The organism is Croceicoccus gelatinilyticus (assembly GCF_018398395.1).
In the GTDB taxonomy this organism is placed as follows: Bacteria; Pseudomonadota; Alphaproteobacteria; order Sphingomonadales; family Sphingomonadaceae; genus Croceicoccus; species Croceicoccus gelatinilyticus.
Genome location: NZ_JAHCBF010000002.1, coordinates 341,259 through 725,689 on the forward strand (window position 1 = coordinate 341,259; position 384,431 = coordinate 725,689).

Below are 384,431 nucleotides of genomic sequence, written 5' to 3' on the forward strand. Positions count from 1 at the left end.
CGACAGGAAGAACGCCGCAAAAATCGCGACCTTGATCTCCACGAAAAACGCTTCGTAAAGCTTGGTATAGACCAGCCGCCCCTGCCCTTCGGGAAAGGCCATCGTCAGCGGACGGACGAGGTAGCCGAAAATCCTGTCGGCCAGCGGCAGGCAAACCGCAAAGCAGACGATCAACGCGATCACCGCGCGGAACAGCCGCGTGCGCAGCTCGATCAGGTGCTCGAGAAGCGGCGCTTCGGTTTCGTCGAGATCGGAAATCTTGAATGCCACCGGTTCAGTCCTTCGCCCGGTCGGCCATGTCTTCAAACAAGGGCAGCGTCCCGCGAACGGGCGCGGGTTTTTCTTCCGGCGCCTCGTCCTTCACCAGCGGCTTTGCCTCCGTTTCGGGCTCCACCGTCGCTTCCGCCTTTTCCGGTGCAGGCGCAGGCGCAGGCTCAGCATTGGCGTCGGGCTTGTCCGCGATCGGTTCCATTTCCGCAGAGGCGTGCGCCGTCAACTTGCCGGTCTCGGCGCTGGCGTCGGGGTGCTTCTTCATGATCTCCGCGTTGCGGCGATCCCACTCCTTCTGCATGTCCTCCATCTCGGCCTCGCGCACCATTGCGTCGAGCCCTGCGCGGAAATGGCCGGAGACCTTGCGCAGCTTGCCGATCCAGCGCCCCGCGGTGCGCAGGGCCATGGGCATGTCTTTCGGGCCGATGACGAGGACCGCCACGACGATGATGAGCAGGAGTTCGGTGGCGCCGATATCGAACATGGGCGGTCAGGTCCGGTGCGGCGCGATTGCGCGCCGCGAAGAGGCGATCAGGCCTTCTTCTCGCTTTCCGAAGGCGCGGCGGCCTTGGTCTCGGTAGCGGCAGGGGCGGCGTCGGCGGACTGTTCAAGGCGCAGGTCCTTGGCCATGTCCTTGCCGCTTTCGTCGTTCATGCCCTGCTTGAAGCTCTTGATGCCCTTGCCGAAGTCACCCATCATTTCCGAAATCCGGCCGCGCCCGAAAAGCACGAGGATAACGAGGGCAATGATGATCAGCTGCCAGGGGCCAACGTTCACTTGGGATTCTCCTTGAAGGTCAGCCCCTCTCTAGGCGCTTTCGTCGCCCATATCCAGTGACCCCGCGTCGTCGTTTGTCGCTTCTTGCGTAGTTTCTTCGCCCGAATCCGCGCTTTGGATAGCGTTTTCTGCAGCGCGCAGGTCAAGCTCGCGCTCCATCGCATCCTCGACCGGCTCCAGCAGGCCCGCTGCGCGCAGTTCGGCAAGACCGGGCAGGTCCCGGCGACTCGCCAACCCGAAATGCGTGAGGAAATCGGCCGTGGTCGCGTAGATCACCGGCCTTCCGGGCACTTCGCGGCGGCCTGCGGCACGAACCCAGCCCGCTTCCATCAATACGTCGAGCGTGCCCTTGGCGGTCTGCACGCCGCGAATCGATTCGATCTCGGCGCGGCTGACGGGTTCGTGATAGGCGATGATGGCAAGACACTCGGTCGCCGCGCGTGACAGGCGGCGCACTTCCTCGCGCTCGCGCCGCAGCAGGTTCGCCATGTCCGCAGCGGTCTGGAAATGCCAGAGCTTGCCCCGCTTCACGAGATTGACACCGCGTCCATCGTAATGATCGGCCAGATCGGCCAGCGCATCGCGCACATCCGCGCCGCCGAGATGCTCCGAAATCTCGTCGCGGGTCATCGGCTTTTCGGCTGCGAACAGCACGGCTTCGACCGCGCGGGTCAGGTCGTCGGGCGCGCTCATTTCCCCTCACCCCGCTTCATCGAACGCAAGCGCAGCGGGCCGAACGTCTCTTCCTGCGCCAGTTCCGCCTTGCCCTGTTTCGCCAGTTCGAGCGCGGCGACAAAGCTTGAGGCGAGCGCCGATTTCTTCAGCTTCGGATCGGCATGGGGCGGCAGGAACTGCTTCAGCTCCATCCAGTCGATCGCGACGCCGAGCATGGACGATACGCGGGACAGCGCGCTTTCCAGCGTCATGACCATGCGTTCGCGCACCATGTGAACGACAGGCGCGGTTCGGGCCTTTACCTGTCCGTAGGCCTGGACAAGATCGAACCACTCGCACTCCCAAGCCCGCTTCTTCAGGACGCGCAGTCCTTCCGGCTCGCCGCGCACGAATACGTCTCGGCCCAGCCTGTCCCGCGCCATCAGCCGCGCCGCAGCCTCGCGCATTGCGGCCAGCCGCTGGAGGCGCAGTTGCAGCCGCAGGGCCAGTTCCTCGGGGCTGGGGTCTTCCTGCTCTTCCTTGGGCAGGAGCAGCGCGGATTTCAGGTAGGCCAGCCACGCCGCCATCACGAGATAGTCTGCGGCCAGCTCCAGCTTCATCTCGCCCGCGCGGTCGATGAATTCGAGATACTGGTCGACCAGTTCGAGGATCGAGATCCGGCGCAAGTCGACCTTCTGCCGCCGCGCAAGATCGAGCAGGATGTCGAGCGGGCCTTCGTATCCGTCGATGTCGATATAGAGCTTGGCCGGATCGTCCCGCGCATCGTCGACGCGGGCTTCCCACGCCTCTTCGTCAAGCGGCAGGGTCGCGGGCGGGAGGGGCTGCGTGCCCCATGGCGCACCGTCGTCCCCGCCCCCCTCCATCATGCGAACGGGCCCATCATGCAGTCACACCTGCTGCGGCCAGAAGCTCGTCACGCTTGGCGATGGCGGCCTCGCGCTCTTCCGCGCGTTCGAAGGGGCAGGCAACGTTCGCGCCTTTCATCGCCGCGTCCAGCCGCTCGCGCGCTTTCGCAGTCATTTCGGGCAGCACTTCGGCGATGCCTTCCATGTCGTCCATCTTCGCCCAGCAATTGAGCACGACATCGCAGCCAGCCGCGATCGCGGCGGCAGAGCGTTCGGGGATCGTGCCCGAAAGGGCTTCCATGTCGATATCGTCGGTCATCAAGAGGCCGTCGAACCCGATGCGCCCACGAATGATGTTCTCGATCACCGTGGCCGACTGGGTGGCGGGGTGATCCGCGTCCCATGCCTCGAACACGACATGCGCGCTCATGGCCATGGGCGCATCTTTAAGCGTTTCGAACGGGGCGAGATCGGTGGCGAGTTCTTCCTCGCTCGCGCAGACTTTCGGCAGGTCCTTGTGACTGTCGCACAGCGCGCGGCCATGGCCGGGCATGTGCTTGACGATGCCGACCACGCCCGCATCGGCCAGCCCCTGAAGGCACGACCGCCCCAGCGCCGCGACGCGGGCCGGATCGTGACCATAGGCGCGGTCGCCGATCACGTCGTGCGCGCCTTCCTGCCGCACGTCGAGCAGCGGCAGCGCGTCCGACGAAACGCCCGCTTCGGCAAGATCCAGCCCGATGGCGCGGGCGTTGCAGCGCACAGCCTCCATCGCCGAGATCGGGGCGACGTCGTAAAGCCGGTCGAACACGCCCTGCGGCGGGTATTTCGGCCAGACGGGCGGCTTCATGCGCGTGACGCGGCCACCTTCCTGGTCGATCAGGATCAGCAGGTCATCGCGCCCATGCAGCGCGCGCAGTTCGTCGGTCAGCGCGCGCATCTGCGCAGCGCTCTCGCAGTTGCGGCCAAACAGGATGTACCCCGCCGGATCGCTAGCGCGAAAGAAGGCGCGCTCCGCGTCGGTCAGGGTCAGGCCGGACATGCCGAAAATCGATGGCGTCATAGATTCGCAAGGTTTGGCCAAGGCGCCGCCAAGCGCAAGGGGCAGAGCGCCATCATGCCCCGATTCACGTTCTACCTGAATGTGGCTGGCGGTCGGCTCTTACCGTTTTACCTGACACTCGATGCCGTTGCGGCGCATGTCGTCGCAGAGTGCAAACGCTCCGGCGGTGTTGGGCGCGACTGCCTGAAGGCGATAGACGATGCCGATGTCGGCGCGGCCCTGCACGATGCGGCGGTCGTAGTTCTTGAGCGGCTCGTAACGCTGGCGGATAAGATCCCAGCCCTTCCGCGCGTCCGCCTCCGTCGAATAGGCGCCGACCTGCACGGCCGTTCCCGTCAGCGGCGGTTCGGGCGTCGCGGTCGGTGTCGGAGTCGGGGGCGCCGAAGCGGTCGGCGTGGGCTCGGGCGTGGCGGTCGGCTCGGGCTGGGCAAGGCTTGCCTCGTTGTCGACGCCTTCGCCGACCTTGTAGGAGGTATCCCCGGTGCCCGCGACCTTGGTGCCGCCCGGATCGGCGGGACGCACCTTATAGGGTTCGTCGGGTGCCTCGATCAGCGAACCGTCACCTTCGGGCGGGCGGTTGAAATATTCGCGCGCGACGAAGATGGCCATCGCGGCCATGACCAGCAGCAGCGCGACGACCGCGGCAAACTTGCCGATGCGGGACCAGTCGAGCCCCTCGTCCAGATCCTCGTCCGCCGATTCGAGCCACGGCAGGCGCATTTCCGGCTCCTCCAAAGCGAGGCGGCCGTCCGCTTCTCCTGCCTGGCTATTCACGTGCGCGACCCCTTTAAAGCTGCTCCGCAGCCTCGACACCCAAGATGGCGAGACCGTTGCGGATCACCTGTCCGATACGCTCGGCCAGATAGAGCCGTGCGCCGGAAAGGTCGGCATTGTCGGCCACGACGAAACGCTTGTCGAGACGGTCGTTGCCGATGTTCCAGTAGGCGTGGAAAGCTGCCGCCAGATCGCCGAGGAAAAAGGCGATGCGGTGCGGTTCGCGGGCACGCGCCGCGGCCTCGACCTGGCGCGGGAACTGGGCCGCGACCTTGACGAGATCCATCTCTTCCTCGCCCAGCAGGTCGAGGTGATCGGCGCTGGGCGCAAAGCCTGCGTCCGCGCCCTTCTGCAAGGTCGAGCAGATGCGCGCGTGGGCGTATTGCACGTAGAAGACCGGGTTGTCCTTCGATGCCTCAACGACTTTCACGAAGTCGAAGTCCATCTGCGCCTCGGGCTTGCGGGTCAGCATCGTGAAACGCACAACGTCCTTGCCCACTTCATCGACCATGTCGGCGATCGTGATGAAGTTGCCCGAACGCTTCGACATCTTGGCCGGTTCGCCGTCGCGCAGAAGCTGCACCATCTGAACCAGCTTCACGTCGAAGGGCTTGGCCCCGCCTTCATCGCCCTCGGTCAGGGCGGCAACTGCGGCCTTGATGCGCTTGACCGTGCCGGCATGGTCCGCACCCCAGATGTCGATCAGCGCATCCGCGCCCTGCGCCTTCTGGTAGTGATAGGCGAGGTCGGCGCCGAAGTAGGTCCAGCTGCCGTCGCTCTTCTTGATCGGACGGTCCTGATCGTCGCCGAACTGGGTGGAGCGGAACAGCGGCAGTTCGACCGGTTCCCAGTCCTCGGGCGTCTTGCCCTTGGGCGCTTCGAGAATGCCGTCATAGACAAGGCCCTTCTCGCGCAGGAACGCCTCTGCCGCCTCGGGCTTGCCCGCGGCCTGAAGCTCCGCCTCGGACGAGAACAGGTCGTGACGGATGCCGAGCGTGGCAAGATCGTCGCGGATCATGTCCATCATCGCGGCAACCGCCTTGGTGCGGAACAGCGCGAGCCATTCGCTTTCAGGCTTGCCGACGTAGGCGTCGCCGAATTCCTCGGCCAGCGCCTTGCCGATCGGGATCAGGTAGTCGCCGGGATAGAAGCCTTCGGGAATCTCGACCGTCTCGCCCAGCGCCTCGCGGTAGCGCAAGTGGACCGAGCGGGCGAGCGTCTGGACCTGCGCGCCCGCGTCGTTGACGTAGTATTCCTTGACGACGGCGAAGCCAGCGAACTCCAGCAGGCCCGCCAGCGCATCGCCGACGACGGCGCCGCGGCAGTGGCCCATGTGCATCGGGCCGGTCGGGTTGGCCGAGACATATTCGACGTTGACCGTCTGCCCTGCGCCCATCGCGCTGCGGCCATAGGCATCGCCAAGCTCGGCAATCGCGGCAAGCTCGTCGCGCCACGCGCCACCCGCCAGCCGCATGTTGATGAAGCCGGGACCTGCGATCGTCGCCTCGCTCACTGCCGGGTGCGCCGAAAGCTCGGCCACCAGCGCCTCTGCCAGCGCGCGCGGATTGGTCTTTGCAGGCTTGGCCAGAACCATCGCCGCGTTCGTCGCAAGATCGCCATGCGAAGGATCGCGCGGCGGTTCGACCGCGACATTGGCGCGGTTGAGATCGGCAGGCAGCGTGCCAGCGGAAACGAGCGCATCGAGCGCGCTGTCGACGGCACGCGTCATCGCGCCGTGGATGGTCTTGGTCTCGGACTTAACGATATCGGTCATGGCCGCGCGCCTAGCCGAACATGGGGCCAAGTGGAAGGTGTGTTCGTGCGGAGCGCGGGAGGTGGGATTGTTAGTTTGATATGTCCGGGCACAAGGGCAGTGGCTCCGAGGATTTTTGTTTGGCCTCAAGCGCCGGGCGCGGGATTGTTTGTTAGCCTCAAGCGCCGGCGGGGCCATCCGGCCCCTTGGCTATCCTCGCATAAGCTCGGGCGCGCGTTCGCGCTTGCCGGTGTCGCTTCGCGCCCGGAACTGCGCCAGACCTAAAGGTAAGAACTGGATCGGGGCGCCGAAGGCGACTCCCGCAAGGCCGAACGGCCGCCGCCGCTTATGCGGCGAAGCCAAGCCGGGCGGATGCCCGGCGCCCGGCGTCTGAGGGACTAAAAAATCACCTAGTCGCGTTATACGCCAGCTGGTCCTGCGTCAGCTGGAAGCCGATCAGCATCTCGAACGTCGAGCGGGCGATCGCCGCCTTCACTTCGGGATCGGCCAGCGGGTCGAGTGCCGCGTCGATGTCGCCTGCCTTGCGCTTGCGCGTGATGCGTTCGCGCACGTCGGCGGGCAGCGTCGCAGCAGCCGCATCGACATAGGCACCGGCGCGGGCCGTGGTCGAGGCGCGGGTCTCGCCTGCTGCAAAGTCGAGGCGGACGGTGCCGACGCGCTTGGTCACGACGGCGGTGCCGCCCTGAAGCACGGTAACGAAATAGGGCAGTTCGACGCTGCGCGCAGCGCCTGCATCGCGGCGGGTACCCAGCACATCAAACGTCGCTTCGGAATAGACCTTCGCGCCGCTTTCGTCACACGCGGGGCGCACGTTGGTGATGACCGCCGTCACGTCGAGCGCGGATTGCGTCTTTGCGCCTGCCTGCGTGAACGTGGTCACGTCGCCGAGGTAATCGGGCACGCCGACCGCGGGGCAGAGCGAGCGGATCGCGGTGATGCCGACGCCCTGGTTGACGACGATGTCGCCTTCCGACTTGCAGGCCCCCAGCGAGGCGGCGGCAAGGGCCAGCGTGATCGCGGCGGCGGGGCGGATACGGAAAGTCATCGTCGGCAAGAACCCATCGTTGTGCAAATTGCGCGCCAGCCCTAGCCCGCACGAGCCGGTTGGGCAATGCGCTGCGGCAATCTGGCCACGATTGAAGCCGCGAACCTTTCTCCAGCATTTACCGCGCGCCTGAAATGGCCCTGCGCGCTTTACCTTGCCGCCCGACGGGAGCTAAAGGGGCTCGCAATGCCGAACCAAACCGTGACCCAGTCCGCCCCGCCTGCCAGCGACAAGCCGCTGCGCCTGCTGATCGCTGCCCCGCGCGGCTTCTGCGCCGGGGTCGACCGCGCGATCGAGATCGTGGAACGCGCGATCGATCGCTACGGCCCGCCGGTCTATGTCCGGCACGAGATCGTCCACAACCGCTTCGTGGTCGATTCGCTGAAGGCCAAGGGCGCGGTCTTCGTCGAGGAACTGGACGAAGTGCCCGATGGCGTCCCCGTCGTCTTTTCCGCGCACGGCGTTCCGAAATCGGTTCCGGCCAATGCCGAGGAACGCGGGCTCGACTATCTGGACGCGACCTGCCCGCTGGTCAGCAAGGTCCACCGCCAGGCCGAACGGCAGGTGGAGCATGACCGGCACATCCTGTTCATCGGCCACAAGGGTCACCCCGAAGTCATCGGCACGCTGGGACAGGTCCCCGAAGGCCGCATGACTCTGGTCGAAACGGTCGAGGACGTGGCGACGCTGGATTTCCCCGAAGGGACCGGCCTTGCCTATCTTTCGCAGACCACGCTTTCGGTCGACGATACCGCGCAGATCATCGAGGCGCTGACCCAGCGTTTCCCCGACATCGTCGCGCCCAAGGCAGAGGACATCTGCTATGCCACCAGCAACCGGCAGGCCGCGGTCAAGGCGATCGCGGGCGAGTGCCAGCTGGTCCTCGTCATCGGCGCGCCCAATTCCTCGAACTCGCTGCGACTGGTCGAAGTGGCCGAGCGCATGGGCTCTGTCGCCAAGCTGGTCCAGCGCGGGTCGGAGATCGAACCGGCATGGCTGGAAGGCGTCGACACCATCGGCCTTACCGCAGGGGCATCGGCGCCCGAAGTGCTGGTCCGCGAAGTGGTCGACAGGCTCGCCGCGCTGCGCCCGCTGACCGAAGAAGTGGTCCGCACCGCGCAGGAAAGGATCACGTTCAAGCTGCCCCGCCAGCTGCAGGACTGATTTCAGGTGGCCGTCTATACCCGCATCGGGGCCGAGGCGATGGACGCGCTGATCGCGCGCTTCGACGTCGGCACGCTAACCAGCGCCAAGGGCATCGCCGAAGGCGTTTCGAACAGCAACTGGATCATCGAGACGACCGGCAAGGATGGGGGCGGCAAGGACGGGAGCGGCGCACGTTTCATCCTGACGGTCTATGAAGAGCGGACCGAGGTCGGGGAGCTGCCCTTCTTCCTCAACCTGCTCGACCATCTATCCGCCGCCGGCTGTCCGGTGCCGCGCACGATCCACGACGTGGACGGCGCGCCTTTCCGCGAATTCGTGACCGATGACGGCGAGACCAAGCACCTCGCCCTGATCGAGTTCCTGCCCGGCGTATCCGCCGACAACCCGACTCCGGCGCAGGCCGAGGCCGTGGGCCGCGCGCTGGCGGGCATCCACCTAGCCGCGCTGGACTATCCGGCGCAGCGTAAGAACACGATGGGCCATGCCGCATGGCGCGGTTTTGTCGCCGATTGCCAAGGCCGCTGGGGCGAGATCGACGACGCGCTGGAAGGCGTGCCCGCAGCGGTCGAGGACGTGATCGCCCGCTGGCCGCGCGGATTGCCGCAATCGGTGATCCATGCCGACATGTTCCCCGACAATGTCCTGCTGGTCGGCGACAAGGTTTCGGGCCTCATCGACTTCTACTTCGCCTGCACCGGCCCCATGGTCTACGACGTCGCCGTGACTCACGCGGCGTGGAGCTTTTCCGGCGACGGCAAGCGGCACGACCGCGCGGTGGGCGATGCCATCCTGCGCGGATACGAGGCGGTGCGCCCGCTTTCGGACGAGGAGCGCGCCGCCCTTCCCATCATGGCGGAGGGCGCGGCGCTGCGCTTCCTTCTGACCCGCGCCTACGACTGGCTGTTCACGCCCGCCGACGCGCTGGTGACGAAGAAGGACCCGCTGGCGTTTCTGCGCCGCTACGACTTCTACAAGCGCGAGGGTGCAGGAGCGTTCGCGTGACCCGCATCGAGATCTATACCGACGGGGCCTGCAAGGGGAATCCCGGCCCCGGCGGCTGGGGCGCTCTGCTGCGCATGGGTGAGACCGAGCGCGAGATTTCGGGGTGCGAGAAGCACACGACCAACAACCGCATGGAACTGATGGCCGTGATCGAGGCGCTGCGCGCGCTGAAGCGCCCGTGCGAGATCGACCTGTTCACCGACAGCAAGTACGTGATCGACGGGATTACCAGCTGGGTGCACAGCTGGATCAGGCGCGGCTGGAAAACCGCTGCGAAAAAGCCGGTCATCAACGACGACCTGTGGCGCGACCTGCTGGAAGCATCGGCCCCGCACACGATCCGCTGGCACTGGGTGAAAGGCCACGCCGGTCACCCCGAGAACGAGCGTGTGGACGCCCTCGCCAGCGAGCAGGCGCTGCTGGCAAGCGCGTCCTGAAATTCAATTATTCGACCGTGGTGTCGACCACTTCGGCATTCGGGCCGTTCTTCAGGATCGATTCGATCGCGTTCTTGGCGCTGGCCTTCGAGGAATAGCCCTCGGTCCAGAACATGGTCTCGCTGTTATAGACGAAATAGGCGACGAACTCGCCTTTCTTGTTTTTACGGATTTCGAAACGATGCGCCATGTGCGGCCTCCCTTGTTGTGCGAGCGCCGAACCTAACGCGCCGAAAAGAGGGCGCAACCCCGTAGCTTAGTCGAACCTGCCCGGTGCGTATGGCGCGGGGTCGATACCGTCCGCGATCGGCGAAACCGCGCGGCCCAAAAGGAGCGAGGCGGCAAGCGCGGCGGCGGCAGGCGCGGTCTGGATGCCGAAACCGCCCTGCCCTGCGCACCAGAAAAAACCTTCGCATGCCGTATCGAAGCCATAGACCGGCAGCCGGTCGGGCGCGAAGCTGCGCAGGCCCGCCCACTTGCGCTCCACCGCCTCGACCTTCCAGTCTACCGCGTGTTCCATCCGGTCGATCGCGATGGCGATGTCGAGTTCCTCTGGCGCGGCATCGCAAGGCTCGCTCGGCGTCTCGTCATAGGGGGTGAGCCAGATGCGGCCGCTCTCGGGCTTGAAATAGAACTGTTCGTTGATGTCGAGCACCAGCGGCATGTCCGCAGGGACGGCAGGCGAAGTGCGAAGCTGCGCGACCGTGCGGCGCAGCGGCGTGATGCCCAGCGGTCGGGCTCCGGCGATCTGCGCGACCTCGTCGGCCCAGGCACCGGCGGCATTGACCATCGTGTCGCAGTTCAGCGTGCTGCCGTCAGCCAGCGAAAGCGTCCAGCGTTCGCCTTCACGCTCGGCCGACAGCAATCCTGCCCTTGTCAGGACCTGCGCACCGGCCTTCTTCGCCAGCGACAGATAATGGGCATGCAGGCCCGCAACGTCGATGTCCGAGCATTCCGGCTCCCACGAGGCGCAAGTCCATCCAGGCAGGAGGCCGGGCACCAGCGCCTCCATCGCCTCGCGCTCAAGCAATTCGATGCCAGCGCCGAGATCGGCGAAGTTGCGAACGAAAGCCTCGACCTTGTGGCGATCTTCCTCGCGTCCGATGTTGAGCGCGCCGCGCCGGCCGAGAAAGCCGTGCTCGCGAAGATAGGGCCCCGACGCGAAGGTCAGCGGGAATACGCCCGGCCCGCCATAAGTCTCTTCCCAGAATGCGGCGGAACGACCCGTGGCGTGATAGCCGGGGCGATCCTCCGCCTCCAGCAGGATGACACGCGCATGGGGCGCGACCATTGCGGCAAGGCTGGCGCCCGCCATCCCTGCTCCGACGATGGCGATATCGGCCTTGGCAGTCATCGGGGCAGTCATCGGGCATTCTCGTCGAAAAAGCGGGTTATCGCATCGAGCGCCCTGTCACGCACCGGATCGGCCTCGCGCAGGATCTCGTGCGCCGATTCGGGGCCGAACTCGAACAATTCGGCATCGGGCAGCAGTTTCGCCGCTTTGCGAATCGCGCGGGGCGAGACCAGCCGGTCGGCCGAGGTCGAAAGCAGCAGCACCGGCAGCGTCACTTTGGCCAGCGCATCGGGCGCCATGACCTTGCGCATCGAGATCACCGACTGCTCCAGCCAGCCCCAGCTTGCCGGTCCCATGACCAGCTCGGGCCGTATTTCACGCCACCAGCTCTCGTCCGCATAGCGCGTGGCATCGTGCGTCAGCAGGTGTTGCCTTCCCGCCGGAAGCGCGCCGGGCTTCTCGCTCCACTTCCACGCCGGGCGACGATGGTCGCCCATGCTGGCGCGCAGCCGCCCAAAGCCACGCAGCAGCCAGTAGGGCAGCGGCACGCCTGCAAAGCCCAGCATCGGCGCGACGAGCACGGCGGCGGCAGGATCGATTCTCTTTTCGGTCAGCGTGCGCAGGACGAGATGCCCGCCCATCGAATGCCCGACGATGACGCGCGGCTTTTCGTGAGTCGTTTCCCATTCCGCCCAGAAGGCGGCGAGATCGTCGACCCAGTGGGCGAAATCCTCGACATGGCCGGTCGTCTCGTCAAAGCCCAGCCGCCCGGACCCGGCCTGCCCGCGCCAGTCGAGTGCCGTGACTTTCCAGCCCTGGAGGTAGAAGTGCTGCAGCGTCTCGAGGTATTTTTCGTAGGCGTCGCCGCGGCCCGGCATGAACAGCAGCGATCCGCGATCGTGTCCTCCGCCGCCTGCTGGCCAGTCGATCCGGCGCAGCACGTGCCCATCGGGCGCTTCCCACGTCGATTCGGTTGCGGCGTCTGGAATGGCGCGGCGCGCGTCAGCAGGTGTCTGATTGGCAGGCGTGCCGGTCATCCCTGCGCGGCGACCTCAGGCGCAAGACCCTTCGGCTTGGTTACTGTTTGGTAAGCCATCCTGCCTAGACCGGCCCTCAGCAAGGTAAATTTTCTCAACGCAGCGAAGGGGCCGCAATGGACGCCGCACTGGTCACTTACGGACTGCTCGCCGGATTGGCAATCGCAGTGGTCTACGCCGCTTTCACCGACATTCGTTCGCGCCGCATCGCGAACCGGCTGACCTTTGCCGTCGCGGCGTTCGCACCTGTCTTCTGGTGGGCATCGGGCCTGTCGATCTGGCCGGGCGTCGCGGTGCAGGTCGCGCTGGCCGTCGGCATGTTCTTCTTCGGCGCGCTGATGTTCCGTTTCGGCCAGATGGGCGGCGGGGACGTAAAGCTGCTGACCGCGATCGCGCTGTGGCTGCCGCCGACCGCATTTTTCGTATTGATGCTGATGATTTGCATCGTGAACGGCGTGCTTACCGTGTTCATGATCAAGCGTCATCGCAAGGCCCAGCGCGCCGGTAAGGCACCGGAAAAGCTACAGATTCCCTACGGAGTTTCAGTGGCGCTGTGCATGCTTGCCCTGCTCGCCGTGCAGTACGGCGCGCAGGCTTCCGAAACGCTGACCACGAATTCCATGTGGTCTTGACCTGATTTTAACCATTGCCCGCGAGTCTGGCGGGACAACGCGGGTGAGCCGACAGAATCGCAAGGCCATCCATAGGGACATGACGAAGGGGCGACTTTAGCCATGGACAAGAAGAAGATGATATTGCTGGTTGTCGCGCTCGTCGTGGCGGTAGGTACCGCCCTGATGGCACGCTCCATGTTCGCAGGTAACGCGACCCCGACGGTCGCTGCCGCCACTGCCGAGCCGGAAGGCCCGCGCGTTCTTGTTGCAACCCGCAAGCTGCCGATCGGCACGATCATCACGGCCGATGCGCTGCAGTTCAAGCTGTGGCCCAAGGAAATGGTCCAGGACGCCTACTTCGTCGAAGGCAGCGCCGACATGAACCAGCTGCTCGGCACGGTTTCGCGCTTCCCCATCACGGCGGGCCAGCCCGTCACGCAGGGCGCGCTCGTCATGCCTGGTGACCGCGGTTTCCTTGCAGCGGCGCTTGGCCCCGGCATGCGCGCCGTCACAATCCCGGTTTCGGCCAAGACCGGCGTTGCCGGCTTCATCTTCCCGGGTGACCGCGTCGACCTTCTTCTGACGCAGGCCGTCGGCGGCCGCGGCCAGGAAGCGTTCTCGGCATCGGAAACGGTCCTGCGCAACCTGCGCGTCCTTGCCACCGACCAGCGCACCGACAGCAACATCGTGGACGGCAAGACGACTGTGACGAAGACCAGCCTCGTCACGATCGAAGCCACTCCGCGCATCGCCGAAAAGATCGCCGTCGCCCAGAAGCTGGGTGCCCTGAGCCTGGCCCTGCGCCCGCTCGCCGACACCCGCGCCGAACTCGACCGTGCCATCGCCCGTGGCGAAGTGGTCGTCCCCGATGGCGCCACGGCCGAGGAAGAGGAAGAAATCCTGCGCCTCGCCATGAACAAGCCGCAGGAAGGTCGCACGACCTACCAGACCGGCGGTGACGTCTCGCGCTTCCAGTCGCGCTTCAATGGCCCGGTCTCGAAGGCTCCGGCTGTCGCCATCGGCGGTGGCAAGTCCGACGGACCCGCCAACATGCCCAGCGGTCCGGTCGTCCGGATCAGCCGCGGCGCCGCCACCCAGGCCGTCACGGTCGCCCGCTAAGCCCACCCGAGAAGGACAAGCGGACCATGATCAAGAGCAATCATTCCCAGGGGGGAACCAAGATGAAACGCATGCTCGCCAGCATCGCCTTCGCCGCCACCGCACTGGCGCCCGTGGGCCTGGCCGGAACGGCCACCACTGCTACGGCCCAGACTGCCCGCCCGGCCAATGACATCGTCATTTCGATCGGACGCGGCCAGCTGGTCAACGTGAGTGGCCGGATGACCGACATCTTCATCGCCGACGAAAGCGTCGCCGATGTCCAGGTCAAGGCCACCAACCAGATCTACCTGTTCGGCAAGAAGGCCGGCGAGACCACGGTCTATGCCAGCGACTCGGCAGGCAACATCGTCTGGTCGGCCAACGTCCGCGTCGGCAACAACATCGACAGCATCGACCAGATGCTGGGCCTGGCGATGCCGGAAGCGAACATCACGACCGCGACGATGAACAACACGGTTCTTCTGACCGGCACCGTCGCCGCCCCCGAAGACGCCGCCGAGGCCGAACGCCTCGTCTCCGCCTTCGTCGGCGAAGGCACCAACGTCATCAGCCGCCTGCGCCTGACGACGCCTCTGCAGGTCAACCTGCGCGTCCGTTTCGCCGAAGTGAGCCGCTCGCTCGTCCGCGTGCTGAATGCCAGCGTCAACACCTACGACGGTACCGACGGCTTCAAGTTCGGCGTTGCGCAGGGCCGCGGTGACTTCCTGCCCGAGTGGACGGTCGGTTCCGGCCTGTTCACCGGCGGCTCGACCGCTGGCGGCTCGACCCTGATCGGTCAGGGCGCTGCCACCACCCTTGGCGGTGTCGGCAAGTTCCTCGGCCTCGACCTTGCAGGCGCACTCGACGTCGGCGAGACCGAAGGCCTCGTCACCACGATCACCGAACCGAACCTGACCGCCCTTTCGGGTGAGACGGCCGACTTCCTGGCGGGCGGCGAATACCCGATCCCGATCAGCAGCGGCCTCGGTTCGACCGCGATCGAGTACAAGAAGTACGGCGTCAGCCTCTCGTACACTCCGACGGTGCTTGCCAATGGCCGCATTTCGGTCCGTGTCCGTCCGGAAGTTTCGGAACTGTCGAGCTCGGGCGCCATCACGCTTGGCGACGTGCAGGTCCCGGCCCTTACCGTGCGCCGCGCGGAAACGACGATCGAGCTCGGCTCCGGTCAGAGCTTCATGATCGCCGGCCTGCTGCAGAACTTCAACAACTCGACGATCGACAAGACCCCGGGCCTTGGTGACATCCCGATCCTGGGCAACCTGTTCCGCTCCAACTCGTTCCGCAAGGGCGAGACCGAGCTGGTCATCGTCGTGACGCCGTACCTGGTGAAGCCGGTCGACGCGAAGGACATCGTCCTCCCGACCGACGGCTACTCCACCCCCGGCGAGATCGAGCGCCTGCTGCTTAACAAGTGGAGCAAGGACACAGGGATCAAGCGCCCGATGCCCACTGCCGTCGACACGCAGGTAAGCCCCGGCATCAGCGCCGCTTCGCCCGCACCGGCCACGCCGTCGAACCAGCCGGTTCGCAGCGCCGATGCGACCGGTTCGAACCCCGGGTTCTCGTTCTGATTTGCCGAGGAGCAAGGTAGATGACCATGAACACCACACATAAGACCGCCCGGCTCCGGCAGATCCGCCCGGTTACGCTGGCTATCGTTGCCGCTCTCGGCCTCTCGGGCTGTGCCGGCGGGGTAGCGACCAACCAGTCGCTCTACTCGCTGAACCAGCCGGTCGTATCGCGCACCAACTACGTCTTCGACGTACAGACGAGCGCCTCGGGCGTCCCGTCGAGCGAGGAACGTCGCCTGACCGACTGGTTCGAGGCTCTCGACCTGGGCTATGGCGACAAGATCTCGCTGGACTCCAGCATGATTTCGATCGCGGCCCGCGACGACCTGAAATCGATCGCCAGCCGTGAAGGCTTCATCATGTCCGATGGTGCACCTGTCACCGAAGGTGCAGTCGGTGCCGGCATGGCCCGTGTCGTCGTGACCCGTTCGGTCGCGTCGGTCCCGAACTGCCCGAACTGGTCGGCCAATTCGGACTCCAACCCCAACAACGCGACCAGCCCCGGTTATGGCTGCTCGATCAACGGCAACCTCGCGGCGATGATCGCCGATCCCGAGGACCTGCTGCGTGGTCAGCGCGGCTCCGGCGAGACGGTCGTGATGAGCTCGACCAAGGCGATCGAAGCTTATCGTGATGCTCCGACTACCGGTCAGGGCAACACGGTTAGCGAAGTTTCGTCCGACGAATAAGGCAGGAGGATAGTACGATGAATGCTCCCTGGAATCCCGGATCGGGCTCTGACCGTGACGCCTTCGCCGCCTTCGTTTGCGACGAAGCCACCATCGACGTCGTGCGCAACACTGCGTCCGAACTCGGTATGCCGCATGAAAAGTGCCACAAGGGCGGTCTGCGCAACGCGGTCCAGACCCTGTCGGTCTCGGCAAGCCCGTCGATCCTTCTGGTCGACCTGTCGGAATGCGGCGACCCGCTGAGCGATATCAACGCGCTTGCCGAAGTCTGCGAGCCGGGGACCGTCGTTCTCGCCGTAGGCCAGGTCAACGACGTTCGCCTATATCGCGATCTCGTTGCCAGTGGCATTCAGGACTACCTGATCAAGCCGCTGACCGAGGAAATGCTGCGCGATGCGCTGATCCAGGCGCAGACCTCGTTCTCCGCCCCCCGCGCATCGAGCGACAACAAGGCGGCACGCGACCACGTAATGACCGCAGTTGTCGGCACGCGTGGCGGCGTTGGCGCCTCGACCATCGCGACCTCGCTGGCATGGATGTTCTCGACCGAACACAAGCTGCCGACCGCCCTCCTGGACCTCGACGTCCACTTCGGCACCGGCGCGCTGACGATGGATCTGGAACCGGGCCGCGGCCTGACCGACGCCATCGACAATCCCAGCCGCATCGACGGCCTGTTCATCGAACGCGCGATGGTTCGTGCCAACGACCATCTCTCGGTGCTCTCGGCAGAGGCTCCGATCCACACGCCGCTGATGACCGACGGTTCGGCCTTCGTGCAGCTTGAGGACGAGTTCCGCCAGGCCTTCGACATGACCGTCGTCGACCTGCCGCGCAACATGTTGATCAACTTCCCGCACATCCTGAACGGGGCCGATGTCTTTGTCCTCGCGACGGAACTGACGCTGGCCTCGGCCCGCGATGCGATCCGCATCCTGTCGTGGGTGTCGAGCCATGCCGAACACATGCGCCCGATCATCGTCGCCAACCGCGTCGCACAGGGCGCTGGCGAGATCAGCCGTGCAGACTTCGAAGCCTCGATCGAACGCAAGATCGACTACGTGATCCCGGCCGACGTGAAGGCCGCCGTTCACGCAGCCAAGCTTGGCCAGGTCTTCGTGGAAGCCAACCGTTCGAGCAAGGCCACCACGGCCCTGCGCGATCTGGGCAAGTCCATCGCCGCACAGGGCACCGATGCCCCGGCCGCGAAGGGCGAGGCCAAGGGTTCGCTGATGGAGAAGTTCAACCTGGGCTCGATGCTTGGATCCAAGCAGAAGGCCTGAGGCTTCGAACCAGCTGACCGAACCGACGTATAAGTAGAGTTGTAAGGACCAGGACGATGGACATCGCGCAAATCGGCGTAATCACCCTTGGCTTGTTCGCGATCATGTTCATCGCCTACGTCCTGCTTTACGGCTCGGCTGCCAACCGCACGCAAAACCGCCGCCTTCAGCAGATGCGCCTGCGCCACTCGCAGAACGGCGAGGCCAAGGTCGAGGCGCAGTTCAAAAAGGCGATCGCGGCGCGCCGGATCAAGCCTCATGCCACGGCAGGTGCCGATTCCCGCATCGCGGCGCTTGCCCTGCGTCTTGAGCGTACGGGCAAAGACTGGTCGGTCCAGCAGTACCTCTACGTTTCTGCCGGTATCGCCTTGTTCGTGACGCTGGTGATCATGCTGAAGTTCGGTGCACCGCTGCTCGGCCTCGCCGTCGGCGCGGCGCTGGGCGCGGGCATTCCGCACCTTGCGGTAAAGTACCTGATCTCCAAGCGCACCAATGCATTCAACTCGAAGTTTCCTGACGCGATCGAACTGCTGGTCCGCGGCCTGCGTTCGGGCCTTCCGGTGACCGAGACGCTCGGCGTCGTCGCCAAGGAAGTCCCCGGCCCCGTTGGCGAGGAATTCCAGGACGTCGTCGACAAGGTGAAAGTCGGCAAGACGCTGGACGATGCCATGCAGGACACGGCTGACAAGCTCGACCTGCCTGAATTCAAGTTCTTCTGCATCTCCCTCGCCATTCAACGCGAGACCGGTGGTAACCTTGCAGAGACGCTGTCGAACCTTGCCGAAGTGCTGCGCAAGCGTGCGCAGATGAAGCTCAAGATCAAGGCGATGAGCTCGGAAGCCAAGGCCTCGGCCTACATCGTCGGCGCCCTGCCCTTCATCGTGTTCACGCTCGTCTACATGCTGAACCCGGAATACCTGGGCGGCTTCTTCACCGACGACCGCCTGATCGTCGCCGGCCTCGGCGCGATGGTCTGGATGAGCATCGGTGCGTTCATCATGTACAAAATGGTCAGCTTCGAAGTCTGATCGGGAAAGGCACGAACAATGGTCAACAACCCCGCCGGTCCCACGCTCCTCGGTTTCGACGTCATCTTCGTCGGCACCGTGCTAGCAGGCGTCGCTGCCCTTGCCATGATGATGGCCGTCTATGCCGCGGTTACCGTCCGCGACCCGATGGCAAAGCGCGTGAAGTCGCTCAACGCCCGCCGCGAAGATTTGAAGGCAGGCCTGATGGGCACGGTCAACGTGCGCCGCTCGATCCGCCGCAAGACCGATGTCACGAACAAGATCCGCGACGTCCTCGGCTCGCTCAAGATGCTGCAGGATTCGCAGATCAAGGACATCGAGCAGAAGCTGATGCAGGCCGGTATCCGCCGCAAGGAACTGGCCTATGTCGTGGTCGCGGCGCGTCCTATTCTGATGATCGTATTCGGCCTTGTAGGTGCAATGGTCTGCTACTGGTCGGACATGTTCCCCGAATGGGGCTCGCTGCGCCGCTTCATGACGTTCGCGGGCATCCTGATCTTCGGTTACAAGGCGCCGGACATCTACCTGAAGAACCTGATTACCAAGCGTACCGACGCGATTCGCAAGGGCCTTCCCGATGCGCTCGACCTGCTGGTGATCTGCGCCGAGGCCGGCCTTACCGTCGACAGCGCCTTCGGCCGCGTCGCCAAGGAACTGGGCCGCGCCTATCCGGAACTCTCGGACGAATTCGCGCTGACCTCGATCGAACTGTCGTTCCTGTCCGAACGCAAGCAGGCCTTCGACAACCTGGCCTACCGCGTCGACCTGGAAGCGGTGAAGGGCGTGACCACCACGATGGTCCAGACCGAACGCTACGGTACCCCGCTGTCGAGCGCGCTTCGCGTGCTGTCTGCGGAATTCCGCAACGAACGCATGATGCGTGCCGAGGAAAAGGCAGCCCGCCTTCCCGCCATCATGACCGTTCCGCTGATCATGTTCATCCTGCCCGTGCTGTTTGTCGTGATCCTTGGCCCTGCGGCCTGCTCGATCTCAGACGCCCTGCTGGGCGGCAACAATCCGGCCACAAAGTAAGGCAAGGGGTTTCAGAAACCGACAAAGGCGAAGGGCGCCGGGCTAACAAAAGCCCGGCGCCCTTTCCATTTGCCTGAATGAAACGCTGAAAAGCCCGCGTCAGCTGATATCGGTATCGCGGACCTGTGCGAAAAGCTTGTCGAGGATTTTCCGCAAGTTGCGCTGCTCCGCTGCGGTCAGGCATTCGAGCAGACGCTCTTCCATGCCCATCGCCAGCGGCATGATCTGGCCATGCATCTCGCGGCCCGAAGCCGTCAGTTCCAGCAGGTGCGAACGTCCGTCGCTGTCGTTGGGCCGCCTTTCGACGAGCCCGCGATCGACCAGCACCTTGCAGGCGCGGTTGACGGCAACCTTGTCCATGAAAGTCGCCCCGACCAGCTGACGCTGAGTCAGCGAGCCGACATCGCCCAGAACGGCCATGACTCGCCATTCGGGAACGTTCACCCCGAAACGCGCGCGATATTCCACCGCAATGCGGTTGCTGACCGCATTCGAGGTTACCGAAAGGCGGTACGGAAGGAAGTCGGCAAGGCGGGTGTTCTGACTCGTCATTACAGCGTTGTTACCTAATCATGCGGCAATCACAAAGCTATCGTTACATCTGGAATGCCGTGTGTCCAATCTGCAACTGATCATTACACGAGCAACCAGATAGCAATATGCGATCGAAAGCGGTGCGCGCAACGATAGCCAGATCAAGTCTCATTGGTCACTATCTTCCCCTCTTCATGGGGCGCGCCACCACCGCACAAACCACCGGAATCTGCGAATTTCCGGTTCACATCGCCATTTCGGGACTTGACCGCCTCTTAGTTTTACGAGCGAGGGCCGACCGTGAATCGGGATTTGTGGTGTTCATGCAACACCGGCCATTAAAACGGTTCAAGTGATACTATCTGCTTTTGCATTGCACCCATCGATAGGAGATGCCTCCCCGATCTTGGCCACATGAGGGAGTTCTCGTGCGCCAGGGTTCCACCCGGCAATTTCGAAAAGCCGGGGTCAAATGCAAAGGGACTGCAATGAACACCAAATCCATCAACAAGCTTGCGCTGCGCGCCAGCTCGGCTCTGACCGTGCTCGCCGTTGCCGGCGGCATGGCCGCACCGGCTTTCGCGCAGGACACGGTCGAGGAAGTTCAGGCTGAAGCAGCTGCCACGGGCGATGTCATCATCGTTACGGGTTCGCGCATCACCAACCCGAACCTCGAACAGTCCAGCCCGATCAACGTTGTCGGCGCAGACGAAATCGCACTTCGCCAGGCAACCAACGCCGAAGAACTGCTGGGTCAGCTGCCGGGCGTCGCTCCGGGCATCAGCAACAACGTCAACAACGGTTCGGGCGGCTTCGCCACCTTCAACCTGCGTAACCTCGGCTCGAACCGCAACCTCGTCCTGATGGACGGTACGCGCCTCGTTCCGTCGAGCACTGCTTCGCAGACCGACCTTAACATCATCCCCGTTGCGCTGATCGAACGCGTCGACATCGTCACCGGTGGTGCTTCGTCGGTGTACGGTGCTGACGCCATCGCCGGCGTTGTCAACTTCGTCACGAAGCGCGACTTCGAAGGCGCGAACGTCACGTCCTCGATCGGCATCAACGAAGAAGGCGACGGCAAGCGTTTCCGCACTGACGTCACCCTCGGCGCCAACTTCGACGACGGTCGCGGCAACGCGGTCCTCAACGTCGGCTACCAGACGATCGACTCGGTCCTCCAGGGCGACCGCGACATCTCGAAGAAGACGCTGTTCGTCGGCGGCCAGGAAATCGGTTCGGGCACCTCGGTCCCGACCCGCATCAATGGCGACCAGTACGATCCGGACACCGGCACGCTGGTTCCGACCTACAACACCTTCAACTTCGCACCGTTCAACTACTTCCAGACCCCGCTGGAGCGTTTCAACGTCTTCGGTCAGGGCCGCTACGAAGTTTCGGACGCTGTTGAACTCTATGCCAAGGGCATGTTCACGAAGTCGACGGTTTCGCTGCAGCTCGCTCCGTCGGGCCTGTTCGGCGACACGTGGCAGCTTCCCCTGGACAACGCGTTCCTGACGCCCGCCATCCAGGCTCAGCTTTGCGCCGACAACAACATCGCTGACTGCGCCGGTGCGATCGCTTCCGGTACGGAAGTGCCGACCATCATCAACCGTCGTCTGGTTGAACAGGGCGCCCGTCAGACCGACTACGTCACCAACCAGTTCCAGATCTGGACCGGTGCACGCGGCGGCCTGACCGACCTCCTCGACTGGGACGTCTACGGCCTTTACGGTGAATCGGATCGTACCGAAACGAACATCAACTGGGGTCTGAAGTCGCGCGTTCAGCAGGCTCTGCGCACTGCCGATGCAGAAACCTGCTCGGATGCGTCGAACGGCTGCTACCCGATCAACCTGTTCGGTGACGGTCAGTCGATCGATCCGCAGTCGGTTGCGTTCTTCAACGCTCCGGCCATCGCAACCACCAAGACGACGCTTTCGGTCGTTTCGGGCAGCATCACCGGCGACCTTACCGAAACCGGTTTCTTCGCTGCTGAAACCCCGATCGGTATCGCACTGGGTTCGGAATACCGTCGCTATCGCGCCGAGCAGCAGTCCGACGCTGCAAGCGCGACGCAGGACGAAGTTCTGGGCACGGGTGCACCGTCGCCGTCGTTCGCAGGTGAATATGACGTTTGGGAAGTCTTCGGCGAAACCATCATTCCGCTGGTTGAAGACACCCCCGGCATCTACAACCTGTCGCTCGAACTCGGTGCTCGTTACTCCGAATACTCGAACGCAGGCTCGACCTTCACCTGGAAGGCCGGCGGTAGCTGGGAACCGGTGCAGGGTTACAAGATCCGCGGCATCTACCAGCGTTCGGAACGTGCTCCGAACATCGGCGAACTGTTCGATCCGGTGACCACCGGCCTGAACAACCTTGCTGTCGATCCGTGCGCAGGCGCGAACCCGACCGCTCCGCAGTCGATCTGTACGGCTCAGGGCGCTCCGGCCAGCACCTACGGCAACATTCCGCAGCCTTCGGCCGCTCAGATCAACCAGACCAGCGGCGGCAACCCCGACCTGGGAACGGAAAAGGCCGACTCGTGGACCATCGGTACGGTTATCACCCCGCCGTCGATCCCCGGTCTGTCGCTCACGGTTGACTACTACAACATCAAGGTCACCGACGCGATCACCACCCCGACCCCGGGCGACATCATTGGTCCGTGTTTCGACGATGGCAACGCAGACGCCTGCGCTCTCATCCAGCGTAACCCGCTCAATGGCTCGCTCAACGGCGGTGGCGACACCCCGGGTCTCATCCTGCAGCTCACGAACCAGGGCACGATCAAGACCTCGGGCATCGACGCCCGCCTGGTCTATGACATCCCGACTTCGTTCGGCGGCGTGAACTTCGACATCACCGGCAACTGGACCAAGGAATTCTACTTCCAGGCCTCGCCGACGTCGGATCCGCTGATCTGCTCGGGTGAATACGGCGTTGACTGTGACCCGCCGCAGCCGGAATTCAGCTTCGACGCCCGCGTTGGCCTCGATGTTGGCTCGGCTGGCGAGTTCTCGGTGCTGTGGCGCTGGATGGACGGCCTGAAGTACGAAGAACTGAACGACGAAGGCTTCGTTCTCGACGGTTCGGGCATCCTGCCCGAGTACTCGGAAATCGGTGCTCGTTCGTACTTCGACTTCACCTACCGCAACCAGGTCACCGACAACATCGGCATGAGCTTCACGGTCTTCAACGTCCTCGACAAGAAGGCTCCGAACGTGTCGTCCTACATCGGTACGTCGTCGTACAACTCGGGTAACACCTACCCGTCGGTTTACGACGTTCTCGGCCGCCGCTTCATGCTGACTGCAAACGTCAGCTTCTAATCGGCACCTACCGAAAAGAAGGGGGGGCGGAAGTTTCGACTTCCGCCCCCTTTTCTTTTGTCTGCGATTAATGCGCCGGATGGCGCATACGGCCCTTAGCGGACGCGCTACTTCACCCGCAGCACGCCCATGAAACCATTGCGCCCCTGGATCCGCAGGCGGTAACCGCCGAACCCGCTGGGCTCGATTTCGGCAACCCAGCCGGCCCGCAGCCTGCCACGCATGTTGCCATTGCCGGTTTCCCGCCAAAGCTGCCCGTTCTCGAACAGGATGACCATGCGCGAGGTCTTGTCGACGAAGACGTCGGCAATCGTCAGGGTCAGGATGTAATCGCCGTCTGCATTTTTGGACAATGCCGTGTCCGCAACCTGATCAAGCGCCTCAACCGGAACATCGGCCTCGGCAGCGGCGCGTTCGCTCATCCCGAATGTTTCGGCAGTCAGCTGCTCACTGCGCCGGTTTTCCTCTGCCTGCGCCTGCGGCAAGGCCAACAGCGCCTCATCGAAGCAGGCAAGGCGCGCGTCCGATTCCTGTATCGAGCCACATTCGCGGAACGGATCGAGCAGTCGCGCCTCACGCTTGTCCTGCGCGTTCGCCGATGCTGCGGCGGAAATTGCGATAGCCATGGCGAGGCTACCGCATGCAAACTTCTGGAATCTCATCTGATCTACCATCCCGGTCTTTCGTGGACGCCACACAGGCGCATCACCGCTTCGCAGCGGTTCTCACGAAAAAGCTAGCGCCCGGACCGAGCGGGTCAATCGGTTTCGCCGATCAGCTTTCGGCAAGCGGCCCAAGCGCCTCGCGCAGCGGATCGAGCCACTGCGAATAGGGCTTCCACACCGCCATGCCATCGCGGTTCAGCGGGCGGCGTACCTGCTCGCTGCTGGGCGTGCGGACCGAACGATCAAGCTTGTGGTATTCGAGTACCGACGGATCCCATTCGACCCCGATATGGTCGAGCGCAGCGCGCAGCACCGGCTCCGGCTCTTCGATCAGGCGGATATAGTCGATGTGATGCACCAGCCCCGGCGCCGCTTCGTCGAAATGCGCCATGTAGTCGACGTAATCGACGTACGTGCGCCCGATATGTTCAAGCGCGAAAGACGACGAGTGCGCGTCTGTGAACGACTGCGTGAAGTTCGCAAAGCAGCAGTCCATCGCCGGGCGGCGGATGTCGATGATCTTCGCCTGCGGCAGGATGCGGCGGATCAGAAACACGTTGCTCCAGTTATGGGGCAGCTTGTCGATGAAGAACGGATCCTCGCTCTGCCGGTGCAGCGCCACGCGGCGCAGGTAATCCTGCCCCATCGCCTGCGCCTGCTGATCGGTTAGCGAGGCGACGAGCTGCGGCACGGTCATCTTCTGGCGCATCGTCGCCGCTTCCAGCATCGCGCGCAGGATCGCGGGCACGTACTGCAACTCGCCCACCGCCTCGATCTGGTGGTGCGAGCCGAGCATCTGTTCAAGCAGCGTCGAACCCGATCGCGGCAGCGAGACGATGAAGATCGGCGTCACGTCGCCCACCGGCGCATCGGGGAACGAGGCGATCCGCTGGGCGGTCGCGATCTGGCGTGTCTGGGCGACTTCCTCGCGCAGTTCGGTGGCATCGTAACCGATGCTTTCCGCGCGCAACCAGTTGCCCTTTTCGTAGTGCGCGAAGGCCCCTTCATAATCGCCGCGTTCGTGCAGAGCGCGGGCCAGCGCGAAGTGGACCGAGGCTGCGTTGCGGTCCTCGCGCGCGTCGGCGACGATGCGCTGCAACTGCGCGACTTCCTCGTCGGTCAGCACTTTCTTGCGGATCGAGGCCAGCGCCCACCACGCTTCGCCCGCGCCTTCGGCCAGCGCGATGGCCTTGCGGAAAGTCTCGACCGCCTCGTCCACCCGGCCTGCTGCGCGCAAGTTGTGGCCCAGCGCAATAAGGTGCTGCGGGTTTTTCGGGTCGGCCGCGGCTAGTTCCTGCTGCAGTTCGAGCGCTTCGTCGCTGCGCCCGATCTTGGTCAGCACCCCGCTGTAGAGCGAGCGGAAATTGTCGTCCCCGCCCTGCTCGATCGCCTTTTCGAGCAGCGCCAGCGCCTCGGGCACCTTTTCGCGGCGCAGCAGCACGGTGATGAAGGTGCTGCGCAGTTCGGGCGTGTTGAACCCTGTCGCCAGCGCCTTGCGCATGAAATGTTCGGCCTGCCCCAGCGCGCCGATCATCGCGGCGGCCTGTCCCAGCATGGCAAGCCCGCGCGGCTCGTCCTTGTGCTGGCGAAGGTGCGCCATGATCGCCTGCGCGGCCTGTTCGGGGCGCTGTTCGTCAAGCAGTGCCTGCGCCTGGGCGAGGCCGGGGAATGCGGCAACGCTCGCCATCATGCTTCTCCGTAACCGAGCAGGCGGCGAAGGCCGGGCACGTGGTAATCGACCAGCGCCTTGTGGCGGGCGGACAGTTCGTCGGGAAGGTCGAGTCCGATGCCGGTCAGGTTCTCGCGCGCGGTGCCGCTGTTTTCAGGGGCCGAGCCAATGGCGACGCGTTCGCGCCAGTCTTCGGGCAGCGTCAGTCCGCAGGCACCGAACAGGCTTTCGAAGAATCGCTCGGCGCGCTTGCTGGCAAGGTCGCCCACGGCATCGCGCAAGTCCTCGAACCGGATGGGATAGCAGCGCGCGCCCAGCCAGGCGGCGGCGTTCATTTCGTAGATGTCGCGCAGGCTCGGCGCTTTTCCGGGCAGGCCGAAGATCATCATCGTGATCAGTTCGTCCGCGCTCAGCTTGCCGTCCTTGATATGGTCGAGATTGCCGGAAAACTGGTCCGACACGAAGAACCGCGCACGGGCCAGCACCCAGTCATAGGGGTCACGGTAAAGCAGGATGCGGCGGGCGGGCGCAGTCTCGATCGCCGAGGCATCGGCGAGAAACAGGTGCCCCCAGCTCAGCATCGGATTGGCGGGATCGAAGGCCTTCAGATGCTGCTGCATGTTGGCCCACTGGATGAAGTCGGCCTTGTACTGCTGCTCCACCGGAACGAACATCCGCATCACGTTGCGCAGCAGGTGGCTCCCGCTCTTGGGAACCGAATTGAGGAAGATCGGCACTTCCAGCCGGGTCTGTTCGAAACGCCCGTTCGCTTCGTCGAGGTTGTCGGATTTCACCCAGATGCTGGCCATGGTCTCTCTTCGAAAAGGGTTCGGGGGAATTACCTGCCCCGGATAGCAAACCGGGCGACATGTCGCCATGCCGCCCGGTCCTTGTTCAGCAGTCGTGTCCTGATGCGAAGATCAGAACTTGGCCGCCACGTTGATGAACGCGCGGCGTCCAACAAGGCTGTACTGCGAGGCCGCAACGACAGGGCCGATCATCGAGATCTGACCACCGTTCAGCACCGACACGCGCGGCGGGCGGGTGTTGAACAGGTTGTTCACGCCCAGCGTGATGTCGAAGCTGTCGTCGACCGTCGCCGTGACAGAGGCGTTGTGGTAGAACATCGTCGGCGTCGTCAGGTCCGGGCAATACCGGCCATAGATCGTCGAGTTGATGCACGTGTCGCCACCGTAGTCGTCCTTGAAGTCCGACACGTCAGACGTGCTGCCGATCAGGTTGATGCCGTAGAAGAAGCTGACATCCCACGGCGTGTTCCAGTTGGCACGGAAGTCGGCGACCCATTCGGGCGAACCGGCTTCACCGTTGTCCGATTCAAGCGGCGAACCCGGCAGAAGGCGCGAGTTGTCCTTGATCTGGTACGTCGCATCGGCGGTGAACGTCAGCGAGCCGGCAGTGCCGAGGTCCTGGCGAACGTCGAGTGCGAAGTCGAGGCCGGTGTTACGCTGCGTCGCGATGTTCACGAACTGGTCGTAAACGATGGCGATGTTGTTCGCGTTTGCCGTCTGGCCACGTTCGAACAGCGAGCACAGCGGATCGTTCGGGAAATTTTCCGAATCGTAGCAGCCGTACAGGATGTTCGATGCGCCCAGCTGCGCGATCTCGCCCTTCACCTTGATGTCGAAGTAATCGACCGCAAGGCTGACGCGGGTACCGGCCGGCATCTGCGGGGTCAGGACACCGCCGACGACGAATGCGCGCGACGTTTCCGATTCCAGCAGGCCAAGACCGCCACTCGACACGCCGGTTGCCGAAACGCCGGCACCCGAGTGGGTGGCGGGGACGCCATCGGCGGCGCAGTTGTCGGCAACGCGCTGCGAAATCGCACCGGTTGCAAGGGCATTGCCCCACAGACGGCAGGGGTCGTTACGCTGGCTGACCGAGAAAGTTTCGTCCGCAAGGAACTGTTCGAACAGCGCCGGTGCACGGAACGAGGTACCATAGGAACCGCGGAAGCGGAGCCAGTCGGTCGTCGCCCAGTTCAGGCCGATCTTGTACGTGAAGTTGCCGTTGTCCGACGCGCTTTCGCCGTCCGACTTGCGGGTTGCCTTCACGTTGGTCAGGCGGCCTGCAGCCGAAAGGGTCAGTTCCTCGAAGAACGGACGGTCGGCCAGAAGCGGAACGTTGATTTCCGCAAAAGCTTCGGTCGTCAGCGACTTACCGGCAGTGATACCCGAAGTGGAGGTACCCCATGCGTTGCCCGAACGGGTGATTTCGCCCGGAACGTCGTTGATCTTGTCTTCACGCGCATTGGCACCGATCGCGATGCCGAGCGGACCAGCAGGAAGCTCGAACAGCTCGCCCGAAAGCGATGCTTCGACGGTCTTCTGCGTGTAGGTCGTCTGGCCTTCTTCCCAGTCGAACAGGAATTCGGCCTGTTCCGGCGTGATCTGGCCGGCGAGGAAGTAGGGGTCGGCCCACGGAATATCGACGCAGTCCTTGCCGCCGAGGGGCGTGACCATGCCGACGCACGAACCGAGGTAGCCGAAGCCCTGATAGTAACCGATATCGTACGAATCCTGCAGGATCTGCTGGGTACGATACTTGCCCTTCGAGCGCGAATACTGGCCGTAGATTTCATAGCGCCAGCGGCTGTCGGCGAAATCGCCGCGAAGCCCTGCGACGCCGCGATAGTAGTCGACCGTCTGGCTGGAATCCGACTGGTCGGTGATGGCGGTCGGGCTGATGTAGTTGATGCCCTGCCAGCCGTCGCCCCAGATGTTCCAGTAGTTGCCTGCACCGGTCGAGTAGAGGTCGCCCGTGTAGCCGAAGTTCCAGAACTGGCGCCAGCCGTTCTGGTAGGTTTCGCGGCGGTTGTAGAGGAACTCACCGAACAGTTCGACCGAATCCGAAATCTCGTACGATGCGTCCGCGTATGCGGTGTAGAGATCGGTTTCCGGAATGATCGTCTGCTGTTCGACGAAGGGGTGGTAGTTGTTGGTGACAGCGCGCGATGCGGTGTCGTAGCTGACCGGATACCAGCCGGCCGGAGCGCCGAAGTCGCCGACGGAGTCGGGAGCACCGAAGGCCGGAACGCCCAGCGTTTCGCCCGGGTACTGGTACTGCATCAGCACCGTCGCAAAGTTGGGCGAGGTGTTGGTGCCGTCATCGAGATAGAGGTTGTCGACCAGGTTGTAGGTCCACACGTGGCCCCACGGCAGGTCTTCGCACTTGTAGTTGCCGGTGCGCGGATCGATGAGATCGGCGCGGCTGCCATCTTCGCGGAAGGTGTAAGCTTCCGGACATGCCAGGTAGCCGCGATCGCCGCGCTTCAGTTCGTTGGTGTGCGAATAGTCGCCCGCGATCAGGATGTGGCCGCGATCGAAGGTTTTGCCGAAGATGCCGCTGAGACGGTAATCTTCACCGCCGCCATCGAACGGAACCGACGAACTGAAACTCAGCTCGACACCGTCGGTGTCGGTCTTGGTGATGATGTTCACAACACCGGCGACTGCGTCCGAACCATAGACCGACGAAGCGCCCGTCTTCAGGATCTGGACATTCTGGGCCAGCGACTGCGGCAGGACGTTGAGGTCGAAGGACGACACGCCGCCACGGGTACCGGCGGGGCCTGCACGGCGACCGTTGAGAAGGACGAGCGTACGGTTCGGGCCAAGGCCACGAAGGTCGATCGTCTGTGCGCCCGGGCCGCCGTTCGTCACGAAGTTGGACGAGATCGCAGCGGTGATCTGGGTGGAGCCTGCCGCGACGGGCGAGCTCTGCAGGGTGGAGGCGAGGTCGAGCTTGCCTTCACGGCGCGCGACTTCCGGTTCGATCACGGTGATCGGATCCGGGCTGTTGAATTCGTTGATGCCGCCGATGCGCGAACCGGTCACGATGATGACTTCATCGCTTGCCTGTGCGTCTTCGACGGTTTCTTCCACGTCCTGTGCAATTGCCGCGGTGGGCAGGCCCATCGCGAGCCCTGCCATCGCGGCAGGATATAGCGCGCTCGATCCGAGCAGGCTCAGTTTTTTCATGTTGCAGTCCCCGTTAGGTTCACGAAACGAACGCATCAGCAATCCCGTGCAAAACGAACGTTTCATTTCCAACTAAATCGATGTGCAACACGCGTTGCAAGTGCGAAGAGGCGAAAAATTGGCCCCGGGGAGGCACTTGTGACCCATTGGCCACACCATCCCGCGCGGATAATGGCAAATTGCTGCAATCGCACCTTCGCCATGGGACCGTTCCCAAGAACTGATTTGGCCGCAGAGCAAGCGAATTAACATATTTCAGGCGTGTTGCGATTCGGCCACGATCGGCACGGAATATCGTATGCAACGTAACTAGTTTCTCGCTTTCAGGCCGCTAAACCGGAATACGTGCCTGCAAGGTGCGCCTGCACGTCGCGTGTGATGGTGCGCTTTTGGGACCGGGGTCTGACCACCCCGCAAGCGTAGGGACTGAATTTCATGCTCAAGCACGATACGGCGCGGCGCGCTTTGTCCGCCACGACCGCACTTACCGGCTTTGCCGCCATTTCACTGTCGATGATCGCCACCCCCGCCTTCGCTCAGGCCGAGGAAAGCTAAGAAGAAATTCTCGACGTCACCACGCCGCAGGCCGCTGAAGATGACGGCGCCATCGTCGTCGTCGGTTCGCGTCTGCGCCGCACCGAATTCAACAGCCCCGATCCGATCCAGATCATCTCGCCGGAACTGGGCATCAAGAAGGGCCAGGCCGACGCTGCCGACCTTCTGCAGAACTCACCGCTTGCTGCCGGTTCCACCCAGATCACCTCGACGCTTTCGTCGAACTTCGTCACCGACGGCGGTGTCGGCGCACAGACGCTGTCGTTGCGCGGCCTCGGCGCCAACCGCACGCTCGTCCTGCTGAACGGTCGCCGTGCCGGTCCGGCCGGTACCCGCGGCGCGGTCTCCTCGTTCGACCTCAACGTCCTGCCGATCTCGATCATTTCGGACGTCGAAATCCTGAAGACCGGCGCATCGTCGATCTACGGTTCGGACGCAGTTGCCGGCGTGGTCAACATCAAGACCCGCCAGGACCTCGACGGCTTCGACGTGTCGCTGTTCGCATCGCCCACCGAAGACGGCGGCGGCGAATCGTACCAGACCAGCCTCGCCTGGGGTAAGACCTTCGACCGCGGTCACATCATGTTCGCCGGCGACTACTACCGCCGCAACGAACTGGAACGCCGCGACCGCGACTACCTGGCTTGCGACGAGGACTACATCGTCAACGAAGCCGGCCAGCGCGCCGACATCACCGATCCGCGCACCGGCCAGCCGTATTGTAACGGCACGATCGGCAACCTGATCTTCACCTACGACTACATCGGTACCGTGGGCAACGCTTTCGGCATCCCGACGCCGAGCAACCTGTTCACGCCGGGCGGTCAGGCGATCCAGATCATCCAGCCGGACCGTGGCGGCGACCGCCTGGGCGAATTCCTGCCCTCGCTCGACCCCGCAGCGCAGCTGTTCCAGTTCAGCGCGCCGTCGAACTACTTCCCCGTCAACTATGACGGTCCGTCGACCGGCCTTCTGAACCTTTACCCCGAGGCGGAGAAGAAGGAATCGGTCATCCCGCAGACCGATCGCTACACGCTCTACGCCAACGGCGCCTATGAGATCACCGACAATGTCGAGATCTACGGCGAAGCGCTTTACAACAACCGCAAGACCCACGTTGACGCATCGCGCCAGCTGTTCCCGGTCCAGTACACGGGCTTCTCGGTCCTGCCCTACCTCTTCGGCGACAGCGCAGCGCTCTTCTCGGGCGATCCGCTGAACGACGAGTTCTCGGGCGAAGTCCTGCTGCAGCCGGTCATCGTGACCGACAACTTCGATCAGGACATCGAAGTCGACTACTACCGCGGCGTGCTCGGCGCCCGTGGCGACTACGGCAGCATGATCCCGAACTGGAGCTGGGACCTTTACGGCCAGTTCAGCCGTTCGGACGGCAGCTACACCAGCGACATCGTGTTCAACGATGCCTACGACACGCTGAACTACCGTACGGAGCTGTGCGAAGGCACGGTGACTTCGGTTCGCGGCGTGCCCTGCGTCGACATCGACATCACCAGCCCCGATACGCTGGCCGGCAACTTCACGCCCGAAGAGGAAGCCTTCCTGTTCGGGCGCGACACCGGCACGACCCGCTATGACCAGTGGAGCACCGAGTTCTTCACCTCGGGCGACCTGATCAAGCTTCCGGGCGGCATGTCGCAGCTCGGCGTCGGCGTCCAGTTCCGCCGCGACGAGATCACCGACACTCCCGGACCGGCAACGCTGGCCGGCAACTCGTGGGGCCTGACGAGCGCGGGCATCACCGCCGGCAAGTCCGACACCTACGAAGCCTTCGGCGAACTTGAACTGCCGATCTTCGGCGGCGTGCCCTTCGTGGAAGACTTCACGATCAACCTTGCTGGCCGCTTCACCCGCGTCGACGCCGAACGTTCGTCGGACGGCGCGAGCGACAGCGACGAGGACTTCACCTACAAGATCGGCGCCAACTGGCAGGTCACCGACTGGCTGCGTTTCCGCGGTTCGTACGGCACCTCGTTCCGTACGCCGGCCCTGTACGAACAGTTCCTGCAGGACCAGACCGGCTTCCTCGCGCAGCTTTCGGTCGACCCCTGCATCCGCTGGGGCACGGGCCTTGCCAACGGTGCGGTCACGCAGCGTCTGGCCGACAACTGCGCCGCAGCCGGCGTTCCGTCGGACTACAACGGCGTCGGTTCGAGCGCGCAGACCATCTCGGGTGGCGGTATCGGTGTCCTCGACTCCGAAACCTCGCGCGCATGGTCGGGCTCGGTCATCCTGACCCCGCAGCTGTGGAGCGGGTCGGACTTCAGCCTCGCTGTCGACTACATCGACATCAAGGTTAAGGGCGAAGTCACCCAGCTGGGCGCCGCGAACATCGTGTCGTCGTGCTACAACTCGGAGTTCTATCCGAACGATCCGCTTTGCAACCAGTTCGTCCGCGACAGCGATCCGAACAGCACGTCGTTCAACAACATCCTCACGATCCGCAACCCGTACCTGAACATCGACAGCCAGCGTAACCGCGCCGTCGACGTCACGCTCCAGTTCTCGCAGGACCTGGGCGACATGGGTGAACTGGGCCTTCTGGCGCAGATGACGTGGCAGCTTGAGGACAAGTTCGGCCTGTTCGACAACACGATCAGCGACGACAACGGCGAAGTGGGCGATCCGAAGTGGGTCGGCGATTTCGCAGTGTCGTGGGCCCGCAAGGCCGTGACCGTGCTGTGGAGCATGGACGTGATCGGCAAGACTTCCGACAAGGAAGACGTGCTCGACACCTACGGCACGCTCTGCCCGAGCAGCAGCTTCCGTGGCGGCGCCGTCTGCCCGGACTACACGCTGGGTACGACGTTCTACCACAATGCCTCGGTCAACCTCGAAGTCGCCGACGACTTCGACCTGACGCTGGGCGTTGCGAACCTGTTCGACACCGCACCGCCGCGTGCGTCGAGCGTGTTCTCCACGATCAGCCACATCGGTCAGGCACCGACCATCGGCACCTACTACGACTACCTCGGCCGCCGCGCGTTCGTTCGCGCCCGGGCGCGGTTCTGATCTTTCCCGATCAGGTAAGCCAAAAAGAAAGGGCCCCGGGAAACCGGGGCCCTTTTTTGTTGAGGGTTTGCAGAAGGGGTCAGGCGACCTGCATGTCCAGTGCGCCGTCGCCTTCGTCGATCTTCACCGTGCTGCCGTCGGGAATCTCGCCCGAGAGCAGCATTTCGGCCAGCGGGTCCTGCAGGTAACGCTGCACCGCCCGCTTCAGCGGCCTTGCGCCATAGACGGGATCGTAACCGACCCGGCCCAGCCACTTCTTCGCACCGTCCGTCAGGTCCAGCACGATCTTGCGGTCCTTGAGCAGCTTCTGCACCCGGCCCACCTGGATCTCTACGATCGGGGCCATGTGCTCTGCCGCAAGGCGGTGGAACAGGATGATCTCGTCCAGGCGGTTCAGGAACTCGGGGCGGAAGTGCCCGCGCACGACTTCCATGACCTGCGGCTCGACATCCTCGACCTTCTGGTCGTCTTCCATGTTGGCGAGATACTGGCTGCCGAGGTTCGAGGTCAGGATGATCAGCGTGTTCGAGAAATCGACCACGCGGCCCTGCCCGTCGGTCAGACGGCCATCGTCCAGCACCTGAAGCAGCACGTTGAACACGTCCTGGTGCGCCTTCTCGACCTCGTCGAACAGCACGACCTGATAGGGCCTGCGCCGGACCGCCTCGGTCAGAACGCCGCCTTCCTCGTATCCGACATAGCCCGGAGGCGCGCCGATCAGGCGGGCGACGGCGTGCTTCTCCATGAACTCGCTCATGTCGATGCGCACCATCGCGCTGTCGTCGTCGAACAGGAATTCGGCGAGCGCCTTGGTCAGCTCGGTCTTGCCGACACCCGTGGGGCCGAGGAACAGGAAGCTGCCCAGCGGCCGGTTCGGGTCCTGCAGCCCTGCCCGCGCGCGGCGGACGGCCTTGGACACGGCGACCACGGCCTGTTCCTGACCGATGACGCGCTTGCCGATCACTTCCTCCATGTTGAGGAGCTTTTCGCGCTCGCCTTCCATCATCTTGTCGACGGGCACGCCGGTCCACTTGGACACGACACCGGCGATGTCGTCCTCGGTCACTTCCTCGCGCAGCAGCGCGTTTTCGGAATGGGCCTGCGCTTCCTCCAGCTTCTTTTCGAGCTGCGGAATCTTGCCGTAGGAAAGCTCGCCCGCCTTGGCGAGGTCGCCTGCGCGCTGCGCCTGTTCGAGCTCGATACGGGCGGCATCCAGCTCTTCCTTGATCTTGGCTTCGGCGTGGATCTTGTCACGCTCGTTCTGCCAGCGGGTCGTCAGTTCGGACGACTGCTGTTCTAGGTTCGCCAGCTCCTCGCGCAGGGCGGCCAGCCGGTCCTTGCTCGCGGAATCGGTCTCTTTCTGGAGCGCCTGTTCCTCGATCTTCAGCTGGATGATCCGGCGGTCGAGGTTTTCAATCTCCTCGGGCTTGCTCTCGACCTCCATGCGGATGCGGCTTGCCGCCTCGTCCATGAGGTCGATGGCCTTATCGGGCAGGAAACGGTCGGAGATATAACGGTTCGACAGCTGCGCTGCGGCAACGATCGCGCCGTCGGTGATGCGAACGCCGTGGTGCAGCTCGTACTTCTCCTTGAGGCCGCGCAGGATCGAGATCGTGTCCTCGACCGTCGGCTCTCCCACGAAGACGGGCTGGAACCGCCGCTGCAGCGCGGGGTCCTTCTCCACGTACTTCTGGTATTCGTCGAGCGTGGTCGCGCCGATGCAGTGCAGCTCGCCGCGGGCCAGCGCGGGCTTCAGCAGGTTGCCCGCATCCATCGCGCCTTCGGACTTACCGGCACCGATCAGGGTGTGCATCTCGTCGATGAACAGGATGATCTGCCCCTCGGCACCCTTCACTTCGTCGAGCACGGACTTCAGCCGCTCCTCGAACTCGCCGCGATACTTCGCGCCCGCGATCAGGCTGCCCATATCGAGCGCCATGAGCGTGCGGTCCTTCAGGCTGTCGGGCACGTCGCCATTGGCGATGCGCAGGGCCAGTCCCTCGGCGATGGCGGTCTTGCCGACGCCGGGTTCGCCGATGAGGACAGGGTTGTTCTTGGTGCGGCGCGCAAGGATCTGCACGGTGCGGCGGATTTCCTCGTCACGGCCGATAACGGGGTCGAGCTTGCCCTCGCGGGCCGCCGCCGTCAGGTCGCGCGCATACTTCTGCATCGCGTCGTAGCTTTCCTCCGCACTCGCGGTATCGGCCGTGCGGCCGCCGCGCAGTTCGGTAATCGCCGCCTCAAGCGCCTGCGGCGTGAGGTTCGCAGCCTTCAGCGCCTGACCGGCAGCCGTAGTCGTCGCCAGCGTCAGCGCGAGCAGGAGGCGTTCAACCGTGACGTAGGCGTCGTTCGACTTGGTGGCGAGCTGTTCGGCCTGGTCCAGGACGCGCACGGCATCGTTGTCGAGCCCGGGCGTCTGCTGCGCCCCGCCGCCCGACACGGCCGGCACCTTGGCCAGAGCCTTGTCGACTTCGGCCTGCGCAAGCGCGGCGTTGCCGCCGGCGCGCTGGATCAGGCCCGATGCCATGCCCTCGCCGTCTTCCAGCAGGGCCTTCAGAATGTGATCGGGCGAGATTCGCTGGTGGTTCATGCGGATGGCCACGGTCTGCGCGGCCTGCAGGAAACCTTTCGCCCGGTCGGTGAACTTTTCGAGATTCATCGCTGGTCCTTCCCTGAGTACCGACTTCAGATAGTGTTGCAATTTTACAACACAAGGACTGGCCGCACGAAAATTTACCTATGAAACGTGCGTCCTCTTCCCCCGTTCACGAAAGATAGGATTAAGCCCGCGCAATGCAATTGATGCAGAACAACCCGCGGGTTAGACCATGCGCAATCTAATCGAGAGGAGCGCGAGAATGTCGGTAGGCGGAACCTACGAAGTCACCACCAAGACCCCGATGGGCGACCAGTCGGGCACGTTCACGGTCGTTCCTGCAGATGACGGCAAGACCTTTGCCGGCAAGTTCACCGGCCCGATGGGATCGATCGACATCGAAGACGGGGTGATCGACGGCAATGACCTGACCTTCAAGGTCACGATGACCGCACCCATGCCGATGACGATCGACGGCAAGGCGACCGTCGATGGCGAAGCGATTGCAGGAGCGATGAGCACGCCTTTCGGCGCGATGGCGATGACCGGCAAGCGCGTCGGCTAGCATGCGCCATAACAATTTGAGGATAAGTATTTAAATTCAATTTATTAAACTTGATATATTTGATCTTCTCTGCAATTTTAGTGCCCCAATTAAGGGGGGATTATGAAAAGAATTGCTTCTTGTTTTTTAGCACTGAGCTTGGCAGCTTGTGCTGGCACACCTGCACCAAACTACATACCGGTCTCGAAAGAAATCAGTTTTCCTGAGATCGGCGTGGTGACTGTCGCTTCACTTGGTGAAGACATGGTCAAGCAGGGTATTTACACAGAGACTGACGGAATCGAGACTTCTTCAGAAAACAATATCAAGGGGTACAAGTTAAGCCCCGGGTTTTACCCTCAGATTTCTGAGGACGAAGAATACACATACCACTCTTTCTCAATGCGGTCCTCACGAGATGGTAGCGGATATCTTATATCGAACCGCGACTTCTTAGGTTTTCCACTTGCCATACCGCAGTCAATTAGCGCCTCAAAGAGCAAGCAGGAAACTTGCGTTGTCGTTGGAGGCATCAATGGCAAAGCATGCGACACAGAACACGCCTTCGTGCGCACCCGCAGACCCTCATTATCCGATCGCGACCTTCAACAAACTCTGATTTATAGCGGTCGCGTTGGTGATCGTATTAAAATCGGATACCGCGAATCTTCTGGAAATATGGCTCGACCAGCTTTCTCAAACGAAGCCGAATACGACCTCACGACTTCAGACGAAATTGCCTATAGAGGAGCTCGACTGAAGGTCATTGAGGCCGATAACCAAAAGATCAGGTATATCGTCCTCTCGAACTTCAACACAAACTGATTGTAGAACGGCAGAACGCCAAGGAGCGATGGCGATGATCGGCAAGCGCGTGGGCTAAGCCCCGCGCGGATCGAACGTAAAAAGGGGCCGCAGGTGCAATGCCTGCGGCCCCTTTTTGCGTGCCTTTCGGCAAAGCGGCTGGATCAGCCCAGCTTCGCCTTCAGGATCTCGTTGACGACGGCGGGGTTACCCTGCCCCTTCATGGCCTTCATCGTCTGGCCGACGAAGAAGCCGAAGAGCTTGTCCTTGCCGCCGCGGTATTCCTCGACCTTGTCGGCGTTGTTCGCGAGAACCTCGTCCACCACCGCTTCGATCGCGCCGGTGTCGCTGTTCTGCTTGAGGCCTTCGGTCTCAGCGATTTCTTCCGGTTCGCGGCCGGTCTTGAGGACGATCTCGTAGATCTCCTTCGCCTGTCCACCCGACACGGTGCCCGCAGCCGAAAGCGCGATGATCCCTGCGTTCGCAGCGGTCGTGTCGTTCGCCTCGTCCGCATCCTCGGTCGCGTTCTTCACGCCCGGCGCGACCGAGAGGACCCAGTTCGCGACTTGCGTGGCGACATCGCTTTCGGATTTGCCGACCTTTGCAGCCGTGGCGGCAAGGATCGCCTCGTAACGCTGATAGACGTCGACGTCGGCGGTCAGCTGTCCGGCGTTATAGGCGGTCAGGCCAAGCTCGTTCTCGTACCGATGGCGCTTTGCATCGGGAAGTTCTGGCAGGCTTTCGCGGCAATCGGCCAGAAACGCATCGTCGAGTTCCAGCGGCAGCAGGTCCGGATCGGGGAAGTAGCGATAGTCGTGCGCGTCTTCCTTCGAACGCATCGTGCGCGTCGTGCCGGTGTCAGGATCGAACAGGCGGGTTTCCTGGTCCACCGTACCGCCATTCTCGATCACGTCGACCTGGCGGTTCGCCTCGTACTCGATGACCTGCATGACGAAGCGGACCGAGTTCACGTTCTTCGTCTCGGTACGCGTGCCGAACTCATCACCCGGCTTGCGGACCGACACGTTGACGTCGGCGCGCATGGAGCCTTCCTCCATGTTGCCGTCGCACGATCCGACATAGCGCAGGATCGAACGCAGCTTGCGCACGTAGGCACCTGCCTCTGCGGGCGAGCGCATGTCGGGCTTCGACACGATTTCCATCAGCGCGACGCCCGAACGGTTGAGATCGACGTAGCTCATGGTCGGGTGCTGATCGTGCATCAGCTTGCCCGCGTCCTGTTCGACGTGGATGCGTTCGACACCGATACGCTTGGTGTTTTCCGGGTCCTTGTCGTCCAGCGAAACGTCCAGATACCCCTCGCCCACCAGCGGGTGGTAGAGCTGGCTGATCTGGTAGCCCTGCGGAAGATCGGCGTAGAAGTAGTTCTTGCGGTCGAACCGGCTCCACTTGTTGATCTGCGCGTCGATCGCCATGCCGGTGCGGACGGCCTGACGGATGCATTCGCGGTTGGGCACGGGCAGCATCCCCGGCATCGCCGCGTCGACAAGGCTGACCTGCGTGTTCGGTTCGGCACCGAAAGCGGTGGCGGCGCCCGAAAACAGCTTGGCCTTCGAGGTGACCTGCGCGTGGACTTCGAGGCCGATCACGACCTCCCATTCGCCCGTCGCGCCCTGGATACGATATTCGCTCATCACTTCCACCATGCTTCGGGCTTGGCCGTGAACCCGGCGCGCTGTTCGATTGCGAGACCGGCGTTCAGCACGCCCTGCTCGTCAAAGGCCTTGCCGATGATCTGCAGGCCAAGCGGCAGGCCCTCGCTGTTGAGGCCCGCGGGCACGCTCATCGCCGGAAGTCCGGCCAGCGAGGCGGGCACGGCGAAGACGTCGTTGAGGTACATCGAGAGCGGATCGCTCGTCTTGTCGCCAAGCGCGAAGGCCGCGCTGGGGCACGTGGGGGCGAGGATCACGTCGCACTGCGACCATGCCTGTTCGAAGTCGCGGGCGATCAGCGCGCGGACCTTCTGGGCCTGGTTGTAGTAGGCGTCGTAGAAACCGGCGCTCAGAACATAAGTGCCGATCATGATGCGGCGCTTGACCTCGGGCCCGAAGCCGTCGGCGCGGGTCGCGGCGTACATGTCCTGCAGGCCAGCACCTTCGGGAAGGTCGCGAAGGCCGTAACGCACGCCGTCATAGCGCGCGAGGTTCGACGAAGCCTCTGCCGGAGCGATGATGTAGTAGGCGGGAAGCGCGTACTTCGTATGCGGCAGCGAGATGTCGACCACCTCTGCCCCCGCGTCCTTCAGCCACGCGATGCCGTCGTCCCAAGACTTGAGGATTTCGGGGTCCATCCCGTCCATCCGATATTCGCGCGGAATGCCGACCTTCTTGCCCTTCATGTCGGGGTTGAGGCCCGCTTCCCACTCGGGAACCGGCATGTCGAGCGAGGTCGAATCTTTCGGATCGAAACCCGCCATGGCCTCAAGCATGATCGCGCAGTCGGTGACGTCGCGCGCCATCGGGCCCGCCTGGTCGAGCGAGGAGGCAAAGGCCACCACGCCCCAGCGCGAGCAGCGGCCATAAGTCGGCTTGATGCCGGTGATGCCGGTGAAGGCCGCAGGCTGACGGATCGAGCCGCCGGTGTCGGTTCCGGTCGCTGCCGGGCACAGACGCGCCGAAACGGCAGAGGACGAACCACCCGAAGAACCGCCGGGGGCCAGATCGGCGTTACCGCCGTCCTTGCGCCGCCACGGGCTGATCACGTTGCCGAAATAGCTCGTCTCGTTCGACGAACCCATGGCGAACTGATCAAGGTTCAGCTTGCCCAGCATGCCAGCGCCCGCATCCCACAGCTTCTGCGACACGGTCGATTCGTACTGCGGCACAAAGCCTTCCAGCATGTGGCTGGCCGCCGTGGTCTGCACGCCGTTGGTGGCGAACAGGTCCTTCATGCCGATCGGCACGCCGCCCATCTTGCCAAGATCTTCGCCCTTGGCGCGCTTGGCATCGACGGCCTGCGCTGCCTCGACAGCCTTTTCGGGCGTCGCGACGATGAAGGCGTTGAGTTCGCTGGCCGCGGCGACATTGGCGTTGAACGCTTCTGCCACTTCGACGGCGGTGAAATCGCCGCCTGCAACACCCTTGCGGATGGCGGCGACGGTGAGTTCTGTAAGTTCGGTCATATTATTCGATCACCTTGGGCACGCCGAAGAAACCGTGTTCCGGCGCAGGAGCGTTGGCGAGGACCTTGTCGCGCACGCCGCCGCCGGTCAGCGGATCGGCGTCGACGACGTCGTCTCGCAGGCGGAGCGTATTGGGGATGACGGCCGTCATCGGCTCTACGCCGGTGACGTCTACTTCACCCAGTTGCTCCACCCAGCCCAGGATCTGGTTGAGTTCAGGGACCATCGCGTCGCACGCCGCGTCATCCATCCTGATGCGCGCCAGCGAGGCGATCTTGGCGACCGTTGCTTTATCGACAGACATGGCGCGCGGGTTAGCGCGCGCCCGTGTCCTTGCCAAGCGGGAGAGTGGGTCTTCACCCCTCTCCGACGCAAATTTATTCGGCCGGGGCGCCTTCGGGGGAACCGGGCATGCCGGGCATACCGCCGGGCATTCCGGGCATGCCGCCCATCTGCTGCATCTGGCGCTGCATTTCCTCAAGCTGTGCCTGAGTGCGGAAGTCGATCAGCTCGACCGTGAAATAGAGATCGCTGTTCGGCGGGATCGTGCCGCGGGTCTGCGCGCCGTAGCCAAGCTGCGAGGGGATGAAGACCTCGTAGCGGCCGCCCTTCTGCATCTTTACCAGCGCTTCGGTGAAGCCGGGGACGACGCCGTTCACGGGGAACGGCACGCGTTCGCCCGAATCGAAGACCGTGCCGTCGGCAAGGCGGCCTTCGTAATTGACGAGGACGATGTCCTCTTCAGCCGGGCTCGGCCCTTCGCCGGCCGACAGGGTGTCGACGGTAACGCCTTCGTAGCTGGTGGCCCAGGCGGCGCCGGCGGCCAGCAGGATCGCGACGATCACGCCCAGCCACAGCTTGCCGAGAATGCCCTTGCCGATCGGCTGCAGGGGAACGCGGGTGACTTCGGCCATGATCGTCCTCTTCGATTCGCCCGACTTGGGCGGTTAGGCAGGTACCGGGCAGCAAAAAGGGCGCCCGACAGGTGTCAGGCGCCCCTTTGGCTCAAGCAGAGGGGCGCGGCAAGTGCCTTTGCGCCCGCAATGCCATCAACGGCCGTTCTTAACGAACGCCGTCGCGTTCCATGCGCTTGCGCTCCAGCTTGCGAGCGCGGCGAACAGCAGCGGCCTTTTCACGGGCGCGCTTCTCGCTCGGCTTCTCGTAGTGGCGGCGCAGCTTCATTTCGCGATACACACCTTCCCGCTGCAGCTTCTTCTTGAGAGCGCGGAGGGCCTGGTCGACATTGTTATCGCGAACCATGATCTGCATAAAAAGCTTCTACCTCAATTTCCGTTATGGCGGCGGCAAGACCGGACAGATGGCTGCCGCACGCAATGAATATAAAATGCAAGAAGGCCGAATCCCCTCAACGTGAATCGGGGCGGAATCGGCCAGACCGGCGGCGCGGCTACCAGCCAAAGCTGTGAAAAGCAAGCGCGCAGGTACTTTCGAACGTTGCCTATATACCACAGTCAGCTACCCTTTCGCAAATTGCACCGGCCTTGTAAGGGGCGCCGATGATCCTTCCCAATGCCCTGCCTGCATCGCTTCTGGTCGCCCTTGGCGGCGGAACGGGTGCCCTGCTGCGCTTCCATCTGGGGCGCGTCGTGGGCAAGCTGTTCCCTGTCGCGGCCACCGCGTTCCCGTGGGCGACGCTTGTCGCCAACGTCATCGGCTCGCTTCTCATGGGGCTGCTGGCCGGATGGCTGGCGCGGCACGGGGCCGACAAGGGCATCGGCGCCGAAGGGTGGCGCCTGCTTCTGGGTGTCGGAATGCTGGGCGGGTTCACGACCTTTTCTTCTTTCAGCCTTGAAATCGTTCTGCTTTGGGAACGCGGCGCACCGGGCCTTGCCGCGATCTACGCGGGTGTCTCGCTGGCTGCGGGCATCGCCGGCCTGTTCCTCGGCCTTACCATCATGAGGATCGCCGCATGAGCGATAACGAATCCGAAGTCCGCCAGTTCATCGTCGCGCGCGACGATGACGGCGTGCGCCTGGACCGCTGGTTCAAGCGCCATCTGCCGCAGATCGGCTTTGCCACGATCAGCCGCTGGGCCCGCACCGGACAGGTCCGCGTCGACGGCAAGCGCGCCAAGCCTGAGGACAGGCTCGAATCGGGCCAGCAGATTCGCGTGCCCCCCGGCGGCGCTGCCCCGCACCGCGCGGCAAAACAGCGCGTCCCGCTGACCGAGGAAGAGCTGGACCAGGCCGATGCCATGCTGCTCCACCGCGACCGCGCGGCGATCGTGCTCAACAAGCCGCCGGGTCTTGCGACGCAGGGCGGCACGGGCACGAACGTCCATATCGACCGCCTGCTCGACGCCTACGTCAATTCCGAACGCGACCCGCGCCCGCGCCTTGTTCACCGGCTGGACAAGGATACCTCGGGCGTCCTGCTGACCGCGGCAACGCCGGGCAGCGCGGCGTTCTTTTCCAAGCGGTTCTCGGGCCGGTCGGCCAAGAAGATCTACTGGGCGCTTGTCGTCGGCGTTCCCGATATCGCGGCGGGCACGATCGACCTGCCGCTGGCGAAACAGCCGGGCACCGGCGGCGAGAAGATGATGCCGGACGAGGAAGGCCAGCCCGCCAAGACGCGCTACCGCGTGGTCGACCGCGCGGGCAATCGTGCCGCCTGGGTGGAGCTGGAACCGCTGACGGGCCGCACGCACCAGCTGCGCGTCCACCTTGCCGCCATCGGCCACCCCATCGTCGGTGATGGCAAATACGGCGGGCAGACCGCGTTCCTGACCGGTTCGATCAGCCGCAAGATGCACCTTCATGCGCGCCGCCTGATCATCGACCATCCCGACGGTGTCCCGCTGGATGTGACCGCGTCGCTGCCCGAACACTTCGCGGCCAGCATGGAGCAACTGGGCTTCGACGAGGCGATGAGCGATGCCGAGCCCGAAACCGGCCCGCCGCCGCTGACGCGCGAGGACAAGAAGCAGGCTGCCAAGCGCCATGCCAAGGACGTGCGCAAGGCCCGCCGTGGTGAGCGCCGGACCCGCACGACATCTGCGTCGCGCGCCAAGAGTGGGGGAAAGTCGGCTGGCGGCAAGCCGGGCGGCGCAAAATCGGGTAAGGCAGGGCCCAAGGGCAACCAGCGCGGCAAACCGCGCGGCGCCGGACCCGCCGGCAAGGGGCCTGCACGCAAGGGGCCGGCCAGCAAGGGATCGGGGAAAGGGCGTAAGTGAAGCGACTGGCGATCTTCGACTGTGACGGCACTCTCGTCGACGGGCAGGCAAACGTCTGCATCGCGATGGAAGAGGCTTTCGAAGCCACGGGTCGCACGCCCCCACCCCGCCCCCTGATCCGCCGCGCGGTCGGCCTCTCGCTGCCGCAAGCGATGGCGATGCTGCTGCCCGAAAGCACGGCGGAAGAGCAGGACGCACTGGCCGAGCGCTATCGCCTCGCCTTTCGCAGCCATCGTGAGGCGGGCAAGGTCTTCGAACCCCTGTTCGAGGGGATGGAGGACCTGCTGCGCCACTTGCACGACGCGGGCTGGACGCTGGCCGTAGCGACCGGCAAATCCGATCGCGGACTGGCCCATTGTCTTGCCGAACACGGCATCACCGAGCTTTTCGCCAGCCTGCAGACGGCAGACCGGCATCCGTCGAAACCCCACCCTTCGATGATCGAGCAGGTCTTGTCCGACACCGACCACACTGCTGAACAGGCAGTGATGATCGGCGATACGACTTTCGACATGGTCATGGCCGAAGCCGCAAGGGTCCGCCCGATCGGTGTCGACTGGGGCTATCACGGCGCGGACGAACTGGTGGCCAGCGGCGCGATCGGCGTCGCCTGCGACATCGACGAACTGCGCCGGATGCTGGAAGCCGAATGAGCAGCGAACGCGACCCTGCCGCTGCCAAGTGGGCCGCGATCCAGGCGATCCGCGTTTCCGGCATCGTGATCTTCATCTACGGTGTCGCCGCGGCCAGCGGGAAAGCCCCGTGGTTCAGCGGCGCGCCGACCGAATGGGCCTGGGCCCTTGCCCTTATCGGGGCAGGTGATGCCTTCCTGATGCCCCTCCTCCTCGCCCGTTTGTGGAGCAGCGACAGATAATGAAACGCTTCTACAAGGAAGTGACCACCGCCCCGGTCGAGGGCGGCTGGCAGGTCTTTCTCGATGGCCGGGCCATGAAGACACAGGGCGGCAAGCCGCAGGTCGTGCCGGCGGAGGCGCTGGCCGAAGTGATGGCTGCAGAATGGCGCGATCAGGGCGAAGACCTCGACCCCGCGACGTTCCCGATGCGCGACATGGTCGACTATGGCCTCGACGGCGTGGCCGAGAGCCCGGCCGAGGCGATCGACGCGATCGTGCCCTATGGCGATACCGATACGCTCTGCTACCGCGCCGACGAAGGCGATTCCCTGCGCCAGCGTCAGGACGAGGCGTGGGAGCCCTTGCTGGCCGCGGTCGAGGACGAGCATGGCGTGTCTTTCGCCCGCGCGGGCGGCGTGCTGCACGCCCCGCATCCTGAAGACACGCTGCCGAAATTGCGCGCCCACCTTGAGACGATGGACCCGCTGACGCTGGTCGCGGTGCAGAACATGGCAGCGCTGGCCAGTTCGCTATGCGTCGCACTCGCCGCGCTGAAGCCCGATGCCGATATCGACGACCTGTTTGGCCGAGCCAACCTCGAAGAGGACTGGCAGGCCAAGCAGTGGGGCTGGGACAACGATGCGCTTGCTCGCCGCGATGCGCGGCTGGCCGGTTTCAGGCTGGCGGCGAAGCTCGCGCAGCTAGTGCGCGCTTAGCCAGCACCCCAGCTTAGCCCGTAACCCAGGCGGCGACTTCGCCTGCCACGGCGTTGGCCGCTTCATTCAGCGCAGGGGCCACGAAAGCCGCCTCTGCCGGAAGCCCGTCCACCCGGTTCACGAACCGGCGCTGGCGCACTTTGCCGTCGGGCGAGACCGCGACCGCGTCAAAGATGATCGAGACCGACGACGAACGCGCGTCATAGCCTGCTTCGATGATGCGGCCGTAAAGGCGCGTGCGCACGGCAACGCCGGGATCTTCGCCGCTGATGACGAGGCGACCCGTATTGGCGCGGATCGTTTCGGCCAGAAGACCCTGGAACAGGCGCGCCGGGCGATCGATGTAAGTCGCGTCCTTGAGGTAGGCGACGCCCGAATCGCTGACCTGAACCGGCACGCGGTTCACGTCGAGACGGTCCTCGACCTCGGGTTCGAACACCATGATCGCGTCGGTTACTTCCCCGCTCGCCCCCGTACCCGCAGGGGCCATGGCGGTGGGACTGAACGTGATCAGCTGTTCGGGCACCTCGGTCTTGGGGCCGATGCTGACGCAGCCTGCCAGCAGCGCGAAAAGCGCCAGCGGGGCCATGATCTTGCGGGTCATCTGGTGGTCTCCGTTCACGGCTCGTACTCGGGCAGCTTCTGCCCGCCGATCAGGCCGCCTGCGCCGCCGTCGTCGATCTGTTCTGTGATGTTGCGAAGCGCGCGGGTCGTCGTGCGCAGATCGCGGATCGCGGCTTCGGCGGCAGGGATCGTCGATTCCGACAGCTGCTGCGCTGCCGGACGCGCGTCCTTCAGCGTGCCTTCAAGCTCGTTCGCCGCGCGTTCGGCCGCCGTCAGCGTATCGCGCATCTGGTCGGCCAGCGAAGCGCCCTCGCCGTTGATCAGCTGGTCGGTCGATGCCGCGACTTTCTGGAATTCGGCCAGCGTCATGTTCGCCTGCCGCAGCGTTGCCTGAAGCTCGCTCATCGTCGCCTCGACCTTGGGAGTCGCATCGGCCAGATCGCGCGTCATGCGGTTGGTGTTCGACAGGATACCCTCGATCGATTCCTGGTTCTTGTCGGACAGCACCATGGTCAGACGCTCGGTCAGGGTCGCCAGCCGCTCCATCAAGAGCGGCGCATTGGCGAGCAATTCGCCCAGCCCGCTTCGCTTGGTGGGAATGACGGGCACACCCTCGGGCCCGATCTTGGTCAGCAGCGGCGCATCCTTGTCGGTGCCTTCAAGCTGGATCGTCGAAACGCCGGTAAAGCTGCCCTGGATGAAGGCGGTGGTCAGCGTCGTCACCGGCACTTCGGCGTCGATGGAAATACGCACGCGCACGAACTGCGGATCCTTGGTCCACAATTCGATCCGCTTCACCTGCCCCACGGGAACGCCGGAGAACGCCACTTCCGATCCGCGGGCAAGGCCGCTGACCGACTGTTCGAAGAAGATGTCGTATTCCGCCTGCGAACCTTCGTTAAGGCGCGCGATCCAGATGATGAATGCAGCGAGGATCGCCAGCAGCGCCAGCGTTACCGCACCCACCCAGAGATGATTTGCCCGCGTTTCCATGCGCCCGGTCTATGCCCCGCCCTTGTTGTCTTTGTCCATCGTGCCGCTCATCGAACGGGTATGGGTCGCCTCGGCCGCGCGTCCGCGCGGGCCGTTGAAATATTCCTGTATCCACGGGTGATCCAGCGCCAGAAGCTCTGGAATCGTGCCCACGGCGATCACTTTCTTGTCGGCCAGCACTGCCACCCGGTCACAGATGGCGTGCAGCGTATCGAGATCGTGCGTGATCAGAAAAACGGTAAGTCCCAGCGTGTCCGCAAGTTCCCGGGTCAGCCGGTCGAACGCCGCCGCGCCGATCGGGTCGAGGCCTGCAGTGGGCTCATCCAGGAACAGCAGTTCGGGGTCGAGCGCCAGGGCGCGGGCAAGGCCGGCGCGCTTTTTCATGCCGCCCGAAAGTTCTGACGGATACTTGCTCGTCGCTTCTTCGGGCAGGCCAGACAGGCGCACCTTGTAACGGGCGATTTCCTGCCGCAACGCGTCCGACAGTTCGGGATAGAACTGCCGCAAGGGAACCTCGACGTTTTCCGCCACGGTCAGCGTGGAAAACAGCGCGCCGCCCTGAAACAGCACGCCCCAGCGGCTACGGATGTCGATATCCTCGTCTTCCTCGGCATCGGTGATCGACTGGCCGAGCACTTCGATGCTGCCTTCTGACGGGATCTGCAGCCCGATGATCGAACGCATCAGGACCGACTTGCCGGTACCCGACCCGCCGACGACGCCCAGAATCTCGCCCCGCTTTACCTTGAGCGAGAGATCGTCGTGCACGACCTGCGGGCCGAACTGATTGGTGATCCCCTCGACCACGATCGGGTATTCGCCGGTGAATTCGGGCGGCGTCGACTGCGCCTCGCTCTCGGCGCGTTCGATCAGCTCTTCTGCGCGTTCCGATCCCATCACGCCCACCCGATTTCGGTGAAGAACACGGCGAAGAAGGCGTCGAGCACGATGACCATGAAGATTGCCTGCACCACCGCCAGCGTCGTGCGAAGGCCGACTTCCTCGGCGTTTCCGGATACCTGCATGCCCTGATAGCAACCGCTCATCGCGACGATCAGGCCGAAGACGGGCGCCTTGACGAGGCCGACGTAAAGGTCGGTCATCGGCACGACTTCGCGGGTGCGCGACAGGAAAGTCCAGAACGGGATGTCGAGCGCGAAATTGGCAATGAAAGCGCCGCCGATAATGGCGATGACGGCCGAATAGAAACCCAGCAGCGGCATCATCAGCACCGCGGCAAGGATACGCGGGACGACCAGCCGCTCAATCGGGGAGACGCCGATGGTGCGCATCGCATCGACTTCTTCGGTCAGCTTCATCGTGCCGATCTGCGCGGCAAAGGCACTGCCCGAACGGCCCGCGACCATGATCGCGGTCATCAGCACGCCCAGTTCGCGCAAGGTGAGGCGGCCGGTCAGGTTGATCGTGTAGATCTCTGCCCCGAACTGCTGAAGCTGCACCGCGCCCTGTTGGGCAACGACGATGCCGATGAGGAAGCTCATCAACCCGATGATGCCGAGCGAGGACACGCCGACCAGTTCGATCTGGCGGATAAGGGCGAGGATCGGAAAGCGGCGCGGATGGCGGATCAGCGCGCCGAAAGCGACGATGGTGGTACCCAGAAAGCCCACCATGTCCTTCATGCCGACCAGCATCTCGCTGACCTTGATGCCCACGGCCTCTGGCACGCGTTCCATCAGGCGTGATCGCGGCGGCGTGATCGCGGCGGTGTTCTCTGCCGCCTTCACGGCCTCTATCAGTCGGGTCGCCTTGTCGCTGGCGCCCGTGACCTGCGCATCCATCCGCGTGGCAGAACGCCAGACAGTCCAAGCGCCGACGGTGTCGATCGCGGTAATGCCGGCGATGTCGATGGCGGCAATGTCGTCAAGTTCGCGCAGGCGCGTATCCAGCGGAGCGATACCGGCCACGGTCAGCGGCCCGCTGACCCGCAGGACAGGGCCGCTTTCCCCCTCAACCAATTCAAAATCCGCCCATTCGCGCATGATTGGCCTCATGGGCGAAAAAGGGCCGCCCTACAAGCGCCTGTGCGTGCCTCTGTCCCGCGCAAGGGCAATTGCGGCCCGCAGCCTCTTGCCCATCCCCTGTGGCGCTGGCAAAGGCCGAGCCATGAGCGAGACCAGCAACACGAATGCCGAAACCGGCACCGATACGCAGATGGCCAAGACCTTCGACCCGGCCGGGATCGAGGCGAAGTGGTTTGCCCATTGGGAAAGCGAAGGGCTGTTCCGCCCCGAACGCCCCGATGCGGCCCCCTTCACGATCGTGAACCCGCCGCCGAACGTCACCGGCAGCCTGCACATCGGCCACGCGCTGGACAACACGCTTCAGGACATCGTGATCCGGTACGAGCGCATGCGCGGCAAGGACGCGCTGTGGGTCGTGGGCACCGACCACGCGGGCATCGCAACGCAGATGGTGGTGGAGCGCAACCTCAACTCGCAAGGGATCAAGCGCACCGACATGACGCGCGAGCAGTTCCTCGAACATGTCTGGGAATGGAAGGGCCAGTCGGGCGGCACGATCACGCGCCAGCTGCGCCGCCTTGGCTGTTCGATGGACTGGAGCCGCGAGCAGTTCACCATGGACCCGCACTTCACGAAGGCCGTGCTCAAGGTCTTCGTCGATCTCTACAACAAGGGCCTCATCTACCGCGACAAGCGGCTGGTGAACTGGGACCCGGCGCTCAAGACCGCGATCTCCGACCTCGAGGTCGAGACCCGCGAGGTTCAGGGCGGCTTCTGGCACTTCCGATATCCGCTGGCGGACGGCGTTACGCTGGATAACGGTCAGGACTTTATCGAGGTCGCGACCACGCGCCCCGAAACGATGCTGGCCGACATGGCCGTGGCCGTGCACCCCGACGACGATCGCTACAAGTCGGTCATCGGCAAGGACATCCTCCAGCCGATCACGGGCCGCCGCTTCAAGGTCGTCGCCGACGAACACGCCGATCCCGAACTGGGTTCGGGCGCGGTGAAGATCACGCCGGGGCATGACTTCAACGACTTCGACGTCGGCAAGCGCGCCGGCATCGCGCCGGGCGAAATGCTCAACATGCTCGATGGCGATGCGCGCGTGGTGCAGACGGCTGACGGTCTGGTGCCCGAGAACTATCTCGGGCAGGACCGGTTCGAGGCGCGCGACATGGTCGTGGCCGAAATGAAGGCGCTCGGCTTCCTGATCCCGCACGTGGTGAAGGACAAGGAAGGCAACGAAACCGAACACGACGCCGAACCCCGCACGATCCAGACGCCTTATGGCGACCGTGGCGGCGTGGTCATCGAACCGTGGCTGACCGACCAGTGGTACGTCGATGCCGAGACTTTGGCGCAGCCGCCGATGCAGGCGGTGCGCGACGGGCGCATCGAGATCGTGCCCAAGACTTGGGAAAAGACCTTCTTCAACTGGATGGAAAACATCCAGCCGTGGTGCGTCTCGCGCCAGCTTTGGTGGGGGCACCAGATTCCGGCGTGGTATGCCGAGGACGGCGAAGTCTTCGTCGCCGAGAGCGAGGAAGAAGCGCAGGCACTGGCCGGCAACAAGTCGCTGGCCCGCGATCCCGACGTGCTCGACACGTGGTTCTCCTCCGCGCTCTGGCCTTTCGCCACGCTCGGCTGGCCCGACGATACGGCGCTCGTGAAGAAGCACTACCCGAACGACCTGCTCGTCTCCGGCTTCGACATCCTGTTCTTTTGGGACGCGCGCATGGCGATGCAAGGGATGGAGTTCATGGGCGAGGTTCCGTGGAAGAAGCTCTATCTCCATGGCCTCGTCCGTGCCGCTGACGGCGCGAAGATGTCGAAGTCCAAGGGCAACGTCGTCGACCCGCTCGGCCTCATCGACCAGTACGGCGCCGATGCGCTGCGCTTCTTCATGGCCGCCATGGAAAGCCAAGGCCGCGACGTGAAGATGGATGAAAAGCGCGTCGAGGGTTACCGCAACTTCGCCACCAAGCTGTGGAACGCGGCGCGCTTCTGCCAGTCCAATGGCATCGGCGCATCAGGCACGCTGGCGGCCCCTGCGGCGAGCAGCGCGGTCAACAAGTGGATCGTCGGCGAAGTCGTCGAAACCGCGGCCGAGCTCGACAAGGCGATGGCCGACCTGCGCTTCGATGCGGCAGCGAACATCACCTACCACTTCGTCTGGGACCAGTTCTGCGACTGGTACATCGAACTGGTGAAGGGCAACTTCGACGAGGAAACCAAGGCAGTCGCCGGCTGGGTGCTCGACCAGATCCTCGTCATGCTGCACCCGTTCATGCCGTTCATCACCGAGGAACTGTGGCACGCACAGGCCGCCGCCTCGGGCACGACGCGCCCGTATGAACTGATCGTCGCCAAGTGGCCCGAACCTGACGCCAGCGTCGATGCCGACGCCAAGGCCGAGGTCGAGTGGCTGATCGCTCTCACCTCCGCACTGCGCACAGCGAAGAACGAACTCGGCCTCGCGCCGGGTGCAAAGCTGGAGGCTTGGCTGACCAGCACGGCAGGGCCGGCACACGGCATCATTGAACGCAACTTCCCCGCGATCGACCGCGTGGCGCGGCTTTCCGCCGTCCACTTCGGCGAAGCGCCGGCAGGGGCCGCGATGCAGGTCAACGTGGGCGACGACATTTTCGTCGTCCCGCTCGAAGGCCTGATCGATGTCGAGGCCGAGAAGGCCCGCCTCACCAAGGCGCGCGAGGCTTCGATGAAGGAAGCCAAATCGCTCGAAGGCCGCCTGTCGAACCCCAAGTTCGTCGAGAAGGCCAAGCCCGAAGCGGTCGAAAAGGCCCGCGCAGACCACGCGCACCACGCCGCCGAAGTCGAACGGCTGGGCGCTGCATTGGCGCGGCTGGGCTAAGGGAAGATGTCTCTCACGCTCGCCACCGACGATACGGGCGGGCCGGAGATTTTCGCCTCGCTGCAAGGCGAAGGGCCGTCGGTCGGGCGGCCCGTCGCTTTCGTGCGGCTGTCGCGGTGCAACCTTGCCTGCCAGTGGTGCGACACGGCCTACACGTGGCGTTTCGAAGGCGACAACAGGCCGCACCGCGACGACGTGGCATTCGATCGCAAGGCCAATCAGGTCACACTGGACGAGGCTGACGTGGCGGAACGGATCGCCGCGCTGGGTCAGGACCGGCTCGTCATCACCGGCGGCGAGCCGCTGCTGCAAGGTTCGGCGCTGGCCAAGATGCTGGAGCATTTGCCCGACATACAGGTCGAGATCGAGACCAACGGCACGGTAAAGCCCCCTGCCCGCCTCGACGTGCGGGTGGACCAGTACAACGTCAGCCCGAAACTGGCGCATAGCGGCAACCCTGCCGACCTCGCTCTCATCCCCGGGATGCTCGACTTCTGGGCGGATGATCCGCGCGCCTTCCTGAAATTCGTGGTGGCGAGCCCCAGCGATCTGGACGAGGTCACGGCGCTGATCGAAAAGCATCGGCACCCCCGGGACCGCGTCTATGTCATGCCCGAAGGCACCGACAGTTCGACCCTGCGGGAACGTGAGGCATGGCTGTCCGCCGCAGCGCTGGAACGCGGCCTCAGGATGACCGACCGGTTGCACATCCATCTCTATGGCGACACGCGGGGCACCTGATGCCCCTCACCCGCGCCGAAATCTCTGCCATTGCCCATAGCGACCACCCCGTCGCCTGCCCGTTGTTCGAAAGCACGGTCGAGATGCTGGTCGAAAAGCTGGCTTTGACAGCGGGGGCACGTGTGCTCGATATCGGCTGCGGGCCCGGTGTCTGGCTTGATTTCGTGACGCGCGGTCGCCGTGTGGATGCAACCGGCGTCGATCTTGCCGCCCCGTCACTTCAGATGGCGCAAGCGCGGCTGGAAGGACGCGGGGCAGCCCTGATCGAACAAGATGCACGCAGCTTCCTTGACGCCGGCCCGCCTGCCTTCGACGCCATCCTGTGCAACGGATCCAGCCACGCGCTGGGCGGTTTCCAGCCGATGCTCGCGGCGATACGCAATTCGCTGATGTCCGGCGGCAAGGCGCTGGTGTCCGATGGTTTCTGGACAGTTCCGCCCACGCCCGAGGCTCTCGCCGCACTGGACGGGACCGAGGACGAATTCCCCGATCTCGCCGGATTGAAACACCGGGCCGAAGCGGCCGGGTTCGCAATCGAGAAGTGTCACGTAAGCACTGCCGAAGAGTGGGATGACTACGAAGAAAGCTGGTGCGGCGCGTTGGAACGCCATGCTGATGAGCAGGCGATGAGCGACGCGGACCGAAAAACGATCCGCGAAACTGCGGCCAGCCACCGCGCCGCCTACGAGGACGGCTATCGCAACGTGCTGGGATTTGCTGCGCTCATTCTGCGGGCCGTCTGAAAGCCAAACGGGTACCGCCCAAAACAAAAGCGGCGCCCTTCACGTGAAGGGCGCCGCCATGTCGTCAGTTCGGCACCAGGTGCCGGACCGTGTGCTTATTCAGCAGCGTCGACCATGTCTTCGGCTTCGTCGCCAGCTTCGCCCATTGCGTCGGCTTCGGCGTCAAGAGCTTCTTCAGCTGCTTCGTCGCCCTGTGCTTCGGCAAGGTCAGCCTGCTCTTCAAGCAGGTCTTCCTGCGATTCGTAGGCCTGTTCGGTCACATCTTCCTGAGCTTCCTGTTCGCTTTCAGCGCAAGCGCCCAGAGCAAGGAAAGCAGCAGCCGATGCGGCGAGAGTCACGGTCTTGAACTTCATCAATATTCCCCTTCAAGGTGCCGGTATTGGCAGTCACGCACGCGGCAAGCAGATTCCCACTTCACCCCGCGCAGGTTAGTGCCCCAACGATCATCTCGCGCAGATGTTTCGCAACTTCCGAAATTTTTTTGCCGGAAGCGTTTTAAGGACCTGATTGCCACCGGCCGCGCTGGGCTTATCCCGAAGTGTCGAACATGGCAGTCGCGATGACCTGCACACGGTCCACCCTCTGCCCGGGCGAATCCGCACGGCTCACCACCATCGAAAAACGGGCATCCTCGCGGTTTTTAAAGGTCGTCGAGACCATGTCACCATGCCGGTCATCATCCATCTTCTCCCACCGGAGAAGGAACTCGTCGCCGCTCAGGACGGTCTCGACAAAGGGTTGCAGATCGCTGCCGCCGCCGCCGGTGATGTGACACATCGGAAGCCGGTCGGACACGACGAGGATGAAGCCTGCATCATCAGTCGAGTTGATCCGCCAGTAGTGGTTGCCCGCGCGCAACCCTTCGGGAGGAAGTGCAGCTTCGTTGACCGATTTGACCAGCCCCATGCGATTGCCAAGCCCGACCGTGGCAACGAACGGCTCCACGCCATCGGCCCAGCTTGCCGGATTGAGAACCCATTCCTCGCAACCACGAAGCGAACCGGCAAAACCCTGCTCCAGCGGTGCTTCAGCTTGTGCCGGAACTGCCAGAGCAAGCCCCACGAATGCGGCGCCAATGCGTTTAATCATCTATAATCCCTCGACTACTTGCCCGGACGTTAGGAGAGAGACCAGATTTCCGCCACGCCAATCTTCACGGGGCCAAACCTTCCTCATGCGATGTCGGGCGGACGCTACAGATGTCGGGAGAAAGCGTTTTCCTACACCACCTCACACCGCCATGATGCGCTCTGTTCTTTGCCATCGTCGGATCGCGGCCCACCTGTCATCCTGATCGGACAGGCCGAACTCACGGGTTTCAGCAGGATTTCAGGGAACATGCAGGGTGACAGGGTGTAACCTTTGTCACCCACTGCCAACATCCGTTCGGGGGCTGCGGGTCGAACGTACGATCAGAAACAGCCGACGTTCGCCTCCCATGCATCCCATGCCCGCTGCCCATAGGCGCGATAGCCAGCAAGGCCCATCTCGCCCAGTTTCACCGCAAGGTCTTCGGAAAATTCGCCGCTTTTGTCGCAATAGAGGCTGTTCGATCCAGCGGTCGAAAACTTCATCTTGTGCGCCAGTTCGCAGCCAGCGCCGAAAGCCTTGATCGCATCACCAAGGTCATCTCTCGAATTGCCGATCTGCAGCCGCTCGCCAGTCTTGCGGCAGGCGAGTAATTCATCGCCCTTCCACACGATCTGCTTGGGAGGCGCAGGCGGAGCGGACTTCCTGCCAACCGGTACTGCCTTTCGGGTCACTCCGGAGGCGGAGGGCGCGTCGGTCGAAGGCGTGCCCGCCGATGTCTCTTCCTGGGCAGGTTGCGGGGCCTGTTTCGCCATGCTCTCGCGCAGCTTCTGGCGATAGCCTTGTTCGAACGCCTCGTTCTGGCGCGCCTGAAGCTCGGCCTCGCGCTGCATCGCGTCGCGCTGGGCGAAGAGGTCTCCCATCATCTGTTCGTCACTTTGCCGCTTGCGCTCGGCCTCGATCCGTGAGGCAGCGGCCTGACGGGCCAAACGGTCCGAAAGTTCGCGATTTGCCGCTGCGATCTCGGCCTTGCTGCGCGCCACTGCGGCCTTCTCCCTTTCGGTCTGGGCCCACATCCTCTCGTCCTGCTGTTTTTCGACCTGCTTCGGCGTCAGGCCGTTGCTGTCGAGCGCGTCAAGCGGGGCGCCAGCCGCCTCGATCCTCGTGCTGAGCGACGAGAAGAAGCCGTAGCTGCCGTGATAGCCGTATCTGCCGAATTGCAGATAGGCCGAGTAGTGATGCGCTGCCGTGGCAAGACCTCTGCTGACGTAGTGATGAAACGTGCCGGTATAGTTGCGCGTCGTCTGCGTCAGGGCGAGATTGTAGGGGTTGAGGATGATCTCGAAAATCTCATCCCGATCGGTCATCACGGCCAGCATCATGATGTCCTGCATGGCAATGCCATCGATGCTGTCCTGCTCGAACGCTCCGGCATCGGCCATCTGGCGAAGACGCGGAAGATCCTGCGCATCGAGCGCGGCCTTGACGTCTGCGAAGCTGATCGATGCGGCGGCCGTGGCGCTGGGCAGGCCGCCGGGTCCGTTCTGCGCGGCAGCGGGAGTTGCCGATACTGCCTGCGCCACGAGAAGTGCCATTGCAGCACCTGTCGCAAGGCCCCTGCCAGGATCGCCTCTTCGCGCCTTGAAGCTGAATCGTGAATTTCGCATGCGCCCCCGCCTTGCCGCAAATTGTCAGGCCGACGGGTCTGCCCACTGACTGACCCCAAGCCAAGGGCAAAAGCCAGCAATTCCAGATATTTCAGGAATTGTCAGGATTGGCCGGGCGCTCCTCGCCAACCGGAGCGCGAGGCGACACCGGAAAGCAAGGAAACCAAGGGGGCAGATGCCCCGCCCGGCATTTTTGGATCTAAGCGGCCAGCGGCAGCATCAACGATGCTGTGCGCGCCAGCGGGTGACGATGCGCTCGACGGCTTCTTCCTCGCCGCCGGTCTCGTTCCAAAGCTCGCTAAAGCTCGGGTCTTCGGATGCCGGACGCTTGCGTTCTTCAAGGTCGTCGAACGTCACGCGCATCGGGATCGCCGTACCTTCGCCGCAGACGATGCATTCGCGGTTGCGAAGCGCCGGGATGGTGTCGAGGAAGCCGCGCGCGCCTTCGGGCATGGCCGCTTTCACGAAGTCCTGGTCGCGTTCGTTATTGAGACGCATCGAAAGGATGGTGCCGCACTGGGAAAGCACGCCTTCGGCAAGGTCCGACGGACGCTGCGTGATGAGGCCCAGCGAGATACCGTATTTACGGCCTTCCTTGGCGATACGCGACAGGATGCGGCCCACGCTCGACCTGTCGGCGTTCTTCTCGTTCGGCACGTAACGGTGCGCTTCTTCGCAGACCAGCAGGATCGGGCGCGTTTTTTCGTCGCGGCCCCAGATCGCGAAGTCGAACACCATGCGCGACAGCAGGGCGACCACGGTGCTGGTGATTTCCGACGGCACACCCGACACGTCGACGATCGAGATCGGCGAACCGTTGCCCGGCAGGCGGAACAGGCGCTGGATGACTTCCTGCATCGTGTCGGCAACCAGCATGCCTGAGAACATGAACTGGTAGCGCGGGTCGGCCTTGATCTCGTCAATCTTGGTCTTCACGCGCAGGAACGGGGCGGTGTTGGTCGCCTTGTCGAGCTTGCCCATCTCGTCCTGGATCGCACCGGTCAGATCCGACAGCAGGTAGGGAATGGGCGAATCGACGGTGAGGCGGCTCATGCCTTCGGCCATGCGGTTCTTCGAACGCGCCTTCAGCAGACACTTCGACAGGATGTCCATGTCGGCCTGACGGTCGCTGCCTTCGTTGGTGATGAAGACTTCGCAGTGTTCCTCGAAGTTCATTAGCCAGTACGGCACCTTGAGGTTGCCGACGTCGAAGATCTGGCCCGTCCCGCGGAAAGCGGCGGAATATTCGCCGTGGGGGTCGACCATCAGGATGTGGCCTTCGGGCGCAGCCTCGCAGATGCGGTGCAGGATCAGCGCGGCGCTGGTCGACTTACCGGTACCGGTCGAGCCCAGCAGCGCGAAGTGCTTGCCCAGCATGGCGTCGATATAGAGACCGGCGCGGATTTCCTTGGTCGGGAAGACTTTGCCGATCTGGATGTTGGAACGACCGTCCGAGGCGTAGACCTGGGCCAAGTCGGCGTTGGTCGCGGCGAACACTTCTGCACCCGGCACCGGGTAGTGCGTGATACCGCGGGTGAAGTTGCGGATGCGGCCAGTCAGCTTTTCTTCAGACCCTTCGCCGAGGAAGTCGATTTCCGCGATGATCTCGCCCGTCGCGCGGTCCAGCGTCTGGGTGCGGACCGAAGCGAGAAGCCAGACTTTGCCGACGCGGACCTTGATCTGCGACCCGACGAGGCCGGCAAGCTGGACCGAAGGATCGGCATCCTGCTGACATTCGACAAGGCGCTGTGCGTTGAGGCGGGCCTGCGACGAGGAACCGGCGATCTGCAGCACTTCGCCGATGGCCTTGTGCGATTCGGAACGGCGGTTTTCCGGCTCTTCCTCGTGCTCGTCATCGTCGTGCGAAGCGGCCTGTTCCTCCGGTTCGGGGTCAGGCTCGGGAGTGCGGGCGACTGGCGCGGGGGCCGGCGGTGCGGGCGGAAGCTCGTCACGCGGTTGGGGAGCAGGCGCATCGAAAGCGGGTTCGCGCGCCGTGAAATCGCTGGGCGGAAAGTCACTGGGCGGCGCAGGCGGCGTGACGGGGCGTTCAACCGGACTTTCAACGGGTGCCTCTGCCTTTACCGGCTCGGGCGCAGTGTCCGTTGCAGCCTCCGGGGACTGCGGCGGTGCGGGCGGCGCGACGGGACGGCCGCCACCGAAACCGGACGGCGGAGCGCCTGCGCCGAAACCTGCCGAAGGCGTGCCTGTGCCGAACCCGCTTGGCGGTGCGGGCGGTTCGGTGCTGGGAGGGGGCAGGTCGGGCGGCGAGGCGAAGCGCGCTTCGCCCACGGGCTTGGGAGCCTGCGCCTGCTGAGCGGCATCCTTCTCGTCACTGATCGAGCGACGTTCGCCGGGTCCTACCCGTTCGAACGGCTTGCGAAAGGGGTGACCACCGGGAAACCTGCTGCCCATATCGTTCATGAACGCGCCTCATATGCCATCATGCGAAGTTGATCTTCGCGCAGGCATCCTAGGGCGACAGGGTTAACAGGCCGCTAAATTACCGACCCGATATAACAGGTGCGATCAACCGTTGGCGAACAGGCGGCCCGCGATCCAGCCCATCGAGACCGACAGGATCACCGCGATCAACCCGTAGATGATCGGATCGTCCTGGCTGTAAACCTCGACCGAACGTTCAAAACCGCGCTTGGCAACGACGACGTCACTTGTGGCAGAGGCAACGACGCGGCCCTTTTCAACCGCGAAAGTCTCTGCCGTGTAATTGCCGGTGATCACGCTCGACGGCAAAGGGATGCGCGCCTGATACAGCACGCCCTGGCTGATCGTGACGCCGCTTTCGTCCTGCCGGTAGAGACCGCCCGACACGCGTTTGTCGACAAGGCCGCGGGCGAAATGGTCCTGTTGCTGCTGGTCGATCCCGCCGATGGGCGACAGCTGCAGCCAGTCGAGACCCAGTTCGTAGATCGCGCGCGTTTTCTCGTCGGTAATGTCGTCAAGCGGGCGCGAAGACGCCAGCGCGTAGAACGACGGGGCCGAGCGGAACGAGGCACTGTCGGCGTTGATCCACATGCCCAGCCTGCGGCGTTTTTCGCGCAAGGTGATCGGCTGACTCGGTCCTTTCAGCACGACGATGACGTCGTAGCTGGCATTCTCGCTCGCCCGCGTTCCGTCCGGCTGCAGGACCGCGCCGTAGAGCAGCAGGTCCGCGCCCGTGAAGCCCTGCCGGACGACGACTTCGTGCTGCGAAACTTCGGGCACGAGGATAGGATCGCGCTGCGCCGTGGTGCAGGCGAATATGCCCAGAAGGGCCGCAATGCGCAGGACGAGGCGGCCGCGCCGCGTCACAGCGGGACCACCGTGAAGATTTCCTCGGGCCGGTAGGTCAGCCCCACCGCCATGCGGATCGCGATCATCAGGACGAGCATCGCAAGGATGAAGCGCAGCAGTTCCGGCCTCACGTCCGAAGCGAACCGCGCGCCGATCTGCGCGCCCGAAACCGAGCCCAGCAGCAATAGCGCGGCCAGCACGACATCGACCGCATTGGTCGTCAGCGCGTGCATCATGGTCGTCGCGATGGTCGTGAACAGGATCTGGAACAGCGACGTGCCGACAACGACATTCGCGCTCATCCCCAGAACGTAGAGCATCGCGGGCACCAGCAGGAAGCCGCCGCCGATGCCCATCAGCATCGTCAGCATACCCACCGCCATGCCCAGCAGCAGCGGCGCCAGCGGCGAGATATAGAGGCCTGAGCGATAGAACCGCCAGCGCAGCGGCAGGTTGGCGACCAGCGGGTGGTGGCGGCGCTTCACCGGCGTCTTGCCCAGTTTCGCCAGCCTACCGCCGAACAGTTCGGGGATCGCCTCACGGGCCATGATCACGCCGACGCTACCCAGCACGACGACATAGAGCACGCTGATCGCGACATCGATCTGGCCCAGCGCGGTCAACAGCTTGAACAGGAGCGCGCCGATGCCGGTGCCGATGACCCCGCCCGCGACCATGACCGTGCCGATCTGGAAATCGATGCCGCCACGCTTGTGCTGATAGATTGCGCCCGAAACGCTGGCACCGGTCACCTGCGTTGCCGCAGACGCGGCCGCGACCGTGGGCGGAATGCCGTAGAAGATCAGCAGCGGTGTCGTCAGGAATCCGCCGCCAACGCCAAACATGCCCGACAACAGCCCGGTCACACCGCCCAGAAGAACGATGATAAGGCCGTTGACCGAAAGGTTGGCGATGGGAAGGTAGACGTCCATGACTTCCCGGCGGTTAGGCTGATCACCCAGTAATGCAAGAATCTTGCGGTGCTGTCTGCCCATAGTGGCAGGTTCTGCCCCGCTCAGTCGTGAAAAATTCCGTCAGAACCCTGCCGACACGGTCAGGACCGGCCCCGAGTCGGGTTCGGCCCGTCCCGCAACTCTCTGTCGCCAGTCCAGCCCGGCGCGCGCGAACAGCCCGCCACCGATCGGAAAACGCGCCGCGACCGTGGGGCCGACATCTAGCCGTTCGACGCCTTTTTGCGCCCCGCCCCATGCGCCAAGACCTGCCTCGATGCGGAAGCGGTCCAGTACGCTTGCCTCGGTCACGATCCGCAGCTGACCATCTGCAAACGAGGTCGCCCCTTTCCCGCCGACGTAGCCGATCTGCGCGTAGGCCTCGGCCTTCGCGTTCAGCGGCAGTGGAACAGGCGGCGGCCCGATCACCGCCATGGCGGCGGGCCTCACGCGGGTTTCGCTGGGCCTGAGGCGCGGATCGCCTTCGTATCGAAGCACCCTGCCCTCGACGAGCAGGTCGACCGGCAAGTCGCGCACCGGGCGGACAGCAAGTCCGGCAGCGGCTTCGTATTCAGTGTCGCCGGTCAGAACCGTCGTAACGCGAAGATAAGCGCGCGGGTCAACACTGCTTTCGGGCGCAAGGCGATAGCGCAGGACCGCGCCTGCCTGACTGGCCCCGTAAGTACCCGAACCGACCAGTGCGGCGCTGGCAGATGCCTTGTCCCGCCAAAGCACCCATGCATCGGCAGACCACCGTCGGGCGGCGCGCACGTCCGCCGGAACCGCGCCAAACGGCACCGGAGCGGGAGGAGGGGCCACTTCGGGGATGGAGGACGCAGGTGGCGCAGGTGGCAGGGTTGAGGTCGGTGTACGATTTGGGGCTCGCTCAACCATGCGGAGGGCAATCGGCGCAGGCGGCGGGCTGAAATTCGGCGCACTTACGGGTTGAACCGGCGCAAACTCCCGCGCGGCGACTTGGGCTGGGAGAGCTTCGCGGAAAGCGTCCGGCACGACTTGCGCTGCCACAGGCTCCGGTTCCACCCGTCCGGCCACGGTCGGCGGAAGGGGCAGCGGCGTTTCCAGCAGTGCATCGACCGGCCCGAAGGCCCTCGCCGCAACCCAGAACAGCATCACGCCCGCCAATGCAAAAAGCGGCTGCCCCCGTCTTGGCATGGCCCTCATGCTGCCTGCCGCTCGATCTGTTGCGGCTCAAGATGCGGGTGCCGGTCATGCTCGGTCTTGTCCCAGCGCGCCGGCTCACCTCGCAATGTCTTGATGTAGCGGAACACCGCGACACGCGTGGCGATGATCGCGATGACATTGCCGACAGGGATGCGCAGCACGGCGGGAAGCGCCTCCCCACAACCATATTCGCGCCCGACGACCACGGCGCGGACCACGGCCCGCCACGCGAATGTCGCCGTCGTCGCGATCAGCACCCAATAGACGAGAACCGGCAGGCGCCCCGCCGGATGCCAGCCCATCACGTCGGCCAGCCACAATATGCCGGTCAGCACGACAAGCAGATAACCCGCCGCCAGGACCAGTGCGACCAGCGGACCCCGCCTGTCGCGCAGCCGCATCCAAAGCTCCACCGGCCTCGCGCTCCAGCCCAATTGGTCCCAGCCGTCGAAAGCAATGCCATGCACCCAGCGCGCTTTCTGACGCACCGATGTGGCCAGCGTGCCCGGGAAATAGGCCCGCGTGGCGACAAGCGATCCGTCGCTCGCCCGAACGCGCAGGAAGCGCCCGCCCTTGCAGCCCGGCCAGTTCCCGCGCCGACCGATCAGCATGCCAAGCTCGTAATCCTCGGTCATGGCAGCCGGGTCGAAAGGCTCGCCCAGCCGGTCGCCGCTGCGCCGCTGGGCAACATGCTCCAAGGCGTCGCGTCCGAAGGCGCAGCCGACACCGGCGGCCGGAAGCCCCGCGCCAAGCCGGTCGCGGACGACCATCTCGCGCGCGTGGGCATCCGTAAACTCATCGGCGTAGTGGTTGCCGATCCACGGGGAATCGTCCCGAAGTTCAGGCCGCACCGGAATCTGTACGAAATCGGCGTCGTCCAGCGCGCGATCGATCAGGGTCAGCGCGTCGGGATGAACCAGATCCTCTGCATCGTGGAGCAGGACCGCCCGGAACCGCGTCCCGGTGCGCGCCTCGTCCTCCTGCATCGCGCGGTAGAGCCGGTTGAGGCACTGCCCCTTGGTTGTCGGGCCGGGAATTTCGTTGACGACGATGGTGAGCCGCGGATCGCCGCCGCCTCCCGCTTCCATCGCGGCGCGGGTCTCTGGATCGTTGACATAGCACCCGGCATAGACCCGCAGGTTCCGGTGCGGCCAGCGCGCCAAAGTCGCGCGAAGCATCGGGGCGATCACTTTCGCCTCGCGCCATGCGGGCACGAACAGCGCGATCGGCGCGCTCAATTCCGCGCGTGCCGGTTCCGTCAGCCGGGGCGAGCGGGCCTTGCCCGTCAGCACCAGCCAGAACCACGCCAGATCGACGAGCAATTCGTCCAGCGCGCCAAGCACGAACCAGAACCCCGCGAACAGCAAGAGTTCAAGGCGCACGCCTTCCAGCAATGTGAAGAGCGGGACTACCAGTCCCTGGGCTGCGACCCCCATATGACCCCCGTTTGACGCATCGTGTTCCCCTGGATGCGCTACTTAAGTCCATAAGCAGGCCTTGGGCGGCTTGCAACCGGTGGCAAATTGGGGAAAAGGGTGCCGATATGACCGAGGCGACCCTTATCCCCATCCGCGTGACCGTCCCCGCCGTTCCGGCCAGCGCGGAGGCACGGGCATGAAGACCGCGGCCAAGTCCATTCACATGACGCTGAAGGCCTTCTTCGACAACGAGGCGGCTTCGGGCATCATCCTGATCTTTGTGGCCATCCTGGCCATGATCGTCGCCAATTCAGGCCTTGCGCACGAATATCACGACCTGTTCCACGGCACTTTGCCGTGGACCCCGATCCCCAAGCTCAACAACCTGCACTTGTGGATCAACGATGGTCTGATGGCGATCTTCTTCTTCGTCGTCGGGCTGGAGATCAAACGCGAGGTCGTTGACGGTGCATTGTCCGACCCGCAGGCCCGCCGCCTGCCCGTCATCGCGGCAGTGGCCGGCATGGCTGCACCGGCGCTGGTCTTCATGGCCATCGTCATGGGCGAGAATGCACCCGAACTGCACCGCGGCTGGGCCATTCCGGCCGCGACCGACATTGCCTTTGCGATGGGTGTCATGGGCCTTCTGGGCAACCGGGTTCCGGCGTCGCTGCGCCTGTTCCTTCTGACCGTCGCCATCGTCGACGATCTGGGCGCGGTCACGATCATCGCGCTGTTCTACACCGCCAACCTGAAGCTGATGTGGCTTATCGTCTCGCTCGGCGTGCTGGCAGTCATGATCGGGCTCAACCGATTCCGCGTGGACCGTTGGTGGGCCTATGCGCTTCTGTCGCTGCTGTTGTGGTTCACCGTGCTGAATTCCGGCGTCCACGCGACCATCGCGGGCGTGCTGGCAGCTTTCACTATTCCGATGCGCCTCGACAGCCATGGCGACAGCCTGCTGTTGCGCTTTGAACACGCACTGCTGCCGTGGAACGCCTATCTGGTCGTTCCCCTGTTCGGTTTTGCTAACGCGGGCGTGGCACTGGCCGGCATCGGCCTCTCCGCCGTGCTCGACCCGCTGCCGCTGGCGATTGCGGGCGGCCTTGTCATCGGTAAGCAGGTCGGCATTTTCGCGGCCATCGTTGGCGCCAACAAGCTGAAGCTTGCGCCCAAGCCGCCGGGCGCGACCTGGACCCAGATCTGGGGCGTCGCGATCCTGTGCGGTATCGGCTTTACGATGAGCCTGTTTATCGGCGCACTCGCCTTCCCGGGCTATCCGCTCCTGATCGAGGAGGCGAAGATCGGCGTCCTGCTCGGCTCGCTTATCTCCGCCCTGATGGGCTTTGCGGTCCTGCGCTTTGCCAAGGGCAAGCCCGACGAGGACGAGGCAGCACCCGCCGCCGCCTGATCGGCAGTATCGCCAATAGAAAAGGGCGCGCGTTCAACCGAACGCGCGCCCTTTTTCGTTGTAACTTAGGTCCGCCTTACCAGCTGCCGGTGTTTTCCATGCTGGCCCACGGCTCCTGCGGGGGCAGTTGCCCGTCCTGCAGCAGTTCGACAGAGATGCCGTCCGGCGTTTTCACGAAGGCCATGTGGCCGTCGCGCGGCGGGCGATGGACGGTGTGGCCCGCATCCATGATCGCCTGACACGTCGCGTAGATGTCGTCGACGCGATAGGCCAGGTGCCCGAAATTGCGGCCGCCGTCGTATTCCTCAGGCGCGCTGCCATCTTCGGCCGGCCAGTTGTAGGTCAGTTCGACCTCGGCGTCCTCTTGCCCCGGCGGGGCCAGGAAGATGAGCGTGAAGCGCCCCTTCTCGCTTTCCATGCGGCGGGTTTCTTCCAGCCCGATGAGCTTGAAGAAGGCGATGGTCGCGTCCGGGTCGGTAACCCGGATCATCGTGTGCAGGTACTTGGTCATGCCCTCAAAGGTAGGCGTACCTTCGCACGGCACAAGCGCCAAAACGCATTACGGCCCGCACTCCGTTAAGAGTACGGGCCGCCCTGCGAAATCAGGCCGTCCGGCGCGACTGCGCCAGACTTTTGAAATCAGAAGCTAGCCGAGAGGCTGGCGACGATTGCATCGTCGCTAAAGTGCTTGATGCTCGGGCCCTGCGTGTCGACGTACGACAGGCCGAGATCGACGCCCATCACGCCAACCGAAGCACCGACCGACCAGTCGAAGCTGGTGCCGTCGGCCTGGGTGGCCAGGATGCCGTCGGTGTAACCGAGGTGAGCGACGAACGAGACCGGAGTTTCGGGGATGCCGAAGCCGACGTCACCGTAGAGGTACAGGTTGTCTTCGTCACCGAGCGACGACTGTTCCCAGGCGTAAGCGACACCGACGGTCACTTCGGCCGGGCCGACAGCGCCGGTCACCGAGGCGTAGGGTTCCCAGTAATCGCAGTTGCAACCGAAGTCGCCGTCTGCATCGGGGTACAGGTAAACGAGCATGCCGACGTCAACCGACAGCGTGTCGGTCAGAGCGCCGCTCCAGCCGCCGTAGATGTCGAGTTCGGTGCTGCCGTAGACCGAACCGGTTTCGTCAAGCGACGAAGCCCAGGTGCCGACGTAGAAACCGCTGGAGTGAGCGACATCGACGCCGCCCTGGATTGCGAAGTCACCGCCCGAGAGCGAGACGCCGCGGAAGCGGTAGTCGCTGACGAGTGCAACGTTAGCCGAGACGGAGATGTCGCTCTCGTCCTGGGCCATGGCCGGAGCTGCAGTGAGCGCGGTACCGGCAAGAACAGTGGCAGCGAAAAGGCTGCGGAAAGAAACGGTCATAATATATCCCTCATGGTTTCAAGGACCCTCTCCCCTTGAAACACCCTCAGCAAGGCACGTTCGTTGCGTGCTCATGTGCAGGTGCGCAATAAAACTGCTTCTGACTGCTGCAGCGCACAAGTCCAATCTTTCAGTTCCGTGAATTCCGATGACATTGTGTTGATTTTCTGCAACGGTGCCGTTGCCGCACCGCAACCGCCACCTCACATCGGGGGACGGTTAACTTGAGATCACCCCCGGCGTGCCATAAATGGCGGATCCCCCGGCCTTGGAAGTGACTTGTCGCAAGTGTTGAAAACGATTGGCAGCCTGCTCGGAAGAAAGCGCCCGCGTGGTGACGGCTCTTCGCCGGCGCCTGCGCTTCCCGATGGGCGGCGCATCTATGCCATCGGCGATGTGCACGGCCGGCTCGACCTGTTCGAACAGATGATCGAGCGAATCGAGTCCGATGATGCGTCGCGCGAAAAGGCCGATACGCTGATTATTCTGCTGGGCGACCTGGTCGATCGCGGGCCTGATAGCGCCGGCGTCATCGCCGCGGCGCGAGCGTGGCAAAACACGCGCCCGGTCAGGATGCTGATGGGCAATCACGAGGAAATGTTCCTGCGTTCGCTGAACGAGGAAGCGGCCCTGCGCCAGTTCCTGCGATTCGGCGGCAGGGAAACGGTGATGAGCTACGGCCTCACCCGCGAGGAATACCGCACGCTTCGCCATGACGAGGTCATGGCAAGGATGGAAGACCTGATCCCCCGCGAGGTGGTGGAATGGCTGGAATCGGCAGAAGACCTGATCATCGAAGGGGATTACGTCTTCGCCCATGCTGGCATCGACCCGGCGGTTGCCATCGACGCGCAATCGCCGTCGGATTTGCGCTGGATTCGCGAACCTTTCCTCAGCCACCCCGACCGGATGAACATGTGCGTCGTGCATGGCCATACCATTCGCGACGAGGTGGAAATCCACCGCATCTCCGGCTGGCCCAATCGCATCGGTATCGACACGGGCGCCTTTCGTACGGGGAGATTGACCGCACTCGGCTTGCAGGGAAGCGAGCGGTGGGTCATGGAAGCGTCGCAAACCTGAATTATCGCGCCAATTCCTTTGGCGTTTTTAATCTTTTAGCCGCGCACCGCGGCGGCATCTTGTCCTTGATGGGGGAAATTGCATGAAAATCGCGATGGTGGGCTCGGGCTACGTTGGCCTCGTGTCCGGCGCGTGTTTCGCCGATTTCGGTCACGACGTCGTTTGCATCGACAATGACCCGAAAAAGATCGAGGCGCTCGAGAAGGGCGTAATGCCGATTTACGAGCCCGGTCTGGAAGACCTTGTCGAAACCAACGTGCGCGGCGGACGCCTGTCGTTCTCCAACGATCTTGGCTCTGCCATCGAAGGTGCGCAGGCAATCTTTATCGCTGTTGGCACGCCCAGCCGCCGCGGTGATGGCCATGCCGACCTTACCTATGTCTACCAGGTCGCGAAGGAAGTCGGCGAGAAGCTGTCCGGCCCCGCGGTGATCGTCACCAAGTCGACCGTTCCCGTCGGCACCGGCGACGAGGTTGAGCGCATTCTCGCCGAAAGCGGCACCACCCATAAATTCGCCGTCGTGTCGAACCCCGAATTCCTGCGCGAAGGCGCGGCTATTGGCGACTTCAAGCGCCCCGACCGCATCGTCATCGGTGCGGAGGACGAGTTCGGCCGCGAGGTCATGAGCGAGGTCTATCGCCCGCTCTTCCTCAACCAGGCCCCGATCCTGTTTACGGGCCGCCGGACGAGCGAGCTGATCAAGTACGCGGGCAATGCCTTCCTCGCCACGAAGATCACCTTCATCAACGAAATGGCGGACCTGTGCGAGAAAGTCGGCGCCGACGTTCAGGACGTGGCGCGCGGCATCGGGCTCGACAATCGCATCGGCGCGAAGTTCCTGCACGCAGGGCCGGGCTATGGCGGTTCGTGCTTCCCCAAGGACACGCTTGCCCTGCTGAAGACGGCAGAGGACTTCGACAGCCCGGTCCGCATCGTCGAAGCCGTGGTCAAGGTGAACGAGGCACGCAAGCGCGCGATGGGCCGCAAGGTCATCGAAGCGCTGGGCGGCGCAGCCGAAGCGCGCGGCAAGAAAGTCGCGATGCTGGGCCTGACTTTCAAACCGAACACCGACGACATGCGCGATTCGCCTGCGATCGCCGTGGCGCAGGCGCTGGACGATGCCGGTGCCGTGGTGACCGCCTACGACCCCGAGGGCATGGAACTGGCCAAGCCGCTGGTGCCGTGGGTCGAGATGAAGGCCAATTCCTATGAAGCGATCGAAGGGGCCGACGCCATCGTCATCGTGACCGAGTGGGACGCCTTCCGTGCGCTGGACCTCAACCGCGTGAAGTCGATCGCCAACAACCCGCTGATGGTGGACCTTCGCAATGTCTATGATCCGGCGGACATGGCCGAAAAGGGCTTCACCTACATCGGCGTGGGACGCGGCTGAGCAGTCAGGGTAATCGCACCGAGGGGCCTGTAAGCCGGGTTCTGTGACGTGGACGGTATGCCATTACGGCACCGTATCCCCGCCGGCAGCCATTCCTCTCGGCCCTGCGTTGCCGCAGGGCTCCAGCAACCAACCCGGACGATCACGGGGCGAAACACCCCTGCCCTGCACCTTGCGGTCGGGCGCGCCGTCCCTATTCGGCCTTGCTCCGGGTGGGGTTTGCCATGCAGCTTCCGTTGCCGGTCGCCCGGTGCGCTTTTACCGCACCCTTTCACCCTTGCCTGTGCCCCGAAAGGCCATCGGCGGTCTGCTCTCTGTGGCACTGTCCCTTGCCCGCCCGAAGGCGAGCCGGCGGGCGTTACCCGCCACCCTTGTTTCGTGGAGCCCGGACTTTCCTCGGCATCCCCGTGGGAGGATGACGCGGCTGCCCGGCCCCCCGGTGCGAAGCGCTATCTAGCGAGACCGCGGTCGCGTTCCAAGAGCAATCCGAACAGGATGGCCCGGATCTCGCCATCGATCTCTCCGTCGATGCGGACGGGCCGGAAGCGGCGCTGAAACGCCTTTACCGCCGCATGACCGTCGGAAATGTCGTATCCAAAGCGTTCGAGCGCGAGGTAGAACGACCCGTCGTTATCAAACGGATCGCCCAGTTCCAGCTTTTCGGGCCGGGCCAGCGCCAGCCGGTGTTCGGCCAGCCGCTCCCAGTCGAACTTCTCTCCCGGATCGTCCTTACGCTGCGGGGCGACGTCGGAATGGCCGACGACGTTGGCGCGCGGGATGTCGTGACGCTTCACGATGTCGTTGAGCAGGCGCAGGAGCACCTGCATCTGTTCCTCGGGAAAATCCTCATACCCGTGGGTATGGCCCGGATTGTCGAGCTCGATCCCGATGCTGGCCGAATTCACGTCGGTATGCCCGCGCCAGTAGGACCGCCCGGCGTGCCAGGCGCGTTTCTCTTCCTCGACCATCTGCACGACCTTGCCTTCGCGGGTGATGCAGTAGTGCGCGCTGACCTTGCTGTCGGGGTTGCACATCTTGTCGATGGCCTCGCGCACGTCGGGCATGTCGGTATAGTGCAGCACGACCATGGTGATCGGCAGGTTGCGTTCGTCGAAATTGGGCGACGGGCAGGCCCAGTCGACATCGACGCGCGGACGGAACCGGCGCCGTTCAGGCATGAGGCAATACCGCACCGAGGACGAGGGCATTGTCGCTTTTCGCGTGTTGCACCCCTCCGCCGCAATCGGCTGCGACCAGCCGAACCAGTTCGGCAGGCGCGGTATGTGCGTTCAGATCATCCATGGCCACTTCCCCGTCCAGTGCCCTGCCAACTTCCGCGTCGAAGGCGATCCGCATGCCTTCGGAACGGATGGCGATTTCGTGTGCGCTGCCGCTGTCCTCGACCGCAATGGTCACCGTGCCGCCGCGCGGCAGCGCCTCGATCGCGAGCAGCGCGAAATTCAGGAGGACCTTGACCGCCGCCTTGGGCAGGCCTTCGACGCCGATGGTCCATTGAACTTCGATGTCGCGACCTTCGGCGGCCAGCGCATCGACCAGTTCGGTAAGGTCGGTGATGGGAAGCTGGGCATCGAACCCGCCAGCCGCGCCGAAGGCAAGGCGGAAGAACCGCAGCTTCGTCGCGGTGCGCCGTGCGCCCTGCGCCAGCAATTCGATGCACTGTTCGCGCATCACCGGATCGGTTTCGTCGGCCAGAAGCTCGATCCCGTTCGACATGCCGCCCACGGGCGAAAGCAGGTCGTGGCACAGGCGCGAACACATCAGGTTAGCCAGCTGGACCGGATCGCTCATCGCGCGATGCTCCCCATGTCGGGACGTCGGGTGAGGCATGCGGCGGATCGGATCGATGTCATAATCATGTGGCGATATTCCATAGCGCCGCCATCGAAGCTAGGAAAGCCGGGTAAGGAAAGGCTTTTACCGGGCCTAAACCATGCCTTGCGCAGTATCGCGGAACTTTCGGGGGGAAGATTTCGATGCGGTTCAAAATTGCACTGGCGACAACGGCCGCGGCGTGCCTGCTTTCGGCATGTGGCGACAGTGCCACAATGGAGAGCGAACGGCTCGACAATATGAACCTCACGCCCGAACAGCGCGAGGTCGCGCAGTCCTTCATCATCGGCATGAAGAAGGACACCGGAATGCCCATGCTGCGCGGGCGGGACTACGGCTTTGCAGGGTGTTACGCCAAGCGCGTGCAAATGCCCGTGAACCTAAAGCGCGCGCACATCGCCTACCTTTCCGACTATGCGCAAGCTGACGAGGACTACTACGCCTTCTTCGCCCGCATGAACGTCGGCGAGGAAGCGGCCTGGGACCTGTTCCAGAGGTACGAGGCGGCGGAACAGCAGTGCTCTGCCGGGGCGATGGTCAAGCAGATGCTCGACTAAGTCTGTCGGTCAGCGGTCCCCGACTTGCGCCGAACCGAAAGTTTCTAATTTATATCAGATAGTTGCGCCTGTAAAATGACGCGACGAACCGACGCAGCGACGCGCTCGGCAGTGGACCGGAATGCCTGCCCATCCGTTGATTGGATGTAACCGCCCCGCAGAGGGCAACTGGCCCGGCAAACGCTGTCTGCCGAGCCCGATGAATTTCGAAAGGCAGCTTTCGAGGAGAACCACCATGGCAGAACGTTATGAACGTCGCCCCCAGTACCACGAATATGAAACCCGTCAGGCCCAGCAGTTCGACGAACGCCCGATGAGCCAGGCAGGCGAAATCGCCACTTACGATCGCGATGACTATCGCGGGCAGTATGGCGATTCCGACTACCGCAGTGATAGCCGTCGCGCCGAAATGCGCCGCCAGCGAACCCGTGACGATTACCGCACGGATGCCGGCGATTTCGACACCCAGACCGTCGGCTACACCGGCGACAGGTATCGCAACCGCGGTTCCGAATATGGACGCTTCACCAGCGAAAGTTATGGCGGACGTGACTATGCCTATTCGACCGATCCATATTATTCCATGGGTTCCACCATGGGCTATCCGGGCGCAGCAGCAGGATCGGGTTATGGACGTGACTACCGCGAACATGGCTACGGCAACGATCGCGGTTTCTTCGAGAAGGCCGGTGACGAGATCGCAAGCTGGTTCGGCGATGACGATGCCGCCCGCCGCCGCGAGATGGACCACAGGGGCGTTGGCCCGCAGGGTTACACCCGTTCGGACGAGCGCATTCTGGAAGATGTCTGCGACCACCTGACGCAGGACCGCTACATCGACGCGAGCGACATCACCGTAACGGTCAAGGACCGTGAAGTTACGCTTGACGGTACCGTCGACAGCAAGGGTGCAAAGCGCCGTGCCGAAGACCGTGCCGACTATGTGACCGGCGTCGGCCATGTGCAGAACAACCTGCGCGTATCGAGCCGTGCGACATACGAAACGAACGAACGACAGGAAATGAACTCGTAAGAAGCGAGGCATTACCGAGACGAGAAGAGGTCCCGTTCGGGGCCTCTTTTCTTATGGGCAAAGCGCCTCGAATCCGTCCCCATTGTCGCGCCACCACCCGATGCGCCCGCCTGCCGCGATGGCCCAGATCCGCCCGTCGCCAACCGCCATCGCGCGGTCGGTTGCGGACGGTTCGGCATGGCCGGTGGGGTGCGAATGGTAATAGCCCAGGACTTGCGGCCCGCCTGTTCGCGCCGCCTTGTGCGCGGCAATCAGCGAGACGGGGTCGATCTCGAAATGGCGTGCAGGTTCGGGATGCACATTGGCGCAAGCGACCGCACGCTCGATCCGGTCACCCGTGCCGAGCAGGATGCCGCAGCACTCGTGCGGGTGCGCAGCGGCCGCTTCGGCCAGAATAAGGTCAATCACTTCGCTTGCGACTTCGACATCCATCACCCATCTAGCTAGCCATGGGGGACGGCAATGTCATTCGCGGCGTTATCGAGGACGGTGGCCAACGGCTGGACAAGGCGCTTGCCGACCTCACCGACCTCTCGCGCGAACGCATCAAGGCGCTAATCGGCGAAGGCCGTGTAACCATCGGCAAGACGCTGGCGAAAAGCACTTCGATGAAGCCTGTTGCCGGAACCTCCTTCAAGATCGACGTGCCCGAGGCCGCCCCTGCCGAGGCGGCGGCGCAGGATATCCCGCTGAACGTCGTTTACGAGGACGATGACCTGATCGTGGTCGACAAGCCCGCAGGCATGGTCGTCCACCCCGCAGCCGGCAATCCCGACGGCACGCTGGTGAATGCCCTGCTTCACCACTGTGCAGGGCAGCTTTCGGGCATCGGCGGTGTAGCGCGCCCCGGTATTGTGCACCGCATCGACAAGGATACCTCGGGCCTTCTCGTCGTGGCGAAGAGCGACGTTGCGCACGAGGGGCTGGCGAAACAGTTCGCCGAACACTCGCTAGAGCGCGCCTACAAGGCGGTGGTGAAAGGCCATCCGACCCCGCCTTCGGGCACGATCGCGGGGATGATCGGGCGCAGCGACCGCGACCGCAAGAAGATGGCGGTGCTGGACGACAATTCGAATCGCGGAAAACACGCGGTCACGCATTTTTCGACGCTTGCGCGGCTCGATGGATCAGCGCTGGTCGAATGCAGGCTGGAAACAGGCAGAACCCACCAGATCCGCGTTCACATGGCGTCAATCGGCCATGCGCTAATAGGGGACCCTGTCTATGGACGACCCGATTCGCGCCTTCGCCCGCTTCTCCAGCGGCTTTCCTTTTCCCGACAGGCGCTTCACGCGGCCATTCTCGGCTTCATTCATCCCGTCTCTGGCGATCGACTGCATTTTTCCAGCGATATCCCGCCAGACATGCGGGAACTGATCGACGCTCTCGGTTTTAGAGATTGAGAGAATGATCGACACTTCGAACGCAAACGGGTCTATAAAGAAAGAACGTGACCTGCACGTGCGGATGCCCAGCAGGGGTCGGCAAAACGTAGGTCGACGGTAGAAAGGTTCGGTAAGAGAAGTGAGCACGACAACCAAGACCACCATCCCGGCACTCGGCGGAGAGCAGAGCCTCAACCGCTACCTGTCCGAGATCAAGAAATTCCCGGTACTTAAGCCCGAGCAGGAATACATGCTCGCCAAGCGCTATCAGGAACACGAGGATCCCGAGGCCGCGGCCCAGCTCGTGACGAGCCACCTGCGCCTCGTCGCGAAGATCGCCATGGGCTATCGCGGCTACGGCCTTCCCGTGTCCGACCTCATCTCCGAAGGCAATGTCGGCCTGATGCAGGGCGTGAAGAAGTTCGAGCCCGATCGCGGCTTCCGCCTCGCGACTTACGCGATGTGGTGGATCAAGGCCTCGATCCAGGAATACATCCTGCGGACGTGGAGCCTCGTGAAGATGGGCACCACTGCTGCCCAGAAGAAGCTGTTCTTCAACCTGCGCCGCATGAAGAAGAACCTCGAGGCTTTCGAGGATACCGACCTGCACCCCGAAGACGTCGCCAAGATCGCGACCGACCTCGGCGTGCCCGAGCAGGAGGTGGTCAACATGAACCGCCGCATGCTCATGGGCGGCGATGCCTCTTTGAACGTTTCGATGCGCACGGACGAAGAAGGTTCGGGGCAGTGGCAGGACTGGCTGACCGACGATCGTCCGTTGCAGGACGAAACCGTCGCCGACGCCGAGGAAAAGCAGGTCCGCCACGACATGCTGGTCGAAGCGATGGACGTTCTGAACGACCGCGAGAAGCACATCCTGGCCGAGCGCCGGTTGAGCGAAAATCCGCAGACGCTGGAAGAGCTTTCGCAGGTTTACGACGTCAGCCGCGAACGTATCCGCCAGATCGAGGTTCGCGCCTTCGAAAAGGTCCAGAAGGCGATGCAGCGCATCGTCGGCGAAAGGCTGATGCCGGCGACCGCGTAATCGCGCTGGTCAATCGAGACACCGAAAGGCGGTGGCGGAATAATCCGCTGCCGCCTTTTTCGTTGCTCGCAAGTGACCCTGCCGGGAACCGCCAACCCCTGCCGAGGGTAGGGTTTTCATGGACGACGCCTTCTTCAGCATTGCCCCCTATCACGTGCTGCTGGTCGGCTGCGGGCTCGTCATCATCCTCGCGTTCTGGCTTCCGCGCTTCATACGAAACCGCGAACCGTCGGTGTCCGGTCTGCTCATCCTTGGCGGATTGGCGGTGTTTGGCATCCTGCCCGGCGTACCCGAAGTCTTCTCCCCGATGGAGCGAACCGGCTTTTGGGAGTTCGCGTCCGAATTCGCGGTCATCGCCGCGCTGTTCGGAACCGGCATGCGCCTTGACCGGATCGTCGGCAAAGGACTCTGGACGCCAACTATCAGGCTGCTCGTCATTGCCATGCCGCTGTGCATCGCGGCCGTATTCGTCCTTGGCTATGCGTTGGGCCTCACCACTGCGGGCGCCGTTCTTCTCGCCGCGGTCCTCGCCCCGACGGACCCGGTGCTTGCCGCCGACGTGCAGGTCGGCCCGCCGGGCGAAGGGGGCGAACATCCCATCCGCTATGCTCTGACGACAGAGGCGGGCCTGAACGACGGGCTTGCGTTTCCGTTCGTCTATCTTGCGCTGTTCGTCGGCACGCTTGGCTTCGACCCGGCTGGCTGGGGCCTGAAATGGTTCGGGCTATACTTCGTCTACAAGATCGCCGTCGGCGTGATCGCAGGCATCGCGGCGGGCTGGGTATTGGGCAAGGTCATCTTCTGCCTGCCCAAGAAGAACCCCCTTTCCGAATCCGGAACCGGCGTGATCGCGTTGGCCGGACTACTCTTCACGTACGGCATGACGGAACTTGTCGAAGGCTATGGGTTCATCGCGGCTTTCATCATGGGCCTGACCCTGCGCAGGGTCGAAGCGCAGAACGAATACCACGCCCGCCTTCACGCATTTTCCGAAGCGCTGGAACATGCCGTGACGGCAATCCTGCTGGTGCTGTTCGGCGGCGCGCTGCCGGTGCTTTTGCCATACTTGTCCTGGCAGCACGCATTGACCGGCATCGCCCTGATTTTCTTGATCCGGCCCGCATTCGGAATGCTTTCCCTGATCGGCACGGACATGCCGCTGAAACACCGCGGCGTCGTCGCTTTCTATGGCGTTCGCGGTATCGGCTCGATCTACTACCTCGCCTATGCTGCCGGTACCTTGCAGTTCGTGAACGAGGGGGACCTGTGGGCCGCGATCGCCTTTACGATCCTGCTGTCGACGCTGGTCCATGGATTCAGCGCAGGCACCGTCGTTCACGCGGCCACGCGCGACGAACGGCCAGCCTGAGCGTGAGGCGGGACATTCGGCCTTTCAGCCCGCTAGGCACTGGCACTGCGATTGGTTACTAAGCCGCCCATGGCAAAGGCAAAGGCGCGCGGGTTCGGTGCGCGCATTTTCATCTTCCTGTTCAAACTCACCCTCGCGCTGGTCCTTTTCAGCGTGCTGTGGGTCCTGCTCTATCGCATCGTGCCCGTTCCGGTGACGGCGACGATGCTGTTGGACGACAAGGGCATCACCAAGGACTGGGAACCGCTGTCCGACATCGACCGCAACATGGTCCGCGCCGTCATTGCGGCAGAAGACGGGAAGTTCTGCGAACACGCCGGCTTCGACCGCGAAGCGATCGAGAAAGCCATGCAGCAAAACGCGCAAGGTGGACGCATTCGCGGTGGATCGACGATAAGCCAGCAGACCGCGAAGAACGCCTTCCTGTGGCAAGGTGGCGGCTATTTCCGCAAAGGGCTGGAGGCGTGGTTCACGTTCCTGATCGAGAACCTTTGGGGCAAGCGGCGGATCATGGAAGTCTATCTGAACGTGGCAGAGACCGGCATCGGCACTTACGGGGTCGAGGCAGGGTCGATGCGGTATTTCAACCACTCCGCCGACCGGTTGAATACGACAGAGGCCGCCCGCATGGCCGCCGCGCTGCCGCTGCCCAAGAAGCGGTCGGTCAAGAACCCGTCGGGCTGGCTTGCCCGCCACGGCAATACGATTCGTGCGCGGATCGGTGTCGTGGCGCGTGACGGACTCGATTCCTGCGTCTACGAGTAACGACATGGGCGCAGGGCATCATCACGGGCATTCGCACGGGCATGGACACGATCACGGGCCGGCCGATTATGGCAAGGCTTTCGCGATCGGCGTCGCGCTCAACACCGGCTTCGTCGTCATCGAGGCGCTGGCAGGCTTTCTCTACGGCTCGATGGCGCTGGTCGCCGATGCCGGGCACAACCTGTCGGATGTTCTCTCGCTACTGATTGCCTGGGGCGCGAGCGCGCTGGCCAAGCGGCCGCCTTCGGCGCGGTTCACATATGGCCTGAAATCCAGCTCCATCCTCGCCGCGATGGCCAATGCCGCGCTGCTGCTGGTCGCGCTGGGCGCGATCACGGTGGAAACGCTGCGCCGCCTGTTCGATCCCGCGCCGGTAGAGCCGGGCCCGATCATGATCGTCGCGGCCATCGGCATCGTCATCAACACGGTGACCGCACTGATGTTCATGCGCGGGCGCAAAGGCGATCTCAACATTCGCGGCGCCTATCTGCACATGGTGGCCGACGCGGCCGTTTCTGCAGGCGTCGTCGTGGCAGGTCTGTTGATCTGGCTCACCGGCATGGCGTGGATCGATCCGGTCACCTCGCTCGTCATCGTCGCGATCATCGCGGTGGGCACGTGGGGACTTTTGAAGGACAGCGTGAAGATGGGTCTCCACGCCGTTCCCGACGGCATCGACGAAGGCACCGTGCGCGATGAACTGGCGGGTATGCCCGGCGTCACCAGCGTCCACGATCTCCAAATCTGGCCGATGAGCACGACCGAGACCGCTCTGACCGCGCATCTCGTCATGCCGGCGGGCCATCCGGGCGATGCCTTCCTGCACGAAGTGGCAGAGCGGCTGCACCACCGTTTCGGGATCGAGCATGCGACAATCCAGCTAGAAACCGACCCGGAGGCCTGCGCGCTGCACCACGATCACGTCGTGTAGCGCTTAACGGTCATGACAAATCCTGCCATCATCTTGCGGCAGGTTTGGCTCTGACGTAAGTTCCGCCCCGTTCCGGCAGGCTTTTCCCGGAACAAGGGGGGATATGAAAAGCAACCGGATAAAAGACATCGCGTTGCGCGTGGGAGTGGTCATAGGCATCATCGCGTGCCTGCTGACGATCTTCGTCAATCTCGCATCGCTACGCTGTTTCAACGCCATTTTCGATTCCGTCTGCCGCGTGTCGACCACGCGCAGCGTCGTCGCGCTCACGTTCTCCGACGGACCTGACAACGGGACGGTGAACGCCGTGCTGCCCGTTCTGGCCAGCCGCGATGCCAAGGCAACGTTCTTCCTGTCGGGCCAGAAGATCGAAAACGCGATGCCCGCGACGAAGCAGATCGTTGCCGCGGGGCACGAACTGGGCAACCTCGCCTATTCGAACCAGGTGATGGAAGACCGCCCGCAAGAGTTTCACAAGGCGGAAATCGAACAGACCGACAAGCTGCTGCGCGACGCGGGGGCGGAAAACCCGAACCTGTTCCGCCCGCCGTTCGGCATCCGGTCAGTGGGCCTGCTTTGGGAACTGCACTCGGCCGATTACAAGCTGGTGATGTGGGACGTTTCCGATAACGGCAAGCGAGAGGCCCCGCCTGAAGCGCTGGCCAACGCAATCGTGGCGCAATCGGCACCGGGTTCGATCATCATGCTCCACGCGCTGGACGCAGGCGACGACAATACACGCGCAGCCCTTCCGCTGATCCTTGATGGTCTTGCCGAAAAGGGCCTGAAGGTCGTGACGGTCAGCGAACTGCTGGAAGCCAAGGGCAAGTAGGCCCTTCCCGACCGGCCCCATACCGACAGGCTTAAACGCAAACGGCGCGCCCCGATGGGACGCGCCGTTCGTGTTTCAAATGGTAGCGCCAGCGCTTAGGCGGCAGCTTCCTTGCCCTTGTGGACCTGAACAGGCTCCTTGCGGCCCTCGACCACTTCCTTGTCGACGACGACTTCCGAAACGCCTTCCAGCGTCGGCAGATCGAACATCGTGTCGAGCAGGATAGCCTCGACGATGGAACGCAGGCCGCGTGCACCCGTTTTGCGCTTGATCGCCTTCTGGGCGACCGCTTCAAGCGCATCGTCGGTGAATGTCAGGACCACGTCCTCAAGCTCGAACAGCTTCTGGTATTGCTTGACCAGCGCGTTCTTCGGCTCGCTCAGGATCTTGACCAGCGCCGCGACGTCGAGGTCTTCGAGCGTTGCGATAACCGGCAGACGACCGACGAATTCGGGGATCAGGCCGAACTTCAGCAGATCTTCCGGCTCTGCCTTTGACAGCAGTTCGCCGATCTGGCGCTTTTCGGGATCGGCGACATGCGCACCGAAACCGATCGAACGCTTCTGCAGACGATCCGAGATCAGCTTTTCCAGCCCCGCGAATGCGCCGCCACAGATGAACAGGATGTTCGTCGTGTCGACCTGCAGGAATTCCTGCTGCGGATGCTTGCGGCCACCCTGCGGCGGAACCGAGGCGGTGGTGCCTTCCATAAGCTTCAACAGGGCCTGCTGCACGCCCTCGCCCGACACGTCGCGCGTGATCGAGGGGTTTTCGGCCTTGCGCGTGATCTTGTCGATCTCGTCGATGTAGACGATGCCGTGCTGCGCCTTTTCGACGTTGTAGTCGGATGCCTGCAGCAGCTTCAGGATGATGTTCTCGACGTCCTCACCCACGTAACCGGCTTCGGTCAAGGTGGTGGCGTCGGCCATCGTGAAGGGCACGTCGAAAGTGCGCGCCAGCGTCTGGGCCAGCAGCGTCTTGCCCGAACCGGTCGGGCCGACGAGCAGGATATTCGACTTCGCCAGTTCGACGTCGTTCGACTTACCCGCATGCTTCAACCGCTTGTAGTGGTTGTGCACTGCGACCGACAGGACGCGTTTCGCACGGTCCTGACCGATGACGTAGTCGTTCAAGGTCGCGAAGATTTCCGACGGAGGCGGCACGCCGCCATCCTTCTTGCCGGCGATTCCGGCCTTCGTTTCCTCGCGAATGATGTCGTTGCAAAGCTCGACGCATTCATCGCAGATGAAAACGGTCGGCCCGGCGATCAGCTTGCGCACCTCGTGCTGCGACTTGCCGCAGAAGCTGCAATAGAGAGTGCTCTTGCTGTCAGTTCCACTGACTTTGGTCATATTCCATCCTGAAGCGCCCGGACTCGGGCGACTTTATCGAATTTACGCGCGCAGGGTCGAGAATCAACCATTACGCAAAAGTGCTCCGACACACGGTGCATAACTGCAACGCCCTGTCGAAGCGGTTAATCATGTGAGGCAGCGCCCCTGCCCCCATTCGGGACAGATGGCGCCGCACTGCTGTGCCGGGAGATTAAGGCTGCTCAGCCTTCGCCGCTTTCGGCGTCGGTCCGGCTCACGAAGACCTTGTCGACCAGGCCGAATTCCTTGGCCTCGTCCGCTTCGAGGAACGTGTCGCGGTCCATGGCCTTCTCGATCGTTTCAAGGTCCTTGCCGGTATACTTGACGTAAAGGTCGTTCATCCGGCGACGGATACGCAGGATTTCGCGGGCCTGGATCTCGATGTCCGATGCCATGCCGCGCGCACCGCCCGAAGGCTGGTGGATCATGATGCGTGCATTGGGAAGCGCGATGCGCATGCCCGGCTCGCCCGCGGCGAGAAGGAAGCTGCCCATCGACGCAGCCTGACCGATGCAGACCGTCGAGACGCGCGGCTTGATGTACTGCATGGTGTCATGGATCGCCATGCCCGCCGTGACGACGCCGCCCGGCGAGTTGATGTACATCGAGATGTCCTTGGTGCTGTCCTCGGATTCGAGAAACAGCAGCTGCGCGACGATGAGCGAGGCCATGTTGTCCTCGACCTGGCCGGTCACGAACACGATGCGTTCGCGCAGCAGGCGCGAGAAGATGTCGAAGCTGCGTTCGCCGCGGCTCGTCTGCTCGACGACGACGGGCACGAGGGCACCGGTTGCGGGATCGATTTCGAATTTACCCTGGGCGGATTCGGAGCGGGTGCCAAACAGGTCGAGCATGGAGGTCCTCATGATGTTGCCAGCCCTATGTCGCCACTCCCCTCGGCATGTTCAAGGGCATTAATCCTTGTCGGGATAAGTCGTATCAGGGCAGAACGTTAACGATGAAAATATCCCCCTCGCGTACCGCGCTCCCGCTTGCGCTCGCCCTCCTCGCCGTAACCCCCGCCGCCGCGCAGGAACAGGCGACGCGGGTCGTCGACCTTACGCCGTCGCTGCGCGAAACCGCGGCAAAGCTGCAGGTGCAGCGGATTGAGGCCTTCGATGATCGGGGCCCACGCATCGGGGCAGTGATGATCCACGCCGACGACCTGCAGGCACAAGTGGCCAATGCTGCGCGCAGCGGTCTGCCACTGGCCGGATATACGGTCATGGTGAAGGACAACATCGAGACCCGCGAATGGGCGACCACGGCGGGAAGCCTTGCGCTGGTCGACAACATGACCGCCCGCGATGCCCCCATCGTCGCCCGCCTGCGCGCGGCAGGGGCAGTGATCGCAGGGAAAACCAACCTGTCCGAATGGGCGAATTTCCGTTCCTCGGATTCGACCAGCGGGTGGAGCGCGGTTGGCGGACAGACACGCAACCCGCATGCGCCGTTCCGCAACGCTTGCGGATCGTCGTCGGGCAGTGCGGCGGCGGTGGCGGCCCTAATGACCTCTTTCGCGCTCGGTACCGAGACTGACGGGTCGATCACGTGCCCTGCCAGCGTCAATGGCGTTGTCGGGTTCAAGCCCACGCTCGGTCTTGTCAGCCGGACGCACATCGTGCCGCTGTCCCATTCGCAGGATACGGCAGGACCGATCACGCAGACGGTCAAGGACGCCGCCCGCGTGCTGACCGCGATTGCAGGCAGCGACCCGCTCGATCCCGCGACGGCCGCCGCCGATACGTACAAGGTCGACTATGCCAAGGGCCTCGATGCCGCCGCATTGGAGGGGCTGCGCATCGGCGTCATGCGCAAGCAGGTGGGGGAGCGCGAGGACGTGGCCCAACTGTTCGAAGCTGCGCTGGCCGACATGGAGAAGGCCGGAGCCGTGCTGGTCGAAGTCGACTACGAACCGCAGGACGAGATGTACGAGGACGAGTTTACCGTCCTGCTCTACGAATTCCGCGAGGACTTGGGCGCATACTTGCGCGCCTCACCCGCCGACATTCCGGTGCGCAGTCTTGCCGACGTGATCCGCTTCAACAAGGCGCACGCGGACACCGAACTGCGCTGGTTCGGGCAAGACCTGATGGAACAGGCGCAAGGGACGGTGGACCAGCAGGCTTATGAGGAAGCGCGCGCCGATTCGCTGCGCATGGCCAAGGACGAAGGGGTCGACCGGCTTCTGGCCGAATACGAGGTCGACATTCTCGTCGCGCCGACGATGGGCCCGGCGTGGTCGACCGACCTCATCTACGGAGACAATTTCGAAGGCGATATCGGCATCGGCTCGATCGCCGCGATCGGCGGAACGCCGCACCTCACGGTACCGATGGGCACAGTCGAGAAGCTCCCCGTCGGCCTGTCGTTCATGGGGCCGAAGTGGGCTGACCTCGACGTGCTGAAGGCAGGTGCGGCTTATGAAAAGGTGCGCAGTGCAGAACTCGCCACGGTGCGTTTCGCGTCCGATCCGCGATTTCTGGAAAAAGTGATGCGCCCGGCGGGGGACTAGGCCGCCGGGCGCATGCGCAAGGGTCGGTGATCCTTGGGGTGCCCCCAAGGCTCAGGTCGCGACTCCGACCGTTGCGACAGCTGTAAATCCTTCGCTGACCGAGCCCGTGGCCGTCAGCGTCATCGCTTCCTGCTGGGCGGTGGTATTGTCTCCGAATACGTTGTCGCCGGAGATCGATTCGCCTGAATAATTGCTCTTCGACGAGGAATAGGCCGAGGTCGCGTAGACCTCCTGGTTCTGCTCGTCGGGCATGGCGAACTGGCTGATCAGAACCGCGTAGCGGCCGCTGGTCGCGTTATCGAGGCTGGAATAGATCTCGAAGTGAATATGCGGGAAGCGGCCGTTGTAGCACCCCGGCCAGATCGTCGTGGACGTGCACTCGCCGTTCTCATCGGTGACCTGAACGCCGCGCAGATAGCTCTCGTTCGGCAGGTCGTAGAGCGAATAGTGCCCGTCGACGTCGCAGTGCCAGACATAGACCGCGTAACCGGCCAGCGCCGCGCAGCTATCGTTAACGTCGGCGAGCCGGATGGTCAGCGTGGTCTCGATGCCCTCTGCCGTCGTGGTCGAAGTGCCGAGGAAGCTGGAACGGATGTCCGAACGCTCGACCCCGCTTTCGACCAGCACGTTGGAACTGAGCCCCCGCGAGGTATTGGTACCATCGGCAGGATAGGGCCCGTTGGTTTCCGAGGCGTAGGAGACGCAGGCCGAAGACGTGCTGCCAGTGGACGTCGGCGTCGGAGTGGGCGTCGGCGTCGAGGTCGAGACCGTCGTGGTCGTCGAAGCGCTGCTGTCCGAACCGCCGCAACCGGCGAGGAGTGCGGTCGCACCTGCACTGCCGAACAGGCCGAGGGCCCGGCGGCGGCCTACCGCGATACGCTCCATCCGGGCGAGGTCGCGGGCAAGTTGTTGTCCGTCGTGTTCGTGGGTATCGGCAAGTGCCATGTGGGGGTCGCAGTCCTTTGAATTCGTGGAGTTCGGTTCGTCTGTGAACGACGGAAAACCACGACTGTGCGTGCCGCGCAATGGGCCGGCGGGCGCTTGAGACACACTGCGACAAAGCTCTACATCGCGGTTACGCCGGTGCGTTTTCTGATACTCCGGCAGGGCATTTGCGCGGGTCCGGACTGCACAAAAAGATAGGGCCGGGGAAAGCATGTGCTCTCCCCGGCCCTGTCGGCCTGTCGCGAATCGCGAGCCCGATCAGTCGGCCTTGGCGGCCTTCTTGGCGGGAGCCTTCTTCGCAGCGGCCTTCTTTGCCGGTGCCTTCTTGGCAGGTGCCTTCTTGGCGGGGGCCTTTTCGCCCTCGTCCTTGGCAGCAGCCTTCTTGGCCGGAGCCTTCTTCGCCGGGGCCTTCTTCGCAGCGGGCTTTTCCTCGGCTGCGTCGTCGGTCTTCTTGGCGGCTGCCTTCTTCTTGGCAGCAGGCTTCTTCTTGGCGGGCTTGGCTTCGGCCTCGGCGCCTTCTTCGGCTTCGATCGCGGCCTGCAGCTCGTCCTTGGTCACTTCACGCTCGGTGACGTCGGCCTTGTCGAACAGGAAGTCGACGACCTTGTCCTCGTAAAGCGGGGCGCGCAGCTGGGCAGCGGCCATCGGCTCGTTGCGGACGTATTCCATGAACCGCTCACGGTCTTCCGGACGATACTGCTGCGCAGCCTGCATCATCAGCATCTGCATTTCCTGCTGGGAAACTTCGACGCCGTTCTTCTGGCCGATTTCCGAAAGCAGCAGGCCAAGGCGCACGCGGCGCTCTGCAATACGCTTGTAGTCGTCCTTCTCCGCCTCGATTTCCTTCATCGCGGCTTCGGGGTCTTCCTCGCGGGCAGCTTCCTGCTCCAGCTGGGCCCAGATCTGCTGGAATTCGGCGTCCACCATGCTCGGCGGGACGGCGAAGTCGTGACCGGCGGCCAGGACGTCGAGCAGCGAGCGCTTCATCTGGGTGCGGGTAAGACCGGCGGTCTCCTGCTCCAGCTGGCCCTTCAGAAGCTCCTTGAGCTTGTCGAGGCTGTCGAGACCGAGGTTGGTGGCGAATTCCTCGTCGATCTTGGTCTCGGTCGCGACCTTCACTTCCTTGACGGTGATGTCGAAGGTGGCTTCCTTGCCCTTCAGGTTTTCGGCCGGATAGTCTTCGGGGAAGGTTACGGTGATGGTCTTTTCATCACCGGTCTTGGCACCGACGAGCTGTTCCTCGAAGCCCGGGATGAAACGGCCCGAACCAATTTCCAGCGCCGCGTCTTCGGCCTTGCCGCCGTCGAATTCTACGCCGTCGAGCTTGCCGACGAAATCGATGATCAGCTGGTCGCCTTCGGCGGCCTTCTTGGTCTTGGCAGCCTTCTTGAAGGACTTCTGCTGACCGGCAAGCTGTTCGAGCGCCTCGTCGACCTGTGCGTCGGTGACGGGAACGACCAGCTTTTCAAGCTTCAGACCGTCAAGCTCGGGCGCCTCGATTTCGGGCAGCACTTCGAGTTCGACAGTGACTTCGGCGTCCTTGCCCTGCTCGTAGCTTTCGCCGAGCGTGACCGACGGCTGCATCGCGGGGCGCAGCTTGTTCTCGGTCATGACCTTGTCGACGCTTTCGCGGACGGCCTTCTGGAGAGCGTCGGCGTGGATCGCCTCGCCGTGCATCTTCTTCACGAGGTTCGCGGGAACCTTGCCCGGACGGAAGCCCGGCATGCGGACCTGCGGTGCGATACGCTTGATTTCGTCAGCGACGCGCGAATCGATCTCGGAAGCGGGAATGGTTACGGCGTAGGCACGGGCCAGGCCGTCGTTCTTGGTTTCGGAAATCTGCATTGGTATCCCTTCTAGGGGTATCTCTCTGGTCTGGCGGTAGTCGGATCTGCCGCGTGGCTGGCCCGGGTCTACCGCCGTTTCGGTCTGGTGCGGGCGAAGGGACTCGAACCCCCACATCTTGCGATACCAGAACCTAAATCTGGCGCGTCTACCAGTTCCGCCACGCCCGCGGCGACCTTCACCTGCCATACGGCATGAAAAATCGGCTCGCGCGCCTCTATCGAAGCCCTGCCAAAAGCGCAAGCGCCACGGGATACTGCGGCCCCGATGTGCGTTTTATCGATATGGCCAGCAATCCAGACCCCAAGCCCGACACGATCGAACCCGCCGCGCCGCCAGAGACGCCGCCGGTGATCACCCCTGACGAACAGCCGCAGATCGACCCGACGCCGGGCCCCGGCGAAGTGACCGAACCTGCGCCCGACATCGCCGATCCCGGCGGCAATCCGATGGAAACGCCGCCTCCATCCGAGTTCTGACGGTTAGTTCGTGAAGAGCATTTCCGCCGCGCGCAGCCAGCGCGGCGTGTCCGCCTGCACCGACAACAACCGCGCCGGAACCGGACAGGTCGTGCAGCGTGCCTGGATCGTCGGGCGTGCCATCATGCTCTCTAGGTCTTCGACAACCGAGGAAAGCCGCGCATTGCGATGCGCGACCAGCAGTTCGGGAAGGCCGACCCGTACGGTTTCCTCTTTGGGCGCGGTCAGGTCCTGCATGAACAGCGTGAAGGGATCGGGCTTGTCCTTCAGATAGCGCGCGTGCCAGTCGCCATCGTCCAGCCCCGCTTCCTTCGCCGCATAGGCCAGCGCATCGTCCAGCCCGCCGAGCCGGTCGACCAGCCCGACCTGCCGCGCAGCCCCGCCCGTCCACGTCCGCCCTTCGGCCAGCGTCAGCGCCTTGGCACGGTCGATCTTGCGCGATTCCTGCACCAGTTCGAGGAACGTGTCGTAGGAATGCGTGACTTGCGCCTGCAGCACCGCGTCCATCTGTTCAGAGAAACCACCTAAGACATCGGGCTGGCCCGATAGCGGGGTCGTGCCCAGCGAATCGGTGCGGACCGAGAAACGGCCCAGCGTGTTCTCGAACGACGGGATCGTCGCGAAGACGCCGATGGAGCCGGTGATAGTCGAAGGTTCGGCAAAGATCGCATCGCCGGGCGTCGCCACCCAGTAACCGCCGCTCGCCGCGATGTTGGCCATCGAAACGACGACCGGAATGCCTGCCTGCTTGTGACGCAGGATCGACTGGCGGATCACTTCGGACGCCGTAACCGAACCGCCGGGCGAATCGACGCGCACGACAAGCGCGGCCAGATCGTCGTCCAGCGCATCGTCAAGGATCTGCGCGATCCGGTCGCCCCCGGCCGTACCCGGGCCGGCATCGCCATCGATGATATTACCTGCCACGGTTACGACACCGATCGACTTGCCCGGCTTTTTCGCGGGGCTGGCGCGTAGCCACGTTTCATAGCTGGTATGCGCGAAAGCCGCCGGATCTCCGGGCATCTCTTCGTCCTCGCCCACGATCGAGGCGACGTGCGCGCCGAAGTCCTTGCGGCTGCCCAGCTTGTCGACCAGCCCGCTCTTCAGCGCGGCTTGTGCCGGATCGCCGCCCGCATCGGCAATCGCGCCGGCAGGGTCTGAAATCAGCTTGTCGAGCTTTGCCTTGGGCCGCACGCGGGCGACTTCGCCGCGCCACTGGTCCCACAGGGAATCGAGCGCGCCGCCGATGTCGCTGCGCGCGTCGTCGGAGAAGGAACTGCGCGAATACGTTTCGACCGCGCTCTTGTACCGGCCTGCACGGTAGATGTGGACGTTGACGCCGTACTTGTCGGCAGCCTCGCCCCAGAACAGGTAAGTCCCGCCCGGCCCTGCCAGAAGCGCGCCGCCCATCGGGTCCATCCAGACATCGCTGGCGTGCGCTGCAAGCTGCGCGCTGTCGGCGGAATAGGCGATCGCGTGGACCAGAACCGGCTTATCGGCGGCGCGGACCTTGTCCATGGCGCGGCCGATGTCGGAGATGGTCACTTGGCCTGCACCAAGGAAGTAATCGAGATCGAGCGCCACGGCCTTGATCTTGTCGTCGCTGGCCGCCCCCTCGATCGCGCGGATGACGTCGGCGGCGCGGTGTTCGCGGGTCGCCGCCTGCATCGGCACGATGAACGCCAGCGGGTCGATCGCCTGCGGTTCTTCCACCACAACGCCGTCCAGCGTCACCAGCAGCGCGCCTTCGGTGACCGAAGCGGGCGTCGGGCGATAGCTGAGCGCGGCGTAAAGCAGGCCGAAGAACATGAGCAGCATGAGAAGGACGAGCCCGTCCTTCACGGCGACGAGGAATTTCCAGACCTTGCGGGCGAACGACATCGGGTATCCTGAAACTTGCGGTATCGGCGGCCAAGCTAGTGACCCGCCCGCCAAAGGGCAAAGGACAAAAACCGTGAGACTTTGGCCCGCGCACGCTTGCCCTATCGCGCGAAGGTGAATAGGGCACGGTCCCTAAGATGAGCGACACGCCCCCTTCTTCCTCCACCCGCTACCCCGCCGGTGGCCTGGCGTTTCCCCACAAGGACCTTACCGGCATTTCCGATCTGCCCCCGTGGCAGATCCTCTACCTGCTGGACGAAGCGGAACAGTGGGTCGCCCTGAATCGCCAGCCGACCAAGCACGTCGATGCGCTGGCGGGCCTTACGATCATCAACGCCTTCTTCGAAAACTCGACCCGCACGCTGCTGTCGTTCGAGATCGCGGGCAAGCGACTGGGCGCAGACGTCGTCAACATGCACGCCGCGCAGTCGAGCGTGAAGAAGGGCGAAACCCTCATCGACACGGCCACCACGCTGAACGCGATGCGCGCCGATGCCATCGTGATCCGGCACGCCAGTTCGGGCGCTGTGCGGCTGATCGCGGACAAGGTCGACTGTCCGGTCCTGAACGCAGGCGACGGACGCCACGAACACCCGACGCAGGCGCTGCTCGACGCGCTGACCATGCGGCAGTGGATGCGTTCGCGCGGGAGCGAGGAGTTCACCGGGCTCAAGGTCGCGATCTGCGGCGACATCCTGCACAGCCGCGTCGCACGTTCCAACGTGCTGTTGCTGACGGCGCTGGGCGCGGACGTTCGCGTCTGCGCGCCGCCTGCGCTGATGCCCGTCGCCATCGAACAGATGCGCGTGTCGGCCTTCACCAATTTCGACGAGGCGATCGACGGCGTCGACGTCGTCATGATGCTGCGGCTTCAGAACGAGCGGATGAGCGGACCTTTCATCCCCTCGGCCCGCGAATACCGCCATCTTTATGGCCTTACCCAGACGCGCCTGAAGCGTGCAGCGCCCCACGCGCTCGTCATGCATCCCGGCCCGATGAACCGCGGGGTGGAAATCGATAGCGACGTGGCCGACCATGTAGAACGCAGCGCCATCACCACTCAGGTGGAAATGGGCGTCGCGATCCGCATGGCCTGCCTCGACGTGCTGACCCGCCGCGCGCGCGGTGTCGACGGATGGGAGCCCCTGAACGGGGAGATGACGTCATGAGGCCGATAGCTCCCCTGACGATTACCGGCGGCAAGCTGCTGACCGGATCGGGCGAACCGGCTGCGGGCGCGATCCGCTGCGAAGGCGACCTGATCACCGCCGTCGGTGACGTTGCGGCGCAGGACGGCGACCGCAAGGTCGATGCCAAGGGCAAGATCGTTATGCCCGGCATCATCGACCTCGGCGTGTTCGAGATCGACAAGCCCGCCTTTCACTTCGGCGGTGTGACTCGCGCCGCGCTCATGCCCGACCAGCCGCCGCCGCTCGATTATCCCGCGCGCGTCCGTTTTGCGGCAAGCTACGGCAAGCCCGATTTCTGGGTCCACCCCATCGCGGCGGCAACGCGCGGGCTCGAAGGCAGCGAACTGCCCGAACTGGGCCTGATGAAAGACGCAGGCGCCAAGGCCGTGTCGTCGGGCCGCAAGTGGATCGCCGATTCGGGCGTCATGCTGCGCGTCCTGCAATATGCCGCGATGCTGGGACTGCCTTTCATCTCGCACGCCGAGGACGCGGGGATCGCGGGCGGCGCGGTCGCCACCGATGGCGAGACCGCGACCCGGCTCGGCCTTGCCAGCGCACCAGCTCAGGCAGAGGCACTGGCGGTCATGCGCGATGTGACGCTGGCCGAAATGGCAGGCGCGCACCTGCATATCCGGCAGGTTACGACTGCCGCTGCGCTCGACATCGTGCGCAAGGCAAAGGATCGCGGCGTGCGCGTGACTTGCGGGGTTACGCCCGCGCACTTCATGCTGTCCGACATCGCGGTGAACGGATTTCTGACTTTCGCCCGTCTCTCCCCGCCGCTGCGCGCGGAAAGCGACCGTCAGGCCGTTCTGGCCGCTCTTTCAGACGGCACGATCGACGTCGTCGCCAGCGGGCATGACCCGCGCGGGGCAGAGGACAAGCGCCTGCCGTTTGCCGATGCAGCCCCTGGCATGGCCGGGGCCGAAACGCTGCTGCCGCTGACGCTGCAACTGGTTCGCGACGGGGTGATCGACATGACGCGCATGACGCAGCTGCTCTGCGTCAATCCGGCGAAGATTTTGGGCGTTCCGGCAGGGCGTCTGGAAGCGGGGCTGGAGGCCGATATCGCGATCGTCGATCCCGACCGTCCGTGGATCGTCGATTCGGACCGGATGGAAGCGCAGGCAGGCAACACGCCTTTCGACAAGCAGCCCGTGCAGGGCCGCGCACTGGGCCTCTACAAGGGCGGGATGGACGTAAAAGTCTAGTCCCGCGCCTCTTCGGCCAGCGTCGTTTCCGACGGGCCGGGGATCGTCCATATCCCGACATTGAGCGCCATGACCACGGCGAGCACGAGCATCAGCCCGGCACGCTTCCGGTCGCCCTTTTTCCACGCGAGCCACGCGCCCACGCACATTGCGAACGCGCCAAGGACGAGGAGGGAGAGGGCAATGTCGCTCATGTCGTGACTGGCGCTGCGCTTACTTCTTGCCGAAGAAGCCGGATGCCATGCCCGCGATATCGTCAAGCGGATTGCCGTCGCCGTCACGGTCCAGCATCTTCAGCACACTGGCAGCCTGCGGGCTATCGAGCATGCGGGCAAATTCGCCCAGCGAACCTTCGCCGCCGATCTGCTGCACGATCTGAGCGAGGATTCCGGTATCGAGACCCGTCTTCTGCGAAGCCAGTTCGACCGTATTGCCCGGCTGCGCGTGGGCCTGCCCCAGGGCCGCGATCGCAACTTCGGCCATTTTCGGATCGATACCCAGCTTTTCAGCCATGTTGGCAACGTCGGCATGTTCGCCAAGCTGACCCAGAATCCCGTCAAATGCGCCCATCGAATTTGCTCCCCGGCAATGAATTGGTCGCCGCCTCTATCACGCAGAGGTGAGCACAGGGCAAGGGGCGGCTCGCGATCGTCACGCTCTATCGCAAAGCCGGGAACAAGGGGCGCGAATTGCCGCTGTTCCTGTAACGACACGCCCGCCGCAGCGGGCCGAGAGAGACAGGAGCCAGTTCCATGAGTATTTTCGGTAAGATCAAGGATGCCATCTTCGGCAAGAAGAAAGCCGAGCCGGACAAGCAGGTCAGCCCCGACGGCAATATCCGTCCGACGCCTCCGGGCGGCATGCCCTCGCCCACGGCGACGACCAGCAATGCGGGCGTGATGTCCGATGTCGATGTCGAGAAGCAGCTTGCCGCGATGGACGGGGCCGACCGGCTCAATTGGCGGACCTCGATTGTCGACCTGATGAAGCTGGTCGGCATCGATCCCAGCTACGAGAACCGCAAGGAACTGGCCCACGAACTGGGCGATACCGACTATTCGGGCAAGGCGGAAGAAAACATCGCCCTGCACAAGGCGGTGATGAATGGTCTTGCGAAAAATGGCGGCAAGGTGCCCGCGTCGATGATGGACTGATCGTTCAGCCCACAAACGAAAAGCCCGCCGGCTCCGTCATGGAACCGGCGGGCTTTTTCGTACCCGAAGGTGGCCTTCGGCTTAGGCCGGAAGAGCCTTCTTCGCCTGGGCGATGATCGCACCGAATGCGGCGCTTTCGTTCATCGCGAGGTCGGCCATGACCTTGCGGTCCAGCTCGATGCCGGCGAGCTTCGCGCCGTGCATGAACTGCGAATAGGTCAGACCTTCGGCGCGGACAGCGGCGTTGATGCGCTGGATCCACAGGGCGCGGAAGTTCCGCTTCTTAACCTTGCGGTCGCGGTACGCGTACTGGCCGGCCTTTTCGACGGCCTGGCGAGCAACGCGGATCGTGTTCTTGCGGCGGCCGCGGTAACCCTTGGCCTGATCCAGAAGACGCTTGTGCTTGGTGCGGGTGGTAACACCCCTCTTGATGCGTGCCATGTGTCGCTACTCCTCAGTTCAGCCCGTAGGGCGCCCACTTCTTGATCGTCTTCGCGTCTGCGTCGCTGATCACGGTGGTGCCGCGGTTCTGGCGGATGTACTTGCCGTTGTGGCTGATGAGGCGGTGGCGCTTGCCGGCGACGCCGTGCTTGACCTTGCCGTTTGCGGTGATCTTGAAGCGCTTCTTCACACCGCTCTTCGTCTTGAGCTTGGGCATTTTCATCTCCTTGTCAGAAGACACGTCCGAACCAGCCCTGGCAGCCCTATTAGCCAGGCCGGCGGTGAATTACGTGTCGTTGAAGAGCGCGCGCCTACAGAAGGTGGCGCGGTTTGGCAAGCGCTGTGTGGAAAGCGCGCCTCAATCCATCGAATGGAGTATGAACCACGCAAGCCCCGTACCGCCGATGAACAGCATCCACGAGAAAGGGAAGGCAACCGAATAGACGGTAAGACGATGCACATAGAGTGCACCGCCGGTCGTGCCGCCGTTCATCAGCACCATCGACACGATCCACGAAAAGAGCGCGCCGGGCACGAGAGATTTATAGAACGATATCATCATGCGACTTCGACCCTGTTCCCTCCTTGCAGGTCGAAATCACCTTGCGCGTTCAGGGTTAAGGTTAGCCTAACGCGTGCTGCACCTGCGCAAATAAATCAGGCATCGTACTGCATGAGCCGGGTCATTCCGCCATCGACGACCAGTTGCTGGCCCGTCACAAAGCCCGATTTTTCGCCCGCGAGCCAGTCGATGGCCTCGGCAATATCCTCGACGCGGCCGATTCGGCCCACCGGGTGCTGCTCCTTCGCGCGCCTGGAATGGTCGGGGTCGGTGCGCTCCGCTTCCTTCTGCCACGGTCCGGTCTCGATCCAGCCGGGCGCGACGGCGTTGACGCGGATATCGGGGCCAAGCGTCACCGCCATCGCATGGGTCAGCGCGAAGAGCCCGCCCTTGGCCGCGGCATAACCGTACGTTTCAGGTTCGGACTGGAGCGCGCGGCTGGATGTCACGTTTACGATGGCGGCAGGTGCGCGCTTCCTCAGCATCGCGACAGCGGCGCGGCTGCACAGGAATGCCGACGTCAGGCTCGCGTCGATCCAGCTCTGCCAAGCCTCCAGTGTCATATCCTCCAGCGGGCCTGATTTCGGATTCGCGATACCCGCGTTGTTAATTAGGAGGTCGAGACCGTCGGTCCAGTCCGCGACCCTGTCGAACGCCTTGCCGACCGCGTCCTCCTTGCCGACATCGCACTCGATCGCCAGCAGGCGACCTTCAGGCAGCAGGGTCGAGAGTTCGGCCAGCGCTTCTGCATCCTTGTCGAGCGCGGCGACTTTCCAGCCCCTGCCCGCGAAATGTAGCGCAGTGCCGCGCCCTATGCCTGCCCCGCCACCAGTGATGACGACGGCGGGCGCATTGTGTTCGGTCTTGTCGGTCATGCCCCTTTAACGCGGGGGACGCGATCAGGTGCCGTTGCGCTGCGAAAGGATCGGCAGGCCGGTCTTCTTCAGCCACGCCATGAAGTCGCCGCTTTCGATCAGCACCGATTCCTCGGACGGCGGGACGGTCCAGACCCAGCCTTGCGCCGAAGACACCCCTTCCGAAGTCCTCACGCGCAGGACAATGCGGCGATATTCGCGGCCCTCGTACCGGTCGAGCTTCATGAGATCGGCGCGCGTCAGGTCGAGTTCGGCGAGCACACCCTTCACCCGCCCCTGACCCGGCACGAGCGCGGGGAACCAGCCCTTTGCCGAGGGAATGGCAAGCAGCTTGCCCGGCGCATCGGCCTCCAGCGAGGACACTACGCGCTCCTGCACGAAGCGCGCCATCGGCGTGTCGGCGTGGCTCATCAGCGTGCCGTAGAGGAAGAGCGTCTTGCGCATTCTCGGGATAAGTGGTGGCAAGGCTCAGTGGTGGCAGGCCAGCGCTTCGACCACGTCTTCGAGCCGCGCCGGATCTCCCAGCGCGATGACATGGCCGTCGCTGCCTGCGTGGAGCGGTTCGCCGTTCCAGTCGGACATCGTCCCGCCTGCGCCTTCGACCACGGGGATCAGCGCCGCGTAGTCGTGCAGCTTCAGCCCCGCCTCGCACACGATATCAAGCTGGCCCGATGCGAGCATGGCGTAGTTGTAGCAGTCACCGCCCATGACCATGCGGCGATGGTCGGTCTTGGCGGCAAGGCCCATGAAGTGCTCGCCCTGGTGATCGTCGAAATAGTGCGGGCCGGTGGTCGCAAGCGTCGCATCGGACAGTTCGCGGCACGGGCGGCAGCGCACTTCCTCTCCATTGAGCAGCGTCGGCAGCCCCGCCGCGCCGACCCAGCGTTCGCCCGCGATCGGCTGGTCGATCACGCCCAGCACCGGCCAGCCGTCGACCATCAGCGCGATCAGCGTGCCGAAGATCGGACGTCCGGCAAGAAAGCCCGCCGTCCCGTCGATCGGGTCAAGCACCCACTGGCGGCGCGCTTCGCCGCGCTCGTTGCCGTATTCCTCGCCGATAATGCCGTCATCGGGCCGCGCCGTGCCAAGGATCGCGCGCATCGCCTTTTCCGCCTCGCGGTCGGCCACTGTCACGGGCGAGGCATCGCCCTTGCGTTCGGGGTCGACGATGTTGCGAAAGTGCGGACGGATGGCATGGCCAGCCGCTTCGGCGAGGCGCTGCGCGAGCGCGATGTCGTCCTTCAGGTCCATGCCATCCGCACTTGCCGCAGCGCGCGCGCCGGTCAAGCGAATTGCGGCGCTATTCGCTGGGCTCCTCTGCTTCGTCGCGCGGGACCAGCACGCGTTCGGGCTGGTCCTTCACGTGGACGCGAAAGACGATGGCCCGCGCCCCTTCCGGTCCGCCGATCGGTTCGTGGATGCGGCGCGGGGCGATGACGTAACTGTCGCCTGCGTTCAGAGGGCGGTCCGGCTGGCCTTCCTCGACGTGGGTCGCGCTCCCCTCGATCACGTAGAGGAATTCCTCACCGGGGTGATAATGGCGCGGCACTTGCGCGCCTGCGGGGATCACCACGTCGGATATTATGACCTCGAGATCGGGCGCGCCCGACAGCGGGGCGCGCAGCATCTCGTTTGAACCGGCGGGCATCTCATGGTCACCATGCGCCAGCGCGGGCGACGCACAGAGCGCCGCCGCGACAAGGCAGACCTGCCCGATTGCCTTTTTCATGGAACTCTCCCCTTCCCAAGGAAAGGGAGAGGCTATCCTCAATCGAAGAGCGAGGAAACCGAGCTTTCATCCGCGATGCGGCGGATGGCTTCGCCGATCAGCGTCGCGATCGAAAGGACGCGGATCTTGTCCGATTCCTTTGCCGCCTCGGTCGGCTGGATCGTGTCGGTGATGACCAGTTCGGTCAGCGCCGAGTTCGACACCTTGGCCACCGCGCCGCCCGAAAGGACGCCGTGCGTGATGTAGGCAACGACCGACTTGGCACCCTGATCGAGCAGAGCCTGCGCCGCGTTGCACAGCGTGCCGCCCGAATCGATGATGTCGTCGATCAGGATGCAGTGGCGGCCCGAAACGTCGCCAATGATATTCATGACTTCCGATTCGCCGGGGCGGTCGCGGCGCTTGTCGACGATGGCCAGCGGCGCATTGTCGAGACGCTTGGCCAACGCGCGTGCGCGGACCACGCCGCCAACGTCGGGCGAGACGACCATCAGTTCCTGATCGCCGTAGCGGGCCTGGATGTCCGCCGCCATCGCGGGCGCGGCGTAGAGGTTGTCGGTCGGGATATCGAAGAAGCCCTGGATCTGCCCTGCGTGCAGGTCGACCGCCAGAACGCGGTCGGCACCGGCGCGGGTGATGATGTCGGCAACCAGCTTCGCCGAGATCGGCGTGCGCGGACCGGGCTTACGGTCCTGGCGGGCATAGCCGAAGTAGGGAATGACCGCCGTAATGCGCTTGGCAGAAGCGCGCTTCAGCGCGTCGATGCCGATCAGCAGTTCCATCAGGTTGTCGTTGGCCGGGAAGCTCGTCGACTGGACGATGAAGACGTCCTCGCCGCGCACGTTCTCGTGGATCTCGATGAAGATTTCCTCGTCCGCGAACCGGCGCACCGAAGCGTCCGTCAGCGGAATTTCAAGGTAGGCTGCAATGGCGCGTGCCAGCGGCAGGTTGGCATTGCCCGACATGATCTTCATCAAACGACTCCCGAAATGTCCCGATTCCCGTGCCGACGGGCCTTAGCGGGGAGTCCCGCAAATGCAACAATGCCAAGGGCCCAAGCGGTGGACTGAGGCGGCATTTTGCCCACCTAGCGGCCTGTGCGCGCCAGAACGTAGTCGGCAAAGTCGGCCTTGGCCGCGCGATAGGCTTCCATGTCCCTGCCATCGAAGCGGCGCTTGATCGCGTTGTATTCGCCGACCAGCGCGCCGTCTGCACAAAGCGCATCGCGAAAGGCGGTGAACACGTCCCACTTGCCGCCCGCGATCGTCAGCTGCACGCCCAGCGGCGGATCGCAGGTGCCGTCTTCGAACGAGGCCATGTCCTCGAGTGAGGCGTTGCCATCGTTACGAGGGTAGAGCGCGGCCAGCGCGGCTACGGCCTCTTTAAAATCGGCGCGGGGCGCGCGCACGTTGATGTCGAGATCGCCCTTACCCAAACAGCCGGGCACCGAAGTGGCGCCGACGTGATGAATCTCGCAAGTGACCGGAAGAACCGTGCGCAAGTGCGCGGAAATCGCCTCGAACGCCGCGTCCGCGCGTTGCCGCGCGATGTCGGCATCGGGGACGAGCGTGAGGATTTCCTCGCTCACGCCCTTTTCCCCGCCATGCCTTCAGTCCGTGGTGTGGTGTTCGCCGCGGACCCAGCGGACCGTGCCCGAAGATGCGCGCATCACGACGCTCTCGGTCGTGAACTTGCCGCCCTTCAGGTGCTTCACGCCGTCGAGCAGCGAACCGTCGGTCACGCCGGTCGCGGCAAAGATGCAGTCGCCCTTGGCAAGATCCTTGAGGCTGTAGACGCGGTCGAGATCCTCGATGCCCCACTTGCGCGCGCGGGCGCGTTCGTCGTCGTTGCGGAAAAGCAGCTTGCCCTGGAACTGGCCGCCAACACAGCGCAGCGCCGCACAGGCCAGAACACCTTCCGGCGCGCCGCCCGAACCCATGTAGATGTCGATCGTCGTTTCCGGATCGGTTGTGGCGATGACGCCCGCAACGTCGCCGTCGGGGATCAGCACGATGCCGCAGCCCAGTTCGCGCAGTTCGGCGATCATTTCGGCGTGGCGCGGACGATCCAGCACGCAGGCGATGATCTGGTGCGGTTCGACGCCCTTGGCCGCGGCCAGCGAGCGCACGTTGTCGCTCGCGCTCTTGGTCAGGTCGATCGTGCCTTCGGGATAGCCGGGGCCGATCGCGATCTTCTGCATGTAGACGTCGGGCGCGTTCAGCAGGCAGCCTTCTTCGGCAGCGGCCAGAACGGCCAGCGCGTTGGGGCCGGCCTTGGCGGTGATCGTCGTGCCTTCGAGCGGATCGAGCGCGATGTCGATCTTCGGACCCTTGCCGATCGCGCCGCCGACCTTTTCGCCGATGTAGAGCATCGGGGCCTCGTCACGCTCGCCCTCGCCGATGACGACGGTGCCGTCCATGTAAAGCTCGTCGAATGCCTTGCGCATTGCCTCGACCGCGGCAGCGTCGGCCGCCTTCTCGTCGCCGCGACCGATCAGATAGGAAGCCGCGATGGCCGCCGCTTCGGTCACGCGGACCATTTCGAGAACTAGAACGCGATCAAGGACATCACTGGCTTTAGGCAATTCATTTCCCCCAGAAGGACGTAAGCAAGTTTTGCAGTTGCGAAGGGACTAGCCGCAGGCCCCATCAATGTCGAGATGATCACGTCGTTCCATCGCGGCGTTTGATAAAACCGCGATGTTGCAGCCTTGCGGCAGGAAGACGATTACTGCCGCAGGATGTGCATCACCAGCGGCTCTGCCGTGATGCTGTCGCTGTCGGCCAGAAGTTCGAGAGCGCGGGTGACGCAGCCCTCCTCACCTTCGTGCGTGACCATGGCGACCATGACCGAACCGTCGCTGGATCCCGAATCCTTCGCGCCCTTCTGAATCAGGCTTTCGATGGAAACATTGGCATCGCGCATCGCGGCGGTGAGCTCGGCCAGCACGCCCGGGCGGTCGTTGACCATGAAGCGCAAGTAGGCCTTGCCCGTGTGATTTCCGGTTTCAGCAGGGACATTGGCGTCCAGTTCGCTGACGGGGATCGAGAACGGCGGATCGATCTCGTTCTCGCTCTCCCACAGGCGGGCGATGTCGATGATGTCGGCAACGACCGCGCTGGCCGTCGGCCCGTCGCCCGCGCCTGCGCCCTGGAACAGCAGCCGGCCCACAAAGTTGCCCTCGGCCACGACGGCATTGGTCGCTCCGTCGACATGGGCGAGCGGGTGGTCCTTGGGGACGAGATAGGGGTGCACGCGCTGGAACAGGTGCTTCACGCCGTCCACGCTCGGCTCCACCCGCGCCATGCCCAGCAGGCGGATGACGTAGCCAAGCGAATCGGCCTGCGCGATGTCGGCAGAAAGCACGCGGCGGATGCCGTCCGTGGTCACGGCGCCGAAATCGAGTTCGGTGCCGAACGCGATGGAGGCAAGGATCGAAAGCTTGTGTGCGGCATCAATGCCGTCGATGTCGAAGGTCGGGTCCGCTTCTGCGTATCCCATAGCTTGCGCCTCGGACAGGACATCGGCGAAGTCCGCGCCGGTGTCCTCCATCGTGGACAGGATGTAGTTACAGGTCCCGTTGAGGATGCCGTAAACGCGCTCGATCTCGTTCGCGGCAGCACCTTCGCGCAGACCCTTGATAACCGGGATGCCGCCCGCGACCGCTGCCTCGAAGCGAACCGGGACGCCCGCGCTTTCCGCGTCGCGTGCAAGACCAAGGCCGTGATGCGCGATCATGGCCTTGTTCGCCGTGACGAAAGCCTTGCCGTTTTCGACAGCCTTGCGCGCAAGGGTCAGGGCCGGACCGTCTGACCCGCCGACCAGTTCGACAACAACGTCGACGTCGTCGCGCTGGGGCAGCATGGTCATATCGTCTTCCCAGGCATAGCCCGACAAGTCGACACCGCGATCCTTGCTGCGGTCACGCGCGCTGACGGCGACGATTCGCAGCGGACGTCCGCAACGCCGTTCGATCAGGTCTGCATTGGTCTCGATAAGGCGGATCACGCCCGCACCAACGGTTCCAAGGCCCGCAAGGGCCAGGCGCAGGGGCTCTGTCTTCATCGCTTCGCTCACGCTTTCGTCTTTCGCTGTTCGCCGCGCCCGTTAGGCGACAGCGACGCGATTGGCCAGAGGTGAGCGCAACTAAATGCTCTCCTTGCGGTCACTCCGCGCAAGGAAATGGCGCGAGATGCGCGATCAGAAGACGCGCTTGCGCCCGCACTCCCCCAATTGCTCGATCACGACAGCATAATCCTGCGCGGCGGCACGGCGCAACGAGGGATCGGTCGCGATCTGGGCCGATGCAGGGAGCTGCGCCGGAAGCGCGCAGGCCAGGCGATACCAGGCCAGCGTGCCACGAGCAGGCGGACGCGCGTCGGGATTGACCAGTTCGCCCGTGGACAGGCCCCAGTGAACAGGGTGGTTCGGACTGCGGATCACCGCGATCGAAGCGGGCGAGCCGTCTTCTGTCTTCAGGAAGATCTGCGTTTCGCCCTCACCCGCAAGGTTACCCGGCGTGTGGAGCGCATCGCGCACACCCGTCACGACCGGCGCACCGTCCGGGGTTACGAGCTCGCCAAGCAAAGTGCGCAGACGCGCTGCGCCAACGATCTCGACAGGGACTTGCGCGTCGGGCGCCACGAGCTGGACCTCACCGGGCTTGCCCGCGACGGGGCGCGCGAACAGGACCATCTCGCGCTTCTTGATCTTCGGCATCCGGCCCTTGGCGTCGAGGGGGATGTCGGCAAGGTATTTCACCTTGGCCCCGATCGGCGCATTGCCGGAAAGCAGGCTCTTCGTTTCCGCCTCCACATAGGCGCGGGTCCAGCCTTGGCGAACGGGACCGGTGCGGTCGGCATCAAGTTCGACCGCCTTCTTCACGGTGACGACCGCGACCATCTGGGCCGCATCGGCGAGATCGGCGAGATCGGCATAGGGCATGACGGCCTGCGAATCGGTCGCGCCTTGCGCGCTCGCAGAAACAGGCAGCAGCGCACCGGCACCTGCCCCCGCAAGCGTTGCGGCGGCAAGTATCGGCATGAGTTTGCGTGCCTTTACGATCGTCATCTTACCTCACCATTATAATAGGTCGCGCAGCCCCCTACCCTCGGAACATCTGCGGCGCACTGCAATTTGCACAAGCTTGATCACCAAACGCGAAAGTTCGTGAATCGGTCCTTAATCGACAAAGCAATTGCACGTAGGGCCCAAGCCCGCTAACAATCCGAAAAAAAGGGGCTGGGCATTGATCCGGCCACATTCGAATGCGCGTTCAACGGTAGGTTTCTTCGCTATGCGATCAAATGGACTTACCGGTAGCGTGCATCCCGGAACTTCCGGCAGGGTGGAAAAAATGGGGCGATACGGTCCAGCATCGATTGCGCTGGCTCGTGCGTTTGTGAGGGTGCGCCTGTAAGGGCAAGCCTGTAAGTTTATTGGAGTGATCCGTCTGAATGGCCTACGCTGACCAACAGATGAGCGGTAGCAAGGTTACCGCGATTATCATCGTTGCGCTGATTCACATCGCGGTTCTCTATGCTCTTGTCACCGGACTCGCCTATGAGGCGATCGAGAAGGTGAAAGAGACAGTGACTGCGGTTAATATTTCCGAGCCGCCGCCGCCGCCGCCACCGCCGCCGCCGCCGCCGCCCGAAAATGTGCCGGTGCAGCCGCCGCCGCCTGTGGCTCCGCCGCCGGCCGTCTCGATCACGCGGCCCGCTCCGCAGATCCAGACGATCCCGAACATCCCGCCGCCGGCTCCGCCGGTGCTGACGGTCCCGCCGCCGGCTCCGCCGCCGCCGCCCGCTCAGCCTTCGAAGGCCCGTGGTGTCTCGCCTGATAACTACCAGCGCTGGACGCGCCGTATCATCGAGAACTACCCGAGCCGCGCCATCCGTAACGAAGAAGAAGGCCGTGTCGGCGTTCGCGTTACGGTCGGTCCCGACGGTCGCGCTTCGGCTTGCTCGGTGACGAGCTCCAGTGGTTCGTCGACCCTCGACGACGCTGCGTGCAAGGACATCCAGCGCTACGCCAGGTTCAATCCGGCGCTCAACGATGCCGGCAACCCGGTCTCGGCGCAGTGGAGCACCACGATCGTCTACCAGCTCAACTAATGACGGTGCGGGCCCAATCCCTCGGGCCCGCCACCACCCCACGAATTAAAGCTATCAAGCCAATTTTGTTGAAGGATATCCCGTAATGCTCATCGAAATCATGGCCGCGGCCGCCGAGGCCCCGCAGAACAAATTCGGTTTCGCCGAAGCTCTGGAACAGGGCGGTTTCATCGCCTACGCCACCGTTGCGATCCTCGGCATCATGTCGTTCGGCTCGTTCTACATCCTCTTCACCAAGTGGATCGAACAGAACAAGATCCTGCGTCAGACCAACGAAGTTCGCACCACGTTCTGGCGTGCAGGCTCGCTGCGTGAAGGCGCAACGAAGCTCGAAAAGAACTCGGCTTACCGCCAGATCGTCGACGACGGCATCGCCGCCGAAGAACAGCACGCCAAGATGACCGACAGCCTCGAAGCCCACGACTGGCTCCACGGCTCGCTCGCTCGTTCGGAAGCGCAGATCAACGCCAAGCTTGCAGGCGGCCTGCCGTTCCTCGCGACCGTCGGTGCAACTTCGCCGTTCATCGGTCTGTTCGGTACGGTTGTCGGTATCTACCGCGCACTGATCGCCATCGGCATCGCCGGTTCGGCCTCGATCGACAAGGTCGCAGGTCCGGTCGGTGAAGCACTGATCATGACCGCGCTCGGCCTGCTCGTCGCAGTTCCGGCCGTGCTCGCCTACAACTACCTGCAGGCTCGCAACAAGAAGATCGCTGCGCAGCTCTCGGGCTTCTCGACTGACGTTCTCGCGAACATCAACTCGAAGGGCGCCGTGAAGCCGGCCGTTGCTGCTGCTCCTGCCAAGAAGCCCGCACCGGCGACGACCGCTGCTGGCGCGCAGGTCAAGAAGTAAGCATCCGTTACGCCTGGCGGGGCTCGCCTCGCCAGGCACGGATTTCCCGCTTCGGCGGGAAGTCGGCCCGGAACGGTCCGGGCAGTCGCAAGAGCAATTACGAGATAGGATGAGATAATGGCGATTTCGATGGGAGGCGGCGGCGAAGAAGCCCCGATGTCCGACATCAACACCACGCCGCTCGTCGACGTGATGCTGGTTCTGCTCATCATCTTCCTGATCGCGGTTCCCGTCGCGATTCAGTCGATCGAGCAGATGAAGATGCCCGTATTCGCGTCCGAGGAATCCAAGGACAAGGTCGAGAACCTGGTCGTTTCGGTCAGCGCCACCGATGCCAATGGCATCAGCCCCGGCGAACCCGGCTATGCCGGTGCCAGCCGTGACGGTCAGTGCCGTATCTACCTGGGTGCAACTCCGGTGAGTTCGGAAGAACTCTATGACCGTTCGTTCAATCGCCTCGATGCGATCATCGAACGTGCAGGCGGTCCCGATGCCCTGGTCGACGATCCGGACGCGATTCCGCAGGTTCACATCCGTGGCGACGTCAACACGCCCTGGAAGTGTGTTGCCGGCACGATCTACCAGATCCAGTCCGCGGGCTACCCGACGGTGGGCTTCATTTCGACCCCGGTCGATCCGAACGCCTGATCGCGGCAAGCAAGTTAAAGGAGACATTCAATGGCAATGTCAGGCGGTAGCGATGATGGCTCGCCGATGATGGACATGAACACGACGCCGCTTATCGACGTCATGCTCGTGCTCCTCATCATGTTCATCATCACCATCCCGGTCGCGACCCACGCGGTCAACATCGACCTCCCGGCTCCCAGCGACGTTCCCTCGAACGTCGATGTGAACCCGATCAAGAACAAGGTCGTTCTCACGCAGGGTGGTGACATCCTCTGGAACGGCACTCCGCTGAACGAAGGCCAGTTCGTAGCAACGCTTCAGCAGTCGCTGGCGCTTCCGGTCGAACCGGAACTCCAGTTCCAGCCGGAAGAGTTCGCAAGCTACGATCTGTCGGCTTCGGTCCTGCGGATCATCAAGTCCTCGGGTGCGACCAAGTTCGGCTTCGTCGGTAACGAACAGTTCCGCGAATTCGAAGCAGGTCCCAGGGGCGTGAACCCGACGACCAGTTCCCAGTAAGGAACCCGTCAAGGGAAACCAGATCAGGGGCGGGCCGCAAGGTCCGCCCTTTTTCGTTCATGAGGCCCAAACCAAAGCGCGGCTGTTTACCAACCACCGCGGGCGCTGGGCTGATCGGGCGTGGTGGGTTTGGCAAGATCTTGGTGATGACCGTTCTCGCCATCCCGATCACGTAACGGTTGTCTGGTCGGAGCCCTCTTAGCGCGCCGGATCGTCGGGGCGCATGGCAACACCGCCAAGGGTCTCTGCCTCCAGCAACAGCTCATCATCGGCGGACCCTGCAGGAAGCGTCTCGCGACCGATGACGACCATGACCGGCACGGCGAGCGGGCTGACGCGTTCCAGCTTGACGTGCACGGTTTGCTCCGCCGCACGATCGAGGACACCGGCCAACCTGCCGATATCGGTCATCCGCGTCCGCGCCTCGGCCCAGGCGGCTTCGATCAGGACGTGATCGGGTTCGTACTTCTTCAGCACATCGTAGATCAGGTCGGTCGAGAACGTGACCTGCTTGCCGGTCTTGCGCTTGCCCGGTTGCTGGCGCTCTACCAACCCGCCGATCACTGCCGCCTCACGAAAGGCACGGCGTAAGAGGTGCGAATCCTGCACCCATTCGACGAACTCATGCGCAAGGATATCGGGCGACAGCAGCGACGCGGGGTCCTCGATCGGCTTCAGGCCCCAGACCGCCAGAGAATAGTCATTCGCTACGAAACCCAAGGGCGAGAGGCCCCTGTCCTCCATCCGCCGTGTCACCAGCATGCCCAGCGACTGGTTCGCGTTCCAACCCTCGAAGGTATAGAACACGCTGTACTCGCGCTTGGCATGGGGAAAGCTCTCAACCAGCAATTCACCTGGCCCCGGCAGGTGCGAGCGCCAGTCCTGTACCTCCAGCCATTCCCGCACGTCATCGGGAAAGCGCGACCATCCCGGCCGGTCGACCAACATCTCGCGCACGCGGTCTGCCAGATGAGTCGTGAGCGGCATGCGCGCGCCGCCATATGACGGAATCATCGCCGATTTCTTTGACCCGCGGACGATGACCTCGCTCTCCTTCAGGCTCTCGACCTCAAGGCTGATGCCTGCGAACTGGAAAGTGTCGCCGGGCCGCAGGGCAGCCGCAAAGCGTTCCTCCACTTTCCCAAGCGAGCGCCCGTTGCGAAACCGCACCGTCAGCATCTCGCCGTCGATAATGATCCCTGCGTTCAGCCGGTGCCGCGCCGCCTGTTCAGGGTGCGTCAGCCGCCAGACGAAGCCGCCCTCCTCGTCCGGTTCGCGCGTGATACGCTTGAACCGGTCATAAGCGCGCAGGGCATAACCGCCGTCGGCCACGAAATTGACGACGCGTTCGAAGACCGCCTCGTCCACCCATGCGTATGAATGACACGAGCGTATCTCGCGTAGCAGATCCGCCTCGTGAAACGGCGCCGCACAGGCGCAGCCCATGACATGCTGAGCCAGAACGTCGAGGCTGCCCGGGCGGAAATCCTCGCCGTCACGCACGCCTTCCTCAACCGCGTCCTTGGCTGCTTGTGCTTCCAGGAATTCGAACCGGTTGCCAGGTACAAGGATGGCGCGGCTCGGCTGGTCCAGCCGGTGATTGGCGCGCCCCACCCTCTGCAACAGGCGTGACGAGCCCTTCGGCGCGCCCATCTGCACCACACAGTCGATATCGCCCCAGTCGACGCCGAGATCGAGGCTGGCCGTGGCGACAAGCGCGCGCAGCTCTCCGCGTGCCATCGCGCCTTCGACCTTGCGCCGCGCTTCTACCGAGAGCGAGCCGTGATGAATGCCGATGGGTAGGACATCCTCGTTCACGTCCCACAGCAGCTGAAAGATATATTCGGCCAGAAAGCGCGTGTTCGTAAAAATCAGCGTTGTCTGGTTGCGGCGAATTTCCTCGTAAAGCTGCGGCACGGCCCACGCCGCCGCGTGCCCGCCCCATGGCACACGCTCTTCATCGGGCAGCAGGATCTCGATCACGGGCTCCGCGCCGGGTTCACCGATCACATGGCTGACCGCATCGATATCACCCCACGAGGCCAGCCATTCGCGGTATTGCTCAGGGTCCGAGACAGTCGCCGATAGCCCGATCCGCCGCATGTCAGGGGCTATCGCCTCCAGCCGTGCGAGCGCCAGTGCGAGCAAATCACCGCGCTTGCCGGTGGCGAAGGCGTGGATCTCGTCGATGACGATGCGCTTCAGCCCCGCGAACATCGTGAAGCTTTCAGGATAGGACAGCAGCAGCGACAGCGATTCCGGCGTCGTCAGCAGCACGTGGGGCGGTTTCGCGCGCTGCCGCGCCTTGCGCTGTGACGGCGTGTCGCCCGTCCGGCTCTCAACCCTGATCGGCAAGCCCATTTCCTCGATCGGGACCAGCAGGTTGCGGCGAACATCGGTGGCCAGCGCCTTCAGCGGCGAAACGTAGAGCGTGTGGAGCCCGTCATCTGGCTTCCCACCGGCAAGCCGTTCGGGTGTGAAAGCCGCCAGCGTCGGCAGGAAACCGGCCAGCGTCTTGCCCGCACCAGTGTCGGCAGTGAGCAGCGCGCTTTGCCCCGCATCGTCGGCGTCGAGCATCTCGGCCTGGTGCCGGCGGATGCGCCAGCCGCGGCCTTGAAACCATGCCTCTATGCTATCGGGAATCGCCATCGTCCCACCTTAACGAACGAAAGGCGCGAACAGTGCCGCAAAGGTTTGCAGGCAAAGAAAAAGGCCCGGTGGACAAGCCGACCGGGCCATGAAGTTTTGGGAGAGGATGCCTGAAAGGCAGCTTCTTTGTGCACTGCAGCGCATCTTCTCGCAACTGCAAAAATGGCTAGCGGACTTTCTTTTTTTGCAACAGTGTCAATAAGCGTTCCCGATCAGGCACTTAGAACCTGAATCATTTTTCATGTTAGACCAAAGTACTGACTCTTTTGGCTTTAAATGACGCTTGTCTTGCCAAGGAAGGCTCTCACAAACCCGAATCACTATTCAGGTTCGCGGGATGTGAACGATATCAGTGACCGGCCTGCGGGCCGCGTTTCAGGCCCGAAAGAGCCAGCTGATCATCGATCTGCGCCATCAGGCGCTCCAGCCCTTCCTCGCTATCGCTTTCGGCGCGGGCCACAAGAACGTCCTGCGTGTTCGAAGCGCGCAGCAACCACCAGCCGTCGTCATTGGTGACGCGAACGCCGTCGGTGTCGTTGACGTCGTCGGGGCTGTCGGCCAGCCGTTCCTTCACCTCGTCAATGACGGCGAACTTGCGGCTCTCATCGACCTGAAAACGCATTTCCGGCGTGTTGATCATGTCGGGCATCTCGCCGCGAAGCTGCGTGACCGACTTGTTCAGCCGCGCGCTTGCCACCAGCAGACGCACACCTGCGTAAAGCGCATCGTCGAAACCATAGTATTCGTGTTTGAAGAACACGTGCCCGCTCATCTCACCGGCCAGCGGCGCGCCAGTTTCCTTCATTTTGGACTTAATCAGCGAGTGGCCGGTCTTCCACATCAGCGGCTTGCCGCCGTGCTCTGCAATCTGGTCGTACAGCGCCCGGCTGGCCTTCACGTCCGCTATGATGGTGGAGCCGGGGACGAGTTTGAGGAGATCTTCGGCGTAGATCATCAGGAGCTGGTCGCCCCAAATGACGCGCCCTTCCCCGTCGATCGCGCCGATGCGATCGCCGTCGCCGTCGAAGGCCAGTCCAAAGTCGAGGTTCTTGTCCGCGACAAGCTTCCTGAGATCGGCGAGATTCTTCTCCTCGGTAGGGTCAGGATGATGATTAGGAAAATTCCCGTCGACATCGGTGAAGAGAGTGAAGTGTTCCCCTGGGAGCTTGGCGACCAGGTCTTCGATGGCCGGCCCCGCCGCGCCGTTCCCCGCGTCCCAACCGATCCGAAGAGTGGACAGCCGCTCCTTCCCGGCAGCGTCGAGGCCGATGATGGGGTCGAGCAGGCGCTCGATATATTCGGCCATGATCTCGCGGGTTTCGACCGAACCGGCCCCGTCGAGCCAGTCCCCGGCCGCAGCCATGGTCCCGATTTCGAGGATGTCGGCCCCGAAAAACGGCCGACCCTGAAATACCATCTTGAAGCCGTTGTAATTGGGGGGATTGTGGCTGCCAGTTATCTGAATGCCGCCATCCACATCTTCGGCTGATGCTTCCGCATAATACAGCATCGGAGTCGGTCCCATGCCGACGCGCACAACGTCGCACCCGGTAGAAGTCAGCCCCTCGCAAAGCGCGTGTTCCAGCATGGGCGAGGAAACGCGCCCGTCATATCCGATCGCGACCTTCTTGCCCCCTGCCCGGCGCAACAGCGTTCCGAAGCTGCGCCCGATGGCGCGTGCGTCGTCGGGGCCGAGCGTCTCTCCGATAATTCCCCGAATGTCGTATTCGCGCAGGACGGTCGGGTCGAAGGTATGGTTCATGGATGGCCTTTCGGTCGTGATGATGCGGTGGTCGTCATACGCGGCAGGACGCCGCGCTGAAACAACACTACCTATAAGTCGTTTTTGCGGCGACTTTGTTCCAGCAGCAAGTCACGTGCATGATCCAGCGCGTGAACCGCATCGCTCGATCCGCCGCGATCGGGATGCGCGTCCTTGATGGCGCGGCGATGCGCGGCGAGAATATCTTCCGCGCTCGCATCGCGCGACACGCCCAGCAAAGTGCGGGCCTGCGCGCGTTTCTGGCTCTTTTCGGATTCGGCAAACATCTGCCACGGCCAGGTTCCGAACAGCATCCGGAAGGCAATCCCCGCCACGACGACGAGGATGACGAATTTCATCATGCGGCCTGATCCACCGCCTCTGCCTTGCCCTGTTCGGGCATCGGCAGATTGAGCCCCTTCACCAGTGCCCGCAGTTCCTGCCGCGCGACGAGGTGGCTGGTCGCCAGATCGCCGAGGTGCCCCTTGTCGAGCAAGGTCAGCCCCGAGGGGAACAGTTCGCGGTAGATGACGCGTTCGGACAGGCCCGGCGCGACGCGGAAACCGACGCGGCGGGACAGTTCGGTCAGCGCCTCGTCGATGCGGCGCATGTTGCGCGCCTCGACGTGCTGGACGCGGTTGCGCAGCACGATCCAGTCCATCTCGCGCTTGCCTTCGTTGACCGTCGCCATCCCGCGCTTCTTGCGGGCTTCCCAGATCAGTTCGGCATAGAACGACAGCTTCTTCACCTTGAACGTTTCGGCATCGACCTGACCGATGAGGTCGAAGTCGACGAAACTGTCGTTCAAGGGCGTGACCAGCGTATCGGCCTGCGTCGCCACATGGCGCGCATACTTGTCGTCGCGGCCCGGCGTGTCGAAGATCAGAAAATCGAGCCCTTCGCTGATTTCCGCGACCATTTCGTCCAGCGCCTCGACGTTCGGCCCGCCGAACACGCCGACGGCAGCGCCGGGCAGTTCGATTTCGCGGCGTTTTTCGGTGTCCAGCCGGTTTTCGAAATAGCGATAGAAAGTGCGCTGGCGCGGATCGAGATCGATCGCGCCGACTTTCGCGCCCTGGTAGGCCAGGGCGACCGCGACGTGCACGGCGGTGGTCGATTTACCGGTTCCGCCCTTTTCGTTCGCGAACACGATCTTGTGAGGTGTGGTCATCTGTCCTCGCAATGAATGGTGCGCCGCCGGCATTGCCGGGTTGCCCAACGGCGGGCGGACGCTACAGCTTGCCCGGGCAGTTTACCGGAAGGGCTGAAGTTCATGCAAACGATCCGCGCGCTCAATCCACTACGGGAGACGACCGCCGCCCTTCGCCGCGCTGCCGGCAAGGGGGCAAGGCTGGCGCTGGTGCCCACGATGGGGGCGCTTCACGACGGTCACCTGACACTGGTGCGCCGCGCGCGCGAGCTGGCAGACATCGTTGCCGTGTCGATTTTCGTGAACCCGAAGCAGTTCGGCCCGAACGAGGATCTCGACGCATATCCCCGCCAGTTGGCGCGCGACAGCGAGCTGCTCATCAGCGAAGGCGTGGACCTGCTCTGGGCGCCCGAGGTGGGCGAGATGTATCCTGACGGCTTTGCCTCGAACATTTCGGTCGAGGGGGTGAGCGCAGGGCTTTGCGGCGCGGACCGGCCCGGCCATTTTGACGGCGTGGCGACCGTGGTGTGCAAGCTGTTCAACCAGGTCGCGCCCGATATCGCGCTGTTCGGCGAAAAGGACTGGCAGCAGCTTGCCGTTATCCGGCGCATGGCCCGCGATCTCGATCTCTACGCCCCGATGCCGGAGGCGATCATCGGCGTGCCGATCGTGCGCGAGAAAGACGGCCTCGCCATGTCCTCGCGCAATGCTTACCTCTCAGCGGGGCAGCGTGCTGCGGCGGTTACTTTGCCGAACGCGATGCGCGATGCGATCGGGAAGCTGGAAAACGGCGAACCGGCGGCAGAAGTGCTGACCACCCTGCGCGCAGCCTTACTGGAAGGCGGTTTCGACAGCGTCGACTATGCCGAACTGCGCGATGCCGCCTCGATCGAGCTTCTAGACGAACCGAACGACAATGCCCGGCTCTTCGTCGCCGCGCGCATCGGCGGAACGCGGCTGATCGACAACATGGCGGTGTAACCCGCCTCAGTCGTGGTGCAGGATACGCTGCTTCATCGACCGGATGCCCAGCCACATCGCCGCGACTACGAACGGGGTCAGCACCGCGATGATCACGCCAGACGAAATATCGTGGTTCAGCTTCTCCGCGCCCTTCAGCATGTAGGCGATGAGGCTGATGCCATAGTAACTGAGCGCCACGACCGACAGCCCTTCGACAAGGTGCTGCAGGCGTAGCTGCGTTGTGATCGACTTTTCCATCGAGTGCAGCAGCCGCCCGTTCTGGTTCTCGATCCGCGTTTCGACCCGCGTGCGGAACAGCGACACGAACTGCGCCGTACGCGCCGCCAGCGTCTCGGCCCGCCGCCGGTGCGCGGCGCAAGTGCGGATCGCGGGGAGGAAGCGGCGCTGGGTGAAATCGGCGAGCGACTGGAAACCGGGCACCGGCTCGATGCACAGATCCTCCAGCCGCTCCTCGACCAGAACCGCATAGGCCTCTGTCGCGCTCAGCCGGAAATCGGAGGACGCGGTCTGCGTCATCAGTTGCATCGACAGGTCCGTCACCTGCTTCAGCAGTTCGTCGTCGGACACGTCGCTGCGCGCAACGCGGGTGCCGAGGCTGGCCAGTTCCGCCTCGATCCCGTCCAGCACTTTCCACCCCGCCTGCGCCACCGGCAGGCCGAGCAGCGCGAGATTGCGGTAATTGCCCAGTTCCTGAAGCCGCTGGACGGTACGCGACAAGTCGCCCGGCGGCAGGCCGTTGGCAGCGACCAGCACCGCGCCGAACCCGTCTTCGCGCAGGCGGAAGTCCGACCAGATCCGCGCCCCGCCCGCGATGTGGCAACTTACGAGGTCGAGCGGTTCGAACGCAAAACGCGGCAGCAAGGCATCGGCCTCGGTCTTGTCGGCGACGATGGCAATGCGGGTGGCCCGCACGATCTTGCCCGGCAGGCTGTCCGCCCAGTCGAGCGCGCGCGAAATCGCCGCGTCCCCCTGCGGGTCGAGCGCTGCACCGGCCCCGCGCGAGATGAACAGCGTCGTCGCGCTCGCCTCGCTATGGCGTTCCCACCCGAAGTCCACGCCTTCGCCAAGGCTGCCCTGAACGTGGCGCGGATTGGGGGAATGTTCGACGCTGGCGCCATCGGGCAGGCTGGCAAGCGCTTCCTGCTCTGCCTCGCGCTCCTCGGCCGCGACTTGCCGCAGGACCTGGATCACCGTCATCCCCGGCTGCAACTGCGGCCAGCGCCGCAAGTGCATTTCGGCGACGACCGATTTCCGCAGTTCGTGTTCGTTACGCATCATCGCGTCTTGTCCCGTCCCAGAACCTGCGCCGCCGTGACTGCCTGCCCCAGCGAAAGACCCCCGTCGTTCGCCGGCACCAGCCGGTGGTTCACCGGCTCCAGCCCCGCGGCGCGCAATTGTCTCGACAGGTTCTGCCTCAGAACACGGTTCTGAAGCACCCCGCCCGAAAGGATGACGCGCCCCGCCCCGCCGCTGGCCCGAAGCGCTTCGACAAAAGCCCCCGCCAGCCCCGCGTGGAAGCGCGCGGCGATCACACCGGGTTCGATCTGGGACGCAAGATCGGCTGCAATAGCGCGCCACATCTTGCCCAGATCATCGAGGGGGAAGACATATCCGCTCTCGTCCGCGAATGGCCGGGCCAGCGCCTCCAGTTCCATCGCCGCCTGCGCTTCGTGCCCGATGGCATCAGCGTGAATGCCAACCGCCGCCGATACGGCATCGAACACGCGCCCTGCGGAGGAACACGTCGGACTGTTCAGGCCTTGCGCGATCATCTGCTCCACCGTGCAAACCGCCATGTCGTTCGGCAGATGCCGCGTCAGCGGTGCGGCATGATCGCGCCAGTCCGCGCCGAAAGCGTGGCGCAGGTGCGCGACGAGATTGCGCCACGGCTGCTTCATCGCTGCCGCCCCGCCCGGAAGTGCAACGGCGGGAAGCCCCGCGATCCGCTCGCTCTGCTCAGCATCACCGCGCAGCACTTCGCCGCCCCAGAGCGTGCCGTCAGCGCCCATGCCCAGCCCGTCGAGCACGATGGCATGGCACGCGCCCTCGATCCCCTGCTCTGCCATGCATGACGCCATGTGCGCGTGATGATGCGGCACTTCGACCAGCGGCACGCCAAGCTCTTCAGCCATCGCCTTGCCCAGCTTGGTAGAGAGATATTCGGGGTGTAGGTCGACCGCGATGGCATCGGGCTCAAAGCGGTAGATTTCGCGGAACAGCTCCAGCATCCGGCGATAATCGTCGTGTGCGCCCATGTCCTCGAGGTCGCCGATATGCTGCGACAGGACCGCTTGGCGATCGCGCATCATGCAGAACGTGGCTTTCAATTCGCCGCCCATCGCAAGGATCGAGCCTTTACCGGCCAGAGCCTCGGAAACCACGACCGGCGCAGGCGCAAAGCCGCGCGCGCGGCGCATCAGGACCGGTCCTTCGCCGTCGAGCGCCATGACCGAATCGTCGACCCGGTTCACGATGTCGCGGTCGTGCATCAGCAGCGTATCGGCAAGGCCGAGCAGCCTCTCACGCGCCTCGTCGTTGCCGGTCACTTGCGGCTCGTCGCTGCGATTGCCGCTCGTCATCACCAGCACGCCATCGAACGCATCGAGCAGCAAGTGGTGCAGCGGGGTATAGGGCAGCATGAAGCCGAGGTGATCCTGCCCATGCGCCAGCGCCTCGGGCAAGGCGGGCGCGTCGGCGCGGATGGGCAGGAGCACGATGGGGGCGGCGGGCGACGCTAAAAGGTCGGCCGCCGCCGCGTCCACGTGGCAATAACGCGCGATGCCAGCGACCGTCCTGGCCATAAGCGCAAACGGCTTGGCATCGCGCGCCTTGCGACGACGCAGTTCGTGAACGGCCTCCGCGTTCCGCGCGTCACAAGAGAGGTGGAAACCTCCCAAGCCCTTGATTGCGGCTATCTTTCCATTGCGCAACAGCCGCGCGGTTTCAGCCACAGGTTCCTTTGCCTCGGCACCCAGCCCTTCGAGCCACAGGCGCGGGCCGCAGTCGGGGCAGGCCGTCGGCTGGGCGTGGAAACGGCGGTTTTCCGGGTCTTCGTATTCGGCGCGGCAAGCATCGCACATGGCGAATGCCGCCATACTGGTATTGACGCGATCGTACGGTATCGCCCGGATGATGGACATGCGCGGGCCGCAGTGCGTGCAGTTGCCGAAAGCGTATCCGTGGCGGCGATCCGCCCGGTCCGTCAGTTCGGCAAGACATTCGGGGCACGTCGCCGCGTCGGGCACGATGCCTGTCGCGATCTCGCCGCCTGCGCTGCTCAGGATGACGAAGTCGGTGAAATCGCGTGCGGGTTCGGCCACGCTTTCCACCGTTTCCACGCGGGCCAGCGGCGGAGCTTCGGCGACGATCCGGCGTTCGAATGCGTCAAGCGCGGCGCGGCTGCCTGATGCGTGGACGATCACACCCTCGCCGTCGTTTGCCACGCTGCCCGACAGGCCGAGCTTCCTTGCCAGCCGCCAGACGTGAGGCCGAAAGCCGACCGCCTGCACCAGCCCGCGCACGCGGATGCGCCGGGAAGTCCAGTCTGCCGCCACCCCCCCGGCCTGCATCAGTGCACCGTGCAGACCATGCAAGGGTCGAACGAGCGGACGACGTGCTGGACCGCGACCGGCTCGGTCTCGCCCGCGCGGATCGGCACGCCTTCCAGCGCCTGCTCCAACGGGCCGGGCGTGCCGTTCGCGTCGCGCGGGCTGAAGTTCCAGGTCGTCGGCGCGATGATCTGGTAGTGGTCGATCTTGCCCTTCTCGCCGCGCAGCCAGTGGCCCAGCGACCCGCGCGCCGCCTCGGTCAGGCCGACGCCTTCGCCATTTGCGGGCAGCGGGCGGTGGTCGATAAACGCGGCATCGGTATCGATGGCGGCCAGCCAGCGCTCCATCGCCGGAACGACAAGGGCGAGTTCGAGCATACGGGCGACGATCCGCGCCTCCACGCTCGCCCCGCCCAGCCGGACGATATCGCGAAGCAGCGGGTGACCCGCGACAAGCTGTCGCGACAGCGCACCGACTTCGACCGGTTCGGAGCCGAGGCGCGGGGCCTTGCACCACGAATAGGCATCTTCGCGCGTGGCATCGGGGGGCGGCGCATCGTGCATCGGACTGCCGTGTTCACCGCCCTGCCGGTACCACGCGTGGCTCACATCCTCGGCAATCGCGCCAAGGTCGAGGAACGTGCCGACCCCGCCGCGGAACAGCCCGCGCGAGAAGAAGTGGCCGTCAGCGTTCGGATATGCGCCGAAGCTCATGTGCGGCACGCTCGTCCGGCCAAGCGAGGCAAGGTCGAGAGCGCGCGATATGGCGATGAAATGGGCAAAGTCGGACGGACGCGCGGCTTGCGCCTCGGCCCATGCGTAAAGCGCGTCGCGGCTGGACAGCGCGGCCACGTTCTCCAACCTGTCGCCGAACAGCGTGCGTTCGAGATAGCCGCGAAAACCGGTCAGGATCACGCCCGCGCGTGCCTTTTCCGACCGCGTGATAGCGCGCGTCGACCCGTCGGGCTGGATCGACAGCGTGTGGGGCCACTTGCCTGCAAGAATACCCATCAACTGCATGAGGCCCGCGCGCGCAGGCAGCGCATCGCGTGTCGCCGTCCCCTTCACCGCCGCGAACCGTTCGGCGGCGGCCTGGTGCCACGGTTCGGGCGCGTAAGTCTCCCGCGCGAAGTCGGGCATGAAGAACAGGTAGAAATGGGTGAAATGATCGGCGAGATTCTCGACCGCGTGGACGATGTTGATCGCGTGCGCGCCTGCGGGCGGAATGGCGCGGTTGTCCATCGCGGCCAGCGCGCGGGCGGCGGCGACCGATTGCGAGACCGAGCAGATCCCGCAGATGCGCGGCGCATAGACCAGCGCGTCAGGCAGCGGTTTGGCGTGCAGCATCCGCTCAAACCCGCGATAGAGCGGCGAGGTCACTTCGGCGCGCTGGACTTGGTCCGCGCTGGTGTCGAGCCGCACTTCGAGATCACCCTCGACACGGTTGAACGGGCCGATGATGAGCCGGCTCATCGCTTGCCCTTCCCGCGCGTGGGTAGCGCGGTCAGCCGGTCCTTCGTCGCATCCTCGCGCAAGCGCGCGGGCGTTGCGGCCTTGGACAGCGACGCCAGCGCCACGAACCACGCCTTGGGCATGTCGGTCGGCAGGCCCACCGGAATGCCCGAGATCTTGGGCGTTGCGGCAAAGGCATGGCCCGGTTCCTCGAAACCCGGCGCGGTGCAGTTGATGCAGGGGTAGTTGCCATCAAGACAGCTTCCCGAACCGTTCCACGGGCGGATGTTGCAGTCGGCGCGGGCCTGCGTGCCCTTGCAGCCGAGGTTCTCCATCATGCAGCCCATGTGCGAAAGCTGCTCGGCGCTTGCCTTGAATTCATAGAATTCGTTGCGCGAACAGCCGTGGTGGACGAGGTGGCCGGTATAGGACACGGGCCGCGCCCATTCGTCGATGTCGACCACGTCGAAAGCGCCTGCCGAAATCTGCAGCAGCGTTTCGACAAACCAGTCGGGGTGGATCGGACAGCCCGAGATGTTGATGACCGGCAGCCCGCTGGCCGAGCGGAAGTCCGCGCCCAGCAAACCGCCTGCCTGCTTGCCGTCATAGGCAAGGCCGATCGCGCCGACCTCGTTGCCGTTCGCAGCCGTGATGCCGCCGAACGCGGCGCAGCTTCCCACCGCCACAACATAACGCGCGCGGCGGGCGACCTTTTCGATCACTGCCATCATCGGGGTATCGGTGCCCGCCATGCGGTGGAACAGGCCAGTGCCATTGGGCCCCGTCATCACCGATCCTTCGAGGCAGAAGATGTCGAGCGGTTCTTGTCCTTCGGCCACCGCCTCGATCTTCGCGCGGGCCTCGGCCCCGGTCTCCTCGCTCAGCGACGGATGCCAGACCAGATCGACGTTCGCCGCGTCGAGAGCGGTCGCAAGATCGGGCGATTCCGCGCCGATGAGGGAAAGCGTGCATCCCCCGCACCCGCCCGACTGCAACCACAAGAGGCGCAGCGGCCTATTCGCCATGGCCGCCCTCGTCCGGCAGGGTCAGCGCGAAACAGGCCCCGCCGCCTGGCGCGTCGGAATAGGCGATCGTGCCGCCCATCTTCACGGCCATGTTGTAGCTGACGTACAGGCCAAGCCCCGTGCCCGCGCCGATCGGCTTGGTGGTGAAGAACGGCTCGAAGATCATGGCGAGGTTTTCAGGCGTGATGCCCGGTCCGTTATCGGCCACCGTCAGGCGGACCACCCCGTTCGCCTTGCCGCAAGTGACGGTGATGCAGGCGCCATCGCGCTCTTCCACCGCGTCGCAGGCGTTCTGGATCAGGTTCACAACGATCTGGTGGACCTGCCCCTTGCGGCTGGTGATCTCCAGCTTTTCGGGCATGTCGCAGACGATCTCGGGCTTGCTGCGCTGAGCCTTCAGCACCCAGTCCGCCGCGGTGTGGACCAGTTTTACAAGGTCGAAGCCTTCGGGCTCCTCCTTCTGGCTGGAGGAGAAGCGGCGCAAGTCCTGCACGATGTCGCGCACGCGTTCCGCGCCTTCCAGCGTCCCTTCGACCAGCGGATTGATGTCGCCGAGGATACGGTCGATGCGAAGCTCGTCGCGCAGTGCATCCAGCCGCGGATCGCGCGGGGCGTCGGCCGTCGCCTCGAGGTACTTGGTGATCGCCTCGCCATAGCGTTTCAACGCGTACATGTTGCCGAAGACGAAGCTGATCGGGTTGTTGAGTTCATGCGCGACGCCCGCGACCAGACGGCCCAGCGCGGCCATCTTCTCGCTCATCAAGAGCTGTTCCTGCGTCTGCGTCAGCTTCTGGTGCGCGGCATCGAGTTCGCGGTAGGCGCGCTGCAATTCGCCCAGCGGTCTGCCGACGATGACGAGACCCGCCAGCCGTCCGTCGCCGTCATGGCGCGCCGCGATGTTGAGCGAGATCGCCGCCTGCTCACCATCGGGGGAGGCAAGGTGAAATTCGCGCTGGTCGATCGGGCGGCCCTCACCCGCGTCGGCCATAGCGCTGCGCACGGCATCGCGTTCGGCGGACACGAACAGGTCCACGACCGAGCGACCCAGCAGGACCTGCTCGGTTTCGCCGACGATCGTTTCCAGCGCGCGGTTCGCCTGCTGGATCGTGCCGCCCGCATCGCAGGCGACGACGATGTCGGTCATCGCATCAAGGACCGACCCGATGAAATCATGCGCCTCGGCCAGTTCGCCGTGCTGCTGTTCCAGCGCGGTCTGCGATTTGACGAGGTCGGCATAGACCGTGTCCATCTGGCGGATCACGTCGATCCACATGTCCTCGGCGCTGCCTTCCAGCGAGCCCAGGCCAAGGTGGCGCAGGTCGAGGTCAGGCGGCGGAGGTGCGATGCGGTCGATATCGGTCATGACGTCAGGTGCCCCGCGCCAGCTTTATCGGATGCACGTTTTCAAGGCCATAGCGGTCTAGCTTGGCGCGAAGGCCCACGCGGGACAGGCCAAGCTCCTTGGCCACTCGCGTCTTGTTCCAGCGATGACGGACCAGCGCCTCGCGGATGATCTGCGCTTCCATCGCGGCGACGCGGTCCTTCAGCGGGCCGCTGTCGGCACCGGGCGGCAAGGCGGCCGGCACGCCGTCGTCGCCTGCCGGCAGCGGCACGCGACTGGCAGAGGCCGCGCGGATATGCGGCGAGACAAGGTCCGCGCCCAGTTCCGCGCCTTCCTCGCCCTTCACCACCAGCCGCTGGATCTCGTTCTGAAGCTCGCGCACGTTGCCGGGCCAGGCATAGGCCGACAGGCTCGCCATCGCGTCCTCGCTGACGCCCGCAACGCCCTTGCCCATGCGCAGGCACGCGTTTTCGAGCAGGCTCGAGACCAGCACCGGCAAGTCGCCCTTGCGGTCTTTCAGGTCGGGCAGGCGCACGATCATGCCGGCAAGACGGTAGAACAGGTCGGCGCGGAAACGCTTGGCGCGGACTTCTTCCTCAAGGTCCTTGTTCGTCGCGGCGACGACGCGGACGTTGACCTTGCGCGTGCGCGTATCGCCCAGCGGACGGATCTCGCCTTCCTGCAACACGCGCAGCAGCTTGACCTGGAAGGCAGGCGAAACCTCGCCGATTTCGTCGAGGAAGATCGTACCGCCGTCGGCGCGCTCGAACAGGCCGACATGGTCCGCGACCGCGCCGGTGAAGGCGCCCTTGCGGTGGCCGAACAGTTCGCTTTCCAGCAGTTCGTCGGGCAGCGCGCCGCAGTTCTCGACAACGAAGGGCTTGTCCCAGCGCGGCGAGCCATAGTGGAGCGATCGGGCGGCCAGTTCCTTGCCGGTGCCCGATGCGCCGAACAGCAGGACGGGGATGTCATAACGCGCGACTTCGGCCAGCTGGTCGCAGACCTCGTCCATCGGGCTGCCCTTGGCGCGCACGATACCGTCATCGAACGTGTATGCCTCGCGCAGCCGTTCCTGCCGCTTTTCGACAAGCTGCGAGGCTGCATCGGGCAGCATCCGCAGTTCGACGGCCAGCAGGTCGTTCTGCTTCTGCAGGTCGTAAAGCTGGCACGCCGCCTTCAGCGTCAGCAGCAGGTTATCAGGGTGCCAAGGCTTGGTGATGTACTGGAAGATGCCTGCATCGTTGATGCCGTCGATGATGTCGTGCGCGTCGGTATAGCCCGAGATGATCATGCGGACCGTTTCGGGCCAGCGCTCCTTCACTTCCTTCAGGAAATCCACGCCTTCTCGGTCGGGCATGCGCTGGTCGCACAGGATCACCTTGACCTCGTGATCGTCGAGCAGACGCTCCGCCGCCGCGGTCCGCGTCGCGGTCAGCACCTCGAAATCGGGTTCGAGAATGCGGCGCAGCGATTCGAGGCTGCGGACCTCGTCATCGATGACGAGAATGGTGGGAAGCGACGGCATCAGCAGATCCTGGGCAATTGTTCGCCCGAAAGCCAGTCGACCACGCGCATACCCCCGATCGCGGTTGTCATCCGCACGAAACCGGGCTTGTCGGACACGACCTGCCCGATCAGCGCGGCGTCGCGGCCCTCGGGATGGCGGCGCATCGCGGCAAGCGCGGCCGATGCCTGTTCGGGCGGGCAGATGCAGATCATCTTGCCCTCGTTCGCGATGTGCAGCGGATCGAGCCCCAGCAGTTCGCAGGCCGAGGCGACTTCGGGCTTCACCGGTATCGAAGCCTCGTCCAGCAGCACGCCATAGGGCCGCCCTTCGACCAGTTCGTTCATCGTGGACGACAGCCCGCCCCGCGTCGGATCGCGCAGCAGCGCGGTGCCGGGCGCGGCATCAACCACGTCGGCGACCATGCGGTGCAGCGCCGCGCTGTCGGACACGATGCTCGTCCCGAATTCCAGACCCGCGCGCGAGGACATGATCGCAACGCCGTGATCGCCCAGCGTGCCCGACAGGATCACCGCCATGCCCGAACGGACCGCGTGCGGCCCGATGTCGAGATGGTCGGGCACCACGCCGATGCCGGTCGTGGTGATGAAGACCCCGTCGCCCTTGCCGCGTTCGACGACCTTGGTGTCGCCCGTCGCGATCCGCACGCCCGCATCGCGCGCGGCCTTGCCCATCGATTCCGCAATCCGGTCGAGATCGGCGAGCGGGAAGCCTTCCTCGATGATGAAGCCCGCGGTCAGCGCGATCGGCATGGCCCCGCCCATCGCCACGTCGTTCAGCGTGCCGTGAACGGCAAGGCTGCCGATGTCGCCGCCCGGGAAGAACATGGGCGAGATCACGTGCCCGTCGGTCGACACGACGATACGGCCCGCAGGCTGTGGCATGACGGCAACGTCGTGCGCCTGTGCCAGCAGCGAGTTATTGAAGTGATGCCCGAAGACCCCGCGGATCAGTTCGGCCATCATGCGCCCGCCGCCGCCGTGGGCCATGACGACGCGGTCATCGGCCTTGAACCGGCGGTCTACCTTGGGCGCCTTGAGCCAGACCTCGTTCATTCCGCCGCCTCCAGCGCCATTTCGGCCAGCGTCTCGGCGCGGCGATATGTCCAGTAGGCCGCGCACGCGCCTTCGGAGCTGACCATGCAGCTGCCCATCGGGCTTTCGGGCGTGCAGGCCTTGCCGAACAGCTTGCAGTCCTTGGGCTTCTTCACCCCGCGCAGGATCGAGGGGCATTCGCACGACTTGACCTCGCGCGAGACTTTCTCGCTGATCTCGAACCGCTTTTCGGCGTCGAACTGGGCATATTCCTCGCGGATGGAAAGCGCGCTGTCGGGTACCGAGCCAAGCCCGCGCCATTCGAAGGTATCACGCACTTCGAAGATCTTCGCGACGAGGTCCTGCGCCTTTTCGTTGCCCATGCGGGTGACGACGCGGGTGTACTGGTTTTCGACGTCGACGCGGCCTTCGTTCACCTGCCGGATGAGCATCAGCACCGACTGCATCACGTCGAGCGGTTCGAACCCTGCAATGACGACCGGCTTGGCGTACTTGTCGGAAAGAAACTCGTAAGGTCGCGAGCCGATCACGGTCGAGACGTGGCTGGGGCCGAGGAACCCGTCGAGCCGCACCGCCTGTTCGGGATCGATCTCGGGCGCATCGAGGATGTGGCGGATCGCCGCCGGGGTCAGCACGTGGTTGCAGAAGACCGAGAAGTTTTCGATTCCTTCTGCCCGCGCCTGTTCGATGGCAAGCGCGGTGGGCGGAGTCGTCGTTTCGAACCCGATGCCGAGGAAGACGACCTGTTTGTCGGGATTGGCCCGCGCGATATCGAGCGCGTCGAGCGTGGAATAGACCATCCGCACGTCCGCGCCGTCGGCCTTGGCCTTCATCAGCGAGCGGCGCTTGCTGGCGGGCACGCGGAGCATGTCGCCATAGCTGCACAGGATAACCTCGGGCCGCTCTGCCAGTTCGATCGCGTCGTCCAGCCGCCGGATCGGCAGGATGCAGACGGGACAACCGGGCCCGTGGACAAAGTTCACGTTGTCGGGGACGAGATCCTGCACGCCATAGCGGAAGATCGCGTGGGTGTGCCCGCCGCAGAATTCCATGAAGTTGTAGATGCGCTTCGGATCCGCCTCTGCGCGGATGGCGGCGGCGAGCTTTTCGGCAAGCTGGCGGTCGCGGAATTCGTCGACGTACTTCATGCCCCTGCTCCCCCTGCCATTGCTGCTCCTTCCGATGCCGCGATCTCGTCCAGTTCGTCCTGCAGCAGCCCGCCTTCGGCCATCATGGCCAGCGTCCGCTGCGCTTCTTCCTCGCTCACCTTGTGCAGCGCGTAACCGACGTGGAGCAGGACGTAGTCGCCCACCACCACGTCATCGAGCAGCGCGACCGAGACGCGCTTGACCACGCCGCCCAGCGACACGGTCGCCATGGTGTCTTCGTGCAGTTCGGTGACTTGTGCAGGGATCGCGAGGCACATGGCGCTTACTCCGCCGCTTCCGCATCGGTGAGCGATGAACGCGCCATTTGCGCTGCGCCGCGCAGCCACGCGGTCCAGCGCTCCATCCCCTCGCCGCTGCGGGCCGAAACGCGCAGGATGCGGATCTTCGGGTTCACGCGGCGCAGGTTCGCCTCTGCCAGATCGATGTCGAAATCGAGGTGGGGCAAGAGGTCGACCTTGTTGACCAGCGCGATATCGGACGCGGCGAACATGTCGGGATACTTGAGCGGCTTGTCCTCACCCTCGGTGACCGAGAGGATCGCCACCTTGTGCGCCTCGCCAAGGTCGAAGCCTGCCGGACAGACGAGATTGCCAACGTTCTCGATGAACAGGATCGAGCAATCCTCGACCCCCAGCGATTCCACAGCGTGGCCGACCATGTGCGCGTCGAGGTGGCAGCCTTTGCCGGTATTCACCTGGATCGCCTTCACGCCGGTTTCGCGGATGCGGTCGGCATCGTTGGTGGTCTGCTGGTCGCCCTCGATCACGGCGAGCGGGAGGCGGTCCTTCAGCATCTCCAGCGTCTTGCACAGCAGGGTGGTCTTGCCCGACCCCGGCGAGGACACGAGGTTCAGCGCCAGCACGCCCTTGCCCGCGAACACCCCGCGATTGACCGCGGCATAACGGTCGTTCTTGCCGAGAATATCGGCTTCCAGCTGGATCAGCCGCGTCTGGCTCATTCCCGGGACCGAAGTGCCGGCAGGGCCCGCGCCATAGTGCAGGTCACCATGATCGCCGTGGTGGTGATGGCCATGATCGTGCGCGTGGTCATGCCCGTGATCATGGTGATGATCATGGTCGTGATGATGATGATGGTGGCCGTGGTCATGACTATGACCGGCCTTCCCCTCGATGCGCGTTTCGCCATCGCCGCATCCGCAGACAGTGCACATCAGACGACCTCCAGTTCCTTGATCTTGAGTTCTTCCCCGCCGGTCACCTGCAGCTGGAAACTGCCGCAGGCGGGACAGGGATCGTAACGTTGCTGAATGCCGACATTGGCCGCGCATGGCATGCACCATGCGCTGGCGGGCACTTCGTGAATTTCGAGCTTCGCAGCTTCGGCGGGCGAGCCTTTCATCACGACGTCGAACCCGAAGCGCAGTGCCTCTACCTCGACGCCCGAAAAGGCACCGACTTCAAGCGCGACGCGTTCGACTTTCGTGAAGCCGGACGTGCGCGCGCTGTCCTCGATGATCGAGCGGATGTTCTCGCAAAGCGACATCTCGTGCATCAGGCGGCCTCCACCCGGAATTCGACGCAAGGGTCGAGTGCCTGAACCATTCGCCGCGCCGCCTCCAGCCTTGCGCCCATATCCGCGGGGGATAGCGCGGAGAGCCAGCGCGAGGCGAGCCCCCCTGCGCCAAACTGGCGCTCTGTCGGCGAGGAAATACGATAGGCCGTGACCATGCCGTCCTCGACTTCGGCCTCGTGGACCAGCCGCCCGCGCGAACATTCCACCCAGCCCATGCCCGCTCCGAGCGAAACGGCGCGCACCGCGTCGCCGGAGCGGGCATGGAAGGCGAGATCGACCAGCCTGGCCATGTGGACCCGTGCCAGCGACCCTGCGGCACAAGTTCGGACCAGTGGGTTCTCGCCGTGGCGGCGCAACAGTCCCGGCGTGTCGGAAAGGAACGGGACGTCGCGCACGTTTCGCGATGCGGCAAGGAAGCGCGCGGCGACAGTGTCGCCCTGCGCGATCCAGCGCTCTGCCGCATCGGCTGATTGATCGAGGAATTCGTCAGATCCCATGCCAAGGATCGTATCGCAGGCAAGTGCCGCCGCCTGCCGCACGCCATGTTCGTCGCGCGAGAGTGTATTGATCCGCATCGCGACTTCGCGGTTCGGCACTTCGCCCAGTCCCCGCGCCCAGTCGAGCAGGATGCGCAGTGAATGTTCGCGCACGATTTCGGCCGCCAGCATGTCGCGCATGTCGACCGGCAGGCAGCCGAACAGAGCAAGGCTTGCCGCGCTGCGCTGGGCCATGTGGCAGATTGCGAAGACCTGTCCGACGATTTCCATCGCCTCTGCCGGTGCGCGGCCGACCAGAAGGGCAGCCATTTTCGCGGTGCCGTTGAAGTCGATCTCGCAAGCGCCGGTTTCGGGCACGCGGACGGTCAGGGCGGGGTAACCGCTCATGCCGTGCCTTCCACTTCGCGGCGCAGGCCGAACAGGGCGCGGCGGTCGACACCACGGCGCTTTTTCTCTTCCTCGCGCGCGGCGGCTTCCGCGGCCTCGCGCTTTGCCTGCTCCGCTGCTTCCGCCTCTGCCATGCGCGTCGCCGCGTCCCTGGGGGCGGCGGGCATGACCATCGCTTCGCAAACGGCCTCGCGTTCGGCCTGCTCGGGCTTGGCCATCAGTTCTTCGATCGCCGCATCGGCGGTGGCAACCGCGCTATCCATGTCGGCAAATTCGAACATCGGGGAAAAGAGCGAGCAGCTCCAATATCCGCCCAGAACCTCCTCGTGGTTCCAGATCGCCTCGTAACTGCCCGATGGCAGCAGCATCTGTGCCTTGGCCCCGATGAAAGGCGCGGGGTCAGGCGCGCCCAGGGGCAGGAACAGGATGTTCATGAACCACGGCGTGACGAGGATGCCGACATGGTTTTCGCCCACTCGCCCCAGCCCGCGCATCGCCACGCCCAGCGCCTCGTTCATCACCGGAATACCCGCCATGCGCGTCTCGGCGATGAGCCGGAACTGGCTCTCGATACGGGCCGAAAGGGCGGCGAGCGGGTCCATGTCAGGTCACGACCATGAAGTCTTCGCGGCGCCCGTCGCATTCGGGGCACGAATAGTGATCGGGCAGCTTGCTGAACGGCGTGCCTGCCGGAATCTGCCAGTAGTTGCAGCCTTCCTTCGGGTCATAGATGTGCCAGCAGATCTTGCATTCCAGCACGCTGTCATCGGCAATGCGCGCCGCATCGCCGCCGTAGCTGCCGGCGAAGAAGTGGTCGCTCACCGGTAGGTCTCCATGATCTCCGACAGGCGTTCGGCGGAATCGGCGATGTCCACGTCGGCGGCCAGCGCGACTTCGGGGATGCGGCTGATCTCGATCGAATTGAGGATCAGGGTGTCCTGTGAATTGTAGTACCGCACCCACCAGCAATTGCGCGTGCGCGTGGCGCGGATGCGGCAGTTGCCATAGCCGCGCGACAGGATGATCAGCTCGCCCTCGCCCATCAGCTTGTCGAGGAAGACGAGGTCTTCTTCGGTGTGCGGCAGCAGCGAGAGGTTGATGACGTGCGGATCGGCCCCATCGGCATCCGCGCCGTCGATGTGGTCGTTGATCTCGGCCACCAGCGGCGGGGCGTTGAAGATGTTGGGGCCGGCGCTTTCGGGCATCGTCAGCTTGCCCTTCGCGCCCTCGAACGCGGAGGTCAGCAGCGCGGTCGGGAAAGCCGCGATCTCGGCATAGTCGGCGATGCGCACGCCTTCCTCGCTATAGCCACGCACGCGCCACACGCCGGCCAGCACCGATTCCTGTGCCTGCGTATGGCTGCCCGCCACGACCGAGACTTCACCTTCGCCCAAGAGCTGGTCGATGAAGGCGAGGTCTTCGGCAGCAAGACCCGAAAGGTCGATGCGGGACGGTCCCTCGCGCTTTAGAGCGGACAGGATCGCCTCTGCCGCGGCCATGCCGTCGGGGTGGTCCTGCGCCTCGTCCGCTTCGGGCACGTGGCTTGCGGAAAAGGTCGTCATGCCCGCGGGCATCTTCATGTATTCGAGCTTGCCGCCATCAAAGTCCGCAGGCTGGCTGCCGGGGCCGACGAGAGCGCCCATCATGTTGTCATTCGGCTGCATCGGGGGCGTCCTCAGTTCGTGCCGCCGCAACCGGCGGGCATCTGGAAGGGGGGCGGAGCGCTGGGCTCGCGGCCAAGAATTTCGGGGATCTCGACGAGATAGTCGGCCCAGTCGCGAATGCCCTCGATCGTGCCGAGGTATTCGCCATCACGCAGGAAGACGATCGCGGGAAACGCCTTGAAGCGGTACTTGCGCTGGAGCGGGCGTTCGTCCTCGTGGTGGGCGATCAGCACGCGGGCGTGCCCGTCGAGCGCGCGCTCCAGTTCGGGCAGGACGACCGCGACGTCGTTGCTTTCGGCAAGCCGCCACCAGTCACCGGCAAGGAACAGCATGACCAGCGGTTCGTTCGCGGCGATCTCGGCCAGTTCGGCCTCGCGCACGAAGCTGTAACCGTGGCGGTCTGCGATCCCCGCCAAGAGGGGCGAGCAGCTCTCGCGCTCGATAATGGCCTGGCTCATGAGGTGATCGGGTCCTTGTCCTGTTGTGCCTGAAGGTGGGGCGGCAGTGTCGGCTCCCGCCCGATAAGGTCGGCAAAGGCCGCCTCTATGTTCGCAGTACCGCCCGACATGATCGCCTCTACAGCGGCAATCGCGTCGAGCGAGCGGCGGGCCGAGGCCTCGTCCATCTTCTCGCGCGCGGCGCCGAGGAACGTCATGACCCACTCGCCCGGCGCGACTTCGCCGACGAGCGCGGTGTCGATGCGGTGCTGCGCGCCTGCATGGAGGCAGACGGCGCGGCCCATATCGTCAACGGCTTCGACCTGCATGGGAATGCCGATGCACATCAGGCGGGGCCCGCCTTTGCGACAAGGGCCTCCATCTCTGCGTCGAAATCCTCGGGCGGTACGAACCCCTGGGCCAGGACGCGGTCGTCGCCGTGGCGCGGCGCGACATCGGCATCGGGCCGCTCGCCTTCATAGCGTTCGAGCATCATCTCGAGGCTGCCGATGGATTCGATGTCGGACAGCGGCACTTCGCGGCGCACTGCGGTCACTCCGAAACCGGCAAGATAGTCGAGCGCCATCGCGATCGAGGGTTCGATCTTGTCCTTCACTTGCGGACGTAGCGAGCCGCCGTAGTCTTCCAGCTCCACCGGCTGCACCCCGATCAGCAACTGGTGCGCAGGCGGTTCGCCCATCATCTCGGCCATCATCAGGACTTCCTGAAAGCCGGTCTGGTGAAGCGAGACTTTTTTCGCGCCGAGGAACTTTGGCACCTCGTCACCCTCGACCCGCTTCATCGTGCCGGGTTTGAGGCCGTAGTCGACCGCGTCGAACACGACGAGCACGTCGGCCTCGCGGATCTGCTGCACGAGATAGATGCCCTGCGTGCCGCCATCGATCAGGCGCACGTTGTCGGGGAACGCATAGTGGCGGTGCATGTGCTCCACCGCGCGGACGCCGAAACCTTCGTCCGCCCACAGCAGGTTGCCGATGCCCAATACGAGTATGGAAGGCGCCTCTTGCGCGCTCATGATCCTTGCCCTCTCCGTCCGGCGTTTTGAAAACGAACTTGCCGATTTGTTTAGCAAACAGCGTGCCAGACCATCCGCTTTGAAAAATTCCTGTATTTACGGGCGCAAACGGGGCTGATCGCGCTGTCTGCGATCGCACTTATCGGAAAGTATCTTTCCTATTGGAAGTATACTTTCCGGTAATCCACGATACCCCAAACGAAAGATGCGCGCGGACCCGCCAGTCCGCGCGCATCCCCCGAAAGCGCTCACTCAGGAGTGAAAAAGTCAGCGCGGATCCTTGAACGTGCGCCAGCCCGAGAACATCGACGAGATGATCGACTGGCGGCTCATGATGTCTTCGCGCACGGCGGCGTAGATGTGGACGATGACGAAGACGACGATGATCCACATGCCAAGGTGATGCCACGTGTGGACGTCCTGGCTCTGCCCGAAAAGCGGGATGACCCAGCTGGTGAACAGCGTGTGGATGACGCCCGGACCTTCGCCTTCGCCGTAAAGGGCAAGGCCGGTCACGATCATGAAGACGATGCCCCACACGAACAGGAAGTGCATCGCAACCTGCGCCAGCGGGTTGTGCCCTTCGTACTGCTTGGGGCTGTGCTCCATCATCCCGTACCAGCGCATTTCGTGCCAGACTTCCTTCCAGAACGACCGCTTGGTCACCGGCGGCGTGAAGATTTCCTTGGCGTGCTTGTTACCCACGAACGCCCAGTAAACGCGGAACAGCATGCCCACGATCAGGATCTGGCCCGCGACGAAGTGGAAGAACCGGATATAGCCGAAGCCGTAATGGTCATAAGCCTCACCGCCCACCGACGGCGGGGGCGATCCGATGAAATAGCCCGAAATGCACAGGACCACGATCGCAAGCGCGTTGATCCAGTGCCAGATGCGGACCGGCGCCTCGTAGACGTAGACCGCTTCCTGGGTTTGCTTTGCAGTGTCTTGCGCCATTATCCCCTCCCTTGGTGCGTCAGGCCGCGACCGTGGCGATGCCCGCAGCACCGATGCCCAGCGCCGCGATGAAGCGGCCGGTGCGCGTCGCGAAGATCGCGCTGCCCAGCTTCCAGCCGATCAGGTGCAGCGCGGCCGATGCCGCGATGAAACCTGCGAAATAGGCGGGCAGGAAGCCCAGCGCCTCGGTCCCGTGAGCATGGCCATGGGCCAGCGCGAAAAGACCGATAAGGCCAAGCCCCGCGCGGTTGCCGATAAACGGCGCGACGATCAGCAGCGCGGCCAGCGCGAAGAGCGATCCGGCCACGATGCCCTCGGCCGAAAAGCCCGGCAGGACGAGCCCCCCAACGCCGCCGACGGCAAGCACCCCGAGGAACATGGCAGGCGCGTGCCACGCCTGTTTCGGCGCGCGGGTCGCGGCCCACAGGCCTACGGCCAGCATCGCGGCGAAGTGGTCCCACCCTGCGAAGGGATGGGAGAATCCATGGATCAGGTCATGCGCGCCGTTGCCGGTATGGGCTAAGGCCGGCGTTGCCGCCGCAAAGGCGGCAAGCGCGGTCAGGATGCGTGTGGGATGCATTGCCATGGTCCTTATCGCACCTTCACTTCGGCCAGTTCGTCGCCGTCCGGCCCCATGACGTGGGTCGAACAGGCAAGACAGGGGTCGAAGCTGTGCAGCGTGCGCAGGATCTCGACCGGTTCGTTTGCGCGTTCGACCTTCGTGTTCATCAGCGATGCCTCGAACGCGCCGATATTGCCTTCGTTGTCGCGGGGAGAGCCGTTCCACGTGGTCGGGACGACGCACTGGTAATTCTCGATCCGGCCATCCTTGATGCGGATCCAGTGGGCCAGCGCGCCGCGCGGAGCCTCGGTGAAGCCCACGCCCTTGACTTCCGTCGGCCAGGTCTTGGGATCGAACTTCGCGGTGTTGGCGGTGCTGGTGTCGCCCGCCTTCACGTTGGCGATCAGCTTGTCGAGGAAGTACTTCTGCTTTTCGGCAGCCCACTGTGCTTCGAGCGCTCGGGCAGCGGTGCGGCCCAGCGTCGAGAACAGGACATCGACCGGCGCATCGAGCGCGCGCAGAAAGCGGTCGGTCTGATCCTTGAACTCTTCGTGACCCTGCATGTAGCCGATGACGTAGCGGGCCAGTGGGCCCACCTCCATCGCGTGGCCGCGCCAGCGCGGGGCCTTGATCCACGAATACTTCGCGCCCTCGTCAAGCTGCTCGATCGCGGTGGTGGTGCCCTTGAAGTTGGGGCCGAGCTCATAGTTCGGCTCGGTAATGCCGTCCCACGGGTGGAGGCCCATCTTCTCGTCCGGGTACTTGTACCATGAGTGCGGGACGAATTCTTGCACCTGATCGGGATCAGCAAGGTCGACGGGGTGAATGTCGGTCAGCTTGCCGTCGATGATCGCGCCGTGCGGCATCATCAGGTTTTCGGGGCTGTAGTCGTTGGCGCGGTCGGGAATGTCGCCGTACGCCAGCAGCGCCTTGTCCGACAGGCCGCCGCCATAGAGCCAGTCCTTGTAGAACCCGCCGATCGCGATCACGTCGGGGACATAGACGTTCTTCACGAAGTCGATGCACTTTTGCGTGATGCTGGCGACGAAGTTCAACGACACCATATTGACCGGAGCGCCAGCCGCCATCTCGCCGTCGAGGTTGATGGCGCACGGCACACCGCCGACCAGCCAGTTGGGGTGGATGTCCTTGCCGCCGAAGATCGTGCGGACGAGCATGATCTCCTTCTGGAAGTCCAGCGCCTCAAGATAGTGCGTCACCGCCATCAGGTCCGCTTCGGGCGGCAGCTTGTAGGCGGGGTTCGTCCAGTAGCCGTTCTTGAACGGGCCGAGCTGGCCGCTTTCGACGAACTTCTTCAGGCGCGTCTGGATGTCGCGGAAATAGCCCGGCGACGAATTCGGGTGGCTGGGCGAGACTTTCTGCTGAAGCTCGCTCGTCGCCTTGGGGTCCGCCTTCAGCGCATTGACGGGGTTCACCCAGTCGAGCGCGTGCAGGTGGTAGAAGTGCACGAGGTGGTCATGCACCTGCAGCGAGAGCTGCATGATGTTGCGGATCGAATTCGCATTTTCGGGAATGTCGATGTTGAGCGCATTCTCGACCGCGCGGACCGACGTCAGTGCGTGGGTGCCGGTGCAAACGCCGCAGATGCGCTGGGTAAAGGCCCAGGCATCGCGCGGATCGCGGCCCTTGAGGATGACCTCAAGCCCGCGCCACATCGTGCCGGTGGAAACGGCGTTGCGGATGACGTTGTTGCCGTCGAGGTTCACCTCGCAGCGCATGTGCCCTTCAATACGGGTCACGGGGTCGACGACGACGCGCTTGCCGCTGGTGTCGAGATTATAGCCGTTGGGCGTGACGGTGGTTGCCATGATCAGGCATCCTCATGCGTGTTGTTGGTATCTGTAGGCGTGGCCGAGTTCTTCGACCGCGCGCGCTTGACCGCGCTGGCGGCGGCATGGGCAATGACGCCCGCGCCGACGACCGCAGCCGCGGTGCCGCCGATCTGGTCGGCGTCGGCTTCGATGCCGAAGCCCTTGATGTCGGTAAGGCGGCTGTAGAAATCGCCCTTGTCCCAGAAGTCGTCTTCCGAACAGCCGATGCACGGGTGACCGGCCTGGATCGGGAAGGAGAGACCGCCGTTCCAGCGGACGGTCGAACAGGCGTTGTAGGTCGTCGGGCCCTTACAGCCGACCTTGTAGAGGCAATAGCCGCGGCGTGCGCCTTCATCGTCGAATTCCTCGACGAACTGGCCCGCATCAAAGTGCGGACGGCGGTAGCACTTGTCGTGGATGCGCTGCGAATAGAACATCTTGGGACGGCCCTGCAGGTCCAGTTCCGGGATGCGGTCGAACGTAAGCATGTAAGTGATGACACCGGTCATGACTTCGGCGATCGGCGGGCAGCCGGGCACCTTGATGATCGGCTTGGACGCGATGCCCGGCACCTTGTGGACCGGAGTTGCCTGCGTCGGGTTGGGACGCGCGGCCTGTACGCAGCCCCAGCTGGCGCAGCTGCCCCAGCTGATGATCGCCTTGCAGTGTTCGGCCGCGTGCTTGAGCTGTTCGACGAAAGGACGGCCACCGATGATGCAGCTCATGCCTTCCTGGTTCAGCGGCGGGTTGCCTTCGACGGCAAGGATGAAGTTGCCGTCGTACTTCTCGATCGTTTCCTCGATGATCGCTTCGGCCTGTTCGCCAGCGGCCGCCATGATCGTGTCGTCATAGTCGAGGCTGATCATCGACAGGATCACGTCCTTGGCCAGCGGGTGGGCCGAACGGATGAAGCTTTCGGAACAGCATGTGCATTCCAGCCCGTGGAGCCAGAGCACCGGGATGCGCGGCTTCGTTTCCATCGCCGTGCGGATTTCCTGCGCATAGGCCGGGCTGAGGCCGAGGGCCGCCGCGGTCAGGCTGCAGAACTTGTTGAAGCTTCGCCGCGTAATGCCCTGCCGGCGCATCACGTCATAAAAGGTCTCGATCGCCATAGCTGGCTGTCCCCTCATCCCGTACTAACATTGCGGCGCCGGGCGCCCGTCCGGGACAGACAGAAGCAAGGGGCGTGCCAGATCAGCGCGCCCGATAGATTAGCGGCAGGTTACAGGGGGATTACGGGCGCATGACCGGCGCGTCGCCCCCGTGGCCGGCAACCTGCCTGCCACGGGTGACGCAAACTTACCGGCAGGTGCGCGACCGGATTGTGGAAGCGCGCTTTCCGGTCATTCGGCATCCGGCAAGGCGCCGAAGCCCCCGCCGAGCGCCACGAACAGCGTCGCGCGGTTCTGCAGTTCGGCGCGCCGCGTCGCGATCAGGGTCTGGCGCGCTTCGAACAGGTTGCGTTCGGCATCCAGCACTTCGAGATAGTCGGCCACACCCTCGCGGTACCGCAGCCGGGCGATCCGGGCGATCTTCTCCTGCGCGGTGACGGCGCGGTCCAGCGTCGCGACCTGTTCGGCAAGGTAACGCCGCGCGGCCAGCGCATCGGCGACTTCGCGGAAGGCGTTCTGCACGGCGAGGTCGTAGTTCGCCACTTCCTCCACCTCCAGCGCCTTGGCGAGATCGAGGTTTGCCTCGCGCGCGCCGAAGTCGAAGATGGGCAGCGAAATGCTCGGCCCGAAGCTCCATCCAAGGCTGTCGGACGAAAACAGGTCGCCCAGTTCGTTCGAGACAAAGCCTGCACTGCCGGTGAGCGAGATCGTCGGGAAGAACGCCGCCCGCGCCGCGCCGATATTGGCCCGTGCCGCGCGAAGCTGTTCCTCTGCCGCGACGATGTCGGGACGGGCAAGCAGCAGGTCGGACGGCAGACCTGCGTCAAGGCGCCGCGCATCAAGCTGTGCGGTCAGCGGCAGGCCATCGGGCAGATCGACGGGAATGGTCCCTCCGACCAGAACCGCAAGCTGGTTGCGCAATTGCGCCGCGGCCAGCTTTTCGCTCGCCAATTGCTGTTCCGCCTGTGTCAGCAGGGTTTCCGCCTGCCGGAAGGGCAGCGCGGAAGTAACGCCCGCATCAAGGCGGCGCTGTGCGATGCGCAGGCCCTCACGGCGGCTTTGCGCGGTCGCTTCGGCCAGTGCGATCTGTTCCTCGGTCTCGAGGATCTCGAAATAGGTCGTCGCCGTATCGCGCACGAGCGAGAGGTAGAACGAACGCTGCGCCGCAACCGTCGCAAGATATTCGGCCCGTGCCGCTTCCGACAGGTTCGCGACGCGCCCCCAGAAGTCGAGCTCGAACCCGGTCACGCCCACGCCCACGTCATAGCGGTCGATCGTGAACGCATCGGTTTCCATCCCGCCGAGGTTCGACACACCCGTGCGGGTGCGCGTCGCGCTGGCATCGGCGGCCACCGTCGGCAGCCGGTCGCTACGCTGGATGCGGTACTGCGCGCGGGCCTGTTCGATCCGCGCCGTGGCGGCGACGAGATCGCGGTTGTTGGCCAGCGCGCTGGCAATCAGCGCGTCGAGACGCGGGTCGGTAAACCAGTCTTCGTACGACAGCTGCGACGCCGTAACCGTGCCGTCGGGCGCCATTTCCGCGTTGTAGGCAGGCGCGCTCGACAGTTCGGGACGCACGTGATCGGGCGCGAAGTTCGCGCAGCCCGACAGCGCAAGGGTGGCAGCAGCCAGCAGCAGGCCGCTTTTGGCGCGGATCATCATGCCGGCTCCTTTCCGTCTGCATCGTGGGCTTCGATGTGCCCGGCGGCATGCGGCATTCCCCGGCTCAACTTGCGGCGGACCAGCAGGTAGAGGACCGGGATGATGAAGATGCCGATCGCGGTTGCCGCGATCATGCCGCCCATCACGCCAGTGCCCACCGCGATCCGGCTGGCAGCACCCGCGCCGCTGGCAAAGACCAGCGGGACCATGCCCATCGTGAAGGCGAGCGAGGTCATGATGATCGGTCGCAGGCGAAGGCGCGCGGCAGACTTCACGGCATCGATACGCCGCTTGCCCGTCGCCTCTTCCTCGATCGCGAATTCCACGATCAGGATCGCATTCTTCGCTGCCAGGCCGATGATCGTGATCAGGCCGACATTGAAATAGACGTCTGCCGAAAGCCCGCGCAGCATGGAAAACAGCACGCCGCCCAGAACGCCCATCGGCACGATCAGCAGAACCGCCAGCGGCACCGACCAGCTTTCGTAAAGCGCGGCCAGCAGCAGGAAGACCACCACGACCGACAGGCCCAGCAACATGCCGATCTGGCCGCCGGCCTGCTTTTCCTCGAACGAAACGCCGGTCCATTCAAAGGCGATACCTGCCGGAAGCTGCGAGGCGAGTTGCTCCATCTCTTCCAGCGCGGCACCCGAGCTTTCGCCCGGTGCGGCCATACCCGACAGGGTCATCGCCGGATAGCCGTTGTAACGCGCAAGGCTGACGGGTGCTGCCGACCATTCGACATTGGCAAAGGCACCGAACGGCACCGGTTCACCGGACGCGTTCGGGATGCGGATCGCCAGCACGTCTTCGGGCGTCATGCGATGGGGCGCATCGGCCTGCACCAGCACGCGCAGCACGCGGCCGTTGTAGTTGAAGTCGTTGGCATAGGCCGAACCGAAGTTGATCGAGAGCGCATTGTTGATGTCGGTCATCGAAAGACCCAGCGCCCGCGCCTGAAGCCGGTCGATGTCGATATCGATCGTCGGGGCCTCGCCCTGTTCTTCGGGGCGCAGGTTCGCAATCAGCGGGCTTTGCGATGCCATGCCCATCAACTGGTTGCGCGCATTCAGCAGCGCTTCACGGCCAAGGCCTGCGCGGTCCTCGATCTTCATCGTGAAACCGCTGGCCTGACCCAGCGACTGGATCGGCGGCGGCTGGATGACGAAGGCGATACCGTTTTCAAGCTGTGAAAAGACGCCGGTCGCCTTGCCCAGAAGCGCCTCTGCGCTGCTGTCGCTCGACGGACGCTCGCTCCAGTCCTTGAAGGTCGTGAACATCATCGCGTTGCTCTGGCCCTGGCCAAAGAAGCTGCGGCCGCGCACGACGACGATGTTGTCGAGCTCGTCCTGCTCCATCCAGAATTCTTTCATCGGCTCGACCGATTCGTTCACCCGTTCCCGCGTCGAACCCGGCGCGGACTGCACCATGGAGATCAGGTAGCCCTGGTCTTCGTTCGGAAGGAACGCGGTCGGCAAGCGCATGAACAGCAGCAGCGTTACCGCGCCCAGCGCGACAAAGACCGCAAAGGCCCGGAACGGGGCGGCAAGGATCTTGTCGTTCGCGCGCCCGTATTTGCCGGTCATCTTGTCGAACCAGGCATTGAACTTGCGGAACAGTCGCTTGGCGCGCCACTGCAGCACGGCCAGCCTGCCGCGCCACCCCTCGCCCTCGGGCGCAGTGTCGGGCAGGTCTTCGCCATCGTGGTCGTCCGCCTTCAGGAACGTCGCGCACAATGCTGGCGTCAGCGAAAGCGCAAGCACGGCGGAGAAGAAGATCGAGATCGCCAGCGTGACCGAGAACTGGCGGTAGATACCGCCGGTCGACCCCGGGAAGAACGCCATCGGCAGGAACACCGCGACCAGCACGAGCGTGATGCCGATGATCGCGCCGGTGATCTGGTCCATCGCCTTGCGCGTCGCTTCAAGCGGGCCAAGCCCTTCCTCGCGCATGATGCGCTCGACGTTTTCGATGACGACGATCGCGTCGTCGACGAGGATGCCGATCGCCAGCACCATGCCGAACAGCGAAAGCACGTTGATGGTAAAGCCGAAAAGCCACAGGCCAAGGCAGGCACCCGCAAGCGCGATCGGGACGACCAGCGCCGGGATGATCGTCGCGCGCCACGACTGCAGGAATAGGTACATGACGAGGAAGACGAGGATCATCGCTTCGACCAGCGTCTTGATCACTTCCTCGATCGAGGCCTGCACGAAAGGCGTGGTGTCGTAAGGAACGGCCCAGTTCACGCCGGGGGGAAGCGAGCTTTCCAGTTCGGCAAGGCGCGTCTTCACACCCTCTGCCGCGTCCAGCGCGTTGGCGCCGGTTGCAAGCTGTACGGCCATGCCGGCCATCGGCTTGCCGTTCCATTCGGTCGTGACCGAGTAGTCTTGTGCACCGAGTTCGACCCGCGCGACATCGGCAAAGCGCACGACCGCACCGCCGGTATTGGCGCGAAGGATGATGTTTTCGAATTCCTCGACCGTGGTGAAACGCCCCTGCGAGGAAATGGTCGCGGTGATCTGCTGACCTTCGACCGTAGGCAATTCGCCGATCGCGCCGCTGGCATTCTGCGAATTCTGTTCGCGGACCGCGGCAAGAACCTGTGCCGGCGAGAGGTCGTATGACGCCAGCGCCTGCGGATCGAGCCAGATACGCATGGCATATTGCGAACCGAACAGCAGGACATCGCCAATGCCGTTCACGCGGCGCAGTTCGTCGACCACGCGTTCTGCGGCGATGTTGCCGAGATCGGTCGTCGTCATGTTCGGATCGTCCGAAGACAACGCAATGATCATCAGGAAGCCGGAGTCGGCCTGCCGCACGCTGATGCCCTGCTGGCGCACGGCCTCGGGCAAGCGCGCCTCGACCGTGGATAGGCGGTTCTGCACCTCGGTCTGGGCGATATCGATGTCGGTCCCGGCCTCGAACGTCAGCGTGATGCTGGCCGTGCCGTTCGAGAGGCTGGACGAGGCCATGTAGAGGAAACCCTCCACCCCGTTCAGCTGCTGCTCGATCACCTGGGTGACGTTGCTTTCCAGCGTTTCCGCGTCGGCACCGGGATAGACGACCGAGATCGTCAGCGATGGCGGCGCGACTTGCGGATATTGTTCAATCGGCAGGGTGCGCAGCGCGAGAACGCCGGCCAGCAGGATGCCGAGCGAGACGACCCATGCGAAGATGGGCCGGTCGATGAAGAAACGGGCCATGGCTTACTCGGCTCCGGCCTGATCGGTGGCTTCGTCCGGCTTCGTCGCGGGCGCGGCGGGGGCCTTGTTGCCGACCGGGGTCTCCACCGGCTTGACCGGCGCGCCGGGGCGAATCTTCTGCAGGTTCGACACGATCACGACATCGCCCACGTTCAGACCGCTCTTCACGACCCACTGTTCGCCGACCATCGCACCCAACTGGATCGGGCGCATCTGGGCCAGGCCATCGGCGTCGATGACATAGACCGAACCGCCGTTCTGGTTGACCGTGACGGCGCGCTGCGGAACCGCGATGCCGTTGGCGATATTGCCGACCTGAATCCGCGCACGCACGAATTCGCCGGGCAGAAGCACGCCGTTGCTGTTGGGGAATTCGGCACGCGATTCGACCGTGCCGGTTTCTTCGTCGACTGAGAAGGCGAGGAAGTCGATGTAGCCGGGAACGTCGTATTCCTCGCCGTCAGAGAACGTCAGGCGCACTTCGACAAGGTCGCCGTCCTCGTAATCGATATCACCGGAATTGATCCCGTCGCGCACGGCCAGAAGCTCGCTCGCCGACTGGTTGAAGGTAACGTAGACCGACGATGTCTGCTCGATCTTCGTGAGCAGCGTGCCTTCGGTCTGGCTGACCAGCGCGCCTTCGGTCACTTGGGCACGGCCTGCCCGGCCCGAGATCGGGGCGCGCACCGTGGTATAGCCAAGCTGAAGGCTGGCGGCATCAAGCTGGGCGCGGATTTCGGCGACGCTGGCATCGGCCTGCCGCGCGGCGGCGACGGCGGCGTCATATTCCTGCGCGCTGATCGCGTCTTCCTCGACCAGCGGGCGATAGCGGTCGACGACGGCGCGGGCATTGGCCGCGGTCGAACGGGCCCGCTCAAGGCTGGCCTGCGTCTGCGCATAGCTGGCGCGCAGTTCGCGCGGATCGATGCGGAACAGCGGCTGACCCGCACTTACATAAGTGCCTTCCTCGTAGAGACGCTGCTGCACGATGCCGGTAACGCGGGCGCGCACTTCGGCGGTCCGCACCGGTTCGACGCGACCGGGCAGTTCGATCACGTTGGGCAAAGTGGTTTCCTCGACCGTGATCGTGCGAACGGGGACGGCAGTGGGGGCTGCGTCCTCGTCAGTGGCGGAACAGGCGGCGAGAAGCAGGGCGATGGACCCGGCGATCAAGGCTCTCATCAAGAAAAGGCTTTCAATTCCATTGTGCAGGTGCGAAGGTGTAATAGGCATTACACGTTACGCCCGCAAGACGGTTTGAAAGAAGATTTCCTTTCGATGAATGAATTTTCCGATTGCCACAGACTCGACCGACGCCGGCAGGCGATCCTCGACGCGGCGAGAGAGCTCTTCATTTCAAAAGGATACGAACAGACCACCCTGGGCGATGTGGTCGATGCCGCGGGCGGCTCGCTTTCGACGCTTTACAAGTTGTTCGGCAACAAGGACGGCCTGCTCGACGCCGTGGTCTTCGCCACTGTCACCTCCGGCGCCGAACTGATTCGCCAGATCGTCGAGGAAGAGCCCGATCCGGCGAAAGCACTGAGGCGCATCGCGTATGGCCTATACGACAAGCACCTAGGGGCAGAGGCGATCGCGCTGGTGCGCATCGTCATTGCCCATTCGATCCGCGACAAGGTCTTTGCCGAACGCTTCTTCACGACGACCGCACTGCGCAGCCGCGACGCGGTGGAATCGGCGCTGCGCAAATGGCAGGCCGATGGCGTGAAGTTCGTCGGCCATCCGTCGGATCTTGCCGACATGTTCATGGGGCTCATGGTCGCGGACATGCAGAACCAGGCAATCAGCCACGGCATGAAAGGCATCGTCGACGACGCCGGGATCGCCTTCCGCGTCGAATTCTTCCTGCGCGGGGCAGGTCTGTGGCGGGCCGAACCCGCAAGCTGATCTGTCGGAAGAGTTGGAGCGGGTAAAGCTAATGTGTCTCTACAGTCGGTAGTGCCGCATTAGCCCAAACCCGCAGAAATCTGCGCGTTTCTCGTTCCTACCCATCAACGATCGGATCGACTGGGGTGATCGATGCACATGCCTGCAGACACCAACCGCACTTCAGACGCAGGGCGACCTTGTTCAGGTCCATCGGGATCCGGCGGCGGTGGCACTTCTCCATCAAAACTACGGGGTCCTGCGTCACCACGCGGCCGCAAGCCGGATTCCCGCAGGTGATCTTCACCCGGTAACCGCGCCGGGCGCATTCATTCAGGCTGTCGAGTCGCTGGCGCATTCCGCCCGAATGGAACATTCGCGGAACATACTCAACCCGGCGACAGTCAGGGGAAGTTGTTCAGAAGAACCTGAAACGGGGCTTCGCGCCATCGATCGCAGCGCGGTCGCGCTTCTCGCAATCGGCGATGATGCGAAAGCCGTCCGTCTTGTCGCGGTTCGATTTCGCCAGTTGCCCGGTCTGGGCCACGCCGAACTTCTGGGTCTCGGCCAGGTCTTCGCGAAGGGCTGCGTTCTCGGCCTCGAGATAGGCGAGATCATCACCGAAAAATGCCGACTTGTCGGGGTAGGCAACCTCTTTCGCGGGAGCCGCGCCTTTGACTGCCGCTGTCAGGTTGTCGGGCACCAGCGTCGAACAGCCGGTGTCACTTGCAATAATCGGGGTCAACGTCGCACAGGCCGTCGCGAAAGGCACGGCCAGAAGCAGCAGGATCGCCGCGGCCCATCGCGGCATCGATTTCGCGTTGCACATTTTCCACGTCCTTGTCGGTCTTCGCGTCGGCAACCTCGTTGTCCGCGCTTGTGTCGGCGGCATCAGCACCGCTTTCGAGGGCGGCGTCGGCCTGCCCGGTGGCGATCTCGGCCTCGGTGCCCTTGCGGCCGCCAAGGTCGATCACACCCACTGCCCACAGGGCGGCGGTGATGAGCGCACCCACCACCGCCAGACCCAGCGACCATGCGAAGGCTCTCACGCCACCTTACCGGTGAAGCGTTCGTAGAGGCCCTGCACTACATAGACGAGCGCGGACGTGAACTGCGCGAACACACCCGACACGCCGCCTGCGCCAACAAAGGCGGCCCAGGCATCCTTCGCAGCCGTGATGACAGCGGCGAACTTCACATAGCCCGATTCGCCCGACGACGAAGCCGCGCTGATCAGGTTCATGATCGCCGTGCCGAGCTTCGTTTCCTTGACGTAAGACACGAACATGTCGAGCGCGGTGCCCGCCATTTCCTTGGCATAGACGACGATCGAGCCTGCAAGCTCCTTGGCCTCGGTCTTGATCTCGTCCAGCAGGTTGCCGCCGATGGTTTCAATATCTTCGATAATGCTCATTTCACGTCTCCATCATCCACCGGCACGGGATGCGCCGGATCGTTGGTCACTTTGACTTTTTGAGAGCCGGCGGCCCGTTCCTTGTCACCGAACCAGAACGGCATCGCGAGGCCGACGAAGCCCTGGATGACAACGCCCTGCGCCAGCATCTTGAAGAGGTCGTCTTTCGCCAGTTCTGGCTGGACGTAGATCATCAAGAGGACGATCAGCGTCATCAGGAACGACCCCGCCCCCGCCACCGTCCGCGCCCGCGGCCAGTGCATCCGGTCGAGACGGCGGTCAACGAACTGCCAGAACGTCACAGCGCCACCCGGTTGCGCATCCAGCCATAGACGAACGCTTCGTTTTTCTGACGCGCGCGGGCGAGGTCGAGGTATCGGGCCCCCTGCTTGCAGTTGAGCGCCTTCACCATGACTTCCTCGCCATCATGCGGACGCCGGACGAGGAAGGCTCGCAGTGCCGCGACGGTGCGTGGCCCGATATTGCCGTCCTCGACGACATCGGCGTAGTGCCGGCCTTCGTTGTTGAAAGCGTTCAGGCATTCCTGCAGCCAGAGCGAAGGATGGTGCGGGTGCATGTTCACGCCCGTGTCGAACAGCTCTGCGCCGATAGCTGGGGAGACTGCGGCAATCGCGGCGAAGCCCGGCTTGATCGCGTATTCGGTTCGATAGATCCGCACCGCTTCGGATCGGGGCAGTGCATCCATCGGGCCGTTGTAGCCGTTGGCGCGGGCAACACGCTTCGTGATGCCCCACATTGTTTCGCCGCCGGTGTCGTTCGGGTGGTTCGAATACTCGCCCTCGTGGCCGATGGTCTTCTCGATCATGTCCTCAATCGTCATCCGGATCGCTCCAAAGAAAAGGCCCGCACAGTGGCGGGCCGTCAGTCGTTGTTGTCGTCGTCTTTCGGCGCCACCGCATCGGGCGGCGGCTTGTCGTCCAGCGGATAGACGTTGTGATCGGCCATCAGGACGTCGACCGTCCGCTCTTTCTCCTGCGCGCGGGCCTTCACCGCGCCGTTCAACGCCGCGTCAAGCAGCCACAGCGCCGCCTCGCTCGTCAGGCCCATCGCCTTTTTCGTGAAGCGCACGCCGCCAAAGGCGATCGCTGCCGCCATCATCGACGCGGCCAGCGGGTCCGCATTGGCCGTCCGCACCGCCCACATCGCGAACAACGCGCCGACACCGCCCACGCCCAGCGAGACGATCAGCTTCTTGCGGATCTCGGGAAGCGGCCTGTCGTCGTCGTAAAGCACCGCGGCCAGCGCGATCCATCCCGCCACCATGCCAAACCCGATTCCCGCCAGTACCGGATCGATCGCGCCCAGGGCGGCCATGACCATCGCGGGGCCGTACTTCACGGTTCCCTCTACCCCCACCACGCGCTCAGCCCGCCGTTGCAGAGGCCGCGAAGACCACGGCGATGAAGCCGAAGAACCCGGCCGCCGCGATCAGTTTGCGAGAACGGCGCAGGGCAAAGGCCGAAAGCCAGCTCCCGCACGCCACGAACGTCCATGCGACGGCCATGATGATTTCGAACGTCGGGTCGTACAGATCGAAGCCCGCAATGCGCGAGGTCAGCGGAATGATGCTGCCGGCGATCATCGCAAAGCACAGGAACGCGACCAACGCCGTCGCCCCGAAGATCAGGGCGATCAGCGGCACGACAACCGTGCGCCGCCCCTCTTTCAGATAATGCCGGACCGCCCCGCGCAGCCACCGCGCCAGCGGAGCCACCGCCAGAACAGCGCCGCCGTGCGACCACCAGCGCATGACATCGGACCAGTCGTTCGCATCAACGATCATGCGCGGTCGGCCCCGACCCGCGCCCCGCGGATCTCGGCGAGCTTCGCCTTCATCAGCGCCCGCGACTGCCGCCAGACAATCGCCCTGCGCCCGACCACGAAGAAAACCGCCGCCATCGCACCCGCGACGACGACGGCAACAGACTTGTCCGTCATACTCTCGACCCCTGTTAGATTATTGTCAGTTGCTCAGAGGGAGCAACTGACGGAGATTACGGGCATCGCTGCGGTAGCTTTATACCTGCTGCGCGAAGGCTCCCACGAGTGCCCGTATGGTGAACCCGATTGCGGCCCCGAGGGGTTCTGCCGTGAATGTGATCTAGAGAAATGGTTTTAGCTGACAGCGTAGAAGCTAGTGCGTCAGTTGTCGTGAATGGCCCGCCAGATTACAGGCAGGCGGGGTCAGGCTGTAGGGTTGCGCCGTGATCCGGGCTTTAACCGACCGGATAGGGAACACTCGGCACGGTGTAACTTGAATTGACCGAACCGCTGTAACGCCCCGTTCCCTTGGTAATGCGGACGTTGGCAATGCGGCCTGTGTAAAACGCGGTTGTGCCTTCTCCGTTCGCGCCGATCGCCACCTGCCGGTTGGAATCGAACATGGTCAGGCCGGTTACATCCTTGGTCGCCCGCACGATCCCATCGTAGCACAGGTAAAGCGTGTTGCCGACGCGGCTGATCGCCTTGTGCGACCACCGGGGCGGGGGCATGATGATCGTGGAGGTCGTGCCTACGTCATCGCTGCCAGTGAGCGAGTAATAGAACTCCAAGCTATTGCCTTCAAAAAAGCCCCAGCCACGATCATTCCCGGTCGTGCCGTATTGAGCGATCAGCGCGTCAACCACCGTCGTGTCGTGCTTTGCGTAATATTCGACCGTAAAATCGTCCGTTCCGAAATCCCAATCAGCACTGTCCGCTATGGTCACGAAGTCGCCCGAGCCGTCGAGATTGAGCGCGGACGACTGCCACGATGGAGAATCGGCTGTGCTGATCTGTGCATTGCCCGATGCGGTCAGGGTGTGGCCGCTGGGGCTTTGGTCGGTGAACGAGGTCGAGCCGTTGGCCCCGCTGAACTCGACGCACAGCTTGACGTTCGACCAGTAAGGGTCGCTGCTGCCCGTTGCGAAGGGAGCCGAAGGCGGGGTGAAGCCCGGATTACCATAACGCCCGACGCCCTTGGTAATCCTGACGTTGGCGACTTTGCCGTCATATTGTGCCGTAGAGCCGTTGTTGTTGCCGCCGATGACGAGCGGACGGGCGCTGTTGCGAAAAGCCACGCCGGTCACGTCGCGGGTCGCCACAATCGCCCCGCCGTATGACAGGTAAAGAGTATTCCCGACCCGGCTAACCGCGCGATGATACCACTGCGCTTCCTCGGTGTTGGTCCATGAAAGCGATTGGTCGGTGCCGCCGTCCGATGTGTAGAAGAACGCGAGGGCCGATCCTTCGAACATTGCCCACGCCCGGTTACCGCCTGACGCACTGTATTGGGTTATCGCCGCGCCTGTGGCGCTCGTCCTGTGTTGCGAAAAATACTCGACTGTGAAATCGCCTGATCCGAAATTCCAGTCAGCGCTATCGGCAATGGTAATAGTATCCCCCGAACCATCGAACAACGCAGATGAGGATTGACCAGGCGGTGGCAGGTCGGTGTCAACTTGTGCATTGCCTGCCGCCGTCAAGGTGTGCCGTCCGGTGCGGTCGGTGAACGTAGTAGAGCCATCGGCTCCGCTCATTTCTGCGACAAGGACAGTGTTGCCCCAAACACCCGCGCGACGCCGCGCAGCCAGAACCGACATTCCAAAGCTCATGCCGTCACGTCCCCGGTCACGCGATAGACGTTTTCCGCCACCCGCTTGATTCCCGCGATGGCGAACTGCCCCGCCGTCGTCAGCGCCGCGCCGCGCGACTGCACTGTCACACCGCTCGCCCCCGCGATCGTCACCGCCCCCGCACCCGTCTGGTGAATCTCGAACACCGTGTTCGTCGCAACAGCCAAGTCGACCGGAATGGTCAGCGCAATCGCCGATGCGTTGTTGAATTCCTTGGTCTTCGGAAAGTCCGCAGCCGTCGCCGAGTAAGTCGTGCCCGTTTCCTCGGTGATCGTGCTCGATCCACCCCCCACCAGCCCGTCGACTTCCGCCTTCGAATAGACATCGATGTTCGTGCGCGCATCGCCCGCATCGGTCAGGTCCGACAGGTTCAGCGACCGGCGGACATACCGCGCGTCGGCGTCGGCCTGGCTGATTCCGCTGGCCTGCCCGCTGCCGCCCGTCGTGTCGCCTGTCGTCTGCAGGATGATCTCGTCCAGATAGAACCCGATCGACCCGCCCACGTCCGCGATGCGCAGTTCGTCGACACTGACGCCCGCCGGCACCTGGAACAACGCCTTCGATATCACGACCAGCTGGTACGATGCCGTCTGCGAGGAATCGAAGCCGAAGGAACCGGACTTCAGCGAAACCTGCGATCCGCGCGCCACCCCGCCTTCGAACCATTGCAGCGTCAGCCAGCGTTTCGGGTTCCAGTTCGCCTTGGACCGGATGCGCAGCGTCAGGTTGCCGTCTCCGTCGAAGCCCAGCGGCCCGCCCGCCACCAGCCTGACGTAGTCGCCCGCCGGAACGCTCGTCCCCTCGATGCACTTCGTGCCCGCATAGGGATTGTTCGTGGAATCGAGTGTGAAGCCCGCGCCGCTGACCGTGCCGGTCCATTCCGCGCCTTCGCGGTAGATGTCGACGTTGCTTATATCGCCCAGCGTCGTTGCCGCCGCCGGCACCAGCACGAAAGTCAGGTAAAGCTGCGTCGTCGGATCGACCGATGGCTGCGACGGCGATGCGGCGGGCGATCCCGTGATCTTGCCCAGAGTACCTGTGTCGTCGACGTAGAGCACGTCGATGCGCGGATTGCTGCCGTCCGCCACATCCAGGCTGATCGTCTGCGCGGCAGCCGTCAGAAGCGCCCCATCGAGATAGAACGAGCCCGCCGCCATCTCGAAATCGAGATCGGACACGTAATTGATGCCAAGGCCCGACACGATGCCGTTCAGCTGCTGGGCATCGCCGGTATTGCCGCCCGCTGCCGCCAGCGCGGCGGTAAGGTCTGTCTGGTCTCCGATCTGCCCGCCGATCGCGCCCCACGTCGCCGACAGCGCCAGCGTAGCCCAGGCCGCCGAGACATACTGGATGCGAACGCCTTCGTCCTCCACCCACAGGATCTGGCCTTCGGTCGCGATCGTCGCGAACAGCCATCCGCTGGCAGCATCGGCGCCCACCGCCACGGCCAGCTTGCCGTCGTGACCCGCCCATAGGCCTGTCGCGCTGGCGGCGACCAAGTAGCTCGCCCCGTCGTCGCAGCTGCCCGGTGGGGCCGTCAGGTCGCGATCCAGCACGCTGCCCCGGATCGCCGCTTCGTAAAGGCGCAGCGCCGCATTGTGCGGCACCCACGGCGAGGCCTGCGCCGCCGACCATTCGACCGCGCCGTAAATCGGTGTCGTCATTCGATTATCCCGTGATGGTAAGCGGATACCCGCGCAGGTTCAGCGTCGGGTTCATTTGATAGAGGCGGGCCGTGACCGTACCCTGCGCCGATCCGAAATCGGTCACCTGGTCGGCCTCGGCATATGTGATCGGCAGGGTGGCGGCAGCAATCGTGCGGACGACGCTTTCGCCGTCCATAACGTCCAGTTCCCACGCCTCGGATGCTTCGCCCAGCGGCACGTCTTGCCCGTTCAGCGTCGTACCGCCCACGCGGGTGCGTCGCGTCGCATCGAACTGCCAGTCGGCACCGCTCTGTTCGGCAATGCCGCTGACCGGCGCATAGGGCTTGTGCGTCGCGCCGGTGTAGGGAACGGCAAAGGCATCGGCCTCGCTCGCCCCGCGGCCCACCGTGCTGACGATGTAGCTGTCGGTATCGCCGATCTCGCTTGCGCCAAGATCATGGCGCTGAACCGATCCCAGCAGGATGAAGCGTTCGTCCGCGCCGTGCGTCCCCATCGCCCATTCGGTCCCGCGCCGGCCGCGCAGGAACCCGGTCAGCTGGTACGTCAGCGGGGCCGTCAGCGTCGCGGTGCGGAACTGCACCACTTCGTCGCCGATCAGCGCGAGGTTCAGCGTGCCGTCGTCCAGCATGTCCTCGTAAGTCGTGCTCAGCAGCTCGCCCGATTGGAGGACAACCTCGACGCTGCTGCCGTCATCGAAGTTGAACGGTTCGGCATCGGGCAGGACATCGCTCATCACCCCGATCTCGCTGGCAAGGTCGCTGGCAATCGTGTCCCAGTCGGCTGCAAAACTTTCGGTCTCGCCCGTGTCGCTCTGCGCGAACGACGCACCGGGCCAGCTGCGCGTGTCGTCGGTCGGCCCAGCGGCCAGGTACGCGAAAGGCACCGACTGGTCGTGCGCGTCGATCAGCAGCGGCAGGTCCAGCACCGCGCCGGTTGTCGGCGACGGAGCATATATCTCTGCCGGCGGAATGCCGTCCGCGCTGGCGCCCGCCGCGCTCGACAGGCCGGTCAGGCTGGGAATGTCCGATTCCCATTCGGCCTGCATCACGCCGTTCGCGCCCAGCGTCAGCTTCGCGCACTTCATCGAAATCGGCTCGCCGTCGAACGACAGCGTATAGACGTCGCCGGGTTCGACCGCGATGTGCCGCCGCGACAGATCGGCATTACCCCTCGTGCGTTCCCACCACTTGCGGCGCAGGAACCGGTCCGCGTACCTGCGCGCGGGCGTCGGCGTCAGCGCCAGCGTCGTCAGGTCCAGCGTCAGTTCGCGCACGGTGCCCACTTCGTTGCCGCGCCGCTGCGATACTGCCGTATTGGTCTGCTGGTCCGAATCGATATCGGCAAAGTTGAAGAACACGCGGCGGGGCAAGTCGCTGTCGGCTGTCGATTCCAGCACCCAGCGCGGCTCTGCCTTCACGAAATCGGTGATCGCTCCTTGCGACGCCATGCTGCGCGGCAGGCCTTCCAGCAGGAAATCGTGCGGGCGCACGTCAAAGTCGTAGACGTCCAGAAGCGGCCCCGCGATCTGCTTGACCGACCCCTGGGTCCAGCTGAACCCGTCCACGACGACATCGTCCAGCGCGCTGTAATCGAAATCGCCGGCCTCCAGCCCCGCGCGCAGCGACAGGTCGGTCATGATGTCGGCCAGCGTGAAACTGGTTCCGCCCGCGCCCGTCGTGATTGTCAGGTGCCGCAGGTTCGCGGTCGAGTTGTCGGCCAGGCCAGCCGTAAGTCCGGCAGACAGTTCGAACCGGATTTCACCGATATCGAAATCGAAGGCCTGCGTGCGCGACAGCGAGCGGACCCCGTCGCTCATCGACAGGGAATTCTTTTTCGAAACGTAGGCACCGCCCATCGATGGGGACGGCAAATAGGAAAGCGAATCGACCGGATTGGATAGCCACAGGCCTGCAAGGTCATCGGGATCGCTGTCGAAGGTATAGCGAACTTCTGCGCCCCACGATTCGAGCGCATCGTCGGAAACGATCGAATGCCCGAACCTGACCGGCTCGACTTCGCTGCCTCCACCGGGCGGGGACACGAAGGTCGCCACAAAGTCGTAGGTACCGCTGATGCCCGATGCATCACTGGCAAGGATCATGTCCCTTACGGTATCGGTCAGCTGCGCCCGCGAACTGGTGCGCTTCACGCCCGGATCGATCGATCCGTCGCTCCTGAACCGCCAGGCCCCGCCGCTCACGTCGCCGGGATACCAGGTGTTGAGCCCGCTGCCGTCGCCGCCGTCCTCGAAGATATCGGTAAGGGCCGCAGGCTCTCCGTTAATCGTGTAGACCCCGTTGTAGAAATCCATGTCGATCACCACGCCGCCACCGGTCTCGGCCTCGACCGTCACGATGGGCAGGCGGTTGCCCAGTTTTTCCAGCGGGATGCGTTCGAAGAAAATGTAGGACTGGTGGCGATAGGCAGGGCAGGTGCCTTCGCCCTGCTCGGCCTCGACCGTTGCCAGCATCCGCGGATCGGGCATCTGGTCTGCGCTGCCGAAATAAAACCGCATGTTCGCGTCGAGCTCGTAATCGTCGTCCAGCTCGTAAAGCGGCTCGCTCGCCGTCACGTCGTAGACAAGGTGCCCGTCGAACTTGATCTTGCGGATCTGTCCGATCGGGTGATCGGCAACGTGAATCGCCCAGGTCCCGAAATAGGTATATTCGTTGTACTTTCCGCCCTTGGTCTTCCGCCTTTTCTTCTTCTCCTCGATATCCTCGGCGAAAAAGCACGGGCAGGTCAGCCACCGCCGCCCGTAGAAATAATTGAACGGGGTGCCATAGTCGGCAACTGTCGCGTTCAGATCGGTGACGCGCGGCCCCTCGATGGTCTGGCTGGCCTGCATCGCCATCTGCGCCGCTGTCAGCGCGACGGTGACGGCCAGCGATACGGGATCAACGGCCATGTTCGTTCCCTCCGTTCACGGCGGACGGCACGTCGCCACCCCTCCAGTTCCAGATGCTATCGACAGCGCGGGCCCAGACATGCCCCATCGGCACTTCGATGACCCGCATCGGCCCCGCCGAATAGCAATGGATCATTCGGCCCTGCCCTGCGTAGATCGCAAGGTGCTGGGTCCGCCCCGCCACTTTCAGCAGCAGGACCGCGCCTTCGCGCACGTCACGCGCGCGATCGAACACGGCGACCATGCCTGCCTTCAGCACGTCCGGGCGCACCCGCGCGCCATACCCTGCAAAGTTTGCCTCGAAACTTCCCGCACCCGGCAGGTCCAGTTCGCGCGCAACCCCCGCGACCAGCCCCTTGCAGTCACAGCCGACACCCTTGGCCGACTGGCCCCATGCGAACGGCGTGCCGATCCAGCCACGCGCGGCCTCAATGATCGTGTGTCCCGATGCGGTCATGGCGGCGTCAGGCCCCCTTCGCTGCCGCCCACCAGCGTCCCGCCGGCGAACTGCCGCCCGCCGCCCGATCCGGGCGTGGCGATCTTCATGTACTTCTCGGTCCCCGGCACTTCGGGATGCCCGCCGAAGTTGATGACGTTGTCATAGGTCAGGCACGTCGGCAGCGTTTCGTCGTCCGACTTGCGCAGCTTCGAACAGCCGCGAAACAGGTTCAGCGTGTCGCCGACTTCAGGTGCCGCCGGCAGCGCCGCAAACAGCTCGAGAGCGCCGCCTTCATAGCGGAACACTTCGGCCTCGATCCCGGCCAGCGCGCCGGTCAGGAACGTCACGTCCCCGCCGTCGAAGAAGTTGTCGGCCTCGCCGTCCTCGTCGACGGTGAATTCGAACGTGCTGGTCACGGCGGTGACGGTGCAAGGGTATGGCGTGCGCGTCGCCGTGCACTTCCCGTCGCCGAAATCGTATGTGCAGTACGGCGACTGGACCCGCCCGATCACCTGGTTCAACGCATCGGCATGGTCGCGCACTTGCAGAATCCACTTGCCGCCTTCGATCCGGCAATCGGCCACCCGCCCGCACAGGATCGGCACGACCGGCAGGGTTTCCGCAACACCCGGCGACGTCCACGCCAGCCAGACTTTCGCGTTCTGCCAGTAATGGCCCCGCACGCGCTCCGCCGTGAATTCGCCGCCGACCGGGCCCGACAGTTCGAAGTTGCTGGACTCCATGCCCAGCGCCATCGTCACCGCCGACGCGACCATCCCGGGGCTCGCCACGTCGGGATCCTCGCCTGTGCCCAGGTCGATCGTCAGCGTGCGGTTCCATGTCGTCAGCGCGACGCGGTCCCCGTTGCGCGGCTGAAGCACGACGCACTCGGCACCCTTGCGCGGCGACTGGGCAATGACATCGGACAGAAGAGCAGGAACGGTGCGTGTCACGGACGCACCTCTTGCAGCGGCACCGATCCGACACTGCGCGAATTGATCGTGTCCCAGCTCACCGACAGCAGGTCTTCGGTAAAGCGCACCGGCACGTCGAATTCGTAACCGCAGGTGATGATCACGTCGGTATCGGGGGCTACGGCAAAGGTCACCGTGCCGTCGCCGCGCTGGACGGTATAGCCGCCCACCTGCACCACGCCGTCGAAGGCCACCACGACGGTTCCGGCAACCGGCCACTTCACGGGCTGGTCGTATGTGCCGCCCGCATCCCCGTACCGCTTGACGATGTCGAACACCGTGGTCGCCCCGTCGCCGGTGCCCAGCGGCTGATCGGTGGCGGACGGGTCCGACCGGCCATCGGCATGGCTGGTATATTCGATCCAGTCTTTCAGCAGGAAGGCGCGCGATGCGCCGCGGCGCGCGCGGTGGAACGCGCGCAGGGCGGCGATATCGGCAGGCGAACGGGCATTGTGCGCGATGTCGTACTGCGCCAACGGGTCTTCCCACCGTTCCTCGCGGTCCTCGTGCCCCGAATCCAGCGGCACGACGTAAGTCATGAAGGCCGCGCCGCCACTGGACCCCTTGGACCAGTTCTCGGGAAGACGGACGTCATCGATCATTTCTCGACACTCCCGGCCAGCCCCTTGCGGGCGGCCCTTGCAAGGCCCGACTGGGTGGCGCGGTTGATCATGCTGCCGGTGCGGCGCGGATCGGCCTGCTGCGGCACGTTGATCGTCTGCTGGACGATCGTGGTGCCGGCATTCGAAACAAGCTGGTGCGACTGCTGGTTGCTATGGACGCGAAGGCCGCCGCCCCGGGTCAGTTCCATCAGCTCGCGCCCGTTCTCGCCCACCCAGAACGGCCGCCCGACCGGCAGCCTGTCGGTGCCCGAGGCAAAGTTCATGATGCCGCCGGTCATGTTCGAACCGTCGCCATATCCGGCAAAGGCACCCGCGCCCGCGCCGCCGCCCGAACTTGCCGACAGCGCCGAAATGCCAAGGCTCAACAGCCCGCCAAGACCGCCGCCCCCACCGCCGCCGCCAAACGACATCGATGCGATGCGCGTGACGAAATCCATCATCGCCCCGTCCATGCGGTTGAGGCCCAGTTCCATCGTGCCCAGTGCGCCCCCTGCGCCCAGCGCCTGCGCGCCCAACTGCGAAAGATCGTCGCCGGTCCCCAGCGCAAGCGCGCGTAACGCCTGCGCGGCCAGCAGGCCTTCGGTGCCCACCCGCGCCAGCGAACCGGCGGCGGCATCGCCCGCGATCGGCAGGTCCGCGCGCGCGGCGGCCACGTTCTTGTCGCGGTTGTTGCCCGTCAGCCCGTCGATGAAATCGGCAACGGGGTTCTCGATGTTCTGGAACAGCAGCCTTTCCAGCGGCAGGCGGATCAGTTCCATCAGCACGTCGCGCGCGCTGCCGCCGTTCAGGACAAGGTCGCTCAGCGTGCGGCCCACGTCTTCGCCGAATCCGCGCCAGGCATGGGCCGATTCGTTGGCTTCGTAGCGGATGTCCGCATAATCCTCGGCCAGCTGCTTCATCCGCCGGTCAAATTCGTCGGCGGTGGCGGTCCCGTCCCGAAGACCTTGGACCCACCTGTCCACCTCGTCGTTCAGCCGCTCCAGCGGCGTCTTCACCATCTCGGCAAAGGCGCGCGCTTCGGCCTGCCGCTTGTTGAATTCGGCAGTGGCATCGGCTGCATCGATCTCGCGCGCGGCCAGCACGCGCAGCTGCTCGGCCTTTTCCTCGACCGCATCGGTCGCGGCCCGCGTCGCCGCTGCCTCGTCGAAGGCGGTACCGGCGGCCAGTGCCGCTGCACGGCGCGCCTCGACCTCTTTCTCGATCTCGACGCGATTGATGCGCCGCGCCGCCGCCTCGATCGCCTGACGGCGTTCGACAGCCTTCAGCGCCGCGCCTTCCAGCCCGACTTTCTCTTCGGCCTCCTGCGCGCGCAGGGCATAGCTGGCAACGACATCGGCATTCGATTCGATGACCCGGTCCGCCGCCACGCGGGCCTGTTCTGCCTCGCGCTTGATCCGCTCTGCCTCGCGCTCGGCATCGGACTTCCCGCTGCGCCGCCCGCGACCACCCCCGCCGCCCTTGGGCTTGTCGCCCCAGCGGCGATCGATCTCGTCCTCGATGTCGCTCAGCGATTCACCTTTGTTCCCCTGCAATTCGCTCAGCAGAGTCTCGGCATAGTTGCCTTTGAACATGAAGCCGTCTTCGGCTCCGTCCTGGTAAAGCTTGCCTCTAACGGTGGCCAACTGATCGCGCGCCGACTGGCGGCTTGCCTCACTGCTGAAAAGCCCCCGTCCCTCGGCCTGCGCGGTCAGCGACCGTTCTGCCCGCACAAGTTGGAACTTACGCCATGCTGTCATCGCCTCATGGGTCCGGACAGTGACCCAGTCGAGCGCCGAGGCGATCCCGTTCAACATCGCGATCGCGACCGGCGACGCATCCTCGCCGAACGAAGTCTTCAACCGGTCCCAGCTGTCGCCCAACCGGTCCGACGCCGTGGTCAGCCCGTCAGGCCCGTCGCCAGCCATCTGGCGCAATCCGTCGAGGTAGACGCGTTGCCCGTCAGCTGTCTGACCGAGTTCGGCCAACTCTAAAATAGCTCGTTTGACCGGCGGATAAAGCCCATCGGTCGCCTCGAAAAGCGCCTTCACGTCGTTTTTGGCGAGCGCGGTCAGGGCTTTGCCAGTCGATTCAGCTACTTCCGTAACATCGACACCAAGCGCATCGGCAAGCAGCGCCGATACCTGCAATGCTTCTTGCAGTCCGGCGGCAGTCAAACCCGGAACCTTGGCCAAGGTCGCAGCCGCCTGCAGGGCAGCTTCTTCTGTCTGAAGGGTACTCTCCTTGACCCCCTTGGCCATCCCTTCGATCTGCGCTGCCGAAGCCTCGGTGAAGTTGCCGGTCATAGCCAGCTTGGCATGAAACGCATCTACTGCGCGCTCGTGCTCCATGTAGGCTTCGGCGCTGGCGTTCACGAACCGCGCGGCAACCGCCAGGGCCGTGCCCGCTGCCGCACCGGCGGCGGCCACGCGGGTCAGGGACGGGCCGGCCTCTTCGGTTGCCTGGTAGATCGATTCCCAACCGGCCGCCGTCTCGCCCAGCCCCTCGCGCATGGCGTTCTGTTCCATGCGCACTGCGCCAAGGATCGTCTGCTGGCGCTGCTGCTGGTACTCGGCAGGGTCCTGAAGCCTCAGCGACTGGAACTCGGGCGAACGATCGATGGCATCTTTCGCCGCGGCCACCGCCCGCTTCAGGCGCGCCGTGTATTCGCTGACTTCCTTGTCGGCCCCGTTGGCCGACCGCGCGACTTTGGAAAACGCGGCGTCACCGGCTGCGCCGACACGCTTGAAGTCGCGCTCCACCTCCCCGATGCCGAGGACGCGGAGGGCCATGTTGATTGCGCGATCACTCGACGCCATGAGGTAAGCTCCAACGGGTATCGGGCCGCGCAGCAAGGCTGCGCAGCCGGTTGATTTGATCCGGAAGGGTCAGTTCGTGGTTAGATCAGGTGACCAGTCGAAGACCGGTTCTCAGCATATTGCCTTGTGAAGACTTTTTGGACGGGTAGCCCATATGCGTAAGCGCCCGCCCGAAATTAGTCTGATTCTCGGCGATCTCGTCGTTGTCGTGGCACCACTGCTCGTAACTCTTGAACAGCGCGCTTGAATGGCACTGCGCCGCGTCGTCGATCAGAACGCGATATTCCATCCATGACGAAATAGTCTCAGGCAGTTCGTAGCCAGTCGCCAATTCGTAACGTATCTCGTCGGTCCTCGCGACTTCGGGCAAGCCCAATTGCGGCCACAACCTACGGGCGACGGGTCGACCGAACAGCTGCCTTGCTTCACGAACCACGGCGAGGGCCGGCGCAAGCTCCAGCGCGTCCAGTACGACCGGCGCGTCGCTCCGCTCCGCAAGTTCCGTCTCCATCCGGTTGAACGCCTCGATGTAAGCGAGCTTCCAATCGAGCGCCTTTTCGCCGGTGAACCCCATGGCGAGCAACGTGAAACCATCGCGATCCATGTCGAAGGCCCGGACTTCACGTTCGCCGCCATTGGGCATTTTGACCTTTGCCGATGTTCGCCGAAAGTTCGACGCACATCGCGTCGCCTGTTTCGACAGAATGTCGTCGATCGAGGCGAGCACGTTTCGGTGCTCTTTCTCAAACACCTCTGCCACCGTCCGACTACTAGTCGTGATCCCGAAATCCGTCCGCTCCACCAACGCGTTCATGCCTGCCCCCCCCCCACGGGCTGGACGCTGGCGATCACCAGCGTGTCCTGCACCACCAGTTCGAGGCAGAACAGCATGTTCTGGACTTCGGGCGGGACGACGTCGCTGTGCTTCAATCCGAAGATCAGCGATTCCAGCGCGCCGAGTCTTTCGCACACGCTGTTGAGCTTCTGGGCCGGTGATCCGGTAACTTCGTTCAGGAAATCGGTTGTCACCGCATCGCGGCGAAAGCTAATGACTTCGGCAGCCTGACGCATGGGTTTGCTCCGTGCAGATGGTTAGGGGCGGTTGAGTGGGCCAACACTCTTCCGTCCCGCATTAAATCGCGCTAAAAACGTCCCGTGTCAATAAATCCTGCTAAAAAATCACAGCGCGGGCGCCCACGGGTCGATAGCGAGGCCGTGAATATTCGCGTCGAACGCGACCTCCTGAACTCCCTCGACGATTGGATTTCACGACAGGACGACAATCCTTCGCGTCCCGAGGCAATCCGGCGTTTGCTCCGATTAATTCTCAACGATCGTTCAAACTGAATCCGATGTGCGCTTAAATTTCAGCGCACATCAGTATGGTTCGCCATCTCCCTCGATCACCTCTCAGCGCCGGTCTTTTTCGTCGGGCAGCATAATACCCATATCGTCCGCCACCACCGGCGCGATCGTCGCGCGATGCGCAAGCCACTCGACTACGCTATCGAAGGCGACGCCGTCTGATGTCGTGATGCTTGAAACCCGCCTAATCTCGTAAACGCGCCGAGTCCGGTCATCGGTCGTGTAGCCGTCAAGATAGACACCATTAGGACCGCTGAGGATGCACGTCGCCTCAAGTTCTTCCGGCTGAGCAGCCCGATCGTGAATGATTGTAATTTGCTGCCCCTGAATGTGGATCGGGATAAGCTTCAGCGAATTACGCCATTTGCGCCAATACAGTTCGTCGTCTTCGGTCATGGTCCCCCCATGGCCGCGCTTTATCCCCTACTTTCTGGCTTCCCGCAATTCCGCGTCGCGCGCGTCCTGCAGCTTGCGCCAGGTCACGAGCACGACTTCGATCGAAGCGGCGGTCATTGCCGCCTGGTCCTGCACGCCGCCCGCTTCGGGCAGCGCGCCGTCCCGCCAGTTTCGCGCCAGACGGATGACCTCGAAGCAATCGCCGTCGAGATAGTCCGGATGGACGTGAAGCCAGCGGATCCCCGCCGCCTGCTGGCCGACGAAGCTGTCGCCTTCCATCGGGCAGGCCGGGGTGAAATCCTCGCCGCCGGCAAACGCCTCCGGGTCGAAGGCATAGGCAGCGGCGATGATCAGTTTTTTCTTTGCGTCTCGTCCGGCGCGATCAGCCGGAAGGCAAAGGTGGCAAGGTCGGTGCGATGCGCGGCGGGAATCAGCGCATAGCTTTCGGGCGTCATCAGCCCCTCGGCGTCGGCCTGCACCCGCACGCCGCCGATTTCGGTCAGCAGCAGGCGCACGATCTCGATACGGCTCACGCTGTCCCAGTAGTTCCGGTCGGCCACCAGCTCGCCATAGGGTGGCCAGTGCCGTTCCAGCGTCGCCTCGATCGCCATGATATCGGCGCGAAGGCTGGCCAGCTTCGAAAGCCGGTCGGCTTCCATCTGGCCCAGCTTCACTGCCCGCGCCTTCTGGTCGGGCTCGTCGATATCATTCTCGTCGGTCGGCTTCAGCAGCCCGTAGTAGTCCTCGACGATGGCCTGCTGCCGCTCCGCCTCGGCACCCTCCCCCGCGATCCGGCCCAGCTCGGCCAGCCCCGCCACCGCCGCCACGCGGAACTCGGTGGCCGAAGGGCGCCGCACCATCTGCTTGGCAAGGGTGCGGCTGATCCGGGCGGGATCGTAAATCGTCGGGGTGCGGAACCGGTACTGCGTTCCGCCAAGGTCGCAGACGTGCGTGTCCTGTACGCTTGCCAGCATCGCGCGCCTCAATAGAACAGCATGTAGACCCAGCTGTCCGGGCCGTAAGGCTCGAACGGCAGGCCATCGGCGCTGATTCCGTCAAGGTCGTCGTCTTCCTTGCCGGTGTAGACGATCGACGGCAGGTAAATCGAAACGCGGTTGCCCGCCGTCTCGCCCCAGTTCAGCCACAGCTTGCGCTGGGTGCCCGCGACCATGTCGGCAAAGGCGTTGCGATCGGTCAGCGTCAGGACCTGCGGATTGATGCGGCCTGTCGGCTTGCGGCGGGTTACCCGCGCCGGTTCGTAGCCGTATTCCTCGCCCGGGCAGTCCGCCATCACGATCTCGTTACCGAAATCCAGCGTGAAGTTGCGGAAGCAAACGCGCTGGTCGTCAAGGAAGGCGTCGGCGCTGCGCAGCGGGCGCGGGCGAACCTGGTCGAACACGGCGCCGGTCGGATTGGCGACGCCTTCGGGATCGGCCAGCTTGCCGCGCAGCGTCGCGGTGAATTTGCCGGTCTGGCGGGTCTGGATCGCAAACGACAGGTTCGCTGCAGCGCCCGTGATCTTCTCCAGGATGGCGTTACCCGCGCCCGAATTCTTCTTGTAGAGATAGTCGGTGATCGTCTTCAGCGCGGTCGACGCAGGCACGAACAGGTTGCCCGCATGCACGACATATTCGGTCGTGGCATCGGGCACCGTGGTCCACGCCGGGCTGACCGTGGCGACCTTGCTGGTGGTATCGAACGCGGTGATAACGCGGGTCTGGCCGCTACCGGTACCCCCGTCCGTCGTGATGACGAATCCGGTCAGGTCGGTCGCAGGTGTTGCCGCTGCCAGCGTGATCGTGCCTGCCGCGCCGGCCTGCGCCGTGTCGTCGAGGTCCGATGCCAGCGTCGTCATCGCCAGCGCAGCTGCCTGCAGGTACGGCGTGAACTCGGGCTCGGTGCCCGGCGTGCCGCTGCCCTTGGCGAAGAAGCGGTGCGTGCGCTCCATGTAACCGCCGCCGACGATCGACTGGGTCGTGTCCAGCGAACCGGTCACCTCGTCAGTTTGCTCCAGTTCCATGTTCGGCGTGGCGCGCGGCTCTTCCACCAGCACTGCGTCGGTTGCGGGCGCAGGCACGGCATCGGTGCCCGAAGTCGTCTCGACCTTCGCGGTCACGAGCCGGTTGCGGGTCAGGAAATCGCTCATGGGGTGATCCTTTCAGGTCCCGGAATGATCAGGTGTCGGCACCCGGCGCGGTATCGCGCGCGGGCTTTGCAGGCTTGGCCTTGGACTTGGCAGCAGCTGCCGCGTCGGCCTTCCGGCGCGCTTCCTCGCGCGCCTCTTCGTCGATGTTGCGAACATTGCCGCTTTCGATGATGCGCGTGTCGCCGCTCCGCGAGGCATATGCCTTGCGGTGCTTGGGGGTATCCTCGGCCATTTGGCTTGCTCCTGTGGTCTGTCCCTGCCGCTACGGGCCGGGGTTCGATGCGTCGCCCTCGCGGGCCATGTAACGGGCGGCAAAGTCGCAGAACTGCCCGGCCAGCACGTCCGCGCCGTCCATCGCGCGGCCGATCTGCGGTTCGCTCAGCGCGCCGCGCCGGATCTCGACGACAAGGCCTGAAAGCTGCACGTCGTCAGGGTCGGTCAGCGCATCGCTCACCGCGACGAAGGCCGCGTCCAGCTGCTCTTCGGCACTGCCGTCCGCCGTCTCGCGGACCATCCAGCCCACGCCGAATTCCAGCCAGACTTCCTCGACCGATCCGGTCAGCCAGTCGGGCTCGCGGTCACCGCCATGCAAAAGCAGCAGTGCGTCCAGCTGGTCGGTCCCGATCGGCGTGCGCGGGTTTACCAGCACGCTCGTGAATTCCAGGTCGGCCTTCACCGCGTCGAGCTTGGCTTTCACCACGGCAAGGATCTGTGCGCGCAGTGATGCCATCAGGCCGCCCCCGCCACGCCTGCGCCGCCGCCTTCGGACAGCCTCTGACCCAGAAGGGCGTCAAAGTGCCGTTCAAAGATCGCGCCGCGCTGGCCCATGATCGTCTCCAGTCCCTGCAGGCTCGGCTTGAAGGTCAGGCTCCTGACCAGCGTTGCCAGCAGCTCGGTCCCGTTCGCCGCACCCGGCTTCGATCCGCGTTTGCGGCGCAGCTGGAACAGCTTCTTGCCGTCGTCGGCTTCGACGAAGAAAACGTCCTTTTGCGAGATCGGGAAGAACCCGGACTGCCGCATCATCTGGCCCTTGCCGCGCCGGTCCAGCCTGATCCAGTCCCCGCTTTTGGGCTTCACCGTGCCGCCGCGCATGTGCAGCAGCAGGAAGTCGACGAAGCCGCCAGCGCCGCGGTAACCGAACTTCGAATAGATCAGCGACGTGAACTGGCCCTTCTCGGCCACGTCGTCGAACGTCACGCTCTGCACCGATGCGTTGGACACGCGCCGGTGCTGGTTGCCGTGCATTTCGGAACCCGTGAAATGCGCATCGAGAAAGCTGCGCATCTTCTGCTTCAGCTCGTCGGTGCTGGTCACCGCCGCCTCGATCGAGCTTGACCGGATGGCAACCGATCCCTGCACCAGCGCGGCATTCATTTCCGCCGCGGCTTTCGTGCCCAGGAACTCGATCGCGAAACCCTGCCCCCGCACGCCCTGGTAATCGGCACGCGCAAGGGCCTGGTTGTGAAAATTCATGTAACGCGTCGTGCGCGTGTTCTTCGGGATCATGCCCGATGTGCGGGGCGCGCGGGCCATGTCAGGCGCTCCTGTCGACCAGCTCGCACGACCACAGGGCCGCCGTCTGGTCCTTGACCGGCATGTCCGCCACTTCGAACACTTCGCCGGTTTCCATGCCGTCCGCCTCGTCCAGCATCCGGAACGTGCCCTTGCGCGCCACCAGTGCCAGTTCGGCCCGCTGCGCATAGATATGCAGCTGCGCGCCCTTGGCCTGCCGCTCGCCCGCGTCGAACAGGGCGCGGCCCTGCCCGCGATCGACGATGACAAGGCAGGCCTCGCCTTCCTCGATCGCGCCGCCCGGTGCCACGTAGACCGCCGCCTCGGCGTATTCCTCGGTGCTGAAGAATCCCGCCAGGTCGGCGACGGTCTCGACCGGCATGGCGTCAGTTACCGCCTTGCGGGGTCTTGGCAGCCGCCGTCTGCAGCGCATCGCGCTCTGCGGTCAGCGCCTCGACCTGTTCGGTCAGCGTGGCGACTTCGGCCTCGGCCTTCTCGGCGCGCTCCTCGGCGGCCTTCAGCGCGGCATTGTCGCCCTTGGTGCCGGTATCGGCGACGCGGGCTTCGACTTCGACGATATCGCCGCGCAGCTTCAGCGCATCGAGATCCTTGCCCGACAGGCCCAGTTCCTTGGCCTTGTCGGACGTCAGCTCGTCGCCGCTCTTGACGGTGACGGGCGCGTCTTTCTTCGCCCCGCCGGTAAGCTCGCGGGTCGCCACGAGGATCTTTGTAGATTTGGCCATGTTGATCTCCTGTCCTGTGGGCCAAGCGAGGACGGTGCCCGTAACGGGCATGCCTCACCGCGCCGCCCCGCAAGGGACGGCCCGATGAAGACGGGAGCGCGAATGGAGAGAAGGGGACCCGCGCTCCCGCCGTCTGGTGGCTAAGGGTGGGGCCTTAACGCACCGTCGCCGCAAGCGAGGCGTTGACCCGCTTGGGAGCAAGGATCGGTGCCGTGATGGTTTCGACCCACTGCGCGCCGGTGTTCGGATCGATCCATTCGTGCGGGAAGTATTCGCCCTTGCGGAAACGGTTTTCCGCGTGCTGGACGACACCGCACATCTTCGAACCGGCATAACCTGCGCGGCTGCCCATGATCACCGAATAGTCGGGGATCAGCTTCTCGGTGGCGAAGCTCTCGTCCATCTGGACGTCGTTGTAGACGTAGAACTCGACCGAACCGATGCGGCCCTTGAACTGGGGCGCGCCGGGGACACCAGCGGTAAAACCCAGCTCGATTGCGGCGGTCTGGCCCAGCGTGCGGTCCAGTGCTTTCTCCGTCTTCGGATCGGCGGCGAAGTAGTTCCACGCCAGGCGGTCCATCACGACGATGTCGACCGCGCTGCCCGACTGCTCGCCCACCGTGTTCATCCACGTGTCGACGTCGTCATGGGGCGACACGCCGCTTTCGCCCCAGCGGGCCGTGGTCAGCAGCGTCTTGGTCAGCGTGCCGGCGCGGTTGAAATCGACGACGGTCGACGGATAGTCGTCGCCCGAGATCGTGACCGAACCGGTGCGCAGGATGGAACTGGCCATCCATTCGCGGGTGCGGGCGATGCGCGTCATCTGCGCTTCGAGATACATCTCGCGGATCGCGGCTTCGCGGTCTGCGGCCGACATCTCGCCGCCGATCGCCTCGCCAGCCATCCGGCGCAGGACTTCCTTGCCGGTGATCTGGTTCTTCGGCTTCATCGACGCCGGGATGATGGTTTCCTTCTGGAAACCGCGCGGCTGCTGGATCTTGCCCGGCGCAAGCGGCGCGACGAACGGGGCGCGGCGCATGTCGTCGAGCACGCGGTCGAAATAGACTTCGGCCGTGTCGAACTCGAACACGTCGGGGAAGAAGGCCAGCTGCAGGAAGCTGCCTGCAACGAAGGCACTGGGGACGAGCGGCATCAGCTCGTCACGCGAGAAAGTATCGTGATTAAGGTCGGTCATGGGGTCCTCCCGAAAAGAAAACCCGCCAGGGCCGTCTGGCCGGGGCGGGTCAGGGCCTCACGGCCCGAGCTGATGTTGAAAGGCCGGTCAGTCGTCGATCGGCAGGCCGATGGCGCGCATGGCGTCGCGGATGCTGGCGATGGTGTGACCCGTGCCCAGCGTAAGCGCCGAACCGACGACGCCGCCCGAACAGGTCTCGTAGCAAAGCACTTCGATGTCTCCGCCCGATGCGTCAGCATCATGCGCCAGGACGAGCGCCACGTCTTCCGAGCCGTCGCCCGCAGCCGACGCCGACAGCTTGTACTTGCCGCCCGACGTGATCTTGCCGAGCACGGCCCCTGCCGAACGTACTTCGCCCGACAGCAGGGTAACCACGCGCGTCGTATAGGTGCCGCCCGCGATGATCTGGGGATCGGTCACCGGCGTACCGGCCGAATAGGCCGCATTTTCGTATGCCATGGATGTTCTCCGAAAGCCGGGCAGCCCACGCCCGGGCTTCTATGGGCGATTGATGATCAGGCCGGGGTCTTCGCCGCAGCCTTGCGGGCAGCGTAAGCCTGTCCGCGATTGCTCTCGGGCTGGGCCGTCGGGTTGGCCGACGCGCCGGTTTCCGGCAGGTCGCCCGACTGGACGGCTTCCTTGCCCGCCGCTTCCAGCGCCGCACCCGTGCGGGCCTTGGCGGCCTTTGCCTGGGCAATGGCATAGTCGCCTGCGCTGGTGCCCGCCGAGATCGCCTCGGTCAGGCCTGCCGACATCTTCGAACCGCCGTCGATTTCGGCCAGCGCGACAATGCGCTCGCGTTCGGCGGTCTGGCCCTCGGTCACACCTGCGGCATGGCCTTCTGCGCGCGCCGCCTCGACCTGCGCGTTGATGGTTTCCGGCTGCTGATCCGCCGCCGGCGCGGTTGCTTCGGTGCTCATCGCGGTTTCCTTCCTTGCTGAGCGCGCTCCGGACGGAGCAGTTGATCCCGACGATGCCGGGGAATTCACCAGCTGCTCGAACTCGACCATCGAATCCTTCCAGCTCATGACCTTGTCGGCGAGCCCTGCGGTCACTGCCGCCTCGCCGCTGTAGATGCGGGCTTCCTGCGCGCGCACCGCGTCCTCGCCGATCCCCCGCGCCTCGGCGACATGGGCGACGAAGCGCGAGGTCGCGATGTCGATGCGCGACTGGATATCGCGCGCGACGTCTTCGGGAAGCGGCTCGAACGGATTGCCATCGGCCTTGTGTGCGCCGCCGGTGAACATCGTCACCTTGATGCCGTCCTTCTCCAGCGCGCCCGAGAAATCGGCGTGCATCGCGATCGTGCCGATCGAACCGGCATAGCCCAGCTCGTGAACCGTCACTTCGTCGGCACAGCAGGCAAGCGCATAGGCTGCCGAACAGCCCATCCCGCGGATCATCGCACGCATCGGCTTTTTGCCGCGCCGCGCCATCAGGATCGACGCGCACTCGTACAGGCCCGCGACTTCGCCACCGGGGCTGTCGATATCGAGCAGGATGCCGCGCACGTTCGGGTCGTTGTCCGCGCTCTCGACCGATGCCGCGATCCCGTCATAGCCGGTAAAGCCCGACGACGGCCCGATGCCGTTTTCCGCCACCGTCTCACCGCGAATGACGACGTGAGCGACGCCTGCATGCACGAACATCAGGCGCTCGGCCGCTACCGAACCGGCACGGCGATCGACACCGCCACGCGCTTCGATCTCGACCCGCGCATCGGCGGCCATCGCTTCCAGCTCGCCCAGCGCCAGCGCACGGCCATCGGTCGGCACGAACAGCTGCGACACGTCGAGCCGGTCGCCGACAGCGCCCAGCACCACTTTCGCGGTCTGCGGCAGGACTGCCAGCGGCTGATTGAAAAGGCGCGCTATAATACCCGCGCGCGAATATGCCCTATTCATCGGTCTTTTCCTCCTGGTCGGACCGTTCGCCCCCGCCGTCCCCTGCACCGGCATCCGCAGTCTTCGTGCCCCCGCCCTGCTGGTTGGGGATCGGCAAACCGCCGTCCACGAACTTGCGATGCTCTGCGGTGCGGCGCTCGACGTTCGCGTCGAAGTCGCCGCCGTTGATCGAGGCCGCGATCTGCTGGCCGGTCTGCCAGGCATGCGCCTCGTGCAATTCGAAGGCCTTGGCCTCGCGATAGGGGTCCAGCGAAATCTTGCCGTCGCCCGCCCAGCGCACCGAACACCACGCGGCACGAAGGCGCGGATCGTCGAGGAAACCCGGCAGGTCGTAGACGCCGCGGGCCACCTGTTCGTAGATCCAGCATTCACGTGTCGGCGCGCACCAGTCGGCGGCGAACCGGTCGAACCGGCGAACGATTTCCTTGTAGAACAGCTCCAGCTCGCCCTTCGACGCCGTGTAGCTGTTGTTGAACCGCGCCATCAGGACACCGAACGGCGTGCCCGTTGCCGCGCCGATCATCGTGACCAGCGTCTCGAAGAACTGCTGGTAAACCGGGTTCTTCGCTTCCGGAGACACCAGCGTGACTTCGGTATTGTCCTCGGTCTCCAGAACCATGCCCGGTTCCATCGCGATATTGCTGCTGGCAGGGGCCATCGCCGTTTCCGGAATGCCGTCAGCCTGCACCAGCTCGCCGGTACCGTATTCGGGCTCGGGCATCGCCTGCGCCCCCGGCGACTTGTAAATGACCGCCAGCATCGACTGTAGCACCAGCGACAGCGCCGCCGCATCGGTCGCGTCCATGAACACGCGTACCAGTTCCAGCACCGGTGCCAGGAACGGCACGCCGCGCGCCTGTTCGGGCCGCTTCTTGTCGAAGACGAGCACGGCAGTCGGCAACCGGCTTTCCTTGCCCCATGCCTCGTACCGCCGCGTGTCGCCCTGCCGGCGTGCAGAGGCGTAGGGCTCGCGCGCCTTCTGCAGGACATGGTAGGCTTGCGCCGCGCCGAACTGGTCCTGCTCGACACCGCCGACGACCACCGGACCGTTCTCGCCGCCATAGCGGTGGCCCTCGGTATGACCTGCCGGACTGACGATGCGATCTGCCTCGACCAGCTTCCACGCCGTCATGTGGACCCGACCGATCTGCTCTTCCGGCCAGCAGCGCAGGCCAAGACAATCACCCGATTCCAGCATCGCGCGAAGCACGATCTGCTGCAGCCCGTAACCGGTCGCGGTGCGTTCCGCGTCGGGGTCCTTCGACGTCATGTATTCGTCGAAGTCGCGCATCATCCGCGCGGTCCAGTATTGCTTCTCTTCCGCCGTCAGGCCCAGCAGGTCTGCGTCCAGATCGGGAATGGCCATCAGGCCCGTCCCGACCGTGAAGGTCACGTTGCGCTCGATCGCCGCCGTCGCGGGCGGCAGGTTCATCGCCGCGTCGCGCGACCGGCCGATCAGTGTTTCCTGACGGCCCAGCCCGTCGCTGTTCGCCGACTTGGGCCGCGCGAACCATCCGCGCGTCTGACGGCGGTCCGACTGCCCCGCGCGATATCCGCCGCGACGGTCGATGCCGCCACCCGGTTCGGTAACGGCTGCGGCCATCGCGCTATAGCTTGCCCGTGCGGCAAGACGGCGCGCACCCCGTGCGGGGGACACCGCCGCGATCGCGCGGTCCAGCATGGTCGGTCGGATCGGTTCCATCAGCGGCTCATGTTGACGAACCGGCGCGCACGGCCGCGCCGCAGCGTCGTGCCGCAGGCCACCGCGTAATCGGCCTCGGCCTGCAGCTTGCCAGCGCGAATGTCCTTCAGGCTCGCGCGGGTAAGCCGACGACCGTCCGGCATCTCGTAGGACTGGTTGCGCAGTACCGCGAGCTCGGCTTGCTGATAGGCAGCAACGAGCGCCGCGAGCCGCGCGATTTCCTCGCTCGACGCCGCCATGGGGTTCATCCTGTCAATGTGTGGTTGGGGGCGGCGCGGCCCATCCGGTCTTCACCGGACATGAAAAAACCCGCCGTCTTGGGGCGGGTTTCCGATTGGCGCGCGACGCCGATGCTGTTGGGTCTGTCAACCAATTCGAAAAGGGTCAATCTGCAAAAACCCGTTTTGCCTGTCAGCCCGCCCGGCGCGACCGGATCGTGCGCCGCGGCCTTGTCCGCATTCTCGCGGATTTCTGCGGCTTTGCGATCTGCACAACCGGGCTCGGTTCGGGTTCGGCATCGCTCGTTTTTTTCGTATCGATCGGCGCGCGCTCCAGTTTGGCAGGTGCGCCGCGCGGCGGGCGAGCCCATTCCGGCACCCATCCCAGCGCCGAGTCGTCGCCGCCGAATCGCAACAGCACCGTGCGCGCATAGATCATCAGGTCCCACGTTTCGTTGGCATCGTGCGGATCGCGCACCCAGACGTCGCCCTGCAGCGTCTCGGCGCGCAGCTCCGCCAGGTATTCGATCGGCACGTCGAACGGGAACTGGACATAGCCGGGACCATCCTCGCGCCGGTTCAGCGCCGTGTTCGCAATGTGCTTCAGCCGCGAGACGTTCGGGACATAGAGCTCGGCCTGTGGCGCGCCTTTGATCTGGCGCTTGGCATCGATCGTCGGCGGCGGCAGCTTGCGCGCCTTGGGATTGTTGCCGCCCTTGATCAGCGTCAGCGCGGTGGGCGGGATCGGCGCGCGGCCCGATCCGGCATCGCCCGTCACCATCGCATGCCACCAGGCAAAGGCATTGTCGGTCGCCGAATCCAGACCGCCCGTGTCGACGGCGGTGTTGAACAGCTTCATCCGCAAGTGCGGGGCCCCTGCCAGCGGATAAGTCCGGCTCATGACCTTCTCGTGGATGACGCCCCAGTCTTCGGGCCGCGTGAACGGCCGCAGCGGGCGTTGCTTGCCGTCTTCCTCGACTGTCAGGATCGGGAAACGATCGATCAGCCAGGCGCGGAAGTGCTGTCCGAAACCCCAGACCGCGACTTCAAAGCGGTTGCCCTGCTGGTCGATCGACGCGATCAGGATCTCGACGCCGGGCGGAACCTCGCCCATCGCATAGGCCGATGCGCGCGACCGCGTGACCAGCTCGTCTTCGCTGACCGGTGCCTCGCCCGATTGCCGCGCGCGATAGTTCCGGCCAAGGATCGTCTGGTCGAAGCTCTTCAGCTTGGACTCGTCCTGCTCGTACTCGAGCGCGATCTCGGCCTCGCGGGCAAGCCGCGCGATTTCCGACCAAGGACGGAAGCCCTGCACCCCGTCGAGCCGGAACGAGGCGCGCGTGTTGGCCTCCAGTTCGCCGGTCTTGCCGGTCTCCTCGTCCTTGCGCGACACCGCAGTCTCGCCGCGCCCGACCCAGCGGAACGTCTCCATCAACCGGCGCTTCAGCTGCTGCGGATGAACCGATCCGCAATCGGGGCAGATCATCGCCGCCGATGCCGCGGCGTCGGCAGGGCTTCCGCCCCGGTCGAAGTCGAGCCGCTCGAACTCCATCGCGAAGGGGAAATGGCATTCGAGGCAGTCGACCCACAGCCGCTCGTTCGTGCCCGCCGACACGAAAGCCTCGATCCCCGCGCGCGGCCCCAGCTTGGGCGAACTGTTGACGTACAGCATCGTCTGTCCGAACGCCGAGAAACTGCCCATGCGCCCGCGTGCCAGCGAAATCGCGTCGCCCTGGTCGTTGATGTCAGTCGGGATCTCGTCAAGATCGTCCAGGCGAATGCGCGAAAACGGCAGGGCACGAAGGCGTGAACCGGTCGGCCAGTAGAAGAAGAAATCCGCGCCGTAGAACCGCTTCAGGTGGATCGTGTCGGATCCGGCACCGGGCAGCAACCGCGCCTCGGCCGCCGCAACGCCATCGCACTCGACGGCGTTGGATATCATCTTCTCGAACTCCTTTTTGACGTAGCCTTCGATCAGGACGCGGTCCGGCCCGATGAACAGCATGTCCGCCTGGTCGTAGATGATCGTGTGCAGCTGCCAGTTGTTGCCGATCTCCGACTTACCGACCTGACTGGGCCCCATGACCCCGCATTCGCGATAGGGCGATTCGGACCACAGGCAGTCCATGATCCGGTTCAGATGCTCGACGAAGAACGGCCCGCCGCCCCACCGACCCGAATAGGCGCCGGGATTGTCCAGCTCGCGGTGCCGCTCCGCCGACGTCGAAATCGCGACCCGCTCGGGAAACCGCATCTGCTGAAGGCACGAACCTACCATCGCGCGAACGTCTACGAAGGACAGGGCATCATGCTGGCCGACATGTTCAAGCATCGCTGCCCCCCTTGTCGCCGGGCATCACGAAGGCATCGACGAAACCGTTGACCGCCCGTTCTATCAGGTCGCGAAGGGGGCGGACCTCTTCGGGTGTCATACCCATTTGCGCCGCATACTCGCCGGGGATCATCTGGAAACGCCGCCGCGCCTCGACAGCGGCATGCGAAAGCAGCGGAACCAGGTCACCGACTTCGGCCAGCTCGCCCATGACCCGGCGCAGCTTGATCCGCTCCATCGCCGCCGCATATTCATCGCGCCGCGCCTTGCCCGACAGCGCAAGGGCCTCCTCGCTCTCCGCCTGGTCTCCCAGCACGTCCAGACGCAGCTGCTGCAGCTTGGCCTGCCGCTCGATCGATGCATTTTCTTCGTCTTTGCGCCGTGCCCGCCACCAGGTCATTCCGCCTTCCGCATCGATCTGGTAGGGCCGCCCCCTCTCGCCCCGCTCAATCAGCCATGCCGGGTTGCCTTCGACGGCCCGGACATACCCGCGCATGGTCTCGCTCGTGACCCCGCACAGTTCCGAAAACTCGTCGATATTGACGATCATCGCCCCCGCCCCGCTCCCGCAACCCGATCAAAAACCCAAACAAAACCACGACTTGCGAGAAAATTCCCAAAACCCGCGAGCGCCGCGCTGCCGCACCCCATTGTACGCAGGCCGATTCGGGAGGACCCGCGAGGGGGGCCGGCAGGCCCCGGCCGGAAGTCCAGTGAAATCGAACTCGGTTCGGCCCGTTTCGTCGCCGCGCCCATCATCACGCTGCCCGCGCCGTATCGACATCGAGCCAAGGCTCCGCCGACGCCACCGGCCCCGTCACCGTGAAGCCCAGCGCCCGCGTCGACAGCAGCCAGGCCACCTCGACCAGCGCCTCGTGCCACTGGCGGTATTGCTTGCGCCCCCATTCCTTGCGCCCTTCGTCCCACAGCACGATGACCGGACAGTACGCACCCTTGCGCCCCGGCCCCTGGTACTCGACCTGCGCCTTCTCCCACGGCTTGACCCAGACCGAGGCCCGCGCCTTATGCTCCGGCTCGACCCATGCACTGGGCCGCGTGCCCGCCAGCGCATAGGCGCGAACCATCCGGCCCCCTTCGGCTTCGTTCACGGCATGAGCCACGGCGAGCGCCGCCGGGTGGACATCGGCCGACAACGTCACCCCGCCCCGATCGATCCGACAGCCCAGATGCTCGATCTGCATCAGCTGCCCGACCCCGTCGTTCGAGTAGCGGCTGACCTCGTACCCCGCCGCTTCCGCTTCCATCACGCTCAACCCGACACGCTCGTACCGGTCGACCATCTGCGCGCCATAGGCCCACGCACACAGCACCTCGACATCGACCGCGCCCGTCCGGTCCCATGGCCTGCGCATGGGGACGATACCCTCGCGCGCCTGCACCACCTCACTGCGAAGGACCACCACCATCTGTATCAGCCTCCATATCCATATCTTGGGGAAAGACGGTTACGGACAGGACGGACAGTTAGCGGTCGGGTGCCGCATGTGGGCGCGCCAGCGCGCATGAGCCGCAACCCTGTAAAAACTGTCCGTAACCGTCCGTAACCCTCCGTCATTGCCGCAATTCCAAAGGCTTGCAGGACGGCCAGACCACCCCCGCACCGTCCGTAAACCGTCCGTCCCAACCGTCCGTAAGCACGTTGCCGACGCCGCGCGCCGCCGCCCGCTGGCCCGCCACGACGCGCGCGACCCCCGGAATACGGATAGTTGAGCCCAACCGTCCGTAACCGTCCGTACACAACATCTTGTGGCTGCCCTGCGTCTCGCCGATCACGTCACCAGCCCCCCAGTCCGTCGCCCTGAACATCGCCCTGCCCATCGTTCGAAGCCGGCTTGTCACGACCCTGCGAAGGCGACTTCACGCCCCGCTGCGCATCGTCCGCGCCATCGCCCAGCAATGGCACGTCGCTGCGCAGCTTTACGCCCTTGCGCACCTTCAGGCCCCGTCCGTCCTTCTTGCCCTGTATCTGGCGCTGGGTGAGCTGCTTGCCGAACTTCGTGGTGTTCCAGTTCTCGGTGCTGATGTCGTTGAACTCCATCCACGCCTTGAAGTCCTTCCAGAGCACGGTCGAACCGGTCTCGGCTTCCTTGTCGCTCTGGTCGCACCGCTCCTCCAGCCACTCGGCCAGCGGGCTCGATTCGGCCCAGAAGTTCTCCAGCGCCTCGGCCATGACCTGCGGCACCGGAATGCGCCTGTCGCCAAGCCAGTCGAGACAACCCTCGATCATCCAGTTGAGGATGCCCGGCTTCTCGGTCATCAACCGCTTGCGCAGCTGCTCGGGGGCCTCGAACCCGCCCTCGATGCGCGACAGGTCGACCGGCCACAGCACCAGCTTCAACCGGCGGCGGAAACCGCGATCGTCGCCGGGCATGCGCGGCAGGGGGTTCACTTCGACAAACAGCTTCCATCGCGGCTTGAACGTGATCTCGGTCTTCGCGCCGGATCCGCGCGCGGTCACGTGCCCGCCGCCGGTCACCATTTTCAGCAGCTCGCCGTCCCACGCCACGTTCGGCGCAGGCTCCTCGCTCACCACCATCCGGATATCACCCGCCAGGCGCACGAGGTCCGACCGGTGCTCGCTGCCCGACTTCTGGAAACTGGCCTGCAGGAACGTCTTGACCGGACTGTGTCGGTAATAGTCGCCGTGCAGGTCGGTGATGATCTCGTGTGTCTTGGACTTGCCGTCGCCGCCCAGCCCCTTGTGGACGTAGAATTCCTCGCAATCGGTAAGGCCCGTCAGCGTCTGCCCGTACATGCGGGCAAAGATCGCGCGCTGTTCGTCGTCCGGCTGCACCAGCGCAAGCCGCTCCAGCCACATCGGGCACTCGGCCTTGGGATCATAGGCAACATTCGCCACCTGGCTGATCATGTCGGCCGCATCGTGGCCTTCCTGGAAATCGAGCCGCCACTTCATCTCCGGCCCGTCCGGCGGCAGGAAGCGCAGCGTGCCGTTCTGGACGTTGTAGGCCAGCGGATCGCGGTCGAAGTCTTCCGACCATGCGCGCATTTCGGGCAGGACCTTGGCCTGCGCCAGCATCGCGCTGGTCTGGGCGGCATTGCCCGACTTCACGGCATGACGGCGCAGCGCCGACAACCGTTCCAGCGCGCGCTCCGGCGTGCACCAGTCGCCGTACTGTTCCTCCAGCGCCTTGGCATCGGGGTTCTTCGGATCGCCGATCAGCGCACCCAGCGCCGCCGCCTCGTCATTGATATGCCGCGCCACATCCAGCGCCAGCGCGCGGGCACGGTATTCGCCCTCGCGCTGCGACCAGTGCGTGCCGGCAAAGGCCGACCAGAACTCGTCATCGACCCAGCGCAACTCGCCCCGCGCCAGCACCGCGATGCGCCGCGCATTACCGGCATCGTTGCATTCGAACCACGCCATCATCAGCGGGTCGGCGACGGTTACGGGGATCATCGGACTATCCACGGTCTACCGCTTCGCCTTCTGCCGCCTCGTCGTTTGCTTGCGTCTCGACGTAGCCGATCGAGGCCAGAGCCTTGCCGACAAGATGCCAGACATGGAGAGCAATGCGTCTATGGCCCATCACTCTGCCCTCGCGGGTGACATCACACGCTCGGCGATTGGCCATTGCAATGTCCAAAGACTGAGCCGACCGGCCCCGAAACGTCCGGCAACGGTAATTGCCGCGTGTCTTGGATCCGCCGATATTGTCGATCATCATCCGCGCCAGTTCGGTCCTCTTGCCCGTTATGGCGCTGTGCAATTCCACCCTTACGATGATCATCGCCCACCCCGCGTCATCCGGTCGATCTGGCTGGCGATCATCGCGTCGTTTGCGGCGCGCACTTTGGCGGTGGCCGGTTTCGGCGCGGTCTGGTCCTCGCCGGCGAACATCTTCACCAGCGCCCGGTCGCGCGCGTCGTCCATGATCTCTTCGAAGTCGAGCCCCTGCCCATCGGCGACCATGCGATAGAGATCGAACAGCGCCTCTGCCTCGTCGACGGGCTCGCGGCCCTTCTTCTCGCACTCTTCCTGCCAGCGCACGACGTCCTCGATGCGCTTGGCATCGAACCCGGCATTCTTCGCTTCCTTGCGCAGCGCCGCCAGATCCTCCCCGATCACACGCCGATCGTCACGCAACTGGCGCACGCGGCGCAGGTAGCCCAGCAGCATCTGCTTGGCATGACCCGACGAAGGATCCCGCGCTCCGAATGATGGCGAGTCGGTCATGCCGGGACTCCGTCATGCTGAACGCCGTCGAGCAGGCGGCCCGTCATGCGCTTGACTGCGCGCAGAGGCTTGTTGCCACCCCATATCCGACCGTCGCCTGTCATCTGCCCCGGTGGCAAACAGTCGCCCCATTGTTTGAAATGGAACGGGACGCCAGCGGCTGCACACTGATCTCGAAGTGATCGGGCCCAGTCGGGACGCATCGGGCGAGCGTTCGGGCCGGATTCGCCACCAACGATCACCCAGTCGAGTCCAGGGCCATCAGGGCAGTGCCCACCTTGCTCTTTGCCCGTCAGTGCGTTCTTGAGGAAACCGGGATAGTATTCGATATGCTCGAGATCGACCGGCCCCAGCAACGGCTCCGCACTGATGAAGCGAATGGCGGCGGGCGTTTCGAGAAGGTCAGGGATGCGCTCGTCGGCGCGGCGCTGGTCCTCGACGCTGACACCGAGCCAGACGTTCGGGAGAGGCATCCACACAAACTCTGCCTCATGCTCCTCGATGCGCTCTCCCAGCGGTTCAAGAACAGCCTCACCGCGAACACCCCAATCCCCAGCATGGTGCAGTAGGACAGTCGCCACGCGACAGGGCATTTCTGCGTCGGTCATATACTCCCGCATCCGCGCGCTGCGCTTGGTCAGCACCATGTGCCGGTGCTGCGGCGTCAGCGCCATCACGGCGAACTGCTTGTCGATCCACTCGTCAGGCACGTTCTCATGGAACAGGTCGCCATGCGCGTTCCAGAAGATCGCCCGCGGCTTCTTCCAGCGAAGCACCTGTTCGAGCGCGGCAGGGTTCTCGCGGACTTCGCCAGTCCAACGCGGCCCCGCCGAGGTCTGCTTTGCCAGGCCTTCACGGGACGGATGATTGCGAAGGCGTGTACCAGCGAGCCGCTCGGCGTAGCAGCCGCCGAAGGGGCCGGGGCCACCACAGCCAGGCGAAACCCTCGAGCAGCCGTTGACATAATTCACGGTCGCGTCGGCCCATTCGATCTTCGTACCGTCAGCCATCACACCCCCTCCATCGCGGCGCGTGCCGCATCGTTGAAATCCATCCCCGGTGGCGCGCGCATCGCCTCGACCGGCGCGGCCCCGCTGGCCCGCCACCCGCGCACGAACAGTTCGCCGCACACTTGCGACCGTTCTGCCCCGCTGATCGCGCGTCGCTCGAACCCGCCGCGCCGCGACGGCTGCACCAGCTCGCCGCGAAACGCGCCGGTCTGCGGATCCTTGCGTCCGCGCAGCGGGGCCATGTCGGAATCAATGAGGCCCGTAACCGGCCCGTGATGGCCGGGGATCGTGAAGCACGGCCGGTCGGCATCGGGCGCGATCGCGTGCAGCGGCCAGAACCGCTCGCCATCGCGGCGGCTGCGCCCGAACAGCAACCCGCCCTGCAAATTATCAAGGCTCAGCGTCGCAACGCCCACCGCGCCCGCATCCGCCTCCGCGATCGCCATACCCGACAGGACGGTCTCGTTACCCTCGCCGACGTAAAGCCGCGCATCGCGGTCATAGTGCCCGATGATCACCGCGCCGCCGCCCACCGGCCCCAGCATCCGCCGCTTGGGCAGCATCGGGTCGGTATCATCGGGCTTGGCCCACGGCTTGCGCCGCACCATCGTCGAGACGCCATCGGGGGCAAGATACGTGACGTGGACGCCCGTCACCCGCCAGGTCAGCACGCCGTCGTCGCCGCGCGTCGGACGCACCACGTCCGCCACGATCGCGGGCGCGACCGGACCTTTCAGCGGGTCTTCGCTATCGCGCCAGGGCGCGACCGGACATTCGGAAAGATAGCGGAACGCGCCAAGCCGGTCGTCGGTCAGAACCTGCGCCGGAACCCCGCGCCCTTCGAAGTACCGGCGCACCGGCGCATCCTCGCGCCGCGCGCGCTTCCAGATCCACCGCCCCATGTCGACCGGATCGATGACCGATCGTCCGGCATAGCGCCGCGGCGCAGGATTGCGCTCGCGCCGGACCGGCGCGGCATCGCCCTCGATCCCTGCGTCCCCGCCGATTCCCGCCTCGCTTTCGCACCGGGCCAGCGCCTCGCTGAACGGCAGGCCGAAGATATCCTGCACGAAACGGATGACATCGCCGTGCCACTGGCACCCGAAACAATGCGCGAACCCGTCGCCGCTGTCGGTCCCGCCGATCTTCACCGAAAGGCTGGCCGAATTGCTGCCGTGAAACGGGCACTGCCCGCGCCGGTTCGTGGCTTTCGCCGATCCCGACAGCTTCACGTGGCGCTCGACCACCGTGTCGATCCGCAACCGGCGCTTCACTTCGGCAATGCGCGACTGGATGGACGGTGCGCTGTTCATGCCTCACCCCTCAGATCGCCCCGAAGCTCGCGGCGCGCGATCTCGACGTCGGCGGCGCTGCGCGTCCAGCTCGGGCTCTGCCGCGCCTTCATCCACGCGGCCACTTCGGCAACGCTGGGATCGCCCGCCTGCGCGGTTACCAGCGGCGCGGCCAGAACCGCGCGCATCCGTGCCATCTGCTTTTCGGCCAGCGCCGTGTCCGCCTTCGGCCCGGTGCCAGCGAATTCCATCGCCCGCTGGGCCAGTTCGAGCAACTCGCGCGCCTGCGCCTGCAGCATCGCGCGGCTCGGCCCCACCGGCCCCAGTTCGTCGAACACGCCGCTCATGAAATGCCCTGCCCGCATTCACAGGCATCGGGCCGCGCCCCGCACCACGTGCACGATGTCCCGCGATAGGTCTGCGCGCCTGCATCGACCCGCGTCTCTACAGGCGGCGGTCCGCCCGCCGTCGCCTCGCCCGTAGCAAGGATCGTCACGCGCCGATGCGCCCCCGTTCCGTCGACACGGATCAGGCCTTTCATGCCGATGCCGCGCATCGCATGGCCGATCGAATTGGGATGATGGCCCATCTGTTCGCCGATGGTGACGTTCGTCGGCATTACCTCGCCGCGCCGCGCCATGGCCGACAGGTGCTCGTACACTGCCAGTTCCAGCGGGCTGACATCGCGCCCGTCCACCCGTTCGGTCACCACCGGATCGCGCCGCCGCAGGCCTTGCGACCGCGCGACGTTGTAGACCTGCCGCGCGCTCACCCCGTGGCGCGCGCCGATCTCTTCAAGGGTTTCCTCGCCCTCGAAGTCGCGCACGATGGCGGCGATCTTGTGCTGGGGAACGGGCGGCCGCGCCATGATCAGGCGACTCGCATCGGCATCAGGACCTGCAACAGACGCGACGAACTGTCATCATCGTCGCCGCCCGATGCCCGCACCGTCACCGGCCCGACGCTGTCCTGGACAAACCCGACGACGACATCGTCCGCCGCGATCGCGCCAAGCGCCGTGCGCAGATAATCGACATTGAACCCGATCTCGAATCCCTCGCCCTCGTACCTGCAGGCCAGCGCCTCTTCCGCCGAACCCAGTCCGGGCACCGCCGCGCGCAGCGTCACCGCATCGGCGGACAGTGCCAGCTTCAGCGCGCGGCTCTTCTCCTCGCTCAACGCCGAAATGCGCCGCGCCGCCTCGGACAGCGCGCCGCGCGGCAATGTCGCCTCGCGCACCGTGCTCGCCGGGATCACGCGGGCATAATCGGGAAAGGTGCCGTCGATCGACTTCGCCACGATCTCGATCGCCCCGCCGTCCGCCGCGTCCATGGCAAACCGCATAAGCCCGCCGGTCTCCGATCCATCGCGCGCGATGGAAACCGCCGCCGGTGCATCCTTGGCGGCCGCCTTCACGGCTTGCGGCAACAGCTTTTCCAGCAGCGCGACGGTGCGCCGGTGGACGATCGTCGGCGCCAGCGCCATCGCCCCTTCGGGCACGTCCATGCCAAGACGGGCCAGCCTGTTGCCGTCCGTCGCCGCAAAACGCAGCTCGGCCCCATGCCCGTCCTCTTGCCAGACATGCCACAGCACCCCGTTCAGGTAGTACCGCGTCTCTTCGCTCGATACCGCGTGACTGACGCGCGCGAGCACATCCGCCAGACCGCCGGCATCCATGTCGAACTCCAGTTCCCACGCCGCCTTGGCCGCGCGCGGAAACTCCGCAGGTGGCAGGCAGGCAAGCCGGAACCGGGCGCGCCCTGCGCTCACCGTTACTTGCCCGCCATAGCCATCGGTCAGGTCGTCGGGCGCGCCTTCGTCGGTTTCCACCGCGATCGTCGCCATGGCATCGGCGTCGACACCTGCCAGGATCTTGTCCAGCGGCTTGGCCGGTACCGCGACCGAAAAGCCGCGGATCGACTTGACCCAGTCCGCGCTTCCCGCCCCGTCGCGGTCGTCGCTGGCAAGCTCGCGCCGGATCCACATGTCGAGGTCGGTCGATTCCAGTGATATCGCCCCGTCGCCCGCCGTCATCACGACATGGTCAAGGATCGGCAATTCGCTGCGCCCTGCGACAGCGCCCAGCACGTCCTTCAATGCTGCTCGCAAGCTGCCTGCGCGCACCCGCACCGCCCGCCGCCGCGTATCGCGCACCGGCATGTCCACCACTTCACTCATCGTCGTCACACCCCAGTGCTTCCTGATAGGCCGTAAGCAGCACGCATCCGCCGGCGACGTGGCGCGCCACGGCCTGCTGTGCCCGTTCGATCTCGATTGCCGCGACCCAGCCCTTCTGCTTGTCGCCCTGCAGAACCATCAGCAGCAGCTCGTCGTCGATCTGCCCCTTGGCGTCGTGCAACAGCTGCGCGATGGAAGAAAACAACGTGCCCGCGTACCGCAGCACTTCGCCTTCAAAGGCCTGCGCGGTCAGCACCAGTGCACGGTGGGTCAGCGCCTCACCCGACTTGCGGAACACTTTCTGGATGCCGCCGATGTTCGATACCATGCCCGGCTTCCACGCGGTGAAGTTCGTATGCGGCGCAAGCGTCAGGCCCACCCGGTCCAGCAGCCGCGCAACCTTGCGGGCGGTATCGTCGCCCGATGCCAGCGCGGCGCGGAACAGGTCGATCGCCGTCATCGCGCGCCGCTGGACGTTCATGGCGACGAACGATGCCGCCTCGTCCTCGGCGCTGTCGTACCGCGTGACGACGCAAGGCAGGTCATAGATGTCGCGGCGCAACCGGGCCGCTGCCAACCGGTGCTGCCCGTCGACCACCCACAGCGATCCGTCCGCGCGCCGCGCCACCGACAGCGGATGGAACAGCGACCAGTTCCAGTGCTGCGCGATCCGGCGAATAAGGTCCTTGCTGGACCCGTTGTCGATCGACCGCTGGTAGCTGCCGTCGATCTTCAGGTCGGGCACCCGGCAGTTCTCCAGGCTGGGCCGCAAGCCCAGCACCGGATTGACCGCCAATCGTGAAGTGGATGCCCGCGCCATGGTCAGTCCTCCATCTCTTCGGGCAGCACGGGGTCCTGCGCCGAAATGGCGTCCGACCGGTGCAAACCCTGTCCGATTCCGTCGATGGCCGCGTCGATCCGCTGGCACTCGATGCGCAGCGCATGGGCCTCGACCAGCCCGTCCGATTGCCCCGAAGCGCCCACCGGCCCCGCCAGCTGCGACAGCCGGTCGCGCAGACGCTCCAGCACGGTGACGCACGACGCCCTCTCGGCGATCACGTCCGCCGAAGCCGCTTGCCGCTCGGGCCGCGCCGCGATCATCCCCTCCCCGCTCATGACAGGTTCGGCATGAACAGGGTGAGAGGCCACGCCAGTGCCCAGACGAGCTCGCTCAGCTCGGGCCAGCGCTTACCGTCCATCCGCGCTGCGATGATCGACAACGACATGATCGCGAACACGCCGCCCAGCCAGAACGACAGCAGCGCGATGGCCAGCGGGCTCACCGTGCCGTCTCCTGATCCGCGGCGGCGCGCGATACGCTGATGTCATCGCCGGTCACCTTGACCTTGACGAACTTCTTCAGGTCGAAAGGCTTCTCGCCGGGCTTGCTCGTGACGGTGCGATCGCCATGTTCGCCGCACCCGCGCCCGATCTGGCCGGGATCGCCCGCGGCGGTGAAGTCTTCCCAGTGCACCCACCCTTGCGGACAGGCGAAACCCCATTCGCGCTTTTTGGGACCGGTCATGAACAGCGTGACTGCACCCTCGCCGGGAAGGACCTCGAGCCGGTGCAGTGTGTCCGCGCTCCGCTCGATCACGTCGCCCGCCACGCGCAGGACCTGCCGCCCATCGGCAAGGTGTTCAATATAACGCCCCACGATGACCAGCGTGCGATTGTCCCACGGATGATCGTGCAGCGCGCGGTCGTCGTCGCTTTTCAGGATGCGGTGCAGGTAGACGTTCTGCCAGGGATTGCGCGGCACCACGAACCAGCGGTGCATGTAGTTGTCGCCGATGACGAAATCGGGATCGCGCGCCACGATCTTCGCGGCCCAGACTTGCATCTCTCCCAGATCGGCCAGCGGCAGAACCGGCTCGCCGATGCTATTCCGGTCGGTGTCTGGAGACTCCTCTGCCGGGGCGATAGCGAGTCCAAGGCAGTGATATCTGCCGTTGGGTCCGCAACGTGTGAACTCGTAGCCCAGATCGGTCAGGCACCGACGGAAATGCCGGACGTATGCAGAACCAACCAATCCTCGCCCGGTTGATGCCGACCAGCTCTGGAAGACGCTGAATAGATAGTCGACCTCGGTCGACATATCCGGGCTGGTGACCTTGCACCGCTCGTCGATCCAGCTTGCAACATCGGCTCTAAGCATTCTTCCCTCCCCGCCTCTCGGCCTCACACCGCCGCACCGCGCGGGTCAGAACGTCCCGCAGCGCCTCGGCTTCATCCATTGCAAAGGTCACGCCATCGACGGCGACACAGACCGCCTCCGCGCCTGCCGCGTCGATCCCGCGCGCAAGGCTGCGCACCATCGCACGTGCTCGCCGCAGGCTCATCGGTTGTGCTTTGACTTCGCCGTCCGTCAGGATCTCGACGACGATCTGGCCATCGGTCATCCGCGCACCGGCATCGACCACCACGGCCGTCACGTTCCAGTCGCGCGACCCTGCCGGAAAGGCATGAAACGCGGGCGGGACGCGCGATGCGATGGCCGGAAACGGCAGCACTCTCCCGGCAAGGAAAGTCTCGGCGGCGATCATGCCTCCGGCTCCGGCAGGGGGCGCGGATCATGCGTCGCGCGGTGAACGTCCAGCCCCCGGGTCCACGGACGCGCACCGCGCTGGACGATATAGACCGGCCCGCCCGCGGCCTTGCCCAGGTAATGCGGCGTCGCAAGGCCGCGCATCTCCAGCCACTTGACGATGTTGTAGATCGGCTTGGGGCAATCGCGCGGCATGCTCGGCGTCGTCGCCGACGGCATGAAGTAGGCGATACGTGCACCGGGCTGCGCCCGTTCGGCCCACCGGATCAGCGCCTGACTGTCCTTGGCCATCAGGCCCTTCACATTCCAGTTCGCGCCATCTTCGACCGCTTCGGCCCTTGCCGTCCCGAACCCGACACCTGTCCCCGAACCACTCCCCGACCCACTTTTCGCCAGCATGATACCGCTATGCTCCCTCAAGAATTCCAGTCCCCGCCGCATCGCAGCACGGCGTTCGTCGTCCCGCTGTCAGCCGCGCCCACCGGCCCCGTTCGTTCCGCAATTCCCTGCCCCGTCGCCTGCACCGGCCGACGCCATCACGTGGCGCAGCTGCTCGATCACGTGCTCGATCTGGTCCAGCTCGCGGCACAGCTTCTCGCGCGCGGAAACCGACAGGCTCTCGCACCGGGCGGAAAGATCCTCGCCTGCAAGACAGGCCATCACGTCGGCACTTTCGCGCGCCAGCCACGCCATCCAGTCACCAAGGTCGAACCCTTCGCCCACGGCAGCGCGCGGCCCGTCCAGCGGCAGGCCCTGCGCCCGTGCCAGCGCCCGCGTGATATGCGGCGCGCCCGGTGCGCCGGTGCCCAGCGCCTCGACCTTGGCGACGATATCCAGCGGCATGAAACTGCGCGTCGTGCGCGAACAGTAATCCGACACCACGCCTTGTGAACGGCCGCAGTTCTCGGCCACGAAATCCTGCCCGCCTGCCGCGCGCACGGCATCGGCGGTCGCGATCTTCAGGGCCAGTTCGTCGGGCGACAAGCGCTGGGTGCGATCGGTGCTCATGCCGCGATCCGGCGCGGGCAGCGCTGCAAGACGCACTGGGCGACGCGCACGTCGTCGGTGCGAAGGTCGCATTCGGGGCAAAGCGCGGGGGCATCGAGGACGTCGTGCGAAAACGCAAACAGCTCTCCCGGCGCACCGTCGGGGGTAACGTGTCCGGCACCGGAAGAGCTGTCGCCACCGGCAGGGTCCTGCCCGCCGGTCCGTGGTTCGCTTTCGTCGTAGTCGTGGTCCGGCCCGATCTCGGGGCCGATATCCTGCGCCTCACCATCGGGCGACAGCGCCGCGTCGGGCGTGATACCTGCAACCCTATGAATGAACTCGCCCACCTCCGCTGGAATCCGACCTTCGTCCCAGGCCCCTGCATCGGCGAAAAAGTCCGCGAACTTTTCGAGCGTAGCCGTATGGATGCCGAGCTTGCCGGTGCCGAGCCGCGCAAAGAACTTGCCGTCGTTGACGACGATGGTGGAAAGCCGTGCAACCGATTTGCCGGACGCTTCCGCCCAAAGCTCGGCGCAGGCGTTGAGATGATCGGTAAGGTTCATCGGTGCTCCTCGTAGACGGAGCATTCTATACGGGACATATCCCGCATCAGTCAACGGGGCATGTCCCGCTTTCTGTTGATTTCAGGATGCGGGATACTCCCCGCGTGAAAAATGAACGTGAAATCCTTGCCGAACGCGTGCGCGAAAGGGTCGATGCCAGCGGCCGTTCGCCGCGCGATCTGTCGATAGAGGCGATCGGCAAGCCCGACCTGATCCGGGATATCCTGCGCGGCAAGCGCATGCCCACCGGCCCCGTCATGCTGAAACTGGCCGAAGTGCTCGACACGACGACCGAATACCTCCTCGGCCTCACGGCCTCGCCAGACCAGGTACAAAGCGAAGTCTCGATCCAGGACGTGCGCCGCGACTGGATCCCCGAAAAGCCGACCGAACTTGGCATTCCGCTCGTCGGCACCGGCGATTGCGCAGAACTTGCAGTTATCGACGAATCGGGGGAAGAGATCGAAGTGGAACGCTCCAGCTTCGACCCGGAATATCATGTCCGCTACATCAAGCGCCCCGCCGTGCTGGCGGGTGACCGCAAGGCCTATGCCATCTACTTCCATGGATCATCTATGGAACCCCGCTTCTTTGCGGGAGAGATCGGCATCGTTCAGCCCGATCGGCATGCGGGCCCTGGCGATTTCGTTCTGGTCCAGCTCAACGACGGTACCGAAGACGCGGTCGTCTCCGTCCTCGTGAAAAAGCTCGTGCGCCAGACGACGCAGTACGTCGAACTGGAACAGTACAACCCGCCCACCGTCTTCAGGCTACCGCGCCGGCAGGTCTCGCACCTTCACCGGATCATGATGCCGAACGAACTGCTGGGCTGACGCCGGTCAGCAACCGGCATCGCTCCACAACCCGCCGAAGTTTTCGCCGCCCGCCCTTTCCGTCATAGGCACGTCGGCGATCACCATGAACCGCTGGAACCCGGTCATCCCGCCATAGCCGTTCCGGCCATTCACTTCCCCGCATAGCACCGACGCGCCGTTAAGACCGCGCGCCGCGACATGGACCCCGCGCACTTCCATCGCGTCGGGCTCGCGCATCCCTGCGCGCAAGGATCGCAGGCCCGCCCTCTCGATATCGTGTAGCCGGTTCTCTTCCCACTGGCTGGCCCGCTCCGCTGCGGAATGGCGGTCGCCCGCGTCCGAAAACAGCACGAACCATCCGATGATCGCCAGTCCCACCAGCGGCAACCAGGCATTTCGCATTCCCACGTCTCCAGTATCCGGGCCGAGTGTGGCGCCACCGCGCCCGTCGATCAATGCAAAGGGACATGCCCCGCATTAGCCCCTTGACACGGGACATATCCCGCATTTATTCCCGCGTGGACGAAAGGGGTTCATCCATGCTTCGCAACTTTTCCGACTTTCCCCATGCCGGCAGCCGCGCGTTTCTTGCGCCCCATGGCGATCCGGTGCGCATCATCCGCCACAACGCGGACGGCACCACTTTCGTCGCCATGCTGCCCGTCGCCCACGATCCCCGCCGCCACCTCGACGCCGCGGGCAACCGCACCGTCGCCTTTGCGGACCTGTTCGAGACACCGGACCTTGCCGCCCCGCGCCTGCCGAAGCGGCGCAGGCGCAAGGCCAAGGCCTCAAGCAGCGCAGCGGTAGGCCAGACCAGAACGGCCTCAAGCAGCAAAGCGGTAGGCCGGAAAAAATCCGCATCAAGCAGCAAAGCGGTAGGCCGCAGGAAATCCGCCTGATGCGCGCCGACACCGCCTCGCTGGCTACGGTCGCCACCCGCGAATACGCGCTGCGCCGGAAGACGGCGATGACTGCGGTCGCCGCCAACCAGCTCGCCCACGAACAGGCCATGGTGTTGCTGCGCCCGTGGGCGGCCATCGCCCTCCTCGCAGGCGGCACCGTGCCGCAGCTCGAACAGGACGTGGCCGACCGGACGGACGAGGCAACGCCGATCCAGTTCGCAAAGCTGATCGTGGCGATCGATCTTTGCTCCCGCGCCGAATGGGTCGCGGCCCTGGCCACCGCCCGCGACCGCGCGGTCGAAGCGGCAGAACGCAATCCCGATCATGTTGAGCGTGCGCGCGGCCTGCAACGCCTCGCCCGCTACTTCGCCCACGATCCGGCAGGGCAGGACCACGTGCCGCCCTACCGCCCGTTCGAACCCGTGCCCACCGGCGACACGGCCCAACCAATGAAGGACGCGGCATGAGCTTTCTGCAGGCCTACTGGCGCGAACTCGCCATCGCCCTCTTCGGCGCGGCCGTCGCCGTTCTCGTCTTCCTCGCCGGTGCCCTGTGATGGACTGGCGCGACACCCCCATTCCCCCGGCCCCACACGGCCTCAATCAGCGAAGCGGTAGGCCAGAACAGCCTGCCGACCTGATTGAGGTTGTGCGGGGTTACACCGCCGCCGACTGGCGCGACGCCATGATGTTCCTCGTCATGGTCGCCATCGCGATCACGTCGGCGGCGGCCCTCATCCTCTTGATGGAGCCTGCAACGCCATGAACGATCCCTATTCGCAGGACTGGATGCTCCGCGACGATCCGATGGCGCCAATGCGCCTGCGCCGCGGCATCCGCAACGGCCTTGTCCTGTCGATCCCGCTCTTGCTGGCAATCGCGGGCGCGATCGCCGCCGCACGGTGACGCAGGCCATGACCAATCTCGACCGCTACGACGCAATCACGCTCGACGCGCGGCTGCGTTATCTCATCGGCCTGCGCAACACGCGCCAGCTGACGGCAGCAGAGGACGAGGAACGCCTCCGCCTCACCCGCTGCCGCCTGCTGCGCAACGTGACGCGCCAGCGCCGTCTGGCACGGCTGCATAGCGCGATATGATCGTGTCAGGCAGGCTCTTGCCAGTCGGGATCGCCGCTGGCCCAGCCATCGGGCAGCGCCCCGATGATTGCTTCGGCGCGACGATCGGCAACCACGCCGAAGGCAGGCTCCGCCGTGGCGACGTCCTGCGCGGCATCGCGCACCAGGCGCGCGACCGCTTCGGGATCGACGGCTCCGCTATCGATCTGGTTTGCAAGGAATCGGGTGACGATCGCCAGCGCAAGTTCGCCGGCCGTTTCGGTTTCGTATGCCATGGCGCGCACGCTGCCGCGACACGGGCGACGATGCAATGACCGCCGCCGCCCCTCTCACCGGCTTTCGCCTGTTCTACGCCGACCCGCCTTGGTCCTTCGAGACGCACGACGGCAGGAGCCGCACGCCGACGCAGAAGCGTTTCGCGAAGGCGCGCGCCTCAAGTAGCAAAGCGGTAGGTGAGAAAACCTTCCGCGAGGCAGAAGACCACTATCCCACGATGTCGATCGAGGAGATGTCGGCGCTCCCGATCGCCGAGATGGCGGCAAAGGACGCAGTACTGGCGATGTGGATCGTCGGCAGCCACTGCGACGTTGCCTTTGATCTGGCTGCGGCATGGGGCTTCCCGACTTTCGTGACGGACCTGTTCTACTGGGCCAAGCAGAAGCTGGTCCACGCCAACCAGGTCGACCTCTTCACCGGCGACATTCCCCCACCGCCCATGTCGATGGGGTACTACAGCCGCAAGCAGGTCGAACCCTGCTGGCTGTTCAAGCGCGGCAAGGGCGTCCCCGTCGCCGCGCACGACGTGCGCCAGCTGATCATCGCCCCACGCGCCGAACACAGCCGCAAGCCTGTCGAGGCCTACGAACGGCTCGAACGCATGTTCAGCGCCGTCCCCCGCATCGAACTCTTCGCCCGCAACACCCGCCCGGGCTGGTCCGCCTGGGGCAACGAAGTCGGCAAGTACGACGCGCCGTCAGCGCAGATCGAAAGGAAAATCGCATGATCGAGAACCCGCCCGCTTTTCCGACCTTGTTGCAAGTTGAGCATGGAGGCATCGACGCCCGTGCAGGGATGACCCTGCGCGACTGGTTCGCCGGTCAGGCACCGGTCACAATTTCGGACGCCGCAGAGGTTTGTGGCTGGTCTGGCAAATCTCCGATCAACATGAATTGCGATGCTGAGCGCGCTACTCTCTGGGCGGTCATGACCATGCTTCGGTACGATTACGCCGACGCCATGCTCGAAGCCCGCAAGGGAGGTTCGCATGACTGAACAGATAACCGTGACGCAGCCGCGCCCTGACACGTTCAGCGGCGACAATGCCAAGCTGATCGAGTGCATAGACGCACTACTTGACCTTGACGATGCGAAGGCGCTGGTCCCGCATGGCCTCGGAAAAGGCTCTCACGCCTATGTTCTGTTGAACGCCGCCCGCCACCGCATCGAAGTAGAGAAACGCACAGCTAACCGCGATGTGGTGGAGGTGCGCATGGCCATGTTTCTCGAAATCATGGCTGCGACAGGCGGCGAAACCGACGCGGGCGATTGGCGCGGGAACTGGATCAACGCCTTTTGCGAAGAACATGAAGGGCGCGATCCCGACACGTTCAACGCGGCGGCAAACGCTGGCTATATCAGCGTGGCGCATTGCACCAGCACCGACCACTCGATTGCGACATTGACCGACAAGGGACGCACCGCCCTCGCCTCTCTCGACACCGGCACGGGGCTGATGGAGCGGTCTGCCCTTGTCGAGAAGATCACCAAAGCGATCTTTTTCGAGGACTGCGGCAACACCGAACATTGGGAAGCAAACGTCAATCTTGGCGAGGCCGTTGTCCGCGCTCTTTGGGGGGATGGGGAATGAGCCACGCTTGGAGCATGTCTGATGGCGCGCTCTGGTGCCCATCCTGCGGCGATCGGGTTTGCCTCGACGACTCCGACCACGCGCCGGACGAATGTCGCCAGTGCGGCTTCCCCGACCCCGAGGCAGTCGCCGACTATCACTGCGCGCCTGATGAAGACGACGGTCTCTGTGAATGCTGCGGCGAAACATGGGACAAATGTCGGAACAACTTCGACTGCGGCATGCTGCCCGATGGCACGTGCACCCTCGCGGGTACCGAAGACTGTGATTGGGAGTGCCCGCACTCATGACCAGCAACACCCGTGGCCCGATGTATCTGATCCGCAAGGCCGGATACTATTATCGCCCCAACTCGCAGGGCTACACGACCGAGATCAGCGCGGCAGGGCTCTACACGCTGGCGGAGGCCGAGCGCATCACGCATCCGAACGGACCTGACGGCCCGCGCGATGAAATGAGCTACGAACTCGCGCCGCCGACGCGCGTGGAAGCTGATCAGGTCGATTACATCAAGCAGCGCATTGCCGAACTGGTCGAGGAAGGCGATGGCTTCTGGCGACCGTGCTCCGGCTGTCAGGAAAGCTGCCAGGGATACGTCAGCACCGAGGACTATCCCTATTCCGAAATATTCCGCTGCCAGCCCGGTGGAGGCTGCGGTGAATGTGGCGGCATTGGCGTCATCTGGGACGATACCGACTACGAGGATTACGCGCGATTCGCGCTGCTCGATGAAACACCCGCCGAAACGATGGTCGATACGCTCGGCGAATTGCGCAGCTACTCCGTCGATCCGGATCATGGCCCGCACAAGATACTCCTGACCTTCGCGAATGACCTAGGTCGGGATCGTTTCATCGGCGCGATTGGCCGACGCACGGGTGAATTCGGATGAACGCCCCCCAACGCATACGTCTCTCCCGCGCGAAGGGCTGGCGCATGCCGGACAACGCGGTGCACGTCGGACGACCGAGCCGATGGGGCAACCCCTTCATCGTCGGCAAACACGGCACCCGCGCCCAGTGCGCCGCGAAGTTCTACCAACTCGCGCGTGGCTTCATCTCGTTTTCCGAAGACATCGACACGGATATCCAGATGACAATGTACCGCCGCCTGCGGCGTCATGCCTCCGATCTGGCGGGCAAAGACCTTGCCTGCTGGTGCGCGCTCGATGGCGGGCCCTGTCACGCGGATATCCTTTTGCTGCTCGCAAACCCCGGTCTCCCCATCCCAGAATGGATGCAAGAGCCCGTCGAACTGGACCGCCCCCGCCTCGGCATGGACGCAAGTTCGGTTGAAAAAGCCAATCGCGCCAAGGCACGCGGGAACCGTCAGCCATGAACGCCCCCGCGCGCATTCCGGCCCCGCAGCCCGACGCCGATCTGGTCGCGCTGGTGCAGGCCCTTGCGCGCGCCGCCGCTGCGCGGGATATAGAGCGCGCGCGATCACGCGCCGGAAGCCGGGAAGCCCATGCGGACCCTGATCTACGCCAGATTTAGTTCGGCGCTGCAAAACAGCCGCTCGATCGACCAGCAAGTCGACGTCTGCCGCGAACGCGCGGACCGCGAAGGCTGGGCCGTCGTCGACGTCTTCACCGACTACGCGGTCAGCGGCGGGGCGGGCATGGCCGAAGGGCAACGCCCCGGTCTCGCCGCCCTGCTGGAACGCGTCGAACAAGGCGATATCGAACAGGTCCTGGTCGACACCTCGTCCCGCATCGCCCGCCACCAGGGCGACGCCCACTCGATCCGCGAACGGCTGAACTACAACGGCGCGCGCCTCTTCACGCTGGGCGATGGAGAGATCGACAGCTTCAAGGGCGCCATCAAGGGCCTGCTCGACGAACAGATGCGGGTAGAGCTGCGCCACAACATCAAGCGCGGGCAGACCGGCACGGTCCGGCAGGGGCGCTCGCCCGCCGGCATCGCCTACGGCTATCGCACCGCCAACCGCATCGACGGCAACGGTCGCCCGATTCGCGGGCTTCGTGTGATCGACGATGAGCAGGCAGAGATTGTTCGCCGCATCTTCACCGAATACGCCTCGGGCACCAGCCCGCGCGCGATCGCGCTGCAACTGAACAAGGAAGGCATCCCCGGCCCGCGCGGCACCCGCTGGCGTGCGACGACTATCCGCCCCGATCGCACGCGCGGGAATGGGATGCTGTCGAACCGGATCTACATCGGCCAACTGGTCCACAACCGCACGTCGAAGGTGATCGATCCGGTGACGCGCAAGACGCGCATCCGCCCGAATCCGGCCAGCGAATGGATCGTCGAACCGGTCGACCATCTGCGCATCATCGACGACGAACTCTGGCAGAAGGTGCAGGACGAGCTGGAATCGAACCGCACCACGATGCCCGATCGCAAGCGCCGGCCGCGCCATTTCCTGTCCGGACTGGGCGAATGCGGCTGCTGCGGCGCGGGCTGGAACGTCAAGTCCGCGAACTTGTGGGGATGCGGCGGCCAGGTCGAAGGCGCGTTGTGCGACAACCGCCGCCAGGTCACGACCGAAAGCTACGAACGCCGCGTGCTCGACGGGCTGGAACGCCGCCTGCTCGATCCTGAACTCGTGTCGATCTACGTGCGCGAATACCACCAGGAATACACGCGACGCGCTGGCGAGACCCGCCGCGAAAGCGCGCGCCTCGAACAGCGCAAGGCCGACGCCGAAAGAAAGGTCGCAAGGCTGGTCTCCGCACTGGCCGAAGGGGGAGAGGAATTTTCCGAGATCCGCGAGGCGCTGCAAAAGGCCCGCACCGAACGCGACAAGGCGACAGCCCAGCTGGCCGAGATCGAGGCGCTACCCGTCGTCGCCCTCCACCCGGGCATTGCAGAACAATACCGGCAACAGGTGACAAAGCTGAACGAGGCGCTGGCCGACCCGAACGCCCGCAAGGAAGCCGGCCAGGTCATCAGGGCCCTGATCGACCGAATCATCCTGACCCCGGCCAAAGAAGGCCGCGGCGTCGACATCGAAGTGAAGGGAAAACTGGCCTCGATCGTGGCACTGGCCAGAGGCGAACCCGCCCCGTCAGAAGCCCCAGAACCTGAGAAGCGCAGACACCAACTGTAAAGATGGAGCGGGTAAGGGGAATCGAACCCCTCTAGCTAGCTTGGAAGGCTAGAGCATTACCACTATGCTATACCCGCTCACCAAGTGCGGGGTTGCGCTTGCCACTGCTCGGCCCGTTTCGTCAACGCCTTCTTGCATGGCCACCTTCCCTTTCCGCCAGTTTTCTCCGGCCCCCTTTCAGGGCTAGCCATGCCGTTCACGCAAAAGAACGGAGAACGGAGAGATGCAGGTAATCGTCGCGGGCTGGATCCGCATGGAGAGCGAGGCCGCGCCCACGCTGCTGAGCGCACAGGGACACATCGATGCCGCGCTCGCCGAGAAGGGGTGCATCGCCTACGAATGGGCGGTCTATCCGGGCAAGACCGACACGATCTTCGTGTTCGAGCAGTGGGAGACGATCGAGGACCTGCTCGCCCACCTCAACGACGAACCTTATTTCGCGATGGGCGGGCACCTTGAGAGCGCCGGGATCGCCGGCGCCGAAGTGCTCTGTCATTCGGTTACCGGCAGTCAGAACATCTACGGCAACGACGGCCTGATCGCGGAAGAGATCTTCGGCATCCGTACCCGCTGACACGCGCCAAAGCGTTAAGGGCAATCGGGCAAAGAAAAAGGTCCGCCGGTTCGATCCGGCGGCCCTTTTCGTGTTCGCTTATCGGGAAGCTCAGTGCTTCTCGTTCCGCCAGACGTTGCGGTAGGCAAGGTATGCCAGGACCGTCGCGATCAGGAGGAAGAGCACGACCGGCCAGCCCGTCGCGTGGCGCTTGGCGAGCGTGGGCTCTGCCGTCCACACGAGGAACGCGGCAAGATCCTGCGACATCGAGTCGAGATCGTTGGGCGACCCGTCGTCGAAGTCCACCTGCCCGTCCATAAGCGGCTGCGCCATGGCGAGGTTCAGGTTCGGGAAGTACGGGTTGTAGTGCAGCCCGTCCGGAGTCTTCGCCTCGGGGAATTCCTCGAGCAGTTCCGCAGGCTGTTCCTGGTAACCGGTCAGCAGCGAGTAGACATAGGCGTCACCGTTGTGGCGGGCCTTGGCCATCAGCGAAAGATCAGGCGGGATCGCGTTGTTGTTGGCAGCGCGAGCGGCGACGTCGTTCGGGTACGGCTTCGGGAAGTAATCGGTCGGCAGGGCGGCACGCATGGTGTCTTCGCCCGTCACCGGATCGATACCCGGAACCATCCAGGTCGCGGCTTCTGCCTTAACCTGTGCTTCGGTGTAGCCCAGCTGCTCCAAGTCGCGGAAAGCGACGTGGCGCAGCGAGTGACATGCCGAGCAGACTTCCTTGTAGACCTTGTAGCCACGCTGGACCTGCTGGAGGTCGAAGTGGCCGAAGGGGCCGTCGCTGGCAAGGTGCAGCGCCTTGGGGTGTTCGTGGAACACGTGTTCGGCCGTTTCGACCTTGGGCTCGCTCGCCCAGGTGAAGAAGCCGACCGCGAGACTCACGAGGAGCCAGCCGCTGAAGAAGATGCCGACGAGGATGCCGATAAGACGGACCATTTGTCTGTTTCCCTATTCCGGCCGGTTATTCGGCTGCCGCTTCGCCGTTCTTGGCGAGCACAGCGTCAGTGATGGAGTTCGGCAGAGGCTTGGTCTTCTCGATCATCGACACGATGGGCAGGATGATCAGGAAGTGCGCGAAGTAGTACGCGGCGGCCAGCTGGCTGAACATGACGTAGGGTTCTTCAGCCGGTGCGCCGCCCAGGTAGAACAGCGCAGCCATGCAGGGCACGAAACCGAACCAGATGAACTTGCGCAGCAGCGGGCGGTAGCGGGCCGAGCGAACCGGCGACGTGTCGAGCCAGGGCAGGAAGAACCAGACCAGGATGGCTGCGAACATCGCGAGCACGCCGAGCAGCTTGGCGGGCACGAAGAAGAAGTCGAACGTGAAGGCGCGCAGGATCGCGTAGAACGGCCAGAAGTACCATTCCGGAACGATGTGCGCCGGCGTCGAGAGCGGGTTTGCCGGGATGTAGTTGTCCGGGTGACCCAGCGCGTTCGGCATGAAGAACACGAACGCGGTGTAGATCACGAGGAACGCGGCAAGCCCGAAGCCGTCCTTCGCGGTGTAGTAGGGGTGGAACGGAACCGTGTCCGATTCCTGCTTCACTTCGACGCCGGTCGGGTTCGACGAACCCGGGATGTGCAGCGCCCAGATGTGGAGGATGACCACGCCCAGGATCACGAAGGGCAGCAGGAAGTGCAGCGAGAAGAAGCGGTTCAGCGCGGCGTTGTCAGGGGCGAAACCGCCGAGCAGCCAGACCTGGAGCGGTTCGCCGACCAGCGGGATCGCGCCGAACAGGCCGGTGATGACCTTGGCACCCCAGAAGGACATCTGGCCCCACGGCAGGACGTAGCCCATGAAGGCGGTGGCCATCATGAGAAGGAAGATCACGACGCCCAGCAGCCAGATCATTTCGCGCGGCGCCTTGTACGACGAGAACAGGAATCCGCGGAAGATGTGGGTGTAGACCACAACGAAGAACGCGGACGCGCCGTTCGCGTGGGCGTAACGCATCATCCAGCCCCAGTTGACGTCGCGCATGATGTGCTCGGTCGAATCGAATGCGACCAGCGCGTTGGGCGCGTAGTGCATGGCAAGGATGATGCCGGTGACGATCTGGATCATCAGGCAGAAGCCGGCGAGGACGCCGAAGTTCCACCAGTAATTCAGGTTACGCGGGACCGGGTAGCCGGCGCCGATCGCGTTGTAGACGAAACGGGGAAGCGGCAGCTTCTCGTCCATCCACTTCATAAGCGGGTTGGTCGGCTGGTAGTGGTTCGCCCAGGGGAAGCTCATCGTCTCTTATCCTCAGCCGACTTTGACAGTGGTGTCGGAAGTGTACTCATACTCCGGAACCTCGAGGTTCGTCGGAGCGGGACCCTTACGAATGCGTGCGGCGGTGTCGTAGTGCGAACCGTGGCACGGGCAGAAGTAGCCGCCAAATTCGCCCTTCACTTCGCCTTCGCCAGCGCCCAGCGGCACACAACCGAGGTGGGTGCACACGCCCATCGTGATGAGCATGTCCTCATGACCTTCCTTGGTCATTTCGGCGAGCGTCTTGGGATCGCGCAGCGAGCCCACGTCGACGGCATTGGCCGCGGCGATCTCCTTTTCCGTCAGGCGGCGCACGAAAAGCGGCTGCTTGCGGAAGACGGCCTTCACAGCCTGGCCGGGCTGGATCGCGGAGATGTCGACTTCGGTCGAGCTTTCGGCGAGCACGTCCTTGGACGGCGCCATCTGGCTGATCAGCGGGTAGAGGGTCGCAAGCGCGCCCACGCCGCCGAAGCTTACCGCAGCGATTTCGATGAAGTCGCGGCGACGAACACCACCTTCATCGCCATCCGCAACCGCGGTGTTGTCGATCGTAGCCTCTGCCATGCGTGGCCATCCCTGATCTGGCCGCCCGGCTGATTACCGGGCAGGAAGGTTTTCAGACTTTCCGGAAAGCTGCCCGCCTCCGGACCCGAACGGAATCGTGACAGCACGAGGCAATTCGCCCCGCACAGGACCCGTCTTGGCGCGCCTCATAGACACGGTGCGCGAAATTTCCAACAGGCATTTTACGCTGTTTCCGCAGCTGCGAAGCCTGCACCTTCGGGCCATGCCGGACTGCGAAGGGCGATAACCTTGAACAGATCGCCCATCTGATCGGGGTCTACGAGGCGTTTCAGCGCCTCCAGAACGTCGCCCGCAAGCGACGGATTCGCCCGCGCCAACGCGCCTGCGCGCTGCCCGATGCCCAGTGCCATCAGGAACGCGCCCTGCCCGCTCATGCCCGTAACCGTAAGCCCTCCGGCCTGCCCCGCTTCTCCCAATGCTGCGAAATCGACGTGGGCGGTAAGGTCCGCAGTTCCCGGCGCCGCAAACGGATCGGCGCGTTCGTGGCGGGCGACGGCCTGGAAGGTCGATCCGGTGCGCGGTGCAAGGTGGCCATAGTCGATCGCGAGAATCGCCCCGCCCTGCCGTGCGACCCGTTCGGACAGTTCGCGCATTATCGCCGATGCGGCGGGGCAGGTTTCGACCACAGTGCCTTCCGCGCTGTCCCGAAGATGGGCGGGAACTGCCGCGTCCATCGGCTTGTCGCCCGGGGCGGGAACGAATCGGTCATCGGCAAGTGCCACGGTCATTTCGCGCCAACCATCTGCCGTGCGGACAAGCTGCCTGATGGGCAGCGCGTCGAAGAATTCGTTGGCGACGACCAGAAGCGGGCGGTCCTCTGGCAGGGTCGAGACATCGTCGTGGAACTGCGCGCCTGCCAAGAGGTCGCCCTGTGCGCCGCGCAAGGCGGGCGATCCTTCGACAAGGTGCACGCGCGGCACACCGCCCGTCATGCCCAGCACGCGCAGCGCATCGCGCGCCAGCGTCCCGCGCCCGGGGCCAAGTTCTACATAAGCCGCAGCCGAGGCATCGGGCAGCCCCGCCGCCACCGCCCTTGCCCGCGTGTCGGCCAGCCAGCCGCCGATCATCTCGCCGAACATCTGGCTGATTTCCGGCGCGGTGATGAAATCGCCCGCAGCGCCCAGCGGATCACGCGCGCTGTAATAGTGCGCGTTCGCCTCTGCCATGTACTGCGCGAGCGGGATCGGCCCGAAATTGCGAATCAGGTCTGCGAAATGGTCCGAAAGGTCGCGCCGTGCCATTCCCGCCCCCTCAGGCCGGGTCGGCGACCGGAGCTTTCGCCTGCTGGCCGATGGCGGGCCGCGTCAGCGACCAGATCACGATGCCGACACCGATGGCGATCATCGGCAGGGTGAGCCACTGGCCCATCGACAGCCCGGTATTGGCCGCAAATTCGGCCAGTTGCTCGTCCGGTTCGCGGAAGAACTCGACCGTGAAGCGGCCGAGCGCGATCCCTGCGGTGAATACGCCGACAAGAAAGCCCGGGCGATAGCGCGCCCGCGTCAGCCAGAAGAGCGAGAGCATGATGATGATCATGACAAGACCTTCCAGCGCCGCTTCGTAAAGCTGGCTGGGGTGGCGCGGCATCGGTCCGCCGCGCGGAAACACCATACCCCACGCGACATCGGTGGGGCGGCCCCACAATTCGCCGTTGATGAAGTTCGCGATGCGCCCGAACAGCATCCCGAACGCGACGTTGACCGAGATATAGTCGCACATGCGGATGAAATTGAGCTTGTTGCGCCACGCGACCCACGCGATCGCCAGCAACACGCCCATCACGCCGCCATGGAAGCTCATTCCCCCGTTCCACAGCTGCACCAGCTGGTCCGGATTGGCCCAGAGCGAGGGTTCGTAGAACGTGGCATAACCAATGCGCCCGCCAAGGATGATGCCCAGCGTACACCAGAAGAACAGGTCTTCGGCATGGCGCTGCGCCATCGGGGCGCCGGGCTGCTTCAGCATGCGCGTCAGGTGCCAGTAACCGACGACGATGCCGGCCAGATAGGCCAGCGAATAATAGCGCAGCGTGAAGAAGCCGAGGTCGATTCCCGGCCTCAGGCCAAGGTCTGCCCAGTGGATCGGGGCGTTCGCCGTCTCGGCGGCGGCAGCAAGCAATTCAAGCAATCGACTAAACTTTCCGTCTGGGCCGAAGGGAACCCCGGCGCGTCGGCGCGCTTTTGGCACAGGGAGCGATGGGATGGTAGGGGGCTGAACAAAGGTCGCCGCGTTACGCAAACTGCCAGTTACCCTGCCCTGTTTTCTTGTGCCGTAACGCTGCCCATATAAGACATACGAAAACGGCGCGCGGACCTGCCGCGCGTGAAGGAAGGACCTGACTTGCCCGCACCGCGTATCCCGAACCAGCGTGCCATCATCGACCGCCGCCGCGTCGTCGCTAAACTCGACGCGCTGGTCGAGGACATGGACAGCTTCGACCGCAAGCCGATCGTCAAGCTACTGCGCGGCGCGCTCGATACCGGCCGCGCGGAAATCGCCGACAGGTTGGTGGAAGAGCCCGCTGCCGGTCACAAGGCAGCCGCGGCACAATCCTTCCTGATCGACCAGCTGGTCCGCATCATCCACGACCACGTCATTACCCACGTCTATCCGCTGGCCAACCGTTCCAGTGGCGAACGCCTCGCCATCCTGGCCGTCGGCGGATACGGGCGCGGCGAAATGGCGCCGCAGTCCGACGTCGACATCGGCTTCATCACGCCGATGAAGAACACCGCGTGGTGCGAGCAGGTGGCAGAGGCCATGCTCTACTACTTGTGGGACCTTGGCCTTAAAGTCGGCCATTCCAGCCGCACGCTGGACGACATGGTCCGCATGGCCAAGCAGGACCTGACGATCCGCACCGCCCTGCTGGAGGCCCGCTTCCTGTGGGGCGATCAGGATCTTTACGACGAGGCGCGTGACCGGTTCTGGAAGGAAGTCGTCAAGGGGACGGAACGCCAGTTCGTCGCCGACAAGCTGGAAGAACGCGATGCGCGCCACAAGCGCATGGGCGATTCGCGCTATGTCGTCGAACCCAACGTGAAAGAGGGCAAGGGCGGGCTTCGCGACCTCCACACGCTCTACTGGATCGGCAAGTACATCCACCGCGTGCAGAGCGCGTCGGAACTGGTCGGCGCAGGGCTGCTGTCGCAATCCGAATACCGCGCCTTCCGCCGGGCGGAGAACTTCTTCCTCGCCGTGCGCTGCCACATGCACATGATCACCGGGCGTGAGGAAGACCGCCTGACTTTCGACCTTCAGCGCGAAGTGTCGGAGCGGATGAACTTCGTCGACCGCCCGGGCAAGAGCGCGGTCGAACGCTTCATGCGGTTCTATTTCCTGCAGGCAAAGCGCGTCGGATCGCTGACGGGCGTGTTCCTGGCGCAGCTGGACGAACAGTTCGCCAAGCGGGCCAGCCGCAACCTGATTTCGCGCCTGCGCGACCGCAAGCGCACGATCAAGGGGTTCGAGATTTCGGGCGGGCGGATCAACATCCCCAACGACACCTTCTTCCAGAAGGACCCGAAGCGGATGGTCGAAATCTTTACCCTCGCCAATCACGAAGGGGTCGAAGTCCATCCCGAGGCGATGCGTGCCGCCGACCGCGATGCCGTGCTGATCGACCGGACCGTGCGCAACGATGCCAAGGCGAACGCGCTTTTCCTCGATCTGCTGGCCAGTCACGACAATCCCGAACTGGCCCTGCGCTGGATGAACGAGGCAGGCGTTTTCGGCCGCATCATGCCCGAGTTCGGCCGGGTCGTCGCGCAGATGCAGTTCGACATGTACCACCACTACACGGTGGACGAGCACACGATCCGCGCCATTGGCACGCTCGCCCGGATCGAGAGCGGGGAGATGAACGACACGCACCCGCTGTCGACGGAGTTGCTGCCCAAGCTAAAGCACCGCCGCGCGCTCTATGTCGCGACGCTGATGCACGACATCGCCAAGGGCCGCGGGGGCAATCACTCGGTCCTTGGCGCGGAACTGGCAGAAAAGGTCTGCCCGCGCCTCGGCCTTGACGAGACGGAGACCGAACTGGTCGCATGGCTGGTACGCCACCACCTGTTGATGAGCGCCACTGCGTTCAAGCGCGATCTTGCCGATCACAAGACGATCATCGACTTTGTCGAAGTAGTCCAGTCGATGGAGCGCCTGCGCCAGCTTCTTATCCTGACCGTTGTCGACATCGGCGCGGTGGGACCGGGCACTTGGAACAGCTGGAAGGGGCAGCTTCTCACCGACCTTTACTACGCGGCCGAAGAACGCATCCGGCTGGGCCACAAGGTTCATGGCCGCGACAAGCGGATCGAGATCAAAAAGCAGCTCGTCACCGACATCCTCGAAGACGGCGGTGCACTGGTCGAAAAGTTCGGCAAGACGATGCAGCCGTCCTACTGGATTGCCGAGGCCGAGGACGTCATCGCCTCGAACCTTCGCCAGATGGACGCGATGGGCAAACAGCCGCTGTCGATCGACACGCAGTACTATGCCGCGCGCGGCGCAACGCTGGTGACCGCCATGGCCGCCGACCACCCGGGCCTTTTTTCGCGCATCTGCGGTGCGATCCACCTTGCCGGCGGCAACATCATCGATGCGCGCATCCACACGACCCGCAATGGCCTCGCGGTCGACAACTTCCTTGTGCAGGACCCGCTGGGCCGCCCCTTCATGGAAGAAGGGCAGATGCAGCGGCTGGTGAAGGGGATCGAGGACGCGCTGGCGAACAAGGTGAAGCTGGTGCCGCAACTGGCCGCCCGCCCCACCGCGCGCACCCGCGCCCATGCCTTCGACGTGCGCCCACGCGTCAATTTTGACAACGAGGCTTCGAACAAGTTCACTGTCGTAGAGGTAAACGCCCGCGACCGTCCGGCCCTGCTGAACCGCCTGTCCCGCGCGCTGTTCGAGGCAAAGACGATCGTGAATTCGGCCCACATCACCCATTATGGCGAGCGTGCGGCCGATACGTTCTATGTAACCGACCTCTTGGGCGACAAGATTGCCAGCGAGAGCCGTTTGAAGACGCTTGAAAAGAAGCTTCTCGAAGCGGTCGAGGCGACGGAAGAAGCGGCTAGCTAAGACCCGCCAGAACCAGAAACGAAAACGGGGCGGGACGGACAGGCAAAAACCTGTCGCATCCCGCCCCGTTTCTTATCGGGCGTCATGCCTTGGGGCAGGCACGTGGCCTGCCCCGGCAATCCTTAAAGGCCGTCGAGACCCTTGCTGACCAGAACGTTGACCGCGACGCGGCGGTTCTGCGCCTTGCCGTATTCGGTTTCGTTGTCGGCGGCCGGATCGGCTTCCGACATGCCCGTCGGCGTCAGCATGCGATAGGGCTTCCAGCCGCAGGCCTGCTGCAGGTAGTTCACCACGCGGCCAGCACGCTTCTCGCTCAGTTCCTGGTTGTAGTCCTGGCTACCGTCGGAATCGGTGTAACCGACGACCAGCAGCAGGGCGTTGTCCATGCCTTCGGCCTGGTTCGCGGCGGTGCACAGCTCGTTTTCGGCTTCGGCCGACAGGTTCCAGCGGCCGGTGTCGAAGTAGACGTTCGTGGTCGACTTGATGTTGTACTTGTCGATGTCACCCATGCGGCCACGCAGGGCTTCGGTCGCGGCTTCGTTCTGGGCAAAGCGCTGGTCGGTGCCGTTGAAGATCATCGCTGCGGTTTCGAGATCGTCGTTGCTGAAACGGATCTCGTCGGCGACCAGCACGTTGGCGTACTGCATCGTCTTCACCTTGACCGGCAGGCCGTTGAACAGCGACGAAGCTGCACGGTCCTTGCTCGACAGGCCGAGGAAGCCGCCCTTGCTCTTGATGTCGGTTTCGTCATCGATGGTGACGACGGTGCGGGTGCCATCCGAAGCGGTAACCTGCATACGATCACCGGCGCGGGCGGAAATGATGCCTTCGACCTCGGGGCCTTCGGTCATTTCGGCGCGGCTGGGAAGGCGGTCGGCATTAACGGTCGCAAGGACGCTGTTCGCCGACGGATCATTGACCTGCTGGGCGAATGCGCCGGTGGCCGGAACGGCCAGGGTGGCTGCAAGCAGCAGGGCCTTCGAAGTCATGGAAACCGATTTCATCAACATACTCCTTGAATTGTTCGGCCCGGGACACCGCTTTTGTGGTGACACTGTGCCATCGTCCCCTGATGGCTTTCGGGCTTTCGAAAAATTTACCCCTCTAAAAAAGGCGTGCGGCGGCGGGCCACACGTGAACGCAAGGCGATGCCTGTTCACCCCGCCCTTGCTGGCGCATTAACAATTCCCGTTAGCCATGCGGTTTAGCTGCTAACGAGAGCGCATTGTGCGACGAACCGTTGAACGTGTCGCCACAAAAAAGCCATTTTCCCACGGTCGTTTGCCACATTTCTTGCCCGTGGAGCTGGTTCGAAGCGGGATTCGCTGCCCTTTTTGGGGTCGGATTCGCCCGCATGGGAGGGCTTAATAGATGGCTGTCCTACAGGCGCAGAGGACGCCATGATGCGGGCGGCTCTTTAAATTCGTGATGTTTTTCCGGCTCGGCGCATAAAGTGTCACCCAGCGGCATGGCGCCGCGGGCCGCAGATTTCGGCGGTTTTTGACAGGATACGGCAGGGTGACAGGGTGTCACCTTTGTCACCCGCGGCATTCCCGCGCGTTGGTTTTCCGGCGGTCAGGCCGCAGAGCGCAGCCTTGCGACAGCCCGTTCCTTGCCGATCAGCGGCAGCAGCGTGTTCATGTCCGGCCCGTGGTCCATTCCGGTCAACGCCTGTCGCAGAGGCAGGAACAGCGCCTTGCCCTTACGGCCCGTGCTGTCCTTGAGCGTGTTGGTCAGCGTCTTCCACGCCGCCTCGTCCCACTGCATCGCCTCGGCAGCATCGGCGGCCGCGGCGATGAAGGCGCGGTCGTCGGTGGTCATCTGGGGCGGCGTCACATCGCCTGCGATGACTTGCCACCACTCGTGCGCCTCGCTCGCCTTTTCGAGGTTCGGGCGAACGGCCAGCCACGCGGCCTCATCCATGCCTTCGGGCAGAAGCCCCGCCACGTCCGCGTATTCCATCTGGTGCACGATCTGGGCATTGAGCCGCAGCAGTTCCGCCTCGTCGAAACGGGCCGGGGCCCGGCCGAAAGTCGCAAGGTCGAACCCTTTGGCCAGTGCCGCCATCGACGGTTCGGCGACGATCGGCTGCGAAGTGCCGATGCGGGCGAGCAGCGAGTTGATCGCCATCGGCTCAAGCCCCTGTTCGCGGAATTGTTCGACACCCATCGAGCCGAGCCGCTTCGACAGCTTGCCCTCGCTTCCGGTCAGAAGCGCCTCGTGCGCAAAGCGCGGCGGGGTGGCGCCAAGCGCGGTGAACATCTGCAACTGGACCGCGGTGTTCGAAACGTGGTCCTCGCCGCGCAGCACGTCGGTCACGCCCATGGCAATGTCGTCGACCGCGCTTGGCAGCATATAGAGCCACGAACCGTCGGCGCGGCGGATGACGGGGTCGGACAGGCGGTCGCCCTCGAACTTTTGGGGCCCGCGAATGCCGTCGTCCCAGACGATGGGTTCGTCACGGTCGATCAGGAAGCGCCAGTGCGGGGCGATGCCTTCTGACTCTTTCGCGGCGTGGTCTGCCTCGGTCAGGTTCAGCGCAGCACGGTCGTAGATAGGGGGCAGGCCCCGGCCCAGCAGGACCTTGCGGCGAAGTTCCAGTTCCTGCGAAGTCTCATAGCAGCGATAGACGCGGCCCGATGCCTTCAGGGTCTCGAACGCCTCTTCGTAAAGCGGCAGGCGCTGCGACTGGCGCTCCTCGCCGTCCACGGTCAGGCCAAGCCAGCCAAGATCCTTGCGGATCGCCTCGACATATTCCTCTTTGGAACGTTCGGCATCGGTATCGTCGATGCGCAGCAGGAAGCGCCCGCCCGCGGCCTTGGCCAGCAGGAAGTTATGCAGCGCCGTGCGAATATTGCCGACGTGAAGAAAGCCCGTAGGCGAAGGAGCGAAGCGCGTAATCGTCATGGCGCCCGCTATAGTGTCCGAAACCGATGGGAAAAGACCCGAGTTCTCAAAGGCGCGATGATACGTTTGGTTAATTCTGGATGAATGTCACTTGTCGCACCTCATGCTGCGCAGCATAATGACCGAAACAAGGCAGGCCGGACACCTGCCTTCGGACACAATAAATATAAGAGGTGCGGATGCTTGGAACGACACAGGTCCGGTGGTGCCCCCGCTGCAGGACATGGGGCAAGGCGACGCGGATCATGCGCGATCCCTCGCGCGCTTTCGTCGCGAACTACGAAACCGGTGCGGTGCCCTTCGACTATGTCCGCGAAGGATACCAGTTCCAGACATGCGACGAATCGCACACGACCACGCGCATCACCAGCTGCAAGCCGGAATACGTCTGGTCAGCGAAGAACGTCCTGGCCAAGCTCTACTCGCTGGATGAAGACATGCGCCGCAAGCGCGCGATCCCGCTTTCGTGGGAAGGCCACCTCGAACTGTCAGATTGGTCCGAGGCGATGACCCCGCGCACCGCCGTGCGGCACTGATAGGGTTACTGGCTGAACAACGTTACCGAGTGACTGCCGCCCGAGATACGGATGCCGTTTTCTGGCGTCCGGCGCACTTCGCTGGCCGTATCGATTGCGGTGACCATCGCGGCGGTTTGTGGTGGTAGCGGTGCCGCACAGGGCAGCGGTTTCGGCGCGATGTCGATTGTGATCGCAGGGGTTCGCCGGGTCGTGATCTTGTCAGCCTCGTGCGTGTAATTCCACGCGATCTGCTGGCAATTGTCGAACTCGATCCGGTCCTGCCCGATGGATATGGCAACACCGTAATCGGCCTCGAACGGTTCGCCGTCGATACCCGCCAGCCGCCACTCGCCCTGAACGGTTTCAGGCCAGGGGTCGGCAGGTTCGGGAAATTCCTCGATGATGCGTCCCTCGACCGCCGCGCGGGGATCGCTCATCGGATGCTCACGCTCTTCCGGTTCGGGAAGCGCGGGACCGCAGGCAGCAAGGCCCGCGCAAGTGAGAAGCGCGAGCGCCCTCACCCCGAACGGAACCGGTGGGTGATCGGGTAACGCCGGTCGCGCCCGAAATTGCGCGCACCCAGCTTCACGCCCGGAGGCGCCTGCCGCCGCTTGTATTCAGCAACGTGCAACAGCCGTTCGATCCGCGCCACCGTGTCGCGGTCGAAGCCTTCGCCGACAAGCTGGTCGACGCTCTTCTCATGCTCCACCAGTCCCAGCAGGATGCCGTCTAAGACATCGTAGGGCGGCAGCGAATCGCTGTCCTTCTGGTCCGGGCGCAGTTCCGCGCTTGGCGGCTTGTCGATGATGTTCTGCGGAATGACGGGCCCGGACGGACCAAGCCCGATCTTCGGCTTGTGCTTGTTGCGCCATTCCGAAATGCGGAACACCGTCGTCTTGTAAGCATCCTTCAGCGGGTTGTAGCCGCCCGACATATCACCATAGATCGTGGCGTACCCGACGCTCATCTCGCTCTTGTTGCCGGTCGTGACCAGCATCGGGCCGAACTTGTTCGACAGAGCCATCAGCGTCACGCCGCGGATGCGCGACTGGATGTTTTCCTCGGTGATGTCGACGGTCATGTCGGCGAAATCGTCAGCCAGCATCTCGTCGAAACCGGCGACGGCGGGCTGGATCGGGATAGTGGACAGCCGGCACCCGATCATCTTCGCGCACTCGGCCGCATCGTCCAGGCTTTCCTGGCTGGTGAAGCGGCTGGGCAGCATGACGCACCAGACGCGATCCGGCCCCAATGCATCGGCGGCAATCGCGGCGCAGATCGCGCTGTCGATACCGCCCGACAGGCCCAGCACGATGCCGGGAAAGCCGTTCTTGTCGACATAGTCGCGCAGGCCCACGACCATCGCGCAGTAGATATCCTCGGGGTGGTCGGCCAGCCGGTGCAGCGCGCCGGGCACGCAAGACCAGCCGTTCTTGCCCTTGATCCAACGGGTCGTGACCTCGACCTCTTCCCAGTCGGGAAGCTGCGCAGCCAGTGTGCCGTCGCCATTGATGACAAAACTTGCCCCGTCGAAGGCCAGTTCGTCCTGACCGCCCACGCGGTTGAGGTAGGCCATCGGGACGCCGGTATCGATCGCGCGGCGCTTGGCCACGCCTTCGATGCGCAGGACGTCCTTTTCGATTTCGTAGGGGCTGCCGTTGACGCAGACGAAGATCTGCGCGCCCTGTTCGGCCAAGTGGCGGCAGACGGCGGGGTGCCAGATATCCTCACAAATCGGCAGGCCCAGCATGACGCCGCGGAAAAGGACCGGATCGGGCAGGTCGCCGGGGCTGAACAGGCGGGCCTCGTCAAACGTGCCGTAGTTCGGCAGTTCGTGCTTGAACCGCGTCGCGGTAATCCGCCCACCGTCGAGCAGCGCAACACCGTTGTGCAGCGCGCCGTCACGGACAAAGACCGAGCCGACCAGCATGGCGGGCCCGTCTTTCTCCGTTGCCTTGACCAGCCGGTCCAGTTCAGCCGCTGCCCTTTCGATCAGGGCCGGCTTCTGGACCAGGTCCTCGGGCGGATATCCGATCAGGTTCATTTCGGGAAAGACGACGAGATCGCTTTCCATCTTTGCTGCCCGTTCGCGCGCGGCCAACATGGCATCGGCGTTGGCAGTGATGTCCCCGACCAGCTGGTTGCACTGGACAAGCGTGATTGCGAGCGTTTCGGTCATGGAAAGGCGAACGATTTTCCGTTGCGGGGCGCGATGGCCGGCCAAGTGATTACATCGGCTGGGCTAGCGCAAATCTCGCGGTTGCAACAGGGGTTTTGGCATCCCGGTTCAGGGTAACGGGCCGGTTCAGGGTAACGGGCCGGTTCAGGGTAACGGGCCGGTTCAGGGTAACGGGCCGGTTCGGGGCAACGGGCGGATCCGGGCAACAACCGGATCGGCAAGCCGCGCTAAAGCTGCGGCCCCCGTTCCATCAGGCGGGCCATCCGCTCCTGCAAGGGCTTGTCGATTTCCTTGCGCAGGTGATCGAGCACCACGGGGCGCAGCGGCGCGCGATAGGATACGCCGACGAACGCACCGTTTTTCCAGCGCACGTCGACAACCATCGGCCCGACATCTTCCAGCATCATGTGAAACACGTCGCCCGGCTCGCACGTGATGGCGTGATCGCGAATGCGGCATCCGGTTTCGGAAAATTCGACGATCGATATGACACGACCGGCAAAGGGCCCGGACTGGATGCGTCCGAAGGCCATGCCGCGCCAGCGTTCTTGCGAACGCACATCGTGCGCCGAAAGACGCTCGTATGCCATGCCCCTGACCCCTTTGGAAAAATCCCTCGGCACGAGGGTATACGCAAATTACGTAATTGCGAGGAAATTGTGCAGTCGCACAACAGTTCACGGCGATTGTCACCGACCTTAAGGCGGCTTCTCGACCTAAGTCGCAGTGGCACCATGCTTTATGCAGGAGTAGCATCGGCCCCAGACAAGCCATGCAGGATGCGCCCGAAACCCTCGAGATCGCCGAATTCCTTCGGCAGCACCCGCCCTTCGGCGGCCTGTCGGATGCAGAACTGGCCGCGCTGATCCGCGCACTGGAAGTGCGGTATTACCGGCGCGGATCGACGATCACCTCGGCCGGGGACGAGAACGAGTGGTTTTCCATCGTCCGTTCCGGCGCGGTGGAACTTCGGCTGGGCGGCAGCGATCTCAACGCGCGGTTGGGTGAAGGTGGGTGCTTCGGCTATCCCTCGCTGCTGCGCGACGGCTGCGCACAGAACGAAGCGATCGCGCTTGAAGATTCGCTCGTCTACCGGATCGCCAAACCCGCTTTCCTAGAGACCATACGCATTCACCCCGAATTCCGCGCGTTTTTCGAAATTGATGAAGCCGCCCGCCTGCGCCGCGCCGTGGACCGGATGCGACAGATCGGTGCGGCCAGCGAAGGGGCGGCCGACACGCTGGGCGCCCATGCCGCGATCGGATCGCTGGTGCGCCGCACGGGGGTCGTGACCGGCGGACCGGACATGACCGTCTGCGAAGCTGCGCGCCTGATGACGCAGGAAGACGTGTCCACCCTTCCCATATGCGGCGATGGCAAGCTGGTAGGCATCGTCACCGACAAGGATTTGCGCCGTCGCGTGCTGGGCGTGGGGCTGGATCTGTCGAGCCCGGTCAGCGCGATCATGACCAGGGATCCGGTCACTGCCGTTCCCGACACACCGATCCTGACCGCGCTGATCACGATGGCGGAGCGGCACATCCATCACTTGCCGATCATGAACCCCGCAGGGGACGTGATCGCCATCGTGTCATCGAACGACATCCTTTCGCAGCTAGGCTCGAACGCACTGCACATTGCCAAGGCGGTTTCGGTGTCGGCGGATTCGGGACAAGTCGCCGATGCGACCTCGCAGCTTCCGCAAGCGCTGACCGGGCTGGTCGCGGCGGGCGTCGATGCCGATCATGTCTCACGCTATGTCTCGACCATCGGCGAAGGCGCGCATCGCCGCTTGCTGAAACTGGGCGAGGAAAAGCTGGGCCCTCCGCCAGTGCCTTATGCGCTGGTTTGCTTCGGCTCGCTGGCCAGGGCGGAACAGGCGCTGGGATCGGACCAGGACAATGGCTTCGTCTTTGGCGATGGCTACGACGCCGCGCTGCACGATGCCTATTTCGCCGAACTTGCCCGCCACTTGTGCGACGGTCTGAACGCTGCTGGTTATCGCTATTGCCCCGGCAATATCATGGCGACCAATCCGACCTATCGCCGCACGGCCGGCGAATGGGCCGAAATCTTCAAGGGCTGGATCGAAAGCCCCGATCCGCAGGCGGTGCTGGAAAGTACGATCTTTTTCGACATGCGCGCTCTGGCGGGTGAGAAATCGCTGGTCGAAGGGCTGCGACAGGAAGTCTTCGCCGCGGCTGCAAAAAACGGGATTTTCCTGTCCTTCATCGCCCGCGCCGCCGCGACGACGCGGGTGCCGCTGGGCTTCTTCCGCAACTTCCTGCTGCAGGACGATGCCGATGAAGGCCGCGTCCTCGACCTCAAGACACAGGCCATCGCACCCATCGTCGATATCGCGCGCACCCATGCACTGGCAAAGAAACTGGTCGCGACCAATACGACGGAGCGTCTGTCCGGCGCTGCCGACAGCGAATCGCTGCCCCGCGACGCGGCGCGCGATCTTGCCGCCTGTTTCGAATTCGTGCGCGACGTACGTTTCCGCCACCAGGCCGAACAGATCGCGCGCGGCGAGCTGCCCTCGAACAAGCTTGATCCCGCCAGCCTCTCCCGCTTTGATCGGGAGCATCTGCGCGACGCCTTCAAGCTGATCCGCGACCAGCTGGAAAAGCTGCGCAGCCAGTTCGCGGGCGGAGTCACATGATGGTGCCGCCCTTTGCCGCGTGGCGCTTTTCACGCCGGTTCGAAGCCGCCCGCAAGGCCGCGCCCGAAGGCCCCTTGCGTGACTTCTACGAGGCCGGGCACCCCGCCTTCGCAACGCCGGTTGAGGATCTCGACATGATCGCGATCGATCTGGAGACCGACGGCCTAGACTTCGATCATAGCGCGCTGCTGGAAGCAGGGTTCGTCGCCATGCGCCACGACCGCGTCTTCGCCGGAACCGGCAAACGCATCCGCATCCGCCCACCTGCCGCCCTGTCGGAAGCCAGCGTCGTCATCCACCGCATCACCGACGAGGCGCTGAAGGACGCGCTGGACGAGGAAGCGGCCTTGGCCAAGCTACTGCCGATGCTGGCGGGCAAAGTCCTCGTCGCGCACTTCGCGGAGATCGAGACCGGCTTCCTCGATGCGGCATGCAGGCGGGTTTACGATGCGCCCTTCGTCGCGCCTTTTGTGTGCACGATGGCGCTGGAGAATCGCTGGTTTCCAAGGACACGCGCGGCAGACGGATTGCGCCTTGCCAAATTGCGCGCGCAGTACGGATTGCCGGCCTATCGCGGGCATGACGGGCTGGTCGATGCGCTGGCCTGCGGCGAGCTGCTGATCGCCCAGCTCGCGGCCCGGAACAGCAGGCCGACACTGGGCGATATCCTGCGCCGTTAGGAAGCTGTCCAAGGCCTTCAACACCCATACGACTAATGTCGCGCGTGTGCGTTCTGACGCCCCTCTATAACGTTTCAACGTCCGCATAGACGGTTTGCGGTCTTACAACGACCACAGGAGGGGAGGACAGCCATGTCCGATGAAACACCCGATACGTCCGCATCGGCGGGGGCGTACTGGAAAAAGAATATCCGCCTGCTCATCACACTGATGGCCATCTGGTTCATCGTGTCGTTCGGTTTCGGCATTCTGCTACGCGATTTCCTTGACCAGTTCATGCTCGGCGGCTTCCCGCTCGGCTTCTGGTTTGCGCAACAGGGTTCGATCTACGTCTTCATTCTCCTCGTGTTCTACTACGCGTGGAAAGTGAAGAAGATCGAACGCGAATACGATCTCGACGACTGAGGAGGGGCAGATGTCTACACAGAACCTGATCTATCTCTTCGTCGGCATCAGCTTCGCGCTGTACATCGGCATCGCCATCTGGACGCGTGCCGGTTCAACGAAGGAATTCTACGTGGCCGGTGGCGGTGTCCACCCGGTCGTCAACGGCATGGCAACGGCGGCCGACTGGATGAGCGCCGCTTCGTTCATTTCCATGGCCGGTCTCATCGCCTTCATGGGCTATGACGGTTCGGTCTATCTCATGGGTTGGACCGGCGGTTACGTCGTGCTCGCCCTCCTGCTTGCGCCATATCTGCGCAAGTTTGGCCAGTTCACGGTGCCCGACTTCATCGGCACGCGCTACTATTCCAAGGTTGCGCGCACGGTGGCGGTGATCTGCCTGATCTTCATCAGCTTCACCTACATCGCCGGCCAGATGCGCGGCGTCGGTATCGTGTTCTCGCGCTTCCTCGACGTTTCGGTCGAACTGGGCGTGATCATCGGCATGTGCATCGTGTTCGTCTACGCCGTGCTCGGCGGCATGAAGGGCATCACCTATACCCAGGTGGCGCAGTACTGCGTGCTCATCTTCGCCTACATGGTCCCGGCGTTCTTCATCTCGATGCTGGTCACCGGCAACCCGATCCCGCAGCTGGGCCTGGGTTCGACGGTGAACGACGGGTCGGGGATGTACGTGCTGCAAAAGCTCGATTCCTCGCTGCAGGCGATGGGCTTTGCCGAATACACCGCCAGCTCGAAGTCGATGATCGACGTGTTCTGCATCACCGCCGCACTGATGATCGGTACGGCTGGCCTGCCCCACGTTATCGTTCGCTTCTTCACCGTTCCCAAGGCTTCGGACGCCCGTCGTTCGGCCGGCTGGGCGCTGATCTTCATCGCGCTGCTTTACACCACGGCCCCCGCGGTCGCGGCGTTCGCTCGCCTGAACTTCAACGACACGGTCAACCAGACCGCCTATTCGGAAGCTCCGGGCTGGTTCAAGAACTGGGAAAAGAACAACCTCATCGCCTTCCAGGACAAGAACGGCGACGGCGTGATGCAGGTTGCTTCGGGTAACGCCTTTGCAGGTTCGCCCGAATACACCGGCGAAACCGGCCCGAGCGGTGAGCGTCTGCTTGCCAACGCGCCGGATGAAACCAGCACCAACGAAGTCTACGTCGACCGCGACATCATGGTTCTTGCGAACCCTGAAATCGCGAACCTGCCCGGTTGGGTCATCGCTCTCGTCGCTGCCGGTGGTCTTGCCGCTGCGCTTTCGACGGCAGCAGGTCTGTTGCTGGTGATCTCCACGGCGGTCAGCCATGACCTCCTGAAGTCCACGTTCAAGCCGGACATCTCGGAGAAGGGCGAGCTGCTTGCAGCCCGCGTCGCGGCAACCTGCGCCATCGTGGTCGCCGGTATCCTCGGCATCTATCCTCCGGGCTGGGTTGCCCAGGTCGTGGCCTTCGCCTTCGGTCTTGCCGCAGCCTCGCTGTTCCCGGCGATCTTCATGGGCATCTTCTCCAAGAAGATGAACAAGGAAGGTGCGATTGCGGGCATGGTCACCGGTCTCGTGTTCACGTTCTGCTACATCGCTTACTTCAAGCTGCTGAACCCGGACGCGAACAACGCCGCAAACTGGCTGTTCGGCATCTCGCCGGAAGGCATCGGCGTGATCGGCATGATCCTGAACTTCATCGTCGCCATCGTGGTCATGAAGATGACTGCGCCGGCCCCGGCAGAGATCGGTCGCCTCGTCGAATCGATCCGCGTGCCGCGCGGTGCAGGAGAAGCGCGCGCCCACTAAGGCGAAAGCGCAAAAAGGCTCCCCCCTCCTGGGGGTCCCTCGGCGGGGGCGGCAGCATCGGCTGTCGTCCCCGTCATCATTTGGCCCGTCATCATTTTCGGCCCGTCATCATTTTCGGCCCGCTATTTGTGCGCGGCGAACTTTGCCCTAGAACCCCAATCTTCGGATCGAGAGGACCTGCCGGAAAGCCCATGTCGCTGCTCGTCATGCCCATGCTCGCGGTGCTCTATGGGGCGCTGCTGTTCCTTGTCGCGCACCTTGGCGACGACGACCGCATGGCCGAGTTCGCAGGCCGTCACAAACGCACGATCTTCGGGCTGAGCCTCGCGGTCTATTGCACAAGCTGGACGTTCTACGGCGCGGTAGGCACCGCGGCGACGGGCGGCTGGCAGTTCGTGCCGATCTACCTTGGCCCGGTGCTGATGTTCACCGTCTTCGGCAGCTTCGTCGCCCGCGTGCTGCAAACCGGCAAGGCGCAGCATTCGACCTCGATCGCCGACTTCCTGTCAGCCCGATATGGCAAAAGCGCGTGGGTCGCCGCGATGGTCACGATCATCGCCCTTTTCGGCGCCCTGCCCTACATGGCGCTTCAATTGAAATCGGTCAGCCAGACGATGACCGCGCTTTCGCCCGAACTGATGGGCCTGCTGCGGGGCGAAGAAGTGGCGATCACGGTCGCTGCGGCCATGGCCGCCTTTGCCATGCTGTTCGGTACGGGCCGGATCGACCTGACCCAGCAAAACCGCGGCGTCGTCATCGCAATCGCGTTTGAGGCGGTGGTGAAGCTCGTCGCCCTCGTCACGATGGCGGTCTTCGCCTTCGTGCTGCTGACCCAGCGCGTGCCCGATGGCGAAGTGACGCGGGCGCTGGAAGCCTCGTTCTCGACCACGCAGCTCGACGCGCGCTTCATCGTCATGACCTTCCTTGGCGCGATGGCGATCCTGTGCCTGCCGCGCCAGTTCCACATGCTGGTTGTCGAAGCGAGGGAGAGCCGCCTTGTCGGCACGGCGCGCTGGCTGTTCCCCGCTTATCTTGTGGTCGTCTGCCTCTGCGTCCTGCCGGTCATGATCGCGGGCAAGGCGCTGCTTCCCTCAACCTTATCTGCCGATATGCACATGCTGCATCTGCCGATGACGTTCGGGGCGGACTGGCTGGCATTGCTCGCCTTCATCGGTGGATTTTCCGCGGCGACCGGCATGATCATCGTTACCAGCATCGCGCTGTCGAGCATGATCACCAATGACCTCATCGTGCCGATCTTCTTCCGCAGCCAGATCAGGCGGCGGGGCGAACACCAGATGATCGGCAACGCGCTGATCAATGTGCGCCGTCTCGTCATCGCGCTGCTATTGGCGCTCGCCTACGCCTATCACCGCTCTGTCGGCAGCGGGGCAACGCTTGCCGGGCTTGGCGAGATCGCCTTTGCCGGTGCCGCCCAGTTCGCGCCGGGACTGTTGCTCGGCTTCTTCTGGCGCAAGGCGAACCGCGCAGGCATGATCGCGGGGCTGACCGGTGGTTTCGCCATGTGGCTTATGCTGCTCGCAATGCCGGTCTTCGGGCCGGAAATCGTGCCGCCCGTCGTCGGGTCCGACCCGCTGGTTTCGGGCGTGGTCCTGTCTCTGTCAGCCAACATGCTGCTTTTCGTGGTGTTCAGCGTCGCGGCAGAGCCGAACCTGCTGGACCGGGTGCAGTCGGTCGCCTTCATCGACCAGTCGGAGGCCGACCTTGGCCGCTCGCGCATTGCCACCAACACCCGCGTCGCCGACTTTCGCCTGCTGCTCGAACAGTTCATGGGCGCCAGCACAGCGCGCGACGCGTTGAACCGCCTGCGCCTCGTCACCGCCCGCCCCTATCACGACGCGGACGAACCGGACGACCAGTTGATCGACATGGCCGAACGCATGATCAGCTCGATCATCGGCAGTTCGTCCGCCCGTGCGCTGGTCCAGTCGACGCTGGAGGGTGAGCCCGTCAGCATCGAGCATGTCGTCGCCATGTTCGACGAAACGAGCCAGCGCCTGCAGTTTGGCTCCGACCTGCTGCAGATCGCGATCGAGAATATCGACCAGGGTATTTCCGTGGTCGATGCCGAACAGCGTCTGGTGGCGTGGAACAACCGCTATCGTACGATGTTCGATCTGCCGACCGAACTGGTCGAAGTGGGCCGCCCGATTGCCGAGATGATCCGCTTCAATATGCGGCAGATGGGCCACGACGAAGCCGCGACCGAGCACGAGGTGAACAAGCGCCTGCACCACTTGCGCGCTGGCCGCCGCCATTCCACCGAACGCGAACTGCCCGATGGCCGCGTGCTGCGCATCCTTGGCAATGCCGCGCCCGGCGGCGGTTACGTTACCAGCTACACCGACATCACCGCCGACCGCGAGGCCGAGGCTGCGCTTGAGGCCAAAGTGCGCGAACGCACCCAGCAGTTGGTGGAGGCGAACCGAGCGCTGGAATCGGCAACGAAGTCCAAGACCCGCTTCCTGGCCGCGGCAAGCCACGATCTCGTGCAGCCGATGAACGCCGCGCGCCTTTTCGCAAGCGCCTTGTCGGAAGAAATCGGACCGAAGCGCGCGCAAGAATCTGCACTTCTGGCCCAGATCGACAGGTCCATCGAAACGGCAGACCGCCTGCTGCGCGCCCTGCTCGACATTTCGCGCCTCGACGGCGGCAAGGCGCAGGTAGAGCCCGAACGCTTCTCGCTCGACACCGTCTTTGCCGAGATCGAGAACGAATTCGCGCTTCAGGCCGAGGCCAAGGGACTGGGCCTTATCGTGCGCCGCTCCGGCCTATGGGTCAGGACAGACCGCGGATTGTTCATTTCGGTTCTGCAAAACCTCGTCACCAATGCCGTACGCTACACCGACGAAGGCCGGATTCTCGTCGCGGCGCGCAAGCGCGGCGACATGGCCGAGATTGTCGTCGCCGATCAGGGCCGCGGCATCGCCGAAGAAGACGTGCCCCGCATCTTCGAGGAATTCACCCGCCTTGGCGAACGCAAGAGCGATGAAGGCCTTGGACTGGGCCTCGCCATCGTGCGCCGCATCGCGGCCATGCTGGGCACAGAGGTGAAGACGCGGTCGATTGTCGGGCGCGGCACTTCATTCCGCTTCAGCCTGCCGCTGGTCGAACCGGGTGAAATTGCCCCGCCCGTGAGCAAGGCGCGCACGCCCGCGCCCGCCGCGAACCGCCGCGAAGTGGTGTGCATCGACAACGATACGGGCGGTTTGGGTGCGGTGACCGCGCTGCTCGAACGGTGGGGTTTCGAGGTTCACGCCGCCACTGGCCCCGAAGGCATCGATCTTGCCAACGCGCCGGATCTCTTGCTGCTCGATTACCGGCTCGACGACGACCTAACCGGTGACGTCGCTTACGACCGGCTATGTGCAAAATGGGGCACGCGCCCGCCAGCGATCCTGCTGACGGCGGAAGATACGGCGGAAACCAAGGCCGCGGCGGAGCGCATCGGGGCGAGCCGCATGATCAAGCCGCCCTCGCCCCCGGCCTTGCGCGCGCTCATCAATGCGCGCCTGACGGAGATTGCCTGACCGGGACGCAACGTTGCACCCCGGCCAGCCAAGGCATCAGAAAAGGTAGCCGACGCCCCAAAGCGGCTCGTCGGAATTCAACAGCGTCACGACTTTTCCGTCCATGGCGATGCCACCTTCTGTCCGGACGAGGCGATAGACGACATCCGCACCGACAACGCGGGTCCGTTCGAACTTGAATTCGACCAGCATCTGCGCACAGCGCACGATCGTCACTCCGTCTTCGCCCGGTTCGACAACGAAGCGCGAAGTCGTGCGCACGGTACGCGCAGACGGTGCCGACGACATCGAAAAGCCGCTCTTGAGCCGCTTCACGCGCGCGGCACGCATGCCTGCATCGTCGTACGCGATGTTGAGCGCGCTGGCATAATCCGTTTCATCGCGCTCGATCGGGATCACATAGATGCCCTTCTCGGTCCAAAGGTCCAGCCATGCCTTGTAGTCCTGCTGGTCCAGCATCTCGGCCTCGCGCCAGATGAAGGCACAGGCATCGGCAAGCGGGATCACGTCGTGAGGTTCGGTCATCTTGGGTTCGCGGGTCTGTTCAAGCGTGCTCATGCCGACATCATCCTTTTCCACATCTGGTAGGCTGCGCGCATACCGGTCTCGGCGCTGACGTCGGTGACTGCTTCGCCAGCGGGGTGATCGACCAGCGGCTCCTTGCCGCGGTTCACCATGATCCACAGGTCGTCGCCAGAGGCGGCACCGCGCTGCACACGCTCCCACCCTTCGGCGTCATCGGGCGAGCCGAAGCCCATCGGTCCCTGGAAATGTTCGTGAAGACGCATGCGCATGCGGTTCCCCGCCTCGGGGCCGCCATCCATGCCGATCGCGACGTGGCGAATTTCGGTCTCGTCCACCGAAACCGGACGCAGGACGCGGAAGAACGCCATCGAACAGGCGACATTGGGGAACAGGTTGAGGTTGAACCCGCCACCGCCAACAGCGCGCACGATGCGGCGAACTTCCAGGTCTTCGTAACCTTCGTCGCGAAGTTCCTGCGCCAGTTCGGCAAACCGTTCGGGGATCGGCGCATCGAGGTTTTCTTCCAGGTCGACGAGATCGGGGATCATGACCATCAGGCTATGCCCGTTGCCCAGATCTTCAACCCAGCCGCCCTGCCCCAGCACGTCGAAGACATTCTCGGTTTCCGCATCGAGCGAGTCGAGGAAGGTCTTGTGAACGATGGGGAAGTGATAGGCGTCGGTCGTGTTTTCGAGCTGGATCTTCCAGTTGCCGCCAAACCGGAACTGGTGTTCGCCCAGCACTTTGACCGGGTACCCTGCGCCCTGCTTCATGAACAGGTCGATCCACTTCTTCGCGCCGCCCAGGAAATCTTCCAGTGGCTCGATATCGTCCTTGAACGTGGCGAAGATCATGCCGTTGTATTGCTCGGTCCGAAGGGAGACGAGCGGGAACTGCGACTTGTCGAGATCCTCGCCATAGACCGAAGAGTGCGGAACAGCGCGAAGCTTGCCGTCGAGGCCATAGCTCCACCCGTGATAAGGGCACACGAAGACCGAAGTCTTGCCCTTCATCTTTTCGCAAACGGTCGCCGCGCGGTGGCGACAACGGTTCAGCAGGACATGAATTTCATCGTCCTTGGTGCGGGTGACTATAACCGGCTGCTGGCCGACCCACGACTTCTTGAAGCTGCCCTTCTGCGGCACTTCGCTGACATGGCCGACCCAAACCCAGGTATTCTTGAAGATGCGATCCATCTCTTCATCGAAGATGGCCGGATCCTTGTACAGGGCAGTATGGACGCGATCGTCCTGAACGAGGTCGGCAAAGCCGCCCCCGGTTGCTGGCATATCCATGGGTCTAATCTCCTGTCGGTTCGTCTGGCACCGGAACGGGTGCGGGATCGTCCCACCGGTCGACCGGTCGGCTGAAAAGGTTTTCGGTTTCGAAGCGGCTGATGCGCCAGGCCCCGTCCTCAAGGTCGAAGCCCACGCGCAACCGGGCAGAACGCAGGTCGCTGCGGCCATCGGCATAAGTCGACGTCTGCAGCATCATCCACTGACCTTGCGCGGCACTGCCATCGACACGGATCGTTTCGGAGCACAGAAAGTGCGCGTTCATCGCGAAATGGGCGGGCGGCCCCCGGTACTTGCCCAGCATGGCCACGATCGCGTCGCGCCCTTTGTGCCCACCGAAAGCGCCGCTGTAGCGGGCACCAACGCCCGTCCAGACGGCATCGCGCGTGAACAGGGCTCCCAGTTCATCCATCGGCGTGTCGCTGTTCAGCTCGTCACAAAGCTCCATGTACCGGGCCATAACCGTCCGGATTTCGGACTCGGCCTCGAACCGGGCGAGCCGTTCTTCGACGGTCGCCATCACAGCGCCTCCGCCATGATGCGGCCAACTGCGCAAAGCCGCGGTTCGGCATTCATGGCCCCGACCAACTGGATCGACGCCGGCAGCCCCTTTGCCGTCAGCGTCGGCATGGCCAGTGCCGGATGGCCCGATACATTGAAGGGGCGAACAAGTTGGGTCAGCCGAAGCGCGGCCTTGGCATCGCCTGCGTCGGACACGAGTATCGGGACACTTGGCATCGTCGGCAGCGCCAAGGCATCGAATTCCTCCAGCGCGCCGTCGACTTCTGCCGTGAACCGGGCGCGGACCTCTTCTGCGCGAGCGACCTGTTCAGAGGTCACTTTCATGCCCGCGGCGATACGTGCATCGATATCGGGCCCCAGCAGGCCTGACCCGACGAGGTCACCGAAAAGTGCCGCCATTTCCGCGGCCATGATGGTGATGCCTGCTTCGTGCGCCGCGAACAGGGAAGGCAATTCGCAAGCCCGCACAGCGACCGCTGCACGCGAGAGCACACCGTCCACGGCGGCATCGATGTCGGCGTCGGCCGGCGCGGAAACGCGGCCCACGACCGGCGTCTTGCCCATATCCTCGGTCACATAGTCCGGTAGGATCGCCTGCAACGCCAATTCGATCGTCGCCATGTCCGGCGCGAAAGGACCGATGCAGTCGAGCGAACTCTCGCTGGGAATGGCGCCCTGACGGGAAATGGCTCCGAATGTCGGTTTCAGACCAAAGATCCCGCAGCACGCAGCAGGCATCCGGATCGATCCACCAGTGTCGGTGCCGATCGCAAAATCCGCGATCCCGAGTGCGACTGCGGCCGCACTCCCGCTGGACGAACCGCCGACGATCCGGTCGGGAAACTTCGGGTTCAACGGGGTGCCGGTATAGGCGTTGATCCCGGTAACCCCGTAAGCGAGCTCGTGCATATTGGCCTTGCCGACGATCCGGCATCCAGCCGCGACAAGGGCATCGACCACGGCCGCGTTCGCCTTTGCAGGGGCACAATCCGCCATTGCCCTGCTGCCGCAGCCGGTGCGCGTACCGGTGATATCCAGACAATCCTTGACGACCACGCGTGGTCCATCCCCTCCAAGGTCGAGGCGCTGGGTGAGGATGTTGGGGTCGAGGGGAGTTGACATGACACTAGAAAAAACACCATTCACGTGAATAGTCAACTATTATGTAGCTTGTCCCGATGAGTATGATCCGCGAATTGTGCGCCATGAAAATCGATCAGACGCCGACCTATGATGCGTGGCCGTTCTACTGGCTGACGCGGGCGCATGGGCGCTATCAGGATGCGCTTTCGTCGGCATTGGCCGATACCGGCCTCGATCCGACATCGTGGCGCATCCTGATGATCCTGAAAGAGCAGGACCGCATGGCCGTCAGCGACATCGCGCAGCAGGCGAACACCAAGCTGTCGACGATGACAAAGGCGGTGCAGCGCATGGAAGCATCCGGACTGGTCAGCCTGCAGCCGAGTGAGCGCGATCGCCGTGTGACAGAAGTGATGCTGACGCAAACCGGCACCGACAGTGTGCCCATTGCCGAGCAGACGGCGCAACATGTCTTCAATCGCGCATTTGCCGGCTTCGACCCTGACAGGCTTCGCTTGCTGAGCGACCTGCTAGGCGACCTTGCCGAAAACCTGCGCTGATAACGGCCCACTCGCAAAGGAAAACGCCGTGTTCGACCCCCGCCCCGCCGCCGAAAGCTTCTGCGCACATCGCAAGGCAGCCACAGGCTTCACCGATTTTCCCGGACAGTTTCCCGAGACGTTGGACGAAGCTTACGCAACTCAGCGCACCGCGATCGAGATCTGGGACCGCCCGATCGCCGGTTGGAAAGTGGGGCGTATCCTGGGACAGCACGAAGAGAAGCATGGCGAAAACCGCTTCCTTGGCCCGATCTTCCACGACAGCGTCTGGCCGGTCGCAGATGGTGCCTCAACACCATTCCCCGCAACGCGCGAGGGCTTTGCCGCGCTGGAGGCGGAACTTGTCGCGATCATCGATGGACCGGCCACCACGGATACAGTGACCCCGCAGCAATGTGCGGACCTGGTTCGGGAATGGCGTTTCGGCATCGAGGTTGCGGGAAGCGCGCTTGCCACGATCGGCGATCTGGGCCCGCTGGCTTCAATCGCTGGCTTTGGCAACAACATGGGGCTGGTGCTTGGCGACCTGCTGAACGGTGCCGCCCCGGACGACGTTCTCTGCACGACCGTGATCGAAGGCCAGCCCTTCGGGCCGAAACCGGCGAGTGCTTTGCCCGGCGGGCCGCTGGCGGCGATCACCTATGCGGTCAACAAGTTGCGGGAACTGGGCCACCCGATCGAGGACGGGACCATGATTTCGACCGGTGCGATTACCGGCGTACATCCCGTCGAGCCCGGCCAAGTCTGCGAAGTCCGCTTCGAACCCGGTCAGACCATCAATTGCGAAGTCACGATTGTGTGATCGAAAGGCGATGAAAGGCGCGTCCGTAGTAGACGAGGGCATCGCCGGAATTCTGGGCAACCAGTTGCTCGACACGGCAGATGAAGATGCCATGCGTGCCAACATCCTGCACCTTGTCGATACGGCATGAAAACGTGACGAGAGCGTCGGCAAGGCCAGGCACGCCATTGTCCATCGCCTGCCACTCGCCCGTCGCGAAACGCTCCTCGCTCGACAGCTTGTTGCTGGCAAATAGCGCGCATAGCGCCTCGTGCCCGCCGCCAAGGACATTGACGGCAAGCAGGCCGTTGTCCTTGGCGATATCGTGCATTCGGGAAGCGTGATTGATGCAGACCAGCAATGTCGCAGGCGCGTCCGTCACGCTGCACACGGCCGACGCGGTAATGCCGTGCCGTCCTGCAGGGCCATCGGTGGTGATGATATTCACCGCCGCGCCCAGTTGCGCCATGGCCGCGCGGAACTGGCCCTGATCGACCTCCTGCGTCATCGCATGTTCAACCCGCCATTGATGTCCCAGATGGCACCGTTGGCGAAATTCGCATCCGCATCAGCAAGGTGGACCGCCGTTCGCGCGACATAGTCCGGGCTGCCCAGCTGCCTGATCGGAATGGCGGCGACCAGTCCTTCCAGCTTGTCGGCAGGAACAAGCTCTCGCACCGAAGGCAGGTCGAGCGGTCCGGGAGCAATCGCATTCACGGTGACGCCAAAAGGCGCAAGATCGCGCGCAAACACCTTGGTCAACGTGATGATGCCGCCTTTGGATGCCGCATAATGCGCACCGGTCGCCGTACCGCCGTTTTGCCCGGCCAAGGACGCCATGTTGACGATCCGCCCCTTGCCCTTTTCCTTGAAATAGCGACCGAACACCTGGCTGCCGACAAACGTGCCGCGCATGTTGACGCCAAGCACGGCATCGAATTCGTCCGGTTCGATATCGAGAACCGGCTTGGCCTTGGTGACCACCGCGTTGTTGACCAGCACATCGACCCGGCCCCATGCCGCGACGATAGCGTCGCGGACTTGTTCGAACTGATCCTGACTACGTACGTCGAGAGCAAAGCCCAACGCGAGGGCACCCGCCGGGTCGAGCGATGACGCCAGTCCCTTGGCGCCTTCACCGTCGATATCGGATACGGCGACGCGGTAACCGGCGTCGAAGAACGCACGGCACAAGGCTTCGCCAAGGCCGCGCGCGCCGCCGGTTACAAGGACGACGCGTTCTTCAACCGGATCGCTCACTCGGGAATGACCAGTTCACGGCCGATCCGGGCCTCGACGCGCATGTAGCGCCAGAGCCGGTATTCACCGACCTCGATCGTGCGGAAGAAATTGCAGGCGGCCTGCACGGTCGCGCGGTCGGGGACATCGGCAAGGATGTAGAACGTCCACGGCCAGCCATTGGGCGATGTCCCCACCATCGTTTCGTCATCGTCCAGAGTGCCCAGAACGGTCACGCCCGGCAGGTCGCGAATGCCTTTCAGCATTTCACCGGTCGCGGTCCAGACCTTGCCGATCTCGTCACCGGGGAGATCGAAAAAGTTCTGCAGTACGGCGCCGCAGAACAGGACGCGCAGCGGCTTGGTAGGGGTATCGGTCACGTGGATGTTCCTTCTTGGATTCAGGGATAGCCGGCGGGCGTATCAAGGTCGAACATGACCCGTCCGGCGCTCTGGAAGGTGCCTTCGGCAAGGAAAGCGTGCTGCGCGACGACAAGGGCATCGTGCAGGAAAGCCGAGAGCGGGTGATCGTTGTAGATGCCCGTCGTGCCGGAAAGGTTGAACGCCATCTGCGCGACGTCACAACCCGCACGGGCAACGTTGCTGGACGCAAGGCGCAGCATCATGGCTTGCTTGTCGCTGGCCGGGTCGCCCGCGCAAAGCGTGGCCCAGGCATCTTCGGTCGCCTCGTAAAAGAACGCGCGGGCGGACCGCAGCTTGGCTTCGGCCTTGGCGACTTCGGTCTGCACGTAGGGCCGATTGGCTAGCGTCGGCGCGCCCGTGATCGAACCGCGCCCGGCGGCCATGGCGACCAGTTCGTCAAGCGCGGCACGGCCGACGCCCACGCCAACAATGGCAAGGACCTGCGCGGCAAAAGCCATCGCGGGATAGCGATAGAGCGGGGAATCGAGGCTTGGCGCGCTGCCACGAACGAAAGTCCAGTCATCGCTGACGACTGCGTCCTTAACCACAATGTCGTGGCTGCCCGTTCCGCGCAGGCCGATGACGTCCCAGTTATCCTCGATCGTGGCGCTGCTCGACGGCATGACCGCCATGCGCGGAAGTCCGCCGCCCTCTTCATCGACCTTGATACCGACACCGATGAGGTCCGCCCCGGTAGAGCCGCTGCCGAAAGGCCAGCGGCCCGAAATCTTGAGCCCGCCTTCACAGCGCTCTGCCTTTTGCGGCGGGAACAGCGCACCGGCGAAGATGACGTCGGGGCCGTCGGCATAAATCTTGGCCAGCGTCGCTTCGGGAAGCGCCGCCAAGTACATGCTGGACACGCCAAAGCTTGCCACCCAACCTACCGAACCATCGGCCGTTGCAAGCGTTTCGACGTATTCGAGGAAGCGGGCAGGCGTCGTTTCCATGCCGCCATAGCGCTTGGCGACAAGCGCGCGGTAAGTGCCAAAACCGCGGAGCCTTTCGACGACGTCGCGCGGCAACCTGCCTAGCGCTGCAAACTCACCGCGACGCTGCCGCATTTCGGCAAGAAAGCTCTCAGGTACCTCGAGGAACTCGGCTTCCTGATCGGGAACGGGCGGCGCGGTCATCGTGTTCATGGGCTTTCCCCTGGTTTCTGGCCAGCAATTCGAGGCGGGATGCTTTTGCGGCCGGTTTTATGGCCTGCGCTACCTCGGCTCGACTCATATTGGTTGCATAATACTATAAATGTCAACTATTGGAATGCAGCGAGCGAGATTGCTCCTTCACAAGGCATGGGATACTCGGACACGTGAAAAGAACGAATCTGCCGAGAGGAAACGCGATGGAGCCAGTCGTTGAGGACAGGCCGGAAGACAGCGGGAAAGATGCCTTCGTCATGGAGGACTGGCCGTTCTACTGGCTTGCCCGCTTTTCGGGGCGGTACAACCAGCAGATGGAAAAGTCGCTGAAGGCCATCGGGCTGGACATCCCGCAATGGCGCGTGCTGATGGCCCTGCGGGACAGTGACAGCCTTGGCGTCGGGGAAATCGCCGACCACGCCATCATCAAGCTGCCGACGATGACCAAGATCGTGAAGCGCATGGAGGCCGAGGGCCTTATCGCCTGCACCCAACGCGAAAGCGATCACCGGGTCACCGACGTCAGCCTGACCCCGCGCGGCATGGAAGCCAGCGAAAAGGCGTGGGACATCGCGCACCGCATCTACGCTCGCGCGTTCGAGGACGTATCCGAAAAGGACATCGCCCGCCTGAACAAGCTGCTGCGCGTGGTCACTCGCAACATCGTGGAGTGACCGCGCGCCCGCGCCGGCATGGCTTCAAAGCCTGCCGGCACGGATTTCACCGTCGATATGTTCTGCCTGGCGCAGGGCAAGCGCAACGATCGTCAGCGTCGGGTTACAGCCACCTGCCGTGGGAAACAGGCTGCCGTCAGAGATGTAGAGATTTTCCACGTCGTGCGTGCGGCCATAAGGGGTGCATACGCTCTGCTTCGGATCGTCACCCATGCGCGCGGTGCCCATGTTGTGCGTTGCCGGGATGTAATCGCCCATCTCGACAATCTGTTCTGCCCCCAGCGCTTCGTAGATGCGCCGCCCGACCTTCCAGGCATATTCCTTCATGGCGATCGTGTTGGGGTGATCTTCGTAGTGGATCACCGGCACGGGCAAACCGTTGTCGTCACGCGCTTCGGGGTGAAGCGTGATGCGGTTCGAAAGCTGTGGCGGATCCTCGCCCGTCAGCAACATGCCGGCCAGTTGGTCGTACTTGTCCAGAACCGATGTCAGGTCACGCCCCCAACCGCCGACCAGCATGTGCTTGGCAAGGATTTCGGGCGTGAACGGCACCGTCGAAATCAGGAACCCGCCTGCAAACCCGCGCGATGGATCGTGCTTGCGTTCGTCGCGCACCACGCCGGCAAGGTGCGTCTGGCGGTGAAAGTTCACCTTGCCCGGCATTACGCCCATGACCTGAATGGTGAAGTGACGCATGTAATTGCGTCCGACCAGACCGCTCGAATTGGCAAGGCCGTCAGGATGCCGCTCGCTCTTGTTGTTGAGGAGGAGGCGCGTAGTCTCGACGACATTGCCTGCCACTGCGACGGCGCGGGCCTTCTGGGTGATCCGCTTGCCGTCCTGAAGGTACGTCACGCCCGAGACACGGTTGTCCTCACCAAGTTCGATCCCGACGACCATCGCCCCGGGACGCAGTTCGAAATTGCCGGTTTCTTCGGCAGCGGGTATTTCGGTGTAGAGCGTCGACCACTTGGCACCGACGGCGCAGCCCGAGGTGCAGAAGCCGAGCTGATGGCATGAAGGACGGTTGTCGCGATCGATCGAATTGATCGCCATGTTGTGCGTGTCGATGTCGGAATAACCGCACTTGCGCGCACCGGCTTCGAGCACCTTGTAGTTGTTGCCCGGCGGAAGGTGCGGATACCCGTGGGTTCCGGTAACCCCCATGCGGATTTCGGCCTTGTCGTAATAGGGCGCGATCTCTTCGGGCGGCATGGGCCAGTCGACAAGCGTCGTGTCGTCCATGTCGCCGTATGTCGTGCGCGCCTGCATCTCGTAAGGTTCGAAACGCGGGCAGGCGCCGGTCCAGTGCATGGTCGTCCCGCCAACCGTCTTGCATCCCCAGACCGGGAAATTGGGATCGGGCTTGCCCGTTGCCATGCGGGGGTCGAGCCAGGTCAGCTTGCCGAACATCTCGGCCTCGTCATTGACGATATCGCCGAAGTCCAGACGAGGCCCTGCCTCGAGGCAGACGACGCTATGACCCTTTTGCGCGAGTTCGTTGGAAAGGACGCCGCCACCTGCGCCGGAACCGATGACGACGAAAACCGAACTGTCGTCGAGCGAATATGTGGTCAATTCACGTCTCCGGTAACGGGAAGCCAGTCGATGTCGTCGAAGCCGCGGTCGATGTATCCGCCGTATTCCAGCGAGGATCCTTCGTACCCGACGAGGTCCCAGACCTTCTTGTCGCGGTAGATCAGTTCCGCCCCGCGCATCAGCAGCGCCTTGAAGAACGGCTCCTGGTCGTACTTCGCCACCATCGAACGCTGGATCGGCCAGGGCAGGTTGGCAAAAGCCGCGATGTGCGACCCGTCAAGCAGGGAGAGGCCCCGCTCAAGCTCTGCCATGCCGGGTGAGCCGTCGATCTCGGACAAGTAATCCTGCGCGACGCGAGCGTAGAACTGCGCATCCAGATCGGCATGCGGGAAAGCGACATGCAACAGCGACGCGGTTGATCGCACTTGCGGCGACATCGCCGCGACACCGGTCTGTGCCGCCAGCGGGGCCGTGGCCACACCGGAAAGGACGGCGCATACCGCCATCCTTCCCATCAGGGCCCGGCGCGACAGGCCCATGCCTGCCACCCCGGCGCGCATCAGAACGAATACCCGATCTTGGCGTAGTACTGACGTCCGCGATCGAACGCCTGCATGTAGAAGCCGAACGAGGGCTGATAGTCGCCGAAGGTACGGAACTTCTTGTCCGCGATGTTGTCGACGCCGACCGTCACGCTCAGCTGTTCGTCCTCGTCCTCCCAACGCAGGTTCGCGTTGAAGACGCTATACCCCGGCTGATAGAGTTCGGGCGTGTTGATGCCGTTCGCGTTGGTGAAGAAACCGGAACGATAGGACCAGTCGACGTGCGGCGTGATCATGCCCGCCGTGCCGAGGTAGAATTCCTTTTCGGCCGAAGCGCTCAACGTCCATTTCGAGACATAGACGAACTCGGAATCGAGGGTCAGGCCCTGAACACCGGCATCCAGTTCCTTGAACTTGGCATCGGTCAGGCCGACCGCACCATTGATGCGCAGCCCGCCACCGGGCGCAATGTTGGTTTCGAGCTCAAGCCCCTGAATGCGCGCCTTGCCCGCATTGGTGATGAAGGGGCCGACACGGGTCGCATCGGCGACAAGCAGCTGCATCTGGTCGTAGTCGGTATAGAAACCGGCACCGTTCAGACGAACCGAATTGCCAAGCGCCATGAGCTTGAAACCGGCTTCGTACGACTTGACCGTTTCCGGCTCGAAGCTCGGCAGCGAGGGTTCGGGCGGGAAGACGCGCTGGGTATAGCCGCCACCCTTGAAGCCTTCGGAATAGGTCGCATAGAGCATGAAGTCGGGCGTCGCTTCCCACGACACGTTGACCATCGGGGTCCACTTTTTCACCCGCGTCTTCGCATCCTCGTAAGGTGCAAGACGCGTACCGGGCGGCATGACGAGGAACGGTTCCAGCGTGTCGATCACGTACTGGTCGGGAAGGTAGGACTTCTTGTCGTCGGTGTAGCGCAGGCCGCCGGTGATGGTCAGGCCGTCGACGACTTCGAAGCCAAGCTGCGCAAAGGCCGCCCAGTTCTCATAATCGTAGTAGCCGCCCGACTGGGCATAGACGACGAGGAAGTCGATCGGGTTGATGTCGCCGCCGCTCTCTTCAAAGTAGTAGAGGCCGGTGACCCAGTTGAGCCTGTCGTCCAGCGCCGTGCCGACGATCTGGAATTCCTGGCTGAACTGCTTTTGCGAAAAGTCGTCGTAGACCTGGTTGATTTCCAGGTTCGAACCATCGCGGTCCTGCGCGAATTCACCGTTGATGCGGCGAAGCGCACTGATCGACTTGAACTCGATATCATCCGTCAGGTCATAGCTGACGGTAAGCGAGGCCGACCAGATTTCGAGGTCCGAGAATGTCTCGAACGTCGAGTAGTTCGTGTCCTCGCTGAACAAGCGCGCGTTGTAGCAGCCGGTATTGGCAAGCTGATCGGCCTGAAGGCAGTAGAACGGGTTGGTCATGCCCGACGTGATCAGGTTCTGCAGCGTGACGAAGCTGCCCATCGCGGTTTCGTCGATACCGGTGATGACGACCGGCGCACCGTGGCTCTTGTCGCGGGTGTAGTCCGCGGCCAGCGTGATATCGATCGGGCTGCCCGAAGGTGCAAAGCGCAAGGCGCCGCGGATCGTCTTGGAATCGCGGTTGCCGAACTTGGTGCCAAGTGCCGGTGCATCGACATAGCCGTCCTGGCTGGTGATCCCGCCGCTGACCTTGGCAAAAAGGCTGTCGGTAAGCGGGCCCGACACCATGCCGCGGGCGACCACCAGATCGTCGGTGCCGTATTTCAGGTCGAACTTGCCGCGCAGCATGTCATCAGGCTGCACCGTCGTGATGTTGATCGCGCCGCCGATCGTGTTGCGGCCAAACAGGGTGCCTTGCGGACCGCGCAGGACTTCAACCGATGCCACGTCGATCAGGTCGAAAACGCCGCCAGCGGTACGGCCAAGGTAGACGCCGTCGATATAGATACCGACGCCAGGCTCAACCGTGGGCGCAAAGTCGTTCTGGCCGATACCGCGAATGTAAACGGCCGCATTCGATGCGATACCGCTGTTCGACGGGATGTTCGCGAATGTCAGGTTCGGGGTGAAGTCCTGGATCCGGTTGACCTGTGTGATGCCCTGCGATTCAAGCCGTTCGGCGCTGAACGCGGTGATCGAGATCGGAGTGGACTGAAGGTCTTCCGTTTGCTTGCGCGCAGTAACGGTGATGACTTCGAGGCCGCTTTCGCTTTCTGGCGCTTCGCTGTCCTGGGCGAAGGCTGGAACGGAGAAACCGGCCATTGCCGACGAAGCTGCTAGGCAGGTCATGATCCGCGTGGACCACGAATTGGACTTCAACATAGATACCCCCTTGAAAACCGTGAGAACGAGGTCCTGCGATTGCGGCGGTCTTTATGCCGTCCTTGGGTATGGATGCTGTCAGCAGCCCGGGAACCCAGCTATCCACATTGCGAAGGGAATGTTCGTGTTGTGTATGAAAAGATGGTCGCAAGGCGGAATCTCAGCCCTGCTGTGAAAACGCCTTCCCGGCCTCTTCTGCAAAGGCCAGAAGCCGGGCGTCCGAACCCTTGCGCGCAGTCAGCATCACGCCGATCGGAAGACCAGCATCATCGCAGCCCGCGGGTAGCGAAATCGAGGGGAGACCGGCCATGCTATCGGGTCGGGTATATCGCGTAATCGTCGGAAACGCGGGCTGCGCGGACCCGTTCAGCAGAACCGTTTCACCACAGCCAAGCACCGGCGCGACGAGCGGGGCCGTAGGCTGCAGGATGAAATCGATCCCGCCGTCAAACACCGCCGCAAAGGCGCGCTGCAATGCTGGCCAACCCTGACCGATTGCCTGAGCGTAGGCCTGGGGCGAAACAGCCGCGCCGCCCAGCGCCAGTTCGACCAGATCGCGCACTTCGTCCGTTGCGATGGACGAAAGGGACAGGCCGCGCCCGGTGAGCTGGGGCACGCTCGACATCAGCGACTGGCCGGTTTCATGCAGAGCAATGGCGAATCCGCACTCCTCGTCCAGAGCATTGGCGGCGGAAAGGTCGCAGGTAACGACGCGGTAGCCAGCTGAAGTCAGCGCACTCGCACACCGGTCCAGCGCTGCGGCCACGGCAGGTTCCGTTTCGCCCAATTGGTCGGCCGATGGGACACCGATCGTGATGGCCCCGGCAGACCCGCCGTGCGGTGCATCTTCGCCTGAAAGAACTTCATCGGCCCAGCGGATCGGCGCTAATGTGCGCGCCATCAGGCCAAGGGTATCGCGGCTGGGTGACAGGCCGATCAGACCGTCGGAGGGATACCTGCCCATCGAAGGGCGAAAGCCGATTACACCGCAAAATGCCGCGGGAACACGCGCCGATCCGCCTGTGTCGGTAACAAGCGAAAGATCGCCCAGCCCCAGCGCAAGCGCAGTCGCAGAACCCCCGCTTGAACCGCCCGCGACACGCCTTGGATCGTGCGGATTGACGATATCGCCGCTCCATCCGTTGGCTCCGGTGACGCCAAAGGCCAGTTCGTGCAGCGTGGTCTTGATCGCCGGGTTCGCGCCCGCTGCGCGCAGCAAGCGCACGCCAGCGGCATCCCTTTTTGCAATGACATCACCGAGCAGACCGCTGCCCGCAGTCCACGGCATGTCGGCAACAGCGATGTTGTCCTTCACAAGCAACAAAGGCGCACTTTCCGAAGAAAGCGCGCCTTCATTGATGCTAGCGATCGCGTTCAGGGCTCTCGCCCTGTCGAGCCTTTTCGGCAGGTCTTGGTCGCCAATCGCCACGATATCAGATCATCATCGTGACCGACTTGGATTCGGTATAGAGATCGCGCACCGCATGACCGAGTTCGCGGCCATAACCGGACATGCGATAGCCGCCGAACGGCACGGCCGGATCCAGCAGGTTGTGCGCATTTACCCAGACACTACCCGCCTTCATGCCGCGGATGAAACGGTTCGCCTGCTGCAGATCGTTGGTCCAGATGCTGGCGCCAAGACCATAGCTGGTATCGTTGGCCAGCTTCAGAGCTTCTGCCGGATCGTCGAACGGGGTCGAGGCGAGGACGGGGCCGAAGATTTCCTCGCGGTAGATCGTCATTTCCGGCGTGACATCGGCAAAGACGGCGGGTCGAAGGAAGTGGCCCGGACCGTCGATTTTCTCACCGCCCGTGACAAGACGTCCGCCTTCGGACGTGCCCTTGTCGAGATAGCTCTGCACGCGTGAACGCTGCGTCGCGGATACGAGCGGCCCCATCTGCACTTCGGGATCGAAACCCGAACCGAGCTTGAAGCCATCGGCCACTTGCGCAAGGCCATCGACAACCGCATCGTAGATGCTGCGGTCGACGAACAGACGCGAACCTGCGGTGCAGACCTGCCCGTGATTGAAGAAAATTGCCTGCGCCGCGCCCTGGATCGCCATGTTCACATCGGCATCCTTGAGGATCACGACCGGCGACTTGCCGCCCAGTTCGAGCGAGAGGCGCTTCATCGTGCCCGCTGCGCGCTGCTGGATGATCTTGCCGACTTCGGTCGATCCGGTGAACGCGATCTTGTCGACATCGGGATGGTCGACCAGCGCCTGGCCCGGCTCCGCATCACCCGTGATGATGTTGACGACACCGTCGGGGATGCCGGCTTCGGCAATCAGCTGGCCAAGGCGCAGCGCGGTGATCGGGGTGTCTTCAGCAGGCTTGAGCACGACGGTGCAACCGGCGGCAAGCGCGGGCGCGATCTTCCAGACGGCCATGACCAGCGGGAAGTTCCACGGGATGATCTGACCGACGACGCCGACTGGTTCGCGCAGCGTGTAGGACGTGAAACGCATGTCGGGCACGTATGCGAACGAAGGATCGATAGTCGTGCCTTCGATCTTGGTCGCGGCACCGGCCATGTAGCGCAGGGAATCAATCGCGAGATTGAGATCGGCGTGGCGCGACATCATCAGGATCTTGCCGTTGTCGAGCGTTTCGAGTTCCGCAAACTCGTCCGCTGCGGCTTCAAGCAAGTCGGCAAGCTTGAGCAGCATGCGCTCACGCTGCACCGGGCGTACGGCAGCCCAGCTGCCTTCAAAGGCGCGGCGCGCTGCGGCCACGGCGCGGTCCACGTCTGCGCTGGATCCTGCCGGAACCGTGGTGATTTCCTTGCCCGTGGCAGGATCGCTGACGGCGATGGTCCGGCCGGTCTGCGAATCCACCCACTCACCATCGATAAGCATCTTGAGCGGGCCGGAGACGAACTCCTTCGCAGCCGGCGACAGATTGGCGCGCTGATCGTCGATAACTTCGGACATAAACTCTCCGCAAAAAAGATCTCTGACTGACGCGGAGTATGGGGTGCTGACAGCCGCCCGCTATTCAGATCGCGTAGCAAGGGTACGCATTTGGCACGTTTCGGCATCCCGCCCTTTTCTGCGCCTTGCGAGGCACGAGACACTTGACAGTTCAACCATTTCGACATCTGATGTCACAAAAATGAAGGATGAAGGCACGGACGCGATCTGCCCCACCACGGGCGAAAGGGGGTCACTTGCTGCACCAAGGTCTGGATACCGCGAGGCGTCCGATCAGGACGTTCCAATCGAGCAACCCTGACGAAGTCATTGATTTCGTCGGAAGAACCCTTGCCCCACACGGCATGGACCTTCGCAATCCCGCAGGAATGACGGCGAAGCTGAATTGCTTCAATTTCAGTCACGCGCAAATAGTCGACATCCAGTACGGTTCAGAAGTCACGATCGAACCGATCGACCTCGATTCTCATTTCCTGATCCACGCATCGCTTCAGGGTTCGACATCAATCTGGTCGAACGGCGTCGAAGGCGTGATCCGACCCGACAATCTCTACATTACCTGCCCCGGCAAGGGGACGCGCATCCGAATGTCAAAGGAATGCCGCCATCTGACGGTGCGGATCGCAGCCAGCGCCTTCGAAGATTACCTGACGCAGTGCCTGCACATCCCCGTCAACAAACCAGTGAAGTTCTTTAGCGATAGCGAGAGCGGACGCGAACTGCCGCAGGTTTGGCGCAATCTGCTGTCGCACCTGATCATGCAGTCGGAAATGGGGCCCGGCCTCATGACGAATGCGAACACGCAGCGGCAATATGCGATGCTGATGGTCGAGATGCTCCTCAACCATTATTGCAACACCTATTCCGAACAGATTTCGCTTCGCGGCAACGACTTGGCACCATGGCACGTACGCCGCGCGCGAGAGATCATTCACGATTCAATCGACGACAGCATTTCGGTCGGCGATCTGGCGGTGCGCATCGGCGTCAGTGTTCGCAGCCTGCAGAACGGGTTCAAGCAGTTCCTTGGCATGACCCCGGTCGAATATGTCCGGCGTCACCGTCTCGAAAGGCTGCACAAGGCCTTGTCGACCGGCGACCCGCAGGGCAGCGTGACCGAAAAGATGCTGGACTGCGGTATCGTGAACTTCGGCCGCTATGCCCAGTATTACCGCCAGCAATACGGGTGCAGCCCGTCCGAGACGCTGCGCACCCGCCGGGTCGGCTGATCAGTTCTTTTCGAGGTAGGCGATGATCGCCGCGCGTTCCTGCGCGGACGTAACCCTTGTCACCATCTTCGTCCCCGGCACGACCGCTTTCGGATTGGCGAGCCATGCGTCGAGCTTTTGGGAATCCCACTTGCCGGCGGCATCCTTGAGCGCGGCCGAATAGCGATAGCCTGCGACACTGGCGACGGGCTTGCCGACGATACCGGCAAGCGACGGGCCTACGCGGTTCTGGCCCGGTTGCAGGGAATGGCAGGCCGCGCATGTACGCTTACGAAACAGCGCTTCGCCCGAAGGCGACACTCCCGCCCCGTTGGATGCATGCACGGCAGGCTGAGGCAGGGCTATGGCGGCGATGGCCAGCATTGCGCCGCCGATCACGGATAGGGTGCGAATGGTCACGAGTGATCCTCCTGCGCGAAGATACGACCTGGATTGAGAATGCCTTTGGGATCGAACGCGGCGCGCAACCTGCGCATAAGCGCGATTTCTTCCGCGCTTCGCGAATGGCCGAGCCAGTCGCGTTTCAGCATGCCAATGCCATGTTCAGCGGAAACGGTGCCCCCGATATCGCGTACCGCGTCATAGACGATCCGCTCCGACACGATGCGTTGATCCTCGTCAGGAAGCTCGATCGCGACATGGAGGTTGCCGTCGGCGATATGGCCGAAAAACACCGATCGGCTGCCCGGTAGCTGGTCTTCGAATTCCCGCTCTATCCGCTCGACCAGTCGGCCAAGGTCGGCAAGCGGCGCGCCGACATCGAAAGGTTCGACGATCTTCATGGCGCGCGTGATTTCACCGACATAGTCGCGGTAAGCCCAGAACCGGTCCCGATCGAGGCCCGACCGGGCCACGAGCGCATCGTCGATCAACCCATCCTCAAGGGCTAGCGAGAGCACCGTGGGCAGGATGCCGTCTTCAAACCCTTCGGTCTCGACAAGGACGTAGAACTGGTGGGGCTGATCGAAGGGATCGGGCAAAGCGCCGGGCGCGATGGTGCGGTCAAAGAAATTGCGCCACATCACCTCATAAGCGGCCAACCGTCCCGAGCAGCGCCGCTCCATAACGCCAAGCAGAGCGATGACTGCGTCGTAACTGGGCAGACCGCACAAGGCAGTCTCATACCCGGAAGCCGCCGGGCGCAGTCGCAACAGCGCCTTCGTGACGATGCCCAAGGTGCCTTCGCAGCCGATCAATATCTGTTTCAGATCATAACCGGCATTGTTTTTCAGCATCGGCTGCATCGAAGAGATGATCGTGCCATCGGCCAGAACCGCCTCAAGTCCCAGAACCTGATCGCGCATCATGCCGTGGCGATAGACTTGCGTGCCGCCGGCATTCGTCGCGATCATTCCACCGATCGTGCAGCTCCCGCGCGAGCCGATGTCGACCGCCAGCCGCAGCCCCGCATCCTCGGCCGCCTGTTGCGCCGCCTCCAGCGGTACGCCGGCACCGGCCACAAGCGTTCCGGCAACGGGATCGACGTCCGTGATCTTGTTCATCCGTTCCAGCGAAATGACCAGTTCCCCGTCCCGGGGAAGTGCCGCGCGGGTCATTCCGGTTCTTCCGCCCTGCACGACGACAGGCTGGCCCACATCGTTGCAGGCAGCCATGATGCGCGACAGCTCTTCGGTAGAGGCCGGACGGACAAGACCGGCGGGCTGGCCGCTCGTCCCCGAGGTCTCGTCTTCGAGATAGCGGGGCTCGATCACTTCAGGGGCGAAGTAGTTGCCTGCACCCACGATCGCGGCCAGCCGGTCTCCAATCATGAATCGGCGTCTCCCTGCACGAACGGAGGCACCAGATCCCGCAAGTGGAGCATCTTCACGAAATCGGAGAGCCTTTCGGCACGGTAGGCGTCGGCATCGACACCTGCGTAATCATAGAAGCCTTTTCCATCGCGCAGACCGCGGCGTTCCTCGCGCATGTTGTCGACCACGATCTGCGGCGCCTTGTAGCGACCGGCATCGACCTTTTCCGAAAGGAAATCGCTGGCATGGAACAGGATGTCCCCGCCGCCCCAGTCGATGAATTCCAGCAGGCCCAGAACGGCGAAGCGAATGCCGAACCCCGTTCGCACCGCGAGGTCCACGTCCTGCGCGCTCGCCACGCCTTCCTCGACGATGCGGGCAGCCTCGTTCATGGCCAGCGCCTGGATGCGCGGCACGATATAGCCGGGCGCGCCGCGACAGACGATCGGCACCTTGCCTGCGCCTGACAGGATTGCCCGCGTCCTTTCGACAACGGCTTCATCCGTCACCTTTGCCGGGGCAAGTTCGACGAGCGGCATCAGGTAGGCCGGGTTCAGCCAATGGGCGTTCAGGAACCGCTCGGGCCTCGTCACGAAGCCGATCAGGTCTTCCGGGTCGATCGTCGACGTGGTCGACGTGATGATGCAATCATCGCTCACATGCTCGCAGACGAATGCGAACGCATCACGCTTGGCATCAAGCGTTTCGGGCACGCCTTCGAAGACGATGGTGCACTCTGCCAGAACAGCAGGTGCATCATCCCTTGCCACAAAGCGCACATGTGCCAGCGCCTTTTTCGCACCGGCATCGTCAAGCAGGCCCAACCTCACGAGGAAGGCGAGATCGCGCGCGATCTCATCCATCGCATCTTGCGACAGCGCCGCGACCGCCGCTGCATCTCTCGGCTTCAAGTCGATCAGCGCGACATCACGGCCCGTCGCCGCGAACGCGATCGCGATGCCGCGGCCCATGCGCCCTGCACCGATGGCCGCGACGGTTCCCTGCTCCTGCGCCGCCTCAACCGCCATGTCAGAAGCCTTCCGACAGGAACTTGGTCATCGCCGCACGGTCGAGACCGGCCAGATCGAAGTTTTCGAGCGTCCGCCCTTCTGCATAGAGGTCCCGCCCGGTCACTGCACTGGCGACAGCCAGAAGGCCGGATGCCACCGGTGTCGGACAGCCTGCCCAGCGCCCGATGGACGCAATCATCGACAGGCCGAGCCGGGTATCTTCCAGCATGTAGCGATGCGTTTGCAGATCGATCTTCTCGCGCCAGTCGCCGCTGTCCGTCAGCTTGTCGTGGGCGGCGCGTCCGTACATCCACTCATCGCCATCGGTGGCATAGTGATCGGCCAGCGGGAAATGCGGCGCGCCATAACCAAGCGCCTCACGCACGGCGATGCGTTCGTTGTCGAGCGCCGTCGTGACCGCGCGGATCGACGGCTGCGTGCCTTCGTTATGGATGTCCCATGCCGAAAAATGCTCCAGCGGCCCGGCGTTCATCAGGATAAGCGGCGGATGGATGATCGGCCCTGCATTCATCAGGCCGCCCGAAAGCGCATCCTCGATCGGTTCGACCGACGGGTAGGCCTGCTTCAGAACGGCGAAGGCATGCTCTGCGTTTCTGGCCGGAAAAACGCCCGTCGGCAGGCGCGTCGCATAGGCGCTGACGACGATATCGGCCGGGCCGTGCTTGCGGACCAGATAGGGCAGCGTGCCGGTTTCGGCGAAAGTGACGTCCGCGTCGTTGCCCGCGTCCTTCGCGGCCTTGGCAAATACGAACGAACCCAACGTCCCCGGCGGCAGGAATACGACCTGTCCGTCCTTCCAGTAGGGCGCACATTGCACGGCAAGGTCGTCATGCGTGGTTGCGGGAAGCGGAATGACGATAAGGTCGGCGCTGGTGATCGCCTCCTCGAGCGAAGTCGTCGGATGAGCGACGACAACCTCGCGCGTGCCCTTGAAGTCCTTGACCCCGATCGCCCCGTTTTCGAGCACCGGGCCGAAAGCCTCGGCATCGCGACGCCAGAACCAGGTCTCGAAGCCCCGCTCGCTCATTTCGACGGCTGCAGCGTAGCAACCATGCCCACCGCCCAGTACGGCAACCCGCATTTCATTCCCCTTTTGTCGTCTCGGGAAGCTTCATGCAGGAGGGGCCAGCCCCCCTCTATTCGCTTTCGGAACGCGGGGTCCGAAATCCGCAGCAAACGCCATCACGCGAAGGAACGGGCAAAAGGCCTGCAGCCGAAAATCAGAATGACGGCGGACAAGAACGCCGCTCCGCCAGCGACGAGGGCCAGTGACAGGGCAACGCCTGAACCGCCGAACCAGATATCGTTGAACATCCCGACCAAAAGCGCGCCCAACGTCGATCCGATCAGCGAATTGCTGCACAGGAACAGCGCGGAAACGCGTGAACGCATGGCAGGCGGGGCGACGATCTGCATGACGGCGGTCGAAGGCGGCATCGGGAAGGATGCAAAGAACAACAGGCCAGCCATGATGACCAGACACGCATCCAGTGTCCCTGCGAACGGCAGGGCCAGAGCGAACAGCAAGGTGCCTACCCCGCCGATAACGCCGGTGACGAAAGGAGAGGCAACGACGCCCTTGCGGGTCAGGGCATCGACGGCCCAGCCACTGAAGATGACGCCGCCCACCCCGGCCGTAAGCGCCAGCCCGCCAAGCCACATGCCCGCCTGTGCCGGACCAAGTCCGAAACCGCGGATCAGAACGGCAGGGGCCCACCCCAGAACCGCGAACAGTGCGGCGGCGGCGAAAGTGTAACCGATAATGTGCGGAGCATAGATCGCCTTTTCGCGCGCCATGTGCCGCAGGACTTCGGTCAGCGGCAGGGCGTTCGTTCCCGTGGCAGCCCGGCCGGGATCGCGAACGGTTGCGAACATGACGAGCGCGAGGAGGAAACCCGGCGCCCCGACGATCACGAAAACCGCCTGCCAAGCCCGCATCTCCATGCCCAACAGCGATACCGAGCCACTCTCGCCGACAAGCGCTGAAACCGCGCCTCCGGCCAGGAACGCGAGTCCGGTGCCGAAAAAGGAACCCATGGAATAGACGGCAACCGCGCGGCCCAGCTTTTCACGCGGGAAAAGATCGCTGATCAGCGAATAAGTCGCAGGCGAGAGCGCCGCTTCCCCCGCGCCGACAAAAACGCGGGCAACGAAGAGCTGAGCGAAGCTGCGCGTAAATCCGCTGAGCACCGTCGCCGCGCTCCATATCGCGATGCCGGCAGAGATGACTGCAGGCCGCGACACCCGGTCGGACAGGCTGGCGAGCGGAATACCCATCGTGGCGTAGAATATCGCGAAGGCCAGACCGTGAAGAAGTCCGAACTGGGTGTCGCTGATCTGCAGATCACGCTCGATCGGATCGATCATCAAAGCAAGTATCTGACGATCGATGAACGAGAATATGTACGCCAGCATGCAGATTATGACGACGTACCAGCCCTTGAAGCTGCGTTTGCCCGTGCCGGTCGCTTCGATCGTCATTCGTATGTCCCGCCGCGATTTGCCAAGCGGCGATGGTTGGGCAGCGGTCCAGCCCTGTCCAACCGCGATCGGCAGCCCCTGTCCGCAATGCGCAGCAATGCGCTGACCCGGCTGTCGCAACGGCCGAAAAAGAGGCCCGCCCTGCGTCCGGTGCAAGGCGGGCCAAGTGGGTGGCTCGATTTTGGAAAGTTGCCTGTCCGGCTTTGCCCCTGATCCTAATCCGTGCGTTCTGGCCCGCTATGCCGAATGCGCAGTCTTAGCCCGAACCCGGCAACTCTTGCCGGTCAGGATTGTTCGCTTCAGACCGCTGGCTTGAGAAGAGCGAGCAGCGCTTCGGGTGCCTCGATAGGCGGCAAGTGCGCGGATTCAAGCGCGTGATGCCGTGCCGCGGGGATACGCTCCACAAGGAATCGGCCATGCGGCTCGTAGGGAGTGGAGACGTCCAGCACCCCGGTGATGACGTCGGTCGGCACCGCGATCCGGCCCAGCCTCTCGGCAAGGTTCATGTCACGTATCGCAGCGCAGGCCCCGACATAACCAGTCGCGCTGGAGGCAAGCAGCGCCTGCTTCATCGCGTCCGCCTTCGCCGGGTTCGCGTCGATAAAGCCCGGCGAAAGAAAGCGTGCGATCGCCATGTCGGCAATCGCGGCCAGCCCGCCTTCGCGCACCGTTTCCATGCGCTGCTGCCAGGCAGATGCATCCATCGTTGCCGAGGTGCAGATCAGCGAAAGCCCGTCGGCCCTGTCACCATGATCAAGCGCCATTTGCATCGCGATCATGCCGCCCAGAGAAACACCGGCGACATGCGCCGACACGATGCCAGCGTCGTCCATTACCGCCAGAACATCGTGAGTAAGCAGGGCAAGCGTATAGTCTCCCTCACTCGCATCGGACTGGCCGTGACCGCGCGTATCGATACGCAGGACGCGCCAATCCTTTTCCAGCGGGGCAAGGCACGTATCCCAAAGCGACATGTCCGTGCCTATGGAATTGAGAAGGACCAGCGCCGGGCCATCCTCTACGCCCGAAAGCCGGTAATGGATCCGCGCGCCTTCCGTCTGGACATGCGGCATGGTCAGACCTTCTCCACGATCATCGCGGTGCCCTGCCCCACGCCCACGCACATGAAGATGAGCGCGTAGCGCCCCGTTCCCCGCGACAGTTCCTCGACCGCGCTCATCGCCATACGCGCGCCCGACATGCCCAGCGGGTGGCCAAGTGCAATGGCACCCCCATTGGGATTGACGCGCGGATCGGCAGGATCGACGCCAAGATCGCGAAGGCTCGCGATCGCCTGACTGGCAAAAGCCTCGTTCAGTTCGATCACGTCCATGTCGGCCATGGTCAGACCCGTCCGGGCAAGAACGCAGCGCGCAGCCTCGATCGGGCCAACGCCCATGATACGAGGTGCAACACCGGCGGACGCGATCGAAACAACCCGCGCTCGCGGTACCAGCCCGTTGCGGCGCGCCGCCTCTTCGCTGGCAACGACCATCGCGGCTGCACCATCGTTCAGGCCGGAAGCGTTCCCTGCCGTCACCGTCCCGTCCGGTCGCACGACCGGCCTTAGCGCGGCAAGCGCCTCCAGGCTCGTGTCGCGCAGATGCTCGTCCTTTTCAAACACGATGGGGTCGGCCTTGCGGCGCGGTATCGTGACACTCACGATCTCTGCGCCCAGCCGCCCACTGTCCTGTGCGGCCCGGGCTTTCTGCTGGCTTGCCAGAGCAAACGCGTCCTGGTCTTCGCGGCTGACGTTCCATTCGTCGGCGACGTTTTCGGCCGTGACCGGCATGGCATCGACACCATGGGCGGCCTGCATCGCCGGATTCACGAAACGCCAGCCCAGCGTCGTGTCTTCAAGCTTCTGAGAACGGTCGAACGCGCCGCTCGCTTTGCCCATAACGAAGGGCGCCCGGGTCATATGCTCCACCCCGCCCGCGACCATCAGGTCCGCATCGCCGCACCGGATCGAAGCCGCCGCATTGCCCACCGCGTTAAGGCCCGAGGCACAGAGGCGATTGACGGTGTAGCCAGGGACCGTGTCGGGAAAATCCGCCAGCAACAGCGCCATTCGCGCAACGTTGCGATTATCCTCGCCCGACTGGTTCGCACAGCCGAGCACCACGTCATCGATGCTGGCAAGGTCCAGCCCAGGATTACGCTGCGCAAGGGCGCGAAGCGGCACGGCGGCGAGGTCGTCAGCCCTGATACCGGAAAGCGAACCGTTCAGCCTTCCAACGGGCGTGCGAATGGCATCGCAGATGAACGCCTCGGTCATGCCGCTTCCCGCGGACGGGTCGTGCGTTTCTCGATCCGCTTTTCGTTGATCGTGGCCAGCACGACGCGGTTCACATAGATGCCCGGCGTATGAATTTCGTCGGGATCGATACTGCCGGCCTCGACGATTTCCTCAACTTCGGCGACCGTCACTTTGCCGGCGGTTGCCATGACGGGATTGAAGTTCCGCGCCGTCTTGCGGAACAGCAAGTTGCCTGCAGTGTCGGCCTTCCACGCCTTGACGATGGACAGGTCCGCCCTCAGCCAGGTTTCGCGGACATAATCGCGCCCTTCGAAAGTCTCGACCGGCTTGCCTTCGGAAACGACGGTGCCGACACCTGTCGCGGTGTAGAACGCCGGAATCCCTGCCCCGCCTGCGCGTATCCGCTCGGCAAGCGTACCTTGCGGGTTGAGCTCCAGCTCCAGCGTACCGTCCAGATATTGCTGCTCGAACAGCTTGTTCTCTCCGACATAGGACGAGATCATCTTCCGGATCTGCCGGCTTTGCAGCAGCATCCACAGCCCGAAGCCGTCAGCACCCGCATTGTTCGAAATGACCGTCAGGTCCTTCACCCCGGCCTTTCGGATTTCGGGGATCAGGCTTTCCGGATTGCCGGAGAGGCCGAAGCCCCCCGACATGATGGTCATCCCGTCGAACAACACGCCATCAAGTGCGGCTGCAGGACTGTCGTAGATCTTGCCCATGTCCTTGCTCTCAGGCCTCTGCGCGGGCCCGGGCCGAAAAGACTTCGTCTTCGTGCGAAGCTGCCCGCTGAAGGCTGAAGTCGAATTCGATCACGGCATCGTCACCGTCCCGTTCCGGAACCGGCAAAAGGCCATCGCGCGTACCAAAGGCAAAATCGTCGCGGGCGAAGGGGTCGTCGCCGAAATTGATCTGCGTCGTCAGCGTGCGATAGCCGGGGGCCTCGATAAAGAAGTGCACGTGTGCCGGGCGATTGCCGTGACGGCCAAGCGCCTGCATCAGTACATCCGTCGCTCCTTGCGGCGGCACCGAATACCCGTTCGGCATCTTCGAATGGAAGCTGTAGCGACCGTCGTCACCCAGCTTGATCCGTCGGCGGTTGTTGAACGGCGTCTGCTCGCCCGTCGGGTCGAAGTGCGAGTAGAAACCTTTCGAATTGGCATGCCAGACATGGAGGATCGCATCCTTCACCGGCTCGCCATCGGGCCCGGTGATCTGACCGCTCATGCTCAGATTGCCCGTGTCGTCGGGGTCGGTCGTCAGGTTGGCGCCATTTTCCACCAGTGGCGCACCTGCGACGTAAAGCGGGCCTTCGATCGTGCGCGGCGTGCCGCCGCTAAGGCCCGCCTCGCGATCGCGTTCATCCATGACGAGATCCATGAAATGCTCGATACCCGTGCCCGGCACGATCAGGCCAAACTCACCGACGCCCTGCTGGAAGAAAGTGACGGCCTGCCAGAACTCGCTCTCGGTAATGTCGTGTTTTACGATCGTCGCAAAAAGCGCTTCCAGAAGGTCGCGAGTGATCGCTTTCAGGCGCGTGTCCCCGCCGTCCTTGTCGATACCTGCCGAACGGTCGAGCAGGGTCTGGACTTCGGGCGTGTTCAGAAATTCGCTATTCATGATCCTCTCCTCGGATATGCATGAAGCCTTGCGGCGGGCGGGTCTTGTTTTCAGCGGTCGTCGTCGTGCAGCGACGATGGGTGGCGACAAAGGGCCACGACGCGGACATCCATGAACGGGTAAAGCGGCAGCGCGACGAGGATGTCGTGCAACTGCGCATTGCTCTCGACATCGAAGATCGAGACGTTGCTGTACTGGCCGACAACGCGCCAGATGTGGCGCCAGGTGCCCGCTTTCTGCAGTTCCTGGAACTTCGCCTTTTCTGCGGCCTTAAGTTCCTCGAACTTCGCGGGGTCGAAATCCAGCGGGACGTTCACGTCCATCTCTACCTTGAACAACATCGTAATCGGCCTTTTTCAGGAAGCGGTAATAGCGACGGTCTTGCGATCGGCATCGCGGCGGAACCGGGCGATGCGATCTTCGTCGATCTCGATGCCGAGGCCCGGTCCGGCGGGCACGGCAAGCGAGAAGTCGGAATAATCGACGGGCGTGGTGAGGAGCTCCTCGGTCAGCAGCAGCGGACCGAACAGTTCGGTCCCGAAGGCGAGAGAGGAAAATGTCGCAAATGCATGGGCGGATGCGACGGTGCCCACCCCGCCTTCGAGCATCGTTCCGCCGTAAAGGGCAACGCCTGCCGCCTCGGCAATGCGCGCTACACCACAGGCGGCGCGCAGTCCGCCCGACTGCTCCACCTTGACGGCGAAGACATCGGCGGCACCGCTTCGCGCATAATCGAATGCGCTGGCCGGGCCGGTCAGCGCCTCGTCCGCCATGATCGGCACGGCAGATCGCGCCGAGAGGCGGGCCATGCCTTCGCGGTTGCTGCGGTGGATCGGTTGCTCACACAATTCGCAATCGGCATCGGCCAGCATCGCCAAACCTTCGCGGGCCTGTACTTCGGTCCAGGCCATGTTGACGTCGACGCGAACCGAGCCGCGGTCGCCCAGCGCCTTCTTGATCGCCGCGACATGCGCGACATCGTCCCGTACCGAACGTTTGCCGATCTTCAGCTTGAACGTGTCGTGGCGGCGCAAGTCGATCATGCGCTCGGCCTCTTCGATGTCGGTCGCTGTATTGCCGCTGGCCAGCGTCCAGAGCACGGGCAGGCGGTCGCGAACCCGCCCGCCCAGCAATTCGCTGACCGCCAGGCCGCAACGCTTGCCCTGCGCATCGAGCAGCGCCGTTTCGACAGCACATTTGGCGAAGTTGTTACCGACGATCGCCTTGTCGAGCATCGCCATCAATTCGGCCGGACGGGTCGCATCCCGACCGACAAGCAAGGGCGCGAAATAGGTATCGATCGCCAGCTTGATCGTCTCGGGCGCCTCGGGGCCGTAGGCAAGGCCGCCGATCGTCGTCGCCTCGCCCACGCCTTCGCTGCCGTCGGAACAGCGGATGCGCACAAGGCAGATCACCTGCACGTTCATGGTCGCCATCGCCAGCACGTGCGGCCTGATGGTCGGCACATCCAGAAGGATGGTCTCGATTTGGTCGATACGGGTCATCAAGCGCAACGATAGGGATGGCGGGCCGCGCTGAGAAAGACTATGTCGGCACCATATCATACCGGAAAGGTATCATGGACTTACGCCAGCTTCGCTACTTCGACGCTATCGCGACCGAGCGGAATTTCACGCGCGCAGCCGAAAAGCTGGGCATCTCGCAGCCACCGCTCAGCCGCCAGATCCGCGCCTTGGAGGAAGAACTGGGCTTCGAACTGTTCGATCGCGATACGCGCCCCGTCCGCCTGACCGAGGCGGGCCGCATGCTGCAACAGCAAGGCTCGCAAATCCTCGTCGCGCTGGAACAGCTGAAAAAGACGATGCAGGGTCTTGGCGATATCCCGGAAAAGCGGTTCGCCATCGGGGTCGTGGGCTCGATCATGCATGGAGCCATGCCCACTATCATACGGCGGTTTCAGGCCGCGGCCCCCGACGTGGAAGTCGAACTGATCGAATTGACGACCGTCGACCAGATCGCGGCCCTGAAGTCAGGACGGATCGATGCGGGTTTGGGCCGGCTCAGGATCGCCGATCCCGCAAACCGGCGCGAGGTTCTGCTGGAAGAACCGCTGGTCGCCGCGCTACCGGCTGACAGCCCCATTGCACGGCGCGTTGGCCCGGTTTCCCTGCGCGAGATCGCTGCCGGCACCTTGCTCGCCTACCCCAGCCAACCGCGTCCCAGCTATGCCGATCAGGTATTGTCGCTAATGCGCGATCAGGCCCTGACGCCTACCAAGATCATAGAAGTGCGCGAGGTGCAGACCGCGCTGGGCCTGGTCGCCGCCAACGTAGGCTGCGCGATCGTCCCTGCATCCATGCAGCATTTCAACAGCAAGGACATCGTCTACCGCCCGCTTGTCGATGAAGGGGCCGTATCACCCGTCATCCTCAGCCAGCGTGACGCGGACGATAGTGTCCTGTCGCTACGCTTTCGCGAGATCGCACGTTCGGTTTTCGCTTTGCCCGGCGCCTGAAATCACAGGGCCTCGGCGCAGGCGACCGCGCTGGCCCAGGCCCACTGGAAGTTGTAGCCGCCAAGCCAGCCCGTCACGTCCACCGCCTCGCCGATGAAGTGGAGGCCGGGGACTTTCTTCGCCTCCATCGTTTTGGACGAAAGCTCGCCCGTCGCAACGCCGCCGACGGTGACTTCGGCTTTGGCGAAACCCTCGGTGCCATTCGGATGGAACGTCCAGCGCTTCAACCGCTCGCCAGCGGCGCGCAGGGCCTTGTCCTTGCAGTCGGCCAGCGGGACCGCGATGCCGACCCGCTCCGCCAGTTCGCCCGCGAGCCTTTCGGGCATAAGCGCTGCAAGCGTTGAGCGGATGGTGGCCTTTGGATTTTCGGCCTTCGCCGCGATGAAAACTTCCGCGTCGGCATCGGGAAGGAAATCGACGGTCACGGTCGCACCGGGGTCCCAGTAGGACGAGACTTGCAGGATCGCCGGACCCGATAGCCCGCGATGGGTGAAAAGTGCCGCCTCGCGGAATTTCGCCTTGGCCGCGCCTGCCACGACTTCGGTCGACACGCCCGACAATTCGCGGAACAACAGGTCATCGCCGCCCAATGTCAGCGGGACGAGCGCAGGGCGTGGCTGCACGACTTTCAGTCCGAACTGGCGCGCAAGGTCATAGGCGAAACCGGTCGCGCCCATCTTCGGGATCGAAGGCCCGCCCGTGGCCACCACCAGCGAGGGTGCGGAATAGCTGTCCGCCGAAGTCTCGACCGTAAAAGCGCCGTCAGCGTGCCCCACGCTGCCGATGCTCTCGCCGCATCGCAGTTCGACCTCGCCTTTCGCGCACTGGTCCAGCAGCATGTCGACGATCTGCCGCGCAGACCCGTCGCAGAACAGCTGGCCCAGCGTCTTTTCGTGCCACGCGATGCCGTAGCTCTCGACCAGCGCGAGAAAATCGCGCGCGGTGTAGCGGGCCAGCGCCGACTTCGCGAAATGCGGATTGGACGAAAGGTAACGGTCGGGCACAACGTCGAGGTTGGTGAAATTGCACCGCCCGCCGCCCGAGATCAGGATCTTCTTGCCCGGCGCATCGGCGTGTTCGATCAGCACGACCCGCTTGCCGCGCTGCCCCGCACGGGCAGCGCACATCAGGCCCGCCGCCCCTGCGCCGAGCACGATGACGTCGTGCGTCACCGGATCAGTTCTTCGCGAAGGGGTTCTTGGGCGTGCGCATCATCAGGCGCACCGGCACCGATCCGAAACCGAGATCGCGGCGCAGCCCGTTGACGAGATAACGACGATAGGATTCGGGCAAATCGTCCAGACGCGTACCAAACACCACGAATCGCGGCGGGCGCGCACCGGTCTGCGTGATGTAGCGCAGCTTGATCCGCTTACCGCCCGGAGCCGGCGGCGGATTGGCGGCCAGCGCATCGTCGAACCAGCGGTTCAATGCAGCGGTCGGCACGCGCTTGTTCCAGATCTCGCGCGTTTCGAACGCGGCATTGAGCAGGTTGTCGAGCCCCTTGCCCGTCCGCGCCGACACGGCAACCAGCGGTACGCCGCGAGCCTGCGCCAGACCTTCGTCCAGCGCGGCTCGGATGCCGTTGAACAGACCGCTGGGGTCTTCGGCAACGTCCCACTTGTTGATCGCGATGATCAGCGCGCGGCCTTCGTCGATCGCGTGGCTCGCGATCTTGAGATCCTGAACCTCGAGCCCCTTGGTGGCGTCGAGCAGCAGCACGACGACTTCGGCATAGTCCACCGCACGCCGCGCATCGGCGACCGAGAGCTTTTCCAGTTTGTCCGTCACCTTGGCGCGCTTGCGCATACCGGCGGTGTCAATCAGCTTCACCGCGCGATCTTCGCCCGCCTTCGGATCGTGCCATGTCCAGTCGATGGCGATCGAATCGCGCGTGATCCCGGCTTCCGGCCCGGTCAGCAGGCGATCTTCCTTGAGAAGCTGGTTGATCAACGTCGACTTGCCCGCGTTCGGACGACCAACGATGGCCAGCTGCAACGGACCGAGCGGCCTTTCCTCGTCGTCCTCGAACGGTTCGAATTCCGGCTTTTCGGGCTGCAGCGGTTCGAGCGTCGGCAGCAGCGCCTCGAACAGGTCTGCCACGCCTTCGCCATGCTCCGCGCTCATCGCAACGGGATCGCCAAAGCCCAGCGAGAACGCCTCGTAGATGCCTGCGTCGCCCGCCTTGCCCTCGGCCTTGTTGGCGACGACCGTGATCGGCACCGACGAACGCTGCAGATAGCGGGCGATTTCTTCGTCCAGCGGGGTGAGGCCAGTGCGGCTGTCGATCACGAACAGCGCGGCGGATGCGCCGACCAGCGCGGCCTCGGTCTGCTGGCGCATGCGGCCGGGCAGTGATGCTGCGTCCTCGTCCTCCCAGCCCGCCGTATCGACGATCTGGAATTTCAGGCCGAGCAGTTCGACATCGCCGAATCGACGGTCGCGCGTGACCCCCGGCTGATCGTCGACCAGCGCGAGTTTCTTGCCGACCAACCTGTTGAACAGGGTCGACTTGCCCACGTTGGGGCGACCGATGATGACGACTTGTGGAAGCATTATGCGCGCCAAGTGGCGACTTGGCGCGCATTTCGCAAGGAAATTAGAGAGTCGTGAAGATCGAACCGAAGTCCTTGCCGCCCATTCCGGCCTTGTCGGCTTCCTCGTAGATCTCGGTCGCCTTGCGGCCCAGCGGCACCTTTGCATCGCTCGCATCGGCAGCCGCCATCGCAAGACGCAGGTCCTTCAGCATCAGCGCGACGGCAAAACCGCCGGCATAGTCGTTGTCGGCAGGGCTTGCCGCACCGACACCCGGAACCGGGGTGTAGTCGTTGAGCGACCAGCAGTACCCGGTCGACTTCGAGCTGATGTCGTAAAACGTCTGCGGGTCGAGGCCGTTGCGTTCGGCCAGCTTCATCGCCTCGCAAGTGCCGACCATGTGGGCGGCGAGCAGCATGTTGTTGCACATCTTGGCAACCTGCCCGGCCCCTGCACCGCCAGCGCGGATTACCGCCTTGGCCATCGGTTCAAGCACGGTCTCCGCCTTGGCGACGGCGCTGTCGGTGCCGCCGACCATGAAAGTGAGGTTGCCGCCGTTGGCTGCGGCGATGCCGCCCGAAACCGGCGCGTCGACCATTTCATAGCCTGCCGCCGTCGCAGTCTCGATCATCTCGCGCGCGGTGGCGACGTCGATGGTGGAGCAATCGATCAGCAGCGCGCCAGCGGGTGCATGGCCGATCACGTCGCTGGTCAGCACCGACTTCACGATGCCGCCATTGGGCAGCATGGTAACGACCGCCTCGGCCCCTGCAACGGCCTCGCGAACGTTGGTGAAAGTGGCGCAACCGTTTTCCTTGGCACGGGCCAGCGCGTCTTCGGACAAGTCGAAGGCGGAAACCTCGTGACCTGCTTTTGCAAGGTTCGCGGCCATGCCGCCGCCCATGTTGCCAAGGCCGATGAATGCGATTTTCATGATTATTTTCCTCTCGTTGCAGCCCGGATTCGGACACCCATGACCGCACCAAAAAACGACATCAACGCAGCAAGAGTGATACCCAACACTGCCATGGCAAAATGGATGGTCTGAATCGGCGAGCCATAATGTGCTGCAACAAACCAAACTGCCGCGAATGCACCAGCCACCAGCAATCCTGGAAGCACGTTCGACGTGAACCAACCACCAACAAACCCGCAACCAAAGCCGATTAGCGGATAGATGAAGGTAATCACCGCCCCTTCCAGTTCCCTGCGCGCTTTTCGACGAAAGCGGCCATGCCTTCGGCCTTGTCCTCGGTGGCGGTGAGCACCTGGAACATGCGGCGTTCAGCGATCAGGCCCTGGTCAAGCGTAGTTTCGAACGCGGTGTTGACCATTTCCTTGTTCATCATTGCGGCCAGCGGCGGCATCGAGGCAATGGTCGCGGCCGTCTTCATCGCGTCCTCGACCAGATCGGCGAGCGGCACGATGCGGGTGACGAGGCCCGAACGTTCGGCTTCCTCTGCGTCCATCATGCGGCCCGTCAGGCACATCTCCATGGCCTTCGACTTGCCGACAGCCTTGGTCAGACGCTGCGACCCGCCCATGCCGGGGGCTACGCCCAGCTTGATTTCGGGCTGGCCGAACTTGGCAGTGTCGGCAGCGATGATGAAGTCGGCCATCATCGCAAGTTCGCACCCGCCGCCCAGCGCGAAGCCGTTTACGGCCGCGATCCACGGCTTGCGGACCTTCTTCACGATATCCGCGGTCCAGCCGGCGAAGAAATCCTCGATGTAGAAATCGGCTGCAGGCTTGTCCGACATTTCCTTGATGTCGGCGCCTGCGGCAAAGGCCTTCTCGCCGCTGCCGGTGAGCACTGCGCACAGCTGCGAGCTGTCGGCCTCGAACTTGGCGAAGGCGTCGGTCAGTTCGGCCAGCACGGTCGAATTGAGCGCGTTCAGCGACTTGGGCCGGTTGAGCGTGATCAGCGTGACCGCGCCCTTCGTTTCCGTCAGGATAGTCTCGTAGCTCATAGCGGTTTCCATTCCTGGTCTGCGGGCAGCGGCGCGAAGAGGCTCTCGACCATTTCGTCGGTCACTTCCTCCGGCGTGGCGGGCTGCCACTGCGGATTGTTGTCCTTGTCGACGAGCAGCGCGCGGACGCCCTCTGCAAAGTCGTGGCGCGTGATCGCGCGCGATGCGCCGCGCAGTTCCATCGCCATGTTGTCGGCAAAAGTCTCGCACGCAGCGCCAAGTTCGAGCTGCTTGAGCACGTTCTTGCAGGCTGACGGGCTTTTCGAGCGCAGCGTCTTGAGTTCCTTGGCCGCCCATTCGCCGCCATCGGCTTCGAGCGCGGCGATGATGTCTTCAAGGCTGTTCGAGGCGAAAAGACGGTCGATCAATTCGAGATTGCCGCTGATCCGCGCAGGCGGCGGAGCGAAGGACTGGCCTTCCAGCGTGCCCTCAATATCGTCGGGGTGCGAGATGATGCGGGCCTTCGCCTCGGACAGGCGTTCGTGCGGCAGGTAGTGCGTGGCAAGGCCGGTGGCGAGGCATTCCGCCCCGTCCAGCCGCGCGCCCGTGAGGCCGAGGAACTGGCCGAGCCGACCGCGAAGGCGCGACAGGTACCAGCCGCCGCCAACGTCGCAGATGAGGCCGATGCCGGTTTCGGGCATGGCGAACTTCGTATTCTCGGTCGCCACGCGGTACTTCGCGGGCTGCGAGATGCCGACGCCGCCGCCCATCGTGATGCCGTCCATAAAGGCGACGATGGGCTTGGGGTACGTGAACATCAGGTGGTTCAGCTTGTACTCCACATCGAAGAAGTGACGCCCGCTGGCACCTTCATCTTCCAGCGCCGACTTGCGCAGCAGCGTGACGTCGCCGCCGGCGCAGAAACCGCGGCCCTCGGCGTGGTCAACGATCACGGCCTTGATGCTGTCGTCGTCCTTCCATTCGACCAGCGCGGCGGTCATCGCCTCGCACATATCGAGCGTCAGCGAGTGGATCGCCTTGGGACGGTTGAGCGACAGGTGCCCGACCGCACCATGGCGGTGGATGTGGACGTTTTCAGTGCTCTCGGTCATTACTTCACCAGGTCCCTGCCGACGATCATGCGCATGATCTGGTTGGTGCCTTCAAGGATCGAATGGACGCGAAGATCGCGCAGCAGCTTCTCGATCGGATATTCCTTGAGATAGCCGTAGCCACCGAACAGCTGAAGCGCGCGGTCGACGACTTTCGAACCCGTCTCGGTCGCGATCATCTTGGCCATCGCGGCAAAGCGCGTCTTGTCGGGCGCGCCTTCGGTGACCTTTACCGCCGCCATGTAGAGCAGGGCGCGGGCAGCCTCCAACTCGGCGGCCATTTCGGCCAGCGTGAACTGCGTGTTCTGGAAGTCGGCGATCGCCTTGCCGAACTGCTTGCGGTCCTTGGTATAGGCAATCGCCTCGTCCAGCGCGCGCTGCGCACCGCCCAGTGAACAGGCACCGATGTTAAGGCGGCCACCGTCAAGGCCCGACATCGCGATCGAGAAGCCCTGCCCCTCCGCACCGACCAGATTGGCCTTGGGCACCTTGACGTTGTCGAGGTTGAGCGCTGCGGTCGGCTGAGAATTCCAGCCCATCTTCTTTTCCTGCGCGCCGAACGACACGCCTTCCATGTCCTTCTCGATCACGACGCAGGAAATGCCCTTGGGACCATCCTCGCCGGTGCGGACCATGGTGACGTAGACTTCGTTCTGACCGCCGCCGGAAATGAACTGCTTCGAGCCCGAAATTTCCCAGTGATCGCCCTTGTCGACCGCCTTGGTGCGAAGCGCCGCAGCATCCGAACCCGACGAAGGCTCGGTCAGGCAGTACGACGCGATGCGGTCCATCGCGATCAGATCGGGAAGGTAGCGATCCTTCAGATCCTGCGACCCGTAAGTGTCGATCATCCATGCCGACATGTTGTGGATCGAGATGAAGGCGCTGGTCGAAGGACAGCCATAGGCCATCGCCTCCATGATCAGCGCCGCATCCAGCCGGCCCAGACCGATACCGCCCGATTCTTCCGACACGTAAATCGATGCAAAGCCGAGTTCTGCGGCCTGCTTGATCGTGTCGCGCGGGAAGATGTGCCCCTCGTCCCATTCGGCGGCGTGGGGGGTGATGTTGTCGGCGGTGAAACGCTGCGCCATCTCCTGGATGGCGAGCTGGTCCTCGGTAAGGCCGAACTGGTCGCTCATGCTAATCCTCTTCTCTCCCCGACAGGCTCAGCCGCAGCTGATCCGGTCGATCGTCATGTCATCGTCGTAAGTAACGGTCAGGCGGTCCGGCCTGAAATCCATCGTCATGGCCGAACGCGGCGGCGCCCAGCGCAAGGTTTTCGCGCCCGTGCTTTCCAGAAGCTGCGCGCCAACTTCGGCAGTCGCGGTCATGCCCAGCATGGCCTGCGCCTCAGTCGCGTCGCAAAGGCCCTCGGCGCCGACGCGAACGGGTTCGTCAGTCTCGGCCGTGGTGGTCACGCAACCCGCCAGCAGGGCGGGAGCGGCAAGAAAGGCAAAACGGATCATCAGCCACACCTCTGGTAAGTGAAGGGACCTTGAGCATCGCCCGCATCGGTGGAGCGGGTCAATGTCATGCCGTCGAGCGTCAAAGTCTCTGTTCGCGACCATTCCATGCCTTCGCCGGTATAAGCGAACGTGGCGACCACGCGGTTCGCGTCACGCTCGGTCACCTGCTCCAGCTTGCCTACGCTTTCGTAAAAGCGCAGCGAGTTCGCGCTGACTTTCAGCAGACCCTTGGCATCACCGGCCTGCGACGTGCAGTCGGCGTCGACCATGCCCCAGCTTCCGCGCAGCGGAGCGGGGATGGTCTGTTCCATTTCGTCGGTCGCATCCGCCACGGCCGGTTCGGCAGTGTCGGGTGAGGCGTTGGCATCCTGCGTATTCACGCCCTCTGGCGCGCTCGTATCGCCGCATGCGGCAAGAGCGAGCAGCGAGACGGCTGCAACGGTGGCGGGGAAGTTGAGGCGCATCAGCGTTCCTTTTCGAATTGTCCGGTCATCCCGGACGGAACGCTTGATAGCCCCGACGTGTCCCCGCCGATAGTTGGCCTGTTCGCTTGACGCAGCACGGTCGTACCCGACCGCGTCAGCCCATGGTCGGGATGACGAAGGCGTTCGAACCGTCGCCGCCACCATCGGGCCAGCGCTGGGTCACGGTCTTCACCTTGGTCCAGAACTTCAGGCCTTCGGTGCCGTACTGGTTGGTGTCGCCGAATGCCGAACGCTTCCAGCCGCCGAAGCTGTGATAGCTGACCGGAACCGGGATCGGCACGTTGATGCCGACCATGCCGACATTGACGCGCGATGCGAATTCACGCGCGGCGTGGCCGTTGCGGGTGAAGATCGCGACACCGTTGCCGTACTGGTGCTGGCTGGGAAGCGAGACCGCTTCTTCGAAATCCTTGGCGCGGACCATCTGGAGGACGGGGCCGAAGATTTCTTCCTTGTAGCTTTCCATGTCGATGGTGACGTGGTCGAACAGCGAGGGGCCGATGAAGAAGCCTTCCTCGTAACCCTGCAGCGAGAAGTTGCGGCCGTCGACGACGAGTTCCGCGCCTTCGTCAACGCCCTTCTGGATCCAGGCCTCGACCTTTTCCTTGTGCTGCTTGGTGACGACCGGGCCGTAGTGCGCTTCGGGATCGGTCGAGATGCCGGGACGCAGCTTGTCGATCGCGGGGATCAGCTTTTCCTTCAGGCGTTCGGCCGTGTCTTCACCGACCGGCACGACGACGGGAAGCGCCATGCAGCGTTCGCCAGCCGAACCGTATGCCGCGCCCATGAGATCGTTGACCGCCTGGTCGAGATCGGCGTCGGGCATGATGATGCCGTGGTTCTTCGCGCCGCCCATGGCCTGAACGCGCTTACCGGCAGCAACGCCGCGCTTGTAGACGTAGTGCGCGATGTCGGACGAACCGACGAAGCTGACAGCGGCAATATCGGGGTGGTCGAGGATGGCGTCGACCATTTCCTTGTCGCCGTGAATGACCTGAAGCAGACCTTCGGGCGCGCCTGCTTCGAGGAAGAGTTCGGCGAGGCGGTTGGGAACCGAGGGGTCACGCTCCGACGGCTTGAGCACGAAGGCGTTGCCGGCGGCGATCGCCATGCCGAACATCCACATCGGGATCATGGCCGGGAAGTTGAACGGCGTGATGCCCGCACCGATGCCAAGCGGCTGGCGCATCGAGTAGACGTCGATGCCCGGGCCTGCACCCTGGGTGTATTCGCCCTTGAGAACCTGCGGGATGCCGCAGGCATATTCGATCACTTCAAGGCCGCGCTGAACGTCGCCCTTGGCGTCGTCGATCACCTTGCCATGCTCGTTCGAGAGCATGAGGGCGAGATCGTCCATGTTCTTCTCGATCAGTTCCTTGAAACGGAACATGACGCGAGCACGCTTCTGCGGGTTGGTGGCGGCCCAAGCGGGCTGCACTTCCTTGGCCTTGGCCACGACCTTTTCCAGCAGCGCAGCATCGCCGAGCTTCAGCTGGGCCTGGATCTGGCCGGTCGAGGGATTGTAGACGTCGCTGGTGCGGCCTGCAGCGGCACCGGCACCGCCGGCGATGAAATGGTCGATAAGGCGCATGGGCATGGTCCTCTCTTGCCTTGGCCGCGAGATCGGTTCTCGGGGTCCATCCTTCGCAGGGGCATTTACTTGCTCGCGAAATTGCAGGCAACGACCAGTTGTGCAACAGTGGCCTGCATTTTTGCAGTCCACTGAATGACGCAAGGCAAGACGAGAGCAGGCCGCGATGAACTGGAATGACCTTCAGGATTTTCTTGCGATCGCGCGGGCCGGCAAACTGGCTTCCGCGGCGGAAGCATCGGGCGTGGACCCCACGACGATGGGCCGCCGCCTGCGCCGGCTCGAACGGTCATTGGGCCAGCGCCTGTTCGAACAGACCCGCGAAGGGCAAGTCATGACCGAAGCAGGCGAAGCCCTGATGGTGCGGGCCGAGGCGATGGAACGCGCTGCATCTGGCATCGGGCAACCGTCGACCGGGCACGGTGAAAGCGTCACGGGCACATTGCGGCTTGCCCTGCCCGAAGGTTTCGCCTCGTCCTTTCTGCCCTATTATCTGGAAGAATTCGCCGAGGCCCATCCAAGGCTGGTGACCGATCTTGCCGTCACGCCCGGCCTGCTTAGCCCGACCAAGCGCGAAGCGGATCTTGCCATCGTCCTGTCGCGTCCGCGGTCCGGGCCGCTGATCGCGGGCAAGCTTACCGACTATGCCCTGCGGCTCTATGCCTCGCGCGACTATCTGGCGCGACATGGCACTCCGAAGAAACCGGCGGATCTGGCGCAGGGCCACCGTCTGGTCGGCTATGTCCCCGACCTGCTGCACATGCCGGAACTGCGACACATGGACCGGCTGCACCCGGGGCTGGAGCCGACGCTGCGATCATCCAGCATCAATGCGCAGCACAACCTCGTCGTCGCAGGCGCGGGGCTGGGCGTGCTGCACTGTTTTGCAGCCGACCGGGACACCAATCTCGTCCCCGTATTTCCGACAGAGCGGATCACGCGCACCTATTGGCTGGTGACGCATCGCGACACGCACCAGTTGGAACGCGTTCAGGTCTTTCGGAACTGGCTGCTGCGCCTCGTCAAGCGGGAGCGGACCACGCTCCTGCCCGAGTGAGGCGAGAGGCGATCAGGCCTTTGCGACCGGCGGTTCGTCGCCGAGATCTTCGTACCACGCCTCGACCGGGCCGTTCAGCTTGATGGTCAGCGGGTTGCCCTTGCGGTCCATCGACTTGCCGGCCTGCACGCGAACCCAACCTTCGGAAATGCAATATTCCTCGATGTTGGTGCGGACCGTGCCCTTGAAGCGGATGCCGACACCGCGACGCAGCTTCTCGGCATCGAAATGCGCGCTGCGCGGATTGATTGCCAGCCGATCGGGCGGCACGTCGTTCGCGGCGGGCGCGACTTCGGCTGCGGTTTCGGCGTTCTCTACGGGCGTGTTGTCGTCTTCGCTCATGGTCTGCGGCCTCTAATCTCAAGCACGCGCTTGTCAATCGCTGCGCGCTCTGGCAAAGGCGCGCCTCTGTTGGCGGACGGGGGCGATTCATGCCCCGCCAGATACCCGCGAACGGGCGCGTAGCTCAGTGGTAGAGCACACCCTTCACACGGGTGGGGTCGCAAGTTCAATCCTTGCCGCGCCCACCATCTTTTCAGATACTTAGCTGGTAATATGCCCGACCACCTCGGCGAGGGGTAGCTGCGGGGGTATTCCGGGGCTCTCGAGCAACCCACAGGAATTATGGTCGAATACCACTTGATATTAACGTATGTCGGGGACAGTTTCACGTATGGAATTTAACCAACTTCTGACGGCCATGGTTCTTGAAATGGACCGTGCGCCTGACATCGTTAAGCCGTCGAAATTTTGGAGCGATCTAAACGAACAACACGGCAAACGATTAGGCGAAGGCGGCATCGAAAACTTTCGCAGGACACTTGCGAAGGATTATTTCACGTGGATGCGAGTACTGCCTTGGGATTCTCAAATTCGATTTCTCGTAAAAACTCTTGGCCCTGTCACGACCGCCAAATGCGCGGCGATGACATTCTCCAATCCGTTCCACGACCGCATTCCTATGACCGAAAGCCTTGCGCTGAATTTTCTTACGCGCCTGCTTTGGGCATATGCGAGCCGAAGTCATCCTGAGCTAGCGACGCTGTCCGAACCTCAGTTCGGCAATCCGCCGGATATTCGCGCTTCCGGTCGACTGATTTCCCAAGACTTGGCTAATTCAGTTTTGGAATTTGCGTCCTACAGAAGCGCCGTAAACGGTACAGTCTATGAGCTTGGGGGAGGATATGGGCGCAACGCCTATGTGACCGCGAAACTTGCTAGTTTTGAGCGGTACGTCTTCGCTGACATTTCGCCGGCACTTGCCGTTGCGCAAGAATTTATCCGGCACAGCTTTCCCAATGACAGGCTCTTTGGCTTTCGTCCGTTCGATTCTTACAGCGAGATCGCTGACGAAATTGAGAATAGCAGGTTTGTTTTTCTCCTACCTCACCAGCTCGAAATGATGCCTGATGGCGATGCCGACCTGTTCTTAAACATATCGTCACTTCACGAAATGCGGATTGATCAAGTTGATTACTACCTAGCCCAAATACGTCGACTGGTCCGCCCCAATGGGCATTTCTACCTAAAGGCGTGGGAGTCTTCGAACAATCCTGATAAGGCTGAGCAGATCAATTCCACCGATTACGATCTTTCAGGGTTCCAGCAGGTCTTTTGGCGCACACCAGAAGTTCAGACACGATTTTTTGAGACGCTCCAAATGAGAGCGGCGTAAAGTCTCAATCTGAGTTGGCACGTGGCGCTAGGAGCCGATCACGATAAAGAGCTCCTGCCGAGGTTCTAATGGCAATCGACCTAAGCGACGCAAGAGCCTGCCTGGCGAGAGCCCAAAAGCACTACGCAGAGCTCAGGGGACTTACAGACCCGGGCGCGCTGTGGCGGATTAGAGAGGCGCAAGACACCCAATCGGGCGAGTGGTTCGGTTGCCTCGATCTCAACCGGCCTCGCCTCATCGAAATCAAGCCAGTCATCGCGGACTGCGCCACAAACACCATCTCAGCGCTCGACAACGTGGCAGGCGCAATCGCGCGAGCAAATGGCGAGGAGCGGCTGCGTTGGCTCTACTACCCATTGGGCCTGTCGGACGAGGACTTCGCCAAGGCCTGCAAGCGATACAAGCCAGCGCTGGGAGATAAGATGGTCTCTGTGCTCGAGGAGTACAGGCGCGCCAATAGGCATAACGTGCCGCACGTCGAAGCCGCGAAGGAAGTATCGTACAGCGGGAAGCATTGGGAGCTGATGCTGGCGGCCGGATCGGCTCACGGCGTGGCGGTCAACGAACCGGGCAAGGCGCAGCGCATATTTCAGATTGCTGGCGACGCGTTCGCGGCAGGGAACACCGTAGAATATTACCGAGGAGCGGCCCCTCTCCCGGCCGGGCCGAGATCCATTGTCATCGGCCTTTCGCTAGATGGGCTCGACGAAGGACTGCCGAAATCACCCGATTCAATTTTCGAGTGTGCCTTCCGGTTCGTCGAAGGCGCTATTCAGGCGGTCGAGGACGCAGCCGAATAATCGTCACAATGCGTAGGGACTCACGTCCAGCTTGCCGCACTGACCGCATAGCCGGTTATGCGCGCCCTCGCTCTCGAAGGGCTTGCGGCATCGGAGGCAAGGCCGGGTCTCAGTCGGCATGGGCTCGCCATGCACGTCCCGGCGCTTGCGCCCCATGTGTGTCAGGCCCGCGTTGCTCACGCGACCTCGAGCATCACCAGCATCGTGCCATAGGCCCGGCGCTGCCCCGCGTTCATGATGCCACGGACGAGATGCTGGTTGTCGGGCGAGCGGAACACGTCCACCCAGACCTCCCGCTCCCCGGGCTGTCGGATAAGCCCAAAGAAGGCACCGAGCTCCTCGACCGCCACGCCATAGATGTTCGAGACGCGCCGGACGAGCTCGAGGGTGGGCCAGCTGTCCTTCGCTGTCGCGATGGCTGCGGAGAGCGCCACGGTGTGCGCCCTCCGGGTCCGCTCATCGAACCGGGCCATATAGTGGTCCAGGACCGCCTCCTCGGTCAGGTCCATTGTGCGCTCTTCTCGAACACGACGGATTGCTTCGAGCGCATAGCGGCCATTTCGGCTGCCCGCTCGCCCTTCGCCAACTCGATAATCACCGGGTCAGTGCCGGAGTGGTCGAGGAGGGCCTTGCTCACGCTCACGCCGGTCTGCTGCGCGATCTCGCCCGCGCGGACCATAATCGCGTCAGCATAGTCGGCGGCCTTATAGAGCGGCTCGGCTTGCCCTGCGGCGATCTCAGCAGCGTTCTTGCGGATGGCGACCGAGCCGCCCTTCAAGATCACGGCGGTTGCGCCCTTCACGGCGGGCACATCCACGGTCGAAATCTCATTCACCGTCATATCGCGGATAATCATCTTCTTGGGCAAGGTCATTGTGCGGGTTCCTCTTCGGTAGGCAGGGAGGACAGGTCATTATCGACCTGCCGGGCTATCAGGGTGGCCACCGTCTGGGCCTTCGCCCGGGACTGGCGCGGCTGGTTCAGGTAGCGGAGGAGCTCCGGCGCGCAGAGCTCGAGGTTGCCCAACAGTGCGCCGCGAAACTGGTGCATCAGCCGGGAGGCGGAATGCGCCTCGGAGCCGTACAGCTCTCGATACGCCGCGAGGTATGCGCGATCAGTGGCGAAGAGCGCCTCGAAGGCAGTGCCAGCCTCCGCCAACGAGGCGCTCAGTCGTTCAGCCGCCTCGACTTTCTGCGCGGCGATCTCGCGCAGGCGGTCCGGCTGTTCGGTTTCCGGCTCCGGCCCGTCAGGCCGTTTGCTGTTCCAAATTCCCATTGTCGTCTCCTTCTGTTCCTGTGGGGTTGCTTAAGGAAGCGCGTACCGACGCGATCACGTCGCGCGCCTCCCTCGGCTCAAAGCCCGCGCCCTCGAGGTCGCTGCGGCGCAGTCGCCAGAATTGTTCATCGAAAGCGGGCCGCTCGGCCTCGTCCCGGGCCTTCATCAGCACCCAGCGGTCATAGAGGCTGGCGGGCTCGCGCTCCCCGCGTATCAGGCGGTCCTCGTCCCATAGGACGGCAAGCTCGGGGCTGGCGGGGGCCTTCTCGCCCAGCTCGAACAGCGCATAGATGCGCAGCGCGCGGCGCTCGTCCGGGGTCATCAAGCGATAGCCCACGGCGAAGGCGAGGAGGTCGAGGGCGCTGTCCCTATTCATTGTCGATCACCCGGGCCGGAGCCGGAAGCTGCGGGCGGAGATTGCTGGCCATCTGCAAGGCGACCTTCGCGACAGCATCGCCCAAGACACCGGCATCGACCGTGTGCGTCACCTGTTTATTCACAGCGAAGCCGTGCGTCTCCCGATAGGCGGGGAGCATCGCCCGGGCGCGAAGCTCGAGCAGGCGGTCCGAATACTTGCGAACCGTGCCGACGATCTTTTCACGATGGCGGCCGCCGAAGATGGGCTCCTCCCACCCTTCCTGCGCGCGCCGGTAAATCTCGGCTTCGATGCTGGCCTCTGCCGCCTCGACCGCTTCCTGCCATTGTGCGGCAAATTCCGGGTCACGGTCGCGCTCGTCGAGGAAAGTCTGCTTGGCGCCATACCGGCTGCTGGCGCGCGGGCTGGCGGCCCTCGCAGCGCGGACGAGGATACCGTGGCGGGCGAGCTCTCCGAGGAAGAGCCTCTTGCGGCGGTCGGTCAATCTCATTGCGCGAAGATAGCTGGCAACCGTTGCCGAGCGAACGGCGAAGCATTGATGCGAAATAAATTTCACCCAATCGGGTGCCACTACGTACTCGACGTATAAATACTATTACCAATGGGTGATTTTTAACCCCATCTAATTAAGGAGTATTATATGTCACTAGTAACATTATTGATCGTTGCAGTAGTGCTGATAGAAGCACTTAGATAACTATTAAGGTACGGCAGAGGCAGCTCTGCCGTACCCCACGTCAAACGAATGCAAGCGCGTTGGCAGAGATGCAGCAACTAATTCGCGTCCTTGGCCTCCGCCGTCTCGATCAAAAACAGCGCCATTGCGCCTGCCATATTCACAGCCAAGGCCGCGTGTCTCGAAGCCGGTCGGATCGGACGCCTTCCACTATTTGCGTGCGCATCCCCGACTTTGTTTCGAAGGGTTCCGAGTCCTTCCACAACGCTCGAAGCACTGCCCAAAATCCGCTTAAAAACATCCTCAGAATGCTGGGAAGGAGCGAGATTTAGCTTCTCTGCTGCCTGCCGATATAGCTTCGGTAGATCGTCGTTGGCACCATACGTAGGATTGCCTTCGTCATCCTCGAGAATGTGCTTACACACGCTTTCCAGCAATGTTCGCGCCGCAGTAATCGCCCCGGCCGGGTCTGTTTCGCGCCTCATCAAGGCGCGGGACCAAGCTTCTTCGATCCCCGATGCGTCGAAACGCTCGAAAGCCTCACTCGCTATCGCGTCGACCGGTGCACCCGCAAACTCAAGAAAGTCAATCAGCGGAACGAACTCTGCGCGCACGTGCTGGCGGCGGGGTTCCCAGCTCTTGTGGTAGCCCTTAAAGTACGACCACAGCGCTCCCGTATCTTGGTTTGTTCTTACGAACCTCGGCAGCAGCTTCGAAGTTGTTGGGTCCTTCATAAATTCGCGCCGGAGAAGGCGATAGACCTTCTCATCGATGCCGCCATCGGCACAGTGGGCCACTAGGCCATCCCTCAAGGCCATAGCTCGCTCGAGCTTATCTGTCGGTAGCTCGGCAACTGGGTCAAACGGTTCATCGTCGAAGTCAAAGCTCATAGAGCCGTTATAGATTGCAGTGGTCTCCTATGCATGCCCGAATTCGATCATTTCGCCGGACAACCACCGATAGACTACCCGGACCGCTACCCCCGGCTAACATTCATCGGCAAAGCAACAGAAGTCGTGGCCTTTCTTCGAGATACCCCGCCCCTCATAGGGGTCAGCTCCCCTCGCCGGAGACGGGGCTGGCCAGCGATCTCGCGCCCGCGCGCGCGTAGGCCGAACGGTCACAACGGCAGGCGGCGGCACTTTGCCCAAACAGACAAGGGGGGAAAGGGGAGAAAAAGGGGGATATCCCCTCCACGCAGAAAAACGAATACAGACAGACAGGAACTATAATTCTTCGGCTTCGAGAATTTCACCCGAAATCTCCCTATTCCCCCCGCAGCAGGCTTCCTTGGGCTGCTTTCATCTGGGTCTCCCGCTGTCGCTGTTCGGTCATCAAGCGGTAGCGGTTGCCTGTCTTCGAGTTCGGATCGACCTCGATCCAGCGGCCCTCGATGCGACGGTTGGCATACTTAGCTAGCTGGCGACCTAGGCCGATGGCATTCACGCCACGCGGGTTGGGATAGAAGGCGCTCAGGGCCATTCCGATTGGCCCCGGGTGGCCGAGCCGTCGATCTTGTTCTTCCGCAGCCTCGATCACGTTGCTGGGCTGCTTCCAATCGTGGCCGAAGGCGGATTGCCAGACCTCATGCAATTCAGCCAGCGCCGCTCCGACAGTGTCGCTCGTCGCCACCTTCTTTCTGGTCGCTACCGGGTCGCTTTGGCCCAGCCAGATAAGCGCACCGCGCACCAGCCTCGACCAATCCTCGAACCGCGCAAACGGCTTCACGCCCTCACCTTGCGGCATACCAGCGACGATAAAGGCCCGAAGGATGGTCAGCGCCGCAGCCACCAGTCGCGGCCGTTCTCGCGGCACAAACTCCTTCAAGTCATATCGGAACGTGCGTTCGCCAGGATCGTCGGTGCGCGCGTCGAGGCGGGCGACGACAACACGAGTCGCCATATCGCCGCGAAACGATAGGTTGTTGCCGTTTGCGATCATCAAGGTTTTCGTCGAGACGGTCGTGTTCAAGGACACGCCTAGAACGCGCGACTGCCAAACCTCCGCCGTCAAGATAGAGCACAGTGCGTCGCCGCTAACCGGAACGTCGATGTTGTCGATGGCGAGGAGGGGATCACCCTGCCGCAGGCAAGCAAAAAGCCGCTTCTCGTTTTCCTCCTCCTTTGGCGAGTAGGAAATCACCGGCGCGGGCCTGCCAGTGGCGATCATCGCGGCAACGTCCGCCAGAAGCGACTTGCCGGTGGCCATCGTCGGTGCGGAGACGCCGTGCATTGGCGCGGTGCGCAGGGAACGCCGGATAACGGCTGTCAGGATCATCGACAGAGCCACCGAACGCGAGGCGCTTGGTGCCTCGAAGTCGAGCGGCTCACGTGCAGGATCATCCGGTTCAAAAGGGAACTCGGCAATCACGTCAAGCAGCACTTCAAGCGCAGCCCTCGCATCTTCCTCGATCGGGTGGTCCGGTATCGGCGGAAACTCGACGCGCTGCGTGTCGATAATCAGGCCACTGGCGGGATCGTAGCCTTCCTGCGAAACGATTGTACCGTCAGCCCGCAGGGTGGGAGCCTCGCTTATCCCGACGAGCTCGGGCAGTTCCCATAGGCCCGCCCGTTCGGCATAGTGCTTGGCAAAGCTAAGGGGCAGCTTCTTCTTCGCCCGTACCACTTCGCCTTGCTTGTCGCGGCGGAGCTCGACGAATTGCGCTGCGGCGATCATCCGCTCCTTCAGGAAATAGTCCCCGACTTCGCGGATAACGAGCGCACCGGCGGCCCTCTTCACTCCATCGTCATCACTCGCCTTGCCGAGGCGGACCTCGCGCACCAGCCGACCGTCCATTTGGTAGATGGGAATGTCGCCACTGCGCAGGGCGGCTTCCGTCTCGTCTAAGACACGCGGCAGCTCGTCCTCGTCATAGACGATCTGCGGGCGGACCTTGCCGACCAGCGACCGCGCCTTGGCGATCTCGAGCGCAGCCTCCCTTTTGCCGCCACGCTGGCGCAGGCGCTCGGATATTTGCCACTTCGGGTCGAGGATCACGGCGGCGATCTCTTCATTTGTCCAGCCCGCTCGCACCCCGGCGCAGCATACTGCCATCACGGCTTCGTTGCGCGATGGGTAAGTCTTGGGGTCGGCTGCCGGGCCGAGTTCGATCACTTTGCGGATGCGGGCGGAGATACCGGCTGGCAGATCATCGAGGCTGTCGAAGAATTCAACCTTCCCGAGCTCGATTACTTCGGATGCAGGCGGGTCGAGCTCAGAGCGATCTGCCGGGCGGAACTCATCAAGTCGATACATCATGCTTCGGGCCATCTCACCACGGACGCGGTGCGTTCGATGCGACCGGCCTTGCGCTTATCGGAATTGGGAATGTTCTGGGTGCCAGGCAGGCGCATTAAATGGTCGAGCGACTGGCATCTGTCTCCGCCCAGCCGATTGCGCAGTTCGATATTATAGAGCTTGGCCTCGGCTACCGCGTCCGGGTGCCCGTCAAGGAATAGACGATCATCAGGAACTAGCTGCCAAAATGCTTGGTAGCCGTTGCCGCTGTCCACGATGGCGGAGGGCGTGGGAGCAAAACCTTCAAGCTGTTTCAGAATGCGCGACCGTTCCGCCTGCCACGCCTGCTCGTCAGCAGGATCAACGCCATCTCTGGGGTCGATATCGACGTGCAGCATATCGAGCTGCTCTATGTCAGCCTCGCTGGGCTTATCGTTTGGGTCCGCCGTCGCCTTCACGGTGTTAGGCGTCCAGTAAAGGTTCCGCTCGCCATTCCACCGCTCAAGCCAAGAGCACAGCGCATCGGGCGGTTCGAGGTCGAAGGTCCGCGTCTCGATCCTCCCCTTCACAACAGGACAGATTGCCGAGACGACGCAGCGCCCATCGTGCCGCATTGCGCGGAGGAAGCGCAGGGTCTCTTCGAACGGGCTGGGCTCAACGGTCGGGCCTTCGCCGCCGGAGCCGGAATCACTATACTCGCTCACGGAAAGTCTCCCTTTCCACCCTGTGAATCGGCCGTCGCTCTTGGTCAGGGCGGCGGCCTTTCGCTTAGGCGGCCTCGGCCAGCTTTTTATCCAGCCACGCGACGACCTCCTCCCGTCGCCACACGACGCGGTTAGGTCCGATCCTCTTTTGCTTGGGAAACTCGCCCTTCTTGGCGAGCGCGTAGATTGTCGATTGCGAGAGCGTGGTAAGCTCGATTACTCCTCGCAGGTCGAGGACGAGCGAATTTTCCGAATTCATTTCCTATCTCCTCGCTTCGGTTACGAACGAAAGCGAGGACCTATTAATTACGGCAATTCACGCGAGGGAAGCGAATTGTTTTGCGCTATCCCCGGTCTGGCCGAGAAATGATTCAGTTATCCCCGGTACTACCCGATGCTGGCCGTTTTACTTACCGGACCAAAGAGCGCCCCATTTCTCAAGTGCTGCTCGCTTCTCGGGCAGATAGTCGTGCTGGTTATAGGTCGCTGCCACGCCTCCGATTTTGTGTCCGAGGACCCGCTCGACGTGCTCCTCCCGGATGCCGATGCGGATCATGTGCGTGGTCAGGGACCGGCGAATATCGTGCATCTCGAAATGCGCCATCGGCGGGAGCTCGCTCTTCTTCTCGAGCTCGGCAATCTTCTTGCGGAGCCGGGCCTCGCCCTTAGAGAAGCCGCTTATCCCGTTCCTGCCGGACGTGCCGGACAAGAGGTGCGTCCCCTCGTTCCATCGCGGCAATTCCTCGACAATCGCCCAAGCCGGGGCGGACAGCGGGACGGCGTGGGCGACGCCTGTCTTATACACCTCAGCGGGGATAACGAACACGCGGTCGAGGTCCTCGTCGAACCACTCACGGCGGAGGCCAGCAATCTCGCTCTTGCGCTGCCCGGTAAGGATCAGGAGCCGGACCCAAGGGCCGAAGGGATAGCCTAACTCACCGGCAGCGTCCCAGACGCGGCTGAGCTCCTCCATCGAGAGGACCCGTGTGCGTCGCCCATAGCGCAAGTCCTTTCGCTTGATCCCCGCAGCCGGGCTAAGGTCAATAAGCCCGCGGTCGATTGCCCAGCTAAACAGGCCGACGAGGTGCTTGCGGACTTCGCGCGCGACGTTCGTGCCCCTGTCCAGCACGACAGCGTCGAGCAACTCCATCACGTCCGTGCGCCGGATGCTCTCGAGGAGGCGGCCATTCCACTTAGGCACGACGAGGTCAGTAAGAAGGCGCTCCGCCGGGCAGCGGCCAACCTCGCGCGGCTCGACACCCGTCTCCTCGGCTTCCTTCCGGGCGAGGTCCTCCCGCGCCTTGGCCCGCTGGCCGTCGCGCGTGTTCACCTTCACGTGCAATTCGACGTAACGCTCGAGGACCGCCTCGAAGGTGCGCGTCTGTTGCTTGTCGATCTCCTCGGAACGGACGGCAGCCGGGTCGATGCCCTTGTCCGCCGTCTCGAGCGCCTCCCGCGCCTTGTCCCGGGCATCGGTCAACGTCACTTGCGGATAGGCTCCGAGGCTCATCCGTTTCATCTTGCCTCGAGTACCATCGGCCTGCGCGACCCGGTAAAGCATCGACCAACTTTTCTTGCCGGTCTTGCCCACACGGACCCGCAACTCCCGGACGAGCGCATCCGCGATCTCGAGACGGCCTCCCGGCGGCGCAGCCAGCTTCTCGAGCCGCTTGTCGGTCAGGCGTTCGCGCCCGCGCTCCTCCTCGACCTTCCCTTCCATCATTGCCGTCGCCATGCCAAATCTCCTTCCGGGGTAGCCCCGGGGTAGCGAGTTACCCCGGTTTGAGCGAGAGCAATTCGGAACCGCCCGGAGCCGATTTAGCTGTAACCCCTCAGAAACGCTAGTCTTTTCGGATTGCCTCGGAACCCGCCGGAATGAGGAGCCAGCCCTTCACACGGGTGGGGTCGCAAGTTCAATCCTTGCCGCGCCCACCATTCCCGCCGGGAATGTCCTTCACCCACATCGCCGTCACACGGGGTCCGGCAGGCCCGCGATGATGTCCTCCACCACCATCGGCACCTTGCGCAGGCGATGGCCGGTGGCGTTGTAGACCGCGTTGGCAATCGCGCCGCCGACACCGCACAGGCCCAGTTCGCCCACACCGTGCGCCTTCATCGGATTGCCGTACGGATCGACATCGTCGAGGAACACAACGTCCTGATGCGGGATGTCGGCATGGACCGGCACTTCGTAGAGCGCGAGGTCGTGGTTGATGAAACAGCCGTAGCGTTCGTCCACCACCAGCTTTTCCGACAGCGCCGCGCCAACGCCCATCGTCATCGCGCCGATGACTTGCGAGCGGGCGGACACGGGGTTGAGGATGCGGCCTGCCGAACAGACCGCCAGCATCCGGCGAACGCGCACTTCGCCGGTGTAGCTGTCGACGCCGACTTCCACGAAATGCGCGCCGAACGTGCCGAAGGCATGCGTGTCGCTCTGCCCGAAGTCGATGCTCCCCTCGGCCGAAAGGGGCCCCTCGGCCACCGCGTCGAGAAGCGAACATACGCGGTTGCCCGACCGGACCTCGCCATCGTCGAACTCGGCCCGCTCGGCGTCGAGCGACAAGCGCTGCGCGATTTCCCGGCGCAAGTTGACGCAGGCGACATAGAGGCCCGAAGTCGAACTCGACGCGCCCCACTGGCCGCCCGAACCGGACGACTTGGGAAACGCGGAATCGCCAAGGCGCACGTCGACCCGGTCGACCGGCACGCCCAGCATCTCGCCTGCCGTCTGGGCAAGGATCGTGTAGCTGCCGGTGCCGATGTCGGTCATGTCGGTCTCAACAGTGACGCGCCCGTTCGTCTCCAGCCGCACCGCCGCGCCCGATGTGCTGCGCAGGGCTGCGCGGTAGGCCGTGGCAACGCCCATGCCGACAAGCCACTTGCCCTCTCGCCGCGTGCCCGGTGCCTGCCGCTCGCTCCATCCGAACCGTTCGGCCCCGTCCTGAAGGCAGCGTACGAGGTGGCGGTTCGAGAAGGTCTTTTTCGGCTGACTTGGATCGACTTGGCTGTCGTTCATGACGCGGAAGTCGATGGGGTCCAGCCCGAGCTTTTCGGCCAGTTCGTCCATCGCAATCTCGACCGCGATCGAGCCGACCGCATCGCCGGGCGCGCGCATCGCGTTGCCTTCGGGCAGATCGAGATGGCCCATGTGATCGGCCATCAACCGGTTCGGTCCGGCATAGACCGAGCGGCTGGACAGCACGGTCGATTCGGGATTGCCGCCTTCGACATTCCCGCTCCACCCTTCGTGCCCGAACGCCTCGATCGTGCCGTCGGCGCGCGTGCCGATGCGCAGGCGCTGGATCGTCTCGGGCCGGTTGATCGTGTTGTTGAAGATCAGCCCGCGCGGCATCACGACTTTCACCGGATGCCCCGTCTTGCGCGCGGCGAGCGCGGCAAGAATCGCGTCGGCATGGGCCCAGAGCTTCGCCCCGAACCCGCCGCCGATATAGGGCGACAGGACATGCACGCGGCTCTCGTCGATCTGCAGCATCGAGGCCATGCTGCCCACCGTCGTCGCGATCATCTGGTTCGCGGTCCAGAGCGTCAGTCCATCGCCTTCCCACTGCGCGATGCTGGCAAAAGGTTCGATCATTGCGGGCGAGTGGGCCGCGGTGCGATATTCCTCGTCGAACTGCACTTCGGCTGCTTCGAAAGCGGCCTCGAAATCGCCGAGACGCGTTTCGCCCGGCCCGCCGAACGCGCCGCAGACTTTCGCATCGGCGCGCACGCCGTCGAGGCTGAAGGCGCCCGCCTCGGCTTCGTAGTCGACATTCACCAGATCGGCAGCAGCACGCGCTGCCTCGAACGTCTCTGCGATCACGAGGCCGAGTGCCTGGTGGTAGTGCTGGACCTGCGGACCGCCGACGAGCTTCACGGTCTTGCCATTGGCAGTGCCGTTGATGTCGAAATCCTCGAAGGTCAGGACATCGACGACCCCAGCCGCACCCTTGGCATCGGCGGTGTCGATCGCGGTCACCGTGCCCTTGGCGATGGTGGCCGGAATGATGAACCCGTGCAGCAGGCCGGGCAGCCCGTCATGCCATTCGGCAGCATAAGTCGCGCGGCCCGTGGTCTTCAGCGGACCGTCGACGCGGGCATGGGGGCGACCGACGACGCGGCCCGTGTCGATAGGCGTATCGCCCATGGGTGCATCGAACTTCATGCGCGGGCCTCCTTCGCTTCAGCAAGCACGGCGGCGATAGTCCGCGTGGCGAGATCGATCTTGAACGCGTTGTCCTCTTGCGGACGCGCGCCTTCGAACAGGGCGGCGGCAACGGCTTTCGCACCTTGGGGGATGGCAGCATCGGCATCGTCGCTAGCCCATGGACGCGGCGCGACACCGCCCAGCGCGATACGGCCTATGCCGTCGGGCTGGATCACGGCGGCGACCGAAACCAGCGCAAAGGCATAGGACGATCGGTCGCGCACCTTGCGGTAATAGTGTGTGCCACCCGCAGGCGGCGGCAGGACGACGGCGGTGATAAGCTCGCCCTTCTCCAGCGCGAATTCCCTGACCGGCAGGCTGTCGCCGGGAAGCTGGTGGAACTCCGCAATCGGTATCGTCCGCGTCGCGCCGGCGGGCGATGCGACCTCGACCACGGCATCCAGAACGCGCAGCGCCACGGCCATGTCGCCGGGGTTCTGGCACAGGCAAAGCTCGCTAGTCCCGATGACGGCCAGCGTGCGGCTATGCCCGTCCTGCGCGGAGCAGCCCGAGCCCGGCTCGCGCTTGTTACAGGCGAGCGCGGTGTCATAGAAATAGGGGCAACGCGTGCGCTGCATAAGGTTGCCCGCCGTGGTCGCGCGGTTGCGGATCTGGCCCGATGCGCCTGCAAGGATCGCGCGGGCGAGAACGGCGTAATCGGCAATGATCCGGCTGTCGGCGGCAAGGTCGGAATTGCGCACCAGCGCTCCGATCCTGAGCCCGCCTTCCGCCGTCGGCTCGATCGCGTCCATGCCCGCACGATTGAGGTCGACCAGCCGGTCCGGCGTCACGATCTGCAGCTTCATGTGGTCGAGCAGGTTGGTCCCGCCCGCAACGAAGCTTGCCCCCGCGCCAGCGGCCAGCGCTTCCTCCGCGCTTGTCACGCGGTCGTAGGTGAAGGCTTTCATGCGCCTTCTCCCGCGACTTCGCGGATGGCGTCGATGATGTTGGGATAGGCAGCGCAGCGGCAGAGGTTTCCGCTCATCCGCTCGCGCAGTTCCATGTCGGTCAGCGCGGGAGCGGCGAGATCGTCGGTAACGTGGCTGGCGCGGCCTTCGGACAGTTCGGCCAGCACCGCGACGGCCGAGCAGATCTGGCCCGGCGTGCAATAGCCGCACTGCATCCCGTCATGCTTGACGAAAGCGGCCTGCATAGGGTGCATGTCCTCGGGCGAGCCGAGTCCTTCGATGGTCGTCACTTCGTCCCCGTCGTGCATCGCGGCAAGCGAAAGGCAGGAATTGACGCGGCGTCCGTTCACAAGGACCGTGCAGGCCCCGCATTGCCCGTGGTCGCAGCCCTTCTTGGTGCCGGTGAGATGCAGGTGTTCGCGCAAGGCATCCAGAAGGCTCGTTCGCGTGTCGAGGATCAGCGTCTGCTTCTCGCCGTTCACCGTAAAACTGACATCCACGGTCGGGATGCTCGCGGTCGAGCCTGTCATGTCGTTCTTCTCCCTAGGAGGCTTTGCCCCGGTGCTTGGCGGATTTCAGGTTTTCCAGATCCGCTTGGGTGTCCACATCGAACGCCTCAGCCGGGGAAAGTTCCACCGTTTGGGCATGTCGTAGCAGCGCTTGCGCGCCGCGATCGCCTGACAGTCCGCATAGTTCGACGAAATGCCGTGCCCCGAACAGGGCGGGAGGCTGCGGCCTGCCATCGACCAGCGTCGCCACGGGTTCGCCTTCGAATTTCGCGATAAGCGTATGGAGATGCGCGGCGGGAACATGAGGCATGTCGGCCAGCGCGATCAGCACACCTGCGAACCCGCGCCCTGCGATCGCACCGACACCTTCTGCGATCGAGGCCGAGAGCGCGGGCACGGTGGCCTCGGGGGTGACAACCTCGAACCCCGCTGCCGCGAAGTCCGGCGCATGCGGCCCTGCAACCGCGACGTGCGCACCGAACGGTATGGCTTTCAACATGTCCGCCGCGTGCAGGCCCAAAGGCCTGTCGTCCAACGGCGCGAGGAGCTTCCCGCCCCCGAAACGCCGCCCTTCCCCGGCAGCGAGGAGGATGCAGGCGATTTCGGATGGATCAGTCACGAAGCGATGACTAGCACGGCCAGCGCCGCCGTCCAGCCGGTCAGCCTGCGCTTTTCGGGCCGTAGCGGCGCATCCAGTCCGTCAGCGGGTGATCGCCCATCGCTTCGATCATCGCGGCAAAGTCTTCCGGCGCTTCGTCCTGCCCCAGTTTGAAGCGCGGCTCCATCCGGTCGATCGTCGCGCGGTATCCGACGACGCGGGCGAGCAGGTCGTCGATCCGGCTGGCAAGGCCGTCCGTCGTCCAGCCGTTCGGACCTTCCATATGCTGCGTCAGCGCCTCGATCGCGGGGCGCGTCAGGCTCTCGTCGAAGACCGTGCGCGCGGTGATACGGACCGATGCGAAGTTCCACGTCGGCCCCCAGTCATCGCGACTGACCATGGCGGGGCTCATATACCGGTTCGGGCCGAGCACGAGGAACAGCGCCCTTCCGTCGGCATTGAGCGTCGCGGTCGTCGGCGCGCGGCGGGGCAAGTGGCCGAGGATCGAGACAGGCTCGCCCCCCTCGTCCCGCTCGATAACTACGGGCATCAGCATGCACGAGGCCGGATCGGAAAGCGGAACGATCCAGCACAGCGGCATCGCATCGACCAGGCTTGCAGCATCGCGCGGGCCGACCGCTTCGAATGCGCTGCTCATGTCGACCAGATCGCTTTCAGCCAGTCCGACGCTTCGTCGAGCGCGCGTTCGGCAAGCGGCGAAATGCTCATCGCCTCGAGGAAACTGTGCGTTGCGCCCGCGTAGACTTTCGCCGTCACGTCGCTTCCGGCGGCCATCAGCTTTTCGGCAACGACGATGTTCTCGTCGGCCAGGATGTCGCATTCGGCGATGCACAGAAACGCCGGCGGAAGATCGTGGAATTCGCCGTGGAGCGGGGTCGCCAGCGGATCGGACCCACGTTCTTCCCCGCGATAGTTGCGCCAGAACCAGTCCATTTCTTCCGGCGTCAGCATATAGGCATCGCTGCCATAGCGGTCGTGGCTGGCGCGGCGGGTCTCGTCAAAAGCGCCGTAGTTGAGCAGCATCGCGTCCGGCACCGGCAGTCCGCGATCGCGGGCCAGCATCGACACCGCCAGCGACAGATTTGCACCTGCGCTGTCACCGCCAACGGCCACGCGAGTGGGATCGATGCCGACACTCCCGCCGCTTGCCGCGATCCATTGCAGGACTTCGGCCAGCTCCTCCAGCGCGCGGGGGAACGGGTTTTCAGGCGAGAGGCTGTAGTCGATGCCCAGCACCGCACCGCCGCTACGCGCGGCATATTCGCGCATCAGCCGATCATGCGTGTCGAGGCTGAAATTCGTCCAGCCGCCGCCGTGGATATAGATCAGGACCGGCAGGCTGTCCGCGATCACCGGACGGTAGAGCCGCACGCGGATCAGCGAAGGGCCGATGCGGAATTCGGACGTGTCGGCCATCTCCGGCCCGCCAGCCCGCCACGGGGCGCGCACTTCCTCGGCGATCTCGCGCATGCGGGGAATGGTGAGGTCCTCGCCTTCCGACAGACGCGCATAGGCATCGTTCGCGATGCGGACAAATTCGCGGACGTCAGGGTCGATGTCGCTGCCGGGAAGGGTCGTGTTTTCGTTCATGCCCGCACTTCCTTCTCCGCGCGCTGCCGCTTGCGCTGCGCCACGCGGGAGGGTCGTTTCTTGAGCCATAGGTAGAGGCCGGTCGCCGACTGACCGAACGTGACCAAGCCCAGCACGAAGACGATCAGCAGGCTTACGAAACCGAAGATCTCGCCGCTGTGCAGCGGATAGGCGACGCGGATCATGGCGAGGCCCATCGTGTCATTGTAAGGATCGACCTGGTGCCGCCAAGCGCCGGTGTCACCGTCGAAATAGTGATCGACGGGACCGAGTTTTTCGTAGGACAGCTGGCCTTCGGGCGAGAACTTCACGCCGTACATGTTCCATTCGGGCATGTAGAGCATCCGCGCCGGCTCCCAATCCAGGCCGACCTTGCGGGCGTGGTCTTCCGCGAAAGGCAGCGCCTCGGCAAAGGTAAGCGTCGCGGTTGCGCCGTCGGGATAGGGCGCGTCCTCATCGAACAGGTCGTGTTCCAGCGGTGAGATCGTGGTGACCGTCGGCGCGTAGAATTCTTCCCAGAAATTGAGCGCGACCGAGGTTGCGGCAAGCACAAGGATGAAAGGTAGGAGCCAGAGCCCGCTTGCCCGGTGAAGGTCGAGCAGGAGACGCGGCGTCGCGCTAGACCGGCGGAACTGCCAGTTGCGCCACCACTGCTTCCAGAACGCGCCCCGCTCGGGAAAGGTCAGGTAAAGCCCGACGAGCGAAAGCGCGAACCACAGCACCGCGACCGTGCCCAGAAGCCAGCGGCCCCATGTCCCTGCCAGCAAGTCGAAGTGGAACTCGGCCACACCGTTCACGAAGCCATGCCGCGTCATCGCAGGTGCTCTGTCGCGAGTGCCAACGACTTCGCCGCTGACGGGCGTCAGGAATACTTCGTCATAAGACGGCGCGATCTCGCCGGGCTTCGCGCCGACCTCGACGGGGATCGAGCGGCCCGGCTCGGTGACGAGCGGAAAGCCAAGGACCTGGAGTGCGGGGTTACGCTGCGCCCATGCGTCGACAGCGGCGACGTTGTCGGCGGACGACATGCCTTGCGCGGCAGGCGCAGCATAGAGATCGGCATTAAGCGCACGATCGATCGGTCCGCGAAAGACCAGCACGCAGCCGGTCAGTGCCGCGAGCGACAGGAACAGCAGGCAGGCCAACCCGCAATAGCGATGCACCTGAAGCAGGAATGCCCGCATCGTCCGTCCTGTCCTTTCCGTTCGCGTCCGCCGAAGCGGCCACGTGGCCGCCAGTTCTCACGACGCAGCCTATCGCAAGGCGCGACGAGGGCCACGACCTGACGGGCCGCTCTTTATCGCCATAGGGACAAGTCTTCTTTGTTGCAAACGACTCGCAATATCTCTAGTGGCGCTTTCGTCACACAGATCGCACCAAGCAACATCACGTGGCCATTTCGCAACGATCTATGGCCCAACCACGCGAACGGGCCGCATCAAGCTGTGGTTATGTTGCAGAAGCGAAATAATTGGCGACCGCTTTCGGATCGGCGGACGCCCGCTCAAGCGAAAGGGGAAGTCATGACCTACTCCAACCGTCTCGCCGCAGGATGCGCCAAAGCGGCCATCGCCCTGCCGCTTCTCGCAGCCGCAGCCCCCGCCCTTGCGCAAAGCGCGACGGACCAGAGCCGCCTCGAAACGGTCGAGACCGTGGAAGACGGCGAACGGGTCATCATCGTCACCGCCGACGCCTATGTCCCCGAAGGCAGCGTGACCGCGACGAAGAGCAACATCCCGCTCGTCGAAACGCCCCAGTCGGTCAGCGTCGTCAGCCGCGACCAGATCGACCTCCTGAACTTCGTCGATGCGCAGCAGGCCGTCCGCTACGTCGCAGGTGCCACGGGCGAGAACTACGGCCCCGACCTCCGCTTCGACTTCATCCAGATCCGCGGCTTCACGCCCAAGCAATTTATCGACGGTCTGGCCACGCCAGTCACCACGACGATCTTTTCCAGCGGCGTCGACCTCTACGCCTTCGAAAGCCTCGACATCCTGAAGGGTCCGGCCTCGGTCCTTTACGGTAACTCGCCCCCGGGCGGCATCTACAACCAGACCAGCCGCCGGCCGGAAAGCGACTTCAACGGCGAGATCGCACTGAAGTACGGCACCGACGACTACAAGCAGGTCGCCACGACCTTTACGGGCGCAGCGAACGAGATGCTCGACCTGCGGGTGACCGCGCTTTACCGCGACCGCGAGGCGGAGCGTGACGGTGTCGAGGCCGAACGCTTCTATATCGCGCCTGCCGCCACCGTGCACATCGGCCCGGCGACGAAGCTCACCGGCCTTGCCTACTATCAGTACGACGAGACCCGCGGCGACACGAACGGCTTCCTGCCCGCCGCCGGCACCCTGCTCGACAATCCGAACGGCGAGATCGGCCGCGGCACCAACCTCGGTGAGCCGGACTACAACCGGTATGAGCGCAAGCAGTGGGGCCTCGGCTTCGAACTCGTGCACGAATTCAGCGACGACATCGGCGCGACCATCAACGCCAAGTGGTCGGACTACGATGAGTACCAGCAGATCATCTACGGCTCGTACTTCGCCGATGCCGACATGCGGACCGTGGGCCGGTCGAGCTTCCCCTATGCCGAGGACGTACAGAGCTTCGCGATCGACAACCGCCTCGACGCCAAAGTCTATACCGGCGATGTCGAACACACGCTGCTGGCCGGTCTCGACTATCGCAACGTGCGCAACTTCGCGGCCTATGGCTTCGGCTTTGCCAGCAACATCGACCTCTACGATCCGGTCTATGGCGTCGGCGCGCCTTACGACACACCGGAACTCGTCACCCGCTACAACGAACAGCGCCTGCGCCAGACCGGCGTCTATGCGCAGGACCAGATCGCGCTCGGCGGCCTGCGCCTGCTGCTTTCGGGCCGCTACGACTGGGTGAAGAGCGACTACATCGCCCCGTTCACGCCGGTCGAAGGCGACTACGACCGTACCGAGCAGAAGTCGAAGAGGTTCACCTATCGCGCCGGTGCCAGCTACGTCACCGAAGGCGGTTTCGTGCCCTACATCTCCTATGCCACCAGCTTCGAGCCGGTGCTGGGCGGTGACGCAGTGACGGGCGATGCCTTCAAGCCGACGACGGGCCGCCAGATCGAAGGCGGCATCAAGTACGATGCACGCGGGCTATCGGAAGACATCGACCTGTTTGCGACGGCCGCGATCTACCAGATCAAGCAGAAGAACGTCGTCGCCACGCTCTCCGGCCCGGCCCTGCCCGTTTATGGCGAGCAGATCGGCGCGGTGAAGGTGACCGGCGGCGAGCTGGAATTCGTCGCCCGCATCCGCGAACAGCTCGCGATCAACGGCGCCTACAGCTACACCGACAGCAAGATCACCGACAGCAACAACGTCGACGAAATCGGCGCGCCGCTGCCGGTGACGCCCAAGCACAAGGTCTCGCTTTTCGCCGACTACACGTTCCAGCGCGGCGCGCTGGCAGGCTTCGGGTTCGGCGCGGGCGTTCGCTATACCGACGGCAGCGCGGGCGCCCTGCCCAGCTTCTTCGAGCCGGTGGTCTACACCAGCGACGACGCCACCCTGTTCGACGCGATCGTACACTATGATACGCCGAACTGGCGTTTCGCGGTCAACGGGTCCAACGTGTTCGACAAGAAGTACGTCGCGCGCTGCGCCGCCACCTTCAACTGCAACTTCGGTGCAGGTCGCCAGGTCATCGGCACTGCCACCTACAAGTTCTGACACACGTTTCGGAGACTTGAATTGAACAGAACCCGGAGGCTGGCGCTCCCTCTTGCTGGCCTCCTGGCTGCCTGGCCGGGCGTTGCTCTCTCTGACGCACCGGCACTCCCGCCCGAGCGGACAACGGGCACAGGGTCGGTGCAGGCCCATCCCACCAGCGGGCTTGCACCGACCCCCATGGCCAAGCCGGGCCAGACCCTGCTGATGCAGCCAGCGCGGGAAATCGCGTTCACGGTCGACGAAGGCACCGCGCTCCAGCCCGACCTTTCGCCTGACGGCAGGACGATCGTCTTCGCCATGCTGGGCGATCTTTATACCCTGCCCGCAAAGGGAGGCCCGGCGCGCGCCATCACGCGCGGCATGGCGATGGATACGCAGCCCGTATTCTCACCCGACGGGAAGTGGATCGCGTTCCTCTCCGACCGGTCGGGCGCGGAGAACCTCTGGCTGATCCGCCCCGACGGCAGCGGCGCGCGGCAGGTCTCGCTCTACGACGACGACCCGATCTTCACTTCGCCCGCGTGGAGCGCGGACGGCAAGGCGATCTACCTCTCGCGCTACCGGCCCGACCGGAATTCTTATGCGCTCTGGCGCTTTGACCTCGGCGGCGACCCGCTGGGCGAAGTCGTGGTCGACAACCGCACCGAGGGTAGGGACAGCCTGCAGCACGCGATGGGGGCTGTCGCCTCACCCGATGGCAAGTGGCTCTACTACGCCGCGCACGAAGGCGGGCTGGACCTTGCCGAACCCATAGAGTGGCGGATCGTGCGCCGCGACCTTGCCAGCGGCGAAGTCGAGTTGTTGGTAAAGGCGGTGGGCGACATCCGGCTGGGCAAAGTGCAGTCGAGCGCGTTTCGCCCCGTTCTCTCGCACGATGGCAAGACGCTCGCCTATGTCCAGCGCAGGCCGGGCACGACGATGTTGCGCGTGCATGACCTCGCCTCGGGCAAAGAGCGCGATCTGGCCGTGCTGGACATGGATTCGCTGCAGGCTTCGTACTGGAGCGACGCGGCTCCGCGGTTCAGCTTTACGCCCGGAGACAAGTCCATCATCTATTCGCAAGGCGGCAAGCTGCGGCGCGTCGCGCTCTCCGATGGGGCAAGCGCGGTCGTGCCGTTCACCGCGCAAGTGAAAGCCGGACTAGGCCCGCTGACCCGCGCGCCGACGCAGGTCGAGACAGGGCCCGTCCATGCGCGCATCATCCAAGCGCCAGCCCTGTCACCGGACGGATCGACCCTTGCCTTCAGCGCGCTGGGCAAGGTCTACACGATGCCGGTGGCAGGCGGCGCTCCGGTCGCCGTTGCTCCTAACCTGCCGCCGCAATTCCACCCGTCATGGTCGCGCGACGGGCGCAGCATTTATCTCGTCAGCTGGACTGCCGAGGATGGCGGACATGTCTGGCAGGTGGACCTGTCCAGCGGCGAAACCACGCGCCTCACTGAACTCGACGCCTTCTACACCCACCCCGTCGAAGCACCCGACGGCAGCGCTCTGGCGGTCCGCTCCGCTACCGGCGACAGACTCGCGAGCTATGTCGAGTTCGGCCAGTTCCGTGAGGCCGAGCTGGTGAACCTCGCCACCGGAAAGGTACTGGCCAGCGGCTCGATCGGCGGCACCCCGCATTTCCTTATAGACGGCACCCTGCTCGTGAACCGTCCCGACGGCGTCTATCGCGTGGCGGACGGCCAGAGGCTGATCTCGATCACAGGGCCGAACTGGTATTTTGCTGAAGGGCCCGCGCAGGTCGACGACATTCGCGTCAGCCCCGATGGCCGCCACGCGCTGGCGCAAATCGCGCAGCAGGTTCACCTCGTCACGATCCCCGAAGACGGCACCATCTCGCTGACCTCGGACGAGAACGAGCAGTTGAGCGATGTCGGCGCGGACTACTTCGTATGGTCCGACGATAGCCGCCGCGTGTTCTGGTCCGTCGGCTCTACAGTCTATTCGCGGGACGTGGACGGCGGCCCGGTCGCCAGCGCGAAGGCCGATGTCACCCTGCCCCGCGACATTCCGCAGGGCCGTGTCCTGCTGACCGGCGCGACCGCGATCACGATGGGACCGCTAGGCACCATTACGAACGCCGATATCCTCATCGAAAACAACCGCATCGCCGCCATCGGCCCGAGTGGTTCGATTGCCGTTCCCGCAGGGACCGAGCGCCGCGATGTCGCAGGCCGCTTCATCACCCCCGGCCTCATCGACGTGCACGATCACGTCGCCGACATTCGCCGCGACGTGCTCGACTTCAAACCTTGGGGGCCAGCCGCGAACCTCGCGTATGGCGTGACGACTGCGTTCGATCCCTCGACGCTGACGATCGACATGCTCGCCTATCAGGACGCGATCGACGCAGGGCTGACCACCGGCTCGCGCATATTCTCGACCGGCACTGCGGTGTTCTCGTTCAACGACTTCCGTTCGCGCGAAGAGGTCCGCGAGGTGCTGACCCGCTACCGCGATCATTACCGCCTCTCGAACATCAAGATGTACCGGTCGGGCAATCGCCGGGTGCGCCAGTGGATCGCGGAGGAAGCGCTCGCGCTCGGGCTCCAGCCGACGACCGAGGGCGCGCTGGCGATGAAGCTGGACCTGTCGCAGATCATCGACGGTTATTCGGGCAACGAACACGCGATCCCGCCGCCCGCGCTTTATGACGATGTCGTGCAACTGCTGGCGCGCAGCGGGACGAGCTATGACCTGACGCTCCAGATCACCCACGGCGGCTATCCGGCGCAGGACTGGTTCATCACGCGCGAATCTCCGCATGGCGACGTGAAATACGCCCGCTTCGCCCCCGGCTGGTTCCGCGACCAGAAGTTCTTCCAGCGCGAATGGGTCGACGACAAAGGGTTCAACTTCCCGACCGTCGCGGCGAGCCTCGCCAAAGTCGCGCGGGCAGGCGGACTGGTCGCCATCGGCGCGCATGGCGAAGTGCCGGGACTTGGCACGCACTGGGAAATGCAGGCCCACGCGATGGGCGGCATGACGCCCGAGGAAATCCTGACCGCCGCCACCATCGGCGGTGCGCGGACGATCGGGCGCTCGGCCGATCTCGGTTCGCTGGAGGCGGGCAAGCTTGCCGATCTCGTGATCCTCGACAAGGACCCGCGGCTCGACATCGCCAATACGCTGAGCCTTTCCGAAGTGATGAAAGGCGGGCGGCTCTACGACGCGGGCACGCTTGCCCCGATCTGGCCCGAAAAGGGCGAGCCGATGCGCTTCTGGTTCAGTCCGCCTCGTCCTCGCGCGGCTGATTGATAAAGGCGCTGGGCGGCATTCCGAAGACCTTGTGGAAGGTCGCGGTAAAGGCGCTAGGGCTCTCGTAACCGACTTCGTAGGCGACGACGGCCACCGACTTTCCCGCCTCCAGCATCGGGATCGCCGCCATCAGGCGCACCTGCTGTCGCCACGTCGCCAGTCCCGCGCCGGTTTCCCGACGGAACGCGCGGGTAAAGGTGCGGCGGCCCATCGCGGCAAGCGAGGCCCAGGCATCGAGATCGCGCTGGTCGGCAGGGTCCTCGATCAGGGCATGGCAGACGCGCAGCAGGCGTTCGTCCTGCGGCATCGGCAGGTCGCTCGGCGTCACGGCCATGCGGCGGATTTCGGATAGCAGCAGGCGGGCGATGTTCCCCTCGCGCGCGTCCATGTCGTAGGTCGGCTCGAACTGGCCGACTTCGAACACCAATGCGCGGACAAGGTCAGATACCTCGATCACGCGGGCGGTCTGCGGATCGGGGTCAAGCTCGGGATCGATGTAGAGCGTATAGGCCGACACCGGCCCGCGGCACTGGACCTCGTGTTCGGTCCCCGCCGGAATCCAGATCGCGCGGCGCGGGGGCAGCATGAACAGCGCCTCGTCCGCCGAGACCATCATCACGCCCGAATTGCAGTAAGTCAGCTGAGAACGCGCATGGCTGTGCCGCGGGTCCAGCATGCCGGCCGGGTATTCGTCGGCAAAGCCCATGATCGGGCGGCTGGCAAGCGGGTAGTCGGCAGAATGCTTCATGCGTGTGGATCCGAGAGGGGAGACCACTTTTGCGCCCCGTGGCCGCCGCGTCAATTGCACCGCGCCGCCGCGATACCGATGTATGTCAACGTTCCTGGACATGATATACTTGAGAAAGCAACGACTCGTGACTAATGATCAGACCCGACAGGCCGGCGCTCTTTCTCAGGATAGAATTGTGATCACACCTCAGATGGTGGAGGCGGGCGCGTACTTTTTGGGCGGCTTCGACCGCGAAAGGGATGATGCCGAGGAGACTTTTGTTGAGCTAATCCGTTACGTTTTTGGCGCTGTACTCTTGGAAAAGTTTGATGGCATCCATGAGTGACGCGATGGCCGACACACATGCCTTCGCCTCTCTCGATATCTCTTCGGGTTTAAATTTCCTGCTCTTCAGTGAGACCTTACCACGGTTTATATCGAGCCAGATTTTGTTTTCGTTGGATGTCCATCTATTGTGAAGCAGATGGTTGCGTAAGGCGTTGAGCCGTTGGATTTCCTTGTGTGAGGCTAGGAGCGCGTCTTTAGTCGCGGCGGGCATGTCGATAATCTGGACTAGGCCAGCAAAAATATCCAACCTAGTCGAGACATTGCGGATTGCTGCTGCCACGACCTTACCCCTACCTTCGGTGGTGCCGAGCAAACGTGCGATCGCCCAATTTAGATGCCCTTCGAGGTGCGAGAAGTTCACACTTAACTCACCTACAGCGGCCGCCAAGACGGCATCGCGTTTATCCTGTTCAAATAGAAGCTTTTCGAGTTCATCCATGGCAGACACCGATCAAAGGAAAGAAGACGATGTGCTTCGGCGGATGCTGAAAACGCCGCACAAAAAGCACGAACCGACAACGCCGCTCGGCAAGAAGCGGCAGAAAGAGAAAGGGGCCGACCACAAGGCCGACCCCTCCAAGGACTAAGCGGGTGAGATGCCCGTGACGTTCGAACCGCGCTTCCCGGTCTTCAATTCAGAGACACGGCCGGGGTGGACGCCGAGGTCAGCGGCAATGTCCATGCCAAGGTCTCCAGCCTTAAGGCGCTCCCACATATAGCGGTAGGTTTCGTCGTTCATCGGCGCGCGATCACGCCCGTTGCGATATGCCATTTGGCCACTCCAATATTGGCTGAAAGGAGTTGACCAATCATGCGCAAAAGCGCATTTCGTATTCGTCATTTGAGGTCGCTCCACATCAGCGATTTCGACAACGGGCCGGGGTCTGAACCACCTCGGCCCGATTCGTTTCTATAATGGAACATGACAGGAACGCGGAGTCTCACGGCCGCGCTATCCACCGGCCCGTCTCTTACGCCAGCGTTTGAAGCGCTTTGCGTGCTGCTTAGGCAAGCGCGGCGCTGTTAGTCCGCCGATAGGTCAGGCGCTTGCCCTTGATGCCCTTTAGCGCCAGATCGGCGCGCACAGCATCGTCAACGCCATTGGCAATGCGGTTGGTGTAGCGGAAGTCAAACTCGGCTAGATAGCGCGCAAGGTGCTGCTGGCCAAAGTGCTGATAGATCCCGCGCATGCCGCGCTTGAAGATGCCGAAGAAGCCTTCGATGGTGTTGGTGGTCACATCGCCGCGAGCATATTCCTTGCGGGCGTGGCTAACGCTTTCGTGCTTGGCGAACTGCTTGCCGGGACGCTTGTAGAAATGGGCCTCGTCGGTGATCAGGCGGCTCTTGCGGTCAATGCGCGTGTAGAGAAGCTTGGCGATGTTTTCAGCGTTGAGTTCATCGGTGAAAACGATGCTGACCGAACGGCCCGTGGCGCGGTCCACAAGGGAAACGATCTTGTTCATGTTGCGGATCGGGAGGCGTGAGGGCTTCGCAAGCTGGTCCTTGCCGAAGTAGGTTTCATCCACTTCGACGGCGCCGCCTTCGCCGCCCATGGGGCTGTCGTCGTCCGACAGCATGGCTTCGCGGATACGATGCGACATGAACCAAGCGGTCTTGTAGGTCACGCCAAGCATACGGTGCAGCTGGTGGGCGCTGATGCCTTTCTTGCTGGCACACATCAGGTGCGTGGCAAGCAGCCACTTATGAAGGGGAACCTTGGAGCGTTCGAATACGGTGCCCACGGTAACAGTGAACTGCTTGCGGCAGTCGTTGCACTGGACGAGACCGGGACGGTGCTTGCCGCCTTCAAGCCGTGTTGCGTTCATCGACTTGCAGTGAGGGCAGACCGGACCATGGGGCCAGTGAAGTGCCTCAAGATGTTCGCGGGCCTTTTCGGCGTCGGTGAAGCGGGGTTCGTAAATGCTCGTCATGCATGAATATTAGCAAATCACCTCTGCTTTCTCAAGTATATAATGTCCACGTTCCTTGACACCGCCTGCAACTCGATGTAAATGTCCCTTTACATAAGGTCAAAGGAGCTTGCTATCATGAAAACTGCCCACGTCCTCCTGCTTGGCGGTGTCGTCATTGCCGTTGCCGTGCTCGACGTGCTGGAAATCCTGCCCTCGGGTTCGGCCAGTGCCGCCGTGCTGTTCGTGCCTGCGCTTGCCGTCGCGAACCGCCGCCGTTCGTCCTGCTGCCTGCGGGCCTGATCTACATGGGCAAGCCCGCACGCTCTCCCGCCTACAAGCGGTATTTCCGCCGTCACCTCGTGCTGACGGCGGCATACCTGCTGGCTGTTTTCCTGACCTCGCGCTTCGTGCCCGACGATGCGGAACCCACACCGCTGTTCGTGGCACTGGCGCTTTTGCCCGGAATTGCCGTGATCGGCTGGATCTGGGCCATGGGCCGCCTGCTGGTCGAACTGGATGACGAATTCATGCGCATGCTCGAAGTGCGCAAGTTCATCGTGGCCACCGGCGTGACGCTCGGCCTCACCAGCGTCTGGGGCATGGTCGAGCTATACACCACTGTCCCGTGCATCCCGATCTTCTTCGCCTTCCCGATCTGGTGCGCGGGCCTGATGATCGGCAGCGTCGTCAACCGCTTCGCCTTCGGCACCGACACGGGGTGCCCGCGGTGAAAAACCGACTCAAGGTCCTGCGCGCAGAGCGTGACTGGAGCCAGCAGGCGCTGGCCGACCGGCTGGAGGTTTCGCGGCAGAGCGTGAACGCGATCGAGACCGGCAAATACGATCCCTCGCTGCCGCTTGCCTTCAAGATCGCAGAAGTCTTCGGCCTTCCGATTGAGGAAATCTTCATGCCCCGCTGACAAGAAACGCCCGCGTCTTGACTTCCCAGCAACGCGCTGGGAACGATGGACGCGGGATTTTTCAGGGGTCGCAAGAAGAACATGGACGAGGAACAGGCGGAATCCGCCTTCGGTTTTCACGGAACCTGGCGCGAATTCGCGCCGATCGCTTTCACCAACCTGCTGCTGATCATCGTCACGCTCGGTATCTACCGCTTCTGGGCCAAGGCGCGCGAGAGGCGTTACTTGTGGAGCCGGACGCGTTTCATCGACGAGCGGCTGGAATGGACCGGCACCGGGCTTGAGCTGTTCCTTGGCGGCGTGGTCGTGGTGCTGCTCTTCGTCGTGCCCTACATCGTCATGACCCAAGTCGCACAGGCGATGATCCTGCGCGGAGAAACCGCGATCGGCGTCGCGCTGACCGTCATACCGCTGTTGGCGATCTTTTACTTGATGGGCGTCGCCCGTTTCCGTGCCATTCGCTATCGCCTCGGCCGCACTAACTGGCGCGGCATTCGCGGCGGCAGCGACAGCAAGGGCTTTCGCTATGGCTGGTCCTATATGTGGAAGACGACGCTGGGTTATCTCGCCTTCGGCCTCGGCGTGCCATGGGCCATGGTTTCCTTGTGGAACCAGCGCTGGCGCCTGATGAGCTTCGGGCCGATGGACTTTACGTGCAGCGCGGATTTTTCGCCGCTGATGAAGCGTTACCTGCTGTTCTATTTCAGCCCGTTTCTCGCGATCCTAGTCGCAGCGGGCGCGATGTTCGCCATCGCGCTGGGCTTTGCCGTGGATTTCGACGGTGCCGGCGGGTTCGATCCCGAAGAACCGCCGATCGGATTTGTCGCCGCGGTCGTCGTCGCGCTTTTCCTGTTCTACTTCGTGCTCGGCTTCATCTGGCTGGTCTATTTCGCCAAGTTCTACCGCGTGGTCGTGGGCCACATGGCGCTGGGCGATCTTGAATTCGAGTTCGACGCCAAGACGAAGGACTGGATCAAGCTTGGCCTCGGTGACGTCGCGCTCGTTGTCCTCACGCTCGGCATCGGGTTCGTCTTCCTCGGCTATCGCCACTGGAAGTTCTTCGTGACGCACATGCAGGCCTATGGCGAGATCAACGTCGATGACCTGACGCAGTCGACCACGAAGCGCGCCCGCCACGGCGAAGGTCTGCTCGATGCGTTCGACATGGGAGCGATCTGATCGGCATGTTCGAACGCAGCGAAGTCCCCGCCTTCTGGTACGACGGCCACAGCGCCCGACGGCACGAAGGACTGGTCGAGTGGAACGGCGGCGACACGCTGCTGCTCCGCGCCCGGGACGGCGAAGTGATGGAAGTCGCGATAGACGACCTGATCTTCGTTGAGCGCGGGGTGATGGACGGGTCCTATTCGCGCAAGGCCGACGACGGGTTCCGCCTCTCGTTCACCGGCACCGTGCCCGAAGACCTCGCGCAACGCCTGCCGAGCGGCCAAAAGTTCGGGAAGTGGATCGACGGGCTGGGTCTGCCCAAGGCGGCAGCACTTTTCGCCGTCATCAGTGCCGCGCTGATCGCAATCGTCATGACCGCGCCAACCTGGCTTGGCCCGCGCGTTCCGGCCAGTTGGGAACGCAAGATGGGCGATGCCATGATCGGCGATCTCGGCAACCGGCTTTGCCACACGCCTCAGGCGGACGCGGCGCTCGCCAAGCTGGTCGATAATCTTGATCCCGAGCGTCCCGTGACCCGCGTGGGCATCGCCAATGTCGACATGATCAACGCCGTCGCGCTTCCGGGTGGACAGGTCCTGATCTTCAACGGGCTGCTGCAGGAAGCGGGTAGCGCGGACGAGCTGGCAGGGGTCGTCGGGCACGAGATCGGTCACGTTCGCGAACGCCACGTCATGCAGGCACTGCTGCGCCAGTTCGGGCTTTCGGTCCTTTTGGGCGGGATCAATTCCGACCTAGGCAGCTCGATCTTCGGCATCGCCTCCATCAGCTATTCGCGCGATGCGGAGCGTGAGGCGGACGAATTTTCGCGCAAGCAGCTTGCCGCCGCCGACATCTCGCCGGTCGGCACGGCCGAGTTCTTCGAATACCTCAAGGAAGAGAGCGGGGATTCGCCCGAATGGGTCGGCTGGGTCGCCAGCCACCCGATGCCGGCAGAGCGTGAAGATGCGTTCCGCAACGCGGTCGTGAAGGGCAAGACTTACAAGCCCGCGCTGACGAAGGCCGAATTCGCCGCACTCCAGGAAGCTTGCGAGAAAGACCCTGACGTCGAGGAATTCAGCTTCTTCTGACGCACGGGCTGTCCCTGCCTGCGGTTCCAATCGCGCCCGCCCTTCCTAGATAGGCGGACATGACCGAAGCAGACCTTCCCGCCATCCAGCACTTCACTTCGGCAGAGGGGCTGTCGCTGGCCTATCGCCATGCGCCGGGCGCCGGGCCGCTGATCGTGTTCCTGCCGGGCTACATGTCCGACATGGCAGGCGGCAAGGCGACCGCTGCGATGGCCGATGCGATGGCGCGCGGACAAGCTTGCCTGCTGCTCGACTATTCGGGCTGCGGCGAAAGCGAGGGCGATTTTGCCGATGGCACGCTGTCCCGCTGGCGGGACGAGGTGCTCGCGCTGATCGACCATGTCGTTGCGGGAACAGCGGACAGGCCCGTCGTTATCGTCGGTTCCTCGATGGGCGGCTGGCTGATGTTCATCGTGGCAGAAGCGTTGTCGGAACGCGCCGGACCGGAAGCCTTGAAGGCGCTGGTCGGCATCGCGCCCGCGCCCGATTTTACCGACTGGGGCTATTCGGCAGAGCAGAAGGCCACGCTCGAAAAGGGCGAGGTCTGGTTCGAGGATAATATCTACGGCCCCGATCCGACGCCCTATCATCCCGCCTTCTTTCATGATTCCGCCCACCACCGGATGATCTCGCGCGGGATTGCCGTGACTTGCCCGGTTCGCGTCCTGCAGGGGCAGCGTGATCCCGATGTGCCGTGGGAACTGTCGCTCAAGATCGCGGATGCGCTGACATCGCAGGATGTGCGGCTCAGCATCATCAAGGACGGCGACCACCGCCTCTCGCGCGACACAGATATCGCGCTTCTCCTCTCCACCATCGCGGAGGTCTCGGCATGAAGCTGTCGGTTCTCGATTTCGTCTCGATCCCCGAAGGCGGCACCGCCTCGCGCTCGCTCGCCGATACGGCGGAATATGCGAAACTCGCCGAAGACCTCGGCTGTCACCGGTTCTGGATGGCGGAGCATCACGGTATGCCCGGTATCGCGAGTTCTGCCGTCGCGGTCTGCCTTGCCCATGTCGGCAACGCGACATCGAAGATCCGCATTGGTTCGGGCGGTATCATGCTGCCCAATCACAGCCCGCTGGTGATCGCAGAGCAATTCGGCACGCTGGACGCGCTGTTTCCGGGCCGCATCGATCTTGGCCTTGGCCGCGCACCGGGTGCGGATTCGCGGATCGGGCAGATGCTGCGCAAGGACCTGCACTCCGCCGCCGAACGCTTCCCGCAGGACGTGACCGAACTGCGCGCGGTGCTATCGGGCGATGGCAGCACGCCGCTTCAGGCCGTTCCCGGCAGGGGCGCCGATGTCGAGATGTGGATCCTGGGCTCCAGCCTGTTCGGCGCCCAACTCGCGGCTCTCCTCGGCCTGCCCTATGCCTTTGCCTCGCACTTCGCGCCCGCCGCGCTGGACGAGGCGCTTGCGCTCTATCGCGAGAATTTCCGCCCGTCGGAGGACTGCGAGAAGCCGCACGTCATGGTCGCGGCCAATTGCTACGCCGCCGACACGCGCGAGGAGGCCGAGCTTATCGCCTCGTCGATGGACCAGTCCTTCATCGCGCTGCGCACCGGCACGCCGGGCAAGCTGCCCCCGCCGGTTCCCGGTTATCGCGAGAGCCTGCCGCCGCAGCTGCTCGCCGGACTTCGCGGTCTGCGCCGTGTCAGCGCCATAGGCACGCGCGAGGATGTGCGCGAAACGCTGACCGAACTCGCCGCCCGCACCGGCGCGGACGAGATCGTTCTTTCGGGCTCCACCTTCGATCCGGCGGCGCGCCGCTACTCGCTCGAACTGGCGATGGACGCCATGAAGGCAAGCGTCACGCCGGCGAACTGATTGCCCCGCCGCGCGTCCGTTTTGCCGAACTCCACGGTTTTTGCCACTTGAACCGGTCGCCGCTGGGCGATAGCGCGGATGGCAAGGACCCGAGGGAGATAATATGGAACACGCCGACGTACTCATCGTGGGTGCAGGTCATGGCGGCGCAGCGGCAGCAGTCGCGCTTCGCCAGCAGGGCTTCGAAGGCAGCATCGTCATGGTGGGCCGCGAAAAGGAACCCCCGTACGAGCGTCCGCCGCTCTCCAAGGAATATCTGGCGCGCGAAAAGGAATTCGAACGTCTCTACATCCGTCCGCCGCAGTTCTGGGCCGACAAGGACGTGGCCCTGCGCCTCGGCACCGAAGTCGTCGCCATCGAACCGATGGGCAAGGTCGCCACGCTGACCGGCGGGGACGAGATCACTTACACCAACCTCATCTGGGCCGCTGGCGGCGATGCGCGCCGCCTGTCGTGCTCGGGCGCGGACCTCAAGGGCGTCCATGCCGTGCGCACCCGCGCCGACGTGGACCGGATGATGGCAGAAATCGACGCGGGCGCGAAAAGGGCCGTGATCGTTGGTGGCGGCTATATCGGGCTGGAGGCAGCTGCCGTCCTGCGCAAGCTGGGCGTCGAGGTCGTGCTGCTCGAAATGCTCGACCGCGTGCTTGCCCGCGTCGCGGGTGAGGAACTGTCGCGCTTCTACGAGAACGAACACCGTTCGCACGGTGTCGACCTGCGTCTCGAAACCGGTGTCGACTGTATCGAGGGTGACGGGGAGAAGGTGACCGGCGTCAAGCTGGCCGACGGCTCAATCGTCGAGGCCGACATGGTCATCGTCGGCATCGGCATCGTCCCCAGCATCGGGCCTCTGATCGTCGCTGGCGCTGCCGGTGCGAACGGCGTCGATGTCGACGAATACTGCCGCACCACGCTCGACGACGTCTATGCGATCGGCGACTGCGCGGCCCATGCCAACGACTTCGCCGATGGCGCGGTTATCCGTCTGGAATCGGTGCAGAACGCCAACGACATGGCCAAGACCGTGGCGATGAAGATCGCGGGCGAGAAACAGCCTTATCACGCGACCCCGTGGTTCTGGTCGAACCAGTATGACCTCAAGCTCCAGACCGTGGGCCTGTCGATCGGTCATGACGAAACGGTGCTGCGTGGCAATCCCGACGATCGCAGCTTCTCGGTGATCTACCTGAAGGAAGGCCGGATCATCGCGCTCGACTGCGTGAACAAGATCAAGGACTACGTCCAGGGCAAGAAGCTGGTCGAAGGCCGCGCGGTGATCGACCGCGATATCCTGGCCGACGATACGCTGGCCCTGAAGGAAATGGCGACGGCCTAAAGCCGGGCGAAAGCCCATTCCGCTGCTTCGGCAACGGTCGGGTCGGGGTCCTGCAACAGGGCCTCGACCGGACCACGAAGCGCCCGATCCCCGCTGTTCCCAGCCGCAATCAGGCAATTGCGCACGAACCGGTCGCGCCCGATCCGCTTGATCGGAGAGCCCGAGAACAGCAAGCGGAATCCCGCATCGTCGAGCGCCAGAAGCTCGGAAAGGTGCGGCGCGGTCAATTCCGCGCGCGGCAGGAATGCCATGTTCGCCGCCGCCTGGCTCGCAAAGCTGTTCCACGGGCAGACCGCAAGGCAATCGTCGCAGCCGTAGATCCTGTTGCCCATAGCCACGCGGAATTCGTGCGGGATCGGGCCCTTGTGCTCGATGGTGAGGTACGAAATGCACCGCCGGGCATCGACCACGCGCGGGCTCGGAAAAGCATCGGTCGGACAGGCATCGAGACAACGCGTGCACGATCCGCACCGGTCGGCGTGGGGCTCGTCCACGTCCAGCGGCAGCGTCGTGTAGATCGCGCCGAGGAAAAGCCAAGACCCCTGGCTGCGGCTGACGAGGTTGGAGTGTTTGCCCTGCCAGCCGATGCCAGCCGCCTCGCCCAGCGGCTTTTCCATCACCGGCGCGGTATCGACGAAGACTTTGACCCCTGCCTCAACGCCGATCTTGCGCGCTTCCTCGACCAGCCAGCGGGCCAGCCGCTTCAGCGCCTTCTTCACGACATCGTGATAATCGCGCCCCTGCGCATAGACCGAGATACGCCCCACCCCGCCTTCGTCCGCCAGGGCCAGCGGGTCGCGAGCCGGCGCATAGCTCATACCCAAGGCGATCACCCGCTGCGCCTCATCCCACAGGACTTGCGGCGCGGCGCGCTGGTCCTTGCGGTCTTCCATCCACTGCATCGAGCCGTGGCGCCCTTCATCCAGCCAATCGTCCAGCCGCATCGCGCGCGCCGGATCGGTCACCGCATCGGCGATTCCGGCCGCGACGAAGCCTTCCTCGCCTGCCCGTTCCAGCAGGCGGCGGCGCAAGTCGGTCAGCAATTCGGGGCCGATTTCTCGCATCCGGCGTTAACTCTATCTTGCAGTATGGCAGCGCATGGGGCGATTGTAGGAACGGATGGATATGACCAAAAGCCCCGACAAGGCGGAATTCGACCGCGCAGTGCAGGCCGATACCGGCACTCTCGCAATCGAGGCGCGCGATCTCGTCAAGCGTTTCGACGGTACCGTCGCGGTCGACGGGGTCGACATATCGGTCCCGGCCGGAACGATCTACGGCATTCTTGGCCCCAACGGCGCGGGCAAGACGACGACGCTTCGCATGTTGCTCGGCATCATCGATCCCGACAGCGGCACCCGCAAGGTGCTGGGCAGCGAGAACCCGCACGCCATCGCGCACCGTATCGGATACTTGCCCGAGGAACGCGGCCTCTATCCCTCGATGAAGGCGGTCGACGCCATAGCCTTCGTCGGTTCGCTGCGCGGCCTGCCGCGTGCCGAGGGGCGCGAGCGCGGGCGCAAGCTGATGGAGGACTACGGCTTCGGCCATATCGCCGACCGCCAGATCCGCCAGATGTCGAAGGGGCAGGCCCAGACGGTGCAGCTACTCTCGACACTGGTGCACAAGCCCGATCTGGTTGTTCTGGACGAGCCTTTCTCGGGCCTCGACGCGATCAGCCAGGGGCGGCTCGAAAAGCTGATCCGCGGGCTTGCGACTGACGGGACGACGGTGATCTTTTCCACCCACGTCCTCGCCCATGCTGAACGCCTGTGCGAACGCATCGCGATCATCGCAGGGGGCAAGGTCCCGTTCGAAGGGCTGGTCTCGACCGCCCGCGACCGGCTTCCCCCGCAAGTCCATCTCGAAACCCGCAATGTCAACGGCCCGTGGCGCAGTGCGCTGCCTGCAGGGACCGAGCCGCAAGTGAAGTCATCGGGCGGCGCGCTGTTCGATTTCAGCCTGACGGGCGAAGTCGAACCCCTGCTCGCCGCGCTGATCGAAGGCGGCGCGGGGATCGAGGCGCTGTCGATCGAACGCGCAGGGCTTCACGACGCTTTCGTCGCCATCGCGGGCGAGGCTGCGGCCCGCGCGCTCGAAGAGGGCACCGCTCAAGGAGACGCCAAATGACCAGCCGGGCCTCGCGCTTCTGGCGCTCCATCTTCGTGATCGCGCGGCGTGATTACAGCGCGATCCTGTTCAGCCGCTCGTTCATCTTCTTCCTGCTCGGCCCGCTGTTCCCGATCGTCGTGGTCGCCATGGCGGGCGGCATCGGGGCCAGTGTCAGCGGGCAACTCCAGAACCCGAAGCTCGGCATTGCGATGCAGGCCGAGGATGTCGATGCCTTCGTCGCCGCGCGTGACAGGCTGGCCAAAACAGTCCCGCACACGCCCGAAGTCGTGGTGGTACTGCGGCTAAAGCCCGGCGAGAACGTGATGACGCGCTCGCTCCTGCAACGCGTCAAGGACGGTAGTCCCATCGTCGCGATTTTGAGCGGACCGCTGGCCAACCCCAAGCTGACCGGCGCGGGCGGACAGATCGACAGGTGGGAAGGCCCCGTCGCCCTGATCGCGGCAGAGGCCATGCGCGGAGATACCGGTGCACTGCCGTCAGTGAACATGGAGCGGACGATCACCGCCAAGGCCGATACCGCGCGCAAGCGGATCAGGACGGCGCAGGCATCGCAGACGCTTCTGTTCCTGCTCACCATGTTGCTCGCGGGTATGGTCATGTCGAACATGGTCGAGGAAAAGGCCAACAAGATCATCGAGGTTCTGGCCGCCGCCGTGCCGATGGACGCGGTGTTTTATGGCAAGCTGATCGCCATGCTGGGCGTCAGCCTGACGGGCCTTGCGGTCTGGGGCCTGTTCCTGTCGCCCATCGCCATCGTCGGCGCCGGGCTGCCGACATTCGCGGCCCCCGCGGTGGGTTGGCCCCTCTTCATCTTTTTCGGGCTGATCTACTTCTCGTTCGCCTACCTGCTGCTGGGTTCGCTGTTCCTCACCATCGGCGGGCTCGCCGCGACGGTACGCGAGGTGCAGACGCTGTCGATGCCGGCGACGATGCTGCAGCTGATCGTGTTCTTCTTTGCAAGCTACGCGCTTGGCGCGCAGGGTGAACCGATCGAGTGGGTGGCCATCATCTTCCCGCTGTCCTCGCCCTACATCATGCTGGCGCGATCGGCCGTGGACGGGGCGCTCTGGCCGCATTTCCTTGCGATCCTGTGGCAGGCGTTCTGCGTCGCGCTCATCATCAAGGGCGGCTCGACCCTGTTCCGCAAGACGGTGATGAAATCGGGCCCTGCGCCCGCGAAAAAGAGCCTCCTCGACCGCATCCGAGGCAAGCGCGAACCGGCCTGAATCGCGCCCGGGTGAAACCGGCGGGCAGTTTCGAGCGTATATCATTCATCCCCGCCTAAGCGGCGACGGGATAGAACGGAGCGCATGGGACTACTGACGCGACGCAATACGCTCGGCCTTTTGTGCGCGAGCGCGATCATGCCGATCCTCGGCGCCTGCGGCTCGCGCCCGGCAGAGGCGCGTACTTATCCGCTACAGCTGAGCGAGGACGAATGGCGCAAACGCCTGAGCCGCGAGGAATTTCGCATCCTGCGCCAGGCCGGAACCGAACGGGCCTTTTCCAATCCGCTGAACGATGAAAAGCGCAAGGGAACCTTTACCTGCGCCGGATGCGGACAGGCCCTGTTCTCGTCCTCCACCAAATACGAATCGGGCACCGGATGGCCCGCGTTCTATGCCCCGCTGAAGGGTGCGGTGGACAAGGATACCGACTACAAGCTCGGCTATCCGCGCACCGAAATCCTGTGTTCCAACTGCGGCGGACACCTGGGCCACGTCTTCAACGACGGGCCGAAGCCGACCGGCAAGCGGTACTGCATCAACGGCGTCGCTCTCGACTTCAAACCGGCGTGACGAAAGCGTCACTCTTGGGTTCGACAGACGCGTTCTATCTGTCTAAGACAGCGCCATGACTGCCGAACCGGCCACCCCCCTGCTCGATACCGTCAATACGCCTGACGACCTGCGGAAGCTGAAGCGCGAGGACTTGCGCCAGCTCGCCGACGAACTGCGCTCCGAAATGATCTCCGCCGTCGGACAGACGGGCGGGCATCTCGGGTCCGGTCTGGGTGTCGTGGAACTGACGACTGCCATCCACTACGTTTTCAACACGCCGGACGACCGGCTTGTCTGGGACGTCGGCCACCAGGCCTATCCGCACAAGATCCTGACCGGGCGGCGGGACCGCATCCGCACCCTGCGCCAAGGCGGCGGCCTGTCAGGCTTCACGAAGCGGAGCGAGAGCGAATACGACCCGTTCGGCACCGCGCACTCGTCCACCTCGATCAGTGCGGCACTCGGCTTTGCCATCGCCAACAAGCTGTCGGGTACGCCCGGCAAGGGCATCGCCGTGATCGGTGACGGCGCGATGAGCGCTGGCATGGCCTATGAAGCGATGAACAATGCCGAGCAGGCCGGAAATCGCCTTGTCGTCATCCTCAACGACAACGACATGTCGATCGCGCCGCCGGTCGGTGGGTTGTCGTCCTATCTTGCCCGCCTCGTATCGAGCGGCCAGTTCCTTGGTCTGCGCGAACTGGCCAAGAAGTTCGCCCGCAAGCTGCCGCGCCCGTTGCACAATGCCGCGCGCAAGACCGACGAATTCGCCCGCGGCATGGCCATGGGCGGCACCCTGTTCGAGGAACTGGGCTTCTATTACGTCGGCCCGATCGACGGCCATGACCTCGACACGCTGGTTCCCGTCCTCGAAAACGTGCGCGATGCGGCCGAAGGGCCGTGCCTGATCCATGTCGTGACGACGAAGGGCAAGGGCTATGCTCCGGCCGAGGAATCGGCGGACAAGTATCACGGCGTTGCAAAGTTCGACGTCGTCACCGGCAAGCAGAGCAAGAGCAGCGGCGGACCGCCGAACTATCAGAACGTTTTCGGCGACACGCTGGCCAAGCTGGCCGAAACCGACGACCGCATCTGCGCCATCACCGCTGCGATGCCGAGCGGGACGGGCGTCGACCGGTTCGCCAAGGCCCATCCCGAACGCTCATTCGACGTCGGTATTGCCGAACAGCACGCGGTGACGTTCGCAGCCGGTCTTGCGGCGCAGGGCATGAGGCCGTTCGCCGCAATCTATTCGACGTTCCTGCAGCGCGCCTTCGACCAGGTCGTGCACGATGTCGCGATCCAGAACCTGCCGGTCCGCTTCGCGATCGACCGCGCTGGCCTCGTCGGCGCGGACGGTGCGACACACGCAGGGTCGTTCGACGTGACCTATCTCGCCACCCTGCCCAACATGGTCGTCATGGCCGCGGCGGACGAGGCGGAACTGGTCCACATGACCTACACCGCCGCCCTCCACGACAGCGGCCCGATCGCGTTCCGCTACCCGCGCGGCGCAGGCATCGGCATCGACCTTCCCGAAGTTCCGGAACAGCTGGAAATCGGCAAGGGCCGCGTGGTACGCGAAGGCACCAAGGTCGCGATCCTCTCGCTGGGCACGCGCCTTGCAGAGGCACTGAAAGCCGCCGACCAGCTTGAGGCCAAGGGCCTGTCGACCACGGTCGCCGACATGCGCTTTGCCAAGCCGCTGGACGAGGACCTGATCCGCAAGCTGGCCGCTTCACATGAAGTCCTCGTCACGATCGAGGAAGGCTCCATCGGCGGTCTAGGCGCTCACGTCCTGACGATGGCGAGTGACGAGGGCCTGATGGATGCAGGGCTCAAGATCCGCACCATGCGCCTGCCCGACCTGTTCCAGGACCATGACGCGCCCGAAAAGCAGTACGACGAGGCTGGCCTCAACGCCCCTCACATCGTCGACACGGTGCTGAAAGCGCTGCGCCACAACAGCGCGGGCGTGGAGGAAGCGCGGGCCTGAGCGTGCCCAGCTGGTTGCTGCCGACCGGCTTTGCGGTCGGCGCGTTGGCGATCTGGTTCGCGGCTGCCTTCAGGAACACCCGACGCCAGATTGCGGCGACGAAGGCGCGGCGCCCCAATCCGTCGCGTGATCAGTTCATGGAGATGATTGCTCCAGATTGTGCAGAAGAAGTGGCCGCTTTCCTATGGGAGACGGCCCTCCCCTATATTTGAAGCCCCATCTGACGCCGCATCCGGACGACGACCTACTCCGCGACCTGCCTATTGATGAAGACGACTGGTCAATGGATTGGCCGCGCGACTTCGCGGCACAACAGGGGTTCCACGAAAGCAACCTGCCCGACTGGCCCGAAGGCTGGCCTACGACAATCAGGAATTACGGTCGCTGGCTAAGCATGGGTCCGGCTTAACCCAACCACCGCCAGACCCCCGCCGGAATGCCGCCCAGCGGCATATGCGCGAAGGTGATCGCGAGCCATGCAACGACGGCGACGACCCACGTGACCGCGCTCGCCCCGGCAAAGCCCGACAGTTTCGGCCAATAGCTCGTCTTCGCCTCCCACTCCGGCCACGCCGGGTCGAGGTGTTCCTTCTTCCTGTCCTGCAGTGCTGCGCCGACCAGCGCGAGGATGATGAAGGCCCCCATGAAGACGATCGTGCGCGCGTCGGGCATGACGAGGATGTGCGCCACGCCCCAGATCGCGATGCCCCACATCATCGGGTGGCGCGTGACGAGGAAGACGCCCGCAGGCTCCTTGCCCGCCGCCTTGCCTTCCGATCCGGGTAGCGCGGGATTGCCGCGAAAGCTGCCGACAAGGAGGACGAGCGCCACGATGGTGAGGATGCTCGCTACGATCCATGCCCAGTCGCTCATCGGCTCGAACAGCCAAGGCCCGCGCGGAGCCTTGCCGAACGCGTGGCCTATGCCGCCCAGCGTGATCAGGGCGACCAGCGAATAGAGCGCGAGAAAGCCCTTCTCACCCAGCTTGGCGACCAGTGGTGCGCGGGCGGGGTGAGAGAGGATGAAATGCGTGCCGACGAAAATGACGGCGGCCGAAACCAGTGCGGAAAGTCCCAAGGGCATCGCTGCCTCCCGACGAAGATGGCACGTCCCGGCAGGCTAGCGCGTGGTGGGCGGTGCGCAAGACCCCGCCCACCGATGCGACATTACTTGCGTTCGGGGTGCATGCCGGCTGCCTGCGGCTCACCCAGTTCGGCGTCGCCGGCCAGTTCTTCATGCGCCTCGTGCTCACCCAGCGTGTCGAGGTGCATCCACTTCTTCACGATAGGGCTGAGCAGAAGGACGACACCGCCGATGCCGATCGTCCACCAACCGATCTCGTTATAGATTGCAAGGGTCAGTTCCTTGCTCATCTCGCCCGATTCGCCGCCGGTGGCTTCACCGATCTTGCCCGCGACGAAGCTGCCCACCGCGGTCATGTAGAACCATGCGCCCATGATGAAGCTGCCCAGATGCAGCGGCGCAAGGCGGGTCATGGCCGAAAGTCCGACGGGCGACAGGCAAAGCTCGCCGGTCGTGTGCAGCAGGTAGATGAGAAACACGAAAACGACGCCCGTCATCACCGCCGGATCGCCGGTGCCCGCGCCCCAGACGAACACGAGGAAGCCCGCGCCGACCTGGAACAGCGCCAGTGCGAACTTGGCCGGCGCCGACGGTTCAAGCCCGCGACGTCCAAGGAACTGCCACAGCGCCGCGAACAGCGGGGCGAAGATGACGATGTAGATCGGGTTGATCGACTGGAACAGCGATGTCGGGACCCCGCCCTTGTCGACGAACTTGTCGGTGTAGAGGTTCAGCGAACCGCCAGCCTGTTCGAACAGCCCCCAGAACACCGGGTTCAGCGCGATCAGGAAAAGGATGGCGAAGATACGTTCACGCGCCTGCTTGGGTAGCTTGAACGCTTCGTAAAGCGTGTAGGCCAGCATCGCGATGCCGCATACGATCAGCAGGCCCTGAATGACGTCCTGGTACTGGATCAGGAACCAGATCACCGCGACCGAGGCTGCGCCTACGACGTAGAGCGTGGTCTCGAGACGCTTGGCGAGCGGAGCCGGCGGTTCGCCCTGCCCCTTAAGCGCAGGTTTGCCGACGATGAAGATGATGAGGCCCAGCACCATGCCGATACCCGCAAGGCCGAAGCCCCACGACCAGCCGATCGTCTCACCCAGATAGCCGACGAGGATCGTGCCCAGCGCCGCACCGACGTTCACGCCCATGTAGAAGATCGTGTAGGCCGCATCACGGCGGCTATCGGTCATCTTGTAAAGCTGGCCGACGATCACGGAGATGTTGGCCTTCAGGAAGCCGGAACCCACGATAATCAGGGCCAGCGCCAGCCAGAACACGTTTATCGCGAAATCGGCCTGCTTCACGGCCGGATCGGTCACGCCCTGCATGCCTTCGTAAGCCATGGCCAGGTGGCCCAGTGCCAGCACCGCACCGCCGAACAGCACCGCCTTGCGCTGGCCCAGCCAGCGATCGGCCAGGTATCCGCCCAGCACCGGCGTGATGTACACGAGGCTGCCGTAGGCGCCGTAGATCAGGCTCGCCTTGCCGTCGGAAAACAGCCAGAATTTCGTGAGATAGAGGATGAGCAGGGCGCGCATGCCGTAGAAGGAGAAACGCTCCCACATCTCGGCGTAGAACAGCACGAAAAGCCCGCGGGGATGGCCGATGACCTCCTCGCTCTTGCGCATGGAGATGACGCCGCCGATGGCCAGCACGGCAAATAGGGCGACCGCGGCGATGGCTGCGATCCAGTCGCCCTCGGTCCAGAGGCTGATGTCCTTCATGTAAGCTCGTCTTCCCCGGTATTTTCGTGAGTGTCCGTTTCTGGGGTGAGAGCCTTAAAGGCCTTTGCCGCATTGTGAAGGGTTTTGTTGCAATTGAGACCATCTCGCTTGACCGTAATGCAACGGCCCGAAAGCTTGACCCGACACGCTGTATTATGGCACTAGACCACCTATGCCACGCCCCACCGGAACCCAGGCCACGCGCCCCGTCTACCTGCGTTTGCGGGACCTGATTGCCGCCGCGATCATCGACGGAAGCTATCCGGAAGGCGAACTGCTCCCCTCGGTCCGCGCATTTGCCGCCGAACAGGGGGCGAATCCGCTGACGGTGGCCAAAGCTTATCAGCAGTTTCAGGACGATGGCTTATTGGAAGTGCGCCGCGGCATCGGGATCGCCGTCGTGCCGGGCGCGCGCGCGCGCCTGCTGAAGGCTGAACGGGACCAGTTCCTCACTGAAGAGTGGCCCGCCGTGGCGGATCGGATCCGTCTGCTCGATCTTGATCTCGACAGCTTGATGGCCCGTTCCGACTGACGGGCAAAATGCGGACCGGGATGCAAACTGTCCCGAAATCTTATCATATGTAATAGATATTGCGACTTTCCCCCCGGGATGGCACACTTATTCAAGTGGTTGCGGGCAGGGGATGATCTTTTTTCCGGCTTCGCAGTCGCGGACTGCTCGTGATGAAGGGGCATCACGGGTTCTGGCATTGTTACCGCCCTTGCCGGCGGTATCTGTCGCAAGGGGGTCGCGAACTCTTCGACAGGCGGGGTAGACATGATTAGATCGGAACTCATCGAAGCGCTTGCGCAGGAAAATCCCGAACTTCGACCTGAAGAGGTCGAGGCCGTGGTCACCTGCTTCTTCGACGCGATTGCCGAACGACTGGCCAGTGGTGGCCGGGTCGAGCTTCGCGGTTTCGGTGCTTTCTCCACCCGCGAACGCGCCGCCCGCACGGGCCGCAACCCGCGCACCGGCGAAACGGTCGAGGTGCCCGGCAAGCGCGTGCCTTACTTCAAGGCTGGCAAGGATATGCGCGACCGCCTCAACGCGGACTGATCGCCGCGCCCGTACTCTCGGGGTCATCTTTCACAATCTGCTGGATTCTCGCCATTGCGCGGCGCAGCCACGCACCCTAACGCTGCGGCAAGTGCGGACGTGGCGGAATGGTAGACGCCGGGGACTTAAAATCCCTTGTACTTTGTACGTGCGGGTTCGAGTCCCGCCGTCCGCACCACTTTATTCATAGCTTTTCGGACCGCGCACGAGGTTAACGCATCCCACTGGAGATGCGCGAAAACTACTCAGGTCCAACCTGCTGCATTCCCACGCGAATTTAACGATTTGGTTGCAACTTTCCGGGTATCAGGGAACCCGTGAACAGCGCCAATTTCGGGCCCCCTTCCGACCGCAACTGGCGCGAATGAAAGAGCGGGCAGCGTGAATGACCTGAGTCCCTCGCAATTCGATGGCCATCGCGGCGATGGCGACACATCGGTGCGCGATCCCCAGCGAATACCGATCATCCGGACGGCAAAGCTCGTCTTTCCCGATGCCGAATACCCTTGCGTCCTGCGCGATATTTCCGGCAGCGCGCTGCGCGTAAAGCTCTACGGTGCGCCGATCGAGGAAGGGGCCGCGGGCTTTCACCTCGAATTCGGCGACGGCGACAGGTTCGAAGTCAGCGCGATCTGGGTCAAGGACGATCAGGCCGGACTGGCCTTTGCCAAGCACAATGACCTCATGTCGCTGATCGGGGAACATGGCCCTTTCCGCAAGCGCGCCATCCGCATTGCGGTCGAACTTCCCTCGTCGGTCAAATCCCTCGGGCGCAGACTGGACGTGCACATCCGTGACCTTTCGCACGAAGGGGCACAGATTTTGAGCGAGGCGATGTTCTCGATGGACCAGCAGGTCCGCATCGACATTCCCCGTCTGGGCGAAGTCTATGCGAAGGTCCGCTGGCGGCAGCACCCCTCTTACGGCCTGGCCTTCGTCGAAACCTTCCGCTTCGACCAGATCGCAGCAGTGGCGAGCGACCTTCAGGCGCTTTCGCGGGAGTGGCGCAAGGACGGCGGTTCGGGCCCTCGCCCTGACGACATGGCGGCCTGATCCACCCGGCCTGCCCGCCGCCCGTTTAAAAAGCTGCAAAAAGAGGCTGCGAAAGCACCGCGTTAACGTCCTCTTAGCCATTTTCATGCACGAATTGCCTTGGGTCGCCGCTTGGCGACGGACGTTTTGCACAAGGGGGCACCGTGCAGCAGGGCACCGAAATGAAGCAGGGCAATTCCGAACTGGACGTGGACGTCGTCATCATTGGCGCAGGACCGGCCGGTCTGACGGCGGGATACCTGCTGACGAAGGCCGGAAAATCGGTCGCCGTGATCGAGAAGGACGAGACTTACGTCGGCGGCATCAGCCGCACCGTCGAACACGAAGGCTATCGCTTCGACATCGGCGGACACCGCTTCTTTTCGAAGTCCAAGGCCGTGGTCGACCTGTGGAACGAGATCCTGCCCGACGACTTCATCTCGCGCCCGCGGATGAGCCGCATCTATTACGAGGGCAAGTTCTACTCCTACCCGCTGCGCGCGTTCGAAGCGCTGCGTAATCTCGGCATCTGGCGTTCGACGGTCTGCATGGCGAGCTTTGCCAAGGCGCAGGTCTTCCCGCGCAGGCAGATCAAGAGCTTCGAGGACTGGACCGTGAACCAGTTCGGCGAAAAGCTGTTCTCGATCTTCTTCAAGACCTACACCGAAAAGGTGTGGGGCATGCCCTGCGATGAAATGAGCGCCGACTGGGCCGCACAGCGCATCAAAGGTCTCTCGCTCTGGGGGGCAGTGACCGATGGGCTCAAGCGTTCGCTTGGCCTCAACAAGCGTCCGAACAATGGCATGCAGGCCAAGACCCTGCTCGAGGAATTCCGCTATCCGCGCCTTGGCCCCGGCATGATGTGGGAAGCCGCGCGCGACAAGATTCGCGAAGGCGGCAACAAGGTCCTGATGGGCCACGCGCTGCGCCAGCTTGCCGCTGACAGCAAGGGCGGCTGGCGCCTTAGCGCGACGCTGGCCGATGGCAGCGAGCGCGTAATCCGCGCCCGCCACGCGATTTCGAGCGCGCCGATGCGCGAACTGGCCGCGCGCCTTGCTCCGGTCCCGGCCTCGGTGCTGGATGCCAGCGGGCTGAAGTATCGCGACTTCCTGACCGTGGCGCTGAAGGTCCGTTCCAAGGACCTGTTCCCCGACAACTGGATCTACATCCACGACAGCAAGGTGCAGGTCGGCCGCATCCAGAACTTCCGTTCGTGGTCGCCCGAAATGGTGCCCGACAGCGATGTCGCCTGTGTCGGCCTTGAATATTTCTGCTTTGAAGGCGACGGCCTCTGGGCCTCGTCGGATGACGATCTTGTCGCCCTGGCGACGAAGGAAATGGAAATCCTCGGCCTGTGCGATCCGGCGGACGTCATCGGCGGTTCGGTCGTGCGGCAGGAAAAGGCCTACCCCGTCTATGACGAGGACTATGCCGAGCGCGTGCAGGTCATGCGCGAGGAACTGGAAGCCAAGCACCCCACGCTGCACCTTGTCGGGCGCAACGGCATGCACCGCTATAACAACCAGGACCACGCGATGATGACCGCGATGCTGACGGTCGAGAACATCATGGCGGGTAAGCGTATCTACGACACCTGGTGCGTGAACGAGGACGCGGAATACCACGAGGCCGGCAACGAGGGCGACGAGATCGAACTGCCCCGCTACTCGGCAGAAGACCGCGCCGCAGCGCTGTCCTCGATGCGCGACGTTCCCGAGCCTGTCGCACCCGAGAAGAAGGACGCGGCATGACCGACGCCGCGGCCTTCAGGCGCTTCGTCGCCTACGGCTTTGCCAGCGTCGCGGCGCTGGGCGTCGACCTTGCCTGCTTCTTCGCGTTGATGGCGCTGCATATTGCGGCGCCTGCGGCGGCAGCGGGCGGCTATGCGGCGGGCATCCTTGCCCACTGGTTCGCATCGAGCCGCTTCGTCTTTACCGGCCGAGTCGCCAGCGAGGGCAAGGCACGCGCGGCCCAGCAGGGCCTGTTCGTCGCCTCTGCGCTGGTTGGCCTCGCGCTCACTTGGGCCATTGTCGCGGCGGGGACCGCGATGGATCTCGACCCGCGCCTTGCCAAGCTGATCGCCATCGGCGCCAGCTTCTTTGCCACTTTCCTGCTGCGCCTGCGCTTCGTCTTCACCGAAGAGCAGGGCGCACCTGCCGGTACAAGCTGACGCGGGGGTGGAGGGCACCATGATCGGAGAGCGCCGCCGCCACGGATTCGAACGGGCCATGATCGCCCGGATCACGCTGGTCTGGGCAATCGTCTCGGCGCTCCTCCTTGCCACGCAGTTCCGCAACATTGCCGCCGTCATCTATCCCGATGGCGACGATATCCTGCGCCTCCTGCAGGTGCGCGACTGGCTGAACGGCCAAAGCTGGTTCGACGTGACGCAGTACCGCGTCGATCCGCCCGAAGGCACGCCGATGCACTGGACGCGGCTGGTGGATCTCCCGCTGGCCGCGGTCATCTTTCTGCTGACGCCGATCATTGGAAGCGGCGCGGCTGAAATAGCCGCCTCGGTCATCGTACCGCTGGCAACGCTGTGGCTCGTGCTCATGCTGATCGGACGCATCAGCTTCAAGATCTTCGATGAAGAAGCGACCGGCCTCGCCTGCCTCGTAGCGGCGATGTCCACCTCGCTCCTCAACCAGATACGCCCGATGCGCATCGACCACCACGGCTGGCAAGTCGTGTGCGCCCTTGTCGCAGTAAACGCACTGATGGCCCGCAACGCGCGGCAAGGCGGCTGGATCGCCGGTTTCGCGATGGCGGCGTGGCTGTCGATCAGTCTTGAGGCGCTGCCGATGGTCGCCGCGATCATGGCGGTCGGCCTGTGGCGCTGGATGCGGTGCTGGCACGAACGGACCTGGCTGGTGTCGATGCTGCAGTCGACTTTCGTAAGCTCGCTGCTGATCTACATGGCTACGAAGGGCCTGCCGGTCGGCGCATCGGTTTGCGACGGGATGGGCCCTGCCCCGCTTGCCGCGATGGGCATTCTCGCGATCGGCGCGACCGGCCTCGACCGCGCGACGCACCGTCCGTTCAGCTTCGCCCTGATGGCTTTCGGCGCGCTCGGCGTCGCTGCCGTTGCGGTTGAATTTACGCTGGCTCCGCAATGTACGGGCGGCACTTTTGCCGAACTCGATCCGCTGACCCGCTCGCTTTGGCTCGGTAACATCACGGAAGGCCGCCCGATCTGGGAAGGCAGCGTCAAGCTTGCGCTGCTTAAGGTCATCCCGCCACTGATCGCGCTCGTCACGATGTGGAACCTCATCCGCACCTCGAACGACTGGCTTGGTCGCTGGCACCAGGAATATGCGTTTCTGCTGATCGTTGCGCTGATCGTCGGTTGCCTCGTGGCCCGGACCAGCATCTATTCCGCCGCACTCGCCGCCGTGCCGCTGGGCTGGCAGTTGAAGGTCTGGCTCCGCTCGGTCCGCACGCTGAAGGAACCGAGCAAGCAAGCCGCCGCCGCCGCCGGCATCATCACTGCGCTCGCCCCGGCCGTTCCGATCTCGCTGCTGATGGCGGCCGCGCCGACGCAGGCATCGACCCGCACCTCCGCGCCGGTCGTCGCCGTTGCCGATTGCGACGTTCGCGCAGCGCTACCGGCGCTGGGCACTACGCCCTCGCGCGTGTTCGCGCCGATCGACCTTGGCCCGCGCATCCTGCTTGATAGCCCGCACTCGGTCCTTTCAACTGCGCATCACCGCGCCGATGTCGCGATTGCCGACACGATGCGCGCTTTCATGGGCTCTCCTGATGATGCCCGTGCGATGCTGGACCGTCGCGGCTATGACTACATGATGCTGTGCACCGGCATGAACGAAGTGAACGCCTATGCCGCTCTGCAGCGGGCTGGCTTTGCCGCCAGCCTGCAGAAAGACGAGATTCCCGATTGGCTGGAGCCGGTCGAGAACGATAGCCAGAACGTCCTCGTCCTCAAGATCAGGGACTGATCAACCGCGACAGGCGGCGCAGACACCCTTCAGTTCGACAACCGTCTTCACATCCTCAAAACCGGCCGCACTTGCCGCACCGCGTAGGCCTTCGGTCAGGCGGTCGTCGTCGATGTGCTCGGCGATTCCGCACTTGTCGCAGATCAGAAAGATGCAGTCGTGCTGACAGCCCGGGTGCCGGTTCACCAGATACGCGTTCGCGCTTTCGATCCGGTTCGCAAGGTTGGTCCGCACGAACAGGTCGAGGATGCGATAGACGCTGTTGGGAGCAACCCGCTTGCCGCGCTGCGCCGAAAGGGCATCGGCGATGTCATAGGCAGAGGCCGGAGCCTCGTGATCGGCCAGCGCATTGAATACGTCGGCACGCATGTCGGTCCACTGCTCGCCCGCATCGGTCAGTGCCCCGCGCGCCGCGCGCACGAGCGCTGCGCCTTCGTGTTCGGCGTGGGAATGGTCGTGCGTGTCCGTGCAGGTCATGCCAGCGATATAGGGCGTGCCGGCGCGCAAGTCATCCCGCCCGTGACGGAGGCCCCGTGAAGCAAACCTAAATCAGTTCTTGCGGAAGGTCGCGGTGTAGTCTGCGGGGAACAGGGTCTTCAGCGCCTCGACCTTCGGGCGGTCCCAGCGACGGATGTAGCCGTGGTTCGGGTTCTTCGCCATGAAGTCCTGATGATAGGCCTCGGCGCGGTAGAAGGTGCCCTGCTTCTCGATCTTGGTCACGATCGGCTTGTCCCACAGCTTCGCCTTGCCGAGCTGCGCGATGTAGGCCTTGGCCACGCGGGCCTGTTCCGCGCTAGTGGGGACGAACGCACTGCGATACTGGCTGCCGTGATCCGGCCCTTGCCGGTTAAGCGTGGTGGGATCGGCGACGACTGCGAAGAAGATGCGCAGCAATTCGTCATACCGCACGACATTTGGGTCGTATGTGACCTTCACCGCCTCGGCATGGCCGGTCGCACCGGATGTCACCCTTTTGTAAGTCGCATCGCGCTTGCTGCCGCCGTGATAGCCGCTGACCGCGCTGGTCACGCCCTTGACGTGGCTGAACACGCCCTCGACGCCCCAGAAACAGCCACCTGCGAAGATCGCGGTCTTGAGCCCGCCTTCCTCCGTCGCGCGGATCGCAGCGGCAGGGGTCGCCACCGCCTCTTCGCCCGATGCGGCGGCGATCGCAGGTTGCTGGCACGCGCCGAGCAGAGCAGCGGCGCCAAGCATCAGGAATGTGGAGCGGAAGGTGTTCAGCCCAGAACCGACGCGATGGCCTGCGTCTCGATCGGGAAGCCCGACACCGCGAAAAGCCCGGCGGCACCCAGCGCGAAGCCGATCGCGAAATTGCGGATAAGGCTGCTGTCGATGAGGTGCATGGCTTTGACTTTCGTGGCCAGTAGTAGGGTTGCTGAACTTGGTAATCACGGTCTTAACCCGGGTCCGCTGAAGAAAGGATGAATCCTACTCCATCCTTTCGTTCAGGAACCTGAACCGGTTACAGCGCAGCTTTAAAAAATCAGTGCCGGAAGTGGCGCATCCCGGTGAAGACCATGGCAAGACCGGCATCGTCAGCGGCCTTGATAACGTCTTCGTCACGGATCGAACCGCCCGGCTGGATCACCGCCGTCGCGCCAGCCTCGGCCGCCGACAGCAGGCCGTCGGCGAACGGGAAGAACGCGTCGGAGGCGACCGCGCTACCGACGGTCTTGGCCTCGGACCAGCCGTAGGTCTCGGCAGCTTCGGCGGCCTTGGCTGCGGCGATGCGCGCCGAATCGCGGCGATTCATCTGGCCCGCGCCGATACCGGCGGTCTGGCCGTCCTTGGCATAGACGATGGCGTTCGACTTCACGTGGCGGGCGACCGTCCATGCGAAGAGGCAGTCCTTCAGCTCCTGCTCGGTCGGGGCGCGCTTCGTCACGACCTTGAGGTCCGCCTCGCTCACCGCAGCGCTGTCGCGGTCCTGCACCAGCAGGCCGCCGGCGATGACGACCTGGTTGACGCCGGGACGACGCGGATCGGGCAGGCCATCAGACAAGAGCAGGAGGCGCAGGTTCTTCTTCTTGGCGAAGATGGCCTTGGCCTCTTCCGTCGCATCGGGGGCGACGACGACTTCGGTGAAGATCTTGGTGATCGCCTCTGCCGTGCCAGCGTCAAGCGGGCGGTTCACCGCGACGATGCCGCCGAACGCGGAAACCGAATCGCAGGCGAGCGCCTTGTCCCACGCCTCTTCCAGCGAGTTCGCGGTGGCGACGCCGCAGGGGTTGGCGTGCTTGACGATCACCACGGTCGGCGGGCCGTCACGGAATTCGGCGCAAAGCTCCAGCGCGGCGTTCGCGTCGTTGTAGTTGTTGTAGGACAGTTCCTTGCCCTGCACCTGCACCGCTTGCGGCAGGCCCGAGACGTGCGGACCTTCGGGCAGGTAGAGCGCGGCTTCCTGGTGCGGGTTTTCGCCGTAACGCAGGGTGCCTGCGATGTTGCTGGCCATCGTGCGGCGCGGCGGGAATTTCTGGCCCTGGTCGGCATAGGCGAACCACTGGCTGATCGCGCTGTCGTAGGCGGCTGTCGCGGCGAAGGCCTTGGCGGCGAGCATCTTGCGGAAATCGTATCCGGTCGCGCCGACGCCTGCGTCCATTTCGGTCACCAGTGCCGGATAGTCGGCAGGGTCGGTGACGATGGCGACATATTCGTGGTTCTTCGCGGCAGAGCGCACCATCGACGGGCCGCCGATGTCGATGTTCTCGATGATGTCGTCGCGGCCTGCGCCCTTCTTCACCGTTTCAACGAACGGATATAGGTTCACGATGACCAGATCGATCGCGCCGATGCCGTGCGCTTCCATCGCGGCGGCGTGTTCGGGATTGTCGCGCACCGAAAGAAGCCCGCCGTGGACCATCGGGTGCAGTGTCTTCACGCGGCCGTCCATCATTTCCGGAAAACCGGTGATGTCGGACACGTCCTTCACTTCAAGACCCGCTTCGCGCAGCGTGCGCGCAGTGCCACCGGTCGAGACCAGTTCCACCTTGCGAGCGGCCAATGCCTGACCCAGTTCGACGAGACCTGTCTTGTCCGATACGGACAGGAGGGCACGGCGAATCGTGATCGGTTTTTCCATGAAGGCGGCCTTTCGCGCTGGAACGGTTAGAAGTCCGCCCGAGCCTCTAGGCCGTGGTTTTGCGGTCCGCAAGCACCCGAAGGGCCCAAACCCACGTTGATCGCGTCTCGGATTAAAGGCCTAGCAGGCGGGCTTCAGCCCATCCGCTTGAAGGACCAGAAAACCTTGCCGCCGTCGCGCCCGACAGATCCGGTCAGGACAAGCTGGTGCACGCCGCGCGGATGCCCGCCCGCATCGATCCAGAGCGATTCCTCGACCACGAGGCCCGGCGCACCCGTGCGGAACTGCCAGTACGACCCGTCAGGCATGGCGAGCGCAAAGCCCTTGCCCCCTTCGGATTCGAGCTGGTGCCCGATCTCTATCCCCTGCCCAAGGTGGAAGCGGATGGCATAACCGTGATCGCCGCGCTTCGCCTTGCGCCCGCGGGGGAGCAGCGCATCGGCCCCTTCGAGCAGGGTGCCATCGGCAGACAGGGCAAGCCGGCGTTCGTGGAACAGGCCATGGCGCGCGACATACCCGTCGTGCGATGCGGTCAGCACCGAGGCGCTGCCGTCCTTGGTGCGATCGAAAGTCACAGCCTTCACGCCGGAACCCAGCTTGCCGTTCGGCTCCACCGGCGTCGAATCGTGTTCGCCTAGCATCAGGGTCGAATGGGCGGCCGTACTGCGCAGACCATCCTCGATCCGGCGCGGGACCGCTGCGCCTGCCAGCGCCGCGCCGCCGCAATTGACGACGATGCGCTGTTCCTTGTGGCTGAATTCAAACGCCAGCGTCGAGGCGCAGCCGCCGTGCGCCTGACGGCCCGAGGGCGGCGGCGCGGCATCGAACTGCACGACCGACTGGCGCACGGCCAGCCGCTGAAAACCCCAGTGCTTGGCATCGTGCAGCGGACGCGCACGCGGGTCCGCCGCCTCTGTCAGCAAGGCAAGTCGGTCCGCCGAAAGCGGCGCGCTGCCCTGCCAGCTGCCCAGCGTCCCGTCCGAATGGGTCAGCGCCAGCAGCGCGGGCATCATCAGCGAGAGCATGACCTGTATCTGCGCCGGCGGATCGCGGCGGCAAGCGCGATAACAGGCCGAAAGGCGCAGCAGGATCGCGATAGTCTCGATCTGGTCGACCGGCGAGCGCGAGAGCATTCCGCCATCCTCGCCCACCGTATCGCCGAGCGCGGCGATCAGCCCCGCTTCGCCGAACAGGCGGCGCGGCTTGCCATCGGGCAGAAGCAGTCCGGCCGCCGTAATCGCGGCCCATGCGGGGATCACCTCATGAGCAGCCCCGCCGCGCGGAGCCTGCTTGTCGAGCCAGAGTGCGGTCTTCGACAAGTGACGCAAAACGCTGGCGCGGAAGGACCGATCATTGCCCGAAAGGATCAGCGGCGCATGGACCAGCCAGTTGAGGACGCGCAGCCCGACATGGCCGACATTCCACGCAGGGCCGGTCCCGATCTCGGCATTGGCCAGCATCCAGCGGCGCATGATGTCGTCCGCGACCGGCGCGACCTTGTCACGCGTGCCCGCCGCCTCCAGATCGGCCAGCCAGGTAAACCCGTGCACCGTGCGCGCCACCGGCGGGGAAAGCGACGTGCTGCCATAGTCGGCAGCCTCGACCCCCAGCCGCTTACCCGCGATCAGGAAGTGCCCTGCGCGCAGCGCCATGCCAGCCGCACGCTCACCCGGAAGCGGCTCGTCGACCGTGGCAAGAATGCGCAGGCGCGAAGGTTTGTGGAACGGGCGGACAAGATTGCGCGCCGAAACGCCGCGCGCATAAAGGAACCGCATTGCGCCATCTACCACGCCCAGACGCGGCGGCGACAGGTCGGCAAGCTCGGGCTCACCCGAAAGCGTCGGCTCCGGCGTCAGTGGGGCCGGTTCGACCAGCCCGTTCTCGGTATCGCTGCCATTCAAGGGTAAAGCCCGGTTCCGGGGCTCGATCCGGACCGGCTCGTCAGGGAGGCGGGTCGGTTCGAAGCCCATGGAAGCATCAGCCTCCTGCCGCCTTCAGGGCGGCGATGTTCTCGGCATACTTGTCGGGCCCACCCTTGAATGTGGCTGAACCGGCGACCAGCACATCGGCCCCAGCATCGACGCAAAGTTTCGCGGTTTCCGCATTCACGCCGCCATCGACCTCGAGGTGGATGTCGCGGCCCGTCTTGTCGATCATCTTGCGCACAGCCTCGATCTTGCGAAGCTGCGAATGGATGAAGCTCTGCCCGCCGAAACCGGGATTGACGCTCATCACCAGAACAAGGTCGATGTCGTCGATCAGGTAGTCGAGCATCTTGGCAGGGGTTGCCGGATTGAGCGAAATGCCCGCCTTGCACCCCAGTGCCTTGATCGCCTGCACCGTGCGGTGGACATGGGGTCCGGCCTCGGGGTGGACGGTGATGATGTCCGCGCCCGCCTTGGCGAAATCCTCAAGGTAGAGGTCCACCGGGCTGATCATCAGATGGACGTCGAAGGTCTTGGCGGTGTGCGGGCGAAGCGCCTTCACCACGGCGGGGCCGATGGTAATGTTGGGGACGTAGTGGCCGTCCATGACGTCGACGTGGATCCAGTCCGCGCCGGCAGCGTCGATGGCGCGCACTTCCTCGCCAAGCGCGGCGAAGTCTGCAGACAGGATGGAGGGAGAGATAAGCGGTGTGGGCATGGATCTCGAATTACTCCAGCGAGGCAAAGCGCCACAAGGCGCAATCGCAGCTTTATTCACATGGCTGAGCATGGGCCGAGCATGAAAAGTGCGGTTAATCTCTGCCTGTGCCGGATCGCACCAGCGCTGGCGCATCCGCTTGAACGCGGCGAAGCGCTTGGTTAAGCGCAGATATCCCGCAAAACGAGGCGCAGCCCCGACGCCGGCGGCGGGGCGGAACCCAGGATGCCCAAGCCCGATCCCATGTCCGTGATGCAACGTGAAAGCCGCGTCACGTATGGCGCGGTAGAACCTGTTCTCGGCGGATATGAGGTGGCGATCGGCCACAACCGGATCGTGGGCGATGAATTTCTCCTGCGCGAAGAAGGCTTTGCCTGTCGCTATCGCAAGGGTGACGGTATCACCGTGCAACTGGATGATTCGGCGAAAGAAGGCCTGCTGAAGCTGTTCCTGTCCGGATCGGTCCACAGCGCGTTGGCCGCGATCAACGGCTTCACACCGCTGCACGCCTCTGCCGTCGAAGTGAACGGAAAGGCGATGGCCTTCATCGGCCCGCCGGGCGCGGGCAAGTCGACCACGGCGGCCGGGCTGCGCGCACAGGGCCAGCGGATCGTTGCTGACGATACACTGGTAATCGACATGGATGATGGCGGACCGATCTGCCTTCCGGGGCACAAACGGTTAAAGCTCTGGGCCGATTCGGTGGCATTGACGGGGATGCCTGCTCTCGAACTGGTGTCGGAGGATTACCGCAAGGTTTTCGCTACTGAAGAGCCTAGCGAAGTCGACGCCCCCCTCCCGCTCGGCGCGATCATCAGTGTCGAGGTTGGAGAGACGCTCGCCCTTGACGTACACGGCGCGGCGCGTATCGCGTTGCTTGATGACGATCACTATACCGCGCAACATCGGATCATGGCGCAAGGACAGGACCGCGCGGGCCGCATGATGGACCTTGCCCGGCTTGCCAACTCGGTGCCAGTCTTCCGTTTCATTCGACCGCTTGACCCCGAACGGTTCAACGCAACCCACGAATACCTTGCCGGCAAGCTGGCACAGATCGGACACACGGACGGACAAGACGAAAATGATCAGCAAGTGTGAAGGCAGCTTCGTCGAGACCGAGGTCGACGGCGAAGTCGTCCTGATGAATGTCGAAAGCGGCCTGTTCTATTCCCTCGAAGGGACCGGCCTGGCGATCTGGCAGGCGATCGACGGAACGCGGGACGAAGCGGACATCGTCGCCTTGCTTTCTCCACGCTTCGATGAAAGCGAGGCGCAGATTGCCGAACATGTTTCGCAGTTCGTGGCCACGCTGGCAGGGGCCGGACTGGTGAAGACCGCGGTCGCATGATGCGCGTGCGCCTCCGCACGCTGGAGGCGATGGCGTTGCTGCTGGCGGCGCGCTTCCTCGTGCGCTTCGTGCCGCTTCGCAGCTGGAGCCGCCTGCTGGGCACGTCAGGACCTTACGCGCCAGCCGACGCTGCACATCAAGCAAGCGCGACAGAGGAAAAGCGGGTGCACCAATGCAGCGCAGCCGTGCGGCGCGCGGCCTTCCGCCTGCCCGGCACGCTTTGCCTGCCTCAGGCAATCGGGCTTCGCTGGATGTTGAAGCGCCGCCGCATCGAAAATGCGATCATCGTTGGCATCCTGCCTGCGGAAAAACGCGGCAGCGCGCACGATCTGCACGCCTGGGTGGAATGGCAGGGGCACGCGGTGCTGGGCGATAGCGGCGGAAACCATGCCAGCCTGTTACAATTTCGAGGTTAATTGTCGCGGGCAATTGCTTTTACACCGCACCGCAATATAACCGCGCGCTAACGTTCTGGACGGTTAATGGTCGCCATCCCGAATGGATCGGGCAATTTTTGTGGGAAAATTTACGGACATGAACCAGAACGAACGCACTTGGGCGAAGCCTGAACTGAAGCTCGTCGGCACGCTGCGCGACGTTGCAGGTTCTGGCAGCGCCGCTGACCAAAGCGGCGGCAACCAGCAGGGCGTCGGCAACGGCCGTAGCTGAGCGAGTGCCCTTTGAGGCACTCCTTCTTCACTGAACTGACATGATCGCGGCAGGAATCGTCTGGGGTGACAATCCCCGGCTCGACCTGTCGCGCCTTTCGTTTGGGGATGCGGCTGCTGCGCGTGGCGAGGAAACACGCTCGCATGTCGGCAACGCAACGATTCTGGTTCGCCATCCTCCTCGGTTGGGTCACGGCCAGACAGCGCGGCTGCCAAGCGGCGCAACGGTTGCCTTCCATGGCTGGATCGACAACGCAGCGCAGATCGCGCGCGATCTTTCGCTCCCCCCGCAAAGCGACAATGCGACCCTTTATGGCACAGCGGTCGAGGCATGGGGACTTGCCGCTGAACGCAGGATCATAGGTGACTATGCCGCGATCCTGATCCCTGCGGACGGGGTCATGCGGCTTTCGCGCGCGCCTTGGTCAAAGCACGGCCTCTTCTACACTCTTCAACAGGACTGCGCCGTCGCGGCGTCGGTTCCGCGCGTACTCTTCGGTGTCGGTCTGGAACGGCGGGTCGATCCGGCCCGCTATGCCGAGATGATGTACGGCCTCGCTCCCCAATGGGGTGCGCAAACTTATTTCGACGGCATCAGTCAGGTCGAACAGGGCAGCATCGTCACGATTGAGAATGGCAGCGCCCAGAAAGTGCAATGGTATGACCCGCATGCCCTGCCGCAGACACGGTTGGCCCGTGACGACGATTACGTGGAACAGGCAAACGCACTTCTTTCTGACGCTGTACGCCATGCGCTGCGCCCTGCGATCAAGCCCGGCATCCTGCTTTCGGGCGGGCTCGATTCCCCATTGGTCGCAGCCGAAATCCTGCACCAGCTTCCGTCCGGACATAGGCTGAAGAGCTTTACATTCGAACCCATGGCGGATGGCAACGAACCGGTCCTGCCCGCGCACTTCCATTCGGACCGTCCTGCAGTCGAAGCCTTTGCCGCGATGTATCCGGCGCTCGACACTCAGTTCGTAGACAATCGCGGTATCGCTTTCGGACGCATGCTGGACGATACGATCCGCACCAGCGACGCGGCCTATCCCTCGCTTGTCTCGACCGAGTTTCGCGGGCCGTGGCAAGCCGCCTCGGACGCGGGATGCGACTGGCTTTTTTCTGCCGATATGGGCAACCAGACCTTCAGCTGCGAAGGAAACTGGGCCTTCGTCGAATTCCTGCGCACCGGACAATTCGGCAAACTTATGCACTTGCTGCGTGCGGTGCCGGGTGACGACCGGCCGATGTGGCGCCGTTTTGCCGCCCGTTCGCTGTTGCCGAACCTTCCCGCGGCGATACGTTCGGCGATCCGTACACTGGTTCACGGAGAAATGGCCCGCCCCCTTGTACGCAAGGACGTGCGCGAAAGGCTCGACCTCGATGCGCGGTACCGCGCGCAATATGGCGAACGCGAATGGGTCAGGACCCGGCACGAGTTCATTGAGGATGCCTGGTCGATGACAACCGCCGGAACCGAGATGACCGCAGCACTGGAGGATCTCTACGGATTTCAGTTGCGCACGATCCCGCAATATCGCCCTCTGATCGAATTCTGTCTCACCATTCCCACGGACCAGTACGTCAGGCGCGGTGAACAGCGCTATCTGGCCCGCCGCATGGCGATCGGACGTCTGCCCGAGGAACAACGGACGAACCGCCGCTATGGCCGCCACGGAGTCGATTGGTTCGCCCGGGAAACACCCCGCCTGCCGTTCATGCGCGAAGAGCTGGAGCGCATTGCCGACGATCCGGTGATGAACGGGATCATCGATGTCGACCGGGCAATCGACATGCTGGACAATTGGCCTGACAGCCCTGACTACCGCACCAAGCTGGAGGTGTTCATGCCGCTGGCCGCCGCAGTCGTCGCCGCCCGCTTCGCCCGCTATGTCGATGGGCGGAACTGATATGCGGCCCCGGTGTCCAGTGCGTGACGCGAAGGACCCGCCGCAGTAGGACAAAAGCGATGACGGTCACTTCGATCACACTTTTGCGCAGCGTGCCAACGCCGAAACTGCTGGCGCTGCTTGCTCTTATGCTCGGCAGCGCATTGACCGAGGGGGCGGGCATCATCGCGCTCGTGCCGATGCTGTCGCTGCTGTCCGCCGATGTAGGCAACATCCCTTCATGGGCGAGGCCGCTTGCCAGCCATGTCACGCTCAACGCCCTGCTCGCATTCTTCGTCGGGCTCGTCGCCGTGCGCGCGGTTCTGCAATACGCGGTGAGCGTGCAGCAGCGTCGGTTGCAACTGGACGTGATCGATCATTGGCGAACGGAGATCTTCTCCGCACTTGTCAGGGCGGACTGGCGCACGTTGTCGGCGCAGCGCACTTCGGATCATGCCAGCCTGATCGTGATGGGTGTCGACAGGCTTGGCTTCGGATTTGCCAATCTCCTCATCCTGATCTCGGGTTTCGCGACGTTGGCAGCGATCTGGATCGCGGCGCTCTGGCTGTCGCCGCTCCTCGCTCTCGTCGCCGTGGGCGGCGGTCTGCTGGTGCTGGCCGCGTTTGGCCCGCTTCGCCGCCGGGCGCATTTGTTGGGCGAAAGGCTGGGCGACGACTATCGCCGGGTGCAGGCGGTTCTCGACGATACCCTGCGCGCGATCAGGCTTGTGAAAAGCCATGGACGAGAGAGCACCGCCGATGCGGACATGCGCCGTTCGACCCAAGGGCTGCGCGATGCGCAAATTGCCTTCACGCAGGCCGCGGGGCGCAGCCGGGTTCTGCTACACGCCGGGGCCGCCCTTCTGCTGGCAGGGATCGTGGCGCTGGCATCGGTACGCGGCATCGCACCTGCTGTGCTCTTGCCACTTATCGTGCTGTTCGCACGCTCGGTTCCCTTGCTCGATTCGTTGCAGCAGGCAGCGCAGCAATGGGTTCATGCCGCCCCCGCCCTGACCGAAGCCCAGTCCCTGCTGAAAGAAATGCGCGCGGCCGAGGAAGCGACTTCGGAAAGTGCAGAGCCGATCCGGCCTTCACGCAGCATCTTTCTCGATACGGTGACCGTGCACCATCCGGGCCGCGAGCATGCGGCAGTCGAGAATGTATCGCTGGACCTTGCCGTCAACACGACGACGGTTCTTCTGGGACCATCGGGTGCGGGGAAGAGCACGCTTGCCGACCTGTTCGGAGGACTGCTCGTGCCCGACGAGGGGGCAGTCGGCGTAGACGGCCAACCGCTGCCAGATCAGGCGCTGATCGGGTGGCGAGGATCGGTGGCCTATGTTCACCAAGAGCCGGTTCTGTTCCACGGCACGGTGCGCGAAAACATGCTCTGGGCCGAACCCGACGCCAGCGAGGAGGCAATCGAACGCGCCTTGCGCACGGCAAGCGCCAGCTTTGTCTTCGACTTGCCGGACGGTATCGAGACGGTGGTCGGCGACGCAGGGCGCCAGCTTTCGGGCGGAGAGCGGCAGAGGATTGCGCTTGCCCGCGCCCTGCTACGCGATCCTGCGCTCCTGATCCTCGATGAAGCGACGAGCGCGCTCGACACCGCGAACGAGGCTGCAATTGTCTCCGCCGTCGAGGCCATGAAGGGAACGCGCACCATCCTCGTAATCGCGCATCGCGGAAAGCTGGCCGAAGCTGCCGACACGCTCGTCCACATGCGCGATGGGCGGATCGAGACGATCGAGCAGCGGGCATGAGCGAGTCGCTCGACCGGCAGAAGGCGGCGCTGCTCGACCTGATCGGACCGGCGCGGACGCTGCCCGAATGGGGCGCATTGGACGTAGGCGACTGGCAAGCAATCGCCGCGATGGCGCAGCAGCACCGGCTGGAGCCGTGGCTGCACCACCGGCTGCGCACGGCCGGGTCAGAGTGGCCGGTTCCAGCCGACCGCGCCGGTCGATGGAAGGATGCCTATCGCACGGCCTCTTTCTGCGTATTGACCGCTCAGGCTGCTCTCGTTCGACTGGCTCGGGCCTTTGGAGACGCCGATGTGCCCATGGTGGCGCTGAAAGGCGCGCGACTGGCTTTCTTCGACTATCCCGAAGCGGCCTTGCGTCCGATGCGCGACATCGACCTGCTGGTGACGCCCGATGACCTGCCTCGCGCGCTTGACGCGATGGAACAGGCCGGTTGCGATGTGCCCGCCGATCGCGAGCGCGCCATTGCCAGGGCGCTGGACGGGGACAAACATCTCGATCCGATCCTGCTGCCCGACTGCCAGCGCTATGTCGAACTCCACCACCGCATTGCCGAACCGGGCCTGCCGTGCATCGACACTGCTGCGATCCTAGCGAGCGCAAAGGTCGAGATTCTTGCAGGCGCGCCAATCGCCTTCCCCGGTGACGCAGAAATGCTTGGCCACCAGGTGCTTCACGCCGCCTACAATCACCGCTTCGATTGCGGCCCGCTCGCCCTGGTCGACATCGCACAGATGCTGACGCGCTCACCAATCGATGCCGCGAGATTTGCCGCCATGGCGAACGACGGCGGCTGGCTTGCCGGAGCGCGGCTGGTCCTCGCGCTTGTCGACAAGGTGATGGGGACGACCGGGCTGGACATAGGGCAGGATCAGGTTCCGCCCGAAGTGCTGGCGGAAGGGGAGCGCCTGCTGCTGCAGGATTTTGACCAGCGGGCGCAGGTCCTTCTCTCATCGCAGACTGCGCGCGACGGTGTCTTTCCCACTCTGGCGGCCCGCCTTAAGGGCGGCATCAAACGCGAACACGACGAAGGTTTCGCCCGCTGGTTCATCAGCCGCGCGATGCGCACGGTGCGGCAAGGCAGCGATGCCCGCGCCCGGTCCGAAGCCGCATCGGGCGCAATTGTCGCGCGCTGGCTGGGCCAGCCGTAACACGCCTGCAAACTCCTCGATTAAGAAGGAATTCAGCGGCTATTCACGGGTCGAAAGCTAGTTCGACCTGCAAGACTGCTGGAAAAGCCGCGTTCGCACCGAACCGGCTGGAACGGCGATCGGGGGCGATGAGTTAGGGTTGAAAGCGTCACGTGGCGCCTCCACCTTCACGCCTTCTCCCCCGCAGACATGAATTCTTTCGTATCGGAGATACCGATGAGTGCACTTAAGTTCGGCCTTGGCAAGAAGAGCCTTCTCGCAGCGCCCGTGATGGCTGTCGCGGGTCTTGGCGCGCTTGCTGCGGCTCCTGCCCCCGCCTTGGCCGCACCGGCCCAGTGCGAAGGCGATCTTTCCGGCAAGTCCTGGCTGAATGTCGAAGTGACCGGCGTCAAAAGCTCGTCCGGCCTGATGGCAGTCACGATCTATGCCGACGATTCCAGCCGCTTCCTCGTCAGCAAGGGTTCGCTCGACGTCGTGCGTTTCCCGGCCAAGCAGGGCACGTGGCGCGGATGCGTGAAGCTGCCGAAGAACGGCGTCTATGCCATCGCGATCTATCACGACGAAGATGGCAGCCGTAAGATCAACCGCAGCGGCCTCGGCCTGCCGACCGAGGGCTTCGGCTTTTCGAACAACCCAAGCACGCTGGCCGGCATCCCCGCCTTCCGCTCGGTCCGACTGAGCGTGCCGAAGCCGGGTCTGACGACGCGGATCAACATCACTTACCCGTAAGAGTTTTCCTCTTCGGACACGGGACATGCGCCCCGGCCGCTCGACATGGCGGCCGGGGCGTTTATCTTGTGGGGCATGAACCGCATCACGAATGACGAACTGACCGCCGCCGCCGAAGCCATCGGGCCAGAGATTACGGCCCTGCGCCGCGCGATCCATGCAGAGCCCGAACTGGGCCTCGAAACTCCCAAGACGATGGCCAAGGTGCGCGAAGCTCTGGCCGACCTGCCGCTCGAATGGCGCGAAGGTCCGCAGACGACGGGACAAGTCGCGATCCTCAAAGGCGGCGCGGGCGAAGGACGGCGTGTCCTGCTGCGCGGCGACATGGATGCGCTGCCGATGGGCGAGGAAACGGGCCTCGATTTCTCCTCCACCATTCCGGGCCGGATGCACGCCTGCGGCCACGACACGCATACCGCCATGCTGGTCGGCGCGGTAAAGCTGCTGGCCGAGCGGGCCGATGCCCTGCGCGGCGAAGTCATGTTCATGTTCCAGCCGGGCGAGGAAGGTTTCGGCGGGGGCCGCATGATGATCGAGGACGGGCTGATCGACCCTCTGCCCGAGGCCGCATTTGCCTATCACATCATTCCCAACGCCCCGCACGGGCTGTTCGTGTGCCGCGAAGGCCCACTGATGGCCGCGTCCGACGCGATCGAGATCCGTGTGAAAGGGCGCGGCGGCCATGCCTCAATGCCGCACTTCTCTGCCGATCCGCTGCCGGTCGCCTGCGAAATCGTAACCGCGCTGCAGGCGATGGTCACGCGCCGCTTCAATGCCGCCGACCAGGTCGTCGTCACGGTTACCCAGTTCCGCGCCAGCGATGCCGACAACATCATTCCCGACGTCTGCACCTTGCGCGGCACCATCCGCACGCTGTCCGCGGAAACGCGCGAACGGGTTCACGCGGCCTGCAAGGACCTGGTCGAGGGTATCTCCTCGGCCCACGGCATGGCGGGCGAATTCATTGTCGAGCACGGCTTTCCCGTCACCAACAACGATGGGCGCGCTGTCGCTCTTGCGCGTGAGGTCGTGAAAGACCGCTTTGGTGAAGAGGCGTGGTACGAACTGCCCGATCCGCTGATGACGGCAGAGGACTTCTCCTACGTCCTCGACGCGGTGCCGGGCGCGATGATCCTGCTGGGCGTCGCAAAGCCCGACGCAGACTGGCAGAAGGCACCGGGCCTTCACAGCCCGCGCATGCATGTTGACGAAAGCGTGCTGCCGCGCGGATCCGCGCTGCTTGCGGCACTGGCGTTGGAAACGCTTGAGCGGGGGTTGCCGGCCTGATCGCTGGGCGGACAGGATTAGGGCAGTTTTCCTGAACATCGCTGGACCCTGACCGGCCCCTCCGTTAAGGCGGCCACGCAATGAGTCGCCCCCGCTTCCCCATCCCGTTTCCCAAGCGCCTGAGCGAGGAAATGGGGGACTGGCGACGCCGCGTGGCGACCCTGATCGGGGCCATCGCAATCGGTCTCGTCGCACTGGTTTTCGCATGGGCAGGCGACCTTGCGCTCAACCTGTTCCACGCGCTCGAAGCTCGCTGGTTCTGGCTTCCCGCGATCCTTACACCCGCAATCTTTGTGACTTGCGCATGGCTGACGCGGATGCTGGCGGCAGAAGCGGCAGGATCGGGCATCCCGCAAGTCATCGCAGCCGTACGCGACGAGCGTGCGACCGACCGGCTGTTTTCGCTGAAAGCCGGTTTCGCCAAGATCTCGCTGACGGTGCTGGCGCTACTGGGCGGCGCCTCGGTCGGGCGCGAAGGTCCGACGGTGCAGGTTGGCGCAGCGATCATGACCGCGACCCACCGCATGACGCAGGCTGCCGTGCGCCGCAGCGTCCTGATCGCGGGCGGCGCAGCGGGCGTTTCGGCGGCATTCAACACGCCGCTTGCCGGGATCGCCTTTGCGATTGAGGAACTGGCCATCGCTTATGAACAGCGCATGGCGGCGCTCGTCATGGGCGCGGTGATCATCGCGGGTATGACTGCGCAAGGCATCGCAGGAAACTACACCTATTTCGGCTCTATCGACGCGACGCTGCCGCTGCAGACCGTGCTGATCGCAGCTCCCGTTGCGGGCCTGCTGGGCGGCGCGCTGGGCGGATTGTTCGCGCGGACGCTGATCCGCTCGCGTCAGGCGGCACGGAAGAGCAGGATGTTCGGCAAGCGTCCCATCCTGCTCGCCTTCGTCTGCGGCGCGGTTGTCGCGGCGGTCGGGATTGCTTCGGGCGGACTGACCTGGGGCACGGGCTATGAACCTGCCAAGATGGCACTTGAAGGCCAGGTGATGAGCGAGTGGCTAGGCCCTGCGAAGTTCGCCGCCACCTTGGCAACCTCGCTCAGCGGGATTCCGGGCGGCATCTTTGCGCCTTCGCTGGCAGTCGGGGCAGGCTTTGGGCAGTGGCTGACCTGGCTGTTTCCCGGCGCGACGGCGGGTGCCATCGTCATGCTAGGCATGGTGTCCTACTTCACCGGCGTCGTCCGCGCGCCGCTGACCGCCGTGATCATCCTGACCGAAACGACCGGCAATATCGGCCTGCTGCTGCCACTTTTCGCAGCGGCGCTCTTTGCCGACTGGGCCGGTGCGATGGTCTGCCGCGAAAGGCTCTACCACGCGCTCGCCAAGGATTTCATGCCGCCGGCTGAGGATGACAAGGCCGAGCCCGCCAATTCCGACAAGCCTGCCTGAACGCTTTATCGCAGGGCCCGCCTCGCCTATGCGTGGCGGCCATGAAGGACAAATGGGTCATCGGGATCATCGGCGGGTCGGGTCTCTACGAGATCGATGCGATCGAGGATGCGCAGTGGATCGCCGTGCGATCGCCTTTCGGATCGCCGTCTGACGAGATCCTGTTCGGCAGGATCGGCGATGTCGAGGTGCGCTTTCTGCCGCGCCACGGCCGGGGCCATCCAATCTCGCCCACCGAACTCAATGCGCGCGCGAATATCGACGCGTTGAAGCGCGCGGGCTGCACCGACGTCATTGCGATCAGCGCCATCGGGTCCCTGCGCGAAGAGCTGGAGCCGGGCCGTTTCGTCGTCGTCGACCAGTTCATCGACCGCACCGTAAACCGGGCTTCCACCTTCTTCACCAGCGGCATGGTCGCCCATGTCTCGATGGCCGATCCGGTGTGCGAGAGGCTGTCGGGCCTTGTCGGCGCGGCGGTCGAGAAGGCGGGTGGCAAAGTCGCGCATGGCGGCACCTACCTCGCGATGGAAGGGCCGCAGTTTTCCAGCCGCGCGGAAAGCCACATGTATCGCCAGTGGGGCGCAGACGTCATCGGCATGACCGCCATGCCCGAGGCGAAACTGGCGCGCGAGGCCGAGCTTCCCTACGCGCTTGTCGGAATGGTCACCGACTACGACTGCTGGCGCGAGGACGAGGCGGCGGTCGATGTCGCCACCGTGCTGCAACAGATGCGCGCAAATTCGGAAATCGCACGCCGCGCGGTCGTCGAACTGGCGCACTCGCTGCCCGAAAAACGTACCGTCTCGCCCATCGACACGACTCTCGACACCGCGCTCATCACTGCGCCCTCTGCGCGCGATCCGATGCTGCTGGCAAAGCTCGATGCCGTGGCCGGACGCATCCTGAATGGTGCTTCAGGCGAGTCATGACAGGAAATGTCATCGTCGTAACGCCATCTTTGCCTGTGTCCGGGCTATATTTGGCGTAGCATCTGGCCGGGGCCCCGTGCGTACGCGCCGGGCGGTATAGGGGGAAAACGCATGGCAGGTGGCCTCGACATCCTGCACATCGAAGACGATTCGCGCACTGCATCGGACCTGCAGCAGCTTGTCCGCGCCACGGGCGACCGCATCACGTGGGAAGCCAACGGCGCAGATGGCCTGCGCCGCGCAGGGATCGGCGACTTCGATGTCATCATTCTGGACCGGATGCTGCCCGATATCGACGGGCTGACCGTGGTGAAGCGCATGCGCGAAAGCGGGATCGGCACGCCGGTCCTGATGCTTTCGGCGCTGGGCCGCACGGTAGACCGGGCAGAAGGGCTGGACGCTGGCGCGGACGACTATCTGGCCAAGCCTTTCGAGGCGACCGAACTGCTCGCCCGTTTGCGTGCCCTGCACCGCCGTGCCGCCGGCCACGCGCATAGCGCGGTGATCATCCACGGCGCGTTCGAATGCCATGTAAAGGCCCGCACCGCCTTTCGCGGGTCCAAGCACTTGGCGCTCAGCCCCAAGGAGTTCGAGCTTTTCCGCTACCTGATGGAAAACGCCGGCGAAGTCGTGACACGCGAAATGCTGTTGCGCGACGTCTGGAAGATGAGCTTTGATCCGCAGACCAACGTAGTTGATGTGAACATCGGCCGCCTTCGCCGCAAGCTGGAGGACGGTTTCAATTCTCCCGCGCTGGAAACCATCTGGGGTACCGGCTATCGCCTGCTCGACGGCAAGTGATCGCGCCTAACGGGCGTGGCTTGCCGCTAGCGGGGGATAGCGCGGCGTGACACAGGTCAGACTGCTCGATTCGATCTTCACCAGGCTTGTCGCCTGGTCGATCGCGGTCTGCATCGTCGTCGTGCTGGTGCTGGGCGCGCTTGTCGGCGCGAAATTCGAACAGCTTTCTACCGCGACGCAGGAAGCCGCCGTCAACGCCGACGTGACCACGCTGTCGGAAGCCTACCGGGACGACGGCGTCACCGGCCTTGCCCGCCGCATCAACGAACGCCTCGCCTTCAGCGGGCCTGCAGGGTCGGCCCCGCATTACCTTCTCGTCGACAATGACGGCGCGATCATCACCGGCAACCTCTCGGGTTGGCCGGCCGGCTTCGAGGTCGGGACCGAACCGGAATCGATCGCCTTGCCGAACGGCACGCGGGTCCACGCCCGCGGTCTGCTTTTGGCAGAGGGCAGATTGTTCGTCGGGCGTGAATCCAGCCTCGACCAGATGATCCTGAACGAGATCGGCTTTGCCTTCGTCGCAGGCGGCCTTTTCGTCGTCTTTGCGGTGGGTGTCGCGGGAAGGTTGACGACCGCGCGCCTGTCCCGCCGCGTCGACCGCGTGATCCAGGCGTTCCAGAACCCGGACGAGAAACGGCTGGAGCAGCTGGCAAAGGACCGCAACGCCGAGGACGAAATCGGCGAACTGACCCGCCGGACGAGCGAGACTTTGAACCGGCTCAACCACCTCGTCGATTCGCAGCGAGAGACGACCGACCTCATCGCGCACGAAATGCGTACGCCGCTGATGCACCTCGATAGCCGCATCCTCAAATCACTGAAGACCGCGCCGGACGATGCGACAGCGCAGGGCTTGAGCGAGGCACGCAGCGATATTCGCGGGGTCATCACGATGCTCGAATCGCTGCTCGACATCTCGCACAGCGAGGCGCATCGCGGCGATCCGCGCGGGCTACATCCCGTGGACCTGTCGGACCTGCTGGAGCATGTCGCCGAAATCTACGAGGGCAGCGCCGAGGAAACCGGCCACCATTTCGAATGGGATATTGCGCCGGGCGTGACTTTCCTTGGCGAGGAGATGCAGCTGACCCGCCTCGTCACCAACCTGCTCGACAATGCGTTCAAGTACGTGCCCACCGGCGGCACTGTCATCCTGTCGCTGGCGGAAGGCCCGGTGATCACCGTGTCCGACACCGGCCCCGGCATCCCGCCCGAGGACCGCGACGCGATCTTCGACCGCTTCCGCCGTGCCAAGGGCAATGACGGCAGCAGCGGCGGATCGGGCCTTGGCCTTGCGCTCGCCCGTGCGATCGCGCGCAGGCACGGCCTCGATATCCGGCTCAAGCCCACGATGCGCGGCGCGACATTCGTGGTCGGCGGCAAAAAGCCGGAAGACGTCGAGCCGGCCTGACCAGATCGCCTGATCAGATGGGCAGCCGCGTCGTCAACTTGATGCGCCGCATAGCAAAGCTGGAATTGACCGAGGCGACGCCCGGCATGTGGACCAGCACTTTCTTCAGGAACCGCTCGTACTCCTCGATCGATCCGGCGACCACGCGCAGCAGGTAGTCGCTGTCCCCGCCGACAAGGAAGCATTCCACGATCTGCGGATGGCTCTCGACCGCCTCCGCGAACGCTTCCAGCGTATCTTCATCGTGCCGCGTGATGCGCACATTGGCGAATACATCGACGCCAAGACCAACCTTGCGCTGATCGAGCACGATCTCGCGGCTGGCGATCACACCGTCCTCTTCCAGCTTCTTCAGCCGCCGCCAGCAAGGGGTGTGCGAGAGGCCCACCTTGTCGGCCAATGCGTTGATCGAAAGCTCGGGCTCTGCCTGCAGGGTGCGCAGGATCTTCCAGTCGGTATCGTCCATGCCATTTCGCATTTGCATCAATTAGGGAAAAGACTTTTACGCCAGACCGGCAAAAAAGGAAAATTCTTCCTAGCAGGCCCCGAGCGAGGTTAGATTCAGGGAAAACATTCCTCTCCAACTGCGTTAGACTGGGAGAGCGGCCCGCGAACCCGCCGCGAGAGGATGCACGTGTGACGAAATCGAACCTACCCCGCCTAGAGCTTCACATTCCGGAGCCGCCTGCCCGTCCCGACACGGAAGTCAGCTTTGCGCATGTCAATCGCGGCGAAGCCGGCGCAGTGCGCCGCCCCGACATTGCCGAGCATGAAAGCAACATGCGCGATCTGCCTTACGAGCTGATCCGCGTGCTGGATGACGACAACAAGGCCGTCGGTCCGTGGGACCCGAAGCTGGCGCCCGAAACCCTGATCAAGGGTCTGCGCGCCATGGTTCTGACCCGCACTTTCGATGACCGCCTGTTCCGCGCGCACCGTCAGGGCAAGACCAGCTTCTACATGAAGTCCACCGGCGAGGAGGCGATCTCTGCCGCGCAGTCGATGGCGCTGGACAAGGGGGACATGTTCTTCCCGACCTATCGCGCCATGGCCTGGCTCCACGCCCGCAACTATCCGCTGACCACGCTGTGCAACCAGATCTTCTCGAACGCGGAAGACCCGCTGGCGGGCAAACAGCTGCCGATCCTGCATTCGGCGCGCGAATACGATTTCTACTCGATTTCGGGCAACCTTGGCGTCCGTTTCGTCCATGCCGTGGGCTGGGCGATGGCGTCGGCCTACAAGAACGACACCAAGATCTCCCTCGCCTATGTCGGTGACGGCACGACCGCGGAAGGCGACTTTCACGAAGCGATGACGTTTGCCGCCGCCTACCGCGCACCGACGATCCTGTGCGTGACGAACAACCAGTACGCGATCTCCAGCTTCGCCGGTTTCGCAGCCCCCGAACGCCTGCCATTCGCGGCCAAGGCGCTGGCCTATGGCTTCCCCGGCATCAAGGTCGACGGCAACGACTTCCTCGCCGTCTGGGGCGCGACGCAATGGGCCGCCGAACGCGCCCGTACCAACAATGGCCCGACCCTGATCGAGTTCTACACCTACCGCGCCGAGGGGCACTCCACCTCCGACGATCCAAGCGCCTATCGCCCCAAGGACGAGGCGAAGCATTGGCCGCTGGGCGACCCGATCGAGCGTCTGAAAGACCACCTCATCGCGCTGGGCGCATGGGACGAGGAACGTCAGGCCGCGCTGGAAGCCGAACTGAAGGAAAAGGTGAAGGTCGCCGTGAAGGAAGCCGAGGCCATCGGCACACTGGGCCAGTCCAAGCCCCCGATCGAGGAAATGTTCGAGGACGTCTTCGCCGAGAAGGACTGGAGGCTGAAGGAACAGCTGCGTGAGTTGAAGCACCGGCGCGCGGGAGACAGCGCATGACCGAGAACCCGACCACTGAGACTAAGCGCATGAACATGATCCAGGCGCTCAACAGCGCGCTGGACGTGAAGATGGGTGAAGACGAGGACGTTCTCGTCTTCGGTGAGGACGTCGGCTATTTCGGCGGCGTCTTCCGCGTCACCGAAGGGCTTCAGGCCAAGCACGGGCTGACCCGCTGTTTCGACGCACCGCTGACCGAAGGCGGCATCATCGGCGCGGCCATCGGCATGGGCGCTTACGGCTTGAAGCCGGTGCCCGAGATCCAGTTCGCCGACTACATCCTGCCCGCCTACGACCAGCTCGTGTCCGAAGCGGCGCGCCTGCGTTACCGCTCGAACGGCGAGTTCTCGGCCCCCGTCACCGTCCGCACGCCCTATGGCGGCGGCATCTTCGGCGGCCAGACCCACTCGCAGAGCCCAGAGGCGATTTTCGCCCATGTCACGGGCCTCAAGACGGTGATCCCGTCGAACCCCTACGACGCCAAGGGCCTGCTCATCGCCTCGATCGAGTGCGAGGATCCGGTGATCTTCCTGGAACCCAAGCGCCTCTACAACGGTCCGTTCTATGGCCGTCCGGACGAGGAGCTGAAGACCTGGGCCAATTCGGGCCTCGCCACCGCCGACGTCCCTGTCGGGCACTACGAGGTTCCGCTGGGCCGCGCATCGCTGGTGCGTGAAGGCAGCGAAGTCACCGTCCTTGCCTATGGCACGATGGTTCATGTCGCAGAGGCCGGTATCGCCGATGCCGGTGTCGATGCCGAACTGATCGACCTGCGTTCGATCGTCCCGCTCGACATCGATGCGATCACCGCATCGGTGCGCAAGACGGGCCGCTGCGTCATCCTGCACGAGGCATCGCGCTTCGGCGGCTTCGGCGGCGAGCTTTCCGCGCTCGTCCAGGAACGCTGCTTCGATTACCTGCGCGCGCCGATCGAGCGTGTGGCCGGTTACGACATGCCCTACCCCCATGCCTTCGAATGGGATTACTTCCCCGGGCCGATCCGGCTTGCCGAGGCGATAAAAGCTGCCGTGGAGTACCGCTGATGGGTATCTACAAGTTCCGCCTGCCCGACATCGGCGAAGGCGTTGCAGAGGCCGAGATCACGGCATGGCACGTCAAGGTCGGCGACACGATCGAGGAAGACGACGCGCTGTGTGACGTGATGACCGACAAGGCCACCGTCGACATGACGAGCCCCGTTGGCGGCACGATCAGTGCGATCCACGGCGAAGTTGGCGAGATGAAGGCCGTCGGTTCGGTCCTCGTCGAGCTTGAGGTCGAAGGCGCAGGCAATTCTTCTGATGAAGTGCCCGCCCCCGCTACAGCCCCGAACGAGGCACCCGAAGGCCCGACCCCGCCGCCTGCCGAGGACAAGCCCGCCGCGCCCAAGCCTGCTGCGGCTCCGAAGCCTGCCCCGGCTCCGGTTGCCAAGCGCCCCGCGCCTGCGCCGACTGCAGAAGTCGATCACGCCGGTTTCCCGCTGGCCGCGCCTGCCACGCGCCGCCGAGCGGCCAAGCTCGGCCTCGATCTTGCCAAGGTCCCCGGAACGGGCCGCAACGGCCGCGTCACGCCCGAGGACATCGAGAACTATCTCGGCGGCGGCGACCCGCGTTTCGCGACGCGCGGCGGCGTCGAGGAGATCAAGGTCATCGGCCTTCGCCGCAAGATCGCGGAGCGGATGGAAGAGACCTGGCGCCGCATTCCGCACATCACTTATGTCGAGGAATTCGACGTCACCGCGCTCGAGGACTTGCGCGCCGTGCTCAACGCATCGCGCGAAGAAGGCCAGCCCAAGCTGACCTTCCTGCCCTTCCTGGTGCGCGCTATCGTGAAGACGGTGCCCGACTTCCCGCATATCAACGCGCATTACGACGATGATGCGGGCGTGCTGCGCCAGCACGGCGCGGTCCATGTCGGCATCGCCACCGCGACGCCGGCGGGCCTGATGGTCCCCGTCGTCCGCCATGCCGAACAGATGGACGCGTGGACCACGGCGGACGAGATCACTCGCCTGTCCAAGGCCGCCCGCGACGGCGGGGCCAGCCGCGAGGAGCTTTCCGGCTCCACCATCACGATCACGTCGCTGGGTCCGATCGGCGGTGTCACCACCACGCCGATCATCAACCGCCCCGAAACCGCGATCGTCGGCCCGAACAAGATCGTGGAGCGTCTGGAACGCCGCAATGGCGAGATCGTGACGCGCAAGATCATGCCGGTTTCCTCCAGCTTCGATCACCGCATCGTCGATGGGTATGAAGCCGCGCAATTCATGCAGGCGTTGAAGCGCCTGATCGAGAACCCGGCGCTTCTCTACATGGACTAAGCCGAAAGGGCGGGCCGGCAATGGCCCGCCCTTTCGCGCTTGCGGCTTTCCAAACCGGCACACCCGCGCTAGGGGCCGTGGCTTCCAGTCAAAGGGAGCCGCGTACCGAACATGTCCGCCACGAACCTTATCCTCGTCCGCCACGGCCAGTCGCAGTGGAACCTGGAGAACCGTTTTACCGGATGGTGGGACGTAGACCTCACCGAAAAGGGCGAGGCCGAAGCCAAGGCCGCAGGTGAACTGCTGGCCGCCAAGGGCATGCTTCCCGACGTCGCCTTCACCTCGTTCCAGACCCGCGCGATCCGCACGCTGCACTTTGCGCTGCACGCCGCGAACCGGCTGTGGATTCCCGAAACGAAGGACTGGCGCCTGAACGAGCGTCACTATGGCGGCCTCACCGGTCTCGACAAGCAGGAAACCCGCGACAAGCACGGTGACGAGCAGGTCCACATCTGGCGCCGCAGCTTCGACACGCCGCCGCCCGCGATGGAAAAGGGCAGCACTTTCGACTTGTCGGCCGACCCGCGCTATGCCGGGATCGACGTTCCGATGGCCGAAAGCCTGAAGGACACGATCATCCGCGTGCTCCCCTATTACGAGGCAGAGATCGAGCCTGTCCTCGCCTCGGGCAAGACGGTCATCGTCTCGGCCCACGGCAACTCGCTGCGCGCGCTGGTGAAGCACCTGTCGGGCATCTCCGACGATGACATCACCGGCCTCGAGATTCCGACCGGCCAGCCGATCGTCTATCCGTTCGAAGGCGGCAAGCCCTCGGGCGAGCGTTACTACCTCTCGGACGCATAAGGAGCGGTTGATGAGCGCACTTGTCGCGATCGTCATGGGTAGCCAGTCCGACTGGCCCACCATGCGCCATGCCAAGGACGTCCTTGCCGATCTGGGCGTCGAGACCGACTGCCGCATCGTGTCGGCCCACCGCACGCCCGAACGCATGTTCGATTTCGCCAAAGGCGCGGCGGACGAAGGCTTCAAGGTCATTATCGCGGGCGCTGGCGGCGCCGCGCACTTGCCCGGCATGATCGCATCGATGACGCACCTGCCGGTGCTGGGCGTGCCGGTGAAGTCCAAGGCCCTGTCGGGCAACGATTCGCTGCTTTCCATCGTCCAGATGCCGGGCGGCGTTCCCGTCGGCACGCTGGCCATCGGCGATGCGGGCGCGAAGAACGCAGGGCTACTGGCCGCATCGATCCTTGCCACCAACGACGAGGCGCTGGCAGACCGGCTGAAGGCATGGCGCGCTGCACAAAGCGAGAGCGTGGCCGAGCGCCCCTCCGACGAGGCCTGAGGAAAGACTTGCGATGAGCGACTTGCCGGTCATCCCCCCGGGCAGCACGATCGGTATCCTGGGCGGCGGGCAACTGGGCCGGATGATGGCGATGGCCGCGGCCCAGCTTGGCTATCGCTGCCACATTTACGCGCCCGAAGACCACAGCGTCGCTGCCGAAGTCTCCGCGGCTTTCACGCAGGCCGCCTACGAGGACGAAGCTGCACTGGCCGCATTCGCCGCCGATTGCGACGTCGTGACTTACGAGTTCGAGAACGTCCCCGTCGCGCCGCTTGCCGCGCTTGGCGACGTGCCGCTCCGCGCGCCTGCCCGCGCACTCGAAATCGCGCAGGACCGGCTTGCCGAAAAGGACTTCGTGTCCGAACTGGGCGGCAGCCCCGCCCCCTATTTCACGCTTGAGGACGAGGCCGGCCTTTGCGCCGCGATCGAGAAGATCGGCACGCCCGGCATCCTCAAGACCCGCCGCGACGGATACGACGGCAAGGGCCAGTGGCGCATCAAGCAGGCATCGGACGCAGACGAACTGACCGTGCCGCCGCTGCCGCTGATCTACGAAGGCTTCGTGAAGTTCGAGGCAGAGTTCTCGGTCATTCTCGTGCGGGCGCTCGACGGTCACATCCGCTTCTGGGACAGCGCGCAGAACGACCATTCGGGCGGCATCCTCTCGCGCTCCACCATCCCGGCTGGCGACACGGTGCTGGCGCAAGTGCCCGAGGCCCGCAAGCTTGCCGCCAAGGTCGCGCAGGCGCTCGACTATGTCGGTGTCCTCACGCTCGAATTCTTTGCGACCGCGGATGGCCCCGTCTTTAACGAGATGGCACCCCGCGTGCACAATTCGGGCCACTGGACCATCGAAGGCGCGACCACCAGCCAGTTCGAAAATCACATCCGCGCCATCTGCGGACTGCCCTTGGGCGACTGCGGATTGCGCGTTCCGGGTGCGGTAATGGACAATCTTATCGGCACGACGGCGGAAGAATGCCTTCCCGTGCTTGACGACCCGAGCGCACACCTGCACCTCTACGGCAAAGGGGAGGCGCGCGAGGGGCGCAAGATGGGTCACGTGACCCGCCTGATCCTGCACGAGGAAACCGAATGAAGGGGCCGGAACTTTTCATCGTCGTCGCACGGGCCGCCAACGGCACGATCGGCAACGACAACCGCCTGCCCTGGCACATTCCGGCCGACCTTGCCCATTTCAAGCGCCTGACCATGGGCTCCCCGATGATCATGGGGCGCAAGACATTCGAATCCCTGCCGGGCACCCTGCCGGGTCGCCGCCACATCGTGCTGACCCGCGATCCCGAATGGATGCCGCCCAAAAGCGACGATAACGACGACGAGGATGACGACATCGAGGTCGCAAGCAGCTTCGACGATGCGCTGCACCGCGCGAATGGTGCGCGCATTGCCGTGATCGGCGGCGCTGCCGTCTTTGCAGAGGCCCTGCCCCGCGCCCGCCGGATCGAGCTGACCGAAATCCACCGCGACTACGACGGCGATGTTGCCATGCCCGCGATCGACCCTGCCGAGTGGGAGGAGATCGCACGCGAGGATCATCCCCAAAACGGCAAGCACCCGGCTTTCAGCTTCGTAACCCTGCGCCGCAAGGGTTGAGGGGCCAGCCGCCTCCGGCCTAAGGCCAAGCCAACGATGATTCGCCTGACCTCTCTCGATCCCGTGCCCGAAACCTTGCGCGGTGCCGTTCTGGCGCTGGGCAATTTCGATGGCGTGCATCTTGGTCACCAGGCCGTGATCGGCAAGGCGGTCGAGCTGGGCCGCCAGCAGGCTCGCCCTGTAATCGTCGCGACGTTCGATCCGCACCCCGTCCGGTTCTTCAAGCCCGACGTAAAGGCGTTTCGCCTGACCACGCTGGACCAGCGAGAGTCCTTGTTCGAAGCGCTGGGCGCAGACGCGATGATGGTCTTCGAATTCGGTGCGAAGCTGGCTGGAACCACGGCAGACGAATTCGTGACCGGCCTGCTCGGCCGCGATCTCGGCATCTCCGCCGTCATCACTGGCAGCGACTTCACCTTCGGCAAGGGCAAGCAGGGCGATGTCGCGCTGCTGAAATCGCTGGGCCGCGAAGTGGGGATAGAGGCGCACGACGTCGCCCCGATCGAGGAAGGCGGCGAGGTCATATCCTCCAGCCGCATCCGTGACGCGCTCTGGTCCGGCGATCCGCAGGAGGCCGCGCGCCTGCTCACCCGTCCTTTCGCGATTCGCGGGATGGTGCAGCACGGCGACAAGGTGGGCCGCTCGATCGGCTATCCCACGGCCAACATCGATCTGGGCACTTACATCCGCCCCAAGTACGGCATCTACGCCGTTACCGGCCTGCTGCCCGACGGGCGCGTGCTGAACGGCGCGGCGAACTTGGGCATCCGCCCCACGTTCGACCCGCCCAAGGAATTGCTTGAGCCCTATTTCTTCGACTTTTCCGAGGATCTCTACGGTCAGGAGATCGAGGTCGCCTTCCATCACTTCATCCGGCCCGAGGCGAAGTTCGACGGGCTCGACGCGCTTGTCGCGCAGATGGAGAAGGATTGCGACGAGGCGCGAAGGCTGCTCGGCGCGTAAGTGATGCTTTATCCGCGCGCCGCTTTGTTCTAGGTGCGCGCGCTATGACTGAAAAGCCCAGCGCCCAAAAGCGAGATTACAAAGATACGGTTTTCCTGCCGAAGACCGATTTTCCCATGAAGGCCGGCCTCCCCCAGAAGGAACCGGGCATTCTGGCGCGCTGGCAGGAGATTAACCTCTACGAAAAGCTGCGCGAAAACCGCAGCGGGCGCGAGAAGTTCATCCTGCACGACGGCCCCCCGTACGCGAACGGCGACATGCACATCGGCCACGCGCTGAACCACGTGCTCAAGGACATGGTGGTCCGCACGCAGAGCCTGCTGGGCAAGGACGCGCCTTACGTTCCGGGCTGGGACTGCCACGGCCTTCCGATCGAGTGGAAGGTGGAAGAGCAGTACCGCAAGAAGAAGAAGAACAAGGACGAGGTTCCGGCAAAGGAATTCCGCGCCGAATGCCGCGCCTATGCGCAGCACTGGGTGGATACCCAGCGCGAGCAGCTGAAGCGCCTTGGCATCAATGGCGACTGGGACAACCCGTACCTGACGATGCAGTTCGAGAGCGAGGCGACGATCGTCTCCGAACTGCTGAAGTTCGCCGAAAGCGGCCAGCTTTATCGCGGGGCGAAGCCTGTCATGTGGTCGCCGGTCGAAAAGACCGCACTGGCTGAGGCCGAGGTCGAGTACGAGGACATCACCTCGACCCAGATCGACGTGGCGTTCGAGATTGTCAAAACCGACATAGCCGACTTGGAAGGCGCTCATGCCGTCATTTGGACGACGACGCCCTGGACCATACCGGTCAACCAGGCTCTCGCCTATGGACCCGAGGTCGATTACGTCCTCCTGCATCTCAACCGCTCGCCTGCGGAAGGCATCAGCCACATCCTGATCGGTGAACCGCTGATGGCATCCGTCCTGTCGCGCCTCGGCCTTGAGGCTGGCGATGTCAGCATTGCGTGGTCCGGCAAGGGCGCGCAGCTTGCGAACACCGTCGCCCGCCACCCGATGCACAAGCTCGGCGGCTTCTACGCCGCGCCGCGTCCGCTGCTGCCCGGCGATTTCGTCACCACCGATTCCGGCACCGGCCTCGTCCACATGGCACCCGATCATGGCGAGGACGACTTCGATCTTTGCAAGGCCCACGGCCTCGAACCCAAGTTCGTGGTCGAAGGCGATGGCCGCTACCGCGAGGACTGGCTCTGGCTGCCGCGCACCGACGAACGGTCGATGTCGGTCATCAATCCGAAGTTCAACGCACCTGACGGTCCGGTCTGTTCGGACCTACGTGAAGTCGGCGCTCTCCTCAGCGCGTCCACCGACTATCAACACTCTTATCCACATAGCTGGCGTTCGAAGGCGAAGGTCATCTTCCGCTGCACGCCGCAGTGGTTTGTGCCGATGGACCAGAAGCAGGGTGACGAGCAGTCGCTGCGCGAAAAGGCGCTCGCCGCGCTCGACGAAACGCGCTTCGTGCCCGCCAAGGGCCGCAACCGCATCGGTTCGATGGTCGAAGGCCGCCCCGACTGGGTCCTTTCGCGCCAACGTGCGTGGGGCGTGCCGATCACGTTGTTCGTCGATCGCAAGACCGGCCAGTACCTCAATGATCCGGCGGTGAACGCGCGCATCATCGAATCCATCCGCGCCAACGGCGTCGACGGGTGGGACGAGGAACATGCCGCCACCATCCTCGGCCCCGACTACGACCTCGACGATTACGAACGGATCACCGACATCCTCGACGTCTGGTTCGATTCCGGCTCGACCCATGCCTTCGTGCTGGAATCGGATCGCTGGCCCGACCTGACGTGGCCTGCCGATCTTTACCTCGAAGGCAGCGACCAGCATCGCGGCTGGTTCCAGTCGAGCCTGCTTGAAAGCTGCGGCACGCGTGGCCGCGCGCCTTACAAGGCGGTCCTGACCCATGGCTTCACCATGGACGGCAAGGGCGAGAAGATGTCGAAGTCGAAGGGCAACACGATCAGCCCGCTCGATACGATGCGCGATTATGGCGCGGACATCATTCGCCTCTGGGCGCTCTCGGTCGACTATACCGAGGATCACCGCATCGGGCCGGAAATCCTGAAGGGCGTTGCCGACAACTATCGCAAGCTGCGCAACACGTTCCGCTACCTTCTGGGCGCGCTGAACGGCTTTGACGAAGCGGAGCGTCTGCCGGTTTCCGAAATGCCGGAGCTGGAGCGGTACGTCCTCTCGCTGCTCGGCGATCTCGATGCGAAGCTGAAGGCCTGCGTCGACGATTTCGACTTCAACACTTACACCCGCGCGCTGTCGGATTTCTGCAACGAGGACCTGTCCGCGTTCTTCTTCGACATCCGCAAGGACAGCCTCTATTGCGACGCGCCCACAGACACGGGCCGCCGCGCATATCGCACCGTGCTCGACACGCTGTTCCACGCACTGGTCCGCTACGCCGCGCCGGTGCTGGTCTTCACCAGCGAAGAAGTATGGGGCACGCGCTATCCCGATGAAGGCAGCGTTCACCTGCTCGAATGGCCCGAGGTCCCGGCGGCAGAGGCGGACAAGGCGCGCTGGGTAGCACTGCGCGATCTGCGCGAAAAGGTGACCGAGGCGATCGAGCCCTATCGCCGCGAAAAGACGATCCGCTCCAGCCTGCAGGCCGAAGTCGAAGTGCCGGCAAGCGCCGTGCCCGAAGGCTTCAGCGACGAGGATCTGGCTGACCTGTTCATCACCGCGACAGTTACCCGCGGGCAAGGCGATGGCGTGATCGTGAAGCCTACCGACATGGCCAAGTGCGGCCGCTGCTGGCGCCATCTTCCCGAAGTGAAGGAAGACGGCGACGCTTGCGATCGCTGCGAATCCGTCGTCGAAGGCATGGAAGCGGCCTGATGGGTCTGTTCACGCCGAAACGGGTGCAGGGCCTGATCATCGCGGCTGTCGTGATGATCGTGGACCAGTTCGTGAAGTGGTTTGTGCTTGCCGTGCTTGAACTGCGCCAGGTCGGCGTGGTCGACCTGCTGCCATTCTTCGACCTGCGCTATGCCGAAAACCGCGGCATTTCGTATGGGTTGTTGACGGCGGACAGCCTTGAGGGGCGGATCGGCCTGTTCCTGCTGACCGGCATCATCGCGCTGGGCGTGCTGATCTGGATGTTCCGCGAGAACAAGATGGGCGATATCGTCGCGCTGGCACTGGTGCTTGGCGGCGCGCTGGGCAATATCATCGACAGGGTGCGGTTCACGTACGTCGTGGACTATGCCGACTTTCATCTGGGGACATGGCGGCCCTTCGCCGTGTTCAACGTTGCCGACGCGGCGATCTCGGCAGGGGTGGTTTTGCTGCTTGCCCGTTCGCTGTTCATAAGCGAAAAGCCTCGCGACGAAGGCAAAGACTATCAGGCCGGTGCGGCCACGGAGAACAAATGATGCGTCTGAAATCCGCCATGCTCGTTCTGGCTTCCTCGGCGATGCTGGCCGGGTGCACCAGCGGGCTCAACATCTTTGGCCGCGACCGCCCCGACGAAATGGCCGTGTCGCGTCAGGCGCCGCTCGCTGTTCCGCCCGATTTCGCGCTGACTCCGCCGGAACCGGGCGCGCCGCGTCCGCAGGAACCGACCGCCAGCCAGCAGGCATTGGAAGCCCTGTTCGGCGGCCCCGCTGCGCGTAGCGGCGTGGAAACCAGCGCGGTGATGAAGGCCGGCACGGCAGAAGCGGGCATCCGCACCGCCGTCGGCGATCCCGACACGCACACCGTCGACAAGGGTGTCGTTACCCGCGACATCGTGGCCGCGCCCGAAGGTGATGGCCGCAACGCACAGGCCGTGATCCCGGGCTGATCGCCCGACCCGACGGCCCTTAAAGTTCAGGAATTTCAGTCGGCGTCCGGGTCAGTCTCGGGCGCCGACTTTTCACGTGATGCCAGCAGCTTGTCGATGCGGCGGCCGTCCATGTCGATGATCTCGATCCGCCAGCCCTGATCGACGAAATATTCGCCCTCAACCGGCAGCTTTTTCAGCACCCACAGGACATAGCCAGCCGCCGTCGCGAAGTCGCGGGTCTCGGGCATTTCGATGGCCAGCCCTTCGGCCAGTCGGTCCACCGGCAGAGCGCCCGACAAGAGCAGCGAGCCGTCTTCACGCTCGACGATCAGCGGATCGTCGCCATCGTCGCTATGCGCGGCAAACTGGCCGACCAGCGCTTGCAACAGGTCCGCAGGCGTAACGATGCCTTCAAAGTGGCCGTATTCGTCGTGAACCAGCGCCATCGCCACGTCGCCGTTGCGCATGATGCGCAGTGCGTCGAGCGCGTCGATCTGGTCGGGGATGATCTCCGCCTTCTTCATCAGCCGCGTGACGCTGGGCTTGCGGCCTTTGAGCAGCGCGGCCAGCAGTTCGCGCACTTTCACGACACCGATGATATTCTCGACCGATCCTTGCGCCACGGGCAGCAGCGAATGGGGCGAAGACGCGATGACCTTGCGGATATCGGCCTCGCTCGCGCGGCGTTCGATCCAGTCGATTTCGGTGCGCGGCGTCATCAGCTCGCGCACCGGGCGTTCGGCCAGCTTCAGCACTTCGGCCATGATCGTCCGCTCGGCCTCTTCGATCGCGCCCGATCGTGTCGCATCGCTCATGATCAGTTTCAGTTCCTCCGCCGTCATGCCGGCATCGGCAGTCTTGCGCAGGCCAATCAGCCGCAAGAGCAGGCTGGTGCTCTTGTCGAGCAGCCAGACGAGCGGCGCCGCCAGTTGCGACAGCAGCTTCATGGGAGGAGCGGCGAAAAGGGCGATCTGCTCTCGCCCACGTAGCGCAATCTGTTTCGGCGCCAGTTCCCCTGCAACCAGAGAGAAGTAGGTCGTCAACACGATGACGAGGGCAAAGCCGACGTTGCGTGCGGTTTCAGGATCGAACCCCAGCAACGCAAGGCGCTCCCCCACGGGTTCGCCGAGGCTTGCGCCTGAATAGGCACCCGCAACGATCCCGATCAGGGTGATGCCGATCTGCACGGTCGACAGGAACTTGCCGCTGTCGGACACGAGTTCCAGCGCGACTTTCGCGCGCTTCGACCCGTCTTGTGCCATGTGGCGCAGACGCTCAGGGCGCGAGGAAACGATCGCGAGTTCGGAGAGCGAGAACAATCCATTGAGAAGGATCAGGCCCGCGATGATGAGGACGTCGGTCCAGGGGAAGGGAGACAAGTTCAGTCGCCTCGCCCGATAGTAATGTTCATAGCCCCGCCAGATAGCGGCAACCCCGGCTGTCTAGCAAGATGTGGCAGGCGACAGCCTCACCTAAGAAATCAGTGTCGTGAAACGGTCATCCGGAACCACGATGCCGTGTCGCGCGTTTGGGAACTCGAACGCCGGAAAACAGGTGCAATCGCGCCTGCCCGGTCAAAGAACAACTACGGAGGAAGAACCTCATGGCACGTCGCCGCTATCTTACCGCTGCAATCGCAACCGTCTCGCTGCTGGGCGTATCGGCCTGCGTCACCGACCCGAACACGGGTGAAAAGAAGGTGTCGCGCACCGTCCTCGGCACCGCCGGCGGCGCGGCCGCGGGTTACCTGCTGGGCGGCATCATCGGCGGCAAGACCGCCCGCATCATCGGCGCAGGCGTCGGCGGTGCGGCTGGCGGCGTCGTCGGCTACAAGATGGACCAGCAGATCAAGGAACTGAAGGAACAGACCGCGGGTTCGGGTATCGATGTCACCGACGAAGGTGACTACATCAAGGTCAACCTTCCCGACGGCGTGACTTTCGCCACGGACAGCGCGACGATTTCACCCGCTTTCAAGTCGGTCCTCGACGATATTGCGGCGTCGCTGATCCAGTATCCCGACAGCCTCGTCGACGTTTACGGCTTTACCGACAGCACCGGTTCGGAAGCCTACAACCTCCAGCTTTCGGAACGCCGCGCCAAGGCGGTTGCCGACTACCTGATCTACAAGGGTGTTCCGGCGGCCCGCCTTGCCACCAAGGGTTTTGGCGAAGATCCGAACTACTTCGTGGCCAGCAACGACACGGCCGAAGGCCGCTCGCTCAACCGCCGCGTCGAGATCAAGATCGTTCCGATCACGCAGGAAGATGTCCAGGCCGCACAGGGCAACTAAGCCCGCGGCAACAGGATCAAGAGATTTCCGGCGACGGCCGGAAAGGACGGGTCAGGCGGACAACCGCCTGGCCCGTTCGCTTATGCGCTCGATCGCCGCGCCGTGAATGGCAGGCGCACTGACAAGCAACCCGAATGCCCGCGGATCTCGCTTGTTGTAGGCAAGCGGACTGCCGAATGCGTCGGTTACTGCCGCCCCTGCCTCACGCGCGATCAGGCCGGCCGCGCCGATGTCCCATTCGAAACCCCAGCGCAGGGTGGCGAGCAAGTCGGCCTCATCGGCTGCGACCATGGCGATGCGCAGCGCAATGGAATTGGGCTTGTCCACGCAGGTCAGGTCCGCATCTTCCTTGGGCAGTGCATCGGCAGGCGTACGCGCACCGGAAAGTTCGGCCCGCTGGCTCGCGGCGAGCCGCACGCCGTTGCGGAACGATCCCTGCCCTGCCTGCGCGGTCCAGTATTCGCCGCGGGCGGGGGCGTTCAGACCCGCGATCAGGGGCCTGTTGGCGCTGACCAGTGCGACGGAGATCGACCAGCCCGTGCGCCCACGAATGAAATCACGCGTCCCGTCGATCGGATCGACCAGCCAGATCAGCCCGCCTTCAAGCCGGTCCGGCGCATCGACAGTCTCTTCCGAAAGCCACCCGGCAGAGGGCAGCAAGTCGGTCAGCGCGTCTTTCAGATAACTGTTTACCGCAAGGTCGGCGGCGCAGACCGGGCTGTTGTCGTCCTTGTGCCAAGTCTCTGGCGCGTGCCCCATGCCAGGCCATTGGGCCAAGGCGATTCGCCCGGCCTCGGCCATGATCGAGTCGAATCTTGCGCGGTTCAGCATGATTCCGGTCCGCTGTTGCAAATGATTTGCAAAGTCAAAGATAAACTGGCGGAATGTTCAGTTTCCGTCCGTCAAGCGGGACATGTAGACGATAGCAGCCCTTTTCAACAGGCCCCCGCTATGCTTTACGCACGTGCGAAACGGGCGCACAGGCCCGGCAGATAACAAGGATAGGCGATGAACATTCACGAATATCAGGCGAAGGAACTGCTCGCGAAGTTCGGAGTGGGCGTTCCGGCCGGCCATGCCGCGCTGACCGTCGAAGAAGCTGTCGAGGCTGCGAAGAAGCTGCCCGGGCCGCTCTATGTCGTGAAGGCCCAGATCCACGCCGGTGGCCGCGGCAAGGGCAAGTTCAAGGAACTCGGCCCCGACGCCAAGGGCGGTGTCCGCCTCGCCAAGACCCTCGACGACGTCAAGAAGGACGCCGAGGAAATGCTCGGCAACACGCTCGTCACCGTTCAGACGGGTGATGCCGGCAAGCAGGTCAACCGCCTCTACGTCACCGACGGTGTCGACATCGCCGAGGAATACTACCTCTCGATGCTCGTCGATCGTGCAACGGGCCGCGTCGCCCTGATCGTCTCGACCGAAGGCGGCATGGACATCGAGGAAGTCGCACACTCGACTCCCGAAAAGATCACCACGATCACCATCGACCCCGCCGAAGGCTTCATGCCGCACCACGGCCGCGCGGTCGCTTTCGCCCTCAAGCTCGAAGGCGATCTCAACAAGCAGGCGCAGAAGCTGTCGAAGCAGCTTTACGAAGCGTTCATGGCGCTCGACTGCGAAATGCTCGAAATCAACCCGCTCGTCGAAACCAAGGATGGCAACCTGCTCGTCCTCGACACCAAGATGAGCTTCGACGGCAACGCCCTGTTCCGTCACAAGGACGTCGCTGCCCTGCGTGACGAGACCGAGGAAGACCCGGCCGAAGTCGAAGCCAGCGAATACGACCTCGCCTACATCAAGCTCGACGGCAACATCGGCTGCATGGTCAACGGCGCAGGCCTTGCCATGGCGACGATGGACATCATCAAGCTGAACGGCGCATTCCCGGCAAACTTCCTCGACGTTGGCGGCGGCGCCACGACCGAGAAGGTGACCGCGGCCTTCAAGATCATCCTGTCGGACCCGGCTGTCGAGGGTATCCTCGTCAACATCTTCGGCGGCATCATGAAGTGCGACATCATCGCCGACGGCATCGTCGCGGCGGCCAAGGAAGTGAACCTCTCGGTTCCCCTCGTCGTCCGCCTCGAAGGCACCAACGTCGAAAAGGGCAAGGAAATCCTTGCCAACTCGGGCCTGCCGATCGTCCCCGCCGACGATCTTGGCGATGCCGCGAAGAAGATCGTGGCACAGGTCAAGGAAGCGGCCTGAACCTGATCCGAAAGGGGCCGGTGCCGCGAGGTACCGGCCCTTTTTTTATGTGCGCATCGTCAGGAATGGTGTGCAAACGGGGCGCGGCGCTACGCTAGAGCGATAAGGCGGCCCAACCGGCCCTGCCAAAAACCGCAGCTTGCCGTAGGGACCTTGACCTCCCTATCGCGCATCCCCACAGCACTTGTGCAAATTATTCGCACTCCGGTCAGGCAAGCCCAAAGGCAAAACGCCCGGCCGACCTTGCAGAGAGAGGACCACTCTTATGAAAGCCCTCGTACCCGTGAAGCGGGTGATCGACTACAACGTGAAGCCGCGCGTCAAGGCGGATGGATCGGGTGTCGACCTCGCCAACGTGAAGATGAGCATGAACCCGTTCGACGAGATCGCTGTCGAAGAAGCGATCCGTCTGAAGGAAGCTGGCAAGATCGAAGAGATCATCGCCGTCTCCATCGGCCCGGCAAAGGCGCAGGAAACGCTGCGCACCGCGCTCGCCATGGGCGCTGACAGCGCGATCCTGGTCGAAACCGACGAAGACGTCGAACCGCTCGCCGTTGCCAAGATCCTGAAGGCCGTTGCCGCCGAGGTCGAACCCGGCCTCATCGTGCTGGGCAAGCAGGCGATCGACGACGACAGCAACCAGACCGGCCAGATGCTGGCCGCGCTGATGGACTTGCCGCAGGGCACCTTCGCCTCGAAGGTCGAACTGGATGGCGACAGCGTCACCGTGACCCGCGAAGTCGACGGCGGCCTCGAAACCGTGAAGCTGACCCTTCCGGCCATCGTCACCACCGACCTTCGCCTGAACGAGCCGCGCTATGCTTCGCTGCCGAACATCATGAAGGCGAAGAAGAAGCCGCTCGAGACGAAATCGCCCGCCGACTACGGCGTCGACATCACTCCGCGCCTGAAGACGACCAACGTCTCCGAACCGCCGGTCCGTCAGGCCGGTGTGAAGGTCGCCGACGTCGATGAACTGGTTGCGAAACTTAAAGCGATGGGAGTCGCCTGATGAAGACGCTCGTCTGGGTCGAACACGACAATTCGAACATGGCCGATGCTACGCTGGCCGCCGTCAGTGCCGCATCGAAGCTGGGTGAAGTGCACCTTCTGGTTGCAGGCTCGGGCTGCCGCGCGGTGGCCGAACAGGCTGCTGCTGTCGCTGGTGTGGGCAAGGTCCACCTTGCCGACGATGCGGCCTTTGCTAATGCCCTGGCTGAAAACGTCGCGCCGCTCGTCGTCGGTCTGATGGCCGATCACGACGCCTTCGTCGCGCCTGCCACCACCACCGGCAAGAACATCGCGCCGCGCGTCGCAGCGCTGCTCGACGTGATGCAGATCTCCGATATTCTCTCGGTCGAGGGTGAGAAGACCTTCACGCGTCCGATCTACGCCGGCAACGCCATCGCGACGGTCGAAAGCACCGATGCGAAGCTGGTCATCACCGTGCGCGGCACTGCTTTCGACAAGGCAGAGGCCACGGGCGGTTCGGCAGCGATCGAGGATGTCGCCAGCACGGGTGATGCAGGCAAGTCGAGCTTCGTCGGCGCAGAAATCGCCGAAAGCGAACGCCCCGAGCTCACCAGCGCGAAGATCATCGTGTCGGGCGGCCGCGCCCTCAAGGATGCTGAAACCTTCGAAGCGACCATCATGCCGCTTGCCGACAAGCTTGGCGCAGGCGTGGGCGCATCGCGCGCCGCGGTCGATGCGGGCTATGTCCCCAACGACTACCAGGTCGGCCAGACCGGCAAGATCGTGGCACCGGAAGTCTACATCGCCATCGGCATTTCGGGCGCGATCCAGCACCTTGCCGGCATGAAGGATTCCAAGACCATCATCGCCATCAACAAGGACGAGGACGCCCCGATCTTCCAGGTCGCGGACATCGGCCTTGTTGCCGACCTCTACAAGGCGGTGCCGGAACTGACCGAAAAGCTCTGAGCCTTTCGGACAACCGAACAAGCAAAGGGCGGCGCTGCAGCAGCGCCGCCCTTTCTTTTTGTGCGCAGCATCGGGGGTGATCGCGGTCCGGCCTTGGACTTGTCACGCGTTCTGCCTATCTCTGACGTAATCATCCGCGCGTTTTCTGCGCAAAGACCCCCTTGGGAGATATATGACCGAACGTAAGGACCCGCCGAAGGAGCCCGGACAGCCCGGCCCGCACGGCAAACCCGAAGCTGCAGACCGCGCGCTTACTCCGCGCAAGTTCTACAAGGCCGAACAGGAAGCCGCCTTCTCCGAAGGTTCGCCGCTCCACACGCCTCAGACCAGCCATCCGGCCTATCGCCTCGCTTTCCGCGACACCGACTTCCTGCTGCGCGACGATCTTCGTCCCGTGCGCTTTCAGCTCGAATTGCTGAAGGCGGAAACGATGCTGGAAGAAGCGGGCGTCGGATCGATGCTCGTCATCTATGGCTCGGCCCGCATCCCCTCGCCCGAAAAGGCAGAGGAACTGCTGGCAACCGCCGACACCGATCCGCGCGGGAAGGACGTGATCGAAAGCCTCGTCGCCAAGACCAAGTATTACGAGGAAGCGCGCAAGCTGGCCTACATGGCAAGCGCGGCAGCCATCGTCGAAAACGGTGAGCGTCAGTTCGTAGTATGCTCGGGCGGCGGCCCGTCGATCATGGAAGCGGCCAACCGCGGCGCGCATGAAGCGGGCGCGGAAAGCGTTGGCCTCAACATCGTCCTGCCGCATGAGCAGGCGCCGAACGAATACGTGACACCGCGCCTTTCGCTGCAGTTCCACTACTTCGCGCTGCGCAAGATGCACTTCCTGATGCGTGCGCGTGCTCTGGCCGTCTTCCCAGGCGGGTTTGGCACGTTCGACGAGTTTTTCGAGACGCTGACCCTTGTCCAGACCGGCAAGATGAAGCCGATCCCGATCTTCCTGTTCGGACGCGAGTTCTGGGAAAAGGTCGTGAACTTCGAGGCTCTGGCCGACGAAGGCGTGATCAGCCACGAAGACCTGAAGCTGTTCCGCATCGTCGACACTGCCGACGAAGCGTGGGAGCGGATCGTCAAGTTCTACAAGCTCAGCCCGGCGGCCAAGATCGCCTGACGATCAGCGCACGGCCTGATGGCCGAGTGGGCCGTGCCCGGCACCGAACCCGGGCGCGGCCTCCAGCGCGGCGCGCACGAAATTGCGGGCCTGTTCGATGGCAGGCACCATGCCAAGCCCTGCCCCCAGCCCGCAGGCGATGGCACTTGCCGTCGTGCAGCCGGTGCCGTGCGTGTGCCGCGTCTCGATACGCGGAGCCGACCATTCGAGCGGTTCCTCACCGGGGCGATAGAGCCAGTCGGTCACTGTCTCACCCGGCGCATCGCCGCCCTTGGCGAGGAACGTGATGCCGCGCTCCTGCAAGGCCTTCACACCGCCGAGTGCATCGAGCTCCGGCACGTTGGGCGTGGTGATCGCGGCCATGGCCATCAAGCGTTCGAACGCGGCAATCGTATCGGCATCGGCAAGCACCGAGCCGCTGGTCGACACCATGACGGGATCGAACACGACCGGCGCATCGACACCTTCCAGCAGGTCCGCGACCGCATGGGCAATGGCAGGCGAGCCGAGCATGCCGATTTTTACGGCATCCACGCCGATATCGTCGATGCAGCTTTGCGCCTGCGCCGCGACCATTTCGGGCGACAGAACTTCAACCGCCTGAACGCCGGTCGTGTTCTGCGCCGTGATCGCGGTGATCGCGGTCATCGCATAACCGCCCAGCATCGTAATCGTCTTGATATCGGCCTGAATGCCGGCGCCGCCCGAACTGTCCGAACCGGCAATGACCAGAACACGCGCCGGTGCGCTCACCCTTGCGCGTCCTTCATCTTTTCAGCTTTCAACTGGTTCGATGCCGAACGCGTCGGCCTGTCGACCAGTTCGCCGCCGCATTTGGGACAAAGATCGTCCAAGTCCTCGGCACATTCTGCGCAGTAGGTGCATTCGAAGCTGCAGATGAACGCGCCGGGCGCTGCTGCCGGAAGGTCCGCTTCGCAGCGTTCGCAGTGGGGTCGCATTTCCAGCATCAGGAACTCGCCTCCTTCACCGCGTCGCAGATCGCATCGACGACCTGTTCGACCTCGGCGGCATCATCACCTTCGGCCATGACACGAACGACCGGCTCTGTCCCCGACTTACGAATGACGACGCGGCCCTTGCCCGCCAGAACGCCTTCACCATTCGCGATCGCGTCCTTCACTTGCGGGGTTTCCAGCGGATTGCCGGAGTAGCGAACGTTCTTCAGGATCTGCGGCACCGGATCGAACAGGTGCAGCAGTTCGCTCGCCTTCTTGCCTGACTGGACCAGCGCGGCCAGCACTTGCAGCGCCGCAACCGTGCCGTCACCGGTCGTCGCATGGTCGAGCAGGATCATGTGGCCCGACTGCTCGCCGCCGACGTTGAAATCGCCCGCGCGCATCGCCTCCAGCACGTAACGGTCGCCGACAGCGGTGCGCACCAGGCTCAGCCCCTCCCCTTCGAGGAAGCGTTCGAGGCCGAGGTTGCTCATCACCGTGGCCACCACGCCACCGCCCCTCAGGCGGCCCTGCCGGTTCCAGTCGCGCCCGATCAGCGCCATGATCTGGTCGCCGTCCACGGTCTTGCCCTTCTCGTCCACCACGATCAGGCGGTCCGCATCCCCGTCGAGCGCGATGCCGATGTCGGCTTCTTCTTCTACGACGCGCTTCTTGATCGCGTCGACCGCAGTCGAACCGACGTCGCGGTTGATGTTCAGACCGTCGGGCGACACGCCCATCTCGATCACTTCCGCGCCCAGTTCCCAAAGCGCGGGCGGGGTCACGTCGTAGGCAGCGCCGTTCGCGCAATCGATCACGATCTTCAGGCCGTCGAGCCGGACCATGTTTGGCAGCGATGCCTTTACTGCGTGGATATAGCGTCCGCGCGCGTCATCGATGCGGCGGGCGCGCCCGATGTCCTGCGGGGGGACGAGAAGCTGTTCCTGGTCGATCATCATCTCGACCGCGAGTTCATCCTCGTCCGAAAGCTTGAAACCGTCGGGCCCGAACAGCTTGATGCCGTTGTCCTCGAACGGGTTGTGACTGGCCGAGATCATGACGCCCAGATCGGCACGCATCGAACGGGCGAGCAGCGCGACCGCCGGCGTCGGCATCGGGCCAAGCAGCACGACATCCATGCCCACGCTGGTGAACCCTGCCACCATCGCGCTTTCCATCATGTAGCCGGACAGGCGCGTGTCCTTGCCGATCACCACGCGGTGCTTGTGCCCGCCGCGCAGGAAATAAGTGCCCGCGGCCTGGCCGACCTTCATCGCCATCGACGCGGTCATGTTGCCGGAATTGGTGCGCCCCCTGATCCCGTCGGTGCCGAAATACTTGCGTCCCAAGTCGCGTCCTTCTTCGTTTCAATCCTGTTGGAAAGCCAATGAGCCAAGGCCGATGGCAGTTCCCCGCCCGTCATGACACCCCCGATGGCGCGCGTGAAGGCGGATGGTGCACGTTCGAACGCGAAATATACCCGAAACTGCAACTTGAACCTGCGCAATGCGTTTACACATATGAACGCGAGACAACAAAACGCGACCGTCCAAGGAGTTTAAAGATGGCCATTGCCTTTCCCGACCTGCCCTATGCCCACGATGCGCTGAGCCCGGCGATCGGTTCGGAAACGCTGCAGACCCACCACGGCAAGCATCACAAGGCTTACGTCGACAAGACGAACGCCGCGATCGAAGGCACCGACCTTGCAGACGCTTCGCTGGAATCGATCATCGCCAAGGCTGATGAAACCGGCAACGCGGGCCTGTTCAACAATTCGGCACAGAGCTGGAACCACGCCTTTTACTGGCACTCGATGGCCCCTTCGAGCGAAGGCCCGAGCGGTGACCTGCTCGACGCGATCAATGCCGCATTCGGCTCGGTCGATGCGCTGGTCGAAAAGCTGCAGTCGGCTGGTGCCGGCCACTTCGCATCGGGCTGGGTCTGGCTGGCCGCTGACGCGGACGGCAAGCTCTCGGTCGAAGAAACGCACGATGCGGGCACGCTCGCCATCGGCGGCAAGAACCCTCTCCTCACGCTCGACGTGTGGGAACACGCTTACTACCTCGACCACAAGAACGTGCGTCCCGACTACCTGAAGGCCGTCAGCACCGGCCACATCAACTGGGACTTCGCGGCAGAGAACTACAAGCGTGGTTCGATCTGGTCGTACCCCTCGGCCTGAGCCGGGAACACCTGAACAAGCGAAAGGCCGGGATCGTCTCCCGGCCTTTTTCTTTTGCGCCTTCGCCACGTGTCAGGCGCCTGCTTCGTCTTCCTCTTGTGGTCGCAGAAACAGCGGTTCGCCGAACAGGAAACCGATGATGTTGGGATGTCCCAGATGTTCGAACAGGGCCATCAGGGTGATGAGGATGGGCATCGAAAGCACCGCGCCCAGAACGCCCCAGACCCAAGTGAAATAGCTGATCCCGATCAGGATCACGACCGGGTTCATCGTGAAGCGCGCACCAAGGATCGCAGGTGTGACCGCATTGGCCTCGATCGTGTGCAGGCCAAGATAGGCCGCCGCCGGAACCAGCCCCATCAGGATCGTGTCCGCCGTGCCCATGCCGACCAGCAGCAGGATCGCCGTCATCGCAAAAGGCCCGATATAGGGCAGGAAGTTGAGCAGGGCGGCCAGACCGCCCCACATGATCGGCGCCTCGAGCCCGATGGCCCACGCGCCCAGCGCGGCAACGACGCCGACGCCCAGATTGATGAGGCCCACCGTCAGGATATAACTAGCCACGCGGTCCTGCACTTCGCGAAGAGCACGCGCCGCTTTCAGCGAAGCACCGAATTCCGCACGTTCAAGGAGGAGCCGGTGCCGCATGCGCGTCCGCGCCTCGATCATGAAAAACGCCATGAGGAACGTGAGCAGCGTTTCCAGAATGACCGTCGGAGTCGCCAAGGCCACACGCTCGATCATAGATGGCGTGGCGACGACGACTTCCTGGCCCTGCTTGGGCCCGCTCAACTTGCCAATGCGTTCGCCAAGGTCGTTGATCCAGTCGAGCTGTCCGCGCAGCTGCCCGAACGACTTGTCGATCGACGCGATCATTTGTGGAACCTGATCGAACAGGTCCGCCGCAGGTTGCAGGATGGCCGTCGCGGCCAGGACCAGCACGCCGATGAAGATCACGACCGCCAGCAGGGACGCGATCACGTTCGGGATACCGATGGAATTGATCTTGTCAGCAAGCGGCGAGAGCAGGATCGTCAGCACCACGGCCGTCACCAGCGGCAGAAAGACGATCGACCCGATCGACAGCACGAAAGGCAGGGCCAGGAACAAGCCCAGCCCGATCATCAACAGCAATGCAGAAGCAAGTCGCCCGAGGTCGAGATCCGCACCGGCGGTGCGGCCGCCAAGGTCTGGCCCGGCAGCGTTGCCGGCCAGCCGCTCAAGCCGCTGTGCGTTGGTTTCTTCCCTGTCTTGATCCCGATCCTGATCGTCGTCCGCCATGGCAGCCCTCCGGCCGCTTCTAGCGGTTTACGTTGACCTGCGGCTCGGCCATGTCGTCGAGCTCACCCATGATCGCACGGTGCGCGGCGGCATCCTCGATCGAACGCTGGGGGATGTCGCCCTCTTCCAGCATCGAGGTAAGCGCAGCGCGGGCGCGGCCCACGCGGCTCTTGATCGTGCCGACGGCGCAATCGCAGATTTCCGCCGCTTCTTCATAGCTGAAGCCGCCCGCGCCCACGAGCAGCAGAGCCTCACGCCGTTCGGGCGGAAGGGTCAGCAGCGCGCGGTGCATGTCCGACAGGTGCAGCGGACCTTCCTGTGCCGCAGGCGCGGTCAGGATGCGTTCGGCCACGGTTTCATCGTAGTCGGCGCGGAACCGGTTGCGGCGCATGTCTGTGAGGTATGCATTGCGCAGGATCACGAAAGTCCAGGCGCGCATCGACGTGCCGGGCTGGAACCTCTCTTGCGCGGCCCATGCCTTCATCAGGGCTTCCTGCACGAGATCGTCGGCCACGTCGGGCCGGCCGCACAGGCCGCGGGCAAATGCACGCAGATGGGGAATGACTTCGGTCAGCTCTCGCTTGAAATCGTGCGCACGCGCACGTTCTTCGGCCTCAGAGCGCTCGGGCACCGCAGCAGGCTGCGCCTCGCTAGTCGCGTTCTTGGCCATTACTCCTCCGTGTCAAACTTGGAGAGGAGATCGTTGAAACTGTCCGGAAGCGGTTCCTCCACCACCGAGTCGTAGAGCTGCCGCAGGCCCGACGCCCAATCAGGGCGCTTTTCGGGCTTCTTCTGCCGCTCTGTCTCGTCGTCCTTTTTCTTCACGTCCCTCATTCGCTTGTCTGTCATCTCGAGCACTGCGACCCCTTGCCGGTGTTCAAAGCCGTAAGCCGAACCGGCAACTGCTGTCCGCTGACGTTTCAGAAATATATCAAACACACTGGCGGGAACGAAACGGCACGCGATTGGTTCCCGCGAATGGATGTAATAATGAAAGAGGCCGGATTTGCCTGTTTGCTCGTCGATGCTGCCTGATGGTTTCCCGCGTGAACACGACAGTATCACATGCCTCATCCCGGCAGGATTCTGATCTGAGCAAAACGTGGAAGTTCAGCCCCACCCTCTGAAAAGCGCCGCTCATGTGAAAGAGCGCCGCGGCCGCCGTGCCGACCCTCGGCTCGGCCGCGTGTTGCGCGGGTTTGCCCGTTTTCCCCGCGCGCTGCCGATCGGCATCTTCGTCGCCATCGCGCTGCTGACTGGTGTCGGCGTCTGGGCGATCGAGATGGCGCAGAAGGATGCACGACGCACCGAACTCAGCCAGATCGCCACCGGTGCCAGCGCGGCGCTGGAACGGCGCGCCAATGCCAATGCCGCCTATCTGCGATCGGGCGCAGCCCTGCTCGCCACGCAGGACGACGTTCCCGCCTCGCTGTTCCGTACTTTTGTCGGGCAGCTCCGCCTCGATGCGAATTTTCGCGGCGCAGAAGGTATCGGCTGGGCCGAGCGGGTCGACAGCAACGATATCCCCGCATTCGAGGCGAAACAGGACGAATTGGGCGCGACCGACTTCGCCGTCCACCCCCTTCCCCGTTCGGACCAGGCCTATGCCGTCCCGGTGACCTATCTCCAGCCGCTGACAGACCGGAACCGCCGCGCCATCGGCTTCAACATGTTCTCCGAACGCACCCGCCGTATCGCCATGCTCGAGGCTGAACGCCTTGCCCGCCCGACCGCGTCGGGACGGGTCGTCTTGGTGCAGGAAGGGACCCAGACCACGGCGCCCGGCTTTCTTATCTATATGCCGGTGTTCAAGATCGATCCTGCCGGCGGCCGTCGCCTGCAAGGCTATGTCTATAGCCCGTTCAACGCGCAGGACTTCGTGGAATCCGCGCTGGAAGGGGAATTGCCCAACCGTGCGCGCATCGGGCTTTATGACGGCCCCATCGCATCCGATAACCTGCTTGCCGAGATTTCGACCGGCGAAACAGGCGGAGAGAGCCTGACGCGGCAGATTTCCATCGGCAACCGCACTTTCACGATGGAAGTGCATTCGTTGAAAAGTTCGGTGCTGAGCGATGTGGCCGTGATTGTCCTGCTCTCTGGCCTTGTCGTCGCCAGCCTTGCGCTTGCCATTGCATGGCTGCTGACGCGCCAGGCGGCAGAGGCGCGGCAGGTCATCGGTATTCTTGAGGAACAGGCCGCGATCCGCAATTCGCTGACGCGAGAGCTGAACCACCGTGTGAAGAATACTTTGGCCAATGTCTTGTCGATCGTGTCGCTGACGCGGCGGCGCGCGACATCGCTGGATGCGTTCGCCACCTCGCTCGATGGTCGCATCCGCGCACTTTCGGCAACACATGACCTCCTGACCCAGTCGGAATGGGGCACCACACCGGTAAAGTCGGTGATCGAAGTCGAGATGGCGCCTTATGCTCTGGGCCGCGATTCCATTGTCGAGATGGACGGCCCCGAGGTCGAACTGGCGCCAAACGATGCCCTTTCGCTTGGCCTTGCGATCCACGAACTGGCGACCAATGCGGCAAAATTCGGCGCGCTCAGCGTGCCGGGCGGCAAGGTCTCGGTCGACTGGGACCTTGTTTCGGAAAATCTCGTCCGCGTACGCTGGAAGGAAAGCGACGGCCCGACCGTGTCGGACGACCGTCCGCGTGGCTTCGGCACCGAACTGATCGAGAAGATCGTCGCCCACGAATTGCGCAACCCCGTCGATCTTGTCTTCGAGGCGAGTGGCGTGCGTTGTACGATGCTGATCCCTGTCCGCACCCGCAGCGAATTCATGATCCGCGCGCGGCAGGAGCGTGAAAAGAACCGGGGCTAGGGGTTAGCGTAAACGGAGGCGATCGGCTGTGAGGGCCCGCTGCGTTAGCCTTCCGACAAGTCTGCCCACCATTCCTCTCTCGCAGGTCGCCAGACACGAAAAGGCCCGCTGCTCGAACCTGAGCAGCGGGCCTTTCGTTTGGCTCTTGCAGCGCGCCTTACGGCAGCGGACGGCTCGATCCGAAGAACAGCGCCTGGCTGATGGCGGCGCGGACCGTCGATTCCTGGAACGGCTTGGTGACGAGATACGTCGGCTCAGGCCGATCGCCCGTCAGCAGGCGTTCGGGATAGGCGGTGATGAAGATCACCGGCACCGAACCGATCGACAGGATATCGTCCACCGCGTCGAGGCCCGAGGACCCATCGGCAAGCTGGATGTCGGCGAGCACAAGGCCCGGCATCTTGTCGGCAATGACGTCCTGCGCCTGCGTGCGCGTCGCGGCCGTGCCGCAGATGTCGTGACCAAGCGAACGGACGAGATCTTCCAGCTGCATCGAGATGAGTGGCTCGTCCTCGATGATGAGGACGTTAGTCGTCGATTCCTTGTCGATCTCCGACACCGCTTCCTGAACGAGATTTTCGACCTCTTCTTCAGAGATGTCCATGATCTCGGCAGCCTGGGCGATCGAGAAATCCTCAAGCGTGGTGAGAAGCAGCGCCTGGCGGTTCATCGGCGTGATGGCCGACAGACGTTCCTGCGCAGCAGCCGCGTGATCGACGATACCGGAATCGGTATCGGCCACCTCGAGGAAAGCGCTGGCCCAGAGCTTGTTAAAAGCGCGGTAGAGGGGGACGCGCCCACCTTCACCGAGGCTGGCCTTCAGTTCCGGATCGGCGAGAACCGCCTCCAGAGTGGCGCGGACGAAAGCGTCGCCTGTGCTTTGCGAGCCCGAAAGCGCGCGAGCGTAGCGACGAAGATATGGCAGATTGGCGGCAACCTTGGCCCCGAGAGACATGCAAGCCCTTCCCGTAAATTGGATCGACTGCCGTAACGCGTGCGCGCGATGTCGGTTCCCGGAAAAATTGCCGAATTGTTCACGTCGTTGCAATTGCGTGTCTTTCGAGGCACGGGACTGCTATTGGCGAAGCGAAAATACGTACGAGGGAAGGCATGATTTCGGGTTCGGAGCATTTTGCCTGCACGCAATGTCCGCTGTTGTCCTGCCCCGGCCTGCGTGAGCAGGAGAAGGATCGCCTCGCCCTTATCCAGGAATTCAAGCACGGCGAACTCGGCGTGGATCGGGGCGAGCAGGTGCTGGTGCAGGACACCAGGAGCGAGCATCTCTATACCGTCCTCAAAGGCGTGTTGATCCGTTACCGCCTGATGGATGACGGGCGGCGCCAGATCATCAACTTCCTGTTCCCCGGCGATCTGGTCGGTCTTCAGGCCACGCTGGACGAGCCGATGACGCACGGGGTCGAAGCGCTGACCGATGCACGGCTTTGCGTATTTCCCCGCGCCGACTTCCGCCGCTTCGTCAGCCAGTTCCCCGATCTCAATTACGACATCGTCTGGCTAGCCGCGAAAGAAGAAGCCGCGCTCGAGGAACATCTGGTCGCACTGGGCCAGCGCAACGCGCGCGAACGGATCGCCTATCTCGCCCTGTTCCTGATTGAGCGGGCCGAGCAGACCTGTTTGACGAGCGGGCCGCACAAGATTTCCCTTGCCGTCACGCAAAGCCAGATTGCCGACATGCTCGGCCTCTCGCTCGTTCACACCAACCGCTCGCTTCAGTCGCTGCGCAAGGACGGGCTGGTTCGCTGGACCCTGACCGAAATCGAGATCCCCGACATGGATGCCGTCCGCGATCTGGTTCAGGTGGAGAACGTCAACCGGAAGAAGCGCCCTTTCATCTGATTTATTTGCAATAAAATCAGATATTTACTAATTTTCTTGGGCGAAATGCAGATTCTTTTCGAGTCCGCAGGAACCACTTTTTCGGACGAGCATTTCCTTAATGTCACCGCCGAGACCCCCCCTCCCGTCCAAGCGGCCGGTGATACGATCCCGAAAGGCCTTCGTTCCCTAACAGGGGGAGCGGAGGCCTTTTTTTTCACCCCTCCCCGATCCCGATGTGTCATCGTTCGCCAAAACGAAAAAGGCCCGCCAGACGGCAGGCCCTTTGGCTTTGCGATAACGGCGTGCTTTATTCGGAGCTGATCGCACCCTTGATGCGAGAGAACAGGCCGGTACGGCGGCTGTCCGATACGGCGTCGATCAACGCTTCCGGCGCGTAAGGCTTGGTGAGGACCGTACCCAGTTCCTTGATGTCGGCAGGGATCGCCTCAGGATTACCAGTAGAAAATACGATACGCGGCGGACGGGGGCCGAGTTCGTTGACCAGTTCGGCCACGGCCCAGCCATCGTCGCGATCGACGAGGTGAACGTCGAGCACGATCACGTCGGGCTTCTGCTTGTCGAGAGCAGCCAGTGCCTGCTTCGTGCTTGAGCAGACGGTGACCGATGGAGAGCCCGCGGCAAGCAGGATATCCTCGATCGACATGGCCAGGATCGGGTCGTCTTCCACGACGAGAGCCGTGCCGACGTTACGGTCGGTTCCCTTCGGCTTCGGCTGCGTGGACATGAAATATAGCTTCCCTGATAGGGCGTTCATTCGCCTTGTTCTGCAAACGCGAGGAAGGCGTACGAAGTTCCCGCTTCGCCGCCGCAATCGCGAAAGAATTCGGGAAGCCGGTCAGAGCGGCTTGGAATAGATCGTGTACTCGCGGTTCACGTCGGCATCGATCGCCTCGGCAATTGCGTTCATTCCCTGGTTGTCGTCAAGGATCCAGCCGATCTCGCCGCGCTTGGCGTTGTAATCCTCGACCGCGGCACGGCGAATATATTCGATCATCATGAAAGCAAGCTGGCTGGCAAGGCGCGAGCTTTGCAGGTGTTTGCGAACGCCCATCAGCGGCACGCGCATATCCGCGTTCTTCGGCTTGCGGATCCAGTTCAGCAGCTTGAACCAGCCGAAGGGAAACAGCTTGCCGCCTACCGTCTTGATCGGCTTGTTCACGTCGGGAAGCGTCATCATGAAGGCCACCGGCTCACCGTCATATTCGGCAATCATGATGAGGTCCTCGCGAACCAACGGGCGCAGCTTCTTGCCGGTATGCGCAACCTCGCGGTCGGTAATCGGCACGAAGCCCCAGTTGCCTGACCACGCGTCGTTCAGGATTTCGAGAATGATCGCCGCTTCCTCGTCGAACTTCGACTTGTCGACACCGCGGACCTTGATCCGATCGTTCTTCTCACCCGACGAGATGATCCGCTGGATCAGCTTCGGAAAATCCTGCGTCACGTCGAGGTCGAAAGTGCGCAGCACTTTTGCAGGCGTATAGCCCAGCGCCTCGACCCAAGGCTGATACTTCGCCGGATGGTGGCCCATCATCACGGTGGGCGAATGATCATGGCCCAGCGTCAGCAGGCCCGGTTCTTCCCAGATCGAAAGGGAGATCGGCGCGAGAATGCGGGTCATGCCCTTTTCGCGCAGCCATGCCTCTGCCCGCAGGATCAGCGCTTGTGCGACCGCCTCGTCCTCGGCGTCCATCAGGCCCCAGTTGCCGGTGCCCGGTCCCATGCCCTGTTCGGGCGGCATGGAATGCGCCAGCTTGTCGAAATGGGCAGAGATACGGCCAACCGGCTTGCCATCGCGCGTGGCGATGAAAAGCTGGACTTCGGCGTGGTCGAAGAAGGGGTTCTTCTTCGGGTCGATGACTTCGGCAGCCTCGGCCCGAAGCGGCGGGACCCAATGGGGGTCGTCGCGGTTCAGCGCATAGCCGACGTTCAGAAAGACCTTGCGCCCGGCGCCGTCGACGACCGGCTCGACGACGATGCCGTTACCCTGTGCCCCCATGTTTTCTATTCCTGCTTCAGGCCGCGGTCTTGTCGCGGTTGGGGTCGAACCCTTCCTTGCCCATCGCGCGGCGGCGCGGGTGGCCCGAGGCGATGCCGCCCGACAGGTCCTTCACCCAGGGCCAGCGTTCGGCCACGGTCTCCTCATAGCCGAGGTTGAACACGGTCGGCGAACGCTTGGGGCGGTCCTTCTTCTCGTAATAGGTGCCGAGAATGCGGTCCCACACGTAGTTCGTGATGCCGTAGTTGCCGTCCTCGTCGAAGTAGTGATGTTCGACGTGACGCTGCTTCATCGTCTGCACCCACTTCCACTTCGGCTTGAAGGCAAGGTGCTGGATGCAGTGCATGAACTCGTAATAGCAGGTCGTCAGCAAGCCGCCGGCAAAGGCCGCGGCAAGACCGCCGATGCCGCCGATCGCATAGCCGATGGGCGCGGTGGCGATGAAGATCGTCGGCACCGTCGTGTGCAGCGCGCCGAACAGCACTTCGAGGTGGTTCGGATCCTGGTGGTGGTCGTAGTGAATACGCTTCCACGTGCTGGCAAGCGGCTTGATCTTGTACATCCACTGACCGTGCAGGACGTACTGGTGCAGCAGGTGCCAGACCAGCGGATAGACGACCATCGCGGCGAGAAACGCGGCGGCCGCGCGCAGCGGCGTCGTCGGCCAGATCGCGAAGGCAACCACGCACAGCGCGGTCAGGCCGAGATAGGCGATGATCGTGTAGTGCTGAAAATACGCAACGATCAGCTGCTTCAGCGTCATCCGGTCGAGATAGTGCGAGCGCTTCCAGAACGGGAGCTTCGCCTCGTCGGCGGCTGTGGTCGAGGTGGTCTGCGTCATTTTTGGTCGGCTTCTTCGATTGATCCTTGGGCGGGCCCTTAGCATTTGCGGAACGCACGTGCCAGACGTGCGAGACGGCCCGCGGCAATTGGCGGGCCGGCGTGATTACGGCGCAACGGCTGAACCGGGGCTGAGCGCCCGGTTCAACAGGCGTTGCCGCTACGGAAAAGGGCCGCCCGGCAATGCCGGCGCGGCCCTTCACGTTCCCCTTCCTGTCGGAAGACCGTTAGTCGGTCTCGACAGTCATCGACGGGTTGCCGTCGATATCGGCGCTGACCGAGGTGCCGCCGTCGTTGATGTCGGCGTTGACACCGTCTTCGCTGATCGTGATCGAATCGCCGTCGTCGGCGTCGACGACCGGCTCGGTCATCGCCGGATCGGTGCCGACTTCCTCGGTCATGACTTCGGTTTCGGCTTCGGCCGGAGCGTCGGCAGTGCTGTCACAAGCGGCAAGGCCCAGCGCAGACACGGCGACAAGGGCGGGCAGGATGATCTTCTTCATGTGTGCGTCTCCAATTTGTGGCGCAATTGTGGCAACTACGTCTGAATTGGGGCAGCGGTTCCCGAAAAGATCCTATTCCTCGGTTCTGAGCAGGACGAGTTCGCCGATCAGGGCGAACAGGAAGAAGGGGGCCCAGGCGGCCAGAAACGGCGGATATCCGCCGAAATTACCGATGGCGAGCGCGGCGTTGTCGACCACGAAATAGGCAAAGCCCAGCGCCATGCCGATGACCGCGCGAACGAACAACTGCCCGGAACGCGCCAGACCAAATGCGGCAACTGCGCCCAGAAGCGGCATGAGAGCAGCCGACAGCGGGCCGGAAATCTTGTGCCACCAGCGACCTTTCAGTTCCTCGGTCCGGCGGCCCGCAGCTTCGAGATCCTGGATCGATTCGCGCAGCTTGAAAATGTCCTGCCCGTCGGCGTTGACCGAACTGATCGAGATTTCGCGCGGGGTGATGCCTTGTCCGACGACAGTGTCGGGCGGAAAATCGACCGTGGCGATGTCGACGGCAAAGCGCGTCGGTTCCTTGAGCAACCAGCCCTCGCCGGTCCACGTCGCGGAGTCGGCGCGCCACTGCTCGGTCAGCATCAGGTTGGGATCGCGGCGGTACCAGGTCACGCCGCCAAGCGTCATGGCATCGCCGTTACCGGCTGCCGTGCGCGCCGCGAGAATCGCATCGCCCTCTGCCATGTAGATGTCGGTTCTTATGTCCGAACCGGGCGGTACGGGGCCGTAATCGGCTTTCTCCCACGCGCTGAGCGTTGCAGTCGCGCGCGTCACGATGCGTTCGTTGAAGCCGAAGCTCAGCACAGAAACGAAGGCAGCGGTCAGCACCAGCGGCGCGAGGATCTGGTGCGCGGAAAGCCCTGCGGCCTTCATCGCGATGACCTCGCTGTTCTGGTTGAGCGTCGCCAGTGTCAGGATCGTCGCCAGCAGCACGGAATATGGCAGGAATCTCGCCACAAGTTGCGGCGCGCGCAGCGAAACGTAAGTCCAAAGCGCGCCTTCGCCATTGCCTTCGGCAGCAAGGATGTCGCCGCTGGTGCCCAGCAGGTCGAGGATCTGGAGGACGAGCACAAGCATCGCCAGCACCGCGAAGATGCGGACGACGAACGTCTTGGCGAGGTAGATCGTCAGGCGTTTCGACGGGAAGAAATCAAGCCGCATGGTGTTCCTCCGCCATGCGCTTCAGTTCCTTGCGCCCGGTAAAGCGCATCAGGCGGAAGACGGCGGTGATCTTCTTGCCCACGGCCGATGCCCCGCGTTCCAGCCAGCCGATCGCCTGACCGCCCGGCACGTATGCCACGCGCCAGTACATCCAGATGATCAGTGCGGCGAACAGCACGAACGGCACCCATAGCGATATGATGGGACTGACAAGACCAAGCGCGGCGACGTCTTCGCCGTACTGGTTGATCTTGTGATAGGCGACGACCATCACGATCGACACGAATACGCCAAGCGCGCTGGTCGATCGTTTCGGCGGGATCGCCAGCGAGACGGCGAGAAGTGGCAGAAGCAGCATCATCACCACCTCGACAAGGCGGAAGTTGAGGCTGGCCAAAGTCTCGTTCCGTACGGTCTGGTCGACCTGGTCGTTCCAGCCCAACTGCAGCAGTTCGGGCAGGATATATTCGCGATCCTCACCCCCGCGTTGGCGGAACTGCTCGATCTCGGGCAGGTCGATCGGTAAGTCGTAGCTTGAGAATGACAGCACGCGCGGCGCGTTAAGGTTCGGCTGATCCTGAATGATCGTGCCATCGGTCAGGCGCAGAATGATCGTGTTCTGGTCATCCGCATTGGCAAGGAACCGCCCGCCGCGCGCCGAGATGGAGAGCATGTCGCCTTTCTCGTCCGTGACGCGGGCGAAGATGCCGCCCAGTTCGCGCCCGTTGTCGCGGCTTTCCTCGATCCGCAGCGCGGTCTTGTCCTGGATCGTGTTGAATTCGCCCACGTCGATCGAGGCACCCAGCGCGCCCGACGACAGTTCGAAAGCCAGCCGCTGGTAATCGTAACGCGACACCGGCTGGACCCAGTAGACCAGCACGAAGTTCAGCGCGACCAGCGCCAGCGTGATCATGTAGGGCACCTTGAGCAGCTGGGTGTACCCCATGCCCACGGCGCGCAGGACATCCAGTTCCGAAGTCGTCGCCAGTTTGCGGAACGCGAACAGGATGCCCAGCATCAGGCCCAGCGGGATCGCGAGGCTCATGTATTCGGGCAGCAGGTTCGCCAGCATCCGGAACACGACGCCGATCGGCCCGCCCTCGTTCGCGACCACTTCGAACAGGCGCAACATCTTGTCCAGCACCAGCAGCGATGCCGCCAGCGCCAGCGTGCCCAGCATCGGCATCAGCGTCAGCCGGAAGATGTAACGGTCGATGGCGGAAAAGAACTTCAAGGTGCTCGCATTCGGTCCTTTGCGGGGCGGATCGGCAAGGCGATGCCCCTTCGTGTGAGGGCGTCATAACGGCAACTCTCGCCAACGTCACCCGTTTCAGATGGGGTTCATTCGCCGGCACGTCTACTCCCCCCGATAAAAGGAGAGGGTCGATGCGTTTCGTTTTGATTGCGGGACTTGCGGCAAGCGTGGCCGCCTGCGCCCCGCCCCCGCCAGAGAAAGCCACTAGCGCAGCTACGCCGTTGCCCACCGGCGCGAGCGTAGGGACGGACGGTTTCTGGTCGATCGCCGAGGCTCCCGCGATCGGCTGGCCCGAGGTCGTGCCCGCCGACCCGTCGATCGGGCAGGAGGACATGTTCGACAAGTATGCCCGCGAGAACGGCATCACGCGCGAGCAGGCGATGAACCAGATCAACGGTCCGGCCCGCCTTCACGAAATCATGCAGCGCATCTCCGAAAAGGTTCAGCGCGAGGAAGCGGGCAATTTCGTGCAGTTCGTGATGGTGCGCGACCCTTCCGTCCGGATGGAAGTCTGGTTCAAGCACGACGCCGCCGCGACGCTGGCGAAACATACGAAGGACCCGCTGTTCGTACCGCGCGAAGGCGGACTCTCGCACGAAGAGCGGGACCGCATCCAGAGCGAATGGAACACGCGCCTTTCCAATGCCGGACTGTCCTTCAGCAGCTACGGCCTCGAACGCGAAGGGGTGGTCAAGTTCGACCTCGGTGTGACCGAGGAGAAGTTCCGCGAGGTGGCCAAGGCAAAGGGATGGAACCTCGATGCGCCGGTCCGCTTCGAATTCGCCAAGCCCCAGCCGCCCGCCTTTGCGGAGGAGGCGCTGCCCAGTGGAGTGCGGATTTTCGCGCGCGAGCATATGGAGCCGGGGGCGCGACACATGGCGCTGTACCATGACACCATCGTTCTCAAGGACGGGTGTTTCAAGACAAAGGGCAGCGGCGATCTGGTGATGTTCGCCTATGACGCGCAGCTATCGACAGATGACAATGGCTATCTCACCGTCATCAGCCCCAATGGCCGCGAACCCTATCGCATCGGTGAGCCCGGCAACTGGGGCGGGCCGAACGGAGTGGACGAGAAGAACCCCGACGTGATCGCCTTGCGCAAGGCCTGCGGCGACGGGACCATCATGAACGTCGCCAACCCGTCGAGCGCGCGGCTTTTCGCGCTGCCCGCGCCGCAATGGGTGACGAACTATGCCGAGGCCAAGGGTCTCACCCGCCAGAAGGCGTGGGACGATGTGACCGATTGCATGAAGGCCGAGGAAGCCGAAGGGCGCACCGGGCTGAACGCGCGGGACGTCTGCATTCGGCAGTTCAACTAGGAAAGGACGCCTACGCCTTTTCGAGCGTGCACTGCAGCGGGTGCTGGTTCTGCCGGGCGAAATCCATCACCTGGTTCACCTTCGTCTCGGCAATCTCGTAAGGGTAGATGCCGCAGACGCCCACGCCGCGCTGGTGCACGTGGAGCATGACTTGCGTCGCCTGCTCCATGTCCATGCGGAAAAAGCGCTTCAGGACCATCACGACGAATTCCATCGGCGTGTAGTCGTCGTTGAGCATGAGAACCTTGAACTGGCTCGGCTTTTTGGGTTTGGCACGCGTACGGGTGGCGAGGCTCACCTGGCCTTCACCACCGTCGCCGCCGTCGGGTTCGTCGCCACGTTCCCCGTCGTCGGGCCCTGCATGGACCGGAACGCCGACGGTGCCCATCAAGGACGGGACCGGCAGGCCGGAAGTCATCGGGCACGCGCTGTCGGGGGCCGTGAAGGCCGCGCGGCAACCCTGTTCGGAATCGTCGTGAACCTTCGCCATATTCCTCGAGAATATCGTATCGGGGGCGCTTCCTACAAGGGGCAGCGACGCAATTGGATCATACAAAGACGAAAACGGGGCTGGCAGTGGTTAACCTGCCGGCCCCGTTCTCTGATCGGGAAGGCCGGCGTCTGGCGGGACGACGGCGCTTCCGATGCTTAATGGGTCAGTCTGCGATTAGGCAGCCTTCACCTTTTCCATGGCGAGCGAAACGCGGCTCGACAGCGGCTGAGCGGCGTCGTTGGCCAGCTTCAGCATCGCTTCGGTGTTCTTCGACGCGGTAGCAACCGACTTGTCGAAGTACTTGCGCATCATCGCGCTCTGCAGCTGGAAGAAGTCGGTCGGCGACTTCACGGCTGCGAGTTCCTTGACCTCTGCGGTCAGGGCTTCGAATTCAGCCTTCGAGTCTGCGACGAGGCCGCGACCCATTTCCTGCATGCCGCTGGCAAAGATCTTGCCCGATTCAACCATGGCTTCGAAGTTGCCCTTGGTGAATTCGGTAGCTTCGCCCATCATGGCGGTGCTCTTTTCGTAGGCTTCCTTCGACTTCGTCTGCATGTCGGCCATTGCGGTCTGGATGCCCTTGGTAAGCGCTTCGGGGGTAGTCATCTTGCTAAGCTCCTGAGTGATCTTGGTTGTGATTTTGGCGGGTTCGGATGCCACCGCAGCGATCTTCGCGGCGGGGGCGGCAACAGTCTTCTTCACTGCGGCCTTGGCAGCTGCCGGCTTGGCGACGCGGGCCTTGGCGGGCGTCGGCTTGCTGGCGGCCTTCTTGGCCGGAGTCTTCTTCGCCGGGGTCTTCTTTACCGTGCGCTTCGCCACCGCGGTCTTGGCCGTCGACGTCTTCAGCGCAGGCTTGGAAACCGGCTTCGCAACAGCGGCCTTGGCCGCCGGCGCGGGAGTCTCTTCGATCTTTGCCGCAACTGCGGGTTCGGTCTTAGGCTCGGCCTTTGCCTTGGGCGCTGCCTTCGGCTTGGCCGGTGCTTTGGGCTTTTTCGGAGCGGCCTTGGGCTTTGCGGTAGGGGTGCTACCGGCTGCAGCCTCGTAAGCCTTGTCAGCTCCGTCGTCCTTGCTTGCCATCGAGATTACCTCGTCTGCTATCCATGCAGCGAAGGGAGGCCAAATCGTTCCAGGCTTCCCCCCGCAACAGACCCGCCTATCGGGTCATGTTGCAGTGCACAATAAGTGCCGGGAGGCTTCGAGTCAAGGATTATGTTGCACTGCAACAAAAGTCTAACATTGCTCGTCGCGGCAGTAATGCAGCTCGTCGCAAGTACTTCATTTCATGCGGACATATCGTCCCGGTGCGTCTTCGATCACAGTGTCGCCGCGGCCGCCGGGCTTGCGCTTTCCGGTCGCTTTTACGCGCGTCGCATCAAATGATTCGATCCAGCGGATCCAGTCCGGCCACCACGAACCCGGCGTTTCGACCGCCTGTTCGCGGAAGGCATCCAGAGTGTCGGGAACGGCCGGCTGCTCGGCATCGGGTTCGCCCACAGACCAGTACTGGTACTTGCCCGACGACGGCGGATTGACGACGCCCGCGATATGGCCCGACCCTGCCAACAGGAAGCGCATCGGACCCGACAAGTGCCGCGTCATCTTCCACACGCTGTTGAGCGGGGCGATGTGATCTTCAACGCCCGCCTGGATATAAGACGGCGTCACGTTGCGGCGAAGGTCGATCGGCGTGCCGTGCGCGCTCAGCGCATCGGGCACGACCAGCAGGTTGTCGTGATAGAGGTTCTTCAGATACTCGCGGTGGAAGCGCGCGGGCAGGTTCGTGCTGTCCCCGTTCCAGTAGAGCAGGTCGAAGGCGGCGTAGTCCTCACCCAGCAGGTAATTGTTGATCACGTAGTTCCAGATGAGATCCGGACTGCGCAGCAAATTGAACGCCAGCGCCAGGTAGCGCCCGTCGAGGAATCCCTCACCCGCAAGCGAATCCACCATCGCCAGCTGCTGCTCGTCGATGAAGGCCTTCAGTTCGCCTGCCTCGGTGAAGTCGACTTGCGCCGTGAAGTAGGTCGCGCTCGCCACTTTCTCCGCCTCGCCCCGTCGGCCCAGCACGGCCAGCGTCGCGGCCAGTGTCGTGCCGCCCACGCAATATCCGATGGTGTGGACCGACGGCACCTTGAAGCGTTCGCGGGTCACGTCGATCGCCTCGATCATCGCCTCGATATAGTCTTCCCAGCCCACGTCGGCCATCGACGCATCGGCAGAGCGCCACGATACGAGGCACACGGTCAGCCCCTGCTCGACCGCCCATTTCACGAAGCTTTTCTTCGGACCGAGGTCGAGGATGTAGAACCGGTTGATCCACGGCGGGAAGATCAGCAGCGGCGTCCCGATCACCGTGTCGGTGACAGGCGTGTACTGGATGATCTGGAACAGGCGGCTTTCATAGACGACCTTGCCCGGGGTCGCGGCGATATTCTCGCCCAGCGTGAAGGCATCGTTGTCGGTATGCTTGAGCTTCCCCGCCTCGAGATCGGCGATCAGGTGCTCCAGCCCCTTCACCAGATTCTCGCCACCGGTTTCAAGCGTGCGTTCGATGACCAGCGGATTGGTCAGCGGGAAGTGTGCGGGGCTCAGCGCCTCGCAGAACAGGCGGGTGAAGAACTTCAGCTGCTCGCGCCGTTCCTTCGTCAGTCCCTGAGCCGAATCGGCAGCCTCCAGCATCTGTTCCGCCGCCATCAGGTAGGCCTGGTGCAGAACGGCGAAGGCGGGATTTTCCTGCCACTTGGGGTCGCGGAAACGGCGGTCCTTGCGCGGCAGGGCGACTTGCGCCCCTTCGGCGACTTGCGCCATCCCGCACTGGGTCAGCACCGTATCCCACAGCGCCATGGCATCGGCGAAAAGCTGGTCCTGACCGTCCTCGCCGCCCAGCGGCCATTGCTGCATCCAGCGGCCCGCCATGCTGAACCAGCGCGCCGGATCGACGATACCACTGGCCGCGATGCCGGGGTGCGTCTTCAGAAAGTCGCGCCAGACATCATTCATGTTCTGCGCAATGGCTTTCCAGTCGACTTTGTCGGCGCCGGCCTCATCCGCGTCGCCTTTCGCAGCGGGTGTATCGAGGAAGGCAGAGAACATCGCCTTGGTGGCGCTGTCCTGCATCTCGATCATGTCGCGCATCGGGCCGTCCATCATGCCGAGGAACGGGCCAGCCATCAGCGATGCCAGGAACGGCGTTTCGCCCGGTCCTACCAGCGGCATTTCGGTCCTGGTCTTGTCGCTAGCGCCCGTGTCTTTTGTATCGGTGGCCATGGCTTTCTCCCGTCGCGTACCAACATTGCAATGCAGCAGATGAAAGATCAACGCTGTCAAAAGGTCGAACGAGAAACAAAATTGCTCTTGCGCGGACTTGCGGGACATCGCAATGCCCCCCATGCTTTGGGGCAGTGCCCCGACGGCATGGCCACACAAGTGGCGCAACACGAAACGGCCATTTGGCCCATTGGATATTAAGCCGAGAGATGGACAACGAGTTCTACCGCATCAAGCGCCTGCCGCCCTATGTCATCGCCGAAGTCAACGCGATGCGGGCCGAGGCGCGCCGCGCGGGACGTGACATCATCGATCTTGGCATGGGCAATCCTGATCTGCCGCCGCCGCCGCACGTCATCGACAAGCTGTGCGAAGTGGCCCGAAAGCCCGACGCCCACGGCTATTCGCAGTCGAAGGGCATTCCCGGCCTGCGCCGCGCACAGGCGAACTACTACGCCCGCCGCTTCAACGTGGAACTGGACCCCGAGCGCGAGATCGTCGTCACGATGGGTTCGAAGGAAGGGCTCGCCAGCCTCGCCACCGCGATCACCGCGCCGGGCGACGTCATCATGGCGCCCAACCCCAGCTACCCGATCCACACGTTCGGCTTCATTCTGGCTGGCGCGACGATCCGCGAAGTACCGACGACGCCGGACGACCACTATTTCGAGGTTCTCGAAAACGCGATGCGCCACTCGGTGCCGCGTCCCACGGTGCTGATCGTGAACTACCCGTCGAACCCGACGGCAGAGACGGTCGACATCTCGTTCTATGAACGACTGGTTCCGTGGGCGAAGGAGAACAACGTCTGGATCCTGTCCGACCTTGCCTATTCGGAGCTCTATTACGACGGCAAGCCGACCCGCTCGATCCTTGAGGTTCCGGGCGCAAAGGACGTCGCGGTCGAATTCACTTCGATGAGCAAGACCTATTCGATGGCCGGCTGGCGCATGGGCTTTGCCGTGGGCAACCAGAAGCTGATCTCGGCGCTGACGCGCGTTAAGTCCTATCTCGACTATGGCGCGTTCACCCCGATCCAGGCCGCCGCCTGCGCGGCATTGAACGGCCCGCAGGACATCGTCGAGATGAACCGCAACCTCTATCAAAAGCGCCGCGACGTGATGGTCGATGCCTTCGCGCGCGCCGGTTGGGACATTCCCAGCCCGCCGGCATCGATGTTCGCATGGGCCCCGCTGCCTCCGGCACTGAAAGAGATGGGCAGCCTCGAGTTTTCCAAGCAGCTCCTGACCGAAGCCGAAGTCGCGGTCGCACCGGGCGTCGGGTACGGCGAACAGGGCGAAGGCTACGTGCGTATCGCCATGGTCGAGAACGAGCAGCGCCTGCGGCAGGCCGCGCGCAACGTGAAGCGCTGGTTCAAGTCGATGGGAATCAACACCTGACCGGCGTTTGATCGGCCTTTGTCGGGCTGACGCGAAAACCGGATTGCACCGCGCGTAAAGACTCGCTAGGTGCGCCCCTCACCCGTGGTGAGGCCCGATGGCGGAGTGGTGACGCACCGGACTGCAAATCCGTTTACGCCGGTTCGATTCCGGCTCGGGCCTCCACGGTTGAATTGAAAATGGTCGGCCGCTTTAGCTCAGTTGGTAGAGCACATCATTCGTAATGATGGGGTCACGTGTTCGAGTCACGTAAGCGGCACCATTCCTTCCTGCCATCTCCGGAAACCGCGCAGGCCTTACTCCGGCCGCTTGGGCAGGGCGATCTCCGCCGTGCCGAGGCACATCTTCACGCCCTTCTGGTTCTGCATGAGATGCTTGACCTGAACAATGTGGCGGCCTTCGTCGTCGACCTGCTTGTCGATCACTTCGGCAGTCTGGATGGTAACGTCACCTGAAAGCGCGGGCCCGCGATAGTTGGCGATGGAGTGTACGACCATGCCGTGCTCTCCCGCCCAGCCGGCGAGGTAGTCGGTGACCCAAGCGCCCATCGATGCGCCATAACCGTAAGCGCGCGGCATGCCGATCTTGCGTGCGTATTTCGGAAACAGGTGCCCGCGCGACGGACCGATGTAGGCGCCATCCGTCAGTTCGGGATTGATCCGCTCCATCACCGGGTCATTTTCGTGCCCCGCCATTTCCTCGGTGAAGCCCAGTGCCGCGATATCCAGCTTGCGCCGGTCGATCGTGCCCCAGATCGTGAATAGATATGAACGCCACTCCGTCGTGAAGCTGGCCACGGTATGCGGCCCGAAGACGCGTTCGGGCAGATGGTCGCCGATGGATACATCGTCCCACCAGCGTTCCTTGTGGCCAATATCGTGCATCATCTGGATCCACGCGAACTTGCGCTCTTCCAGTTCGTCCAGTTCCTCGTCGCTCCATTCCGGTTCGTCGAAGTCGTCGGGATTGACCGCTGCACCTCCCGCTGCCGCGTTGTAGCGCAGCGCGGTCGATCGCTGCTTTGCGATCAGTTCGCCATGCTGGTTGCGATAGAAGTTGTCGCCGCGCTGAAAGCAGGTCGGGCCGAACCCGGTTTCCTTCACCACGTAATCGTAGGGGATACGCTCGTTCGTCAGGGTATCGCCCCCGAACACGCGCGGGCCGTAGTGCCAGAATTCGTCGCCCGCGAAGAGCAGGTGGGAATTGGGAATACAGCCGACGCAGGCCCCAGCCGTTCCATGGCTTTCGTCCATGACGATCGGAAAGCTTTGCGGCGCGACCAGCTTGCCCCAGCGGCTTTCGGCGGCATAGGCCGGGTCGTAGTGCAGCAGGTTGGGATAGTGCATCGCGTGCACCCAGCGGCGGATGTCATTGTTGCCCAGCGGCTCGCGCAGGGGCGAGGATTCGACCGGCTTGCCAAGGTACTGGTCGATGTCCGAACAATCGAGAACGTAATCAGTCACGGGAAAATACCTTTCAGGCGTCAGTTCGTCGCCGGATCGCGGTGCGCGCGCCGATTGACCAGCGGGCGGAAATAGGAAGGATCATCGCTGCTGCGCGCCGATGCGCCATTAAGGGCCTGGTCCGGCACGTCGGCGAAAGGCGGCGGGATCGCGGGCGGCATGCAGGCCCACTCGATCACGTTGACGCGCAGGGCGATGCGGAATTCGCCGACGCGCCGTTCGAAGCGGTCGATATAACGGCCGCCGGCCAGCACGATGCTGTCATCCACGTTGCGGGCCACGAATTGGTAGTACGTCTCGACATGGGCGGTATCGCCGTCGAGATCGATGTTCGACTGCAGCAGCGCGTGATGCGTCAGGTGCTGGCCTTCCCGGTGCATGGGCATGGCCCAGTCCCAGCAGTCCGCCGCCGATCCGACGAAGGGGCCCGCCGACACCTCGGCATCGTCCCAGAATGCGGACAGGTAAACCTCGCGGTCGAACCGGTCCATGCCGCGTGAAAAGGCCTGCAGCTTGCCGCGAATGGCCTCTTTGTCGAGCAGGGCGTCCAGCGCGGCCTCGCGATCATTTGCCATGATAGTCGTTCTCCCGAATGGGGCCCCAAAGCGGGCTGCCACGCTTGGCACGCATGGATTTGACCCACCGGCCGTCGATGTCCGGAATGCCGTATTCGTCGGCCAGTTCGGCGGTGATGTAGGTCGCGCCCGAACGGTTCATGATCTGCGGATCGGTGGCCATCGCGGCGATCACGCGACCGGGATGTTCGACCGAGCTTCCCGCCTGCCCGGCAACGGAAGACGTCATCTTGTCCGAAGCCCGGGCGAGGTTGTCCTGCGCCTTTTCGGTCAGGGTCAGGCCCTGCCACAACGACAGGGCGGCAACGCCGTAAGGCTCAAGCTCGATTGCCATGTCGCGGGCCATCCGGTCCACCAGCGCCTTGGTGCCGCCGAACACGACGCCATATGTATAAGTCACGCCGGTATAGCCGCTGATCATCACGATCAGGCCGGACTTCTGCCGCGCCATCATCTTCGCCGCGTGCCACGACGCGGTGTAGTATGACCGCGCGCCGACCCTCCACATCTGGAGATCGGACAAGGGCTTTTCCCAGAAGGGCTGCGGTTCGAGCAGGTTGTCAGGCAAATGCGTCGCTGAATTGACGAGGATGTCGAGCCGGCCCGCCTCGCGCTCGATCGTCTCGAACAGGGCAGCGACTTGCGCATCGTCGCCATGATCGCAGGCGACGGCTATTCCCTTGCCGCCGCTTTGCTTGCCGCGCTCATCACATTCGGCGGCGGTTCCGCCAACGGTGCCGGGAAGATAGTAGTCGCCCTCGTTCAAGGTGCGTCCGGTCACGAAGACGGTCGCCCCCTGCTCTGCCAGAACCAGCGCTATGCCCTTGCCGATGCCGCGGCTTGCCCCGGTGACCAGGGCGACTTTGCCCGATAGCGGCGCTGTCATGGCACGACCTTCGTAAAAAAGGTCTCGCTATGATCGCCCGTTGCGCGGCCCGGGAAAATCTCGCGCGTGAACGGTAATCCCATGACGCCATTCGACCAGTCAGCCGAAGCGCCCCAGTCCTGGAACCAGTCGTAGAGCATGACACGGCTGGCGATGCGCCATTGCGGATCGCCGTAACCATCGGTGCGGCGTGCCATCACATCGAGATAACGGCCGCCGATGCACGTATCGTGCTCGTCTCCGCCGCCGTAGTCGACGCGGTGATACGACACGACGTGCGTTTCCACTTTCGCGCTGTCGCCGCTCAACTCGATGTAGCTCTGGCCCAAGACGTGCTGGGTATTTGCGATCGCGTCGGAGCCCGGCACGACCCAAGCGAGATATTCATCGAAACTGCCGTTCTGCACGCCGTAGTCGTAGGTTGCATCGGGCCACCAGCTTGCCCGGATGAGATCGGCATCGCGCCGGTCCTCACCGCGCGCCAGCCGCTCTATGCAATGGCGGATATCGGCGCGATCGAAATAGGCGCCCTGCCCGGCATCCATGCTCCACTCCTTTGTCTTATTGCTGACGAGGATAGAGAGCCCTGCGGCGGCATCGCTTGACATATTCGGACAAATTGACAGCCTGACGCACCGGAAGAGGAATGCGGATGAGCACCGATACTGCGCGCGATGGGCCCGCCAGCGGCAACTACGACACCTTGCATGCAAGGTTGTTGGCGCGGCTGCCCGAACTGATCGAAGACCTTGGCGGTGATGCAGGTGCGCTTGGCCTGATGCCGCAACCAGACAGTGCCGCGCCGTCCTACCGCGAACTGGCCGAAGTGCTCGACGTCGCGGCGCGGCGCTTGCCGTGTCCCGATCTCGGGATGAAACTGGCCGCCCGCCAGAATACGGCCGAGATGTTCGGCCCGCTGGGCCAAGCCATGCGAAATTCCCGCACGTTCGGCGACGCCCTGACTTTCGCCAGCAGCCATGCCTATGCCCACAGTCTTGCCGCGCGAATCTGGATCAGCCCACAGGGCGCGACCGGAGAGGTCTTTGCAGGGCATGACATCCTGCTCGAAGGGGTGAGCGGGCGTGAACAGGCGATCGAGCATGTCCTGTTGGCCGGACACCTGTCAGCGATGGAGCTGACCGGCGGACACGCCCGCGCGCGGCGGGTTCACTTCCGGCATGCCCCTATTTCCAGCCCACGAACCTATTTCCGCTTTTTCGGGTGCGAGGTCGCCTTCGGGCAACCCGCCGATGGCATGGTGTTCGGCAAGGACGATCTCTCCGCCCCCGTCGTCGCGCCCGACAGCGAGGCGCTGAAAGAGATCACCGCCCTGATCGACCGGCAATTCACACAGCGGCGTCCCCCTTTCCACGCGGAAGTCCGCGCCGTGATCCTGCGCCTGCTGCCAACCGGGAACTGCACGACAGACCAGGCCGCGCGCACTTTGTGCATGCATCTGCGCACGCTCCACCGCAGGCTGCGGGCGGAAGGGACGAGTTTCCAGCTTCTGAAAGAGGACGTGCGCCGCGACCTGCTGCGGTACTATCTGGAAAGGACAGACCTCGACCTGATGGCGATCAGCGAAAGGCTGGGCTTTGCCGAACAGTCGGTCCTGTCGCGCTATTGCCGGCGCAGCTTCGGCGCAGCCCCCGGCACCTTGCGGGAACGGCTTCGCCCGATGTCGTGATCGGACAGGGTTTGTCCGAATTGGTCAAGCCGGACCGACGCCACGCGCTCTATCTCCACTCTCGATAAGGGGGAGAATGTCATGGGCCATCGGCAGAACGAGGCCGCATCGCGCCACGTCTACGTGCCGGACCCGGCACGGGCGATAGCGTGCGGTCCACCGCTTCGGGACGAGGAAGGTCTTGGCCCGCTCACGCTTCCCGGCTTTCTGCGTTCCGTCTTTGCCGAATTCGCGCCGCGCGAAGCGCTTGTCGAACACCGAGAGGACGGGACCGTCGTCCGCTGGTCATACGCCGACCTCCTCGAACATTCGCTCGCGGTCGCCAAGGCGCTGACCGGCGCTAACCTCGGCAAAGGTGAGCGGGTCGGCATCCTGATGACCAACCGGCCCGAATTCCTCGCCGCGGTTTTCGGCACCGCGATGGCGGGGGGCGTCGCTGCCCCGCTCAGCACTTTCTCGACGCCAGATGAACTGGCGCACATCCTCTCGGCCTCGGCCTGTTCGGTCCTGCTGATGGAGAGGCAGGTACTGCGCAAGGACTTCGCCAGCGATCTGTGCGAACTGGATCCGGCAATTGCCAAGGGAGCTGCGGGAAAGCTCCAGTCGCAGCGGTTCCCGTTCCTGCGCCTCATCGCGGCACTCGACATCAAGGACCCACGGGGGGCTATCGAAGCGTGGCCTGCCTTCCTTGCGCGCGGTTGCAATGTGGCGGAAAGCGTCGTGTGCGCACGGGAAGCGACCGTCCTTCCCGCAGATCCCGGGGTCCTGTTCTTCTCATCCGGTTCCACCGCCAAGCCCAAGGGCATCCTTTCTGCCCATCGCGGTGTTTCGATACAGCTTTGGCGCATGGGGCAGCAGCAGCGCCTTGATGACGGCGTACGTAGCTGGACGGCGAACGGGTTCTTCTGGTCCGGCAATTTCGCGATGGTGGTCGGCGGAACGCTCTCGCGCGGGGGCGCGATGATCCTGCAGCGGACGTTCCAGCCCGCCGAAGCGATCGACCTGATGGAGCGGGAGCGAGCGACATTCCTGTTCGCGTGGCCGCATCAGTGGGAACAGCTTCTGACCGCACCGAACTGGAGCGGGGCCGATCTATCCGCACTGGTCCATGTCGACCGCAACAGCCCGATCGCACGGCATCCGACGATCAACACCGACTGGCTGGAACCGGCATATTGCTATGGCAATACAGAGACATTCACGCTCAGCACCGGCTATCCCGCCAACACCCCGCAGGACGTGGCGCAGGGAAGTCATGGCCTGCCCTTTCCCGGCAACGTCGTCAGGATCGTCGATCCTGTATCCGGCGAAACACTGCCATGCGGGGAGGAAGGCGAGATCGCGATCAAGGGGCCGACCCTGATGCTCGGCTATCTCGGCATCCCGCTGGACGAAACGCTGGACGATGAAGGCTATTTCCGCACCGGCGACGGCGGGCACATCGATGATGAGGGGCGGCTGTTCTGGAAGGGCCGGCTAAACGACATCATCAAGACCGGCGGGGCCAATGTCTCACCGCTTGAGATCGACGAGGCGATCAGGGCCCTGCCCGCCGTAAAGCTTTCGCAGACCGTCGGCCTGCCGCATGAAACCCTGGGTGAGATCGTCGTGTCCTGCCTCGTGCTGCACGAAGGTGAGACGCCGGATGAGGCCGCTGTCAGAACCGCGCTCAAACAGCGTCTAGCCAGCTACAAGGTGCCGCGCCGGGTCCTGTTTCTCGACGAAGACGAACTCGAAACCACTGGCAGCGCGAAGATCAAGACCGCCCAGCTTCGCACGCTGGCCATGCAGCGACTGGAAGCGGGCGACTGATCCTTATACGTTGGGAATGTGCTGCCCCAGGTGCTTGCCGGCGATATAGCCGAACGTCATGCCGGGGCCGAGCGTACCGCCCGCGCCGCCGTAGACTTCGCCCAGAACCGACGCCATCGCATTGCCCGCGGCGTAAAGGCCTGGGATCGGATTGCCGTTCCAGTCGACGACCTGCGCATCGGCATTGGTCTTGGGACCACCTGCCGTGCCCAACGCGCCCGCTTCCATCTTGACCGCGTAGAACGGGCCCTGATCAATCACGCCCAGCGTGCGGTACGGCGGGTCGAAGTCGGTATCGCCCCACATGTAGAAGTTGTCATAGGTATTGTCGCCGCGGCCGAAATCGTCGTCGTGGCCATTGCGGACCATCCCGTTGAACCGCTCGACTTCCGCCTTCAGCCCTTCGGCATCGATGCCCGCCATTTCGGCCAGCTCGTCCAGCGTATCGGCCTGCATCATGAAGCCCGGCGTCGGGCCGCCCGGGGGCGTGTTGAAGGTCTGGTACTTATCGCGATAGCGCTGGTCGATGATCAGCCAGTAAGGCAGGTTCGCGTAAGTGTGCGACCCCGCATCGAAGGCGTGGAGCGACTTGCCCAGCGCGTTATAGTTCGCCGCCTCGTTCACGAACCGCTTGCCCTTGCGGTTGACGAGGATCGCACCCGGACGCGCGCGTTCGTCCGATCCCAGCAGGTAATTGGGCTTTGCCGAACGGTGCTGTGGCTCGAACTCCAGCACGCTCTGCATCCAGTAAGCGTGCTGCATGTTGGACAGCTTCGCGCCAGCCTCGATCGCCATCATCAGGCCGTCGCCCTCATTCTCGGGGACGGAGACGGGGCCGGTCAGCGGGCCGCGCAGGAAGGTCTTGACCAGTTCCTCGTTCCACTCGAACCCGCCGGTCGCGATCACGACGCCGCGGCGGGCGCGGACCTTGTAGTCCTTGCCGCTCGCGTCCTCGGCGATAACGCCGATTATCCGCTCGCCGTCCTTGACCAGTTTCTTGGCGCGCTTTTCGAACTCGACCGGAATCTCGCGCTCGATCACGCCGAGGTAGAGCGAGCCGGCCAAGGCCTGACCCAGCCCGCGATAGTCTTGCGCGTCGCGCTCGGCCAAAGTCTCTTCGTCCAGCGCGCCGGTGATCGCCTCGATCAGGCTGCCGCGCAGGGGATAGGCCATCTTGCTGGGGTTCACGCGCTGGGCCCACTTGCCCAGCCGCTCGAAACAGAACGCCTCGTTGTCGAGCGACCGACCGCCGTCGGGCTTCGCGCCGGGGGCATAGGACTGGTAGTCGGGGAAGTCCTTGAACGCGGTCAGCCGCACGGGCGTCTTGTCGGCAAGATAACGCACCATCTCCGGCCCGCCCTCCATGAACGCGAAAAGCGTATCGGGATCGAGCTGACCGGGCGCGAGCGAATCGAGGTAGGTCACGACATCCTCGTCGTCTTCCTCGACGCCCGCTTCGATCTGGTGATGGTTGCCCGGCACCCAGAGCATGCCGCCCGACATCGCGGTAGTACCGCCGACCATGCCGGTCTTTTCGAGGATCACGACGTCCTTCGCGCCGAAGTCGTGCGCCGCGATCGCCGCGGTCATCGCCGCGCCGCCGGAACCGAGCACGACAACGTCGGCTTCGAGATCCCATTCGTGTGCGTCTGCCATCTTTCCATCTCCCGGATCGTGTCGTATCATCCGGGCACTCGCCGCGATCCGATCGCTGGGCCCGGTTATTTAATGACACTTGTCATGAATAAAATCCGGGCAGGTCGATACTCCACAAAATCACAGGTCGCGCATTACAGCCTGCATTCCAGCGTCGTCGTGCTGTCCGCCTCTTTCGCGGAGACGATGGTCATGCGATTCTGCGGCTGGTGGCGGAAAATCTCGCGCGAGAGCGGGTTGATGAAATGCGTCTCGATCCGGTTGGCGATACCGCGCCCGCCTTCGAACCAGTCCGCCATGCAGAGCGAGCGCAAGTCGTCCATCGCCTGCGGTTCGATCTCGATCTCGACGCCGTGTTCGGCGCGCACGACGTTGAGCACACGCTCTACGATGGCGGAGAAGATCTCGGCCGCGACGGTGCCGCCGATGAATTCGAAGGCGATCACGTTCTGCCCGATGCGGTTCATCAGTTCGGGCCGGTTCAGCTCGTTGCGGAAATGCTGGCGCACCGCATCGATCAGCTTGGCCTCAAGCTCTGCGAAGTCGTCGGACGGCAGGATGTTCATGCCCATGTTCTGGGTGTGGTTCTTGCCGATGAGGCCGATGTTCGAGGTGAAGATGATCAGCGCCTCGGAGAAATAGGCAGTCGATCCGCGCGAATCCGTCAGTCGCCCTTCGTCGAGGATTTGCAGGAACGCGTCGAGCACGCGGGGGTGCGCTTTCTCCACTTCGTCGAACAGCACGACGCTGAAGGGCCGCTTGTGCATGGCGTTGACCAGTTCGCCCCCGCGCTCGTGGCCCGGATAGCCCGGAGGCGCACCGATCAGGCGGTTGATCGAGTTCTCCTCCATGAACTCCGACATGTCGAAGCGGTGGCAGGCGTTCTCGTCCCCGAAAAGAAGCTCGGTCACGGCCTTTGCCAGCTCTGTCTTGCCGACGCCGGTGGGGCCGACGAAGAACATGACCCCGCGCGGCCGATTATAGCGCGACCCCGTCTGCGCACCCGACAGCCCGACGATCGAGCGCATCAGGATGTCGAGCGTCTTGTCGACCGCGTGATGCTGGCCCTTGATCCGCCGCGTCAGGATTTCACGCGCCCGCATCATGCGCGAACGCATGACCGGCGACTTCCACGGATTGCGCCGCGTGCCCAGCCGATGCGAGCGGATCGCCTCGGTAATCTCGTCACTCGCAAGACCGTGCCGTTCGGCAATGCGGGCGACCGACTTCATGCCGGCGAGCTTCATGCCCTCGGCCTCCAGCGCGAACTGTTCGAGAAAACCTGCCAGTTCCGCCCCGTCCAGCGTCTCGCCATCGGTGAAATGCCCGACCAGCGTACGGGCATAGGCATATCGGTCTTCAAGGTTCGGTAGTTCGACCGACAGTTCGCGCAAGGCATCGTTGCCCGCGACGAACCAGGCCGGAAGGTCGCCCGGCCTTTCGACCAGCCAGAGCGTCGGACTGGGCAGGCGCGGCGGATCGCGGTCGAGCGCGTCGCCCAGCATGACCTGCCGCGCGGTCTTGTCCGCCTCGACCAGCGCCTGCGACATCTCTGCCATGTCCCCGCCGAATAGCGCAGGCGCATAGTCGACGATCAGGACCACCGGCAGGTCGGGCAGGCCGGTCAGGGTTCGGTGCAGTTTGGCAAAGGCCTCGGGCGCGTCGGCAAGGCACCCCACCTCGACGGCCGCGCTTTTCAATCGCCCGGCAATGTCTTCGGGACATTCGGGGTGGACGCGCAGGCCCGCATCGCTGTCGTAGATACAAAGCGCGGCAAAGCCCTTTGCCTCGGCGATGCGCCAGACCATCTGCTCGAACGTGCGGAAGGCGATGCCACCGTCTTCGTAAGCGGGATAGAGATCGCGCAAGTTGCCAGAGACCGCGAAGTGCGCTTGCATCGAAAGGCCGGTATCGAGATCGTCGAACCACACCGGCATCGCCGGCATGGCCGGTTCGGCGACCCTGATGTCAGAACTGCTATCGATCCTCTCGGCGTCCATTTGAGCTCCCTTCCGCGGCATGATCGCACTCGATCATATCACCGGGAACACTATCCGCACCGATTCACCGTCACGCCTTGATTTCGATCACCTCCGGACAAAACCAGTCACCGAAGATGATAGCAATTTGCGTATTTACCCCGGATAATTGCATACTTTAGTTGCAGTTAACCGGGTTATTTATGCATTTTCCAAGGTGCTGTTAACCTTTCGCTGTCAGCAACAGCCTCGGACAAAGAGGCTTCGGACATGCATCATCTCAACCATCTCGCGCTCATGGCGCTGGCTGCGCTCATCTGCGTCAGCACTGCCTATGCGGCCACGTACATGCTGCGTGCGGCCCTGTTCGGGGACGGCAAAAGGCGCAAGGGCAGGCTGCTCGGCGCGGCGGTAACCGCAGGCGGCGGCATCTGGGCAACGCACTTCGTCGCCATGCTTGGGCACGACGGGCCCGAAGAGATCTATTACCTTCCGGCAGAGACACTGGCCTCGCTGGGCATCGGGCTTGTCGGCTTTGCGCTCGCGTTCTCGATGAACCTCAAGTCCGAACGGCCGGACCGGTCAGTCCTGTCCGGCGTCTTGTGCGGACTGGCAACCACGGGCCTACACTACATGGGCGTATCGGCCGCCAGCTTTGGCGGATACGTTGACTGGAACATGGGCCTTGTGGCGCTGTCCATCGTGCTCGGCCCGATCCTTGCCGCTGCCGCCATGCCTGCGATCTGCGGCAAGGCGGGCAAGCGCGCCTACCTGCTGGGCAGCCCCCTGCTGGCCGCGTCGGTCCTTGCCCTCCACTTCACCGCGATGGAGGCGATGACTTTCGTCGTCAACGACGCGATCGCGCCCGCGCATTTCTCGCTTCCTCCGCTTGCACTCGGCCTCGTCATCGGGGTCGGCTCGTTGCTGCTGATCTCGTGGGCGCTCTCGCTCTCGTTCTCGACCCGCACGTTCGAGGTCATGCTGGGCCGCCGCAGCCGCGAATTCTCGGTTCTGGTGCAGGGCCTGAAGGACACCGCCGTCTACATGCTCGATGCCGACGGCCACGTACTCACCTGGAACGAGGGTGCACGCAGGCTCAAGGGGTACGAGCCGGAGGAGATCCTCGGCAAGCATTTCGAGGCTTTCTACCCGGCGGACGACCGCGAGGCAGGCGTGCCCGATGCCGCCCTTGCCCGCGCCCGCGCCACCGGCATCTTCCGCGCCCGCGGCGAACGGATGCGCAAGGATGGCACCAGCTTCTGGGCCGACGTATCGATCGAACCGGTACACGACGAAGGCAAGTTGCTGGGCTTTGCGAAGATCACCCGCGACGTGACCACGCAGGTGGAGGCAGAGGAACGACAGAAGCAGGTCCGCGCCGACCTGCAGGCCGCGACCGGCAACATGGTGCAAGGCCTTGTCCTGTTCGACCCCACTGGCGTGGTAAAGCTGTGCAACGCCCGCTTTGCCGAAATCTTCGGCGCACCAGCCGATACCGTCACGACCGGCCTCGACGAAACCGGCCTGCTCAATGCCACGCTGGGCCGCCGCCTTGCCGACAACGGATTGTCGAGCGAGGGCGCTTTTGCCCGCCGCCTGTTCGACCAGTTGTCGAACGGCAAGGACCGCAACGGCTTCGTGCAGGTCGAGATCGACGACGATCTTTCCATCGCGGTCAGCGAACGGCACTTGCCCGATGGCGGCCGCGTGCTGACCGTCGAGGACGTGACAGAGCGCCAGAAGGCTGCCGAACGGCTCGAATTCATGGCCAGCCACGATGCGCTGACGGGCCTGCCCAACCGCGAGGCATTCCGCCGCCTTGTCGAGACCGAATGCGCGATAGGCGCGCGCGGTGACGGGTCGACTTTCGCAGTCGCCATCGTCGATCTCGACAGGTTCAAGGAAGTGAACGACGGCTATGGCCACGCGGTCGGTGATGCGCTGTTGCAATCGGCGTCGGACCGCCTTTCGCGCGCGGTCGCGGGCAACGGCATCGCCGCGCGCCTTGGCGGGGACGAGTTTGCCGTTTTCGCCCGCATCGACGACACCGAAACCGCCTGCACTGAACTAGCCCGCAAGCTGGCCGTCGCGGTCAATTTCCCCGTCATCCTGCATAACCGCGCCATCAACAGCGCAGGCAGCGTCGGCATTGCGCTGGCCGGAGAGGACGGCAGCGACTGCAAGACGCTGCTGACCGCTGCCGACCTTGCCATGTACCGCGCCAAGGCGACGCCGGGGCAGTCATGGTGCCGGTACGAGCGCGAGATGGACCGCCAATCCGAGGAACGCCGCGCGCTTCAGGCCGCGCTGCGCCATGCGCTCGATCTCAACGAGTTCCACATCGCCTACCAGCCGCAATGTTCGGTCGATAGCGGCAAGGTCGTCGGTTACGAGGCGCTGCTCCGCTGGAACAGCGCGACGCTGGGCAAGGTCTCGCCCGAAAAGTTCATCAAGCCCGCCGAGGAGAACGGTCTCATCTTCCCCATTGGCGAATGGGTCCTGCGCACCGCCTGCAAGGAAGCGGCACAGTGGAAAGAGCCGCACAAGGTCGCGGTCAATATCTCGCCGCTGCAGCTGGTCCAGCCCGACCTGCACCAGCTGGTCGCAGAGGCGCTGGCGCAAAGCGGCCTTCCGGCAGACCGGCTGGAAGTCGAGATCACCGAAAGCGCGATCATCAGCGACAAGCTGCGCGCCCTCCACAACCTGCGCCAGATCAAGGCGCTGGGCGTGACGGTTGCGATCGACGATTTCGGGACCGGCTATTCCTCGCTCGACACGCTCAATTCGTTCGAGTTCGACAAGATCAAGATCGACCGCACCTTCCTGATGGATGCCAAGCGCAATCCCGGTTCGCGCGCGATCATCAAGGCCGTGCTGGCGCTGGGCCGCAGTCTCGACCTGCCGGTGCTGGCCGAAGGCGTGGAGACCGAGGAAGACCTGGCGCTACTGCGCGAGGAACGCTGCTGGGAAGCGCAGGGGTTCTATTTCGGGATGCCTGCGGTCATGAGCGACCAGATCCCGCAGGACCGCGACGACAACGCGCGCAAGGCATCGGCGGCCTGAGGCGAAGGAAAACGGGGCGCAGCAAGGTGATCCTGCTGCGCCCCGTGTCCTTCGGTCCGGAACTTGTGAGTGCCTACCAGACCCGCGCAGGCGTAGGGGCAGCGCGGGGAAGCTTGGGCAGCGGGCGGCCGAAACGGTCGGTCGGCATCATCATCGCGCTCTTCACCGGATCGTATCCGAGAAAGCGGACGACCGCCTCGTGCAGGGGCTGGTCGAAGTGGATGCCGGCATTGCGTTCGTCCTGCCACACGACACGCCCCGCCATGCGGATGTTGCCTTCCGCCTTGATGAACAGCTGGTCGCCCTCGCTCACGCGGTTGTAGGGCATCTCAATCATGCATCCGGTGACGGAGACGTTGTAGAGAACGGCATGGAACGGCTGTCCGTCGGCGCGGCATTCCACCTGCCGGTCGGAATCGAGTCGTTCGTTGTTGCGACGTGTCATTATGGCTTGCGACCTTCCTATGGATCGCCCGTTTTCGCACTCGCAGGGTTAATTCGGAGTTTAAGCGCGATAGGGAATCTGCCGGAGGGCGCGGGTTACACCTGACACAATGGACTGTATCGCGCCTTTCAAACGTCGGGCAGACCGCCAATCATGGCCGAAAAGTCCGAAATCCTCAGCCCCCTGCCCGCGCTGACCTTCGCTGAAGGTGCGCGGTCGATGATGGAACTGGCATCGCTCGCGCTCAGCTACCCGCTGATGACGGACGTGCCGCGCGGCGACGGGCACCCCGTGCTCGTCCTGCCCGGCTTTGCCACGAACGACCGGATGACGGCCGTCCTGCGTTCGTTCCTGACGCGGCTGGGCCATCACGTGCACCCGTGGGACCTTGGCTGGAACCTCGATCAGCACACGACTGGCGAAAACGGCGAACACATCGCGCAGCGCATTGCCGAGATCCGCAAGGAAACGGGGCGCAAGGTCTCGCTCGTCGGGTGGAGCCTTGGCGGCGTCATCGCGCGCGAAGCCACGCGCCGCGATCCCGAAGACGTGCGGCAGGTCGTCACGCTGGGCAGCCCGTTTACCGGCGACCCCGGCGCGACCAATCTCAACACGCTCTACGAACTGCTGACCGGAAACCGCATCGCCGATATGCGCAAGCATGCGCGCTATGCCACCGGTCACCATGTCCTGCCCGTCCCGTCGAGCGCGGTCTATTCGCGCACCGACGGCATTACCGGGTGGCAGAACTGCATTTCCGAGACCGACGAGAAGACCGAGAACATCGAGGTGTTCTCAAGCCACTTCGGCTTCATCGCCAATCCGGCGGTGTTCTACATCGTCGCGGACCGGCTTTCGCAGGCCGAGGGCGAGTGGAAGCCGTTCGAGCGCAAGGGGCCTTTCGCCGCCTGCTTCCGCTGAGGTCTTATCCCAGCCCGTAGACCGAGTGCATCGAACGGTGGCTGCGCGTGTCCTGCGCCATGATCAGGATGTCGCTCGACACGCCTTCGGCGTCGCGGACGTGATCGCGCAGTAGCGCCTCGGGGCGGAAGCCCATTTCCTCGAACATCTGGCGCGCCGCTTCCTGGTCGGTCGTCATGCGCACGGTCAGCTTCTCGATCTTCTCGTCCGCTGCCGCATCAAGGCAATGCATCGCCAGCAGGCGGCCAAGCCCCATCCCGCGGCTGTCGGCATCGACCAGCACGCGCACTTCGGCGACATGCGGCGACCAGCTGAGTTCGTCGCGAACCAGCGCGGTGCAGCCGTGGATCACGTCGCCTTCGACCGCGACGATCGAGCTGATCGTGCCCGCCTCAATTTCCTGCATCCACGCCTTGAACACGCGCGGGCTGCGAATGTCTCGCTTCAGGAAAAGCAGTTCGCGCACCGGCAAACCATTGGCGAACACGAGCATCGCTTCTTCATCGGCGGCGGTCAGCGGGCGCAGCGTGACGCGGCGACCGGCAAGGTCGATCTCTGTGGGGGCAATGTCGAGAGCAGTCATGTGGATCTCTTTCCGAGCCATGTATCGATGTGCGGCCACAGCCGGCGCAGGGCAGCAGGCCCCGCGACGAGCGAGACGTGGCCGCCCTTGGCGACGATCTCGTCGCGGTCGTTGGAAGATGTCATCGTCATCAGCGGGCCGGTGGCCTCGTGACTGACGACGTGGTCGTGCTTGGCGACGATGTTCAGGATCGACGCTTCGATATTATGCAAGTTGGCCTTCTTGCCATTGATCTCGAACTTGCCTTCGACAAGCGCGTTTTCCCACATCAGATCCTTGATCAGCTGGCCGAAATAGGCGCCCGGAATCGGCAGGGTTTCCGCCGCCCAGCGATCGAACATGCGGTACGACTTCACGAATTCGTCGTTCCACATGTTGGTCCAGAGATTGACGCGCCCGGCCGTGCGGTTCGCAGGCCGCGCCAGATCGAACGCGCCCAGCATGATTTCCGGCGGGATCAGTTCAAGTTCGCGGACCAGCAGGTCGACATCGAAATACCGCTTGTCAGCCCATGTCTGGAACAGGTGCATGTGCGAAAAGTCGATCGGCGTCGCCAGAGTGACGAGGTTGCGGATGCGCTTCGTCTTCTCGAGCGCGGCATAGATCGTCGCCAGCGTGCCGCCCGCGCAATAGCCGGCAAGGCTGATGTCCCGCTCACCGGTCTTGTCCTCTATCGCTTCCAGCGCGGCTGGGATGAAGCGGCCGACATAATCCTCGAATCCCAGCACGCTTTCGTCGCGGCGCGGCGGGTTCCAGTCGAGGTTGTAGACGTCGTAACCCTGCCCCAGCAGGTATTCGAAGAAGCTCTGCCCCTTGGCGAGGTCGAAGATATAGCCGCGATTGGTGGGCGGCGAGACGACCAGCAGCGGCACGCGGTATATCTCGTCCAGCAGCGGGCGGTAGCGGTAAAGCACCGCGGTCCCGTCGCGGTAGAGAACGTCCTTGGGCATGTGGCCCACCGGCTCGCGGTCGGCGACGAGGAAGTCGAGCCCCTTGATGTTGCGTTTCAGCGCGCGGTCCACCTCTTGGCGGACCTGCTGGGAAATCGCTTCGGGATCGAGAAGCTCTAGTGCGTTTTCACTCATCGGCCTTGGGATCGACCGGGGGTTTGCGCGTGCGTTTCGGCTCGCCCCCCGATGCCTTGCGGGTCCCCTCCCCCATTTCCAGCCTGATCTGCGCGATGTGATCCTCGATCACAGCAAGACGCTCCGAAATCTCGTCGATCTGGCTCTTGCTCGGCAGGTTCAGAGACCGCAGCACCGCTTCGGTCTGCTCGGCCATGGCCTTTTGCGCATAGACGGTGGCCTTGGTCGCCTGCCCGATCAGCGCGCCGAATTCCTCGCTCTTCGTGAACTGGCCCGACCATGCGTTGAGCTCATGCTCCCAACGCTGGATCACGTCCTGCCATGCGGCCACGGGATTGAACGGTTTTTCGGTCATTACCCGACTTAACCGCATCCGGGCATTATGACCAACTATGACTTGCGTTAAGTATCCCGCAGTCAAGTATCACGGGGCGGAACGCGACGACCGCGCCCCGCCCCCGATAGATCAGACCAGCGCGGGAAGCCGGTCCAGATACTTGTCCAACGTCAGCGGATATTCGCGCACGCGAATGCCGGTGGCATTGTAGATCGCGTTGGCAATCGCCGCACCGGGGCCGCAGATGCCCAGTTCGCCCACGCCCTTTGCCTTCAGCGGCGAGACCGCCGGATCCAGAGTGTCGAGGAAGACAACCTCCTGTTCCTGGATATCGGCGTGAACGGGCACTTCATATCCGGCAAGGTCGTGGTTCACGAACAGGCCAAAGCGCGGGTCGACCGCCAGCTCTTCGCTAAGCGCCATGCCGACCGACATGACCATCGCCCCGATCACCTGGCTGCGCGCCGAGAGCGGGTTGAGGATGCGCCCGGAATCGCAGACCGACAGCATGCGCCGCACGTGGGTTTCGCCGGTATAGGCATCGACGGCCACTTCGCAGAAATGCGCAGCATATGTGCCGATGCTGTAGTCCTGCTGGAACTTGCCGAACTCGATCGTGTCCTCTGCCGACATCGCGCCAGCGTCGGTTAGCGCGTGGGTCGCATCGCCGGCAACGATATTGCCGTCGGCGAAAGTCGCCGCGTCGCCATCGAAGCCAAGCGCCTCGCCGATCTTGCGGCGCAGCGCGACGCAAGCGGCATAGACGCCCGCGGTGGAGCTTGCCGCGCCCCACTGGCCGCCCGACCCGGCAGAGACCGGATAGAGGGAATCGCCCAGTTCTACCGTGACATGATCGAGGGGCACGCCCATCGTTTCCGCCGCAGTCTGCGCGATGATCGTGTAGCTGCCGGTACCGATGTCGGTCATGTCGGTTTCGACAGTGATGTGGCCATTGGCGGCCAGCTTCACGCGCGCGCCCGACTTCATCGTCGGGCTGCCACGGAAACCGGCAGCCATGCCCATGCCGACAAGATAGCGCCCGTCGCGGACCAGTCCCGGCTTTGCATTTCGGGCCGACCAGCCGAACCGCTGCGCGCCTTCCTTAATGCAGCGCACAAGGTTGCGTTCGCTGAACTCCTTCTGCGGCTGCCCCGGAACGGTCTTGCCCGGCTCGTTCACTTCGCGCAGCGCGATCGGGTCCATGCCCAGCTTCTCGGCCAGTTCGTCGATTGCCACTTCAAGCGCAAGGTGCCCCGGCGCTTCACCTGGCGCGCGCATCGCATTGCCTTCGGGCAAGTCGAGTTCGGCGCAATATTCGGCGACGTAACGGTTGTCGCCCGCATAGAGCACCGGCGTTTGGGCCGTCGCGGTTTCGCCGCTGCCGCCGGACGGGACGTTGTAGGACCAGTTCTCGTGCGCGATCGCGGTGATCTTGCCGTCCTGCTGCGCGCCAAGCCGGATACGCTGGATCGTCGCCTGACGGTGCGTGGTGTTGTTCGCGACAAGCGGGCGCTGCAGCATGATCTTGACCGGACGGCCCGCTTCCTTCGCAGCGAGCGCGGCGACGACCGCATCGGCGCGTACGAACAGTTTCCCGCCGAAACCGCCACCAAGGTAGGGCGAATCGACGCGGATGTTCGCCGCCTCGATACCGAGGATCGAGGCGAGGGCGTTCTTGGCCCAGTCGATCATCTGGTTAGAGGTCCACAGCGTAAGCTGGTCCCCCTGCCACGAAGCGATGGTGGAGTGCGGCTCCATCATCGAGTGGCTTTCGCCCGGCGTATGATAGGTTTCATCCAGAGTGACCGGCGCGCTGGCGAAGGCACTGTCGAAATCGCCGCGCGTCTTTGGCTCGCCGCTCATCGGGGCGGCGTCCTTGTTGGCTTCGAGATCGAAGTTGCCTTCGGCCCGATCATAGCGCGTGCGGATCATCGCGGCGGCCGCGCGGGCTTCCTCGAAAGTCTCGGCCACGACGCAGGCGATCGCCTGATGATAGTGGGTCACTTCGCTGCCGCCGAACAGCGGGGCATAGTTGAAATTGCTGGACCCGACCGGCTGCATCTTCGGCGCGGCCAGAACGGCGATCACGCCCGGTGCGGCTTCAGCGTCGGACGTGTCCATCGCGGTGATACGGCCCTTGGCGATGCCCGCGCCCACGATCCAGCCATAGGCCTGGTTGGGCACGACATCATGCCGTTCATAGGCATAGGGCGCAGCGCCCGTGACCTTGAGCGGACCGTCGATACGGCGCGTGGACTTGCCCACGATGCGGGCGTTGTCGAACAGGTTCTTCCCTGCAGGTGCGTCGAACTTCATGGCGCTCAGCTCCGCGCTTCTGCGATGACACCGGCGAGCGTGCGCTCCGCCAGGGTAATCTTGTACTTGTTGTGCTCGGTCGGGCTCGCGCCCTCGAAAGCCTTGGCGACGACCGCGCCTGCACCTTGCGGCAACAGGGCTTCGGCAGCCTCGACCCGCCACGGCTTGTGCGCGACACCGCCGAAAGCGACGCGGCCCGTGCCGTCATCGTTGAGAATCGCGGCAACCGAGACGAGGGCGAAGGCATAGGACCGGCGATCGCGGACTTTCTGGTAGAAGTGCTGTCCGCCGACAGGTGCCGGAAGCCGGACCGATACGATCAGTTCGCCCTTGCCCAGCGTATTGTCCAGCCACGGCTTGTCGCCCGGCAGGCGATGGAATTCCGCCATCGGGATCGTGCGCGTCTTGCCGTCGGGCGTGACCGTTTCGACCACGGCATCCAGCACGCGCATGGCGATCGCCATGTCGCCCGGATAAGTCGCGATGCACTTGTCGGACGTGCCGACTACGGCCAGCTGGCGCGAAAAGCCCTCTGCTGCGGCGCAGCCCGAATTGGGCACGCGCTTGTTGCAGGGCAGGTTCGGGTCATAGAAATAAGGGCAACGCGTACGCTGCAGCAGGTTGCCGGCCGTCGTCGCCTTGTTGCGAAGCTGGCCCGAAGCGCCGGCCACGATCGCGCGGGTCAGCACGGCGTAGTCCTTGCGAACCTTGGGATGCGCAGCGAGCGCAGTGTTCGAAACCAGAGCGCCAATGCGCAGGCCCCCGTCGCTCGTCTCCTCGATCTGGTCGAGGGCAAGGTCCTGCACGTCGACGAGGTGCGTCGGCGCCTCGATCTCCAGCTTCATGAGGTCGAGCAGGTTGGTCCCGCCCGCGATGAATTTCGCGCCTTCGCGCCCCGCAACGGCGGCTGCCGCTTCGGCCGGGCTTTTCGCGCGTTCGTAAGTGAAAGCCTTCATGCCTTGGCACCTCCGACTTCGGCCATGGCATCGAAGATGTTCGAATAGGCCCCGCAGCGGCAGATGTTGCCGCTCATCCGCTCGGTCATTTCGGCGCGAGTCATCGGCATCGGCCCGGTAAGGTCATCGGTAACGTGGCTGGGCACGCCCGCCTCGATCTCTTTCAGCACGGCAACCGCGCTGCAGATCTGGCCGGGGGTGCAATAGCCGCACTGGTAACCGTCGTGCTTCACGAAGGCCTCCTGCATCGGGTGCATGTCGTCGGCCGAGCCCAGCCCCTCGATCGTGGTGACTTCGTCGCCCTGGTGCATGACGGCGAGCGAGAGGCATGAATTGACGCGCGTGCCGTTCACCATGACGGTGCAGGCGCCGCACTGGCCGTGGTCGCAGCCCTTCTTCGTGCCGGTCAACTTAAGATGTTCGCGCAGCGTGTCGAGCAGCGTCGTGCGAGTATCGAGTTCAAGCTCGACCTCCTTTCCGTTGACGCTGAGCTTCACCGGGACCGGCGTGCTCTTCGGGGCCTTGGCAGGGCCCTGTGCGGCGGCAGGGACGGTCGTGACCGCAGCCGAGGCCGCGCCTGCGACGAGAACGCCGCGGCGAGTGATTGGCGGGGTAGGAATTGATGGCATGGTGAAACCCGTAATGGCTGGTCGCGTGACGAATGGACGGACGAGAGGGAGCGCCCGGGCCGACAGGCTAGCACTCACAGCGCCAGGAAAAACAGAAAAGTTCTGATCGCCTTCATGAGCGAATTTCATGAAAGATGCGGGAACCTTTCCGAAAACCCGCAAACGAAAACGGCCCCGCCATCGCTGGCGGGGCCGAAATCGTGTTCGGTTGCTTGTGATCAGGCGATCAGAAGCGCTTGGTCAGTTCGACCTTCACCGTGCGCGGCAGCGTGCCGAAGCCGAGCTGGTCGGCCTTGACGCCGGTGACGCCGCCAGCAGCGGTACCGGACGACGGACCGTCGACCACGCCCGTGACATAGAACTCGTTGGTGAGGTTCTTGCCGATCAGGGCCAGCTGCCAGTTGCCGTCAGCTGCGCCGAAGCGGAGACCGGCATCGATGGTCCAGTAGTCGTCCTGGATCGCGATGGGGTTTGCAAAGCCCGACGGGTTGTAGCTGTCCGAGTAGCGGGCGTTGGCGTTGAAGCCCATCATCAGCGTGCTGCCGATGTCGGTTTCGTAGTTCACGCCGATCACGCCGGTCCATTCCGGTGCGACCGAGAGCGGCTGACCCGTCAGGTTCTGGCGGATCTGGCCGTCGGCGGTGATGACGTTACAACCTTCAGCCTGCGTCTGGCCCGAGTAGCACGGACCTTCGGGGAAGCTGTCGTACTTTGCGTCGTTGTAGTTCACGGCCGCGTTGAGGTTGAGGCCCGGCACCGCGTAGGGCGCATATTCAAGCTCAAGCTCGACACCCTGCGTCTTCGCATCGGCGGTCAGCGTGTTGAACGCGAAAACCGGCGAGTTGAAGAAGTCGACCTGGAAGTCCTTCACCGTGTAGGTGAAGAGCGTCAGGTTGGCGCGAAGCTGGTTGTCGAGGATGGTCGACTTGATACCGACTTCGAAGCCTTCAGCCTCTTCCGGGTTGAAGGTAAGGTCGCCGTACGGATCAGGCGAGAACTGCGAGTTGATGCCGCCGTTCGAGAAGCCGCCCGACTTGTAGGCAGTCTTGTACGCACCGTAGAGCAGGATGTCCGGCGTCGGTTCGTAGGTCAGCGTCACTTCCGGTGCGAAGTCCTTGAACTTCTGGTTGGCAGTGATGGTGCCAAGCGGATCATCAGCGTCACGATAGACGACTGCGAAAGCCGGGTTCACGTATTCCTGCGCGAAGTAGCTGTCCTTCTTCTCGTCCGTGTAACGGCCACCGGCCGCCAGTTCGAGGCCGTCCATCAGTTCGAAGCGAACCTGACCGAAGATGGCGATTGTTTCGCCCTCGGTAGTGCTGATCTTCTCGCTCGCCGCGTAGACGAGATCGGGACGCGGAGCCGCGGAGTTGCGCACGTCGCTGTAGAAGCCCCACTGGCCGAAATCACGGTCCGTGGTCTGATACAGACCGCCGATCATGAAGTTGAACGGACCGTCGAAGACCGACGTCAGGCGCAGTTCCTGCGAGAAGGCTTCCCAGGTCGAGTTCTCGGTCGCGAAGATCATACCGCCCGCAACGGAATCGGTAGCCTGGAAGTTGCAGTTGCAAAGCCAGGAGTTGTTGTTGCGCTGCCAGTTGGTGACCGATGAAATCGTCATCGTGTCCATCTCGTATTCGAGCTGGTTGTTGATGCCCCAGCTGCGATAGCGGTTATAGGGCACGCCATCGTCGTTGCCATAAGGCGCGGTCTGGGCAACCTCGGCCGGCAGGGCGTTCTGGTGCGTGATGAAGTCCTTTTCGCACGGATAGACCGTCAGCTGGCTGAAGCCGGTGCCGTTGCCGCACGAATATGCGACGTAGTTCCAGCTGTTGTTCAGCGTGTCGTTCTGGTTGCGGGTGACCTTCAAGGTGTTGGTCAGGTCGCTCGTCGGCTCCCACTTCAGCGTGGCGCGGGCGAGGAATTCTTCCTGCTGCGGCATCGGGCCCTCGATGGGCAGCGACACCAAGGTCTCTACATCGCCGAAGCCCTGTGCGGTGTCGACGGTGGTGTAGTTCTGGGGCGTGGAGACGTTATCGTAGTAACCGCCGTCCATGTCCGAGTAGCGCGCAGCAAGGCGGATACCGAGCGTGTCGGTGATCGGGCCCGAGATGATGCCTTCGAGCTGGTACTGGTTGGCCTTGAATTCGTAACCGGCCTTGATCGAACCGGTCCAGTCGTAGGTCGGGTCGTTCGTGGTCAGCGAGATCACGCCGGCAGTGGCGTTCTTGCCGAAGAACAGGGCCTGCGGGCCCTTGAGGACTTCGACGCGTGCGAGGTCGAAGAAGCCTTCGTCAATGACGCGCCCCTGGCCGTAGTATGCGCCGTCAACGACGATGGCGACCGACTGTTCGATACCGATCGAGGTCGAGGACGAACCGATACCACGCAGGGTGATCTGGGCCGACGAACCGTTCGAGGCGCGGCCGACGTTGAGGTTCGGCGTTGCAGCAGCGATCTTTTCGATGCTGGTGATGTCGCGGTTCTGGATCATCTCTTCCGACATCGCGGTGACCGCGACGGGGACGTCCTGAACACTTTCTTCGCGCTTACGTGCGGTGACGACGATTTCGTTGAGGCCGCCAGTCTTCGCGGTTTCGGTCTGCGCGTCCTGCGCAAACGCGACCTGCGAGGTCAGTGCGAGCGACGCACCACCGAGAAGAAGGACGGATTTCGAGCGTAAAAACATGACGATCTCTCCCTTTGAACCATTAGCCGGTGCCTCTGTGGGCACGACCGTTCCAGACGGCTAATAGGTTGAGGGTGTTTTACGAGCGCCTGTCCGATTACATAGCTATCGGTTTTGTCAGGTTCCTGCGGTCGACTGCAAAAACCGTTATTGCAGTGGCATTCCTGCAACATGAAGCGCAGCATTGAAGTCGTCGATCGCCGCCGCGCAGACCTCTGCCACGTGTTCCTTGCCGAAGATGCATTGCAGGGTATCGGCCCTGCAGCATTCGTCCTGTAGCAGCGACAGGATCAGCGCCTCCCCTTCCGCGATCAGCGGGCAGCCTTCCATCGCGAAGCCGAAACGCAGGCCTGCGCGCACGTTCAACACCATGAGAATGCGGTGAAATGCGCCGATCCCGCCCATGAGGCCGCGGTCCAGGAAATCGCTGGCCACGGCATCGGCCGGGCACGTCCGCCCGTTCACCGCGCCGACCCACTTGCGCGTGGCATCGACGATGAACGCTTCGGCGGGAGCAAGGTCAGCGGTGCGGTGGTCGAGATAGCGGTACAAGGGCGACTCCTGTCAGGGACTGAAGCCAGACCCTTTCATAGCGCAGCGCTTATTGCAACCGATTATCATTAGCGGAATATCGGCGGGTCAATAGACACCAGAATCAGAACGGCCCGCCCGGCATGAACCGGACGGGCCGCCCTTGTGCGATCGGGCCAGCGCGGGTGGGGCCGCGCCGGCTTTCGATCAGAACCTCAGCGTCGAACGGATGCCGATCGTGCGCGGCGCGGCAACGAAGGTGCCGTAGCGGCGCACGTAATGCGGATCGCCGTTCTCGTCATAGACGACCTGGTTGTATTCGGGCGACGAACGCACGCCGGTCTCCGCGTACTTGTCGAACAGGTTGTCGACGTAGAGCTGCGTCGAAAAGCCCTTGTGGTCGAGCGTCAGTGCCGCGCCGTGCATGGAGAAGCCCTTCAGCGTCGTGCCCTGACGGCCACCCGCACGCGTCAGTATGTTCGACTGCGCGGTCATCTTGTAGGTGAAGCCGATGTCGGTATCGGGACCAACCGGCTGCTTGTAGCTGACGAAGACGTTGCCCTTGTGCTTCGGGCTGCCCGGCAGGCGATCGCCGTCGAGGCCGTCTTCATAAAGCGTGCCGAAGCCGGGCCCTTCAGTATAGGCGATCAGATCGGGGCTGAGCGCCGTAAGCTTCGCATCAGTGTACGAATAGTTGCCGCTGACTGTCAGTTCCGGCGTCACGCGGAAGCTGGCCGACAGTTCGACGCCCTTCGATTCCGCACCGCCACCGTTGAGCGTGATCGGCAAGCCGCCCGCCAGCGTGGTCGACGAAAGCTGCGGGTCCTTCCAGTCGATGTAATAGACCGCGCCGTTCAGCGTCAGCCGACGGTTCAGGAACTGCGTCTTGAAGCCGACTTCGTAGTTCGTGGTTTCATCCGGGCCATACGCGAACTCGTTCGGCAGGGCGCAAAGCGTCTGGTTGTCGGGATCGTTCGGATCGAACCCGTCGGGGCAGGCCGCGATCCCGTTGCCGCTACCGATGCGGAAGCCCTTGCTGACCGTCGCATAGGCCAGCGCGTCGGGGGCAAACTCGTACGAAGTGTTTACCTTCCAGAGGAAGCCGTCGCGCTTCTGGCCCGCTTCTTCAAATTCGAGCTGGATGTCGTTCGCCGGATCGCGTCCGCCGAAGGCGATATAGAACAGCGGAAGGTCGAAGGCCGATGCGACTTCGTAGTCGTACTTGTAATAGCGGCCCCCCAGCGTGACCTGCCATTCCGGCGTGATCTCGTAACCCACTTCGCCGTAGACCGCGTATTCCTTCAGCTTCTCGCGGACGGCCTGCACATACTCGATGTTCTGCGGGTAATCGGTGCCGAAGTACTCATCGAGGTAGGGCGTGAACTCAAGGCTCAGGCTCTCTGCATCAAGCTGGTTGTAGAAGCCGCCGACGATCCAGCTGAGCGGTCCGCTGCTGGTGCTGACAAGGCGCAGTTCCTGCGTCCAGGTTTCTTCCTCGCCCGTTTCCTGCGTGCGCGAAGTGAAGGTCGGGAACGCCTCGTAACTGTATTCCAGCGTGATCAGCAGGTCCGACTGATCGCGATTGCCGTCATCGGTGTACTTGGAATAGCCCGTCGCGCTCGTCAGTTCGGCAAAGCCGAGGTCGAGCGCGGCTTCGAGAGCCACGAGTTCGTTGCGGATCTGGTTGGGTTCAAGCACGCGCAGCGCGTTTTCGTAGTCGCCGACAGTGACCGGGAAGTCCACATAGGCGCCGTTGGAATCCAGCAGCGGCTGATCGTTCAGGCTGCTGTGCGTAAGCTGGCGGCCACCAACTTTCAGGTCCTGCAGGTAATAGGTGAGGTTGATGTCCAGCGCGTCGACCGGCTGCCAGCGCAGCGCGGCACGGGCCGAGACGACTTCGGCCCAGTTGGTGTCCTTCACGCGGCGCACGGCATCGGGGTTGTCGAAATCGTCGGGGTTCACGGCCCCCGCCTCGGTCACGACGAATGGCTGGTCGACGAAGCCCTGGTCATTCAGCAGGTCGATCGAGCCGCGAAAGGCCAGCGTATCGCCCAGCGGGATGTTGACCGTCATGCCGGTATCGGTGCTGATCCCGCCGCCACGCTTGTAATCGTAGAAGTCGGCACGAACCTCGCCGCTGATCTCGTCGAATTGCGGACGGTTCGGGATATAGCGCACCGCGCCGCCCAGCGTGCCCGCGCCGTAAAGCGTGCCCTGCGGGCCGATCAGGAATTCGACACGTTCCATGTCGATCGGGCGAAGGTTCACGTAAAGCGGGATTTCACCGACGTAGATGGCAACGGTTCCGCCGCCCGAATTGTCGCCGTCCGCCGCGCTTAGCGGGTCGGCGTTGAGGCCGCGGAAGACGATCGTGTTGCCCTGGCGCGCGCCGGCATCGACGATGTAGACACCCGGAACGGTCGCCGCGATGCTTTCGAGATCGAGCGTGCGCTGTTCTTCAAGGCTTTCGGCCGTCACGGCCGCGATGTTGAAAGGTACGTCCTGCACCGTATCGGCGCGCCGGGTCGCGGTGACGATGATCTCGTTGCCGGTGGCGACGGCAGGCTCTGCCTGTGCGTGCGCGACGGCGGGGGCCAGCACGGGGGAGAGGACGGAGCCGATGAGAAGGGACATGCGAAGGGTACGTGCAGATTGCATCTGTCTTGGTCCTTGTCTTTACAGCAGCGACCAGTCCCCACAATCCGCTGCAAGCTTCACCAGTTTTGGTGCGGTGCAGCATGACTCGCTTTGTGCAATTCGATAACCCTTGTAACCAGTCGCCATGACAGAAACGTCACCTCCCGTTGCAGTTTTGCAACTTTTCGCCGGAAGAGAGCGCGAGGCCTTCGCGTCTGCACAGGCCCATCTGCGCGAAAAGGGCGCGGATGCAGCATGTGTCATGGTACTGGCTGCGATCGCGCTGGAACACGGAAACGACGCCAAGGCGAAGGAGCTCTCCGATCTCGCCGCGAAGATCGGCGGTGCGGTAGGGTGGCGGCACATTCTGCTGGGGCGTCTTGCCCTGAAACGCAGCGACACGGCCGCAGCCCGTGCCGCGGCCCGCGCTGCGGCCAAAGCGGACGTGGCCTGGCCCGAACTGGCAGGCGATCTGGGTGTCCTGTTATCGCGCACGGGGTTGCATGCAGAGGCACTGCCGTTCCTGGCCCGCGCGACGGAGGCCCGACGCTACGACCCCCAAGCCGCCTACAATTATGGGATCGCGCTGCAATTCACGGGAGACCTGCGGAAAGCGCGCGAGGTTTTCGAAGATCTCGTCACGCGCGAACCCGGCCATGCGCAGGCGTGGCTTGCCCTCGTCCCTCTGGCAAAGGACCGGCATGAAGAGTTCCTGCCGATGCTGGAGCAACGCTTTGCTGCAACCGACAGTGTCGAGGACCGCCTGATGCTCGGCCACGCGATTGCGCGGATGCTGGAAGACAAGGGCGAATGGGACGCATCGCTCGGCTGGTTAGACCGCGCGAAGGAACCGCTCGCCACGCGTATTGGCCATGACCGCGCCGCAACCGAACGCCTGTTCGCCGCATCTGCTGCCAGCGCGGAAAGCCCGATACCGGCGCTGTCAGGCGATACATCCCCATTATTCATCGTCGGCATGCCGCGCAGCGGGACGACGCTGGCGGAACGTATCTTGTCCGCGCATCCCGATGTCACGTCTGCGGGCGAGCTTTCGGATTTCGCCGTGTTGGCCAAACGGACGGTGCAGACACCGGGCGGCCACGTCCTCGACGCGCCAACGATCGAGGCAGCGGCAAGCGCCGACCTGTCCGCGATCGAGGGTGCCTATGTCGAACGCGTGCGGACCATCGTCGGCGACAGTCCGCACTTCATCGACAAGATGCCATTCAACTTCTTCTTCGCGCCACTGATCCTGCAAGCCCTGCCCGGCGCGCGCGTGATTTGCCTGCGGCGTTCACCGCAAGACACGGTGTTCAGCAACTACCGTCAGCTTTTCGCAACAGCCTTCACTTACTATTCCTACGCGTACCACTTTGAGGACACGGCCCACTTCGTCGCGCAGTTCGAAAAGCTGATCGATCACTTCGAGCAGGCGCTTCCCGAGAACCGCTTCCTCTCGCTTTCCTACGAAGAGATCGTCGCCGACTTCGACAGGCAGGCGCGCAAGCTGGTGGCGTTCGCAGGGCTCGATTGGGACGATGCCTGCGCCGCCTTCCACGAAAACACGGCCCCCGTCGCCACGGCCAGTTCGCTGCAGGTCCGCCAGCCGATCTACGCAAATGCGGTAGCGCGCTGGAAACGTTATCCCGGCGGAGCAATACGCGTGCAGGAAGCACTTTCGCGCCTCGGAATCGGCAATATCGAAAAAAATATCGGCTGATTTTCGCCGCTTCAGTTGGTTGGCGAGAGCCTACCTCTTTGCACGCCCGGCGCCGCAGCGAAGTTTCGATACAATCGAATGTAACAATCTGCCGCAAGGCCATTGGTGCATTGCGGCAAATCGATGAATCTCAAATCAATTCCGCCGCACTTCCACAAAGTACTGATCGAGTCTTTCGCAATACAACTTGCGCCTTAGAGGCCAAGGAGGACAAGTTGACTCAGGTGTTAGCAAGACGGTCTTGATAGGCTACTTGGCATTGTCAGATAACTGTAAAGTCTAGATTTAGCTTTGGCCGGATATGGACTCATGTTAACCAATTGTTAACTGGTCGCAGAACGCGAGTCGCTGCTTGCGATTGCAACCGGATATTACCAACGACTATGCCGCAGCGCTCGCCGCGGTTCCTAGCCGGACGCACACGTGGGGAGTGCAAGTGATGGCGCAAATCAACGACGACATCTTCGGACCACCCGAAGTAGACGTGCCTGCCTGTACGGAGGCAGACGCTTTTCCATACCTGGTGCCGACATCCCCCTTCAGCTGCATTACGCAACTGAGCCGACACTGAACAACGTTCGCCAGGCGTCGCGGCAATCACCGCCGACGCCTTTTTGTTTTGGTGCTTAATTGTGGGGAAATTGAGCGATGACTGACTATGATCTCAGGTTCTTCGACGAAGACGAAATCGACGATAACTATACATATGGCGCTGGCTTTTACGGGCCAGACTTGCCGGACGGGACAGACCCGGAAGCGAACAACCTCGACGGCTTTCCCTTTTACGTAAAGCATCTGAACTTCGATGAATCGCAGGCCTACGGTGCCACCGGCACCGGGCTTTTCGCGCCGTTTCTCAACATCAACGGCGGCGAGACGATCCTGGGCTTCAACACCGACGAAAAGGTAAGCGGCCAGAACGGAACCGATATCTCCGACCCGAACACGAACGCGCTGCAGTTCTATGAGATCCCAATCATCTATCTGGACCTCGACCACGACGGATCGCTCGAAGCCTATTATCAGATCAACCTCGACATCAATGAAAACAACCGGCTCGACGTGTCGCTGGAAGAACTCCAGTTCTATGTCTCCTCACCCGGTGACGGAGTTAACGGCACCGGGTACGCAACCCTCGATGATTGGAACGAGGGCGGCACTTATGCCTTCGGCGGCGATTTCGAACTGGTTTTCGACCTTGATGATCTCGACGGAAATGGCGTCGCTGACGATGGGACCGGGAATACCCTTATCCTCAGCGATCAGGGTGCGGGCCAAGGCAAGCAGGATTACATCTTCTATTTTCCGGTCGAAATGTTCGGCGATGTCGCGCCCGACGATTACCTGACGCTCTATTCCCAGTTCGGCCCTGACCCGGCCGATGATGGCGGCTTTGCCGAATGGAACACGTTGAAGGCGACACAGATCGACGGCATCAAGTTCAACGACCGCGATGCCGACGGCGACTATGAGCCCGACGCAGGCGAAGCGCCGCTCGAAGGCTTCACGATCTATATCGACGTCAATGAAAACGGCGTTCTGGATGATTTCGAACCGTGGACCCAGACCGACGTCGACGGCCAGTTCTCGTTCTTCAGCCTGCTTCCCGACGACCAGTATGTCATTCGCGAAGTGCTCGACGAAGGCGACATGAGCGCGGCTTTTGTCGCAGCTAACGGCGGCGACGCCAGTGTCTTTACGCCCGATGGCACCTGGATCCAGACGACCGACCCGCTGGACGACGGCAACCAGATTGTCACCGTCACCGATCCCGGCACCTATTTCGTCGCAGTCGGCAACTACAGGCTGTTCGACATTTCAGGCATGAAATACCTCGATGCCAATGCCGACGGTTCAACCAACGGAGACGTGGGTCTGGCCGGGGTCACGATCTACATCGATATGGATGACAGCGGCACCTTCAACGCCGGTGACATTTCGACGGTCACGGGAGTCGATGGCAGTTGGTCGATCACTGGCCTTGATGAAAGCTACATCGGCAAGACGGTCTACGAAGACCTGACCGATGGCTGGTACGCAACAGTCGGTGGCAGCGGCTATGGCCTGACCGGCGTCGACCGCACCGACCTTGATTTTGCCAATTACCAAAAGGGCAAGATCTCCGGCACCAAGTACGAGGACGATGACGGGGACGCGTCGACCACAGGCGACCAGAGCGTCTGGTCAGGCGTCACCATCAAGCTGCTCGACGGCGACGGCGTCTTCATCGA

The 384,431-nt window shown here is 63.8% G+C and carries 387 protein-coding genes, 6 tRNA genes, 1 other RNA gene and 1 pseudogene (1 of these 395 only partly in view); 139 read left to right on the forward strand and 256 right to left on the reverse strand.

Going from position 1 to position 384,431, the window contains the following annotated elements:
* The 9 genes from tatC to KIH45_RS05495 form a co-directional block, all read right to left on the reverse strand.
* A protein-coding gene (tatC, locus tag KIH45_RS05455; protein WP_213174995.1) for a twin-arginine translocase subunit TatC crosses the window boundary here: on the reverse strand, positions 1–270 show its 5' end (the start). The gene continues 528 nt to the left of window position 1, outside the view; 270 of the gene's 798 nt are visible here — the first part of the coding sequence; it begins with the start codon at positions 268–270; the stop codon falls past the left edge of the window.
* A 4-nt stretch (positions 271–274) separates the two neighbouring features.
* A complete protein-coding gene (gene tatB / locus KIH45_RS05460) occupies positions 275–754 on the reverse strand; it encodes a Sec-independent protein translocase protein TatB (RefSeq protein ID WP_213174996.1) in 480 nt (159 codons plus the stop codon).
* A 47-nt stretch (positions 755–801) separates the two neighbouring features.
* Positions 802–1,047, reverse strand: coding sequence for a twin-arginine translocase TatA/TatE family subunit (tatA, locus tag KIH45_RS05465; RefSeq protein ID WP_213174997.1), 246 nt, complete (start codon positions 1,045–1,047; stop codon positions 802–804).
* A gap of 30 nt (positions 1,048–1,077) precedes the next feature.
* Positions 1,078–1,740, reverse strand: coding sequence for an SMC-Scp complex subunit ScpB (scpB, locus tag KIH45_RS05470; RefSeq protein WP_213174998.1), 663 nt, complete (start codon positions 1,738–1,740; stop codon positions 1,078–1,080).
* The gene (locus tag KIH45_RS05475; protein WP_213175368.1) at positions 1,737–2,585 is read right to left on the reverse strand and encodes a segregation and condensation protein A; all 849 of its coding nucleotides are present in this window, start codon (positions 2,583–2,585) and stop codon (positions 1,737–1,739) included. The genes scpB and KIH45_RS05475 overlap by 4 nt, the downstream gene beginning before the upstream one ends.
* 16 nt (positions 2,586–2,601) lie before the next feature.
* Positions 2,602–3,630, reverse strand: a complete 1,029-nt coding sequence (gene nagZ, locus KIH45_RS05480) for a beta-N-acetylhexosaminidase (protein ID WP_213174999.1) — start codon at positions 3,628–3,630, stop codon at positions 2,602–2,604.
* Between the two features lie 99 nt (positions 3,631–3,729).
* Complete coding sequence (locus KIH45_RS05485) at positions 3,730–4,404, reverse strand: SPOR domain-containing protein (RefSeq protein WP_213175000.1); 675 nt, start codon at positions 4,402–4,404, stop codon at positions 3,730–3,732.
* A gap of 13 nt (positions 4,405–4,417) precedes the next feature.
* Positions 4,418–6,178, reverse strand: a complete 1,761-nt coding sequence (argS, locus tag KIH45_RS05490) for an arginine--tRNA ligase (RefSeq protein ID WP_213175001.1) — start codon at positions 6,176–6,178, stop codon at positions 4,418–4,420.
* A 385-nt stretch (positions 6,179–6,563) separates the two neighbouring features.
* Positions 6,564–7,223: a hypothetical protein gene (locus KIH45_RS05495; RefSeq protein WP_066766349.1), complete on the reverse strand. Its 660-nt coding sequence runs from the start codon at positions 7,221–7,223 to the stop codon at positions 6,564–6,566.
* A 186-nt stretch (positions 7,224–7,409) separates the two neighbouring features.
* Between KIH45_RS05495 and ispH the strand changes: the two genes are divergently transcribed.
* The 3 genes from ispH to rnhA are packed head-to-tail and all read left to right on the forward strand — an operon-like array spanning position 7,410 to position 9,829.
* Complete coding sequence (gene ispH / locus KIH45_RS05500; RefSeq protein ID WP_213175002.1) at positions 7,410–8,387, forward strand: 4-hydroxy-3-methylbut-2-enyl diphosphate reductase; 978 nt, start codon at positions 7,410–7,412, stop codon at positions 8,385–8,387.
* A gap of 6 nt (positions 8,388–8,393) precedes the next feature.
* On the forward strand, positions 8,394–9,392 hold the full coding sequence (thrB, locus tag KIH45_RS05505; protein WP_213175003.1) for a homoserine kinase: 999 nt from the start codon (positions 8,394–8,396) through the stop codon (positions 9,390–9,392).
* Positions 9,389–9,829 (forward strand): ribonuclease HI, encoded by a 441-nt coding sequence (rnhA, locus tag KIH45_RS05510; protein WP_213175004.1) that lies wholly within the window; start codon positions 9,389–9,391, stop codon positions 9,827–9,829. Before thrB ends, rnhA begins: the two co-directional genes overlap by 4 nt.
* 7 nt (positions 9,830–9,836) lie before the next feature.
* On the opposite strand, the gene KIH45_RS05515 is transcribed toward rnhA, so the two are convergent.
* The 3 genes from KIH45_RS05515 to KIH45_RS05525 all read right to left on the reverse strand — a co-directional run bounded on the left by KIH45_RS05515 (position 9,837) and on the right by KIH45_RS05525 (position 12,160).
* Positions 9,837–10,019, reverse strand: coding sequence for a YegP family protein (locus KIH45_RS05515; RefSeq protein ID WP_066766357.1), 183 nt, complete (start codon positions 10,017–10,019; stop codon positions 9,837–9,839).
* Positions 10,020–10,085: 66 nt separating this feature from the next.
* Positions 10,086–11,195 (reverse strand): NAD(P)/FAD-dependent oxidoreductase, encoded by a 1,110-nt coding sequence (locus KIH45_RS05520; protein ID WP_225899687.1) that lies wholly within the window; start codon positions 11,193–11,195, stop codon positions 10,086–10,088.
* Positions 11,192–12,160: an alpha/beta fold hydrolase gene (locus KIH45_RS05525; RefSeq protein ID WP_213175005.1), complete on the reverse strand. Its 969-nt coding sequence runs from the start codon at positions 12,158–12,160 to the stop codon at positions 11,192–11,194. Before KIH45_RS05525 ends, KIH45_RS05520 begins: the two co-directional genes overlap by 4 nt.
* Before the next feature lie 116 nt (positions 12,161–12,276).
* Between KIH45_RS05525 and KIH45_RS05530 the strand changes: the two genes are divergently transcribed.
* The 7 genes from KIH45_RS05530 to KIH45_RS05560 all read left to right on the forward strand — a co-directional run bounded on the left by KIH45_RS05530 (position 12,277) and on the right by KIH45_RS05560 (position 19,499).
* Positions 12,277–12,792 carry an A24 family peptidase gene (locus KIH45_RS05530; protein ID WP_213175006.1) on the forward strand — a complete coding sequence of 172 codons (516 nt, stop codon included), beginning with the start codon at positions 12,277–12,279 and terminating at the stop codon, positions 12,790–12,792.
* 102 nt (positions 12,793–12,894) lie between these two features.
* Positions 12,895–13,893 (forward strand): Flp pilus assembly protein CpaB, encoded by a 999-nt coding sequence (cpaB, locus tag KIH45_RS05535; protein ID WP_213175007.1) that lies wholly within the window; start codon positions 12,895–12,897, stop codon positions 13,891–13,893.
* 62 nt (positions 13,894–13,955) lie between these two features.
* Positions 13,956–15,467, forward strand: a complete 1,512-nt coding sequence (locus KIH45_RS05540) for a type II and III secretion system protein family protein (protein WP_213175008.1) — start codon at positions 13,956–13,958, stop codon at positions 15,465–15,467.
* Positions 15,468–15,493: 26 nt separating this feature from the next.
* Complete coding sequence (locus KIH45_RS05545) at positions 15,494–16,156, forward strand: CpaD family pilus assembly protein (protein WP_213175009.1); 663 nt, start codon at positions 15,494–15,496, stop codon at positions 16,154–16,156.
* Positions 16,157–16,173: 17 nt separating this feature from the next.
* Positions 16,174–17,439, forward strand: a complete 1,266-nt coding sequence (locus KIH45_RS05550) for a pilus assembly protein CpaE (RefSeq protein WP_213175010.1) — start codon at positions 16,174–16,176, stop codon at positions 17,437–17,439.
* Between the two features lie 56 nt (positions 17,440–17,495).
* A complete protein-coding gene (locus KIH45_RS05555; RefSeq protein ID WP_213175011.1) occupies positions 17,496–18,467 on the forward strand; it encodes a type II secretion system F family protein in 972 nt (323 codons plus the stop codon).
* Positions 18,468–18,485: 18 nt separating this feature from the next.
* On the forward strand, positions 18,486–19,499 hold the full coding sequence (locus tag KIH45_RS05560) for a type II secretion system F family protein (RefSeq protein WP_213175012.1): 1,014 nt from the start codon (positions 18,486–18,488) through the stop codon (positions 19,497–19,499).
* Positions 19,500–19,598: 99 nt separating this feature from the next.
* Here KIH45_RS05560 and KIH45_RS05565 read toward each other — a convergent pair whose 3' ends face one another.
* Entirely contained in the window at positions 19,599–20,051 is a 453-nt protein-coding gene (locus KIH45_RS05565) for a MarR family winged helix-turn-helix transcriptional regulator (protein WP_213175013.1), read from the reverse strand.
* A 470-nt stretch (positions 20,052–20,521) separates the two neighbouring features.
* Here KIH45_RS05565 and KIH45_RS05570 point away from each other — a divergent pair, with 470 nt between their 5' ends.
* Positions 20,522–23,368, forward strand: a complete 2,847-nt coding sequence (locus KIH45_RS05570; RefSeq protein WP_213175014.1) for a TonB-dependent receptor plug domain-containing protein — start codon at positions 20,522–20,524, stop codon at positions 23,366–23,368.
* Positions 23,369–23,475: 107 nt separating this feature from the next.
* Here KIH45_RS05570 and KIH45_RS05575 read toward each other — a convergent pair whose 3' ends face one another.
* The 5 genes from KIH45_RS05575 to KIH45_RS19265 form a co-directional block, all read right to left on the reverse strand.
* Positions 23,476–23,994, reverse strand: coding sequence for a hypothetical protein (locus KIH45_RS05575; RefSeq protein ID WP_213175015.1), 519 nt, complete (start codon positions 23,992–23,994; stop codon positions 23,476–23,478).
* A gap of 148 nt (positions 23,995–24,142) precedes the next feature.
* Positions 24,143–25,723: a tetratricopeptide repeat-containing sulfotransferase family protein gene (locus KIH45_RS05580; protein ID WP_213175016.1), complete on the reverse strand. Its 1,581-nt coding sequence runs from the start codon at positions 25,721–25,723 to the stop codon at positions 24,143–24,145.
* Positions 25,720–26,511 (reverse strand): hypothetical protein, encoded by a 792-nt coding sequence (locus KIH45_RS05585; RefSeq protein ID WP_213175017.1) that lies wholly within the window; start codon positions 26,509–26,511, stop codon positions 25,720–25,722. The genes KIH45_RS05580 and KIH45_RS05585 overlap by 4 nt, the downstream gene beginning before the upstream one ends.
* A gap of 111 nt (positions 26,512–26,622) precedes the next feature.
* On the reverse strand, positions 26,623–29,703 hold the full coding sequence (locus tag KIH45_RS05590; RefSeq protein ID WP_213175018.1) for a TonB-dependent receptor domain-containing protein: 3,081 nt from the start codon (positions 29,701–29,703) through the stop codon (positions 26,623–26,625).
* Between the two features lie 551 nt (positions 29,704–30,254).
* Complete coding sequence (locus tag KIH45_RS19265) at positions 30,255–30,491, reverse strand: hypothetical protein (protein WP_213175019.1); 237 nt, start codon at positions 30,489–30,491, stop codon at positions 30,255–30,257.
* On the opposite strand from KIH45_RS19265, the gene KIH45_RS05600 reads away from it, so the two are divergent.
* Positions 30,391–33,288, forward strand: coding sequence for a TonB-dependent receptor domain-containing protein (locus tag KIH45_RS05600; protein ID WP_337925417.1), 2,898 nt, complete (start codon positions 30,391–30,393; stop codon positions 33,286–33,288). The two genes, KIH45_RS19265 and KIH45_RS05600, sit on opposite strands and share 101 nt — an antisense overlap.
* A gap of 79 nt (positions 33,289–33,367) precedes the next feature.
* Here the strand turns inward: KIH45_RS05600 and clpB are convergent, their stop codons facing one another.
* Complete coding sequence (gene clpB, locus KIH45_RS05605) at positions 33,368–35,947, reverse strand: ATP-dependent chaperone ClpB (protein ID WP_213175021.1); 2,580 nt, start codon at positions 35,945–35,947, stop codon at positions 33,368–33,370.
* Positions 35,948–36,146: 199 nt separating this feature from the next.
* On the opposite strand from clpB, the gene KIH45_RS05610 reads away from it, so the two are divergent.
* Both KIH45_RS05610 and KIH45_RS05615 read left to right on the forward strand, forming a co-directional pair.
* Positions 36,147–36,449, forward strand: coding sequence for a hypothetical protein (locus KIH45_RS05610; protein WP_213175022.1), 303 nt, complete (start codon positions 36,147–36,149; stop codon positions 36,447–36,449).
* A 102-nt stretch (positions 36,450–36,551) separates the two neighbouring features.
* Positions 36,552–37,253 (forward strand): hypothetical protein, encoded by a 702-nt coding sequence (locus KIH45_RS05615; protein WP_213175023.1) that lies wholly within the window; start codon positions 36,552–36,554, stop codon positions 37,251–37,253.
* Between the two features lie 143 nt (positions 37,254–37,396).
* Here KIH45_RS05615 and gatB read toward each other — a convergent pair whose 3' ends face one another.
* The 5 genes from gatB to rpsU all read right to left on the reverse strand — a co-directional run bounded on the left by gatB (position 37,397) and on the right by rpsU (position 41,643).
* Positions 37,397–38,887 (reverse strand): Asp-tRNA(Asn)/Glu-tRNA(Gln) amidotransferase subunit GatB, encoded by a 1,491-nt coding sequence (gene gatB, locus KIH45_RS05620; RefSeq protein WP_213175024.1) that lies wholly within the window; start codon positions 38,885–38,887, stop codon positions 37,397–37,399.
* Complete coding sequence (gene gatA, locus KIH45_RS05625; protein ID WP_213175025.1) at positions 38,887–40,374, reverse strand: Asp-tRNA(Asn)/Glu-tRNA(Gln) amidotransferase subunit GatA; 1,488 nt, start codon at positions 40,372–40,374, stop codon at positions 38,887–38,889. Before gatA ends, gatB begins: the two co-directional genes overlap by 1 nt.
* A gap of 1 nt (position 40,375) precedes the next feature.
* On the reverse strand, positions 40,376–40,678 hold the full coding sequence (gatC, locus tag KIH45_RS05630) for an Asp-tRNA(Asn)/Glu-tRNA(Gln) amidotransferase subunit GatC (RefSeq protein WP_066766383.1): 303 nt from the start codon (positions 40,676–40,678) through the stop codon (positions 40,376–40,378).
* Between the two features lie 73 nt (positions 40,679–40,751).
* Entirely contained in the window at positions 40,752–41,288 is a 537-nt protein-coding gene (locus tag KIH45_RS05635) for an FKBP-type peptidyl-prolyl cis-trans isomerase (protein WP_213175026.1), read from the reverse strand.
* Positions 41,289–41,436: 148 nt separating this feature from the next.
* Positions 41,437–41,643 carry a 30S ribosomal protein S21 gene (rpsU, locus tag KIH45_RS05640; RefSeq protein ID WP_066766390.1) on the reverse strand — a complete coding sequence of 69 codons (207 nt, stop codon included), beginning with the start codon at positions 41,641–41,643 and terminating at the stop codon, positions 41,437–41,439.
* Positions 41,644–41,891: 248 nt separating this feature from the next.
* Here rpsU and crcB point away from each other — a divergent pair, with 248 nt between their 5' ends.
* The 5 genes from crcB to KIH45_RS05665 are packed head-to-tail and all read left to right on the forward strand — an operon-like array spanning position 41,892 to position 45,136.
* Entirely contained in the window at positions 41,892–42,308 is a 417-nt protein-coding gene (crcB, locus tag KIH45_RS05645; protein WP_213175027.1) for a fluoride efflux transporter CrcB, read from the forward strand.
* On the forward strand, positions 42,305–43,567 hold the full coding sequence (locus tag KIH45_RS05650) for an RluA family pseudouridine synthase (RefSeq protein ID WP_213175028.1): 1,263 nt from the start codon (positions 42,305–42,307) through the stop codon (positions 43,565–43,567). Before crcB ends, KIH45_RS05650 begins: the two co-directional genes overlap by 4 nt.
* Positions 43,564–44,220, forward strand: coding sequence for an HAD-IA family hydrolase (locus KIH45_RS05655; protein ID WP_213175029.1), 657 nt, complete (start codon positions 43,564–43,566; stop codon positions 44,218–44,220). The genes KIH45_RS05650 and KIH45_RS05655 overlap by 4 nt, the downstream gene beginning before the upstream one ends.
* Complete coding sequence (locus tag KIH45_RS05660) at positions 44,217–44,441, forward strand: hypothetical protein (RefSeq protein ID WP_213175030.1); 225 nt, start codon at positions 44,217–44,219, stop codon at positions 44,439–44,441. The genes KIH45_RS05655 and KIH45_RS05660 overlap by 4 nt, the downstream gene beginning before the upstream one ends.
* Positions 44,441–45,136: an ATP12 family chaperone protein gene (locus KIH45_RS05665; RefSeq protein WP_213175031.1), complete on the forward strand. Its 696-nt coding sequence runs from the start codon at positions 44,441–44,443 to the stop codon at positions 45,134–45,136. The genes KIH45_RS05660 and KIH45_RS05665 overlap by 1 nt, the downstream gene beginning before the upstream one ends.
* A 13-nt stretch (positions 45,137–45,149) precedes the next feature.
* Here the strand turns inward: KIH45_RS05665 and KIH45_RS05670 are convergent, their stop codons facing one another.
* From KIH45_RS05670 to KIH45_RS05685, 4 genes are read right to left on the reverse strand one after another with little or no spacing between them, the layout of a single operon-like run.
* Positions 45,150–45,740 carry an ABC-type transport auxiliary lipoprotein family protein gene (locus tag KIH45_RS05670; RefSeq protein WP_213175032.1) on the reverse strand — a complete coding sequence of 197 codons (591 nt, stop codon included), beginning with the start codon at positions 45,738–45,740 and terminating at the stop codon, positions 45,150–45,152.
* 14 nt (positions 45,741–45,754) lie between these two features.
* Complete coding sequence (locus KIH45_RS05675; RefSeq protein WP_213175033.1) at positions 45,755–46,693, reverse strand: MlaD family protein; 939 nt, start codon at positions 46,691–46,693, stop codon at positions 45,755–45,757.
* A gap of 9 nt (positions 46,694–46,702) precedes the next feature.
* Positions 46,703–47,590 (reverse strand): ABC transporter ATP-binding protein, encoded by an 888-nt coding sequence (locus KIH45_RS05680; RefSeq protein ID WP_213175034.1) that lies wholly within the window; start codon positions 47,588–47,590, stop codon positions 46,703–46,705.
* The gene (locus tag KIH45_RS05685; protein ID WP_213175370.1) at positions 47,590–48,696 is read right to left on the reverse strand and encodes an ABC transporter permease; all 1,107 of its coding nucleotides are present in this window, start codon (positions 48,694–48,696) and stop codon (positions 47,590–47,592) included. The genes KIH45_RS05680 and KIH45_RS05685 overlap by 1 nt, the downstream gene beginning before the upstream one ends.
* A gap of 124 nt (positions 48,697–48,820) precedes the next feature.
* On the opposite strand from KIH45_RS05685, the gene KIH45_RS05690 reads away from it, so the two are divergent.
* Genes KIH45_RS05690 through KIH45_RS05700 form a run of 3 tightly spaced genes read left to right on the forward strand, consistent with a single transcriptional unit; the run spans position 48,821 to position 53,040 of the window.
* Positions 48,821–51,556: a valine--tRNA ligase gene (locus KIH45_RS05690; protein WP_213175035.1), complete on the forward strand. Its 2,736-nt coding sequence runs from the start codon at positions 48,821–48,823 to the stop codon at positions 51,554–51,556.
* Positions 51,557–51,562: 6 nt separating this feature from the next.
* Positions 51,563–52,297: a 7-carboxy-7-deazaguanine synthase QueE gene (locus KIH45_RS05695; RefSeq protein ID WP_213175036.1), complete on the forward strand. Its 735-nt coding sequence runs from the start codon at positions 51,563–51,565 to the stop codon at positions 52,295–52,297.
* Positions 52,297–53,040 carry an SAM-dependent methyltransferase gene (locus KIH45_RS05700; RefSeq protein WP_213175037.1) on the forward strand — a complete coding sequence of 248 codons (744 nt, stop codon included), beginning with the start codon at positions 52,297–52,299 and terminating at the stop codon, positions 53,038–53,040. The genes KIH45_RS05695 and KIH45_RS05700 overlap by 1 nt, the downstream gene beginning before the upstream one ends.
* A 95-nt stretch (positions 53,041–53,135) precedes the next feature.
* Here KIH45_RS05700 and KIH45_RS05705 read toward each other — a convergent pair whose 3' ends face one another.
* The 8 genes and pseudogenes from KIH45_RS05705 to KIH45_RS05740 form a co-directional block, all read right to left on the reverse strand.
* A complete protein-coding gene (locus tag KIH45_RS05705; protein WP_213175038.1) occupies positions 53,136–53,393 on the reverse strand; it encodes a hypothetical protein in 258 nt (85 codons plus the stop codon).
* A 175-nt stretch (positions 53,394–53,568) separates the two neighbouring features.
* Positions 53,569–54,129 carry a hypothetical protein gene (locus KIH45_RS05710; protein ID WP_213175039.1) on the reverse strand — a complete coding sequence of 187 codons (561 nt, stop codon included), beginning with the start codon at positions 54,127–54,129 and terminating at the stop codon, positions 53,569–53,571.
* 323 nt (positions 54,130–54,452) lie between these two features.
* Positions 54,453–55,664, reverse strand: a complete 1,212-nt coding sequence (locus KIH45_RS05715) for a hypothetical protein (protein WP_213175040.1) — start codon at positions 55,662–55,664, stop codon at positions 54,453–54,455.
* Positions 55,665–55,955: 291 nt separating this feature from the next.
* Positions 55,956–57,548: pseudogene (locus KIH45_RS05720) on the reverse strand (ATP-binding protein); the annotation flags it as partial.
* Positions 57,549–58,262: 714 nt separating this feature from the next.
* Positions 58,263–59,045: a TIGR02186 family protein gene (locus KIH45_RS05725; RefSeq protein ID WP_420481923.1), complete on the reverse strand. Its 783-nt coding sequence runs from the start codon at positions 59,043–59,045 to the stop codon at positions 58,263–58,265.
* Positions 59,042–59,959, reverse strand: coding sequence for a sulfite exporter TauE/SafE family protein (locus tag KIH45_RS05730; RefSeq protein WP_213175041.1), 918 nt, complete (start codon positions 59,957–59,959; stop codon positions 59,042–59,044). The genes KIH45_RS05725 and KIH45_RS05730 overlap by 4 nt, the downstream gene beginning before the upstream one ends.
* A 102-nt stretch (positions 59,960–60,061) precedes the next feature.
* Positions 60,062–61,150, reverse strand: coding sequence for a hypothetical protein (locus tag KIH45_RS05735; protein WP_213175042.1), 1,089 nt, complete (start codon positions 61,148–61,150; stop codon positions 60,062–60,064).
* A gap of 5 nt (positions 61,151–61,155) precedes the next feature.
* Complete coding sequence (locus tag KIH45_RS05740) at positions 61,156–62,595, reverse strand: glycosyl transferase family protein (protein WP_213175043.1); 1,440 nt, start codon at positions 62,593–62,595, stop codon at positions 61,156–61,158.
* A gap of 178 nt (positions 62,596–62,773) precedes the next feature.
* Here KIH45_RS05740 and nhaA point away from each other — a divergent pair, with 178 nt between their 5' ends.
* Entirely contained in the window at positions 62,774–63,988 is a 1,215-nt protein-coding gene (nhaA, locus tag KIH45_RS05745; RefSeq protein WP_225899688.1) for a Na+/H+ antiporter NhaA, read from the forward strand.
* Between the two features lie 76 nt (positions 63,989–64,064).
* On the opposite strand, the gene KIH45_RS05750 is transcribed toward nhaA, so the two are convergent.
* Positions 64,065–64,499, reverse strand: coding sequence for a VOC family protein (locus KIH45_RS05750; protein WP_213175044.1), 435 nt, complete (start codon positions 64,497–64,499; stop codon positions 64,065–64,067).
* 128 nt (positions 64,500–64,627) lie between these two features.
* Positions 64,628–65,362, reverse strand: a complete 735-nt coding sequence (locus KIH45_RS05755) for a TorF family putative porin (protein ID WP_213175045.1) — start codon at positions 65,360–65,362, stop codon at positions 64,628–64,630.
* A gap of 288 nt (positions 65,363–65,650) precedes the next feature.
* Here KIH45_RS05755 and KIH45_RS05760 point away from each other — a divergent pair, with 288 nt between their 5' ends.
* Positions 65,651–66,445: a metallophosphoesterase family protein gene (locus KIH45_RS05760; protein ID WP_213175046.1), complete on the forward strand. Its 795-nt coding sequence runs from the start codon at positions 65,651–65,653 to the stop codon at positions 66,443–66,445.
* 82 nt (positions 66,446–66,527) lie between these two features.
* Positions 66,528–67,838 carry a UDP-glucose dehydrogenase family protein gene (locus KIH45_RS05765; protein ID WP_213175047.1) on the forward strand — a complete coding sequence of 437 codons (1,311 nt, stop codon included), beginning with the start codon at positions 66,528–66,530 and terminating at the stop codon, positions 67,836–67,838.
* A 14-nt stretch (positions 67,839–67,852) separates the two neighbouring features.
* Here the strand turns inward: KIH45_RS05765 and rnpB are convergent.
* The 3 genes from rnpB to KIH45_RS05780 form a co-directional block, all read right to left on the reverse strand.
* An RNA gene (gene rnpB, locus KIH45_RS05770) (RNase P RNA component class A) lies at positions 67,853–68,278 on the reverse strand.
* A 9-nt stretch (positions 68,279–68,287) separates the two neighbouring features.
* The gene (locus KIH45_RS05775; RefSeq protein WP_213175048.1) at positions 68,288–69,016 is read right to left on the reverse strand and encodes an N-acetylmuramoyl-L-alanine amidase; all 729 of its coding nucleotides are present in this window, start codon (positions 69,014–69,016) and stop codon (positions 68,288–68,290) included.
* The gene (locus tag KIH45_RS05780) at positions 69,009–69,647 is read right to left on the reverse strand and encodes a histidine phosphotransferase family protein (RefSeq protein WP_213175049.1); all 639 of its coding nucleotides are present in this window, start codon (positions 69,645–69,647) and stop codon (positions 69,009–69,011) included. The genes KIH45_RS05775 and KIH45_RS05780 overlap by 8 nt, the downstream gene beginning before the upstream one ends.
* A gap of 185 nt (positions 69,648–69,832) precedes the next feature.
* On the opposite strand from KIH45_RS05780, the gene KIH45_RS05785 reads away from it, so the two are divergent.
* Positions 69,833–70,246 (forward strand): hypothetical protein, encoded by a 414-nt coding sequence (locus KIH45_RS05785; RefSeq protein ID WP_213175050.1) that lies wholly within the window; start codon positions 69,833–69,835, stop codon positions 70,244–70,246.
* Positions 70,247–70,481: 235 nt separating this feature from the next.
* On the forward strand, positions 70,482–71,279 hold the full coding sequence (locus KIH45_RS05790) for a BON domain-containing protein (protein ID WP_225899689.1): 798 nt from the start codon (positions 70,482–70,484) through the stop codon (positions 71,277–71,279).
* A 51-nt stretch (positions 71,280–71,330) separates the two neighbouring features.
* On the opposite strand, the gene KIH45_RS05795 is transcribed toward KIH45_RS05790, so the two are convergent.
* Positions 71,331–71,711 (reverse strand): M67 family metallopeptidase, encoded by a 381-nt coding sequence (locus KIH45_RS05795; RefSeq protein WP_213175052.1) that lies wholly within the window; start codon positions 71,709–71,711, stop codon positions 71,331–71,333.
* Positions 71,712–71,728: 17 nt separating this feature from the next.
* On the opposite strand from KIH45_RS05795, the gene KIH45_RS05800 reads away from it, so the two are divergent.
* The 6 genes from KIH45_RS05800 to KIH45_RS05825 all read left to right on the forward strand — a co-directional run bounded on the left by KIH45_RS05800 (position 71,729) and on the right by KIH45_RS05825 (position 77,606).
* On the forward strand, positions 71,729–72,682 hold the full coding sequence (locus KIH45_RS05800) for an RluA family pseudouridine synthase (protein ID WP_213175053.1): 954 nt from the start codon (positions 71,729–71,731) through the stop codon (positions 72,680–72,682).
* Positions 72,683–72,866: 184 nt separating this feature from the next.
* Complete coding sequence (gene rpoH, locus KIH45_RS05805) at positions 72,867–73,709, forward strand: RNA polymerase sigma factor RpoH (protein ID WP_225899736.1); 843 nt, start codon at positions 72,867–72,869, stop codon at positions 73,707–73,709.
* Between the two features lie 118 nt (positions 73,710–73,827).
* Complete coding sequence (locus KIH45_RS05810; RefSeq protein WP_213175055.1) at positions 73,828–75,078, forward strand: cation:proton antiporter; 1,251 nt, start codon at positions 73,828–73,830, stop codon at positions 75,076–75,078.
* A 69-nt stretch (positions 75,079–75,147) separates the two neighbouring features.
* On the forward strand, positions 75,148–75,843 hold the full coding sequence (gene mtgA, locus KIH45_RS05815; RefSeq protein WP_213175056.1) for a monofunctional biosynthetic peptidoglycan transglycosylase: 696 nt from the start codon (positions 75,148–75,150) through the stop codon (positions 75,841–75,843).
* Positions 75,844–75,847: 4 nt separating this feature from the next.
* Positions 75,848–76,774, forward strand: coding sequence for a cation diffusion facilitator family transporter (locus KIH45_RS05820; protein ID WP_213175374.1), 927 nt, complete (start codon positions 75,848–75,850; stop codon positions 76,772–76,774).
* 139 nt (positions 76,775–76,913) lie between these two features.
* The gene (locus KIH45_RS05825) at positions 76,914–77,606 is read left to right on the forward strand and encodes a polysaccharide deacetylase family protein (protein WP_213175057.1); all 693 of its coding nucleotides are present in this window, start codon (positions 76,914–76,916) and stop codon (positions 77,604–77,606) included.
* A 95-nt stretch (positions 77,607–77,701) separates the two neighbouring features.
* On the opposite strand, the gene clpX is transcribed toward KIH45_RS05825, so the two are convergent.
* Together clpX and clpP are read right to left on the reverse strand one after the other, a co-directional pair.
* Entirely contained in the window at positions 77,702–78,958 is a 1,257-nt protein-coding gene (gene clpX, locus KIH45_RS05830; RefSeq protein ID WP_213175058.1) for an ATP-dependent Clp protease ATP-binding subunit ClpX, read from the reverse strand.
* Between the two features lie 203 nt (positions 78,959–79,161).
* Entirely contained in the window at positions 79,162–79,833 is a 672-nt protein-coding gene (gene clpP / locus KIH45_RS05835; protein WP_213175375.1) for an ATP-dependent Clp endopeptidase proteolytic subunit ClpP, read from the reverse strand.
* Positions 79,834–79,937: 104 nt separating this feature from the next.
* On the opposite strand from clpP, the gene KIH45_RS05840 reads away from it, so the two are divergent.
* Complete coding sequence (locus KIH45_RS05840; RefSeq protein ID WP_213175059.1) at positions 79,938–81,494, forward strand: amidase; 1,557 nt, start codon at positions 79,938–79,940, stop codon at positions 81,492–81,494.
* A gap of 51 nt (positions 81,495–81,545) precedes the next feature.
* Here KIH45_RS05840 and KIH45_RS05845 read toward each other — a convergent pair whose 3' ends face one another.
* From KIH45_RS05845 to KIH45_RS05855, 3 genes are all read right to left on the reverse strand, one after another.
* Positions 81,546–82,439, reverse strand: a complete 894-nt coding sequence (locus KIH45_RS05845) for a peptidase associated/transthyretin-like domain-containing protein (protein WP_213175060.1) — start codon at positions 82,437–82,439, stop codon at positions 81,546–81,548.
* Between the two features lie 258 nt (positions 82,440–82,697).
* A complete protein-coding gene (gene tig, locus KIH45_RS05850) occupies positions 82,698–84,284 on the reverse strand; it encodes a trigger factor (protein WP_213175061.1) in 1,587 nt (528 codons plus the stop codon).
* 85 nt (positions 84,285–84,369) lie between these two features.
* A tRNA-Leu gene (locus KIH45_RS05855) sits at positions 84,370–84,454 on the reverse strand.
* Positions 84,455–84,478: 24 nt separating this feature from the next.
* Between KIH45_RS05855 and KIH45_RS05860 the strand changes: the two genes are divergently transcribed.
* The gene (locus KIH45_RS05860; RefSeq protein ID WP_213175062.1) at positions 84,479–84,763 is read left to right on the forward strand and encodes a hypothetical protein; all 285 of its coding nucleotides are present in this window, start codon (positions 84,479–84,481) and stop codon (positions 84,761–84,763) included.
* 3 nt (positions 84,764–84,766) lie between these two features.
* Here the strand turns inward: KIH45_RS05860 and sppA are convergent, their stop codons facing one another.
* Positions 84,767–86,647, reverse strand: a complete 1,881-nt coding sequence (gene sppA / locus KIH45_RS05865; protein ID WP_213175063.1) for a signal peptide peptidase SppA — start codon at positions 86,645–86,647, stop codon at positions 84,767–84,769.
* 137 nt (positions 86,648–86,784) lie between these two features.
* On the opposite strand from sppA, the gene KIH45_RS05870 reads away from it, so the two are divergent.
* Together KIH45_RS05870 and KIH45_RS05875 are read left to right on the forward strand one after the other, a co-directional pair.
* Entirely contained in the window at positions 86,785–87,816 is a 1,032-nt protein-coding gene (locus KIH45_RS05870; protein ID WP_213175064.1) for an aspartate carbamoyltransferase catalytic subunit, read from the forward strand.
* Positions 87,813–89,048: a dihydroorotase gene (locus KIH45_RS05875; protein WP_213175065.1), complete on the forward strand. Its 1,236-nt coding sequence runs from the start codon at positions 87,813–87,815 to the stop codon at positions 89,046–89,048. The genes KIH45_RS05870 and KIH45_RS05875 overlap by 4 nt, the downstream gene beginning before the upstream one ends.
* Here the strand turns inward: KIH45_RS05875 and KIH45_RS05880 are convergent.
* Together KIH45_RS05880 and KIH45_RS05885 are read right to left on the reverse strand one after the other, a co-directional pair.
* Positions 89,045–89,242: a hypothetical protein gene (locus KIH45_RS05880; protein ID WP_213175066.1), complete on the reverse strand. Its 198-nt coding sequence runs from the start codon at positions 89,240–89,242 to the stop codon at positions 89,045–89,047. The two genes, KIH45_RS05875 and KIH45_RS05880, sit on opposite strands and share 4 nt — an antisense overlap.
* 19 nt (positions 89,243–89,261) lie before the next feature.
* The gene (locus KIH45_RS05885) at positions 89,262–89,618 is read right to left on the reverse strand and encodes a hypothetical protein (protein WP_213175067.1); all 357 of its coding nucleotides are present in this window, start codon (positions 89,616–89,618) and stop codon (positions 89,262–89,264) included.
* A 182-nt stretch (positions 89,619–89,800) separates the two neighbouring features.
* On the opposite strand from KIH45_RS05885, the gene KIH45_RS05890 reads away from it, so the two are divergent.
* Positions 89,801–90,202, forward strand: a complete 402-nt coding sequence (locus tag KIH45_RS05890; protein ID WP_213175068.1) for a DUF3597 domain-containing protein — start codon at positions 89,801–89,803, stop codon at positions 90,200–90,202.
* A gap of 81 nt (positions 90,203–90,283) precedes the next feature.
* Here the strand turns inward: KIH45_RS05890 and rplT are convergent, their stop codons facing one another.
* The 12 genes from rplT to KIH45_RS05950 form a co-directional block, all read right to left on the reverse strand.
* Complete coding sequence (rplT, locus tag KIH45_RS05895; protein ID WP_213175069.1) at positions 90,284–90,643, reverse strand: 50S ribosomal protein L20; 360 nt, start codon at positions 90,641–90,643, stop codon at positions 90,284–90,286.
* A 13-nt stretch (positions 90,644–90,656) separates the two neighbouring features.
* On the reverse strand, positions 90,657–90,860 hold the full coding sequence (gene rpmI, locus KIH45_RS05900; RefSeq protein ID WP_066766972.1) for a 50S ribosomal protein L35: 204 nt from the start codon (positions 90,858–90,860) through the stop codon (positions 90,657–90,659).
* A gap of 141 nt (positions 90,861–91,001) precedes the next feature.
* On the reverse strand, positions 91,002–91,205 hold the full coding sequence (locus KIH45_RS05905) for a hypothetical protein (RefSeq protein WP_213175070.1): 204 nt from the start codon (positions 91,203–91,205) through the stop codon (positions 91,002–91,004).
* A 95-nt stretch (positions 91,206–91,300) separates the two neighbouring features.
* On the reverse strand, positions 91,301–92,080 hold the full coding sequence (locus tag KIH45_RS05910; protein ID WP_213175071.1) for an SDR family NAD(P)-dependent oxidoreductase: 780 nt from the start codon (positions 92,078–92,080) through the stop codon (positions 91,301–91,303).
* A 24-nt stretch (positions 92,081–92,104) separates the two neighbouring features.
* The gene (locus KIH45_RS05915; RefSeq protein WP_213175072.1) at positions 92,105–92,524 is read right to left on the reverse strand and encodes a gamma-glutamylcyclotransferase family protein; all 420 of its coding nucleotides are present in this window, start codon (positions 92,522–92,524) and stop codon (positions 92,105–92,107) included.
* 24 nt (positions 92,525–92,548) lie between these two features.
* Positions 92,549–93,331, reverse strand: coding sequence for a histidinol-phosphatase (hisN, locus tag KIH45_RS05920; protein ID WP_213175073.1), 783 nt, complete (start codon positions 93,329–93,331; stop codon positions 92,549–92,551).
* A 49-nt stretch (positions 93,332–93,380) separates the two neighbouring features.
* Positions 93,381–93,809, reverse strand: a complete 429-nt coding sequence (locus KIH45_RS05925) for a cupin domain-containing protein (protein WP_213175074.1) — start codon at positions 93,807–93,809, stop codon at positions 93,381–93,383.
* 38 nt (positions 93,810–93,847) lie between these two features.
* Positions 93,848–94,783 (reverse strand): ribose-phosphate pyrophosphokinase, encoded by a 936-nt coding sequence (locus tag KIH45_RS05930; RefSeq protein WP_213175075.1) that lies wholly within the window; start codon positions 94,781–94,783, stop codon positions 93,848–93,850.
* 113 nt (positions 94,784–94,896) lie between these two features.
* Complete coding sequence (locus tag KIH45_RS05935; protein WP_213175076.1) at positions 94,897–95,397, reverse strand: GrpB family protein; 501 nt, start codon at positions 95,395–95,397, stop codon at positions 94,897–94,899.
* Between the two features lie 21 nt (positions 95,398–95,418).
* Complete coding sequence (glpX, locus tag KIH45_RS05940; protein ID WP_213175077.1) at positions 95,419–96,393, reverse strand: class II fructose-bisphosphatase; 975 nt, start codon at positions 96,391–96,393, stop codon at positions 95,419–95,421.
* 143 nt (positions 96,394–96,536) lie between these two features.
* A complete protein-coding gene (locus KIH45_RS05945; RefSeq protein ID WP_213175376.1) occupies positions 96,537–97,874 on the reverse strand; it encodes a homoserine dehydrogenase in 1,338 nt (445 codons plus the stop codon).
* Between the two features lie 135 nt (positions 97,875–98,009).
* On the reverse strand, positions 98,010–98,879 hold the full coding sequence (locus KIH45_RS05950; protein WP_213175078.1) for a hypothetical protein: 870 nt from the start codon (positions 98,877–98,879) through the stop codon (positions 98,010–98,012).
* Positions 98,880–99,286: 407 nt separating this feature from the next.
* On the opposite strand from KIH45_RS05950, the gene KIH45_RS05955 reads away from it, so the two are divergent.
* From KIH45_RS05955 to KIH45_RS05970, 4 genes are all read left to right on the forward strand, one after another.
* Positions 99,287–99,925 (forward strand): energy transducer TonB, encoded by a 639-nt coding sequence (locus KIH45_RS05955; protein WP_225899691.1) that lies wholly within the window; start codon positions 99,287–99,289, stop codon positions 99,923–99,925.
* 85 nt (positions 99,926–100,010) lie between these two features.
* Complete coding sequence (locus tag KIH45_RS05960; RefSeq protein WP_213175080.1) at positions 100,011–100,778, forward strand: MotA/TolQ/ExbB proton channel family protein; 768 nt, start codon at positions 100,011–100,013, stop codon at positions 100,776–100,778.
* Positions 100,779–100,895: 117 nt separating this feature from the next.
* Complete coding sequence (locus KIH45_RS05965; protein WP_213175081.1) at positions 100,896–101,426, forward strand: ExbD/TolR family protein; 531 nt, start codon at positions 100,896–100,898, stop codon at positions 101,424–101,426.
* Between the two features lie 30 nt (positions 101,427–101,456).
* The gene (locus KIH45_RS05970; protein WP_213175082.1) at positions 101,457–101,924 is read left to right on the forward strand and encodes an ExbD/TolR family protein; all 468 of its coding nucleotides are present in this window, start codon (positions 101,457–101,459) and stop codon (positions 101,922–101,924) included.
* A 198-nt stretch (positions 101,925–102,122) separates the two neighbouring features.
* Here KIH45_RS05970 and KIH45_RS05975 read toward each other — a convergent pair whose 3' ends face one another.
* The 4 genes from KIH45_RS05975 to KIH45_RS05990 form a co-directional block, all read right to left on the reverse strand.
* Positions 102,123–104,573 carry a ligase-associated DNA damage response DEXH box helicase gene (locus tag KIH45_RS05975; protein ID WP_213175083.1) on the reverse strand — a complete coding sequence of 817 codons (2,451 nt, stop codon included), beginning with the start codon at positions 104,571–104,573 and terminating at the stop codon, positions 102,123–102,125.
* Positions 104,574–104,922: 349 nt separating this feature from the next.
* On the reverse strand, positions 104,923–106,335 hold the full coding sequence (gene pgmG, locus KIH45_RS05980; protein ID WP_213175084.1) for a phosphoglucomutase/phosphomannomutase PgmG: 1,413 nt from the start codon (positions 106,333–106,335) through the stop codon (positions 104,923–104,925).
* Positions 106,336–106,406: 71 nt separating this feature from the next.
* On the reverse strand, positions 106,407–106,697 hold the full coding sequence (locus KIH45_RS05985) for a J domain-containing protein (protein WP_225899692.1): 291 nt from the start codon (positions 106,695–106,697) through the stop codon (positions 106,407–106,409).
* The gene (locus tag KIH45_RS05990; protein WP_213175085.1) at positions 106,694–107,506 is read right to left on the reverse strand and encodes a division plane positioning ATPase MipZ; all 813 of its coding nucleotides are present in this window, start codon (positions 107,504–107,506) and stop codon (positions 106,694–106,696) included. Before KIH45_RS05990 ends, KIH45_RS05985 begins: the two co-directional genes overlap by 4 nt.
* Positions 107,507–107,608: 102 nt before the next feature.
* Here KIH45_RS05990 and panC point away from each other — a divergent pair, with 102 nt between their 5' ends.
* Positions 107,609–108,466, forward strand: coding sequence for a pantoate--beta-alanine ligase (gene panC, locus KIH45_RS05995; protein WP_213175086.1), 858 nt, complete (start codon positions 107,609–107,611; stop codon positions 108,464–108,466).
* Positions 108,467–108,472: 6 nt separating this feature from the next.
* Here panC and KIH45_RS06000 read toward each other — a convergent pair whose 3' ends face one another.
* The 25 genes from KIH45_RS06000 to KIH45_RS06120 form a co-directional block, all read right to left on the reverse strand.
* The gene (locus KIH45_RS06000; RefSeq protein WP_337925409.1) at positions 108,473–109,747 is read right to left on the reverse strand and encodes a DUF3422 domain-containing protein; all 1,275 of its coding nucleotides are present in this window, start codon (positions 109,745–109,747) and stop codon (positions 108,473–108,475) included.
* Positions 109,744–112,038: a carbamoyltransferase HypF gene (gene hypF, locus KIH45_RS06005; RefSeq protein WP_213175087.1), complete on the reverse strand. Its 2,295-nt coding sequence runs from the start codon at positions 112,036–112,038 to the stop codon at positions 109,744–109,746. The genes KIH45_RS06000 and hypF overlap by 4 nt, the downstream gene beginning before the upstream one ends.
* Positions 112,038–113,489 carry a nickel-dependent hydrogenase large subunit gene (locus KIH45_RS06010; RefSeq protein WP_213175088.1) on the reverse strand — a complete coding sequence of 484 codons (1,452 nt, stop codon included), beginning with the start codon at positions 113,487–113,489 and terminating at the stop codon, positions 112,038–112,040. The genes hypF and KIH45_RS06010 overlap by 1 nt, the downstream gene beginning before the upstream one ends.
* Positions 113,486–114,493 carry an NADH-quinone oxidoreductase subunit B family protein gene (locus KIH45_RS06015; protein ID WP_213175089.1) on the reverse strand — a complete coding sequence of 336 codons (1,008 nt, stop codon included), beginning with the start codon at positions 114,491–114,493 and terminating at the stop codon, positions 113,486–113,488. The genes KIH45_RS06010 and KIH45_RS06015 overlap by 4 nt, the downstream gene beginning before the upstream one ends.
* The gene (locus tag KIH45_RS06020; protein WP_213175090.1) at positions 114,483–115,856 is read right to left on the reverse strand and encodes a sensor histidine kinase; all 1,374 of its coding nucleotides are present in this window, start codon (positions 115,854–115,856) and stop codon (positions 114,483–114,485) included. The genes KIH45_RS06015 and KIH45_RS06020 overlap by 11 nt, the downstream gene beginning before the upstream one ends.
* Positions 115,857–115,860: 4 nt before the next feature.
* Positions 115,861–117,360: a sigma-54-dependent transcriptional regulator gene (locus KIH45_RS06025; protein WP_213175091.1), complete on the reverse strand. Its 1,500-nt coding sequence runs from the start codon at positions 117,358–117,360 to the stop codon at positions 115,861–115,863.
* Entirely contained in the window at positions 117,360–118,415 is a 1,056-nt protein-coding gene (hypE, locus tag KIH45_RS06030; protein WP_213175092.1) for a hydrogenase expression/formation protein HypE, read from the reverse strand. The genes KIH45_RS06025 and hypE overlap by 1 nt, the downstream gene beginning before the upstream one ends.
* Positions 118,412–119,563, reverse strand: coding sequence for a hydrogenase formation protein HypD (gene hypD / locus KIH45_RS06035; protein ID WP_213175093.1), 1,152 nt, complete (start codon positions 119,561–119,563; stop codon positions 118,412–118,414). The genes hypE and hypD overlap by 4 nt, the downstream gene beginning before the upstream one ends.
* Positions 119,560–119,841 carry a HypC/HybG/HupF family hydrogenase formation chaperone gene (locus KIH45_RS06040; RefSeq protein ID WP_213175094.1) on the reverse strand — a complete coding sequence of 94 codons (282 nt, stop codon included), beginning with the start codon at positions 119,839–119,841 and terminating at the stop codon, positions 119,560–119,562. The genes hypD and KIH45_RS06040 overlap by 4 nt, the downstream gene beginning before the upstream one ends.
* 5 nt (positions 119,842–119,846) lie before the next feature.
* Positions 119,847–120,872 carry a hydrogenase nickel incorporation protein HypB gene (hypB, locus tag KIH45_RS06045; protein ID WP_337925410.1) on the reverse strand — a complete coding sequence of 342 codons (1,026 nt, stop codon included), beginning with the start codon at positions 120,870–120,872 and terminating at the stop codon, positions 119,847–119,849.
* Entirely contained in the window at positions 120,755–121,096 is a 342-nt protein-coding gene (gene hypA / locus KIH45_RS06050) for a hydrogenase maturation nickel metallochaperone HypA (protein ID WP_213175096.1), read from the reverse strand. The genes hypB and hypA overlap by 118 nt, the downstream gene beginning before the upstream one ends.
* Positions 121,096–122,001, reverse strand: coding sequence for a hypothetical protein (locus KIH45_RS06055; RefSeq protein ID WP_213175097.1), 906 nt, complete (start codon positions 121,999–122,001; stop codon positions 121,096–121,098). The genes hypA and KIH45_RS06055 overlap by 1 nt, the downstream gene beginning before the upstream one ends.
* The gene (hybE, locus tag KIH45_RS06060; RefSeq protein WP_213175098.1) at positions 121,998–122,603 is read right to left on the reverse strand and encodes a [NiFe]-hydrogenase assembly chaperone HybE; all 606 of its coding nucleotides are present in this window, start codon (positions 122,601–122,603) and stop codon (positions 121,998–122,000) included. The genes KIH45_RS06055 and hybE overlap by 4 nt, the downstream gene beginning before the upstream one ends.
* Before the next feature lies 1 nt (position 122,604).
* Positions 122,605–122,823 (reverse strand): rubredoxin, encoded by a 219-nt coding sequence (locus KIH45_RS06065; RefSeq protein WP_213175099.1) that lies wholly within the window; start codon positions 122,821–122,823, stop codon positions 122,605–122,607.
* Positions 122,820–123,665: a hydrogenase expression/formation protein gene (locus KIH45_RS06070; protein ID WP_213175100.1), complete on the reverse strand. Its 846-nt coding sequence runs from the start codon at positions 123,663–123,665 to the stop codon at positions 122,820–122,822. Before KIH45_RS06070 ends, KIH45_RS06065 begins: the two co-directional genes overlap by 4 nt.
* An 11-nt stretch (positions 123,666–123,676) precedes the next feature.
* Positions 123,677–124,123, reverse strand: a complete 447-nt coding sequence (locus KIH45_RS06075; protein ID WP_213175101.1) for a thioredoxin domain-containing protein — start codon at positions 124,121–124,123, stop codon at positions 123,677–123,679.
* A complete protein-coding gene (locus tag KIH45_RS06080) occupies positions 124,120–124,449 on the reverse strand; it encodes a HypC/HybG/HupF family hydrogenase formation chaperone (protein WP_213175102.1) in 330 nt (109 codons plus the stop codon). Before KIH45_RS06080 ends, KIH45_RS06075 begins: the two co-directional genes overlap by 4 nt.
* Positions 124,449–125,138: a HyaD/HybD family hydrogenase maturation endopeptidase gene (locus tag KIH45_RS06085; protein ID WP_213175103.1), complete on the reverse strand. Its 690-nt coding sequence runs from the start codon at positions 125,136–125,138 to the stop codon at positions 124,449–124,451. Before KIH45_RS06085 ends, KIH45_RS06080 begins: the two co-directional genes overlap by 1 nt.
* 267 nt (positions 125,139–125,405) lie before the next feature.
* Positions 125,406–126,095, reverse strand: coding sequence for a Ni/Fe-hydrogenase, b-type cytochrome subunit (gene cybH / locus KIH45_RS06090; protein ID WP_213175104.1), 690 nt, complete (start codon positions 126,093–126,095; stop codon positions 125,406–125,408).
* A 19-nt stretch (positions 126,096–126,114) separates the two neighbouring features.
* Complete coding sequence (locus KIH45_RS06095) at positions 126,115–126,675, reverse strand: HupE/UreJ family protein (RefSeq protein WP_213175105.1); 561 nt, start codon at positions 126,673–126,675, stop codon at positions 126,115–126,117.
* Positions 126,676–126,686: 11 nt separating this feature from the next.
* Positions 126,687–128,486, reverse strand: coding sequence for a nickel-dependent hydrogenase large subunit (locus tag KIH45_RS06100; RefSeq protein WP_213175106.1), 1,800 nt, complete (start codon positions 128,484–128,486; stop codon positions 126,687–126,689).
* 2 nt (positions 128,487–128,488) lie between these two features.
* Complete coding sequence (locus tag KIH45_RS06105) at positions 128,489–129,601, reverse strand: hydrogenase small subunit (RefSeq protein ID WP_213175107.1); 1,113 nt, start codon at positions 129,599–129,601, stop codon at positions 128,489–128,491.
* 231 nt (positions 129,602–129,832) lie between these two features.
* Entirely contained in the window at positions 129,833–131,263 is a 1,431-nt protein-coding gene (locus tag KIH45_RS06110) for an efflux transporter outer membrane subunit (protein ID WP_225899694.1), read from the reverse strand.
* The gene (locus KIH45_RS06115; RefSeq protein ID WP_213175108.1) at positions 131,260–134,472 is read right to left on the reverse strand and encodes an efflux RND transporter permease subunit; all 3,213 of its coding nucleotides are present in this window, start codon (positions 134,470–134,472) and stop codon (positions 131,260–131,262) included. Before KIH45_RS06115 ends, KIH45_RS06110 begins: the two co-directional genes overlap by 4 nt.
* 3 nt (positions 134,473–134,475) lie before the next feature.
* Positions 134,476–135,654 (reverse strand): efflux RND transporter periplasmic adaptor subunit, encoded by a 1,179-nt coding sequence (locus KIH45_RS06120; RefSeq protein ID WP_213175109.1) that lies wholly within the window; start codon positions 135,652–135,654, stop codon positions 134,476–134,478.
* 96 nt (positions 135,655–135,750) lie between these two features.
* On the opposite strand from KIH45_RS06120, the gene KIH45_RS06125 reads away from it, so the two are divergent.
* Entirely contained in the window at positions 135,751–136,380 is a 630-nt protein-coding gene (locus KIH45_RS06125; protein ID WP_213175110.1) for a TetR/AcrR family transcriptional regulator, read from the forward strand.
* Positions 136,381–136,477: 97 nt separating this feature from the next.
* Here the strand turns inward: KIH45_RS06125 and KIH45_RS06130 are convergent, their stop codons facing one another.
* From KIH45_RS06130 to KIH45_RS06385, 52 genes are all read right to left on the reverse strand, one after another.
* Entirely contained in the window at positions 136,478–136,717 is a 240-nt protein-coding gene (locus tag KIH45_RS06130; protein ID WP_213175111.1) for a hypothetical protein, read from the reverse strand.
* A gap of 60 nt (positions 136,718–136,777) precedes the next feature.
* Positions 136,778–137,104: a hypothetical protein gene (locus tag KIH45_RS06135; RefSeq protein ID WP_213175112.1), complete on the reverse strand. Its 327-nt coding sequence runs from the start codon at positions 137,102–137,104 to the stop codon at positions 136,778–136,780.
* Positions 137,082–137,408, reverse strand: a complete 327-nt coding sequence (locus tag KIH45_RS06140; RefSeq protein WP_213175113.1) for a hypothetical protein — start codon at positions 137,406–137,408, stop codon at positions 137,082–137,084. The genes KIH45_RS06135 and KIH45_RS06140 overlap by 23 nt, the downstream gene beginning before the upstream one ends.
* Positions 137,405–137,773, reverse strand: coding sequence for a hypothetical protein (locus KIH45_RS06145; RefSeq protein WP_213175114.1), 369 nt, complete (start codon positions 137,771–137,773; stop codon positions 137,405–137,407). Before KIH45_RS06145 ends, KIH45_RS06140 begins: the two co-directional genes overlap by 4 nt.
* Positions 137,770–138,075 (reverse strand): hypothetical protein, encoded by a 306-nt coding sequence (locus KIH45_RS06150; RefSeq protein ID WP_213175115.1) that lies wholly within the window; start codon positions 138,073–138,075, stop codon positions 137,770–137,772. The genes KIH45_RS06145 and KIH45_RS06150 overlap by 4 nt, the downstream gene beginning before the upstream one ends.
* Complete coding sequence (locus tag KIH45_RS06155; RefSeq protein ID WP_213175116.1) at positions 138,072–138,614, reverse strand: glycoside hydrolase family 108 protein; 543 nt, start codon at positions 138,612–138,614, stop codon at positions 138,072–138,074. Before KIH45_RS06155 ends, KIH45_RS06150 begins: the two co-directional genes overlap by 4 nt.
* A 41-nt stretch (positions 138,615–138,655) precedes the next feature.
* Positions 138,656–139,132: a hypothetical protein gene (locus tag KIH45_RS06160; protein WP_213175117.1), complete on the reverse strand. Its 477-nt coding sequence runs from the start codon at positions 139,130–139,132 to the stop codon at positions 138,656–138,658.
* Positions 139,133–139,157: 25 nt separating this feature from the next.
* A complete protein-coding gene (locus tag KIH45_RS06165) occupies positions 139,158–139,544 on the reverse strand; it encodes a hypothetical protein (protein ID WP_213175118.1) in 387 nt (128 codons plus the stop codon).
* A 29-nt stretch (positions 139,545–139,573) separates the two neighbouring features.
* Positions 139,574–139,732 carry a hypothetical protein gene (locus tag KIH45_RS06170; RefSeq protein ID WP_213175119.1) on the reverse strand — a complete coding sequence of 53 codons (159 nt, stop codon included), beginning with the start codon at positions 139,730–139,732 and terminating at the stop codon, positions 139,574–139,576.
* Between the two features lie 278 nt (positions 139,733–140,010).
* Positions 140,011–141,387 carry a LamG-like jellyroll fold domain-containing protein gene (locus KIH45_RS06175; protein ID WP_337925411.1) on the reverse strand — a complete coding sequence of 459 codons (1,377 nt, stop codon included), beginning with the start codon at positions 141,385–141,387 and terminating at the stop codon, positions 140,011–140,013.
* On the reverse strand, positions 141,384–143,072 hold the full coding sequence (locus KIH45_RS06180; protein ID WP_213175121.1) for a DUF2793 domain-containing protein: 1,689 nt from the start codon (positions 143,070–143,072) through the stop codon (positions 141,384–141,386). Before KIH45_RS06180 ends, KIH45_RS06175 begins: the two co-directional genes overlap by 4 nt.
* A gap of 4 nt (positions 143,073–143,076) precedes the next feature.
* Positions 143,077–145,983 carry a GTA baseplate fiber-binding domain-containing protein gene (locus KIH45_RS06185; RefSeq protein WP_213175122.1) on the reverse strand — a complete coding sequence of 969 codons (2,907 nt, stop codon included), beginning with the start codon at positions 145,981–145,983 and terminating at the stop codon, positions 143,077–143,079.
* Positions 145,973–146,440, reverse strand: coding sequence for an NlpC/P60 family protein (locus tag KIH45_RS06190; RefSeq protein ID WP_213175123.1), 468 nt, complete (start codon positions 146,438–146,440; stop codon positions 145,973–145,975). Before KIH45_RS06190 ends, KIH45_RS06185 begins: the two co-directional genes overlap by 11 nt.
* Complete coding sequence (locus KIH45_RS06195; RefSeq protein WP_213175124.1) at positions 146,437–147,375, reverse strand: DUF2163 domain-containing protein; 939 nt, start codon at positions 147,373–147,375, stop codon at positions 146,437–146,439. Before KIH45_RS06195 ends, KIH45_RS06190 begins: the two co-directional genes overlap by 4 nt.
* A complete protein-coding gene (locus KIH45_RS06200; protein WP_213175125.1) occupies positions 147,372–147,998 on the reverse strand; it encodes a DUF2460 domain-containing protein in 627 nt (208 codons plus the stop codon). The genes KIH45_RS06195 and KIH45_RS06200 overlap by 4 nt, the downstream gene beginning before the upstream one ends.
* Positions 147,995–150,787, reverse strand: coding sequence for a phage tail length tape measure family protein (locus tag KIH45_RS06205; protein ID WP_213175126.1), 2,793 nt, complete (start codon positions 150,785–150,787; stop codon positions 147,995–147,997). Before KIH45_RS06205 ends, KIH45_RS06200 begins: the two co-directional genes overlap by 4 nt.
* 112 nt (positions 150,788–150,899) lie before the next feature.
* Positions 150,900–151,628: a Rha family transcriptional regulator gene (locus tag KIH45_RS06210; RefSeq protein ID WP_213175127.1), complete on the reverse strand. Its 729-nt coding sequence runs from the start codon at positions 151,626–151,628 to the stop codon at positions 150,900–150,902.
* The gene (locus KIH45_RS06215) at positions 151,625–151,885 is read right to left on the reverse strand and encodes a hypothetical protein (protein WP_213175128.1); all 261 of its coding nucleotides are present in this window, start codon (positions 151,883–151,885) and stop codon (positions 151,625–151,627) included. Before KIH45_RS06215 ends, KIH45_RS06210 begins: the two co-directional genes overlap by 4 nt.
* 339 nt (positions 151,886–152,224) lie before the next feature.
* Positions 152,225–152,575, reverse strand: coding sequence for a hypothetical protein (locus KIH45_RS06220; protein WP_213175129.1), 351 nt, complete (start codon positions 152,573–152,575; stop codon positions 152,225–152,227).
* 27 nt (positions 152,576–152,602) lie between these two features.
* Positions 152,603–152,854 carry a hypothetical protein gene (locus KIH45_RS06225; protein ID WP_213175130.1) on the reverse strand — a complete coding sequence of 84 codons (252 nt, stop codon included), beginning with the start codon at positions 152,852–152,854 and terminating at the stop codon, positions 152,603–152,605.
* A 71-nt stretch (positions 152,855–152,925) separates the two neighbouring features.
* The gene (locus KIH45_RS06230) at positions 152,926–153,549 is read right to left on the reverse strand and encodes a hypothetical protein (protein ID WP_213175131.1); all 624 of its coding nucleotides are present in this window, start codon (positions 153,547–153,549) and stop codon (positions 152,926–152,928) included.
* An 8-nt stretch (positions 153,550–153,557) separates the two neighbouring features.
* Positions 153,558–154,721, reverse strand: coding sequence for a hypothetical protein (locus KIH45_RS06235; RefSeq protein WP_213175132.1), 1,164 nt, complete (start codon positions 154,719–154,721; stop codon positions 153,558–153,560).
* 28 nt (positions 154,722–154,749) lie between these two features.
* Entirely contained in the window at positions 154,750–154,953 is a 204-nt protein-coding gene (locus tag KIH45_RS06240) for a hypothetical protein (protein WP_213175133.1), read from the reverse strand.
* A 30-nt stretch (positions 154,954–154,983) separates the two neighbouring features.
* Positions 154,984–155,451, reverse strand: coding sequence for a hypothetical protein (locus KIH45_RS06245; protein ID WP_213175134.1), 468 nt, complete (start codon positions 155,449–155,451; stop codon positions 154,984–154,986).
* A complete protein-coding gene (locus KIH45_RS06250; RefSeq protein WP_213175135.1) occupies positions 155,451–156,254 on the reverse strand; it encodes a hypothetical protein in 804 nt (267 codons plus the stop codon). The genes KIH45_RS06245 and KIH45_RS06250 overlap by 1 nt, the downstream gene beginning before the upstream one ends.
* Before the next feature lies 1 nt (position 156,255).
* Positions 156,256–156,615 carry a head-tail joining protein gene (locus KIH45_RS06255; protein WP_213175136.1) on the reverse strand — a complete coding sequence of 120 codons (360 nt, stop codon included), beginning with the start codon at positions 156,613–156,615 and terminating at the stop codon, positions 156,256–156,258.
* Positions 156,616–156,619: 4 nt separating this feature from the next.
* Positions 156,620–156,976, reverse strand: a complete 357-nt coding sequence (locus KIH45_RS06260) for a hypothetical protein (protein ID WP_213175137.1) — start codon at positions 156,974–156,976, stop codon at positions 156,620–156,622.
* 154 nt (positions 156,977–157,130) lie between these two features.
* Entirely contained in the window at positions 157,131–158,171 is a 1,041-nt protein-coding gene (locus tag KIH45_RS06265; protein ID WP_213175138.1) for a major capsid protein, read from the reverse strand.
* Between the two features lie 87 nt (positions 158,172–158,258).
* Positions 158,259–158,630 carry a head decoration protein gene (locus tag KIH45_RS06270; RefSeq protein WP_213175139.1) on the reverse strand — a complete coding sequence of 124 codons (372 nt, stop codon included), beginning with the start codon at positions 158,628–158,630 and terminating at the stop codon, positions 158,259–158,261.
* A gap of 56 nt (positions 158,631–158,686) precedes the next feature.
* Complete coding sequence (locus tag KIH45_RS06275) at positions 158,687–160,075, reverse strand: S49 family peptidase (protein WP_213175140.1); 1,389 nt, start codon at positions 160,073–160,075, stop codon at positions 158,687–158,689.
* A complete protein-coding gene (locus KIH45_RS06280; protein WP_213175141.1) occupies positions 160,068–161,777 on the reverse strand; it encodes a phage portal protein in 1,710 nt (569 codons plus the stop codon). The genes KIH45_RS06275 and KIH45_RS06280 overlap by 8 nt, the downstream gene beginning before the upstream one ends.
* Complete coding sequence (locus KIH45_RS06285; protein WP_213175142.1) at positions 161,777–162,016, reverse strand: hypothetical protein; 240 nt, start codon at positions 162,014–162,016, stop codon at positions 161,777–161,779. Before KIH45_RS06285 ends, KIH45_RS06280 begins: the two co-directional genes overlap by 1 nt.
* 172 nt (positions 162,017–162,188) lie before the next feature.
* Complete coding sequence (locus KIH45_RS06290; protein ID WP_213175143.1) at positions 162,189–164,327, reverse strand: terminase gpA endonuclease subunit; 2,139 nt, start codon at positions 164,325–164,327, stop codon at positions 162,189–162,191.
* Positions 164,320–164,877, reverse strand: coding sequence for a hypothetical protein (locus tag KIH45_RS06295; protein ID WP_213175144.1), 558 nt, complete (start codon positions 164,875–164,877; stop codon positions 164,320–164,322). The genes KIH45_RS06290 and KIH45_RS06295 overlap by 8 nt, the downstream gene beginning before the upstream one ends.
* 208 nt (positions 164,878–165,085) lie before the next feature.
* The gene (locus tag KIH45_RS06300; RefSeq protein ID WP_213175145.1) at positions 165,086–165,754 is read right to left on the reverse strand and encodes a hypothetical protein; all 669 of its coding nucleotides are present in this window, start codon (positions 165,752–165,754) and stop codon (positions 165,086–165,088) included.
* A gap of 145 nt (positions 165,755–165,899) precedes the next feature.
* Entirely contained in the window at positions 165,900–166,154 is a 255-nt protein-coding gene (locus KIH45_RS06305) for a hypothetical protein (protein ID WP_213175146.1), read from the reverse strand.
* The gene (locus KIH45_RS06310) at positions 166,123–167,778 is read right to left on the reverse strand and encodes a DNA primase family protein (protein WP_213175147.1); all 1,656 of its coding nucleotides are present in this window, start codon (positions 167,776–167,778) and stop codon (positions 166,123–166,125) included. Before KIH45_RS06310 ends, KIH45_RS06305 begins: the two co-directional genes overlap by 32 nt.
* A complete protein-coding gene (locus tag KIH45_RS19070; protein ID WP_225899695.1) occupies positions 167,771–167,941 on the reverse strand; it encodes a hypothetical protein in 171 nt (56 codons plus the stop codon). Before KIH45_RS19070 ends, KIH45_RS06310 begins: the two co-directional genes overlap by 8 nt.
* A gap of 152 nt (positions 167,942–168,093) precedes the next feature.
* Complete coding sequence (locus KIH45_RS06320; RefSeq protein WP_213175149.1) at positions 168,094–168,543, reverse strand: GapR family DNA-binding domain-containing protein; 450 nt, start codon at positions 168,541–168,543, stop codon at positions 168,094–168,096.
* The gene (locus tag KIH45_RS06325) at positions 168,540–169,553 is read right to left on the reverse strand and encodes a phage Gp37/Gp68 family protein (protein WP_213175150.1); all 1,014 of its coding nucleotides are present in this window, start codon (positions 169,551–169,553) and stop codon (positions 168,540–168,542) included. The genes KIH45_RS06320 and KIH45_RS06325 overlap by 4 nt, the downstream gene beginning before the upstream one ends.
* Positions 169,553–170,866, reverse strand: coding sequence for a CHC2 zinc finger domain-containing protein (locus KIH45_RS06330; protein ID WP_213175151.1), 1,314 nt, complete (start codon positions 170,864–170,866; stop codon positions 169,553–169,555). The genes KIH45_RS06325 and KIH45_RS06330 overlap by 1 nt, the downstream gene beginning before the upstream one ends.
* Positions 170,863–171,192, reverse strand: a complete 330-nt coding sequence (locus KIH45_RS06335) for a hypothetical protein (RefSeq protein WP_213175152.1) — start codon at positions 171,190–171,192, stop codon at positions 170,863–170,865. The genes KIH45_RS06330 and KIH45_RS06335 overlap by 4 nt, the downstream gene beginning before the upstream one ends.
* Positions 171,189–171,713, reverse strand: a complete 525-nt coding sequence (locus KIH45_RS06340; RefSeq protein ID WP_213175153.1) for a hypothetical protein — start codon at positions 171,711–171,713, stop codon at positions 171,189–171,191. The genes KIH45_RS06335 and KIH45_RS06340 overlap by 4 nt, the downstream gene beginning before the upstream one ends.
* 2 nt (positions 171,714–171,715) lie before the next feature.
* Positions 171,716–173,023, reverse strand: a complete 1,308-nt coding sequence (gene dnaN, locus KIH45_RS06345) for a DNA polymerase III subunit beta (protein ID WP_225899742.1) — start codon at positions 173,021–173,023, stop codon at positions 171,716–171,718.
* Positions 173,016–173,843 (reverse strand): DUF6551 family protein, encoded by an 828-nt coding sequence (locus KIH45_RS06350; protein WP_213175155.1) that lies wholly within the window; start codon positions 173,841–173,843, stop codon positions 173,016–173,018. Before KIH45_RS06350 ends, dnaN begins: the two co-directional genes overlap by 8 nt.
* Before the next feature lie 2 nt (positions 173,844–173,845).
* A complete protein-coding gene (locus KIH45_RS06355; RefSeq protein WP_213175156.1) occupies positions 173,846–174,139 on the reverse strand; it encodes a hypothetical protein in 294 nt (97 codons plus the stop codon).
* Positions 174,136–174,306, reverse strand: coding sequence for a hypothetical protein (locus KIH45_RS06360; RefSeq protein ID WP_213175157.1), 171 nt, complete (start codon positions 174,304–174,306; stop codon positions 174,136–174,138). Before KIH45_RS06360 ends, KIH45_RS06355 begins: the two co-directional genes overlap by 4 nt.
* The gene (locus KIH45_RS19075; RefSeq protein WP_225899696.1) at positions 174,303–175,181 is read right to left on the reverse strand and encodes a hypothetical protein; all 879 of its coding nucleotides are present in this window, start codon (positions 175,179–175,181) and stop codon (positions 174,303–174,305) included. The genes KIH45_RS06360 and KIH45_RS19075 overlap by 4 nt, the downstream gene beginning before the upstream one ends.
* Positions 175,174–175,569 carry a hypothetical protein gene (locus KIH45_RS06370; RefSeq protein WP_213175158.1) on the reverse strand — a complete coding sequence of 132 codons (396 nt, stop codon included), beginning with the start codon at positions 175,567–175,569 and terminating at the stop codon, positions 175,174–175,176. Before KIH45_RS06370 ends, KIH45_RS19075 begins: the two co-directional genes overlap by 8 nt.
* Positions 175,566–175,970 carry a hypothetical protein gene (locus tag KIH45_RS06375; protein ID WP_213175159.1) on the reverse strand — a complete coding sequence of 135 codons (405 nt, stop codon included), beginning with the start codon at positions 175,968–175,970 and terminating at the stop codon, positions 175,566–175,568. Before KIH45_RS06375 ends, KIH45_RS06370 begins: the two co-directional genes overlap by 4 nt.
* A gap of 69 nt (positions 175,971–176,039) precedes the next feature.
* The gene (locus KIH45_RS06380) at positions 176,040–176,579 is read right to left on the reverse strand and encodes a hypothetical protein (protein ID WP_213175160.1); all 540 of its coding nucleotides are present in this window, start codon (positions 176,577–176,579) and stop codon (positions 176,040–176,042) included.
* A complete protein-coding gene (locus KIH45_RS06385; RefSeq protein ID WP_213175161.1) occupies positions 176,576–177,121 on the reverse strand; it encodes a hypothetical protein in 546 nt (181 codons plus the stop codon). Before KIH45_RS06385 ends, KIH45_RS06380 begins: the two co-directional genes overlap by 4 nt.
* Positions 177,122–177,225: 104 nt before the next feature.
* Here KIH45_RS06385 and KIH45_RS19320 point away from each other — a divergent pair, with 104 nt between their 5' ends.
* A complete protein-coding gene (locus tag KIH45_RS19320) occupies positions 177,226–177,954 on the forward strand; it encodes a S24 family peptidase (protein WP_213175162.1) in 729 nt (242 codons plus the stop codon).
* Positions 177,955–177,960: 6 nt separating this feature from the next.
* Here KIH45_RS19320 and KIH45_RS06395 read toward each other — a convergent pair whose 3' ends face one another.
* Positions 177,961–178,338 carry a hypothetical protein gene (locus KIH45_RS06395; protein WP_213175163.1) on the reverse strand — a complete coding sequence of 126 codons (378 nt, stop codon included), beginning with the start codon at positions 178,336–178,338 and terminating at the stop codon, positions 177,961–177,963.
* Positions 178,339–178,475: 137 nt separating this feature from the next.
* On the opposite strand from KIH45_RS06395, the gene KIH45_RS06400 reads away from it, so the two are divergent.
* The 5 genes from KIH45_RS06400 (at position 178,476) to KIH45_RS06420 (ending at position 179,940) form a co-directional block, all read left to right on the forward strand.
* Complete coding sequence (locus tag KIH45_RS06400; protein ID WP_213175164.1) at positions 178,476–178,838, forward strand: hypothetical protein; 363 nt, start codon at positions 178,476–178,478, stop codon at positions 178,836–178,838.
* Positions 178,838–179,308, forward strand: coding sequence for a hypothetical protein (locus tag KIH45_RS06405; protein ID WP_213175165.1), 471 nt, complete (start codon positions 178,838–178,840; stop codon positions 179,306–179,308). The genes KIH45_RS06400 and KIH45_RS06405 overlap by 1 nt, the downstream gene beginning before the upstream one ends.
* An 88-nt stretch (positions 179,309–179,396) precedes the next feature.
* A complete protein-coding gene (locus KIH45_RS06410; protein ID WP_213175166.1) occupies positions 179,397–179,606 on the forward strand; it encodes a hypothetical protein in 210 nt (69 codons plus the stop codon).
* Complete coding sequence (locus KIH45_RS06415) at positions 179,603–179,746, forward strand: hypothetical protein (RefSeq protein WP_213175167.1); 144 nt, start codon at positions 179,603–179,605, stop codon at positions 179,744–179,746. The genes KIH45_RS06410 and KIH45_RS06415 overlap by 4 nt, the downstream gene beginning before the upstream one ends.
* Positions 179,747–179,754: 8 nt before the next feature.
* Complete coding sequence (locus tag KIH45_RS06420; protein ID WP_213175168.1) at positions 179,755–179,940, forward strand: hypothetical protein; 186 nt, start codon at positions 179,755–179,757, stop codon at positions 179,938–179,940.
* 5 nt (positions 179,941–179,945) lie between these two features.
* Here KIH45_RS06420 and KIH45_RS06425 read toward each other — a convergent pair whose 3' ends face one another.
* Positions 179,946–180,194: a hypothetical protein gene (locus KIH45_RS06425; RefSeq protein WP_213175169.1), complete on the reverse strand. Its 249-nt coding sequence runs from the start codon at positions 180,192–180,194 to the stop codon at positions 179,946–179,948.
* Positions 180,195–180,229: 35 nt separating this feature from the next.
* Here KIH45_RS06425 and KIH45_RS06430 point away from each other — a divergent pair, with 35 nt between their 5' ends.
* From KIH45_RS06430 to KIH45_RS06460, 7 genes are all read left to right on the forward strand, one after another.
* Complete coding sequence (locus tag KIH45_RS06430; protein WP_213175170.1) at positions 180,230–180,922, forward strand: MT-A70 family methyltransferase; 693 nt, start codon at positions 180,230–180,232, stop codon at positions 180,920–180,922.
* A complete protein-coding gene (locus tag KIH45_RS06435) occupies positions 180,919–181,191 on the forward strand; it encodes a hypothetical protein (RefSeq protein WP_213175171.1) in 273 nt (90 codons plus the stop codon). Before KIH45_RS06430 ends, KIH45_RS06435 begins: the two co-directional genes overlap by 4 nt.
* Complete coding sequence (locus KIH45_RS06440) at positions 181,184–181,786, forward strand: hypothetical protein (RefSeq protein WP_213175172.1); 603 nt, start codon at positions 181,184–181,186, stop codon at positions 181,784–181,786. Before KIH45_RS06435 ends, KIH45_RS06440 begins: the two co-directional genes overlap by 8 nt.
* Before the next feature lie 286 nt (positions 181,787–182,072).
* On the forward strand, positions 182,073–182,678 hold the full coding sequence (locus tag KIH45_RS06445; RefSeq protein WP_213175173.1) for a hypothetical protein: 606 nt from the start codon (positions 182,073–182,075) through the stop codon (positions 182,676–182,678).
* A complete protein-coding gene (locus KIH45_RS06450) occupies positions 182,675–183,124 on the forward strand; it encodes a DUF4326 domain-containing protein (protein WP_225899697.1) in 450 nt (149 codons plus the stop codon). The genes KIH45_RS06445 and KIH45_RS06450 overlap by 4 nt, the downstream gene beginning before the upstream one ends.
* Positions 183,121–183,282, forward strand: coding sequence for a hypothetical protein (locus KIH45_RS06455; protein ID WP_213175175.1), 162 nt, complete (start codon positions 183,121–183,123; stop codon positions 183,280–183,282). Before KIH45_RS06450 ends, KIH45_RS06455 begins: the two co-directional genes overlap by 4 nt.
* Positions 183,254–184,861, forward strand: coding sequence for a recombinase family protein (locus KIH45_RS06460; protein WP_213175176.1), 1,608 nt, complete (start codon positions 183,254–183,256; stop codon positions 184,859–184,861). The genes KIH45_RS06455 and KIH45_RS06460 overlap by 29 nt, the downstream gene beginning before the upstream one ends.
* Before the next feature lie 3 nt (positions 184,862–184,864).
* Here the strand turns inward: KIH45_RS06460 and KIH45_RS06465 are convergent.
* Positions 184,865–184,938: transfer RNA gene (locus tag KIH45_RS06465), tRNA-Gly, on the reverse strand.
* A 146-nt stretch (positions 184,939–185,084) separates the two neighbouring features.
* Between KIH45_RS06465 and KIH45_RS06470 the strand changes: the two genes are divergently transcribed.
* Complete coding sequence (locus KIH45_RS06470) at positions 185,085–185,435, forward strand: putative quinol monooxygenase (protein WP_213175177.1); 351 nt, start codon at positions 185,085–185,087, stop codon at positions 185,433–185,435.
* Positions 185,436–185,525: 90 nt separating this feature from the next.
* On the opposite strand, the gene KIH45_RS06475 is transcribed toward KIH45_RS06470, so the two are convergent.
* From KIH45_RS06475 to lgt, 5 genes are all read right to left on the reverse strand, one after another.
* On the reverse strand, positions 185,526–186,359 hold the full coding sequence (locus KIH45_RS06475) for a cytochrome c1 (RefSeq protein WP_213175178.1): 834 nt from the start codon (positions 186,357–186,359) through the stop codon (positions 185,526–185,528).
* Positions 186,360–186,384: 25 nt separating this feature from the next.
* Positions 186,385–187,659, reverse strand: coding sequence for a cytochrome b (locus tag KIH45_RS06480; RefSeq protein ID WP_213175179.1), 1,275 nt, complete (start codon positions 187,657–187,659; stop codon positions 186,385–186,387).
* A gap of 12 nt (positions 187,660–187,671) precedes the next feature.
* A complete protein-coding gene (petA, locus tag KIH45_RS06485; protein WP_213175180.1) occupies positions 187,672–188,241 on the reverse strand; it encodes a ubiquinol-cytochrome c reductase iron-sulfur subunit in 570 nt (189 codons plus the stop codon).
* 182 nt (positions 188,242–188,423) lie between these two features.
* The gene (locus KIH45_RS06490; protein ID WP_225899698.1) at positions 188,424–189,503 is read right to left on the reverse strand and encodes a class I SAM-dependent methyltransferase; all 1,080 of its coding nucleotides are present in this window, start codon (positions 189,501–189,503) and stop codon (positions 188,424–188,426) included.
* A 10-nt stretch (positions 189,504–189,513) separates the two neighbouring features.
* The gene (lgt, locus tag KIH45_RS06495; RefSeq protein WP_213175181.1) at positions 189,514–190,389 is read right to left on the reverse strand and encodes a prolipoprotein diacylglyceryl transferase; all 876 of its coding nucleotides are present in this window, start codon (positions 190,387–190,389) and stop codon (positions 189,514–189,516) included.
* Between the two features lie 213 nt (positions 190,390–190,602).
* Here lgt and KIH45_RS06500 point away from each other — a divergent pair, with 213 nt between their 5' ends.
* A complete protein-coding gene (locus KIH45_RS06500; protein WP_213175182.1) occupies positions 190,603–193,344 on the forward strand; it encodes a [protein-PII] uridylyltransferase in 2,742 nt (913 codons plus the stop codon).
* Positions 193,345–193,466: 122 nt separating this feature from the next.
* Here the strand turns inward: KIH45_RS06500 and KIH45_RS06505 are convergent, their stop codons facing one another.
* A complete protein-coding gene (locus tag KIH45_RS06505) occupies positions 193,467–194,348 on the reverse strand; it encodes an OmpA family protein (RefSeq protein WP_213175183.1) in 882 nt (293 codons plus the stop codon).
* Between the two features lie 571 nt (positions 194,349–194,919).
* Positions 194,920–196,251 (reverse strand): glutamate--tRNA ligase, encoded by a 1,332-nt coding sequence (gene gltX, locus KIH45_RS06510; RefSeq protein ID WP_213175184.1) that lies wholly within the window; start codon positions 196,249–196,251, stop codon positions 194,920–194,922.
* A 245-nt stretch (positions 196,252–196,496) separates the two neighbouring features.
* On the opposite strand from gltX, the gene KIH45_RS06515 reads away from it, so the two are divergent.
* Entirely contained in the window at positions 196,497–196,787 is a 291-nt protein-coding gene (locus KIH45_RS06515; protein WP_213175185.1) for a hypothetical protein, read from the forward strand.
* A gap of 5 nt (positions 196,788–196,792) precedes the next feature.
* Here the strand turns inward: KIH45_RS06515 and KIH45_RS06520 are convergent, their stop codons facing one another.
* The 3 genes from KIH45_RS06520 to KIH45_RS06530 all read right to left on the reverse strand — a co-directional run bounded on the left by KIH45_RS06520 (position 196,793) and on the right by KIH45_RS06530 (position 199,538).
* Positions 196,793–197,290: a hypothetical protein gene (locus KIH45_RS06520; RefSeq protein ID WP_213175186.1), complete on the reverse strand. Its 498-nt coding sequence runs from the start codon at positions 197,288–197,290 to the stop codon at positions 196,793–196,795.
* Positions 197,287–198,948, reverse strand: a complete 1,662-nt coding sequence (locus tag KIH45_RS06525) for an NAD+ synthase (protein WP_213175187.1) — start codon at positions 198,946–198,948, stop codon at positions 197,287–197,289. The genes KIH45_RS06520 and KIH45_RS06525 overlap by 4 nt, the downstream gene beginning before the upstream one ends.
* Before the next feature lie 227 nt (positions 198,949–199,175).
* Positions 199,176–199,538 (reverse strand): hypothetical protein, encoded by a 363-nt coding sequence (locus KIH45_RS06530; protein WP_213175188.1) that lies wholly within the window; start codon positions 199,536–199,538, stop codon positions 199,176–199,178.
* A 182-nt stretch (positions 199,539–199,720) separates the two neighbouring features.
* On the opposite strand from KIH45_RS06530, the gene KIH45_RS06535 reads away from it, so the two are divergent.
* From KIH45_RS06535 to KIH45_RS06555, 5 genes are all read left to right on the forward strand, one after another.
* A complete protein-coding gene (locus KIH45_RS06535; protein WP_213175189.1) occupies positions 199,721–201,613 on the forward strand; it encodes a DUF294 nucleotidyltransferase-like domain-containing protein in 1,893 nt (630 codons plus the stop codon).
* Complete coding sequence (locus KIH45_RS06540; RefSeq protein WP_213175190.1) at positions 201,610–202,293, forward strand: exonuclease domain-containing protein; 684 nt, start codon at positions 201,610–201,612, stop codon at positions 202,291–202,293. The genes KIH45_RS06535 and KIH45_RS06540 overlap by 4 nt, the downstream gene beginning before the upstream one ends.
* Before the next feature lie 132 nt (positions 202,294–202,425).
* On the forward strand, positions 202,426–202,698 hold the full coding sequence (locus KIH45_RS06545; RefSeq protein ID WP_066766586.1) for a DUF4212 domain-containing protein: 273 nt from the start codon (positions 202,426–202,428) through the stop codon (positions 202,696–202,698).
* A 10-nt stretch (positions 202,699–202,708) separates the two neighbouring features.
* Entirely contained in the window at positions 202,709–204,484 is a 1,776-nt protein-coding gene (locus KIH45_RS06550) for a sodium:solute symporter family protein (protein ID WP_213175191.1), read from the forward strand.
* A 191-nt stretch (positions 204,485–204,675) separates the two neighbouring features.
* Positions 204,676–208,035, forward strand: a complete 3,360-nt coding sequence (locus KIH45_RS06555) for a PAS-domain containing protein (RefSeq protein ID WP_213175192.1) — start codon at positions 204,676–204,678, stop codon at positions 208,033–208,035.
* Positions 208,036–208,071: 36 nt separating this feature from the next.
* Here the strand turns inward: KIH45_RS06555 and KIH45_RS06560 are convergent, their stop codons facing one another.
* The 4 genes from KIH45_RS06560 to KIH45_RS06575 are packed head-to-tail and all read right to left on the reverse strand — an operon-like array spanning position 208,072 to position 211,499.
* Positions 208,072–208,593, reverse strand: a complete 522-nt coding sequence (locus tag KIH45_RS06560; RefSeq protein WP_225899699.1) for an aromatic-ring-hydroxylating dioxygenase subunit beta — start codon at positions 208,591–208,593, stop codon at positions 208,072–208,074.
* Positions 208,590–209,855, reverse strand: a complete 1,266-nt coding sequence (locus KIH45_RS06565) for an aromatic ring-hydroxylating oxygenase subunit alpha (RefSeq protein WP_225899700.1) — start codon at positions 209,853–209,855, stop codon at positions 208,590–208,592. The genes KIH45_RS06560 and KIH45_RS06565 overlap by 4 nt, the downstream gene beginning before the upstream one ends.
* Positions 209,856–209,859: 4 nt before the next feature.
* Positions 209,860–210,375 (reverse strand): nuclear transport factor 2 family protein, encoded by a 516-nt coding sequence (locus tag KIH45_RS06570; protein ID WP_213175193.1) that lies wholly within the window; start codon positions 210,373–210,375, stop codon positions 209,860–209,862.
* Positions 210,375–211,499, reverse strand: a complete 1,125-nt coding sequence (locus tag KIH45_RS06575; protein ID WP_213175194.1) for an amidase — start codon at positions 211,497–211,499, stop codon at positions 210,375–210,377. The genes KIH45_RS06570 and KIH45_RS06575 overlap by 1 nt, the downstream gene beginning before the upstream one ends.
* An 83-nt stretch (positions 211,500–211,582) precedes the next feature.
* Between KIH45_RS06575 and KIH45_RS06580 the strand changes: the two genes are divergently transcribed.
* Together KIH45_RS06580 and KIH45_RS06585 are read left to right on the forward strand one after the other, a co-directional pair.
* Positions 211,583–212,020, forward strand: coding sequence for a MarR family winged helix-turn-helix transcriptional regulator (locus tag KIH45_RS06580; RefSeq protein ID WP_213175195.1), 438 nt, complete (start codon positions 211,583–211,585; stop codon positions 212,018–212,020).
* A gap of 28 nt (positions 212,021–212,048) precedes the next feature.
* Positions 212,049–212,822 (forward strand): 2-keto-4-pentenoate hydratase, encoded by a 774-nt coding sequence (locus KIH45_RS06585; protein ID WP_213175196.1) that lies wholly within the window; start codon positions 212,049–212,051, stop codon positions 212,820–212,822.
* Here the strand turns inward: KIH45_RS06585 and KIH45_RS06590 are convergent.
* The 4 genes from KIH45_RS06590 to KIH45_RS06605 are packed head-to-tail and all read right to left on the reverse strand — an operon-like array spanning position 212,809 to position 215,601.
* Positions 212,809–213,309 carry a flavin reductase family protein gene (locus tag KIH45_RS06590; protein ID WP_213175197.1) on the reverse strand — a complete coding sequence of 167 codons (501 nt, stop codon included), beginning with the start codon at positions 213,307–213,309 and terminating at the stop codon, positions 212,809–212,811. The two genes, KIH45_RS06585 and KIH45_RS06590, sit on opposite strands and share 14 nt — an antisense overlap.
* Positions 213,306–214,061 (reverse strand): SDR family NAD(P)-dependent oxidoreductase, encoded by a 756-nt coding sequence (locus KIH45_RS06595; protein WP_213175198.1) that lies wholly within the window; start codon positions 214,059–214,061, stop codon positions 213,306–213,308. The genes KIH45_RS06590 and KIH45_RS06595 overlap by 4 nt, the downstream gene beginning before the upstream one ends.
* Positions 214,058–214,420 carry a hypothetical protein gene (locus KIH45_RS06600; protein WP_213175199.1) on the reverse strand — a complete coding sequence of 121 codons (363 nt, stop codon included), beginning with the start codon at positions 214,418–214,420 and terminating at the stop codon, positions 214,058–214,060. Before KIH45_RS06600 ends, KIH45_RS06595 begins: the two co-directional genes overlap by 4 nt.
* A 20-nt stretch (positions 214,421–214,440) precedes the next feature.
* Positions 214,441–215,601, reverse strand: coding sequence for an acyl-CoA dehydrogenase family protein (locus tag KIH45_RS06605; RefSeq protein ID WP_225899701.1), 1,161 nt, complete (start codon positions 215,599–215,601; stop codon positions 214,441–214,443).
* A 206-nt stretch (positions 215,602–215,807) separates the two neighbouring features.
* On the opposite strand from KIH45_RS06605, the gene KIH45_RS06610 reads away from it, so the two are divergent.
* Positions 215,808–216,278, forward strand: a complete 471-nt coding sequence (locus tag KIH45_RS06610) for a MarR family winged helix-turn-helix transcriptional regulator (protein WP_213175200.1) — start codon at positions 215,808–215,810, stop codon at positions 216,276–216,278.
* 24 nt (positions 216,279–216,302) lie between these two features.
* Here the strand turns inward: KIH45_RS06610 and KIH45_RS06615 are convergent, their stop codons facing one another.
* The 5 genes from KIH45_RS06615 to KIH45_RS06635 all read right to left on the reverse strand — a co-directional run bounded on the left by KIH45_RS06615 (position 216,303) and on the right by KIH45_RS06635 (position 223,604).
* Positions 216,303–217,856, reverse strand: coding sequence for a GMC family oxidoreductase (locus KIH45_RS06615; protein WP_213175201.1), 1,554 nt, complete (start codon positions 217,854–217,856; stop codon positions 216,303–216,305).
* Positions 217,853–218,377: a hypothetical protein gene (locus tag KIH45_RS06620; RefSeq protein WP_213175202.1), complete on the reverse strand. Its 525-nt coding sequence runs from the start codon at positions 218,375–218,377 to the stop codon at positions 217,853–217,855. The genes KIH45_RS06615 and KIH45_RS06620 overlap by 4 nt, the downstream gene beginning before the upstream one ends.
* Positions 218,377–220,665 carry a TonB-dependent receptor gene (locus KIH45_RS06625; protein ID WP_213175203.1) on the reverse strand — a complete coding sequence of 763 codons (2,289 nt, stop codon included), beginning with the start codon at positions 220,663–220,665 and terminating at the stop codon, positions 218,377–218,379. Before KIH45_RS06625 ends, KIH45_RS06620 begins: the two co-directional genes overlap by 1 nt.
* A gap of 160 nt (positions 220,666–220,825) precedes the next feature.
* Positions 220,826–222,094: an amidase family protein gene (locus tag KIH45_RS06630; RefSeq protein ID WP_337925412.1), complete on the reverse strand. Its 1,269-nt coding sequence runs from the start codon at positions 222,092–222,094 to the stop codon at positions 220,826–220,828.
* A gap of 4 nt (positions 222,095–222,098) precedes the next feature.
* Complete coding sequence (locus tag KIH45_RS06635; protein ID WP_213175204.1) at positions 222,099–223,604, reverse strand: aldehyde dehydrogenase family protein; 1,506 nt, start codon at positions 223,602–223,604, stop codon at positions 222,099–222,101.
* A gap of 236 nt (positions 223,605–223,840) precedes the next feature.
* On the opposite strand from KIH45_RS06635, the gene KIH45_RS06640 reads away from it, so the two are divergent.
* Positions 223,841–224,833 carry an AraC family transcriptional regulator gene (locus tag KIH45_RS06640; protein ID WP_225899702.1) on the forward strand — a complete coding sequence of 331 codons (993 nt, stop codon included), beginning with the start codon at positions 223,841–223,843 and terminating at the stop codon, positions 224,831–224,833.
* On the opposite strand, the gene KIH45_RS06645 is transcribed toward KIH45_RS06640, so the two are convergent.
* The 11 genes from KIH45_RS06645 to KIH45_RS06695 all read right to left on the reverse strand — a co-directional run bounded on the left by KIH45_RS06645 (position 224,834) and on the right by KIH45_RS06695 (position 235,484).
* Positions 224,834–225,232, reverse strand: coding sequence for a c-type cytochrome (locus KIH45_RS06645; RefSeq protein WP_337925413.1), 399 nt, complete (start codon positions 225,230–225,232; stop codon positions 224,834–224,836).
* Positions 225,229–226,602, reverse strand: coding sequence for an FAD-binding oxidoreductase (locus tag KIH45_RS06650; RefSeq protein ID WP_213175206.1), 1,374 nt, complete (start codon positions 226,600–226,602; stop codon positions 225,229–225,231). The genes KIH45_RS06645 and KIH45_RS06650 overlap by 4 nt, the downstream gene beginning before the upstream one ends.
* Positions 226,599–227,612, reverse strand: coding sequence for a 3-hydroxybutyryl-CoA dehydrogenase (locus tag KIH45_RS06655; RefSeq protein ID WP_213175207.1), 1,014 nt, complete (start codon positions 227,610–227,612; stop codon positions 226,599–226,601). Before KIH45_RS06655 ends, KIH45_RS06650 begins: the two co-directional genes overlap by 4 nt.
* Before the next feature lies 1 nt (position 227,613).
* Positions 227,614–228,696, reverse strand: a complete 1,083-nt coding sequence (locus KIH45_RS06660) for an NAD/NADP-dependent octopine/nopaline dehydrogenase family protein (protein ID WP_213175208.1) — start codon at positions 228,694–228,696, stop codon at positions 227,614–227,616.
* A gap of 101 nt (positions 228,697–228,797) precedes the next feature.
* On the reverse strand, positions 228,798–230,096 hold the full coding sequence (locus tag KIH45_RS06665) for a spinster family MFS transporter (protein WP_213175209.1): 1,299 nt from the start codon (positions 230,094–230,096) through the stop codon (positions 228,798–228,800).
* A 299-nt stretch (positions 230,097–230,395) separates the two neighbouring features.
* Complete coding sequence (gene pcaD, locus KIH45_RS06670; RefSeq protein ID WP_213175210.1) at positions 230,396–231,169, reverse strand: 3-oxoadipate enol-lactonase; 774 nt, start codon at positions 231,167–231,169, stop codon at positions 230,396–230,398.
* A 2-nt stretch (positions 231,170–231,171) separates the two neighbouring features.
* A complete protein-coding gene (pcaF, locus tag KIH45_RS06675; protein WP_213175211.1) occupies positions 231,172–232,374 on the reverse strand; it encodes a 3-oxoadipyl-CoA thiolase in 1,203 nt (400 codons plus the stop codon).
* Entirely contained in the window at positions 232,371–233,078 is a 708-nt protein-coding gene (locus KIH45_RS06680) for a CoA transferase subunit A (RefSeq protein WP_213175212.1), read from the reverse strand. Before KIH45_RS06680 ends, pcaF begins: the two co-directional genes overlap by 4 nt.
* Before the next feature lie 10 nt (positions 233,079–233,088).
* Complete coding sequence (locus KIH45_RS06685) at positions 233,089–233,979, reverse strand: dioxygenase family protein (RefSeq protein WP_213175213.1); 891 nt, start codon at positions 233,977–233,979, stop codon at positions 233,089–233,091.
* Positions 233,980–234,029: 50 nt separating this feature from the next.
* Positions 234,030–234,320 carry a muconolactone Delta-isomerase gene (gene catC / locus KIH45_RS06690; RefSeq protein ID WP_213175214.1) on the reverse strand — a complete coding sequence of 97 codons (291 nt, stop codon included), beginning with the start codon at positions 234,318–234,320 and terminating at the stop codon, positions 234,030–234,032.
* Between the two features lie 15 nt (positions 234,321–234,335).
* Complete coding sequence (locus KIH45_RS06695) at positions 234,336–235,484, reverse strand: muconate/chloromuconate family cycloisomerase (RefSeq protein ID WP_213175215.1); 1,149 nt, start codon at positions 235,482–235,484, stop codon at positions 234,336–234,338.
* 74 nt (positions 235,485–235,558) lie between these two features.
* Between KIH45_RS06695 and KIH45_RS06700 the strand changes: the two genes are divergently transcribed.
* Positions 235,559–236,455, forward strand: coding sequence for a LysR family transcriptional regulator (locus tag KIH45_RS06700; RefSeq protein WP_213175216.1), 897 nt, complete (start codon positions 235,559–235,561; stop codon positions 236,453–236,455).
* A 2-nt stretch (positions 236,456–236,457) separates the two neighbouring features.
* Here the strand turns inward: KIH45_RS06700 and KIH45_RS06705 are convergent, their stop codons facing one another.
* From KIH45_RS06705 to KIH45_RS06750, 10 genes are all read right to left on the reverse strand, one after another.
* Positions 236,458–237,582, reverse strand: a complete 1,125-nt coding sequence (locus KIH45_RS06705; RefSeq protein WP_213175386.1) for a BaiN/RdsA family NAD(P)/FAD-dependent oxidoreductase — start codon at positions 237,580–237,582, stop codon at positions 236,458–236,460.
* A 49-nt stretch (positions 237,583–237,631) separates the two neighbouring features.
* Positions 237,632–239,011: a ribosome biogenesis GTPase Der gene (gene der, locus KIH45_RS06710; RefSeq protein WP_213175217.1), complete on the reverse strand. Its 1,380-nt coding sequence runs from the start codon at positions 239,009–239,011 to the stop codon at positions 237,632–237,634.
* Between the two features lie 43 nt (positions 239,012–239,054).
* The gene (mmsB, locus tag KIH45_RS06715) at positions 239,055–239,924 is read right to left on the reverse strand and encodes a 3-hydroxyisobutyrate dehydrogenase (RefSeq protein ID WP_213175218.1); all 870 of its coding nucleotides are present in this window, start codon (positions 239,922–239,924) and stop codon (positions 239,055–239,057) included.
* Between the two features lie 2 nt (positions 239,925–239,926).
* A complete protein-coding gene (locus tag KIH45_RS06720; RefSeq protein WP_213175219.1) occupies positions 239,927–240,181 on the reverse strand; it encodes a hypothetical protein in 255 nt (84 codons plus the stop codon).
* Positions 240,178–240,960, reverse strand: coding sequence for an enoyl-CoA hydratase-related protein (locus KIH45_RS06725; protein ID WP_213175220.1), 783 nt, complete (start codon positions 240,958–240,960; stop codon positions 240,178–240,180). The genes KIH45_RS06720 and KIH45_RS06725 overlap by 4 nt, the downstream gene beginning before the upstream one ends.
* A complete protein-coding gene (locus KIH45_RS06730) occupies positions 240,957–242,012 on the reverse strand; it encodes an enoyl-CoA hydratase/isomerase family protein (protein ID WP_213175221.1) in 1,056 nt (351 codons plus the stop codon). The genes KIH45_RS06725 and KIH45_RS06730 overlap by 4 nt, the downstream gene beginning before the upstream one ends.
* Positions 242,012–243,154, reverse strand: coding sequence for an acyl-CoA dehydrogenase family protein (locus KIH45_RS06735; RefSeq protein WP_213175222.1), 1,143 nt, complete (start codon positions 243,152–243,154; stop codon positions 242,012–242,014). Before KIH45_RS06735 ends, KIH45_RS06730 begins: the two co-directional genes overlap by 1 nt.
* A 27-nt stretch (positions 243,155–243,181) precedes the next feature.
* Complete coding sequence (locus KIH45_RS06740) at positions 243,182–243,481, reverse strand: I78 family peptidase inhibitor (RefSeq protein WP_213175223.1); 300 nt, start codon at positions 243,479–243,481, stop codon at positions 243,182–243,184.
* Positions 243,481–243,945: a hypothetical protein gene (locus KIH45_RS06745; RefSeq protein WP_213175224.1), complete on the reverse strand. Its 465-nt coding sequence runs from the start codon at positions 243,943–243,945 to the stop codon at positions 243,481–243,483. Before KIH45_RS06745 ends, KIH45_RS06740 begins: the two co-directional genes overlap by 1 nt.
* Before the next feature lie 115 nt (positions 243,946–244,060).
* Positions 244,061–245,557, reverse strand: a complete 1,497-nt coding sequence (locus KIH45_RS06750; RefSeq protein WP_213175225.1) for a CoA-acylating methylmalonate-semialdehyde dehydrogenase — start codon at positions 245,555–245,557, stop codon at positions 244,061–244,063.
* Positions 245,558–245,723: 166 nt separating this feature from the next.
* Between KIH45_RS06750 and KIH45_RS06755 the strand changes: the two genes are divergently transcribed.
* Complete coding sequence (locus KIH45_RS06755) at positions 245,724–246,614, forward strand: LysR family transcriptional regulator (RefSeq protein WP_213175226.1); 891 nt, start codon at positions 245,724–245,726, stop codon at positions 246,612–246,614.
* A gap of 12 nt (positions 246,615–246,626) precedes the next feature.
* On the opposite strand, the gene KIH45_RS06760 is transcribed toward KIH45_RS06755, so the two are convergent.
* The gene (locus KIH45_RS06760) at positions 246,627–246,956 is read right to left on the reverse strand and encodes a DUF3297 family protein (protein WP_213175227.1); all 330 of its coding nucleotides are present in this window, start codon (positions 246,954–246,956) and stop codon (positions 246,627–246,629) included.
* A 113-nt stretch (positions 246,957–247,069) separates the two neighbouring features.
* Here KIH45_RS06760 and KIH45_RS06765 point away from each other — a divergent pair.
* The 3 genes from KIH45_RS06765 (at position 247,070) to KIH45_RS06775 (ending at position 249,089) form a co-directional block, all read left to right on the forward strand.
* Positions 247,070–247,144 (forward strand) — tRNA-Val (locus KIH45_RS06765).
* 143 nt (positions 247,145–247,287) lie between these two features.
* Positions 247,288–248,289 (forward strand): putative sugar O-methyltransferase, encoded by a 1,002-nt coding sequence (locus KIH45_RS06770; RefSeq protein ID WP_213175228.1) that lies wholly within the window; start codon positions 247,288–247,290, stop codon positions 248,287–248,289.
* Between the two features lie 68 nt (positions 248,290–248,357).
* Entirely contained in the window at positions 248,358–249,089 is a 732-nt protein-coding gene (locus KIH45_RS06775; RefSeq protein WP_213175229.1) for a hypothetical protein, read from the forward strand.
* Positions 249,090–249,265: 176 nt separating this feature from the next.
* Here KIH45_RS06775 and KIH45_RS06780 read toward each other — a convergent pair whose 3' ends face one another.
* The 17 genes from KIH45_RS06780 to KIH45_RS06860 all read right to left on the reverse strand — a co-directional run bounded on the left by KIH45_RS06780 (position 249,266) and on the right by KIH45_RS06860 (position 264,377).
* On the reverse strand, positions 249,266–249,598 hold the full coding sequence (locus KIH45_RS06780; RefSeq protein WP_213175230.1) for a hypothetical protein: 333 nt from the start codon (positions 249,596–249,598) through the stop codon (positions 249,266–249,268).
* Positions 249,589–249,963, reverse strand: coding sequence for a hypothetical protein (locus KIH45_RS06785; protein WP_213175231.1), 375 nt, complete (start codon positions 249,961–249,963; stop codon positions 249,589–249,591). The genes KIH45_RS06780 and KIH45_RS06785 overlap by 10 nt, the downstream gene beginning before the upstream one ends.
* Positions 249,960–250,364 carry a hypothetical protein gene (locus KIH45_RS06790; RefSeq protein WP_213175232.1) on the reverse strand — a complete coding sequence of 135 codons (405 nt, stop codon included), beginning with the start codon at positions 250,362–250,364 and terminating at the stop codon, positions 249,960–249,962. Before KIH45_RS06790 ends, KIH45_RS06785 begins: the two co-directional genes overlap by 4 nt.
* On the reverse strand, positions 250,336–250,740 hold the full coding sequence (locus KIH45_RS06795) for a hypothetical protein (protein WP_213175233.1): 405 nt from the start codon (positions 250,738–250,740) through the stop codon (positions 250,336–250,338). Before KIH45_RS06795 ends, KIH45_RS06790 begins: the two co-directional genes overlap by 29 nt.
* On the reverse strand, positions 250,733–251,230 hold the full coding sequence (locus KIH45_RS06800) for a hypothetical protein (RefSeq protein ID WP_213175234.1): 498 nt from the start codon (positions 251,228–251,230) through the stop codon (positions 250,733–250,735). The genes KIH45_RS06795 and KIH45_RS06800 overlap by 8 nt, the downstream gene beginning before the upstream one ends.
* A gap of 284 nt (positions 251,231–251,514) precedes the next feature.
* Positions 251,515–252,306: an abortive infection family protein gene (locus tag KIH45_RS06805; RefSeq protein WP_213175235.1), complete on the reverse strand. Its 792-nt coding sequence runs from the start codon at positions 252,304–252,306 to the stop codon at positions 251,515–251,517.
* 376 nt (positions 252,307–252,682) lie between these two features.
* Positions 252,683–254,530, reverse strand: a complete 1,848-nt coding sequence (locus tag KIH45_RS06810) for a hypothetical protein (RefSeq protein WP_213175236.1) — start codon at positions 254,528–254,530, stop codon at positions 252,683–252,685.
* Between the two features lie 140 nt (positions 254,531–254,670).
* The gene (locus tag KIH45_RS06815; RefSeq protein ID WP_213175237.1) at positions 254,671–255,357 is read right to left on the reverse strand and encodes a hypothetical protein; all 687 of its coding nucleotides are present in this window, start codon (positions 255,355–255,357) and stop codon (positions 254,671–254,673) included.
* Positions 255,358–255,421: 64 nt separating this feature from the next.
* The gene (locus KIH45_RS06820) at positions 255,422–255,616 is read right to left on the reverse strand and encodes a helix-turn-helix transcriptional regulator (protein WP_213175238.1); all 195 of its coding nucleotides are present in this window, start codon (positions 255,614–255,616) and stop codon (positions 255,422–255,424) included.
* Between the two features lie 147 nt (positions 255,617–255,763).
* Positions 255,764–257,092, reverse strand: a complete 1,329-nt coding sequence (locus KIH45_RS06825; protein ID WP_213175239.1) for a tyrosine-type recombinase/integrase — start codon at positions 257,090–257,092, stop codon at positions 255,764–255,766.
* A 234-nt stretch (positions 257,093–257,326) separates the two neighbouring features.
* Positions 257,327–259,525 carry a xanthine dehydrogenase family protein molybdopterin-binding subunit gene (locus tag KIH45_RS06830; RefSeq protein ID WP_213175240.1) on the reverse strand — a complete coding sequence of 733 codons (2,199 nt, stop codon included), beginning with the start codon at positions 259,523–259,525 and terminating at the stop codon, positions 257,327–257,329.
* Positions 259,522–260,475: an FAD binding domain-containing protein gene (locus KIH45_RS06835; protein ID WP_213175241.1), complete on the reverse strand. Its 954-nt coding sequence runs from the start codon at positions 260,473–260,475 to the stop codon at positions 259,522–259,524. Before KIH45_RS06835 ends, KIH45_RS06830 begins: the two co-directional genes overlap by 4 nt.
* On the reverse strand, positions 260,472–261,005 hold the full coding sequence (locus tag KIH45_RS06840; protein ID WP_213175242.1) for a 2Fe-2S iron-sulfur cluster-binding protein: 534 nt from the start codon (positions 261,003–261,005) through the stop codon (positions 260,472–260,474). The genes KIH45_RS06835 and KIH45_RS06840 overlap by 4 nt, the downstream gene beginning before the upstream one ends.
* 13 nt (positions 261,006–261,018) lie before the next feature.
* A complete protein-coding gene (locus KIH45_RS06845; RefSeq protein ID WP_213175243.1) occupies positions 261,019–261,603 on the reverse strand; it encodes a nucleotidyltransferase family protein in 585 nt (194 codons plus the stop codon).
* Positions 261,604–261,643: 40 nt separating this feature from the next.
* Complete coding sequence (locus KIH45_RS06850) at positions 261,644–262,240, reverse strand: FMN-binding negative transcriptional regulator (RefSeq protein WP_213175244.1); 597 nt, start codon at positions 262,238–262,240, stop codon at positions 261,644–261,646.
* Positions 262,237–263,193, reverse strand: coding sequence for an alpha/beta hydrolase (locus KIH45_RS06855; protein ID WP_213175245.1), 957 nt, complete (start codon positions 263,191–263,193; stop codon positions 262,237–262,239). The genes KIH45_RS06850 and KIH45_RS06855 overlap by 4 nt, the downstream gene beginning before the upstream one ends.
* Positions 263,190–264,377, reverse strand: a complete 1,188-nt coding sequence (locus tag KIH45_RS06860) for a PepSY-associated TM helix domain-containing protein (protein WP_213175246.1) — start codon at positions 264,375–264,377, stop codon at positions 263,190–263,192. The genes KIH45_RS06855 and KIH45_RS06860 overlap by 4 nt, the downstream gene beginning before the upstream one ends.
* Before the next feature lie 339 nt (positions 264,378–264,716).
* On the opposite strand from KIH45_RS06860, the gene KIH45_RS06865 reads away from it, so the two are divergent.
* Positions 264,717–266,915 carry a TonB-dependent siderophore receptor gene (locus KIH45_RS06865; RefSeq protein WP_213175247.1) on the forward strand — a complete coding sequence of 733 codons (2,199 nt, stop codon included), beginning with the start codon at positions 264,717–264,719 and terminating at the stop codon, positions 266,913–266,915.
* Between the two features lie 177 nt (positions 266,916–267,092).
* Positions 267,093–270,176: an amidohydrolase family protein gene (locus KIH45_RS06870; protein ID WP_213175248.1), complete on the forward strand. Its 3,084-nt coding sequence runs from the start codon at positions 267,093–267,095 to the stop codon at positions 270,174–270,176.
* On the opposite strand, the gene KIH45_RS06875 is transcribed toward KIH45_RS06870, so the two are convergent.
* A complete protein-coding gene (locus KIH45_RS06875) occupies positions 270,145–270,924 on the reverse strand; it encodes an AraC family transcriptional regulator (RefSeq protein ID WP_213175249.1) in 780 nt (259 codons plus the stop codon). The genes KIH45_RS06870 and KIH45_RS06875 overlap by 32 nt on opposite strands.
* Positions 270,925–271,192: 268 nt before the next feature.
* Positions 271,193–271,693: a hypothetical protein gene (locus KIH45_RS06880; protein WP_213175250.1), complete on the reverse strand. Its 501-nt coding sequence runs from the start codon at positions 271,691–271,693 to the stop codon at positions 271,193–271,195.
* Here KIH45_RS06880 and KIH45_RS06885 point away from each other — a divergent pair.
* On the forward strand, positions 271,692–271,841 hold the full coding sequence (locus KIH45_RS06885; protein WP_213175251.1) for a hypothetical protein: 150 nt from the start codon (positions 271,692–271,694) through the stop codon (positions 271,839–271,841). The two genes, KIH45_RS06880 and KIH45_RS06885, sit on opposite strands and share 2 nt — an antisense overlap.
* Here the strand turns inward: KIH45_RS06885 and KIH45_RS06890 are convergent.
* Positions 271,838–272,026: a hypothetical protein gene (locus tag KIH45_RS06890; protein WP_213175252.1), complete on the reverse strand. Its 189-nt coding sequence runs from the start codon at positions 272,024–272,026 to the stop codon at positions 271,838–271,840. The two genes, KIH45_RS06885 and KIH45_RS06890, sit on opposite strands and share 4 nt — an antisense overlap.
* A 232-nt stretch (positions 272,027–272,258) precedes the next feature.
* Positions 272,259–273,185 (reverse strand): IS1595 family transposase, encoded by a 927-nt coding sequence (locus tag KIH45_RS06895; RefSeq protein ID WP_213175253.1) that lies wholly within the window; start codon positions 273,183–273,185, stop codon positions 272,259–272,261.
* Between the two features lie 117 nt (positions 273,186–273,302).
* Here KIH45_RS06895 and KIH45_RS06900 point away from each other — a divergent pair, with 117 nt between their 5' ends.
* The 8 genes from KIH45_RS06900 to KIH45_RS06935 all read left to right on the forward strand — a co-directional run bounded on the left by KIH45_RS06900 (position 273,303) and on the right by KIH45_RS06935 (position 279,508).
* A complete protein-coding gene (locus KIH45_RS06900) occupies positions 273,303–273,467 on the forward strand; it encodes a hypothetical protein (protein ID WP_213175254.1) in 165 nt (54 codons plus the stop codon).
* A gap of 5 nt (positions 273,468–273,472) precedes the next feature.
* Complete coding sequence (locus tag KIH45_RS06905; protein WP_213175255.1) at positions 273,473–273,898, forward strand: hypothetical protein; 426 nt, start codon at positions 273,473–273,475, stop codon at positions 273,896–273,898.
* On the forward strand, positions 273,895–274,086 hold the full coding sequence (locus tag KIH45_RS06910; RefSeq protein ID WP_213175256.1) for a helix-turn-helix transcriptional regulator: 192 nt from the start codon (positions 273,895–273,897) through the stop codon (positions 274,084–274,086). The genes KIH45_RS06905 and KIH45_RS06910 overlap by 4 nt, the downstream gene beginning before the upstream one ends.
* 45 nt (positions 274,087–274,131) lie before the next feature.
* Entirely contained in the window at positions 274,132–275,265 is a 1,134-nt protein-coding gene (locus KIH45_RS06915) for a YjgN family protein (protein ID WP_225899703.1), read from the forward strand.
* Between the two features lie 5 nt (positions 275,266–275,270).
* The gene (locus KIH45_RS06920) at positions 275,271–276,341 is read left to right on the forward strand and encodes a M48 family metallopeptidase (protein WP_213175257.1); all 1,071 of its coding nucleotides are present in this window, start codon (positions 275,271–275,273) and stop codon (positions 276,339–276,341) included.
* A 59-nt stretch (positions 276,342–276,400) separates the two neighbouring features.
* A complete protein-coding gene (locus KIH45_RS06925; RefSeq protein ID WP_213175258.1) occupies positions 276,401–277,177 on the forward strand; it encodes an alpha/beta hydrolase in 777 nt (258 codons plus the stop codon).
* Positions 277,174–278,172 carry an LLM class flavin-dependent oxidoreductase gene (locus KIH45_RS06930; RefSeq protein WP_213175259.1) on the forward strand — a complete coding sequence of 333 codons (999 nt, stop codon included), beginning with the start codon at positions 277,174–277,176 and terminating at the stop codon, positions 278,170–278,172. The genes KIH45_RS06925 and KIH45_RS06930 overlap by 4 nt, the downstream gene beginning before the upstream one ends.
* Positions 278,173–278,275: 103 nt before the next feature.
* Positions 278,276–279,508 carry an NAD(P)/FAD-dependent oxidoreductase gene (locus tag KIH45_RS06935; protein WP_213175260.1) on the forward strand — a complete coding sequence of 411 codons (1,233 nt, stop codon included), beginning with the start codon at positions 278,276–278,278 and terminating at the stop codon, positions 279,506–279,508.
* Here KIH45_RS06935 and queG read toward each other — a convergent pair.
* Positions 279,505–280,572, reverse strand: a complete 1,068-nt coding sequence (gene queG, locus KIH45_RS06940) for a tRNA epoxyqueuosine(34) reductase QueG (RefSeq protein ID WP_213175261.1) — start codon at positions 280,570–280,572, stop codon at positions 279,505–279,507. The two genes, KIH45_RS06935 and queG, sit on opposite strands and share 4 nt — an antisense overlap.
* Positions 280,573–280,633: 61 nt before the next feature.
* Between queG and KIH45_RS06945 the strand changes: the two genes are divergently transcribed.
* From KIH45_RS06945 to KIH45_RS06965, 5 genes are all read left to right on the forward strand, one after another.
* Positions 280,634–281,638 (forward strand): ABC transporter ATP-binding protein, encoded by a 1,005-nt coding sequence (locus KIH45_RS06945; protein WP_213175388.1) that lies wholly within the window; start codon positions 280,634–280,636, stop codon positions 281,636–281,638.
* Entirely contained in the window at positions 281,635–282,867 is a 1,233-nt protein-coding gene (locus KIH45_RS06950) for an ABC transporter permease (protein ID WP_213175262.1), read from the forward strand. The genes KIH45_RS06945 and KIH45_RS06950 overlap by 4 nt, the downstream gene beginning before the upstream one ends.
* A gap of 84 nt (positions 282,868–282,951) precedes the next feature.
* Complete coding sequence (gene msrB / locus KIH45_RS06955) at positions 282,952–283,440, forward strand: peptide-methionine (R)-S-oxide reductase MsrB (protein ID WP_213175263.1); 489 nt, start codon at positions 282,952–282,954, stop codon at positions 283,438–283,440.
* A 55-nt stretch (positions 283,441–283,495) separates the two neighbouring features.
* A complete protein-coding gene (gene dxs / locus KIH45_RS06960) occupies positions 283,496–285,418 on the forward strand; it encodes a 1-deoxy-D-xylulose-5-phosphate synthase (RefSeq protein WP_213175264.1) in 1,923 nt (640 codons plus the stop codon).
* Between the two features lie 2 nt (positions 285,419–285,420).
* Positions 285,421–285,630, forward strand: a complete 210-nt coding sequence (locus KIH45_RS06965) for a hypothetical protein (protein ID WP_213175265.1) — start codon at positions 285,421–285,423, stop codon at positions 285,628–285,630.
* Positions 285,631–285,823: 193 nt separating this feature from the next.
* Here the strand turns inward: KIH45_RS06965 and KIH45_RS06970 are convergent, their stop codons facing one another.
* Together KIH45_RS06970 and KIH45_RS06975 are read right to left on the reverse strand one after the other, a co-directional pair.
* On the reverse strand, positions 285,824–286,501 hold the full coding sequence (locus KIH45_RS06970; protein WP_213175266.1) for an NnrU family protein: 678 nt from the start codon (positions 286,499–286,501) through the stop codon (positions 285,824–285,826).
* An 83-nt stretch (positions 286,502–286,584) separates the two neighbouring features.
* A complete protein-coding gene (locus KIH45_RS06975) occupies positions 286,585–288,231 on the reverse strand; it encodes a peptide MFS transporter (RefSeq protein ID WP_213175267.1) in 1,647 nt (548 codons plus the stop codon).
* Between the two features lie 172 nt (positions 288,232–288,403).
* Between KIH45_RS06975 and KIH45_RS06980 the strand changes: the two genes are divergently transcribed.
* From KIH45_RS06980 to KIH45_RS07010, 7 genes are all read left to right on the forward strand, one after another.
* The gene (locus KIH45_RS06980; RefSeq protein WP_213175268.1) at positions 288,404–288,763 is read left to right on the forward strand and encodes a GntR family transcriptional regulator; all 360 of its coding nucleotides are present in this window, start codon (positions 288,404–288,406) and stop codon (positions 288,761–288,763) included.
* A 246-nt stretch (positions 288,764–289,009) separates the two neighbouring features.
* A complete protein-coding gene (locus KIH45_RS06985; RefSeq protein ID WP_213175269.1) occupies positions 289,010–289,291 on the forward strand; it encodes an integration host factor subunit beta in 282 nt (93 codons plus the stop codon).
* Between the two features lie 93 nt (positions 289,292–289,384).
* Positions 289,385–289,469 (forward strand) — tRNA-Leu (locus KIH45_RS06990).
* A 203-nt stretch (positions 289,470–289,672) separates the two neighbouring features.
* Positions 289,673–290,344, forward strand: a complete 672-nt coding sequence (locus KIH45_RS06995) for a PilZ domain-containing protein (protein ID WP_213175270.1) — start codon at positions 289,673–289,675, stop codon at positions 290,342–290,344.
* Positions 290,345–290,505: 161 nt separating this feature from the next.
* A complete protein-coding gene (locus KIH45_RS07000; RefSeq protein WP_213175271.1) occupies positions 290,506–292,074 on the forward strand; it encodes an NAD(P)/FAD-dependent oxidoreductase in 1,569 nt (522 codons plus the stop codon).
* Positions 292,071–292,493, forward strand: a complete 423-nt coding sequence (locus tag KIH45_RS07005; protein WP_213175272.1) for a GtrA family protein — start codon at positions 292,071–292,073, stop codon at positions 292,491–292,493. Before KIH45_RS07000 ends, KIH45_RS07005 begins: the two co-directional genes overlap by 4 nt.
* A gap of 19 nt (positions 292,494–292,512) precedes the next feature.
* A complete protein-coding gene (locus tag KIH45_RS07010; protein WP_213175273.1) occupies positions 292,513–294,282 on the forward strand; it encodes a hypothetical protein in 1,770 nt (589 codons plus the stop codon).
* Here the strand turns inward: KIH45_RS07010 and KIH45_RS07015 are convergent, their stop codons facing one another.
* From KIH45_RS07015 to rpe, 6 genes are all read right to left on the reverse strand, one after another.
* Positions 294,283–294,759 (reverse strand): Fur family transcriptional regulator, encoded by a 477-nt coding sequence (locus KIH45_RS07015; protein ID WP_213175274.1) that lies wholly within the window; start codon positions 294,757–294,759, stop codon positions 294,283–294,285. It abuts the gene before it with no gap.
* A 72-nt stretch (positions 294,760–294,831) separates the two neighbouring features.
* On the reverse strand, positions 294,832–295,497 hold the full coding sequence (gene msrA, locus KIH45_RS07020) for a peptide-methionine (S)-S-oxide reductase MsrA (protein WP_213175275.1): 666 nt from the start codon (positions 295,495–295,497) through the stop codon (positions 294,832–294,834).
* 23 nt (positions 295,498–295,520) lie between these two features.
* Positions 295,521–295,646 carry a hypothetical protein gene (locus KIH45_RS19325; protein ID WP_273544097.1) on the reverse strand — a complete coding sequence of 42 codons (126 nt, stop codon included), beginning with the start codon at positions 295,644–295,646 and terminating at the stop codon, positions 295,521–295,523.
* 140 nt (positions 295,647–295,786) lie between these two features.
* A complete protein-coding gene (gene purH / locus KIH45_RS07025; protein ID WP_213175276.1) occupies positions 295,787–297,382 on the reverse strand; it encodes a bifunctional phosphoribosylaminoimidazolecarboxamide formyltransferase/IMP cyclohydrolase in 1,596 nt (531 codons plus the stop codon).
* Positions 297,383–297,516: 134 nt separating this feature from the next.
* Entirely contained in the window at positions 297,517–299,352 is a 1,836-nt protein-coding gene (locus KIH45_RS07030; RefSeq protein ID WP_213175277.1) for a heparinase II/III family protein, read from the reverse strand.
* Positions 299,353–299,359: 7 nt separating this feature from the next.
* Complete coding sequence (gene rpe / locus KIH45_RS07035; protein WP_213175278.1) at positions 299,360–300,025, reverse strand: ribulose-phosphate 3-epimerase; 666 nt, start codon at positions 300,023–300,025, stop codon at positions 299,360–299,362.
* A gap of 225 nt (positions 300,026–300,250) precedes the next feature.
* Here rpe and KIH45_RS07040 point away from each other — a divergent pair, with 225 nt between their 5' ends.
* From KIH45_RS07040 to KIH45_RS19430, 13 genes are all read left to right on the forward strand, one after another.
* Positions 300,251–301,126, forward strand: a complete 876-nt coding sequence (locus tag KIH45_RS07040; RefSeq protein ID WP_213175279.1) for a hypothetical protein — start codon at positions 300,251–300,253, stop codon at positions 301,124–301,126.
* Positions 301,110–301,376 (forward strand): PqqD family protein, encoded by a 267-nt coding sequence (locus KIH45_RS07045; RefSeq protein WP_213175280.1) that lies wholly within the window; start codon positions 301,110–301,112, stop codon positions 301,374–301,376. The genes KIH45_RS07040 and KIH45_RS07045 overlap by 17 nt, the downstream gene beginning before the upstream one ends.
* On the forward strand, positions 301,373–301,792 hold the full coding sequence (locus KIH45_RS07050; protein WP_213175281.1) for a lasso peptide biosynthesis B2 protein: 420 nt from the start codon (positions 301,373–301,375) through the stop codon (positions 301,790–301,792). The genes KIH45_RS07045 and KIH45_RS07050 overlap by 4 nt, the downstream gene beginning before the upstream one ends.
* A 118-nt stretch (positions 301,793–301,910) precedes the next feature.
* Positions 301,911–302,045 carry a hypothetical protein gene (locus tag KIH45_RS19330; RefSeq protein WP_273544098.1) on the forward strand — a complete coding sequence of 45 codons (135 nt, stop codon included), beginning with the start codon at positions 301,911–301,913 and terminating at the stop codon, positions 302,043–302,045.
* Positions 302,046–302,085: 40 nt separating this feature from the next.
* Positions 302,086–303,954, forward strand: a complete 1,869-nt coding sequence (locus KIH45_RS07055; protein WP_213175282.1) for an asparagine synthase-related protein — start codon at positions 302,086–302,088, stop codon at positions 303,952–303,954.
* A 59-nt stretch (positions 303,955–304,013) separates the two neighbouring features.
* Entirely contained in the window at positions 304,014–305,696 is a 1,683-nt protein-coding gene (locus tag KIH45_RS07060) for an ABC transporter ATP-binding protein (protein WP_213175283.1), read from the forward strand.
* Complete coding sequence (locus tag KIH45_RS07065; protein WP_213175284.1) at positions 305,693–306,847, forward strand: nucleotidyltransferase domain-containing protein; 1,155 nt, start codon at positions 305,693–305,695, stop codon at positions 306,845–306,847. Before KIH45_RS07060 ends, KIH45_RS07065 begins: the two co-directional genes overlap by 4 nt.
* Before the next feature lie 216 nt (positions 306,848–307,063).
* A complete protein-coding gene (locus tag KIH45_RS07070; RefSeq protein WP_213175285.1) occupies positions 307,064–307,576 on the forward strand; it encodes a DUF2141 domain-containing protein in 513 nt (170 codons plus the stop codon).
* A 75-nt stretch (positions 307,577–307,651) separates the two neighbouring features.
* Positions 307,652–308,863 (forward strand): M20 metallopeptidase family protein, encoded by a 1,212-nt coding sequence (locus tag KIH45_RS07075; protein WP_213175286.1) that lies wholly within the window; start codon positions 307,652–307,654, stop codon positions 308,861–308,863.
* An 80-nt stretch (positions 308,864–308,943) separates the two neighbouring features.
* The gene (locus KIH45_RS07080; protein ID WP_213175287.1) at positions 308,944–310,266 is read left to right on the forward strand and encodes a chloride channel protein; all 1,323 of its coding nucleotides are present in this window, start codon (positions 308,944–308,946) and stop codon (positions 310,264–310,266) included.
* A gap of 41 nt (positions 310,267–310,307) precedes the next feature.
* A complete protein-coding gene (locus tag KIH45_RS07085) occupies positions 310,308–311,195 on the forward strand; it encodes an S-methyl-5'-thioadenosine phosphorylase (RefSeq protein ID WP_213175288.1) in 888 nt (295 codons plus the stop codon).
* A gap of 111 nt (positions 311,196–311,306) precedes the next feature.
* On the forward strand, positions 311,307–311,996 hold the full coding sequence (locus KIH45_RS07090) for a response regulator transcription factor (protein ID WP_213175289.1): 690 nt from the start codon (positions 311,307–311,309) through the stop codon (positions 311,994–311,996).
* Positions 311,997–312,042: 46 nt separating this feature from the next.
* Positions 312,043–313,410, forward strand: coding sequence for a sensor histidine kinase (locus KIH45_RS19430; protein ID WP_213175290.1), 1,368 nt, complete (start codon positions 312,043–312,045; stop codon positions 313,408–313,410).
* 13 nt (positions 313,411–313,423) lie between these two features.
* Here the strand turns inward: KIH45_RS19430 and KIH45_RS07100 are convergent, their stop codons facing one another.
* Positions 313,424–313,894, reverse strand: coding sequence for an Lrp/AsnC family transcriptional regulator (locus tag KIH45_RS07100; protein ID WP_225899704.1), 471 nt, complete (start codon positions 313,892–313,894; stop codon positions 313,424–313,426).
* A gap of 152 nt (positions 313,895–314,046) precedes the next feature.
* On the opposite strand from KIH45_RS07100, the gene KIH45_RS07105 reads away from it, so the two are divergent.
* The 11 genes from KIH45_RS07105 to KIH45_RS07155 all read left to right on the forward strand — a co-directional run bounded on the left by KIH45_RS07105 (position 314,047) and on the right by KIH45_RS07155 (position 325,322).
* Complete coding sequence (locus KIH45_RS07105) at positions 314,047–315,303, forward strand: thiamine pyrophosphate-dependent enzyme (protein ID WP_213175291.1); 1,257 nt, start codon at positions 314,047–314,049, stop codon at positions 315,301–315,303.
* The gene (locus tag KIH45_RS07110) at positions 315,300–316,346 is read left to right on the forward strand and encodes an alpha-ketoacid dehydrogenase subunit beta (RefSeq protein WP_225899705.1); all 1,047 of its coding nucleotides are present in this window, start codon (positions 315,300–315,302) and stop codon (positions 316,344–316,346) included. The genes KIH45_RS07105 and KIH45_RS07110 overlap by 4 nt, the downstream gene beginning before the upstream one ends.
* Positions 316,346–317,626, forward strand: a complete 1,281-nt coding sequence (locus KIH45_RS07115) for a dihydrolipoamide acetyltransferase family protein (RefSeq protein WP_213175292.1) — start codon at positions 316,346–316,348, stop codon at positions 317,624–317,626. Before KIH45_RS07110 ends, KIH45_RS07115 begins: the two co-directional genes overlap by 1 nt.
* Before the next feature lie 111 nt (positions 317,627–317,737).
* Positions 317,738–318,430 carry a 2,3-diphosphoglycerate-dependent phosphoglycerate mutase gene (gene gpmA, locus KIH45_RS07120; RefSeq protein ID WP_213175293.1) on the forward strand — a complete coding sequence of 231 codons (693 nt, stop codon included), beginning with the start codon at positions 317,738–317,740 and terminating at the stop codon, positions 318,428–318,430.
* Positions 318,431–318,440: 10 nt separating this feature from the next.
* Complete coding sequence (purE, locus tag KIH45_RS07125; protein WP_213175294.1) at positions 318,441–318,929, forward strand: 5-(carboxyamino)imidazole ribonucleotide mutase; 489 nt, start codon at positions 318,441–318,443, stop codon at positions 318,927–318,929.
* 13 nt (positions 318,930–318,942) lie between these two features.
* Positions 318,943–320,028, forward strand: coding sequence for a 5-(carboxyamino)imidazole ribonucleotide synthase (locus KIH45_RS07130; protein ID WP_213175295.1), 1,086 nt, complete (start codon positions 318,943–318,945; stop codon positions 320,026–320,028).
* Positions 320,025–320,546, forward strand: coding sequence for a dihydrofolate reductase (locus KIH45_RS07135; protein WP_213175296.1), 522 nt, complete (start codon positions 320,025–320,027; stop codon positions 320,544–320,546). The genes KIH45_RS07130 and KIH45_RS07135 overlap by 4 nt, the downstream gene beginning before the upstream one ends.
* Before the next feature lie 36 nt (positions 320,547–320,582).
* The gene (locus tag KIH45_RS07140; protein WP_213175297.1) at positions 320,583–321,509 is read left to right on the forward strand and encodes a bifunctional riboflavin kinase/FAD synthetase; all 927 of its coding nucleotides are present in this window, start codon (positions 320,583–320,585) and stop codon (positions 321,507–321,509) included.
* Positions 321,510–321,553: 44 nt separating this feature from the next.
* Entirely contained in the window at positions 321,554–324,376 is a 2,823-nt protein-coding gene (gene ileS / locus KIH45_RS07145; RefSeq protein ID WP_213175298.1) for an isoleucine--tRNA ligase, read from the forward strand.
* Positions 324,376–324,912, forward strand: coding sequence for a signal peptidase II (gene lspA / locus KIH45_RS07150; RefSeq protein WP_213175299.1), 537 nt, complete (start codon positions 324,376–324,378; stop codon positions 324,910–324,912). Before ileS ends, lspA begins: the two co-directional genes overlap by 1 nt.
* Positions 324,912–325,322 (forward strand): DUF3035 domain-containing protein, encoded by a 411-nt coding sequence (locus tag KIH45_RS07155; protein ID WP_082924550.1) that lies wholly within the window; start codon positions 324,912–324,914, stop codon positions 325,320–325,322. The genes lspA and KIH45_RS07155 overlap by 1 nt, the downstream gene beginning before the upstream one ends.
* A gap of 35 nt (positions 325,323–325,357) precedes the next feature.
* Here KIH45_RS07155 and KIH45_RS07160 read toward each other — a convergent pair whose 3' ends face one another.
* The gene (locus KIH45_RS07160; protein ID WP_213175300.1) at positions 325,358–326,683 is read right to left on the reverse strand and encodes a hemolysin family protein; all 1,326 of its coding nucleotides are present in this window, start codon (positions 326,681–326,683) and stop codon (positions 325,358–325,360) included.
* 224 nt (positions 326,684–326,907) lie between these two features.
* Between KIH45_RS07160 and KIH45_RS07165 the strand changes: the two genes are divergently transcribed.
* Positions 326,908–327,597 (forward strand): YiaD family glycine zipper/OmpA-like lipoprotein, encoded by a 690-nt coding sequence (locus tag KIH45_RS07165; protein WP_213175301.1) that lies wholly within the window; start codon positions 326,908–326,910, stop codon positions 327,595–327,597.
* A gap of 51 nt (positions 327,598–327,648) precedes the next feature.
* Here the strand turns inward: KIH45_RS07165 and KIH45_RS07170 are convergent, their stop codons facing one another.
* Positions 327,649–328,428: a 3'(2'),5'-bisphosphate nucleotidase CysQ gene (locus tag KIH45_RS07170; RefSeq protein ID WP_213175302.1), complete on the reverse strand. Its 780-nt coding sequence runs from the start codon at positions 328,426–328,428 to the stop codon at positions 327,649–327,651.
* Positions 328,429–328,605: 177 nt separating this feature from the next.
* Between KIH45_RS07170 and sucC the strand changes: the two genes are divergently transcribed.
* From sucC to KIH45_RS07190, 4 genes are all read left to right on the forward strand, one after another.
* Positions 328,606–329,805 carry an ADP-forming succinate--CoA ligase subunit beta gene (sucC, locus tag KIH45_RS07175; protein ID WP_213175303.1) on the forward strand — a complete coding sequence of 400 codons (1,200 nt, stop codon included), beginning with the start codon at positions 328,606–328,608 and terminating at the stop codon, positions 329,803–329,805.
* Positions 329,806–330,070: 265 nt separating this feature from the next.
* Positions 330,071–330,817 (forward strand): electron transfer flavoprotein subunit beta/FixA family protein, encoded by a 747-nt coding sequence (locus KIH45_RS07180; RefSeq protein ID WP_213175304.1) that lies wholly within the window; start codon positions 330,071–330,073, stop codon positions 330,815–330,817.
* The gene (locus KIH45_RS07185; protein WP_213175305.1) at positions 330,817–331,746 is read left to right on the forward strand and encodes an electron transfer flavoprotein subunit alpha/FixB family protein; all 930 of its coding nucleotides are present in this window, start codon (positions 330,817–330,819) and stop codon (positions 331,744–331,746) included. Before KIH45_RS07180 ends, KIH45_RS07185 begins: the two co-directional genes overlap by 1 nt.
* A 172-nt stretch (positions 331,747–331,918) precedes the next feature.
* Positions 331,919–332,866, forward strand: coding sequence for an LOG family protein (locus tag KIH45_RS07190; protein WP_213175306.1), 948 nt, complete (start codon positions 331,919–331,921; stop codon positions 332,864–332,866).
* Between the two features lie 3 nt (positions 332,867–332,869).
* Here KIH45_RS07190 and thiD read toward each other — a convergent pair whose 3' ends face one another.
* From thiD to glmM, 3 genes are read right to left on the reverse strand one after another with little or no spacing between them, the layout of a single operon-like run.
* Positions 332,870–333,619 carry a bifunctional hydroxymethylpyrimidine kinase/phosphomethylpyrimidine kinase gene (thiD, locus tag KIH45_RS07195; protein ID WP_213175307.1) on the reverse strand — a complete coding sequence of 250 codons (750 nt, stop codon included), beginning with the start codon at positions 333,617–333,619 and terminating at the stop codon, positions 332,870–332,872.
* A complete protein-coding gene (locus KIH45_RS07200; RefSeq protein ID WP_213175308.1) occupies positions 333,616–333,834 on the reverse strand; it encodes a DUF1272 domain-containing protein in 219 nt (72 codons plus the stop codon). Before KIH45_RS07200 ends, thiD begins: the two co-directional genes overlap by 4 nt.
* Positions 333,834–335,171 (reverse strand): phosphoglucosamine mutase, encoded by a 1,338-nt coding sequence (gene glmM, locus KIH45_RS07205; protein WP_213175309.1) that lies wholly within the window; start codon positions 335,169–335,171, stop codon positions 333,834–333,836. Before glmM ends, KIH45_RS07200 begins: the two co-directional genes overlap by 1 nt.
* Positions 335,172–335,386: 215 nt before the next feature.
* Here glmM and KIH45_RS07210 point away from each other — a divergent pair, with 215 nt between their 5' ends.
* Positions 335,387–336,007 carry a superoxide dismutase gene (locus KIH45_RS07210; RefSeq protein WP_213175310.1) on the forward strand — a complete coding sequence of 207 codons (621 nt, stop codon included), beginning with the start codon at positions 335,387–335,389 and terminating at the stop codon, positions 336,005–336,007.
* Between the two features lie 72 nt (positions 336,008–336,079).
* On the opposite strand, the gene KIH45_RS07215 is transcribed toward KIH45_RS07210, so the two are convergent.
* From KIH45_RS07215 to KIH45_RS19085, 3 genes are read right to left on the reverse strand one after another with little or no spacing between them, the layout of a single operon-like run.
* On the reverse strand, positions 336,080–337,288 hold the full coding sequence (locus KIH45_RS07215) for an AI-2E family transporter (RefSeq protein ID WP_213175311.1): 1,209 nt from the start codon (positions 337,286–337,288) through the stop codon (positions 336,080–336,082).
* A gap of 19 nt (positions 337,289–337,307) precedes the next feature.
* Positions 337,308–337,958, reverse strand: coding sequence for a sigma-70 family RNA polymerase sigma factor (locus KIH45_RS07220; RefSeq protein ID WP_213175312.1), 651 nt, complete (start codon positions 337,956–337,958; stop codon positions 337,308–337,310).
* Complete coding sequence (locus KIH45_RS19085; RefSeq protein ID WP_225899706.1) at positions 337,958–338,362, reverse strand: NepR family anti-sigma factor; 405 nt, start codon at positions 338,360–338,362, stop codon at positions 337,958–337,960. The genes KIH45_RS07220 and KIH45_RS19085 overlap by 1 nt, the downstream gene beginning before the upstream one ends.
* A 67-nt stretch (positions 338,363–338,429) precedes the next feature.
* Between KIH45_RS19085 and KIH45_RS07230 the strand changes: the two genes are divergently transcribed.
* On the forward strand, positions 338,430–340,124 hold the full coding sequence (locus KIH45_RS07230; protein ID WP_337925415.1) for a CHASE domain-containing protein: 1,695 nt from the start codon (positions 338,430–338,432) through the stop codon (positions 340,122–340,124).
* A gap of 157 nt (positions 340,125–340,281) precedes the next feature.
* Here KIH45_RS07230 and KIH45_RS07235 read toward each other — a convergent pair whose 3' ends face one another.
* On the reverse strand, positions 340,282–341,079 hold the full coding sequence (locus KIH45_RS07235) for a response regulator (RefSeq protein ID WP_213175313.1): 798 nt from the start codon (positions 341,077–341,079) through the stop codon (positions 340,282–340,284).
* 155 nt (positions 341,080–341,234) lie between these two features.
* Here KIH45_RS07235 and KIH45_RS07240 point away from each other — a divergent pair, with 155 nt between their 5' ends.
* Positions 341,235–341,981 (forward strand): Crp/Fnr family transcriptional regulator, encoded by a 747-nt coding sequence (locus KIH45_RS07240; protein WP_213175314.1) that lies wholly within the window; start codon positions 341,235–341,237, stop codon positions 341,979–341,981.
* Positions 341,982–342,270: 289 nt separating this feature from the next.
* Here the strand turns inward: KIH45_RS07240 and KIH45_RS07245 are convergent, their stop codons facing one another.
* From KIH45_RS07245 to lptF, 6 genes are all read right to left on the reverse strand, one after another.
* On the reverse strand, positions 342,271–342,708 hold the full coding sequence (locus tag KIH45_RS07245; RefSeq protein ID WP_213175315.1) for a response regulator: 438 nt from the start codon (positions 342,706–342,708) through the stop codon (positions 342,271–342,273).
* A gap of 111 nt (positions 342,709–342,819) precedes the next feature.
* Positions 342,820–343,983: an N-acetyltransferase gene (locus KIH45_RS07250; protein ID WP_213175316.1), complete on the reverse strand. Its 1,164-nt coding sequence runs from the start codon at positions 343,981–343,983 to the stop codon at positions 342,820–342,822.
* A gap of 16 nt (positions 343,984–343,999) precedes the next feature.
* Positions 344,000–344,824: a sterol desaturase family protein gene (locus tag KIH45_RS07255; protein WP_213175317.1), complete on the reverse strand. Its 825-nt coding sequence runs from the start codon at positions 344,822–344,824 to the stop codon at positions 344,000–344,002.
* Between the two features lie 226 nt (positions 344,825–345,050).
* Positions 345,051–345,326 carry a hypothetical protein gene (locus KIH45_RS07260; protein ID WP_213175318.1) on the reverse strand — a complete coding sequence of 92 codons (276 nt, stop codon included), beginning with the start codon at positions 345,324–345,326 and terminating at the stop codon, positions 345,051–345,053.
* Between the two features lie 72 nt (positions 345,327–345,398).
* Positions 345,399–346,496: an LPS export ABC transporter permease LptG gene (gene lptG, locus KIH45_RS07265; protein ID WP_213175319.1), complete on the reverse strand. Its 1,098-nt coding sequence runs from the start codon at positions 346,494–346,496 to the stop codon at positions 345,399–345,401.
* Complete coding sequence (lptF, locus tag KIH45_RS07270) at positions 346,486–347,730, reverse strand: LPS export ABC transporter permease LptF (protein WP_213175320.1); 1,245 nt, start codon at positions 347,728–347,730, stop codon at positions 346,486–346,488. Before lptF ends, lptG begins: the two co-directional genes overlap by 11 nt.
* A 152-nt stretch (positions 347,731–347,882) precedes the next feature.
* Between lptF and KIH45_RS07275 the strand changes: the two genes are divergently transcribed.
* Complete coding sequence (locus KIH45_RS07275) at positions 347,883–349,073, forward strand: hypothetical protein (protein WP_213175321.1); 1,191 nt, start codon at positions 347,883–347,885, stop codon at positions 349,071–349,073.
* A gap of 10 nt (positions 349,074–349,083) precedes the next feature.
* Here the strand turns inward: KIH45_RS07275 and clpS are convergent, their stop codons facing one another.
* The 3 genes from clpS to KIH45_RS07290 all read right to left on the reverse strand — a co-directional run bounded on the left by clpS (position 349,084) and on the right by KIH45_RS07290 (position 352,830).
* The gene (gene clpS, locus KIH45_RS19435; protein ID WP_420481926.1) at positions 349,084–349,461 is read right to left on the reverse strand and encodes an ATP-dependent Clp protease adapter ClpS; all 378 of its coding nucleotides are present in this window, start codon (positions 349,459–349,461) and stop codon (positions 349,084–349,086) included.
* Positions 349,462–349,740: 279 nt separating this feature from the next.
* Positions 349,741–350,643 carry a phasin family protein gene (locus tag KIH45_RS07285; RefSeq protein WP_213175322.1) on the reverse strand — a complete coding sequence of 301 codons (903 nt, stop codon included), beginning with the start codon at positions 350,641–350,643 and terminating at the stop codon, positions 349,741–349,743.
* A 198-nt stretch (positions 350,644–350,841) separates the two neighbouring features.
* A complete protein-coding gene (locus tag KIH45_RS07290; protein ID WP_225899708.1) occupies positions 350,842–352,830 on the reverse strand; it encodes a PHA/PHB synthase family protein in 1,989 nt (662 codons plus the stop codon).
* A 209-nt stretch (positions 352,831–353,039) separates the two neighbouring features.
* Here KIH45_RS07290 and KIH45_RS07295 point away from each other — a divergent pair, with 209 nt between their 5' ends.
* The 3 genes from KIH45_RS07295 to KIH45_RS07305 all read left to right on the forward strand — a co-directional run bounded on the left by KIH45_RS07295 (position 353,040) and on the right by KIH45_RS07305 (position 354,492).
* A complete protein-coding gene (locus tag KIH45_RS07295; RefSeq protein WP_213175323.1) occupies positions 353,040–354,230 on the forward strand; it encodes an LL-diaminopimelate aminotransferase in 1,191 nt (396 codons plus the stop codon).
* Positions 354,231–354,321: 91 nt separating this feature from the next.
* Positions 354,322–354,395: transfer RNA gene (locus KIH45_RS07300), tRNA-Cys, on the forward strand.
* Positions 354,396–354,416: 21 nt separating this feature from the next.
* Positions 354,417–354,492, forward strand: a tRNA-Thr gene (locus KIH45_RS07305).
* A gap of 34 nt (positions 354,493–354,526) precedes the next feature.
* Here the strand turns inward: KIH45_RS07305 and KIH45_RS07310 are convergent.
* From KIH45_RS07310 to KIH45_RS07325, 4 genes are read right to left on the reverse strand one after another with little or no spacing between them, the layout of a single operon-like run.
* Positions 354,527–355,693 (reverse strand): FAS1-like dehydratase domain-containing protein, encoded by a 1,167-nt coding sequence (locus tag KIH45_RS07310; protein WP_213175324.1) that lies wholly within the window; start codon positions 355,691–355,693, stop codon positions 354,527–354,529.
* 20 nt (positions 355,694–355,713) lie between these two features.
* A complete protein-coding gene (locus tag KIH45_RS07315; RefSeq protein ID WP_213175325.1) occupies positions 355,714–356,268 on the reverse strand; it encodes a nuclear transport factor 2 family protein in 555 nt (184 codons plus the stop codon).
* Positions 356,258–357,154, reverse strand: a complete 897-nt coding sequence (locus KIH45_RS07320; RefSeq protein ID WP_213175326.1) for an SDR family NAD(P)-dependent oxidoreductase — start codon at positions 357,152–357,154, stop codon at positions 356,258–356,260. The genes KIH45_RS07315 and KIH45_RS07320 overlap by 11 nt, the downstream gene beginning before the upstream one ends.
* The gene (locus tag KIH45_RS07325; RefSeq protein WP_213175327.1) at positions 357,151–357,699 is read right to left on the reverse strand and encodes a nuclear transport factor 2 family protein; all 549 of its coding nucleotides are present in this window, start codon (positions 357,697–357,699) and stop codon (positions 357,151–357,153) included. Before KIH45_RS07325 ends, KIH45_RS07320 begins: the two co-directional genes overlap by 4 nt.
* 107 nt (positions 357,700–357,806) lie before the next feature.
* On the opposite strand from KIH45_RS07325, the gene KIH45_RS07330 reads away from it, so the two are divergent.
* The gene (locus tag KIH45_RS07330; RefSeq protein WP_213175328.1) at positions 357,807–358,841 is read left to right on the forward strand and encodes an AraC family transcriptional regulator; all 1,035 of its coding nucleotides are present in this window, start codon (positions 357,807–357,809) and stop codon (positions 358,839–358,841) included.
* Between the two features lie 81 nt (positions 358,842–358,922).
* Positions 358,923–360,653, forward strand: a complete 1,731-nt coding sequence (locus KIH45_RS07335) for a class I adenylate-forming enzyme family protein (protein ID WP_213175329.1) — start codon at positions 358,923–358,925, stop codon at positions 360,651–360,653.
* Positions 360,654–360,656: 3 nt separating this feature from the next.
* Here the strand turns inward: KIH45_RS07335 and KIH45_RS07340 are convergent, their stop codons facing one another.
* Both KIH45_RS07340 and KIH45_RS07345 read right to left on the reverse strand, forming a co-directional pair.
* On the reverse strand, positions 360,657–362,309 hold the full coding sequence (locus KIH45_RS07340) for an FAD-binding protein (RefSeq protein ID WP_213175330.1): 1,653 nt from the start codon (positions 362,307–362,309) through the stop codon (positions 360,657–360,659).
* A 134-nt stretch (positions 362,310–362,443) separates the two neighbouring features.
* Positions 362,444–364,309 carry an AAA family ATPase gene (locus KIH45_RS07345; RefSeq protein WP_213175331.1) on the reverse strand — a complete coding sequence of 622 codons (1,866 nt, stop codon included), beginning with the start codon at positions 364,307–364,309 and terminating at the stop codon, positions 362,444–362,446.
* Between the two features lie 249 nt (positions 364,310–364,558).
* On the opposite strand from KIH45_RS07345, the gene KIH45_RS07350 reads away from it, so the two are divergent.
* Complete coding sequence (locus KIH45_RS07350) at positions 364,559–367,351, forward strand: bifunctional diguanylate cyclase/phosphodiesterase (RefSeq protein ID WP_213175332.1); 2,793 nt, start codon at positions 364,559–364,561, stop codon at positions 367,349–367,351.
* A 73-nt stretch (positions 367,352–367,424) separates the two neighbouring features.
* Here KIH45_RS07350 and KIH45_RS07355 read toward each other — a convergent pair whose 3' ends face one another.
* Positions 367,425–367,796: a PilZ domain-containing protein gene (locus KIH45_RS07355; protein ID WP_213175333.1), complete on the reverse strand. Its 372-nt coding sequence runs from the start codon at positions 367,794–367,796 to the stop codon at positions 367,425–367,427.
* A 153-nt stretch (positions 367,797–367,949) separates the two neighbouring features.
* Between KIH45_RS07355 and KIH45_RS07360 the strand changes: the two genes are divergently transcribed.
* Complete coding sequence (locus KIH45_RS07360; RefSeq protein WP_213175334.1) at positions 367,950–368,717, forward strand: esterase/lipase family protein; 768 nt, start codon at positions 367,950–367,952, stop codon at positions 368,715–368,717.
* A 4-nt stretch (positions 368,718–368,721) separates the two neighbouring features.
* Here KIH45_RS07360 and KIH45_RS07365 read toward each other — a convergent pair whose 3' ends face one another.
* The 9 genes from KIH45_RS07365 to KIH45_RS07405 all read right to left on the reverse strand — a co-directional run bounded on the left by KIH45_RS07365 (position 368,722) and on the right by KIH45_RS07405 (position 380,501).
* Complete coding sequence (locus tag KIH45_RS07365) at positions 368,722–369,300, reverse strand: GNAT family N-acetyltransferase (protein WP_213175335.1); 579 nt, start codon at positions 369,298–369,300, stop codon at positions 368,722–368,724.
* Positions 369,297–370,385: an alpha/beta fold hydrolase gene (locus tag KIH45_RS07370; RefSeq protein ID WP_213175336.1), complete on the reverse strand. Its 1,089-nt coding sequence runs from the start codon at positions 370,383–370,385 to the stop codon at positions 369,297–369,299. The genes KIH45_RS07365 and KIH45_RS07370 overlap by 4 nt, the downstream gene beginning before the upstream one ends.
* Complete coding sequence (locus KIH45_RS07375; protein ID WP_420481924.1) at positions 370,378–370,806, reverse strand: poly(R)-hydroxyalkanoic acid synthase subunit PhaE; 429 nt, start codon at positions 370,804–370,806, stop codon at positions 370,378–370,380. The genes KIH45_RS07370 and KIH45_RS07375 overlap by 8 nt, the downstream gene beginning before the upstream one ends.
* A gap of 45 nt (positions 370,807–370,851) precedes the next feature.
* Positions 370,852–373,038, reverse strand: a complete 2,187-nt coding sequence (gene paoC, locus KIH45_RS07380) for an aldehyde oxidoreductase molybdenum-binding subunit PaoC (protein ID WP_213175338.1) — start codon at positions 373,036–373,038, stop codon at positions 370,852–370,854.
* Between the two features lie 5 nt (positions 373,039–373,043).
* On the reverse strand, positions 373,044–373,994 hold the full coding sequence (locus tag KIH45_RS07385) for an FAD binding domain-containing protein (RefSeq protein WP_213175339.1): 951 nt from the start codon (positions 373,992–373,994) through the stop codon (positions 373,044–373,046).
* On the reverse strand, positions 373,991–374,623 hold the full coding sequence (gene paoA, locus KIH45_RS07390; RefSeq protein ID WP_213175340.1) for an aldehyde dehydrogenase iron-sulfur subunit PaoA: 633 nt from the start codon (positions 374,621–374,623) through the stop codon (positions 373,991–373,993). Before paoA ends, KIH45_RS07385 begins: the two co-directional genes overlap by 4 nt.
* 226 nt (positions 374,624–374,849) lie before the next feature.
* The gene (locus KIH45_RS07395) at positions 374,850–377,312 is read right to left on the reverse strand and encodes a TonB-dependent receptor (protein WP_213175341.1); all 2,463 of its coding nucleotides are present in this window, start codon (positions 377,310–377,312) and stop codon (positions 374,850–374,852) included.
* A gap of 147 nt (positions 377,313–377,459) precedes the next feature.
* Positions 377,460–377,864 carry a hypothetical protein gene (locus KIH45_RS07400; RefSeq protein WP_213175342.1) on the reverse strand — a complete coding sequence of 135 codons (405 nt, stop codon included), beginning with the start codon at positions 377,862–377,864 and terminating at the stop codon, positions 377,460–377,462.
* A gap of 186 nt (positions 377,865–378,050) precedes the next feature.
* A complete protein-coding gene (locus KIH45_RS07405; protein WP_213175343.1) occupies positions 378,051–380,501 on the reverse strand; it encodes a TonB-dependent receptor in 2,451 nt (816 codons plus the stop codon).
* A 241-nt stretch (positions 380,502–380,742) separates the two neighbouring features.
* Between KIH45_RS07405 and KIH45_RS19335 the strand changes: the two genes are divergently transcribed.
* A complete protein-coding gene (locus tag KIH45_RS19335; protein WP_213175344.1) occupies positions 380,743–382,200 on the forward strand; it encodes a tetratricopeptide repeat-containing sulfotransferase family protein in 1,458 nt (485 codons plus the stop codon).
* 648 nt (positions 382,201–382,848) lie between these two features.
* The coding region (locus tag KIH45_RS07415; RefSeq protein WP_213175345.1) for a hypothetical protein at positions 382,849–384,431 on the forward strand (1,583 nt) is incomplete at its 3' end.

Bases quoted from the DNA above. Each gene is read 5' to 3' on its own strand.
- KIH45_RS06980 (WP_213175268.1), top strand. From the start codon at position 288,404: ATGCCACGCCCCACCGGAACCCAGGCCACGCGCCCCGTCTACCTGCGT.
- KIH45_RS06230 (WP_213175131.1), bottom strand. From the start codon at position 153,549: ATGCTGGCAAGCGTACAGGACACGCACGTCTGCGACCTTGGCGGAACG.
- KIH45_RS05565 (WP_213175013.1), bottom strand. From the start codon at position 20,051: ATGACGAGTCAGAACACCCGCCTTGCCGACTTCCTTCCGTACCGCCTT.
- KIH45_RS06825 (WP_213175239.1), bottom strand. From the start codon at position 257,092: ATGGCGACGGCAATGATGGAAGGGAAGGTCGAGGAGGAGCGCGGGCGC.
- KIH45_RS06185 (WP_213175122.1), bottom strand. From the start codon at position 145,983: ATGGCCGTTGATCCCGTATCGCTGGCCGTCACCGTCGCGCTGACAGCG.
- KIH45_RS06440 (WP_213175172.1), top strand. From the start codon at position 181,184: ATGACTGAACAGATAACCGTGACGCAGCCGCGCCCTGACACGTTCAGC.
- KIH45_RS07365 (WP_213175335.1), bottom strand. From the start codon at position 369,300: ATGACTGCTCTCGACATTGCCCCCACAGAGATCGACCTTGCCGGTCGC.
- cpaB (WP_213175007.1), top strand. From the start codon at position 12,895: ATGGACAAGAAGAAGATGATATTGCTGGTTGTCGCGCTCGTCGTGGCG.
- KIH45_RS07320 (WP_213175326.1), bottom strand. From the start codon at position 357,154: ATGACAGCGCCGCTATCGGGCAAAGTCGCCCTGGTCACCGGGGCAAGC.
- KIH45_RS06425 (WP_213175169.1), bottom strand. From the start codon at position 180,194: ATGGCATACGAAACCGAAACGGCCGGCGAACTTGCGCTGGCGATCGTC.
- KIH45_RS06385 (WP_213175161.1), bottom strand. From the start codon at position 177,121: ATGAACCTTACCGATCATCTCAACGCCTGCGCCGAGCTTTGGGCGGAA.
- KIH45_RS06235 (WP_213175132.1), bottom strand. From the start codon at position 154,721: ATGAGCGATTTCCTGACCCGCAACCGGCTCGTGACCGCGAAGGTCGAG.
- KIH45_RS05710 (WP_213175039.1), bottom strand. From the start codon at position 54,129: ATGATTAAACGCATTGGCGCCGCATTCGTGGGGCTTGCTCTGGCAGTT.
- clpS (WP_420481926.1), bottom strand. From the start codon at position 349,461: ATGGGCACCGTCGGCGTTCCGGTCCATGCAGGGCCCGACGACGGGGAA.
- pcaF (WP_213175211.1), bottom strand. From the start codon at position 232,374: ATGACCGAGGCGTTCATCTGCGATGCCATTCGCACGCCCGTTGGAAGG.
- paoA (WP_213175340.1), bottom strand. From the start codon at position 374,623: ATGCCATCAATTCCTACCCCGCCAATCACTCGCCGCGGCGTTCTCGTC.
- KIH45_RS05880 (WP_213175066.1), bottom strand. From the start codon at position 89,242: ATGAGCGACATTGCCCTCTCCCTCCTCGTCCTTGGCGCGTTCGCAATG.
- KIH45_RS07370 (WP_213175336.1), bottom strand. From the start codon at position 370,385: ATGAGTGAAAACGCACTAGAGCTTCTCGATCCCGAAGCGATTTCCCAG.
- KIH45_RS07165 (WP_213175301.1), top strand. From the start codon at position 326,908: ATGGCACGTCGCCGCTATCTTACCGCTGCAATCGCAACCGTCTCGCTG.
- KIH45_RS05525 (WP_213175005.1), bottom strand. From the start codon at position 12,160: ATGACCGGCACGCCTGCCAATCAGACACCTGCTGACGCGCGCCGCGCC.
- KIH45_RS06015 (WP_213175089.1), bottom strand. From the start codon at position 114,493: ATGGCGAATAGGCCGCTGCGCCTCTTGTGGTTGCAGTCGGGCGGGTGC.
- KIH45_RS07045 (WP_213175280.1), top strand. From the start codon at position 301,110: ATGATCAGCAAGTGTGAAGGCAGCTTCGTCGAGACCGAGGTCGACGGC.
- KIH45_RS07315 (WP_213175325.1), bottom strand. From the start codon at position 356,268: ATGGCAAATGATCGCGAGGCCGCGCTGGACGCCCTGCTCGACAAAGAG.
- KIH45_RS05925 (WP_213175074.1), bottom strand. From the start codon at position 93,809: ATGAAAAAGGCAATCGGGCAGGTCTGCCTTGTCGCGGCGGCGCTCTGT.
- KIH45_RS05545 (WP_213175009.1), top strand. From the start codon at position 15,494: ATGAACACCACACATAAGACCGCCCGGCTCCGGCAGATCCGCCCGGTT.
- KIH45_RS05735 (WP_213175042.1), bottom strand. From the start codon at position 61,150: ATGCCAAGACGGGGGCAGCCGCTTTTTGCATTGGCGGGCGTGATGCTG.
- KIH45_RS06885 (WP_213175251.1), top strand. From the start codon at position 271,692: ATGGCAGACACCGATCAAAGGAAAGAAGACGATGTGCTTCGGCGGATG.
- KIH45_RS06750 (WP_213175225.1), bottom strand. From the start codon at position 245,557: ATGCGCCTTATCGACCATTTCATCGCCGGCGGTGCCGGTGCCGCTGCA.
- KIH45_RS06370 (WP_213175158.1), bottom strand. From the start codon at position 175,569: ATGATCGCCGCCGAGACTTTCCTTGCCGGGAGAGTGCTGCCGTTTCCG.
- lptG (WP_213175319.1), bottom strand. From the start codon at position 346,496: ATGCGGCTTGATTTCTTCCCGTCGAAACGCCTGACGATCTACCTCGCC.
- KIH45_RS06330 (WP_213175151.1), bottom strand. From the start codon at position 170,866: ATGAACAGCGCACCGTCCATCCAGTCGCGCATTGCCGAAGTGAAGCGC.
- KIH45_RS07215 (WP_213175311.1), bottom strand. From the start codon at position 337,288: ATGGCGGACGACGATCAGGATCGGGATCAAGACAGGGAAGAAACCAAC.
- hypB (WP_337925410.1), bottom strand. From the start codon at position 120,872: ATGCGCGGCCAATGTCGGCATTCAGCAACGTTACGATCCCTGTCCCGC.
- paoC (WP_213175338.1), bottom strand. From the start codon at position 373,038: ATGAAGTTCGACGCACCTGCAGGGAAGAACCTGTTCGACAACGCCCGC.
- KIH45_RS07345 (WP_213175331.1), bottom strand. From the start codon at position 364,309: ATGGACGCCGAGAGGATCGATAGCAGTTCTGACATCAGGGTCGCCGAA.
- hypA (WP_213175096.1), bottom strand. From the start codon at position 121,096: ATGCACGAGATGTCGCTTTGCGAGAACATCCGCTCGATCATCGAGGAC.
- KIH45_RS05685 (WP_213175370.1), bottom strand. From the start codon at position 48,696: ATGCGCGAATGGGCGGATTTTGAATTGGTTGAGGGGGAAAGCGGCCCT.
- KIH45_RS07285 (WP_213175322.1), bottom strand. From the start codon at position 350,643: ATGGCAAGCAAGGACGACGGAGCTGACAAGGCTTACGAGGCTGCAGCC.
- KIH45_RS06580 (WP_213175195.1), top strand. From the start codon at position 211,583: ATGAAAATCGATCAGACGCCGACCTATGATGCGTGGCCGTTCTACTGG.
- KIH45_RS06730 (WP_213175221.1), bottom strand. From the start codon at position 242,012: ATGACCGAGAGCACTGAAAACGTCCACATCCACCGCCATGGTGCGGTC.
- KIH45_RS06170 (WP_213175119.1), bottom strand. From the start codon at position 139,732: ATGACGGACAAGTCTGTTGCCGTCGTCGTCGCGGGTGCGATGGCGGCG.
- KIH45_RS07155 (WP_082924550.1), top strand. From the start codon at position 324,912: ATGCGTCTGAAATCCGCCATGCTCGTTCTGGCTTCCTCGGCGATGCTG.
- KIH45_RS06865 (WP_213175247.1), top strand. From the start codon at position 264,717: ATGACCTACTCCAACCGTCTCGCCGCAGGATGCGCCAAAGCGGCCATC.
- KIH45_RS06820 (WP_213175238.1), bottom strand. From the start codon at position 255,616: ATGAATTCGGAAAATTCGCTCGTCCTCGACCTGCGAGGAGTAATCGAG.
- KIH45_RS07360 (WP_213175334.1), top strand. From the start codon at position 367,950: ATGGCCGAAAAGTCCGAAATCCTCAGCCCCCTGCCCGCGCTGACCTTC.
- KIH45_RS05960 (WP_213175080.1), top strand. From the start codon at position 100,011: ATGCTCATCGAAATCATGGCCGCGGCCGCCGAGGCCCCGCAGAACAAA.
- KIH45_RS06775 (WP_213175229.1), top strand. From the start codon at position 248,358: ATGGCAATCGACCTAAGCGACGCAAGAGCCTGCCTGGCGAGAGCCCAA.
- KIH45_RS06020 (WP_213175090.1), bottom strand. From the start codon at position 115,856: ATGACCGATATCGACCGCATCGCACCTCCGCCGCCTGACCTCGACCTG.
- KIH45_RS06040 (WP_213175094.1), bottom strand. From the start codon at position 119,841: ATGTGCCTCGCGATCCCTGCACAAGTCACCGAACTGCACGAAGACACC.
- KIH45_RS06085 (WP_213175103.1), bottom strand. From the start codon at position 125,138: ATGAGCGCGCAAGAGGCGCCTTCCATACTCGTATTGGGCATCGGCAAC.
- KIH45_RS06870 (WP_213175248.1), top strand. From the start codon at position 267,093: ATGGCCAAGCCGGGCCAGACCCTGCTGATGCAGCCAGCGCGGGAAATC.
- KIH45_RS06270 (WP_213175139.1), bottom strand. From the start codon at position 158,630: ATGGCATACGAAAATGCGGCCTATTCGGCCGGTACGCCGGTGACCGAT.
- KIH45_RS06875 (WP_213175249.1), bottom strand. From the start codon at position 270,924: ATGAAGCATTCTGCCGACTACCCGCTTGCCAGCCGCCCGATCATGGGC.
- KIH45_RS05530 (WP_213175006.1), top strand. From the start codon at position 12,277: ATGGACGCCGCACTGGTCACTTACGGACTGCTCGCCGGATTGGCAATC.
- KIH45_RS06395 (WP_213175163.1), bottom strand. From the start codon at position 178,338: ATGCGAAATGCCTGGTTGCCGCTGGTGGGACTGGCGATCATCGGATGG.
- KIH45_RS05990 (WP_213175085.1), bottom strand. From the start codon at position 107,506: ATGACCACACCTCACAAGATCGTGTTCGCGAACGAAAAGGGCGGAACC.
- KIH45_RS06095 (WP_213175105.1), bottom strand. From the start codon at position 126,675: ATGCATCCCACACGCATCCTGACCGCGCTTGCCGCCTTTGCGGCGGCA.
- clpB (WP_213175021.1), bottom strand. From the start codon at position 35,947: ATGAATCTCGAAAAGTTCACCGACCGGGCGAAAGGTTTCCTGCAGGCC.
- clpP (WP_213175375.1), bottom strand. From the start codon at position 79,833: ATGCTCGACCTGTTTGGCACCCGCTCCGAATCCGCCCAGGGTAAATTC.
- argS (WP_213175001.1), bottom strand. From the start codon at position 6,178: ATGACCGATATCGTTAAGTCCGAGACCAAGACCATCCACGGCGCGATG.
- KIH45_RS06340 (WP_213175153.1), bottom strand. From the start codon at position 171,713: ATGGCGCGGCCGCCCGTTCCCCAGCACAAGATCGCCGCCATCGTGCGC.
- KIH45_RS05790 (WP_225899689.1), top strand. From the start codon at position 70,482: ATGGCAGAACGTTATGAACGTCGCCCCCAGTACCACGAATATGAAACC.
- KIH45_RS07255 (WP_213175317.1), bottom strand. From the start codon at position 344,824: ATGACGCAGACCACCTCGACCACAGCCGCCGACGAGGCGAAGCTCCCG.
- KIH45_RS05890 (WP_213175068.1), top strand. From the start codon at position 89,801: ATGAGTATTTTCGGTAAGATCAAGGATGCCATCTTCGGCAAGAAGAAA.
- KIH45_RS07330 (WP_213175328.1), top strand. From the start codon at position 357,807: ATGAGCACCGATACTGCGCGCGATGGGCCCGCCAGCGGCAACTACGAC.
- KIH45_RS06620 (WP_213175202.1), bottom strand. From the start codon at position 218,377: ATGCGCGCCGGGGTGGCAGGCATGGGCCTGTCGCGCCGGGCCCTGATG.
- KIH45_RS05675 (WP_213175033.1), bottom strand. From the start codon at position 46,693: ATGGAAACGCGGGCAAATCATCTCTGGGTGGGTGCGGTAACGCTGGCG.
- KIH45_RS07245 (WP_213175315.1), bottom strand. From the start codon at position 342,708: ATGTCCACGCAGCCGAAGCCGAAGGGAACCGACCGTAACGTCGGCACG.
- KIH45_RS06285 (WP_213175142.1), bottom strand. From the start codon at position 162,016: ATGGCGGCGTCGAGCGAGGAAATCGCGCGGCTCGCGGCGCTCGTTGCT.
- KIH45_RS06055 (WP_213175097.1), bottom strand. From the start codon at position 122,001: ATGAGCGGTTACCCCGCCCTGACCGTCCGCGTGCCCGAAACCGGCGCT.
- KIH45_RS05665 (WP_213175031.1), top strand. From the start codon at position 44,441: ATGAAACGCTTCTACAAGGAAGTGACCACCGCCCCGGTCGAGGGCGGC.
- KIH45_RS07090 (WP_213175289.1), top strand. From the start codon at position 311,307: ATGGCAGGTGGCCTCGACATCCTGCACATCGAAGACGATTCGCGCACT.
- pcaD (WP_213175210.1), bottom strand. From the start codon at position 231,169: ATGCCGCATGTCCAGACGGAAGGCGCGCGGATCCATTACCGGCTTTCG.
- KIH45_RS06320 (WP_213175149.1), bottom strand. From the start codon at position 168,543: ATGACCGACTCGCCATCATTCGGAGCGCGGGATCCTTCGTCGGGTCAT.
- KIH45_RS07180 (WP_213175304.1), top strand. From the start codon at position 330,071: ATGAAAGCCCTCGTACCCGTGAAGCGGGTGATCGACTACAACGTGAAG.
- KIH45_RS07135 (WP_213175296.1), top strand. From the start codon at position 320,025: ATGAAGGGGCCGGAACTTTTCATCGTCGTCGCACGGGCCGCCAACGGC.
- KIH45_RS05690 (WP_213175035.1), top strand. From the start codon at position 48,821: ATGAGCGAGACCAGCAACACGAATGCCGAAACCGGCACCGATACGCAG.
- sppA (WP_213175063.1), bottom strand. From the start codon at position 86,647: ATGTCGTTCGCCCGCAAGGTCTGGAAATTCCTCGTCGCCGTGAAGGAC.
- KIH45_RS05965 (WP_213175081.1), top strand. From the start codon at position 100,896: ATGGCGATTTCGATGGGAGGCGGCGGCGAAGAAGCCCCGATGTCCGAC.
- KIH45_RS06445 (WP_213175173.1), top strand. From the start codon at position 182,073: ATGACCAGCAACACCCGTGGCCCGATGTATCTGATCCGCAAGGCCGGA.
- KIH45_RS07210 (WP_213175310.1), top strand. From the start codon at position 335,387: ATGGCCATTGCCTTTCCCGACCTGCCCTATGCCCACGATGCGCTGAGC.
- KIH45_RS06210 (WP_213175127.1), bottom strand. From the start codon at position 151,628: ATGAACGCGTTGGTGGAGCGGACGGATTTCGGGATCACGACTAGTAGT.
- KIH45_RS19335 (WP_213175344.1), top strand. From the start codon at position 380,743: ATGGTACTGGCTGCGATCGCGCTGGAACACGGAAACGACGCCAAGGCG.
- KIH45_RS06220 (WP_213175129.1), bottom strand. From the start codon at position 152,575: ATGACCGAAGACGACGAACTGTATTGGCGCAAATGGCGTAATTCGCTG.
- KIH45_RS07010 (WP_213175273.1), top strand. From the start codon at position 292,513: ATGATCGGAGAGCGCCGCCGCCACGGATTCGAACGGGCCATGATCGCC.
- KIH45_RS06925 (WP_213175258.1), top strand. From the start codon at position 276,401: ATGACCGAAGCAGACCTTCCCGCCATCCAGCACTTCACTTCGGCAGAG.
- KIH45_RS19330 (WP_273544098.1), top strand. From the start codon at position 301,911: ATGAACCAGAACGAACGCACTTGGGCGAAGCCTGAACTGAAGCTCGTC.
- KIH45_RS07185 (WP_213175305.1), top strand. From the start codon at position 330,817: ATGAAGACGCTCGTCTGGGTCGAACACGACAATTCGAACATGGCCGAT.
- KIH45_RS05585 (WP_213175017.1), bottom strand. From the start codon at position 26,511: ATGGCCAGCATCTGGGTGAAATCCGACAACCTCGACGAAGCGAACGGG.
- KIH45_RS06215 (WP_213175128.1), bottom strand. From the start codon at position 151,885: ATGCGTCAGGCTGCCGAAGTCATTAGCTTTCGCCGCGATGCGGTGACA.
- hypE (WP_213175092.1), bottom strand. From the start codon at position 118,415: ATGAACGAGGTCTGGCTCAAGGCGCCCAAGGTAGACCGCCGGTTCAAG.
- KIH45_RS06375 (WP_213175159.1), bottom strand. From the start codon at position 175,970: ATGCTGGCGAAAAGTGGGTCGGGGAGTGGTTCGGGGACAGGTGTCGGG.
- KIH45_RS06785 (WP_213175231.1), bottom strand. From the start codon at position 249,963: ATGACCTTGCCCAAGAAGATGATTATCCGCGATATGACGGTGAATGAG.
- KIH45_RS05515 (WP_066766357.1), bottom strand. From the start codon at position 10,019: ATGGCGCATCGTTTCGAAATCCGTAAAAACAAGAAAGGCGAGTTCGTC.
- KIH45_RS06515 (WP_213175185.1), top strand. From the start codon at position 196,497: ATGCGCGATCCCTCGCGCGCTTTCGTCGCGAACTACGAAACCGGTGCG.
- KIH45_RS06790 (WP_213175232.1), bottom strand. From the start codon at position 250,364: ATGGGAATTTGGAACAGCAAACGGCCTGACGGGCCGGAGCCGGAAACC.
- KIH45_RS07350 (WP_213175332.1), top strand. From the start codon at position 364,559: ATGCATCATCTCAACCATCTCGCGCTCATGGCGCTGGCTGCGCTCATC.
- KIH45_RS05575 (WP_213175015.1), bottom strand. From the start codon at position 23,994: ATGGCTATCGCAATTTCCGCCGCAGCATCGGCGAACGCGCAGGACAAG.
- KIH45_RS06725 (WP_213175220.1), bottom strand. From the start codon at position 240,960: ATGAGCTACGAGACTATCCTGACGGAAACGAAGGGCGCGGTCACGCTG.
- KIH45_RS06920 (WP_213175257.1), top strand. From the start codon at position 275,271: ATGTTCGAACGCAGCGAAGTCCCCGCCTTCTGGTACGACGGCCACAGC.
- KIH45_RS05845 (WP_213175060.1), bottom strand. From the start codon at position 82,439: ATGGCACTTGCCGATACCCACGAACACGACGGACAACAACTTGCCCGC.
- KIH45_RS06010 (WP_213175088.1), bottom strand. From the start codon at position 113,489: ATGAGCCGGCTCATCATCGGCCCGTTCAACCGTGTCGAGGGTGATCTC.
- KIH45_RS06025 (WP_213175091.1), bottom strand. From the start codon at position 117,360: ATGCCGTCGCTTCCCACCATTCTCGTCATCGATGACGAGGTCCGCAGC.
- KIH45_RS06250 (WP_213175135.1), bottom strand. From the start codon at position 156,254: ATGGCCCGCGCGCCCCGCACATCGGGCATGATCCCGAAGAACACGCGC.
- KIH45_RS06555 (WP_213175192.1), top strand. From the start codon at position 204,676: ATGTCGCTGCTCGTCATGCCCATGCTCGCGGTGCTCTATGGGGCGCTG.
- KIH45_RS07385 (WP_213175339.1), bottom strand. From the start codon at position 373,994: ATGAAGGCTTTCACTTACGAACGCGCGAAAAGCCCGGCCGAAGCGGCA.
- KIH45_RS06105 (WP_213175107.1), bottom strand. From the start codon at position 129,601: ATGGCGATCGAGACCTTTTATGACGTGATGCGCCGGCAGGGCATTACG.
- KIH45_RS07290 (WP_225899708.1), bottom strand. From the start codon at position 352,830: ATGGCCACCGATACAAAAGACACGGGCGCTAGCGACAAGACCAGGACC.
- mmsB (WP_213175218.1), bottom strand. From the start codon at position 239,924: ATGAAAATCGCATTCATCGGCCTTGGCAACATGGGCGGCGGCATGGCC.
- KIH45_RS05660 (WP_213175030.1), top strand. From the start codon at position 44,217: ATGAGCAGCGAACGCGACCCTGCCGCTGCCAAGTGGGCCGCGATCCAG.
- KIH45_RS06905 (WP_213175255.1), top strand. From the start codon at position 273,473: ATGGGCAAGCCCGCACGCTCTCCCGCCTACAAGCGGTATTTCCGCCGT.
- KIH45_RS06165 (WP_213175118.1), bottom strand. From the start codon at position 139,544: ATGCGCTGGTGGTCGCACGGCGGCGCTGTTCTGGCGGTGGCTCCGCTG.
- KIH45_RS05970 (WP_213175082.1), top strand. From the start codon at position 101,457: ATGGCAATGTCAGGCGGTAGCGATGATGGCTCGCCGATGATGGACATG.
- KIH45_RS07170 (WP_213175302.1), bottom strand. From the start codon at position 328,428: ATGCTGAACCGCGCAAGATTCGACTCGATCATGGCCGAGGCCGGGCGA.
- KIH45_RS06240 (WP_213175133.1), bottom strand. From the start codon at position 154,953: ATGGCCGAGGATACCCCCAAGCACCGCAAGGCATATGCCTCGCGGAGC.
- KIH45_RS06305 (WP_213175146.1), bottom strand. From the start codon at position 166,154: ATGTTCAGGGCGACGGACTGGGGGGCTGGTGACGTGATCGGCGAGACG.
- nhaA (WP_225899688.1), top strand. From the start codon at position 62,774: ATGAAGACCGCGGCCAAGTCCATTCACATGACGCTGAAGGCCTTCTTC.
- nagZ (WP_213174999.1), bottom strand. From the start codon at position 3,630: ATGACGCCATCGATTTTCGGCATGTCCGGCCTGACCCTGACCGACGCG.
- KIH45_RS05810 (WP_213175055.1), top strand. From the start codon at position 73,828: ATGGACGACGCCTTCTTCAGCATTGCCCCCTATCACGTGCTGCTGGTC.
- KIH45_RS05550 (WP_213175010.1), top strand. From the start codon at position 16,174: ATGAATGCTCCCTGGAATCCCGGATCGGGCTCTGACCGTGACGCCTTC.
- KIH45_RS06545 (WP_066766586.1), top strand. From the start codon at position 202,426: ATGTCCGATGAAACACCCGATACGTCCGCATCGGCGGGGGCGTACTGG.
- KIH45_RS06945 (WP_213175388.1), top strand. From the start codon at position 280,634: ATGACCAAAAGCCCCGACAAGGCGGAATTCGACCGCGCAGTGCAGGCC.
- KIH45_RS06200 (WP_213175125.1), bottom strand. From the start codon at position 147,998: ATGATCGATGACGTCCGTCTTCCCGAGAACTGGTCCAAGGGGTCCAGT.
- KIH45_RS06130 (WP_213175111.1), bottom strand. From the start codon at position 136,717: ATGCGCCAGCGACTCGACAGCCTGAATGAATGCGCCCGGCGCGGTTAC.
- KIH45_RS06245 (WP_213175134.1), bottom strand. From the start codon at position 155,451: ATGGCATCACTGCGCGCACAGATCCTTGCCGTGGTGAAAGCCAAGCTC.
- KIH45_RS06900 (WP_213175254.1), top strand. From the start codon at position 273,303: ATGAAAACTGCCCACGTCCTCCTGCTTGGCGGTGTCGTCATTGCCGTT.
- KIH45_RS06300 (WP_213175145.1), bottom strand. From the start codon at position 165,754: ATGGTGGTGGTCCTTCGCAGTGAGGTGGTGCAGGCGCGCGAGGGTATC.
- KIH45_RS05915 (WP_213175072.1), bottom strand. From the start codon at position 92,524: ATGCGCAAGACGCTCTTCCTCTACGGCACGCTGATGAGCCACGCCGAC.
- rpmI (WP_066766972.1), bottom strand. From the start codon at position 90,860: ATGCCCAAGCTCAAGACGAAGAGCGGTGTGAAGAAGCGCTTCAAGATC.
- der (WP_213175217.1), bottom strand. From the start codon at position 239,011: ATGCTTCCACAAGTCGTCATCATCGGTCGCCCCAACGTGGGCAAGTCG.
- KIH45_RS06480 (WP_213175179.1), bottom strand. From the start codon at position 187,659: ATGAGCTTCCCCTGGGCGAACCACTACCAGCCGACCAACCCGCTTATG.
- dxs (WP_213175264.1), top strand. From the start codon at position 283,496: ATGACTGCCGAACCGGCCACCCCCCTGCTCGATACCGTCAATACGCCT.
- KIH45_RS06680 (WP_213175212.1), bottom strand. From the start codon at position 233,078: ATGGGCAAGATCTACGACAGTCCTGCAGCCGCACTTGATGGCGTGTTG.
- KIH45_RS06970 (WP_213175266.1), bottom strand. From the start codon at position 286,501: ATGCCCTTGGGACTTTCCGCACTGGTTTCGGCCGCCGTCATTTTCGTC.
- KIH45_RS06175 (WP_337925411.1), bottom strand. From the start codon at position 141,387: ATGAGCTTTGGAATGTCGGTTCTGGCTGCGCGGCGTCGCGCGGGTGTT.
- KIH45_RS06000 (WP_337925409.1), bottom strand. From the start codon at position 109,747: ATGATGCGTAACGAACACGAACTGCGGAAATCGGTCGTCGCCGAAATG.
- KIH45_RS06540 (WP_213175190.1), top strand. From the start codon at position 201,610: ATGATGGTGCCGCCCTTTGCCGCGTGGCGCTTTTCACGCCGGTTCGAA.
- KIH45_RS06650 (WP_213175206.1), bottom strand. From the start codon at position 226,602: ATGATTGGAGACCGGCTGGCCGCGATCGTGGGTGCAGGCAACTACTTC.
- KIH45_RS05635 (WP_213175026.1), bottom strand. From the start codon at position 41,288: ATGGCCGAAGTCACCCGCGTTCCCCTGCAGCCGATCGGCAAGGGCATT.
- KIH45_RS06400 (WP_213175164.1), top strand. From the start codon at position 178,476: ATGCTTCGCAACTTTTCCGACTTTCCCCATGCCGGCAGCCGCGCGTTT.
- KIH45_RS06795 (WP_213175233.1), bottom strand. From the start codon at position 250,740: ATGAATAGGGACAGCGCCCTCGACCTCCTCGCCTTCGCCGTGGGCTAT.
- KIH45_RS05950 (WP_213175078.1), bottom strand. From the start codon at position 98,879: ATGACGATCGTAAAGGCACGCAAACTCATGCCGATACTTGCCGCCGCA.
- KIH45_RS19085 (WP_225899706.1), bottom strand. From the start codon at position 338,362: ATGAGGCATGTGATACTGTCGTGTTCACGCGGGAAACCATCAGGCAGC.
- KIH45_RS06450 (WP_225899697.1), top strand. From the start codon at position 182,675: ATGAACGCCCCCCAACGCATACGTCTCTCCCGCGCGAAGGGCTGGCGC.
- KIH45_RS06735 (WP_213175222.1), bottom strand. From the start codon at position 243,154: ATGAGCGACCAGTTCGGCCTTACCGAGGACCAGCTCGCCATCCAGGAG.
- KIH45_RS06705 (WP_213175386.1), bottom strand. From the start codon at position 237,582: ATGTGCGCTGCCCGTGCGGGGCAGCGCGGCAAGCGGGTCGTGCTGATC.
- KIH45_RS05495 (WP_066766349.1), bottom strand. From the start codon at position 7,223: ATGACTTTCCGTATCCGCCCCGCCGCCGCGATCACGCTGGCCCTTGCC.
- panC (WP_213175086.1), top strand. From the start codon at position 107,609: ATGCAAACGATCCGCGCGCTCAATCCACTACGGGAGACGACCGCCGCC.
- KIH45_RS07295 (WP_213175323.1), top strand. From the start codon at position 353,040: ATGGACAACGAGTTCTACCGCATCAAGCGCCTGCCGCCCTATGTCATC.
- KIH45_RS07055 (WP_213175282.1), top strand. From the start codon at position 302,086: ATGATCGCGGCAGGAATCGTCTGGGGTGACAATCCCCGGCTCGACCTG.
- catC (WP_213175214.1), bottom strand. From the start codon at position 234,320: ATGTTGTTCAAGGTAGAGATGGACGTGAACGTCCCGCTGGATTTCGAC.
- hybE (WP_213175098.1), bottom strand. From the start codon at position 122,603: ATGGACCCGCTCGCCGCCCTTTCGGCCCGTATCGAGAGCCAGTTCCGG.
- KIH45_RS06740 (WP_213175223.1), bottom strand. From the start codon at position 243,481: ATGATCCGTTTTGCCTTTCTTGCCGCTCCCGCCCTGCTGGCGGGTTGC.
- KIH45_RS06100 (WP_213175106.1), bottom strand. From the start codon at position 128,486: ATGGCAACCACCGTCACGCCCAACGGCTATAATCTCGACACCAGCGGC.
- KIH45_RS06145 (WP_213175114.1), bottom strand. From the start codon at position 137,773: ATGAGCATTATCGAAGATATTGAAACCATCGGCGGCAACCTGCTGGAC.
- gpmA (WP_213175293.1), top strand. From the start codon at position 317,738: ATGTCCGCCACGAACCTTATCCTCGTCCGCCACGGCCAGTCGCAGTGG.
- KIH45_RS07250 (WP_213175316.1), bottom strand. From the start codon at position 343,983: ATGGGGGCACAGGGTAACGGCATCGTCGTCGAGCCGGTCGTCGACGGC.
- KIH45_RS07260 (WP_213175318.1), bottom strand. From the start codon at position 345,326: ATGAAGAAGATCATCCTGCCCGCCCTTGTCGCCGTGTCTGCGCTGGGC.
- KIH45_RS07040 (WP_213175279.1), top strand. From the start codon at position 300,251: ATGCCCAAGCCCGATCCCATGTCCGTGATGCAACGTGAAAGCCGCGTC.
- KIH45_RS07405 (WP_213175343.1), bottom strand. From the start codon at position 380,501: ATGCAATCTGCACGTACCCTTCGCATGTCCCTTCTCATCGGCTCCGTC.
- gatA (WP_213175025.1), bottom strand. From the start codon at position 40,374: ATGACCGAACTTACAGAACTCACCGTCGCCGCCATCCGCAAGGGTGTT.
- KIH45_RS06265 (WP_213175138.1), bottom strand. From the start codon at position 158,171: ATGACCGACCTTAATCACGATACTTTCTCGCGTGACGAGCTGATGCCG.
- KIH45_RS06590 (WP_213175197.1), bottom strand. From the start codon at position 213,309: ATGACGCAGGAGGTCGATCAGGGCCAGTTCCGCGCGGCCATGGCGCAA.
- KIH45_RS06410 (WP_213175166.1), top strand. From the start codon at position 179,397: ATGGACTGGCGCGACACCCCCATTCCCCCGGCCCCACACGGCCTCAAT.
- KIH45_RS07200 (WP_213175308.1), bottom strand. From the start codon at position 333,834: ATGCTGGAAATGCGACCCCACTGCGAACGCTGCGAAGCGGACCTTCCG.
- KIH45_RS06475 (WP_213175178.1), bottom strand. From the start codon at position 186,359: ATGGTCCGTCTTATCGGCATCCTCGTCGGCATCTTCTTCAGCGGCTGG.
- KIH45_RS06665 (WP_213175209.1), bottom strand. From the start codon at position 230,096: ATGACGATCGAAGCGACCGGCACGGGCAAACGCAGCTTCAAGGGCTGG.
- gatC (WP_066766383.1), bottom strand. From the start codon at position 40,678: ATGTCTGTCGATAAAGCAACGGTCGCCAAGATCGCCTCGCTGGCGCGC.
- KIH45_RS06405 (WP_213175165.1), top strand. From the start codon at position 178,838: ATGCGCGCCGACACCGCCTCGCTGGCTACGGTCGCCACCCGCGAATAC.
- KIH45_RS05570 (WP_213175014.1), top strand. From the start codon at position 20,522: ATGAACACCAAATCCATCAACAAGCTTGCGCTGCGCGCCAGCTCGGCT.
- hypD (WP_213175093.1), bottom strand. From the start codon at position 119,563: ATGAAGTACGTCGACGAATTCCGCGACCGCCAGCTTGCCGAAAAGCTC.
- KIH45_RS07130 (WP_213175295.1), top strand. From the start codon at position 318,943: ATGAGCGACTTGCCGGTCATCCCCCCGGGCAGCACGATCGGTATCCTG.
- KIH45_RS05905 (WP_213175070.1), bottom strand. From the start codon at position 91,205: ATGATGATATCGTTCTATAAATCTCTCGTGCCCGGCGCGCTCTTTTCG.
- crcB (WP_213175027.1), top strand. From the start codon at position 41,892: ATGATCCTTCCCAATGCCCTGCCTGCATCGCTTCTGGTCGCCCTTGGC.
- hypF (WP_213175087.1), bottom strand. From the start codon at position 112,038: ATGCAGGCCGGGGGGGTGGCGGCAGACTGGACTTCCCGGCGCATCCGC.
- queG (WP_213175261.1), bottom strand. From the start codon at position 280,572: ATGCGAGAAATCGGCCCCGAATTGCTGACCGACTTGCGCCGCCGCCTG.
- KIH45_RS06760 (WP_213175227.1), bottom strand. From the start codon at position 246,956: ATGAGCGAAGACGACAACACGCCCGTAGAGAACGCCGAAACCGCAGCC.
- KIH45_RS06355 (WP_213175156.1), bottom strand. From the start codon at position 174,139: ATGAGCGGGGAGGGGATGATCGCGGCGCGGCCCGAGCGGCAAGCGGCT.
- KIH45_RS06415 (WP_213175167.1), top strand. From the start codon at position 179,603: ATGAACGATCCCTATTCGCAGGACTGGATGCTCCGCGACGATCCGATG.
- KIH45_RS06975 (WP_213175267.1), bottom strand. From the start codon at position 288,231: ATGAAGGACATCAGCCTCTGGACCGAGGGCGACTGGATCGCAGCCATC.
- KIH45_RS06120 (WP_213175109.1), bottom strand. From the start codon at position 135,654: ATGAGAGCCTTGATCGCCGGGTCCATCGCCCTGCTTCTCGCCGCCTGT.
- KIH45_RS06225 (WP_213175130.1), bottom strand. From the start codon at position 152,854: ATGGAAGGCGACAGCTTCGTCGGCCAGCAGGCGGCGGGGATCCGCTGG.
- KIH45_RS06255 (WP_213175136.1), bottom strand. From the start codon at position 156,615: ATGCCGGTCGAGACCGTCGCCGACCTGGCGGGATTCTTCAGCACCGAG.
- KIH45_RS05820 (WP_213175374.1), top strand. From the start codon at position 75,848: ATGGGCGCAGGGCATCATCACGGGCATTCGCACGGGCATGGACACGAT.
- KIH45_RS06070 (WP_213175100.1), bottom strand. From the start codon at position 123,665: ATGCAGCCGAATGACAACATGATGGGCGCTCTCGTCGGCCCCGGCAGC.
- KIH45_RS05795 (WP_213175052.1), bottom strand. From the start codon at position 71,711: ATGGATGTCGAAGTCGCAAGCGAAGTGATTGACCTTATTCTGGCCGAA.
- KIH45_RS06205 (WP_213175126.1), bottom strand. From the start codon at position 150,787: ATGGCCCTCCGCGTCCTCGGCATCGGGGAGGTGGAGCGCGACTTCAAG.
- gltX (WP_213175184.1), bottom strand. From the start codon at position 196,251: ATGACGATTACGCGCTTCGCTCCTTCGCCTACGGGCTTTCTTCACGTC.
- KIH45_RS06505 (WP_213175183.1), bottom strand. From the start codon at position 194,348: ATGAAATCGGTTTCCATGACTTCGAAGGCCCTGCTGCTTGCAGCCACC.
- KIH45_RS06930 (WP_213175259.1), top strand. From the start codon at position 277,174: ATGAAGCTGTCGGTTCTCGATTTCGTCTCGATCCCCGAAGGCGGCACC.
- KIH45_RS06435 (WP_213175171.1), top strand. From the start codon at position 180,919: ATGATCGAGAACCCGCCCGCTTTTCCGACCTTGTTGCAAGTTGAGCAT.
- KIH45_RS05610 (WP_213175022.1), top strand. From the start codon at position 36,147: ATGTCGGTAGGCGGAACCTACGAAGTCACCACCAAGACCCCGATGGGC.
- KIH45_RS07235 (WP_213175313.1), bottom strand. From the start codon at position 341,079: ATGTCTCTCGGGGCCAAGGTTGCCGCCAATCTGCCATATCTTCGTCGC.
- tig (WP_213175061.1), bottom strand. From the start codon at position 84,284: ATGCAGATTTCCGAAACCAAGAACGACGGCCTGGCCCGTGCCTACGCC.
- KIH45_RS05930 (WP_213175075.1), bottom strand. From the start codon at position 94,783: ATGAAGATCATGTCGGGCAATGCCAACCTGCCGCTGGCACGCGCCATT.
- KIH45_RS06830 (WP_213175240.1), bottom strand. From the start codon at position 259,525: ATGAAGTTCGATGCACCCATGGGCGATACGCCTATCGACACGGGCCGC.
- KIH45_RS05540 (WP_213175008.1), top strand. From the start codon at position 13,956: ATGAAACGCATGCTCGCCAGCATCGCCTTCGCCGCCACCGCACTGGCG.
- KIH45_RS19325 (WP_273544097.1), bottom strand. From the start codon at position 295,646: ATGCACCTCATCGACAGCAGCCTTATCCGCAATTTCGCGATCGGCTTC.
- KIH45_RS06290 (WP_213175143.1), bottom strand. From the start codon at position 164,327: ATGCTTGAACATGTCGGCCAGCATGATGCCCTGTCCTTCGTAGACGTT.
- KIH45_RS06840 (WP_213175242.1), bottom strand. From the start codon at position 261,005: ATGACAGGCTCGACCGCGAGCATCCCGACCGTGGATGTCAGTTTTACG.
- KIH45_RS06610 (WP_213175200.1), top strand. From the start codon at position 215,808: ATGGAGCCAGTCGTTGAGGACAGGCCGGAAGACAGCGGGAAAGATGCC.
- KIH45_RS06745 (WP_213175224.1), bottom strand. From the start codon at position 243,945: ATGCGCCTCAACTTCCCCGCCACCGTTGCAGCCGTCTCGCTGCTCGCT.
- KIH45_RS05740 (WP_213175043.1), bottom strand. From the start codon at position 62,595: ATGGGGGTCGCAGCCCAGGGACTGGTAGTCCCGCTCTTCACATTGCTG.
- KIH45_RS05785 (WP_213175050.1), top strand. From the start codon at position 69,833: ATGCGGTTCAAAATTGCACTGGCGACAACGGCCGCGGCGTGCCTGCTT.
- KIH45_RS07100 (WP_225899704.1), bottom strand. From the start codon at position 313,894: ATGCAAATGCGAAATGGCATGGACGATACCGACTGGAAGATCCTGCGC.
- KIH45_RS07140 (WP_213175297.1), top strand. From the start codon at position 320,583: ATGATTCGCCTGACCTCTCTCGATCCCGTGCCCGAAACCTTGCGCGGT.
- KIH45_RS05705 (WP_213175038.1), bottom strand. From the start codon at position 53,393: ATGAAGTTCAAGACCGTGACTCTCGCCGCATCGGCTGCTGCTTTCCTT.
- KIH45_RS06625 (WP_213175203.1), bottom strand. From the start codon at position 220,665: ATGTTGAAGTCCAATTCGTGGTCCACGCGGATCATGACCTGCCTAGCA.
- tatB (WP_213174996.1), bottom strand. From the start codon at position 754: ATGTTCGATATCGGCGCCACCGAACTCCTGCTCATCATCGTCGTGGCG.
- KIH45_RS07115 (WP_213175292.1), top strand. From the start codon at position 316,346: ATGGGTATCTACAAGTTCCGCCTGCCCGACATCGGCGAAGGCGTTGCA.
- KIH45_RS06325 (WP_213175150.1), bottom strand. From the start codon at position 169,553: ATGGCTGACGGTACGAAGATCGAATGGGCCGACGCGACCGTGAATTAT.
- dnaN (WP_225899742.1), bottom strand. From the start codon at position 173,023: ATGAGTGAAGTGGTGGACATGCCGGTGCGCGATACGCGGCGGCGGGCG.
- KIH45_RS19075 (WP_225899696.1), bottom strand. From the start codon at position 175,181: ATGCTTAGAGCCGATGTTGCAAGCTGGATCGACGAGCGGTGCAAGGTC.
- scpB (WP_213174998.1), bottom strand. From the start codon at position 1,740: ATGAGCGCGCCCGACGACCTGACCCGCGCGGTCGAAGCCGTGCTGTTC.
- KIH45_RS06550 (WP_213175191.1), top strand. From the start codon at position 202,709: ATGTCTACACAGAACCTGATCTATCTCTTCGTCGGCATCAGCTTCGCG.
- KIH45_RS05775 (WP_213175048.1), bottom strand. From the start codon at position 69,016: ATGCCTGAACGGCGCCGGTTCCGTCCGCGCGTCGATGTCGACTGGGCC.
- KIH45_RS06125 (WP_213175110.1), top strand. From the start codon at position 135,751: ATGAATGAATTTTCCGATTGCCACAGACTCGACCGACGCCGGCAGGCG.
- KIH45_RS06430 (WP_213175170.1), top strand. From the start codon at position 180,230: ATGACCGCCGCCGCCCCTCTCACCGGCTTTCGCCTGTTCTACGCCGAC.
- KIH45_RS05650 (WP_213175028.1), top strand. From the start codon at position 42,305: ATGAGCGATAACGAATCCGAAGTCCGCCAGTTCATCGTCGCGCGCGAC.
- KIH45_RS07275 (WP_213175321.1), top strand. From the start codon at position 347,883: ATGCGTTTCGTTTTGATTGCGGGACTTGCGGCAAGCGTGGCCGCCTGC.
- KIH45_RS06080 (WP_213175102.1), bottom strand. From the start codon at position 124,449: ATGTGCATCGGCATTCCCATGCAGGTCGAAGCCGTTGACGATATGGGC.
- KIH45_RS07340 (WP_213175330.1), bottom strand. From the start codon at position 362,309: ATGGCAGACGCACACGAATGGGATCTCGAAGCCGACGTTGTCGTGCTC.
- KIH45_RS06780 (WP_213175230.1), bottom strand. From the start codon at position 249,598: ATGGACCTGACCGAGGAGGCGGTCCTGGACCACTATATGGCCCGGTTC.
- pgmG (WP_213175084.1), bottom strand. From the start codon at position 106,335: ATGAACCATACCTTCGACCCGACCGTCCTGCGCGAATACGACATTCGG.
- KIH45_RS07335 (WP_213175329.1), top strand. From the start codon at position 358,923: ATGGGCCATCGGCAGAACGAGGCCGCATCGCGCCACGTCTACGTGCCG.
- KIH45_RS06855 (WP_213175245.1), bottom strand. From the start codon at position 263,193: ATGAACGAAAACACGACCCTTCCCGGCAGCGACATCGACCCTGACGTC.
- KIH45_RS06560 (WP_225899699.1), bottom strand. From the start codon at position 208,593: ATGAGCACGCTTGAACAGACCCGCGAACCCAAGATGACCGAACCTCAC.
- KIH45_RS05875 (WP_213175065.1), top strand. From the start codon at position 87,813: ATGAGGCCGATAGCTCCCCTGACGATTACCGGCGGCAAGCTGCTGACC.
- KIH45_RS06755 (WP_213175226.1), top strand. From the start codon at position 245,724: ATGAACTGGAATGACCTTCAGGATTTTCTTGCGATCGCGCGGGCCGGC.
- KIH45_RS06295 (WP_213175144.1), bottom strand. From the start codon at position 164,877: ATGATCGTCAATATCGACGAGTTTTCGGAACTGTGCGGGGTCACGAGC.
- gatB (WP_213175024.1), bottom strand. From the start codon at position 38,887: ATGAGCGAATATCGTATCCAGGGCGCGACGGGCGAATGGGAGGTCGTG.
- KIH45_RS06470 (WP_213175177.1), top strand. From the start codon at position 185,085: ATGCAGGTAATCGTCGCGGGCTGGATCCGCATGGAGAGCGAGGCCGCG.
- KIH45_RS06695 (WP_213175215.1), bottom strand. From the start codon at position 235,484: ATGACCCGTATCGACCAAATCGAGACCATCCTTCTGGATGTGCCGACC.
- ileS (WP_213175298.1), top strand. From the start codon at position 321,554: ATGACTGAAAAGCCCAGCGCCCAAAAGCGAGATTACAAAGATACGGTT.
- KIH45_RS06565 (WP_225899700.1), bottom strand. From the start codon at position 209,855: ATGGATATGCCAGCAACCGGGGGCGGCTTTGCCGACCTCGTTCAGGAC.
- KIH45_RS06075 (WP_213175101.1), bottom strand. From the start codon at position 124,123: ATGAGCCAGGCCATTATCGAGCGCGAGAGCTGCTCGCCCCTCTTGGCG.
- KIH45_RS05765 (WP_213175047.1), top strand. From the start codon at position 66,528: ATGAAAATCGCGATGGTGGGCTCGGGCTACGTTGGCCTCGTGTCCGGC.
- KIH45_RS06455 (WP_213175175.1), top strand. From the start codon at position 183,121: ATGAACGCCCCCGCGCGCATTCCGGCCCCGCAGCCCGACGCCGATCTG.
- KIH45_RS06380 (WP_213175160.1), bottom strand. From the start codon at position 176,579: ATGAGCACCGATCGCACCCAGCGCTTGTCGCCCGACGAACTGGCCCTG.
- KIH45_RS05750 (WP_213175044.1), bottom strand. From the start codon at position 64,499: ATGACCAAGTACCTGCACACGATGATCCGGGTTACCGACCCGGACGCG.
- petA (WP_213175180.1), bottom strand. From the start codon at position 188,241: ATGGCAGAGGCTACGATCGACAACACCGCGGTTGCGGATGGCGATGAA.
- KIH45_RS05985 (WP_225899692.1), bottom strand. From the start codon at position 106,697: ATGATGAAATTCGTCATCCTCGTCGTCGTGGCGGGGATTGCCTTCCGG.
- clpX (WP_213175058.1), bottom strand. From the start codon at position 78,958: ATGACCAAAGTCAGTGGAACTGACAGCAAGAGCACTCTCTATTGCAGC.
- KIH45_RS05700 (WP_213175037.1), top strand. From the start codon at position 52,297: ATGCCCCTCACCCGCGCCGAAATCTCTGCCATTGCCCATAGCGACCAC.
- KIH45_RS07065 (WP_213175284.1), top strand. From the start codon at position 305,693: ATGAGCGAGTCGCTCGACCGGCAGAAGGCGGCGCTGCTCGACCTGATC.
- KIH45_RS05520 (WP_225899687.1), bottom strand. From the start codon at position 11,195: ATGACTGCCCCGATGACTGCCAAGGCCGATATCGCCATCGTCGGAGCA.
- KIH45_RS07085 (WP_213175288.1), top strand. From the start codon at position 310,308: ATGAAGGACAAATGGGTCATCGGGATCATCGGCGGGTCGGGTCTCTAC.
- KIH45_RS06985 (WP_213175269.1), top strand. From the start codon at position 289,010: ATGATTAGATCGGAACTCATCGAAGCGCTTGCGCAGGAAAATCCCGAA.
- KIH45_RS05615 (WP_213175023.1), top strand. From the start codon at position 36,552: ATGAAAAGAATTGCTTCTTGTTTTTTAGCACTGAGCTTGGCAGCTTGT.
- KIH45_RS06530 (WP_213175188.1), bottom strand. From the start codon at position 199,538: ATGGCATACGAGCGTCTTTCGGCGCACGATGTGCGTTCGCAAGAACGC.
- KIH45_RS06685 (WP_213175213.1), bottom strand. From the start codon at position 233,979: ATGAATAGCGAATTTCTGAACACGCCCGAAGTCCAGACCCTGCTCGAC.
- KIH45_RS07110 (WP_225899705.1), top strand. From the start codon at position 315,300: ATGACCGAGAACCCGACCACTGAGACTAAGCGCATGAACATGATCCAG.
- KIH45_RS06950 (WP_213175262.1), top strand. From the start codon at position 281,635: ATGACCAGCCGGGCCTCGCGCTTCTGGCGCTCCATCTTCGTGATCGCG.
- KIH45_RS05975 (WP_213175083.1), bottom strand. From the start codon at position 104,573: ATGGCGATTCCCGATAGCATAGAGGCATGGTTTCAAGGCCGCGGCTGG.
- KIH45_RS05945 (WP_213175376.1), bottom strand. From the start codon at position 97,874: ATGAAGACAGAGCCCCTGCGCCTGGCCCTTGCGGGCCTTGGAACCGTT.
- KIH45_RS06805 (WP_213175235.1), bottom strand. From the start codon at position 252,306: ATGAGCTTTGACTTCGACGATGAACCGTTTGACCCAGTTGCCGAGCTA.
- KIH45_RS07240 (WP_213175314.1), top strand. From the start codon at position 341,235: ATGATTTCGGGTTCGGAGCATTTTGCCTGCACGCAATGTCCGCTGTTG.
- KIH45_RS06605 (WP_225899701.1), bottom strand. From the start codon at position 215,601: ATGAACACGATGACCGCGCCGCCCGTTCCCGATCAGGAAGCCGAGTTC.
- KIH45_RS05780 (WP_213175049.1), bottom strand. From the start codon at position 69,647: ATGAGCGATCCGGTCCAGCTGGCTAACCTGATGTGTTCGCGCCTGTGC.
- KIH45_RS05955 (WP_225899691.1), top strand. From the start codon at position 99,287: ATGAGCGGTAGCAAGGTTACCGCGATTATCATCGTTGCGCTGATTCAC.
- KIH45_RS06190 (WP_213175123.1), bottom strand. From the start codon at position 146,440: ATGACCGCATCGGGACACACGATCATTGAGGCCGCGCGTGGCTGGATC.
- KIH45_RS05475 (WP_213175368.1), bottom strand. From the start codon at position 2,585: ATGGAGGGGGGCGGGGACGACGGTGCGCCATGGGGCACGCAGCCCCTC.
- KIH45_RS06350 (WP_213175155.1), bottom strand. From the start codon at position 173,843: ATGGCGCGGGCATCCACTTCACGATTGGCGGTCAATCCGGTGCTGGGC.
- ispH (WP_213175002.1), top strand. From the start codon at position 7,410: ATGCCGAACCAAACCGTGACCCAGTCCGCCCCGCCTGCCAGCGACAAG.
- lspA (WP_213175299.1), top strand. From the start codon at position 324,376: ATGGGTCTGTTCACGCCGAAACGGGTGCAGGGCCTGATCATCGCGGCT.
- KIH45_RS06110 (WP_225899694.1), bottom strand. From the start codon at position 131,263: ATGATGATCCGCGCCAAAAGCGGCCTGCTGCTGGCTGCTGCCACCCTT.
- KIH45_RS07355 (WP_213175333.1), bottom strand. From the start codon at position 367,796: ATGACACGTCGCAACAACGAACGACTCGATTCCGACCGGCAGGTGGAA.
- KIH45_RS07030 (WP_213175277.1), bottom strand. From the start codon at position 299,352: ATGGGCTTCGAACCGACCCGCCTCCCTGACGAGCCGGTCCGGATCGAG.
- KIH45_RS06655 (WP_213175207.1), bottom strand. From the start codon at position 227,612: ATGGCGGTTGAGGCGGCGCAGGAGCAGGGAACCGTCGCGGCCATCGGT.
- KIH45_RS06770 (WP_213175228.1), top strand. From the start codon at position 247,288: ATGGAATTTAACCAACTTCTGACGGCCATGGTTCTTGAAATGGACCGT.
- KIH45_RS05715 (WP_213175040.1), bottom strand. From the start codon at position 55,664: ATGGCACTTCTCGTGGCGCAGGCAGTATCGGCAACTCCCGCTGCCGCG.
- msrA (WP_213175275.1), bottom strand. From the start codon at position 295,497: ATGCTTGGCGCCGCTGCTCTGCTCGGCGCGTGCCAGCAACCTGCGATC.
- KIH45_RS06800 (WP_213175234.1), bottom strand. From the start codon at position 251,230: ATGAGATTGACCGACCGCCGCAAGAGGCTCTTCCTCGGAGAGCTCGCC.
- KIH45_RS05910 (WP_213175071.1), bottom strand. From the start codon at position 92,080: ATGACCGACAAGACCGAACACAATGCGCCCGCCGTCGTCATCACTGGT.
- KIH45_RS06275 (WP_213175140.1), bottom strand. From the start codon at position 160,075: ATGAATAGGGCATATTCGCGCGCGGGTATTATAGCGCGCCTTTTCAAT.
- KIH45_RS07015 (WP_213175274.1), bottom strand. From the start codon at position 294,759: ATGACCTGCACGGACACGCACGACCATTCCCACGCCGAACACGAAGGC.
- KIH45_RS07220 (WP_213175312.1), bottom strand. From the start codon at position 337,958: ATGGCCAAGAACGCGACTAGCGAGGCGCAGCCTGCTGCGGTGCCCGAG.
- sucC (WP_213175303.1), top strand. From the start codon at position 328,606: ATGAACATTCACGAATATCAGGCGAAGGAACTGCTCGCGAAGTTCGGA.
- KIH45_RS05800 (WP_213175053.1), top strand. From the start codon at position 71,729: ATGGGGGACGGCAATGTCATTCGCGGCGTTATCGAGGACGGTGGCCAA.
- KIH45_RS06700 (WP_213175216.1), top strand. From the start codon at position 235,559: ATGGACTTACGCCAGCTTCGCTACTTCGACGCTATCGCGACCGAGCGG.
- mtgA (WP_213175056.1), top strand. From the start codon at position 75,148: ATGGCAAAGGCAAAGGCGCGCGGGTTCGGTGCGCGCATTTTCATCTTC.
- KIH45_RS06880 (WP_213175250.1), bottom strand. From the start codon at position 271,693: ATGGATGAACTCGAAAAGCTTCTATTTGAACAGGATAAACGCGATGCC.
- KIH45_RS05555 (WP_213175011.1), top strand. From the start codon at position 17,496: ATGGACATCGCGCAAATCGGCGTAATCACCCTTGGCTTGTTCGCGATC.
- KIH45_RS05840 (WP_213175059.1), top strand. From the start codon at position 79,938: ATGAAAATATCCCCCTCGCGTACCGCGCTCCCGCTTGCGCTCGCCCTC.
- purE (WP_213175294.1), top strand. From the start codon at position 318,441: ATGAGCGCACTTGTCGCGATCGTCATGGGTAGCCAGTCCGACTGGCCC.
- KIH45_RS05730 (WP_213175041.1), bottom strand. From the start codon at position 59,959: ATGGACGTCTACCTTCCCATCGCCAACCTTTCGGTCAACGGCCTTATC.
- KIH45_RS06660 (WP_213175208.1), bottom strand. From the start codon at position 228,696: ATGCGGGTTGCCGTACTGGGCGGTGGGCATGGTTGCTACGCTGCAGCC.
- KIH45_RS05860 (WP_213175062.1), top strand. From the start codon at position 84,479: ATGAAAAATCGGCTCGCGCGCCTCTATCGAAGCCCTGCCAAAAGCGCA.
- KIH45_RS06335 (WP_213175152.1), bottom strand. From the start codon at position 171,192: ATGAGCGGCGTGTTCGACGAACTGGGGCCGGTGGGGCCGAGCCGCGCG.
- rplT (WP_213175069.1), bottom strand. From the start codon at position 90,643: ATGGCACGCATCAAGAGGGGTGTTACCACCCGCACCAAGCACAAGCGT.
- KIH45_RS06180 (WP_213175121.1), bottom strand. From the start codon at position 143,072: ATGACGACACCGATTTACGGCGCGGTCGAATGGTCGGCGGCGCAGGCC.
- KIH45_RS05590 (WP_213175018.1), bottom strand. From the start codon at position 29,703: ATGAAAAAACTGAGCCTGCTCGGATCGAGCGCGCTATATCCTGCCGCG.
- KIH45_RS06890 (WP_213175252.1), bottom strand. From the start codon at position 272,026: ATGGCATATCGCAACGGGCGTGATCGCGCGCCGATGAACGACGAAACC.
- KIH45_RS05870 (WP_213175064.1), top strand. From the start codon at position 86,785: ATGAGCGACACGCCCCCTTCTTCCTCCACCCGCTACCCCGCCGGTGGC.
- KIH45_RS07050 (WP_213175281.1), top strand. From the start codon at position 301,373: ATGATGCGCGTGCGCCTCCGCACGCTGGAGGCGATGGCGTTGCTGCTG.
- KIH45_RS07325 (WP_213175327.1), bottom strand. From the start codon at position 357,699: ATGGATGCCGGGCAGGGCGCCTATTTCGATCGCGCCGATATCCGCCAT.
- KIH45_RS06115 (WP_213175108.1), bottom strand. From the start codon at position 134,472: ATGGCCCGTTTCTTCATCGACCGGCCCATCTTCGCATGGGTCGTCTCG.
- KIH45_RS05680 (WP_213175034.1), bottom strand. From the start codon at position 47,590: ATGGGATCGGAACGCGCAGAAGAGCTGATCGAACGCGCCGAGAGCGAG.
- KIH45_RS07070 (WP_213175285.1), top strand. From the start codon at position 307,064: ATGAGTGCACTTAAGTTCGGCCTTGGCAAGAAGAGCCTTCTCGCAGCG.
- KIH45_RS06635 (WP_213175204.1), bottom strand. From the start codon at position 223,604: ATGTCCGAAGTTATCGACGATCAGCGCGCCAATCTGTCGCCGGCTGCG.
- KIH45_RS05885 (WP_213175067.1), bottom strand. From the start codon at position 89,618: ATGGGCGCATTTGACGGGATTCTGGGTCAGCTTGGCGAACATGCCGAC.
- KIH45_RS05695 (WP_213175036.1), top strand. From the start codon at position 51,563: ATGTCTCTCACGCTCGCCACCGACGATACGGGCGGGCCGGAGATTTTC.
- KIH45_RS07395 (WP_213175341.1), bottom strand. From the start codon at position 377,312: ATGTTTTTACGCTCGAAATCCGTCCTTCTTCTCGGTGGTGCGTCGCTC.
- KIH45_RS06835 (WP_213175241.1), bottom strand. From the start codon at position 260,475: ATGAAAGCCTTCACCTACGACCGCGTGACAAGCGCGGAGGAAGCGCTG.
- KIH45_RS05755 (WP_213175045.1), bottom strand. From the start codon at position 65,362: ATGACCGTTTCTTTCCGCAGCCTTTTCGCTGCCACTGTTCTTGCCGGT.
- KIH45_RS06525 (WP_213175187.1), bottom strand. From the start codon at position 198,948: ATGACCGAAACGCTCGCAATCACGCTTGTCCAGTGCAACCAGCTGGTC.
- KIH45_RS06260 (WP_213175137.1), bottom strand. From the start codon at position 156,976: ATGGCCAAATCTACAAAGATCCTCGTGGCGACCCGCGAGCTTACCGGC.
- KIH45_RS06915 (WP_225899703.1), top strand. From the start codon at position 274,132: ATGGACGCGGGATTTTTCAGGGGTCGCAAGAAGAACATGGACGAGGAA.
- KIH45_RS06490 (WP_225899698.1), bottom strand. From the start codon at position 189,503: ATGGCACGGCGCGACCTTTCGGACCATTTCGCAGACCTGATTCGCAAT.
- KIH45_RS06155 (WP_213175116.1), bottom strand. From the start codon at position 138,614: ATGACGATTGAGGACATGATCGAGAAGACCATCGGCCACGAGGGCGAG.
- KIH45_RS06420 (WP_213175168.1), top strand. From the start codon at position 179,755: ATGACCAATCTCGACCGCTACGACGCAATCACGCTCGACGCGCGGCTG.
- KIH45_RS07190 (WP_213175306.1), top strand. From the start codon at position 331,919: ATGACCGAACGTAAGGACCCGCCGAAGGAGCCCGGACAGCCCGGCCCG.
- KIH45_RS06535 (WP_213175189.1), top strand. From the start codon at position 199,721: ATGCAGGATGCGCCCGAAACCCTCGAGATCGCCGAATTCCTTCGGCAG.
- KIH45_RS06850 (WP_213175244.1), bottom strand. From the start codon at position 262,240: ATGAGCAGCGCATTCGAAGCGGTCGGCCCGCGCGATGCTGCAAGCCTG.
- KIH45_RS06895 (WP_213175253.1), bottom strand. From the start codon at position 273,185: ATGACGAGCATTTACGAACCCCGCTTCACCGACGCCGAAAAGGCCCGC.
- rpe (WP_213175278.1), bottom strand. From the start codon at position 300,025: ATGCCCACACCGCTTATCTCTCCCTCCATCCTGTCTGCAGACTTCGCC.
- KIH45_RS05580 (WP_213175016.1), bottom strand. From the start codon at position 25,723: ATGATGGCGAGCGTTGCCGCATTCCCCGGCCTCGCCCAGGCGCAGGCA.
- KIH45_RS06935 (WP_213175260.1), top strand. From the start codon at position 278,276: ATGGAACACGCCGACGTACTCATCGTGGGTGCAGGTCATGGCGGCGCA.
- KIH45_RS07060 (WP_213175283.1), top strand. From the start codon at position 304,014: ATGACGGTCACTTCGATCACACTTTTGCGCAGCGTGCCAACGCCGAAA.
- KIH45_RS05670 (WP_213175032.1), bottom strand. From the start codon at position 45,740: ATGACCCGCAAGATCATGGCCCCGCTGGCGCTTTTCGCGCTGCTGGCA.
- KIH45_RS07080 (WP_213175287.1), top strand. From the start codon at position 308,944: ATGAGTCGCCCCCGCTTCCCCATCCCGTTTCCCAAGCGCCTGAGCGAG.
- rpsU (WP_066766390.1), bottom strand. From the start codon at position 41,643: ATGCAGATCATGGTTCGCGATAACAATGTCGACCAGGCCCTCCGCGCT.
- KIH45_RS05560 (WP_213175012.1), top strand. From the start codon at position 18,486: ATGGTCAACAACCCCGCCGGTCCCACGCTCCTCGGTTTCGACGTCATC.
- KIH45_RS07000 (WP_213175271.1), top strand. From the start codon at position 290,506: ATGAAGCAGGGCAATTCCGAACTGGACGTGGACGTCGTCATCATTGGC.
- KIH45_RS06570 (WP_213175193.1), bottom strand. From the start codon at position 210,375: ATGGCGACCGTCGAAGAACGGCTCGCCCGGTTCGAGGCCGAGTCCGAA.
- KIH45_RS19070 (WP_225899695.1), bottom strand. From the start codon at position 167,941: ATGGCCAATCGCCGAGCGTGTGATGTCACCCGCGAGGGCAGAGTGATG.
- KIH45_RS07005 (WP_213175272.1), top strand. From the start codon at position 292,071: ATGACCGACGCCGCGGCCTTCAGGCGCTTCGTCGCCTACGGCTTTGCC.
- KIH45_RS06280 (WP_213175141.1), bottom strand. From the start codon at position 161,777: ATGGAACCGATCCGACCGACCATGCTGGACCGCGCGATCGCGGCGGTG.
- KIH45_RS07075 (WP_213175286.1), top strand. From the start codon at position 307,652: ATGAACCGCATCACGAATGACGAACTGACCGCCGCCGCCGAAGCCATC.
- purH (WP_213175276.1), bottom strand. From the start codon at position 297,382: ATGGAAAAACCGATCACGATTCGCCGTGCCCTCCTGTCCGTATCGGAC.
- cybH (WP_213175104.1), bottom strand. From the start codon at position 126,095: ATGGCGCAAGACACTGCAAAGCAAACCCAGGAAGCGGTCTACGTCTAC.
- KIH45_RS06575 (WP_213175194.1), bottom strand. From the start codon at position 211,499: ATGTCAACTCCCCTCGACCCCAACATCCTCACCCAGCGCCTCGACCTT.
- KIH45_RS06860 (WP_213175246.1), bottom strand. From the start codon at position 264,377: ATGCGGGCATTCCTGCTTCAGGTGCATCGCTATTGCGGGTTGGCCTGC.
- KIH45_RS06460 (WP_213175176.1), top strand. From the start codon at position 183,254: ATGCGGACCCTGATCTACGCCAGATTTAGTTCGGCGCTGCAAAACAGC.
- msrB (WP_213175263.1), top strand. From the start codon at position 282,952: ATGGGACTACTGACGCGACGCAATACGCTCGGCCTTTTGTGCGCGAGC.
- hisN (WP_213175073.1), bottom strand. From the start codon at position 93,331: ATGGACCTGAAGGACGACATCGCGCTCGCGCAGCGCCTCGCCGAAGCG.